Source organism: Azospirillaceae bacterium, from assembly GCA_028283825.1.
Lineage (GTDB): Bacteria > Pseudomonadota > Alphaproteobacteria > Azospirillales > Azospirillaceae > Nitrospirillum.
Genome location: JAPWJW010000003.1, coordinates 512,633 through 974,005, shown reverse-complemented (window position 1 = coordinate 974,005; position 461,373 = coordinate 512,633). Strand labels below are relative to the sequence as shown.

Sequence of the window (461,373 nt, the reverse complement as noted above, 5' to 3'; positions counted from 1 at the left end):
GCCGCTCCTACGACTACGCCTGCGCCTTGCGCGCCGTGACCTCGGTCGACGGCATGACGGCGGACTACTACCCCTTCGAACACGAGTTCCTGGGCCGCGTGGCCACCCGCATCATCAATGAGGTGCGCGGCATCAACCGCGTGACCTACGACATCACCAGCAAGCCGCCGGGGACCATTGAGTGGGAGTGAGGGGCGGCGATTTCCGCATGGAATATTTTGGGAACTAAAATACTGGCGGTGTGGAATTGCGGATGACCGCCGGTCAGGCGGTCTATCCCGACAGGACCGCAGCGGCAATACCGGGAAGATTGGTCGTATCGATCCATTGACTGGCATATGACTGGATCAGCAAGGGATCGGTCAGATAATCATCATACTTCCCTATCGACCGTGCCCCGCTGAACGCGGCGAGTTCCATCGCTACGGGGGCGGGGGCAGACGCTATTTCGCGTAATGCCGCGATGACGTTCCTGACTGACGCATCAGAAATTTCAATCGCGATGCCACGTGGATTGGCATCTAGGCCACGCTTGCGTAACGCCAAGGCCAGTGTTCCAAGCTGGAGCATTCCCACCCAAGGGAAGAGCCAAACCTCACCCTCTATCGCAATCACGCTTGAATGATCGAGCCCCAGCCGGGAAAAAGTGGCGCGGCCCTCGGCCAGTAACGTCTTGGCAGATGTATCGAGGAACGTTGGAACAGCGTCAGTGCGATAGATCTCCCGCATTTCTCGAACAATGGTGTCATGAAGGTCTCCGCCCCCACCGGCGAAGGCGGGCGGGCGGCCCGCAGCAGAAGGCAGCACTTCGATTAACTTCTCCTGCGCGACCACTGCCATTACACGCCACCGCCGACCGGAGAAAATGATCGTCATCCCTTCAGTTAGCGGGTTGATAACAGGAAGGGTCCCCAGCGTCGTGCCCGCATGCACTACCCTGTATTCCTCACTGCTTTTGAACACCGAGTAAAAATCATAATGATCGACCAGACGTTCTCCAACTTGACCCAGCAGCAACGTGCCGTCCGGTGATTGTTCGATCAGTGCCCTATCGGGTCTCCCCAGGGCCCGTAGCAGATCGGCATAAAGGGGCCCCGGCACGAGGCTGAAGGGGCCATTCTTACAGAGCGTTTCCCATGCGAAGCGGGCGTGTACGCCGCCCCGTTCGACAATAAGCGCCAAGGTCTGATGCACCAGCGTCGATAAGTCCACCACGCTTGGACGCGGTGGCTCAACCCATTGGTTCAGCAGCGCCTGTGCCATAGCGGTCGCTTGCACCAGGGCACAACGTAGGGCGTCCAGCGGTGCCGTCCGTGGCGATAATTCAGTTTCCGTTACATAAAGACGCACTATCGCGGGCTGGCCATCACGCCGCCCGGACCGTCCCATCCGCTGGCGCAGGCTGGCCACCGACCAGGGTGGACCGATCTGCGCGATACTCCCGACATCACCAATGTCGATGCCCAATTCCAAAGTGGAAGTGCAAATTGCTGTGGTGGGCAAAGGCCCCTCCCGCAATCGTTCCTCGACGAATTCCCGGTGCTGGCGCGATAGATTGGCATGATGTGGAAAAAACTCGTTGGGGACGCCCTCCTGTTCACATAAGGAACGGAGCAGGTCGGACAACTCCTCGACGTTGCTTCTGTTGCTGCCGAATATCAGATGGCGCCCCCCCCGAAGAACCCGAAACAGATGCGTGCCGATTTCCCGCAGTACGGCAGCATCAACGTCTTCGACCTCAGTTCCCCTGGGCGATACTTTGGGCTTCTCGCGTAGTTCATAACCCCGCAGTTGCAGGCGGAGCTCTTGCTCAGTTGATCGGTCCTCGACCAGGACAACGTTTTCGGTTTGGCCCGGGCGAAGAAACTCGGCAGCGAGTCTCAAGTCCCCCAGCGTCGCGGATAGACCGACCCGAGTGACACGCCGTTCCGCGACGATCTCAAGCCGATGCAAAAGCGACTGTAATTGCCGGCCGCGGGCCGTTCCGATGAAAGCGTGAAGTTCATCGATGACGACGGCGTCAAGCGCACCAAACAATCGGGCCATCTCCGGCCCGCGACGGATGAAGGTGGCTTCCAGGGATTCAGGGGTGATCAACAGGACACCCGCTGGCTGCTGCCGCGCTTTTGACTTTTGCGCGGCGGACACATCGCCATGCCATCGGAATACCGGTACTTGCAAAGCTTCGCACAAGGCATCCAGACGGCGGAATTGATCGTTGATGAGGGCTTTTAAAGGGCTGACATAGAGAATGCGAAAGCCTCCGGCCGGCTCATCCACGATACGTGACAGCAAGGGCAGAAAAGCGGCCTCCGTCTTGCCGCCCGCAGTCTGCGCTGCAATGATGACATCGCGCCCACCTTCAAGGACGGACGGGATGGCTGCTCGCTGCACCGGCCGCAAATCACCCCATCCTTGCCGCCAAACCCAATGCCGGATGCTTGGATGCAGCAGGGCAAAGGGATCAGAGTTTGAAGGAAGTGAGGTCATCGTCATCGCCGTCGGGAATGGTATCGGGCGGGGGGACATCGATTGCCGGCATTATTGTACCCAGCAAGGACTGCCACGGCGTTCCGGGGTTCTGTTCAAGGACGGAGAGCAGGCTCACGAATTCGGTCACGGTATTGCGTGGCGTCCGGAAATAGGCGTCCCCGATGCGCGAGGAACAATGGTTCATGAAAGCCGTGAGCGCTTCATCCGGCACGGCGTGCCGCGCCGGATCGCCCCCGGCGTGTACATGGCGCAAATTTCGCAGCAGAACGTAGAGATCTTCGGGCATCAGGTTCTGCAGGCGGATGACGGGGCCGCTCAGGTCGACCAGGCCATCCCGGACAAAGCGGTTTTCCGCCAAGCGAGACTGTAGGGCAGGGTAGCTGTAGAGGCCCCGCCGCGGGTCCATCAGAAACTCCGGGGTGCCGCCAAGCAGGAAACCGACATTCTCGGCCGAACCCTGAAGTACGTCGTTCAGAATGCGCAGAATCTGCTCATAGTTGGACGAACGAGCCTGGACGCTGGTTAGCTTGTAGAGATTGACCATCTCGTCCAAGACCACCAGCAGCCCGTCATACCCAGCGATGGTGACGAAACGGGCTAGCAGCTTCAGATAATCATAAAAGCTGGCGTCGTCGATGATGTCGCGCACGCCCAGGGCCTGCCGCGCCTCGGTGCGGGTTGAATACTCCGCCCGCAACCAGCAGAGCGCTGCGGCCTTGCCTGGTTCGTTGCCGTCTTCCGATGCGCGCCAGTAATGGGTCAGGACCGTGGTGAAATCGTAACCCGCCACTAAATCCTGCAAGGGGGCGAGACGTTCCTGCACAAGGTCCTCGACGCTATGGCCGCCGGCCTTGGCGTCCTTGTGGACATCACCAATAAAGCGCTCCACGACACTGGCGAGCGCGCCGCCTTCCGGCCGCGTCCGGGTGGCCATGTTGCGGAGAAGTTCGCTGTACAGGCTGCGTGCTTGGCCCCCACTCGCGTGCAGTCGGCGGTCGGGGGCGAGGTCGGCGTTGATCACGACCAGCTTCTTCTCCAGCGCGATCAGGCGGGCCAAGTTCAGGAAAAAGGTTTTGCCCGTGCCATACTCGCCAATAACGAAGCGGATGGCGGCACCGCCCTGGCCGATCCGTTCTACGTCTCGGACCATTTCCTCGACCTCGCGGGCTCGCCCAACTTGAATGTGTTGTAGTCCAAGCCGTGGAACCACGCCGGCGCGCAAGGCCTGAAGAATGAGATCCCGGTCCTTGGGTTTGATTCGGGTGGGTTCAGGCATTGAGGGCAGGCTCCAGTTCGGAATGAGGGGTAAACTGCAATAAGGTGCTGTTGACGATCAGCGGATCGCCGTCTTCCAGGATGGGTTCGTCGAATTGATCGAATGCCCATTCATTGATCGTTTCCAGAACGCCATCGGGCATCAGATCAAGCGACCGGGCCAAAGTCTCATAATCGGCGCGTGCCCATGTTTGGGACGCGAGCAACTCGATCAATAGCTCGCGATGCGGCGGAGCAAGGCCAACGAACAGGTCATCCCCTTCATCGGCCTTGTCGGTGACTTCAGCCTGTGACGGAACTTCAGGCACGGTCACTTCATCCGCAAAGATCGCTCCCAGTACATTCGATACCCTGGCGGTGTCGGCCTGGATTCTGCGGATCCGGTCGGGGTCCAATTGCACCACATCGGGGCGCCCCGTCGAAGCAGTACTTGCTGGGTAAGTCCTCGCGGAAGTTCCAAGCGCGTTCAGATGAGAGAACACCGCTTCCGGGTCCATCTCCAAGGCCTTGAACAGCTTTTGCAGGAGCTTGATTTCCCTTGGCTCGATGAGGCCGTCGGCCGATGCCACGGCGATGGCGAGTTGGCCGACGGCCTCCCGCTCCGGTGCCGACAACGTTTTGATGCGGCCCTTCAAGGATGTGAGCTCCGGCGGGCACGCAATAAGCCAGGACAGATGCGCGATAAGCCGCAGTTGTTCCGCGTCTGAAAGGTCCGGTGTGTCGCCAATATGGCTGGAGAGAAGCATGCGCTCCTCCTCCGCAACCGCACCATCGGCATGTGCTATCAGCACGGCCAATGTGAGACGCAGCAGCACTCCGCTGTACGCAGGCGATGGAGCGACAGGCGGTGTATCGCCAAGGCGAAAAAGAGCGACAGGTTCTTCCGTCCGCAGCGTGCGGCCGCCATAGTCGGGGTCGGGCTCCATACCGAATCCGAAGCTCTTCAAGGTGCTACTCAACACTTGCATGTCGCGCTTGGCGGGCTTCTCGATGGTGCTGCCGACAATGCGTTGAGTCAGCTCGTCTACCGGAACCACGACTGCCGATCCAACGACCGTGTGCTCCAGCCACGTGATTAAATCGCGGACGGCCGGGGGAGGCGCGTCACGTAAGTCCAGGGGCAGGAGGGCATATGCCTCCACGCCGTCACGCCGTTCCGGCGTCTTGCCCAGGAAGCGGCTGTAACTATCAAGATCAGTCATGCACGCTTCCGCGATGGGCCTGACCTTGGTGAGCGGTGCCGTTAACACTGACACGTCCGGCAGCACCAGCGGCTTATCATTTACCTGAACGGTGATCGTGACGCTGAACGTGCCACTGCACGCTCGATAAGATGGTTGAAGCATGCGTTTGGGCGGCTTCACCGTAAGGCCGTTGGGAAAACTTTGGGAAAACCGCTTCAGGAAAAGGATCTTGAAGGTATCCGCCGCCCGACTTGCCGGTGTCCTCCAAACCAACTCTGGATCACAGTGCAGCCAGGCCAGCATCCATTCACCTGAAAGCGGCTCTCCGGCCGCGACACGGCCGCCCAAGCCGACCTTCAGAGCGAGTGGCATTTCCCAGTTACGGTCCGTAAGCTCAGGTGGCGCATTCGTCTGACCTTGAAGAGTCAGGCGCGCGACACCCAGGAGTTCCGCTGCATACCGCGAGAATGAAGGGTTGTGGCCATAAATGCCGCGCAGTCTTTCAACTTCATTGATCAGGGCATGCGCGTCTTCTGTGCTGCCGTCCCCAATCAGCCTCCGCTCCAGGCCATAAAAGAAAAGAAAAACATAGCCAATATCGATATTCGGATCTCGGCGGCCCTCCGCCAGCCAGCGCAAATAAACGTATCGCTGACCAGGGTCGAGGCGTTCATAGGCGGGGAAATAGTTTGGCGACGCAGCCGATGTTGCCACGCGGACGGACCAATTCGGATTGATGAGGCAATTTTCAGTGCCATGTCCCCTTAAGCAGGGCAGTCGTGTACCGACATAGATCATGCCGTCCGACACGGTAATGCTTGCGACCGTTACAGCCTTGCCCGCTGGCACCCACCCCCCGTTTTTTTTAGTGGGAGCCTGCTCAATGATTGGTTCAGACTTGGCGGCGCCGCCCGCTATCCCGAGATTGCCCCAATCGATATCGCCATGCTGCTGATGGGTGGGGGATGCTGGCGATTGCGCCGACTTGACCTGCGCCTGCGAAGGTCGGCCAGCCAGAATTTCCGCCACCTTTCGGCGGTTGATTTCACCGGGGGAAAGTGGTGCTTCGGGCGGATCAGGCTCAGCTATGTCGGGATCAAGAGGTGTGGGGAGTGCCGGTAGAGGCGCCAAAGGAACGATAGGGTGCGGTACTTCCGTTGCTGGCGCGGAAGTAGGGGCGGATTGAAGCAAAGCTTTCCGTGCAAGGATTTCCGCCACCTTTCGGCGGTTGATCTCTCCAGGGGAAAGTGGGGGCTCGCACGAGTTGGACTCGCCGTCGCCGGTGTCAGGAAACGGCGAGCCTGCCAATAAAGGCTCTGTAGGGCTGCTGACCTGTGGCATCTCCGTTGGCTGCGCGGGGCCTTGGGAGGGATGAGGCGGCGCGCCAGCGCCAAAGTTGACCACCAAGTTCCGGCAATAAGCTTGGCTAGAGTAAGGTGATGGTGCGGACCGGTCATCCGCCTCCGATTCAGGACGTCCGGTACGGAGATAGGATGTCGCCAGTGGAGCTTGCTCTTGCAGTGCTTTTGGGATCGGAACAGCGGAGAGTGGAGAGGGTTTGGTACGATGCAACCACCAACCGACACCTCCAAGCACCAAGACAAAGCCACCCAATATGGCTATGGGCGTGGGCGCGGAGGTAGGCGGACCGGAAGCATTCACGGTGACGGGAGGTGGGGGCAATTGTGCCGTTCCAGCCTTGGCATCCTTGATGGGAGAAGTGGCGGGAGCCGCAAGCGATGTCTTCACTTCCTTGTGCTTGCGAGGTTCCGGTGGACGTGGCGGCTGCGGCGATTGTCCAACCAGGAGGCGGACGGTTTCAGCGTCCAACTCTCCTGTCATGGGGAGGTTGTGGGTTCCTTGGAACGCTTGGATTGCCGTATGTGTTCTGGCGCCGGCGTGACCGTCAACGGGTCCCGGATCATACCCTTGCTGAACGAGGGCCTGCTGAGCTTGGCGGACCATGGTCGGTGGCGCCGCACCGGCCTCGTTGTTCAGGCCAATCCCTGAAACTATGGCGATCATCGAAGCTAGAAGGACGCCATATCTCTGAATCAAAGGCAGCATTGCAAGCCCATCACGCACTGGGAATGGGTATGAATATAAACCGGGAGTTGCGATTTTGTGCAATGCTTGACAGCTGCTGCGTCGATATTTGAGCGAAAAATTCTAACGCCTATGCCGCCGGCAGTTGCTTACCGGTAGTAGAGGGCGCGTCTTTGTTGCAAATCTGGCCGCCATGCCCGCTATTTTGCCGGTGAAAGTATTGGTGGCGATGCCAATTCCCCGCTCTTCGAACGGCGCCCATGCGCTGTCAGGCTCACCTCGACCTTCGCGATTTTGTGGCCTTTAAATGCACCTGTACGGAACGCTCTGGCTACTCACACAGGGGGAGACACGCAAGACCAAGCGGCTGGTCACGTCCCACTGCGTGGTGTAGGAGCGCCTCCGCCGTGTCAGGCGTGGAGGCCGGCATAGCCGGCTGGAAGGCCTGACACGGCGGGCGGTCATCGCGGTTCTTCGGTAGAGTTTGGTCACCACAACACATCCCCAACCGAGGGTGACCACGATGACCGACCCGATGATGGCGCTGCGCGTGATGCTTGAAAAGGGCGCAGACGCCGATGTCCTGAGACAGATGATCGGCTTTGCCGCCGAGCGACTGATGGAACTGGAGGTTCAGGAGTTGACCGGTGCCGGCCACGGCGAACGGTCGGCCGACCGCCTGGTTCAGCGCAATGGCTACCGTGACCGCGATTGGCATACCCGCGCCGGCACGGTGGAACTGCACATCCCCAAGCTGCGCAAGGGCAGCTACTTCCCAGGCTTCCTGGAGCCCCGCCGCATGGCGGAGAAAGCGCTGACCGCCGTGATCCAGGAGGCCTACATCCAGGGCGTCTCCACCCGCGCGGTGGACGACCTGGTCCAGGCCATGGGCATGACCGGCATCTCCAAGAGCCAGGTCAGCCGGCTGTGCGAGGAGATCGACGGCCGGGTTAAGACCTTCCTGGAACGGCCGCTGGAAGGCGACTGGCCCTACCTGTGGATCGACGCCACCTATGTGAAGGTCCGCCAGAACGGCCGCATCGTCTCCGTGGCCGTCACCATCGCCGTGGCGGTCAATACCAACGGTCGGCGAGAGATCCTGGGCATGGACATCGGCACCTCGGAAGCCGAGACCTTCTGGGTAGAGTTCCTGCGCAAGCTCAAACGCCGCGGCCTGGGTGGCGTCAAGCTGGTCGTCTCCGATGCCCACGAGGGCATCAAGGCCGCTGTCGCCCGCGTATTCCGTGCCACCTGGCAGCGTTGCCGTGTCCACTTTATGCGCAACGCCTTGGCCCACGCCGGCAAGCAAGGCCGCCGTGTGGTGGCTGCCTTCATCGGCACCGCCTTTGCCCAGGATGACGCCACCGCCGCCCGGACCCAGTGGCGCCAGGTCGCCGATCAACTCCGACCCAAGGTCGGCAAGCTCGCCGCCCTGATGGACGAGGCCGAGGAGGACGTCCTGGCCTTCATGTCCTTCCCCGCCGCCCACAGGGCAAAGCTGCACAGCACCAACCCCATCGAACGCCTCAACGGCGAGATCAAGCGCCGTACCGAGGTCGTCGGTATCTTCCCGAACGAGGACGCCATCACCCGCCTGGTGGGTGCCGTCCTCATGGAGATCAACGATGAATGGGCAGTTCAGCGCGGTCGCTACATGACCCTGGAAACCATCGCCGCCGTCGGCGATGATCCAACCATCATGCTGCCCACTGTCGCCGCATGATCGTCCCGGCCAAACGCGCCGGAGACCAAAATGACCGGGCGCTTCTTACACCACGACCTGGGACACGATCGTGCGGCTCTTCACGGAGTTGGTATCCCACCGGTTCGCCACGTACGCGCCGCTACTCGCCGGGCTATCCCCATTGCACGACTGACGACCGTGGCGGGAACGGGCACTGGCTATTCGGACAACACCCGCCGCAGCGCCGCCATCGCCTCCACCGCTGTCACCATCGGGTCGCGGGCCTTGAGGTCATCGTTGAACACTTCCAGCCCGATGGGGCCGCCGTAGCCGATGTGCTTCAGCCGGTCGAGCAGGCCGCGCAGCGGGAAGCGGCCCCGGCCCGGCAGCAGGCGGTGGTGGCGGGCGGTCTCGATCAGGGTGTCGGGGCCGACCGCGTGATCCAGGTCTGACAGCTGCACCAGGTAAATGGCCCCCGCCGGGATGCCGTCCAGGTCATCGGCCGTGCGGCCGCGCACGAACATGTGGAAGGCGTCGACCACCAGGCCCAGGTTGGGTGCATCCACCCGCCGGACCACGTCCCAGGCGGCGGGCAGGGTGGGGTGAAGCGTGCTCCACGCCATGCCCTCATAGGCGATGCGCAGGCCACCCGCCGCGGCGGCCTGGGCCAGCCAGGCCATGTCCTCGATCACGCGGGCGCCGTCGCAGGCGGCGTCGGTGGACGCGGGCACCAGCAAGGTGGTGGCGCCGACGCGGGAGGCGGTGTCCAGCATCGCCAGGGCCTCCCGCCGCTTGGCCTCGCGCTTGGCCGCAGGCGCGCCGTCGAAATCCAGCAGCACCTGATAGTCCGTCAGGCCCAGCGTGCGGGTCGCCAGTTCGTCCTTCAACCCGTCCGGCGTGCCGCCGAACGCCTCCACATCCTGCCGCCACAGCTCCACCTGCGCGAAGCCGGCGGCGGATGCGGCGCGCAACTTGTCGGTGGTGGTGCCGCCCAGCAGGATGGTGTTGAGGAAAAGCGGGTTCATGGCGGCTGGCTCCTTCGGCGGGTGACGGAAGGGGCATGATCCACCCCCAGGAGACGATGGCGGGCTAAAATCGAGTTTAGAAAAAGGATGGAAGTGGACCTTGTGCCTCGGGCCACCCGGATCGATCCTGCGTTTTCCAAGCCGACACCGGCGGGGCGATCGACGGGGGCTTCCGGGATGCAGAAGCAGCTTGCCGCCTTCATTTGCCTGGTCCTTCTCTGCGGTTCCGCATCCGCGCTGGCGGACCCGTTCGATGCCGTGCGGGCCGCGATCCGCCGGGATCTGGCGACCGAACAGGAGGGGGGACAGCAGGTGCCCTCCATCACCGTCGCCGTCGCCAAGAACGGTAAGATCATCTGGGAAGAGGGGTTCGGCTGGGCGGATCGGGAGCGGCGGGTGGCCGCCACCCCGGACACGTCCTATTCGCTGGCCTCCATCAGCAAGACCATGACCGGCCTGGCGCTGATGACCCTGGTCAAGGCCGGCAAGATCGATCTGGACCGGCCTGTGAACGACTATCTGGGGTCGGCCAAGCTGACGGCGCGGGTGGGCGACGCGGCCGGCGCTACCGTCCGGCGGGTGGCCAACCATTCCTCCGGCCTGCCCGAATATTGTCAGTACTTCTATGAGAACGAGCCATGGACGCCGCCGGATCCGGACGAGACCATCCGCCGGTTCGGCGTGCTGATGTCGCCGCCGGGGGAGCGGTTCGAATATTCCAACCTGGGCTACGGGGCGCTCAGCACCGTCATCGCCCGCGCTGCCGGCCAAAGCTTCGCCGACTATTTGCGGCAGGCGGTGTTCCTGCCGCTGGGCATGACCCGCACCTCGGTGGGGGGCGAGCCGGCGCTGGCGCCCTATCAGGCGGTTCGTTACGGCATCGACGGCCTGCCGATCGCGCCCTATGAGACCAACCATGCCGGCGCCTCCGCCATCTATGCCAGCGCCCATGATCTGGCGCGGCTGGGCCTGTTCGTCCTGAAGACCCACCTGCCGGACCAGGCGGCCATCCTGTCCGACGCCGAGGTGGACGCCATGCTGCGCCCCACCATGCCCATGGGGCCGGGCAAGGGTTACGGCGTGGGGTGGGAGACCAGCACCCGCGACGGCGTCGCCGTCTATGCCCACACCGGCGGCATGCCCGGCGTGCAGACCGAGTTGAGGGTCGTCCCCTCCGAAAAGCTGGTGGTCGTCGTCCTGTGCAATGCCGAGGTCTGGGACCTGCCCGGCACCATCGCCGACCAGATCATGGCGACGCTGATCCCCCACTGGCAGGCGCCGCCGGATGAGGCCCCGCCGCCATCCGCACCGTTCGCGCCGGGGCCGGATCTGGTCGGCGTGTGGAAGGGCCGGGTGGCGACCTATGCCGGCGACCTGCCCATCACCCTGACCGTCTTCGCTGGCGGCGATGTCCACGCCAAGCTGGGCGACCAGCGGGAGGTTCTGGTCAACCACCCGCATGTGAGCAGGGACGGCTATCTGCGCGGCATCCTGTCGGCCAGCCTGGGGCTGGAGGATGGTGTGCGGCGACCCTACGTCGTCGGCCTGGATCTCAAGCTGCACGGTAATGGCCTCAGCGGTGAAATCCTGGCCCAGGCCGACGACCGTGGCGTCGCCCCGACGCACGGTCTGTACCCGGCGGCCCACGGCCATCCCCAGCCGACCGGCATCCAGACCGACGCCTTCAAGTTCGCCCAGTGGGCGGAACTGGTGAAGCAACCATGACGGGGCAGGTTCGATGCCCGGTCACGCGGGCGCCCGCATCCGCGCATAACGGGCGGGCGGCATGCCCGCGTGCCGGGCGAAGGCGACGCTGAAGGTGCTGGCGGAGCTGTAGCCGACGCGTTCGGCCACTTGTTCCACCGCCAGTTCGTGCCCGCGCAGCATGCGCCGGGCCAGGGCCATGCGCCAGGCCAGGACATATTCCATGGGGGCCAAGCCCACCGTCCGGCTGAACCGGGCGAAGAAGGCGGAGCGGGACAGGGCCGCCTCGGCCGCGAGTTCCGCCACCGTCCAGGAATGTTCGGGGCGGGCATGGAAGGCGCGCAGCGCGCCGGCCAGTCGTTCGTCGGCCAACCCCCACGCCAAGCCCGGCGCGGATGCCGTCTCGCTGCTGCACCGCAGCGCCTCGATCAGCAACACCTCCAGCAGCCGTTCAAGCACGAGTTCACGCGCGGGACGCCGCGCGCGCGTCTCATCGCCCACCAACTGCATCAGCGTGGCCAGCCGGGGCTCCCCCCGCGCCAGGACCACCTGCGGCAGCAGGGGAACCAGCAGTGCCGCGTCCGGTGAACCGAAGTTGCAGTGCCCGATCCGCATGCGCAGGTCCGCCGGTCCATCCACGCGCCCGACGCGGAAACAGCCCTCGGCGATCTCGACCGGCGTGGTGGTCACGCCCGCTGGTGGCGCCTCCACGCTTTCATTGACCAGGGCGCGCATGGCGGGAACCAGGACGAAATCACCACCCTGCAAGATCATGGGGGGCTGTCCGTCCACCGAAACGCGGCAGCATCCCTCCAGCACGGCGCAGTAGAAGGGCTCCCCCGTCGTGTCGCGCCGGATGCGCCATTGGCCGGCACACTCCACCAGCTTGGAAAAGCGGGCGGTCGGCTGGAGCAGGGTGACGACCTCGGCTAGGGGATCAACGGCCAGCGGTCCAAGGGCAAGCGGATCAGGGATCATTGCAGGACGATCTACAAAGAATTCGATACGCCCAACGATACAAAGTCCTGACCTTGCCGTCTATCTTCGGGGCGGTTCCAACGCTTTCGGAGTTGCGTCATGCCCACGATCCTCATCACCGGCTGTTCGTCCGGTTTCGGCCTGGAGACCGCGCGCCTGTTCCTCGACCGTGGCTGGGACGTGGTCGCCACCATGCGCGCGCCCCGTGCCGACCTGCTGCCCCCGTCCGACCGTCTGCGCATCGTGGCGCTGGACGTCACCGATCTCACCAGCATCGCCCGCGCCGTCGCCGAGGCCGGCCCGGTGGACGTCCTGGTCAACAACGCGGGCTTCGGCGCGCCGGTGCCGATTGAACTGACCGCGCCTGAGACGGCCCGCGCCCTGTTCGAAACCAACACGCTGGGCACGCTGGCGATGGTCCAGGCGGTGCTGCCGAATTTCCGGATGCGCCGGGCCGGCGTCATCATCAACGTCACCTCGACCGTCACGCTCAAGCCTCTGCCCTTGGTCGGCGTCTATCGGGCGTCCAAGGCGGCGGTGAACGCCTTCACCGAAAGCTTGGCGGTGGAGGTGGCGTCCTTCGGCGTGCGCGTCCACCTGGTCCTGCCGGGACGTTCGCCCGAAACCCGCTTTGGTGAGAACGCCCGTCCGCATCTGCGCGGCCTGGATGATCCCGACTACGCACCCATCATCCAGGGTTTCATGACAAGCGTACGCGACAGCGCGGGCCCGGTCACGCACGCGCCCGACGTGGCGGAAGCGATCTGGCGGGCCGCTACCGATCCGTCGGCACCCCTGCGCATTCCGGCTGGCGCCGACGCCGAGGCCTGGATGGCGGAAGCGGGCTGAGGGGGGCGGGCCGCTCAGAATAAGGCCAGGAATCGCGGGTCGTCCGCGCGACCCTCCTCGCGGGGGCGGTCGAGATCAAGGTTTGCCATAACCAGGGGAGAGCGTCGAAGGGCGGCGAGGATGCCGCCCTTTCTGGGCGGTTCCCCCTCAAGGTTCTGGCTGATGGCGGCCCGCAGGCGCGCTGCCTCCGGCCCGTCGTCGGCCAATCGGCGCGCCAGTGAGCGAATGAGCTCACGGTCGGTATGGCGCCCCAGCACCTCGAAACGTGACAGGCCGTGTTCACTCAAGCGCTTCCGACGGTTCTGGGGCGCGAGTTTTCGCTGATCGTCCATGACACCCTCCAGCTTATTCCGGGGAATACGGTTGGAGGGTGTCATGGTGATGTGGCTTCGTCACTCCGCCAATTCGCGCATCACCCGGATCAGGTCGGACTTGCCCTCGAAGCCGATGCCGGGCAGGTCCGGCATGATGATGTGGCCGTCTTCCACCTTCACGCCGTCGGGGAAGCCGCCGTAGGGCTGGAACAGGTCGGGGTAGCTCTCATTGCCGCCCAGGCCCAGGCCGGCCGCGATGTTCAGCGACATCTGGTGGCCGCCGTGGGGGATGCAGCGCGACGGCGACCAGCCGAACTGGTGCAACACGTCCAGGGTCCGCAAATATTCCACCAGGCCGTAGGACAGGGCGCAGTCGAACTGCAGCCAGTCGCGGTCGGGCCGCATGCCGCCATGGCGCAGCAGGTTGCGGGCATCCTGGTGGGAGAACAGGTTCTCACCCGTCGCCATGGGGCCGGGATAGAACTCCGACAGCGCCGCCTGCAGGGCGTAGTCCAGCGGGTCGCCCACCTCCTCGTACCAGAACAGCGGATAGTCGCGCAGCATCTTGGCGTAGGCGATGCCGGTCTCCAGGTCGAAGCGGCCGTTGGCGTCCACCGCCAGCCGCGCCTGGGACCCGATCTCGGTCAGCACCGCCTCGATGCGGCGGCGGTCCTCGTCGATGGGGGCGCCACCGATCTTCATCTTCACCACGTTGTAGCCGCGGTTGAGATATCCCCGCATCTCGGCGCGCAGCTGGGTGTCGTCCTTGCCCGGGTAATAATAGCCGCCGGCGGCGTAGACGAAGACGCGCGGGTTGGCGGCCAGGCCCTTCTGTTCGGCCAGCAGGCGGAACAGCGGCTTGCCGGCGATCTTGGCGGTGGCGTCCCAGATGGCCATGTCCAGGGTGCCGACGGCGACGGAGCGTTCGCCGTGGCCGCCCGGCTTCTCATTGGTCATCATGGCGGCCCACAGCTTGTGCGGGTCCAGATTGTCGCCGGCCTCGTTCAGGACGGTGTTGGGATCGGCCTCCAGCAAACGGTTGCGGAAGCGCTCGCGGATCAGGCCGCCCTGGCCGTAGCGGCCGTTGGAATTGAAGCCGTAGCCCACCACCCGCCGGCCGTCGCGCACCACGTCGGTGACCACCGCCACCAGGCTGGCCGTCATCTTGGAAAAGTCGATGTAGGCGTTGCGGATGGGCGAGGCGATGGGCTTGGTGACCTCGCAAACGTCGATGATGCGCATTTCAGAACTCTCCGGATAGGTCAGGACTTGACGGTGGGGGTGGTTCCGGCGGCCAGCGCCGGGGGTTTGTGGGCATGCGCGCCGCGCGCGGCGCTGGCCGTGATGGCGCGGCGATCACCGTAGGCCTCCGCCGCCTTGGTGGCGTCGAACGCGCCCTCCCATTTCGCGATGGCGATGGTGGCGACGGCGTTGCCGATCAGGTTGGTGACGGCCCGCGCCTCGTTCATGAAGCGATCGACGCCCAGCAGTAGGACCAGGCCCGCCACCGGCACGACGTGGATGCTGGACAGGGTGGCGGCCAGGGTGACGAAACCGGCGCCGGCCACGCCGGCCGACCCCTTGGACGACAGCAGCAGCACGGCCAGGATCATGACCTGGTGGCCCAGGGTCAGGGGCGTGTTGGTCGCCTGGGCCACGAAGATGGCGGCCATGGTCAGGTAGATGCAGGTGCCGTCGCTGTTGAAGGTGTAGCCGGTGGGCAGCACCAGCCCCACCACCGACTTCTCACAGCCCAGGCGCTCCAGCTTCACCATCATGCGCGGCATCACCGCCTCGGTGGAGCAGGTGCCGAAGGTGATCAGGATCTCATCCTTGAAATAACTCAGCACCTTCAGCAGCGGGAAACCCGCCCAGCGCGCCACCAGGCCCAATACGACGACGATGAACAGGATGGAGGTGAGGTAGACGCCCAGCATCAGTTGGGCCAGGGACCACAGGGTGCCCAGGCCGTACTTGCCGATGGTGAAGGCGACACCGGCGCCGGCACCCAGCGGGGCCAGGCGCATCACCATGGCGACGATGCGGAACAGGGCGTCCAGCAGGCTGTCGATGATGGCGACCAGCGGCCGTCCGCGCTCCCCCGCCTGCACCAGGGCCAGGCCCAGCAGCACCGACACCAGGATGATCTGCAGCATGGCGCCCTTGGCGAAGGCGTCGACGATGGTGTTGGGGATGATGTCCATCAGGAAGCCGACGATGCCCGGCTGGGCCTGGGCCGCCTTGGCATAGCCGGCCAGGGCGTCGGTGTTGACGGTGGTGGTGTCGATATTCATGCCCACGCCGGGGCGCAGCAGGTTGACCACCACCAGGCCGATCACCAGGGCCAGGGTCGACACCACCTCGAAATAGATCAGGGTGCGGGCGCCGATGCGCCCGCGACCTCCCGCAGATTGTCCATCTTGGCGACGCCGACGACGATGGTGCCGAAGATGATGGGCGCCAGCAGCATCTTGATCAGCTTGATGAAGCCATCCGCCAGCGGTTGCAGCGTGACGCCGACATCGGGCAGGAAGTAGCCGACAAGTCCGCCAAGCACCAGGCCGATGAATACTTGAATGTATAACTTGCTGAGCCATGTCTTCACGGCTGGTTTCCTCCGGTTATTTTTACCCGCGGGTGGGCGGGGCGGTCACCTCTTGGCACTGGGTGTTTTCCATAGGGCTTACGCCTGGACAGGACGGCCGGGCCAATGCCATGTTCGGTTCGCGTGATGCACGATCGGCATGGAACCCATGGAACTGGACTGGCTTAAGGATTTCCTGGCGCTTGCCGACTGCCGGAACTTCTCGCGCGCGGCGGATTTGCGGAACGTGACCCAGCCGGCGTTCAGCCGCCGCATCCGCGCGCTGGAGGATTGGGTGGGCGTGCCGCTGTTCGTGCGCGGTGCCCAGGGGGCGGGCCTGACCCCCGCCGGCGATCATTTCCGCCCGCTGGCCGTTGAGTTGATCCAGGGCCTGGACCGCGCCCGCCGCGACACCCGCGCGGTGGGGGAGGGGGACCGCGGCGCCCTGTCCATCGCCGCCACCCACGCCCTGTCCTTCACCTTCTTTCCCGGCTGGGTGCGGGGGCGCCTGCGGCTGGAAACGCTGGGCGCCCTCAACCTCGTTTCCGACAGCATGCAGGCGTGCGAGCAACTGATGCAGGCCGGCGCCGTGCATTTCCTGCTGAGCCATTTCCACCCCAAGGCGCCGCCGCGCCTGGATGCCGAGCGGTTTCCCAGCTTGGCCGTGGGCGATGACGTGCTGGTGCCCCTGTCCGCACCCGACGCGGAAGGCCGGCCGCGCTGGCCGGTCCCGGGCCGGGCGGACCGGCCGACACCCCGCCTGGCCTACAGCCCCGCCTCCGGCCTGGGGCGCATCGTCGCCTCCCACCCCGCCCTGGGGGCGGAGGGACTGTTCATGGCGGCGGGCTTCACCTCGCACTTGGCGGCCACGCTGATGACCATGGCGCGCGACGGCCACGGTGTCGCCTGGCTGCCCCGCACCCTGGCGGCGGAGGACCTGTCCGCCGGCCGGCTGGTGCGCGCGGCACCCGAGGCCTTCGACATCGCCATCGAGATCCGCCTGTTCCGCTCGCTGGACTGCCGCAACCGCGCGGCGGATGAATTGTGGGCGACGTTGGTTGGTGATACACAATTGACTGACTGATCACTCTCTTATAGCCTGCGGCCGAATGTTAGGGGAAAAGCATGGCCCGGCCCAAGAGTGACGACAGGCGTAGCGCCATCCTGGCGGCGGCGGTGCGTGTCATCGCGGCGCAAGGTCCCGGCGCCACCACGGCGCTGATCGCGAAGGAGGCCGGCGTCTCCAATGGTTCCCTCTTCACCTATTTCGAAACCAAGGCTGACCTGCTGAACCAGCTCTACCGCGAAGTGAAGGCGGAAATGGCGGCGGCCGCCCTGGATGGCCTGCCCGACGGGGACGACGTTCGCGCCCAGCTGTTCCACATGTGGTCGCACTGGCTGCGCTGGGCCGTGGCCAGCCCGGAGAAGCGCCGGGTGCTGGCCCATCTGGACGTGTCGGGTGAGATCACGCCGGACAGCCGCCAGGCCGGCCGGCAGATGATGGCCGGTATCGCCGCCGTGCTGGAACACAGCCGGGCGAACGGCCCGATGCGGGCGGTACCACTGGGCTTCATCGTCGCCCTGATGCAATCCATGGCCAACACCACCATGGACTTCATGATCCAGGAGCCGGCCAACGCCGACACCCACTGCGCAACCGCGTTCGACGCCATGTGGCGCATGGTCGGCTGATTTTTTTGACCAATAAATGACTGACTGGACAGACAATAATGGAGGTGCACGTGCCCAACGCCGTTTTGACTGAGGCTGGTGGAGAGAAAGCGTACATCGTCACCGGCCCGACCTCCGGCATCGGCCAGGCCACGGCGCTGGAACTGGCGCGGCACGGCACCATCGTCCTGGTGGGCCGCGATGCCGCCCGGCTGGATGGGGTGCGGGCGGCCATCACCCAACGGGGCGGCCGGGCGGTGGCGGTCCGCTGCGACCTGTCGGACATGGTCAGCGTGCGGCGCGCGGCGGCGGAGATCATCGCGCTGCGCTTGCCCATCACCGGCCTGGTCAACAACGCTGGCATCATGGAAATGCGGGCGCGCAAGAGCGCCCAGGGCTGGGACAATTCGTTCGCCACCAACCATCTGGGACCGTTCGCGCTGACCGAGGCGCTGCTGCCCCATCTGCCCGACGGGGCGACCGTCGTCTTCGTCGCCTCGGCGGCCGAGGATCCGGAGCGCGGGCCGGCCAAGGCCACCGGCCTGCGGGGTGGCCGCTATATCTCGGCGGCGGCCAGCGCGCGGGGCGAATGGGAACCGGGCGGGTCCACCGTGCCGGGCGGCGACGCCTACACCACCTCCAAGCAATGCGTCCTGGCGGCGGCGATGGAATTGGCGCGCGAGAACCCGCGCCTGTACGTCAACGCCATCGAGCCGGGTATCAACCCGGGTACGGGCCTGGCGCGGCAGGCCAACGTCGTTGTCCGTCTTTTGCTGAAGTACGTCGTGGCGCCCATCATGTCCCGCAACAAATACGGCAGCACGCCGGCGCGGGCGGCGCGTGTGATCACCAGGCTGATGCTGAACGACGCGTGCCGCACCGGCGTTTATTACGACCAGGGCGGCCATCCCATGCTGGCGTCGGAACGCGTGCGCGACACCGCGTTCACATCGCGCGTCGTCGCCGAGACGCGCGCCCTGCTGGCTACCGTTTCCGGCTGAGAGTTTATGGAAATCAAGGAGATATCGCCCATGGATACCCCAAGCGGAAACCGCCCGCTGGCGCTGGTCACCGGTGCGTCCTCCGGCATCGGCCGGGCCTACGCCCGGCGCTTGGGTGCCGGCGGCCATGACTTGATCGTCGTCGGCCGCCGGCGGGACAGGCTGGAGGCGCTGGTGGCGGAACTGCCGGACGTGGCGGTGCGGCCCCTGGTCGCCGACCTGGGCACCGACGCCGGCGTGGCGGCTGTGGCCGAGGTCTGCGCGGGCGAGGCGGTCACCCTGCTGGTCAACAACGCCGGCGTCGCCCACTACATGCCCTTCACCCAGCTGCCGGCTGCCAAGGCGGCGGAGCTGCTGCATGTGAAGGTGGTGGCGTCCACCCTGCTGGCCCACGCCGTGGCCCCCGGCATGGTGGCGCGGGGGGCAGGCGCCATCGTCAACGTGGCGGGCATGCTGGCCTTCGGTGCCGCCGCCCCCTTGGGCCGGGCGCCCGGCCGCGCCACCTACGTCGCCACCCTGGCGCACATCGTGGCATTGTCGCAGGCGTTGCATGAGGAACTGGCGCCCGCCGGCGTGCGGGTGCAGGTGCTGTGCCCCGGCATCGTGGCGACGGAGTTTCATACGCGCCAGGGCATGGACCTCAGCGCCCTGCTGCGCATGTCGGCGGAGGACGTGGTGACCGCCAGCCTGGCCGGCCTGACCCTGGGCGAGGTCGTCTGCGCCCCGGGGGTGGAACGCGCCGACCTGATCGACGCGGCCGTCCAAGCGAATCTGGCCGCCTTCGGGGCGCAGTCGCCGCAGTTGGCGGCGCGGTATGGCGGCGGGTGAGTCCGCTCGACCGGCGGCTGTCGGAATGACCGTTGTCCCGGGAAATCCGGGTGGGTCATTATGGCGGTTGCCGGTAATGAGGACGGGGGCGTCGTGAGGGATTTGGTGGTCGAGATGCGGTTCGGATCGCATCTTTTCGGGACGGCGACGCCGGCGTCCGACGTGGATTACAAGGCCGTCTACCTGCCCGAGGGCCGTGACATCCTGTTGAACCGGGCGCGTGACAGCATCGTGGAGTCGCCACCCAAGCAGGCGGGGGTGAAGAACAGCCCCGGCGACGTGGACCGGGAGATCTACAGCCTGCGCCGTTATTTCGACCTGCTGGCCGGTGGGCAGGTGGTGGCCTACGACATGCTATTCGCGCCGATGGCGGCAATGACCCGGCCGCCGGCGCCACTGTGGCTTGAGATCCAGGCGAACACCGACCGGCTGGTGTCACGCCGCGCCGACAACTTCCTGCGGTACTGCCGGCAGCAGGCCATCAAGTTCAGCCTGCGGGGGGAACGGGTCATCGCCGCCCGGGAGGGGCTTGCGGCACTGGAAGCCGCCGAGGCCTTCCACGGGCCGCAAGCCAAGCTGGCCGAGGCGGAGGCCGGGTTGACGGCGTACGTGGATGCGCATGGACCCGCCCTGTTCCTGGACCTGGCGTCGTCCCAGGGCGCGCCCTTGCGCCATCTGGAAATCTGCGGCCGGCGCATGCCCTTCTCCGGCACCATCAAGAACGCCCGGGAAATCGTGCAGCGGCTGGTGGCCGATTACGGCAGCCGGGCGCGGCAGGCGGCGGACAACGACGGCATTGATTGGAAGGGCATGTCGCATGCCGTGCGCATCGGGCGTGAGGCGCTGGAACTGTTCGGGACCGGCCGCATCAACTTTCCCCTGGCATGCGCGCCCGAACTGCTGGCGATCAAGCGGGGGCAGCGTCCTTATGAAGAGGTCGCCGACCTGATCGAGGCGCTGCTGGCCGAGGTGGAGGACGCGGCCGGCCGCTCCGCCTTGCCGGCGGAACCCGACCAGACCTACATCGACGACATCCTGGTTCGCGCCTACAAGGCCAAGGTGCTGGAGACGTGATGACCCATTTCACTGACCCCTTCATCGATCCCGCCATCCACACCCGCATCGAGGCCGAACTGGACGCCATTGAGCGTGAGCAGGGCGTGCGCATCGTGCTGGCCATCGAATCCGGCAGCCGGGCCTGGCGCTTCCCGTCGCGGGACAGCGACTATGATGTCCGTTTTCTCTACATGTGCCCCGTCCAGGGATACCTGACCGTCGGTTCGCCGCGCGACGTGATCGAGCGGCCGGTGGACGCCGTCTTCGACGTCAGCGGCTGGGACCTGCGCAAGGCCTTCCAACTGGGCCTGCGCGCCAACGCCGTGCTGGTGGAGTGGTTGACCTCCCCCGTCCGCTATCGCGAGGTGGGGCCCGCCGCCGGGCGCCTGCTGGACTTCATGCGTGCGCACGCCGACCTGACGGGCCTGGCCTATCACTATGACCGGCAGGCGCGGCGCATGTTTGACGAGGTGCTGGCGGCGGGGGCGCCCCGGCTGAAGGCCTATTGCTACGCCCTGCGCTCGGCCCTGGCCCTGCTGTGGCTGCGGCGCTTCCGCGCGCCACCACCCATGGACCTGCCGGCTTTGCTGGCGGGCCTGGACTTGCCGGCCGAAACGGTTGCGGTGATCGGCGACCTGGTGGCGCGCAAGCTGCCCTCGGTGGAGCGCGACACCGGCCCCCGGCTGCCGGTCCTGGACACGCTGGTCGGCGGCATCCTGGCCGAACCCGTCCAGTGGATGGGGCGGGACGAACCCCGGCACGAGGCGGCACGACAGGCCGATGCCCTGTTCGCCGACCTGGTGTTGAACGCCTATGGCCCCTGAACTTTCTACCAGATGCGTGTGCGCTGCTCCGGGGCCAGGTACATGGCGTCGCCCGGATTCACGTCGAACGCCCGGTAGAAGGCGTCCAGGTTCATCAGCGTGCCCTTGACCCGGAAGGGGGCGGGGGCGTGGGTGTCGGACAGCGCTTGGTTCACATCCTTGTCGGTCTTGATGGGTTCCGCCGCCCAGATGCGGGCGAAGGCCAGGAAGAAGCGCTGGTCGCCGGTCAGGCCGTCCAGCACCGGGGCCGGCCGGCCCTTCAGCGCCAGATGGTAGGCGTCATAGGCGATGGCCATGCCGGAGACGTCGGCGATGTTCTCCCCGATGCTGAGTTCGCCGTCCAGGGGATGGCCGGGGGCGGCCTCGTAGGCGCCGTACTGCGCGATCAGGCCTTGGGCGCGGCGTTCGAACTCCGCCCGGTCGGCCGGGGTCATCCATTCCACGCGTTTGCCGAAGCCGTCGTACTGGCTGCCGGCGCGGTCGAAGGCGTGGGTCAGCTCGTGGGCGATGAACCAGCCCAGGGCGCCGTAGTTCACCGCGTCGTCGGCGTCGGCCTGGAAGTTGGGCGGCTGCAGCAAGGCCGCCGGCAGGACCACCTGGTTGCGGCTGACGGAATAGGAACCGTTCACCGACTGCGGGGTCATGGTCCATTCCTCACGGTCCACCGGGCGGCCCAGCTTGTCGATGTCGCGGCGGAACGACAGGGCGCGGGCGCGCATCCAGTTGCCCACCGGGTCGGTGGGGCTGGTCACCAGGCCGGTATAGTCGCGGATGTGGTCGGGCGCGCCCAGGCGGATCACCAGATTGTCCAGCTTGGCCAGCGCGCCTTGCTTGCTGGCCGCGCTCATCCAGTCGGATGCCTGGATGCGGTGGCGGAAGGCGGCGACCACGGTATCCAGCACCACGCGGGCGCGCTTTTCCGCCGCGGGCGGGAAATAGCGCGCCACGTACAGTTGGCCCAGCGCGTCGCCCATGCTGTCTTCCAGGATGCCCATGGCGCGCAGCCAGCGCGGGCGGGCCGCCGTGGCGCCGCGCAGGGTGCGGGAGTAGAAACCCTCCGCCTCGTCGCGATAGGCCAGGGGCAGGAAGCGCGCCAGATGGTCCAGCAGGCGCAGGCGCAGATAGGCCCGCCAGACGGGCAGGGGCGTGTCGGCCAGCAGGCGGCCCACGGTGGCGAAATAGTCGGGCTGGCTGAGGTTGAAGCGGGTGGCGGTGGCGGGCAGGCCGGCCGCGTCGGCGTAGGCCGCGAGGTCCAGGCCCGGCGCCGCCGTCGCCAGTTCCGCGCGGGTCTGGCGGTGGGACGTGGCGCCCGGCACGCGCGTCGCCGTGTCCGTCCATTGCGCCGCCGCCAGCTTGACCTCCAGCGCCACCACGGCGGGGGCGAGGTCGTCCTGGCCGCCGGCCAGGGCCAGCATGCGCCCGACATGGCCCTGGTAGGCGTCGCGGATGCCGGCGAAGCGCGGCTCCTCCCCCACGTAATAGTCGCGGGACGGCAGGGCCAGGTCCGCCTGGACGACGTCGGCCAGATAGCGGGTGGGGTCCTGGTCGTCGGCATGGATCCAGATGCCCATGCCGATGTCCAGGCCCTGCGCTTCCAGCGTCGCCAGGGCGTGGACCACCCCGGCGGGGTCGTGGATGGCGTCGATCTCCGCCAGCCAGGGCGCCAGGGGCTTCAGGCCCGCCGCCTGGATGCCAGCCTCGTCCATGAAGGCGGTGTGGATGTCGGCCAGCTTGCGGTGGTTGGGATCGGCGTCGGGATGGGTCGCCAGGGCGGCCAGGTCGCGGTTCAGGGCCTCATAGATGCCCAGCTGCTGTTCGCGGCCGGCGTTCCAGCCGGGCATGTACGGGGGCGGTTGCAGGTGGGCGATCCAACCGCCGACGGCATACCGGTAGAAGTCGTCCTGGGGGCGGATGGCGGGGTCCATCACCGCCCGGTCGACGCCGGAAACGGGGTCCGCCGTGGCGATGGTCGCGCACAGCAGGACCGGCACCAAGGCCACCCAGAAACAACGCATCGGAAATCCCCGTAAATCCCCTTTTTATTCCCCGTAAATCATCGCGGCATCGCACGCAAGGCGGGATTGAAGTGGCCCCAGGCCCGGCACCCTGAAGTGGTCAGTCGCGCATCAGCCCCCGCAACGCCAGACGCATGAGGTCGCCCGCCGTCGGCCGGCCGGCGAAGGTCATGGCCGGGGCGTAGGCGATCTCATGCAGCAGGGCGCCCAGGGTCTCGGCGTCTGTTCCCAAGCCGGGGCCCAGGCCGGGCAGGCGGGCCAGCAGGCGGTCGCCCAACTGCCGCCAGTGGCCGCGCAGGATGTCCTTCTGCCGGTCCAGGGAGGCGGCACCGGCACCGGCCAGACGGGCGTGTTCCAGGATGGTCAGCGACCAGGTACCGCTGGCCGACATGGCGTCCGCCCAGGCCGCCAGCAGGTCGGCGATGGCGGCGGCGTCCTGTGCCCGGTCGATGGCGGCCAGCAGGGTGTCCAGGCTGCCCTGGCCCTGGGCCTCCAGCACCAGCAGGAAGATCGCCTCCTTGCTGTCGAAGTTGGAATAGACCGCCCCCTTGCTGTAGCCCGCCGCCTCGGCGATGCGGTCCACCGAGGTGGCGGCATAGCCATCGCGGCGGAACAGCTCCCGCGCTGCCGCCAGCAGGCGCTCACGCGTCTGCGCCTGGCTTTCCGTGCGTTTCAGCCGCGCCATGGTTTTCCCCGCATGCCCATCCCTTGAAAAACGAGATACTGATTAGTATCTGAGTTATCGACAGTATCCAAATGAGTTTGGAGTATGCCGTTTTGAAGCATGAGATCACCCGCATCCGCCATGATTTGCGCCAACGGCAATTGACCGTAACCGGGGTGGAGCACATCACGCCCGGCATGCTGCGCATCCGCCTGGCGGGCGCCGACCTGGCTGGCTTCACCAGCCTAGCGCCGGACGACCATGTGAAAATCCTCATCCCCGGTGCGGATGGCGGCCTGGAACGGCGCGACTACACCCCCCGCCAGTATGATGCGGCCAAGGGCGAACTGGCCATCGACTTCGCACTTCATGAGGCCGGCCCGGCGACCGCCTGGGCCCTGGGCGCCCGGCCGGGCGACGGGCTGACGGTCGCTGGCCCGCGCGGGTCGCAGGTGGTGCCGGCCGATTTCGACTGGTGGCTGCTCATCGGGGATGAGACGGCGCTGCCCGCCATCGGCCGCCGGGTGGAGGAACTGCCGGCTGGCGTGCCGGTCACCAGCCTGGTGGCGGTGGCGGACGCGGCCGAGGAACAGCGCTTCGCCACCCGTGCCGACCACCGCGCGCTATGGGTACACCGCCCCCTGGCCCGGGCCGACGATCCGGCCCCGCTGCTCTCGGCCCTGCAGGAACTGACCCTGCCGCCGGGCGAGGGTTTCGTCTGGATCGCGGCGGAGGCCGGTGTCGCCCGCGCCCTGCGCCGGCAGGTGGTGGAGGCCATGGGCCACCCGCCTGCCTGGCTGCGGGCCGCGGGATATTGGGTGCACGGCCGGGCCGATGCGCATGAGAAGTTCGAGAACTGAGGCGAATCCCCATGACTGAACCGTATTTCCAGGACCGGCCGGTCCTGACCCAGGCCGGCGCCCAGGCCCTGGCCGAGCAAGCCGTCCGCCTCGCGTGCGGCCGGGCGCTGGCCATCGTGGTGGCGGTGGTGGATCCGGCGGGCCAGTTGCTGGCCTTCACCCGCATGGACGGCGCGCCGCCGGTGGCGGTGGACGTCGCCATCGGCAAGGCACGCACGGCGGCCGCCATCGCGGCGCCCTCCGCCAAGTTCGAGGCCATGATCAACCAGGGCGCCACTGCCATGCTGTCGGTGCCGGGCCTGGTGCCGCTGCAGGGCGGCGTGCCCGTCTTCCACAACGGCCGCGTGGCCGGTGCCGTCGGCGTCAGCGGGGCCAGCGGCGTGGATGACGCCGCCCTGGCGCATGCCGCCGCCGACACCTTCCTGACCCTACACTCCGAGGAAAACTCCCATGTCGCTTGAAGGCAAGACCGTCCTCATCATCGGCGGCAGTTCCGGCATCGGCCATGCCGTGGCGGTGCAGGCGGCCGCGGCGGGTGCCGGCCTGCTGCTGGTCGGCCGTGATGCCGCCAAGCTGGAGGCCACCGCCAATGCCCTGCGCGCCGCCGACGCGGTGGTGCGCACGGCGGCGCTGGACGTCACCGATGGGGCGGCGCTGGACCGTTTCGCTACCGATCTGACCGGCGTGGATCATGCCGTTTCCATGGTGGGCGGCGCCATGGGCGGCGGCTTCCTGGCCAATGACGAACAGACGGTGCGCCAGGCGATCGAGGGCAAGTTCTTCGCGGCCCTGCGCATCGCCCGCGCCATCGCCCCCCGTCTGGCCGATGGCGGCAGCCTGACCGTCACCGCCGGTGCCGGCGGCCGGCCGCACAGCGCGTCGGGCGCCATCGTCGGCAACGCCGCCATCGGCATGCTGGTGCAGGGCCTGGCGGTGGAATTGGCGCCGCGCCTGCGGGTCAACGCGGTGGCGCCCACCTGGATGGATACGCCCCTGTGGCGCGATGTCCCGCGTGAGCAGGTGGAGCAGACCAAGGCGCATTTCAACGGCCTGATCCCCCTGGGCCGCACCGCCCGGGTGGAGGAGGTGGCGCAGGCCTACCTGTTCGCCATCAACAACAGCTTCCTCACCGGCCAGACCTTGGTGATTGATGGCGGTTTGGGACTGGTTTCCTGAACCTTTTCCCAACGGGATCGGCCCCTTCATGCGTGAAAAGGCCGCACGACGCGATCAACGGCCAAGCTGAGGGGAGCTTTGAGTCCATCCATGTCCTTATTCCAACTTAAGCGGGCCGCGCGGCGCTTGGCGGCCCTGACCGTTCTCGCCGTCCTGGCCGTAAGTGGCGCCGCCCATGCCCAAGGCGTGGCGGCGGCCCTGCCGGTGATCAAGCCGGTGGCCGGCTGCGACGCGCTGGTCGGTGCCGCCGGCCTGGACCAGGCGGCCGGCGCCCCGGTGACGGCCAAGGCGGCGGTGATCGACACGCCCAAGGGCCAGTTCTGCCAGGTGACCGGCACCATCGCCCCCGCCATCGGGTTCGAGGTCGACCTGCCGGTCGCCAAATGGACCCAGCGTTTCCTTCAGGCCGGTTGCGGCGGCCTGTGCGGCAGCATCAACGCCAGCATCGGCAACGCCGGCAAGTGTCTGCCGGCCACCGACGGCCAGTTCGTCGTGGCCGCCAGTGACCTGGGCCACCAGGGCCGCATGGGCAGCCCGGATGAGGGCGCCTTCGCCGCCGACCCGCAAAAGCGCATCGATTTCGCCTATCGCGCCAACCATTTGACGGCGCTGGTGGCCAAGGCCCTGGTGCGCGCCTTTTACGGCCAGCAGCCGCGTTATTCCTATTTCTCCGGCTGTTCCGACGGTGGGCGCGAGGCGCTGATGGAGGCGCAGCGCTATCCGGAGGACTTCGACGGCGTGTCGGCCGGCGCTCCGGCCATGCTGTTCCAGGTGCAGAATTCCTTCAATCACGCCTGGACGACCGCTGTGAACACCCGGCCCGACGGCAGCCGCATCCTGGCGGCCGACAAGCTGCCGGTGCTGCACGCTGCCGTCATCGACCATTGCGACATGCTGGACGGCAACAAGGACGGGCTGCTGAGCGACCCGCGCGCCTGTGTGGTCGATCCCGCCTGGGTGCTGTGCCCGCCGGGCGCCGCCGACACGAAGTCCTGCCTGACGGCGGAGGAATGGGCGGTGGCGGCCAAGCTGTACCAGGGCCCCACCGATGCCGCCGGCCATCACTTCATGCCGGGCGGCTGGCAGCCGGGGTCGGAGTTGCAGTGGGGCGGCGGGCCGGGCGGTGGTCCCGGTGGCGGCATGGTGAAATCCATGGCGCCGGTGGTGCTGGCCGATGCCACGGCGGCCGACGCCGATGCGGTACATTATCCTTTCACCACGGCGCAGTTCACGCGGGTCGCGGCGCTGCACGGCCTGAATGATGCCACCAGCACCGATCTGCGCGCCTTCGCCGGCCATGGCGGCAAATTGATTATGTGGCACGGCTGGTCCGACACCTCCATCGCGCCCATGATCTCCGTCGCCTATTACAAGGCGGTGCGCAAGGAGATGGGGGCGGATGCCGCCGACAGCTTCCTGCGCCTGTTCATGATCCCGGGCGTGGGCCATTGCGGCGGCGGTGACGGCTTCGGCCAGGTGGACACGCTGGATGCCCTGATGGCCTGGGTGGAGGGCGGTACCGCGCCGACCCAACTGGTGGCCGACCAGGTGCCGCAACGGCGCATGGGCCCGCCTGGCGGTCCCCAGGGCGGTCCCCAGGGTGGTCCGCAAGGTGGCCCGCCGAACGGTCCGGACGGTCGTGGTGGCGGCCCGATGGGCGGCCCGCCGCCCGGCATGGGTGGTCCGGGCGGTGCCAACGGTGCCGATGGGCGCAGCGGTCCTCCCCCCATGGGCGGTCCCGGCGGTCCGCGCCAGCCGGCGCCCTATGCCCGGGCGGACCAGACGGCGCTGGCCAGCCGGCCCATCTATCCCTTCCCGCAGATCGCCCGCTACAGCGGCAACGGCGACCCGGCCCAGGCCGGCAGCTATGCCCCCGGCGGCAGCGGGGTACGGGAGGTCGAAACCATCGACTGGTATGGCGCGGGCCTGATCGGCCCCGGCTTCCAGAAGGACTATCAGGTCCGGGACGGCCAGTTGTCGGTCACGTCACCCTGATGATGGACCCCGGGAGTGGTCACCGCCATTCCCGGGGATTTACTCCGCCGAGGCGATGACCGTTACCCGGTTGCGGCCGGATTGCTTGGCCATGTACAGGGCGGTGTCGGCTCGGGCGTACAGGCTTTCCAGATCCTCGCCGGGGTAAAGGTCGGCGACGCCTACGCTGGCGGTGACACGGATGATCTTGCCGTCCGTCTCCGCCTGGGCGTCGCCGATGGTCCCGCGCAGGCGTTCGGCCAGCAGCCGGGCGTCGGACGCCACCGTGTGCGGCATCAGCAGGGCGAACTCCTCACCACCGATGCGGCCCGCCAGGTCGGTGGTGCGGCCGTGGCCGCCGATGATGCGGCCCACCATGGCCAGCACGGCATCGCCGCCGGGATGGCCGCAAGTGTCGTTGATGGCCTTGAACTCATCCAGATCCAGGATGGCCAGGCTGAGCGGCAGGCCGTGGCGGTTGGACAGGGCCACCATCTCCCGCGCCCGTTCCATGAAATGCCGGCGGTTGGCACAATCGGTCAGCGTGTCGGTCATGGCCAGTTGCGCCAGCCGTTCGTTGGCGGCGCTGAGGTCGGCCGTCCGCTCATCGATCTGCTGTTCCAGCACCCGCTGGCGATGGCGCAGATAATTGGTGCGCCACCGCACCAGGCCCATCACCGCGGCGCCGGCGACGGCTGCGCCCAGCAACTTGAACCACAGTTCCTGGTACCAGGCCGGCAACACGCGGATGGGCAGGGCCAGTTGGCGTTCCGTCCACACGCCGTCACGGTTGCTGCCGCGCAGGCGCAGGGTGTAGTCGCCGGGCGGCAGGTTGGTGTAGACGGCCAGGCGGCGGTTCACGTCCGCCGTCACCCAATCATGATCATAGCCGTCCAGGCGATAGGCGTAGCGGTTGCGTTCGGGGGCGGTGTAGTCCAGGGCTGCGAATTCCACCGCCAGGCTGTCGGCGTCGGGCGTCACCGTGATCGGCGTTCCGCCGGCGCTGTTCGCCAGGCTGATGGGCCGCGACACGCCGCCCACCCGCAGGTCGGTCACCACGATGGGCGGGGTGAAACGCCAGGGCGGCAGGGTGCCGGGGTGGATGACCGTCAGGCCGCCCTTGGCGCCCAGCAGCACTTCGCCCGTGTTGGTGGTGGCGCCGGCGGCCACGAAATAGTCCACCAGGGCGCCGCCGTCGGCCCGGCGCACGGGGCGGATGGCCATGGTTTCCGGGTCGATCCGCGCCAAGCCATCGTCGGTTCCGGCCCAGATGATGCCGTCACCGTCCATCTGCAGGCTGTCGACGTTCAGGTGGGGCAGGCCGTCGGCCAGGCCCAGACGATGAAAGCGCCGGGGCAACGCCGCGGGCGTGGGATCGTCCAGCACCGCGATGCCGCCGCCGAAGGTGCTGACCCACAGCCGGCCCTGCCGGTCGAACAGCAGGCCGGTGACATAGCCAGCGGGCAGGGCGCCCGCATCCATGACATCGGCCGTGATGCGTTCCACGGCGCGGGTGGAAAGGTCGATGCGGTTCAGGCCGTTGCGGGTGCCCACCCACAGATCATGCCCGGCGCCACGCCGGATGACCTCGATGCCTGGGTCGGTCAGGGGCGGGGTGTCGGCGGGGCTGTAGACCAGCCGCGCCGTGCCGCCACCATCGGGGGCCAGTCCCCACAGGCCGTCCGTCTCACCGCCCATCCACAGCACGCCGGCATCATAGGCCAGGGCGGAGACGGGGGCCCGCGGGTCACGGCCGGGCGGGACCAGGCGCTTGACCGCCCGTCCCGCCGCGTCGGCGCGATAAAGGCCATGATGGGTCCCGATGTAGACGCCGCCGTCGCCATCCTGCGCCAGGCCGAACACCGGGGCGGGCGGCAGGGCCGTTTCCGGCCGGGCGGCATCCGGCCTGAGGGGCGCCACCCGGCCGGTGACGGGATCGATCAGGTCGGCGCCGCCATCGACATACCCCAGCCAGACCCGACCGCCGCCGGTGGGCAGGATGGACAGCGCGTCGGCCGCACTCAGTCCCTGGGCGCGGTCGGACGCGCCGTAGATGGTGGACACCAGGCCGGCATCACGGGGGTGATAGCCAAGCCCGCCCGTGCCGCCCACCCAGACCGAGCCGGCGGTGTCCAGCAGCAGGGCCCAGACATCGTTGTGCGCCAGGCTGTTGGGCAGGGTGCGGTCGTGGCGGATGGGGGTGACGCGGCCGGTGTCGGTGTCGACCGCCATGATGCCGCCGAAGCGCAGCGCCACCCAGATCTCGTGCGGCCCGACGGCACGGATGGCGCCCACCGTGCCGCTGGCCAGGGGCGTGTCGGCGCCGACCGGGCGCGGCGGGGCGTCGGGCCCGTCGATGACGAAAACGCCCTGTCCCCGGGTGCCGATCCAGATGCGGCCGTCGCCATCCTGGAACAGGGCGGAGACGCCGACGGACGGGCCGCCGACCGGAAAGGGGGTGAAGGTGGCGCGCTCATCGGCGGCACGGGCCAGTCCGGTGGTGGTGCCGGCCCAGAGGGTGCCGGCGCGGTCGTGCAGCAGGGCCAGGACGCGCCCATCGGGCAGGCCGTCATGCACCACCGACACCGCACCCGTCTGGATGTTCAGATGGCGCAGGCCGTCGTCCGTGCCGATCCACAGGCCGTCGTCGCCATCGTCGGCCAGGGCGGCGGTATGGGTCAGTCCCGTGGCGGGGCCCAGCGGCACGGACACGAACCGGTCCCGCGCCGCGTCGTAGCGGGCGAGGCCAGAGGCGGCGATCCACAGCCGGCCGGCGGGATCAATGTGCAGGGCCTGGACATAGTCGCTGGGCAGGCTGCCCGGAACGGCGGGATCGGCGGTGTAGCCGTGGAACCGGTAACCATCCCAGCGGGCAAGCCCACCCTGGGTGCCGATCCACAGGAAGCCGTCACGGTCCTGGGCCAGGGCGGTCGGGACCGGATGGGGCAGCCCCTGGTCGCGGCTGTAGTTCTGGAACACCGTTTCGGCCAGGCCGGCCCAACGGTCGCCGGCACCGCCGGTGGCCGCCTGCAAAGGCCAGGGCGCCAGGACGGCGCACGCCAGAAGCGCCCTTGCCAAACGACCCGTTCCGCATCCCCCCATTGAGACCAAGACCCATTGTTCCTGAACAGTTGTTCCGGGAACATAACAGGTATCGCGGGCGGCCACACATGCGCATCCTGTCGGGCTACCCCCCTGGATATGCCCTTGGAATGTCTGGGACCGCCCGCAACAATCGCGAAATCCGCTTACTCCACCGGGTCGCCGTTCTGCGGGCCGGGGTAGCGGGCCAGCCAATAGGCGTACTGGGTGGGCAGCAGTTTGGACGCCTTGCCGGCCTTCAGTTCACGCGCGGCGCGGAACGGATAGTGCGGGTCGGCCAGGTGGGCGCGGCCCGCCATCACCAGGTCCAGCTGCTGCAGGGCCACGGCGCGCTCGGCATCCGCCGGCACGTCCATGCCCCAGGCGGTGGAGACGGGGATGCCGGCCTCCTCCCGCACGCGGGCGGCGATGGGCGCCATGAAGGCGGGCGACCACGGCACCTGGGCGGTGATGGTGGAGAAACCCATGCTGACGCTCATCATGTCCAGCCCGCCGGCTCGCAGGGTGCGGGTCAGGGCGATGGCCTCGGCCAGCGTTTCCTCATCCCGGCCGTCGAACTCGATGACGCCGAAACGCGCGGTCAGGGGCAGGTGCTCCGGCCACACGGTGCGCACGGCGGCCAGGGTTTCCGCCAGGAAGCGGCCGCGACCCTCGGCATCGCCGCCATAGCGGTCGTCGCGGGTGTTGGCGTGGACGGAGAAGAAGCTCTGCGCCAGATAGCCGTGGGCGAAGTGCAGTTCCAGCCATTCGAAGCCGGCGTCGCGGGCGCGGCGGGCGGCCGACACGAAATCGGCTTGGACGCGGGCGATGTCGTCCAGGGTCATGGCCTTCGGCACCTTGGGCAGGCCGCCGCCAAAGGCGATGGCCGACGGTGAGATCGTGGGCCAGCCGCCGGGCGCGTCGTCGGCGATGTGGTCGTCGCCCTCCCAGGGGCGGTTGGCGCTGGCCTTGCGACCGGCGTGGCCGATCTGGATGCCCGGCACGGCGCCGGCCTTCTTGATGGCGGCGGTGATGCGCGCCATGCCTTCGGTTTGCTGGTCGTTCCACAGGCCGGTGCAGCCGGGGGTGATGCGCCCCTCGGGGGAGACGGCGGTGGCCTCCACGATCACCAGGCCGGCACCGCCGCGCGCCAGGCCGGCGTAATGGACCTCATGCCAGTCGTTGGTGACGCCGTCGACGGCGCTGTACTGGCACATGGGCGGCACGGCGATGCGGTTGCGCAGCGTGACACCCTTCAGGGTGTAGGGGGTGAACAGGGCGGACATGGTCGGTTGGTTCCTCAGTCGGGAAGGATGCGGGCCACGGGCTTGCCGGTGAAGGCGCGGTGACGCAACTCATCCAGCAGGCGGGGCAGTTCGTTGAAGGGGCGTTCCACCGTCGGCTCCGGCCGCAGGCGCCCCTCGGCGATGGCGGCCAGCAACTGCTCGCCCGCCAGGGTCAGATGGGCCCAGTCCTCGGCGTCGCCGTGGCGGTGCAGGGCGCCCAGCGCCACCTCATGCAGCGACAGGGCGCGGCCGAACGGCTCATTCGGCCAGTCCGGCACGCGGCCCTGGATGCACACCAAATGGCCGTTGGCCCGCAGCAGCGGCGCCAGCCGGCCGGCGAAGTCCGGACCCACGGTGTCGATCACGGCGGTGAACGGGCCGATGGCGTCCCCTTCGGCGGCCGACCAGGGCAGGGTGGTGGTGGCGCCGAAGTCGCGCAGCCGCTCCCAATGCCGGGGATCGCTGAGCGTGGTGACGGTCCAGCCGCGCTTCACCGCCTTCTGCACCAGATAGCCGCCGACCGCACCGCCGGCACCACTGACCAGCAACTGGGCGCCGAAGCGGATCGGCAATTTTTCCAGCGCCAGCCAGGCGGTCATGGCGGGGCAGGGGAAGGTGGCGGCCACGGTGAAGTCCAGGCCGGGCGGCACGCGCATCAGGACGCTGGCCCGGATGGGCGTGTATTCAGCGAAGCTGCCGTGGCTCCGCAGGTTCTGGTGATAGGCGACGCGTTGACCCAGGCGGGCGGTATCCACGCCGGCGCCCAGGGCGACCACCGTGCCGGCCCCGTCCACGCCCGGCACCTGGCCGGCCGTCAGCGGGATCAGGCTGCCGTCCAGGATCTTCCAGTCCACCGGGTTCAGGCCGACGACGTGGTTGCGCACCAGCACCTCGCCCGGGCCGGGCGTGGGCAGGGGCCGTTCCTCAAGCCTGAGGTCCAGCGGCTCCGCGCCGGACCGCCAGGCCCAGACCTTGTAGGTCTCGGGCAGGGTGTCAGGCATAGGCGCCCGCGGAATAGGTCAGCTCATAGCTGTGGCTGTAGATTTCCAGGATGTTGCCGAACGGGTCTTCCATGTAGACCATGCGGTAGGGCTTCTCGCCCGGAAAGTATTCGCGCACGGGCATGCGCTGCTTGCCGCCGGCGGCCACGATCTTGGCGGCCAGGCCCTCCACGTCCGGATCCTGGACGCAGAAGTGGAACACGCCGGTCTTCCAGTATTCGAAATTGTTTTCCGGCTTCACGGCGTTGCGGAACTCAAAAATCTCCACGCCCACGCGATCACCGGTGGACAGGTGGGCGATGCGGAACGACGTCCAGCCGGCACCAAACACGTCGGTGCACATCACGCCGATGGCGCTGTCATCCTCACTGATCGTGGTGGGCGGCATGATCAGGTACCAGCCCATCACCTCGGTATAGAACTTCACGGCCGCGTCCAGGTCGGTGACCGACAGGCCGATGTGGGAAAAGCTGCGGGGATAGGGCGCCATCAGGGACTCCAGACGATAAGGGGCGTCAATCTCAATGGCGAAGATAGGGGGGAGGTTCTATAAGAAGAAGTAGTGCTTCGTTATGGCATGGATAAAACTTTGTTATGTTGAACGCGCAATGGGCCATCACCTTCGCGGCCCTGGTGGATACCGGTGGTTTCACCCGGGCGGCCGACCGGCTGGGCCTGACCCAGGCGGCCGTCAGCCAGCACATCCGTCAGCTTGAGGACCGGTTGGGGGCGCTGATTGTTCGCCGGTCCCGCCGCATCGAACTGACCCCGGCGGGCACGGCCTTACTGGAATACTGTCGCGCCCTGGAACAGGCCGATTGCCAGCTGAAGGTGCGCCTGGCCGATGCCGACGCGGCGAGCGGTGAGGTCAGCCTGATCACCCCCGGCAGTGTCGGCCTGTCCCTCTACCCGGCGCTGCTGGACCTGCAACAGGCCAACCCCTGCCTGTCTTTCCGCCATCGTTTCGCCCCCGATCCGGATGTGCTGGCTGCCGTGCTGCATAATGATTTCCAGCTGGGGGTGATCTCCCAACGGCCCGACGACCCGCGCCTGTCGGTCAGCGCCTTCGCCGAGGAGCCCTTGGAACTGGTGGTGCCGGCGGGCGTGGAGGTGCGCGGCTGGGCCGACCTGGAACGACTGGGCTTCATCGACCATCCCGACGGCATGGCCATGGCCGCCCGCCTGCTGGGCCGGCATTTCCCGGGCAATCAGGGGGTGCGCGGGCTGCCTTGTCACGGCTTCACCAATCAGGTCGGCCTGATCCTGGAACCGGTGGCGCGGGGGCTGGGCTTCACCGTCATTCCCCGCTACGCCCGCCAGGCCTATGCCAACGCCGCCGCCATTCGCGTGGTCGATAGCGGGGTGCCGGTGGTGGACACGCTGTGGCTGATCCACCGGTCGGAATGGCCGCTGCCGGCCCGTGCCCAGCGGGTGGTCGCCCAACTGCGCGACCATGTGGCGGCGCACGGCATGACGCGGCGCTAAGGCCTTGTGTGGGCGATGTGAATTGCCCCATCGTGGCGGCACCAAAAAATAATGGGGGCTTCCTCGTGCGGCATCGCTATCTCGCGGCCTTGGCCGTCGTCCTGCTGTCCACCACGGCCATGGCCGCTTCGCCCGCAGCGCCGCCGCCGTCGTTCCAGGGGGCCACGGCGCTGGACGGCCTACTGCCGGTGCATGTCGACAAGGCCAAGGGCCAGATCTTCCTGACCCTGCCGGCGCCCGGTGCCGACGGGGTGATGGCGCGCTATCTCTACACCCCGGCGCTGCGCACCGGCTTGGGCTCCGCCCCCACCTTCCTGGACCGTGGCCGCATCGGCGAGACCCAGGTGCTGGCCTTCCGCCGCCTGGGCGCCAAGGTCGCCATCCAGTTCGAAAATCCGCGTTTCCATGCGCCCGAGGGCGGGGTCAATCCTGATTTCGCCACTTCGATCGTGTGGATGGGCGACGCCGTGCCCCTGACCGACGGGCGCGTGGCGGTGGATATCGCGAAGTTCCTGGCGGCGGACACGCTGGGCATCGCCAAGTCGCTGGGCCAGGAAAGCGACGCCATGGGCACCGGCGGCGGACAGCAGGGTGCCGGCAAGGGCTTCAAGCTGGACGCCGGCCTCAGCGCCGCCGACCCCGCCAGCCTGAAGCTGTTCCCCGACAATCTGGAGGTCGACGCCATCCAGACCTACACCTCCGATCATCCGGGGGCGGAGGTGGAGAACATCGCCCCCGACGCGCGGCAGGTCAGCTTCACCGTCCATCACAGCTTCATCCGCCTGCCGGCGCCGGGTTTCGTGCCGCGCGCCTTCGACCCGCGCATCGGCGGTTTCGCCACGCAATCGGTGGATTACAGCCGGCCGCTGGGCCAGGACGTGGTGCGCGACGTGGCCAACCGCTTCCGCCTGGAAAAGGTGGACCCCACGGCGGCGCGGTCGCGCATGAAGAAGCCCATCGTCTTCTACCTGGATCGCGCGGCACCCGACCCCATGCGCCAGGCCCTGCTGGACGGCATCAACTGGTGGGCCAAGGCGTTCGAGGCGGCGGGTTACATCGACGCCTTCCATGCCGAGTTGCTGCCCGAGGGCGCCGACCCCATGGATGTGCGCTACAACATCGTCAACTGGGTGGACCGCGCCACGCGCGGCTGGTCTTACGGGCAGGAGATCGTGGACCCGCGCACGGGTGAGATCGTGAAGGGCATGGTGGTTCTGGGCTCCGAACGGGTGCGGCAGGACATCCTGATCTTCCAGGGACTGGTGGGGGCGGACAAGGTGGGGACGGGCGGTCCCAACGACCCGGTGCGGGTGGCCTTGGCCCGCCTGCGCCAGCTGGGCGCGCATGAGGTGGGGCATTCCCTGGGCTTCGCGCACAATTTCGCCGCCAGCACGCAGAACCGCGCCTCCGTCATGGATTATCCCGCCCCGCGCATCGGGCTGGTGGACGGCCGTCCCGACCTGTCGGACGCCTATGGCACCGGCGTGGGGCGGTGGGACATGGCGACGGTGGACTGGCTGTACGGCCAGGACGACCAGGCGGAGGCCAAGGCCGCCGCCGTGGTGGCCGCCGGCCTGCGCTACGTCGAGGATGACAATGCCCGCCGGCCGGATACCGCCCAGCCCTGGGCCGGCCTGTGGGATGATGGCGCCGAGCCTGCCGCGGAACTGAACCGCCTGATGGGTGTGCGCCGCGCCGCAATCGACCAGTTCGGCCTGAAGGCCCTGGCGCCGGGGGAGGCGGTGGCCGAGTTGCGCCGGCGCTTCGTGCCCATCTGGTTGCTGCACCGCTATCAGGTGAACGCGGCGGCCAAGGCGGTGGGCGGGGTGGACTTCGCCTATGCCGTAGCCGGTGGCGGGAATGAGGGTTCGGCGCCCGTGCCCGCCGCGGCGCAGCGCGCGGCGTTGGCGGCCCTGCTGGGCACGCTGTCGGCCGACCAGTTGCGCTTGCCGGCCGGCCTGCTACCGCTGCTGTCCGCCGCCCGTAACGGCAGCGACAACCGCCAGTACGATATCGAACTGTTCGCCACCGCCGGCGGACCGGTGTTCGACCCGCTGGTGGCGGCGGACGTCGCGGCCAGCGTCACCCTGTCCACCCTGTTGGCGCCCACCCGCCTGGCCCGGCTGGAGGCACAGCACGCCGCCGATCCGCAGGCGCTGGGCGTGGCAGAGGTGCTGGACCGGCTGATGGCCGCCGTCCTGCCGGACAAGAGCGACGCCGTCAGCCGCCGCGTCGCCTATCGGACCCTCATCACCCTGGCCCAGGTGGCCCACCGCCCCGGCACCACGCCGGAGGTGGCGGCCTTGGCGGACCAGCGGGTGCACGAGGTGGCGGAGACGTTGGCCCACGCCCGGGGCGATGCCGAGGAACGCGCCTGGGGCGCCAGCCTGGCCCGGCAGTTGTCGGACCCGCAGCAACTGGACAAGCTGCTGGCCGACCGGCCGCGCACCGTCGAGGTGCCGCCGGGCGACCCCATCGGCGGCGGCAACTGGGCCGAGGGTGACTGGATGGATCTTCCTATCCAGTAAATCGCGTCCTGCGTGCGTTCGTGCTTTGGCCTCCCGCTGTCGTGATGTATACAACTATACATCGTTCCATGCGTGGCCCCGCCCGGCTCTTGGGTTGGCGCCGGGCCCGATGCGGGGGAGCCGATGCTGCGTCGAGTGTTGCTGCTGACGGTCGCGCTGGGCGCGATGCTTGCCGGTACGTCGTTGCCCGCCCGGGCCGCGGCGAATGAGGCGACCTTTCCCACCGCCGCCGCGGGCGTGCCCGGGCTGGTGCTGCGCAAGAACATCGACGACCTGACGCCGGACGAACTGCGCGCTTACGAGCACGCCATCCAGATCCTGAAGGATCGCAGCGGCTTCAGGCCGGATCAAAGCACGGTGGTGGCGCCCGGCGGCTTTCCGACCAATGACGAAGGTTATCTTTGGCAGGCCTGGATCCATAACTGCAACGTCATCAACCTCAACCCCACCCAACCCCAGGCGCACAATCTGCAGTGTGACAGCCTTTTCGGGGCGCCGGCGGCGGGGGAGATCACCCGCCATCCGGGCATGTGCGAGCATCACAAGGACATCTTCCTGCCCTGGCATCGGGCGGAGTTCTATTCGTATGAAAAGCTGATCCAGGGAACCGATCCGGACGGCACGGTGAAGGACAGCCGGGGGCAGGTGGGGCCCAGCACCCGCACCGTGGGCGTGCCTTATTGGAACTGGACGCGGGACCCGTCCGGCGTGCGTTATCCCAAGGCGTTCGAGAACAGGGATTCCCCGCTTTACGTGCCGCCGGCCGGCCGCGACCCGAAGAAACTGACGGCGGATGAGGCGAAGCTGTTCGAAAATGCCCGCAACCCGCTGCTGCTGGCGCGGGAGATGCTGTTCAACTGGCGCAGTTTCGGCGGGTCGCCGGCCACGGACCCCCGAAGCGCCGGCGGCACCTTCGAGCGCGGCCACCATGACACCATGCATGCGTATTATTTCAGCAACCTGTCCGCCCAGGAAGACGACACCTATATGCAGACGCCGTCCACGGCGGCGCTGGACCCCCTGTTCTTCTCTTTCCACGCCTATATCGACCTGCTGTACGAGAACTGGCTGTACATGCACGGCAGTTCCGGCGTGACCTCGCCCCGTCAATTCCTGCGCGGCGACCAGCCCAAGTCCGTGCCCCCCGCGCCGGGCGTCGTGCGGGGCACCGGTTTGCCCAGCATGGGCCGGGTGGAGAATTATTTCGACGTTCGCACCTTGGGCTACGCTTTCGAGGTCCAGCAGAAGGACCGCCTGCCCACCCGTGCCGACGTGCTGGCCCGCCTGCGGAACGCCGGCACCAATGATTTGGTGGCGTTCGGCGCCGGCAAACTCAGCCCTTACGCCTTGCTGGGCGGCCACGCGGGCCATGGGGAGGGCCAACCGGTCGCCGCCATGCTCAGCGTGCCGCTGACGGTGCCGCGCACGGTGGCCGGGGCGCAGGCGCTGACCGCCCGTTTCATCCGGCCCGACCAGGCCGCCGACGTGTCTTTCGGCATTGATCTCTACCTGCATCCGGCCGCCGCGCCCTTCAAGGACGAGGCGGAACAGCGTGACCGTTACATCGTCGACACCGGGGCCCACTGGGGCGCGGGGTCCGGCGGGCATGCCGGCCATGGCGGTGGCGGCGGATCGCTGACCGCCTTTTCCCTGGAAGAGGCGGTGGCCGACCTGATCCATACCGGCCATGCCGGGGAACGCTGGACGGTCACCGCCGTCATCTACAACCAGAAGCCCGACAAGGATTTCGGCCGCCTGGAAGTTTCTTCACGCTAACCGCCAAGAAGGGAGGGCCCCATGGCGATCCAGCGCCCGGTTTATTGGCCGACCGTGCAGGCCATCCTTGCCCGGAACCCGGCATGGGCCCAGGCAATGGCGAAGGTGCCGCTGTCGGATGACGAGGGCGTGGATACCTTGCGCCTTGGGGAGTATGCGTCGGTCAAGCGTTTCGGCAAGCTGGTCGCGGCCGCGCTTGATGGATGGCAGCGGACGCCGGACGGGAAGAACTGGCAGATGCAGCAGATCAGCGGGCAGGCGACCTTCATTCGCACGGCAGGGCATCCCATGCCGCCCAGCGCGCCGCTGCCCATAGTCGATGTCGATACCATCAAGGCCTGGGTGGCGGACGGCATGCTGGAAAGTCCACCCGTCACCGTTTGACCCCACCGCTTTCATCCGCACCCCACTTTCCCCGTGCCGCGGTCCCGTGGAACCGTTAGCTTCCTTTGCAAAATTGTTCCATGCGGAGGAAGCCATGCGTTTCTGGGGATGTGCTCTGGTGGCCGTCGCCGCCCTGGCCGCACCGGCGTTCGCGTCGGCACCACCCGATACCCGAACCATCCTGGGCACGGTGGGCAAGGTCGTCTCCCCCAACGGCATCGATGAGGCCAAGGTGGTGGAGATCGGTGGCATCCGGCAATGGATCACGGTGCGCGGCAAGGACAGGCGCAACCCCATCCTGCTGGTGCTGCACGGTGGCCCGGCCGCCCCGGAGCTGCCCACGCGTTACCTGTTCGAAGCGCCCTGGGCCGATTATTTCACCGTGGTGGAATGGGACCAGCGCGGTGCCGGCAAGACCTATCTGCTGAACGACCCGGCCAAAGTGGGGCCGACCCTGAGCGCCGACCGCATCGTCCAAGACGCGGAGGAACTGGTGGCCTATCTGCGCGCCACCTACGGCAAGCAGAAGGTGTTCGTCATCGGCCATTCCTGGGGCTCGCTGGTCGGCCTGAAGCTGGCCGCACGGCGGCCGGAATGGCTGTACGCCTATATCGGCGCCGGCCAGATCATCAACACGGTGGCAGCGGAGAAGGTCAATTACGCCTGGGCGCTGGCGGAGGCCCACCGCCGTGGCGACGCCCAGGCGATCACGGAGCTGGAGGGCATCGCCCCTTATCCGGAGAAGGACGGCGGCCTGCCGTTGGACAAGCTGGGGACGGAGCGCAAATGGTCGGTGAGGTTCGGTGGGTTGACCTATGGCCGCGACAATTACGCCTTCTGGGAAAACGCCGAGACCATCTCGCCTGACTATTCCGACGCCGACTTCAAGGCCATCGACCTGGGCAGCGCCTTTTCCCTGCCCAGGCTGCTGCCCGACATGGCGAAGGCCGATTTCACCGGCCTGACCCGGCTGGACTGTCCCCTGATCATCTTCGCCGGCCGGCATGACTACACCACGCCGTCGGAAATCGTGCAGGCCTGGTTCGGGAAACTGACGGCCCCATCCAAGCGGTTCGTCTGGTTCGAGAACTCCGCCCATATGATGTACGGCGAGGAACCGGGCCGGGTGCTGGTGCACCTGGTGCAGGATGCCCGGCCGCTGGCGGCGGCCGTGGGCGACGTGGCGCCGGAGGCGAACGGCCCATGACGGGCATTTCGCCGCCCGCGTCAGCAGGCAAGGGGCTCGTGTCCGGCGCTTCGGTCTCCTTGTAACAGGGTTCAGGCCTGGGCGGCGCGCCAGGTCTCATAGGTGACGGCGCCCAGGCGGGCCTGGCCGGCGGGGACCAGCGAGCCCTCGCGCAGGTGGGCGCCAAAATAGGGGGCGTCGGTATCGGCCACCACGGGCCGCGTGTCACCCAGCGTTGCCAGGTGGCGGGCCACCAGTTCGTTCAGGCGCTGCCGTTCCGGTCCCGCGACCGCCACCGTACCGTTGACGGGTTCGGCCAGCGCCGCCTCGGCCATGAAGGCGGCGACATCGTCGGACGCGATGGGCTGGACATAGGCGGTGGACAGATGGATGCCGTCGTCCTGGGCGGAGGATTGGGCGATGCCGCCCAGGAACTCGAAGAACTGGGTGCTGTGCACGATGGTGTAGGGAACGCCGCCGGCCTTGATCAGGGTTTCCTGCGCCAGCTTGCCCCGGAAATAGCCGCTGTCCTGCAAGCCCTCGGTCCCCACCACCGACAGGGCCACATGGTGGCGCACACCGGCCGCCTTCTCCGCCGCCGCCAGGTTGCTGCCCGACGCCTGGAAGAAGTCCAGCACCGCCTGGTCGGCGAAGCTGGGCGAATTGGCGAGGTCCACCACCACCTGCGCGCCCGCCAGCGCCTGGGCCAGGCCCTCACCGGTGATGGTGTTAACGCCGGTGTTGGGGGATGCCGCCACCACCTCGTGCCCGGCGGCGCGCAGGATTTTGACGGTCTTGGTGCCGATCAGGCCGGTGCCGCCGATGATCACGATCTTCATGTCTCGTCCCTCTGGCTGTCGCCGCGGTCGCGGCGCTTCGACCTCAAGACGAGATGGCGGTCCCCCCGTGTGACATGACGGATGCTTTTTTCTTCAGCCGGCGGCGTAGGCCACCGCGATGCGTGCCGCCAGGGCCGCGTTGTTCTTCACCAGCGCGATGTTGGCCGTCAGGCTGCGGCCGCCCGACAGCTCGTTGATGCGGGCCAGCAGGAAGGGCGTCAGGTCCTTGCGGCTGATGCCGCGCGCCTCAGCCTCCGCCACCGCGTCCTGGATGGTGCCGTCGATGAAGGCGGGGTCCAGGGCGTCGGCTTCCGGGATGGGGTTGGCGATCATGATGCCGGTGCCGCAGCCCAACGCCTGGTGCAGGCGCATGGCCTGGGCGATCTCATCCGCGCTGTCCAGGCGGTGGTCGGCCTTGTGGCCGCTGGAGCGGGTGAAGAAGGCGGGGAAGTCGTCGGCACCAAAGGCGATGACCGGCACCCGTTGGGTTTCCAGGAACTCCAGGGTCTTGGGGATGTCCAGGATGGACTTCACCCCGGCGCAGACCACGGTGGTGGGCGTGCGGCCCAGTTCCGTCAGGTCGGCGGAGATGTCGAACGTGGTCTCCGCCCCCCGGTGCACGCCCCCCACGCCGCCGGTGGCGAACAGGGGAATGCCGGCCAGGTCGGCGATGCGCATGGTGGCCGACACGGTGGTGCCGGCGGCGCCCCGGCGCACCATCACGGCCGCCAGGTCGCGGCTGGATGCTTTCACAACGCCCTTCGCCTCAGCCAGGGCCTGAAGGTCGGCCCGGTCCAGGCCCGCCCGCACTTCGCCGTCCATCAAGGCGATGGTGGCCGGCACCGCGCCGTTGGCCCGCACCACATCCTCCACCGCCAGCGCCGTCTCCAGGTTGGCGGGGAAGGGCATGCCGTGGGTGATGATGGTGGATTCCAGGGCCACCACCGGTCGGCCGGCGGCCAGGGCGTCGGCGATCTCAGGGCTGAGGCGGGGCTTAAGCGGGGACATGGGGCGCTTCCTTCAGGCGATGCAGGTTGGCGGCGATCAGGTCGGGTGACAGGCCGGGATGGACGCTGGCGCCGGTCTCGGTGGTCAGTGCGCCGACCAGCGTGCCGATGCGCGCGGCCGCGGTGATGCCGTCGCCGGCGGTCAGGCGGTGCAGCGTGCCGGCGATCATGGCGTCGCCGGCGCCGGTGGTGTCCACCGGCCGCACCACGACCGCCGGCAGATGCAGGGCGGTGTCCGCCGTCGCCACCGCGACACCCCGTGCACCCAGGGTGACGATGGCGCCGGCCGTCCCCCGGCCGCGCAGGGCCTGGGCCGCCGCCAGGGCGTCGTCGCCATCCCCGTCGCCGGGCGCGCGGCCCAGCAGGGCGTTGGCCTCATCCAGGTTCATGAACAGCAGGCTGATGCCGGTCAGGTCCGGCGGCAGGCGGGCCAGCTTGGGGATGGAGACGGCGTCGATGGCCAGGTTCAAACCCGTTGCGCGTGCCCGCTCCACCAGCAGCGCCAGCGTCGCGGCCGGCAGGTTGCAGTCGGCGAAGACCCACTGCGCGCCCGCCAGATGGGGCCAGGCGCGGTCCAGCAGGTCGGGCGTGAACAGGTCGAAGATGCGCATGTCGGCGGCGGCCAGGGCCAGGTCGCCATCCGGTCCCAGGATGGCCGCGTACTCCGCCGTCGGGGCCGACGTTGTCACCGCCACCTGGCTGACATCCACCCCGCGGCCGCGCAGTTGGGCCAGGATTTCGCGGCCGGCCTCATCCTCCCCCACGAGGGAGATGAAGGCGGTGGGCACGCCCAGCAGGGCCAGGTTCTCCGCCACGTTGCGCGCCACGCCGCCGGGGCTGCGCACGCCGTTGACAGGGTTGGAGGTGCCGGCCACCAGCGGGGCGGGGGCATGGTACTTGCGGTCCAGCACGGCGCCGCCCAGGCACACCACCCGTCCGGCCGCCGGCAGGATGTAGCCACGGCCCAGCAGGCGCCCCTTCTGCGTCAGGCTGGCGACGTGCGCCGCGATGGTGGAGCGGGCCAGCCCCAGGGCATCCGCCATTTCCTGCTGGCTGACGAAGGGGTTGGCCCGGATGGCGGCCAGCACCGCGCGTTCCTGATCGCCAAGGTTGGTCATGCGGGAGAATACCTGGAGAGAGGGTAATCCTCTCCAGGTATAGAACAAGCGTTGACGATATCAACACTTGTTCATGGAAAATCATCCCGGCTGCGGCGGTGTCTGGCTGACGGTCAGGCTGACCTCCGGCACCTCGGCCAGCGTCGGGGCCCGGGGCGGACCATTGCCCTGGGTGATCGCCAGGCGCAGGGTCAGGTGCTGCCCCTCCACGGCGTCGCCGGGCAGGGGCAGGGGATAGGTCCCGGCGTCCTGGCCCGCGCGGACGCCGAAGGGTGAAACGACACCCAATCGTCGCCCTGCGGGGGTGGAGACCTGGATCACCTGCCCGTGCTGGACGGGGCCCAGGCGGACCAGCAGCCATACCCGCTCCCCCGCCGTCGGCGGATGCGGCAGCGTCAGGGTGATTTCCCGCGCGCCGCCGCTTGCCGCGTTGTCCCGGCCCGTGTCGTCATCCGTCATCGGATCAGCCGCCGCCCCCTCCCGGATCAGGACCAGGCCGCACGCCAGTTGGGCGAGGGTGAGCAGGGTGAGGCAAACGGCGATCCGGCGCATGGGGTCACAGCGACTTGACGGTCAGGGCCTTGAGGGTGGGGACGGGGCCGGCCTTGCCGTGGGCCGGAACCAGCCGGATGTTCAGGTCGGCGTTGCCGGCCCCCAACTGGGTGAAGGCCTGTAGCGTCTTGGGCAGGGGCACGGTGAAGGTCATGTCCATGGCCATGCCCGGCATCGCCGGCCCGAAGAAGGCGATGATGCCGCCGTAATAAGGGCTGTCGGGTGCGGCCTCCGTCACGCCTGGCGGGGCGTTGACCAGCACGGTGAATTCCCGCCCGCCCTTGTCAGGCCGCGCCACGGTGATCTCCGCCACCAGGCGGGCCAGGGGGGCGGCCTGGTGGTTCTCCACCGCCGCGTGCGGCAGGGCCAGGGTGACGGCCTTGTTCTTCAGGCTACCCTTGAAGGTCCGAGGCACCGCGTTGGACGCCACCGCCGTGCCCGCTTTGATGTCCGAACCGAAGCCCGGCTCATAATCATAACCGAAGCGGTCGGTGCTGAGGTAATCGCCCGCCTTGCTACTGTCGCCGACGTAGTTGCCGCCGCCATCGACATAAAACAGGAAGGGCTGCTTCGACAGGGTGGCCAGAAGGTCCGCCGGGGGCAGGATGGGCAAGCCGGCGGCCTGCTGTTTGTTGGTCCACACATCCCACAGCCGATCCATGTTGGCGTGGTGCAGGAAGAAGATGGGGTCCACCGGCGACAGGAAGTTGGTCATGTTGCCATAGGGGCCGTTATCCCACGGGCCGACACCGCCGATGCAGTTGTGCACCAGATTGTGGGGGTAATGCTCCAGGATGGAGAATTTGGCCGGCGGCGAGTTGTGTGAGGTGGTCTTGGAACTGGTGAAGCTTTTGGTCACGTCCTCATTGTAGAAGTCGGTGACGGCCAGGCCGTCGCGGACCGTGTCCGGCGACACCGCCTTGGTCGTGTCGGCGTCCAGCTTGGGGTTGTCGCGCGACAGGTAACGGGCCCTGGCGGTGACGGCGAAGGCCTCGTCGCCCGCGACGCCGTTGCCGGTCACCATGTTCCAGAAATCCTGGAAGGTCTTGTTGCCGCGGGCGCGCTGTTGCGCCTGCTGCGCGGTCGACAGCGACGCCCAGTACTTTTCCATGGTCGGCTTGATGAAGCCGCTGAAGGCGTCGAACGTGCCGGTATAGGGCTCATACGCCTTGAAGGTCGGGTCCAGCACGCCGTCGAACATGCCGGCCGGAATCTGCGGCGACTGTGTCCAGTCCCAATAGGGCAGGGCGAAGGTGTCGTCCTTGCTCAGCGTGCGGATGGTCTGTTCGAAATAGCCCAGGTAGCCCCGGTGCCAGACGAAGAACCACCAGTTGCCGTGCGGGCAGTCCAGCAGGTGGATGAAGGCATTGCGGAACCAGTTCTGCGGGCTGTCCGCCGGCAGGTTCAGCATGGCCTCCACCCCCTTGGCGTAGCTGGCCAGCGCCTTCTGCCCCTCAGCGCTGGCGACGTTGTAGCGCCGATACTTGGCGGCGGCGCGCGCCGGCCGGAACGGCAGAGCCGACAGGCCGGCGGTGACGGCCGTGGAGGCCAGGAAGGCGCGACGGCTGAGGTGGAACGGAGTGCTGACACGCATGGCGGGTGCCCCTTGGAACGGATCTTCGGGGCGCACTATGGCGGCACTGAAATACAACCACAAGGATACTTAATGGATAATTCTCAAATATAATAGATTGTATACAGCATGTTAACCGCTTGAAGGATATCGGGTTTGCCCAGCCTGAATCGGGCGCCCCGGTAGTGGAACGATGGGGCGGCCGTGCGGCACAGTTGTCTGCGGATCGACCGGCGTCCCTATGCCTGAGCGTGCAGGCGGTGACGGCCATTGGCGGGCGCCTGGGCGGCGAGTCTTGAGGTTCCTGCGCATATTGTATCCAAGATGGACGGCCCGAAGGTTGCGGATTGGTGGTGGAAAAGGGCCAATTCAACCGGCGATGCCCGCCGAAGTGGCCCCAAGCGTCACAATCGCCGTCCCGGGCTTGCGGGGGCCTAAGGCGCCATGATCTAAAATGGGTCATCCAGGCACATTTTTAGATGCCGACCGACCAGGGGGACCTTTCCTAAATGCGCATCACCACCTTCGCCTCGTGCTTCGCGCTGCTGATGGCGCTGGGCTCACCCACCTTCGCGGCCGACCAGCCGGCCAAGCCGGACGCCAAGGCGGCGGCGCCGAAGGACGACAGCGACCTGGCCCCGTTCCCGGCGCCCAAGTCCGTGAAGCAGTCGGCCGTCATCGGCGGCAAGCACGTGGAATACACGGCCACCGTCGGCTCCCTGCCGGTGAAGGATGAGAAGGGCAAGACGATTGGCGAGGTGGTGTACACCGCCTACACCGTGGCCGGCCGCGACCCCGCCACCCGCCCTGTGACCTTCGCCTTCAACGGCGGCCCTGGCGCTTCGTCGGTCTACCTGAACCTGGGCGCCATCGGCCCGAAGCAGGTGGCGTTCGGCAAGGCCGGCGACAGCCCGTCCGACAGTGCCGTGCTGAAGGACAACCCCAACAGCTGGCTGGACTTCACCGACCTGGTGTTCATCGATCCCATCGGCACCGGCTTCAGCCGCACCCGGGTGGACGAGGAACAGACCAAGAAGGCGTTCTTCACCGCCGACACCGACATCCATTACCTCAGCCGCATCGTTTATGACTGGCTGCTGACCAACAACCGCCTGACCAGCAAGAAGTACCTGGTGGGCGAAAGCTATGGCGGCTACCGCCTGCCGCGCCTGGCCTACTACCTGCAAAGCCGCATCGGTGTCGGTGTCTCGGGCATGACCCTGGTGTCGCCCTACCTGGACCCGCCCGCCATCGGGGAAGAGGACGCGCTGTCCCCCCTGCCGTGGATGATCAACCTGACCGCCATGGCGGCCGGCAACTTCGAACGCCAGGGCAAACCCCTGAACGAGAGCACCATGGGTGCCGTCGAGAAGTACGACCGCACGGAATTCCTGCAGGACCTGCTGGCCGGCCCGCGCGACAAGGCCGCGGCCGACCGACTGTCGGCCAAGGTCGCAGACCTGACCGGCCTGGATCCCAAGCTGGTGCGCCGCATGAACGGCCGCGTGGATATCGAGACCTACCTGCGGGAAATCCACCGCGCCGACGGCAAGGTGGGCTCGGTCTATGACAGCAACGTCACCGCCTTCGACCCGTTCCCCGCCAGTGCGGAGGCGCGCTACAACGACCCGCTGCTGGACGGCCTGATCGCCCCCACCACCTCGGCCATGGCGGACTTCGTCACCAACCAGGTCGGCTGGAAGGTGGAGGCGCGCTACAACGCCCTGTCGTATGAGGTGAACGAGGCCTGGACGCGTGATCACAAGGACGCACCGGTCACCGACCTGCGCAAGGCCATCGCCAACGATCCCAAGATGGCGGTGACCATCGTCCACGGCTGGAACGACCTGTCCTGCCCGTACTTCGGCTCGCGCCTGCTGATCGACCAGATGCCGACCTACGGCGTGCCGGAACGGGTGAAGCTGCGCATGTACCCCGGCGGCCACATGTTCTACGCCCGCCCCGACAGCGGTGCCGCCTTCCGCAAGGACATCATGGCGATGTACGACGCCAAGTAATACGCGCCCGCCACGTGGGTTGTGATGGAAACCGGCCGGGGGCCTCTCCCGGCCGGTTTTCTTTTGAGCGCGCCCCATGCGTGCATTATCGCAGCCTTACGCCCGCCATAATCCGCCGGCCAATCTGTCGCATTCTTGTTCGATTGCAGGGGTGCCGGCATTGCGCGATGGGGCGCAGGCACCCTACATTCGTGCGACAATCCGGGGGGATGGGATGCGGGACAGGCTGGTGGGCTGGGGTTTCGGGCGCGCGGTTTGGGTTTTCGTCTCGCTGATCTTTTTCCTCGCTGTGCTGTTCTGGGCACGGTGCGGGGACGCCAACGCCCAGGCGCTGTCGGCGCCGGCGCGGGCCTATAGCCCGGAACTGGTGGCGCGCAACTACACCGGCCCCGGCGGCAACGGCCAGCCCACCCACGGCCTGACCATCGGCAAACTGGACATCACGGTCAAAATCGTCGGCGGGGTGGCGCACACCACGCTGCTGGCGATCTTCGCCAACCCAACCAACGTGGCGGTGGAGGGGGACTTCACCCTGGATCTGCCCGCCGGTGCTGCCGTCACCGGCTATGCCCTGGACGTGAACGGGGCCATGGCCGACGGGGTACTGGCGGCCAAGCGCGCCGCCACCCTGGCCTATCAGAAACAGGTGCGGCGCGGCGTCGATCCCGGCCTGGCGGAGGTGACGCACGACAACGCCTTCCGCACCCATGTCTTCCCCATCTTCCCCAACCGGGGGCGCACCATCCGGCTGGAATTCGCCAGCCCCATCGGCGATGGCCAGCCTTATGTCCTGCCCCTGGCGACCCTGGACCCGGTGACGAAGTTCAGCCTGCTGGTCATCGACACCGACGCGGCGGCCCAGCCGGCGCTGACCGGCCCGGACGGCACCGACCTGCGCTGGACCCCCGGCGCGCAGGGGCAGGAGGCGCGCCTCAATGCCGACAGCCTTATCCTGTCGGGCGCACTGACCATCGGTGCGGCCCCGGCGGCGGCCCCGGTGGTGCTGACCCGCCACAAGGGGGGCGACACCTTCTTTGAGATCAACGCCCGGGTGTCGCCGGCCGCGGCACCGGCCGCGAGTGTCGGCGGCCGTGTCCGGATCTATTGGGACCGGTCCTTGTCGCACAAGCGGGCGGATTTGGCGGCGGAGACGGATCTGCTGGCCCGCTACCTGGCGGCCACGGCGCCCCAGGCGGTGGATCTGGTGCTGTTCGCCGATACCGCACCCCGCGTCCTGACCTTTGATAAAGGCCCAGTGGCCGATGACGTGGTCGCGGCGGTGAAGGCCTTGGACTACGGCGGCGCCACCTCCCTGGCCGGGGTGTTGAAGGCGGCCCCGTCGCCCGCCGCCGCCTGCCTGTTCTTCGGTGACGGCACGGTGACCCTGGACGCCTATCAGTTGGAACGGGCGTCCTGCCCGCTGTTCACCCTGTCCAGCGGGGCGGAGGCCGACCACGGCTTCCTGACGGCGCTGGCGCACAAGTCGGGGGGTGAGCATCTGGACCTGAGGGCGCGGGGGGCGGACGCCGTGCTGGCCCGCCTGACCGCCACCGGCGTCCGCGCCATCGACCTGAAGGCGGCGGATGGAACGGCGCTGGACTTCACCCTCCTGCCGTCGGCGGCCGACCAGGTGCGCGTGATCGGCCGCGCGCCGCCGTCGCTGGGTACCGTGCGCCTGGCCCTGGCTGACGGGCGCGCCTTGAAATTCGACCTGGCCGACGCGGCCGTGGTGGCGGAGGACGCGCCTGGCGCCCTGTGGGCCGCCGACCGGCTGGCGGAGATGACGGCGACCGACCGGCCGGACCGCGACGCCGCCATCGGTTTCGCCAGGCGCTACAGCGTGGCTGCCGGCGGTGCCGTGTTCCTGGTGCTGGAACGCCTGCAGGACTATGTGGACGCCGGCATCACGCCGCCCGACAGCGCCGACAAGGTGATGCAGAACCAGTATGCCGCCTGGGTGGAGAACACGGCCCGGGCCAAGCGGCAGGCCCAGGACCAGCGCCTGGACATGGTCGTCCAGGAATGGCAGGAGGAAAAGGACTGGTGGGCCGGCAAGAAGCCGGAGCCGCGCAAGGTTTCGGCCGCAGCCCAGTCGGCGACTACCCAATCGGCTGCCGTTCCCCCACCACCGCCCATCGCGCCGACCACGCAGGCCCGGCCGCCCGTGGTGGCGCCACCGACGCAGGCACCTCGGCCAATTGCACCGCCACCGGCCCCCATCATGGCCGCGCCGCCCCCGCCACCGCCGATGCAGGCGGTGCAGCCGCCGCCCTTTATGCCGCAGGTGGAGGTGCAAATCGAAACGCCCCCACCGGCTTCCGGCGGGCCTCCCCCCGCTGGTCCTAGCCGGGTTGCCCACGCGCCGGTCGCCCCGATCGGTGGCAAAATGGACACCACCAGCTCAGTCACCGCCATCCAGGTGGAGGCGGAGCCGTGGAACCCCGACCGGCCCTACCTGCGGGAATTGAAGGCGCATCTGGGCGATGCCGAGGGCTTCCATGCCGCGCTGGACCAGCAGGCGGCGCGCTATGGCGCCCTGCCGGCCTTCTACCTGGATGTGGCGGAACTGCTGTTCCGTGACGGCCAGGCGGACGCCGCGGCGTCCATGGCGCTGAACGCCCTGGAACTGCCCACCACCGACACCGGCACGCTGATCATCGTGGCCGACGATCTGATGCGTTTCGGGCAGGAGACACGGGCCGTCTGGCTGTATGAGAAGGTGCTGTACCTGGATGACGACCGGCCGCAGCCGCGCCGCAGCCTGGCGCTGGCCCTGATCGAGCGGGCGGAACGGGCGGCCAAGCACGGCGGCCCGGTGGCGGCACAGCGCGCGGACTATGAACGCGCCCTGCGGCTGCTGAATGAGGTGGTCACCCGCACCTGGGCGCCGGCCTTCACCGGCATCGAACTGGTGGCCCTGATGGAGGCCAACCGCATCCTGCCCCGCCTGCAAAAGCTGGGTGCGCGCGACATCCCGCTGGACCCGCGCCTGTGGGCGCAGCTGGACGTGGACATGCGTGTCGTCCTGGAATGGAACGTGGACGCCACCGACATGGATCTGTGGGTGGATGAGCCCTCGGGCGAGCGTGCCATCTACAGCCACCCGCGCACCAGCATCGGCGGCCGGCTGTCGCACGACATGACCCAGGGTTATGGGCCGGAGGAATACCTGCTGCGCCGGGCGCCGTCGGGCGAATACACCATCCGCGCCAACATCTACGCCAGTGATCGCCTGAACCCCAACGGCCCCATCACCATCCGCGCCCACCTCTACCGCAATTATGAGCGCGGGTCGGAGGAGGGCCAGGTGTTCCAGGTGGAACTGAAACCGGGGGAGGATGGCGTGCGCGTGGTGGGGCGGGTTACGGTCAAGTAGCTAACGTTTGCCCCGCAGCAGCAGGCTGGCCCCGGCGCAGGCCAGCATGGCCAGGCCGGCGATCAGGAAGGCGTCGCTGTAGGACATCAGCAGCGCCTGGCGGTGCACGTCCTGGTCCAGCAGCGCCAGGGCCCGCTGACGCAGCGGCGCCGTGGCACTGCTGTAGAGGGCGGTCGCGCGATCCACCGGGTGCTGGGCCAGCAGGCGGACCAGATCGACCATGCGGTCGCGGGTGGCCAGGGCATAGGGGGTCACCGCTTCGCCGATATGGACGGCGTGCAGCTTTTCGCGGTCCACCACGAACTGGCCGGCGATGGCGATGCCGATGGCGCCGCCCACGTTGCGCACCATGGAAAACACGCCGGAGGCGGAGCCCATCTCCGCCTTTTCCAGGCCCTGCACCGCCATGACGCCCAGCGCCACCACGATCAGCGACTGGCCGATGCCGCGCACCACCAGCGACGGCACGATGACGTTGCGCGCGGCGTCGGCATCCAGGTGGATGTTCATCAGGCAGCCCGCCGCCATGATGACGAAACCCAGGGCGATGGCCAGGCGCACGCCGATGCGCCGCATCAGCGGCGGCGTGGCGAAGGACATGACCAGTTGCACCGCGCCATAGGGGATCATGGTCAGGCCGATCTGCCGGGCGTTATAGCCCTGGGCGTCGGCGAAATAATTGGGCACCAGGAAGACGACGCCGAACACGGCGGCGCCGAAGGTGAACTGCATCAGGCTGGCCAGCCCGAAATTATAGCGGCCCAGCAGGCGCAGGTTGATGAAGGGCTGTGTCCGCCCAAGCTCGATGATCACGAAGGCGGCCAGGCCGACGGCGGCGACGATGGCGGCCTCGACAATGAAGGCGGAGGAAAACCAGTCCTTGCGCCCACCTTCCTCCAGCAGGATTTGCAGGGCCGACAGGCCGACCGCCATGGCGATGATGCCACCCCAATCGCCGTTGCGCAGTTTTTCCAGCGCCACCGGCTGCGGCCGGATGGACCAGCCGATGGCAGCCAGCAGCAGCAGGCCGGGCGGGTATCTGCAGATAAAAGATCCAGCGCCAGGAATAGGCGTCGGTCAGCCAGCCGCCCAGCGAGGGCCCGGCCGCCTGGGCGACGTTGTTGGAAATGGCGAACAGGGCCATGCCCAGCGGGTGGCGGCTGGCTGGCAGCTCGGTCACGATCAGCTGGAAGGACAGCGGGATCAGCACGCCGCCGAACGCCCCTTGCAGGGTACGGGCCGCGATCATGGTGCCGATAGTGGGGGCCAGCGAACAGGCCATGGAAAACAGCACGAAGCCGCCGCAACCCACCATCAGCACCCGGCGCGCCGAGAAGACGCTGACCAGCCAGGCGGTCAGGGGAATGATGATGATTTCCGCCACCAGATAGGCGGTGGTGATCCACGACCCTTCCTCGAAACTGGCGCCCAGCGATCCGCGCACGTCGGGCAAGGAGGCGTTGGTGACGTGCACGTTCATGCCGGCCATGAAGCAGCCGACGGCCCCGCCGATCACCGCCACCCAGGCGCGGAGGGATACCGTCTCGTCCTGCGCGCTCATTGCACGGCCCCGGCGCCGGGCCGCGTGTCGATGCGGGTGACCACCGACAGGCCGGGGCGCAGGTCACCGGCGCGGGGCTGGCCCGGATCCACCCGGATGCGCACCGGCATGCGCTGCACGATCTTGGTGAAGTTGCCGGTGGCGTTGTCCGGCGGCAGCAACGCGAATTGCGCGCCCGACGCCGGGGCGAAACTGTCGACATGGCCGGTCAGCACCGCACCGCCGAAGGCGTCCACAATGATGGTCACGGGCTGGCCCGGCGCCACCTGGTCCAACTGGGTTTCCTTGTAGTTGGCGACGATGTAGGCGTCGGCCGGCACCAGGGCCATCAGGGGCGTGCCCACCTCCACCCCCTGGCCAGGGCGCAGGGTGCGCTGGCCCACCGTGCCGGCGGCGGGTGCGCGGATGATGGTGCGGTCCAGGTCGATGCGGGCCAGGTCGCGTTGCGCCTCGGCCTCCGCCAATTGGGCGTGAGCCTTTGCCAGCGTGGCTGTGGCCCGCTGGGTTTCGGAGTCCAGGACGGCCAGGCGATCCTTGGCCGCTTGCGCGGCGGCCCGTGCCGCGGCGACGGCCGCTTGGGCCCGACGGGCGTCGGCGTCGGCGGTTTCCAGCAATTGGGCGCTGGTGACCTGCTGTTGGGTCAACAGCTGCTGACGACGGTAGTCCAGACCGGCCCGATGGTCGTCGGCCTGACGGGCAGCCACTTCGGCGGTCGCGGCGGCGATCTGGCTGTGTTGCTGTTGCAGCTGTGCCGCCAGGCTGGCGATTGCCGCCTCATCCGCCGCGATGTCCGCTTGCGCCGCGGCCACCGTGCCGTCGGCCAGGGCCAGGTGGGCGCGATAGTCGCGATCCTCGATGCGGGCCAGCACGTCGCCGGCCGCGACCCGCTGGTTGTCGGCCACCGCGACCTCGGTCACCAGGCCGGCGACGCGCGGGCTGATGGCGATGACATCGGCGCGGACATAGGCGTCGTCGGTGGATTCCAGGAAGCGGCCGGTGGTCCACCAATAGGCGCCGGTGGTGGCCAGGGCGATGCCGGCCAATCCGCCGGCCCCGATGACCAGGGCCTTGCGGGACGGTGTGGGGGCCGCGATGGCGGGGTCTTGCGTGGTCATGACGGGGATACTCGCGTGTGGTCAGTGGCGGCGGGCGTGACGGCCGGCGCTTCCGCCCAGCCGCCGCCCAGGGCCTTGAACAGGGTGATTTCGGCGTCCGTCACGGCGGCGTCGGCCGTGGCCAGGTCGGTGTCGGCGGTGACGGCACCGCGTTCGGCGTCCAGCACCTCCAGCGCCGTGGCGGCACCCGACCGGCGGCCCAACCGGGCCAGGCGCAAGGCTTCATCGGCGTGCGCCGTCGCCTGGGCCAGCGCGGTGCGTCGGGCTTCCGCTGCCTCATAGAGGGCCAGGGCCTGCCGCACTTCCTTCAACGCGGTCAGGATGGCGGCGTCGAAACGCGCCAGGTCGCCGGCCTGGTGCGCCTGCGCCCCGGCGATGGCGGCCCGGGCGGCGCCGACGTTGGGGAAGCGCCAGGACAGCAGGGGGCCGACGCTCCACACCACGTTCTGCGATTGACTGAGGCCGTTGATGCCCGGGGCGGAGTCGGCGACGCCGGCGCCCAGGGTGACGCGGGGATACAGGTCGGCCATGGCCACCCCGATGCGCGCGGTGCTGGCGGCCAGGCGCCGTTCCGCCGCGCGCACGTCGGGGCGGCGGCGCAGCAGGCCGGTGACATCGCCCAGCGGCAGGGGACCGGCCAGCCGCGGCGGGGCTTCGCAGCGGGCGGCGGCGTCCGGCACGGCGTCCGGCGGTTGGCCGGTCAGCGCCGCCAGCTCATACAGCGCGTTGCGCCGGCCGGCCTCCAGCGGCGGCAGGGCCGCCCGTGCCTGGTCCAGCAGGGCCGCCGCCCGTGCCACGTCCAGCGGCGTGGCGGCCCCGGCGTCGCGCAGGCGCCAGCGCACATCCAACCCCTGGTCCAGCAGGGCCACCGACCGTCGGGCCATGGCCAGGCGGGCGGCATAGGCGCAGGCGTCGGCATAGGCGCGGGTGGTAGCGGCGGCCACCACCACGCGCAGGCCGTCCGCCACGGCTTGCGCGGCCGCCACATCCGCTGTTGCCGCCGCCACGCCCTGGCGCAGGCGGCCGACCAGGTCGACCTCCCACCCCAGTTGGAAACCCAGGTCGTAACGTGGACCGGTGCGCACCGGCGTTTGGGCCAGGGCGGCGGCCAACTGGTCGGTGGCGGTGCTGCCATAACCGGCGCCGGCGGTCAGGGCGGTTTGCGGTTGCCGCTCATCCTCACGGGCGCCCAACAGGGCCCGCGCCTCCAGCACCGCGGCAGCACCGGCGCGCAGATCGCGGTTGCGCTCCAGCGCCTGGGCGACCAACCCGTCCAGGGCCGGGTCGGCGTACAGGCGCCACCAGGCATCCGGCACCGGCGGGGTGGCGTCCGCGAGCGGGGCGTTGGGGATGTTGATCGTCGGTGGTGGCGGCTGGGCCGGGCCCAGTGTGCAGCCAGCCAGGGCCAGCGGGGCCAGCAGGCATGACAGGGGGAAGCGGGCAAGGGACATGAGGCGGGGCAACCGGTTGAAGGACGAACCAAGGGGCCCCATCCAGCCACAACGGCTCTTGTCTTTCTCTCGCGCATTGGACAACAATCATCGCGATATGGACAATATCCGCACCCATCACGATTGCCACGCGACGGTCCGGCCCATCGCCGCCCTGGCGTGGGACTATGCGCACGGCCAGGACATCCCGGCCCATGACCATGATCGCGCCCAACTGATCCATGCCCTGACCGGGGTGATGACGGTGGTCAGCGCCGGCGGCAGCTGGGTGGTGCCCACCGGCCGGGCGGTGTGGATGCCGGCGGGGGTGGAACATGAAATCCGCATCGCCGGGGCGGTCGCCATGCGCACCGTTTTCGTGCGGCCGGACGCGAGGGGTGGTCTGCCCGACGCCTGCGCCGTCATCGCCGTCAGCCCACTGTTGCGCGAGGCCATCATCGCCGCCACGGCCATCCCGCTGGATTACGACGCGGGCGGGCGCGACCAGCGGGTGATGGACCTGATCCTGGATGAACTGCTGGCCGCACCCCGCCTGGATCTGCACGTGCCGTTGCCGCGCGATCCGCGCCTGTTGCGCCTGTGCCAGCGCATGATCGCCGACCCGTCGGCGCCGGATACGCTGGAAGGCCTGGCGGTATCGGCGCACATGAGCGGCCGCACCCTGGCCCGCCTGTTCCAGCGAGAGGTCGGCATGGGTTTCGGCGACTGGCGCCGCCGCATGCGCCTGCTGCTCAGCCTGCCGCGCCTGGCGGCCGGCGCCAGCGTGCTGGAGGTGGCGCTGGAGCATGGCTACGACAGCCCCAGCGCCTTCACCGCCATGTTCCGCCGCACCCTGGGCCTGTCACCCACGGAATATTTGGGAGCGGCTAACGCCACACCCGCGGCATGAATTTCTCATGCCGCTAGGCTCCGACCGGCGCCTGAGGGACGCACAACAACCTCAAGGGATCAGGCGGTTCGCCCGCAGTTCCCGGAACAGGTCGAAAAAGGCCTCGTCCGTGGCCTGATAGGTGGTGAAGCCCAGGCGCCGGCTTTTGGACATGTCGGTCACCACCTCGATGGGACGGCCCAGGTCGGCGTCGGTGTGCCAGGGGCTGGCCAGGCGGCGCAGGTCGGGTTCCACCAGGCTGTGCTTGGCGGCGATGGCGGCCCAGGCCGCGTCGTCCCCGGCCATCTGTTGTTCCAGCGGCAGGATGCCGGTCGCGTCCGTGGCGGTGAACGGGGCGGCCTGCACCCCGAACCAGTCGGCGATGCGGCCCCACATCCATTTCCAGCGGAAGATGTCGCCGTTCACCACGTTGAACGCCTCATCGGCGGCGGCCGGCGTGGTGGCGGCCCACAGCAGGTGCCGGGCCAGCAGGCGCGCGTCCGTCATGTCGGTCAGGCCGTGCCATTGCGCAGGCGAACCGGGGAAGTGGAAGGGCCGGCCCGTCTCCCGGCACAGGGTGGCATAGGCCGCCAGCGTCGTGCCCATGTTCATGGCGTTGCCCACCGCCTGGCCGATGATGGTGTGGGGGCGGTGGACGCTCCAGCGGAAGCCGTCGCGGGCGGCGGTGGCGAACACCGCGTCCTCCTGCGCGTAATAGAAGTTATCGACGTCCAGCCGGCCCTGGTCTTCCCGGAACGGGGTTTGGGGCAGGCTGCCCTTGCCATAGGCTTCGAACGGCCCGAGATAGTGCTTCAGCCCGGTGACCAGGGCCACGTGGCGCAGCGTTGCAGCCGCGCGCACGGCATCCAGCACGTTGCGCACCATGGCGGCGTTGACGCGGATGTTCTCCGCCTCCGTCGCCTGGCGGCTCCAGGTCGTCAGGAAGATGTGGGTGGGGCGCACGTCGGCCAGGGCCAGGGCCACGGCGGCCGGGTCCTGAAGGTCGGCGGAGACGGGCGCCACGCCGGCCTGCGTTGTCGGTGTGCGCGACAGTCCCGCCACCCGCCATCCCTGTTCCACCAGCAGTGCGGCCGTCGCGCGGCCCACGATACCGGTGGCGCCCACCACCAAGGCTGTCTCGGTCATCACTCATTGCTCCTTGTTGATGGGGGGAGGCTAGAGGTAAGCAGGGCGTCGGGTCCAGACGGCACCAGTTTGGGACATAGGCACCAAAAGGTATCCAGCCAATGATCAGCGGCAGCCCGGATGACGACTGGCGGGAGGATTGCGCCCCCCGCCGCGTGCTTGAGATCTTCACCGCCAAGTGGACCAGCATGATCCTGCATGCGCTGCACGCCCTGCATGGTGGCCGCTGCCGTGCCGGCGTCCTGCACCGCAGCCTGCCCGGCATCTCCAAGAAGATGCTGACCCAGACCCTGCGGGAGATGGAGGAGAGCGGACTGGTGGAACGCCGCGTGCACGACACCCTGCCGCCCAGCGTGGATTACGGCCTGACGCCCCTGGGCCAGCGCTTCATCGAACCGGTCGAGATGCTGTACGACTGGGGGCGCCGCAACGCCGATGCCCTGGACGCGCTGAAGCCCCGCGTCACCTCGCGCCGGCGGTCGCCGCCGTCCGAGTGACCATCATAGCGTCCTTTGGAAAAAGGCCACGACAGCGGCGTTGAAGTCGCGGTGGAAGGCGGCGCGGTCGAAGCCGGGTTCGCTCTGGCAGAGGGCGGGGACCGCCTGTTCCAGGGTGGCGGAGCACGGGACCAGGAAGTCGAAATGGCGGGCATGGTCCACCACATGGCTTTCCGGCGGGGTGGGCAGGGCCAGGCGCACGGCCTCGGCATAATAGGGGTGGGGCAGGATCTCGTCATCCGCCGCCCGCCACAACTGTACCGGCGCGGTCACGTCCTTCAGTCCGCCGCCGGTGAAGGCGAAACCCAGGGCGGGGGCGGCCACGACCAGGGCGCGGATGCGCGGGTCGGGGGTGACGCGCGGCCGGCCCATGGGATGGCCGGACGACATGCCGGCCGGCGGGCGAGCGGCCATCAGCCGGCAATCGAAGAAATCCGGATGGGCGGCGCAATGGGGGCCGATCGCGGCCAGGTCCAATTGTCCGCCCGCCGCCGCCAGCACGGTGAACCCACCGGCGGAAAAACCGAAGGCGCCCACCCGATGGCCGTCCACGACATCCGCCCAGGTGGCGGTGATATGGCTGATCAGCAGGCGCAACTGTCGCGGCCGGTTGGGCAGGTCGGTGGCCCGGCTCTGGTCCTTCACATTGTCGCCGGTATGGGTCAGGGCCGCCACGACGAAACCGGCATCGGCCAGGGCCCAGGCGGTGTCGGCATGGCCGGTGGCGTTGCCGCCGTTGCCGTGGGACACGACCACCAAGGGCAGGCCGGTGCCGCGCACCGGCGCGTCGGGCGCCACCGTTTGTACCAGCGGGCCCACGGCGGTGGGCTGGGCCGGTGCGTCGGTGGGGTACCAGATGGCGACCTCCACCGGTGGGTTGCTGCCGTCCGGCATGGACAGCCAGCGGAAGCCCACGGCGGCCTGGGCCTGGACGGGCAACAGGGGGGCGGACAGGACAAGGCAGAACGATAGGGCCATGATCAGGCGGCGCATGGGGTTCACATCCATGATGGTGAAGGGCGATCCTGGCGTTATCGGCGGATTTCCCCAGGGAATCCGCCGCTCGTGCGCGAACGGGCGAACGGGTTCGCGGATGGGCGAGGGGGCAGTTGGCGACGTGGCCGTTCGCCGGTGGGCGGCCATCCGTGTTATGAAGGCACTCGTGACGGTGGCCCGAACGGGGCGGGGGCATGGACGGCGTCTGGCGGCAGGTTTTCGGGGACGGGCGGTCCTGGGTGCGGGCGTTCGCGCTGGCGAGCGTCGTGGGCGTGGCGCTGGGTCTGATCGGCCCGTTCGGCAGTTTCTATAACGACTCGCTGATCCTGCTGCTGGCCTATTGGGTGGCGGCGCAGTGGCTGGGAACGGCCATCCTGGGGGTTGTCCTGCGCCTGGCCTTCGTTAATGCCCGAGGCTGGGATTGGCGGAAAAGAATGGGCCTGGCGGCACTGGTCGCCGTCCTGGCCGCCCTTCCTTTGGCGATCGCCTGCCGCCTGTTGGCGTTGACCCTGTGGCCGGGGCCCATCGCCCGCATCGGCTGGCCGCTGTGGTATGGCCAGACGCTGCTGATGGCGCTGTGCAGCGCGTACGGCTATGGCGCGGTGGCCGGGCATTTGCGCCGGTCGCCGGCCGGCCAGGAAGGGTCGCCGGAATCGCAAACCGCCGGCACGCCTGCCTCCTCTTTCCTCGCCCGCCTGCCGGCGGCGCTGGGCCGCGATCTGCTGGCGCTCAGCATGGAGGATCACTACGTGCGCGCCCACACGCCGCTGGGCTCCGCCCTGGTGTTGATCCCCCTGCACCAGGCCGTCGCCGAACTGGACGATGTGCCGGGCATGAGGGTGCATCGCTCCTGGTGGGTGGCGCGGGCCGCCGTGGCGGGGCTGGTGCGCGACGGGCGGAACCTGCGCCTGCGCCTGGTCACGGGGCTGGAGGCGCCGGTGGCGCGCACCAGCGTGGCCGCCGTGCGGGCCGCGGGTTGGCTGGATGACCAACGGGCCGGCATCGCGAATGGGCGCCATGCCGAATGATGGCGGCGCGATGGGGAACGGTTGCCGCATAAGGGGCGCGACATCGTTTTTCCTGCATGGGACCCCGCGTGATGCCCCTTACCCCCGACCAGGTCGCCGACGGCCAGTTGCAGGCCTACAACGCCAAGGACATCGACACCTTCATGACCTATTGGGCAACCGATGCCCGCATCTACCAGCATCCCGACACGCTGCTGGCGTCGGGGGCGGCGGAGATCCGGGCGCGGCACGTGACGCGGTTCCAGGAGCCCAACCTGCACGGCCATCTGGTGCAGCGTCTCTGCGTGGGCAACACCGTGGTGGACCGCGAGGTGGTGACCCGCACCTTCCCGGAAGGTACCGGCACCCTGGACGTGCTGGCGATCTATGAGGTGACGGGCGAACGCATCACCCGCGCCTGGTTCGTCACCGGCGCCCCTGTACTGGACAAGCTTGACGATACACACGCTGGATAAGGGAAGCACCCCCGTGACCATCACGATTTACGGAATCAAGAATTGCGACACCATGCGCAAGGCCCGCGACTGGCTGGCCGCGCGCGGCGTCCCCCATGCGTTCCACGACTACAAGGCGGTGGGCATCGACCACGACCGGCTGGCGGCCTGGTGTGACGCGCTGGGTTGGGAGACGGTGCTGAACCGCGCCGGTACCACTTTCCGCGCCCTGCCGGAGGCGGAGCGGCAGGATCTGGACGTGCCCAGGGCGATCACCCTGATGCTGGCCCAGCCCTCCATGATCAAGCGCCCCATCCTCGATCTGGATGGCCAACTGATGGCCGGCTTCAAGCCGGAGCGCTATGAGGCCGCGTTCGCGGCGGCGGGGCTCTGAAGCCCACCTTCCCGAGTCTGCCTTGCCGGCGCGCGGCTGTTCCTAACGAAGAACAGTCGTGCGGGCACGCCTGGGGGCTCAGGTCGCCCTGACCCCCCAGGAATAGATGGAGCCGGAACGGGAACGGAAAAAGGAACAGGATGAGAACATTTGTTCTTGTAGTTCCCGGAACGTTCTGGCAACACTAAGCCCATGAACGGCTGGGCGGAACAGTCCCGATGCCGGAACAGGCAAGGTGGAGGGGTAAATGGCGTACATCGCGGTCGACCATCCGATGCGTGGGATCAGCTTTTCCCCGAAAACCAACCTGTTGCGCCGCCGTGCGCTGATCCAGGCCGGCGCCAATGGCGGCCGCCTGGTACGGGATTTCCTCGCGCTGGCCAGCCTGTTCGCCACGCTCTATGGCGCCGTCGTCATTCTGGGCGCCGCCATGGGGTCGTAGGACCCCGAAGCTTTAGCCTTTAAAAGAAAAGCCCCGTCGGATGCGCGATCCGGCGGGGCTTTTCTTTACCTGCCCATCCTGTCCCAGGAAGGCCGCCGCGGGTCAGCGGCGCTGGGCGCGGTGGTAGGGGATGGGGATGGGGCGGGCCGCGTTTTCTTCCTTGCGGCTGGCCGACATCTCGATCTCCATGCGGGCGATGACCTTGCGCAGTTCATGCAGCGCGTCGGTCAATCCCTGCATGCCGCCTTCCGGGTTGGCCTTCCAGGCGGCGTAGGCTTCGGCGCTGCGCTGGGCGGCCCCGGCCATCCGCTGGTCCGCCGGCTCCGTCGGCGTCTCGGCCGCTTCCAGGCGGGCCGGGTTGCGCTGCTGCTGGCGGTAGGGATATTCGGTGCCCACCGGCCGATCGCCGTACGGGCGATCCAGCATCTGCTCCATCGATTCCGTGGGCTGACCCAGGGATGGCTGACGGTCGCCGAAGGCGCGCTGGCCCTGGCTGACGGCCGGCGGCTGGCTGCGTTCCTGGGCGGCGTTGGCCACGGCGGCACCGGTCAGGGTGCGGCGCTCGCCCCGCGGACGGTCGCCGCCGAAGCGGTTGCCGTCGGCGGCGCGGCCTTCGCCCTGGCGCGGCTGCTCACCCTCGGGGCGCGGCTCCTGGGTGCGCTGTTCGCGCGGCTCACGACCTTCGGCAGAACGCGGCCCGCGTTCGGTGCGGGGGCCACGTTCGCCGGCGGCGCGCGGCGGCCGGCCGGCCGGGGGAGGGGCGACGGAAGGCTGCGGGGCCTCGACCGGAGCGGCGGCCACGGTGACCGCCGGCTGTTCCAGCGGCAGCGCGGGTGCCAGGGGGGCTTCAACCTTGGGGGCCCGCGGCGCCCTGGGCGCCGGCGCGGGGGGCGTGACGGCTTCGCCCGTGGCGGCGTCCGTCGGGGCCACGTCTACCACCGGTGCGGCCGCGACCGGTGTGGCTTCAGGCGGTGTGGCCGAAACGGGGGCGTCGGTACCTTCTGCCTCCGGGGCGCCGCTGGTCTCCGCCTTGCGGACGATGTAGGAAATGGCGCTGGGCGTGCAGTCGAACTCCCGCGCGATCGCCGACAGCGTGGCGCCGGCGCGATAGCGTTCCAGGATGGAGGGCCAGGCGGACTGGGGAATGCGGCCGCGCCGCTTCGGCGCGTCGCCGTCGACTTCCTTCTCGACGCCTTCCTGGATTTGAATATCGCTGGGCTGCCACAGGGGCTCTTGGGTCATGTCTGTCACACATCATTCAAAGGGCCGGCAGCCGAACGATGGGGGGCTGACCCGGCGGTCACGGACTGTATGCGGCGGGGGTGCCGGTCACGCGAGCCTGGGCTCGGCGGGCGGCATCCCCTGCTTGTCCCTTTAGCCGAGAGTCCGGCTTGTGGGGCGCGCACTTTAAAAAGCGATATTCAAAACCCTAAGTATTCGTGCATCTTTATAATTAAAAGACCATTGAATACACGCGCCGGCCGATGCGAGGGACCGCCTTTTGACGGCGGCGCGAGGTTTGTGAAAATCTGTCAGAACTTCATTGCCGACCCGCCGCCGGGCATGTCCGCCGAGGCTAGGCAATGACAATCAAGTCCTGACCTTTATTTAAAAGAAAATCCGGGGACTGCAAGCGCTGATTCCGGGGTGTGCGCTTTTTTTAAAATAAGCCTTCCCCGACTCGTGGCCTATGTCGGGATCATGACCATGCCCTGGGCGGAACGGCAGCGGCCGGCCTTCCATACGGTTTCCCCGGTTAAGTGTTTTTAAAATTGATGAAATGCCGCCGGCCGTAATCAATCACGACTCCGGCCACAGCCAGGCGGCCCCCCGTACGCCGCTGGAATCGCCGTGGCGGGCGGGGCGGATGGGCGTGTCCACGTCGGGTGAAAAACACCAGGCGGCCAGGCGGGCCGGCAGCGCGCCATACAAATGCGCCAGGTTGGACAGGCCCCCGCCCAGCACGATCACGTCCGGGTCCAGAAGGTTGACGACGCCGGCCAGGCCGCGGGCCAGCCGGTCCAGATGCCGCTCCAGGGCGGCGTGCGCGCCGGCATCGCCTGCCGCCGCCAGGGCCGCGACCTCCACCGCGGCCAGCCGGCGTCCGGTGGCGCGCGCATGGTCGTCGGCCAATCCGGGGCCCGACAGCCAGGTTTCCAGGCACCCGTGCCGCCCGCAATAGCAGGCGGGGCCTGGGCGCTCATCTTCAGCGCCCAGCATTTTGCCGGCCGGCTGGGGCCAGGGCAGGGGGCTGTGGCCCCATTCCCCGGCGGCGGCATGGCGGCCGGTGACGATGCGGCCGTCCACGACGATGCCGCCACCGCAACCGGTACCCAGGATGGCGGCGAACACGGTGCGGCAATCGGCGCCGGCGCCATCGGCCGCCTCCGACAGCGCCAGGCAGTTGGCATCGTTCTCAAGCCGCACGGGGCGACCGACGGCGGCGGCCAGGTCGCGGTCCAGCGGGCGGCCGATCAGCCAGGTGGAATTGGCGTTCTTAATCAGGCCGGTACGGGGCGACAGCACGCCGGGAATGCCCACGCCCACCGGGGCGGCCGATCCGGCGCCGATCCGCCCGTCCAGCCAGGCAACCAGGCTGGCAACGGCGGCCAGGGTTGCGCCATAATCGCCGCGTGGTGCCGGAACGCGCCGGCGCGCGATTTCCGCACCGTCGGCATCCAGCGCCAGGCCTTCGATTTTGGTGCCGCCCAGGTCGATGCCGATGCGGGCCATGGCCGTCTCCCCATCCGTTCATGTGCAAATCAGGGCGGCATAACGAAGGTCTGCCTCCAAAGAACCGCGTCAAGCGGACGCGAATGCCACCCGGACTCTTGCTCATGGTGGGCACGTGGGTCTAAAAGTACAAGATGTGGTGGATGCGGGGGCCTGATCGCGGGCGTTCCCCCAGGGTTTCGATCTCCCGGGGGATGTCTTCATGGGGATGTGCCGCGCCGCCGCCACGGACGCTTGCTTTTCACTGAAGATGGAATCCCGCGCCATGACGCGTGCCCGTTTGTTTGCTGCCCCGCTCCTGTCCCTCATGCTGGTCGGGCTCGCCGGTGGCCCGGCCTTCGCCGCCGATGCCTCGACGGCCAAGAAAAGCACCGCCACCAAGGCCGCCGCCACGCCCAAGAAGGCGAAGACGCCGGTCGCCAAGACCCCCAAGGATGAGGGGCCGTGCTACACGAAGTCCGAATTCGATGCCGAACAGGCCATCCGCTTCCACACCCGCCTGATGGTGATCGGCCTGACCTGCCAGCAGCTGGGCGGCAATTACGAAGGCCTGTACGTCCGCTACAAGAAGTTCACCCTGGCGCACAAGACGCAGATCATCGCCTGGGAAGATGAGCTGATCGCGCGCTATCGCCGCACGTCCAAGGCCAACCCCAACCGGGCGCTCGACACCCTGCGCACGCACCTGGCCAACGAGATGTCGCAGCACATCACGGCCGTTTCCACCGATGTGTTCTGCGCCGCCCATGCCGACAGCCTGGCTGCGGCCGAATTGATGAGCGACGCGGACGTGGTGAAGACCGTCACGAACGATGCCGTCATCCGGGTGTCGGAATTGCCGCGGTGTGACCTGCCGCGCCCCACCGTCACCGCGTCGACCGCCGCCGACCGCGTTACCGGCCTGACGCCGGCCGCCGCGTCGGCGCCGGTCGATGCCAAGGACGCGGGTGCCGCCAAGGGCGCGTCGCATTGATGATATGCGCGGCATGGGGCCGCGCGGATGAGGTGCTTGGCCGCCCCTGCCGCATCGGCTGGCATGGGCGGCCCCACGTATGAAGTGAGGCGGGTCACAGGGCCGTCCATTAAGAAGGCCTAAGGTCCTAAGGGGCGGGGCCCAGGCTCTGACAAAGGGATGGGTGGCTAAGTAACGCTAGTCCCATTTGCGTGCTAGCAATCGAAAAGCCTGGGGTTATTTAATCCGCCTACAAGAAAGCGCGCCCTTCGCGGGTTCGCGCTTCAATAAAGGAGACCGGGTTATGCCCAATAGAATAGGCCTTCGCGCGCCGCTGGATATTTTGGCGGGCTCCAGGCGTGGGGACGAGTCCTTTGGACTGGACGGTCCAGGCGGCGCGAGGCCGGTTCTCCCCGATCCCGCGGGATATGTGATCGAGGTCGATGACGAGGCCATCGGGCTGGTGACGGCGCATCCCCAGGGCATGGCTTTCCATGCCGTGCACCTGCGCGCCCAGGCCCTGGACGGACAAGTCTTCGCGGATGCCGCCGCCGCGCGCAACGCGGCGGAATCAGCTTTTTATGGTCGCGATTGACGCGGACCTAACTAAAGCCTTACCACTGGGAAATATGGAATAGGCAGGCTGGCCGTCGGCTACTTTCCAAATATGCCCCCAATCGGGGGTCTTGAAAAAATCCGTCAAAGTTTAACCTTAATTGACGGCCATCAACGTGACGTCCTGACGGACCGAACGGCGTAGCTCACAAGGCTGGGTTGCTCCCCGTTCGATGTTGAAGGATTGAATTAACTCAGCACGTTGTCTAACCCTGCCTTTAGGCGGGACAAGCAAAAGCGTCGTGTGACGGCGCGAAGGGTAGTCTTAATTCAACCGAGGGTTCCGTTGGGGAGACAAACCCCTCGGTCCGAAGGAGGAGAAGCGAAAAATGAAACTCCATCACTCTTTACTGTGCGCGGCTGCGGCCATCGCGCTCGGTACGCCGGCGGTTGCGCTGGCGCAGGCCACCGTTGACCAGGGTTACTACATCGGCGCCCAGGCTGGCGTTGATTGGGCTGACAAGACCGATCTGAAGAGCACGGCCGGCACCGACCATGCCTCGTTCCAGAGCTCGCCGACCGGCATCATCGATGGCGGCTACAAGTTCGGCAACGGCGTGCGCGTCGGCGTCGAAGTCGGCTACGGCGGCAGCACCGTCGGTGACATCACCGGCCCGGGTCCGGGCCGCGCTGGTGGTGCCGGTGAGGTGACGGCCTTCACGTTCATGGCCAACACCTACTACGACTTCAAGGTCGACGGCCCGCTGCGCCCGTACGTGGGCGTGGGCATCGGTTTCGGCCGCTACAAGTTCGATGGCGTGGGTGACCTGTACACCCCCGGCAACGTGGTTGAGACCTCCACGACCGCCTTCACCTACCAGGCTGAAGCCGGCGTGGCGTACGCCATGAGCCCGAACCTGGAATTCACGGTCGGCTACCGCTTCATGGGCACGCCGGAAACCACCTACGATCCGTCGGGTGCGCCCAGCTTCAAGGCCGCTTACCAGAGCCACTCGGTCCTGGTTGGCCTGCGCTACACCTTCGGTGCCGCGTCCGAGCCGCCGGCTCCCCCGGCCCCGCCGCCTCCGCCCCCGCCGCCGGTGGCCAAGCCCGTGCCCCCGCCCCCGCCGCCCCCGGCGCCGTCCATCTCCCGTAACTTCACGGTCTTCTTCGACTGGGATAAGACGGATCTGTCGGCTGATGCCCGCACCGTGCTGGACAACGCCGCCAAGGACGCTGCCACCGGCCACATCACCAAGATTCAGGTCACCGGCTATACCGACCGTTCCGGTACGGATGCCTACAACCTGAAGCTCTCCGTGCGCCGCGCCGAAGCGGTGAAGGCTTACCTGGCGTCCAAGGGCGTCGGCGCCTCCATCGCCACCGACGGCAAGGGCGAGACCGATCCGCTGGTCCCGACCGCGGACGGTGTGCGCGAGCCGTCGAACCGTCGCGCCGTCATCATTTTCCCCTGATCTGATCAGGGCGGGCGATGACCGGGCCACAAGCCAGGTCATCGTCTCCGGATGATGAAGGCGCCGGCCGGCATTCGTTAAGGGTGCCGGACGGCGACAGAAAGGAAGGGGTGCCGCCTAACCCGCGGCGCCCCTTTCTTTTTGCCTTGATCGGCGGGTACGCCCGCTGATCAAGGCGCATATGACAACGGCGGCTCCGGGTGACCGGGCCGCCGTTGTCATATTTCATTTTCAAATACGGTGGTGCTGAAAGGCTGCCCGAAATGGATCAGGTCAGCGGGCCGATGCCGCGCTGGATCGCCCAGACGGCCGCTTGGGTGCGGTTCTGCGCGCCGATTTTGCGCATCACGTTCTTGAAGTGCATCTTCACCGTGGACTCGGTGATTTCCAGCCGGCGGGCGATGGATTTATTGGACTGCCCCGCCAGCAGGCAACCTAGGATCTGAATTTCGCGCCGCGACAGGTCGGCGGTGGCGGCGACCAGGTCGGCAGGGGTGGGGCCTTGCGGTGCTTGCGCCTGTGCCACCAGGGTGGCGGCGCGGGGCGGGAAGACGGCGTCGCCGGCCAGGATCAGTTCCAGCGCGTCGCGCAGGGTGGCAACGCCGGAGGATTTGGACAGATGACCGTCCAGGCCGGCGAACAGACTGGCCTTCAGCACCGAATCACCGTTGTCGGAGGTCAGGACGGTGATGCGGGAATGGGGGGCGGCGGCGCGCAGGCGGCGCAACTCGCTGGCCACCCGGGGCGGATCGATGCCCCAGGGATCGACCATGATCAAATCAGGCGCTGGGCCGTCCCGCAGCACCTTCAGTGCTTCCTCAACGGTGGGTAGCGGGGGAAACAGCTGGAAGCTGTCCTCGCCGATCAATGTACCCAGCGCCGCTCCGAACAACTGATCCTGGTCGATCAGAAGAACGCTGCGGCTTGTCATTATCATTTTCCCCATCGTGATTGCGGTCTCCCCCTTTGGCGACCGTTTATAAAAAATTTTACTAACATTGTCCCGATACTCGAGAACACACCGTACTAACCTGTTAACGGCTTATTCGAGTCCGGGCCAGGTAATAGATCGCCAGTTCTATTGCGACAATCCTATGGGAAAGCGTCCAGGAACGCCATGTTTCTGTTGCGGCATATCTGAAAACGGGTCACAGTCTATCACATCGTGTGGTGGATCGTTTGTTCCGTCCCGGGAAATGACAGCTGCGGGTTAATCCCGCGGCGATGGGGTTCCCGGGAAAAAAGGTTAGGCGTGCCCCATTTTGGCCGTGTTCGGATGGTCACAATGGGGAACAAGTCGCTTAACAGCCAGGGCGGCGCATTCATCCATCAGGCTTAGGACGGGGCCAGCTGGCACCATCCATAGCTTGGCGATCACGGAAGGGGCCGCCGTCAGGGGGCCCGATGCCGGATGAAGGCGTTTTGGATGGCCTGGGCCGGAAGTGGCCGGACTCAAACGTGAGGTTCCAGATGATGAGCATGACCGCGCGTTTTCCCGGGACCGTCAGCAGTCTAGCCGAGGATGGTTTGGAAAACGGAAACGCCGGCGTGGGCGCCTCGCCCCGCCACCGCACATTTCTTGTCGTGGATGGCCAGGCGCTGGTGCGCCGTGGGGCCGCCCTGATGCTGACCTCCCAATTCCCGGGATCGTCGGCGCTTGAGGCCGGCACCGTGGAGGAGGCGTTGGTTCAGGCCATGTCCGCCCCCGGCATCGACCTTGTCATGCTGGACCTGGACAGCCTGTCCGGCAGCCGGGTCGAGGCGATCTCCCAACTGACGTCGGCGCTTGGCAATGTCCCCGTCGTGGTCGTTTCGGCCGTGCAGGAAGGGGACGAGGTCATCGCCTCTATCCGCGCCGGGGCTCGTGCCTACGTGCTGAAGACCGGCCCGACGGAGGTGCTGGAACGCACGCTGACCCTGATCCTGTCGGGTGAGAATTATGTGGCCATGCCGCGCCAGGCGCTGACCGCCGCCCTGGCGGGGGTGCGTGGCGCCTCGGGTCCCGCCATGGGCCAGGTGCCGGCCAATCGGGAGGCCGCGCTGGCGGACCGCCTGACGGAACGTCAGCAGGATATCTTCCGGCTGATCCTGGCCGGTTGCTCCAACAAGGAAATCGCGCGGGAACTGGGCGTGCTGGAAGGCACGGTAAAGGTTCACGTCCGGGCGGTGATGCAGAAGCTGGGCGCCAAGAACCGCACGCAGGTTGCGGTGGCCGCCGCCCGTAGCGGCTTTGGCAGCATGGCTTTCATGGGCACGCTTACCAATTGATCCATCGCCGCCGCGCCTTCGGTGCGCGGCAGGATGAATTCCGACGCAGGGGCCCCTTGGGGGCCCCTGCTGTCGTTTCGGGCGTCGGTGTTGCCTACCAAGAGGGCGTAAGGATTGCCCTCACGCCCTCTTGGGAAGTAGGACGCCCACGCCTGGCGCTAGTCGAACAAAGCGTCGATGTCGGCCTGGGAAATGGTCTGGCCGCCGTCCTTGACGGGGCCGTGCAGTTCCAGCCCTTCGTCACTCTTATGGATGGAGGGGGGCAGGGGCATGGTTTCGAACTCCTTGGAGTTCCACAGCCCCATCATCGCTTCCACCCGCTCTTCAATGAAGGCCAGTGCCTGGACCACCTTGGTGATTCGCTGGCCGGTGAGGTCCTGAAAGTTACAGGCCTCGAAGATACGCAGGGTGACTTCGTTCAGGTCCTTGAGGCGGGAGTTCTGATAGCCTTCCGGCAACTGGGCCCGGACCTCGTTGACGATGTCGTCAACTTCCTCGGCCGCCTGGATGATGCTGTTGGTGGCCACTTCGGTGGACGCGACCACGGCGCTCAGCTGCTGGCTGGCCTCCATGAACGTGTCGTCCTTGGCCAAGGGATGGCGCAGGGCCGCCATTTCCAGCTTGGTGGCCTTGATGCGGCCGGCGATGTCGGCGATCTCCACATGGATCGCCTCGATCTGGGTATGGTCGGTGCTGAGGAACCGGTCCAGCTTGCTGCCGAGATGCTGGATGGCCTCCATCACCTCGGACGTGTCCAGGCGGATCTCCTGGGCGGGTGTCAGCGGGGTCAGTGCTGCGGCCGTTGCCGTTGGTAGTGACAGCAATTCGACGACGCCGGGCCGATCCTGCGCCCGCCGATGCCGTTGAATCTCCGCCATGAAAGGCCGCTGACCGTCCTGCGCCATCCCTGGAACCCCTTAGCTCAACCGTCGCTTCGATGCACCGTCACGGCATCACCTACCCTAAAGTATATGTCTTTAGGGGGTAATTTCGCCGGCGACCCATTCAACATGGGCTATGCCTTGGGTGAAGCCAAGGCCCTGATGCAAGGCTAGCAGCATTTGTCTTAAGGATTGGTCAAGCTGCCAGGGCGGATTGACGATAATCATGCCCGAGCCGTTCAGACGGTCGACCCGGCCGTCATCGTTCCAGGTCAGTTCAGCGGCCAATATCTTGGGAATGCCGCTGTCTTCCAGCCGCTGGTGCAGGCGCCAGGCCACGGCGCGGTCCTTGACGGGGTACCACAGGGCGTAGATGCCGGTGGGCCAGCGGCCATGGGCCAGGGCCAGGCCGGCAACCAGGCGGTCGAAATCGTCCGGCGCCTCGAACGGCGGATCGATCAGCACCAGGCCGCGCTTTTCCTTAGGGGGCAGGTGGGCCTTCAGCGCCGTCCAGCCGTCCATGTGGTGCACCGCCACCTGGCCATCGCCGCGGAAGACACCCTTCAGGGTTTGCGCGTCTTCCGGGTGCAGTTCAGCCAGGATCAGGCGGTCGTTGGGGCGTAGGAAGGCACGGGCCAGGACGGGGGAACCGGGGTAGAGGCTGATGGGGGCCCCAGCGGCGTGCGGGTCCACGCCGGCGATGGTCCGCACCGCGGCAAGGTAGGGCGCCAGGGCATCGGCACCTTCGCCGGTCAAGGTTCCGGCCGCCGTGGCGCTCAGCAGTTGCTGGATGCCCAATGCGGCCTCGCCCGTACGGGTGGCGGCATCGCTGGTCAGGTCATAACGGCCGATGCCGGCGTGGGTGTCCAGCACGGCGAAGGGCGTCGGTTTGGCCGTCAACCGGGTCAGCAGCAGCGCCAGGATGGCGTGCTTCATGACATCGGCCGGGTTGCCGGCGTGGAAAGCGTGGCGGTAGTTCATGGGGGCGGAGCATGCCAGCAAAGGCATCAAACCGGCAACGCCGACACACCATCCGTCCCGCGCTAAAAAGGAAAGGCCGCCCCGACGGGACGGCCTTTCACGAAAGCGGTAACAGGAACCGAAGGGCTCAGCCCACCGGCGTGCCGGTGGTGGTGTCCTGCTCATAGACGCGGCGGGTGCGCGGGGTGACGGCCGTGGGCGCGTCGTCGCTGCAACCGCTGCCGTCGATCAGCGAGGCGTTGACCGAGTTCAGGCTGACCAGGTTGCTGCGCACCTTGCAGGCATAGGCGTGGGCCGTCTTGCCGGTGCCGCCGTTGTAGCGGGCGACGGCGGCCGCCCAGCTGCCGGCGGTGGCGCGCAGGCGGGCCAGCATGCGGGCCGCGTACTCAACATTTTCCTTAGGGTCGACGATCTTTTCCACCGGGCGGAACGCGGCCTTGTGGTCGGACAGCGACAGCTGCATGCAGCCGGCGGTCACGTCCTGGCGCAGATTGCCCTTGGGATCGCGCAGATACTTGGCGGCGGCGCTGGGCGTCGGGGCGAAGTGGACATTGCCCTTCACGTTGACGGCGTACGCCTCGGAAGAGATGGACTGGCCGCTTTCCACCAGCGCCACGGCCAGCAGCAGGCCGGACGGCACGCCGGCCTCTTTCTCCGCCTGAAGGATATGGTCGAGGCAGGCGGCGTGGGCAGGCGCCGCACCGGCAAGGCCGGCGGCAACCAGCAGGCCCGTGAACAGCGTCTTGATCGAGAAGGACTTGAAGGACCAGCCAGGGGCGGAGGCATTGACCGATTCGGATTCGGACTCCTTGCCTAGAAGGGCGTCGCTGTGGCGGCGCGCGATCTGCATAAGAGTCCTCCATCGTCGTCACTGGCATCGGCGACCCCGTGTCGCGATGTCCATCTGCCGTGTTGTGCGGGGTTCCCCATCGCACGTCCCCGCTCGCGGGCGGGGTATTCCGATCAGGCCACCGATACTTCAGTGCGGTGGCCGCTCCCTTACCAAATGGGTCAGTCTGTCGTCGCGGGACCAGCCGGAAGGCCTATATCCATGCAACGACCGCATAGCAATCGCAGACAAAACGCAGCGGGTCAACAAAAAATAAGGCCGGAGTGTGGCGGCGCTGCCACGCCACACCCTGTCAGGCAGGGGCACCATGCCCCATGCGGTCAGCGAATCCAAGGGCTTATGGTGCGGCATGATGCCCGGGCGTTAACCGAATCCGACGCTACGCCTAGTGCGTTCCCGCCGGTTGCCCCCCAGGAATGGACGGGCCATAACAGGGCGCACCGACCGCCCCCATGGAACTGAGTCCCAAGATGCCGTTTCCCGACCATGAGACCCTGATGGGGCAGGCCTATGACGCGCTGGGCGCGGGCGACGAGGCGGCGGCCGAGCGCGCGTTGTCCGCCGTCGTGGCCGGCTGGCCGGATGACGCGGAGTCGCGGGGTCAGTTGGGTGCCTTGCTGCGGCGCCAGGGCCGCGCGGCGGAGGCCACGCCCCACTTCGCGCAGGCGGCTCGGCTGGAGCCTGGCCGGGCGCTGTGGGTGGTGGAACAGGCCGCTTGCCTGGAAGAGGCCGGGCACGGCGATGCCGCCTGGGTGCTGGTGGCGGCGGCATTGGGGCAACGCGCCGACGACGCCGGGCTGCACCGCCTGGCCGCCCGCCTGCTGCTGGCGCGCGGCGATACTGAAAAGGCCCTGGCCCATGCCCGCGAGGCGCGCTTCCTGGCGCCGGGCGATCTGGAGGGCGCGGTGGCAGGTGGGCCAGGTGCTGGTGGATGCCGGCGATCCGCTGGGGGCCGCCGAGATGCTGGAGCCGCTGCTGGCCCACGCCCATCCGGCCGATCCGGCCTTGGCCCACGCCCTGGTGCTGCAGGGCCGGGCCTGGGCCGCGCTGGCGGAGGTGGAAAAGGCCGCCCGTTGCTGGCGCCAGGCGCTGGAGGTTGACCCAGAGGATGCCGGTGGCGCCGCCCGCCTGCTGGCCATGCTGGAGGCCGCACAGGCCGCCGGCGGGGCGGCGGACCTCACACCCACCTATGTGAAGGCGCTGTTCGACCGCTACGCCGACCGTTTCGACGCCGATCTGACGCGCAAGCTGCGCTACCAGGCGCCAGACCTGTTGCGGCAGGCGCTGGACGGGGTGCTGGGCGGGCGCACCGGCTTGGACATCCTGGATATCGGCTGCGGCACGGGCCTGGGCGGCGTGGTGGTGAAGCCGTTGGCGCGGCATCTGGCGGGTGTCGATCTGTCGCCCCGCATGGTGGAGCACGCCCGCGCCCGAGGGCTGTACGACCGGCTGTGGGACGCCGACCTGATGGGCGCGCTGGCCGAGGCCGACGCCGCCTGGGATCTGGTGCTGGCGGCCGACGTGCTGGTCTACCTGGGCGATTTGGCGCCGGTATTCCAGGCGGTGGCCCGGGCGTTGCGGCCCGGTGGCCGCTTTGCCGCCACGGTGGAGCGCTGGACGGGCGAGGGCGATCACATCCTGCGCGAAAGCCGCCGCTATGCCCATGCCCAGGCGCATGTCGAGGCGGCGGCGCGGGGGGCGGGCCTTGCCGTCGAGCATCTGGCCGGCGTGGCGCCCCGATGGGAAAAGGGCCGCCCGGTGGACGGCCTGCTGTTCATCCTGAAAAAGGACTGATGGGGGTCACATCAGCAGGGCCAGCAGCAGCGGTACCAGCAGGGCGGTGACCAGGCCGTTCAGCGCCATGGCGATGCCGGCGAAGCTGCCGGACAGGGGGCTCATGGTATAGGACATGGCGGTGCCCACGCCGTGCGCGGCCAGCCCCATGGACAGGCCCCGGGCCCGCTCGTCCCGGATTTTCAGCCAGCGCAGCAACAGCGGGCCGAAGATGGCGCCCACCATGCCCGTGACCATGACCATGGCGGCGGTCAGCGACGGGATGCCGCCGATACGTTCCGATATGCCCATGGCGATGGGGGTGGTGACCGACTTGGGCGCCAGCGACAGCACGGTCTGCCTGTCGGCGCCCAGCAACTCGGCGATGCCCACGGCCGACACCACGGCGGTGGCCGACCCCGCCAGCAGGGCGATGGTCAGCGGCAGGGCCCCCCGGCGCACGTCGGCGCGATGGCGCCACAGCGGCACGGCCAGGGCCACGGTGGCGGGGCCCAGCAGGAAATGGATGAACTGCGCGCCATTGAAATAGGTGGTGTAGGGCGTGTCCGTCGCCACCAGCAGGATGATGACGAACAGGGCCGCCAGCGCCACCGGGTTGGCGAAGGGGCTGCGGTTGGTGCGGTTGTAGATCTCCACGCCCACCAGATAGGCGATCAGCGTGGCGCCCAGCCACCACAACGGGCTGGCCGAGAGATAGACCCAGACTTCGTTCAGATGCCCGACGCCGCCCATCACAGCACGCCGCCAGCCGAGGGGCTGTCGGTGGCATCCGTATCGAACGGATCGGTGCCGGGCGCCTCATCGGGCGGCGGTACAGGCGTCCCCTGGGGCACCCGGCCACCGAAGCGGCGGTCGGCCCATACGAAGGCGCCCGCCGTCACCGCGATGGCCAGCAGCGAACTGCCGAGCAGCGACAGCACGATGGCCGGCCCCTGGGTCAGGAAGCGCTGGCCGTGCTGCACGATGCCCACGCCGGCCGGCACGAACAGCAGCGACAGGTTGCTGAGGATGCCGTCCGCGGTGCTGGACATCACCTTGCTGGGGCCCCCGCGCAGGGCGAAGACGCCCACCAGCAGCAACAGGCCCAGCACGGGCCCGGGGACGGGCAGGTGCAGGGCATGCACCAGTATTTCCCCGATCAATTGGCAAACCACCAGCGTGGCGAGGGCACCGACCATGGCAGACTCCGTCATGTGAGGCGGCTTCCGGAGGGAATCCCCGAAAGGCCTGACGCGGTGGGTTGGTGGATGTGGCTTATTGCCGGGCAGGCTGGCCCGAGAATGATGTTGCGGTCAACGGGTGTGGCGCGCGGGGGTGTCCTGTCGCGTCAGCATCCCCCCGGCCACATCGGTTTCTACCGGCCGGTGCCGTCGGTGTCTGCGGGCGTGTCGGTGAGGACCAGAGGCCGTGCGCCCTGGGCCAAGAGATCCAGCCCGGTGGCGCCCAATCGCGCCTCCAGCCATTGGCCGTCGGTGGTGAGACTGGGCAGGGGTCGGGTGCTTTCCCTGTCCTCGACCGCGCCCAGGCGCACGACCTTCACGCCGCTGTCCTGGCGAAAGTGCGCCAAGGCGTTGTCGAGTGCCGTCTCGAAGGCGGCGCCGGTGCCGGGACGCAGGCGGGCCAGGCGTCCGCGCCACCCGGTGGCGACGGGCACTGCCGGCGCCAGCACCAGCACGGCGCGGCAGCCGCGCAGCCGGTCCAGCCGTTCGGCCAGGCTGTCGGCGGTGGCGGCATGGTCCAGGGCCAGCAGGCCCAGTCGGTTCAAGGTCAGCCCCTGGACCAGGTCGTTGGGACGGCCCCAGGCGTTTTCCGCCGGCTCATCCGCGCCCAGGCCCATGGCCAACAGGCGATGCAGGGCGCGGCCGGGCCCGTTGTGGCCGGGGCCGTGGCCCGGGCCGCCCCAGGCCATCAGGTGGGGCACGCTGGCCATGAGGGCGCGCCGTTCCGCCAGGGCGCCACCGGTGGGGGCTCCGTCCGGCCCGACGCCGTGCGGCACCAGGCCGCTCAACGCCAGCATATGAAAAGGCTGTGCCCGGTGGCGTGATAGCAGGGCCGACCAGGGGGAGGGGCCGGGTGCCGCCCCGTCGCCGCCGGCATCCGCCAGCGCCACGCGGGGCGGCACCGCCAGGCCAGGCACGGCGAACGTCCACGGCGTGCCCAGGTCCAGGAAGCCATAGTCGGCCCGCCCATCCTGCGCGCCCCGGGGCACGGCGAAGTCATAACGCCAGGCGGTATTGCCCTGGGGCAGCAGGCCAAGCCAGCGCGGCGGCACCGGCAGGCCCACGCCGGCCACGGTCAGGTCCGGCGGCTCCTCCGCCGCCGATGCCGCATTCGGCGTGACGATGACGACGGTGACGCGCCAGCGGTCGCCCTGGGCGCCCCGGGCCAGCAGCAGGGGCCCCAGCGTCAGGATGGGTTGGGTGGGACGGCGGCGGCGTTTCATGGCGGCGGACCATGGACGAACGCCCCCGGTGGAGGCAAGACCCATGGCGGGCGCCTGTCACAAGAGGTACGCCGCCGGCTATTGCGCGCCCAGCCGATCCAGGATGCGCTGGTGCAGGGGGTGGCGCGCCAGCGCGTCGTCCAGGCGGTCCAGCGCCGCCGCCACGTCCAGGGCCTCCGCGTTCACCTCCAGTGCCGCCGCCTCGAACGCCCGCCACAGCGGTTTCAACTGGGCCACCAGCGCCTCGCCCGCCGGGGTCAGGGTCAGGCGCCGGCGCCGGGCATCCTCCGGATCGGCCTGGGTGACGGCCAGCCCCGCCTTTTCCAGCGATTGCCGCGTCTGGCTGACGGACACGTGGGTGATGCGCAGGCGGCTCGCCAATTCACCCACCGTCAGCGGGCCGTTCAGCGCCACCTGGTTCAGCACGCCGAACCAGCGCTGTTCGAAATTGATGCCCAATGAGGCGTAGACCCGGGTGGCGTCGCCGTCCATCGCCTCCGACAAACGTCGCAGGCGGGCGCCCAGGGCGGCCCCGCCCAGGCGGCGGGAGTAATCATCCCCCGCCTTGTCCGTCGATGTCTCATCCATGCTTCAGATCTCTTGACAGATATGTAGGTACCTACAGACTGTGGCGCGGCTGGGCACCGATGTCCAGCGAAGCGGTGGGGGAGGCGTGGGTATGGAAACGAATCTGACGCGGCGGCATGTGTTGGTGGGGGCCGGTGCCCTGGCCCTATCCCGGCCGGCGCGGGCCACGGCGGACCTGGACGGACGCATCCGGCGAATCTTCAGTGGTGCCGGCGTTCCCGGCGCGGCGGTAGGCTATGCCCGCGACGGCCGGGTGCTGCTCGCGCGCGGCTACGGCCATGCCGATCTGGCGCGCCGGACGGCGGTCACCCGCGACACGGTGTTCCCCATCGCCTCCATCACCAAGACGGTGACGGCGCTGGCCATCCTGCGCCTGGTGGAACAGGGGCGGTTCGGGCTGGACGATCCGGTGGGGCCCTTCCTGGATTTCCCGGTGGTCAATCCCCATCACCCGGACCTGCCCATCACCTTTCGCCAGCTTCTGACCCACAGCTCCAGCATTTCGGATGAGAAATATTACGCGGTGGATTTTCGCCACTGGGGTGGGGACACGCCGCTGGCTCTGCGCGACATGCTGGTGGGTTATCTGGTGCCGGGCGGCACCTATTATGATGCCGACACCTGTTATGCCGCCGGCGCGCCCGAGGCCGCCTGGGACTACTGCAACGTCGGTTTCGGCCTGCTGGGCTATCTGGCCGGCCGCATCGGCGGCATGGACGCGCGCATGGACATACGCCGGTTCCTGATGGCGCCATTGGGCATGGGGCACAGCTATTGGACCCTGGCGGAGGTGCCGGCGGCCTTGGCCGCCACGCCCTACGACATGGTTGATGGCCGGCCCCGGCGGGTGGCGACCATGGGCTTCCCCGACTGGGGGGCCGGCATGCTGCAATCCTCCGTCGCCGACTTCACCCGTTATGTCGGGGCCTGCGCCAATGCGGGGGAGGCGGGCGGCGTGCGCCTGCTGCAATCCTCCACCATGGCGGCCATGCTGGCGCGCCAGCCCGTGGCGGGCTTGCCCGGCTGGCTGACGGGCCAGGGGCTGGGCTGGATGATGGGGCCGCTGGACGGTGTCGACCGGTGGGAGCATTGGGGCGGGTCGGAAGGCATCTTCACCGTGGCCTATCTCGACCCGGAACGGCGCCAGGGTGTGACCATCCTGACCAACGCCACCGCCACCGACCCCATCAAGGCGGCGGTGAAGCAGGTGGCGGCCCTGCTGCTGCGTGAGGGGGTGCGATAATTAAGCGGCGCGAGGCCGGCCTCGCGCCGTCATAGGCCCCGACGGGGCCGCCGGAGCCTTTTGGGGAGCGCAGCGGACTGAAAGGCGAGGAAGCCCAAGCCAGCGGATGCTGGCGCCCGGCGATTGAGGGAGCGTCAGGAGTCCCCGTGCGCCGGACGCCACACAGCGTTGCGCGTCCGGGGCTTACGGGAACCTTGGCTTTTGCCGGCGTTGCCCGTATGGTCCGCCCCGCCTGAGTGGCCGAGGGGCCCCCTGGTGCATGTCGCTTTCCGTTCGCCGGTTCATCACGGTACGGGGCCTGCACCGCTTCCATAGCCCCGCTTCTTTCGGGGTTGTGTCTGCCGGAATGGTCCGGCTTTCCACACGTTCCGACCGTTGCGCCGCTCTTTCGTCGGCTGATGCCGCGCCGCCGTTCATTCGGCCGGCCGCGCGTTGGCTTGTTTGTTCGCGTGCCTTTCCCGGGCGGGAGGGGCGCGGCGCTGTTTTATTTCGTGAAGGAACGTTCCTTGGAACACCCCGTTTCCGTTGAGAATGAAGTGATCGATACCGTTGACGTGGCCCCGGTTGAGGGCGCCGCTGAGGCCACCGACGCCGTCAACAATGACGGCCGCACCACCTTCGCCGACCTCGGCCTGGCCTCCGCCCTGACCAAGGCGCTGGAAGAGATCGGCTACCAGTTCCCCACCCCCATCCAGGAGCGGGCCATCCCCGTCGCCCTGGAAGGCCGCGACCTGATCGCGTCCGCCAACACCGGCACCGGCAAGACCGCGGCCTTCGTGCTGCCGGCGCTGCACCGCATGGCCACCACTCCCCGTGCGCTGAGCGCCGAGGGCCTGCAGACCTTCGGTCCGCGCCTGCTGGTGCTGACCCCCACCCGTGAGCTGGCCACCCAGGTGATGGAGGCCGTCCGCGCCTATTCCAAGTACAGCCGCGTCCACACGCTGGCCATCCTGGGCGGCATGCCCTACCGCCAGCAGCTGGAGATGCTGCGCCGCCGGGTCGACCTGGTGGTCGCCACCCCCGGCCGTCTGATCGACCATCTGGAGCGTGGCCGCCTGGACCTGTCCGCGGTCGAGATGCTGGTGCTGGACGAGGCCGACCGCATGCTGGACATGGGCTTCCTGGAGCCTGTGGAGATGATCGCCAACGCCTGCCCCGCCGACCGCCAGACCCTGCTGTTCACCGCCACGGTGGACAAGGCCATGGTGCGCCTGGCCGGCAACCTGCTGAAGAACCCGGAGCGGGTTGACGTGGCCGGCGGCAGCGTCAACGTCAGCGCCATCGAGCAGCGCTTCCTGCGGGCCGACGGCCTGGAGCATAAGGAAAAGCTGCTGGCCCACCTGGTGGCCGATCCGGCCATGAACAAGGGCATCGTCTTCGCCGCCACCAAGCGCGACGCCGACCGCCTGGCCGAAAGCCTGTCGGAGGCCGGCTACGCCGCCGCCCCCCTGCACGGCGACATGCGCCAGCAGGAACGCAACCGCACGGTCCAGGCCCTGCGCAGCGGCCGCGTCCGCCTGCTGGTGGCGACCGACGTCGCCGCCCGCGGCATCGACGTGCCGGACGTGACCCACGTCATCAACTTCGACCTGCCGCGCCAGGCCGAGGACTATGTGCACCGCATCGGCCGCACCGGCCGCGCCGGCAACACCGGCAACGCCTACAGCCTGTACACCCGTCATGAATGGGGCCTGGTGCGCGGCATTGAGGGTTACACCCAGACCCGCGCCGTGGAACACGTGATCCCGGGCCTGGAGCCGCGTGAGATGCCCAAGCGTCCCGCCGGCGGCCCCGGTGGTGCGCCCGGCGGCCGTCCGCGCAAGTCCTTCGGCGGTCATCACAACAATGGTGGTGGCTTCAAGGGCGGCTTCAAGCAGGGCGGCTACGGCGCCGGCAAGCCGGAAGGTGGCTTCCGCAGCGAAGGCCCGCGTGGTGACGGCTTCCGCGCCGACGCCCCGCGTGGCGATCGTCCGGAAGGCGGCTTCAAGGGCGGCAAGTTCGGCGGCCCCCGTGCCGAGGGCCAGCATCGCGACGGTCCGGCCCGTGACGGCCAGGCCCGTCCGGCCCGCGCCCATGGCGGTGGCCAGGGCCACGGCAACGGCGGTGGTTACCATCCGCTGGACGGCGCCAAGCCGGCCCGCGAAGGTCACCGCGGCCAGAACAACGGCGGCGGCGGCCAGGGCGGCCCCCGTCCGGCCCGCGTGCAGAACGACGGTGGCGCCGGGGGCTTGCGCCGGCCGCGTTCTTCGGCCAATTAAGCATCCATCCTGAAAGCGGGGTCGCCCTCACCGGCGGCCCCGTTTCACGACGGCCTTTTCGTTTCAGAAGCACCAGGTTCCATGAGCGCGCTCCCCCAGGAAGTCCATAACCGCCGGACCTTCGCGATCATCGCGCACCCCGACGCCGGCAAGACCACGTTGACGGAAAAGCTGCTGCTGTTCGGCGGCGCCATCCAGATGGCGGGTGCGGTGAAGGCGCGCGGCGAACAGCGGCGTGCCCGGTCGGACTGGATGAAGGTGGAACGGGAACGCGGTATCTCCGTCACCGCGTCGGTGATGAACTTCGACTATGCCGACCGCACCTTCAACCTGGTGGACACGCCGGGCCACGAAGACTTCTCCGAAGACACCTACCGCACGCTGACGGCGGTCGACAGCGCGGTCATGGTCATCGACGCCGCCAAGGGCATCGAGGCGCAGACCCGCAAGCTGTTTGAGGTCTGCCGCCTGCGCAACGTGCCCATCATCACCTTCATCAACAAGATGGACCGTGAGGCCCGCGACCCCTTCGACCTGATGGACGAGGTGGAGCGCGACCTGCAGCTGGAGGTGACGCCCGGGTCCTGGCCCATCGGTTCCGGTTCCGATTTCCGCGGCTGCTACGACCTGATCCGCGACCGGCTGGTCCTGCTGGACCGCCGCCAGGGCGACGTCGCCAGCGAGGGCATCCAGTGCGACGGCCTGGACGATCCCAAGCTGGACGAACTGCTGCCCGCCGACCAGGTGGCCAAGCTGCGTGAGGACGTGGCGATGGTGCGGGAACTGTGCCCGCCCTTCGACCTGGAAACCTATCGCGAAGGCCACCAGACCCCGGTGTTCTTCGGCAGCGCCATCAATAACTTCGGCGTGCGCGAGCTGCTGCTGGGCCTGGCGGCCTATGCGCCGTCGCCCCGGCCGCAGCAGGCCGACGGCCGCGTGGTGCAGCCGGAGGAGCCCAAGGTCACGGGCTTCGTCTTCAAGGTCCAGGCCAACATGGACCCCAACCACCGCGACCGCATCGCCTTCTTCCGCCTGTGCTCCGGCCATTTCCGCCGGGGCGTGAAGCTGAAGCACATGCGTTCGGGCAAGCTGCTGGCGGTCAACAACGCCGTGCTGTTCCTGGCGCGTGACCGGGAACTGGCGGAGGACGCCTACCCCGGCGACATCATCGGCATTCCCAACCACGGCACGCTGCGCATCGGCGACACGCTGACCGAGGGGGAGGAGTTGCGCTACACCGGCGTGCCCAGCTTCGCGCCGGAACTGTTGCAGCGCGTGAAGCTGGACGACCCGATGAGGATGAAGCACCTGCGCAAGGCGCTGGAGCACTTCGCGGAAGAGGGCGCCAGCCAGGTGTTCAAGCCGCTGATCGGCGCCGACTGGGTGGTTGGCGTCGTGGGCCCGCTGCAGTTCGAAGTGCTGGCCGCGCGCATCGACGCCGAATACGACATCAAGGCCAAGTTCGAATCCTGCGGCTACGATTCGGCCCGCTGGATCGAATGCGACGACCCGGTGCGGCTGAAGTCCTTCCTGGACAGCAACCGTTCCAGCCTGGCGGAGGATCACGACGGTGCCCTGGTGTTCCTGGCGCGCAACGCCTGGCAGTTGAATCGCGCGCAGGAGGACTATCCCGAGATCCGCTTCCAGAAAACGCGGGAGCAGAACCGGGCGGTCACCACCTCCGCGCTGGGGTGATTCCGGCATGCCGCCCATTGGTAAATGGGTGCGAAGCCCTTACGTCATAAGGGCGAAATGGCGCATCGGCCGGATGGCGCGGTGACAGGGGCCGGTCGCGGGCGGTATCATCGCGGCCGGTACTTCTGATGGCCGGAACATCCGGTGAGGGGCGTTTAAGATGGCGGGTCATTCCCGTAAGCGGGATTTGCTGTCGCGGCGTGGTCTGGTCGGCGGGCTGGCTTTGGCCCCGTGGCTGACCGGGCTGTCCGGCGCGCTGCTGTCCGGGCGCGCGGGGGCGGTTGCCGCCCGTCCGGCGCCCGTCCGTCCCGGCCGCACCGTGGTGGTCATCGGCGCCGGCCTGGCCGGTTTGGCCGCCGCCGCCGCCCTGCGCCAGGCGGGGGCCGAGGTCACCGTGCTGGAGGCGCGCGCCCGTGTCGGCGGCCGTGCCTGGACGGAATCCCGCCCCTTCGGCTTTCCCTATGACATCGGCTGCGGCTCGCTGGAGGCGACGGCGGAGAACCCGTTGCGTCGCCTGCTGGATGAGCGGGGCATGGAGACGGTGCCCGACGATGGCGCCGACGACCTGCTGTATTTCGGCGACCAGGAGGTTGAGCCCGACACCGCGTCGGCATCGGCCGACGCCATCGACCGGCTGGAACGGGCGGTGAAGGACGCGGGCCGGGCGCAGGTTGACCGCTCCGCCGCCGAACTGGTGCCGGATCTGGGCGATCTGGGACAGTTGGCCGCCGCCCTGGTGGGGCCGCTGGACTTCGGCGTGGAACTGAAGGACCTGTCCAGCCTGGACGCCGCCCGCCGCCCGGATGCGGAGGCGGCGCTGTGGTTCCCGCGCGGCATCGGCACCGCCGTGGCCTCCCTGGCCAAGGAAATGGCGCGCGACGTCAAGATCACCCTGTCCAGCCCGGTCAGCCGGATCGACTGGTCGGGCACGGGGGTGCGTGTCACCACGTCCAAGGGCGTGGTCAGCGCCGATGCCGCCATCATCACCATCCCGGTGGCCGTGCTGGCCGCAGGCGGCGTGACCTTCGATCCGCCCCTGCCGGACACCGTGCGCTCGGCCTTCGGCGGCTTGACCACCGGCCTGGTCAACCGCATCGCCCTGGGCTTCAAGCCCGACAGCCTGGATTGCGATCCCTTCACCGCGCTGGACCAGGTACGGGCCGACGGCCGCGTGCTGGATCTGTGCCTGCGCCCCTTCGGCCGGGATCTGGCCATCGCCACCGTGGGCGGCGACCTGGCCCGCCAGCTGGCACAGGCCAAGGAACAGGATGCCGTGGCCCTGGTGCGCGACGCGGTGGCCGATGTCTTCGGCTCGCTCACCCGTCGCCAGGCCACCGCCTGGCACGTCAGCAATTGGGGCGCCGACCCCTATTCCCTGGGCTCGATGACCGCGGCCAAGCCGGGGCACGCTGAGGCACGGCGCGTCTTGTCCGAACCGGTCGGCGACCGGCTGTGCTTCGCGGGCGAGGCCTGCTCCCTCAACTGGCCGGGCTGGTTGCCCGGCGCTTATGAGACCGGCGTGGCCGCCGCCGCGCGGGTGCTGGCGCTGCCCTCATAGGCGGATCGTCACCGTTCCGAAACGATATTGGAAACGATGAAGGATAGGATGGACGCCTGCTGGCGCCCGCCGGTCGCCGATTTAGTTGAAAGGAAGGGTTAACGCCTTCATGATTATATAAGCCTGCCCAAAAATGGGCGGGACGGTGGGCCCTTCCTGGATCGGGTCCGTGGCAAGGGTTGCGGGGTAGCATGACGGCCATCGAAACGGATGGTGGTAGCGAGCAGGAACTGCCGCGAAAGAAGTTCAGCGGCAAAAAGATCGTCATGTTCGTGGTCGTGCCGCTGCTGCTTATCGCCCTGATCGCCGGTGGCCTGATCTTCAGCGGGCTGCTGGATGGCCTTCTGGGAAAGAAGAAGGCTGAAGAAGCGGTGGAAACGCCCGCTCCGGCGGAGGAGGCGTACGACCCCAAGGCGCCGCCGGTCTTCGCCTCCATCGGCGAACTGCTGATCAACCTGCAGACCAATGAACGCCGACCGGCTTTCCTGAAGCTGAAAATCCAGGTGGAACTGTACAAGGCCGAGGATACGCCCAAGTTCACGGCCGCGATGCCGCGTATCATCGACACCTTCCAGACCTATCTGCGCGAATTGCGTCTGGACGACCTGAAGGGGTCGGCCGGTATCTACCGCCTGCGCGAGGAATTGCTGCAGCGGGTCAATGCGGCCGCCGCCCCGGTGCGGGTGAGGGACGTGCTGTTTGAGGAAATTCTGGTACAATCACAGTAAGATGCCCCTGATCGTTAAGGGGGCCTGTTATCATTGGGGTGGGGTTAGGTGTCGTCACGGCGCTGGGGGACGGATCGGCAGGGGGCCGGGTCCGGCGGCGGCGGGACGACAGGGGTTGGCCTGGTAAGTGCATGATCCCGGCGTTGGCGTATCCTGCGCCCGGGGTGGCGAATTCCCGTCCCGCAACCATTCGCCGCACCGGGGGTTTTGGTTTTTCGCCCGTGTGCTGTCCCTGGATGTTCTGTCCCTGGATCCAGGGCCGTGATTTGAGGCTGGAGCGCTGATCGATGCCGGATCCGCAGGAGCTGAGTGAAGAGGAACGCATGGCCGCCGAATGGGCGGCCCTGGCGGATGAGGGCGCGGGCGATGGTGGCTTCGGCGACATGGGCGGCGGGGCGACCCGTGTCCTGAACCAGGATGAAATCGACAGCCTGCTGGGCTTCGACAAGGATGGCGCCGGCGACGGCGACAATTCCGGCATCATGGCGCTGGTCAACTCGGCGCTGGTCAACTACGAACGCCTGCCCATGCTGGAGGTGGTGTTCGACCGCCTTGTCCGCATGATGTCGACCTCCTTGCGCAACTTCACCTCCGACAACGTCGAGGTGAGCCTGGACCAGATTTCGTCCGTGCGTTTCGGCGACTACCTGAACTCCATCCCGCTGCCCGCCATGCTGGCCGTGTGCAAGGCGGAGGAATGGGACAATTACGGCCTGATGGTCATCGATTCGGCGCTGATCTATTCCATCGTGGACGTGCTGCTGGGCGGCCGGCGCGGTACGGCGGCCATGCGCATCGAGGGCCGGCCCTACACCACCATCGAGCGCAACCTGGTGGAGCGCATGGTGCACGTGGTGCTGTCCGACCTGTCGGCGGCGTTCGACCCGCTGTCGCCCGTGACCTTCCGTTTCGACCGGCTGGAAACCAATCCGCGGTTCGCCACCATCGCCCGCCAGGCCAACGCCGCCGTGCTGGTGAAGCTGCGCATCGACATGGAGGATCGCGGCGGCCGGCTGGAACTGCTGATCCCCTACGCCACCCTGGAGCCTGTGCGCGAACTGTTGCTGCAGATGTTCATGGGTGAGAAGTTCGGCCGCGACAGCATCTGGGAAACCCACTTGGCCAGTGAGCTGTGGATGACCGATGTGCACCTGTCGGCGGTGCTGGATGAGATCACGCTGTCGCTGTACGACGTGCTGAACTGGAAGGTGGGGTCGCGCGTGCTGCTGAACGTGGCGCCGGACGACACCATCGAGTTGCGGTGCGGCGACGTGCCCATGTTCCTGGGCCGCATGGGGCGCAAGGGCGGCAACATCGCCGTCCGCATCGACCGTGAGGCGCCCAAGCCGGAGAGCGCGCCGACATGAGCATGACCCTGCTACTCTCCCTGGGTTTGGATGTGGTGGTGGGCGGCCTGCTGGTCGCCACCATCGTCTACGCCCGGCGCCTGAACCGCCAGATCGCCCAGCTGCGCGACAGCCGGGGTGAGATGGAGGCCCTGGTGCGGGAATTCAGCGAGGCCACCGCCCAGGCGGACGCCGGCGTGAAGGGCATGCGCAAGGCCGCCGCCGAATCCGGCGAGGCGCTGCAATATCTGATCGGCCGCTCCGACAAGATGAAGGAAGAACTGGAACTGATCGTCCAGACGGCCGACGCGCTGGCGGGCCGGCTGGAGGCCGCCGCCGGCCAGGCGCGGGGTGCCGGGCGTGCGGATCAGGGCCGCTCGGATCAAGGGCGCGCTGAACCGCGCGAGTTGCCGCGGGCCGAGGCCCTGCGCGGGGCCGCGTCCCAGATGAACGGTCGTGCCGCCGTTTCCCAGGGCGTGCGGCCGGAACCCCGGTCCCTGCCGGCCCGGCTGGAGGCGGAGCAGGCGGCCGAACGGGCGCCCCGCGCGGCGCGGGCCGGGCAGGAGCGCCTGGAGTCCGATCGCATGAACGGGGATCGCGCGCCGGACCGGGCGCCGCGTCCCGACCGGAACCCCACCCGGCCGGCTGACGACCGCTTCGGCACCGAGTCCGGGCTGGATGAGCCCCGTGCCACCGCGCAGCCCATGGCGCCGCGCGCCGCGCCGGCCCGGTTGGCCACCAACGGCGAGGGGGCCGGCCAGCAGCCGGGGCCGCAACAGGGTGCGTCGCCATCGGGCCAGCAGGGTGGGCAGGCGATGCCGGAAGCGCGCTCGCGCGCCGAGCGTGAACTGCTGCAGGCTTTGGAGAACATGCGGCAATGACGGCCGATCCTCTGGTTCCCCGGCAAGGCAGGACCGCGCCGGCCGCCGCCCCGCAGGCGGCGCGGTCCCGGCCGGCTGGCGCCCGCGTGCCAAGTGCACAAGGTGTGGGCGCCAAGGCGGGCCGCGCCCCGGTGAAGGGAAAGGTGCCGTTTTGGCGCCGCCTGCGCGTGCGCCTGTTGCCCGCGACCATCTTCGCCGCCGTGCTGTTGCTGGGCGCCCGCGCCGGCGACGTGTGGTGGACGCTGACCGTGGGCGCCGCCCCGCCGGACGTGCCGGCGGCCAGGGCTCAAACCCCCGCGAATAACGCGCCCGCGGCGCCCGCGCCGGCAAAGCCGGCGGAGGGCAAGGCCCCGGCGGCGGACGCCAAGGCGCCGGAGGGCGGTAAGGCTGAAGGAGGCCAGGCAACGGGTGGCAAGCCCGAACCGTCGGGCAGCCCGACCGATGGGCAGAGCTTCACGCCCAAGGATGTGGAACTGCTGCAGCGCCTGGCCGAACGGCGCGAGGCGCTGGACGGACGTGAGCGCGACCTGGACCAGCGCGAGGCCATGCTGCAGGTGGCGACCCAGCGCCTGGACCAGAAGCTGGCGGAGATGCAGGCGCTGAAAAAGCAGCTGGACGGCCTGGTCAACCAGGTCAACGCCGATCAGGCGGCGCAGCTGGACAGCCTGGTCAAGATTTATGAGGCCATGAAGCCGGTCGATGCCGCCCGCATTTTCGAGGCCATGGACGACAAGGTGCTGCTGAACGTCATCAGCCGCATGAAGGAAGCCAAGACAGCGCCCGTGCTGGCCGCCATGACGCCCAAGCGGGCGGAGCAGGTGACCACCATGCTGGCCGAGCGCAAGCGTATCCCCACCGTGCCGCAATAGGGGCGTCCGTCGCCCCGTTCCACTGAACCCGCCTCCGGCCCCGGCCGGGCCTTATGAGACGAGACGAGAGCAGCCATGATCCGCCCCGCCGCCGACCCGATCCTGCAGGACCGGCTGGACGCCGCCCGCACCCAGGCCCGCCAGCCGCTGTCGCGGGAAGAGGTGGCCCAGATCGTGTCCACCGTCGTTGCCTCGATGGGCGGTGACGTCAACCAGCACGACATCAAGCTGTATGGCGAGCTGGAGGGGTTGGCCCGTTTCATCCATAACGCCAAGAAGGAAATCGCGGCGCTGCAGCCCAGCGACATCCACGCCGAACACATTCCGCGGGCGACGGATGAACTGGACGCCGTGGTGGGCGCCACCGAGGACGCGACCAACCGCATCATGGATGCCTGCGACCAGCTGATGGGCATGGCCGGTGACGTGACGCCCGAGGTTTCGTCCAAGATCATGGACATCACCACCGGCATCTATGAGGCCTGCAACTTCCAGGACATCACCGGCCAGCGCATCAGCAAGGTGGTGCGGGCCCTGAAGCACATCGAGGCGAAGGTGGAGGCCATGCTGGTCGCCTTCGGCGAGAATGTGCAGCGCCGTCATCCCGACGGTCCGCCTGCGGCCGACACCCAGGCCGGCGGCGCCAGCGACGACGATTTCCTGCTGCACGGTCCGCAGCTTCCCGGCCGCGCCATCGACCAGGATGAGATCGACCGCCTGCTCGCCAGCTTTGACTGACGCTGGCGGCCATGACGGCAGGGGCATCAAGGCCCGGGCCCTTGGGTAGGCTCGGTTTCGGGGGGGGCAGGATCGTCCAGGAAGAGGGCGGGGTCTTCGTCTTGTATCTGTCCGTGTTTTTCCTGCTGCTGGCCTTTTTTATCCTGCTTACCTCGCTGTCCACGTTCGAACATCGCAGGTTCGACGCCGTGATCCAGGGGGTCCAGGACGCCTTCGGCGTCACCGTGCTGCCGGGACCTGAGGCGCAGGCGGCATTGGCCCGGGCGGATGAACGGCTGGGCGCCGTCGGCAAGCGGCTGGTGGCCGTGATGCCGGACGTTGTCATCGACAAGGGCGGCAAGGGCGGCACCCTGGTCGCCACCATGCCGGCCGGCAGCCTGTTCGCCGTGACGCCGGGTGAGGGCGGAGCCACCGCCGTTTCCGTCCTGCCGGGGCGCGAGGGCGTATGGCACCAGATGGCCGAGGCCTTGAGCCCGGATGAGGAGTATGGGGTGGAGATCGGCCTGGAATTCCTGGTGGGCGACGGCGGCAAGGCCGGTGCGGACCTGCCGGTGCTGCAGGCCGGTGCCATGGCCCGTACCCTGGTTTCCGCCGGGGTGCCGGTGTCGGCCATGACCGTCGGGGTGGAAAGCGGCGGGGCCGACAAGGTGCGGTTCCTGTTCCGCGCCCGGGTGCGCGATACCCGGGCGCCGCCGGCCATCCCGGTGCGGCGTGCGGACGACGCCACGCTTCCCGCCAGTGGGGAGCCGCGGCCATGACTTCCGACCGTGATGCCGATTTCCTGCCGGCCCCGCTGCCCGGCTTCCTGCCGGCGCTGGCGCGGGTCTCCGCGCCGCCCAAGCGCATCTGGCTGATCTCCTTCACCGATTTCGTCTGCCTGATGCTGTCGTTCTTCGTCATGCTGTATGGGATGACCGAGCCGGACGTGCAGCGCGACCGGGTGTTGCAGGCCCTGTTCGGCGGCGCGCCCACCGAACAGCACGGCAACGGCAATCTGGACCGGGGCCGGGCCACCGACCTGGGATATCTGGGCCGCGTGCTGGAAACCCAGATGGGTACCGACCCGGCGCTGGCGGCCATCCGCGTCACGCGCGCCGGTGACCGGCTGATCGCCGCCCTGCCGGAGGAAATGCTGTTCGCCCCCGGTTCCACCACCCTGTCATCGGCGGGCTCCGCCGTGCTGTTCGCCCTGGGCGGCGTGGTCAGCAACGTCGCCAACGCGGTGGAGGTGGTGGGCCATACCGACCCCGCACTCATCGCCAATTCCACATATCCGTCCAATTGGGAACTGTCGCTGGCGCGCGGCCGCACCATCGCCCTGGCGCTGGCCCGCGCCGGTTATGCCGAGCCCATCACCGTGCGCGGCCAGGCCGACGATACCGGCCCCCAAGGCGCCATGCAGGCCGGTGACAAGGACGCGCGCCGCCGCGAACGCCGGGTGGACATCGTCGTCCGTGAGCATGCCGCCCGGGACGGAAAGGCCCAGCCATGACCGTCCGTCCGCGTTTTCCCTTCCTGCCCCATCTCGCCCTGGTGGCCGTCCTGGCCCTGGGGAGCCCTGGCGCCTTCGCCCAGGAAAAGCCCGCGACGCCGGCGGAACAACCGGCCGCCGCGCCTGAAAAGCCAGGCGCCGAGAAACCGACGACCGCGACACCGGCGGCTGACAAACCTGCGGCTGAGAAACCGGCTGCCGACAAGCCATCGGCGCCGGAAAAGGCGGCACCGGCCCTGCCCAACGTCACGGTGCGCGCCGGCACGCATCCTGGGCGCAGCCGCCTGGTGTTCGACTGGAACAGTCCGGTCAAGGCGACGCTGGAACGCGATGGCGACCGGCTGCTGATCCATTTCGACAAGCCGGCCAAGGCCGAACTGGGGGCGGCCCGCAAGGCCGATGTGCCCCGCGTTTCCAAGCTGGAGGAGGTGGCGGGCGGCCCCGGCCTGACCATCGCCATGACCCTGGCCCCCAACGCCACGGTGGAACAGTCGCGCTCGGGCGACAAGGTCGTCATCGATGTGGGTGATGGCAAGCCCGGCGCGCCGGCGGCCGCGACGCCGGAAAACAAGGGCGATGCCCCCAAGGCCGCGGCCGGCCAGCCGCCGGCGAAACCGGAGGCCGGAAAAGGGGATACGACGCCGGTCAAACCTGCCGAGGGCGGCAAGGCCCCCGCTGATAAGCCCACGCCGGATAAGACGGCTGGTGGCAAGCCCCCCGCGGGTAAACCGGAGGGCGCGGCCGCAACGGCTCCCGCGCCGGCGACCAGCGCCGGCCCGCCGTCGGTGACGGCGCCGGCCGCCGATCCGCGCGCCGCGAAGGAGGGGCCGCCCCTCTACCAGATGCCGCAGCAGGTCGCCGCCCGGGAGGCGGCGGCAAAGGAGGCCGCCGCCGCCAAGGAAGCCGCTGCGGCGAAGGCCGCCGCCGGAAAGGCGCCGGACGGCAAGGGCGGCGAAAGCCCTGCCCCGGCGCCCAAGGCCGCTGAAGCCAAGGCGCCCGAGGCCAAGGGGGCCGAAGGTAAGCTGGCGGAAGCCCCCCCCGAGGCCAAGCCCGCTGAAACCAAGCCCGTTGAGGGCAAGGCGGGCGGCAAGCCGGTTGAAATCAAGCCCCCCGAAACCAAACCGGCGGAAACCAAGACGGCCGACGCTGGCAAGCACGATGTGGCGCCGCCGCCGGCCGCCGCGCCCCGGCCCAATGTCACGACCGTGCCCGAAGGCGCGCCAACAGCCGCCCCCGCGGCAGCACCGGCCGATCCTGCGGCAGGCGATACGCCGGCCGCACCCGGCCCATCGCTGCTGTTCGACCCAGGCGGGCCGGCGGCGGTGGCGGTGTACGCACGTGCCGGCTGGCTGTACGTGCTGTTCGACCGGGCCGTACCGGCAACCACCGCGCCCACCTCGGGCGCGCAGCAGGCCTTCCTGGGCCAGGTGGAGCCGGTGACCTTCCCCAACGGCTCGGGCTACCGCCTGCCGGCGCCCACGGTGCTGGAGGCGCGGGTGGCCAGCGAGGGCACGGGCTATCGCATCACCTTCGATCATGTGCCGGCGCCACGTCCGCCGGCCGTGCCGGTGACCAGCGATCCCGACTTCGCATTGGGACCGCGCCTAGTGGTGAAGACGCCGACGCCGGTGAAGGTCTTCACCTTCACCGACCCGGTGGTGGGTGACACGCTCAAGGTCATTCCCATGAGCCCGGCGCCCCAGGGTACGCCGACGGCGATGGGTTATGCCGAGGCGCAGTTCCTGCCCACGGCACAGGGTGTCGTCATCCGCCCCATCGATGAGCGGCTGCTGGTCCAGCCGGCGAAGGAGGGGGCGGAACTGACGGTGCCCGGCGGCCTGCGCCTGTCGCCCGCCTCCGACATCGCGTCCGCCACGCCGCCCCCTCCGGTGGCGGAGCCCGACCGCTTCTTCGATTTCCAGCATTGGACCCAGGTGGCGCCCAAGGGGGCCACCAACGCCTTCATCCAGGGGCGCCAGCAGGTGATGAACGAGGTCGCGTCGGCGGCGCCGGACGACCGGCCCAAGCTACGCATGGATCTGGCGCGCTTCTATGCCGGCAACGGCTTTGGGCATGAGGCGCTGGGCCTGCTGGAAATGGCGCGCAAGGATCAGCCCGACCTGGAAAAGCGGGCCGAGTTCGCGGCCGTGCGCGGCACCGCCCGCATCCTGACCGGCGATGACAAGGACGGGCTGGACGATCTGTCCGCCCCGGCCTTGCAGAATGAGCCGGACGTGGCGCTGTGGCGCGCCTACGCCGCCCACAACACCGGCGACGACGACACCGCCAACAAGCTGTTTCAGAGCCGCAAGGACCTGCTGCGGACATATCCGGAGCCGTTCAACACCAAGTTCAACCTGGCGGCGGCCGAGGCGGCGCTGGCCAAGGGGGACGTGGAGACGGCCAATGGCCTGCTGGACCGCCTGACCAAGCGCGGCGCCCTGAAGGGGCCCGCCGAGACGGCCGTGCAGTTCATGCGGGGCGAGGCGGCGCGCCTGGCCGGGGAGCATGACAAGGCGATCGAGGCCTACCACCAGGCGACGGAGGGGACGGACCGCCTCTACCGCACCAAGGCGCGCATGGCCCTGGTGGATGAGGAACTGGCCGCCGGCAAGCTGACGCCCGCCAAGGCGGCGGAACAGATGGAAAAGATGCGTTTCGCCTGGACGGGCGACGATCTGGAACTGCACATCCTGCGGCACCTGGCCGACCTGCACGTCAAGGCGGAGGAATATCCCCAGGCCTTCGACACCATGAAGCGCGCGGTGACCCTGTTCCCCAACAGTCCCGAGGCGCCGCAGATCACCAAGCAGATGACCGACGTCTTCACCGGCCTGTTCGTGCACAACGGCGCCGACAAGATGTCGCCGCTGGAAGCCCTGTCCCTGTATGAGCAGTACAAGGAACTGACGCCCCCCGGTGCCGACGGCGACACCGTCATCCGCGTCCTGGCCGAGCGGCTGGTGGAGGTGGATCTGCTGGACCGGGCCGCCGAACTGCTGGACCGACAGGTGCAGTATCGCCTGCAAGGGGAACAGAAGGCCCAGGTCGGCACGCGCGAGGCCGCGATCCGCCTGCTGAACAACCAGCCGGACAAGGCGCTGACGGCGTTGGACCAGTCGGAGGTGCCGGGCATTCCCGACGCCATGGCGGCGGAACGGCGCCTGCTGCGCGCCCGCGCCCTGTCCCGCCAGGACAAGGGGCCGGAGGCGGTGGCCTTGCTGGCGGCCGATCACACGCGCCCGGCCAACCTGATGCGCATCGACATCGCCTGGCACGCCAAGCAGTGGCCCCTGGCGGCCCAGGCCCTGGCCGATGTCATCGGCCCGCCGCCCGCAGCCGGGCCCAATGGCGCGCCGGGCATCATCGACGCCAACACCTCGCGCCTGGTGGTGAACCGGGCCGTGGCCCTGTCGTTGGCCCAGGACATCACGGGTTTGCAGAAGCTGCGCGCCGATTTCGGTCCGGCCATGGATAAGGGGCCGGATGCCAACATGTTCCAGGTGATGACCCGCCCGACGGAGGCCAACGGCCTGCTGGACACCGCCACCATCCAGAACCAGGTCAAGGAAATCGACCTGTTCAAGGGCTTCCTGGACAGCTACCGCACCCGTCAGACCCAGGGCGCCACCGTGCCCGGCGAAGCCCCCGCCGCCGCTCCGGCCGGGGAAGGGGCGCCGACGGTGCCCGCTGCGCCGGGAGGGGCGGGCGCGCCCAGCGCCACGCCGGCGCCGGCCGGCGGCCAGCCAGCGGCTCAACCCGCCGCTTCACCGCCCGCGCCAGCTGGCGGGGCGGCGAAGCGTCCACGATAAGAAACGGGTTTACTGGCAGCTGACGCCGGTGGCCATGTGGCCATCGGGCGTTAGCGTCACCGTACAGCTGCCGATGGTGGTCGGCATTTTGGACGCGATCATGATGGCGGTCGCGTCATAGGCGCAGGCCATCCACAGGTTCTGGGTCTGCGCCGGGGTGAATTTCCAGGTCAGGGCGGCACGGGTCTGGCCGGCCGGGGGCAGGGGTGGTTGGCCGTTGGGCTCCCCATTCCAGAACAGGATGGCGACCAGCGGCAGGGGCATGGGGCTGCCATCCGGCGCCTTGGGCGGGTTGTCGTCCTGATAGGCCTTGAAGCCGGACGGCACGTCCTTGACCGTCTCGGTAACCGGCAGGGTCTTGGGGCACTGCGGTATCGGTTCGGCGGCGGCGCCGGCGGCGATGGCCAGGGTGGACAGAGCGAGCACGCTGCTGATCAGAGTCTTTTTCATCTTCCCTCACTCGGGGCTCGTGTGGTGGGGCGTCGGTGAAACGCCCGCAATGAACTTAGATCCCTGAAGCCTCCTGACGTACAGCGGCAAACTGCCTCGGGTGGGCGCCTTCCTACCCGAAACTCTTCACCAGGCTGCCGACGATCAGGTACCAGCCGTCCACCAGCACGAAGAAGATGATCTTGAACGGCAATGAGATCATGGCCGGGGGCAGCATCATCATGCCCATGGACTGCAGCACCGACGACACCACCATGTCGATGACCAGGAAGGGCACGAACACCAGGAAGCCGATCTCGAACGAGCGCTTGAGTTCCGAGATCATGAAGGCCGGGATGACCACCTGGATGGGCAGGGCCTGGGGTGTGGTCACCTTGTCGATCTTGGCGATATCGACGAACAGCTGAAGGTCGCGGTCGCGCGTGTGCTTCAGCATGAATTCCTGGAAGGGCACGACGGCCGCCTTCAGGCCCGTCAGTTCATCCACCTGCTCATCGATCATGGGCTTGATGCCGGCGTCGTAGGAGGCCTGGAAGGTCGGCGCCATGATGAAGAAGGTGAGGAACATCGCCAGGCTCAGCATCACCTGGTTGGGCGGCACCTGCTGCGTGCCCATGGCGGAGCGCAGGAAACCCAGCACGATGATGATGCGCACGAAGCAGGTCATCATCACCAGCAGGCTGGGCGCCACCGACAGCACCGTCATCAGCACCACCAGCTGGATGATGCGGTTGGTGGAACTGCCGCCTGAGGAGCCCAGATCCAGGTTCAGGCTTTGGGCATAGGCGCCCTGGGCCAACAGGCAGGCGGCCACCGTCAGCAGCACGGCCAGCAGCGGCGTGCCCCAGCGGAACAGGCGCGATTGCGGCCTGGGAACGGGGGCGGGAACGGGTGTCGTCATAACTCGGGTCCCCGGGCGGGTGCCGACGGGGCGGCGGCCTCGTTCAGGACGGTTTCGAAACTGGGCACTGGGGTGGCTGGCCGGTTCGGCCATATGGGACCTTCCAGGTGCAGGTCCTGGGTGCCGCCCAGCAAAAGCAAGTGCTCCGCCCCATCACGCCGGATCAGCACCAGGCGGCGGCGTGGGTCCAGCGCCATGGCCTCCACCACCCCCAGGCGGCGTTCCGAGCGGCCTTGCAGGCGCAGCAGCGCGCCACCCCCGAACCGGCGGACCAGCCAACCGGTGACCAGGATGAAGCCCAGCACCAGGGCCAGCATCAGCACGGCGTAGACGTAATAGGCAGCGGAATTCATGAGGGCGGTGTTTTTTCTTCCAGGGAAACCGGAACGGGCAGGGGGAAGGACTGACTGAAGGCGTCAGACGATATCCGGATCCTCGCCCCGGCGATAGGCCGCCGCCGCGCGGCCCACCGTGGACTTGGCCTGCGTCGTGTCGTTCGACCGTTTCACCACATTCTCCAGCCGCTCCAGCGCCGCCAGCACGTCTTCCAGTCGGGGCAAGAAGGCCCTTGCTTCCTGCGGTGGCAGTTGGACAACTGCATTGCATAATGCAGTAGCCTCATCTTCCAGGCCGGTGAATTCCACCGTGTCGCCGGCGGCCACCAGGTCGGCGGTCTGTCGCAGGATGGACAGCAGGCCGTCCAGGGCGCCGGACAGGGCTTCGGCTTCGGGGGAAAGGGGGGGCGTGCTCATCGTACGGGCGGGGTCCCAAAGGGCGTTGAACCGGGCGTCGGACCAGTCGCCGGACCGGTCGTCGAACCATAGGGGGCGGGGCCTTGCGGGGCCTGGCCCGGGGCGGTGCCGCTGCTCAGGCGGCCGTTGGCACGGTATACGTGGGCCAGGATTTCCGCCACCGCCGCCAGCGCCTCAATGGGGATTTCGCTGTCGATATCGATCACCGACAGGATTTCCGCCAGATCCGCATCCTGGCGCACCTTGACGCCGTTGGCGAAGGCCAGTTCCAGGATCTGTTCGGCCACAGCACCCTGGCCGGTGGCGACGATGCGGGGCAGGCCCGCCGCCACGTGCTGCAGGGCCACCGCCACCTGGCGCTTGGGCTGGTCGCTGTTATCGTCGGCGGGGGCCAAGGGCGGTTGCTTCCTTTGGGCTATGGCGGCCGGGCGCCCTTGGTTGAATGTCCGGCCACGGTGCCCATATGGGGTTTCAGATGGCTATGCATCGCAGGGGCCAGCGTATCGCCAACGCCCTGGTTGACGCAAATGGCGAGAAATCGACGCATGAAAAATGCATGGATCCGGTGCCGATTTGTCAGCCACTCCGCGGCATGATTCCCGGCGGGGCCCGGCGGCCAGGCAAAAAATGCTGGAATCCCATTCGGTTTAGAGCGATTCTCCGCCCCATGGCTTGCAGATTGCATAGACCATTGCGGAGACGGTACCTACCACCACGGATGCCTGGGCCTGTCCCTTCGGGGGCGACGACGCGGATTTTCCCGGTTTTCTTGGGCCCTAAGGGGTAAGGCAGAGCGCGATCATGGATCTGAACAACCTGGGCATATTCCGGTTGCTGTCGGACAAGATGGCTTGGGACAACCAGCGCCAGGAGGTGCTGGCCAAGAACGTCTCCAACTCCGACACGCCCAATTACCAGGCGCAGGATCTGGTGCCCTTCGACTTCAAGCATGAGATGCGGGAGATGGGGCATTTGGGCCTGGTGTCGACCGACCCCGCCCATCTGGCCGCCAGCACCACGGGCAAGGCCGGTTTCCGCGCGGACAAGGAACGTACGGCCTATGAGACCTCTCCCACCGGCAACGCGGTGGTGATTGAGGATCAGATGAACAAGATCGGCCAGAACTCCATCGACTTCCAGACGCTTACCAACCTGTACCGCAAGCAGATCGGCATGCTGAAGACGGCGTTGGGCAAGGGTAGCGGGACTTGATGGCTCCGCCCGGTTTGCCGGGCGGGTTTATGGTTAACGTCTTCTTGATGTTTGGCGTGGTATCAGGTGTCCCCAAGGTTGGGGCGCAGGTTTGAAAAGGACGGGTTCCCATGGATTTGATGAACGCCCTGTCGTTGTCCACCGCCGGCATGAAGGCGCAGGGCACCCGTCTGCGCGTCATCGCGGAGAACCTGGCCAACACCGACAGCACGGCCGCCAGCCCCGGCGACCTGCCGTACCGCCGCAAGGTGGTGCTGTTCGCCAACACCTTGGACAAGTCGCTGGGCATCGACACCGTCAACATCAAGAAGGTCGATGTCGACCGCGGTGATTTCCAGCGCAAGTTCGACCCCGGCCACCCCAGCGCCGACGCCGACGGCTACGTGCTGATGCCCAACGTCAACGGCCTGGTGGAATCGATGGACATGCGCGAGGCGCAGCGGTCCTACGAGGCTAACCTGGGCGTCATCGACGCCACCCGCACCATGCTGACCAAGACCATCGACCTGCTGCGCAACTGATCGCCAGCACCTAGGAGACACCCTCGAAGATGGCCATTCCCATTCCCAGCGCGGTCGCCGCCTACGCCAATGCCGCCCGCCAGGGCTCCGGCCCCGGCATGGCCGCGCCCACCAGCGGCCCCAGCTTCGGCGAACTGATGAAGCAGGCGACGGTGGACGCCATCGACACCATGCACCAGGGTGAGCGGATGACCGCCGCCGGCGTGATCGGCAAGGCGGACCTGACCGACGTGGTCAACGCCGTCAGCAACGCTGAAGTGACCTTGCAGGCCGTGACCGCCGTGCGCGACAAGGTCGTCTCCGCCTATCAGGAAATCATGCGCATGCCCATGTGAGGGCGGCGACATGAGGTATCACCTCATGTCGCTGTAGGCCCCGACTGGGGCCGCCGGACCTTTCCGGGGAACGAAGTGGACCGGAAAGGGAGGATGAGCCAAGCCAGCGGATGCTGGCGCCCGGCGTTTGAGGGCGTGTTAGGGGAAAACCCTGGTCGCAAGGGCGTTCGAAGGGCTAAGCTCGCCTCGCGAAGGGGGGCTTAGCCCTTTTGCTTTTCGGATGGCGCTATGAACGAACAGGAAGTCATCGAGATCGTGCGCCAGTCGCTGCTGACGGTCATCATCGTCAGCGGGCCCATCATGGCGGTGTCCATGGTGGTGGGCCTGACCATCTCGCTGTTCCAGGCGCTGACGCAGATCCAGGAACAGACCCTGACCTTCGTGCCCAAGATCATCGCCATGTTCGTGGCCCTGGTGTTCTTCGCCCCCTTCATGATGAGCCACATGATCAGCTTCACGGAAAGCGTCATGGACAAGATCGTGGGCGTCGGGTCGGGCGACGACTGATGCTGCAAACCATCCTGGTCGGGCAGTTCTACACCCACATGATGGTGTTCGTCCGGCTGGGGGCGGCTTTCCTGGTCATGCCCACGGTGGGCGAAACCTTCGTGTCCACGCGCATCCGCCTGCTGTTCGGCCTGATGGTCGCCATTGCGGCCATGCCGGCGGTGGCGGGCCTGCTGCCGCCGCCGCCGTCCCAGCCCGCCGACCTGGCCGTGCTGGTGATCGGGGAGGTGTTGATCGGCCTGTTCGTCGGCACCATTGCGCGCATGATGATGGCGGCGTTGGAAACGGCGGGCAGCATCATCGCCAACCAGGTGGGCCTCAGTTCCGCCCAGGCCTTCAACCCTGCCGCGTCGCAGCAGACGACGGTGGTGAACTCCGTCCTGGGCATCCTGGGCATCCTGCTGCTGTTCACCACCGACATGCACCACATGCTGATCCTGGCGGCGGTGCACAGCTACACCCTGTTCCCGCCGGGTGCCGCCCTGCCGCTGGGTGATTTCACCGAGCACATGACCCGGATATTCACCGAAAGTTTCACCATCGGGTTGCAGATGTCGGCGCCCTTCGTGGTGATTGGCCTGCTGTTCTTCCTGGGCATGGGGCTGGTGTCGCGGCTGGTGCCGCAGGTCCAGGTGTTCTTCCTGACCCAGCCGTTGCAGATCGGGCTGGGCCTGCTGCTGCTGGGCAGCAGCCTGTCGGGGCTGATGGTCTATTGGCTGAAATCCTTCCAGGGGCAGATGCTGCCCTTCCTGTCGTGACGCGGCGGCGGGAGGATTAGGGGTGGCTGAAGACCAGGATCCAGATTCCAAAACAGAAGACCCTACCGGAAAACGGCTGTCGGAAGCGCGCGACAAGGGCCAGGTGGCCAAGTCGCAGGAAATGCCGCACCTGTTCATGCTGGGGGCCGCCCTGGTGTTGGTGATGGGGGTGCTGCCCTGGTCCTTCCACCGCATCCAGGCGGTGCTGGAGCCTTTCGTGGAACGGCCGGAGACCATGCCGGTGGACCGCGCCGGCCTGGGCCACCTGCTGGTGGCCCTGCTGCTGGAGGTGGGGCTGTCCATGTCGGTGCCCCTGGTCATCCTGGTCATCGCCGCCTTCCTGGCATCCTTCCTTCAGGTCGGCTTCATCTTCAGCACGGAACGGCTGTTCAACTTCGACCTCAACCGCTTCAATCCAGTTGAGAATTTGTTGAACAAGTTCAAGGGCCGCAACCTGGTCGACTTTGCCAAGTCGCTGATGAAGCTGGCGGTGGTGTCGGTCATCGTGCTGCCGGCCCTGTTTCCGCTGGGCGGCGCGGTGGAGCATTTCATCGGCATGTCGCTGATGGGGCTGGTGGGCGAGACCAAGACCCAGGCGGCCGGCCTGATCTTCCGCGTCATGATCGCGCTGGGCCTGCTGGCCGGCGGCGACTGGTGGTACCAGCGCTGGAAGTTCAATCAAGACATGCGCATGACCAAGCAGGAAGTGAAGGACGAGCACAAGCAGTCCGAAGGCGACCCGCTGATCAAGGGCAAGATCCGCCAGTTGCGCATGCAGCGCGCCCGCAGCCGCATGATGGAGAACGTGCCCAAGGCCGACGTGGTGGTGACCAACCCCACCCACTACGCCATCGCGCTGAAATACGATCCCGCGTCCATGGGTGCGCCCATGGTGATCGCCAAGGGCGTCGATTTCATCGCGGCCCGCATCCGTGAAATGGCGGAGGAGCACGGCATTCCCCTGGTGCCCAACCCGCCGTTGGCCCGCGCCCTCTACGCCTCGGCCGAGGTGGACCAGGAGATCCCGGCGGAGCATTACAAGGCGGTGGCGCAGGTCATCTCTTATGTCTTCAAGTTGAAGAAGAAGACTTTCCCAAAACGCTGACGCCATTGTGGGTAAGCGCCGCCGCCGCCCGACGGTATACCGCGTCCGGCAGGCCCTGTTTTATTTCGCTCATCCCATCTCGTCCGCCGCCGTTCCCGCTGGTAGGATCAGCGCCTCCTGATTTCGAGGTGCCTGCCGGTGGCCGTTTCCCCCTTCCGCCTTCCGTCCGCCGTCGTTCCCACGCGCCCGCCGCCGGGCCCGGCGTGGGGTGGCCTGGCCGTGGTGGCGGTGGTGCCGCTGGCGCTGGCCGCCGTGTTCGGTGCCGCGGCCGTTGCCTGGTGGGGACGGCCGGACCAGACGCTGCACCTGGCGGCGGCCGGTGCCGCCGGCGCTTTGGCCCTGGTGGCGCTGCTGGGCTTTTCCTGGCACCGCCGCGCGGTGTGCGCCGCCGCCCATGCCACGCTGCTGCAATCCGTGATGGATGGCTTGCCCGAGGCCCTGGCCGTCGCCGGGCCCGAGGGCACGCTGCTGGCCGCCAACAGCGCCTTCATGGCGCTGTCCGCGACGACCACGGAGACGCGGGTCGCCGAAATCCTGGCCAGCCATTGCCGCGAGGGGGCGGACACCCTGCGCCTGCGCGACCTGGATGCCGCCGTGCGTCGAGGCGAGGGGGGCGAGGCCTTCGTCTTTTTCGTCGATGACACGCTGGGCACGGCCACCCGGGTTCCCGGCAGCGGACCAGGCCGTGCGGCGCCACGCCTGGTCTCGGCCCGGCCTATCGCAGGGGGCGAGGCGGGCGTCCTCGTGGAATGGCGGGTGCGCAGCGCCGCCGCGCCGGCGGCCGGCATCCATCCCTGGCGTGATTTATGGGATTTGGCGCCCCTGGGCGTGCTGCTGGTGGATGGCGCCGGTGCCCTGCTGCGCGTGAACCTGACCTTGGCCGACTGGCTGGGCCACACCCGCGAGATGCTGGAGGATGGCAGCCGCCATCTGCGCGACCTGATGGCGGCCCCGCCGCCCGGCGACCTATTCCCCGAGCGTCTGGCCGGCATGGCGGAGGTGGCGCTGGCCGCCGCCCGGGCGGCACCCTTGCGTGCCAGCGTGCTGCACGTGGCGCCGTCCTCCGGCGGCACGCTGCTGTTCCTGGGGGATCTCACGCGCGAGGCCGCGCGGGAGGAGGAGTTGCACCGGGTGGAGCAACGCTTCCAGCGCTTCTTCCAGTTCGCGCCCACCGGTTTCGCCTTCCTGGACGGGGAATTCCGCCTGGTGGAATGCAACCCCACCTTCCTGGCCATGGCGGGTGCCGGCATGGCCGACGTGCAGGGGCAGTCCATCGCCAGCCTGTTCCAGAAGGAACACCGCGCCAACCTGCTAGCCCGTTTGGGCGAGGTGCTGGATGGCCGCCCGCCCGTCGCCGGCACGCCGGTGGAGGCGCGGCTGGGGGGTGCCGCCGGCCCGGTGGTGCACGTCTATTCCCGCCGCTTCGATGGTGAGGGCGACGGGGATGAGCGCGGCCTGATCCTGCATCTGGTGGACATGACCACCCAGAAGAACCTGGAGGCGCAGTTCGTCCAGTCACAGAAGATGCAGGCCATCGGCCAGCTGGCCGGCGGCGTGGCCCACGACTTCAACAACCTGCTGACCGCCATGATCGGCTTCTGCGACCTGCTGCTGCTGCGGCACAAGCCGGGCGACCAGTCGTTCAGCGACATCATGCAGATCAAGCAGAACGCCAACCGCGCCGCCAACCTGGTGCGCCAGCTGCTGGCCTTCTCGCGCCAGCAGACCTTGCAGCCCCGGGTGCTCAGCATCACCGACGTGCTGGCGGAGCTGTCCAACCTGCTGCGCCGTCTGATCGGCGAGAATATCGAGCTGCGCATGCTGCACGGCCGCGATACCGGCCTGGTGCGGGTGGACCAGGGGCAGCTGGAACAGGTGATCATCAACCTGGCGGTCAACGCCCGCGATGCCATGCCCAAGGGCGGGCGCCTGACCATCATCACCGGCAACCTGCACACCACCGAACCCATCCGCCATGAGACGGAGGAGATGCCGCCCGGCGACTATGTGGTGGTGGAGGTGATCGACACCGGCATCGGCATCCCGCCGGAAAACCTGCAACGCATCTTCGAGCCGTTCTTCTCCACCAAGGAGGTGGGGTCCGGCACCGGCCTGGGCCTGTCCACCGTCTACGGCATCGTGCGCCAGACCGGCGGCTTCGTCTTCGTGGAAAGCCGCCCGGGGGAGGGGGCCAAGTTCTCCATCCACCTGCCGCGCCTGGATGAGGCGGCGCTGGCCCAGGCCGCCCCGGCGGAGGAATCCCGGGATCGCGCCCCGGCCGATCTGACCGGCATGGGTACCATCCTGCTGGTGGAGGATGAGGACGCCGTGCGTGTCTTCGGCGCCCGCGCCCTGCGCAACAAGGGCTATACCGTGCTGGAGGCGCGCAGCGGGGAAGAGGCGCTGGATCTGCTGCAGGGGGACCAGGGGGGCAGCGTGGACCTGATCGTCAGCGATGTGGTCATGCCCCAGATGGACGGCCCCACCATGATAGACCAGGTGCGCCGCTTCCGCCCCGACGTGAAGGTCGTCTTCATCTCCGGCTACGCCGAGGATCGCTTCCGCCACTCGCTCAAGGATGGCGCCGTGGTCGACTTCCTGCCCAAACCCTTCAGCCTGAAACAGCTGGCCGCCAAGGTGAAGGAAGTGATGGAGGGGGCGCCGCGCACGGGGGCGTGAGGCCGATCCAGGGATTTGGACTCGGGGCACATATTGGAGCGAAGCGACTAGGCCGCGACCGCGGCCGCCGCAGCATTTCGGGGAGCGTGAGCGGACTGAAATGCCAGGAAGCCAAGGGCCGGATGGCCCGCCCGGCGTTTGAGGGCACCATAACAAGAACAAAAAAGAACAAATCGCCAACAAATCTTCTTTTCAGACGAGAACAGACCATGTACGGTTTCCCCCATCACCGCCGTTGAACGCCCGTTGGCCGTATGCGACAAGAGGGGGACAGCAAGATGTCGGCACCACTTCGTCTGGTAGAAACACCCATGGATAAGCAAAAGGCCCTCGACGCCGCTCTCGGCCAGATCGAACGCGCGTTCGGCAAGGGTTCCATCATGAAGCTCGGCGCCAAGGAGGCGTCGATGGAAGTGGACGCCATTTCCACCGGTTCGCTGGGGCTGGATATCGCGCTGGGCATCGGCGGTTTGCCGCGCGGCCGTATCGTCGAAATCTACGGGCCGGAAAGCTCGGGCAAGACGACGCTGGCGCTGCACGCCATCGCCGAAGCCCAGAAGAGCGGCGGCACCTGCGCCTTCGTCGATGCCGAACACGCGCTGGACCCCTCCTACGCCCGCAAGCTGGGCGTGAACGTGGAAGAACTGCTGATCTCCCAGCCCGACGCCGGTGAACAGGCGCTGGAAATCACCGATACGCTGGTGCGCTCCGGCGCCATCGACGTGCTGGTGGTGGACTCGGTGGCGGCGCTTGGTGCCGCGCGCCGAGCTGGAAGGCGAGATGGGCGACAGCCACGTCGGCCTGCAGGCCCGCCTGATGAGCCAGGCGCTGCGCAAGCTGACCTCATCCATCTCCAAGTCGAACTGCCTGGTGATCTTCATCAACCAGATCCGCCTGAAGATCGGCGTGATGTTCGGCAACCCGGAAACCACCACCGGCGGCAACGCGCTGAAGTTCTACGCCTCCATCCGCCTGGACATCCGCCGCATCGGCGCGATCAAGGACCGCGACAACGTCGTCGGCAACCAGACCCGTGTGAAGGTGGTGAAGAACAAGCTGGCCCCGCCGTTCCGCGTGGTCGAGTTCGACATCATGTATGGCGAGGGTGTGTCCAAGGTGGGTGAGCTGATCGACCTGGGCATTCAGGCCGGCGTGGTGGAGAAGTCCGGCGCCTGGTTCTCCTACGACGGCCAGCGCGTCGGCCAGGGCCGCGAGAACGCCAAGCAGTTCCTGCGCACCAACGTGGCGGCATGGCCAAGGCCATCGAGGACAAGGTCCGCGCCAACGCCGGCCTGGTCGCCGGCGCCATGATGGTGGGCTCCCCTGAGGCTGAAGGCGACGCCGATAGCCCGGAGTGATGCTCCGGCATCCCAGGGCACGTGATTAAAAGGGAGAGGCGGGCCGGCGACGGTCCGCCTTTTCCATGTCCGCCACTTCCCGTCCCCGCTCTCATTCTTTAGGCGCGGGCCGGTCGGCGCCGGTCGATTTGCCCGGCCGCCGGGCCTATCTTCGGCTGAAAGCCCCCGATGGGGACAAGGTGGGGAGGATGGGATGCGTCTGACCGGGGCCTGGGGTGCCGTCCTGCTGACCGGCCTGGTGATGATGTCGCCGGTGTATGCCCGGACGGACGGCACGGTGGTTACCATCGCCGTCGCTGATTTCGATTTCATCGATTCCTCGGGCGAGGCGAAGGACCAGCAGGCCGCGCATGACGCCCGGCTGGCCGGCCTGAGCCAGGGTTTGCGCGCCGATTTGGGCGCGGCCGCGCGGTATCGGGTGGTGCCGCTGGCCTGCGCCTTGCCTGACTGCCGGGATGGCGACCCCGCGGCGTTGGCGGACGGCGCCCGTCGGGCCGGTGCCCGCCTGTTGTTGCTGGGGGCGGTCCATAAGACCAGCACATTGCTGCTCAGCACCAAGCTGCAACTGCTGGACCTCCAGGCCAACAAGCTGGTGTTTGATCGTTTCCTGTCCTTCCGGGGCGACAACGACGAGGCCTGGCGGCGCATGGAACACTTCATCGCCCGGGATTTGGCGCAGGCCGTGGACGATCTGCCGGCTGACGATAGGCGCCGCTGAACCTATGATGGGCGATGGGTTCGTCTGACGGGGGCGTCGCATGGACAGTTCCTTTCCCGGTGCCGTGCCTGAGATACCGGTGCGCGACCTTGCGGCGGCGGTGGCCTACTACCAGTCCCGCCTGGGCTTCACCCTGGACTGGGGCGGGGGGACAAGTGACGGCATCGCCGGGATTTCCAAGGGGGCGTGCCGCCTGTTCCTGACGGGTACAGGGTTCCGCGAGGCCGCCGGCAATCACGCGCCGGTGGTGGTGTGGCTGAACCTGGACAGCAGGGCGGCGGTGGACACGCTGCATCGGGTGTGGGACGCCGCCCAGGCCCGCATCGTCGATCCGCCGGCGGACAAGCCATGGAAGCTGCGCGAGTTCACGGCGGCCGACCCGGATGGCAATCTGCTGCGCGTCTTTTATGACTTCGGGAACGGTGGTGACGGGGATGCGCCTTAAGGCGGCGTCAACTGGCCCAGCATGGCGCGCACCACCAGGCGGTGGAAGGGCAGGATGGTGGCCAGGTAGGTCCGGCCCAGCAGGTTGTGGGTGCGCACCACCGTGGTGGTGCTGACTTGCCGGCCCTCAGGTGTGGTCGCCACGTCGATCACCGCGCGGAAATCCAGGTGCTTGTCCGGCATGCCCATGATCACGCGGTCGGCCGTGTGGCTGATGAGGGGGAAGATGCCGATCCGAACCTGGCCCTGGGTGCCGCCGGTTTCCGGTGCTTTCAGGCCGAAAGGCCGCACCAGGGTGTTGCGTAGTGCTGTCAGGCGCGCGACCCACGGCGGGGTGGTCGCCATCATGCGCCGGGCGGTGTCCAGCGCGTCCAGTTCCGCCACGGGCGAGGTTGCCGGCAAGGTCAGGCGGAAGGTGTCGGCGAACTGGGCGCCGGGCAGCAGGGCCCAGACATCCGCTGGTGGCGTGACTTCCTGGATGGTCATGATGGCCCTGGACTCCTGAAGACGGGGCGGAGTGTAGGGCGGATCGGGTAAGGCCGAAATCAACTTCGTACGCCCATGTCCGCGTCATGAACAGGCGACGGCGCCACGCCCCTCATCCGTCCGTTTAATTGCAAATTTGGTGGCATTCCCGTATCGTCCATCTGTTCGCATGAATGCGAACATCTCCACGCCCAAAAAGGGAACGGATGATGGTCACGACCACGGGTGCGTCCGCGTCAGGCTATGCCCAGGCCCAAAGCCTGGCCCAATACACGGTCGCGCAGACGGCCCTGTACAACCGCTCCGCCGGTTCTGCTCAAAGCAATTCCCAAACGGTCGCCCAGGCCATGGCCCAGAAGGTCGCCGACGCCCTGTCGTCCGGCGACACGGCCGGCGCCTTGGGTGCCTTCGTTGATGCCAAGACCTTGGCGAAGCTGACCAAGCTGCAGGATGACGCCACCAAGCTGGACAAGCAGATCAAGCAGAAGGCGGCCGACAACGACAAGAAGACCGCGCAGGACAAGGTGGACGATGCCAAGCGCCAGTTGAAGGTGCTGCGCATGCGCGCCCAGTTGGCCGCCGCCATGGGCGACAAGCAGGCCGCAGCCCGCATCGCGCGCGAGGCGGCGGACGTCGCCAAGTCCTTAGGCAGCGCCGCCCAGCAATACGCCGGCGCCGTCAAGGACGGCGCGGCCACGGGCGGCGGCACCGGCGATGCCGCCACCGCATTGTCCAGCGCCAGCAGCGATACCAACCAGATCCAGGCCACGGCCGCCGGCACGACGGCCGCCACCGATACCGCCACCCCCATGGCCAGCACCGATGTCGCCGTGCAAACGGGTGCCGCCGCCGACACTTCTACCGATACATCGCCCGCCGTCTCCACCGACCAACCCGGCATCATCAACGTCTCCGGCAACGGGGACGAGATGGCGGCCCGCAAGGAGCGGCTGGACTTCATGGGCGATGTTCGCGCCACCCTGGACCAGGTCCGCAGCGTCTATAACCAGGCCAAGGGCGTGCTGAACCGCAAGCGCAAGGCCGGGGATCCGCAGGACCCCGACCATACCGACGACGACTTGGCCACCGCCGACAAACAGGTGGACGCCGCCGACCGAGCCCTGGCCCAGGGTACCGACACCGCGTCCGTGCCCACGGCGCCCACCGTCATCGTCACGGGCAACAACACCCTGTTGGTGGTGTGACCGGCCCCGTTGCCGTCACGGGCGGTATCAAGTCAGCCTCCGGAAAATGAACGGAAAGCGGGCGTAGAGGTCGCCGCGCGAGGCCCATCCCATGGACAGCCCCCGCATCCACAGGCTACAAACCCTGTCCCGGGGTCCGCTGCCCCAAGGATAATCCTTCGTTTGCTTAAGGCTGTTGCCCGATGAAGACCGCCAACGACATCCGCTCCGCTTTCCTGGACTACTTCGTGAAGAATGGCCACACGGAGGTCGAGTCCAGCCCGCTGGTGCCGCGCAACGATCCGACGTTGATGTTCACCAACGCCGGCATGGTGCAGTTCAAGAACGTCTTCACCGGCAACGAGACCCGGCCCTATACGCGCGCGACCACCTCGCAGAAGTGCGTGCGCGCCGGCGGCAAGCATAACGACCTGGAGAACGTGGGCTACACCGCCCGGCACCACACCTTCTTCGAGATGCTGGGCAACTTCTCCTTCGGCGACTATTTCAAGGCCGATGCCATCGAGCTGGCCTGGAACCTGATCACCAAGACCTTCGACCTGCCGAAGGACAAGCTGCTGGTCACGGTCTACCACACCGATGATGAGGCCCACGGCCTGTGGAAGAAGGTGGCCGGCCTGTCGGACGACCGCATCATCCGCATCCCCACCGCCGACAATTTCTGGGCCATGGGCGACACCGGCCCCTGCGGCCCGTGCTCGGAGATTTTCTTCGACCATGGCGAGGGCATCCCCGGCGGCCCCCCCGGCAGCCCGGACCAGGACGGCGACCGCTTCATTGAGATCTGGAACCTGGTGTTCATGCAGTATGAGCAGGTGACGAAGGAGGAGCGGGTGGCCTTGCCCCGTCCGTCCATCGACACCGGCATGGGCCTGGAACGCCTGACCGCCGTGCTGCAGGGCGTGCACGACAACTACGACACCGACCTGATGAAGGCGCTGATCGTGGCGTCGGCCGATGCCACCCATTCCGATCCCAACGGCGCCCACGCCGTGTCGCACCGCGTGATCGCCGACCACCTGCGCGCCGCCTCTTTCCTGATCGCCGACGGCGTGCTGCCGGCGAACGAGGGGCGCGGCTATGTCCTGCGCCGCATCATGCGCCGCGCCATGCGCCATGCCCACATGATCGGCGCGCGCGATCCGGTGATGCACAAGCTGGTGCCCGCCCTGGTGCGCGAGATGGGCGGCCACTACACCGAGTTGCAGCGCGCCCAGGCCCTGATCACCGAGACCCTGCGGCTGGAGGAAACCCGGTTCAAGCAGACGCTGGATCGTGGTCTGAAGCTGCTGGACGAGGAAGAGACCAAGCTGGGCAGCGGCCAGCCCCTGCCGGGCGAGGTGGCGTTCAAGCTGTACGACACCTACGGCTTCCCGCTGGATCTGACGCAGGACGTGCTGCGCGGCCGCAACCGCGCGGTGGAGACGGAGGGCTTCAACGCCGCCATGGAACGCCAGCGGGCCGAGGCGCGCAAGGCCTGGGCCGGCAGCGGCGAGGCCGCGACCGAACGGGTGTGGTTCGAACTGAAGGACGAACTGGGCGCCACCGAGTTCCTGGGCTACGACACCGAAACCGCCGAGGGCAAGGTCACGGCTGTGCTGGACCGCCAGGGGAACAAGCTGGAGACGGCCACTGTTGGTCAGGACGTCATCGTCCTGGTGAACCAGACGCCGTTCTATGGCGAGTCCGGCGGCCAAGTGGGCGACAGCGGCGTCATCTTTGGTGCCGGCGGCATCGAGGTCGCGATCAGCGACACCCAGAAGAAGCTGGGCGCCGTCTTCGCCCATATCGGCACCGTCACCCATGGCGCCCTGGCGCCGGGGCAACTGGTGGAACTGCGCGTCAACGGTCGCCGTCGTGGCGACATCCGCGCCAACCACTCCGCCACCCATCTGCTGCACGAGGCCCTGCGCCAGCGCCTGGGCGACCATGTCGCGCAGAAGGGCTCGCTGGTCTCGGCGGAACGCCTGCGTTTCGACATCAGCCAGCCGACGCCGCTGACCGATGAGGACGTGCGCGTGGTCGAGGCCGCGGTCAACGCCCGCATCCTGGGCAACAGCGAGGTCGTCACCCGTTTGATGAGCCCGGCCGAGGCCATCGAGCAGGGCGCCATGGCGCTGTTCGGCGAAAAGTACGGCGAAGAGGTTCGCGTCGTCAGCATGGGCGGTGAGGCCGAGGGCGCCAACCGCCAGTACTCCGTGGAACTGTGCGGCGGCACCCATGTGCGCCGCACCGGCGACATCGGCCTGATCAAGGTCATCTCCGAAGGCGCCGTCTCCGCCGGTGTGCGCCGCATCGAGGCGCTGACCGGCCGGGGCGCGTTCGAATACCTGGAAGGGCAGGAGGGCCGCTTGCTGGCCGCCGCCGGTGCCCTGAAGGTTTCCGCCGCCGAGGTGCCGGCCCGCGTCGCCACCCTGGTGGAGGAACGCCGCCGGCTGGAAAAGGAAGTGGCCGACCTGAAGCGCCAGTTGGCGCTGGGCGGCGGCGGTGGTGCGGCCGCGACGTCGGAAAAGGTGATCAACGGCGTGAAGCTGTCGGCCCGCGTGCTGGATGGCATCGAGGCCAAGGACCTGAAGCCCCTGGCCGATGAGATCAAGGGCCAGATCGGCAGCGGCATCATCCTGCTGGTGGCCAAGGGCGAGGGCAAGGTGACCCTGGTTGCCGGTGTCACCGCCGACCTGACCGGCCGCTTCAACGCTGTGGACCTGGTGAAGGTCGCGGCGGCGGCCGTGGGCGGCAAGGGCGGCGGCGGCCGCCCCGACATGGCCCAGGCCGGCGGCAGCGAGCCCGACAAGGCCGATGCCGCCGTGGCCGCGGTCGAGGCGGCCATCGCCGGCTGATCGCTACTCCTCAAGCAGCGGCATGAGCCAGTCTCATGCCGCTGTAGGCCCCGACCGGGGCCGCCGGAACTTTTCGGGGAGCGTAGCGGACTGAAAAGTGAGGATAAGCCTAGGGCGCGGACGCGCCCGCCCGGCGTTTGAGGGGATGCAAAAATGCGCTTCAATGGGACGGAAAACTACGTTGCCACCGACGACCTGCGGGTCGCCGTCAACGCCGCCGTCACCCTGCAGCGTCCCCTGCTGGTGAAGGGGGAGCCCGGCACCGGCAAGACCGTGCTGGCGCAGGAGGTGGCGAACGCCCTGGGCCGGCCCTTGCTGCAATGGCATGTGAAGTCCACCACCAAGGCGCAGCAGGGCCTGTACGAGTATGACGCGGTCAGCCGCCTGCGCGACGGCCAGTTGGGCGACGGCCGCGTCAACGACATCGCCAACTACATCCGCAAGGGCAAGCTGTGGGAGGCGTTCGAGGCCGACCCCGCCCCGGTCCTGCTGATCGATGAGATCGACAAGGCGGATATCGAGTTCCCCAACGACCTGTTGCAGGAACTCGACCGCATGGAATTCTTCGTCTACGAGACGGGGCAGACCATCAAGGCGCGGCTGCGGCCGGTGGTCATCATCACGTCGAACAATGAAAAGGAACTGCCGGACGCTTTCCTGCGCCGCTGTTTCTTCCACTACATCCGTTTCCCGGATGCGGAGACCATGGGCCGCATCGTGGACGTGCATTTTCCCAAGCTGAAGCAGGACCTGCTGCGCGACGCGCTGACCCTGTTCTATGAGGTGCGCGAGGTGCCGGGCCTGAAGAAAAAGCCCTCCACCTCCGAACTGCTGGACTGGATCAAGCTGCTGATGATCGAAGACATCGATCCGGCGGTGCTGCGACAGCGTGATCCCAAGAAATCCATCCCGCCCTTGCACGGCGCCTTGCTGAAAAACGAACAAGACGTGCACCTGTTCGAACGCCTGGCCTTCCTGGCGCGGCGGGAACGGGAGTAGAAACCCGTCCATTGGACGTATTCACGTTTGCAGCCCTGCGCGCTTTTACGGCGTGCACGCCGCCCTGCCACAAAATCCGCAAGATCGCACCATAAGTCCGCCCCAATCCGGCCGGAAAACACCCAGACATTTTCTTTTCCTGGGCCTTTTCTAACGATGGGGGTCGTTATGGCTTGGTACGAAAGTCCGGCGCCGGGGCGGCTTGCCCCGGGCGTGCCGCCGCCGCGTTCGCCCATTCCGCGCGCCGTCTGGGGGGTGATGCTGATCGGTGGGGGCGTCGGTGCCGCTTGCGGCATGGCGCTCATGGCGGCGCGGGCATCGACCGTGCAGTCGGTGGAGATGACCTGCCCCTATGACGGCACGCCCTTCACCGCCACCTTGCAAGGCTCGGGCACGCAGTTCGGCAAGACGCTGGACTATCGCCCCTACGGCGCCATCATCGCCCCCTTGCCCCTGGCGGTCTGTCCCACTAACGGCTTCGTCTTCTATCGCCGCGATTTCAAGCCGGATGAACTGGAGCGGATGCGGCCCTTCGTGCTGTCCGACGCCTACCAGGCCTTGAAGGGGGAGACGCCGCATTACCGTGCCGCTTGGTTGAAGCAGCGCGCGGGCGAACCGGCCCTGTCCGTGACCTGGACCCTGCTGGAGGCGTCGTGGGAGGCGCCGGCGGGATCGGACCAATACCGCCGTTATGCGGGGGAGGTGCTGGCCCGGCTGCCGGCCGACATCGCGGCGCTGGTGGATGACAAGAAGGCACCCTTCCGCCTGCTGCAGGGGGAACTGCTGCGCCGCCTGGGTCGGTTCGATGAGGCCGGGGCGGTGTTCGCGGCGCTGAAGGCGGAGGGCGCCGCGCAGGGTAATGAGGTGCGCGTCGCGGATTTCCAGTTGGGGCTGGTGGCCCGCCGGGACGCCGGCAGCTATCGCATGATCGACGCCCTGGGCACGGATGCCCCGGGCACGCCCAAGCCTTGAGGCGGGGGAAATCCCCTCCGCCATCGCATACCTCACCAGCATCGGCGCGCGTTGATCAGCAAAAGGACAAAGCGGTCAGGGACTTAAGCTTGTGGCGTCAACCACGCGGCTGCGACCCTGTGTGGCGCGTCACGGTACCGCAGTGCAGCAAAGGCGGTTATATCAGGATGTGTCATCCGCTCCTGAAAGTCCCAGGCTATGATTCCCAGGGTGAAGTGGTTAATTTCTAGGGGTTTTTCGCTAACCTTGCTGCTGCTGGCCGGTGTCGTCCTGGCGCCCGGGCCGGCGCATGCCGGGGCCGGTCTGGCCTTGCAGATGGTCTGCGCCGACAGCGGCGTTGCTGCGGCTGCGAACATGAGCCTGATGCCGACCTTGTCCCATATGCTGGGGCTGCCCCCGGCGGGGGGCCGACCCGCACCACTGGCCAATTGCGTCGCCGAATATGACGCGGTGCGCCGGCAGGCGGGGGATCGCCTGGCCACCACCTGGACGCCGCTGACCTTCGATGGCGAGGATGACGACGGCCGCGACCTTGGCCTCTACACCCGCTATGCCGGGGTCCTGCTGGCGGGTGTGCCCGCCGCCATTGCCGACAGCGGGAATGAGGTGACGGCGGCTGTGGGCGCGCGTTTCGCCGCGTGGAAGCAGATTGCCGTGGACGGCTTATCCCGGCGCGTGGCCGCTTTCCGCGACGCATTCCAGGATCAGCCGGTGGCCAGCCTTGATCCGCTGGGCCTTATGCTGCACGCCGATGCGGGCGATCAAAGCCCCTGAGGTCGCGGATCGGCCTGGGAGGGGGACAACCGTTCCCGCAGCGACGCCGATATGGGGAAGCCCCATTCGGTGTAGAGGCCGGCGAAGGCGCGCAGCAAGGTCTCCAACGCCGGTGAGGTGTCGCCCATGCGGTGGCTGAGGATGATGGGCGAGGTCACGGGCTGCAAGGTCGGGCGGAAGACCACGTCGGGGTGGGCCAGCATGTGGGCCGAGGCCGGCACGATGCAGGCGCCTTCGCCGGCCGCTGCCATGATCAGGGCGGTGTGCAGTTCCCGCACCTCGATGGTCATCTCCAGCGTGATGCCCAGGTCGCTGAACAGCGACAGGATCGCGTCGGCATAGCTGGGCCGGGGCTCGCACGGGTAAAGGATCAGCGGCGTCGTGGCCAGTTCCGCCAGGTCCAGGGGGCCTTTGGCGGTGGTCAGCGGGCTGTTGGGCGCCAGGGCAACCAACAGCGCTTCCTCCCGCAACACCTGGCGGCGGATGGCGTCATCCTCCACCCGCACGCGGCCCAGGCCCACATCGATCCGCCCCTCCTTCAGGGCGGTCACCTGCTCATGGCTGGTCAGTTCCTGGAGGCTGAGATCGACATCCGGCGCCATGACCCGGAAACGCCGGATCAACTGGGGCAGGCGGGCGTGGAAGCCGGAGGGGATCAGCCCGACGACGAAGCGCGGGCGTTCATGCTGCACATAGCGGTGCATCACCGCCTGCATCTGGTTGTGCCGTTGCAGCACCTGCAAGGCCTGTTCATAGAACAGGCGCCCGGCCGGCGTCAGCACCAGGGGGCGGGCGTCGCGGTCGATCAGCCGGGTGCCGACCTCCTCCTCGATCTCCTGGATGCGGCGGCTCAGCGGCGGTTGCGCCATGTTCAGGCAGGCGGCGGCCCGCGTGAAGCTGCGTTCGCGCGCGACGGTCACGAAATAGCGTAGGCGTCGAAAGTCGATCATCGACCCTGACGGTATGGCGGGGATGGGTGCTTCGTCACCGGACAGCTGCGCGCGGCGGGCACGCGCGCCACGCAACCCATCCGGCCCTTGCGTCCATACCAGGATGGTATGGGCGAAGACCAACTTGATCTTTCCCAAGCGACACGGTGCGGACGCTTACTCGAGCCCGAGCATTTCCCCATCGGGTGAGAGGCCATGAGCGATACGGCAGAGAAAACCATGGAATATCTGATCGAAGACCGTCACCTGGAGGGTGTCTGCTTCAGCAATGGCTGGGTGTCGGCCGGCCACGCGGCTGCGGTGATCGAGCCGGCGACGGGGGCGACCTTGGGAAAGGTGGCGCTGGTCGATCCCGCCACCGTCCGCACGGCCGCGGCCGCCGCCCGCAGGGCGCAGAAGGGTTGGGTGGCCCTGAGCCCCGACGACCGCGCGGCCATTTTCCGCCGTGCCGCCACCCTGGCGGAGAGCCATGGTGAGGAGATCATCACCTGGCTGGTGCGGGAAAGCGGCTCCGCCCGGATGAAGGCGCAGTTTGAGCTGAAGGTCACCATCAAGGCGCTGCAGCTGGCCGCCGGCATGCCCTACCAGGCGCAGGGCCAGGTCCTGCCCAGCGTGCCCGGGCGCATCAGCCTGGCACGCCGCCGGCCGCTGGGTGTCGTCGGCGTCATCGCGCCCTTCAATTTCCCGCTCTACCTCGCCATGCGCGCCGTGGCGCCGGCGCTGGCGGTGGGCAACGCCGTGGTGCTGAAGCCCGACCCGCGCACCGCCATCTGCGCCGGCCATGTCATCGCCCGGCTGTTCGAACTGGCGGGCCTGCCCGAGGGTGTCCTGCACGTCATCGCCGGCGGCGGCGAGGCGGGGGAGGCCCTGTGCAGCGACCCCGACGTGGCGATGATCCAGTTCACCGGCTCCACCGGCGCCGGGCGCATCGTCGGCCAGACTGCCAGCCGCCACCTGAAGAAGGTGTCGCTGGAACTGGGTGGCAAGAATTCATTGATCGTGCTGGACGATGCCGACCTGGACCTGGCCGCCAGCAACGCCGCCTGGGGATGCTATCTGCACCAGGGGCAAATCTGCATGTCCACCGGCCGCGTCCTGGTGCATGAGGCCGTGGCGGAGGCGTTCATCGCCAAGCTGGCCGCCAAGGCGGCGGCCCTGCCGGTGGGCAATCCGACGCAGCCGGACAATTTCATCGGGCCGCTGATCAACCAGCGCCAGCTGGACCACGTGGCCAAGGTGGTGGACGACAGCGTGGCGGCGGGTGCGCGCCTGCGTACCGGCGGGCGCAGCAACGGGCTGTTCTACCTGCCGACCGTGCTGACCGACGTGAAGCCCGGCATGCCGGCGTTCGAGGAGGAAATCTTCGGACCCGTCGCCCTGGTGACGACCTTCACCACGGATGACGAGGCCGTGCGGCTGGCCAACCAGACCGACTATGGCCTGTCGGCGGCCATCATCTCGCGCGATGTCGGCCGGGCGATGGCGCTGGGTGACCAGTTGCACACCGGCCTGCTGCACATCAACGACCAGACGGTGAATGACGAGGTCGTCAACCCCTTCGGCGGCGTCGGCGCCTCGGGCAACGGGTCCGCCGTGGGCGGCCCGGCCAACTGGGAAGAGTTCACCGAGTGGCAGTGGGTGACCATCAAGGGAACCGCCCCCGCCTATCCCCTGTGAATAAACATAAAATAGTGAGGAAAACCCATGACCGTGCATGCCGAGCATAAACACGCCGCCCCCCGCCGGCCCATCACCGCCGCCGTGGTGCGCGGCAAGGGTGAGGCCTTCGTGGTAGAGCAGGCCACCATCGCCGAACCGGGGCCGCGTGAGGTCCTGGTCCGGGTGGTGGCGACGGGCGTCTGCCATACCGACATCATCATCCGTGACCAGTATTACCCGTCGCCCCTGCCGGCCGTGCTGGGCCACGAAGGGTCCGGCGTCGTGGAGGCGGTCGGGTCCGGGGTCACGGCGGTGGCGCCGGGCGACCATGTCGTCATGACCTTCATGTCCTGCGGCACCTGCCCGTCTTGTGAACAGGGGCATCCGGCCCACTGCGCCAATTTCTTCGCGCTGAATTTCGGGGGCGGGGCGGCGGATGGCGCCACCGCCACCTGCGATGCCCACGGCCACGCCCTGCACGACCATTTCTTCGGCCAATCGTCCTTCGGCAGCCTGGCCATCGCGCATGAGCGCAACGTGGTGAAGGTGCCCAAGGATGCGCCGCTGGAGCTGCTGGGCCCGCTGGGTTGCGGCATCCAGACGGGAGCCGGCGCCGTGCTGAACGCCCTGCGCGTGCGCGCCGGCGCCAGCTTCGCCGTTTTCGGTTCGGGTGCCGTCGGCCTCAGCGCGGTGATGGCGGCCCGTGTGGCCGGCGCCACCCGCATCATCGCCGTGGACGTGACGCCCAGCCGGCTGGAACTGGCGCGCGAGTTGGGCGCCACCCACACCATCAACAGCCGGGAGACCGACCCGGTGGCGGCGATCCGCGAGATCACCGGCGGCGGCGTGGACTATACGCTAGAGAGCAGCGGCCGGCCCGAGGTGCTGCGCCAGGCCATCGATGCGCTGGGCATCCTGGGTACCTGCGGTATCGTCGGCGCGCCCAAGCTGGGCACCGCCGCCACCTTCGACGTCAATGACGTCATGGTGCCGGGCAAGCGCATCATGGGCATCGTCGAGGGCGACGCTGTGCCCCAGATCTTCATCCCGCAACTGGTCGAGCTTCACCTCCAGGGCCGCTTCCCCTTCGACCGGCTGGTGAAGTTCTATCGCTTCGACCAGATCAACGAGGCCATCGAGGACAGCGAGAAGGGCCGGACGATCAAACCCATCCTGCGTCTGGACGCGCCGGAACGGGCGTGAGCGGCGGCGGGCGCGGAGGCTCGGGGCTTCCGCGCCCGCTCCAATGCCGCGATCACGGCGGCGATGTCATGGGGCGGGGGGCCATGAAGGCGCGTTCGGCCGCCGCCGCCCCTGGCCCTGCCGCGCGCCCTGGCGTAAGATCCGGTCCCATCGGCCGCCGTCTGCCATGGGCCCCATGTTCACGAATTTCTTCTTCGACCTGCGCGCCGCCCGCATTCCCGTCACGTTGCGGGAGTATCTGGCGCTGATGGAGGCCATGGCGGCCAACGTCGCGGGATACAGCGTGGACGACTTCTACCATCTGTCGCGCACCATCCTGGTGAAGGATGAACGCAATCTGGACCGCTTCGACGTCGTCTTCGGCCGCGTCTTCAAGGGGCTGGAGACCGGGGCGGGGGAGGGCGGCGAAGATGTCGCCGCGCGCGACCTGCCGGACGAATGGCTGCGCAAACTGGCCGAGCGCTACCTGACCGATGAGGAAAAGGCGCAGGTTCAGGCGCTGGGTGGCTGGGACAAGCTGATGGAGACGTTGGCCCAGCGCCTGGCCGAACAGCGGGGTCGGCATCAGGGTGGTTCCAAGTGGGTCGGCACCGCCGGCACCTCGCCCTTCGGCGCCTATGGCTACAACCCGGAGGGTGTGCGCATCGGGCAGGAGGGCAGCCGCCACCGCCGCGCCGTCAAGGTCTGGGATCGGCGGGAATTCCGCAACCTGGACGACACGGTGGAACTGGGCACCCGCAACATCAAGGTGGCGCTGCGCCGCCTGCGCAAGTTCGCCCGCACGGGCGCCGCCGACGTGCTGGATCTGCCCGACACCATCCGCGCCACGGCGGCCAACGCCGGCCACCTGGACCTGAAACTGCGGCCGGAGCGGCACAACGCCGTCAAGGTGCTGCTGTTCCTGGACGTGGGCGGGTCGATGGACGACCACATCCGCCTGTGCGAGGAACTGTTCTCCGCCGCCAAGGGCGAGTTCAAGCACCTGGAGTATTTTTACTTCCACAACTGTGTCTATGAGGGCGTGTGGAAGGATAACCGCCGTCGGCGTACCGAACAGATGTCGACCTATGAGGTGCTGCGCACATACCCGGCCGACTACAAGCTGGTGTTCGTCGGCGATGCCAGCATGAGCCCCTATGAGATCCTGCAGCCCGGTGGCGCCGTGGAGCACTGGAACCAGGAGGCGGGGCAGGTGTGGTTGCGACGCCTGCTGGACGTCTACCGCCGCGCCATCTGGCTGAACCCGGTGGTGGAGCAGTACTGGTCCTACACGACCAGCATCGACATGGTGCGCCGCCTGATGGACGGGCGCATGTATCCCCTTACCCTTCAAGGGCTTGAGGCCGGCATGCGCGAACTCAGCCACTGACGCCCGTCCTGTCCGCCGGGCGGTTGGGCAAGCCCTTCGCTCTTGCTTCTCCCAAGGGGCAGGGGCGCCCAAAGCACAGTTGCGAGGCTGTGGTTGGAGGCATAGTGTCCGCGCGGGCTTCAGGAACCTGACCCCCGGGAAATTTTTCCCAAACCGCGTCATGTCCCTCGATGGTTGGGGAAAGGCGCTAGTGCCTAAGGATGAAAGAGAAAATGAATTCTCCGACAAAGATCACGATCGCCCGTGGCGACGGCATCGGTCCTGAGATCATGGACGCCACGCTTGAGGTTCTGGCCGCCAGCGGCGCCAACCTCGAGTATGAGGAAATCCAGATCGGCGAGAGCGTCTATCGCCGTGGCATCATGAACGGCATGGAGCCTGGCGCCTGGGACAGCCTGCGCCGCACCAAGGTCTTCCTGAAGGCCCCCATCACCACCCCGCAAGGGGGAGGGTACAAGTCCCTGAACGTCACCATCCGTGGCGCGCTGGGCCTGTACGCCAACATCCGCCCCTGCGTCAGCTATTCCCCCTTCGTCGCCACCAAGCACCCGGCCATGGACGTGGTGATCGTGCGTGAGAACGAAGAAGACCTGTACGCCGGCATCGAATACCGCCAGACGCAGGAAGTGACCCAGGCGGTGAAGCTGATCTCCCGCCCCGGTTCGGAAAAGATCATCCGCTACGCCTTCGAATACGCGCGGGCCAACCATCGCCGCAAGGTGACGGCCTTCGTGAAGGACAACATCATGAAGATCTCCGATGGCCTGTTCCATCGGGTCTTCGACGAGATCGCCGCCGAGTACCCGGAGATCGAGGCGGAGAGCATGATCGTCGATATCGGTGCGGCCCGCCTGGCCGACACGCCGGAGCATTTCGACGTCATCGTCACGCTGAACCTGTACGGTGACATCATCTCCGACATCGCCGCCCAGATCACCGGGTCGGTCGGCCTGGCCGGCTCCTCCAACATCGGTGACCAGTGCGCCATGTTCGAGGCCATCCACGGCTCCGCCCCCACCATCGCCGGCAAGGGCATCGCCAACCCGTCGGGCCTGCTGCTGGCCAGCGTCATGATGCTGGTCCACATCGGCCAGTCGGAAGCGGCCGAGCGTATCCATAACGCCTGGCTGAAGATGATCGAGGACGGCATCCACACCGTCGACATCTTCAAGCGCGGCGTCAGCAATGCCCGCATCGGCACCCGCGACTTCGCCGGCAACCTGATCGACCGCCTGGGCGAGCGTCCGGCCACCCTGGTGCCCGCCAGCTATCCCGCCGGTGTGGCCAGCAGCTTCAGCGGCATCGCCCTGAAGGGCGCCCCGGTCCAGGCCAAGAAGCTGATCGGCGTTGACGTGTTCCTGGAGCGCAAGGGCGGTAACGGTGATGATATGGCGGCCCTGTTTCAGCCGCTGGTTCCGGAAGGCCTGAAGCTGGTCATGGTGTCCAACCGTGGCCAGAAGGTGTGGCCGGATGGCGCGCCGGAAACCTTCTGCACCGACCATTGGCGCTGCCGCGTCATCGGCGAGGGCGCTGATGAGGTCAAGCACGGCCAGGTGGCCGCACTGCTAGCCCGTGTCGCCAAGGAAGGGCTGGACTTCGTGCAGAGCTCCAACCTCTACACCTTCGACGGCGCCAACGGCTTCTCCGCCGCCGCCGGTCAGTAAGTGCTCGGGTGGGCATGGGGAATACCCATGCCCAGGCCGGCGACTGCCGGCCCCGGAGCGAGCACCGCAGGGCGGAGCGAGGAAGCCAAGGGCGCGGATGCGCCCGCCCGGCGCTTGAGGGGATGAACGGATATACCTTTAATGGGGTATGAACGTGGAAAAATGCCCCAGGGATGGTGTCATCCTTGGGGTGTATCCATTAAGGACAGGATCTGGCGCTTTCCATGGCTTGTTCGCCACGGTGGTTCCGGATTCTATGTCCGTGGTCAAAAAACGAGTCGAATCACCTGTTCAGGCTTTCGCAAGTTTGGTAGTCTCCGCCCATTCTCGATACCAAATCTTGTTGGTGGGAAAATCCCGGTATCGACTGCTTGAGCGGGGCGCTCGGCGGTGACTGCACACTGTTGCGCCCGCCGATCAATGGGGGCTGATGGAGCGAGGGCTTCTATGGAAGAAGAAAAAGCGTCGGTTAATTGGACGGACGAGCGTATTGAGCGCCTGCGCCAATTGTGGGGCCAGGGCATGAGCGCCAGTGAAATCGCCGATCTGCTGGGTAACGTCACCCGCAACGCGGTGATCGGCAAGGCGCACCGGCTGGGCCTGTCGGGCCGGCCGTCACCTATCAAGAAAAAGCCGACGCGGGGTGCCACCATCCTGTCGTTGAACGAGCGCATGTGCAAATGGCCGGTGGGCGATCCCAAGCACGCCGATTTCCATTTCTGCGGCTGCCCGTCGGTGCCCGGCATGCCCTATTGCCGGGAACACGCCCTGATGGCCTATCAGCCCGCCAAGAAGCGGGATGACGAGCGCAAGCTGGTCATGGCCTGAGGCGGTTTCCGCGCCTAGGTTCCTGTCTGCCAAGCCCCCGCCCTCACCGGCGGGGGTTTTGCTTTTGGGGCCACGCTGCGGACAGCCCGCGCATTGCCGATGGCGGTGGCCGCCACTTCGTCGATCCTCTTGGGAATACAACAACCAAGAGGGGACGGGCATGGTTTCGCGGTGGCCGGGAATGACGACATTGGCTGCGCTGGCGGGGATGTTCATCGCCGGGGCGGCGTTCGCCCAGTCGGCGAACCCAACGTTGGACGGGGATGAGACCCTGCGCGCGCGATACGCGTTACCCAACTCGCGCTTCATGGAGATCGACGGCACGCCCATCCACTATGTCGATGAGGGGCAGGGGCCGGCCATCCTGCTGGTCCACGGCTCATATTCCAGCCTGCGGCAGTGGAACGGCTGGGCGGCTGAACTGAAGAAGCGGTACCGCGTCATCCGGTTCGACATGGCGCCCGCCGGCCTGTCGGGCCCGTCGCCGGCCGGGGACTATGGCATCGAGGCCAACCTGCACATCATCGACGTGCTGACGCGGCGGCTGGGTATCGACCGTTTCATGGTGATCTCGACCTCCAGCGGCGCCGCCACGGGCATCGCCTATGCGGCCACGCGTCCGGACAAGGTGATCGCCCAGATCTTCGGGGATGCGGCGGTCGGCCCTTTGAAGATCGATCCGGCCAAGTTCCCGGCGGAACTGAAGGCGGCGGTGGCGGAGGACGCCACCCACAAGGGCGTTCACAAGCCGGAGTTCTGGCGCCAAATCCTACTCTACAACATTGATGACAAGGCGAAGGTCACGCCGGATCTGGTCCAGGAATGGACCGACCTGAACAATCGCGCGCTACGCATGCCCATCCAAGGGCCGCCCCCGTCGCTGGACCGGACGGTGCAGGATTTGACGTCCATCCGCATGCCGACCCTGATCCTGTGGGGTGCCGACGACCATGAGGTTGGGCTGGACCACGCGGACCGGGCGCTGGCGCTGATCCCCGGTTCGGATAAGCAGATGATTATTCTGCCGGGCTGCGGCCACATGATGCCGCCCGACTGCGGCGACGCGGCCCTGGCGCAGGCCATGCCCTTCATCGACCGCGTTCTGCAATCGGCCGTGCGCTGAACTTTCCCCAAAAGAAAACGCCGGGCGGTGACGTGCCGCCCGGCGTTCCTTTTCTGAACCGACGTGTAACCTTAGGCGGCGTAGCCCATGGCCGTGCGCAGGTTCTCGTCCAGCTTGGCCAGGAAGTCCTGGGTGGTCAGCCACTTCTGTTCGGGGCCGACCAGGACGGCCAGGTCCTTGGTCATGAAGCCGGCTTCCACCGTCTCCACGCACACCTTCTCCAGCGTCTTGGCGAAGTTGGTGACGTCCGGCGTGCCGTCGAACTGGCCGCGGTAGGACAGGCCCTGCGTCCACGCGAAGATGGAGGCGATGGGGTTGGTGGAGGTGGGGCGGCCCTTCTGGTGCTCACGGTAGTGACGGGTCACGGTGCCGTGGGCGGCCTCGGCCTCGACGGTCTTGCCATCGGGGGTCAGCAGGACGGAGGTCATCAGGCCCAGCGAGCCGAAGCCCTGGGCTACGGTGTCGGACTGCACGTCGCCGTCGTAGTTCTTGCAGGCCCAGACGAAGGCGCCGTCCCACTTCAGGGCGGAGGCAACCATGTCGTCGATCAGGCGGTGCTCATAGACGATGCCTTCGGCCTTGAAGCGCTCCGCGAACTCGGCGTCGAAGATCTCCTGGAACACGTCCTTGAAGCGGCCGTCATAGGCCTTGAGGATGGTGTTCTTGGTCGACAGGTACACCGGGTACTTGCGCTGCAGGCCGTAGTTGAAGCAGGCGCGGGCGAAGCCGGCGATCGACTCATCCAGGTTGTACATGCCCATGGCCACGCCGGCGTCCGGGAACTGGAACACGTCGTAGGTGATGGCTTCGCCGCCGCCGTCCGGCGTGAAGGTCATGGTCAGCTTGCCGGGGCCGGGCACCTTGAAATCGGTGGCGCGGTACTGGTCGCCGAAGGCGTGGCGGCCGATGACGATGGGCTTGGTCCAGCCCGGCACCAGGCGCGGCACGTTGGTGCAGATGATGGGCTCACGGAACACGGTGCCGCCGAGGATGTTGCGGATGGTGCCGTTGGGCGACTTCCACATCTTCTTCAGGCTGAACTCGGTGACGCGGGCCTCATCCGGGGTGATGGTCGCGCACTTGACGCCCACGCCGTACTTCTTGATGGCCTCGGCCGCGTCCACGGTCACCTGGTCGTTGGTGGCGTCGCGATGTTCGATGCCCAGATCGAAGTACTTCAGGTCGATGTCCAGGTAGGGCAGGATCAGCTTGTCTTTGATGAACTGCCAGATGATGCGCGTCATCTCATCGCCATCAAGCTCGACGACGGGATTGGCAACCTTGATCTTCTGCATTCTCAATGCCTTCTCGCGTATAGGTGATTTTTTATGACCAACCGGCGCCGTGATCCGTGCGCCACGATATGCCAAGGATGCCTCTGGGGAAAGAAAGCACCCTAATACCGGACGGCCGGTATAAGAGCCCATTCGGGCCCAGCGATCAAGCAAACGGGGCGGATGACCGCGGTGCGGTCGCCGCAAGGGTGCTACCCCGGGGCAGGCGTCTTGAAATGGCTTACAGGCGATCCACCGCCGGGACCTGCACCGAATCCGGTGCCTGGCGCAGGGCCGGCAGGATGGCGTCCACGCTGTCGACGAAGGTGAAATAGGTCTCGATCTCGCCCCGGCCGAAACCGGTGCCGCGGATGTGGGTCAGCAGGGCCCGCAGCGGGTCCCAGTAACCGTTGATGTTGGCGATGACCACCGGCTTGTCGTGCAGTTTCAGCTGGCGCCAGGTGATGATCTCGAACGCCTCGTCCAGGGTGCCCAGGCCGCCGGGCATGACGACGAAGGCGTCGGACCGATCCACCATCATGCGCTTGCGGGTGTGCATGCTGTCGACGATGTGCAGTTCGGTCAGGCCGCTGTGATCGACCTCCGTCGTCTGGATATGGCTGGGGATGATGCCCACCACCTCGCCGCCTGCCGCCAGGGTGGCGTCGGCGGTGATGCCCATCAGGCCGACGCGGCCGCCGCCGTAGACCAGTTGCAGCCCGGCCTCGCCGATGCGCGTGCCCAAATCGTGGGCGGCCTTCTTGTATGCCTCGGACACCTGGCCCGAAGACCCGCAATAGACGCAGACGCTACGCACCTTGGTCATTTCCTTTCATCCTCGCTGGTGCCGGCGAGGCCGGCAGCGACATATCGTCCCCAAACCGTTGGAACCCCAGGCTAACCCAAGCGTGCGGCGCCTGTGAACCGCTGGCGGGCTTGCCCGATGGGTGACGGCCCGTTACACCATCCTTTGATGGCGGACCGCAAGCCGCCATCGGCCTTAGGCCCTCCGTACCGCATCGGGGGTGCCGAAGGTTTGCATATACCAAGGACCCCGCAGACCGCCCAGGCGGTCCCAACCAGGGCTGGAGAAAACGATGCCGCGTGTTTCCCGAGACATTTCCGTGATCCGTTCCGCGTCCCGGGGCCGCAAGGCCCATATCGTCGCCGGCCTGGCCATGGCCGCCGCCCTGCTGGGCAGTGCCGTCGCCTCCGCCGCCCTGGATCCCGCCGAAATCGTCAAGGCCCGCCAGCAGGACATGAAGAAGCTGGGCGGCGGCATGAAGGTCTTCATGGGGTATGTGAAGGACGGCACCGGCACGCCGCAGGACGTGGCGTCCGCCGCCGCCGCCATGGCCGTCGTGGTCAAGGGCCTGCCCGACCAGTTCCCCGAGGGCACCGCCGTCGGCGTGGGCGAGAGCGAGGCCCTGCCGGCCATCTGGCAGGACAACGCCAAGTACCGCCAGGGTTTCACCGACCTGGCCCAGGCGCTGGACAAGCTGCAGGCCGCCGGCGCCGACAAGACCGCCATCGGCCAGGCCGTGCAGGCCGTGGGCGGCACCTGCAAGCAGTGCCACGAAACCTATCGCCAGAAGAAGTAAGCGGCGCATGGCGCCCCGGGAAATCGGCGCGGCTGGACAGGGCAGGATTCCCGTTTGGGACCTGCCCATCCGGCTGTTCCACTGGCTGCTGGTGGCCGACCTGGCCGGCCTGTGGTGGACCGCCACCCACGACAATCTGGAACTGCACTTCAAGCTGGGCTACTGCGCCCTGGGCCTGCTGCTGTTCCGGCTGATCTGGGGCTTCGTGGGCAGCACGCAGGCGCGTTTCTCCCAGTTCCTGAAGGGGCCGGGGGCCGTGCTGCGCCATGTCGGCCACATGGCCCGGCCGGGGCGCCTGCCGCTGGAGCGGGGGCACAACGCCCTGGGGGGCTGGGCGGTGGTGGCCCTGCTGCTGGTGCTGGCGGCCCAGGTGGGCACCGGCCTGTTCGCGGTGGACGAGGATGGGATCGAGGAGGGGCCGCTGGCCCACCGCGTCAGCGGTGCGGTGTCCAAGCTGGCGCGGCGCCTGCACCATCTGAATTTCAGCATCATCCAGATCGTGGTGCTGATCCACGTGGTGGCGGTGCTGTTCTACCTGGTGGTGAAGCGTGAGAACCTGATCCGTCCCATGGTGACGGGATGGAAGCGCTTGGCCCCGCATCACGGCACCCAAACCGGCCGGCACGGCTGGGTGCCGCTGTGGCGGGCGGGGGTGTTGGCCGTGATCACGGCGGGCCTGGTGGCCGGCTTTTTGGCCCTTGCCTGAAAAAGGATACAGGCTGGGGGGCGATCGGTGCTTGATCGGGCGCCGGGCCGCGGGCTATTCCCAATAGGCGCAATGCCAAAGACGATTCCTTGGGAAGGCTTTTTGGGGGGCGTTTGGAACCGGTGGCCGGGGGCAGGCCGCCGGGATAATCGCTAAAGGAACCGACTGTGACGCAGAACAAGGTCATTGCCGCCGTTGTCGGCGTGGGCGCCCTGGCGCTGCTGGTCTGGGGGTTGGCCCATATGCAGGCCACCCAGACGGCCGGCGGCGCCGCGCCCAAGCCGACCCCGGTGGCGGCCGAGGCGCCCACCGGCCCCAGCGCCGTTCCCACCTTTGACGTGGTCCGGGTCGGCCCTGACGGCACGGCGGTCATCGCCGGCCGCGCCATGCCGGGCGCCACGGTGACGGTCACGGACGGCAGCGCCGTGCTGGGCACGGTCACGGCCGACAAGCACGGCGAATGGGTGCTGACGCCCACCCAGGCGCTGGCCCCCGGTTCGCGCACCTTGTCGCTGACCATGAAGACCGCCGAGGGGACGGAGGTCGCGGCCGACGAGACCGTGACCCTGGTGGTGCCGGACGCCAAGCGCGACGTCGCCGGCCGCAAGCAGAACGAGACGGGCGGCGCCCTGGCCGTCGTGACCCCGCGCCAGGGCGGCAGCCGCGTGCTGCAGATGCCGGGCAAGGGCGACAAGTCGCTGACGGTCGCCATCGACACCATCGACTACAACCGCGCCGGCGCCGTCACCGTGGGCGGCGATGCCCAGCCCAAGGCCGAGGTGCAGCTGTATCTGGACAACACCCTGGTGGGCCGTGCCGCCGCCGATTTGGCCGGCCGCTGGTCCATCACCCCGGAACGCCTGCTGGACCCCGGCCGCTATACCCTGCGCGCCGACCAGGTGGGGCCGGACGGCAAGGTGATCGCCCGCGCCGAGGTGACGTTCGAACGCCAGCCCATCGCCGACAGCGACAGCCGCGCGGTGGTGGTGGTGCCGGGCAACAGCCTGTGGACCTTGGCCCGCCACCTCTATGGCGAAGGCATCCAGTACACCGCCATCTTCGAGGCCAACCAGGACCAGATCCGCGATGCCAACCTGATCTACCCGGGCCAGATCTTCATCCTGCCCACGTCCGGGCCGGGGGCGGGTGGACAGGCGGGCGGCCAGGGCGTTGGTGCGGCCGGCGGCGCCGGCGGGCATCACTGACCACTGCCTTGGGCGCGGATTGATTGCCCTTTTCAGGGGTTTTTTTGCAATTCCAGCGTCATTCCCGTCACCTGGGCCGACGCGGCATCGGCACGGGCCTGTCCGTTCGTCAGGGGAACCAGGATGACCGTCACCCGGGGCGGCGCCTTGGCCAGGCGGCGCAGGGTTTCGGCGCCGCGTTCCGCCAGGGCGGTGCGCAGGTTGATGACGAAGGATTGCGGCGGGGCCCCCGCCGGCGGGCTGCTGGGGAAGAAGGCGACGTTGCCCAGGTAACCCGGCGCCGTGTCCGGCGTGGCGGCGGTGGCGTCCGGCTGGTTCAGGAACAGGCGCAGGCCCAGGCCGATATCGGATGGGTTGCGGATGGCGCCGACCGTGATGCGCAGAAGCACGTCCGGCCCCGGCCGGGTCAGGACCTTCAGATCGCCCTTGGGCGTCCCCCCCTGCCAGGCCGGGCTGAAGGCCGTCGCCTGATTGACAGCCAGCGGGGCGGGCAGGGCGGGTGAGCCTGCTTCTGTCGCCATTGTGGTCCCCGCCCCCGACAAAGCCAGGAAGAGGCACGCCAAGCGTGCAAGCCATCTATTGCCCTCTCTTCTCCCGTCCATGGGGCGGCGCATCCCTCAATGGCCGTTCCCGGGGCATCCGACGGCGCCCCGGGAACGGCGTCACCTGCTTATATGGCGACGATCTTGGCCGATGCCACGGACACCTTGGAGGCAGCCTTGTCGTCGTTCAGGGCCACGGGCACCAGGGTGATGGCGTTCTCCCGCCCGTCCTTCAGGTTCAGCGCTTCCGCCTTTTCGGTCACGTCCAGCACGAAGGTGACGGTGTGCGGCCCGCCGTGGCCGGCATCGTGGGTGCCGAAGAAGGCGACGGAACCGACATACCCCTTGTCCTCCACCGGCGTTTCGGCGTTGGCGCCGGGCGTGTCGATGAACAGGCGCAGGCCGACGCTGGGGTCGGTCGGCGGCACGACCTTGTCCAGGATCACGTAGTAACGGGGGTTGGCGGATGAGGGGGGCGCGGCCGCCAGCAGGTTGGCTGTGGACGCGCGTTTGACCGGTGCCGTCTCGGGCTTGCCGATGGCGGCCGTGAAGGACGCGCTATCCGCCAGCACGGCGCCTTCCAAGGGGTTGCCGCCCGCCGGCACGGCGGCGGTGGGGCTGGCGGCCAAGGCGGCCACAGCCTCCGCCGCCAGGTTGGGCGTGCGGCCGTTGTCATAGACATAGCCCAGCGCCTCGGTCGACAGCTGGTTCTTCACCACCGGGCTGATGGGCGTGCCGTTGGGCAGGTAGAAGTTGCTGGGGAAGGTGAAGTCCCGCCAATAGGAATTGGTCTCGTCCGCCCGGCCCATGCTGCGCCAGACCGCCCACAGCCGGTCGACGTTGCAGTGGTGCAGCCAGAAGATGGGATCCAGCGGCGACATGTAGTTGCCCATGTTGCCGCCGATTGTGCCGTGCACGGTGTTGTGGGGTGTGCCTTCCAGCGCGCCCGTGCCGCCGCCCGCCCGCTGCCACTTGTTGTCCAGGCTGTTTTGGCCGCTGGGCATGTAGCTGCCGAACGCCTGGTAGTTGGTCTGGCTCAGCACCTGGCTGTTGATCACTGTAAGGCCGACGGCGCTGGCCGGCATGGGCGTGGTCGCGGTCACGCGCCGGGTGGTGTCGTTCAGCGCGCCGGTCCAGAACGGCGTCGGGATGGTGGGGCCGGTCGTCCAGTTCCAATAGGGCAGGGCGAAGTCCGCCTTCTGTGCCACGTCGCGGATGATGTTCTCGAACGCCGCCAGATAGGCGCGATGCCAGGGCAGGAAGTACCAGTTGCCGTGGGGGCAGTGGTTCTGGTGGATGCTGGCCTGGACCGTCCAGTTGCGCTTGTCGCTGGCCGGAATCTTGTTCTTCATCGCGTCGACGGCGGCGCGGTAGATGTCCAGATCCTTCTGGGCGGCGGAGTCCGTGACGTTGCGCCGGGTCACCGTCGCGGCGCGGGCCACGACGGGCAGACCATTGATGACGGCCACGCCCCCGATGGCGCTGGCGTACTGGATCAGTCGGCGGCGATTAATTTCTAGGTTCATTTCATCCCCCGGTTGTGGTTGGGGGCACTATGCGCCTTTGGTTGTGGAAACGCGCCTGGGCTTGTGAGCTACCACCGGAGGAGGTATCGCCCATCAATTCACAACTGAAAATGCTTCCGTCTTACAGATAGCTGCCGAAAACCCGCAAGTACGGGCGGGCTTCCTGGATGAACTGCACCGTCTCATACATCAGGTCGGTGATGGTGACGTGGCCCGGCACTTCCTGCTGGCCCAGCACCAGCACCTTCTGCTGTTCATCCACGATGAAGCGGGCGTAGCGCAGCCAGGCGGCGGAGCGCAGGATGGCCTGCAGCTTGGCGCGCTTCTCCGGCGCCTCGATGGTGTAGGGCAGGAAACCCACCTCGGCCCAGATCTGGAACAGGGTGGTGTCGTCCTGCGGCGTGATGGAGACGTGGAATTGCAGGCCGTCGAGGTAGAAGTGATGGCGGGACGGTGACCGGTCGCTATTGAGATGCACCGTGCCGTCGTCGCGGAACAGCAGGGCGTCCTTGCCCAGCGGCAGCCCGGATTGCGCGCTTTGCGCCAGACCGGCAAGGTTCTGGACGGTGACGATCGCCTGTTCCATGAAGCCCTCTTACCCCCACCCCGCAGTTCGGTGGAAAAACCGAACCGTTAACATGCTTACCCTCAGGCGCCGCCGGCCGTCCACCGCAATTCCAAGTTTGCGTTGCCGCAGCCTGCGGTGGGGAGCATATCGGTGGTTGCCTAACAAGGCGTAAGCGCCGTCGCGGCCCCGAAAAGGCGCGCTGGTGGAAGGGAGGGCGTCGTGGACCACGATGTCGAGGTGCTGGTGATCGGGGCCGGCCCCACCGGCTTGGCACTGGCGGCCATGTTGGGCCGCCTGGGCGTCCACGTGCGCATCGTGGACAAGGCGGATGGGCGGTCGACGAAGTCCAAGGCGCTGGGCGTGCACGCCGGCACGCTGGAAGCGCTTGGCGATGTCTTCGGGACCACCTTGCCCGGTCACATGCTGGCCCTGGGCCAGCCGGTCCGGCGGGCCTTCTTCCATCTGGGCGGCGGCCGGCCCCTGTCCCTGGACCTGACCGCCATTCCCAACCCCTACAGTTTCATCCTGATCCTGCCGCAGAGTGAAACGGAGCGCCTGCTGGAGGAAACGGCCGCCGCCGCCGGCGTGGGCGTGGAACGAAACGTTGAGGCGCTGGACCTGCAGCAGGACGAATCCGGCGTCCAGTGCCGTCTGCGCCACCCCGATGGCACGGTTGAGATGGTACGGGCGGCCTATGTGGTCGGCTGCGACGGTGCCCATAGCCTGGTTCGCCACCAGGTGGGGGCCGCCTTTGATGGCGGCGCCTATTCCGGCATCTTCCTGCTGGCCGACCTGACATTGGATTGGGACCTGGGCTTCGACGCCATGCATCTGTTCAGCACGGCGGCGGGGGCGATGGCCTTTTTCCCGCTGCCCGGCCAATCCGGGAAATGCCGCCTGGTTGTCATGCCCCGTGCGCCGACGGTCGATCCAGGGGCGGCCGATCCGGGGCCGGACATCGACCTGCCCGCCTTCACCGCCCTGGCGGAATCGGCGTCCGGCCGGCGCCTGGCGCTGCGCGACCCCGTCTGGCTGACGCGCTTCACCATCCACCATCGCATGGTCGGGGCATTGCGCCATGGCCGGGTGTTCCTGGCGGGTGATGCCGCCCACATTCACAGCCCGGCGGGCGGGCAGGGCATGAACACCGGCATCCAGGACGCCCTGAACCTGGCGGCCAGGCTGGTGGCCGTCCTGCGCCAGGGGCAGGACGCGTCGATTCTGGACAGGTACGGCCAGGACCGCCTGCCGGTGGCCCGGCGCGTACTGCGTGGCACCGATCTGATCTTCCGCGCCGCCCTGCTGTCGGGCGGATGGCGGGGCTGGCTGGTGCGCCATCTGATGCCCGCGATCGTCGCCGTTCCCTTCCTGCGACGGCGCGTGGCGCTGGCCCTGTCACAGGTGGATGTCGCCCGGGCCGAACGGCCGGTGCGGCTGGCGGCCCTGGCGTCGGCGGGGCAAACCGGGAAGGGGAGCGGCGCTTAGGTCATGCCCGCCGCGCGTGTCCGGCCGGCGCATGCCTTACACCCGTACGGGGGTCTTTGATCCGCCGGCCACCCGTGGGTATACAAGGGGGCCGCACACCTCCAGAACCAGGATGCCATTCCCGTGGTCAAGCGTGTCTATACCCGCAAGGAAGTCGCCGGCCTGCTCGAGGCGCTGGAACGCCAGGCCCGCGAATCCACCAGCCTCGCCAAGCAGGCGGAGGCGGCGGCGGCCCGGGACAGCTTCGAAGCGTACAACGCCTTCCGCAACAAGGTGGGGGAATTCCGCGCCCTGTGCATCCTGGTGGAGGGGCGCCTGCGCAGCCTGGAAACCGGCAGCGCGGATGAGGTGCGGGAACGCTACGCCCAATTGGACACGCTGATGCTGAGCCTGCTGGTGCGGGCCAGCATGCGTTTCTTCTTCGTGCTGTCGGCCAAGACCGTGCTGCCCCTGGGCGCCCGGGAAATCTTCGTCACCGAACTGCGCAGCCTGTATGACGCCAGCGAGAAGCTGCGCCAGCCGGAATACGCCAACCGCCTGAACGAATCGATCCGCACCGAGCTGGAAACCGCCGAGGCCATCCTGGAAGAGATCATCGACAAGGCGCCGTCGATGCTACAGTTTACTTGATGCGATGTCCCTCAGGCGCCGGGCGGGCGCATCCGCGCCCTGGGCTTGTCCTCGATTTCCAGTCCGCCTTCGGCTCCCCGGAAATCTCCGGCGGCTGCGGTCGCAGCCTAGCGGCATGAGTTAAGATCTCATGCTGCGGGCTTCGCGCCGTTCAGGTGTCATCCGGCACTTTTGAGGCCGGCGGGCACGCGCGCCACGTCGCGGTAGGCGTGCCAGCTGGCGTGGCCGATCAGGGGCAGCAGTGGCACCAGGCCCACGAACAGCGTCACCATACCCAGGACCACGGCGCCGCTGATCAATCCCGCCCACAGCAACATGGCGCGCGGGTTGGCGCGCACCGCCGTCACGCTGGTGGCGACGGCGGTGAAGACGCCGACATCGCGGTCCAGCAACAGCGGCAGGGTCAGGACCGACAGGGTGAAGGTCGTCAGCGCCAGCCCCGCCCCCAGCACCGTGCCCACCACCAGGAAGGGCAGGGCCTGCGGCGTCAGCAGTTCCGCCGCCAGCCCCTCCGGCCCGGCATGGGCGTCGCCCAGCAGCAGGGCGTACAGCAGGGTGGCCAGCCGCACCCAGAACAGGTGGATCAGCAGCAGCACGATGCCGAAGGTGGCGATGGAGGGCAGGTTGGACCGCCAGGCCAGCAGGCAGGCCCGCGCGTCCAGGGGCAGGCCGCGTTCGCGCCGGCGGCTGGCCTCGTAGAAACCCACCGATAGCAGCGGCGCCAGCAGCATGAAGCCGCCGGTCAGCGGCAGCAGCAGGGCCAGCCAGCCGTTGAGGAGGGCGATGGTGGTGGCGCCGAATCCGATGCCGGCCAGCACCAGTCCCTGGCCCAGGCTGAGGGGCCAGCATTCGGCCAGATCCTCGGCGCCCAGGCGCAGCCAATGCCAGGGCCTGTCCATCGCCACCCGCCGCACGGCGGGGGACGGGGTGGTGAAGACCGGGACCAACGGCCCGTCGTTGGATAGCGTCGTCGTCATGGCTTGCCGCCTTCCTCCCAGAAGTTGCGCACCACTGCCCAGGGAACCTGTCTTTCCGCGGCCCTTGTTGCGCCGGGCCGTCGCCGTTCCTTCGTCCACCCAACCATACGTTCGGTGGAAGGGTCATCCGCGTTGACGCAGGTCAATGCGCCTTGGCCATCCCCTCTCCACAGTGTGGACGCTAAGGAGCATCGGCTGTCTTCGTCCCTTCCGCAAAGGGAATTCGACCAACCGGTGCCCCGCCATCGTTGGTCTTGGGGCCATGGCCCGGTTCCGCCGGGCCGATGCACCCCGAGCACATTCTTCGGGGGGTGTCATGAGTGTTGCGGTTTCCGGGGGGGTGCCGATCTCGGCCGCCCACCCCGCCAGCCGGGAAGTCTATGTGGAGGATGTGGTTCGCGCCTTCACCATCGCGACCATGTTTTGGGGTATCGCCGCCTTTACCGTCGGTGTCCTGATCGCCTTCCAGTTGGCGTTTCCCGCGCTGAATTTCGGATTGGAATGGACCAGCTTCGGCCGGGTCCGGCCGCTGCACACGTCAGCGGCCATTTTCGCGTTCGGCGGCAATGCGCTGCTGGGCACCTCCTTCTTTGTGGTCCAGCGCACCTGCCGCGCGCCGCTGTTCGGCGGCGCCCTGCCGGCCTGGTTCGTGTTCTGGGGTTATCAGCTGTTCATCGTGCTGGCCGGCACCGGCTATCTGATGGGCATCACCCAGGGCAAGGAATATGCCGAGCCGGAATGGTACACCGACCTGTGGCTGACCATCATCTGGGTGGTCTATCTGGTGATCTTCGCCGGCACACTGTTCAAGCGGCGTGAGCCCCACATCTACGTGGCCAACTGGTTCTACCTAGCCTTCATCATCACCATCGCCATGCTGCACATCGTCAACAACCTGGCGATCCCTGTCAGCTTCACCGGCACGAAGAGCTACGGCGCCTTCTCCGGTGTGCAGGACGCGATGATCCAGTGGTGGTACGGCCACAACGCGGTGGGCTTCTTCCTGACCGCCGGCTTCCTGGGCATGATGTACTACTTCATCCCCAAGGCGGCGGAGCGGCCGGTCTATTCCTACCGCCTGTCCATCATCCACTTCTGGGCCCTGATCTTCCTGTACATCTGGGCCGGCCCCCATCACCTGCACTACACCGCGCTGCCGGATTGGACGCAGACCCTGGGCATGGTGTTCTCCATCATGCTGTGGATGCCCAGCTGGGGCGGCATGATCAACGGCATCATGACGCTGTCGGGCGCCTGGGACAAACTGCGCACCAACCCGTCGCTGCGCTTCACGGTCACGGCCGTCGCCTTCTACGGCATGAGCACGTTCGAAGGCCCCGTCATGTCGGTGAAGCCGGTGAACGCGCTCAGCCACTACACCGACTGGACCATCGGCCACGTGCACTCCGGTGCCCTGGGCTGGGTGGCCTTCGTCACCTTCGGCGCCATGTACTACCTGATCCCGGTGCTGTGGCGGCGTAAGGCGCTGTGGAGCCAGGCGCTGGTCGAATGGCACTTCTGGACCGCCACCCTGGGCATCGTCCTCTACATCACCTCGATGTGGGTGTCGGGCATCATGCAGGGCCTGATGTGGCGCGCCTACGACGACATGGGCTTCCTGCAGTACTCGTTCGTCGAGACCGTGGCCGCCATGCACCCCTACTACATCATCCGCGGCACGGGCGGCGTCCTGTTCCTGACCGGCGCCCTCATCATGGCCTTCAACATGATCCGCACCATCAGGAACGGCCAGCCGCTTGAAGCCGAACGGCCCGCCGGCCTGGTCGCGGCCGAGTGAGCGGAGGGACATCCAATGAAATTCTCTCACGCCATCATTGAAAAGAACGTCATCATCCTGGCGCTGCTGACCCTGATCACCGTGTCCATCGGTGGCCTGGTGCAGATCGTGCCCCTGTTCTCCATCGAAACCACCATCGAGCGGGTGGGCGGCGTGCGCCCCTACACGCCGCTGGAGCAGATGGGCCGCAACATCTACATCCGTGAAGGCTGCTACGTCTGCCACAGCCAGCAGATCCGCACCTTCCGCGATGAGGTGGAGCGGTACGGCCCCTACAGCCTGGCGGCCGAGAGCATGTACGACCATCCCTTCCAGTGGGGTTCCAAGCGTATCGGTCCGGATCTGGCCCGCGTCGGCGGCAAGTATTCCAACGACTGGCACGTCGCCCACCTGAAGGATCCGCGCGCCGTCGTGCCGGAATCCATCATGCCGACCTACGCGTTCCTGGCCAGCCGGCCGCTGGTGGTTCCCAACATCCAGGAACACCTGAAGACGCTGCGCCAGGTCGGGGTGCCCTATACCGACGACATGATCGCCAACGCCGAGGCCGACCTGAAGGCCCAGGCCAACCCGGACGCCGACACGACAGCCTTGCTGAAGCGGTATCCGAAGGCGGTGGTGGGCAAGTTCAACACCGAAAGCCCCGAGCTGACGGAGATGGACGCCCTGGTGGCCTACCTGCAGATGCTGGGAACGCTGGTCGATTTCAGCAAGCTGCAGCCCGAAGACCTGCGTCAGTGAGGTCGCCATGGAAGAGCTTCAATCCCTGATCTCTCAGGTATGGCTGGTTTGGTTCCTGGTCCTGTTCAGCGGAATCCTGGTCTGGGCCTATTGGCCCTCCCGCCGGGCCAGGCTGAACAACGACTGCGCCAAGATCCCCCTGCTGGACGACGCCGAGCCTCTGCCCCTCCGGGGGCGTGGCGCGGCCCAGATGAAACGCTGAGGTCACCCGCCCATGTCCACCCAAATTGAAAAGGACGCCCATACGGGCCGGGAAACCACCGGTCACGAATGGGACGGCATTAAGGAACTGAACACGCCGCTACCGAAATGGTGGCTGTACACCTTCTATGCCTGTATCGCCTTCGCCCTGGTCTACACCGTGTTTTTCCCGGCTTGGCCCGGCCTGCATTCCCATACCAAGGGAATCCTGGCCTGGACCCAGCGCGACACGGTGAAGACCGCCCTGGACGAGCGTCAGCAGAAACTGGCCCCCATCAAGGCCAAGCTGCTGGCGACCCCCATCGGCGACGTGGAGAAGGATCCGGAACTGCGCAGCTACGTGCAGGCGGCGGGGCACATCGCCTTCGCTGAGAACTGCGCGGCCTGCCACGGCGCCGGTGGCGCCGGCGGCAACAAGGGCTTCCCCATCCTGGCCGACGACGATTGGCTGTGGGGCGGCACGCCGGAGCAGATCCTGCAAACCGTCACCTACGGCGTGCGCAATTCCAACGAGAACTCCCGCGTTTCCGACATGCCGCGCTTCGGCGCCGACGGTCTGCTGACCCCGGCCCAGATCAACGACGTGGCGGAATTCGTGCTGAGCCTGTCCAACACCGGCACCGACAAGGACGCGGCCGGCCGGGGTGCGCAGATCTTCGCGGACAACTGCGCCGCCTGCCACGGTGAAAAGGGCGATGGCAACCAGGATGTGGGGGCACCCCGCCTGAACGACGCCATCTGGCTCTATGGCGGTGACAAGGCCACCGTGGTCCAGACCATCACCTACGCCCGGCGTGGCAGCATGCCGGCGTGGAGCGAGCGCCTGGACCCCGCCACGGTCAAGTTGCTGGCAGCCTACGTGCACGCCCTGGGTGGTGGTAAGTAGGTCCTTCCCCCTACATCCCATCGCCAACGGGCGGTTGCCTTCCCCGGTACCCCATGCCTCACCGGGGAAGGCGCCGATCCGCCCACAGGTTGCACGGAAGAACCCCCGCCGAGTCCCCACCCGGCGGGGGTTTTCTTTTGCCCGCGATCCGGGTTTTCAGGATTGGCAAGCGGTTGTTTGCGCCGCCGTGACCTGCTGTCGCGGGTCCGTGGGGGCATCCGTCAGTTGATCTAGCGCAAGGCGGCGAGGGGGGCGGCGGCCTAGTTTCCCTCATATCCGCGTAGGTGGCCCAACCATTAAGGCTGCCCCGCGTATCGTCGGAAATGGACACGACCCATGGACACGAAGTCAGAGGACAGCGAGACGTTGGCCCGTCCGCCTGCCGAGCCCGGAACCGAAGCGCGCAAGGCGCCGCTTCGCGAAGGGCGCCCCCGATCCACCAAGGTGGATCTGGAAAACGCCACGGGCGGCACCCTGTATGCCGAACACGTCAAGGTCTATCCCAAGGCCGTGTCGGGACCCTATCGCACGCTGAAATGGGCCGTCCTGGCGGTCTGCCTGGCCATTTACTACACCGTGCCCTGGCTGCGCTGGGACCGGGGGCCGGACGCCCCGCACCAGGCCATCCTGATCGACCTGCTGTCGCCGCGCGCCTATTTCTTCGGCATCGAGATCTGGCCGCAGGAGGTTTACTACATCACCGGCCTGCTGGTGCTGGCCGCCGTCGGCCTGTTCCTGGTGACGGCGCTGGCCGGCCGCGTCTGGTGTGGCTACGCCTGCCCGCAGACGGTGTGGACCGACCTGTTCATGGCGGTGGAACGCCTGGTCGAGGGGGATCGCGGCGCCCGCATCCGCCTGGACCGCCAGCCCTGGAGCCGGGAGAAGCTGCTGCGCAAGACGGCCAAGCACGCCGCCTGGCTGGCCATCGCGGTGGCCACGGGCGGTGCCTGGGTCCTGTACTTCGACGACGCGCCCACCGCCTTCCATGCCCTGGTGACGGGCCGGGCCTCGGTCGAGGAATATTTCTTCGTCGGCATGTTCACGGCCACCACCTACATCCTGGCCGGCTGGGCGCGGGAACAGGTCTGCACCTACATGTGCCCGTGGCCACGCATCCAGGCCAGCATGCTGGACGTGCATTCCCTGGTGGTGACGTACGAGGCCTACCGGGGTGAGCGGCGCGGCCCCCACAAGGCCGGCACCAGCTGGGAAGGGCGGGGCGACTGCATCGACTGCGGCCAGTGCATCGCCGTCTGCCCCACCGGCATCGACATCCGCGACGGCCAGCAGATGGAATGCATCGGCTGCGGCCTGTGCATCGACAGCTGCAACACCATCATGGAAAAGGTGGGCCGCCCGCCCAACCTGATCCGCTTCGACACCCTGGACAACCAGGAGGCCAAGGCCGCGGGCCGGCCCAGCCGCTATCGCCTGGTGCGGCCGCGGGTGATCATCTACGCCGCCGTGCTGGCCGTGGCCTCCGCCGTCATGCTGTTCGCCCTGGAAACGCGTTCCACCATGGGCATCAGCGTCCAGCGCGACCGGGCGCCCCTGTTCGTCACCCTGTCGGACGGTTCCTTGCGCAACGGCTACACCATCAAGGTGTCGAACAAGCAGCGCGGCGTGGCCCAGTACAGCCTGGCCGTGGTGGGCCAGCCCGGCGCCACCCTGTCGGTGCAGGATGTGGGCGATGCCCATGGCGCCGACGGCGTGGCCCTGCCGGTGCACGGCGACGCCCAGGCGACCTTCCGCGTCTTCGTGACCCTGCCGCGCCCGGCCCTGGTGCGCGACGGCGGCGCCCAGCCCAGCATCCCCCTGGTGTTCAGCCTGAAGGAGGAGGGGCCGGCCCAGCCCCACACCACCTTCTACGAAGGGGTCTTCATGGGCCCCGGCGCCAAGCCCTGATGATCCGATAGAGGAGAGACATCCATGACCGTCGTGGAACTGCCCAGCCGGGGCCAGCCCAAGCCCAAGCGTTCGCTGATCCCCTGGATCTTCGTAGGTTGCATGGGCGTGGTGATCGTGGTCAACGGCATCCTGATCTATGAGGCCGTGAACAGCTGGACCGGCCTGGCTACCGCCAAGCCCTATGAGCGCGGCATCGAATACAACAAGGTGCTGGAGGCCCAGGCCCAGCAGGACGCGCTGGGCTGGACCTTCGATGCCGATATCGAGCCGACGGCCGCCACCGCCGACGGCGGCGTACTGACCGTGCGGATTACCGACAAGGACGGCCAGCCGCTGGAGGGCATGAGCCTGGACGGCCGGCTGGTCCGCCCCATCGACATCCTGCCGGACGTGCCGCTGGCCTTTCAGGACCAGGGCGGTGGCCGTTACGTCGCCCCGGTGGCGCTGCCCAAGCACGGGCAGTGGGAATTGAAGATGAAGGCGGTCAAGGGAACCGATTGGTACCACCTGACCCGGCGCCTGTTCGTGAAATGACCCCTGCCTAGGTGTCCGCCATGCCCTTCGACTCGCTGCCCATGACCTGCCGCCACTGCGGCCAGCCCCTGATCGGGGCGGCGACGGAGGAGGGCGCCTTCTGCTGCCACGGCTGCGCCGGTGCCTATGCCCTGATCCACGATCTGGGGCTGGATGCCTATTACGACCGCCGCCCGGTGGAGGCCGCGGCCCCGCCGACGGCGGCCGGCCAGGCGGAGGAGGATGGGGCCGATCCGTTGCTGGGCCTGCCCGAGGCGGTGTCGCATGCGGCGGACGGCGATTGCGTGCTGCGCCTCAGCGTCGATGGGCTGACCTGCGGCGCCTGCGTCTGGCTGATCGAGGCGGCGCTGGCCAAGAACCATCCGGAGGTGCGCTCGGCCCGCGCCAACCTGACGGGGCGTAGCCTGACGCTGTGCTGGTCCGGCACGCCGGACCAGGCGGTGACCTACGCCCGCCTGGTGACGCACCTGGGTTACCGCGTCGCGGCCTACGGTGTCGCCGGCGGCAAGGATGCCGGTGCCCCCGACCCGGCGGCGGCGTTGGAGCGCGACCTGCTGCGCCGCCTGGCGCTGGCCGGGTTCGCCGCCGCCAACGTCATGCTGCTGTCGGTGTCGGTCTGGGCCGGGGCCGATGCCATGGGCGACGCCACCCGCACCCTGCTGCATTGGGTGTCGGCCCTGATCGCCCTGCCGACGGTGGCCATCGCCGGCCGGCCCTTCTTCCGTTCCGCCCTGACGGCCCTGCGCGCCGGGCGCACCAACATGGACGTGCCCATTTCCGTCGGCGTGCTGCTGGCCACGGGCATGAGCCTGGTGATGACCGCCACGCATGGCGAGCACGCCTATTTCGACAGCGCCGTCATGCTGCTGTTCTTCCTGCTGATCGGGCGTTACCTCGACAGCCGGGCACGGGGCCGGGCGCGGTCCGCCGCCGCCCATCTGCTGTCCCTGAACCAGGCGCCGGTGACGGTGCTGGGTGCCGACGGGCTGGCACAGGTGGTGACGCCGGCGCGGGTGCCGCTGGGCGCCACCGTGCTGGTGGCGGCGGGGGAGCGGGTCGGCGTCGACGGCGTGGTGGCCGACGGCATCTCCGACCTGGATGCCAGCCTGGTGACGGGCGAGACCATGCCCCTGGCCGTGGCGCCGGGCGCCCAGGTCTTCGCCGGCATGGTCAACCGCACCGCCCCCTTGCGCCTGCGCGCCACCGCCAGCGGCGAGGGCACCCTGCTGGCCGAGATGGTGCGGCTGCTGGAGGCGGCGGAGCAGGGGCGGGCACGCTACGTCCTGTTGGCCGACCGCATCGCCCGCGCCTACACCCCGGTGGTGCACGCCGCGGCGCTGACCACCTTCCTGGCCTGGGTCTTCTTGGGATCCATGGCCTGGTACCACGCGCTGCTGATCGCCGTGTCGGTGCTGATCATCACCTGTCCCTGCGCGTTGGCGCTGGCGGTGCCGGCGGTGCAGGTGGCGGCCAGCGGCCGTCTGATGCGCCAGGGCATTTTGCTGAAGTCCGCCACCGCGCTGGAACGGCTGGCACCGGTTGATACCGTGGTGTTCGACAAGACCGGGACGCTGACCCTGGGCCGGCCCGACCTGCTGGCCGATGCCGACCGCACGGCTGAGGAATTGGATCTGGCCGCCCGGCTGGCCCGTACCTCGCGCCATCCCCTGTCGCGGGCGCTGGCGCGCGCCGCCGGCCCCGGCCTGGTGGCCGACGGCGTGGTGGAGGTGCCGGGCGGCGGCCTGCAATGGATGGGGCCGCAGGGTTTCGTGCGCCTGGGCTCCCGCCAGTTCTGTGGCATCACCGAGGTTGAGGGTGGGCATATCGGGCCGGAGTTGTGGCTGACCCGGTGCGGCCGGGCGCCCCGCCGCTTCCGCTTCGCCGACCGGCCGCGTCGCGATGCCGCCCAGGTGGTGGCGACGCTGAAGGCCCGGGGCTATCGCGTCGAACTGCTGTCCGGTGACCGGGTGGCCACGGCGCAGGCGCTGGCGGCGGAGGTCGGCATCGACCGGGTGCGGGCGGAGGCCAAGCCGGCCGACAAGTGCGCCCACCTGGCGGACCTGCGGGCGCAGGGCCGGCGCGTGCTGATGGTCGGCGACGGCCTGAACGACGCTGCGGCGCTGGCCGCCGCCGATGTGTCCCTGAGCCCGTCGGGGGCCGTGGACGTGACGCAGACGGCGGCCGACGTGGTGTTCCAGGGGGACGGCCTGGCGCCGGTGCTGGAAACCCTGACCGTGGCGCGCCGCGCCCGGCGGCTGGTGCGCCAGAACCTGGGTTTCACCCTGCTTTACAATCTCTGCGCCGTGCCCATCGCCATGGCCGGTTTCGCCACCCCCCTGGTGGCGGCGGTTGCCATGTCCGGGTCGTCGCTGGTGGTCATGGCCAACGCCCTGCGACTTGCCAACAGACAAGCCAACCAACATCAGGAAGGCCCATCATGAACAGCCTGCTTTTCCTCATCCCGGCCGCCCTGTTCCTGGGCGGTCTCGGTCTCTGCGCCTTTCTCTGGGCGGTGCGCAACGGCCAGTTCGAGGACCTGGAAGGGTCCGCCAGCCGCATCCTGTACGACGACGACCAGCCGCTGCCCAAGCGGCCGTCCTGATTCTTCACCGTTTGATTTGATTGGAGCCTTGAACATGAAATCGTCCAATACCGTCCCGGCCATCCTGATCCATGGCTTCGGCATCATCGTCGCCGTGCTGGGCATTCTTTTCGCCGCCGGGTCCGACAATTTTGCGGGCTATGTCGACGGCCTGCTGTTCGTGGCCTTCGGCGTGCTGATCAACTTTTTCATCATCACCCGGACGGTCGGCGCCCATCGGGACGAACTGGCCGAGATCCCGTTGAAGTGAGGTCTGGTCTCCGGGGCGGCTGGATCCTATCCTCCGCCCCATGACCGACCTCATCCTGCCCGACGTTCTGGTCCCCGGCCTCGACCTGGTGTTCTGCGGCACGGCGCCCAGCAACGCGTCCATGCGGGCTAAGGCCTATTACGCCAAGCCCGGCAACGCCTTCTGGCCCAGCCTGCATGCCGCCGGCTTCACGCCGACGCGCATGGAGCCGGCGGCCTTCGCCGGCCTGCCGGCCTTGGGCCTGGGCCTAACCGACCTCAACAAGACGCAGTTCGGCAACGACGTCGACCTGGACCCCGCCGCCTACGACGTGGCGGGCCTGGTGGCGAAGATGCGGCGCTTCCGTCCCGGCGCCATCGCCTTCACCAGCAAGACGGCGGCGGCGGTGTTCCTGGCCGGCCACCATGCTCAGGTGGGCAACCCGCCCTATGGCCGCCACGCCCTGGACCTGGACGGCATCGCCCTGTTCGTCCTGCCATCGCCCTCGGGGCAGGCCCGGCGTTTCTTCACGCTGGAGCCGTGGCGTGAGGCGGCGGGATTCGTGTCGGAGAGGCGCCAGGGCGCCTGAAGAATTTTGCCCGGATGGGAACATCGGCCACCTTCTCGGAAGGGGGGTGCCGACCATTCGTATAGTCGCGCGCGAATGAATGTCCGTGGCCTTGGATTGATACTTTCCTTAGAATAGGTGGTTGCCTATCGCAGGGGGTGTCGAATGCTGAGGGGGTTTGTCGATCGCGTGAGCCGGTCACTGGTTTGCGGATGGGCAGCTGATACTGATAATCCGGATCAGGCGATTGAAGTTGTCATCAGGCTGAACGGATATGATCTTGGTGTGGTCCTTGCCAATCGTGAACGCGATGACTTGAGGGCAACAGGTGAATTTGGTGGCGGTCGCCATGGGTTCGTTTATCGCTTCGACTACCCGATTCCTTTGAACCTAATTGGGGAAATTACTGTAGAATTTCTAGAAGACCGGTCAATTCTACCACCCGGTCCCTCAAAAATTCTGGCTGTACCGGAAACAGAATCGCATTCAGGCGCCCAAGACGCGCGCCAGGGGCGCCCGAATTTATTGCTCATGACCACCATGGGCCGCTCGGGCGGCACCATGGTCATGGAAAAGATCGGAACAAACCCCGAAGTCATTTTGGCCGATGTCTATCCATATGAGACCAGGGTGCTGGCATATTACGCGGCGGCCTATCGCGCATTGATTTCACCAGCGGATCATTCCAACTCGATAAATCCCGATGATTTGATGAAATCAAATTTGCGACTGGGATTTAATCCATATTTTCATTCCGACCAAGAGTGGCGATACGATCAGCCGGAATTCATGTATGACTTCTTTGAAATAACGGCTGCACGCCATCTTGCTCAGTCATTTCGTGATTTGGTCTCTGAATATTATGAACGTCGCGCGACGCTTGTTGGTAAAAAACCCCGCTACTTTATTGAAAAATGCGGGGTTGATGATCCCGCGCGCCACATCGGCCGGGCTATTTTTCCTGATGCGAGGGAGCTGGTGTTGCTCCGCCACCCACGGGATGTGATCTGTTCCCAAATGGCCTTTTGGGGCAGCGACTTCCACGGTGCGCTGATGGGAATGGCCGTTGCCACGGAGGCCATGATGCTCATTAAACAATCTGGCCGGTCGGACACGTTCTTCGTAAGATATGAAGACATCATTGCGACACCGGATGTGTGTGCCAATGATGTCGCCCGCTTCTTGGGTGTGGGGACTCCGATCAATTTTGAATCAAGTGGCCGGGAAGGCATTCGCGCCGTGCATGCGACCACCAAGTCCGCGGCGGATTCGGTTTCTCGATGGAGGAAAGACTTGAATGCATTCCAAATATCAGAATGCAGGAGGGTGCTTGGGAAATATGAAGAATATTTTGGCTACGGCGACTGACGTTGCCGGGTTGATGGTTGAGACAAGCCGGTGACAAGCGGCGTCTCATTTTTCCGCGAGAGCATCATGAAAAACTTCCCGCCGCCGATGTCCTTGTTTGAAATGGATTCGGAGAGCATTCAGGTCGATGGCCAGATTAAAATTCTGGTCAGCCAACAAAGATTGCGAAACTTTGTTAGCATGCTTCTGGACTTCATCGACGTCGACGAGGCTTGGTATCTGGAACAATACCCAAATGTCAGGAGGAGCATACTATGCGGGGAGTATGCTTCCGCCCAGGAACATTATCGAGAAGTGGGGTATTTCTCGGGCCATCTGCCATTCGCGATCGCGGTGGATGATGAATGGTACAAGAACGAATATGGCGACATACGCAAGGTCGCGGAAGCGGGCAATCTGCCATCGCTGGAGCAGCATTTCGTAAAGTTCGGCTACAGTGAGGGGCGTTTCCCGAATGGTCGGATCGCGGCGAGGCTTTCGCAGTTACAGGCGACGCCTTCCGTGCCGACGGTGGGCAAGATCAACATCGCTTTGATCGGGCCGCAAACCGGGGAGTGACACGTCTTGCCCGGGCAGACTACGGGGAGGGGCGAAACACCTCCCGCTCTGCCCTGCTGTCATGATAGGGTCGCACTGTATCCCATGGTGGGGACTGGATAAATTCCGGACGGGTGCGGGCATGAGCAACCAGGACGACATCGATGCCATGTTCGGCGGCAGCGGCGGTTCCTCCGCGTCGTCTTCCACTGAACTGTCGGCCATCTACGACACGGCGGTCGAGGTGTCGGTGGTGCTGGGCACCTCCACCATCCGGGTGCGCGACCTGCTGAAGCTGGGCCGCGGCGCCATCGTGGAACTGGACCGCAAGATCGACGACCTGTCCGACATCATCGTTTCCGGCCGCACTGTCGGCCGGGGCGAGGTGACGATCGTCGAGGACAAGATCGCCGTCACCTTCCGTGAATTCACCCGCGCGAACAGTTAAGGCTGGGGATACGGGGCAGCGACCATGGCCGACAGCGGCGCCAGCGAGGTGACGACGGAGGGCTGGGCGCTCTGCCCGGTGCAGCCTGGCTTCGTCGCCCATATCGGCCCTTTCTGGGAAGGGCGGCCCGCCCGGGGCGGTGGGGATGGCGGCTGGGTCCGCGCCTTCGTCGCCGACGAACGGCACCTGGCGCCGGGCGGCCAAATCCACACCTCCGTGCTGTCGGCCTTCGCCGAATTCGTCTGCCTGAAGACCCTGGCGGATGAAGGCGTGCCCGACGGGGACGCCGCGTTGCTGGGCCTGACCCTCAATCACCTGGGCAGCGGCCCGCGCGGCACCCTGGTGCAGGGGGAGGCGCGGATGATCCGCCGCAACTGGTCGCAGCTGTGCACCGAGGTGCGCGTGCATGACGGCGACCGCACGCTGGCCACCGGCAGCGCCCTGTGGATTCTGGCCGGGGTTTGATTTTTGGATTCCCTAAGGCGAGGCCTATAGGGTAAGGGCGCCCTTGCGGGCAAAAAAACGCCGGCTGTCGAGCGACAGCCGGCGAAGATGAAGGGAGCCTCATAAGGAGGTTGAAGGCTTGAGAGTGTCAAATCCGTCACGGTCAAGCCCCTCTTATATAACTCCGACGCCGATTGATGAAAAGTTAAAAAACCGTGGCAAGCGTGTCACACTCCAAAAAACTGACCTCGTGGTTAACCCTAAGGTGTCAGTCGCCCCGCACTTCCTCCACCATTTCCTCCAAACGGGCGAAATCGCACACGAGGAGGGAGCTGTCCTGGCGGATGACCAGCTTGTCGCGTGACAGGTCGCCCAGGACGCGCGCCACCGTTTCGCGGGTGGTGCTGACCCGTGCCGCGATGTCGCTGTGGATGGGAATCGGCGAAATGGCGGCGGTGTTGTTGTCTTTCAGGTTGGGCTTGGCCAGGCGCAGCAGTTCGGCGTGCACCCGGTTGTTGGCGCCCAGCGTCGACAGATCCATGATCCGTCCGGTTGCGGAACGAACGATGCTGGCCAGGCGCGTCATAACGCCCCAGGCGATGTCGGGGTTCTGGGTCACCACCTGCTGGAACAGGCGCGGCGACATGAAGGCCACCATCACCTCGGTCAGGGCGACGATGCTGGCGGACCGCGCCTCGCCGTCGATGGCGGACAACTCCCCCAGGTAGCCGCCGGCCTCGACATCGTCGAAGGTGACCTCGCGGCCGGACAGGGAATAGTTCACCACCCGCACGCGGCCTTCGACGATGAAACAGACGTCGCGGCTGTCCGACGCGCGGTCGATCACCTGTTCCTGCGGGTGGAAGTGGCGCCAGCTGCACTGCTTGGCCAGATTGGCGCGCTGGTCCGCCGTCAGGGGGGCCAGCAGTTCTATGCTGTCGAGGGACGCGGCATCGATCACGGGGATACGCTCCGGATAAGGTCGGTGGGGGCACCTGACGTCGGCGGCCCGCCACCAAGGTCGTGTTGGGCGGGGCCGATTAACAGGGGGCCCCTTTTACACGGGTAGGCCGGACAATAACGGCCCGGACGCCCGCCGTAAACGGCGGCACCGCCATAGGTGGTGCGGTTCTTCACTGGACGGGACGTCAGGCCGTCCGCCGGCGCGGCGCCAGTGCGGCTTCCTCCACCCGGATGCGGTGGGCCAGCAGCAGGGCGTTGGCCAGCGAAAAGGCCAGGGCCAGCCGCCAGGCGCCGAAGGCCAGCGGCACGGCCGCGATCTCCGCCACCACGACGCAATAGTTGGGATGGCGCAGCAGGCGGAAGGGCCCGCCGTCGATCAGCGGCGCCCGGGGCAGGGTGATGATCCGGGTGGTCCAATAAGGCCCCAGCGTGCGGATCACCCAATAACGCGCCAGTTGCAGGGGGATCAGCAGTGCCGCCAGCGGCCAGACCACCGGCGCGTCGGCCGGGATGCCGAAGAACAGGGCGGCCAGCCAGGCGCTGTGCAGTAGGATGAACAGCGGGTAATGCGCGGCCCCCACCTCCTGCCCGCCCTGGGCCAGCAGGCGGGCCGTATTGCGGTTGGCCACCCGCAGTTCCGCCAGGCGCTGGATGGCCAGCAGGATCACCACGCCCTGCGGTGGTCCCATGGGGATGTTCAGGGTCATCGGGGGCCCTCCCTCAAAGCCGCATCAGGCCCAGGGCGGCCACGAAGCCGGGGCCCAGGGCGGACAGCATGTGTGGCCCCTTGGCGCCCCGCCGCAGCCGGCGTTCCAGCACGAACAGCACGGTGACGGCCGACATGTTGCCATGGTCGCGCAGCACGGTGCGGGCGTCATCCAGCCCGTCGGCGCAGGGGCTCAGCACCGCCGTCAGCGCGTCCAGCACCTTGGCGCCGCCGGGATGGCAGATGGTGCCGGCCAGATCGCGCAGGCCCAGGCCCTGGCGATCCAGGAACCCGCCCACCACCGCCGGCAGCGCGTCGCGCACCAGGGTGGGGATGCTCTGGGCGAAGATCACGCCCAGGCCGTCATCCTCTACCTGCCAGCCCATGATGCCCAGGCTGTCGGGCCAGCGATGCTCGGCCGATGCCAGGAAGGCCGGTCCTTCATCCCGGCCTGCCGGGTCGGCGCGCAGGACCAGGGCGGCGGCACCGTCGCCGAACAGGGCGGTCGCCACCACGTTGGCCTTGGACAGGTCGCCCGGGCGGAAGGTCAGGCCGCACAGCTCCACCACCAGCAGCAGGATGTTGGCCCCCGGCCGGGCGGTGGCCCAGGTCGCCGCCCGCGCCAGGCCCAGCACGCCGCCGGCGCAGCCCAGCCCGAACAGGGGCATGCGCTCCACATCCGGCCGCATGCCCAGGCGCTGCATCACCAGGGCGTCCAGGCTGGGGGTGGCGATGCCGGTGGAGGAGACGGCGACGATGGCGTCCACGTCGCCGGGCGCCAGGCCCGCGCGCTCCAGCGCTTGGGTCGCGGCGACGGCCAGCAAATCCACCGCGTGTTCCAGGTAAAGGGCGTTGCGCTCCGCCCAGCCATGGGGGCGCAGATACCAGTCCAGCGGCACGCAGGACGCGCGGCCCTCAATGCCGGCGTGGGTGAAGACCGGCGCCATGCGCTCAAAATCGCGCAGGCGGTGGGCGAAAATCTCACGGGCGCCGGCCAGCGCCTGTTCCTGTGTGAAACGATGGGGCGGCAGGGCGGTGGCGATGGACAGCAGGCGGGGTAGGGGCCCGGACGGCGGGGCGTAGGGATCGCGGGACATGGTCTTTATCCCTCCCTGGATAATCCCTGCCTTGAGTCTTGCCACCTTGGGCGCCCGGCCGCCGGCCGTCAACCAGACCTCAGTCTGGGGATCCGGCGGCAACGGGTCGCATCAGAGCACGGCCAGGACGGCGAGCAGCAGCACGGCGACCACGAAGGGCAGGCACGCCAGGGTGAAGCCCACCGGCCCGAATTTGCTGGGCCTTTCGACCGGGATGGTCTGGGCCCGCCGGGTGCCGAACGCGGCCAGCGCCGCGGCCCCGGCCAGAGTGCCGCCCAGGATGGTGCTGATCAATTCCGCGCGGTTGTGCGCCTGGCGCGGCGGCATCACCGCCACCACTGCGGGGATCGCGCCCAGCATGAAACCGATCATCGCGTATTTCAGGACCGTCAGGGCCCGCAAACTGACCTTCATGCCCATGGCTTGGGCTCCCGGCGTCGACGCTATTGCAACCGCAATGTGAGGTACGCCGCCGCCGTCATGCCGCAACTGTACGGACGGGATAGCCGCTGATCGTGCTGAACCGGATCAGGGCATTCGTGCCGTTTTCGCCTGAGGAAGCCATGCTCCAGGGTGGAGGTGACAATGGCCGACCCCGGAAAGCATAAATGCCAGGATGGGGAATCCGTAAATGGAAACTCCACCAATAATATCTATCATTATAAACTTAAGGATAGGAATTTACGTCGACCTCCTTAAATTAATATTTACGTGCCCTGGTGCTTTTTATTTCTGGTATTTGTGCCGAAAGCGGCAGTTCGTGATTCTATTCCAGAGTGGGGATGTGATGTTTGTTTTGCGTGGCGCGGTGAAGGAGCTGATGGAAAAGGTCGAATGGCTGGACATTCTGGCCAGCCATTCCGGTGTCGGGCTGTGGGATGCGGTCCTGTTCAACGGTGACGCCATGCACGCAAAGGCGCGTTGGACCTGGTCCCCGGAATTCCGTCGCCTGTGCGGTTTCTCCAGCGAGCGGGAATTTCCCAACGTCGTGCACTCCTGGTCGGACCGCCTGCATCCCGAGGACGCGGGGCCGACCTTTGACGCCTTCGCCGGCGCCTTGAAGACCGGATCCGGTTACGACGTCACCTATCGCCTCAAGGTCAAGGACGGCAGCTATCGCTGGTTTCGCGCCACCGGCGGCGTGATCCTTGACGAACGCGGTGTTCCCCGGCGCGCTTGCGGTTCCCTGGTTGATGTCCATGCCGTCAAGCAGGCGGAAGAGGACCGCCGGGCGGCGATGCAGGCCTTGGCCGCCAAGTTCGAGGCGTCGATCAGCGCCATCGTCACCAACGTCAGCGCCCAGGCGACAGACCTGCACGGCACGGCGCAGTCGATGGCCGGCACCGCCAGTGAAACCGCACGGCAGTCGGCCGTCGTGGCCACGGCGGCGGGAACGGCCACCAACAACGTCACCACCGTCGCCGCCGCGATCGAGGAACTGTCCGCATCGGTGCGGGAGATCGCCCAGCAGACCAATCAGGCTACCCAGATGATGGGGCAGGCCGTGGTGCGGGCCGACGGCGCCAATTCCCAGGTGCAGGGGCTGGCCACCACGGCCCAGAAGATCGGCGAGGTGGTGCAACTGATCAACGGCATCGCCAGCCAGACCAACCTGCTGGCGCTGAACGCCACCATCGAGGCGGCACGGGCGGGGGAGGCCGGCAAGGGCTTCGCCGTCGTGGCATCCGAGGTCAAGGCCCTGGCCAACCAGACGGCGGCCGCGACCGACGAAATCCAGGCCCAGGTCACCGCCATCCAGCAGGCCACCGGTGTTTCCGTCCGCGCCATCCAGGACATCACGGAAACCATCGCCACGATGAATGAGACGACGCAGTCCATCGCGGCCGCCGTCGGCGCCCAGGGGCAGGCCACCCGCGAAATCGCCGAAAACGTGGCGCAGGCGGCCGAGGGCACGGCGGAAGTGACGACCAACATCGCCGGCGTCAGCGACGCCGCCCGGCAGACCGGCGCCGCCGCCACCCGGGTGCTGGCTTCGGCCGGCGATCTCAGCCGCAGCGGCGACGCGCTGAAGGCCCAGGTGGACACCTTCCTGCAGGAGGTGCGGAACGCGTGAGGCGCAGGCCCCGGTAGTCGGTCCGGGTCAGCCTGAGCGCAGGGTCCGTACCGCCTCATCCCGCTGGAACAGGTACAGCAACACGCGCAGGGCCTGGCCGCGCGGGCTTTCCAGGTCGGGGTCGCGGGCCACCATCAGGCTGGCGTCGTCGCGGGCGGTCGCCAGCAGGTCGGCGTGCACGGTGATGTCGGCCATGCGGAATTCCGGCAGGCCGGACTGGCGCGTGCCCAGCACCTCGCCAGCCCCCCGCAGTTCCAGATCCTTCTCCGCGATCAGGAAGCCGTCCTCCGTCGCGGTCATCACGTCCAGGCGGGCGCGGGCGGTCTCACCCAAGGGGGCGGTGTACAGCAGCAGGCAGGCGGACGCGCGCTCGCCACGGCCCACCCGGCCGCGCAACTGGTGCAACTGCGCCAGGCCGAAGCGCTCGGCATGCTCCACCACCATGATGGTGGCCTCCGGCACGTTGACGCCCACCTCGATCACCGTGGTGGCGACCAGCACGGACAGCTCGCCGCTGGCGAACCGCGCCATGACCGCGTCCTTCTCCGTGCCCTTCATCTTGCCGTGCACCAGGCCGACGCGATCGCCCAGCCGTTCCATCAGGGTGGCATGGCGCAGGGTGGCGTTGGCCAGGTCCACGGTTTCGGATTCGTCCACCAGGGGACAGACCCAATAGACCCGCTGGCCGGTCTTGATGGCGGCGGCCACCCGCTCCACCACCTCCTCAATGCGGTCGGCCGGGGCGGCGCGGGTCACCACCGGCTTGCGCCCCGGCGGCTTTTCCATCAGGCGGCTGACGTCCATGTCGCCATAGGCGGTCAGCGTCAGGGTGCGGGGAATGGGGGTGGCGGTCATGACCAGGGTGTCCACCCCGCGCCCCTTGGCTGCCAGGGCCAGGCGCTGGTGCACGCCGAACTTGTGCTGTTCGTCGATGATGGCCAGCGCCAGATCGCGGAACGCCACGTCCTCCTGGAACAGGGCGTGGGTCCCGATCAGGATGTCGATCTCGCCCGACACCAGTCTGTCCAGCACCTGTTGGCGCGCCTTGCCCTTGTCACGGCCGGTCAGCAGGGCCAGGCGGATGCCGGCGGCGTCGGCCAGGTCGGCCAGGCTTTCGGCATGCTGGCGCGCCAGGATCTCGGTGGGCGCCATCAATGCCGCTTGCGCGCCGGCCTCCACCGCCGTCGCCATGGCCATCAGCGCCACGATGGTCTTGCCGCTGCCGACGTCGCCCTGCAGCAGGCGCAGCATGCGCTCGGCGGCACCCATGTCGGCGTCGATCTCGGCCAGGGCGCCCACCTGCGCGCCCGTCAGCTGATAGGGCAATGCCGCCTGGATGCGGGCACGCAGGCGGCCGTCGCCCACCGTGGCCCGGCCGGCCAGGTGGCGTTGATGCCAGCGCACCAGGGCCAGGGCCAGCTGGTTGGACAGCAGTTCGTCGTAAGCCAGGCGTTGGCGGATGGGCGACAGCGGGTTGACGTCGCCTTCGCTCTTGGGATCATGCGCCGCCGCCAGTGCCACCTTCCACGCCGGCCAGCCCTGGCGCTCCAGCCAGGCGGGGTCCTGCCATTCCTCCAGTTCCGGCGTGCGCTCCAGCGCCGCGGTGATGGCGGTGCGCAGCGGCTTGGGGTTCAGGCCGCCCGTCAAGGGGTAGACCGCCTCCACCTCCTGCGGCGGGGCGCCTTCCTCGACGGGGGCGAAATGGTCGGGGTGGGGCATCTGCAACAGGCCGTTGAAGCGTTCGACCTTGCCGCTGACCACCACCATGGTGCCCTGGGGCAGTTTCTTCTCCAGCCAGTCGCCTTTGATGTGGAAGAACACCAGTTCCATCTCGCCGGTATGGTCGGTGCAGCGCACGCGATAGGGGCGGTGGCGCTGCACCGGCGGCATGTGCCCGTCCACCCGCACCGTCAGGGTGACGATGCGGCCTTCCGGCGCCTCCGCAATGCTGGCGGCGTTGGCGCGGTCCAGCACGCCGGTGGGCAGGTGCCACAGGATATCCGCCACGTGCGGGCCGGTCAGCCGCTCCGCCAGCTTGCCGAGGCGGGGCCCCAGGCCCGGCAGGCTGGTGATGGGCGCGAACAGGGGATAAAGGACGGGCGGACGCAAGCGTGGGCTCCGGGACTGAAAACACTGACGCGTATGCCTATATCCTACCGGGCGTCTCTGTCGACCGCCTACCCTCGTGCCGGGGCGTGTTTACGATGTGTTCTGCATCATGTATCTTGGGCGTCACTGTAGGAGCCGCCATGACGAAGACATCGCTTGATATCCATCTGGGGCCAGACCTGAGCGATCAGGTGACTGCGATTGCAAAGGTGTTGGATCGCCCCGCGTCCTGGGTGGTCGATCAGGCGATCCGGGATTTCATCGCCGTGCAGGAAGGCCACCTGCGGGCCATCGAGGAAGGAATACGGGCCGCCGATGCGGGAAAGGTTGTTCCGCACGAGGATGTTGTGGCCTGGGTGAATTCCTGGGGGACGGATAACGAGTTGCCCATGCCTTCGGCTGACTGAGGCCATGCGCTTTATCTGGACGGAGCCTGCGGTGCGGGATTTGGTCAGCGCGCGCCGCCACATCGCGCTGGAAAATCCTGTGGCGGCGAATGCCCAAATTCAAATGGTCATGTTGGCCACCGCCCAATTGGTTCATTTCCCCCGGATGGGGCGGGAAGGGCGCTGGCCCGGCACGCGTGAACTGGTCGTCCAAAAGACGCCCTACATCGTCGCCTACCAGATCCAAGATGACACGATCTCGATTCTGCGCGTACTTCATGGCCGCCAGCTTTGGCCGGACCCGGTAACTGATTGAGGCTCGCCCCTGCCCCTTCAGGTTTTGTCCATGCTTAAATTATCAAGGTTCCTCGTCATGCCCACCGACGCCGCTATCAATGCTTCTCCCGAAGACGCCCTGGCCATTCGCCGCAAGCGCCTGATCTTCCGCAGTTGGCACCGCGGGATGAAGGAGATGGACTTGCTGATGGGCACGTTCGCGGAAAAGCATGTGCCGGGGTTCACGGTGGACCAGATGGACAAGTATGAGCATCTGCTGGACCTGAACGACCCAGACGTCTTCGATTGGCTGCTGGGCCGCACCCCGTTTCCCGATGACCTGGACGTGGACCTGATGGCCCTGCTGCAGGCCCACCGCGTCGCCTGATTTCGACTCCCACCATCCTGAGCCTGGTTCCCGTTCCCATGCCCGATACCGTGCTTCCCGCCGCCGTCCTTTCCGGTTTCGACCCGGACCAGCCCCGCCGCCTGGTGGTGTCGGGCGCGCCGGAGGGGCACGACGCCCGCGTCCTGGCCGATGTCGCGCGGCGGGCGGGGGCGGCGGGCCTGCTGCACGTGGCGCTGGACGACGCCCGCATGGCGCGGGTGCAGGAGGCCTTGGCCTTTTTCGCGCCGGACGTGACGGTGCTGCCCTTCCCGGCGTGGGACTGCCTGCCGTATGACCGGGTGTCGCCCAACGGCGATATCGTGGCCCAGCGCATCGAGGCCCTGACCACCCTGCTGGGCCCCAAGCCCAAGGGCCCGTTCATCGTCCTGACCACCCTGAACGCCGCCTTGCAGAAGGTGCCGCCCCGCCTGGCCTTCCGTAACGCCACCTTCACCGCCAAGGTGGGCGGGCGGGTGAACGTCGACACCTTGCAGCGCTTCCTGGCCAACAACGGCTATACCCGCGCCCAGACGGTGCGTGAGGCGGGCGAATACGCCGTGCGCGGCGGCATCATCGACCTGTTCCCGCCCGGCACGCCGGAACCGCTGCGCCTGGACCTGTTCGGCGATGAGCTTGAGGGCGTGCGCGCCTTCGACCCCATGACCCAGCTGACGACGGAAAAGCGGACCGGCATCGACCTGAAGCCGATGTCGGAGATTTTCCTGGACGATCCCTCCGTCCAGCGCTTCCGCACCGGTTATCGTGAGCTGTTCGGCGCCGTCACCGACAGCGACCCGCTGTATGAGGGCATCAGCGCCGGCCGCAAGATGCCGGGCATGGAACATTGGCTGCCCCTGTTCCATGCCGGCCTGGACACGCTGTTCGACTACGTCCCCGGCGCCGCCGTCAGCCTGGACCCGCAAGCCGAGGAGGCGCGCGATTCCCGCCTGACCCAGGTGGCGGACTTCTATGAGGCGCGCCGCACCTTCCAGGAGGTGGAGAAGAAGTCCGGCACGCCGGTCTACAAGCCCGTGCCCACGTCCACCCTGTTCCTGGACGGCGATGTCTGGGACCGGCAGTTGAGCTTCCGCGCCGTGGTCCAGCTGTCGGCCTTCGCGGCGGTGGAGGGCGGATCCAACCGGGACCTGGCGGACGCCGGCGGCCGGCGCGGCCATGATTTCGCCGAGGCGCGCGCCAACCCGGACGTCAACGTCTTCAACGCCCTGGCCCAGCATATCGACCAGTTGCGCGCCGATGGCCGCCGCGTGGTGGTGGCCGGCTACAGCCAGGGGGCCCGCGACCGCCTGGCCAAGATGCTGAAGGAACACGGCATCGACCCGGCGCCCACCGCCGACGCCTGGGCTGAGGTCCAGGGCCTGGCCGCGAAGGCCACGGCCGTGGTGGTGCTGGGCATCGACCATGGCTTCGCCACGCCCGACCTGGCCTTCATCACCGAACAGGACATCCTGGGCGACCGCCTGGCCCGTCCGGCGCAGAAGAAGCGCCGCGCCGCCAATTTCATCGCCGAGGCGGCTAGCCTGGCCACCGGCGACCTGGTGGTGCACGTCGACCACGGCATCGGCCGGTACGACGGGCTGGAGACGCTGACCGTCACCGGCGCCCCGCACGACTGCCTGCGCATCATCTATGACGGCGGCGACAAGCTGTACGTGCCGGTGGAGAACATCGAGGTCCTGTCCCGCTTCGGGTCGGAGGATTCCGGCGCGCAGTTGGACAAGCTGGGCGGCGTGGGCTGGCAATCGCGCAAGGCCCGCGTCAAGAAGCGCCTGAAGGACATGGCCGACGCGCTGTTGCGCATCGCCGCCGAGCGCGCGCTACGCAAGGCCCCGCCCATCGAGGTGCCGGACGGCGTCTATGACGAGTTCGCGGCCCGCTTCCCCTATGCGGAGACCGAGGACCAGTTGCGGGCCATCGAGGACGTGCTGGAGGATCTGAACTCCGGCCAGCCCATGGACCGCCTGGTCTGCGGCGACGTCGGGTTTGGGAAGACCGAGGTGGCCCTGCGTGCCGCCTTCGTCGCGGCGATGAGCGGCCTGCAGGTGGCGGTGGTGGTGCCCACCACCCTGCTGGCGCGCCAGCACAGCCGCACCTTTGAGAAGCGCTTCGCCGGCCTGCCCATCCGCATGGGCCAGCTGTCGCGCCTGGTGACCGCGAAAGAGGCCAACCTGACCAAGGCCGGCCTGGCCGACGGCACCATCGACATCGTTGTGGGTACGCATGCCCTGCTGGCGCAAAGCATCCAGTTCAGCCGCCTGGGCCTGGTCATCGTGGATGAGGAACAGCATTTCGGCGTGAAGCAGAAGGAACGGCTGAAGCAGCTGCGCACCGACGTGCACGTGCTGACCCTGACCGCCACGCCCATTCCCGCGCACCCTGCAACTGGCGCTCAGCGGCGTGCGTGAGCTGTCGCTGATCGCCACCCCGCCGGTGGACCGCCTGGCGGTGCGCACCTTCGTGCTGCCCTACGACCCGGTGGTGATCCGCGAGGCCATCCTGCGCGAACATTACCGGGGGGGGCAGAGCTTCTACGTCTGCCCGCGTATCGAGGATCTGCCCAAGTTGCAGGAGCGGCTGGCCGAACTGGTGCCGGAGGTGAAGATGATCACCGCCCACGGCCAGATGCCGGCCGCCCAGCTGGAAGAGGTGATGACCGCCTTCGATGAGGGCAAGTACGATCTGCTGCTGGCCACCAACATCATCGAAAGCGGCCTGGACATCCCCAGCGCCAACACCCTGATCGTCCACCGCGCCGACATGTTCGGCCTGGCGCAACTGTACCAGGTGCGCGGCCGCGTCGGCCGGTCCAAGGTGCGCGGCTACGCCTACCTGACCTATCAGCCCAAGACGGTGCTGTCGCAGACGGCGCAGCAGCGCCTGCACGTCATCGAGACGCTGGACAGCCTGGGGGCGGGCTTCCAGCTGGCCAGCCACGACATGGACATCCGGGGCGCCGGCAACCTGCTGGGTGAGGAGCAGTCCGGCCAGATCCGCGAGGTCGGCGTGGAACTCTACCAGCAGATGCTGGAGGAGGCGGTGAACGCCGCCCGGGGCGGGCTGTCGGAGGCGCAGGCGGCGGCGGAGCAATGGACGCCGCAGATCAACCTGGGCATGCCCGTGCTGATTCCCGAAAGCTACGTGGCGGACCTGGGCATCCGCCTGTCGCTGTACCGCCGCGTGGCCGACCTGGTGGATAGGGCGGAGATCGACGCCTTCGCCGCCGAGATGGTGGACCGCTTCGGCACCCTGCCGGAAGAGGTGGAGAACCTGCTGCGCCTGGTGGAGATCAAGCGTCTGTGCCGCGAGGCCGGGGTACAGAACCTGGACGCGGGCCCCAAGGGCGCCGTCATCGGTTTCCGCGACAATCTGTTCAAGAACCCGGCGGCCCTGGTGGGCTTCATCCAGGGCCAGGCCGGCACCGCCAAGATCAGGCCCGACCACAAGCTGGTGCTGCTGCGCCCTTGGGACAGTGCCGAGACCCGCATGGACGGCGTGCGCAAGCTGATGAGCGACCTTGCCCGCATGGCGGCCGGTGAGATCGTGAAGGCTGATCCGCCCCCGCCGCCACCTCCACCCCCGCCGCCCAAGACCCCGGGCAAACCCGTCTCCGCCTGGGGCCACAAGCCGCCGCTGCCGGCCAGCAAGCTGGGGCGCCCGGGCTTCTCCACGCCGCCACGCAGCCGGCGGTAGGGGGCTGCGCTTTTATTTGGCGAGGGCCGCGCGTAAGGTGTCGTCGTAGTGGCTCGTGAGATCGACATGCTGCGCTTTGAGCGCCGCATTCAGCGCGGGAGCGCCACCGAAAGCCGTGCGGTAGCGCCTCACGAGATCATCAATCAGATGGGGCGCCATGTCGGCCGGCAGGTCAGTGGGAGCTTGGAGTGTCTCGCGGGCCGGTCCGACCAAATCACACTTTTCGGGTGTTACGGCGATGATCGCGCCGATTGGGTTTGGCTTTGATCGGCCTGTCGCCTTTTCCACATAAAGGCCGCCAACAATTAGGTATTGGGTCCCCGCTTCATCCTGCTGACCATAAATCCACAGGCGGTTGTCCCATCTGTCGTTCGCCAGATTGGGGCATCGCGTCATCAACGACGTCGGCGCCTCATCAAATTTGACGTGGGCTGGATCATATTTAAGGCCAAAGACAGGATCGGTAAGGTGTGGAACTTCCTTGGCGAATGCGAGGAACGGCCCAAGAATGAGAAGGACGCTAAAGATTCCAGCGATAGATCGCATAACTAGGCTTCTCCAGGCGGTAAATGGGGCCTGGCCAAAAACCTTGGGGTTGGACGAAGTCGGAAACCCAATGAGTCCCATCATAACCCTCAATGTGTCCTGGTTTGCTGGTCGATGTTTGTTGAATGACCGCGATGTCGCCCAACATTGGCGTGTAGTTGTCATTTGAAATTATTGTAAACCCGAGACGAATTAGGGTTGGCCCCCAATCTTTTGCGTCGATGGGATGGCCGACAGGATTAAGCCCCGCTGCTTCAATGGCTTTACGAACATGCGTTGCGCACTTGCCCTCGCCATAGAGCCCGGTGGTGTGTTTGTTCAAATAATCGACGAACTTTTTCTTATCGAATTGTGGCAACGACGTTCTCCGTTAACAAATTAACGCGCGTCCTTCCGAAGGTTGTCGCCACTAAAATGAAGTGGCGACAGTCGGTGCCAATATATGCTGAAGGGATATCTCGATTCAGGGTGGTTTCTGCAAATCTTCGGGCTGCTGACGGGGGCCTGAAGATTCACTCCAGCGATCGTGCCAACCGGAACCCGCCGAACACCGAGCGGTCGCCGGTGTTCATCATCACCCGGCTGGCGGAGCGCATGCTGCCCGGGTGGGGGCTGGTGGAACCGCCGCGCGCCGCGTGCTGGTGGCAGTCGCCCCCCAGCCACGCGCTGCCGTCGGTGGGGGCGCCGTCGTAGGTGTCGTGCCAGCAATCCTGGGTCAGCTCATAGACATTGCCCAGCATGTCGTACAGGCCCCAGGGATTGGGCGGGAAGGCATCGACGGGGGAGGTCGTAAGATAACCGTCGTCGCAGGGCGCGCCGTACCATTTGGGCACGCGGTCCTTGAAGCGTTCCACCACCGTCTGGTCGCTGCCGTTGGCGTATTTGCACTGCAGTGCCACGTCGTCGCCCCAATAGCGCGAGGTGGTGGTGCCGGCGCGCGTGGCGTATTCCGTCTCCGCCTCCGTCGGCAGGCGATAGGTCAGGCCGGTCTGGGCGGAGTACCAGGTGATATAGGCTACGGCGTCGTCGTGGGAGACGCAGACCACCGGGTCCTTGTCCGTCTGCTTGAAGCCGGGGTCGCGCCAGTCGGCGGTGGCGCTGGGGCCGAACTTCACCGGATCGACGGCGAAGTTGTAGGCCCAGCACTTGCCGGCGACGGCGTAGCCGGTGGCATAGACGAACCGGGCGAAGTCGGCGCGCGTCACCAGATATTTGGCCAGCTTGAACGCCTTGACCGTCACCGCGTGCTGCGGCTTTTCGCGGGGCGCGAAATCATCGTCCAGCGGAATGCCCGTGTGCATGGTCTGGCTTTGCTCAAGGGTCGTTTCCGCGTCCGATGAGCCCATGATGAAACGCCCGGCCGGGATGGTCAGCATGTCGGGGGATTCCGGTGCGGCGTGGGCACCCGCCATGGCGGCCAGACCGGTGGCGAGAACCGCCAGGAGCGTGATGACGACCCGCATGAAAACCTCCCCCTTCGCGTCCGCGCCGCTGCGCGGACAGGGAGAGTTTCCAGGCGCCCCCCGGATCGGCACCCGTCAATCCGGGACGCTGTCCACCTGTTGGTGGCAGGGGGGGAGGCGGCGGCGTTTCCCCGTCTCAATCATTCATCGGAAAACATGAAATAAATTAATATGTTAGAATATCCGGGTGCAATTTTCGGTAGGCGCGGCACAATCAGCGCCATCTAAAGAAAAGGATGGGAGAACGCCGCCATGGCCACCGACAGCACGCACCCCGAAACCCTGGTCCTGCACGCCGGTTATCGCGCCGACCCCACCACCCACGCCGTGGCCGTGCCCATCTACCAGACCACCAGTTACCAGTTCGATGGGACGGAACATGCCGCCAACCTGTTCGCGCTGAAGGAACTGGGCAACATCTACACCCGCATCATGAACCCCACCACCGACGTGCTGGAACAGCGCCTGGCGGCGGTGGAGGGCGGGGTGGCGGCTTTGGCGGTGGCGTCGGGCCAGGCGGCCAGCACCTTTTCCATCCTGAACGTGGCGCAGGCGGGTGACAACTTCGTCACCTCCACCGACCTGTACGGCGGCACCTGGAACCTGTTCGCCAACACCTTCAAGCAGCTGGGCATCGAGGCCCGCTTCGTCGATCCGTCGGATCCGGAGAATTTCCGCCGTGCCACCGACGCCCGCACCCGCGCCTATTACGCCGAGACGCTGCCCAATCCCAAGCTGCGCGTCTTCCCCATCGCGGAGGTGGCGGCCATCGGGCGTGAACTGGGGGTGCCGTTGATCGTGGACAACACCGCCACCCCCATCCTGGCCCGGCCGCTGGATCTGGGTGCCGCCGTGGTCGTCTATTCCACCACCAAGTACATCGGCGGCCACGGCACCAGCATCGGTGGCGCCATCATCGACGGCGGCAATTTCGATTGGGAGGGGCATGCCGACCGCTTCCCCCTGCTGAACCAGCCGGACCCCAGCTATCACGGGGCGGTGTGGACGCAGGCGGTGAAGCCGCTGGGCCCCATCGCCTATATCCTGCGGGCCCGGGTCACCCTGCTGCGCGACATCGGCGCGCCGCTCAGCCCGTTCAACGCCTTCCAGATCATCCAGGGGCTGGAAACCCTGCCGCTGCGCATCCGGGAGCATAACCGCAACGCCGCCGCCGTGGCGGCCTACCTGGCGGAGCATCCCAAGGTGGCCACCGTCATCCACCCCTCGCGCCAGACCGGCGAATTGCGCCGCCGGGCCGACGCCGTGCTGAAGGGCGGTTACGGCGCCCTGGTGGGCTTTGAGCTGAAGGACGGGGCGGAGGCCGGCCGGCGTTTCATCGACGCGCTGAGGCTGTTCTACCACGTCGCCAACATCGGCGACGCGCGCAGCCTGGCCATCCACCCGGCCAGCACCACCCATTCCCAGCTGTCGGCGGAGGACCAGGCGGCCACCGGCGTCACGCCGGGTTATGTCCGCCTGTCCGTCGGCATCGAGCACATCGACGATATCCTGGCCGACCTGACCCAGGCGCTGGACCAGGCATAAGGGCTACACCACCAGCCGGCGGTAGAGGTGCCAGGTGCTGTGCCCCAGCACCGGCATCACCACGATCAGGCCGACGAAGGCGGGCAGGGTGCCCAGGAACAGGCTGCCTGCCACGATCAATCCCCACACCGCCATCGTCAAGGGGTTGGTCCTGACCGCGCGGATTGAGGTGGCGACGGCGGTGTGCAGCGGCACCTCGCGGTCCAGCAGCAGGGGGATGCTGATGGCGGCGATGGCCAGCACGACGGCGGCGAAACAGGCGCCGACGCCACAACCCACGGCCACCATCGTCCAGCCGGCGTGCGTGCCCACGATGTCGGCCGCGAATTGCGCCGGTGAGGCCGGCGGCTGCGGTCCCAGGGTGGCGTCGTAGATGGCCTGGGCCGCGTACAGCCAGGCGAAATAGATCACGGTCAGGATCAGGCCCAGCGTGGCGATGGCGGCCACGGCGGGGCTGCGCAGGGGGCCCAGGGCTTCCCGCCAGCTGGGCTGAACGCCGCATTCACGCTGGCGGCTCATCTCCAGCAGGCCGATGGCCGCGATGGGGCCCACCAGCACGAAACCCGATGCCAACGGGAACAGCAGCGGCAGCATGTTCAGGTTCACCGCCGCCCGTGCCAGCACGCAGCCCAGGACGGGATAGATGATGCACAGCGCGAAGACGTCGGTGCGGAAGGCGCCGAAGTCGCGGAAGCCGGCGGCGATGGCCTGGCCCAGATCAGCGACGCCGATGCGCCGCACCGGCGGCACCTCATGCGCCCGCATGTCCTCCATATGCCCGATGGCCCGGCCGACGGACGCCACGCCGGACGCGGCTTCCCCCAGGCGCGCCCATGTCCATTCCACGGGGTTGCGTATGGTCTCTTGTGTCATGACCCGTTCCTCCTGAACCGTTGCGGTCGCTTCAGGCAGGGGCCCAGAAATCACCGGGGCCCAAGGCGGGATGCCGCTGTTCTGCGCGTGGGTCCGGGCACCGACGATGCGCCGGCCCGCGCGGGGTTATTGGCGGGGAGTTTACGCCGATTGCGGGCGGATGTCGCGCCCAGCGCTCATCCCGATCACCGTAACGCCCCCAACACCCCCAGCAAAATCTCCTGCGAACGCTTCTGACCATAGCCGTGGCCATAGGCGCTGGAGGTGATGGCGACCACCATGTCGGCGGCGGGGATGAGGTAGATCTTGTTGCCGCCGTTGCCTGACGCGAAGTGCACGGGCAGGGTGGCGCCGCCGGGGATGGGCAGGGCCCGGGCGTACCACATGTACCCGTAGTGGTCGGCGTACGGGTCGGTGGCGCTGATGTCCACCAGGTCGGACAGGCTGGCCTCCACCCAGGGGGCGCTGACCAGCTGGCGGCCCCGGAACCGTCCCTCCGCCAGGACCAGTTGGCCGAGGACGGCGACGTCGCGGGCGGTCAGTTGCAGGTTGCCCTGGCCGGTGGCATGGCCGGGCGCCACGTGGCGCCAGGGATGGCGATGGATGCCCAAGGGGCCGAACAGCACGGCATCCGCGAACTGGTCCAGCGGCTGGCGGGTCGCACCCTCCACCACAGCACCCACCAGGAAGGCGTTGAGCGAGCAATAGAGGTAATGGTCGCCCGGCGGATGGGCTGGCGGCACGGCATAGGCGGCGGCGGTCCAGTCCGGCGCCTGGTCCAGCTTGTCCTCATTGCCGGGGGAGGTCGGGTCGTCGTCGTCCGCCGCCAGGCCGGATCGCATGGTCAGCAGGTCGCGGATGGTGATGGTGGCCTTGTCCGGCGGCAAGCCCGGCAGATAGCGGGCGATGGGATCGTCCACGCCGCCGACCAGATGCCGGTCGATGGCGATGCCCATCAGCAGGCTGGTGATGCTTTTGGTGGCGGAGCGGATGTCGTGCAGGCTGTCGGCATCGTCGCCGTTGAAATAGGCCTCCGCCACCCGCCGGCCATGCTGAAGGATGACGATGCCCTTCAGGTCCGGATGCGGATCGGCGCGCAGGCTTTCGAACAACGCCGCCAGTTTGGCCGGATCGGGCGCGTCGGCCGCGGCCCACGCTGGTGGGGCGGTAAGGCCGGCCAGCAGCAGCGCGCACGAGGCCAGGCGGGCCAGTTCCACCCCCCATCCGCGATGCCCCATGCCCAACGCGCGTGCCATTCGGCTCCCCCTTGATGACGCTCCCCGGCGCGTACGGTGGCGGGAATGGTAGCGGGCGGCAATGACCGCCCCGGCCACCGGACGTGGTGCCACTTCCGTTGAGGTGTTATCAGGGGATCAGAAACGGGGCAGGGGACGGCCATGACCGGCGGCGGAACGGGCAAGCATTTCTGGGTCGCGGCGCTGGCGGGATTGCTACTGTCTGCAACGCCGGCCCTCGCCGATCCCGCACTGGACGTCGTATTGGCCGGTGACCCGCCGTTTCGGGCGCAGTCTTTGCGCCTGGTGGACGTGCCGGCGCCGGCGGGGCCGGCGATCAGCCTGTTCAATGGCCATGACCTGTCGGACTGGGACGGCTGGCTGGGCTATCCCGATCCGGCGCGCACCTACCTGCCGGTTCCCGGCCAGGCACCGGTGGGGGCGGACAAGGATGCCCTGGCCCGCATCTTCAGCGTGGCCATGGCGGATGGCGAACCGGCCATCCATGTCGATGGCCGCGTCTGGGGCGGCATCGTCAATCGGGGCGACCACGGCAATTACCACCTGCGCCTGGAATACAAATGGGGCACGGCCCGCTACGCCCCACGCCAGGACCTGCCGCCCAACAACGGCCTGCTGTACCACAGCCATGGCGCGCCCGGTGGCGTCTACGGCACTTGGATGGCGTCGGTGGAGTTCGAGATCATGGGCGGGTCGGTCGGCATGGTCGTGCCGGTGGGGTCGGCTGTGACCGCCGTGACGGAAGTGGGGCGCGACCCCACGCTGATTGATCCGCAGCGCCGCTACATGCTAGGCGGCCGCCCGATCATCGTGCGCCCGCCGGCCTGGAACGTGGAGGCCGCCAGCGATGCGGAGAGGCCGGTGGGCGAATGGAACGTGCTGGACCTCTACGTCCTGGGCGACCGCGCCATCCATGCGGTGAACGGCGTGCCGGTGATGGTGTTGCACGACCTGCGGGCCTGGGTCGGTGATCGTTCCAGCAGTCCGCTGACCCACGGCCACATCCAGCTTCAGTCCGAAGGGGCGGAGACCTGGTTCCGCCACATCACCCTGGAGCCCATCACCAACCTGCCGCGGGTGGAGGTGTCGCCAGCACCTATTCCGCCAGGAAATCCAGCAGAAGGCGACTGACCTCGTCGGCCGCTTCCCGCGTGGGGAAGTGGCCGATGCCGGGCAGTACGTCGCGCCGATAGGGGCCGGTGAAATGGCGGTCCTTGCCCTCCGTGCTGGCGGGCAGGGTGCAGCGGTCGTCGCCACCCTGGATCATCAGGGTGGGCACGGACAGGGTCTTGGCGGCGCGTTGGCGTTTTTCCAGCTCGGCATAACGCGGGTCAGGCTCTGCCTCGTTCCAGCGCACCCGGTAGGAATGCAGGGTGATGGCGGGCCAGTCGGGATTCCCGAACGCCTCGGCCGTCTTGGCGAACTCGGCCTCATCGTACCAATCCTGCGGGCTCCAGGTGTCCCACTGGAAGCGGGCGAAGGCCTTGCCGTCACGACACACGGCCTCCGCACCCCGTTCCGTCGTCATGAACCATTGGTACCAGTAGCGCTGGGCCTGGCTGAGCGCGGGTGTGGGCAGGCTGCCCGGCTCCCACCCCACCGACAGGGCGGCGATGCGGCACAGGCGGTCCGGCGCCACGGCGGCCAGGAAATAGGCGATGCGCGCACCCCAGTCGTGGCCGATGACGGTGAAGCGCTGCCAGTCCAGCGCGTTGGCGAGATCCAGCGCATCCTGCGCCAGCGCCGCGATCTGGCCGGAGCGCGTGGTCTGGCTGGACAGGAAACGCGTGGATCCGAAGCCGCGCAGCCAGGGCGCCACCGTCCTGTACCCCGCGTCCCACAGCTTAGGCGCCACCCGGTCCCAGGTATGGGCATCGTCCGGCCAGCCGTGCAGCAGCATCACCGGCGGCCCGTCGGCAGGACCGCCCGAGAGATAGGCGATGTCCAGCAGCGGGGTGGAAAGGTGGGCGATTTCAGGCATGGCGCATACCGACGTTGTTGCGACCTATGGCACTAACCGCCGTTCCAACACCCCGGTTCCGGTGGTGGCGCGAAGTTCACCTCGCGCTGGCCACCACGCCCTCCGCCCCCGCCAGATCCAGCAGCGGCAGGAAGGCGCCCGGCTCCTGGGCGCCGGACAGGGAATAGACGCGGTTGAAGATGAAGCAGGGCACGGCCTGGATGCCCAGCTGGCGCATCGTGGCCAATGATTGGCGCAGCGCGTCGCGGTCGGCGTCGCTGGCCAGGAAACGGGCGGTGGCCTCCCGGTCCATGCCGGCGGCTTCCGCCAGGTCGGCCAGCACGTGGCGATCGCCGATGTCGCGGCCGTCGCGGAAGAAGGCCCGTTGCAGGGCGTCGGCCAGGGCGGGGGCCACGCCCTGGGCGTCGGCATGGCGCAGCAGGCGGTGGGCGTCCAGCGTGTTGGGGGTGCGGCCGATGCGGTCCAGGTTCAGGTCCAGCCCTTCCGCCGCCGCCGTCTGTTCCAGCAGGGCCGCCACCTGGCGCACACGCTCCACACTGCCGAACTTGGCCAGCAGGTCGATCATGCGGTCGGTGCCGCCCAGCGGCGTTTCGGGGTCCAACTGGAAGGGCAGCCAGCGCACCTCCGGCTGTATGGCCGGGCGCTGCGCCAGCGCGCGATCCAGCCGGCGCTTGCCGATGTAGCACCAGGGGCAGACGAAGTCGGCGACGATCTCAATCAACATGGGGCACACGCAACCAGGAAAGGGCGGCGTCGGGATGGCGCCGGACTATAAGGCGGGGTCGCGACCGGGGCGAGCCCCATCGTGGGCTTATGCACCTTGGCGGAGGTGCCGGGGCAGGGCACGGAAGTGTCCGGTCGTGCCCAGGGTTTCTTTTTCGTTCCCGTCCTCATGCCTCCTGCGCTAAACTTTCCGCCGTATCCGCCTCATATAGGCACGGTGTGGGCGCTGGTCGATGCGGCACCCCGCGGTGATTTTGGAATAGGCCGGCCGGAGGGAACCGTTCCATGAGCGAAACCTACGTCACCATGAAGATCCGCGAGGCGATGGCCCAGGCGCAGGGCCGCCGCGCGCAGGCGCAACGCATCCTGATGGCCTGGGCGCTGTCGGACGAACAGCTGATGATGGGCCTGTGCAAGCCCTACCTTAAGGGCATCACCGGTGCCGCCCTCGACCGCGCCACGCGCGGCCCGGGCACGCCGGCCCCGGCCATGGGTAGCGGGACCATGGGCACCGGCGCCACCGGGGCGGTGCGCCGCCCGCCGGCGCCCCAGCGCCTGACCCCGGCGCAGCTGGATGCCATCGTCGCCCGCATGGGCGGCACCCGCCAGGCCGACCAGCCGCCCATCCTGAACGGCGCCCCGCCGCCCAAGGCGGAGGGCACGGTGAAGCAGGCGGCCTCGGTCAAGGCGCTGGCCGCCGCCTTCCACCGCAAGAAGTTCTGAGGCGGGCGCGCCGCTGCATCCGCCCGGTCATTGGGTCGGCGATTCCTTGGTCAACTGGCCGGCCGCGATCTTCCAGTCGCCATCCTTGGCGGTGGCGACCAGGATCAACGCGCGCTGCAGGCCGGGCACTGGTTGACCATTCATCAGAAAATTCATGTGGAAGAAGATCGTGGCCACGTCCGGGCGCAGAAGATGCACCTCCGGTACGTCCTTCTTCGAGATCGTCGTCTTCATCGCCCACCCGCCGCCGGTATGGATCTTCGTGAATTCGGCGATGATGGCGTCGCGTCCCTCGGTCCGTTCCTCCGCAACCGGAACCCACACCGCGTCAACTGTGTAGAGTTTCTCGAAGGCCTGCGGGTCGTGCGTATTCCAGGCGGCGGTGAACTGGTCCGGCAGCGACTCCGGCGTGGCCGCTTGGGCCATGGTGATGGTCAGGGACAGCAGCAGTGCCAAGGGCAGTGATAGCCGCATGTCGGCCTCCGGTTGATTGCGGTCCAGCGGGATCGCAAATTATGGCGGTGGTGTTTTTTTTGCACAATCCACCAATAGTGGTCATGGGTGGGGTTCTTCCGGGTGTCCCGCTGGAACGCGAACCCTTTGGTTTGGGCCCGCTTCATGCTATCGCTGCCGACCCCTGATTTCGCTTTGCTGGCATAAGGCTTTTCGTTCCCATGAGCAGTGTCGCCGTCCGTTTCGCGCCCAGCCCCACCGGCCGCCTTCACATCGGCAACGCCCGCGCGGCGGTGATGAACTGGCTGTTCGCCCGCAAGATGGGCGGCAGCTTCATGCTGCGCATGGACGACACGGACAGGGAACGTTCCACCGCCGAATACGCGGCGGGCATCGAGGAAGATCTGGCCTGGCTGGGCCTGACCTGGGACCGTTTCGCCCGCCAGTCCGACCGGCTGGAGCGTTACACCCTGGCGGCGGAACGGCTGAAGGCCGAGGGGCGCCTCTACCCCTGTTATGAGACACCGGATGAACTGGGCTTGAAGCGCAAGGCCCAGCTGGCGCAGCACCGGCCGCCGCTGTACGACCGCGCCGCCTTGCGCCTGACCGATGCTGATCGTCAGCGGCTGGAGGCGGAGGGCCGCCGCCCCCATTGGCGCCTGAAGCTGGAACACACGCCCGTCGTCTGGGACGATCTGGTGCGCGGCACCCAGCGCTTCCAGGGCCAGGATTTGAGCGACCCGGTGCTGATCCGTGAGGATGGCCAGCCGCTCTACACCTTCGCCTCGGTGGTGGACGACATCGAACTGGGCATCACCCACGTCATCCGGGGTGAGGATCACGTGGCCAACACCGCCGTGCAAATCCAGCTTTACCAGGCGCTGGGCGGCCCGGTTCCCGGCTTCGGCCATTTCCCTCTGATCACCGACGCCGCCGGCGCCGGCCTATCTAAGCGGCTGGGCAGCCTGAGCCTGAAAAGCCTGCGTGAGGAAGCGGGGCTGGAGCCCCTGTCCATTGTCTCGCTGCTGGCCAAGATCGGCACGTCCGACGCCGTGGAGGCCAAGGGCACGCTGGATGAACTGGTGGCCGACTTCGACCTGGCCAAGGTGGGGCGCGGCACGCCCAAGTTCGATGTGGAGGAACTGCACCGCCTGAACGCGCAGATCCTGCACCACATGCCCTACGCCGCCGTGGCCGACCGCCTGGGCGCCCTGGGCATGGCGGGGGCGGATGAGGCCTTCTGGCTGGCCGTGCGCCCCAACATCGCCCACGTGGCGGAAGCCCGGGGCTGGTGGGACATCACCCACGCGCCGCTGGCGCCGGTGATCACCGATGCCGCCTTCCTGAAGGCCGCCGCCGGCCTGCTGCCCGCCGTCCCCTGGGGACCCGACACCTGGGGCCAGTGGGTGGACGCGGTCAAGGCCGCCACCGGCGCCAAGGGCAAGGCCCTGTTCATGCCGCTGCGCCTGGCGCTGACCGGGCTGGAACATGGACCCGAACTGAAAACCCTGTTACCGCTCATCGGCCGGGAACGGGCGTTGGCGCGGCTGTCGGGCGAGACCGCCTGATACCGCAATTCCTTTTTAATTCAGCTATCCAACTTCCAGGTTCATTCGCCATGGCGCTGCAGCTTTACAATACCCTGACCCGCGCGAAGGAAGTCTTCACGCCCGTCGACGCCAGCCATGTGCGCATCTATTGCTGCGGTCCCACCGTCTACAGCTATGCCCATATCGGCAACGGCCGCACCTTCACCGCCTTCGATTTGCTGGCGCGGGTGATGAAGCACCTGTACCCGAACGTCACCTACGTCCGGAACATCACCGACGTCGATGACAAGATCATGGACCGGGCCAAGGCCCAGGGCCTGACCATCGAGGAAGTGACGGTGCCGCCCACGGTGCAGTTCCACGCCGACATGGACGCCCTGAACCTGCTGCGCCCGGATGTGGAGCCGCGCGCCACCGATCATATCGGCGCCATGATCACGATGATCGAACGGCTGATCTCCTCCGGCCATGCCTATGCGGCGGAAGGCCACGTGCTGTTCAACGTGCCGTCCATGCCCGACTACGGTCGCCTGTCGCGCCGCAGCCAGGATGAGATGATCGCCGGCGCCCGCGTCGAGGTGGCGCCCTATAAGCAGAGTGCGGCCGACTTCGTCCTGTGGAAGCCCTCGGCCGACGACCAGCCGGGCTGGAACAGCCCCTGGGGTCGCGGCCGCCCCGGCTGGCATATCGAGTGCAGCGCCATGGCCGACGCCCATCTGGGCAAGGTCTTCGACGTGCATGGTGGCGGGCTGGACCTGATCTTCCCCCACCATGAGAACGAGATCGCGCAGAGCCGCTGCGCCCACGGCACGCAAGTCATGGCCAACTATTGGGTCCATGCCGGCTTCCTGACCCTGTCGGGCGACAAGATGTCCAAGTCGCTGGGCAACATCTTCACCGTCGCCGAACTGCTGGACGAGGTGCCGGGCGAGGCCCTGCGCCTGGCCCTGCTGCAGGCCCACTACCGCCAGCCGCTGGACTTCTCCAAGGATGGGCTGAAGCTGGCCAAGACGACGCTGGACCGCTGGTACGGCGTGCTGCGCGCGGCCGGCGATATAGGCGCGGGCGCGGTGCCGGCCGACGTTTTGGCGGCGCTGGAGGATGATCTGAACACGCCGCTGGCTTTCAGCCTGCTGCATGAACTGGCCAACCGCTTCCGCAAGGAAACCGATCCGGCCGCCCGCGCCGCCGTGGCGGCCGACCTCAAGGCCGCCGCCAACCTGATGGGCCTGCTGTCCCAGGATGCCGAGGCCTGGTTCCGCTGGACGCCCAAGGGGACCGATGGCCTGGATGAGGCGGCGATCGAGGCCGCCATCCAGGCGCGCAAGGATGCCCGCGCATCGCGGAACTTCGCGGAGGCCGACCGCATCCGCAAGGAGCTGCTGGACCAGGGCGTGGTGCTGGAGGATGGGGCGCAGGGCACCACCTGGAAGCGGGCGTAAGGCGAACCTGCCGCCGATTGCCGGTCAGCCCACCGGTGCGCTCACCCGTGCGGCCCACGCCTGGGCCTCTTCCATGCGGCCCAGGGTGCGCAGGCAGGTGGTGCCGGCGCGCAGGATGGCGGGCAGGCCCAGCGGGTCGCCTTGTTCCGCCGTTTCGGCGGCGTAGCGCAGCCAGTCCATGGCGGCGTCGGGATAACCCATCGTCGCCAGGATGCGGCCCATGGCGTGCAGGCCATGGCTCAGGCTTTCCAGGTTTACGCGGCCGGCGGCGTCGCCATCCTCCGCCGCCTTCACGGCGGCCTGGGCCCAATGCAGGGCATCCTCCGCCCGGCCCAGATCCATCAGGCAATCGCTGACGCGCAGCATGCTGCGGCTGACGTCGTCGTGACTGACGGGCATGTCGGGCGCACCCCGTTCCAGCGCCTGGACGGCACTGTGGAACCAGGGCAGCGCCTCGGTCACATGGCCCAGGCTGTGGAGGCAGTCGCCCACCAGGTGCAGGCCGGCGCCCAGGGCCGCGTGATCCACGCGACCTTGCACGTTGCCCAGTTCCGCGGCGGCCACCGCCTGCTGGAAACCGGTCAGCGCCTCTTCCCGCCGGTTCAGATGGACCAGGCAGGTACCAGCCTGGTTCAGGCTGCGGCCCACGCTGTCGTGATCCACGCGGCCCTGAGCGTCGCCTTGGCGCGCGCTTTCCGCCGCTTGGTGGAACCAGGCCAGCGCTTCCTCATGCCGGCCCAGCCGGGCCAGGCAGATGCCGGCCAGATGCTGGCAAGCCGCCAGATTGTCGCCATGGATGCGGCCTTGGGCGTCGCCCAGTTCCGCCGACGCCACGGCGCGCTGGAACCAGGCCAGCGCCTCATCCACCAGGCCAAGGTCCAGCAGGCAATAGCCCGCATCGTAGAGGATGCGGCCCAGCGCATCGGGGTTGGCGGCCGCTTTCCGCAAGGGCAGGCGGGCCTGGAACAGTTCCGCCGTGGCGGCGGCGTGCTGGAACAGGGCCAGGGCCTCATCCGTGCGCCCCTGGGCCACCAGGTCGCGGCCCTGGCGGTGCAGGTCATCAGGTTCGGGGAAAGGCAGGGGGGCAGGCACCGGCATGCGGATCGCTCCTGCAAGGTAAAGCCGGGGCCAGGGTGGGCGTCCCGGCGGGGCCTGTCAACCCGGGGGCGCCTTCTGGGCAGGCGCGCGCAACCGCTGATATGGAGGAAGGCATAAGCACGGCCGTATGCCTTTTGATGCCAAGCACTTACGGGAAAGAAAAGGGCCGACGGCATCGCTGCCGCCGGCCCCCTCGGGACACCTGCTTTCCCCCGAAAGGGCGTCGCCTTGATACGCGTTGCCTTTGATCGTGACCGATCAAGGCCCTTCAATCGCCGGGCACCGGCATCCGCCGGCTTAGCTTCCTCATTGCGCCCTGCGGTGCTCATTGCGGGGCCGGCGGTCGCCGGCCGCCAAGGGCACGAGCCAAAGTCTCGTGCCCTTGGCCTCACATCTTCCAGCTCAGCGTCACCGTGCCGTTGGTGCCGGCGCCGTAGTAGCTCTGCGACCAGTACAGGCTGGTGAAGTACTTCTCGTTGGTCAGGTTGTTCAGGTTGCCGGTGATCGACCAGTTATTGTCAAACTCGTAGCGCGCCATCAGGCCCAGCAGGGCGTAGGCACCCTGCACGGTGACGATCTCGTCACCCGTGGTGGTGCTGGTGACACCCTGGTCGTAATAGATGCGGCTCTGCCACGACAGGGTGGCGCCCAGCTTCAGCCGGTCGATGGGCTGGTAGTTGGCGGTCAGGCGCAGCGTCTGGCGTGGCACGTAGGTGCGGGCCGCACTGCCGTCGTCACCCTCGATCTTCATCAGGGTATAGCCGGCGGTGACCTGCACCTGCGGTAGGATCTGGCCGGAAACCTCCGCCTCGATGCCCTGCGAGGTGGCGTTGATGCCCTTGTAATAGTACTGGCCGGTGTCGGTGTTGAACCCGGCGCTTTCCGCGGTGTTGTTCTGGCGGGCCTGGAACAGCGCGAAGGACGCGTTCAGCTTGCCATTCATCCAGGCGCCCTTGGCGCCCACTTCGACGTTGTCGCCGTCGATGGGGGCCAGGATCTTGTTGTTGATGTCCAGCTGGGTCTGCGGATTGAAGATCTGGGCGTAGCTGGTGTAGGCAGAAATCTCCGGCGTGATTTCATAGACCAGGCCGGCATAGGGCAGGGCGCGGGTGATGTCGTAGCTGTTGGGCGTGTCGTAGCTGTCGCCCGACATCTTGGCGTGGGTGACGTTGGTGCCTACGATCAGCTTCAGCGGATCCAGCAGGCTGATGCGCGCCGCGACGTAGCCGGTTTCCCGCGTGTAGTAGAGGTGCGCCTCCTGGGTGTAGGCGTCGTAGGCCGGCTCGGGATAGCTGCCGTCGAAGGCGGAATAGCCGGGCAGTTCGGTGCCGATGCCCTCGCCATAATCGGAATGCTCAAAGCTGTTGCTGCGGCCCCAGTTGCCGCCGGCCACGATGTCGTGGGTGCGGCCGAAGGCCTCCACCGGGCCGGAGACATAGGCCTCGGCCGTCCACTGCCGGTCATGGTTGTGATAGGCCGAGGGGTAGGAATAGAGGCCGTCGCCGGTGGCCTTGTCGGGCGTGCCGTAGACGTAGAACAGGTCGCTGTTGCCCTCGGTCACGGCGTGCATGACGCTGGCCTTGGCGGTCCAGCCGCTGCCCAGGTCGTGGCGGATGTCGGCGAACATCTGCTGGGTCTGGATGTCCCAGCGGCTCCAGTCGGCCGAGGTGCTGGTGCTGCGGCTGTAGTTGGTGGGCGTGCCGTCGGTGTAGAACAGCGGCAGGGCGCCCCACAGGCCGCCGGTGGCCAGATCGTCCTGGAAGTGATAACCGACCGACACGGTGGTGCGGGGGTCCAGGTCGGCCTCCAGCACGCCGTAACCGACGCCGCGCTTGTCCTTGTAGCGGTCCAGCTGGTTGCCGGTGTCCTCATAGGCGCCGACCACGCGCATGCGCACGGTGCCCGAGGCGTTCAGGGGCGAGGACACGTCCACGTCGCCGCGCTTGTCGTCGTAGGAGCCGCCGGAGAACGAGGCCTCGGCCATCAGGGCGTCGGTTGGGCGCTTGCGCACGAAGTTCACGGTGGCCGACGGGTTGCCGGTGGACGACATCAGGCCATTGGCGCCGCGCAGCACCTCGATATGGTCGTATACGGAGGTGTCGATGTTGCCGTTCTGGATGCCATCGACGATGGGCAGGCCATAGCCGTCATACTGGAAGTTGGAGATGTCGAAACCGCGGGCGCTGTAATAGGTGCGGTTGGTTTCCACTTCCTGCACGTTGATGCCGGTGGTGTTGGCCAGGACCTGGTTGATGTCGCGCAGGTTGAAGTCGGTCATCTGGTCACGGGTGATGACGGTGATCGACTGCGGCGTGTCCTTCAGGTCCAGCGGCAGCTTGGTGGCCGACCGGCTGCTCTTCACGGTGTAGGAACCGGTGCCCTCGGTCGCCTCGTCCTTCTGGCCGGTGATGACCACCTCGGACTGGGACTGGTCCGTCGTGACGCTGTCGGCCGCCGTGCTGTCGGGCGCATCCGGGGCCGGGGCGGCCAGGGCAGCGAGGGGCGAGGTGGTGGCCATCAACATGAGGCACAGGGCGCGGAGCTTCAACGGTTCCTCCGGGAACAGGGTGGTCAAGACACAGGGTTGAGCGGCCCCGATCTATCCACCCTTTGCGGGAGTTGCAAGTCATTCTCGTTATCGAAAATAACGAAACAGTTATAATGTGTCTTTGGCGCAACATGCCCTGATGGGTTGGGGGCGACACCCCGCAGCCACGGCCGGTAGTGGGTGGCGATTAACGGCAAAGATGCAATGATTTCGTCGTCCGCACAGGCTTCGATGGTCGGGCGGGGGGCAACGGCGCCGCTGGCGGGGTGTAGCGGCACCGCCACACCCCGCGAGAGGCCGCGCTTCAGGGGCCTTGCCGCCGGTCTTACCAACCGGCCTGGTCGGCGTGATGTGGTCAGGCCAAGGCGGCATCGCCAACAACCAGAAGGGCTTGCGCGAACTGTATCGGGGCACCAAGGCTGTAACGCGCCGCTGACTATCCAGGGCGGCCCCCCGGCCTAGTGAACGTCCTGCCTGTGAAGCGGGTGGCGGCCGGCCTGCAATACCTGCCCTGGCAGGGGGCGGCGGTTCCCTGGTGACATCGTTCGCGAAGCACCTATGAGTTTTGCATTGTTATATTTTTGCTAATATATGGCTTCGCGGAAAGTCGTATGCAATCCTGTCGCATTGGCAATCGATAAGGTGGATTATGCGATTCAAATCTTTATTCCTGGCTTCTGCCCTTCTGTTCACCGGTGTTGCCGTGGCCAAAGCCGAAGAGCCGGTTGGTGCACGATATTTTACTCAAATAATGCCGGTAAACGGGAGTGCGACGGTTTTTACTGCCGCATCGAATGTGAACGGCGCCATCATTCGCACGACCGCGATATGGACTACCGCCAACGGATTGATTCATCTGGTGGCGAGCTATCCTGATGGAAGCCAGCGGATACTTTTCACCAACCTGGCGACGCCCGCCCAGAATAGTTCCGACAACCTGGGATTCAGCCTTCGTTTGCCGGCGGGGGTAGGGCTGTTGATCGTATCTTCCGGTGGTGCCAGCGGATATGGCGCTGGTGGTGCGGCGATCACTTACGACCTGCTGTAAGTTGATTATAGGGCTGCCCCATCAATGGCCGGTCAGGCGCCATTGATGGGGCAGTAATTTCCCTCACGCCACTGCGCGCACCGTGCCCAGGAAACGCTGCACCGCGCCGGTCAGCACGGTGGCGTTCTCCGCCAGCTTGCCGGATGTGCCCAGGATCTGGGTGGCGGCACTGCCGGTCGTGGCGGCGGCCGCACTCACCGCCGTGATGTTGCGGGACATGTCCTCGGTCCCAGTGGCGGCTTCGTTGATGCCGCGGGCGACTTCCGCCGTGGCGGCGGTCTGTTCCTCCACGGCGGAGGCGATGGCCATGGCGATATCGGCCATGCCGGTGATGGCGCCCTGCATGCCGCCGATGGCGCCGGCCGTGCGTTCGCTCAAGACCTGGATGCGCTGCATCTGGGCGGTGACATCCTCCGTCGCCTTGGCGGTTTGGGTGGCCAGGGCTTTGACCTCACTGGCCACGACGGCGAAGCCCTTGCCGGCCTCCCCGGCGCGGGCGGCCTCGATGGTGGCGTTCAGGGCCAGCAGATTGGTCTGCGCCGCGATGCCGGCGATCATCTCCACCACCGCGCTGATCTTGGCGGTGCTGTCCTGCAACTGGCCCACCACCTCGGCGGAGGTGGCGCAGTCGGTGATGGCGTTCTGTGCCTGGGTGCGGGACCGTTCGACCTGGCGGCCGATCTCCTGGACGGTCGCCGCCAGCTCTTCCGACGCGGTCGCCACCATCTGCACGTTGGCGGAGGTCTGCACGGCGGCCCCGGCGACGGAACTGGAGCGGTCACGGGTGATGCCCGCCGCCTCCGCCATGCTGTCCGCCGTGTCCTTCATCTCGCGCGCCGCCCCTGCCAGGGCGTCGATCAGGCCGGACACCTGGGCCTCGAAGGCGTCGGCGATGGCGTCCTGTGCCGCCTTGGCATCGCGGGCGGCCTGCGCGCGCAAGCTGGCCTGCTCCGTCTCCAGCCGCTTCACCGCCAGGGCGTTGTCGCGGAACACGGCTAGGGCGCGGCCCAGCACGCCGACCTCGTCCCGGCGATCGCTGTTTTGCAGGGCCACGGTCAAGTCGCCCTGGGCGAGACGGCCCAAGGCGCCGGTCATGTCGGTCAGGGGGCGGGCGACGGTACGGGCCATGGCCACGATGACGGCGATGCACAGGATCAGGCCGGCGCCCAACGCCGCCAGCACGGTGGTGCGGCCGGCGGCCTGGGTGGCCGCCGCATCCCGTGCCAATTCCTGGCCTCGACGGCCCTGCGCCTCCAACGTGTCGGTCAGGGGCGTTATGACGGCGCGGAAGGCCTCCTTCAAGGGGCCGGAGGCGAAGCCCTGCATGCCGGCATCGTCATGCGCGTCGATGAAGGCCACCAGCTTGGTCGTGGCGGCGGTGTAGTGCTGCCAGGCATCGGTGAAGGTGCGCAGACGGTTCGCCTCCGCCGTGCCGGGGGCGACCTCTCCTGCGTAGAGACGAACGGCCGCGTCCACCGCCGCCTTGGTCTTCGGCATGTCGGCCTTGGCGCCCTGCACGTCCCCGGAATCGTGCGCCACGGCGGCCAGGGCCAGGCGCAGGTCCAGACGGCGGTAGCGGTTCAGGCTTTCCATCAACTGGCCCAGATGCACCGACTTGGGCAGCGCGTCCCGGGCCAGCGTGTCCGTCGCTTGCCCCAGTGAGCCCAGGGACCATAAGGCGGCGCACCCTAGGGTGGCGATCAGCAGCAGAACCGCCAGGAAAGAGGCGAGGACCTTGCCGCGCAGCGAGAGGTTCAGCCAAAGGGTCATGGGTACCAAGCTCCTACAATGCGGCGGACGACGGACAAGGGCCAAGCCCGGGCTGCCCGGGTCGGCGCTCCGCAGTCCATTTAAATAAAATTTTATGCAAATATTTTGAGAAGCACTCAATAGTGAGCCGGCCGCTCAAAATACGTATCTACCTCCAAAGTAGATGTTTCGTATGTTGCGACGCAATATGGAAATGCATTCATTATGAAGTTTACTTGGTTAATGGTGCCGGCATGCTCGGGCTATCGGCGAAAACTGCCTATGATCGCCGCGCCATGTCTGATCCCTGCCGGTTTCCCGACGTTTCTTTGGCGCACGCACAAAAAAAGGCCGCCCCTGGTGCCAAGGGGCGGCCTCTGGCCAATGGGATGAACCCCGAAGGGGTCAGGCGGCGGCGCGCACCGTGCCCAGGAAACGCTGCACGGCACCGGTCAGGACGTTGGCGTTTTCGGCCAGCCTGCCCGACGTTCCCCGGATCTGGGTGGCCGCACTGCCGGTCGTGGCGGCGGCGGCACTGACCGCCGTGATGTTGCGGGTCATGTCCTCGGTACCGTTGGCGGCCTCGGTGATGCCGCGGGCCACTTCGCGGGTGGCGGCGTTCTGCTCCTCCACGGCGGATGCGATGGCCATGGCGATGTCGGCCATGTTGGTGATGGCGCGCTGCATGCCGGCGATGGCGCCCGCCGTCTGCTCCGTCAACGACTGGATGCGCACCACCTGGGCAGTCACATCCTCCGTCGCCTTGGCGGTCTGGGTGGCCAGGGCCTTGACCTCGGATGCCACGACGGCGAAGCCCTTGCCGGCCTCCCCCGCTCTAGCTGCCTCGATGGTGGCGTTCAGGGCCAGCAGGTTGGTCTGGGCGGCGATGCCGGCGATCATCTCCACCACGTCGCTGATCTTGTCGGTGCTTTCCTGCAGCTTGCCCACCACTTCGGTGGAGGCGGCGCAGTCGCTGATGGCGCCCTGCGCCTGCTCGCGGGAGCGTTCGACCTGGCGCGCGATCTCCTGCACCGTGGCCGCCAGTTCCTCCGACGCGGTCGCCACCATCTGCACGTTGGCGGAGGTCTGCACGGCCGCCCCGGCGACGGAGGTGGAGCGGTCGCGGGTGACGCCGGCGGCCTCGGCCATGGCGTCGGCCGTGTCCTTCATCTCCCGCGCGGCCCCCGCCAGGGCGTCGATCAGGCTGGCGACCTGGGCCTCGAAGGCGTCGGCCACGGCGGCCTGTGACGCCTTGCGCTCCTGCTCCGCCTGTTCGCGCATCGCCACCTGTTCCCGCTCCAGGCGTTTCACCGCCAGGGCGTTGTCGCGGAACACCGCCAGCGCCCGGCCCAGCAGGCCGACCTCGTCCCGGCGGTTGGTGGCGGCCAGGCTCACGTCCAGGTCGCCATGGGCCAGGCGCCCCAGCGCCCCCGCCATGTCGGTCAGCGGCCGGGCGACGGTACGGGCCATGGACACGATGACGGCCACGCACAGCAGCAGGCTGGCCCCCAGCACCACCAGCACGGCGGTGCGGGCTGCGGCTTGGGTGCTCGCGGCGGACGCCGCCAGTTCCTGACCGTGTGTGCCGTTCCATTCCAGGGTCTTGCCCAACGGCGTGATCACCCGCAAGAACGCGTCCTTCAACGGACCGGAGACGAAATCCTGGATGGCGCCACCGTTGCCGGCGTCCACCAGGACGGACAGTTGGGTGGTGGCCGGGATGTATTGCTGCCAGGCGTCGCTGAAGGCGGCCAGCAATTGCGCCTCCTCGGTGGCGGGGGCCACGGTGGCGCGGTATTGCGCAAGGATGGTGTCCACCTGCTGCCGGGTTTCGGCCAACTGCTTCTTGCTATCCGTGATGTCGTCCACGTCGTGGACGGCGCCGGCCAGGGCCATGCGCAGGTCGAGGCGACGGTAGCGGCTGAAGGTGTCGATCAATTCACCCAACATCACCGTCTTGGGCAGGGCTTGGTTGGCCAGGGTGCCGGTGGTCCGCCCCAATGAGTGTAAGGACCACAAGGCCGTGCCGCCCAGCGTGGCGATCAGCAGCAGGACGGCCAGGAAAGAGGTCAGCACCTTGCCGCGCAAGGTCAGGTTCAGCCAAAGGGTCATCGGGTGCTCCATAAGCGGTCGGCGCTGGTCGGGCCGCGGCGTGGAAATTGATCGGGGAGCCAATGGCGTCGGGCGCATCATTTGCTTCTGCCGCCAAATCAATAAAATTAAATGCGGGCGATCGATTTCGATGTTCATGTCAAGGACGGCGACGTCTGGTCTCGCTTCCGTATCGGAAGTATAGGAACGGAAAATATGGGGACAATGAAGGGGAGCGAATATTTTGAATGTGGGACCGGATTTTATGATTTGTTAAAATGACATTCACGGTGTCTTCGCCATGTCGGGTACTTTATCTGGCTAGTTTGAATAACCCAGGATGGGTAAGACTGTTTGAGGTACGTACTTTGCCCGGTGACGGCGCCGGCGGCGGCGGCGTCCTCCGGCAGGGCCGCCATGCCGCCGCCTATGGCTTGCCAGGGTTGCTTCGTTGCGTGTGATGGGCCATTGTCGCAACTCCGTTTCGTTATTTGGCCCGGTTATGACTGCTCGCACCCGCATCTATCTCTATGACACCACGCTGCGCGATGGCGCGCAGACCCAGGGCGTGGACTTCACGGCGTCCGACAAGGCCGCCATCGCGCGGGAGCTGGATGCGCTGGGCATTGATTATGTCGAGGGCGGCTGGCCGGGCGCCAACCCCACCGACGATGCCTTCTTCGCCGACCCGCCGGTGCTGAAGCGCGCCCGGCTGACGGCTTTCGGCATGACCCGCCGCCCAGGGCGCAGCGCCGGCAACGACCCGGGGCTGAACGCTCTGTTCAACGCCACCAATGGGATCGAAGGCGCCGGCGTCTGCCTGGTGGGCAAGACCTGGGACTTCCATGTCGACGTGGCGCTGAACATCCCGCGGGGCGAGAACCTGGATCTCATCCGCGACAGCGTGGCGGAAACCGCCAGCCGGGGTCGCGAGCCGCTGTTCGATGCGGAGCATTTCTTCGACGGTTACAAGGCCAACCCCGACTATGCGCTGGCCTGCGTGCGCGCGGCCTATGAGGGCGGGGCGCGCTGGATCGTGCTGTGCGACACCAACGGCGGCAGCCTGCCGCATGAGGTGGAGGCCATCGTGGCCGCCGTGGCGCAGGTGATCCCCGGCGACCGCCTGGGCATCCATTGCCATAACGATACCGAGAACGCGGTGGCCAACAGCCTGGCGGCGGTGCGCGCCGGCGCCCGCATGATCCAGGGCACGCTGAACGGGTTGGGGGAGCGGTGCGGCAACGCCAACCTCATCTCCCTCATCCCCACGCTGTCCCTCAAGATGGGCTACGACATCGGCGTGGATGAGGCGGGGTTGAGCCGCCTGGTCCATGTCAGCCGCCTGCTGGATGATCGGCTGAACCGCGCGCCCAACCGGCACGCGGCCTATGTCGGCGAAAGCGCCTTCGCGCACAAGGGGGGCCTGCACGTCTCCGCGGTGGAGAAGGACCCCACCAGTTATGAGCATGTGCGGCCGGAGCAGGTGGGCAACCGCCGGCGCGTGCTGGTGTCCGACCAGGCCGGCCGCGCCAACGTGCTGGCCCGCCTGCGCGAGGTGGGCATCGCGATCGAGCCCAACGACCCGCGTGTGGGCGCGCTGGTGGAAACGGTGAAGCGGCGGGAGTTCGAGGGCTACGCCTATGACGGGGCGGAAGCCAGCTTTGAACTGCTGGCCCGCCGTGAACTGGGCCAGCTGCCGGACTATTTCCGCCTGATCTCCTTCCGCGTGCTGGATGAGCGCCGCTGGAACCTGCGCGGTGAGCTGGTCACCCTGTCGGAGGCGACCGCCAAGCTGGAGGTGCCGGGCGTGGCCGACGCCCTGATGACGGTGGCGGAGGGCAATGGGCCGGTGAACGCGCTGGACACAGCGCTGCGCAAGGCCCTGCTGCCGGCCTACCCGCAACTGGACGGCATGCGGCTGGTCGACTACAAGGTCCGCATCCTGACCCCCCAGGACGGCACCAAGGCGGTGACCCGCGTCATGATCGAAACGCGGATGCCCGATGGCGCCCCTTGGGTTACCGTCGGGGTATCCGCCAACGTCATCGACGCGTCGTTCAACGCGCTGTTCGACAGCATCACCTATTGTCTCTACCGCGCCGGGGCCACCGTCCCCACCGCGTGAGGGGCCCAGTCAAGAGACCCGTTCGCCATGAGTGGAACCGACCGCCGCATGCTCGCCAAGTCCCAGGCCTCCCAGACGGAGGCGGAGGGCAGTGAAGGGACCGGCGGCGGCCCGGCCGTCATCCTGGTGGAACCCCAGCTGGGCGAAAACATCGGCACGGTGGCGCGCGCCATGCTGAACCACGGCCTGACCGACCTGCGCCTGGTGAACCCGCGCGACGGCTGGCCCAACGAGAAGGCGGTGTCGGCCTCGGCCGGTGCCACCCTGGTGCTGGACAAGGCCCGCGTCTATGAAAGCACCAAGGACGCCATCGCCGATTTGCAGAAGGTCTACGCCACCACGGCACGGCCCCGCTACATGGTCAAGACCGTGCTGACGGCGCGCGAGGCGGCGACGGAGATGCGGGCGCATGCCCAGGTGGGGCGTGAGGTCGGCATCCTGTTCGGGCCGGAACGCACCGGCCTGGTGAACGACGACATCGCGCTGGCCGACACCCTCATCACCATTCCCCTGAACCCGGGCTTCTCATCCCTCAACCTGGCGCAATGCGTGCTGCTGGTGGCGCACGAATGGTTCCAGGCGGAAGAGAAGGGGCCGGCGCGGCAGCTGTACACCGGCAACTCCCGCCCGGCGACCAAGGAGGAACTGGTCCATCTGTTTGAGCATCTGGAGGCGGAACTGAACGCCACCGGCTTCTACACCGTTGAGGAGAAACGCCCCAGCATGGTGCGCAACATCCGCAACCTGCTGCAACGCGCCCATATGACGGAACAGGAAGTGCGCACCTTCCACGGTGTCATCGCGGCGCTGACCGGCCGGCGCAAGGACGGCGGGCCGGTCAAGGGGCACTGACCCTACGCCACGACCGGCACGTGGAAATCGATCACCGCGCCGGGGCGGGTGGGCGCGAATTCGCTGTCGTAGAGTTCGAAATCCGGGCTGTCCGCCACGTCAAGGCCTGAGGCCGGGATCAGGTCGCCCCAGATCCGGGCCATGGCCGTCTTCACCTGGGGATGCAGCGCGCCGCCGTTCAGGGTGATGCGGAACACGGCATAGCGGGCGGCGGGGATGGCCAGCGCGGTGAAACCCGCCGGCGGGGCGATATCGGCCCGGACACGGACGCCGGCCATGTAGTCGAAGCTGCCCTCCGCCCGATCAGCACCCCACACCACGCCATAGGTGGCCCAGCTGGGTACCTGCCCAGCGAAGGGCAGGGCGCCGATCAGCGCCGACCACAGCTGGGGAATGTTGGCCTTGCTGGCCCCGTCGAAGCGGCGGCTGGGGCCAGCGACGGTGAAGGCCTCCAGTGCGACCAGGTCGGGCAGTTGGGCGACGCTGACCTCGACGGCATCGGGCATGCTCATGGGATATTGTCCTTCCAATGGGGTGACGGCGAAGCCCTTGCGGAAGCGGCCGGGCGCCACGCCGAAGACGCGTCCGAAGGCGCGGGTGAAAGCCTCTTGGGACTCAAAGCCGCAATCGAACGCCAGGTCGATCAGGCGTATGTCCGGATCGCGTGCCAGGCGCTGTGCCGCCCTGACCAACCGCCGGCCCCGCACGTGCGCCATGACGCTGCGCCCCAGGCGGGCCGTGAACAGGCGGGAAAAATGATAGGGCGACAGCGCCGCGCGGTCGGCGATGGCCTCCAGCGTCAATGGCTGGTCGAGGTTGTCCTCAATCCAGGCAAGCAGGTCGGCAAGGCGGTCGGTGCGGGGCGGTGGCTGGTTCATGCCGGCACTATGGCGGATGCCGGTGGCGCCGTCCTGACAGGTCTTGCTGTTGTTGAACCAGGCGATGCACCCTGTTCGTCCGCCGGTGGGGCGGGCCGGTCACGATGAACGGGGTGGGGATCATGCGGGCAAGTCTGGTGCTGCGGGCGGTCTTGGTGGCCGCCGGTTTGATGGGCGCACCCTTGGGTGTGGCGCAGGCGGCCGAGGCGGCGAAGCCCGCCGCCGTCCGGCCGGAAGGCGATCCGCAATCCATCGCGTTGTTCGGCGCCAACATCCGCTATTACGAGGCCGGACAGGGCCCGACCCTGGTGCTGGTCCATGGGCTGGGCAGCAGCGCCATGGGTGACTGGGGCCGGGTGGTGGGGGATCTCGCAAAGACCCATCACGTGCTGGCCATGGATCTGCTGGGCTTCGGCGCCTCGGACAAGCCGCAGATCGATTACGCCATTCAGACCTGGGTGGATTTCCTGGGCGAATTCCTGCGGCAGAAGGGCGTGAAGGGCGGCTTCACCCTGATGGGCGAATCCCTGGGCGGCTGGATTTCGGCGCAGTACGCCATCCAGGCGCTGGGCGGTGTCGCGGCCGACCCGGCGCTGGCCCTGCCCAAGCCGTCCAAGCTGGTGCTGTGCGACGCCGCCGGCCGGCACGAGACCATGGCCAAGGCCTTCGGGCCGAAGCCGGCGGGCCAGCCGCCGTCGGCCTCGCTGGCCGGGCAGAAGGCCCTGCTGGGTGCCATCTTCCATGACCCAAGCTGGAGCCAGGGGGCCGATGCCCTGAAGCGTGGCCTGGCGTGGAGCATCGCCAAGGGCGACGCCTGGACCATCCATTCCGTCTACGGCAACCCGGCGCTGCTGGATGAGGCGGTGGATGGCAAGCTTGGCGGCATCACCATTCCCACCCTGGTGGTGTGGGGGGCGGAGGACAAGCTGCTGCCCCCGGTCGATGGCCGCTTCTACGCCGACGGCATTCCCGGTGCGAAACTGGTCACCATCCCCGACAGCGGCCACGCCCCGATGATCGAGGCGCCCAAGGCCTTCCTGGCGGCGGTGGCGCCGTTCCTGTGATTTGACCGCAAGCTTTTCCGCTGTACCCTGGTGCCAACGAAACCGGGGGTTTAGGGGGAATGATGGCGGGCAGGCGTCTTTTGGCGGCGGTGTCGGCATTCGTATTGCTGGGAACCCAGGCCCAGGCGGCACCAACGCTGCTGGTCAACGCCCGTATCCATACCGAGGATCCGGACCATCCTGCTGCTACCGCCCTGGCCTGGGATGAGGCCGGCACCCTGCTGGCGGTGGGTGATACGGCCGACCTGGTGAAGCGTTATCCCGGTGCCGCGACGGTGGACGCCAAGGGCGCCCCGGTGGTGCCCGGCCTGATCGACGCGCATGGCCATGTGCAGGATGAGGGCGGGGCCTTGCTGACCGCCGATCTGTCCGGTGCCAATTCCAAGGCCGAAATCCTGAGGCGGCTGAAGGCCCAGGCGACCAAGGTCGCGCCGGGCGATTGGCTGGAGGGCTGGGGCTGGGACCAGAATCGTTGGCCGGACAAGTCCTTTCCCACGGCGGCCGACCTGGACGCCGCCTTTCCCGACCGGCCCCTGCGGCTGGATCGGGTGGATGGCCATGCCGTCTGGGTCAACAGCGCCGCCTTGCGCCTGATGGCGCAGCGGCCTGATGCCAAGGGCCTGGACGGCGACTGGCAGCCGGAAGGCGGGCGCATCGTGCGCGCCGGCGCCAAGGCGAGCGGCGTCTTCATCGACAACGCCATGGACCTGGTGAACGAGGCCATGCCCGCGCGCACCGACGTGCAGATCCGCCAGGACTACAAACTGGCCTTCGCCGAGATGGTGTCGCTGGGCCTTACCGGCGCGCATGAGCCCGGCATCAGCCTGCAGTCCTTCCGCGTGCTGCAGGATATGGCGGCCAAGGGGGAGGTGCCGGTGCGCCTCTACACCCTGGCCGATGGCGACCATGAGGCGCTGGACTGGTTGTGCGGTCTGGGTAACGGCGGCTACACCGATCCCACGGCCCGTGTGCGCATGCGTGGCGTGAAGCTGTACATCGATGGCGCCCTGGGCAGCAGGGGCGCGCGGCTGCTGCGGCCCTACAGCGATGACCCTGGCAACAGCGGCATCTACGTGACCGACCCCGCCGACTATGCCCGCATCGTGGCCAAGGCCAAGGGCTGCCACCTGCAGGTGGCGACGCATGCCATCGGCGACGCCGGCAACCGCACCGTGCTGGACACCTACGCCCAGGCGCTGGGCGCCGATGCCAAGGCCACCGACCACCGCTGGCGGGTGGAGCATGCCCAGATCGTGGCGCTGGAGGACATTCCCCGCTTCGGCCAGCTGGGCGTCATCGCCTCCATGCAGCCCACCCACGCCACCTCCGACATGCCGTGGGCGGAACGGCGGTTGGGCCATGACCGCCTGGCCGGCGCCTATGCCTGGCAGCGCTTCGTCCAATCGGGCGCGCGGCTGGCGCTGGGCTCCGACTTCCCGGTGGAGAAGGTCAATCCCTTCCTGGGTCTCTATGCCGCCGTCACCCGCCAGGATCTGAAGGGCCAGCCCCCTGGCGGCTGGCTGCCGGACCAACGGCTGACGCGGGAACAGGCGCTGGCCGGCTTCACCCGCGATGCCGCCTACGCCGGCTTCATGGAGGGGGAGGTGGGGATGCTGAAGCCCGGCCTGCATGCCGACTTCGTCATCCTCAGCGCCGATCCCCTGACGGTGGCATTCCGCCGGATCGCGGACATCAAGCCGCGCTCCACCTGGGTGGATGGCCGCAAGGTTTATGAGGCGGCGAAGTAGCGGAACAGGCTTGTGCCCCTGGCGTGCCATAACCGTCCTGATAGTATGGTTGCCATTCTGCAATCTTGCGTGATTGCGGGATGGGGAACCAGAGCCGGGGGGCGCGGATGAGGGGCACAACGATTGCTGTTCTGATGATGGGGGCGGTGCTGTCGACCGTGCAGGCCTGGGCGCAGGACCAGCCGGCACCGTCTGTGGTGCAGCCGGCGATACCGGTTGACGCGGGCGCGCCGCCCCCTTCCGGTGAGACGGCGTCAAAGGCGGTTGATCCGAAAAAGGCGGCCGAGGATGCGGAAGACCAGGCCATGGTCCGGACCATCGCCGAGGGGGTGCAGTTGATGCGCACCGGCCAGGTACGCCCGGCCATCGAAGACTTTGACAAGGTCATCGCCACTTACGATGCCCGTTACAAGGACAGTGCGGAGACGCTCTACTGTGCCGGCGACGGTATGGAGGCGATGGCATACATGCTCCTGGCCGCCGCCAGCAAACACTCGGCCCGGGCCCTGCCGCCCATGTGGGCGGCCGCCTACTTCTTCAGGGGATTCAGTTTGGTGGAACTGCGGGACCTTCCGGCCGCCCAGGCGGCGTTGGAACGTGCGCGCGATCTTTCACCGTACAACTCGCACTACCTGAATGAGTTGGGCAATCTCTACAAGACGCAAAAGAATTGGGCCCTGGCGCTGGAAACCTACCAGGCGGCCAAGGAACATGTGAACTTTCAGCGCCAGAACGCCACCAGGGAAGAGGCGGTCACCCAGCACGGCATCGCCTATATCTATTCCGAAACCGGCAAGCTGGACGATGCCGAGGCCATTTATAAGGCCTGCCTGGAAAAGAACCCCCAGGATGCCTACGCCCAGCACGAACTGGCATACGTCCAGCAGCAGAAGGCCAGACAACCCCATTTCCAGTGAAGGGGCGGCATGTGCAACCTTGCACTTTGGAGACGCATCGCGCTGGTCTTCTGTGTGGCCGCCCTTCCATGGACGGGTGCCGCCGCTGGCGCCACGATGGCAACGAATGATTTGCCTATGGCCGACCTCACACCCGACCTGGGCCTGCATCATTGGCTGATGGAAGGCTTGCTGGCGGTGCGGGCGGGGGATGCGCGCCGGGCGGTGGATGACCATTTCAGCAAGATCATCGTGATCTACGAAGGCCGCTACCGCGCCGTCCAGGGACGGTTTTACTGCGCCCGTACCGCGGAAGAGGCCACCCGCTACATGCAGCAGGCGTTGGCCCAGGGGCAGAAGGCCCGGGTGGTGGAGGCGGGGCTGTCCATGGCCTACTACCACAAGGGCCGGGAACTCCTGACCCTGGATGATGTCGCCGGCGCGGAAGCCAGTCTGGAACGGGCGCGCGTGCTGTCGCCGGCCAACGCCCCCATCCTTGTCGAGATGGGCGCCATCTATAAGGCGGAACACAAAATGCCCCAGGCGCTGGAGGCCTATCAGGCGGCCACCGCCGCGCTGGACCTGGCGCCCATGGAGGAGCGGGGCCGGGAAAGCCGCGACGCCTACGATGGGCTGGGTGGCCTTTACATGGCCATGGATCGGCTGGATGAGGCGGAGGCGGCCTATCGCCAGGCTCTGGCGGCCGTTCCCGACGATGAACTGGCCGCGATGGAATTAATCTACATCCAGCAACAACTGCGCACCCAACCCCAACCCCCGGTACGCTGAAAACACCGCACTTCACGCCGGCCAATAAGGTGATCAAGGATTCCTCGGGTTTTTCCAAGGCTTTCCCCTGCCACAGTGGGAAGAGCCCACCCCCCGAGGCTGGAGATCGCCCGTGAGCCAACCGTCCATTACGCCCGAGCCCAGCCTGACCCAGCTGTTCGCCGACCTGCATGCCCACCGGGTGGCGACCATGGATCCGGCGCAGTTGAAGGTGAACATCGACCAACGGCGCGAACTGGTGGAAACCGCCGACGTCGAGGCCTTCGTCAAGGTGGGGGACCGGCTGGACGGCGTGGTGCTGGCGGATGTGGAGGGCGCGCCGCTGGCGCTGGATGCGCTGCGCGCGCCGGGACCGGTGGTGCTGGTGTTTTTCCGTTTCGCCGGCTGTCCCGCCTGCAACATCGCGCTGCCGTATTATGAGCGGCACCTGTGGCCGGGCTTGAAGGCCCTGGGCGCGCAACTGGTGGCCGTCAGCCCGCAGGTGCCGGAGCGCCTGGTGGAGATCAAGCGGCGTCACGACCTGACATTCCTTGTCGCCAGTGACCGTGACAATGCGCTGGGCCGCCTGCTGGGCATCCTCTATACCGCCAACGCGGCCTCCCAGGCGTCGTTGACGGCCAAGGGCGTCTCGCTGGGCGACATCATCGGCACGGGCACCTGGGAATTGCCCATGCCGGCCGTGGTGGTGGTCGACCGGGACGGCGTGGTGCGATACGTCGATGTCAGCCCGGACTGGCTGGCGCGGACCGAACCCGGCCCGGTACTGGAAGCCGTGCGCGCCGTGGTCGGCCAATCGGCATCCCGCGCGGCGGAATAGGGGACAGGCTCCTGGGGCGGCAGTTCCTCCGCCGCATGGGCCGTCTGCGGCCGGCGCTGGCCGGGGGCGGCACTTTCCGTTGACTTCAGGGCCGTGCCGCTTATAGTGCCGGCCTTCACTTCCCGGGAAGGTGGGTCCGGGGGATCTCTCCCCTTAACCCCGTCCATGCGTTCCGATCGGCGGAGCGGCATGGAACTACCGGGACAATAAGCCGCGTCAGCGGTGTTTTGGAGCTTAGAGATGAGCAAGCGTTTAGAGTCCAAGTACAAGATTGACCGCCGCCTCGGCGTCAACCTGTGGGGCCGCGCCAAGAGCCCGGTCAACCGCCGCGAATACGGCCCCGGCCAGCACGGCCAGCGCCGCAAGAAGCCGTCGGACTTCGGTCTGCAGCTGATGGCCAAGCAGAAGCTGAAGGGCTACTACGCCAACATCGGCGAGCGTCAGTTCCGCCGCATCTACCAGGAAGCCGTCCGTCGCAAGGGCGACACCGGTGAGAACCTGGTGCAGCTGCTGGAGCGCCGCCTGGACGCGGTGGTGTACCGCATGAAGTTCGCGCCGACCCCGTTCGCCGCGCGCCAGATCATCAACCACGGCCACATCCTGGTGAACGGCAAGCGCCTGAACATCGCCTCTTACCGGGTGAAGGACGGCGACACCATCGAAGTGCGCCAGAAGGCCAAGCAGTTCGCCATCATCCTGGAGGCCTCCGCCTCGGGTGAGCGCGACATTCCGGAATACGTGCAGGTCGACACCGGCGCCCTGAAGGGCACCTTCGTCCGTGGCCCGGGCCTGGCCGATGTGCCGTACCCGGTCACCATGGAACCGAACCTGGTCGTCGAATACTACTCGCGTTAATCCAGGTCCGCGTTTCGGCTCCCCGGGCATCCGGGGGGCCGCTTTCAAGATCAGGCCGCATCCCTTGGGTGCGGCCTTTTCTTTTGCGCGCGCGGGGCGTGTGATTTGGCCGTGCCGGCCCATACAACATTAGGCGTACGTGAATATAACGAACAGTATAACAGTAACATGCATAACTGCAATGAACGTATTTAACATCCTGATTTCATTGATATTCCAATAAATTTTTTACGACTTTGGTAATGCTGGGAGGAACTGAAAGAAGCCAATTTTCTTCGTCCAGTGGAGATAGGGTTCTTCATCGCGGAACGTAATAGGAAGGTCACAAAACGTCCTGTGACTACAAGCCGCACAATCACCTGGATTGCTCCGGGCGTGGGGAGGTGCGGCCGTTCACTGTGATGGGGCAAACTCTTGTCGAACGCATATGCCAAGAATTGGGGGACGCAGTCCCAGGCCGCCGCCGTGGCGCCGGCCCGGGTACGTCAGGTCGCCAATCAGGGCGGAACGATCGAACGGCTGCGGCGCCGCTTTGCCGACCTGCCGGCGCCCGTGGTGGTCTACAACAAGTCGCACTCCGGCAGCCGCCTGCTGGCGCAGATGCTGGACGACCAGGGGATATTCATCGGCGGCAAGCTGAATGAGTCCAACGACGCCATGGCCATCCTGCCGCTGATCGAGCGGCTGGTGGAGGACTACTATCCGAACTATCAGGTGCTGTGGGACGAGGAATGGCCGGCCGATCTGGAGGCCCTGTTCGTCACCGCCATCATGGAGCACCTGACGGGCTATGACGGCCGCTCCCCCTGGGGCTGGAAGCTGTGCGAGAGCACCTACATCGTGCCCATCATCGCCGCCGTTTTCCCCAAGGCGCGTTTCGTCCACCTGCTGCGCGACGGCCTGGACGTGGCCTTCAGCGACCATGTGCCGCCGCAGACCAAGTTCTGGCGCAAGGTCTACTTCAACAATGCCGAGATCGAAGGCTGGCGCGGCCTGTCCATGACCAACCGCGCCTATGTTCGCCGGCCGCACATCTATAACGCCCTGCATTGGCTGAACAGCGTGGAGGTGGGGCGCAACTATGGCATCATGCTGCCCGGCCGGTACCTGGAGGTGCGGTATGAGGATCTGTGCCGGGACTTCATCCCCGTCTCCCGCCGCATCCTGGCCTTCCTGGAGCGTCCGGTGGATGAGGCGGCCCTGACGGAACGATCCAAGTCCGTGCGCCGCGGCGCCATCGGCAAGCATGTGCGCCACCGCCGCCAGCGACGCCAGGTGCTGCGCCTGATCGAACCCACGCTGCTGTCGCTGGGCTATCTGGAAGAGGCCACCCACCCGCCGGCGCTGTGGAGTGTCCGGGAGCGCTGGTACAGCGTCCTGCGCCAGGCTGGCAAGACGTGGTCCCGGGTGCGCGGCAGGGAATAAGGCCAGCGGTACGAGACCTTGGCTCGTGCCGCTGTAGGCCCCGACTGGGGCCGCCGGAAGTTTCCGGGGAACGCAGTGGACTGGAAACTGAGGAAGCCAAGCCAGCGGATGCTGGCGCCCGGCGATTGAGGGGGGCTTTGATCGGTCAAGATCAAAGGCCATTGCTATAACAGCATGGGGAAGGCGCTATCCCGCCTTTCCCAGCCGCCGCCGGTTGGCGCGCACCTTGCGGCGGTAATGGGCCAGCACCTTGGCGGTGGCCCCGTGGGCGTCCATACCCAGGTCCCCCGTCATGGCCCGCAGCTGCAGGTCCAGGCCGGCCGCGATCTTCTCCGTCACCATGCGTTGCGCCTCGGTCTGTGCCGCCGCACCGCCGGCCGCCAGCTTCCAGGTGCGTAGCGTGATGACCTGCATGGCCTCCACACCCAGCATCCAGCTATCGAAGCCGGTGCGCAGCCACGGGTTTCTCGACATGTCGCCTCCGAAGCGGGAAAGACCATCCGCTCAAGCGTGAGCGTGGACTTTTGTTCCATGGCGATTGCTGGAACAAAACCGGCGCTCCAACGTTTCCCTCGGTGTCAGGGCCAATGAAACAGGCCCTATCCCAAGAACTGAGGGGAGATCGTCGCGATGAGGTACGGAATTCTGTGGCTGCTGGGTGTTCCGCTTCCCGTTCTGATCATCATCTACCTGATGTTCCATTGAGGAAGCACGGCCCCTGGGGCCATTAAAAAGGGCCGCGCCCGGTTTCCCGGGGCGGCCCTTTTCACGTGAGTGCGCGGCGCTGTCGCTTAGGCGGCGGCCTGCGAGGCGACGCCCTTTTCGGCCAGCAGCTGCACCAGCTCGCCCGACTCATACATGTCGCGGACGATGTCGCAGCCACCGATGAATTCACCCTTCACGAACAACTGGGGAATGGTCGGCCAGTTGTTGAATTCCTTGACGCCCTGGCGCAGGGCCGGATCGACCAGGATGTCGATGCCCTTGAACTTCACGCCCAGGTGGCTCAACACCTGCACGACGGCGGCGGAGAAGCCGCACTGCGGGAACACGGGCGTGCCCTTCATATAGAGCACGACGTCGTTCTCGGTGATGTCGCGGCGGATGCGTTCTTCGACGGTCTTGTCCATGTACGATCGATCCTCTGGTGCCATCCCGCCGCTCAAGATAGCGGCGACCGGCGGTCAAACCTGAACCGGGCAGGGGCCCGGATAGCGCTGGCAACCATGTTACCGTTCCCGGTGAACAAGTTCATCCAGCAACCCACGTGCAATAAATGAGCGCGCGCGGGCCGTCTGTCCAGTGGGAACAACCGGTATACCGCTGCGCGATCTTCTCAGATCAGTCCTGCGTCGCCGCCGTGGTCAGGGCCAAGGCATGGAGTTCATTGCCCATTTTGCCACCCAGCGCCGCGTAGACCATCTGGTGCTGTGCCACCCGGCTCTTGCCCTTGAAGGCCGCCGCGGAGACATAGGCGGCGTAATGGTCGCCATCGCCCCGCAGGTCCTCGATGCGCACTTCGGCGCCCGGAATGCCCTCCCGGATCAAACGCTCGATCTCAGACGCGTCCATGGCCATGGGTTTGTTCCTTTCAGTGTTCCCTCAAGCACCGGGCGCCGGCATCCGCCGGCTTGGCTTGTCCTCGATTTCCAGTCCGCTGACGCTTCCCAGAAATCTCCGGCGCCTGCGGTCGCAGGCTACGACGGCATGAGGCTAGCTCATGCCGTCGATTGTTGCACGGATGTCAGGCGGTCAGGCGGCGTCGCCGGCCATGAAGCCGGGCAGCCAGCCTTCGTGGACCTTGCGCAGCTCCGCCAGGGGCAGGGCGCCGCCGGCCAGGCCTGTCAGGGCGTCGCCGCCCACGGTGCCCAGGTTGGTGACCGGCACGCCGGCGGCCTTGGCGGCTTCCGTCACCGCCGCCGCGTCGGCGACCGTGGTGGTGACCAGATAGCGGGCCTGGTCCTCACCGAACAGCAGGCCGGCATCGGCACCATCCAGGCCGATCAGGGCGACACCCTTCCGGCCGCGCAGGGCCATTTCCGCCAAGCCGACAGCCAGGCCGCCATCGGCCAGGTCATGGCAGGCGGTCAGGCGGCGCGCCTCGATCAGGCCGCGCACCAGGTCGCCGGTGCGGCGCTCAGCGGCCAAATCCACCGGCGGGGGTGTGCCTTCCTCGCGGCCGAACACCTCACGCAGGTACAGCGACTGGCCGACATGGCCGGCCGTGGCGCCGAACAGCAGGACGGTGTCGCCCTCGTTGCGGAAGCCGCTGCCGATGGCGAGCGTGCTGTCCTTCAGCAGGCCCACGCCACCGATGGCGGGGGTGGGCAGGATGCCTTCGCCGTTGGTCTCGTTGTACAGGCTGACGTTGCCCGACACGACGGGGAAGTCCAGGACGCGGCAGGCGTCGGCCATGCCTTCGATGCAGCCGGCGAACTGCCCCATGATCCGGGGCTTCTCCGGGTTGCCGAAGTTCATGTTGTCGGTGATGGCCAGCGGCAGGGCGCCGACGGTGATGATGTTGCGGTAGGCTTCCGCCACCGCCTGGGCACCGCCGCGCACCGGATCGGCGTAGCAATAGCGCGGGGTGCAGTCGGTGGTCATGGCCAGCGCCTTGGGCGTGCCGTGCACCCGCACCAATGCCGCGTCACCGCCCGGGCCGATGACGGTGTCGGCACCGACCTGGCTGTCGTACTGCTCCCAGATCCAGCGGCGCGAGGCCAGGTCCGGCGTGCCCATCAGGGCCAGCAGGGTGTCACGGGCCGACTGCTTCAGCGGCACGGACGCGGCCGCGATCTCGGCCTGGGCCGGGGTCGCTTCCGTCGGGCGGTGGTACAGCGGCGCCTTGTCGAACAGCGGCGCCAGTTCCAGGTCGCACCAGGTGTGGCCGTGCATACGGATGACCAGGCGGCCGTTGTCGGTCAGCGTGCCGATGACGGCGAAGTCCAGTTCCCACTTGTCGAAGATGCGCTTGGCCTCGTCCTCACGGCCGGGTTCCAGGATCATGAGCATGCGCTCCTGGCTTTCCGACAGCATGATCTCATACGGGGTCATGCCGGCTTCGCGCTGGGGCACCGCGTCCAGGTCCATGTCGATGCCCAGGCCGCCCTTGCCCGCCATCTCGACGGAGGAGGAGGTGAGGCCGGCGGCCCCCATGTCCTGGATGGCGACGATAGCGTCGGTCGCCATCAGTTCCAGGCAGGCTTCGATCAGCAGCTTTTCGGTGAAGGGGTCGCCCACCTGCACCGTCGGGCGCTTGGCCTCGCTGTCCTCGGTGAACTCGGCCGAGGACATGGTGGCGCCGTGGATGCCGTCGCGGCCGGTCTTGGAACCGACATAGACAACGGGCTTACCGACGCCGGCGGCCTTGGAATAGAAAATCTTGTCGGTCTGGGCCACGCCCACGGTCATGGCGTTGACCAGGCAGTTGCCGTTGTAGGCCTTGTGGAAATTGGTCTCGCCGCCCACGGTGGGCACGCCGACGCAATTGCCGTAGCCGCCGATGCCGGCCACCACGCCCGCCACCAGGTGGCGGGTCTTGGCATGCGAGGGCTCCCCGAAACGCAGGGCGTTCAGGTTGGCCACGGGGCGGGCGCCCATGGTGAAGACGTCGCGCAGGATGCCGCCCACACCGGTCGCCGCACCCTGGTAGGGCTCGATGAAGCTGGGGTGGTTGTGACTTTCCATCTTGAAGATGGCGGCCTGGCCGTCGCCGATGTCGATGACGCCGGCGTTCTCACCGGGGCCGCAGATGACCCAGGGCGCCGTCGTCGGCAGCTGCTTCAGCCACGCGCGGGAGGATTTGTAGGAGCAATGCTCCGACCACATCACGGAATAGATGCCCAGTTCCGTCAGGGTGGGCGCGCGGCCCACGCTTTCCAGCATGCTGGCGTATTCGTCGGGCTTCAGGCCATGCTCGGCCGCCAGCTGGGCGGTGACGACGGGTTCCTTGTCGGGGCTGTGGGTGGTCTTGCTCACGACAGGCTCTCCAGCAGGCTGGTAAACACGGCACGGCCATCGGTGTTGCCGTGCTGGGGATCGAAAGCGCGTTCCGGGTGGGGCATCATGCCCAGCACGGTGCGCGTCTCGTTGAAGATGCCGGCGATGTTGTTGGTGGCGCCGTTGGGGTTGCCGGCCGCATTCACCACGCCCTCGGCATCGGTGTAGCGGAAGGCCACGCGGCCATCGCCTTCCAGGCGCTTCAGCGTCTCATCATCCACGACGTAGTTGCCTTCGCCATGGCCGACCGGGATGCCGATGCGTTGGCCCTGGGTGTAGCCCTTGGTGAAGGGGCTGTCGGTGTTCTCCACCTTCAGGTCCACCGTCTTGCAGACGTACTTCAGCGACTGGTTGCGGATCAGCGCGCCGGGCAGCAGCCCCGCTTCGGTCAGGATCTGGAAGCCGTTGCAGACGCCGATGACCTTGACGCCCTTGGCCGCGCGCTCCTTCACCACCCGCATGATGGGCGAGTTGGCGGCCATGGCGCCGCAGCGCAGATAGTCGCCGTAGGAGAAGCCGCCGGGAACGGCGATGACATCGACCTCGGGCAGGTCGGTGTCACGGTGCCAGGCGAGCACGGTCTTGTGGCCGGAAACTTGTTCCAAAGCCACGGCGATGTCCCGTTCGCAATTGGAACCGGGAAAGACGATGACGGCGGACTTCATGGGGCCGCAAATCCAATCGTTGGAGGCCGGGGAAAGGCGAAGATGCGCGCCATTCAGGGCCGGCGGCGCACCCTCACCTTGCGTGCCGGAAGCTAGCCCCGGCGTTGCCCGAATGCAAGGTGCGGGGGGCGAAGGGCAACCCCGCGCGTATGTGGGGGCGAGCCAACCATGATGGAACAGGCGTCATGGGGTCACCGACACGGTCCGTCAAGGCCACCAAAGTCCAGGGTTGGCCTGCTGGCGACCGAATTGTTCCAGGTCAAGGCCGGGGGCCGGGGAAGGTTATTCCATTGGGGTTCCATCGGATTTTCGGCCCGCCCGCGATTTGCGCCGGCCGGCCCGCACCGTTCTAGGGAGCCCATGCCATGACCTATGCGACCACGAACCCCTATACCGGCGAAGTGCTGAAGACCTTCCCCGATGCCACCGACGCGGAAGTCGGCCACGCCATCGACAACGCCCACGCCGCGTTCCTGTCGTGGCGGGAGACGCCCTTCGCCGAACGGGCCCGCATCATGCAGAACGCGGCCGACATCCTGCGGAAGGAGGCCGAGCCCTACGCCCGACTGCTGACGCTGGAGATGGGCAAGCTGTTCACCGAGGCCAAGGCGGAGGTGGAGCTGTCCGCCGCCATCTTCGAATATTACGCCCGCAATGCCGAGACGCTGTTGGCGCCGGAGACGCTGCCGGTGGCCGATCCGGCGGAGGGTGAGGCCACGCTGGTGTGCGAGCCGCTGGGCGTGCTGCTGGCCATCGAGCCGTGGAACTTCCCCTATTACCAGATCGCCCGCATCATCGCGCCGCAGCTGTCGGCGGGGAACACCATGCTGCTGAAGCACGCCTCCAACGTGCCGCAGAGTGCGGCGGCGTTCGAGGTGCTGATGCGCCAGGCGGGCCTGCCGGAGGGGGCGTTCAAGAACCTGTACGCCACGCGCGGGCAGATCGAGACCATCCTGAACGACCCGCGCGTCCATGGTGTGGCGCTGACCGGGTCGGAAGGGGCGGGTGCCGTCATCGCGGCCCAGGCGGGCAAGGCGCTGAAGAAGTCCACCATGGAGCTGGGCGGTGCCGACGCCTTCGTGGTGCTGGCGGATGCCGATTTGGACAAGACCGCGAAGTGGGCGGTGTTCGGCCGGCATTGGAACGGCGGCCAGGTCTGTGTCTCATCCAAGCGCATGATCATCGTCGACGCGGTCTATGATCGCTTCCTGGACAAGTACACGACTGGCGTGGCCGGTCTGAAGGCGGGCGACCCCTTCAACGCCGAAACCACCCTGGCGCCGCTGTCGTCCCAATCCGCCGCCGACGAGGTCAAGGACAAGATCCGCCAGGCCGTCGCCCACGGCGCCACCGCCACTGAGGTGGGGCCGAAGGTTCCCAGCCAAGGCGCCTTCGTCCAGCCCACCATCCTGACCAACGTGGGCGAGGACAACCCCGCCCGCTATTGGGAGTTCTTCGGCCCCGTCTCCATGCTGTTCCGCGCCAAGGATGAGGACGACGCCGTTCGTATCGCCAACGACAGCCCCTATGGCCTGGGCGGGTCAGTGTTCACGTCCGATACGAAGCATGGCGCCGAGGTGGCCCGCAAGATCTCCACCGGCATGGTCTTCGTCAACCACCCGACCATGGTGAAGGCTGACCTGCCTTTCGGCGGCATCCGCCGGTCGGGCTACGGCCGCGAATTGCTGGGCCTGGGCATCAAGGAGTTCGTGAACCACAAGCTGATCGACGTCGTCGATATCGACGCGCCGTTCTGATGCTGGCGGCACGAGGCAGCGCCTCGTGCCGTAGGCCCTGACCGGGGCCGCCGGAGCATTCCGGGAAACGCAGTGGACTGGAATGCGAGGAAGCCCAAGCCAGCGGATGCTGGCGCCCGGCGCGTGAGGGGCCTTTCAGAGTCCCAGCACGCCCGGGTTCAGGGCGTGGACCGGATCCAGCATGGCCTTCAGCGCCTCCAACACGTCCAGGCTGGCGGCGTCGCGGGAGGCCAGATAGGGATAGGTGCGGCCGATCTGGAAATGGGCCAGGCCATTGCGCAGGAACAGGGCCAGCAGGCGTTCCCGCGCCTTTTCCAGGACGGCCGCCGCCGCCGGGTTCGGCGCGTGACGGGGCAGCTTGGCCAGGTGGGTGGGCTCCACCGTCGCTGCGTGCAGTTCCAGCAGCGCGTCCGGCCAGTAGAAGGTCGGCTCTATGATGATGGCGTTGGTGGACATGGTGGTAAACAGATAGGCGTGTTCGACGTCATGCCCGTCCAACTCCGCCCGCATGGCGTCCAGTTCCGCCTCCATGGCGGTGAAGATCTCATGCGCGCGCGACAGCGGGGCCAGGCAATGGATCGGCGCCCAGCGTTCCCCCTGGGGCCCAAGGATGGCGTTGAGGGCGCCGAACGGCTGGGCGCGCATCACCTTGGGGATGGTGTTCTCCACCTCCTGCCCCTGATTCTGGGTGGCGATGGCCCGCGCCGCCGCGATGTCCTCGGCCACACCCGCCGCTGAGCGCCCTTCGCAGACGATATGCAGGGCGTAGTCGTCCGCATCGATGAAGCCGCGGCCGGCCATGGCGACCTTCGCCGCTTCCTTCAAACCGCCCAGCAGGCTGGATTGCTTGCCGATCACGTTCTTCAGGGCGCCCAGGTCGGTCGCCAAGGAGGCCCGCTTCAGGCGGACGCGGGTCAGGCGCGGGTCGAAGCCGCAGATCTCGCACGCGATGCCGGCGCGGACCATGGCGGCCATGGCCGCGAACATGGCACCGTCGGTCTTGAAGGAGAACGAGGCGTAGGCCTCATGCCGGGGCAGGGGCATCAGGCGCAAGGTCACTTCGGCCTTGATGGCGAAGGCGCCGCAGTCGCCTGTGAATAGACCGGCCAGGTCGGGCCCGTAGAACCGGTAGAAGGGGCTGTCGCCGTCGCGGCCCCGTGCGCCGGTGCGCAGGATACGGCCGTCGGCCAGCACCAGGGTCAGCGCCACCATACTTTCGCCGCTGGTGCCGTAGTGTCCCGCGCCGAAGAAGGCGTTGCCCTGCGACAGCCCGCCGCCCACCGTGGACAGCAATCCCGACAGCGGCCCCCAATACGGCGTGCGCAGGCCCAGGGGGGCCAGCGCCTCATTCAGGGTTTTCCAGGTGCAGCCGGCCTGCACGGTCACGACCATGTCGTCGGGGCGTATGTCCAGTACGCGGTCCATGCGGCTTAAATCCAGCGTCACCGTCCGGTCCGAAGCCGGCAGATAGGCCTTGGTGTAACTCATGCCGCCGCCGCGCGGCGCGCACTGGTATCCCCGGGCGGTCGCGGCGCTTACCACGGCCGCCAGTTCGGCCGTATCGGCGGGGGCCACCACCAGGGCGGCGGTATGGGCGGCGCGGGCGTAAATATCCTGGGAATGAAGGATGCGGCTGGCGCTGTCCCCGCGCACGTGCGCCGTGCCGACGATGCCGGCCAGCAAGGATGCCAGTGCCGCCGTAGCCTCGGCATCGGTCATGGATTCAGCCGGATTGCTTGTCGTCATTTGCCCGCTCCCCGTGTTTTGGTCTTGTTCGAATCTTATTGATATAAAGATCGATCTATATATCATTTTACACAAGCGCCACGGGCATAATCAGGCGCGGACTATTTCATAAGTCGCAGGGACGGGATGATGGGGGACGAAGCCTTAATGGGGCGGCGGGACCGAAGACCGTATAGTGCCGCGTGTCCCGGCCGTGCAGGGACGCAACCTTGGCGCCTGTCCGCACAATGGTGCGGGGCCGGGCGTCGCTGGTGGCCGGGTCGCTTTTCCGTCTTGCGCGAACAATTGAAAAACAACGGCTCCCGCGTCGCCGGGCCGCCGACTCCGCCCCATTCAAGGGCCGGATGGGGAGAGCTGTGAACCAACCGAAACGGGAAGGGGACCTGGGGGATGACGGGCAATGCTGGAAAGGGTGAGTTCGCACGCGGGTGGGCTGTGCTGCTGGCGGCGACTTTGGGCACCATGTGCGGGGCGTCGCCGCTGCCTTACAACACCATCGGGTCGTTCCTGCAGCCATTGATGCAGGAATTCGGCTGGAACGCCGGGGCCGTGATGACGGCGATGATGTGTTACGGCCTGATGGGGTGCGTCTGCGCCCCCATCGTCGGCGCGCTGGCCGACCGGTTCGGCGCCCGCGTGGTGGGGCTGGCCTCGCTGGTGGGCTTCGGGGTGGCGTTCGCGGCGCTGGGGCTGGTCAATTCCTTGCCCATGTTCTACGCGGTTTATCTGCTGATCGGCGTCGTCGGCATCGGCTCCACCCCCGTCACCTGGTCGCGGGCCGTCAATCTTTGGTTCGTGCGCCGCCGGGGGCTGGCCCTGGGCATCATGCTGACCGGGACCGGGCTGGCCGCCTTCTTCCTGCCCGCCACCACCGTCTTCCTGATCCAGCATTGGGGCTGGCGCTGGGCCTATGCGGCACTGGCCCTGCTGCCCCTGGTGGTGGCGTTGCCGGTGGTCTGGGCCACCTTGCGGGAACCGACGGTGGCGGAAAGCCGGGCCGCGGACGCGGGCCATGTGCCCTTGCAGAAGACCGGCTATACCCTGGCCGCCGCCGTGCGCGAGCGGCACTTCTGGATCATGATGCTGGCCTTCCTGCTGGTGTCCATCGCCTATGGCGGTTTTCACACCAACCTGCAGAACATGGTCCGCCTGAAGGGATTGAGCCGGGAGATGGGCGCCCTGATCGCCGGCTGTGTCGGTCTCGCCATCATCGTCGGGCGCGTGGGTGCCGGCCTGCTGGTGGACCGGTTCTGGGCGCCGGCGGCGGCTTTCCCCCTGCTGGCCATGCCAGCCATCGGCTGCGCCATCTTCATCAGCGACACGCACTCCACCGGCATGATCGTGCTGGCGGCCGTGCTGCTGGGCGGGGCGGCCGGAGCGGAGGCGGACATGATCTCCTACCTCGCCGGTCGCTATTTCGGCATGGCCTATTACAGTCGCATCTACGGCATGCTGTACGCCGCTTTCGGCGGTGGGGCGGCGGTGTCGGCGCCCATCTACGGGTATGTCTATGCGACGACGGGCAGCTACACGCCCATCCTGACCGCCGCCGCCGTGATGTTCATCGGCGGGGCCGCCCTGCTGTTGCTGGTCGGGCGCTATCCCGCCAGCCTGCCGGTGGTGGAAACAGCCTAATGCCAAGGGCGCGAGGTGCTGCCTCGCGCCCTTGGGAGGCCGGTGACCGCCGGCCCCGCAGCGAGTACCGAAGGGCGCAGCGAGGAAGCCCAAGTCGGCGGATGCCGACGCCCGGCGATTGAGGGGGCATTTGAGCGTTTACGATCAAATGCCGCGCGTGTGATCCGACGCGGCCTCGCCGTTCAGGCGGGCCGCTTCCTCCTTCAGGATGTCGATCAGGTCGGCGGTCACGGCGGCCATGGTGGCGCGGCGGCGGCGTAGCGCCACCAGTGGCGTGGTCCAGCGTCCCTGCGCCAGGTCGCGGCCCATCAGGTCGGGTGTCGCGTCCACCAGCGACTGCGGCAGGATGGCCAGCATGTCGGTGCGGGCCAGCACCGACAGGGCGAAGGGGACGGAGATGGTGCTGATCTGCGGCTGAATGGGGGGCAGGCCGGCCTGGATGAAATGCTCATCCACCGGCGCGTTCAGGCCATCGGGCAGCCGGCCGAACATCCAGTCGGCGCCGGCCAGGCCGGCGATGCCGTGGGCGGCTTCCAGGATTGGATTGCCCCGGCGGCCCGCCACCACCCAGCGCTCCTTGCCCAGGGGGGTCACGATGATCTGGGGATCGACCTCCCCGGTGCCGGTGGTGACGGCCAGGTCCAACTCGCCCGACAGCAGCAGGCGCACGAAGTGGGGTTTGATCCCATCCTCGATATGCAGGCGCAGGCGGGGGAAGCGGCGTTGCAGGCGCACGACGGCGCTGCCGCCGATGCCGGCCGCGGCCACCGGGCTCATGCCCAGGGCGAACTGCGTGGCGCTGCGGCCCAGCGCCACGTCGACGTCGCGGCGGAAGTGCCCGACCTCCGCCAGCACGGCCTGGGCGTGGGTGCGCAGGGATTCCCCCATGCGGGTGGGATGGATGCCCTTGGGCGTGCGCTCCAGCAGCGTCACGCCCAATTCCTCCTCCAGCCGCGCCAGGCTTTTGGACAGGGCCTGCTGGCTCAGGCCCCGCTGGCGGGCGGCCAGGGTGAAGCTGCCGGTGTCGACCACCGCCAGGAAGTATTCCAGGTCACGCAGTTCCATGGATGCTCGTAGGTACGCCCGTGATGAAAGCTCATCCTTATATCAACGGCGCGCGGTTTTGCCTCGCGCCGTTGAAGGCCGGCGACGGCCGGCCCGGGCCGGTCAGGCCCGTGAGCCCAGCTGGCGGATGCCAGCGCCCGGCGCGTGAGGGCATACGAATGTTAAAACGGCTTCACCGTGCCCAGGAAGGCCATGGTGATGATGCCGGCCCAATAGAGGTAGGCCAGCTTGCGCGAGAAGGCCATGATGGCCGTCAGACGCTTCTCGATTTCCGCGTTGGGGCCGCCGGAAACCAGCTGACGGAAGGCCATGACCCAGTCGCGCATGACGAAACGCAGGATCAGGCCGATGACCAGCAGGCCGGAGAACAGCGTGACCTTGGCGGCATACCAATAGGCCGTCAGCGGGCCGCCGGTGACCAGGCTGTAGACGCCGGTGAAGAACAGCGCCGGGATGACGACGTAGCGGATGGCCTCGTCGATCTTGGTCAGGCGGATGCCGATGTCGGTGCCGCGCTTGAAGAAGGCGGACAGGGCCAGCGCCACCCAGAAGGCGACGAAGATCCACATGCCCACCAGCCACCAGCCGCCCAGCGGCTGGACGCCCAAATCATAGCCCATGTGCAGGCCCAGCGGCAGCACCAGGATGATGCCGGTGCGCGGGATGATGTCGATGCGATAGGCGGTTTCCATGTGCCGCCGCCGCTCATCCAGCGACAGCGCCGGATTGACGATGGGACGCGAGGCGTTGAACACGCCCCATTCGCCACCCAGCCAATAGGCCATGGCGATGATGTGCATCCACTTCAGGACCAGATGCTGGTCCAGATACATTCCCCAGACTTCCATGACGCCGAACCCCATCGGTCTTTATCGTTCAACCGGCGGGGCTTTGGTTCATGCGGACGCCCCACCTGCCGCCCGATAGTCAGGGGACGGGCAGGGGGCGTCCAATCGCGGTGGGGACAATCGCCACAAATGATGGTTGTGGGGTGCCAGCGGATGCCGGAGGGGCCTTGCCAGGCGGGTGACATGGATACACATTGCAAGGTCAGTATATCCAGGAGGGCGCCATGCAAGTTGCGAAGTGGGGTAATAGCCTGGCGGTTCGGCTGCCCGCGGCGGTGGTCGAGGCCCTGGAGTTGAAGGAGGGCGACGAGATCGAAATCCACGTCGCCGATGCCAGGGAATTCGCGGTGGCCCGCAAGTCTGGGCGGGATGAGTTGTTGAAACGCCTGCGCGCGTTCCGGGGACGGCTGCCGGCCGACTTCAAGTTCGATCGCGACGACGCCAATGCCCGGTAGCTTTTTCGACACCAACGTCCTGGTTTACGCCGCCTCCGCCGATGCGGCGAAGGCGGACCGGGCGGAGGAGGTCTTGGGCCAAGGCGGGGCGGTCAGCGTGCAGGTGCTGAACGAATTGGCCAACATCGCCCGCCGCAAGATGGGCCTGTCCTGGGCGGAAGTGAGGGGGCTGCTGGACACGGTGCGGGCCCTTGTCACCGTCCATCCCCTCACCGTCGATATTCACGACACGGGATTGGACTTGGCGGAACGGCATGGGCTGTCCCTCTATGACGCCATGATCGTTTCAGCGGCACTTCACGCTGGCTGCGATGTCCTCTGGTCGGAGGACATGCAGCATGGATTGGTGATCGCCGGCCAACTGCGCATCGTTAATCCATTCCGGGTTTGAGCGGGCCGATTTACGCCACGCTTTCCACCAGCGCCGCCTTGTCCAGGGTCAGTTCCACCGTCGCGGCCTTCAGCCCCTCTGCCTTGGCGGTGACACGCACCTTGCCGGCTTGGGGCCCCGCCTGGACGATGGCGCCACATAGGCCCTTGAAGGCTTTGCGATAGGTCGCGTGATCGGGCTCCAGGCTGGTGGGGTCGCCGTTGCCCACGCCCAGCAGTTGGGCGCCCCCCTCGATGGCGAAGGTCACCAGGTCGGCGGCCTCCGGCACCAGATTGCCCTTGGCGTCCACCACGCTGACCGTCAGTACCGCTACGTCGTCGCCGTCGGCGGCCAGTCGGGCGCGGTCGACCGTCAGGGTCAGGGCTTTGGCGGGACCGGCGGTTTCGCGGCGGTCGGTCAGGACGCGGCGGCCGTCCTTGTAGCCGTGGGCCTCGATGACGCCCGGCTGGTAGGGCACCTTCCATTCCAGGTGGCGGTTGCGGGTGACCGTCTGGCGCCCGGCGCTGTGGCCGTTCACGAACAGCTCCACCGCGTCCAGGTTGCTGTGGCACCACACCGCGATCTCCTGGCCTTCCCTGCCGGTCCAGGTCCAGTGTGGGAACAGGTGCAGGTGGGCCTCATTGGCGCGCCACCAGGACCGGTAGTAGTGGTAGTTGTCCTTCGGGAAACCGCACAGGTCCAGGATGCCGAAGTTGGACACGGTGTTGGGCCAGCCGATGAAGGGCGTCGGTTCCCCCCGGTAATCGAAGCCGGTCCAGACGAAGCCGCCGGCCAGGAAGGGGCGGCTGTCGTAGAAGGTCCACCACTGTTCCGCCGTGGCGGCCCACTTGGGGTATTCGGCGTCGTAGGCGGAGACGTAGCGCTTCTCATCGTCATGGGCGTAGACGCCGCGCGTGCACACCGTGCTGGCGGTTTCCGTGCCGATCATGGGCTGATTGGGGAAGCGCTGATGGAAGGCGTCGATCTCATCCATGTAGTAGTTGCAGCCCATGACGTCCAACACCGGGCTGGCGCCCTGGCCGAACTTGCCGTTGAACGCCTCCGTGATCGGCCGTGTGCCGTCCAGGCGGTGGACGGTGCGCTTCATGCTGGCGGCGATGCGCGCACCCTGTTCCGTGCCGCGGTGGATTTCCTCATTCCCGATGCTCCAGATGAAGACGGATGGGCGGTTGCGGTCGCGCCGGATCATGCGTTCCAGCTGGCTGATGCCTTCCGGGTTGCTGGACATCTGGCGGGTTTCCTCCATCACCAGCACGCCCAGCCGGTCGCAGGCGTCCAGCAAGGCGGGGGCGGGCGGGTGGTGGGTGGTGCGCCAGGCGTTGGCCCCCATCTCCTTCAGCCGTTCCACGCGATAGGCGTGCAGGCGGTCGGGCACGGCGAAGCCCACGCCGGCATGGTCCTGGTGGTTGCAGGTGCCCTTCACCTTTACCGGCCGGCCGTTCAGGAAGAAGCCCTGGTTCGGGTCGAAACGCAGGGTGCGGATGCCGAAGCTGGTGCGGTAGCGGTCCACCACCGCGCCGCCGACGCTGAGTTCCGTCACCAGGGTGTAGAGATTGGGTGTTTCCAGCGACCACAGGGCGGCGCTGGACAGGCTGGCGGTCTGTGTCACCGCCCCGGTTTCCCAATCGCCCAGGGCCAGGGGTGTCGTGTCCAGTTGCAGGACCGGCTTGCCGTCCGATCCCAGCACAGTGCTGCGCACCCGCACCTCCGCCGCCGGGCCTTCGTTGGCCAGTTCTGTGGTGATGGTAAGGTCGGCGCCGGTGCCCGTCACCGTGCTGCGCACCACCGTGCCCCATTGCGGCACGTGGGCCCCGGCGGTCTTCACCAGCCAGACATGGCGGTAGAGGCCGGCCCCCTCATACGACCAGGCCTCGCCCAGGGTGGCGTCCACGCGGATGACCAGGGTATTGGCCCCGCCGATGTTGGCGAAGTCGGTGATGTCGGCGCGGAAGGGGGCGTAGCCGCTTTCGTTGGTGGCGACGATGAAGCCGTTCAGCACCACCAGACAGTTGCGCGCGACACCGTCGAATTCCAGCGACAGGCGGCGGCCGGCATCGCTGGCGGGCAGGGTGAAGCTGCGCCGGTACCAGCCCACGCTGGTTTCCGGGAACTGCCGGCCCAAGGGCTTGAAGCCCTGGTAGGCCATGGCCTCCGCCGCCTCTTTCCCCGGCAGGCGGGCCTGGGTGAAGGGCAGGTCCACCGCCCAGTCGTGGGGCAGGGTGACGGTGGCCCAGTCCTTGTCGTCGAAGTCCGCCTTGGCCACCGGGGCGCTGAAGTCACCCGACTTGGCGTAGGTGCTGCGGTCGGCGCCGAAGCCGAAATCCTGGGCCGGATCGGCGGCGTGTCCCAGGTGAAAACGCCAGCCGCCGTCCATGCGCAACCGTTCGCGTGGGCCCAGCCCCTCGGGGACCGTGACCGGTGCCGTGCCGGAGATTGCGGGCGTCGGGGCGGGTGCGGCACCCGCGGGCTGGGCGCCCGGCAGAGACAGCGCCGCCGGGATGGTGGCGGCGGTGGCGAGCAGGCGGCGGCGGGTCAGGTCGGTCATGGCGGCTTCCACGGGCGCGGGCTGGACATTAAGAATATATAATATCCAATCCTGGGCGCGGCGAAACCCCGTTATGGGCAAGGCCTTAAAATGCCGGGGATTTCAGTGCGGGCCCTTTTCCCCCGGACGTAGCGTCAGCACCCGCACGCCCGTCGCCGTCACGGCCACGGTGTGTTCGAACTGTGCCGACAGCTTGCCGTCCACCGTCACCACCGACCAGCCGTCGTCCTTCGTCTCCACCTTGGCCGTGCCCTGGTTCAGCATGGGTTCGATGGTGAAGACCATGCCTTCCTTCAGGCGCAGGCCGGTGCGCGGCCGGCCGAAATGCAGCACCTGCGGATCCTCGTGCATCTCTTGCCCGATGCCGTGGCCGCAATACTCCCGCACGACGGAATAGCCGTTGCGCTTGGCGTGGCGTTCGATGGCATGGCCGATGTCGCCCAGATAGGCACCGGGACGCACCTGGCGGATGCCGTGCCACAGCGCCTCATACGTCGTCTGCACCAGGCGTTTGGCGGCGGGCGCCACCGCGCCGATCAGGTAGGTCTTGCTGGAATCGGCGATGTAGCCGTTCTTCTCCAGCGTGATGTCCAGGTTGACGATGTCGCCGGCGGCCAGGATGTCGTGGGCCGAGGGCACGCCGTGGCAGACGACCTGGTTGCGGGAACAGTTCAGGACGAAGCCGTAGCCGTACTGCCCTTTGCTGGCGGGGCGGGCCTTCAGGTCGTTGACGATGTAGTCCTCGACCCGGTCGTTGACCGCCAGGGTGCTCATGCCCTCCAGCGGCATTTGGTCCAGCATCTGGAAGACGTTGGCCAGCAGGCGCCCGGCCTCGCTCAGCTTCTCGATCTCGTCGGGACGCTTCACCATCACGGGGCCGCCGGTTCCGGTTCCCGCTTGCCGGGCTCCAGGTGGACGGATGCCATCTTCAGCTGGATGCGCAGGATGTCGTTCAGCGACAGGGTGGGGTTGGCCTCCGCCAGCATGCCGATCTTCATCCAGTATTCGGCCTGCGCGTTGATGGACCGGCACAGGACGGTGCTGGCCTTGCGCACCTCCTCATGCAAATCGTCGTCGATCTTCACGATGCCCATGGGGCGATCCTCAATATATGAAACGTATACGCTTCATATATTCACGGCACTGCCGCGTCAATGATCGCGGCGATTCCGGATAGGCCCAATTCGGGATACCGACTCATCTTGACCGGCCGGCCGACTCCGGATTAGAACATAACGAGAACATTTTATCCCCCTCGCGTGAGACCCAAGGCAGCATCCCATGCCCGCCGAACCCAGCCCCATTCCCGAAGAACCGATGGATCGACAGCGCCTGATGGCGATGCTGCGCGAACAGGTGCGCGCGGTGGAGGCGCCGGGGACGGGGCGGGGTGTGGTGCCTTTGGGCGTGCCGGCGGTGGATGCCCACCTGCCGGCGCCGCCGGGCGGGGCCCCCGGCCTGCCGCGTGCCGCCTTGCATGAGGTGGCGGCGGCGGGTGCATTGGATGCCGGTGCCGCCACCGCCTTCACCGCCCTGCTGGCCGCCCGTCTGGCCGAGCGGGTGCGCGGCCCCATCTTGTGGATGACGCGCGCCCCGGACCTCTACGCCCCTGGCCTGGATGCCCAGGGCGTGGGGCCGGGCCAGCTGGTGGTGGTGCACGCGGCCAACGAGGTCGATCTGCTGTGGGCGATGGAGGAGGCGCTGCGCTGTTCCCGCGTGGGCGCCGTGGTGGGGGAGGCTGGCGGCCTGGATCTGACGGCCAGCCGGCGCCTGCACCTGGCGGCGGAGGCCGGTGGCGTGCCGGGCTTGCTGCTGCGCCTGGGGCAGGCCAGGGGCGCCAAGGTTAAAGGGACGCAGGCCAGCGCCGCCGTCACCCGCTGGCGGGTGGCCACAACCCCCATCCAGGACGACGGTATGGCGGCCTCCGCCTTCACCGGCCCCGCCTGGCGGGTGGAACTGCTGCGCTGTCGCGGTGGCCGGCCGGGGGCCTGGACCCTGTATGAGCGCGAGGGCCTGCGGCTGGAGGCGGCGGGTGATGCCGTGGCGGGCACGCCGGAGGCGCCGCCGCCCAGTGCCGCTGTCCTGCCTTTCGCATCCCGGGCGGTGGGCTGACACCATGCGCCGCATCCTCTCCCTCTGGCTGCCCACCTTCGCCACCGACCGCGTGCGCCGGTGTCTGGTCCCGCCGCTGGCCGCCGACGCGCCGCTGCTGACCCGCATGTCGGACCGGGGGCGCCTGACCGTGGCGGCAGTGGACAAGGCCGCGCGGGCCCGGCGCCTGTCGCCGGGCATGGGTCTGGCCGACGCCCGTGCGCTGGAACCGGACGTGCGGGTGGTGGATGCCGATCCCGAGGGCGACGCCGCGGCGCTGGAACGCCTGGCCGACTGGGCCCGGCGCTACACGCCCTGGACGGCGGTGGACCCCAGCGATCCGCCCGGCCTGGGCGGTGGACCGGGCCTGTTGCTGGACATCACCGGCTGTTCCCACCTGTTGGGTGGGGAGCACCCATTGCTGCTGGACCTGGAGGGGCGGCTGGCGCGGGCGGGGTTCGCGGCGCGGGCCGCCATCGCTGACAGCATCGGCGCCGCCTGGGCGCTGGCCCGGTTCGGCGTCCTGCTGGTGGTGCCGCCGGGTGGTGCCGCGGAGGCCTTGGCCGACCTGCCCCTGCCGGCCCTGCGCCTGGACGGGGGGATGGTCGCCAGCCTGCGCCGGGTGGGGCTGCGCCGGGTGGGTGAACTGATGCGGCAGGGTACCGGCGCCAAAAGTCGTGCCGCCCTGGCCGTCCGCTATGGCGCCCAGGTCTCCCTGCGCCTGGACCAGGCTTTGGGTTGGGTGGAGGAGCCGCTGTCGCCCCGCCGGCCGCCGTCTCGCCATACCGCCCGCCTGACGACGGTCGATCCCATTTCCACGCCAGAGGGTTTGGCGCGGGCGGTGCGCCACCTGCTGGGCCAGGTGGCGGCCAGCCTGACGGCGGCGGGTGAGGGCGCGCGCTCGCTGGAGTTGGAGGCCTGGCGCATCGATGCCGGCCACGACGCCCCGCCGCAGGTGCTGTCGGTGGGCGCCAGCTGTCCCAACCGCGATCCCGCCCATCTGTGGCGCCTGCTGGAACCGCGCATGGACCAGTTGGAGCCGGGAATGGGCTTTGAGGTCATGGCGGTTTCCGTCACCCATGCCGCCCCCTTCGATGGTGTCCAGGCGACCTTGAGCGGCGACGGGCTGGCTGACCTGGCGGGACCGGTGAAGGCCGGCGATGAATCCGGGACCGGCAATCCCATCGTGGCTGACCCACCCATCGCGGAACTGGTGGATCGGCTGGGCGCCCGGCTGGGCCAGGGCCGTGTGCTGCGCCTGCTGCCCCGCCAAAGCTGGATTCCGGAACAGGCGGTGCGCGCGGTGCCGGCGGAGGTGCAGGACAATACTCCCCGTGTGGCCCCACCGCTGCCCGGTCCCGACTCCTGGCCGGCCGACCGGCCGCGCCCCATCCGCCTCCTGCCTCGGCCGGAGGCGGTGGAGGTGGTGGCCCCCATCCCCGACGACCCGCCCGTGCTGTTCCGCTGGCGCGACCAGACCTATCGCGTCGGCCGGGCGGAGGGGCCGGAGCGCCTGTTGCCGGAATGGTGGGAAGGGGGTGAGTTCCGGCCCAACCCCAATCCGGAGCCCCGCGATTATTACCGGGTGGAGGATGGTGAGGGCCGCCGCTTCTGGCTCTACCGCCTGGGTCTCTACCGCGCTGACGGCCCGCCGCCGCGCTGGTTCCTGCATGGTTTTTTTGGCTGACACCGCCGGAACACGAGAGCAATGCCGGAGCGTAGCGACAAGGCCCCGACCGGGGCCGCCGCAGTTTTCCGGGGAGCCGCAGGCGGACTGGAAAACGAGGATGCCCAAGGGCGCGGATGCGCCCGCCCGGCGTTTGAGGGCACGCGACCATGACTCAATACGCCGAGTTACAGACGGCCAGCAATTTCAGCTTCCTGCGCGGCGCCTCCAAGGCCAAGGACCTGGTGCTGGCGGCCAAGGCGCTGGGGCACCGCGCCATGGCGCTGACCGACCGCAACAGCCTGGCGGGGGTGGTGCAGGCGTATGCGGCGGCGCGCGACCAGGACTTTCGCCTGGTGGTGGGGGCGCGGTTGGATTTGACGGACGGGCCGTCGCTGCTGTGCTGGCCCACCGACCGCGCCGCCTATGGCCGCCTGTCCACCCTGCTGACGGTGGGCAAGCGCCGGGCGCCGAAGGGCGAATGCTTCCTGACGCGCGCGGATGTGGAGGCGCACGCGGCCGGCCAGATGATGGCGGTGGTGCCGCCCGACGCCCTGGATGCGGCCTTCACCGCTGATCTGATCGATTACCGCCGTCGTTTCGGGCGCACCCTCAGCCTGTGCCTGACCCACCGTTACCAGGGGGACGACGCCCGCCGGCTGGACCGGCTGGCGGCCCTGGCCGATGCCCACGGCCTGTCGCCCGTCGCCACCAACGACGTGCATTACCACCACCCCGGCCGCCGCGCCTTGCAGGACGTGATGACCTGCATCCGGGAGCATTGCACCATCCAGACGGCGGGTTGGCGCCTGGCCGCCAACGCGGAGCGTCATCTGAAAACGCCGGAGGAGATGGCGCGCCTGTTCCACCGTCATCCCCGCGCCCTGGCCCGCATCCGCGACATCGTGGAGACCTGCACCTTCTCCATCGCCGAACTGCGGGCCGACTACACCTATCCGGCGGAGGTCGGGCCGGGGGAGAACCCGCAAGGTCGTCTGGCCAAGCTGACGATGGAAGGGGCGGCGAAGCGTTACCCCGGGGGCGTGCCGGCCGACGTGCAGGCCCAGATCGACAAGGAATTGGCCCTGATCGGGGACCTGGGCTACGCCTCCTACTTCCTCACGGTCTATGAGATCGTTGCCTTCGCCCGCAGCCAGAACATTCTCTGCCAGGGCCGGGGGTCGGCCGCCAATTCCGCCGTCTGTTATTGCCTCTGGATCACCTCCATCGACCCGGTGAACACCGGCCTGCTGTTCGAACGCTTCATCTCCACCGCCCGTAATGAGCCGCCCGACATCGACGTGGATTTCGAGCATGAGCGGCGGGAGGAGGTGATCCAGCATATCTACGCGAAGTACGGCCGCGACCACGCCGCCATCGCCGCCACCGTCATCTGCTACCGCTCGCGCGGGGCGGTGCGTGATGTGGGCAAGGCCATGGGCCTCAGCCAGGACACGGTGGCGCGGCTGTCGGCCATGATCTCCGGCTGGGGTACGGGCACGCCGGAAGATGACCGGGTGCGGGAGGCGGGGATGGACCCCGCCGATCCCCTGATCCAGCAGACCCTGGCGCTGACGGGCGCCATCTCCGGCTTTCCCCGCCATCTGTCGCAGCATGTCGGCGGCTTCGTCATCACGCCCAAGCCGCTGGCCACCTTCTGCCCCGTCATGAACGCGGCGATGGAGAACCGCCAGAACATCGAATGGGACAAGGACGACCTTGACGAGGCCGGGTTGATGAAGGTCGATGTCCTGGGCCTGGGCATGCTCAGCTGCCTGCGCCGGGCGTTCGACCTGCTGCGGGCCCATTACGGCCTGGATTTGGACCTGGCGACCATCCCGCAGGGGGATGAGGCGACATACGACATGCTGTGCCGGGCTGACAGCCTGGGGGTGTTCCAGGTGGAAAGCAGGGCGCAGATGTCCATGCTGCCCCGCCTGCGGCCCCGCAAGTTCTATGACCTGGTGGTACAGGTGGCCATCGTTCGCCCCGGCCCCATCCAGGGCGGCATGGTCCACCCCTACCTGCGCCGGCGGCAGGGTCTGGAGCCGGTGGACTACCCGTCGCCAGCGTTGCGCAAGGTGCTGGAAAAGACCCTGGGCGTGCCCCTGTTCCAGGAACAGGCCATGCAGATCGCCATCGTCGGCGCCGGCTTTACCGGGGCGGAGGCCGACGGCCTACGCCGCGCCATGGCCAGCTTCCGCAAGCTGGGGGAGATCGACACCTTTCAACAGAAGTTCCACGCCGGCATGCTGAAGAACGGCTACACCGCCGAGTTCGCGGAGCGCTGCTTCAATCAGATCAAGGGCTTCTCGACCTATGGCTTCCCCGAAAGCCATGCCGCCAGCTTCGCCCTGCTGGTCTACGCCTCTGCCTGGCTCAAGTGCCATTACCCCGACGTGTTCGCGGCGGCACTGCTGAACAGCCTGCCCATGGGGTTCTACGCCCCGGCGCAGATCGTGCGCGACGCGCGTGAGCATGCCGTGATCGTGCGTCCGCCGGACGTGAACCATTCTGACTGGGACAGCCGGCTGGAACCGCCGGAACGGGGCGAGCGCTTTTTCGTCCTGCGCTTAGGCTTGCGCCTGGCCAAGGGCCTGAGCGAGGCGGCGGTGCGGCCCCTGCTGGACGCGCGGGAGGAGGATGGACCCTACGCCAGCCCGCATGAGTTATGGCGTCGCGCCCGGCTGGAGCCGCGTGTCCTGGAGGGGCTGGCGGAGGCCGACGCCTTCCAGTCCATGGGGCTGGACCGGCGCCAGGCGCTGTGGGCGGTCAGCGCCCTGCGCGACGCGCCACCGCCCCTGCTGGACCTGGCGGATGCGGAGTTGGAGGACGGGGCGGGCAACCCGTGGGCGGAGGATCCCTCCATCGCCACCCTGCCGGCCATGACCCTGGGCGAACATCTGGTGGAGGACTACACCCGCCTGTCGCTGTCCCTGAAACGCCACCCCATGAGCCTGGTGCGCGACGGCGTGCTGGCCCGCCTGGGGGCTGAGGACAAGTCGGCCCGCCGCTATCCGCTGAAGCGCATGGACACGCTGGAGGAGGTGGCGGACGGCACCCGCGTGGCCCTGGCCGGCCTGGTGCTGGTGCGCCAGCGGCCGGGCAGCAGCAAGGGCGTGATCTTCGTGACCCTGGAGGATGAGACCGGCATCGCCAACCTGGTGCTGATGCCCGACACCTTCGCCGCCTTTCGCCGCCACATCCTGGGCAGCCGCCTGCTGCTGTGCCTGGGAAAGGTTGAGAAGGTGGTGGCGGCCACCAAGGATGGCGGCCCCAACCCCACCCCCGTCATCCACATCCGCGCCGAACGCCTGATCGACTATTCCGACCTGTTGTCCCACCTGGACGAACCGATCGGCGATGCCATCCCCCGGCGGGCGGACAGCACCTTTCCGGATGGGCGGAATTTCAGGTGAGGGCGGCAGATGATATGGTGCGAGGATGCCGGGTATGGAGGAAGTGCGATGTCTTCAACACGCCGGGTCAGGCTGCATAGAAATGCCGATGGTCAGGTAGTCCATATCCCCTCTGAATTCGCCCTGCCCGGTGAAGATGCGGTCATGCGCAGAGACGGGAGCCGGCTGATTATTGAACCGCTTGGGCGCCGCCAGAATTCCCTGTCGGCGCTGCTCGCCGGTTGGGAATCTTTGAACGATGGGCTTCCCGCCATCCCGGATCCGCCACCGGACGCGGTGGATCTTTAAGGACTCTTCCTGAACGCCGCCGCGAACTCATCCGACGCCACCAGCGCCAATGCGCGCCGCAGTGCCGCGGACTCCTCCGCGCCGAACAGGGCGTCGAAGCGGCTTTGCGCGATGCGCCACAGGGCGGTCACCTCTTCCTGCTTGGCCTGGCCCTTGGGCGTCAGGCGGGCGCGCTTGGCGCGGCGGTCCTGGGGATCGGGGGCCAACTCGACATACCCGTCGCGGATCAGGGGCTTCAGCGTGTGGCCCAGCGCCGACAGGTCCATGACCACGGCGGACGCCATGTCCTGCAAGGTGGGGCCCTGGCCGTCGGGGCGGGTGGCCAGCAGGATGTGGGTCAGCAAGGCGTGCTGGGTGGGCAGCAGGCCGGCGGGGGCGGAGATGTCACCGTAAAGCTGGCCCAGCCTGCGGGCGGCGCGGCGCACCGCCGTGTTGGTGCAGTAATCCCAGCCGCGTAACGCCGCCTGATCCGGCGTGGCCGTGGCGCCGTCCTCGGAAATCGGGTGCGTGGGCTTGTTCATCTGCGGGTGATCCTCTCGGGCGCTGGGGAAAGCGGCCTCTTCTTCCATATGGCAGTTCGCATGCCGCCTGTCCCGGCGATCCCGCCGCCTCTGGGATGCGGCCGGCGCGGGCGTCGGCGGGAATGTCGCTGATTGACTATCATCATAATAGTGGCATATACCAGTAAATGCAAACGACGACACCGGCCTCAACGACATCGGCGCCCAACGCAACGCCTTCCGTGGCATCTTCGGCACCGAAATCCTGGGCCTGGCCTTTCGTTTCCGTCCTTTCCACTTCCCGCCATCAAGGAAGCGTTCCCATGAGCACGCAGTCCAAATCCACCAAAGGTACCGCCCTGGTCACCGGCGCCTCATCCGGCATCGGCGCCACCTATGCCGACCGGCTGGCCCATCGCGGCTACGACCTGATCCTGGTGGCCCGCAACCAGGGCCGGCTTGAGGAACTGGCCGCCCGCCTGCGGGCCGAGGCCGGCGTGGTGGTGGATGTCCTGCCCGCCGACCTGACGGTGAAGGCCGACGTGCTGAAGGTGGCGGATCGCCTGCACACCGACGCCGCCATCACCCTGTTCGTGAACAATGCCGGCCTGGGGCCACAGGATCCGTCGGTCGGCGCCGATGTCGATTATCTGGACACCATGGTGCAGGTGAACGTGACGGCGGCCAACCGCCTGGCCATCGCCGCCACCAACGCCTTCGCGGCCAAGGGGGCGGGCACCGTCGTCAACATCGCCTCGGTCGTGGCGCTGATCCCGGAGATGTTCTCCGCCACCTACGTTGCCACCAAGGCCTTCGTCCTGGCGCTGACCCAATCGCTGAACGCCGAGGCCGGCAAGCTGGGCGTGCGTTTCCAGGCGGTGTTGCCGGGCCTGACGCGGACCGAGATTTTCGAGCGCGTCGGCAAGTCCTTCGACGATCTGGACCAGAAAATGGTCATGGACGTGGGTGAGATGGTGGAGGCCGCATTGGCCGGCCTGGACCAGGGTGAACTGGTCACCATCCCCTCGCTGCCCGACCCGGCCGACTTCGATGCCGTGAACAAGGCCCGCTACGCCCTGGGGCCCAACCTGTCGCACAACCACGCCGCTGATCGCTACAAGGCGGCGTAAGCGCGAATCCAATACCCGCCCCGCTTGACTTCAAGGATTGCAGGTCAAGCGGGGCGGTCTTGATTAGGGTCGTTCAGTACTGAACCTGCAGGCGCGCGCCGTACATGCGGGGTGGGCGGATGCTGGCGGAGTTGTAGCCGTTGCCGAAGAACTGCGCCGGCTGATAGCCGCTTGTGACCACCGCCGCGTTTTCCACGTTGTTGACGTAGCCGGTGATGCTCCACCGCTCGCCACCCGGCGTGTAGGTCAGGCGCAGGTTGGTCATGTGATAACCACCCTGCATCTGCTGCGGATAGTAATCGTAGGCCGTGGCATAGGATGACGAGAAATAGACATCGCCGCCAGCCGTGACGACGGTGCCGTCATTGAAGCGGAAGTCGTGCTGGTAGCCGATGTTGGCCGACCAGCGCGGGGCGTACAGCGCCGGTTCCCCCGCGCAGCTGACGGCGAAGATCTTGGTGGCGCCGGCCGGCTTGGGCGTCACTTGGGACGAGACGTTGGTGTAGGGGCAGCCCACCGGCGGTGTTGTGCCCAGCGCGCTGTAATACTGGTAGTCGAAGTCGGTGTACTGCGTGAACAGGTACTGCGCCTTGGTGGTCAGCAGATCATCCGCCGTCACTTTCCAGCGGCCCTCCACCTCCACCCCGCGCATATAGGCGCGGCCGGCGTTCTCCGTGATGTACAGCGAGGTGTAGGGCGCCTGCGGGATGCCGGTCAGCGCCGGGCTGACGTGGGAGATCTGCTGGTCGCGGTATTCATAGTCGAACGCCTCGACGTTCAACTGCACCGCATCGTCGAACAGCCGGTTCTTGATGCCCACGGTGTAGGCGGTCAGGCGTTCGGGGTCGTAATAATCCTTGCGGCCGGGTGCGGTGGCGAAGAAGCCGCCCGCCTTGAAGCCGGTGGAAATGGTGGCGTACAGCAGGGAATGTTCCGCCAGATCGTAGTCGGCGCCCACCTTCCAGGTGGCGGCGTTCCAGTCGCGCCGGTCGACATCGTTCAACAAGGTGGGTTTGTTGGGCGAGAAGGTGATGGTGCCGATCTGGGCGTCCTGGCTTTTCTCCTCATGGACCAGGCGGCCGCCGGCTGTCAGGCGGAAATCGTTGGTGACGGCGTATGTGGCTTGGCCGAAGGCGGCGATGGCTTCATCCGTCAGGACGCCGTTGCCGACGCTTTCCGTGACCCAGTGATCGTAATCCTGCTGGGCCTTCACGTCCTCCGCGAAGTAATTGACGCCCACCAGCCAGGTCAGGTTACCGGGCTGGGACGTCAGGCGCGCCTCCACCGACTTCTGGCGGGACCGCGAGGTGACGCGGAAGGCGGACGGGACGTAGGCCAGGTAATCCTCATCCATGCCGCGGAAGGCCGGGATGATGGTCAGGGTGCCGAAGTCGAAATCCTTGGCGATGTCGGCCTTCAGGCCCCAGTTCTTGTCATCGATGAAACCGTTGTCCTTGGGCGCCTCAATCAATGGACTGAGGCGGGAGACGGCGGGCAAGGCGGCGTAGTAGGCGGCGATGGCCTTGGGATCGGACGGGCCGATCCACGGGTTGTCGCTGTCCACGAACGGGTATTGCACCTGGGCGTCGCCCTTGCCGCCCTTGTGGGCGTAATCGCCGCTGATGCGGATGCGCAAATCCTCCCGCGGTTCCAGCAGCACCTGGACGCGGCCGGCCTGGCTCTGGTCGTCGTCATAGCCGTCGGACAGGTAGCCCTTCTGATCCACCACCTGGGCCGCGACGCGCAGCGCCGCCTTGTCGGCCAGCGGCACGTTCAGGGCGCCGGCCGCCTTGCGCAGGTTGTAGTTGCCGATTTCCACCATGGCGTCGCCCGAGGTCTCACCCAACTTGGGCGTCTCCGGCAGGACGTTCAGCACGCCGGCGGCGGCGTTGCGGCCGTACATGGTGCCCTGCGGGCCCGGCAGCAGTTCGATGCGCTGCAGGTCATAGAAGAAACCGCTGGCGGCGGCGGGGCGGGAGACGTAGACGCCGTCCAGGTTGAAGGCCACCGCCTGCTCGACATAGGCGGTGGTGATGTAGCTGCCGATGCCGCGCACGTAGATCTGCGGCGTGCCGCCCACAGTCGGGGCCACCAGCAATGCCGGCATGGTGCGCGTCAGGTTGGCCAGGTTGTTGATGCCGCCGTCCTGCAGGGCGGTGCCGGTGGTGGCCAGCACGGGCAGGGGGGTGGCCTGGGCCAACTGGGCCCGCTGCTCCGCCGTCACCACGATTTCGTCCAACTGGCCGGCGTTGCTGTTTCCGGTTTGCCCTGAAACCGTGCCCGTGTCCCCAAGATCCGCGTCGCCGACCGCATGGGCATGGACGGGAATGGCCAGCATCAAGGCGACCGTGGCCGTTGCCGGCCCGAATAAACGACGCATCATTGTCCCCAACGCACGGCAACCGTTGGCCGGCCCACCCGGATGGGGAACCGGGACGCCGATTGGCCGGCGCCATTCATGCCTGTGCAGACGGCGTCAGAAAACATTAAAGGGAGCGGTTTAGGCAATAAAGGAATTGTTGGATTTTATCAGAATTTGTCATTGATGTTGCAAAAACATACCAGGATATGCAGGGCACTTCCCCGCTTTATGGTAAACAAGGGAAGTATTTTCACACTATAAAGCAAGATGTGCAGTTATTGCGGCGCCGGCCCGGTATACAGCGCGCGGGGGCGGATCAGGGTGCGGCCGGCGCGCTGTTCCATGCCATGGGCGATCCAGCCCAGTGATCGGCCCAGCGCGAACAGGCCGAAGGCCGTACCCACCGGCAGGTCCAGATGGCGGCGCAGGACCACCAATGCCATGTCGACGGTGGGGGCGCGGCCCACCAGATCTTCCGCCGCCCCTAGCATGGCAGCCCAGGCCGGACGGTGGGGCAGGATGCGGTCCAGCAGCAGCCGGGCGCGCACGTCGCCGTGGGGGTAAAGCGGGTGGCCGAAACCCACCACGTTGTCACCGCGGGCCAGGCGCTGGCGCAGCCGCTCCGCCGTGCCGTCGTCGGTGCCGATCTCATCCCACAGCGCCTCACCCCGGGCGGTGGTGCCGCCGTGGCGCCCGCCGGTCAGGGCCGCCAGGCCGCCGATGATGGCGGCACGCAGGCTGGCCCCGGTGGAGGCGACGCAGCGGGCTGTGAAGTTGGACGCGTTCAGTTCATGGTCGGCGCACAGCACCAGGGCCATGCGCACCAGGTCGGCCCCGTCGGTGTCCAGGTTCCAGGCCCGGGCGCACTGTTCGTGGATGGGGGCGTCATCGGGCGCCGTCCGTAGCAGGCAGGCGGTCAGTAGCCGCACCAGTGCCGCCGCCCCTTGCGCCAGACGCGCCGGGGACTGTTGCCAGGCAGCGGTGTCCGCATCCTCGCTGGCCGCCGCGAACAGGGGCAACAGCCGTTCCTCTGCCCGCCGCTCGCGATAGGCCGCCTGCAAGGCGGCGAACGCCGGGGCAAGGTCGGGGGACAGGACAGGGGCGGGGCCGCCGAAGGCCGTTTCCACCGGGCACTGCCACAGCAGGCCGGCCACATCCTCCACCGCTGCCGTGCGGGCCAGCGTGATGGCGTCCCGGCCGCGATAATACAGTCGGCCGCCGTCGATCAGGGTGATGGCCGATTCCATTACCGGCAGGCCCCAGTCCAGCGTGGCCTTGGCGATTTCCTTGGGCTTGCGGCCCCGCGTCCGCGTCTGGGCCAGACGGTCGATCTCCAGTTCCGGATAGCGGCTTTCGCGTCCGTCCGGCCCCGGCTGGGCATGCACCAGGCCCCGGCTGACATAGGCGTACAGCGTCTGGCGGGAGACGCCCAGCCGGGCGGCGGCCTCGGCGGCGGACAGGGTGCGGGGCATGGGGCGGGCTCGGGATCGTTATGTTGATTAATATAATCAAGATTGACGATTAAAGCCACGGGCGCAGTCTCATGACGTTCTGACCATTCAGGAAAGGGAACGTCCATGACCCAGGCGACGCGGTATCTCACAGCCATCTGGCAGGCCCTGGGTGGCGCGCCGGATGCGGTGGAACGGGTGGCGGTCACCGGTGCCGGCAGCCTGCCGTCGGTTTTCCCCGTCACCGACCTGGCGGCGGCTTCGGTGGCGGTGGCGGGGCTGGCGGCCAGCGACCTGATTGGCGGGCCGGCGGTGACGGTGGATCGCCGCCTGGCCTCCTTCTGGTTCGGCTTTTCGTTACGGCCCCAGGGCTGGAAACTGCCGCCGGCATGGGACGCGGTGGCGGGCGACTATCGTGCCGCCGACGGTTGGGTTCGCCTGCATACCAACGCGCCGCACCATCGCGCGGCGGCACTGTCGGTGCTGGGCACAGCGGCGGACCGCGCGGCCGTGGCCGACGCCGTGGCGTGCTGGCCGGCGGCGCGGCTGGAGGCGGCGGTGGTCGCGGCAGGCGGTTGTGCCGCGGAGATGCGCGGTCTGGAGGCCTGGGCCGACCACCCGCAGGGCCGGGCGGTGGCGTCGGCGCCGCTGCTGGAACTGGAGCCGGCGGTGGTTCCAGCCGACCGTCCCGCCTGGACGCCCGATCCGGCGCGCCCATTGGCCGGCTTGCGGGTGCTGGACCTGACGCGGGTGCTGGCGGGGCCGGTGGCCACGCGTTTCCTGGCGGGCCTGGGCGCCGACGTGTTACGCATCGATCCGCCGGACTGGAACGAGGATGCCGTGGTGCCGGACGTGACCCTGGGCAAGCGCTGCGCCCGCCTGGACCTGCACCGGCCCGACGATCTGGCCCTGCTTAAGGCGTTGCTAGCCCGGGCCGATGTGCTGGTGCATGGCTATCGCCCTGACGCGCTGACCCGCCTGGGCCTGGGGGCTGAGCAGAGGCGGGCCCTGAACCCGGGCTTGGTGGACATCTGCCTGGACGCCTATGGCTGGGGCGGCCCCTGGGCTGGACGGCGCGGGTTCGACAGCCTGGTGCAGATGAGTTCCGGCATCGCCGATGCCGGGATGCGCACCTTGGGCCGTGATGCGCCCACACCCCTGCCGGTGCAGGCACTGGACCATGCCACCGGCTATATCCTGGCGGCCATGGTCCTGCGCGGCCTGGCCCATCGTTCGCGGACCGGGCGGGGCATGACCGGCCGCACGTCGCTGGCCGCCACGGCAGGGCTGTTGGTGGGCTTGGCCGGGCCGGAGTTGGACACGGCACCGCTGGCCTCGGAAACCCCGGCCGATTTCTCGCCCGCTGTCGAGGTTACCGCCTGGGGGCCGGTCCGCCGTTTCCTGCCGCCGGTGTTGGTGGCGGGGGCGCCCCTGGCCTGGGATCGGCCGGCGGAACCGCTGGGCAGCAGCGTTCCCACCTGGGATTGACGCCCTAATTGGCGCGATAATATTGCAACTGCGAATTATTCCTATCTATAGTGCCGTTCGTGAATTCGGGGACGCCCGCTTCGGCGGGGTGTCGGCGTATGGGGTTGCGGATGGCGGGTGTTGTGGGGTTCGGGGTGGGCCTGGTCCTGACCGTGCTGGGCATAATCCAGTTGCGGCGGGTCTGGGCGTCGGCGGAAGCCAGCCGTTGGCGCACCTTGCCGGGATGGGGCCTGCTGCTGGCGGGTTTCGCCGGCTGGCTGGCGCTGGCCGATGCCGACAAGGCCATCGCCATCGGTATCCTGGCCTTCAGTGTGGTGGGCTTCGTCGTGGTCGCGGTCGGTATGGACCGTCGCCGCCGGCCGCACCGCGCGCCGAAGACGCCGCAAGCCGCCCCGTCGGCGCCGATCGGCCGGCGCTGGGTCACCACCTTGCGGGGTACCGCCCGCACCCTGCTGGCGGGGCCGTTGTCCGCCGCCATCGGCCTGGCGCTGGCCGCCCTGGTGGCGGTGCATGCCGGCGGGGTGGAGGCCAACCGGCTGGTCGCCGCCGGCTTCGTCGGCCCCATCGCCTGGGGGGCCGCCACCACCTGGGCGCTGGTCGATGGGCGTCTGGCCCGTGTGGGCCTGCTGTTGCCGCCGGTGGCCATCATCACCGTCGGCGCCGCCTGGCTGGGAAGGGTTTGAGACTATGTTGAAGCATTTCGCCGCCCGCGCCCTGGCCCGCCGCAAGAATCCCGACCCCACCGACATCAAGGGGAAGGGCAAGGCGGCCAAGGGCGGCTTCGTCCAATCCTCCCTGGCCGGCCATTCCGCGCTGGGGCTGGCCCTGGGCGCCCTGGTCTACATCGTCTGCTTCACCGGTACCCTGTCGGTCTTCGCCGAGGATCTCAGCCGCTGGGAATGGGCGGGCACGGCGGAGACGCCGGAACTGCCGGCCGCCGCCATCGACGCGGCGATGGCCACCGGGCTGGAGCGTGCGGTCGCCCAGGCGGGGGGCGTGGACAAGGTGATCGCCCTCTATGGCCAACTGCCCCGGCCCGACTGGCCGCACATGGCCGTGCATGCCTTCACCGCCGGTGGCGGCAGCGTCATGTGGCGCGCGGCCGCCGACGGCACCCTGTCGCCCACGCCGTCCGACAACTGGACCGACGTGATGGGCGAGGTGCACATGGAACTGAGCCTGCCCGGCCTGTGGGGGCCGCTGACGGTGGGCCTGGTGGGCATCGCCCTGCTGTCGCTGCTGTTTTCCGGCGTGCTCAGCCACCCGCGCATCTTCCGCGATGCCTTCGCCCTGCGCCTGACCGGCGCCCGCCGCCTGGGTCTGGCCGACCTGCACAACCGGCTCAGCGTCTGGGGCCTGCCCTTCCACCTGGGCATCACCATCACCGGCCTGATCTTCGCCTTGGCCGGCGTGATGCTGCTGACGGTGGCGCAGGTGGGCTTCAAGGGTGACACGACGCGCGCCGCCGCCCCCCTGTCAGGACCCGAGATCGCGGCCGATCCCACGCCGGCGCCCATGCCGTCCGTGGCCCTGCTGCAACAGCGGGTGGAAGAGGCCATGCCCGGCAGCCACCGCACCACCCGCTTCCTTTATATCGAGCGGCCGGGCACGGCCGGCCAGAGCGTGATGATGGACATGGGCCGCTATGACGGCTTGGCCCAGGGCGACCGTTATTACCTCAACGCCAAGGGCGACCTGGTGACGCCCTCCGGCTTCATCGGTGGCCCGGTGGGCAAGCGGGTCTACGCCGCCGCCCTGGCCCTGCACTGCGCCACCTTCGGTGGCCTGGCCGTGCGCCTGGTCTACGGCGTGCTAGGCCTGGCGCTCAGTGTCATTTGCGCCACCGGCTGTTCCATCTTCCTGGCCCGCCGGCGCGACCGGGGCCGCGCGTTGCCGCGTCTGGAAAAGGTGTGGGCCGGCGTGGCCTGGGGCGTGCCCTTGGCCATGGCCCTATCCGCCGCCACCACCCTGGTGCCGGGGCTGGCCAACGAGCACGCCTACGTCCGGGGTTTCTGGGCACCCACCCTGATCCTGCCCATCCTGTCGCTGGCGCTTGCCAGTGGGGAGCAGGCCTCACGCGTCCTGCGCCTGGCCCTGGGCCTCGTCCTGGTGATCCTGGCGGGGACGCACGCCGCCGGCCATGCGACCGGACAGTGGGGGGACGGGCCGTTGCCGGCCGCGGCCCTGGTGGTGGACGCCGTGCTGGCGGTCACCGGCCTGGCCTTGACCGTCACCACCGGCCTGCTGCGCCGGTCCCGCGCGCTGGCGGCGCAAGCCCACCCGGCGCCGTAACTCAAGCGCCGACCACCATGCCGCGCAGGATGGCCGCCACCTCCTCCGGAATGGGGGTGGGGCGGCGGGTCTCATTATCGACATAGACGTGGACGTAGTGGCCGGCCGCGGCCGGCGCGTCCTCGTCATTGCGGAACAGCGCCAGTTCATACCGCACGCTGCTGCGCCCCATATGCGCCACCCGCACGCCCACGGTGACGCGGTCGGGGAAGGTGATGGGCGCGAAATAGCGGCACTGCGTTTCCACCACCAGGCCGATGGCCGTGCCCTTGTCCGGTGCCAGCACACCCTTCTCGATCATGTGCTGGTTCACCGCCGTGTCGAAGTAGCTGTAGTAGACCACGTTGTTGACGTGGCCATAGGCGTCGTTGTCGGCCCAGCGGGTGGTGATGGGCTGGAAATGGCGATAATCGGCGCGGCTTTCCGGGGTGGTCGCTGTAGGGCTGCTCATGGGGTCGCTGCTTCCTTCGGGCAGGGATCAGGGCGCCTTCAAGGAAATACAGGCTGACGCAGTGGGGCCGCCATTGGTTTCGACGGTGCCATTCTCACGGCCCGACCCGCAGCCCGTTCAGCAGGATGTCCACCATCCGGATGGCGGAGCGTTTCCAGTCCGCCGCCGGGTTCAGCTTGGCCAGGCCGGCGATGGCGCGGACCAGGTCCAGCGGTTCGATGTCCAGGCGGATGGCACCGGTTTCGGCGGCCCGGCGGGCCAGGGTGCCGATGGCGTCGGTGATGCGGGCGGAGGAGGCGCTGTACAGTGCGTCCGTGCCGCCGATCAGGGCGTTCAGGGCGTCGGTCATGCCCTCCTTGGCCGCCAGGTACTCAATGAACAGCAGCAGCCAGGCGCGCAAGGCCTCCACCGGGGGCAAATCGGCGGCCAGCCGGGCGGCCGCCTCCACCAGCGCGTCGCTTTCCTGGCGGTAGACCGCCTCCACCAGCGCGTCGCGGGTGGGGAAGTGGCGGTAGAGGGTGCCAATGCCCACACCGGCGTCGCGCGCGATCTGCTCCAAACTGGCGGCCGTGCCCTTTTCAGCGAAGGCCTGCTTGGCAGCGGCGATCAGCAGCGACCGGTTGCGTTCGCCGTCGGCGCGGGGTTTGCGCGACGGGCCCTGTTCCGGTGAGTCCGGCATGCGATCCAAAACCCTCTTGATAAACGGAGGACTCCTCCGTATATAAAACGGAGCCACCCTCCGTCTAACATGGATGGGCCTGGCATGGAACTTTTCAATCGCACGGGACAGCGGTCCTGGCCGGCGTGGACGCGCGCCGGTCAGCGCCCCCGCTTTGCCCGGCACCCAAGGAGATGACAGATGAAAACCTGGCTGATCACCGGCATCAGCAGCGGCTTCGGTCGCGTGATGGCGGAAAAGCTGCTGGATGCGGGCGACCGCGTCGCCGGTACCGTGCGCAACCCGTCGGCGGTGGATGATCTGAGGGGCCAATACGGCGACCGGCTGTGGACGGCGGTGCTGGATGTCACCCACACCGACGCCATCCGGGGGGTGGTCGATGCCGCCTGGGCGGCTTTCGGCACCATCGACGTGGTGGTCAGCAACGCCGGCTACGGTCTGATGGGGGCCGCGGAGGAACTGACCGACGCGCAGGTGCGCCACCACATCGACACCAACCTGCTGGGGTCCATCCAGCTGGTGCGTGCCGCCCTGCCGCACCTGCGGGCGCAGGGCGGCGGCCGCATCCTGCAACTGTCCAGCCTGGGCGGGCAGGTGGCCTTCCCCGGCGGCTCCCTCTACCACGCCACCAAGTGGGGCATCGAAGGCTTCATCGAGGCGGTGGCGCAGGAGGTGGCGGTGTTCAACATCGGCTGCACCATCGTCGAGCCGGGTGGGGCCCGCACCGATTTCCGCGGTGCCGCGACTGTCGGTCCGATGAACCCGGCCTACGATTCCTCACCCTCACGGATGGTCAACCGCGTCCTGGACAACAAGGACTTCAAGTCGCCGGGCGATCCGGCCCGGATGGTCGACGCCATGATCGCCAGTGTGGCGCAGGAACCCGCCCCCCTGCGCCTGGCCCTGGGCGGCGACGCCTATGCCCTGATCACCAAGGCGCTCACCAATCGGCTGGCGGCGGTGGAGGCGCAGCGCGACCTGGCGCTCTCCACCGACTTCCCTGATGAAAGCGGGGCCAAGCGCTGGTACGAGCAGGCCTGACGCCTGATCCTTGTTTTAAGCCGCCGTCACCGTGCCGACCTGGGCCGCCTTGGCGCGTTCCTCGGCCACCAGGGGCTGCTTCCACAGCTTGCCAACGGCGGTCTTGGGCAGGGTGTCGCGGAACTCCACCGCCGTGGGCAGTTCATGGCGGCCCAGCTTGTCGACCAGGAAGGCGCGCAGTTCCTCCACCGTGAAGGGCTGCACGCCGGGCCTGAGCGTGATGAAGGCCTTGGCGCTTTCGCCCCGATAGCTGTCGGGCACGCCGATGACGATCACCTCCGCCACGGCGGGGTGTTCGTAGATCGCCTCCTCCACCACGCGGGGATAGACGTTGTAGCCGCCGCACAGGATCATGTCCTTGCGCCGGTCGACGATGAACATGAAGCCGTCCTCGTCCAGGTAACCGATGTCGCCGGTGCGGAACAGGCCGTCGATGAAGGCCTCGCGCGTTTCCTCCGGCTGCTTGTAATATCCCTGGGTGACGTTGCGGCCCTTGATGCAGATCTCCCCCTTCTCGCCCACGCCCAGCACCGCGTGCGGGTCGGTCAGGTCACGGATTTCGATGGTGATGCCGGGCATGGGCACGCCGGCCGACCCCACCTTGCGCCGGGTCGGCGGGGTGATGGTGCCGGCGGGTGACGTTTCGCTCATGCCCCAGCCTTCCAGCACCGTGCGGCCGGTGAGGGCGTCGAACTCATGCGCCAGTTCGATGGGCAGGGGTGCCCCGCCGCTGCCCACGAACTTGAGGCTGCTGAAGTCGATCTCCTTCACGCGGGGGGAGGAGACGATGGCCCGGTGCATGGTGGGCACGCCGGCGAACAGGGTGGGACGGTGGTCGCGGATGCTGTCCAGCACGGCGTCGGTGTCCCAGCGCGGGTGCAGGATCATGCAATAGCCATTGCGCACCGCCCGCACCATCAGCGTGTCCAGGGCGTAGATGTGGAACAGCGGCAGGACCACCAGCATGCGCTCCACGCCCGGCGTCAGGCCCATATAGTCGCTGAAGATGTCGTAGGCCGACGCCGAGGCGCTGAGGTTCTCATGGCTCAGCATGGCGGGCTTGGGCAGGCCGGTGGTGCCGCCGGAGAATTGCAGGCAGGCCAGATCGTCCAGCTTGGGCGCCGGCCAGCCGGCGGCGGGGGCCTCGGCCGGCGCCAGCAGGGCGGTGAAGGGCAGGGCGCCGTGGGGTAGCGCCTCGGCCGGCAAGCCCTGGCCGGCGAAGTCGTGTGGGCCGGCCACCAGCACGCGCACCTTGCCCGCAGCACCGGCCGGCAGCTTGTCGGCCAATCCGGCGAAGCTGATCACCAGGCCGACATCGGCCTTGGCCAGCTTGTGGGTCAGTTCCCGTTCCGCGTCCAGCGGGCTCAAGGGCACCACCACCCCGCCGGCGCGCAGGGTGGCATAGAAGGCCAGGACGAAATGCGGCGTGTTGGGCAGGTGCAGGCCCACATGCACGCCCGGCCCCACGCCCATCCGCGCCAGATTGGCGGCGGCGCGGTCCACCAGGGCGCCGAAGGTGGCGAAGTTGACCGTCTGGCCCAGGCAGATCAGGAAGGGGTTGGTGGGCCAGGTGGCGACCGCGTGCGCCAGATCCTCCACCAGCGTGGGCAGGGGCGGCAGGCTGTCCCAGCGGACGCCCGGCGGATAGGACTTTTCCCACAACATCGTCATGGCCTGGGTCTCCTCCCGATTATAAGCCCGCGCCTTCATGCCGAGGGCGGGTTTGCTGGAGGCCATGGTTTCACGGGCGCGGTGGTTTGCCAATAGCGGGCAGTGACGCGGGATTAAGGCTTTTTGATTTTCGGTGCCCGGCTTTCACATCGAACTTTAAGGCGGCGATGCCGTCTCTTGGCCCCTGTGCGGCGCCCCTTCGGGTGCGGCCCTTCAGAAGCCTGAGAGACGCCTTCCCATGTCCCATTCCATCCTATCCACCATTCCCCGCCGGGCTCGCCTGGCCACGGCCGGTGCCGCTTGCGCGCTGCTGCTGGGCGCCCACGCCGCCCGCGCCGACGACACGCCGGCCGGCATCACCGTCAGCGGCCTGGTGGAGGCCGGCATCACTGTCGCTGACCACGATGCCGCCCAGGGGCCCAACTACGGCCATCTGTTCACCGACCGCACCGACCAGCTGGTGCTGAACCAGGCGGTCGGCACCATCGCCAAGGACGCGGGCACCGGCGACGATTTCGGCTGGGGCTTCAAGCTTCAGGGCATGTATGGCACCGACGCGCGTTACACCCACTTTCTGGGCGAACTGGATCGCGACATCGGGGAGCGCACGCAGCTGGATATCGTGGAGGCCAACGTGGCCTTTCACGTTCCCCAGGTGGCGGGCGGCAGCCTGGATTTGAAGGTGGGGCAGTACGCTTCGCCCTTAGGTGCTGAGACCATCCTGGCGTCGTCAAACCTGCTTTACAGCCACAGCTACATCTTCAATTTCGGCCTGCCGTTCAAGCACACCGGCGCGCTGGCCACGCTGCACCTGTCCGGTGGCGTCGACCTGTACGGCGGCGTCGACAGCGGCGTGAACACCAGTTTGGGGCATGATGGCGACAACAACGACGCCTGGTCCGGCATCTTCGGTTTCGGCTACGCCACGCCGGACGGCGACGTCACCCTGGTGGCCCTGACCCATGTGGGGCCGGAGAATGCCAGCGCCAAGGCGCCGCTGGGCTTCACCAACGCCAACCATGAGGCGCGCTGGATCAACGACGCGGTGCTGACGGTCAAGGCCGGCGAGACCCTGACCCTGATCACCGAACTGAACTATGTCCGCGATGACCTGGTGAGGGCGGAGGCGATGGGTGCCGCCCAGTACGCCACCTGGAAGTTCGACGACAGCCTGTCGCTGACGGCCCGCGCGGAGGTGTTCCGCGACGTCGAGGGCTTCTACGTCGCCGCCTTCCAGGGCAACCAGGACTATGTGCTGGCGGAGGCGGGGGAGCCGACGCAGGTGCCGGTGTTGTCGGCGGGGCAGGGCGCCACCTACGGCGCGCTGACCGTGGGCCTGACGTGGAAGCCTGCGGCCAGCCTGGGCTGGGACCTGCCGGACGGTCTGGCGTTGCGCCCGGAGGTTCGTCTCGACCGCTCCCTGGGCGATGCCCGGCCGTTCGACGGCGGACGCAGCCAGACCACCTTCGGCCTGGACATGCTGATCCCGCTCGGCGGCTGAACGGCATTCTTCGAAACAACGATGGTGATGGTCCCATGAGGGCGCATCGATGGGGTTGGGCCGGCCTGGCGCTTGCCGCCGGGCTGGCCGCGGCGCCGGCTTTCGCTGGCGGTGACGGCGCGGTCCAGATGGGCCGCGCCAGCTGGTACGGCCGCGAACATGCCGGCCATCCCACCGCCAGTGGCGAGGCTTACGATCCCGAGGGCCTGACCGCCGCCCACCGCACCCTGCCGCTGGGCACGGTGATCGAGGTGGCGGCCCTCGGCCGGGTGGTGACGGTCCGCGTCAATGATCGCGGCCCCTTCGTCAAGGGCAGGGTGCTGGACCTGTCGGCCGCCGCGGCCCGCGTCCTGGGCCTGGACCGCAGCGGCACCGCCTTGGTCAGCATCCGCCCCACCGGCGCCGTCTGTCCCGCCAACCGTCCGTGCCCGCTGGAAGTTCAGGTGGCGGACGCTGCCACGCCTTGAGACCCTGCACCGGGACTTCTTGACCACGGACCAGACTGGGGCCGGCGGGGCGACCGCCGGCCCTTTCTTTATGTTACTGCCCGACGTCGATCTCATAGGCGTCGCCGGTCCAGACATAACGGGTGCTGCGGTTGCCGGCCTTCAGCGTCAGGTCGTGGAAACCCTTGGTCTTGCCCGGTTCCATCTCCACCTCGCCCTGGGGTGCCGCCTTGCCATCGAAGCCTTGATAGGCGACCGGCGCGTCGAACACCGGAACCAGGGTGTTGTCCGGCGTCGGGCGCAGCAAGTACAGCGTCTCCCCCGACAGGCGCGCGTTCACGCCGGCGTCAAACCCGGACTGGATGCGCAGGCCGAAGGCGGTCTCCCCGTCGCTGATGCGATAGGGGGCCAGATCCAGGGTGGCGCCGTCCAGATGGGCGCCCTGGTCGGTGACCAGGTCCAGGTCATCCAGCGTATCGCGGCTGATCAGCGTCAGTTGGCCGTCGATGGCCGAGAACACCGCCACCTCCACCTGGAAGTCCACGGTGCTGTCGGTCTCATCCCGTTCCGCCAGGGCTAGCAGGTAGAGGGTGGGACCTTTCGGCGGCTTCACGCCCTTTTGCCGGATGGGGACGGGCCGCAAGGGGCTGACGGCCGGCGCCCAGGCCTTGAAGGCCGGTGCGCCCACCAGCGCCATGTCCGGTTCCAGGCGCGCCGGATCGCCGGCCGGATCGAAATGGGGATGCAGCGCGCGGATGGCCCGGTTGGCCAGGTCCGACGCTTCCCTGGCGCGGGCGTGGGTCGCCGTCAGGCACACTGTGGCCGTGGCGAGTGTGGCCATCAGTAACAAGGGCGCCGTCGTCAGGGGCATTCGGCCTGGTTTCCTTTCAGGTTCCGACGCCATCATGGTGCGTCCTGATGGCGGCATTCAATCAATGCGGTTCCGTTCGGAGGTTTTAGGAGGGGCCGGCGCGTGGGCCCATTTTTCCCAGGCGCGTGCCTCCGCCTTCCGGCCCAGATGGCGCAGACTGAAAGCGCCGATCCTAAGGGCGACATTGATGTTTTCCTTGTATTCCTGGTCATCCAGGTCGCTGTGCTTCAATTCGGTGATGGCGCGCTGGAGGAAGGGCACGGCCCGCTCATGCCGTCCCAGGCTGGCGAGGCAGTCGCCGACGTGGAACAGGCTGTTGCAAAGGGTGTACTGGTCCGCCAGCCCGTTGCCGTCACCCTGCTCGGCCGCCTTGAGCGCGCGTTCGAACCAGGGCAATGCCTGCTCGTACAGTTCCTGGCGGTATAGGCAATGGCCGGCGTGCTCCAGGCTGCGGCCCAGACTTTCGTGGTCCACCAACCCCTGGGTATCGCCCCGCTCGCTCGCTTCGGCGGCGCGCTGGAACCAGGGGAATGCCTGTTCATATAGTTCCTGATTGTACAGGCAGCGGCCTGCCTGATGCAGGCTGCGGGCCAAACTTTCGTGATCCACCAGCCCTCGGGGATCGCCCCGCCCGCCGGCCTCGGCCGCGCGCTGGAACCAGGGCAAGGCTTCCCCATCCTTACCCAGGCGGGAAAGACAGTGGCCGGTCTCATGCAAGCTGCCGCCCAGGATTTCGTAATCCACCTCATCCAACTCTTCGCCGGCGTCGTCCGGCGTGATGGTGTCGACGGCGCGCCGAAGCCAGGGCAGGGCCTGGTCGTAGAGGTGCTGGCGCGAAAGGGCGCATCCCAGGTGATGCAGGCTGGCGCCCAGGCTGTGCCTGTTCACCCGGCCGTCAATGTCGCCTTGCTCCTTGGCGGCGACGGCACGCCGGAACCAGGGGATGGACTGCTCCACCAACCCCTGCCGGACGTGGCAGCAGCCCGCTTCATGCAAGCTGGCGCCCCGATACTGGTGGTCCACCCGCCCCTGTTCGTCGCCCTGTTCGGCATCCGTAACGGCGATCTGGAACCACGGGAGGGCGGCGGCGGATTGATCCAGGTCCAGCAGGGCGAGGCCGACCGTGTAGGCATCCGCCGGTTGCAGGACGCCGGCCGCTTTCCAATGCGCCGGATCGGCCGTGAACAGGGGCAGCGCTATGTCTCCCTCGCCCTCGGCCGCGCTGATGAAGCGGCGGTAGACGGCTTCCCGGATGGCCGTCGCTTTCGCCCCTAAGGGCGGCGGCGTCTCCAGCACCGCCGCGGCCACGTCCGGGGGAAGGCTCAGGTCATCCCGCCCCTCGATCAGCCGCTGTTCCCGGCATATGTCAAGGTGGCCATCAACCGTGGCCGCATTCCATCCCGCCGCTTCCCGCATCACGCTGTGCAGGGCGGATCGCGGCAGTCCCGGATGCTTGTGCAAGGCGGCCGCGTGCAGCAGCGCCTGGGTGTCCGGGGCCAGCCGCGCATAAACGGTTTTGAGGCTGTCGCTCATGGTTCCAGGCCGTGGGGGAAGAGGCGCCACCGGTCGCCAAAGCGTGAATTATGAATGCGGTAAGGGCCTCAATTGGAAGAGGACGGCCGTTCCTGTCAAGGACGGGACAAGCAATCTCCATTAAAATCCTTTTATTTCTCCGCCCCGGCTTTGCCATCGAATTTTGATGGCCATCGGCGGTTTCCTCAGCCTCGACCCATCCTGTCCGGAAGGCCCGTTTTCGAGGGCGCCTTCCGGGCTTCGTTCGTGAGGAATTCCGCATGCTCGACGTCATCATGCTTGCCCTGCTGGTGGGGCTTTTCGGCCTGGGCGTGGCCTACGCCTACGCCTGCGAAAGGCTGTGACCGCCATGTTCGACCTGATCCTGGGCGGAGCCGTCTCGATCGGCCTGACCCTCTACCTCGTCTACGTCCTGATCCGGCCCGAGCGCTTCTGAGCGCCGGCCTTCGTGTGTGCGGAGACCACTCTCGTGACCTTCAACGGTATCCTTCAGATCGTCCTGTTCGCGGCGATCATCCTGGTTCTGACGCGGCCGATGGGCGGCTTCATGACCCGTGTCTTCAATGGTGAGCATTCCGTCCTCGGCCGCTTCTTCCGCCCGCTGGAACGGGCGATCTACCGCTTGGCCGGCGTGGATGAGAAGGCGGAGCAGCACTGGCTGACCTACGCCATCGCCATGCTGCTGTTCAACCTGATGGGTGCCCTGGTGCTGTACGCGCTGATGCGCTTGCAGGCCCTGCTGCCCTTCAACCCCCAGGGCCAGGCGGCGGTGTCACCGGACCTGTCCTTCAACACGGCCATCAGCTTCGTCACTAACACCAACTGGCAGGCTTACGGCGGCGAGGGCACCATGGGCTATCTGGTGCAGATGGCCGGCCTGACGGTGCAGAACTTCATGTCGGCGGCCACCGGCATCGTGCTGGCCCTGGCGCTGGTGCGGGGCTTCAGCCGGCGCGGCGCGCGCACCATCGGCAACTTCTGGGTCGATCTGACCCGTGCCACCCTCTACATCCTGCTGCCGCTGTGTATCGTCATGACGCTGTTCTTCGTCTGGCAGGGCGTGCCGCAGAACCTGGCCGCCTATACCGAGGCGACGACGCTTGAGGGGGTGAAGCAAGTGATCGCGCAGGGGCCGGTGGCCTCGCAATTGGCGATCAAGATGCTGGGCACCAACGGCGGCGGCTTCTTCAACGCCAACTCCGCCCACCCGTTCGAGAACCCCAACGCCCTGGTCAACCTGGTGCAGATGCTGGCGATCTTCGTGATCGGCGCCGGCCTGACCAACGTTTTCGGCCGCATGGTCGGGAATGAGCGCCAGGGCTGGGCCATCCTGGCCGCCATGGGCGTGCTGTTCATCGCCGGTGTCGGCGTCTGTTATTGGGCGGAGGCCCAGGGCAACCCCCTGCTGGCGGGATTGCCGGTCGACCAGGCGGCCAGCGCCTTCAGCCCCGGCGGCAACATGGAAGGCAAGGAGGTGCGGTTCGGCATCGCCAACACCGCCCTGTTCGCCACCATCACCACCGACGCCTCCTGCGGTGCCGTCAACGGCATGCACGACAGCTTCACGCCCCTGGGCGGCCTGGTGCCCATGGTCAACATGCTGCTGGGCGAGGTCATCGTCGGCGGTGTCGGCGCCGGTCTCTACGGCATCCTGCTGATGGCTATCATCGCCATGTTCGTGGCCGGCCTGATGGTGGGCCGCACGCCCGAATACATCGGCAAGAAGCTTGAGGCGAAAGAGGTGAAGATGACCGTGCTGGCCGTTCTGGCCATGCCGCTGGTCATCCTGGTGTTCGGCGCCATCGCGTCGGCCATTCCCCTGGGCACCGCCGGCATCGCCAACAACGGGCCGCACGGCTTCTCGGAAATCTTCTACGCCTACAGCTCGGGTGCCGCGAACAACGGCAGCGCCTTCGGCGGGCTGTCCGCCAACACGCTTTGGTACAACACCACCCTGGGCGTGACGATGTTCATCGGCCGCTTCTTCATCATCATCCCGGCACTCGCCATCGCCGGCGCCCTGGCGGCGAAGAAGTCCGTGCCCGTGTCGGCCGGCACCTTCCCCACCACCGGCCTGCTGTTCGTCAGCCTGCTGGTCGGCGTGATCGTGATCGTGGGTGGCCTGACCTACTTCCCCGCCGTCTCGCTGGGCCCGGTGGTGGAGCACCTGCAGCTCACCGCCGGCACGACCTACTGAGCCGCTCCCCTTGTTTTGGCGTCATCCGTTCTTCGGAGATTATGAGATGTCATCCCCTTCCATGGTCCACCCCGCAGCGCCCCAGCCCGGTCCGGCGCCGGTGGAGACCACCCGCCGCATGGCGAAGTCCGCCCTGCTTGACCCCGCCATCCTGGGCCCGGCCGTCAAGGCCAGCTTTGTGAAGTTGAACCCCGCCACCCTGGTGCGGAACCCGGTCATGTTCCTGGTGGCGGCGGTGGCCCTGCTGACCACCGTCCTGCTGGCCCGCGACATGGTGTCGGGGGCGGCCGGCACCGGCTTTTCCTTCCAGATCGTGCTGTGGCTGTGGTTCACGGTGCTGTTCGCCAACTTCGCCGAGGCGGTGGCCGAGGGGCGGGGCAAGGCCCAGGCCGACAGCCTGCGCAAGACCCGCACCGAGACGGTGGCCAAGCGCCTGACCGGCCCACTGGCCACGAAAGGGGCCGCCATCCCGGCGGCGGCCTTTCAGAAAGTGGGGGCCGCCGACCTGAAGGTGGGCGACCATGTCGTGGTCGACGCCGGTGATATCATCCCCAGTGATGGCGAGGTGGTGGACGGCATCGCCACGGTGGACGAATCCGCCATCACCGGTGAATCCGCCCCGGTGATCCGCGAGAGCGGCGGCGACCGGTCGGCCGTCACCGGCGGTACCCGTGTGCTGTCCGACCGCATCGTGGTGCGCATCACGGCGGCCCAAGGCTCCACCTTCCTAGACCGCATGATCTCCCTGGTCGAGGGCGCGGAACGGCAGAAGACGCCGAACGAGATCGCGCTGAACCTGCTGCTGGTGGGGATGAGCCTGATCTTCATCCTGGCCGTCGTCTCCATCCCCGGCTTCGCGGCCTACGCCGGCGGCGGCGTGCCGGTGGTGGTGCTGGTGGCGCTGTTCGTCACCCTGATCCCCACCACCATCGGCGCGCTGTTGTCCGCCATCGGCATCGCCGGCATGGACCGCCTGGTGCGCTTCAACGTGCTGGCCATGTCCGGCCGCGCGGTGGAGGCGGCGGGCGACGTCGACACCCTGCTGCTGGACAAGACCGGCACCATCACCCTGGGCAACCGTCATGCCGCCGAGTTCATTCCCGTCTCGGGCGTGACCGACCGCGAACTGGCGGAGGCCGCCCAACTGTCGTCCTTGAGCGACGAGACGCCGGAGGGCCGGTCCATCGTCGTGCTGGCGAAGGAGAAGTACGGCCTGCGCGGCAAGGACATGGGCGCCTTGAACGCCCGCTTCGTCCCTTTCGCGGCGCAGACCCGCATGAGCGGTGTCGATTTGGACGGCGGCGTGCAGATCCGCAAGGGGGCGGTGGACGCCGTGCTGCGCCACGTGGCGGCCCTGCGCGGCAGCCAGCCGGTGCGCCATCCGGAACTGGAAGCGATCACGGAGCGCATCTCCAAGGCCGGCGGCACGCCGCTGGCGGTGGTGCGCAATGACCGGGTGTTGGGCGTCATCTACCTGAAGGACATCGTCAAGGGCGGCATCCGCGACCGCTTCGCCGAACTGCGCCGCATGGGCATCCGCACGGTGATGATCACCGGCGACAACCCGCTGACCGCCGCCGCCATCGCGGCCGAGGCCGGGGTGGACGACTTCCTGGCCCAGGCGACGCCGGAGGACAAGCTGGCCCTGATCCGCAAGGAACAGGCGGAGGGGCGGCTGGTCGCCATGTGCGGCGACGGTACCAACGATGCGCCAGCATTGGCCCAGGCCGACGTGGGCGTGGCCATGAACACCGGCACGCAGGCCGCGCGCGAGGCCGGCAACATGGTGGATCTGGACAGCGATCCCACCAAGCTGATCGAGATCGTGGGCATCGGCAAACAGTTGCTGATGACCCGCGGCGCGCTCACCACCTTTTCCATCGCCAACGACGTGGCCAAGTACTTCGCCATCATCCCGGCGATGTTCGCGGTGCTGTATCCCAGCCTGAACGCCCTGAACATCATGCACCTGGCCACACCGCAGTCCGCCATTCTGTCGGCCATCATCTTCAACGCCCTGGTCATCATCGCGCTGATCCCGCTGGCCCTGAAGGGCGTGCGGTACCGCGCCCTGCCGGCCGCCAGCCTGCTGTCGCGCAATATGCTGGTCTACGGCCTGGGCGGCATCGTCATCCCCTTCATCGCCATCAAGGTCATCGACATGGGCATCACCGCCATCGGTCTGGCCTGAGGAGCATCCTGAAATGTTGAAGCAATTCCGCCCGGCCATCACCCTGGCCCTGTTCTTCACCGTGCTGTGCGGCCTGGCCTACCCGCTGGGCATGACCGGCATCGCCGGCGTGCTGTTCCCCAGACAGGCGGCCGGCAGCCTGGTCACCACCACCGACGGCACGGTGGTGGGGTCCCGCCTGATCGGGCAGAACTTCACGTCGGAGAAGTACTTCTGGGGCCGCCCGTCGGCCACCACCGACGTGGACCCCAGCGACAGCACCAAGACCGTGGCCGCCCCCTACAACGCGTCCAACTCCATGGGTTCCAACCTGGGCCCCACCTCCAAGGCCCTGGTGGATCGCGTGACGGCGGACGTGGAGAAGTATGGCGCCACCAAGGATCACCCGGTGCCGGTGGATCTGGTGACCGCCTCGGGCAGCGGGCTGGACCCGGACATCAGTCCGGCCGCCGCCTATTACCAGGTGGCCCGCGTCGCCAAGGCGCGCGGCATGACGGAAGGTGCGGTGCGCGCCACGGTCGACGCCCAGGTCGAAGGCCGCTTGCTGGGCCTGATCGGCGAGCCGCACGTCAACGTCCTGGCGCTGAACCGCGCCCTGGATGCGGCGCATCGTTGAGTTAACTCTCTGTGCTGAAAGGCATTGGGCTCGCCGTTCCCGGGATGTTGGCGTTATTGTCGCCAACAGACCCGGACGGCGGCCCTTGCCGTTTCTGAAAGACCACCCTTGAGCAATCCTGACCACTCCAATCGCCCGTCGCCGGACGCCCTGTTGAGCCAGGCCATGCAGGAACGCCGGGGCAAGCTGCGCATCTATCTGGGGGCCGCCCCCGGCGTGGGCAAAACCTACCAGATGCTGGAAACCGCCCGGCAACTGAAGGCCGAAGGCGTGGACGTGGTGGTGGGTGTGGTGGAGACCCATGGCCGGCGGGAGACGGAGGCCATGCTGGCGGGGCTGGAGGTCGTGCCCCGCCGTGTCCTGGACTACAAGGGCCGCGCGCTGGAGGAGATGGACATCGACGCCCTGCTGCGCCGCCGTCCCCGCCTGGCTCTGGTGGATGAGTTGGCGCACACCAACGCCGCCGGCAGCCGCCACGCCAAGCGTTATTCCGATGTGGAGGAACTGCTGGCCGCCGGCATCGACGTGCTGACCACCCTGAACATCCAGCACGTGGAAAGCCTGAACGACGTGGTGGCGCAGATCACCCGCATCCGCGTGCGCGAGACGGTGCCCGACAGCGTGCTGGAAACCGCCGATGAGATCGAGGTGATCGACCTGCCGCCGCAGGACCTGATCAAGCGCCTGAACGAGGGCAAGGTCTATATCCGCGAACAGGCGCAGCGGGCGCTGAAGCACTATTTCTCCCCCGGCAACCTGACGGCGTTGCGCGAACTGGCGCTGCGCCGCACGGCCCAGCGGGTGGACGACCAGATGCTGTCCTACATGCAGCGCCACGCCATCCAGGGGCCTTGGGCCGCCGGCGACCGCGTGCTGGTCTGCGTGTCGGAGGACAGGAGTGCCGGCGGCCTGGTGCGCTACGCCAAGCGCCTGGCCGACCGGCTGAAGACCCGCTTCACCGCCCTGTACGTGGAAACCGCCCGCACCCAGCGCATGGGGGAGGCGGCGCGCGACCGCGTCGCCGACATCCTGCGCCTGGCGGAGCAGCTGGGCGGTGAGGCCATCACCGTGCCCGGCCGCACCATCGCCGCCGACGTGCTGGGCTACGCCCGCGCCAACAACTTCACCCATGTCATCATCGGCAAGTCGGAACGGTCGCGCTGGTTCGAGATCGTGCACGGCTCCGTCGTCCATGAACTGGTGCGCAAGGCCGGCACCATCTCCGTCCACGTCATCGCCGGCGATGCGGTGGAGGCGGAGGAGATACCACCCAAGACCATCCACACCAAGCCCGAGGCCGGCGGCCTGAACCTGCGCCCCTACGGCGTGGCGGTGGTGCTGGTGGCGCTGGCGACGGTGGCCAGCCGCCTGCTTGGCACCACCATGGACGTGCGCAACCTGTCGCTGGTCTACATCGCCGCCGTGCTGGCCAGCGCCATCCTGCACGGCTACGGCCCGTCCTTGCTGGCCTCGTTCCTCAGCGTCGCCGCCTACAACTTCTTTTTCCTGCCGCCGCTGTACACCTTCACCATTCGCGACCCGTCCAACGTGGTGGCGCTGGTGTTCTTCACCATCGTCGCCGTCTTCACCAGCCGCCTGACGGCGCGGGTGCGCGAACAGGCCACCATCGCCGCCAACCGCGCCCGCATCACCGCCCAGATGTTCTCCTTCGCGCGCAAGCTGGCCGGGATCGGGGAGATGGAGGATCTGCTGTGGGCCACCACCCACCAGGTGGCGCTGCTGCTGAAGGTGCGGGTCGTGCTGCTGATGCCCGACGACCACGCGGCGCTGGAGGTCAAGGCGGGCTATCCGCCGGAGGACCAGGTGGGGGAGATGGACTTGGCCGCCGCCCGCTGGGCCTATGACAACGCCAAGCCGGCGGGCAGGGGGGCGCCCACCCTGCCGGGGACCCAGCGCCTGTTCCTGCCGGTGCGCACCGAACGCGGCGTGGTGGCGGTGGTGGGGGTGGACACCGACGACCCCGGCCCCATCCTGACGCCGGACCAGCGCCGCCTGCTGGACGCCATCATGGACCAGGCCGCCGTGGCCATCGAGCGCGTGAAGCTGGTGCAGGACATCGACAAGGCCCGGCTGGAGGGGGAGACGGAGCGCCTGCGCTCCGCCATGCTGACCTCACTGTCCCATGATCTGCGCACGCCGTTGGCCGCCATCATCGGCACCGCCACCACCCTGAAGAACGAGGGGGCGGGGCTGGAGCCCGCCGTGCGCGCGCAGTTGACCACCGATCTGCTGACCGAATCCGAACGCATGGGCCGCTTCGTGCGCAACCTGCTGGACATGACGCGGCTGGAGGCCGGGCTGGACATCCGGCGTGAACCCACCGACCTGGTGGACGTGGTGCACACCGCGACGCAACGCGCGCGCCCCATCCTGGCCGGGCGGCCGCTGGATTTGGACCTGGCGCCGGACTTGCCGTTGGTGCGCACCGATTACCTGCTGCTGGAACAGGTGCTGTTCAACCTGTTGGACAACGCCGCCAAATATTCGGGTCCCGAGGGCCGCATTCAGGTGACGGCGGCGCGACGGCATAACCATGTCCTGATCCGGGTGGTGGACGAAGGCGTGGGCATTCCGCCCGACAGCCTGGAACGCATCTTCGACAAGTTCTACCGGGTGGAGGCGCGCGACCACCGCCAGGCCGGCACCGGCCTGGGCTTGGCCATCTGCCGGGGCTTCATGACGGCGCTGGGCGGCACCATCAAGGCGACCAACCGCACCGACCGGACGGGTGCGGTGTTCGAGCTGACCCTGCCCACCGATGACGCGCTCGACGCCTGGATGCTGGAGTAGAGAGAGTTATGAGCAAACCGCATCGCATCCTGGTGATCGAGGACGAGGTGGCGATCCGCCGCCTGCTGCGCGCCGTGCTGACTCCCCAGGGCTGGACGGTGGTGGAGGCCGCGACGGCGCAGGAGGGGCTGGTGCAGGCGCGCCTGCCCGGCGTCGACCTGGTGCTGCTGGATCTGGGCCTGCCCGATGGCGACGGCCTGGATCTGGTGGGCCGCCTGAAGGCGGAACGGCCCACGCCCGTCATCATCCTGTCCAGCCGCGACCAGGAGGATGACAAGGTGGCGGCCTTGGACCTGGGTGCGGACGATTATGTCACCAAGCCCTTCGGCACCGCCGAACTGATGGCCCGAATCCGGGCGGCCTTGCGCCACGCGGTGCAGCAGCAGGGCGGCCGGTCGGTGGTCAACGCCGGCGGGCTGGAGATCGACCTGGTCAATCGTCACGTGAGTCGGGGCGATGAAAAGTTGCATTTGTCGCCCACGGAATTCGATCTGCTGCGCTATCTGGCGGCGCATGCCGGCAAGATTCTGACCCATCGGCAAATCCTGAAGGAAGTCTGGGGGCCGGCCAAGGAAGACGAGGTGCAGTATTTGCGGGTCTACATCCGCATGCTGCGCCAGAAGATCGAAAGCGATCCCAACGCGCCGGGAATCATCCAGACGGAACCGGGCATCGGCTATCGCCTGGTGGTCAATGATGAATCCATCTGATTCCATGGGCTTTTCACGGAAACGATTCCGCGTGTGCGCCCATTCCCATGCTGCGGGTGCGTTATGCTGACGCAGATGGGGCTTTCCAAACGGCGCCGGATCGCTTATTTGACGGCGATCGGTCACCAGTATGGTTGTCTCCATGCACCGCTTCAGCGTTGCGACCGGGCCGGCTTTCACCGCCCCGCAGGTCGCTGACGTCATGGCCCAGATCACGTCCGAAGGCACGTCGGCCCCGATCTCCGCCCTGTCCCCGTCCGCTGTCGGTTTGGGCCTGGCACCCCTGACCAAGGACGGCGTCCTCAAGGAAGTCGCCCTGCGCATCGCGGCGACCGGCGCCCTGGATTTGGGCGCCGTGCTGGATGACCTGCGCGCCCGAGAGGCCCTGGGCTCCACCGGCGTTGGTGCCGGCATCGCCATTCCGCATGCGCGTTTCCACACCATCAGCCGGCCCATCGGCGCCTTCCTGCGTCTGGCCCGCCCGGTGGAGTTCGAGGCCATCGACGGCGCCCCGGTCGACCTGGTGTTCGGCCTGTTGACGCCCATGCATTGCGGCAACGCCCATTTGCAGGCGCTGGCCCGCATCAGCCGCGCGCTGCGCGACCCGGCCCTGGCGGCGACACTGCGTGCCGCCCCTGACGCCCTGACCCTGCACAGCCTGGTTGCCCCCATCCTGGACGACGGCACCGCCTGCTGATCCAGGCGGCATGGGCTCCCGGTGCCTGACGGCGTCTGTTTAGCTTCGCCCCATCGTGAACAGGGGCGTGAAGCAGCCCAGGATCAGGCGTTGGGCGTCGAACGGTGGCGTGCCGGCCGTATCCAGGATGCCGTCGGCGTGCATGCGGTTCTCAGCTTCATCCAGGCTGGCCTTGTCCGGCCAGATTTGCCAGCTGAAGACGATCTTCTCCCCCGGCTTGGCGGCGACGGCGCGACGGAAATCCGTTTGCTTGCCGTCGGGCACGAAGTCCTCCCATGCCTCCACGATTTCCAGGCAGCCGTATCGCTTGAAGATGGCGGCGCCGTTCTCGACCCATGACCGATAGGCCGCCATCTTGTCCTCGGGCACGGGAATGACCAGGCCGGCGATGTACATGGGCACGATCTCCTGAGGCAGCCGTGCAGGTGCGCACCCTGGCATTGTATAGCACAGGGTGCGCGCATCGTTTCTTAGGCTGAGAACGCGGCCTTCAGGAACGCGACGCCCCTGTCCACCGCCGCCTCGCCGGCCGGGTTGTCCTTCCGGTTCTTGAAGAACTGCATGAAGCCGTGGATCTGGCCAGGGTAGACGATGGCCTCGGCCGTCACGCCGGCACGTGCCAGGGCCTGGGCATAGGCCACGCTCTCATCGCGCAGGGGATCCACCTCTCCCGTCTGCACCAGGGCCGGCGGCAGGCTGGCGTGGCTGTCGGCCCACAGTGGCGCCACCAGGGGGCCGTAGGGATCGGTGCCTTCCGGAATGTAGGCGGCCATGAAGACGCCCTTCGCCGCCTTCGTCGGGAAATGGGTGTCGCCGTATTCGTCCCAGGACGGGGTGTCCATCTTGTTGCTGATGGTGGGGTACATCAGCCATTGGGCGACGATGGCGGGGCCGTGCCGGTCCCGGGCCAGCAGGGTGGTCGCCGCTGCCAGGGTGGCGCCGGCGCTGTCGCCGGCCAGCGCGATGCGGGCCGGGTCGCCGCCGATCTCGGGCGCATGGGCGGTCAGCCATTCCAGGGTGGCGTAGACGTCGTCCAGGCCGGCGGGGAAGGGGTGTTCCGGCGCCAGGCGGTAATCGACATACAGCACCAGCGCCTGGGCCTTGTTGGCGATGGCGCGAGCCAGCACCTCATGCGTTTCCAGGTCCCCGGCCGAGAAGCCGCCGCCGTGGATGAACAGGATTACCGGCAAGGGTGCGCCGGCCTCGGCCGTGGCGGGGACGTAGAGCACGGCCGGGATGGTACGGATGGGGCCATGCGCGGGAACGGCCAGGGTGCGCACCTCGGCCACCGGATCGGGCATGCCGGCGGACGGGATCATGGCGCGGTATTCCGCCCGCATGTGGGCGACGGCGGTGGCGATCTCTTGATTGGTCATTTGATCATCTCTGGTCTGGGCTGTTGATGCCCCGACTGTACGTCTGCCAACGAAATGTGATAAATCGTGGCAATGATCATTCATTAGAAATGAATTGGATGGAATGGATCGCCTGACCAGCATGCGCATCTTCGTCCAGGCGGTGGAGCTTGGGTCGTTTTCCGCGGCGGCGGACGCGCTCGGCCTGTCGTCGCAACTGGTGGGTAAGCATGTCCAGGCGCTGGAACAGCATCTGGGCGTGCGGCTGCTGAACCGCACCACCCGCCGCCAGGGCCTGACGGACATCGGCCGCATCTATCATGAACGCGCCAAGATCATCCTGGCGGAGGTGGAGGCGGCGGACAGCCTGGCGGCGGAAAGCCGTGCCGCGCCACGTGGCCGCCTGCGCGTCAACGCCCCGGTCAGTTTCGGCATCCACGCCCTGACCGCCCGGCTGCCGGATTATCTGCGGTCCTGTCCGGAGGTGTCGGTCGACCTGACGCTGGCCAACCGGCGGGTGGATCTGATCGACGAAGGGTACGACGTGGTCTTCCGCATCGGCGACTTGGCGGACAGCCGGCTGATGGCCCGGGCCCTGGCGCCCTATCGGCTGGTGCTGTGCGCCGCGCCATCGTACCTGGATGCTCATCCGCCCCTGATTCACCCCCTGGATTTGGCCCGACACGAATGCCTGCTGTTTCCCAACACGGCACTGCGGGCCAGTTGGCCGTTTGACGGGCCGGACGGCCGCGTGACCGTGCCCGTCACCGGCCGGCTGTGCATCGACAGTGGCGAGGCCTTGCAGGTGGCGGTGCTGGCCGGGCTGGGCGTGGGCTTGCAACCGGTTGAGGTGGCGCGGGCCGACCTGGCGGCTGGCCGATTGCGCGCCTTGCTGCCGGGCTATACGGTGCCCGGCCGGCCCATGCACATCCTCTACGCGCCCGACCGGCGCATGACGCCCAAGCTGCGCAGCTTCCTGGACTTCGCCGCGGCCGAATTCGGTTCGGACAGTGATTGGATGGATGGGTGATTGATCGGCATCAAAGACGCCCCTCTTGCTTAGGTTGATGATGGCGGCCATCCCAAACCGGAGGATGCCGCCATGACCGCGCCCGCCCCGAAAATCGAACCTTTCAATCCCGCCAATCCCACCGCCGTGCGCCAGATCATGACGCCCGGCGTCCTGACCGTGCATCCCGGCGACCGCCTGGTCGATGCCCTGCGCCTGATCGTGCGCAACCGCATCAGCGGCGTGCCCGTGGTGGAGGATGAGGCGGGCGGCCAGGTGGTCGTCGGCGTCCTGACCGAGGGCGACCTGTTGCGCCGGACCGAGACGGGGACGGAACGGCCGGTCGGCTGGTGGCGCCGCCTGTTCACCGCCCCCGGCGACCAGGCCGACCATTACAGCAAGGTCCATGGCCGCCGGGTGGACGAGGTGATGACCCGCGACGTCGTCACCGTGGACATCGACGACGATATCGCCACCGCAGTGGCCCTGATGGACCGCCATGTGGTGAAGCGCCTGCCTGTGCTGGCCCACGGCCGCCTGGCCGGCGTGATCAGCCGTGCCGACATCGTGCGTGCCCTGCTGCGGGCCCTGGATGGCGAGACGCAAACCCTGGACGACCCGCCCTTGCTGGACAGCGAGATTCGCTATCGCCTGCTGGCCGAACTGTCGGACAAGCGCTGGTGGGCGGACTCGCGGGTCGAGGTCGCGGTGAAGGACGGCGCCGTCACCCTGGCCGGCGTCGTCTACGACGCCCGCGTGGCCCAGGCCTTGCGCGTCGCCGCGGAGAACGCGCCGGGTGTGATCGCCGTACATGACGATCTTGTGGTGGCGGAGGGCGAGCCCGGCTGGGCCGGGGTGGGGGGCGCGTTCATTCCGTGAGGTGTGATGGTTTCGGTTGGGTGATGCCAGCGCCGTTCCTATAGTGCCCCGCCCAGGCATGGGCCTGGACATCGGCAGCAAGGTGGACTGGCATCATGTCACTGGAAAACAAGACGATCGTCCTGATCGGCGGCGGCTCCGGCATCGGTTTGGCGGTTGGCCGCAAGGCCGCTGCCGAGGGGGCGAAGGTGGTCATCGGTGGCCGTAACCCCGATCGCCTGGTCAAGGCGGTGGCCGAACTCGGGGGTGGCGCGCGGGCGTTCACCGTGGATACCGGCGACCGCGCCGCCATTGAGGATTTCTTCGGTCACGTCGGGGCACTGGATCATCTGTTCGTGTCGGCGGCGACCTACACCGTGGTGCCGGTCACCGACCCGGACGACGACGCGGCGGAAAGCCCCTTCCGGTCCAAGTTCTGGGGCCAGTATCGCGCCGTGCGTGCCGCCCTGCCACGGCTTTCGGCGGAGGGTTCCATCACCCTGATGGCCGGTGCCGCCGGTGCCCGCCCCCTGAAGGGTGGATCGGCTTACGCCGCCTGCAATGCCGCGATCGAGGGACTGGGCCGCGCGCTGGCCATCGAACTGGCCCCCATCCGCGTCAACACCGTCTCACCCGGCACCATCGACGGCCATCTGTGGGGCAGCCGCCCGGCGGAAGTGCGCGAGGCCGCCTTTGCCCAATACCGTGACCTGTCGCTGCTCAAGCGGCCAGGGACGGAGGATGAGGTGGCCGACACCGTGCTGTTCCTGATGAAAAACGGCTACACCACCGGTTCGATCCTGTACCCGGACGGTGGCTACGCCCTGCGTTGACCGGGCAGTTTGCGCAGGGGCCGCCCGGCAGGAAATGCCATCGCTGCCCTTCCTGCCGGGCGCCACCGGTGCCCAGCGCGCCTCATATCAAGGACTTGGGGGGCGGCCTAAAGGTTGCATGTTTGTCTCGCATCACCCACCCATAGAGTGAGGCGCGGGAACGATGGTCAGTTTTCCAGTAGTTGACCGGGGCATATCCGTTGGTATCGACCATCCTGCCACCGGCGATGACACCCCCATCCGGCAAGGGGCGTTGGCGCAGATATTCGATGTCAGTGACGCCGATAAGGACGGCGTTCTGAGTGCCGAGGAGGTGCGGGCCGCGGTCGCGTCTGGCCAAGGGGACAAGGCCGATGCCGATGCGCTGTACGGCAAGTTGAGCGCCGGTGGCACGGCGGCGGTGGACAAGCAGCGTTTCCTGTCCAGCTTTCCCAGCGGCGGTCTGAACGGCCCCACCCTCTACCTGCTGGCGCAGACGAAGGACATGACCGATCACGGCTATGTGGAAACCCGCCACTTGGTCTCCCTGGTCAATCCTGAGACGGGGGAGGTGGACGGCGGTGAGTATCCCCACATACCGCCGGAAAAGACCGATCCCGGCGGCCCCGTCGCGCGCGCCAGCCTGGATATGATGTATGGCGCGTTCGGCCAGATCGTGAACGATGCCGGCCGCGACATGCTGAAACAGATGCGCGATAATCAGGCCCTGGAGTCCTGAGTGCGATTGAATTGACGCGGAGGACGTATGATGAACTTCCGCCCCTTGCGCAGCGAAGCGGACTATGAAAAGGCGTTGGCCGATATCCGGCCTTTCTTTGACAATGAACCGGCGCCAGGAACGACGGTGGCCGGTGAATTTGATGCGCTTGCCTTGGCGCTCGTCGATTATGAGGCGAAACACTGGCCGATTGATTGAAAACAAAAGGGCCGCCCCGGTTGAGGCGGCCCTTCGTCATTCAGGCGTGAGGGATCCTTACGCCGCCAGCCCTTCGGCCTTGCGGGCGGCCTGCACCTTCGGCCGCGCGCCCACGCGGGCGAAGAAGGCGGACAGCTTGGGATAGGCCGTCAGGTCCACGCCCGAGGCGGCGTTCCAGCTCAGCACGACGTAGGCATAGGCGTCGGCCACGGTGAAGGTCTCACCCGTCAGGTAGGCGCGGCCGTCGGCCAGGGTGCTTTCCAGGTAGGTGTAGCGGCGCACCAGGTTGGCGCGCGCCACGTCCTTGTAGGCGTCCGGCGTGGCCGGGTTGAAGAAGGGGCTGAAGCCCTTGTGCAGTTCGGTGGCGACGAAATTCAGCCACTCCTGCACCTTGTAGCGGGCGGTGCCGCCGGTGGGCAGCAGGCCGCTGGCGGGCGCCTGGTCGGCCAGGTACTGCACGATCACCGCACCCTCGGTCAGCAGGGTACCGTCGTCCAGCGCCAGGGCGGGAACGGCGCCCTTGGGGTTGGCTTCCAGGAAGTTGGCGCCGCTCTCGGTCAGCTTGGTCTGGAGATTGACCGCCTCGATGGCGATGTCCAGGCCGGCCTCCAGCGCCACGATGTGCGGGGACAGGGAGCACGCGCCGGACTTGTAATACAGCTTCATGGTAGGAACCTTGCCCGTTCTTGGAATGTGGAAAACGCCTTCCTTCCTAAGGGGATGGCGCGCCCAAGCCAAGCGCCATGATGACGTCCGCCAGGGTGGTGTCGCCCCGCAGGCGCTGGTGCCCGCCCGTGAATGCGATCCAGCCCGCGTTGAAGCCGTCCAGCATACGCATGCGGGGGCCCGGGTTCGCCATGCCTTGGGCGTGGAACAAAGCCGCCCATGTGTCGCGCGGCACCGATTCCGCCCGCACCGGCCGGCCCAGGGCGCGGGCGAAGGCGGCGGCCAGGTCGGTGGGCGAAACGGGGGCAGGCCCCGCCAGTTCCACCACCCGCGTGCCGGTCCATTCCTGCCGCATCAGCCTTGCCGCCACGTGGCCAACGTCGCGGGCCGCCATCATGGGGATGGCCCGGTCCAGCGGTTGCAGGAAGCTGCGTAAGATCCCCTCATCCCGCGCGGCCGGCACGTCCCACAGGGCGTTGTCCATGAACCAGGCGGCGCGCAGGAAGGTGACGGGCAGGTCCAGCATCGCCAAGTGCTGTTCCAGCAGGGTGAGTTGGCTCAGCAGATTGTCCTCTGCGGCATCGGCGCCGATGGTGGACAGGCACACAACCTTGGCCGGCCGGGTGGCCGATAGGGCGGCGGCGATGGCCTCGATCATCCGCCGGGTGGCGGGATATCCCGGTTCCGGATCGAAATTGGGCGGCAGCAGGATGAAGACGGCCTCCGCATCGGTGAAGGCCCGGCCCAGCGCCCCGGCATCCTCCATCGCGGCCACGGCGACATCGTATCCCCTTGCCGCCCATGGCGCGCCCTTGGCGGCGTCGCGCACCACGGCGCGCACAGAGTGGCCGCTTGCCAGAAGGGCGTGGGCCAGCGCGTCCCCGACCTTGCCGGTGATGCCTGTGATGACATGCATGCTCTCTCTCCCATGATGGTGGTGGGGGAGTCGTATGCCGTCACCGGCATTGAGTCAGGCGCATGCTTGTCAATTATACTGTGATGTTCAGTCATGATGGGGATGAGGATGGGTTTCGACGCGCGCCTGCTGACCGGCATCGGCGTCATGGCCGCCGTGATCGAAGCCGGTAATTTCGCCCGGGCGGGGGAGGCCATGGGCCTGACGCCATCCGGCGTCAGCCGGGCGGTGGCGCGGCTGGAGGCCAGGGTGGGTGTGCGCCTGTTCGACCGTGGCCCCCGCGCCGTCACCCTGACGGAGGAGGGGCGGCGCTTTCATGACCAGGTGGCACCGTTGCTGGCCGGGCTGGAGGACGCGGCGGCCGATGCCGCCGGCGCCCAGTCGGTGGTGGCGGGGCGTCTGCGCGTCTCGGTCGATCCTTGGTTCGCCCGCATGGTGCTGGGCCCGCGCTTGCCGGACTTCATGGCGCGCTACCCGCGGGTGAGCGTGGATCTGGCGCTCAGCAACCACCGGGAGGAGATGATGGCCGGCGTGGATGTGGCCGTGCGCTTCGGTCCGCCGGAGGGCGCCTCCCTGATCGTGCGCAAGCTGCTGGAGACGCGGGTGCTGACCTGCGCTGCGCCCGCCTATCTGGAGCGGCGGGGCGTGCCCGCGACCCCGCAGGATCTGGTGGGACATGAGGGGCTGCAGTTCCGCAACCCGCTGACCGGCCGGCCCTTCGGGTGGGAATTCCACCGGGGCGGGGAAACGGTGACGGTGGCCGTCGCCGGCCGGCTGATGGTGGACGACCCGTCGGTGGCGGTGGCCGCCTGTGCTGCGGGGCAGGGACTGTTCCAAAGCCTGGAACTGGGGCTGGAACCCTGGCTGGCCTCGGGCGCCTTGGTCCAGGTCCTGCCCGATTGGGCGGAGGAGCGCTTTCCCCTCTACGCTTATCACCCCTCCCGCCATCTGCCGCCCGCCAAGGTACGGGCGTTCCTGGATTTTGTGCAGGAGGTGGCCATGGAGAGCGGGGAGGCGGCGGCGCGGAACCTATAGCCGCACCGCGAACTTGCAGTAGGGTCATGCATGACGGTCAGCCATGCCCGCGCGACACTTGTCACCGGTGTCCACTTGCCCAAATTTCGAACGGTAAGTAGCGATTTTCCCCACATCCCATTTGCCGGATGAAAGGCTCCGCGTCGGCAATGCTGGTCGCCCTCATCATATCCTGCGCCCTGTTCATGGAGAACCTGGACGCCACCGTCCTGGCCACGGCCCTGCCGGCCATGGGCGAGAGTTTCGGCGTCAGCCCCGTGCATCTCAGCCTGGCCATCACCGCCTATATCCTGAGCCTGGCGGTCTTCATCCCCATCAGCGGCTGGGTGGCCGACCGTTTCGGGTCCAGCCGCGTGTTCCGCGCGGCTATCGTGCTGTTCACCCTGGGCTCCATCTGCTGCGGGCTCAGCCAGTCGCTGCCGGAGCTGGCGCTGGCCCGGCTGGTGCAGGGCATCGGCGGCGCCATGATGGTGCCGGTGGGGCGGCTGGTGCTGCTGCGCACCGTGCCCAAGGACCAGTTGGTCCGCGCCATGAACTACCTGACGACGCCGGCCATGGTGGGGCCGCTGATCGGCCCGCCCATCGGCGGCCTGCTGACGACCTACCTGTCGTGGCGCTGGATTTTCTTCATCAACATCCCCATCGGCCTGCTGGGCCTGTACCTGTCGTGGCGCTACATCGCCGACCATCGGGAAGAGGGCGTGGCCAAGCTGGACGGCTGGGGTTTCGTCACCTCCGGTCTGGCGCTGGCGGCCCTGATGGCGGGGTTCGAATCCATTGGCCGCGATGGTGTGGACTGGCGCGTGGCGCCCGCTCTGCTGGCCGTCGGCGTCGCCATCGGCGTCGTGGCCGTGCGCCATTCGCAGCGCCACCCGCACCCGCTGATCGACCTGGGCCTGCTGAAGACCGACACCTTCCGCATCTCCGTCATGGGCGGTTCGCTGTTCCGCATCTGCATGGGGGCGGTGCCCTTCCTGCTGCCGCTGATGCTGCAGGTGGGGTTCGGCATGACGGCCTTCGTTTCCGGCCTGCTGACCTTCGCCACCGCCGCCGGCGCCCTGGTCATGAAGATGACCGCCGGCCCCATCCTGCGCCGCTACGGTTTCCGCCAGGCGCTGGTGGTCAACAGCGTGGTGTCCGGCCTGCTGACCGGCGTTATCGGCCTGATCCGGCCGGATACCCCCATCGCCATCGTGCTGGCGGTGCTGCTGGTCGGCGGCTTCCTGCGCTCCCTCCAGTTCACCGGCCTGAACACGCTGGCCTTCGCCGATGTGCCGGCCAATCGCATGAGCAGCGCCACCAGCCTGTCGTCCATGGTGCAGCAGGTGTCGCTGGGCATGGGCGTGGCCACCGGCGCCCTGGCGCTTCACACCTCGATGACCTGGCGAGGGGTGGAGCACCTGGCCCCGCAGGACTTCACCGTGGCCTTCCTGGTGATCATGGCCATCGGCCTGGCGTCGCTGCTGTTCTTCATCCGCCTGCGGGAGGATGCCGGCGCGGAGATGAGCGGCCATCATCCCCACCATATACGCCCGGCCACCGAGGCGGCGGCGGGGGACGATTGAACTACTTGGGTTTCAGGCTCCTCGTGCGCGTCTTATCTCTCGGATGGTCAGGCCGATTCCCAGAATCAAGTTAATGAGCCCCAAGGCCGCCATGAAGATAGCGCGGCTGACACCCGTTATATTGGGGGTGGTAAGCATGCTTGAAAAGAATTGTATGAAGGTGACTGGCCCCATGGCCAGTAGCGCAAGGGTAAAAGGGCCAAGCAAGAACAAGCCAAGCAGGATGCAGCCACCACCCATCCATTTCGCCGCTCGATTTTGAGCCGTCGCCATTTTCTTCACCCCCCGAACGCATGCTCCGGCAGGCCGGGCACATCGACGCGGAAGCTGAAGATGCCGCCGGACTGCGGGTGTTCGGCCAGTTCGGCCTCGTCCAGCTTCTGCCGGGCGGTGGTGACGTAGGCGGTCTTCAGGTCCGGGCCGCCGAAGGCGATCATGGTGCACAGGCGGGCGGGGATGGCGACCTCTTCCAGGATGTCGCCGGCCGGCGACAGGCGCACCACCCGGCCGCCGTCGTACAGCGCCGTCCAGTAGCAGCCCTCCGCATCCACCGAGGCGCCGTCCGGCCGGCCCAGGCCGTGGGGAAACTGGTGGAAGAGGCGCTGGTTGGCGATATGTCCCGACGCCAGGTCGAAATCATAAGCGTGGATGACGTGGTTGGGCGTGTCCGACAGGTACAGCGTGCGGTCGTCGGGGGAAAAGGCGATGCCGTTGCTGGTGAGGAAGCCGGTTGTCACCTCGGTCACCTGTCCATCGGTGCCCAGGCGATAGAGGGCGCCGTTCCGGTGCTGCTTGGTGCCGTCCAGGGTGCCGGACCAGAAACGGCCCAGGCGGTCGCAGCGGCCGTCGTTGAAGCGGTTGTCGGGCCGCGTCGCCTCCACCTGGACGCCGATGGGCGTGGGCTCGGCCGCGAAGTCGGACAGCAGGGCGAACCCATCCTTCATGCCCAGGGCGAAGCCATGGTCCCCATGGCGGGCCAGGCAGGCCGCCGGCTGATTGAAGCCGCGCGACGCATCATGGCCGGTGACGGGATCGAAGCGATGCAGCGTCTTGGCCGGAATGTCCACCCAGTACAGCACGCCCTCAGTCGCGTCCCACCGTGGGCATTCGCCCAATTGGGCCTGGGCATCCAGAACGCAACTGACCTGACGCATGACGCTGTTCCCCTTGTAAGCAATCCTGAAGTCGTGGCGGGCACCATATAAGGCCGCGCTGGGGGAAGCCAGGGGGTGTGGCCCCAGAGGGCGTGGCCAAGGGATGGACACTTTGCCCGGACCCGCCTTTCCGGACTCCCCGCCCGCCCGCAAAAGGATTAAGGGTAGGGGCCTTTCTCCTTCCGCCGTTCCTGTAGAGCCTGTGAGATGACTGTCACCCCTCCGCGTCGTGCCGCGCTGGCCTTCATTTTCGTGACCGCGCTGCTGGACGTGCTGGCGCTGGGCATCAGCATCCCGGTGATGCCGGACCTGCTGAAGGGCTTCCTGGACGGCGACAACGCGCGCGCCGCCCACATGGTGGGCCTGTTCAGCACCCTGTTCGCCGCCATGCAGTTCCTGTTCTCCCCCCTTATGGGCGCGCTATCGGACCGGTTCGGGCGGCGGCCGGTGCTGCTGCTGTCCTGCTTCGGCCTGGGCTTCGATTACCTGATGATGGGGGTGGCGCCCAGCCTGGGCTGGCTGGTGGTGGGGCGCATCGTGGCCGGCATCACGGCGGCCAGCTTCACCACCGCGTCGGCCTACATCGCCGACGTGACGCCGGCGGAAAAGCGGGCGGGCGCCTTCGGCATGCTGGGGGCCGCCTTCGGCCTGGGTTTCATAGTCGGGCCGGCGGTGGGTGGTTTGCTGGGCGGCATCAGCCCGCGCCTGCCGTTCTGGATCGCCGGGGCCTTGAGCCTGGCCAACGCCTGCTACGGTCTGTTCGTCCTGCCGGAATCGCTGCCGGTTGACCGGCGCGGCGTCTTCTCCTGGCGGCGGGCCAATCCCTTGGGCGCCCTGGCCGTGCTGCGCTCCGCCCCGGGCCTGCTGGGCCTGGGCGGCATCCTTTGGCTTTATTATCTGGCGCATGAGGCGCTGAACAACGCCTTCGTCATCTACGTCAACGACCGCTACGGCTGGGGGCCGGAAATGGTCGGCTGCACCCTGGCCGTGGTCGGCGTGTGCAGCACGGTGGTGCAGGGCGGCCTGGTGGGCCGCGTGGTCAAGCGCATCGGCGCCCGCCGCACTCTGTTGCTGGGCCTGGGCTTCGGCGCCCTGGGTTTCGCCGTCTTCGGTGGCGCCCCCACGGCGGCGGCTTTCTTCTGCGGCATCCCCCTGGTGGCGTTGTGGGGCATGGTGGGCCCGGCGGCACAGGGCATCATGTCGGCGCAGGTGTCGGCCAGCGAGCAAGGCCTGCTGCAAGGCACCCTGGTCAGTATTCGTGGCGTCACCGGCATGATCGGCCCGGTGCTGTTCACCAGCGTGCTGGCCGACAGCGTGGGGCCGCTGGCCATGCTGCCGTCCGGCTCGCCCTATATGCTGGCGGCCGTGCTGTTGGTCGCGGCCCTGGGCTTGGCCGCCTTCGTCACCCGCGCGAGGCCGGCAGTGGCGTGAAAAACTGTGCAGACCATCTACGGCGTCTGCACCAAAGATCCATCAAGTCATGGAATAAACCCTGGACATCTAAGGTACTGGCACTAAACACTCAACCGCCGGATGAAGCCGGCGGGGAGGGATAATGGGACAATTGCTGGACGATCTGGATTGGGTGGAAGAGAGCGACGGCTCGTGGGTCAGGCTGGACGGCATGATCGTGGCGCTTGCCCTCCCGAATGACCGTTTCCCCTGGGCCGTTCAGCGGCCCGACGGCACCTGGCTTTCGACATCGCCCGCGACCCGGGGGTGTGAGCCCAAGATCAGGCATTTCGCCAGCGCGGATGCCGCCATGACGGCGGCCGATAAGACGCGGTGAGCGTTGATGGAAGACGTCCCACGACCGAAGGCCCTTCAAATTCTCGCCGCCCGGCATGCGGATTCCCAAGCTGGGGCGAACACGGACGGCGAAGGGGACATTCCCATTTCGGAGGCGACGACGGGGCCGCTATCCGGCCGGGCCTTGGTGAATGCCCTTCAGGCCTTCCCCCATCCAGAGGTCGAACTGTCGGTGGAACGGTTCCGCATGCCGGTGCGCCGCGTCGCGTTTTGACGGACGATCCCCGCCTCGTTTCCCTTATATGACGCCAGCGATCCAGAATGGCATGGCACGTCTCGCCACAGGACTGTCCGCGGCGACTTGACGGCCGGTTCAATCCACCGATGGCAGCGAGTGTCAGCAGTGTCACGCGACCTGTCTGTCAGGGACGCGAACCCGCATTATTGTCTTGGATGAGTGTACTATCTATGCGTGTGTTTTTTGGAATTATTTCGTGATATAAAGCATTGCCACGGTGAACTGCTACTTTTGGTGGTTCCGAGGCGCTTGGGGAGGAAGGCAATGCCTGTATCTCATGACGCGGTGCCAGCCGCGCTAACCAGCACCTATTTGTCCGATGTCGTTGCCAGTCCGACAGCGATCGTTGGCAATTACCATGCGATCAAGGGTTCGGTCAGGCCGCCGGCGGACCACTCCCAAACTTATGTCGGCGTGTGGGCGGGACCCGCGGTCACTGGCACGTACATTGCTCGGGCCACAGCCTCTGACAACGCAGGGACGTTTGAGCTATTCGGCGATGGCGTGGACTTCACCAAGGGGCATTATACGGTTGCGTATTATGCCCAAGCCTATGAAGGGGCCAGTTTTTCGCTCGCTGCGACTGTGCAATTGTCGGATGGGCTGGTTATTCGGGCCCAGACGTCGCGATTGATCATCATCGCGGAATTCCAATCAGGAAATGATACGCACGTGACCGTGCATTACTCGACGCCAGAAAATAATGACCCCATCCGTAATGTCGACTGTGCTGTCATTTACCGGGGTACGCAGGTTCAGGTTCCTGGATCCGACTCTGTAGCTTACTGGCCCTTCTTCTCCGACGGCCCCAGTGCACCCAGCAGTGGGACATTTGACTTCCAGTTAAATGCCGCCATGGTGAAGGGGGAGCAGTACATCATCCAGTACAACATGACAAACCAGCCTACCGCCGTCAGCACCTACACCATCTTTACCTGGACCCTGTAAGGTCTCGGGGGCTTTATCCTATTTTAGGGGCCGGGCGCATTGCCCGGCCCCTATTCACCGGTTTACGGGGCGCTTATTCACCGGCCCCTGGTGCCGCCGTCTTGACGAAGCGGCGGACGTCCTCGGTCAGCTTATCCAGCGCCGAGCGGTTCAGGTACATCATGTGCCCGGCCTCGTAGTAATTGAAGCTCACGCGGTCGGTGGGCACGCCGTTGGCGTTCATGGCGTTCTCGTTGGAGAAGAAGGGCACGGACAGGTCGTACCAGCCGCCGGCCATGAACACCTTCATCTTGGGGTTCTCGCGCATGGCGTCGCCGTACCAGGGCGCCACGTTGGCGTAGCCGCCGCCTTCGTCGCCCCAGGTCTTCCAGTCCCAGTTCTTGGCGACGTCGCCGCTGGTTCGGTACTCCCGGTCCATCTTGATGTTCAGATCGTTCAGCAGATAGCTTTGCAGCGTGGTGGCGAAGGCGGCACCCACGCCATAGCTGGACGGGTCGTTCTCAATCTGGTCGCCCACCGAATCATAATCCTGGCCGGTGTAGCGGCCGTCGTAGATGCCCAGCACCTTCCCCTGGTCGCGCAGCAGTTCCTTGGCGTAGCGCACCTCGCGGATGCGCAGGTTGGTGTGGTCCAGGTAGGCGGGCGACAAGCCGGTGTAGCGCGCCAGCTTGTCGATCACGCCCTTGCGCTCCGCCGGGGTCATGCGGTTGCCCTTCAGCAGGGCCACCGGATATTCCTCCACCGCGAACTTGCGCACCTGGTTCATGAAGGCGTCGAACCCCATGGAGGTGTCGGCGATCTTCTTGTGGTACCAGGCGATGGCGGCATAGCTGGGCAGGAAGGCGGGGTAGGGGATGTCGTTGCCCCGGTTGAATTCGAACGCGCCATAGTCCACCGCGCCAGAAATGACGATCAGGCCGTTCAGGCCGACGGGCGCGCCATTGTCCAGCAACTCGGGCATCAGGGCGCCGATGCGCATGCCGCCGTAGCTTTCGCCGCCGACGAACAGGGGGCTGTTCCAGCGCTTGTGGTCGGTCAGCCAGCGGCGGATGAACTGGGCGATGGAATGGGCGTCCTGCTTGACGCCGTAATAATCCTTCTCATCCCCCTTGGGCATCAGGCGGCTGTAGCCGGTGCCGACGGGGTCGATGAACACCAGGTCGGCCACGTCCAGCAGGCTTTGCGGGTTGTCCTTCAGGGGATAGGGCGGGCTGCCGGCGCTGGTGCCGTCGCTGGGCACATCCACGCGCTTGGGCCCCCAGGCCCCCATGTGCAGCCATAGGCTGGCCGAACCGGGGCCGCCGTTGAACAGGAAGATCAGCGGGCGCTGGGTCGGGTCCTTCACGCCCTTCTTCACGTAAGCCGTGGAGAAGACGGTGGCCGCGTCCTCCTCCTTATCGTTCACCAGGTGGGTTTCGCCGGCCAGCACCTGGTAATCCACGCGCTTGCCGTTGAAGGTGCCGGTGCGGTCGACGGTGAAATGCTTGGGCGTCCAGTCGCGGTCGCCGCCGGCCTTGTCACCGCCCTTGTCATCGGGCTTGGCCTGGTCGACCGGCTTGTCGCCGGCGCTGGCCGGGCTGCTGGTGATGGCCATGTGCGTGGTCAGCAGGACCAGGGCCGTGCCGGCCAGCAGGGCCGCCAGCTTCCATCGTGGTGCGGGCATCAAGAAGGCTCCCCCAAATTCTCACCCGTTGCGTCTTCCGGCCGGCGCCACCCCCGCGGCGCCGGCCGGTTGGCGGCCAGTCTAGACGGTGGGAACGCCAAAAAGCGATGCCCCAAACAAGGGTGAACCAAAGCGGTCTGATGGATTGGGGTGGCAATGGCCCTCGCAAAAATGCGAGGGAAGACCACATTAGGGGGAGAACCCGGCACGCCGGGGTCTTTTGTTCGTGTTTTTCAGGGGAAGAAAAAGATGTTCGCTCGGTTTGGTACGCGTGCGGCCGCCGCCGTCATGGTGGTGGCCCTGGCCTTGGCGCCCCTGGCGGCCGATGCCCGCCCCGGCCGCAGTTCCAGTTCCGGCAGCCGGGGCAGCCGGACCTACACCACGCCGGCCACGCCGTCGGTGACCGGCCAGCCCATCCAGCGCAGCATCACGCCGCCGCCGGCCACCGCACCGGCGGCACCGGCCTACACCGCGCCACGCCCGACCTTCGGTCAGCCGGGGTTCGCGCAGCCGGGCTTCCAGCCCAGCTTTACCCAGCGCCACCCCTTCCTCAGCGGCATGATGGGCGGCTTCCTGGGCGCCAGCCTGTATAACTCGCTGTTCGGCCACCACGGCTATGGCATGGGCGGTGACTACGGCAGCGGTTCGGGCGGCGCGTTCGGCGGCCTGCTGCGCATCCTGATCATGCTGGGTATCGCCTACATGATCTGGCGCCTGGTGCGCATGGCCCTGGGTGGCCCGCGTCCGGCCATGCCGCAGGGCATGACCTATGAGATGTATCCGCCGCAGCAGGGCCTGAACGCCCCCTACGATGCCACGCCCTATGGCGGGGCCGTCCCGCCGCCCCCGCCGCCGGTGCCCGCCATCGGCGTGCAGATGGGGAGCCAGGACCTGAACGCGTTCGAGCAGATCCTGCAAGGCATCATGGATAGCTGGAGCCGGGGCGACCTGACGGCGCTGCGCCGCCACCTGACGCCGGAGATGCTGTCCTACTACGGCGAGGAAATGACGGAGAACCAGAGCCGCGGCATCCGCAACCTGGTGGCCGACGTCCAGCTGGTGAAGGGCGACGTGGTGGAAAGCTGGCACGAGGACGACCGCACCTATTGCACCGCCCTGCTGCGCTGGCGCGCCCGCGACTGGACGGTGGAGGAGAACAGCGGCCGTGTCGTCGGGGGTGACGAACACCGGCCGGAAGAGGTGCAGGAACTCTGGACCTTCGTGCGGGCGGATGGTGGCCGCTGGCTGCTGTCGGCCATCCAACAGGTTTGAGGACCAGCAGAAGATTTCAGGCCGGCCGTGGTGGACTGCGGCCGGCCTTCATAACTCAAAGTTCCGTCAGCGCCCGGAATATTTCGAGCCTGTCTTTATCGCTGAGACCGGATTCCAGATTGATGCGGACGGAGATGTCCGCCTCGCGGCCATAGCCTTCGTCGCCGTAGTCGATGAGGATGACGAAGGCCTTCGACCCCGATTTGATTGACAGCACGCCGGCGTGGTCGAAATCGAAGTCGAACAGCCAATTGATGTCGTCCAGGGAGTCCAGCCGGTAACAGCCGCTCTTGACCGACTCGTTCACGAACAGGAACCATCCCTGCCGGTTTTCGTCCTCAATTGTGCGCAGCAGGCGGCTGGTGCCGAGGCGGCCGATTTTCTCGAACGGCACCGTCCTCTTGATCTCGACGAATTTGGACAAATCTTGCCCACGGATGCGGACCATCGCGGTCTGCTCCGGGGACAGCAGGTGCGTCTGGTCGAAGGGATGTTTCAGGTATCCGCTGATGCGCTGCTGGTGATGGGTGGTCTTCATCGTCGGGCCATTCCGTACGGGGCATTCAAACATGAAGGGCGAAGGGACGGGGCACGCCCCGTCCCGCGGCAAACCGGCCCTACGCCGCCCGGTACTGGCTCAGCACCTCATCCACCGTGTTGGTGGTTTCCTCGCTCAGGCGGAACTGCACGCGGGTCTCGTCCCGTTCCACGCTGATGACGCGGCCCCGCAAGCGGCGGTTCTGCACCACCACCTCGACCTCGCGGCCGGCCTCGGCCACCGACGGCCCGTGCACGGCGCAACCGCCGTGGCCGATGTTGACCAACTGATGCCCCGTCTGCTCGCCGTCGTTCATGCCCATGACGTAGAGTCCCACGGGGCACAGCAGCTTGTGGCGTTCGAACTGCCGGCGGTCCTCGGCCGTCTGCATGGCGGCCAGGAAGTGCTCCACATCCGTGCGCAGGTGTTCCGACTGTTGCGACAGTTCCGCGGCGGCGGACAGCAACTGGGTCGATGCCACCTTGGTGAAGTCGGCGCTGTCACGCACCAACGCCAGGGAGGAGGTGACCTCCGACGTGCGCGCGGCGGCCTCGGCCACGTTGCGGCTGATCTCGCTGGTGGCGGCACTCTGCTCCGCCACGGCGGCGGCGATGGCGCCGGAGTTGCCATCGACCACGCTGATGGTGCTGCCGATGCGGCTGATGATCTCGATGGCGTTGTCGGCGGCGACCTTCACCCCGTTCACGCGGGCCTGGATATCCTCCGTCGCCTGCGCCGTCTGGTTGGCCAGGCCCTTCACCTCGGTCGCCACGACGGCGAAGCCCTTGCCGGCCTCGCCGGCGCGGGCCGCCTCAATGGTGGCGTTGAGCGCCAGCAGGTTGGTCTGCGCCGCGATGGTCTGGATGAAACGCACCACCTCGTTCACGCCGTCGGCCACGCTGGCTAGTTCATCCATCAGGCTGCGGGCCTTCTCCGCCTCCTCCACCGCGGTGCGGGTGGTGGCGGCGGTCTGTTCCGCCTGGGCGCCGATCTCATTGCTGCTGGCGACCAGCTGTTCGGTGGCGGCGGCCACCGTCTGGGTGTTGGTGGTGGCGCGGCCGGCGCTGTCGTCGGCGGCCTCCGTCCGGGCGGCGGTGTTGTCGGCGTGGCTGGCCAGCGAGGCGGCCGTGGCCTCCAGTTCCGTGGCGGCGGCGGCAACGCTGCGCAGTTCGGCGCTGACGGCGGTCTGGAAATCCTGGGTCAGGGTTTCCAGCGCCTGCTGGCGCCGCAGCCGGCGGTCCTGCTCCGCCGCCTGGTCCGTCTCCCGCCGGCGGCTGCGCGTGGCGTTGTCTTTGAAGATGGCCAACGCCCGGGCCATGGCGCCCACCTCGTCCGCACTGCCCAGGTGATGGATGGCGGTCTCCAACTGGCCATCCGCCAGGCGTTGCATGGCGTGGGTCAGGTCGCCCAAGGGGCGGATGACGAAGCGGCGGACCACGAAATAGACGGCGGTGCTGCCCAAGGCGAACAGCACCAGGGTGATCAGCAGCACGCGAATCTGCGTCACCCGGAACCCGTGGATGCGGGCGGCCAGCAGGCGGTCCAGTTCAGTGGAGGCCGTGGCATACAGGGCGTCCTGCGCCTTCAGGGTCGCTGCCACGTCGGCGTCAGCCACGCTGCCTTTGTCCGCGCCGGCGGTGACCGCCGCCGCCGTTTTCTGCACGGTGGCCACCGGTGTGGGCAACGTGGTCTTCAGGCTGCCGTCGGCATTGCCGCCGTAGGCCGACGTGGCGGAGGCATCAAGGCCGGCCAGCAGGGACTTGACCCCACCCAGGGCCACGTACAAATCCCCCTTGTTATCGCCGGCCGCGTGCGTGGCGGTACGCAGGCCCGTCACCTGGTCCTGCAGGTCGGGCAATTTCACCACCACGATGTCCATGACGTAGAAGCTGTCCAGATCCGGATCCAGGATCAGGTTGGACTTGTCGCCGATCTGCGCGATCAGGGCGCGCAATGCGGCGCGTGCCTCCGGCGCCGCGGCGCCACCGGGCTTGCCCAGTGCTGCCAGCAGGGCATCCACCTTGGGGGCGGTTTCCATGTCCCCGCCCCAGCTGTCCTGCAACTGGCGAATTGACGCCGTTGTCGCCGCCGCGTCCACGGCCGGGCCACCGGTTTCCGCCGCCGCCAGCTTCGCCTGCACCCCCTGCAGGCCACGCAGGTAGGCGTTGCCGGCCACTTCCTTGGCGGCGAAGTCGATGGATATCTGCTGCTGCGCGATCAGGGCGTACAGCACATACGCCACTGGAATCAGGAACAGCAGAACAGCCAGGCCAAGTTTGCGGGCGATGGTCAGCGTATGGAACATGGCGCTTCTCCCCCTGTGTGAGCGCTTCCCTGCGCGGGCGGTTGGGCGGGTTTCAGGTCATAGGTAGCGGCGCCTTGGTTTATGGTTGCTTAATTGTCGGCGGAAATTTCGACTTAAGGTGAAATTTCCGCGTTGTGTGATCAACCTGTTGATCCGCCATTGTCATCGGCCGATGCACAGCCTCCCGCCCAAGCCGGTTGCGTTTTGGTGCGATTCCGGCCATGAAAACCCTTCTCTCCATGATTGGAATTGATGGCGAAGACGATGGCTTATCGGATTGCAGGCGAGACGGGCGAATGGGAAGTGGTGATCGGGCTGGAGGTTCACGCCCAGGTCGTCTCAAACGCCAAGCTGTTCAGCGGGGCGGCGACCGCCTTCGGCGCCGCGCCCAACAGCCAAGTCAGCTTCGTTGACGCAGGGTTTCCCGGCATGCTGCCGGTGATCAACGAGGTCTGCGTGGAACAGGCGGTGCGCACCGGCCTGGGCCTGAAGGCGCAGATCAACCTGCGCTCGGTGTTCGACCGCAAGAACTACTTCTATGCCGATCTGCCCTCGGGCTATCAGATCAGCCAGTTCCTGCAGCCCATCGTCGGCTACGGCACCATCGTGCTGGACCTGGCGGATGGCGCCACCCGCGAGGTCGGCATCACCCGCCTGCATCTGGAAATGGATGCGGGCAAGAGCCTGCACGACCAGAACCCGACCAAGACCTACATCGACCTGAACCGGTCGGGCGTGGCCCTGATGGAAATCGTGTCGGAGCCCGACATGCGCACCCCGGAAGAGGCCGCGGCCTACCTGCGCAAGCTGCGCACCATCCTGCGCTATCTCGGCACCTGCGACGGCAACATGGAAGAAGGCTCCATGCGCTGCGACATCAACGTGTCGGTACGCAAGCCAGGCGACAAGTACGGCACCCGGACGGAGACGAAGAACGTCAACTCCATCCGCTATGTCCAGCAGGCCATCGAGTATGAGGCCCACCGCCAGGTGACCCTGATCGAGGATGGCGGCACCGTCGTTCAGGAAACCCGCCTGTGGGACCAGAACAAGGGCGAGACGCGGGCCATGCGCTCCAAGGAGGAGGCGCACGACTATCGCTACTTCCCCGATCCGGACCTGCTGCCGTTGGAACTGGACGCCGCCTGGGTCGAGGACATCAAGCGCACCCTGCCGGAACTGCCCGACGACAAGAAGGCCCGCTTCATGGCCGACTACAAGCTGCCGGTCTATGACGCCGGCGTGCTGGTGGCGGAACGCTCGCGCGCCGACTTCTATGAAGAGGTGGCCCGGGGCCGTGACCCCAAGCAGGCCGCCAACTTCGTCATCGGCGATCTGCTGGGTGCGCTGAACAAGACGGGGGCGGACATCGACAGTTCGCCTATCAGCGCCGCGGCGCTGGGCGGCCTGATCGACCTGATCGCCGACAACACCATCTCCGGCCGCATCGCCAAGGAGGTGTTCGCTGACATGCTGGAGACGGGCAAGCCCGCCGCCCAGATCGTGGAGGAGAAGGGCCTGCGCCAGGTGACGGACACGGGCGCCATCGACCAGGCGATTGCCGCGGTGATGGCGGCCAACGCCGACAAGGTGGCGGAGTTCCGCAGTGGCAAGGACAAGCTGTTCGGCTTCTTCGTCGGCCAGGTCATGAAGGCCACGCAGGGCAAGGCCAATCCTGCCCTGGTGAATGAGATCCTGACCGTCAAGCTGAAGGGCTGACGTGTTAGGAAACCTGCCGGACCTATTGGTTCGACAGGAAAAAACGACATCGCGCGGGGGCGTTTCCCCGGTGCGGCGACGGGAAGGGGGGCCAATCGGTCCCCCTTTTCATTTTCTCTCACCGTTATCGTTGACAAGCCCCCCGCCGCCCGAGTACATACGCGAACCGCCGACGACAGTCGGTGGACGGAGGGGTGGCCGAGTGGCTGAAGGCAACGGTTTGCTAAACCGTCGTACCGGGAAACTGGTACCGTGGGTTCGAATCCCATCCCCTCCGCCATTCAGCCAATCGCCACATGATCGCTGATCGCCGCGAAGGCACAGGAGCCTTAGGTCTCCTGCCCGTGGCGCACCCGGTTCCAATCGCCATTGACCGCCTCAATCCGCACCGGATGATGGGCTGCGACGCCGTTCGGCGCTCCCGGTGCCATGTCTAAAGCCGACGATCTGAATGGCAAATTCCGGGACCAGGACGCCGTCCTGATCGAAATTGGCGGCTGCTGCGCCTCTCCCGTCCTCCGGCACCGCCCAGAGCCGGCCTGACGGCAGGAGCGGCAGGAAGGCGTGCTAGCGTACCCCTTGTCGGTGCCCCATAATGGGCTGATTTTTTATTCGCTGCACTCATGGTCTGCGGTTGATTTTAAAATCCACATTCGGAGAATATCGCATGTTTGTCAGCGATATCGCGACACGTTGACGTGTTGTTCGGCGCGATCACGCCTGTTGACGGAGTGGCCTATGATACCAGCATCCACCTATCGTGCCCCGTCCGACCTGATTGTTAATGACCATATTCCCCGGCGCGCGATTGCGGTTGGAACATGTTTAATTAACCAGGGTGTATTGAGTGTTTTCCCAAAAGTTGATAACGGATGCGCCGTTGATCATGTTTTATTCAATAACGCGTCTGAACTTCCCGATAAGTTGCCGTCACCGATAGGTGAGTATGATTTGCAGATGGTGCAAATCCCTCTGTCTCTGATCATGCGACATGGCGAATTTGCCAAGATACCGTTCCATGATATCGAAGCACACCAAGCGGTGCTGGAAGAGGCAAAAAGCCGGCTCGCCATGTTTCTGCAGTTGTCCATGAAATATAATGAGCTTCATGGAATATATACTGTTGTTTGGAATTTTCAGAGGCCCCAACACAATTACAATGGAAGATTATTAAAAAAATACGATGTTAGAAATACGTCTTATGTCATCGATATTCTGAATAGAGAGCTCGAAAATCTTGTTTTTGGATATAAAAATGCAAACATATTTGATTTTGATGAGCTGACATCTACCCTTGGGAAGAGATATTTCCAAGACGATATTTTGTATGATCAGAACAATATGGGGGCCATCGGTAACGGTGATTATGAGTTTGATAAATCCAGGATCGTGACACCGACTTCAGTGGATGAATTATTTTCACCGCGATTGTTCGAGTTCTATGAGGCGGCGTGGAACGAAATCCTGGCGATGTATCGCTGCGCCCGATCCGCAGATGCCATCAAAATGGTCGTCTTCGACCTTGATGATACGCTGTGGCGGGGTGTGCTTGCCGAGCGCATGGATGATGTGGAAGCGCTGGAACGGGCCCCCGTGGGGTGGCCGAGGGGGGTGGCGGAAGCCGTTCATATACTGAAGAAGCGCGGCATCATCACCGCCATCGTCAGCAAGAACGACGAAGGCAACATACGTGCGCTCTGGCATCCCGTGTGGCGGGACCAGTTGAGCCTGGAGGACTTCCCCATCAGGTTCATCAACTGGAAGCCCAAGCCGGACAATATGGCCGACGTGCTTGCCGCCGCCAATCTGCTGCCCAGGAATGTCCTGTTCGTCGACGATAACCCTGTCGAGCGCGCGGCGATGAAAACCGCCTATCCTGATATCAGGTGCATCGGCGACGAACCCTACCTCACGCGCCGCATCCTCCTGTGCGCGGCGGAGACACAGGTTCCTTTCATCACCGATGAAAGCGCGCGCCGCTCTGATATGATGGCGGCGCAGGTGGAACGGGAAACGGCCCGCAAGGTGATGGATCGGGCTGATTTCATCGCGTCCCTCAAAGTCAAGGTCCGCCTGTCCCGCGTCGCGAATGTCGATGATCCCAAATATCCCCGGGTCTTCGAACTGATCAACAAGACGAACCAGTTCAACACGACCGGAAAACGATGGACGCCGCCTGAAATGGCGGATTTCCTGTCGTCTGGGGGCGCGCTCATTTGTTGGAGTGTCGTGGACAAGTTCACCGACTACGGCATCGTCGGCGCGGCGCTTTGTCGTGGACCAGTGATAGAGCAGATTGTCATGTCATGCCGCGTATTCGGCATCGATGTGGAAAAGATGTTCATGCCAACCCTCATGGATATGTGCGCTGCCGCGAAAACGTCCATGGTCGTCGGCCTGATTACCAAAACGGCAGCCAACGCGCCGTGCCAGAAAATCTTCGAATCCTTCGGATTTACGGAAGGTGAGCCCGGAATCTGGCGCCGCTACGCTCCCGGCTAGGCAGAATACCTCAGTTGCCAGGCGCCGACGGCCAACCCACGTTCATCACCGCGAAACCCGTTTTCGTCGCGGGCATTGTTCCCGGCCCCCCACTTCGCTTAAGGTCCCGGCGCCCGACGATCCTGTCCGGGCTTGCCATGCAGCGACGGCTGAGCGTCGCCCGGGCCGCCGGTGGTCCTGGGCGCCGACGGCTGTTGTGCCACGATTGGGGTTTTCGATGAACAGTTCTGCTGATGAAGAATTTGTCTATGACGAAGCCACCGGCGACTGGATCCCGGCCAGCCAGGCGGCCGCTGATGCCGCCGCCGCCGGCACGGTCGAGGTGCGCGATTCCGTGGGCAACCTGCTGGCCGACGGCGATAGCGTCACCTTGATCAAGGACCTGAAGGTCAAGGGGGCCGGCGGCCAGACGCTGAAGCGTGGCACGGTCATCAAGTCCATCCGCCTGACCGGCGACGCGCAGGAAATCGACTGCAAGCATGAGTCGATCAAGGGCCTGGTACTGCGGGCGGAGTTCGTGAAGAAGGGTTGATCTCAATCTCCGGCGGCGGCGGTCGCCGCCGCGCGTTGCAGTACCACATCATCCGGCGTCTCCACGATGGGAAAGGGGATGGCGATATCCGGCACGACGCCCCGGGCACGGGTGTCGCCGTTGGGGCGGATGATGTGCGCCTTGGGGAAACCGACCGTGATGCCGGTGACGGGCAGGGTGAACTGCTCCATGGCGCCATAGGCCGTGCCCATGTCGGCCGTGGGCTCGCCCAGGATCGTACCGAAGCCGTAATCCTGGATGGTTGCCGCCACTGCCACCGCGTTGGAATAGGTCTGGCGGTCGATCAAGGCGTAGACCTTGCCCGTGAAGCGTTCCGCCGTGTTTGGCTGGGTGTCGGGCAGGGTGAAGGCGACGACATTGCCCGGCGTCGCCGTGGCGTACAGGTCGGCGAAGCGCTGGGAAATGGCGCCTGCCGCCACGGTGTCCTGCGCGATCCGGTTCCGGTTGGCGGCCACGGCATCGGTGCTGACCCGCACCTGGAAGGATGAAAAGAACTGATAGGGCTTGGTCGCGAACCAGGACAACATGACGTTGCTGAACAGGCTGTCGCCGCCGGGATTGCCGCGGAGATCGATGATCAGCCGGGTGACGCCCTGGGCGTTGAAGGCCCGGAAGGCGCCATCGATGAAGGTGCGAAAGGCGGCCACGTCCCATTCGTCGGCGCCGGTCTGTGCCGCCTCGTTATAAAACGGGCCGGGCCGCAGATATCCCACGCCGTTGGCCAGCACACGCGCGTCGCGCAAGGGCTGTGCTGGATCCAGGGCCGGCGGTCGCGTCCTGTCGGCCGCGTCCATGTCCGTCTTGGTCCGCGCGGCCAGCGTGATGGTGTCTTCATGCCCGCCGGAACGGCCGATCCGGACGGTGAAGCCGGGGCGTTCGCCGGCCGCCACCCACAGATATGTCGGGAAATCGTATTCCAGGATGCTGTCGGCCAGCGCCGGGGTTTCCGCCGAGATGTGGCGGCGCAGGCGGTCCAGCCAGGTCGCGGCCGGCACGCCGTCGATGGTCAGGATCCGGTCCCCCGGTGCCAGGCGGTCCACGGTGCTGAGGTTGCGGGCGACGTAGACCTGCCCATCCACGATACGCACCGACAGGGGGAAGGCTTTGCCGCCCGCCTTGCGGTAGGCGGCCCAAGCGGCGTACACGCCCTCCACCCGCGTGTGGCCCTGGTGGGCGGCGGCGGCCAGCAGTTGCAGTCGTGTCTCCGCCTGCGGGCGCGTCAACGGCTGTGTGATGCCCGCTTCGATCTGTTGGTGCAGCCGGTCCATCCCGGCCTTGGGCGTGAAGGCGTACAGGTCGAAGGCATCCGCCTGCAGCCGCAAATACAGTTCATCAAGGTCGGCGCGAACCTGGGCGACGCTGTATGTCTTTTCCGGTCCCGGTGACATTTCCGCCGACGCCGGACTGCCGGCGAAGACCGCCGCCGCGACCGCCATCATCAGGATGCAGGCTCGTTTCATGGCTCTCCCCGTTCCTTGGCCGGCGGTCGGCGCTTGTGGCCTCGCCCGGCGCCCGATATTAGTTAGGTGCCTAAGCAAATAATACTTAGGTGCCTATGTATGTGCAAGGGGACGATCATCCATGATCACGGACCAAACACGCCGGCGTGGGCCCCTGGCCCTGGGGGGGCGGCTGCGGCGGCTGAGCGAACGCATCGATGAGGACGCGCGCCGTATCTACGGTGAGTTCGGGGTCGCGTTCGAACAGCGCTGGTGGGGGGTGATGGAGCAGTTGGTGGACCAAGGGCCATCCTCGGTCAGCGAACTGGCCCGGGCGCTGGGCATCAGCCAGCCGTCGGTCAGCCAGACGCGCCGGTCGATGGAGGCCGCGGGCCTGATCGAAGCGCGGGACGACCCCCGCGACGCGCGCAGCCGCCGCATCGACCTGTCACCGCAGGGGCGGGCGCTCTACGCCAGGCTGGAACCGGTGTGGGCCGCCATGGACCGCGTGGCCGTGGAACTGGATGCGGAGGCCGCCGACGTGATCACCACGCTGGACCGCCTGGATGCGGCCCTGGCCCGGTCCTCGCTGTATGAACGCGTGCGGCGGGCAATCGACGGGGCGGGGGAACCCACCGGCCCGGGCGATGGCACCGGTGGCTGACAATCGGCGGAAATCCGCGTTACATCCCATGAAGCAAAAAGGCGGGCCCCCGGCCGCCATGCCCATCAAATTGAGTATGTGACCATGACGCCGATCATCACCGCACCGGAAAATCCCACGCCCGAGGATCGCGAGGCGATCCTGGCGCCCTTGCGTGCCTACAACGACGCGCAGGCCGGCGCGTCCGGCTTTCGGGTGGTGGCGCTGCTGCTGAAGGATGAGGCCGGGGCGACGGTGGGTGGCTTGTGGGGAAAGATCAGCTATGACTGGCTGTTCGTGGAACTGCTGTCGGTGCCGGAGGCCCTGCGCGGCCATGATTTCGGCACGGCGCTGATGGCGGAGGCGGAACGTTTGGCGCGCGGCCACGGCTGCCTGGGCCTATGGCTGGATACCTTCGGCTTCCAGGCGCGCGGCTTTTACGAGAAGCTGGGCTTCAGCGTCTTCGGCACGCTGGAGGACCATCCGGCCGGCAATCGGCGTCATTTCCTGGCGAAGCGGTTCTGAACCTCCCCCACCCGGGCGCGCTTGATTGTGATCAAGAGGATGACACTAGGGTTCACGATTGAGTGCGGGCGCCCATGTGCCTGTAATCAAATGGAAAACCACCAACGGCCACTATAGGCCCAATATCGATTTGACGTGCCTCAATGTAGGTGCGGCCATTCCCCCGTTCTCCTGTTTACGGAACAGCCGATGTGCCGGGCGACAAGCCCGGCGCCAGACTTGAATTTCCGTGGCGAAAACGTGGGAGGGCGCAGGCCGTGAACAACAAACCCCATTCCTTGCACCACATCAATTTCCCGACGACCGATCCCGAACGGACGCGGGAATGGTACGGCAGGGTCTTCGGGATGAAGTGGGTGAACCCGCAGAGCGACACCAAGATCCTGCTGCTGACGCGGGGCAATTTCGACCTGCATTTCACCCCTTATCCCAAGGATGAGTTCCGCAAGATGAAGCCCCTGCACTTCGCCATCGAGGTGCAGGACTGGGACGGATTCCTGGACCATCTGAAGGAACTGAACATCCGCCATACCAAGCCGGTGTTCAGGCCGCAGAACGATTCCAAGTTCTGCTACATCCACGACCCCGACGGCAACATGGTGGAACTGACCTACCACGGCAAATTGCATGTGGAGACGTCGGTAGCGGTGGACTGAGGCCCCGGCCGGCGGCCGGCCGGCAAGACAGAACAAAAGACAGGGAAAACCATCATGGCGATTTCAAAACGTTTTCCGGCGGATCACCACGGTCCGCTGCTGCCCCCGCCTGGCCTGGCGCAAGCTTGGGCCACGAACCCGGGCGCCCAGTTGGCCGATCTGGCGGACGAGGCGGTGGTGGGCGTCCTCAAGCAACAGCGGGACAGCTGGATCAGCGTGGTGACGGACGGTGAACTGCGCCGCCGCCCCGGCACGGCGCCGGATGTCGTGGCTGAAGCGCGTTTCCTGACCGGCCATACCGACCTGGCGGCCAAGATCCGGGTGCCGCGTGAGGCGGGGCGGGGCGGCGAGCCCGGCGCCATTGTCGCCCCCGGCATACTGCCGGCCCTGCTGGACCTCAGTGTCCGCTACATCCAGCTGGACGGTGCCGCTTATGGCCCGCTGATCCACCAGGCGGGGCGGCAGGCGCTGCTGGCCCAAGGCGTGGACCCCGACCGTCGCCTGGAAGGGCTGCTGGATCGGGACCGCGCCGCCCTGCGCGGGGTGGAGGATGTCACCGGCGTCAAGGTTGCCGTCTGCCTTCATGACGTGGCGGACCTGACCGCCGCCCCCTTCCAGCAGGGGTTGGACTTCGTGGCGGCGGAGAAGGTGCTGCACGGCCTGGCCGCGGACCGTTTCCTGTTCGATTGCGGCCGTGACGCTGATGACGACTTCGCTTTCCTGGGCTTGGCGCCGGCGCATGTGGACCTGGTGCTGGGCCTGATCGACGGCCAGGCCACCCACTTGCCGGACCCGGATGAGTTGGTGGCCCGCATCGACGCGGCGGCGGCGGTGGTCGACACCGATCGCCTATCCCTCAGTCCACGCCACGGCCTCTACCCGGTCGCGGGCCAGGATCCGGCCGCCGGCTGGGCCCGGCAGAAGGCCGTGTTCGACCTGCTGCTCGACGGCGCCAGCCGGGCCTGGGGCATCGATTTCTGAAGGAGGGCGACCCTATGACCATCACACGTATCGAGACATTGGTCTTCGGCGTGGCGGATGTGGGCGCGTGCGCCCGTTTCCATGCCGATGCCGGGCTGGAGGTGGTGCAACAGGGCGATCGTGACGCCCTGTTGCGCACACCGGCGGGACAGACCCTGATCCTGCGCCCCATGGACGATCCGGCCCTGCCGCCGGCACTGGAGGCCGGGCCCACCTTGCGGGAACTGCGCTGGGGCGTGGACGGCCGGGCGGCGCTGGACCGCATTGCCGACGATCTGGCCCGCGACCGGCCGGTCAGCGTCGATGCTGACGGGGTGGTGCACAGCCGGGACGAGACGGGGCTGGGCATCGGCTTCGTCCTGTCCAATCCCGCCACCTTGCCGGAGCATCCGCCCCGAACATACAACACGGCGGACAGCGTGGCGCGCTGGAACGATCCGGTCATTCCCTACAAGCGGCCCCGGCCGCTGCGCATCGCCCACCTGGCCTACAACATTCCCAAGGAAGGGCATGATGCGGCGGTGGATTTCTACCTGAGCCGGCTGGGTTTCAAGGCGACGGATCGCATCCTGGACACCGGCACCTTCATGCAGTGCGCCGGGGATGTGGAACACCACAACTTCTTCCTGTGCCACCGGCCGGATGCGGCGGGCTTCAACCACTTCGCGTTGGACGTCCGCGACTTCGATGAACTGGTGGAGGCCGGCAACTATATGATTGAGCGGCGCTGGGACGAGTCCCGGGTGATGGGCCGGCACCTGCTTGGGTCCAACCTCTATCGCTTCTTCTTTTCCCCGGCCGGCGGGCGGCTGGAGTTCATCAACGACATGGACAAGCTGGACAAGGATTTCGAGACGCGGGTGTGGGAGAGGAACCCCGGCCACCATTTGTGGTCGCTGAAATCCTCAGGCCAACCGGCCGCCTGAGCGCAGGACGATTCCGCCAAAAGAAACGGTCGCGGGAAAAGCATTCCCGCGACCGTGGTCGTTCAAAGCCATTTCACCTCAGGGACGCGTGGGCGCGTCCTTGCCGCGGCGGCCGGGCTTGGTGGCCTTATACATGTCGGCCGGATCCCACACGGCGCCACGGCGGCGACGGGTGGGCTTGGCCTCGTCGCCATCGGCGTCCTCTTCGGAGGGAGCGGCGCCGGCATTGGCGGCCGGGCGGGCGGCAGCTTCGCCGCTGTCATCCTCATGCGCCACGGCGCGCAGCAGGCCGGCGACGCAGTCGGCGATGTCCGGCGGGGCGTTGCGCCAGGCGCGCAGCAGATCCAGGTCGCGACGTGACAGCAGGGGGGAGCCTTCATCCGGCATGCTGAAGGCGGTGGGGGCTGGGCGGTTGGCGCTGCCGGTTTCCACATCGTCGAAGAAGAAGGTCAGCGGCACGTCCAGGATTTCGGCCAAGCGGAACAGCTTGCCCACCGAGACGCGGTTGGAACCGCGTTCGTACTTCTGCACTTGCTGGAAGGTGATGCCCAAGGCGCGGGCAAGGTCAGACTGGCTCATCCCCAGAAGACCGCGCCGCAAACGAATGCGACTGGCGACGTGGTTCTCAATCTTGCCTTCGAGTTCGGCAACAACCGTATTCTTGGTCCTACGGGGCATGGGCACTACTCCAAGTCAACAACGCGCCATCTGGGTTTTCGGATGAAGCGATAACATTACCTACTGTGGTAGGAAGTCGGAATCGGGGCGAGAGTATGGACATGTCTGGGCGCTGACAACTGGCATTGCTTGCGGCCACTCGACCTGTGCGCATTGTGCGCGCCTTTAGAGCCGTTTAGCTGAGAGAGTACAATCGTATTCATCGTTCCGGTTCTTCCGGTGGCTCGGATACGCGCCCACGGCAGCGCGGCAGGTGGCTCATTTGTTGAAAAGTTGGAAATCCAACTAATGATCCCGGGCGACTCGCGTTGTCCCGTTCCGTCGCGACAGAGAGGCGACAAGGAAACGAGGGGCTTGGGCCAGGGTTAGGGCTGGTTCACCGGCACCATTCGAACGAGGGATGGCTCCAGCAGGTCTGGTGCCAGGGCCAACTGGTTCTTCAGCAGGTCCAGCAATTCATTAAGACTGTCGCGGGCATAGTCGTCGCGCTGGCGCGCCAACTCCGCCCGGGTCATCTGGATGAAGGCGTCGACCAGACGGTTGTGCACCGTCGCCGCGTTTTGCAGGGACGCGGGAAGCATTTGATGGGCGAGGGGGGCAAAGGCCATCACGAAGGCATTCCTACTTGGTGCTGTCTACAGGGGCAGGATATGTCTTCTGTCATTAATCTCAAGTTAACAGGCGCTACCCCGGTAGCTTACCTAACCTTTCGCGCAAATTGAGATCAATTTGCAACAATCGGCCCGACCAAGCCCTATCACCGCCGCACGCTTCCACGCGGCGGCTACACTTCATCTGTTTGTGCCAATTGAAACTTTCCCCGGCTGGACGACGGCCGGGTATTTAGAGCGGAACGCGATCAGGTGGAATCACCTGATCGCGTTCCGCTCTATCATGAACAGCTTATAGAGCAAGATGCGATCACGGATGATCGCATCTTGCTCTAACCGGCGGTGCCCCGCTTCAGGTCGGTGGTCATGGGCAGGGACTTGGCGCCTGTGCGGATGCGATAAACGTGCAGGTTTTCCAGCACCCGCTGCACATAGTTGCGCGTCTCGTAAATCGGGATGGTCTCCACCCAGTCCACCGGATCGACGGCGTCGATGCGGGGGTCGCCATAATCGCGCAGCCAGTTGGCCACCCGGCCGGGACCGGCGTTATAGGCGGCGATGGCCAGGATGTAGGATCCGCCGAACCGGTCCAGCAAGTCCTGCACATAGATGCTACCCAGGCGGATGTTGAAATCGGCGTCGTGGGTCAGCTTGGTGACGGCGTACTTCATGCCCTCACGCCGGGCCAGTTGCTGGGCGGTCGGCGGCATCAGCTGCATCAGGCCCAGGGCGCCGGCGCCACTGGCGGCATCGACCTTGAAGCTGCTTTCCTGGCGGATCAGGGCATGGATCAGCGCCGTCTCCGGCTGCGGCGGCATGCGGGTGGACAGGATGGGATAGCCCGCGTCGGCCAGCACGATGCCCTGGCTCAACGACTGGCGGCTGATGCCCACGCCCAGATCCCGGCGGTGCATTTCCAGCGCGGCCTTGGCCACCAGCACGAAGTCGTCCGGCGTCTTGGCGTCGGACGACAGCTTGCGCAGGAACAAATCTACGCGGTCGTCATCCTCGGTCAGCACCCGGTCCAGCAGGCGGGCGGCGCGCACCAATTCCTTTTTCTCGAACCGGCTGCGTTCCTCGGTCGAGGGCGTGGGGGCGATGGGGATGGCCTCCGCCTGGCCCAGCTTCTCCTGCGCCATCATGCCGTAGAAGGTGCTGCCATAGCGGGCGCCCAGCTCATACCATTGGCGCGCGCGTTCCGGATTGCCCAGCTTCTCGCAGGCGCGACCGGCCCAATAGGCGCCGCGCGACTGGCCCACCGGCGACGACACCCCCTCATACAGGCGGGTGAAATGGTCCAGCGCCTGGTCCGGCTTGTTCAGGAACTGCAGCGACAGCCAGCCGGCCATGAACTCCGCCTGGATGAAGCCCAGGCCGTCGGTCACGCCGTGGGCGGCCGCCAGGCGGTAGGCGCGCTGCATCTGGCCCTGATCCATCAGGCGCCGGGCCAGGATGTGACGCTCCGTCCACCACGCTTCCGGCCGACCCAGGTCCTTGGGCGGATTCTCCACGATCTCCAGGGCCGCGGCGTCCATGTTGTTGCGCCGGCGCCAGCGCAGCCGCTCATAGGTGATGCCGGGCTCGCTCATCAGGGGGGCGGGCACCTGTTGCAGCAGGCGCTCCACGCCCGGGTCCATGTCGGCCATGGCCAGGCGGGCCGCCGCCACGGCCTGGTGGCCGGGATCGACGATGGGCAGCATGCGCCGCGCCGCATCCTCGTCATTGTCCCACAGCAGGCGGTCCAGCCGGGCCCAATGGTCGGCCGGGCGCAGGAGGGCCACGTACTTGCTGCGGAAGTCCCGCTCATCCACCACGCCGAAGTTGCCCTTGATGTAGCGGTCGCGGATCAGGCCGATGGCCTTCTCGCTGTCGCCCAGGTTCAGCAACGAGTCGGCATAACGGTTGAAGCCGGCGGTGGTCAGCGGCGGATGCTTGTCGAACCAGTCGCGCGTCGGCGTGTCGCCGATGTTGGGCAGGCGGATTTCGGCGTTGCGGCGCAGGGCCGCCAGGCCGGGCCAATCCGGGTTCTGGTCGATGAAGGCGGCCAACTGGTCGAAGCTGGCGTCGGTGTCGCTGCGGCTGAGGTCCATCCAGGTCAGGACCTTGTCCGCCAGCGCATCGTGGCCGTGGTCGGCCAGGCGGTGGGCGTCGGCCCATTTGCCCTTGTCGGCGGCCTTGAAGGCGGCGCGGTACGTGGCGATGTCGCCGCTGGATTGGGCCAGCGCCACCGGGGCGGCGCACATCAGCGACAGCGGCAGCAGCAGGGTCGCGAGACCGTGTTTAAGTGATGCCCAGGGGGCCATTTCTCGTCGCTTGTCACCCTGGCGTCGTGCCGCTAAGGTTCGCGCCTTTCGGGTCGAATGCCCACGGAGATTGCAGCAATGACCACCCCCGTCCTCGCCGGTTCCCTCGTCGCCCTGATCACGCCGTTCACCGACGGCAAAGTGGACGAGCGCGCCTTTCAGGCCCTGGTGGACTGGCAGGTCAAAGAGGGCACGCACGGCCTGGTGCCCTGCGGCACCACCGGCGAGTCGCCCACCCTCAGCCATGAGGAGCACCGCCGCCTGGTCGAGCTGTGTGTCGAGGTGGCCGACAGCCGCGTCCCCGTGGTGGCCGGCACCGGCTCCAACTCCACGGCCGAGGCTATCAGCCTGACCAAGCATGCCAAGGCCGTCGGCGCCGACGCCGCCCTGGTGGTGACGCCCTACTACAACAAGCCGACGCAAGAAGGTCTCTACCAGCATTTCAAAGCCATCCATGATGCGGCCGACCTGCCCATCATCATCTATAACATTCCCGGCCGCAGCGTGATCGACATGTCGATCGCCACCATGGCCCGCCTTGCCGCGTTGCCTAACATCGTTGGGGTGAAGGACGCCACCGCCGATTTGGTGCGGCCGTTGCGCACACGGCTGGAGGTTGGGGCGGACTTCATCCAGTTGTCGGGTGAGGACGCCACCGCCACCGCCTTCCTGGCACAGGGTGGGGTGGGCTGCATCTCCGTCACCGCCAACGTGGCGCCCCGCCTGTGCGCGGAAATGCAGAACGCCTGGGTGCGCGGCGACATGGTGGAGATGGCCCGCATCCGCGACCTGCTGATGCCGCTGCACCATGCCATGTTCGTGGAGACCAGCCCGGCGCCGGTGAAGTACGCCGCCAGCCTGCTGGGCCTGTGCCGTCCGGAACTGCGCCTGCCCCTGGTGGAAACCACGCCGGCCACCCAGGTATTGGTCCGCGACGCCCTGGTCCATGCCGGACTGCTGGGCTAAAGGAACACTGATGGCACGCGCCGACGAACGTAAATACGCCGCCCAGAATCGGCGCGCCCGCTTCGACTTTTTCATCAACGAAACGATCGAGGCGGGCATCATGCTGACCGGCACGGAGGTGAAGGCCCTGCGCGCCGGTCGGGTCAGCATCGCCGAGTCCTATGCCGGTGAGCGGAATGGGGAGTTGTACCTGATCAACGCCCACTTCCCGGAATACCAGCAGGCCGGCCAGTTCTTCCAACATGAGCCCCGCCGCGCCCGCAAGCTGCTGGTCCGCCGGCGGGAGATGGACAAGCTGTTCGCCGCCATCCGCCGCGATGGCGTGACGCTGGTGCCGCTGTCGATCTATTTCAGCGACCGCGGCTACGCCAAGGTCGAGATCGGCGTCGCCAAGGGCAAGAAGAAGGGCGACAAGCGCGAGACGGAGAAGGAACGCGACTGGCAGCGCGACAAGGCGCGCCTGATGCGGGCGAAGGGGTAAGGCCGGGTATTGCCGGCAAGCGCGATATTGAAAAGGCCAAGGCCGGGGCAAGCGTCCCGGCCTTTCCTGTTCCTGACATCTTTCAGGCCCGGTCCGGCTACGGCTTGAGGATGGCCTTCATGAAATTACCGACCCCCATGAACACAAGTATGAGCGGGGGTACGAACACCAGGCAGGCGACGATATCCGACCTCGTATTCCCGAATAATAGAAAGCCTATTGTTTCAGCGACGAACGCCCCGCCCCAGCAGGCGAGCCCTTTGAGCACGAACCGCCATTTTATTCGGCTATCAAGGAACGGATAGGGATCCATATTTCCCGGATGACAGGTGTTTACGGGTGGTTACGCATCCACCGCCTCCCGCACCATGCGGAACACGTCCTCGAACATGGCGTCGGTCAGGCGGCCGGTGTTGGTGTTGTAACGGGAGCAGTGGTAGCTGTCGAACAAGGTCAGGCCGTCGTCCAGCGTGTGCCGGGCGGCGTGGCCGAAGGGGAAGGCCGCCTGGCGCAGGCCGAAGGTGCGGATGACGCTGGTGTGGGAGACGGAGCCCAGGGCGACGATGGCCTTCAGCTTGGGCATGGCCTCCAGCTCCGCCACCAGGAAGGGGCGGCAGGTGTGGGATTCCTCCGGCGTCGGCTTGTTTTCCGGCGGCACGCAGCGCACGGCGTTGGTGATGCGGGCGCCCACCAGGGTCAGGCCGTCGTCCGGCCGTTCCAGGTATTGGCCGGTGGCGAAGCCGAACTTCAGCAGGGTTGCGTATAAAAGGTCGCCGGCCCAATCGCCGGTGAAGGGCCGGCCGGTAAAGTTGGCGCCGCGCAGGCCGGGGGCCAAGCCCACCACCAGCAATTGCGCGTCCAGCCCACCAAAGGACGGCACCGGGCCGTTGAACTTGTCGGGAAAGGCCGCGCGATTGCGCAGGCGATAATCCACCAGCCGGGGACAAAGCGGACAATCATGCCCCGGCGGCGTCAGGGTCTGCATCATGGAAAGGGCGCCCGGTTACGTGTCGTGTGGGGCGCCGGATATCATTCCAGCGGCGTGGTGTCGAGATGCTGGGCGTGGTCCATCGCCGGGCGGGGCGCGTGGGCGCGGGCGATGTCGGGCGCCAGGTCCATCAGCTCAATGAAGTTGTCGGCCTGGCGGCGCAATTCATCAGCGATCATGGGCGGGGTGGAGCGCACGGTGCTGATCACCGAGACGCGCACGCCCTTGCGCTGTACCGCCTCGACCAGGCGGCGGAAGTCACCGTCGCCGGAGAACAGCATGATGTGGTCCAGGTGCTGCGCCATCTCCATGACATCGATGGCCAGTTCGATATCCATGTTGCCCTTGATCTTCCGGCGGCCGGACGCGTCGGTGTATTCCTTGGTCGGCTTGGTGACCATGGTATAGCCGTTATAGTCCAGCCAATCGACCAGTGGACGAATGGGGGAATACTCTTGATCCTCGACCAGCGCGGTGTAATAGAAAGCGCGGATGAGGCGGCCTTTCTTGCCGCAAAAACCAAGAAGCTTCTTGTAATCTATGTCGAAATTCAAGGCCCGAGCAGCGGCGAATAAATTTGCGCCATCAATGAAAAGGGCAAGTCTTTCCTCGGGATAATGCAGCATTTCTGTTTCCTTTAAAAAATATCTTAAACGCTACGCAGGGTAGCAAATTTCTTGACGCCATCGCCGTGATGGCATTGAGAGACACTTACATAGGGTGAATAGGTTAACGGGTTCAAGCAAGATATGGTCCGTATCACCGCCTTTAAAGTCAGTCCTGGCCTTTCGGGGGATGCGTTCTCATTTTCGGCAATTGTGTTTAGGCCGATCGGATGGATTTATCCTACCTCCTTGATGTCGCATGCCTGACTTCGAAGGGTGTGGAATAGCGACGTTGCACGGGTGTTGAGATGATTCTGGTCGGTGTCGGTTCAAATTTGTCGGTTCCCGGCATTGGCGGCCCGCGCGAGGTGGTGGAGGCGGCCGTGGCTGCGCTGGCCGGGGAGGGGGTGTCCGTGGCGGCGCTCTCCCCCTGGTATCGCAGCGCGCCGGTGCCCCTGTCGGACCAGCCCTGGTACGTGAACGGCGTGCTGAGCGTGGCGACGGACTTGGACCCGCCGGCCCTGCTGGCCCGCCTGCATGCCGTGGAGGAAGCGTTCGGGCGGGTGCGGCGGCAGGTGAACGAGGCCCGTGTCCTGGATCTGGATTTGGTGGCTTATGGCGGCTATGTGCGGGAAACCGCCCCGGTGCTGCCCCATCCGCGCATGCACCAGCGGGCTTTCGTCCTGTTGCCCCTTCGTGACCTGGTGCCGGGCTGGCGCCATCCCGTCTCGGGCCTGTCGGTGGATGCGCTTATCGCCGCCCTGCCGCCGGGCCAGATGACGGAAAGGATGTGAGGGGCGGGGCAATTATGCGGGCGTCGCGGCGTCGCCTTCCTTGCAACGGCGAAATCCGCCCCTTATAACTATGAGATGGTGTGCGACGCCTGCGCGGCGTTCGTTTCGTTTTTGGAGTGAGCAAGGTATGGCCCGCGTTACCGTTGAAGATTGCGTCCTGAAGGTTCCGAACCGCTTCGAGCTGGTCATGATGGCCGCCCAGCGCGCGCGGGACGTGGCGGCGGGTGCGCCGCTGTCGGTCGATCGCGACAACGACAAGAACCCGGTCGTTGCGTTGCGCGAGATCGCGGACGAGACGGTGGTGCTGGACAGCCTCAAGAACGCCCTGATCAAGGGCCACCAGCGCGTGCAGGAGCAGGACGAGCCCGAGGAAGAGATCATCGAGCTGATGGCCGGTGAGCAGGCCTGGGCCGTCCAGGGTGCGGCCGGTGGCGAGGATGACGATTTGGGCGCCGATGCCGAAGGCGATGCCGCCGAGGACGCGGTCGCGGGTGACGACCTCGGCGACGACGAGGGTCTCTGAGCCGGTGATGGGGCTGGACGTGTCTGAGCGCCAGGTCCCCATTGTTCTTTCCCAAGGCATGATGCTCTGTCGCGGCCGCATGGCCCGCGAGGCAGGTTCCCTATGATCCGCCAGTATGAGCTGGTTGAGCGGGTCCGGTCCTACGATCCCAACGCGGACGAGGACAAGCTCAACCGTGCCTACGTCTTCTCCATGAAGGCGCATGGGTCGCAGAAGCGCGCTTCCGGCGACCCCTACTTTTCCCACCCGCTGGAAGTGGCGGGGCTGCTAACCCAGCTGAAGCTGGACAGCGCCTCCATCGTCACCGCCCTGCTGCACGACACGGTCGAGGACACGCTGACCACCTTGGAAGAGGTGCAGCGCCTGTTCGGGCCGGAGATCGCGCGCCTGGTGGACGGCGTGACCAAGCTGTCGCGCATCGAACTGCAAAACCTGGAAAGCGACCAGTCCAAGCAGGCGGAGAATTTCCGCAAGCTGGTGCTGGCGATGTCGGAAGACATCCGCGTCCTGCTGGTGAAGCTGGCCGACCGCCTGCACAACATGCAGACGCTGCACTACCTGTCCAAGCCGGAGAAGCGCCGGCGCATCGCCCGCGAGACGCTGGAAATCTACGCGCCGCTGGCCGAGCGCATCGGCATCCAGCGCTGGAAGGACCAGCTTGAGGAACTGTCGTTCAAGGAACTGAACCCGGACGCCTACGACAGCATCACCAAGCGGTTGACGGACCTGGAGGAGCAGGGGGCCGGCCGCGTGGATCGCATCATCCACGAACTGGTGGATACCTTGCACGAGAACGGCCTGCCCAATGCCGCCGTGTCGGGCCGGCGCAAGGCGCCCTATTCCATCTGGCGCAAGATGCAGCGCAAGAACGTGACGTTCGAGCAGTTGTCCGACGTTATGGCCTTCCGCATCACGGTCGAGTCCATTGAGCAGTGCTACCAGGCGCTGGGCGTGATCCATGCGCGGTATCCGGTGGTGCCGGGCCGCTTCAAGGACTACGTCTCCACGCCCAAGCCCAACGGCTACCGCTCGCTGCACACCACGGTGATCGGGCCGGAGCGTCAGCGCATTGAGGTGCAGATCCGCACCGCCGAGATGCATGAGGTCTCCGAACTGGGCGTGGCCGCCCACTGGGCCTACAAGTCCGATGGCAGCCAGCCCAAGACCGAAGGCCGCCAATACCGCTGGCTGCGCGAACTGCTGGACATCCTGGAGCACGCGGTCCGGCCGGAAGAGTTCCTGGAGCACACCAAGCTGGAGCTGTTCCAGGACCAGGTGTTCTGCTTCACGCCCAAGGGCGACCTGATCGCCTTGCCGCGCGGCGCCACCCCCGTGGACTTTGCCTACGCCGTGCATAGCCAGATCGGCGACACCTGCGTCGGCGCCAAGATCAACGGCCGCATCCAGCCGCTGCGCAGCCAGTTGCAGAACGGCGACCAGGTGGAGGTCGTCACCAGCAAGGCGCAGACGCCATCGCCGGACTGGGAAAACTTCGTCGTCACCGGCAAGGCGCGGGCGCGCATCCGTCGCTATATCCGCACCCAGCAGCGTGCCCAGCATATCGAGCTGGGCCGGGCGATGATCCAGAAGATCTTCCGCCAGGAAGGGTACGACTATTCCGACAAGGCGCTGGACGGCGTCCTCAAGATCTTCCAGTTCCCGTCGGCCGATGACCTGATCGCCGCCATCGGCGCCGGCTTGGCCGGTGCCCGCGACGTGTTCAACGCCGTCTTCCCCGGCCACAAGGCGCAGCAGCAGATCACCCCCGACGAGAAGGTGGTGCAGCTGACGCGCGGCAAGGCGCGGCCGAAGGGCAAGGACAGCCCGCTGCCCATCAAGGGCCTGATCCCGGGCATGGCCGTGCACTACGCCCGCTGCTGTCACCCGCTGCCGGGCGACCGCATCGTCGGCATTGTCACCACCGGCAAGGGTGTGACCATCCACACCATCGACTGCGAGACGCTGGAAAGCTTCCACGACAGTCCGGAACGGTGGATCGACGTTTCCTGGGATAATGAGGCGGATGGCCAGGACGAGAAGGTGGGGCGCATCACCGTGGTGGTGGCGAACGAGCCGGGCAGCCTGGGCACCGTGTCCACGGTGATCGGCAAGAACGGCGGCAACATCACCAACCTGAAGATCACCCACCGCACCACCGACTTCTTCGAGATGCTGATCGATATCGACGTGCACGACGTGAAGCATCTGACCAATATTATCGCGGCCTTGCGGGCCACACCGGTGATTAATTCCGTCGATCGCGCCCGGGGGCGCTGAGACCATGACCGCGGGTTCTCATCGGGGGCCCGTCCGGGCTGACCATTTCGGTGAACCTGCCCAAAGGCGATACAGCGCTGGCGCGCCGCCGTGCCTAAGTCTAAAACAGTGCAAGATTGTTGGGGCGCTGACACCCAAGCCGGGGGCTGCTGGTTTATGTTTCGCCGTCGCGTAAAGAAGCCGTTCGCCCAGGTGGTCAAGGAACTGGTGCTGCCCAGGATGGGGTGGCGCCGTGTCGGCCGCTATTGGATGCACCGGGTCGGCCGGGTGCCCGGCACGCCCTACGGTATCTCCGCCGGGTTCGCCAGCGGCGTGTCCATGGCGATGACGCCCTTCATGGGCGTGCACTTCCCCCTGTCCATCGCCCTGGCCTGGATGCTGCGCGGATCCATTGCCGCGTCGCTGCTGGGTACGCTGTTCGGCAATCCGGTGACGTGGCCCTTCATCTGGCTGGCGACATACCGCCTGGGCTGTTTCGTGCTGCACATGCAGCCGGCGGGCCATGGGCCCATGGAGTTGTCCTGGCACATGCTGCGCCACAGCGCCTGGCAGGTGGTGGCGCCCATGACGGTGGGCGGTTTCCTCTCCGCCGGCTTGACCTGGCCGCTGGTTTTTCTGGTGCTGCGGCCGCTGATCGCGCGTTACAAGCATCACCGTATCGCCGTCAGTCACCAACATCCGATGCTGGGGCATGAGCCCAAGCCGGCTGGAGAATAAGATGACCGTCAGTCCGGTCCCGTTCGATGCCCGGTTGCGCCTGGGCGTCAACATTGATCACGTCGCCACCATCCGTAACGCCCGCGGCGGCGCCCACCCCGACGTGCTGCGCGCAGCCCACGTGGCCGCCGACGCCGGTGCCGACGGCATCACCGCCCACTTGCGTGAAGACCGCCGCCACATTCGCGACAGCGATATCGACCGCCTGATGTCGGAAATCTCCTTGCCGCTGAACCTGGAGATGGCGGCGACGGAAGAGATGCTGGCCATCGCCCTGCGCCATCGGCCGCACGCCGCCTGCCTGGTGCCGGAACGCCGCCAGGAACGCACGACCGAGGGCGGGTTGGACGTGGTCGGCGGTTATGATCATCTGGCGCCCATCGTTGGCCGGCTGAACGACGCCGGCATCCGCGTCTCCCTGTTCATCGCGCCGGACCTGGCGCAGTTGGACGCCGCCCGGCGCATCGGCGCGCCGGTGGTGGAACTGCACACCGGCCGCTACGCCGATGCCGAGAATGCGGTGGAGCTTGAGGTTGAACTGGGCCGTCTGGCCGATGCCGCCCGGCACGCCGGCGAGATCGGGCTGGAATGCCATGCCGGCCACGGCCTGCGTTTCGACAACGTGATCCCGGTTGCCGCTTTGCCCCAGGTGCGCGAACTGAACATCGGTCACTTCCTGGTGGGGGAGGCGGTGTTCGTGGGGCTGGAGGCCGCCATCCGCCAAATGCGGACGCTGATGGACCAGGCGCGCGCGGGATGATGACGCCCGGCGCCTTTCAACCCGGCAACGTCATCCTGGGCATCGGCAACGACCTGATCGACATCACCCGTATCGAAAAGACGCTGGCCCGTTTCGGCCAGCGCTTCATCGACCGGGTGTTCACCGACGTGGAACAGGCGAAGTCGGAGCGCCGCGCCAAGTCCAACGGCCGCGCCGCCAGCTATGCCAAGCGTTACGCCGCCAAGGAGGCCTGCTCCAAGGCCCTGGGCACCGGTTTTCGCGACGGCGTCTTCTGGCGCGACATGGGCGTGGTCAACTTGCCCAGCGGCCAACCGACATTATGTCTCACCGGTGGGGCGGCGGAGAGGTTGAAGGCCATGACGCCGCCGGGCATGGTGGCCCGTATCCATCTGACCTTGACGGATGAACCCCCCTTGGCGGAAGCCTTCGTCATCATCACGGCGGTGCCGGCCGATACGGTTCCACAGGACGGTATCGCTTGAAAATTCCGGTGGGGCCGCTAGATCGGTGCCACTTCCCTTTATGCGGCCCCACATACGGGCCGGTTTCACGAGGTTGTTTCGTCCCATGAGCCAGAATGATCGCGTCGGCCGCGCGGCCACCCAACCGCAGGCGGAAAGCTGGGCCGACGTGGTGCGGACGGTCATCTACGCCCTGATCATCGCGCTGGGTGTGCGCACGGTGGCGTTCGAGCCGTTCAACATCCCCTCGGGCTCCATGATCCCGACCCTGCTCATCGGCGACTATGTCTTCGTGTCGAAGTTCAGCTACGGCTACAGCCGTTTCTCGCTGCCGCTGAGCCTGCCGCTGTTCCATGGCCGTGTCTTTGGCAGCGTGCCGGAGCGGGGCGACGTGGTGGTCTTCCGCCTGCCGACCGACACCAGCCAGGATTACATCAAGCGCGTCATCGGCCTGCCCGGCGACCGCGTCCAGATGATCGACGGCATCCTGCACATCAATGGTGAGGCGGTGAAGCGCGAGCGCATCGAGGACTACAACATGGAGACGCCGTTCGGCCATCCCACCTCCGTGCCGCGCTACATCGAGACCCTGCCCAACGGCGTGCAGCACACCATCATCGAGATCATGGGCGACGACGGCGGGTTGGACAACACGCCGGTCTACACCGTGCCCGAGGGCCACATCTTCTGCATGGGCGACAACCGCGACAACAGCCAGGACAGCCGGGTGCTGAACGTCGTCGGCTATGTCCCGCTGGAGAACCTGGTGGGCAAGGCCCAGTTCAAGTTCTTCTCGCTGGAGGAGGGGGTGCACTTCTGGGAAATCTGGAAGTGGCCGACCGCCATCCGCTTCGGCGAGATCTTCAACAAGGCGCATTAAGGCCATGGGCACCTCCGCCCAACTGGATACCGGCGGTGAGGACATCGCCGTCCTGGCCCTGGCGCTGGGCCATACCTTCGCTGATGCCCGCTATCTGCTGGAGGCGGTGACCCATCCCAGCGTGGCCGGCATCGGCCGGGGCCCGCGCCCCGCCGGCGGCCATTATGAGCGGCTGGAGTTCCTGGGCGATCGGGTGCTGGGCCTGGTGATCGCCCAATGGCTGCTGGAGCGTTTCCCGGAGGAGAACGAAGGGGGCTTGGCCAAGCGCCACACGGCGCTGGTGCGCGCCGAGGCCCTGGCCGGTGTGGCAGAGACTTTGGAGTTGGGCCGCTATCTGCGCCTGGCGCCGGGTGAGGCGGATGCCGGCGGCCGTACCAAGCCCGCCCATCCTGGCGGATGCCTGCGAGGCGGTGATCGGCGCCCTGTACCTGGATGGCGGCCTGGACGTGGCCGCCGCCTTCATCCGCAGCCACTGGGCGGGGCGCATCGACGCCGCCGAACTGCCGCCGATCGAGCCCAAGACCGCCCTGCAGGAATGGGCGTTGGGCCGCGGCCTGCCGCTGCCGGTGTATGAGCAGGTGTCGCGCACCGGCTTGGACCATGAGCCGGTGTTCACCGTGCGCGTGGCGGTGCAGGGCAAGGGCAGCGAGATGGCCACCGGCGCCTCCAAGCGCGCGGCGGAAAAGGCCGCGGCAGCGCAACTGCTGCAGCGCCTGGATTAAAGCCACCGGTTGGCTGATTTTCGAAATTGTTTGGCATAGTTGGCCAATGACGCCAAGCCGTCCCATGCTTACCTAAGTCGGATGCCGGGGCCTATCCATTACCTGCCCGGCGTGGAACATCCACTTGGGGGAAGATGGAAATGGAAAGCCCGGATGCCTTGATTGGGGCTGGTGAGTTGGAACCGCAGCCCGGCCGGGTGGCGCAGACCCTGAGGCGCTGGTTGATGCGTACCGCCCGCGTCGCCGCGGTCGAGAGCTTGTCCCCGTACTTTCGCCGGGTTCGGCTGGAGGGTGAGGAACTGGTCGATGCCGCCTGGGAACAGGGGCAGAAGATCCAGGTGGCGATGGGGACGGGGCTCAGCGCCCGCACCTACACGCCGATTTCCTGGGACAACGACCGGGGCGCCACCGACCTGCTGATCTTCACGCACGGCGACGGCCCGGGCAGCCGCTGGGCCAGCCGCTTGCGCGCGGGTGCCGCCTGTCAATTCATGGGGCCGCGCCGGTCCCTGGATCTTGTCGGCTTCGGGACGCCGTTGACCCTGTTCGGGTTCGGAACACCGTTGACGTTGTTCGGGGACGAGACATCTTTCGCGCTCGCGGTGTCGCTACGCGCCACGCTGGGCGGCGGCCTCAACAGCGTCTTTGAGGTGTCGGACAAAGTCGAGGCCCAGTCCGTCCTGGATGCGGTGGGGCTGGGCGGTGCGGCGCTGGTCGAGCGCCGGCCGGACGATGGTCATCTTGAGGCCGCGACCGCCGCCCTGTGGCGCTTTGCCGATCATGGCGCGCGTTTTGTGCTGACCGGCAAGGCGCAATCGATCCAGCAGGCGAACCGGGCCCTGAGGGCGGGCGGCGTGGCGCCATCACGCATCAAGGCCAAGGCCTATTGGGCGCCGGGCAAGACCGGGCTGGACTGAAGGCAGATGAGCAGGGCGCCCATCCGTTCAGGCATGCCGGGTTCAGACACTGAACGTGAAGCCGTCTGTGCCGTTGCCAGTGATCTGGATGACGTTGCCCAGATTGGCGGCGCTGCCGCTGCCCACGATGCTGGGGGAGCCGATCCACCAATTGTTCACGCTGGAAAAATTGGTATCGAAATGCCCCTGCCCGAAATACAGCTCGCACAGGAACGACTGCCGGTTGTTCACCATGAACGAAACCATGTAGCCGAAACAGAAATTGAGCAAGGCCGGGAAATCCGGCGGCGGCGTGTCCCCGGAATGGATGTTGGTGAACATGTTGTTGGCGTTGCCGCCGGACATCCGGATGAAGTTTTGCGCCGACACGGCCGATCCCGTCCGGTCGCAATCCAACTCAAGCGTGATTTTGGGGGAAGCGCCAAGGAAGAAGGGTTCGGTTCCGGGACTGGAGCTGTCCCCAATAGAAACGGACCCGTCCAAATAGCTCACGCTATTAATTGCAACGCCAACGCCGGCCGTCAGAAGGCATTGATTGGCAACCATTTCTATCCCCTGCGGGCGCGTCAAGGATCCCATGGCGTTGCACCCCTTTTGAAACGTGCCGTTAACTCTATGGGCGAGGGCCATGTAATTTTCAATAAGTATTTTTGTGTTGCTGTGCGCATCATGTTCGCAGTTTAGCTAAAAATTGTTTTTATTGTTTCCTATGCTTTTGAACAGTGGTCATTCGGTTATTTATCAATCCCTTCGATAGTGAGAAGGCGGCGGGTCAAGGAAGCGGCTGTTAAACCGCCCGATTACCGTGCATCTTCGGTTGAATCCCCCTGATGCCGGAGCAGACGTGGTCCGCCGTTCCCCCGCACGCGTCCTTGCCGCTGTCTTCGCGACACTGATTTCCGTTGCTGCCGGGGCGCAAACGGCTCCGCATTCGATCACACCCCTGGATATCCGCATCCTGAGCCCGGCCGGCGTCGTACCCACCACCGATGGCGCGCATCTGGTGTTCGAGGCGGTCATCGGCAACTACGCGGCCCTGCCGATGACTTTGGCGACCGTGCACCTGGGCACGGCTTCGTCGCCGGATGCCTTCGGCCGCTTCGAGGGGGCGGCCCTGGATGGTTTGCTGCAGCGACCGGGCCGCGCTTCAGGCGATGGGGTGGCGGCCACCCTTCAGGGCAACAGTTTCGCTGTCGCGCTGTTCGACGTGCGCCTGGCCGACACCGCCGTTACGCCGCAGGCATTGGCGGGCTTGCGCCTGGGCGTGACCATCGCCCCGTTCAAGCCCGGCTTGCCCGACACCACGTTGAACACCGGTGTCGCCGTTCCGGTGAACACATGGGAGCCAACGGTACTGTCGGCCCCGTTGAGGGGCGGTGGTTGGGTGGCCTTCAACGCCCTGTCCAACACCTCCATCCACCGCACGACCTTGATGGTGGTGGACGGTCAGGTCCGCGTGCCGGAGCGTTATGCCATCGATTTCGTGCAACTGGATGGTCAGGGGCGGGAGTTCGCCGGTGAGCAGGGACGCAACGAATCCTGGCCGGGATATGGCCAGCCGGTGCTGGCGGTGGCGGACGGTGTGGTGACGGTGGTGCGTGATGGCCTGCCCGACAACGTTCCGGGGCAGCCGCCGGCGCAGAAGGCGACGTTGGACACCATCGCCGGCAACATGGTGATCCTGCGCGCAGGTGCGGTGTCGGTGATGTGCGCCCACCTGATCCCCGGCAGCCTGACGGTGCGGCCGGGGCAGGCGGTGCGAAAGGGCCAGGTGCTCGGCCGGCTGGGCAATTCCGGCCAGTCGGACGCGCCGCACCTGCACCTGCAAGTGACGGACCTGGACCATCCGGCGGCGGCGGATGGCCTGCCCTTCGTCTTCGATGCCTTCACCCTGGAAGGAACCGTGGCCGACACGGCGGCCATCGATGCCGGTGGCGCCTGGACCGCCGACGCGCCACCGCAGGCGCGCCGACATCAGTTGCCGCTGGAAAACGCCGTCTTGGGGTTCTGAGTTCCTAGCGGCCGATGGCCAGCGCGTCGAACGGCGTGGTCTGGTAGATGTCGTTGATCCAGTTGCCGAACAGCAGGTGCGCGTGGCTGCGCCACCGGTTCCCCGGGGTACGGGTGGGGTCACCGCCGGGGAAGTAGTTGGCGGGCAGTTGGGCGCCACCGTCGCGGCGATATTCGTCGCCCAGGGTGTTGGTGTCGTATTCCAGGTGGTTGAACATGTGCAGCGCGCGGTGGTCCGGGTCACCGACCAGGCAGACGCCGGTGTCGTCGCTGGCCGCCAGGATGCGCAAACCGCCGTCGGTGGGGATGTCCTCCCTTCGCATCTCCGTCCAGCGCGAGACGGGAACGTCGAAATCGTCGGAGAATCCACGCAGGTAGGGCGAGGCCGGGGCCAGGTTGCGGTGGGGGAAGACGCCGAAGGCCTTCTGATTCAGCGCATGTTTGGGCACGCCGTGGAAATGATGCAGGGCCGCCTGCGCCGCCCAACAGATGGTGAGGCAGCGGTGGACGTGGGTCTGCGTCCAGTCGAAGATGGTGCGCAGTTCCGGCCAATAGCGCACATCCTCGAACGGCAGCCGTTCGACCGGCGCGCCGGTGACGATGAAGCCGTCGAAACGCTGGGCGCTGACATCGCTCCAGGGACGGTAGAAGGCTTCCAGGTGATCGGCCGGGGTGTTGCGCGCCACGTGGTCGGTGATGCGCACCAGCGTCAGCTCGATCTGCAACGGGTTGGCACCCAGCAGGCGGGCCAGCTGCGTCTCCGTGCTGATCTTGTTGGGCATGAGGTTCAGCAGGCCGATGCGCAGCGGCCGGATGTCCTGACGCACCGCGTCGGTCTCGCGCATCACATCGACACCCTCCGCTTCCAGAATGCGGCGGGCGGGAAGGTCATCCGGAATGGTGATCGGCACTTCTACGTCGTTCCCTACACATGAGGGCGACGCTAGTGGCTTCGTCCGTTTTGTTGCCGGCGGGCCCCATCCCCCTCGCGGGGTGCCACCTTGCCCGGAGCGGCAGGTTGGCGTTGGGCGTCGCCCCAACTCTTGATGTGGGCGGGATACTAGCGATGGTCCCGCCGATGGGCAAGCGACGTTGGGGAGGCCCGCGCCGGACGCAGGCCTCCGCCATTTCCATTGGGGGTCAGTGCTTCTTGGCCACGGCATCGACCGGGTAGCCCTTGGGCAGGACGATGCCCTTGGTGGCCGCCGTCTCACGCAGGATCACCGGCTGGTCGGAGATGATGCCGTCCACGCCCATGTCGATCAGGCGGGCGATGTCCTCCGGCTTGTTCACCGTCCAGGGAATGACGGTCAGGCCCAGGCCGTGCGCCTCATCCACTAGCTTGGCGTCGACGTCGGTGTAAAGCGGCGACCAGATCTTGCCGCCGGCGGCCTTGATGGCCTGGGGCACGGTGCCGCCGTGGGTGGCGGGGTCGAAGCCGGCCGTCCAGGCGCTGGTGCCGGTCAGGCTGACCGACGGCTCGCGCGGGTCCTGCTCGGTGAGGTAGGAGGTGAGGATGGCCGGCGCCTTCTGCTGCACCACCTGCAGGGTGCGCCAGTCGAAGGACTGGATGATCACCCGGTCCTCGAACTTCTCGGCCTTCAGCACGGCCAGCACCTTGTCCACGAACACTTCCGGCGCCGGGCTGTCCTCGGGATGGTCGGGGGCGATCTTGGTCTCAATGTTCAGCTTTACGGTCTTGTTGCCGGACCGCTTCACCAGCTCGATCACCTCTTTCAAGGTGGGGATTTTGGTGCCGGGGATGGGGCGCTGGTCGGGGAAGTGGCTGCCGTAGGTGCTGCCGGGCCGCAATTGGCCCACGTCGTAGGTCTTGATCTGCGCCAGGGTCAGGTCGAAGAAGGCCGGGGTGGGGGCGGTGACGTAAGTTCCGTCCGGCCCCTTGGCCAGGTCCGGGTTAAGGTGCCGCTCATGCGAGATCACGACCTCACCGTCCTTGGTGATGTTCATGTCCAGTTCCAGCGTGGTCACGCCCAGCGACAGGGCGTGGGCGAAGGACTGCAGCGTGTTCTCCGGCCACAGCGCGCGGCCGCCGCGGTGCGCCTCGATATCCAGGTCGCGGGCGAGGCCGGTGGCCGGGGCCAGGGGAAGGGCCATCAGGGCGATGAGGGCGAGGCGATGCGGCAGGGACATTGAGGCGGGCTCCTGTTACTATTGACGCGGCCGAGGCCGATGGCGCGGAGCCTAGCCCTTCGGGTTGACCACCCCGTGTTAAATTTCCAAGGCGGTGTTGCACCGGTTCCCACTGTGCAATCCTTGGATGCCGGGCCGTCGCTGGTGTTGTCCGGCCGTCTGTGTCATGAACCCGCCCATGGTGCGGCGGGCAGGTGTCTTGGTGATGCCTGCCCGTCGTTTTTCAAGGATATGAGGGTAATGAGCGAAGTGGATCACGGCCAGGACGGCCTTCCCCCCGATGAGGACACGGTGGCCGGCGCCGCCCCCACCCATGAGGAAGAGGCGGGGGAGGAGGCGTTCGCCGACGCTGAAGACGATTTTGAGGACGGGGAAGACGACGGCGAAGAGGGGCCCGACCTGGCCCCCATGCGTTGCGGCTTCGTGGCATTGGTTGGCGCCCCCAATGCCGGCAAGTCCACGCTGCTGAACGCCGCGGTGGGCAGCAAGGTCTCCATCGTCAGCCCCAAGGTGCAGACCACCCGCTCACGCGTGCTGGGCATCGGCATGCATGACCGCGCCCAGATCCTGTTCGTGGACCTGCCCGGCATCTTCACGCCCAAGAAGCGGCTGGAGCGGGCCATGGTGGCCGCCGCCTGGAGCGGGGCGGAAGAGGCCGATTTGCTGGCGGTGCTGGTCGATGCCTCGCGTCGGGTGGATGACGACACCAACGGCATCGTGGAACGGCTGAAGCAGTCGAACCGCAAGGCCATCCTGATCCTGAACAAGATCGACCTGATCCCGTACGAGCGCCTGCTGGCCCTGGCCGCCAGCCTGAACGAGACGGGCGTGTTCACCGATATCTTCATGATCTCCGCCCTGACCGGCGACGGTCTGAAGGACTTGATGGACAGCCTGGCCGCCCGCCTGCCGGAAAGCCCCTGGCTGTACCCGGACGACCAGCTGTCGGACATGCCGATGCGCCTGCTGGCGGCCGAGATCACGCGCGAAAAGCTGTTCCTGCAACTGCACCAGGAACTGCCCTACGCCATCGCGGTCGAGACCGAGGCGTGGGAGGAGTTCGACGACGGTTCGGTGAAGATCAGCCAGCTGATCTACGTGCAGCGCCCCAACCAGAAGGCCATCGTCCTGGGCAAGGGCGGGGCCAAGATCAAGGCTGTCGGTGCCGCGGCCCGCACGGACCTGGAGGAAATCCTGGACCGCCGCGTGCACGTCATGCTGTTCGTGAAGGTGCGTGAGGACTGGGCTGAAAAGGCCGAGAACTACAGCCAGTGGGGCCTGGACTTCAACGCGTGACGCGCTGAGGCCGGTTCGGTTTGTGAAGAAGGGTGGGGTCCTGCGACCCCGCCCTTTTTCTTGGCCTCAAGCAAGCGCTTGACCCTCCCATGATGGAAGGGTCTATGGTTGCTGGACAGTGCCGTTCAGGAGACCGCCCATGTCCGAAGCCACCGCCCTTGCCCCCGCCACCACCGGCATCGACATTCCCGTCGGGGGCATGACCTGCGCCGGCTGCGTCCGGCGGGTGGAGAAGGTGATCGCCGCCGTGCCCGGCGTGGCGGCCGCCACGGTCAACCTGGCGACCGAGCGCGCGCATGTGGACCTGGCCGACCGGACGCAATTGCCCGCAGTGGTGGCGGCCATCACCAAGGCGGGGTATGAGCCCGGCACCCATGCGGTGGAATTGGCCGTGGCCGGCATGACCTGTGCGGCCTGCGTGGCGCGGGTGGAAAAGGTGTTGCGCCGCCAGCCGGGCGTGGTCGCGGCCAATGTCAACCTGGCGACGGAACGGGCGACCGTGTCGCTGGTGGATGGCAGCGACGCGGCCGCCGTGGCGGCCGCCGTGACAAGGGCCGGTTATGAGACGCGCCCCTTGAACCAGGAGGACGGCGCCGATCAGGCGGACCGGGAGCGTGAGGCCCGCGCCCAGGAAATCCGCGACCTGGCCCGGTCGGTGACCATCGCCGCCGTGGCGACGGCGCCCTTGTTCGGGGTGGAGATGGCGCGCCACTTCGTCCCCGGCGTCCATCATTGGCTGGCGGCCACCCTGGGCGAACAGCCCTGGCGCTGGGTCAGCCTGGTGTTGGCGGCCTTCGTGCTGTTCGTGCCCGGCCGGCGCTTCTTTGCCAAGGGTGTGCCCAACCTGGTGAACGGCACGCCCGACATGAATTCCCTGGTGGTGTTGGGCTCTGGCGCCGCCTTCCTTTATTCCGTCGTCGCGACCGTCCTGCCGGGCCTGCTGCCGGCCGGCACCGACAATGTCTATTTCGAGGCGGCGGCCGTCATCATCACCCTGATCCTGGTGGGGCGCCTGTTCGAGGCGCGGGCCAAGGGCCGCACCAGCGAGGCCATCCGCCGCCTGCTGACCCTGCAGGCCAAGACCGCGCGGGTGGAACGCGGTGGCCAGACGGTGGAACTGCCCATCGCCGAGGTGGTGGTGGGCGATGTCGTGCTGGTCCGCCCGGGCGAGCGGGTGCCGGTGGACGGCGCGGTGCTGGACGGCGCGTCCTTTGTGGATGAGAGCATGATCACCGGCGAACCGCTGCCGGTGGAGAAGGGGGCCGGTGCCGCTGTCGTCGGCGGCACGGTCAATGGCGCCGGTTCCTTCCGCTTCCGGGCGGAGAAGGTGGGGGCGGCCACCCTGCTGTCGCAGATCGTGCGCATGGTGGAAACTGCCCAGGGCGCCAAGCTGCCCATCCAGGCGGTGGTGGACCAGGTGACGGCCTGGTTCGTGCCGGCCGTCATCGCCGCCGCCTTGCTGACCTTCGCCGCCTGGTACTTCTTCGGCCCGGGGCTGGGCTATGCCGTGGTCAACGCCGTGGCCGTGCTGATCATCGCCTGTCCGTGCGCCATGGGCCTGGCCACGCCCACCTCCATCATGGTGGGCACCGGCAAGGCGGCGGAACTGGGCATCCTGTTCCGCCAGGGCGACGCGCTTCAGGGCCTGCGTGATGTGCGTGCCGTGGCCTTCGACAAGACCGGCACCCTGACCCTGGGCCGGCCGACGCTGACCGATTTTCATGCCGCCGACGGCTTTGACGAGGCGGAGGTGCTGGCCTTGGTCGCGGCGGTGGAGGTGCTGTCCGAACACCCCATCGCCCAGGCCATCGTGACCGGTGCCGGCGTTCGCAGCCTTACGGTCGCCGAGGTCGCGAACTTCGAAGCCGTGCCCGGCTTCGGCGCCCGGGGGCGGGTGCAGGACCGTAACGTCGCCGTGGGCGCCGACCGGTACATGACCCGCCTGGGCATCGGCGTGGCCCCCTTCGCCGAGGTCGCGGCCCGACTGGCCACGGAGGGCAAGAGCCCGCTCTACGCCGCCGTGGATGGCAAGCTGGCCGCCATCCTGGCGGTGGCCGATCCGGTGAAGCCGGATGCCGCCGCCGCCGTGGCGGCGTTGCGCGCTGCCGGCCTGGCGGTGGTGATGGTCACCGGCGACAATGCCCGCACCGCAAAGGCCGTCGCCAGCAGCCTGGGATCTGACCTGGAGGTGGTGGCCGAGGTGCTGCCGGAGGGCAAGGTCGCGGCGGTCAAGGCGCTTCAGGCGCGTCACGGCCGCGTGGCCTTCGTTGGTGACGGCGTGAACGACGCCCCCGCCCTGGCCACCGCCGATGTCGGCCTGGCCATGGGGGCCGGCACCGACATCGCCATCGAGGCCGCCGACGTGGTGCTGATGCGCGGTGACCTGATGGCCGTGCCCACGGCCCTGGCGCTCAGCCGGGCGGTGCTGGGCAACATCCGGCAGAACCTGGCCTGGGCCTTCGGTTACAACGTCGTGCTGATCCCCATGGCGGCCGGCCTGCTGTATCCCCTGTGGGGCCTGCTGCTGTCGCCCATGGTGGCGGCCGGCGCCATGGCGCTGTCCAGCGTCAGCGTCTTGACCAATGCCCTGCGCCTGCGCCGCTTCAAGCCCGCCGCCTGAGGAGTCACCTTATGAACATCGGCGAGGCGGCGAAGGCGTCGGGCGTCAGCATCAAGATGATCCGCTATTACGACCAGGTGGGTCTGGTGCGCCCCGCCGGCCGGTCGGAAGGCAATTATCGCGAATACGATGCCCGCGCGCTGAACGAGCTGCGTTTCATCAAGCGGTCGCGCGGCTTAGGCTTCAGCCTGGAGGAGATCGCCCAGCTGCTGTCCCTGTGGCGTGACCGCGACCGGCCCAGCCGCGAGGTCAAGGCCATCGCGCAGCGCCACTTGGACGATCTGGACGCCCGCATCCGCGAGATGCAGGCGGTGGCTGACACGTTGCGCCACCTGTCCCATTGTTGCGCTGGCGACGACCGGCCCGACTGCCCCATCCTGGCCGATCTCGGCGGTGAAGAATAATCCGCCGGGCGACGTGATCCGCCCGCTGCGGTTTCGCTTTTCAGCGCAGATTCGCGAAGATCGGGTTTTTGAGAAAATCCAAAGTAATATTGTTCTTATAGTTTCGTTATTTCATTTCAAACGCGTCGTGTGGGCTGGCCAGCGGCCGCGCCAAGGGCGATTTTCCTAGCCTGATATCTGTTATGCGCGGAAACTGTATTCATTATTTTTTATCATTCGATATGTATACCCCCATATCAAGATATCGCTATCGATCGACGGAACGCCCCACGGCTTGGGCGCTTTCGGCGTGATGATTTGGCGTTGTCCGCAATCAATGGATTGGTAGTGGCAGGGGTCCCAATCATGCAGCATTTCCGTTCCATCGCCGCCAGGTTGATCCTGGCCATCGCGCTGATCGCCGCCAGCACCTGTGCGGTGCTGGGCGTCATCGCCGTGATCAAGCAGAAGAATCTCACCGATATCGCGCTGCGTCGGGAAATGATGCTGCAGTATCAAAGCGTCATCGCGGTCTTCGAATATGAGGGCCGGGCCACCACCGCGGTGGCGGGCACGCTGGCCAACCTGCCGCCTGTCATCGACGCCACCGCCCGTGAGGATCGCGGCGCCCTGGCCGGTCTGCTGGGCAAGGCGGATGACGCCGCCAAGACCATGGGGCTGGCCACCTGGTCGCTGACCAAGGCGCCGGGCGTGACGGTCTACCGGGCGCACAAGCCGGACTCCTTCGGTGATGACGTCACCGCGCGCCGCCGCACGGTGGCCAAGCTCTACCGCGACCAGAAGCCCGTCACCGGGCTGGAGGTGGGACCGCAGGGCGATCTCGGCATCTATTCCGTCGTGCCCATGGTGAAGGACGGCAAGGTCTTCGCCGCCTTTGATGTGGCCGCCCCCCTGACGCCGCAGTTCGTGCAGCGCATCAAGGCCAGCTTCAACGTCGACATCGCCATCCACCGCGTCGCGGACGGCAAGGTGACCACCGTTGGCGCCACCTTCGACCAGAAGAGCCTGGCGACCCCGGAAGAGGTGGCGACCGCGTTCGCCGGCACGCCGGTGATGCGTCCCGCCACGTTGGGCAAGGAACCGGTTGAGATTTACCTGGGCCTGATCAAGGACTTCGCGGGGGAGCCCCTGGCCGTGGTCGAACTGATCAAGGACACCACCTCCTTCGCCAAGGTGGAGAGCAGCAGCCGCTGGTCGCTGATTGGGGCCGCCGTCGTCGTGCTGGTGGCCGCCATCGTCATCGCCCTGTTCGTGGGGCGCGGCCTGTCGCGGCCCATCATCCGCCTGCGCCAGGCGATGACCGAACTGTCGGCCGGCAACACCGCCACCGACATCCCCGGCGGCGAGCGTGGGGACGAGTTGGGCGAGATGGCAAAGGCCGTGTCCGTCTTCAAGGACAGCATGGTGGAGGCTGACCGCCTGCGCCGCCAGAACGAGGCGGACCGCGTGGCGGCGGAGGCGGAGCGCAAGCGCCTGATGTTGCAGATGGCCGACAATTTCGAGGCGGGGGTGCGCCAGGTGGTGCAGGCCGTGTCCGACGGCGCTCAGCAGATGACCCTGACCGCCCAGGCCATGACGTCCACCGCCGACCGGGCGCAGCACCAGTCGGCGTCCGTCGCCGCCTCGTCCGAGCAGACCTCTGCCAACGTGCAGACAGTGGCGACGGCGGCTGAGGAACTGTCCGCCTCCATCAGCGAGATCGGGCGCCAGACGGTGGAAACCAGCCGCGTCGCGTCCCAGGTGCAGGACGACAGCCAGCAAGCGGAAGCCATCATGCGTGGCCTGACCGACGCCGCCCAGCGTATCGGCGAAATCGTGCAACTGATCCAGGGCATCGCCAGCCAGACCAACCTGCTGGCGCTGAACGCCACCATCGAGGCGGCGCGCGCGGGTGAGGCCGGCAAGGGCTTCACCGTGGTGGCGTCCGAGGTCAAGGCCCTGGCCAATCAGACCGCCCAGGCGACGGAGGAAATCCAGTCGCAGGTCACCGGCATTCAGGAAGAGGCGCGCCGCGCCGCCACCAGCATCCGTGGCATCACCCAGCGCGTCGGCGACCTGGCTGGTGGTGCCACCGCCGTTTCCGCCGCGGTGGAGGAACAGGGTGCCGCCACGCAGGAAATCGCCCGCAACGTCAACCAGGCTGCCGCCGGTACGCAGGAAGTGTCGCAGACCATCGTCCTGGTTTCCCAGTCCGCTCGTGAGACGGGGGACGAGGCCAGCAAGGTGCTGTCCACCGCCCATGACCTGGTGCAACAAAGCAACCGCCTGCGGGAACAGACCGATCGCTTCATCGCGGAAATCCGCGCCGGCTGATCCGCCACCATTGCTTTCGCTCAAGTTTGAGACCGCCGCCGGCTATCCACGCCGGCGGCGGTTTCGTCTCGGCTCTATCCACTCGACAATTCGCATCCGTCGGCCAAACTGGGCGGATGGAAGCCCTGTTCCTCCTGTCCGGCGCCGTCCGCCGCCATGCGGAAGTCGAAGCCTGGTTCGCCCAGGATGACGGGCTGCGCCCTCTGGTCCGGCCTTGGTTCGAGGCCCTGCGGAACTGTGGCCCCGACGTACGAGACCTGCTGCACGACGGCCACCCCACCGCCTGCGTCGGCGATGCCGCCTTCGCCTACGTCAAGGCTTTCACAGCGCACGCGAACCTCGGTTTTTTCCACGGCGCCGACCTCGACGATCCCGCTGGCCTGCTGCTGGGCACCGGCAAGCGCATGCGTCACGTGAAGCTGGTGTGGGGCCAGCCACCGAATGTCGTGGCGCTCAATGGGCTTATCGCGGCGGCGTACGCGGATATCCGGCGGCGGCTGGATGGCGATGTTCGATAAAAGATTTAAGCCAAGATTTGACAAAGTTTGGCCATATCTTACCATCCAAACCAGGAAGAGCCCAGCAGCCGATGGGAGTGTTCTGGATGAGTACCTTAAACGTTTCGATGCCCGAAACCATGAGGGCCTATGTTGAGAAGCAAGCGGAGGAAGGCCAATACAGCGCCAGTGAATATATCCGCCACTTGATCAGGGAAGATCAAAAACGGCAGGCAGAACATGCCCGTAAGCTGTTGGGCGATTATCTCGCGCTCAGTGCGCAGCAACTGGATGAAGGCGATATTGCTGACGTGTCCGTCGAAAGCCTTCTAGCGGAGGGGCGCGCCCGGCGCCAAGCTCAGTCGTCTTAATGGCCAAGGCTTCATATATCCTTTCCCGCGAAGCGGGTTTGGATCTCGCCGAAATCGAAGATTATACCGCTTGTTGTTGGGGAAATGCCCAGGCGGAGGATTATCTTCGGGCGCTTTTCCTTGCTTTTGAACGCTTGGCGAAGAGTCCAGATTTGGGGCGCCGCCGCTCGGATATTCCTGGACCTTATCTTGTCTATGGCGTCGGCAGGCATTTGATTGTCTATCGATACCAAGAGCATGCTCATCGGTTGGAGATTCTCAATGTGCTGCATCCCGCCATGGATATCTCTGCACGGATGAAAAAGGCGTTGAGCCGTCACAAGCAGGGTCCGAAACAATGAAGGGGCATCATCTGTGATAGCCGGAGTCTGCCTCGTTTTTACTCCCGGCAAATCGGCAGCGGCCGGGGCGGGGGTAGGGGGTGGTCCCTCCGGTATTGGGTGATCGTCGGCTCAAGCATCTCCTTGGGCCAGAACCTGGGCGTGCCGACCTCGTTCAGGCATGACGCGTTCCAGTAGAAGCCGGTGCTTTCGGGCCGTTGGCCGGCCGCCAGCGCCTTGGCGACGGCGGTGATGTCCGCTGCTTCCGGATAGATGTACAGCGTCGTCGGGTCGGCCTTCACCATCACGGAAATCTGCGGCGCGTCGGCGGGCGACCAACTGGTGCAGCCGTTGCTGCGGCCGCCGCTGTAGTCCACCAGCGTGCCGAACGGCACGTAGCCGTCCGGGTTGGCGTATGCGCTGTGCGGATCCTTCTTGAGGCACAGGCCTTTCAAGGTGACGGCCGGGTGGCCACCGATGGCGCGGGGGCGGGCATTGGCGGTGTCGCCTTCGCCGTCGAACTGGATGAACGACCGGATCAGGGCCGCATCCTGGCCCCCTACCGCGCGGTAATACCCCTTGAAGGTCGTCTTCTCCTCCGCCGTCACATAGGCGCCGCCGGCCGTCAGTTCCGAATCCTGGGCGTTGCCGAAGTTCCGTGCGCACCGCCGGCTGTTGGAGAAATCCACCACCCCGGGAAGGTCGCGGCCGGCGCCATGACCGGCGGAAATGGCCTGGAAGGACTGGCTGGCCTCACAGATCACATAGAACCGGCGGCCCGGGCCATCGTCGTCCGACGTGTTGGGGCGGGTGGCGTCCATGGCGAAGTAGCAGGGGTTGCGGATCACGCCCTCGGCCAGCTTGCGCTCATGCAGCGCGCGGGCCCGCAGCAGCACGATTTCCGCGATCTGGCCGTCGCCATCGCCGATATGGGCGTTTAGCCAGGAAGGAAGGCTGGTGGATAGTGCGGCCGCGAATGCCGGTGGCGGGGCCCAGAGGGCGAGCATGCCAAGAAGGACGGATATCGAACGGACCAAGCCCCGCAATCCCTACCTCCGTCCCAGCGGTACCCGCATTCCCGACACCGCCGACAGTGCCTCGCGACGGCGGCGGTCGTCCATCAGTTCCTCCACCGCCTCCTTGGGCAGGGGTGGGGCGAAGTAATAACCCTGGCCGTAATGGCAGTGCAGGTTGCGCAGGAAGTCGGCCTCGGCCTGCTTCTCGATGCCCTCGGCGATGACCTCCAGGTCCAGGGCCTGGGCCAGCAGGGTGATGATGCGGGCGATGGCGCTGCGGCGGTCGCCCTCGCCGGTGGCCCGCACGAAGCTGCGGTCGATCTTCAGCGTGCCGATGGGATAGCGGTGCAGGTAACTCAGGGAGGAGAAACCGGTGCCGAAATCGTCCAGCGACAGGCGCACGTCCTGGTCCTTCAGCGCCTGCATGATGGCCAGGCAGTGGCCGGGATCATCCAGCAGCAGGCTTTCGGTGATCTCCAGCTTCAAGGTGCCGGGCGTGATGCGGTGGGTGGCCAGGGTGTGGGCCACAGCCTGCACCAGGTCATCCTCCATCAACTGCCGGCCGGAGACGTTGACGCTCATGAACAGGTCGGGGGAGAAGCGGCCCTGCCATTCCGCCAATTGCCGCGTCGCCTCCGTCAATGCCCAGCGGCCCATCTTCAGGATCAGGCCGGTTTCCTCAGCCAGGTGCACGAAGTCGCTGGGCGGGATCATGCCGCGGTCGGGATGGAACCAGCGCATCAGCGCCTCGAACCCCGCCACGGCGCCATCGCTGAGGCGCACGATGGGCTGGTAGAACAGGTGGAACTGCCGTGCCTCCAGCGCATGGCGCAGGTCGTTTTCCAGGCGCAGCCGGGCCAGGGCGTGTTCACGCAGCGCGTCGTCGAACATCTCCACCCGGTTGCGGCCGCCGCTCTTGGCCCGGTACATCGCCAGGCCCGCGTCGCGTACCATGTCACCGGCCGCACTGTAGCCGCTGCCCGACAGCACGATGCCGGCGGTCACCGTGACCACCATCTCCTGCCCGCTTTTCAGGGTCAGGGGCAGGGCCACGGCGGCGGCCAGGCGCTCGGCCACGTCCACCGCCGTCTTCATATCCGGCACGCCGTCCATCAGTATGCCGAATTCATCGGCGCCCAGGCGCGCCACCGTGTCGCCGTTCCGGCGGGCGCTGTCCAGCCGCTGGCCCACGGCGCACAACACCTCATCCCCCGCCAGCGGGCCCAGGGTGTCGTTGACCGTCTTGAAATGGTCGATGTCGAAGATCATCACCGCGAACTGCGCCTCATCCGGCCGGCGGCGACGGCCCAGCGTCTGGCCGATGCGGTCCAGCAGCAGCATGCGGTTGGGCAGGCGGGTCAGCCCGTCGTGGAAGGCATCGAACAGCAGTTGCTGTTCCGCCCGCTTGCGCGCCGTGATGTCGGACATGGATCCGGCCATGCGGACGGCCACGCCGTCGGCGTCCCGGATGGCGACGCCACGGATCAGCACCCATAGTTCCGCACCGCTGGAATGGCGGGCGCGGACCTCTTCCTCCAGATGGGTGCTGCCGCCGGCCAGGTGGGTTTCCACCGCCGCGCGCAGGCGGGGCCGGTCGTCGGCCTGGACCTGGGCGTACCAGTCCTCAATCGTCGCCACGCGCGGGGTGGCGACGCCGGCACGCGCATGCGCGTCCATGCCCAGGATGGCGGTGCCCCGGGAAGAGAGGTAGAGGCGGTCGGTCGCCACCTGCCAGTCCCACAGCCCGTCATTGGCGCCCTGCGCGGCCAGGGCGTAACGCTCCTCACTCAGGCGCAGCTGTTCTTCGGCATTCTTCCGGTCGGTGACGTCACGCTGGGACCCGACGATGCGGATGGGTTCACCCTCGTCGTCCAGCACGACGATGCCCCGGCACATCATCCACAGCACGTGGCCTTCGCGGTGGGTCATGCGGTATTCGATCTGGAAGGGCTTGCCGCCGGCGCTGGCCTGGGCGTCCAGGGTCGCCTGCAGCCAGATCAGGTCATCCGGATCCACCCGGTTCAGCCATTCCTCGGGACCGGTGCCGACCTCATCGTCGGCGAAGCCCAGCAGCGCCTTCCAGGACAGGGCGTAATAGACCCGGTCGGTGCGCAAATCCCAATCATACAGCCCCTCATTCGAGGCCGCGGCCGCCAGGGCGTACCGCTCCAGCGCCAGTCTTTCGGAATCGGGCAGCGAAACGCCGGGCCGATTGCTCATGGTGAGCGCAGCCCATCGGGCCGTACGCCGCGGGGCGGGGTGCGGCCGTCCTGTGCCGTCCTGTCTGGCATGCCATCCTCTTGAGGGTGGGGGCTGTGCACGGCGCCACTCGGTTCCCGTTGGGAAATTGGTGCGAGGGTGTTGTCAGGCGGTAAGCCTATACCAAAAATCGCGGGAGTGACACCGTTGGCCTGTCTTTGTACGCATCGCGCATGGATAGGATCCGGAATGGCGAATGCGTGGTCACGGGTTCGCATGGCGTGTCATTGCTTCTACGGTGCCTACGGACTCTGCTAGAAAGAAGCCATGGAATGGACCGACGACGGCATCGTGCTCTCGGCCCGCCCGTTCGGCGATACCGCCGCGCTGGTGGTGGTGTTGACCCGTGACCATGGCCGGCATGCCGGGGTGCTGCATGGCGGGCAGTCGTCGCGCCATCGCGGCATGCTGGAACCGGGTGCCCAGGTCAGCGCCCGCTGGCGCGCCCGCACCGCCGACCAGCTGGGGAACTGGACGCTGGAACCGGTGCGCAGCCCCGCCGGCCTTTACCTGGACGATCCCCTGCGCCTGGCGGCCATTATCGCCGTCACCGCCCTGATGGATGCCATGCTGGCGGAGCGGGAGGCGCACCCGGGCCTGTATGACGCCAGCATCGCCCTATTCTCGGCCCTAGAACTGGACATCTGGCCGGCCATCTATGTGCGGTGGGAGATGGGGTTGCTGGAGGAGGTGGGCTTCGGCCTGGACCTCAGCCGCTGCGCCTCCACCGGGCAGCCGGCGGGCAACGGCAACGACCACCTGGCCTATGTCAGCCCCCGCACCGGCCGGGCCGTGTCGCTGTCGGCGGGGGAACCGTTCCGCGACCGCCTGCTGCCCCTGCCGGGCTTCCTGATCGGCCTGGGCTTCAGCGGGGGTGGGGAGGAGGATGTGGCCGCCGGCCTGCGCCTGACCGGTTATTTCCTGGAACGCCATGTCTTCGCCCAGCGCCATGCCGAGGTGCCATCGGCGCGGGAGCGCCTGGTGGAGCGATACCTGCGGATCAACGGCCTGACGGCACCGGAATCGCTTGCGCCAGACGCCTAAATCTTTTCCCTCAAGCGGCGGGCGCCGCCGTCCGGCGGCTTGCCTCGTCCTCACTTTCCGGTCCACTGACGTTCCCCGGAAAGCTCCGGCGGCCGCAGTTGCGGCCTAAAGGCGAGCCCCAGACTGGGGGTCTGATGCTCGCCTCCGTCCTATGGCTGGGCGTACTGGCAATCGCCGCACCATATCTGGTAGTGTCCCCGCATCATGACCGATGCCGCCACCGAGATCCTCGATAAGCCCCTGGCCGATGCGCTGGGCGAGCGTTACCTGTCCTATGCCCTGTCGACCATCGTGTCGCGGTCGCTGCCTGATGTGCGCGACGGGCTGAAGCCGGTGCACCGCCGCCTGCTGTTCGCCATGAGCCAGCTGAAGCTGGAACCCACCACGCCGCCCAAGAAGTCAGCGCGCGTGGTCGGTGACGTGATCGGCAAGTTCCATCCCCATGGGTGACAGTTCGGTCTACGACGCGCTGGTGCGCCTGGCGCAGGAGTTTGCCGCGCGTTATCCCCTGGTCCAGGGCCAGGGCAATTTCGGCAACATCGACGGCGATAACGCCGCCGCCATGCGATACACCGAGGCCCGCCTGACGGAGGTGGCCAAGGCCCTGCTGGACGGCATCGACGAGGACGCGGTCGATCTGCGCGCCACCTACGACGGTGATGGCGAGGAACCGGTGGTGCTGCCGTCGGCCTTTCCCAACCTGCTGGCCAACGGGTCGGCCGGTATCGCCGTGGGCATGGCCACCAGCATCCCGCCGCACAACGCCGGCGAGATCTGCGACGCCCTCAGCCTGATCATCGACCGCGAACTGCTGGTGCCGGAGGATCGGCGCCGCCCGGTGACGGTGGATGAGCTGGTGACCCTGATGCCGGGGCCCGACTTCCCCACCGGCGGCGTGCTGGTGGAAAGCCGGGATGCCGTGCGGGAGGCCTATCGCACCGGCCGCGGCGGCTTCCGCCTGCGGGCCAAGTGGGAAACGGAGAAGCTGGCCCAGGGCACCTGGCAGATCGTCGTCACCCACATGCCCTATCAGGTGCAGAAGTCGCGCCTGGTGGAGAAGATCGCCGAACTGCTGGCGGAGCGTAAGCTGCCCCTGCTGGAAGACGTGCGCGACGAATCGGCGGAGGATGTGCGGCTGGTGCTGGTGCCCAAGAGCCGCAACGTCGATCCGGCGGTGCTGATGGAACAACTGTTCCGCAACACCGACCTGGAAGTGCGATTCCCCCTGAACATGAACGTGCTGGACGCCGACCAGGTGCCGCGCGTCATGACCCTGCATGAGGTGCTGCGGGCTTACCTGGACCATCGCAACGTCGTGCTGGTCCGCCGTTCCCGCCACCGCCTGGGCAAGATCGATCATAGGCTGGAGGTGCTGGGCGGCTACCTCATCGCCTACCTGAACCTGGATGAGGTCATCCGCATCATCCGCGAGGAGGATGAGCCCAAGGTTCAACTGATGAAGACCTTCGGCCTGACCGACGTGCAGGCCGAAGCCATCCTGAACATGCGCCTGCGCAGTTTGCGCAAGCTGGAAGAGATGGAAATCCGCAAGGAGCACGACGGCCTGTCGGCTGAGCGGACGGACCTGCTGTCCCTGTTGGATGACGAGGACAAACGCTGGTCGGCCATCGCCGCCGAAGTGGCGGCCACCAAGAAGAAGTTCGGCCAGGCGACCGAACTGGGCGCGCGGCGCACGTCCATCGGCGATACGCCCACCGACGTGGTGGTGCCGGTCGAGGCGATGATCGAGCGTGAGTCGGTCACCGTTTTCCTGTCGGAAAAGGGCTGGGTCCGCGCGGTGAAGGGCCATCTGCCGCCGGCCGAGACGGCGGAGGCCAAGTACAAGGAGGGCGACGGCGAACGGTTCGTCCTGCACGCCGAGACGACGGACAAGCTGCTGGTCTTCTCCAGCACCGGCAAGTTCCACACCATCGGCGTGGACCGCCTGCCGCGCGGTCGCGGCTTTGGCGAGCCCGTGCGCCTGATGGTGGATCTGGGCGATGCCGACATCGTCACCCTGATGCCCTATCGTCCGGGCAAACGCCTGATCGTGGCGTCCAGCGACGGCCGTGGTTTCCAGGTGGAGACGGACGAGGTGGTGGCCCAGACCCGGTCGGGCAAGCAGGTGCTGAACGTCGGCGACGGCACCACGGCGCTGGTCTGCATACCGGTGGAGGGCGACACCATCGCCGTCATCGGCAACAACCGTAAACTGCTGGTCTTCGCGCTGGAGGAATTGCCCGTCATGGTGCGCGGCAAGGGTGTGGCCCTGCAGAAGTACAAGGACGCCAGCCTGTCCGACATCTCCGTGTTCGAGGCCGCCAAGGGCCTGTCGTGGAAGATGGGCGGCAGTGGCGAGCGCACCCGGGTGGAAACCGACCTGTCGGGCTGGCGCGGCGCGCGCGGCTCCATCGGCAAGATCCCGCCCAACGGTTTCCCCAAGAACAACAAGTTCTGATCGAGAGACGCCGGCACCACCAAGGGCCGGCGTTTTTCTTATGCGCGACATTTGAACGTGACCGTTCAAATGTCCCCTCACGCGCCGGGCGCCAGCATCCGCTGGCTTGGCTGATCCTCGCTTTCCGGTCCGCTACGCTTCCCGGAAAGCTCCGGCGCCCGCAGTCGCGGGCTACAGCGGCACAAGTTAAATCTCGTGCCGCTGGTATATAGGTGTCAGCGCGCCCGGACGGTGATGGTGACGGTGTCGCTGTAGAAGCCGCCGGTGCCCACCACCCGTTGTCCCGGCATGCGCAGCAGGATGGAACTGATGCGCAGTTCCGTCTGCGGGTCCAGGCGGTTGATCACTTGCGGTTCGCTCAAAGGGCGGCCGTCCATCTGGTCATAGGAAATGGTGTAGGGGATCTTGTCGCCCTGACGGTCCATCAGGGCGCCGCCGTTGACGGACGACAGCACCACGGTGTAACCGGCAGCCGCGTTGCAGCGTTCCCCCAAATCACCCAGCAGGACGTCGCCGCCCTGGGTCGACAGGCTGGTCTCCTCGGTTGAGACCGAGACGAAGCAGTTGGTTTCCACCACCCCGCGCACGCCAATATCCAGCGCCGCCGCCGGGCGCAGGGCCGGCAGGGTCAGTAACAAGGCCAAAAGGGCAGGGCGGACGTAGCCGCTGGCCGCACGCATCGGACGGGGCGCACCTCAAGACACACCGGGACGGACGCCCACCCAGGGCGCCGATTGCCGGACTGTCACGGCAACGCAATATACATGCCGTGAATGGCCGGGGTTTTAGCGGTCGGGACTCGGCCGCGTCCTTGCAGAATGAAAGGGCGCCTTTGCTTTATGCAATGAATTTGGCAGATTTCAGGGCATAGGCCCCAGCGGGACCCAGCCGTCGCGGCCCAGCGCTTCCAGTGGCTGGAAGCGGCGCTTGTAGTCCATCTTGCGGCTGCCCTCGATCCAATAGCCCAGATAGACGTGGGGCAGGCCCTCGCGCCGGGCCTGTTCCACCAGTGACAGGATCAGGTAGGTGCCCAGGCTGCGCTCGGGCAGGTCGGGATTGTAGAAGCTGTAGACGGCGGAATAGCCGTCATCCAGCCGGTCGGTCAGGATGACGCCCGTCAGGGTACCGGCCGCATCGCGCAGGGTATAGAGGCGGGCATCGACCTGTCCCTCCTCGATCATGGCGGCATAGTCGGTCATGCCCATGCGGCTCATGTCGCTGTCGCTGTGGCGCGCGGCCTGATAGCTGGCGAACAGCTGGAACTGTTCCGCTGTGGCCGTGGCCGGCTGTACCTCCACCGACAGGTCGCTGTTGGCGCGCAGGATCCGGCGCATGGTCTTGTTGGGCGTGAACCCCGCCACCGGGATGCGCACCGGCACGCAAGCGGCGCAGCCGGAACAGACGGGGCGATAGACGATGTCATGGCTGCGGCGGAAGCCGGCGCGGGACAGGGCGGAATTGACCCCGGCCGCCTGCTGTCCCACCAGGCGGGTGAACAGCTTGCGCTCCATCCGTCCCGGCAGGTAGGGGCAGGGCATGGGGCCGGAGCGGTAGAACTGCTGCAACGGCCGGGAGTGGGGGGGGATGACGGACATCCGCGCCTTTCTGGGAAGGACCCGCGCCATGCAAGACTGGGCCACGGAAGACTGAACGGCCTGACGACAATACCTTGAACTCATACGCGGATAAACTTTACCGAGAGGTGTAGGCCCAAGCCAGCCGCATTCCCTTCGGAGGTAGTCACCCGGTCAGAAGCCTGTCCTCAATGCCCGTCCGGCTTGCTGCTGACCGAGGGCGGGGGCGGCGGGACGGGGGTGCCGCCGGGCGTCACCTTGGTGCCGGCGGGCGTGCTTGCCGGCTGCGCGCCGGTGCCATCCGTCAGCGGATGCTCGCGCAGCACGGTGATGCTGATGCGCCGGTTGCGCGGCGATTTTGGATCGTCGGGGAACAGCGGGTCGCGGTCCGACAGCCCGACGACGGAGGCGATGCGCCCCTCATCCACGCCGGCGGCGGCCAGGGCGCGGCGGGTGGCATTGGCGCGGTCGGACGACAGTTCCCAATTGCCGTAGTTGCCACCCGAGGGGAAGGGCGTGTTGTCGGTATGGCCGGTGATCGACACCTTGTTGGGGATCTTGGCCACGGCCTGGGCCACCAGTGACAGCAGTTGCGCCGTCTGCGCGTTCATCTTGGCGCTGCCCGACGGGAACATGGAATAGCCGTCCTGGTCCACCAGGTTCAGCCGTTCGCCCTCCGGCGTGCGCTGCATGATGACGTTCTGCTGCAGGTCCTTCAGTTCGGGGACCTGCTGGATGGCCTGCCTGACCTCCTTCTCGATCTCCTTGAACTGCTGTTCCTCATGCTGGGCCATCGCGGCCTTCAGTTCCTTTTCGTCGACCTTGCCGTCGCCGTTCTTGTCCATGTCCAGCCGGCCGCCGCCGGGCTGGCTGCCGTCGCTGCCCTTGCTGCCGGTCTCATCGCTGTCACCCGCACTCTTGTCGCCCTGGCCATCGGGTTTGCCGGGGGCCGCCTCTTCCGCGTCTTCCACCGACTCCATGGCGTTGGCGGCCTGGGGGCGGGAGGGCAGGGGCACGGCCATGGAGGTGGGGGAGCTGTTGTTCATGGCGGCACCGTTGACCGTGATGGTCTTGCCGCCCAGCACGCCGCCGGCACCGCTTTCCTGCTTGGACGGGGTCGCGGGGCTGAAATAGTCGGCCAGGCCCAGCTTCTGTTCCGCCGTGGTCACGCTCAGCAGCCACAGCAGCAGGAAGAAGGCCATCATGGCGGTGACGAAGTCGGCATAGGCCACCTTCCAGGCGCCGCCATGGTGCCCTTCGCCGCCCTTGTTCACCTTCTTGATGATGATGGGTGCCTTCTCGTCACCTGAGCTGGCCAAGCCGCTATCCCCTTAACCTTTAATCCTGAAGCGGACTGAGTGTAACCGCCCCGGGGGCCGGCGCGACAGATCCTAAATTGTCGCCGGTTTCGGCCGCCATATGGTCGCCCGGACGGTCGATGCCAAGGGGAGGGGTTTTTAGGCCGGCGCCGCCATGGTATCGGTGGAGACATGGCGACCATGACCGAACACACCCTTCGGGGGCTCTCCGCCCTGGGTTTCCACCGCGTGGCCTACACGCAGTGGCTTCCCGTCCACGTTCCCTTTTCCCGGACCATCGTCTGCTGCCACGGCCTGACGCGCAACGGCCGCGACTTCGACGTGCTGGCGGCCCACCTGGCCGACGCGCTGGGCGCACGCGTGGTCTGCCCCGATGTGGTGGGACGGGGGAAAAGCGGCCGGCTGGCCAACCCGGATCTCTATGGCTATCCCCAGTACCTGGCCGACATGGCGGCGCTGGTGGCTCGCCTGGACGTGGAAACGGTCGATTGGGTCGGCACCTCCATGGGCGGGCTGATCGGCATGATCATGGCCGCCCAGGCCGACACGCCCATCAGCCGCCTGGTGCTGAACGACGTGGGGCCCCTGGTGCCCAAGGCGGCGCTGGAACGCATCGCCACCTACGTCGGCAACAGCCCGGCCTTCCAGTCGGTGGAAGAGGTGAAGCGCTACCTCAGCCTGGTCCACGCCCCCTTCGGGCCGTTGAGCGACGCGCAGTGGCAGCACATGGCCGACCATGGCCACTGGACACAGCCGGACGGCACCCTGACCCTGGCCTATGACCCCGGCATCGCCCGCGCCTTCCAGACCCAGCCCCTGACGGATGTGGATCTGTGGCCGGTGTGGGACCTGATCCGCGTGCCGGCCCTGGTCATCCACGGCCTGCAGTCGGATTTGCTGACGGCGGAGATCGCGCAGGCCATGACGGAACGCGGGCCCAAGGCGCAGCTGTTCCAGGTGGCCGACGCCGGCCATGCCCCCGCCCTGATGGATACGGCGCAACTGGTCGCCGTGACCAAATTCCTGCGCTGACGTGACGCCGGCTTCCGGGTATCCGCCCTTCCGACCCCGCGCCCCGTGGTGGGGGGCGGATTTTGCAGACCCTGCGCAACACCCTGCGCCGCCCGCACCATCCGCTGCCGCCGGGCCAGGCGCTGGTCTTCCCCATGGACGACGGCACCGGCGACAGCCTGGCCGGCGCGCTGCACCGGCCGGCGGCGGCCGTGTCCGGCCGGCCCCTGCTGCTGCTGATCCACGGCCTGGCGGGTTCGGCGGACAGCCCCTATATCCGCTCCGCCACGGCTGCGGCGTTGGGCCGGGGCCATGCGGTGCTGCGCCTGAACCTGCGCGGGGCGGGCCCCTTCATCGGCCGCACGCGCCAGCGCTATCACGCCGGACGGACGCAGGATGCCCGGCGGGTCGTGGCCCGCCTTGCGGCCCATCATCCGGACACCGTGGCGGACGGTATCGTGGTCGCGGGCTATTCCCTGGCAGGCAACATGGTGCTGAAACTGATGGGGGAGGCGGACTTGCCCCCGATGGTGCGGGGGGCCATGGCGGTATCGGCTCCCATCGACCTGATGGCGACGTCCCATCGCTTCCTGAAACGGCGCAACCGGCCCTATCATCTGTGGCTGCTGCGCCAGATGAAGGCGGAGACGCTGGCGACGCCGGTGGCACCGGGCACGCCGGAGGCGACGTGGCACCAGGCGGTGCGGGATGCCCGCACCATCTACGATTTCGACGATGGTTATGTGGCGCCGTCCAACGGCTGGCGGGACGCGCCGGAATACTACCGCGTCAACAGCGCGCTGCCCTTTCTATCCCACATCCGCCAACCCACCCTGATCATCCATGCCCTGGACGATCCCTGGATCGCGCCCGAACCCTATCGCGCCTTTGATTGGGCGGCGCATCCGGTGCTGATTCCGCTGATCGTGCCTCGCGGCGGGCACGTGGGATTCCATGGCGTTCGTGACCAATCGGGGGCCGGCGATTCGGCGGACCTTAACGGCGCGTGGCAGGACCAATGCTTGATGCGTTTTCTACAAACGCTGGCATTATGAGTGGCCATAATAAACGTTAGGGAGGGTAACCCCGTGCTGGACCATATCGGCATTTCCGTCGCGGATTTCGCGGCGTCGACCGCCTTCTACGACCACGCGCTTGTCCCCTTGGGCGTCACCCGCCTGATGGATGTGACCGAGGAAATGACGGGTGCTGGCGCCCATGCCGGGTACGGCAGCGACGGCAAACCCTATTTCTGGATCGGTAGCGGCCGGCGCTTGCAGGGCGGCGCCCTGCACATCTGCTTCGCGGCGGAGAATCGCGCCGTCGTCGATGCCTTCCACAAGGCGGCCCTGGCCGCTGGCGGGCGAGACAACGGCGCCCCGGGCCTGCGCCCGCATTACCACCCCAACTACTACGGCGCCTTCATCCTGGACCCCGACGGCCACAACATCGAAGCCGTCTGCCACGCTCCGGAATAAGACTGGGAACGAGGGAGCGCGGACCGGGAACGCTGTCCCGGTCCGCGCCCTTCGGCGATCAATGGCCCGCGCGCAGCAGGCGGGCGGCGTCGATGGCGCCATAGGTCAGGATGGCGTCGGCGCCGGCGCGGCGGAAAGCCAGCAGGGTTTCCAGCAGCGACTTCTCATAATCCATCCACCCGTTCTGGGCAGCGGCCTTCATCATCGCGAACTCACCGCTGACCTGATAGGCGAAGGTGGGCACGCCGAATTCCGCCTTCACCCGGTGCACGATGTCGAGATAGGGCAGGCCGGGCTTCACCATCACCATGTCGGCACCTTCCTCCAGGTCCAGTTGCACCTCGCGCAGGGCCTCGTTGGTGTTGGCCGAATCCATCTGGTAGGTGCGCTTGTCGCCCTTCAGCAGGCCGCCGGTCTTCACCGCGTCGCGGAAGGGACCGTAGAAGGCGGAAGCGTACTTGGCGGCATAGGCGCAGATGCGGGTCAGCTCATGCCCGCTCTCGTCCAACGCGTCGCGGATGGCGCCAACGCGGCCGTCCATCATGTCGGAGGGGGCGATGATGTCGCAGCCGGCCGCCGCCTGCACCAGCGACTGCTGCACCAGCACGGCCACCGTCTCATCGTTCAGGATGCGGCCATCAGTGACGATGCCGTCATGGCCGTGGCTGGTGTAGGGGTCCAGCGCCACGTCACCCAGGGTGCCGATGTCCGGCACCTCACGCTTGATGGCGCGCAGCGCGCGGCACATCAGGTTGTCGGGGTTGGTGGCTTCGCTGCCCATTGGGTCCTTAAGCTCGGGTGCCACGCAGGGGAAGGGGGCGATGCAGGGAATGCCCAGGTCGCGCGCCTCCGCCACCGCCGGCACCAGCAGGTCGATGCTGAGCCGTTCCACCCCGGGCATGGAGGCCACGGGCTCGCGCACGTTCTCGCCATCCACCACGAACACCGGCCAGATCAGATCATCGACCGACAACCGGTTTTCCGCCACCAGGCGACGTGTCCAGGAATCGACGCGGTTGCGGCGCGGACGCTGGCGGGGATCGCCGCCGAAACGGCGGGGCAGGGTGGCATGATCGACCATGGGGTAGGCTCCAGTCCTGGAATGATTGAGCTGGGATTGACTGACCAGGGATGTTGATCCGGGGCGGATGCTACGCCCCGTCCCCCATGGCCTCAAGCCTACCGGACCGCCTGGGCCGCCCGTGTCGGGCAAGGCTGGCGTGCGCCCGGGTCGCCCCCTATGATCCACCGCAGAATAAGCCTGACTGGTGAAGGGACTGAGGAAATGAGCGAGATCGTGTTGGAAACGGCCCCGGTGATTTGCGGCCTGCGCGGTGGTATCGGCCATATCCTGCTGAACCGGCCCAAGGCGCTGAACGCCCTCAACCTGGACATGATCCGCATCCTGGACCCGCAGTTGGCCGCCTGGGCCCGTGACCCCGCCGTGAAGGCCGTGGTCATCCGGGGCGCCGGCGACCGGGCCTTTTGCGCCGGCGGCGACGTGCGCGCCGTGTGGGACAGCGGTAAGGCTTGGCAGGCGGGGGAGGGGGATGGTGCCGTCGCCCGCAATTTCTTCGCCGAGGAATACCGCCTCAACCGCCGCATCAAGCGTTTCCCCAAGCCCTACATCGCCCTGCTGGACGGCATCACCATGGGCGGCGGCGTCGGCCTGTCGGTGCACGGCAGCCACCGGGTGACGACGGAGAAGACCCTGCTGGCCATGCCGGAGACGGGCATCGGGCTGTTCCCCGACGTGGGCGGCGGTTATTTCCTGCCCCGCCTGGCGGGCGAACTCGGTACCTACCTGGCCCTGACCGGCGCCCGGCTGGGGGCGGCCGATGCCGCCTATACCGGCATCGGGACCCATCATGTGCCGTCGGACCGGCTGGACGCGCTGGTGGTGGAACTGGCGGATGCCGATTACGGCCGGGGCGCGGGCGCCACGGTGGACGCCATCCTGGCGCGACACGCCGCCTTCCCCGGTGAGGCGCCGCTGGCGACCCATCGCCCGTCCATCGACCGCAGCTTCGCCGCCGACACGGTGGAGGGGATCGTCGCCTGCCTGGGCGACGAGGGCATGGGCTTCGACGACGCCTGGGCGAAGGAGACGCTGGACACCCTGGCCCGCATGTCGCCCACCAGCCTGAAGGTCGCGTTAAGCCAACTGCGCCGGGGCGTGGCGATGGAGGTGGAGGACGTGCTGGCCATGGAATACCGCATGACCCAGGCGGTCCTGGCGGGCCACGATTTTTATGAAGGGATACGCGCCCAGTTGGTGGACAAGGACCGCCAACCCAAATGGCGGCCGGCCACCCTGGCCGACGTGTCCGAGTCTGAGGTGGAGCGGCACTTCCAGCCGGTGCCGACCGGTGATTTGACCTTCGCCGATTGACGTAGGCTCGGGGTGGTACGGTAGCGGATTCGGCGGAACAATCCCCTACGGAAGTGGTATGTCCGGTTAAGGATGCGACGACCTATCCGAAGGGGGTATGGTCGCCCCCTTGCGGGGGGTAGATTCTGATCACTTCTTACATTATCGGGATGATTACGGGGGGGCGATGCGTTAAAGTCTTGTGCGCGCAATGGAAACAGCGTGTCCTTGCGGGGATGGGTGGCTTTTTTTGCGCCGAACATTTGCGAACTTGGCGTTTCAGTATGGAGGAGAGGGCTTTGAAGCAACCTTACTACGACAGCATCCTGTTGATCGAAAGGCTGCATCGGCACTTTCTTGAAGTGCTGAAGGTGGAGTTGGACCGCCAGGGCGTGCAGGACATCAACAATGTCCAGAGTCTGATTCTATACAATATCGGCGAAGATGAACTGACGGTTGGTGAACTAACGGCCCGTGGTTATTACCTGGGCTCGAACGTTTCCTATAACGTCAAGAAGATGCATGAGAACGGTTACTTGGTTCAGGAACGTTCGCCGCATGACCGTCGGTCCGTGCGTGTGCGCCTTTCGGACAAGGGTGTCGCCCTGCGCGACAAGATCAACACCCTGTTCGAACGGCAGGTGGGCGCGCTGGGTGAGGCCGGGCTGTCGGCGGATGAGCTGAACAAGGCCAACGACCTGATGCGCAAGCTGGAACGGTTCTGGACCTCGGCCTTGGACTACACCAACTACCCCGCCAGCTCCGCGGCCTGATTCCGGCACGGCGAAGGCTTCGCAGTCATGGCCCAGGACGACGGCGTCTACCTTCAATTCCAGCGGGTCGGTCCGGTTGTGAAAGCGACGGCGATCGACCCGGTGACCGGGACCGAGGTGTCGGTGCAGGGACCGGCCAGCACGCCGCAAGCGGCCCTGGGCCGCCTTGCCGTGTCCAAGCTGAAATACGTCCTGTCCAAGAAAACCTGACGCCGCGCGGCCCGGACAACAAAAAACCGCCGATCCCATTGGGACGGCGGTTTTTTGTATCGGCCGGACCAGCGCTGGCCTGACGGTCAGGCTGGTCCGTGCGGCGATGGGATCAGGACGCGCGACGGCGCGGCTGATCCGACGGGGCCTTGCCCAGGCCGATCTTCTTGGCGAACTCCGAACGCTGGGCGGCGTAGTTCGGCGCGACCATGGGATAGTCCGGCGGCAGACCCCACTTGGCGCGGTATTCGTCCGGCGTCATGTTGTAGGTCGAGCGCAGGTGGCGCTTCAGCATCTTCAGCTTCTTGCCGTCTTCAAGGCAGACGATGTATTCGGGCGTCACCGACTTGCGGACCGGAACAGCAGGACGCTGCGGTTCGGCCTGAACCTCGACCTGAGGCGTATCCAGCCCGGACAGGGAATTGTAAACCGTGCTGATGATCTCGGGGATCTGCTGGGCCGGTAGTGCATTTTTGCCAACATAGGCAGAAACGATTTCCGACGTCATACGGAGAAGTTGAGACGTGCGCAGATCGCCGTCTTGCTGCTCAATCATTTCAACTGCCTTGAAACATTGGAACCAAGTGCGGTTACCCCTCGCACAGCCATATTGTCATGTCAATGTTAAATGCCGTCGGCGTATCGCTGAGGCGCTGGTCTTCGTAGCATTCCCCAAGTGTTTGTCGTGTTCTATCGACACAGAGATACTCCAAGCCGACACCTATAACTGGCGTGCCCTGCGAATCTAAAAAATTTTAGGCACTTTGCTCACTTAACGGTTGTGACGGTGTGCTGCAATGCTGCGCGCATTCAGACTGATACATGTCTGATCCGGCCTATCCTGCGCCTTTTTTTCAGCATTTCCGGTGCATTGGGGGCTTGGAGCCGAGGGGCCAGATCGGCGTGCCAGACATATCCTGGCTGCACGCGTTGCGGATCCCGGAACTGGTGCGGGCGGGGCGCATCTGCTAGTGTCCAAACAGCTTCAAGCCCCCAATTCTTGTGGCGTCACCCCTGTGTGACGGCGCGGGAGACGGGGTATTTTGGCGTCTTGGGGGCCGCTCGCGCTGGACCTTGAGGCGCCTGGAAAACTCAAGGGTGCCTGTGCCATGACCGCCAAGACTTTCGCCATCGCGTCCGACCATGCCGGCGTGGAGCTGAAGGCCGCGCTGAAGGCCGTGCTGGAAGAACAGGGCGTGGCCGTGCTGGATCTGGGCACGGATGGTTCCGCCAGCGTCGATTACCCCAACTTCGCCGACGCGGTCGCGGCAAGCCTGGCCGGCGGCCAGGCCGAGGCGGGTATCCTGATCTGCGGCACCGGCATCGGCATCAGCATCGCCGCCAATCGCCATCGCCATGTCCGCGCGGCGTTGTGCCACGACATCACCACCGCCCGCCTGTGCCGCCAGCACAACGACGCCAACGTGCTGGTGCTGGGCGCCCGTATCGTCGGCGCGGAAGTGGCGCGCGATTGCACCTTGGCTTTCCTGTCCACGCCCTATGAAGGGGGACGCCACGCCCGGCGCGTTGCCATGCTGGGCTAAAGGCACCCCGCGGATACGCGACCGGGGCCCTGGCTGCCCCGTCGCGGGCCGCCCGGGACGTGGATCCGTATCATAGAGGGTTGTCATTATGGCTTTTACTCAGACCGCCGGTTTCTTCAGCGACACGCTTGCGGCGGCCGATCCTGATCTCGCCCGCGTCCTGGCTGACGAACTGCACCGCCAGCAGGACCAGATCGAACTGATCGCATCGGAGAACATCGTTTCCCGCGCGGTGCTGGAGGCCCAGGGTTCGGTCCTGACCAACAAGTATGCCGAGGGTTATCCCTCCAAGCGCTACTACGGCGGTTGCGAGTATGTGGACGTGGCCGAGCAGTTGGCCATCGACCGCGCCAAGGAACTGTTCGGCTGCGCTTACGCCAACGTCCAGCCGCATTCCGGCGCCCAGGCCAACCAGGCCGTGTTCATGGCGCTGCTGAAGCCCGGCGACACCTTTATGGGCATGGACCTGACCCACGGCGGCCATCTGACCCACGGTTCCGCCGCCAACCAGTCCGGCAAGTGGTTCAACGTCGTCAGCTACGGCGTGCGCCCGGAAGACCACCGCATCGACTACGACGCGATGGAGGCCAAGGCCCGTGAGCACAAGCCCAAGCTGATCATCGCCGGCGCCTCCGCCTATCCGCGTGAGATCGACTTCGCCCGCTTCCGCCGCATCGCGGATGAGATCGGCGCCTACCTGATGGTGGACATGGCCCACTATGCGGGCCTGGTCGCCGCCGGCGTCTATCCCAGCCCCATCCCGCACGCCCACATCGTCACCACCACCACGCACAAGACGCTGCGCGGGCCCCGTGGCGGCATGATCCTGTCCAACGACCTGGATCTAGGCAAGAAGATCAATTCCGCCGTGTTCCCAGGATTGCAGGGCGGCCCGCTGATGCACGTCATCGCCGCCAAGGCCGTGGCCTTCGGCGAGGCGCTGAAGCCTGAGTTCAAGGATTACGCCCGGCAGGTGACGGCCAACGCCCAGGTGCTGGCCGACGTGCTGATCAAGGGCGGCCTGGACATCGTGTCCGGCGGCACCGACAGCCACATCGTGCTGGTCGATCTGCGGCCCAAGAAGCTGACCGGCCGTGATGCCGAGCTGAGCCTTGAGCACGCCGGCATGACCTGCAACAAGAACGGCGTCCCGTTCGATCCGGAAAAGCCGATGGTAACCTCGGGCGTCCGCCTGGGCACGCCGGCCGCCACCACGCGTGGCTTTGGCACCGAGGAATTCCGCCAGGTCGGCGAAATGATCATCGAGGTGCTGGACGCCCTGGCCAAGTCCAACGGCGACAACTCGGCCGCCGAGACGCGGGTGCGGGAAAAGGTTCAGGCGCTCTGCCGCCGTTTCCCGATCTACTAACAGAGGCCGAGGGAACGGCCGAACAGGAGGGGGAACTGGAGTAATGCGCTGCCCGTTTTGTGGTAACGACGACACCCAGGTGAAGGACTCGCGTCCCACCGAGGATAATTCCGCGATCCGCCGCCGTCGCTTCTGCCCCTCCTGCGGCGCGCGTTTCACGACGTTCGAGCGCGTGCAACTGCGCGAGCTGACCGTCGTGAAGGCGACCGGCCAGCGCGAACCCTTCGACCGCGAGAAGGTCTTGCGGTCGATGCGGGTGGCGCTGCGCAAGCGGCCGGTGGATGCCGACCGCATCGACCGGGTGGTGAACTCCATCGTCCGACAACTGGAATCCTCCGGCGAGACGGAAATCCCGTCGAAGCAGATCGGCAGCATGGTGATGGACACGCTGGCCCAGTTGGACCAGATCGCCTACATCCGCTATGCCTCGGTCTACAAGGACTTCCGCGAAGTGGCCGATTTCAATGAGTTCGTCGGTCATCTTAAGACGGACCCGGACGCCGAACAGGCCTGATCCCGGTCCGGGATTTGGGGAAACGCCGGGCGGGGCTTGAATTGCCCCCGCCCGGCGGCCCATCCTGCGCCCCGACCCCGTTCATGAGGGGGAGGAGGGCGCCCATGTCTGACACCATCCATACCCACGCCGCTTCGAACCCGGCCGACGACGTCGCGCACATGCGCGCCGCCTTGGCCCTGGCCGCGCGTGGCCTGGGCCGCTGCTGGCCCAACCCGGCGGTGGGCTGCGTGCTGGTGAAGGATGGCCATGTGGTGGGGCGGGGCTGGACCCAGCCCGGCGGCCGCCCGCATGCCGAGGTGGTGGCCCTGGCCCAGGCCGGAAACGCGGCGGAGGGGGCGACGGCTTATGTCACCCTGGAACCCTGCAGCCATTTCGGCAAGACGCCGCCCTGCGCCGATGCGCTGGTCGCCGCCGCCGTTGCCCGTGTGGTCGTGGCCATCGGCGACCCCGATCCCCGTGTCGCTGGCCGGGGGCTGGACCGCCTGCGCGCCGCCGGAATCGAGGTGTCGCTAGGCCTGCTGGAGGAAGAGGCCTACCTGGTGACGGAGGGTTTCCTGCGCCGCGTTACCGAGGGGCGGCCCCTGGTGACCTTGAAGCTGGCCACCACCCTGGATGGCCGCATCGCCACCCGCAGCGGCGAGAGCCAATGGATCACCGGGCCGATTGCCCGGTCCTGGGGCCATCGCCTGCGCGCCACCCATGACGCCATCATGGTGGGCATCGGCACGGCCCTGGCCGACGATCCGGAACTGACCTGCCGCCTGCCGGGGCTGGAGGATCGCTCGCCCGTGCGCATCGTGGTCGACACCCGCCTGCGCCTGCCCCTGACCAGCCGGCTGGTGCGCAGCGCCCGGCAGACGCCCGTGTGGGTCGCGACCTTGAGCGGGGGCGACGCCGCCCGCCGGCGCGCCTTCCAGGAATGCGGGGTGGAGGTGATCGACATTGATGCCGACGCGGACGGCCTGATGCCGCTGCCGGCCGTGCTGGCGGCCCTGGGCGCCCGTGGCCTGACGCGTGTGCTGGTGGAGGGCGGGGCGCAACTGGCGGCCTCCCTCTTCAAGGCGGACTTGGTGGATCGGCTGGAATGGTACCGGGCGGCCAAGGTCATCGGTGGCGACGGCACGGCGGCGGCGGTGGGCTTCGGCCTGGAACGGCTGGATGGCGCCCCGCGCTTCACCTGCGTGGACGTGCGTCCGGCGGGCGATGACAAGGCGGAAAGCTATCGCCGCACCGCCTGACCGGTCTGCGGCCGCGGTGTGGTTTCTGCCTATTTTCTACTCGCCAGCGGCGGCGACCGGGCCTAGTTTTACCGCCATGTTTACTGGAATCATCACGGATGTCGGGCAGGTCACCGCTGTGGAACGGCGTGGCGATACCCGATTCACCATCGCCACCAGATTCGACCTGGAGACGGTAGCCATCGGCGCGTCCATCGCCTGCAACGGCGTCTGCCTGACGGTGGTGGAGAAGGGGGCCGGCACGTTCACGGTCGACGTCTCCGCCGAAACCCATTCCAAGACGACCACCGGCACCTGGCAGGCCGGCACGCCGCTGAACCTGGAGCGTTCGTTGCGCCTGGGTGATGAGTTGGGCGGGCACTTGGTCTATGGCCATGTCGACGGCGTCATCCGCGTCGTCGATGTCCAGCCCGATGGCGACAGCCAGCGCTGGTGGTTCGAGGCGCCGGCCGACCTGGCCCGCTTCATAGCACCCAAGGGCTCGGTCGCACTGAACGGCGTGTCCCTGACCGTGAACGCGGTCGACGGGGTTCGGTTCGGTATCAACATCATCCCACACACCCAGGAAAAGACGACGTTTTCCCAGCTTGCCGCCGGCGGCGTCGTGAACCTGGAAGTGGACATGCTGGCGCGCTACGTCGCCCGTCTGGTGGAAACGAAATGAGTGTCGCGGGCCTGTCCACGCCGGAAGAGCTGATCGAAGAGGCCCGCGCCGGCCGCATGTTCATCCTGGTGGATGACGAGGATCGCGAGAACGAGGGCGACCTGGTCATCCCGGCGGAGTGCTGCGACGCGGCGGCCGTGAACTTCATGGCGACGCACGGGCGTGGCCTGATCTGCCTGTCGATGGACACGGACCAGATCGCGCGCCTGAACCTGCCCCTGATGTCGCGGGACAACGCGTCGCGCCACCAGACCGCCTTCACCGTGTCGATCGAGGCGCGGGAAGGGGTGACCACCGGCATCTCCGCACCCGACCGCGCCCGCACCATTGCCGTCGCCATCGATCCCGCCACCGGGCCACAGGACATCGCCAGTCCTGGCCACATCTTCCCGCTGGTGGCGCGTGACGGCGGCGTGCTGGTCCGCGCCGGCCATACCGAGGCCGCGGTGGACTTCGCCCGCCTGGCCGGCAAGCTGCCCGCCGGCGTGATCTGCGAGATCATGAAGGACGACGGCACCATGGCCCGCCTGCCGGACCTGCTGCCCTTTGCCGCCGCCCACGGCCTGAAGATCGGCACCATTGCCGACCTGATCGCCTATCGCCGCCGCACCGAAACGCTGGTGGAGCGCACCTACACCACCGCCATCGACAGCCTGCACGGCGGCCACTTCAAGGTGCACGTCTACAAGAACCGCATCACCGGTGCCGAGCATCTGGCCCTGGTCATGGGCGATGTGGACGACGGCCGCCCGGTGCTGGCCCGCATGCACGCGCTGGACGTGGTGCATGACCTGCTGGGCGACATGCGGCGCGAGGGGGCCGGCGATCTGGACCTGGCCATCGCGGCGGTGGCGCGCGAGGGGCGCGGCGTGATCGTCGTGCTGCGCGAGGCGCAGCCGTTTTCCTTGCTGGACCGCCTGCGGGCGCTGGATGGCGCCGGTGCGCCGGACGCCGCCCAACTGCGCGATTACGGCGTTGGGGCGCAAATCCTGCTGGACCTGGGCGTGCGGGAACTGGAACTGTTGACCAACACGCCCAAGACGCTGGTGGGGCTGGATGGCTACGGTCTGACCATCACCGGCCAACGCGCGATTCCGCCGCGCGGATCCCTCAGCTGAAGGAAACGGCCTTGGCCGAAGCCCCGCACATCATGATCGTCGAGGCCCGGTCCGATGAGGACATCGGCGAGGAACTGGTGCGGGGTGCTGCGGCGGAGATCACCAAGGCCGGCGCGACGTACGAGCATTTCCAGGTGCCCGGGGCGTTTGAGTTGCCGGCCGCCATCCAATATTCCGTGAAGTCCATGGACTTCTACTCCGGCCGCCGCCGCTTCGACGGCTATGTGGCCCTGGCGTGCGTCATCCGGGGGGAGACCACGCTTTACGACACCGTCTGCGCCGAAAGCGCCCGGGGCCTGAACGAGCTGGTGCTGCGCCACACCCTGGCGCTGGGCTATGGCGTGCTGATGGTGGAGAACCGGGAGCAGGCCTGGGTTCGCGCCTCGATCACCCAGAAGAACCGGGGTGGGGAGGCGGCACGCACCTGCCTGGAAATGATCGAACTGAAGCGGCAGTTTCGCCTCAACACGCGCTGACCCGAGTCCGTTCGCCGGCTGCTTCCCGGACAGGCCGGCTATGCCCGCCAATTTTTTGTTTGGTCGGCGGGCCCGCCTGCACCATCTTTGCCTACTTCTGAATTCTCCCTACTTCCTGGCGAAAAGCGTCCCTGAATCATGGCACCCCGTAAGAAGGTCACCACCCCCGCGCCGGAAGTCGAGCTTCCCAAGCCCAAGCGCGCCGGCTCCGCCAAGGCGCGGCGCAGCGCTGCGCGCTTGAACGCCGTCCAGGCCTTGTACCAGGTCGAACTGACGGACATCTCGGCCGAGGCGGTGATCACCGAATACGGCAAGTACCGGCTGGGACAGGAACTGGACGGTGACCGCTACGTCACCGCCGACGGCGATCTGTTCGCCGCCATCGTGCGCGGCGCCACCGCCCGCCAGCATGAGATCGACCCCGTGCTGGTGCAGGCGCTGGATCGCCAGCATCTGGACCGGCTGGAACTGCTGCTGCGCGCCATCCTGCGCGCCGGCGCCTGGGAGTTGCTGGCCGGTGGCGACACCGCCGCCCGCATCGTCATCAACGACTACATCGACGTCGCCCACGGCTTCTTCGCCGGCAAGGAACCCGGCATGATCAACGGCGTTCTGGACCGGGTGGCCCGCATCGTCCGCCCGGACGAGATGGCGGCGCGCGCGGCCGGCAAGGACTGAACAAGCAAGGAGCCTAGAGGCTGATGGCGGACACCGGTTCCGACTCTTGCGCGCCAGCGGCACTTGCTGCGGGCGCCCCCCAGCCCCTCGGTGAATTCGACCGCATCGCCCGTTATTTCCGCCCGTTGGCCCAGGGCTTTCCTGGCGCCTGCGGCCTGCGCGACGATGCGGCCTATGTCGGCGTGTCGCCCGGCCAGGAACTGGTGGTGACGACCGACGCCATGGTGGCCGGCGTCCATTTCTTCCCCGACGACGCGCCGGGCCTGGTGGCGGGCAAGCTGCTGCGCACCAACCTGTCCGACCTGGCGGCCAAGGGCGCCCGGCCCCTGGCCTACAGCCTGGTCACCAGTCTGCCCCGCACCCTGGATGAGGATTGGCTGGCCGGATTCGCCAGCGGCCTGGCCGCCGACCAGGCGGAATTCGGCATCCATCTGCTGGGGGGGGACAGCACCGTCACCGACGGCCCCATCACCCTGATGATCAGCGCCCTGGGCCTGATTGAGGCCGGCACCGCCATCCACCGCCAGGGGGCCGGGGCGGGCGATCTGGTGTTCGTCACCGGCACCATCGGCGATGCCGGTCTGGGGCTGGCCTTGGCGCGGCAGCGCAAGGGGCCTGTGCCGGAAGACGACCGACAGTTCCTGCTGGACCGCTTTTACCGCCCGCGCCCACGCCTGTCGGTGGGGGCGGTGCTGCGGGCGGGCGCCACCGCCTCGGCCGACGTGTCCGACGGCCTGCTGGCCGACCTGGGCCATATCGCGCGCGAAAGCGGCCTGACCGCGGTGGTGGAGGGCGCGCGCCTGCCCCTGTCGCCGCCGGCCCGCCGCATGATGGAGGCGCACGCCTGCACGCTGGTGGACCTGGCGACGGGGGGCGAGGATTACGAGGTGGTGTTCACCGTGCCGCCCGCGGCCCGCCCGGCCGTGCTGACCGCCGCCGCCAAGGCCAAGCTGTCCATCACGGAAATCGGCGTCATGCGGCCGCTGGCCTCGGGCGCCAGCCGGAGCGACGGCACGGGCCCTGCGCGCCTGGTGGATGCGCTGGGGCAGGACATTACCCCCCGCGCCGCCGGTTGGCAGCACTTCTGATCCTGCTATATCATTGAGCGCAGTCGGGTTTGTCTCCGGACGGCCACGCTTTGTTAACGCCTGCCGTCCCAGGATGGTCCGGTCCCCCTTCCTTTTGACGCGCTGGATTCCCGTTCCATGAAAAAGATTCTCCTGTTGATGGTGGCCCTGATCGCCCTTATCGGCGCCGGCGTGGGCGGCTACGTCTTCCTGGTGCACAAGGACGGCCAGCCCAAGAAGGAAGAGGAAGAAAAGAAGAAGCCGGCCGGCCCGCCGCAGTTCGTCGACATCGGTCCCTTCGTCCTGCCGGTCATGGGCGAAAAACAGATCGAGCAGAACCTGCTGCTGCAGGTGCAGATCCAGGTGGGCAGCGATGAAGCCAAGGAGACGGTGAAGGATCGGAAGTACCGCCTGCAGAACGCCTTTATCGAGGCGCTGTATGGCAAGCTGGGCCAGCAGCAGATCCGGAAAGGTGAGGTCATCGACGTGGTGCAGGTGCGCCGCTGGCTGGTGGAGGCCGCCAACAAGGTGATGGGCGAGGGCATCATCGACGACGTGCTGATCCAGGCCGTGAACCAGCATCCGGCCTATTGATGGAGATTCGTGCCTACCGCACCGGTGACGAGTCGGGCATCGCCGCCCTGATCCTGCCCATCCAGGGCCAGGAATTCGGCATCGCCATCACCTATGACGACCAGCCGGACCTGCGCGACATTCCCGGATTCTACCAGCGGGGCGCCGGCCAGTTCTGGGTGGCGGTCGACGGCGGCCGTATCGTCGGCACCATTTCCCTGAAGGACATCGGCGGCGGCGATGCCGCCCTGCGCAAGATGTTCGTAGCCGCCAGCCATCGTGGTGCGCCCCATCGGCTGGCTGGCCGCCTGCTTTCCGTGCTGTTGGACCATGCCCGTACCCAGGGCCTGGCACGCGTGTATTTGGGCACGACGGCCAAGTTTCTGGCGGCCCATCGCTTTTATGAAAAAAGCGGTTTTTCCTTGGTTACTCCGGAAGAGTTACCGCCAAGCTTTCCTCGGATGGCGGTGGATAGCCGTTTTTACTTTCTGGACCTTGGCGGCCCCTTGCCGCAGGTGATTGCTTAAGCCCTGTATCCATGTCACTTTTTCCACGCTGAGTCGCATGGCCGACCCCCACGTCTAGAATCGGGGCGGCGGCGGCCCTGGGAAACCAGTGTGGGAAAAGGAAACGCCATGACAGGAGTGCTTCCCTTTGTCTGGGGGTGCGGCGCCTTGGCCGTACTCTATGGTCTTTTCACCGCGAGGGCCGTTCTGGCCGCCAGCCCGGGCAACGCCCGGATGCTGGAGATCGCCGCCGCCATCCAGGTGGGGGCGGGCGCTTATCTCAACCGCCAATACCGCACCATCGCCGTGGTCGGCGTGGTCATCGCCATCCTGCTGTACGTCACCCTGAAATGGTATGTGGCCCTGGGCTTCGTCGTGGGCGCCGTGCTGTCGGGGGCGGCCGGTTATATCGGCATGAACGTGTCGGTCAGGGCCAACGTGCGCACGGCGGAGGCCTCCCGCCACGGCCTGGCGGCGGGCCTGTCCATCGCCTTCCGCTCCGGCGCCGTCACCGGCATGCTGGTGGCCGGTTTGGCCTTGCTGAGCGTTTCCGGGTACTACGGCCTGCTTTCCCAACTGGACATCACGGGGCGGCCGCTGGTCGACGCCCTGGTCGCCTTGGGATTCGGCGCGTCGCTCATCTCCATCTTCGCCCGCCTGGGCGGCGGCATCTTCACCAAGGGGGCGGATGTGGGCGCGGACCTGGTGGGCAAGGTCGAGGCCGGCATCCCCGAGGATGATCCCCGTAATCCCGCGGTCATCGCCGACAATGTGGGCGACAATGTCGGCGACTGCGCCGGCATGGCCGCCGACCTGTTCGAGACCTACGCCGTCACCACCGTGGCCACCATGGTGCTGGCGTCCATGTTCTTCGCCGGCACGGATTTGCTGGCACCGATGATGCTGTACCCGCTGGCCATCGGCGGGGTTTGCATCATCACCAGCATCATCGGCACCTACTTCGTGCGGCTGGGACCCAGCGGCAACATCATGGGCGCCCTGTACAAGGGTCTGATTGCCACTGGCGTGCTGTCGCTGATCGGCATCTGGGGCGTCACCTACTGGGTGCTGCCCGACCATCTGCAGACCGCCTTCACCGTCGGCGGCAAGGCCTTCACCGGCCAGACGCTGTATTGCTGCGCCGTTGTCGGCCTGATCGTCACGGCGCTGATCGTCTGGATCACGGAGTATTACACCGGCACCGGCTATCGCCCGGTGCGGTCGGTGGCGCAAAGCTCCACCACCGGGCACGGCACCAACGTCATCCAGGGGCTGGCGATTTCCATGGAATCGACCGCACTGCCGGCCCTGGTCATCTGTGCCGCCATCCTGGTGACCCATCTGATGGCGGGGCTCATGGGTATCGCCATCGCCGTCACTAGCATGCTGGCCCTGGCCGGCATGATCGTGGCCCTGGACGCTTACGGGCCCGTCACCGACAACGGCGGCGGCATCGCGGAGATGGCGGATCTGCCTCGCGACGTGCGGGTGACCACCGACGCGCTGGACGCCGTGGGCAACACCACCAAGGCGGTGACCAAGGGTTATGCCATCGGTTCCGCCGGCCTGGGCGCCCTGGTGCTGTTCGCCGCCTATAACGAGGATCTGCATTATTTCATGAGCGATCCAGACAAGTACCCGTACTTCGCCGATTTGGGCGGCAAGCTGGACTTCGGCCTGGACAATCCCTTCGTCGTCGTCGGCCTGATCCTGGGCGGGCTGCTGCCCTTCCTGTTCGGCGCCATGGGCATGACGGCGGTGGGCCGGGCGGCCGGATCGGTGGTGGAGGAGGTGCGGCGCCAGTTCCGTGAGAATCCGGGCATCATGGCCGGCACGTCCAAGCCCGACTATGGCCGGGCGGTGGATCTGCTGACCCGCGCCGCCATCAAGGAAATGGTGATCCCCTCGCTATTGCCCGTCCTGGCGCCGGTGGTGCTGTACTTCATCATCAACGCCATCGCCGGCAAGGGAGCGGCCTTCTCCGCCGTGGGCGCCATGCTGCTGGGTGTCATCGTCACCGGCCTGTTCGTCGCCATCTCCATGACCTCGGGCGGCGGCGCCTGGGACAACGCCAAGAAGTACATCGAGGAAGGCCACCATGGCGGCAAGGGATCGGACGCCCACAAGGCGGCGGTCACCGGCGACACGGTGGGCGACCCCTACAAGGACACGGCCGGTCCCGCCGTGAACCCGATGATCAAGATCACCAACATCGTGGCCTTGCTGCTGCTGGCCATGCTGGCGCACGCGTGATCTGAACGCGGCTCCTGGCGTCCCGACGCACTCGGCATCGGGACGCCGCTGGTCGGCGACTGCCGGCCCCGGAGTTTTCCGGGGAACGGCAGTGGACTGGAAAATGAGGAAAGCCAAAGCCGCGGATGCGGCTGCCGGCGCCTGAGGAAAGAGAAAAACAAAAGGCCCCGGGGGAAACCACCGGGGCCTTCGTCGAATATCCGTTTGGGCGGGGGCTCAGCTGCCGCCACCGCCACCGCCGCCTCCGCCACCCTTCTTCTTCTTGTCGTCCTTCTTCTTCTCGCGGTTCAGGTTGCCCATGAGCTGCTCGAGGAAGGTGACGTCATGGCCGGCGGTCGGGGTCTCCCGATCTTCGGGCGTGACGTCCTGCTGCTGGTCCAGGTCCAGGTCGCCGACGGTGCTGACCACGCCCTGGTCGTTGAAGCTGACCTGCAGCACGCGCTGCTGCACCGTCTGCGGATCGAAGAAGGCTTCGTTCTCCGTGATGCTGCCGATGTAGTACCAGATATTGGCGTCGACTGTGCCGGTGGAGCTGGGCGAACCCAGGGCCTTCTGCACGTCTTCCTTGGTGCTGGTGCCGGCGTGGATATCGGCCAGGCGCCGATCTTCCACCAGGTTGCCGCGGTTGTTGATCTGCGGCGTGCAGGCGCTCAGGCCCATCCCAACAAGACCAACCGCGAGGAGGCAGGCGGGCGACGGCAACTTAAGGGTCTTGTTCGGCATGGTCTAAGACGTTAATCCCAAGAACGTTGATCGCGGGTTGGCTTCGTTTCACGGTTCAGCGGTCCGGCACCCGTCGCGCTGGACCCAATAAACCGTAAAAGGCCGCCGTCCGGCCCGGGGTCATCAGGTTTTCCCATCCAGCGTGGCGTTCCTTGCCCCGCTTGACCGGTGGACAACCGCCCCCCATCTGGCCGGTGACAATCGCACCAGCCGTTCCGTCCTGTCAACGAAAGCCGGGTTCCCCAGCCGTGATCGCCTTGCTTCAGCGCCTGTTCCGCCGCCCCAGCCAGCAGGCGGCGGTGTTGCGCCTTTACGCCGGCATCGTCGACCAATCCCGCCAGCCCGCGTTCTACGCGGCGGCGGCGGGAGAGGGGCGCGGTGTTCCCGATACGGTCGAGGGCCGGTTCGAGGTGATCGCCCTGCACGCCTGGCTGGTCATGCGCCGGCTGGCGGGCGAAGGCCGGGCCCTGGCCGACCTCAACCAGGCCTTGTTCGATCACATGTTTACCGACCTGGATTTCAGCCTGCGCGAACTGGGCGCCAGCGAAATGGTCGTGGGCAAGAAGGTCAAGGATCTGGGCAAGCACTTCTACGGCCGGGCCGACGCCTACGAATCGGGCTTGAAGGCTGCTGCTGCCGGGGATGAGCAGGCGCTACGGGAGGCGTTGGACCGCAACCTCTTCGGCTCCACCCTGCCCGACGGGCCGGAAGTCACCGCGACGGCCGTTTATGTCCGTGCCGCCGCCATGCGCCTGGCGGCCCAGCCGCTGCCGTCCCTGCTGGCTGACGGGCCGTCCTTTCCCGTTTCGCCAAGCCTGTGACCCTTTTCATTCGTTTTTGAGTGTTGGAGTACGCGTCATGACCGACATGACCCCTGAATTTTCCCGTTCCGTCATCGCCGACAAGGTCTCATCCCGTGAAACCGTGGAGAAGATCACCGCCACCCCGGTGGAGCGCGCGGCGCTGGCCCGGCGCTTGGATTTGGTGTCGCTGGACAGCCTGACGGCCCTGGTGCGTCTGCGGCGTATCCGCGGCGGCCAGATGGTGCGCGTCACCGGCGAGTTGGACGCCCAGGTGGTGCAGAGCTGCGTGGTGACGCTGGAACCGATGGCGGCATCCGTGCGGGACACGTTCCAGGCCCTGTACGCGCCGGCCCACCTGGTGCCCAAGGATGAGGAAGAGCTGGAGAACCTGGGCCTGGATGATGAGGCCGACCCGCCCGAGCCCATCGAAAGCGGCCGCATCGACATCGGTGAATTGGTGACCCAGCACCTGTCCCTGGCGCTGGATCCCTATCCGCGCAAGGCCGACTCCGACCGCTTCATCCATGTGGAGGATTGGGACGGGGAAGGGGAGTTTCCCGACGCCCCCAATGAGCCGCCGCCGGACACGGCGGGCGGCGATGCCCCGGCGGATGCGCCGGAGTCGGATGATACCGTTGCTTCGAATCCCACCCTCTCCGCGCCCGAGGGCAAGCCGAATCCCTTCGCCGCCCTTGCGAAGCTGCGTCCCAAGACATAATTTGGTCTTTGGCGCTTGCCCTTGCGGGGGATTTCAAGTATTGAAGGCGCCCTGTTTGATCCGGTCCAGGATTGGGCCGGGTTCCTTGTCGTTTGGCCTCATATCGTTTTCCGCAAGCCGGTCCCCAAAAAATTGGGGGTGGGAAAAGGGAAGCGATTTGGATAAAGCATGGGGCCTGACGATGATTAGCAAGACGGCACGTGAGTGGTCGTCTTAATCGAGTAGAGAGTAGACGATCATGGCCGTTCCTAAGAAAAAGACCTCCAAGTCTCGCCGCGACATGCGCCGTTCGCACCACGCGATCTCCGCCGGTGCGCACCATGAGTGCGGCAACTGCGGCGAGCTGACCCGCCCGCATCACGTCTGTGGCTCCTGCGGCCACTACGACGGCCGCGAGGTCGTCGTCGATACCGCTGCTGCCGCCGCCTGATCCGGTTCGCCCGGTGCTTGAGGAGGTCGCTGTCCGGTGAGCACGCGCGTGCGAATCGCCCTGGATGCCATGGGCGGGGATCATGCCCCGGACATGGTGGTGGACGGCGCCGACATTGCGCGTGAACGCTGCCCCAATGTCGATTTCCTGTTTGTCGGTGACGAGCAGCGCATTCGTGCGCTTCTCGATACTCGGCCCGCACTGAAGGCGATTTCCCAGGTTCGTCATACAGCCGACGTTGTGGCCATGGACGCGAAGCCGTCCGTGGCCCTTCGTGCTGGGCGCGGTTCCAGCATGCGCCTGGCCATCGATGCCGTGGCGTCGGGGGAGGCGGCCAGCGTCGTCTCCGCCGGCAACACCGGCGCGCTGATGGCCATGGCCAAGTTCGTGCTGAAGACCCTGCCGGGCATCGACCGGCCGGCCATCGCATCCATGCTGCCCACCATGCGCGGCGATTGCGTGATGCTGGATCTGGGCGCCAACCTGGAATGCGACGCCGACAACCTGGTGCAGTTCGCCGTCCTGGGCACGGTCTTCGCCCAGACCGTTTTGGGCCTGCTGGAGCCCAGCATCGGCCTGCTGAACGTCGGTTCGGAAGAGCAGAAGGGCCATGAGGCCATCCGCGACGCCGCCGCCGCCCTGCGCGCCACCCCGTTGGCCCGCAACTTCCACGGATTCGTGGAAGGCACCGACATCGCCGCCGGCACCGTCGACGTGGTGGTGACGGACGGCTTCACCGGCAACATCGCCCTGAAGACCATCGAGGGCACTGGCAAGATGTTCGGCGAATATCTGCGCGGCACCTTCCAGTCGTCGCTGCTGGCCAAGCTGGGCTACCTGCTGGCCCGCGGCGCCCTTAACAAGCTGCGCCGGCGCACGGATCCGCGCCGCTACAACGGCGGCATGTTCCTGGGCCTGCAGGGCGTCTGCGTAAAAAGCCACGGCGGCACCGACGGCCTGGGCTTCGCCAACGCCATCTGCGTGGCCGTGGATCTGGTCCAGCACGGCTTCAACGAAAAAATCCGCAAGGAACTCGCCTTGCTGCAGGAAAGCCTGCAGGCGGCCGCACCCGTCCCGGGCACCGATCCCCAGGCCGTCGCCCAGTGACGGCACACCCTATGGCTGGTTGAACTATGGTTATGCGCTCCGTGATCGTGGGCTGCGGCTCTTACCTGCCGGCCCGCGTGGTGACGAACGACGACCTGGCCAAGATGGTCGATACTTCGGACGAGTGGATCACCCAACGCACCGGCATCCGCAGCCGCCACATCGCCGCAGAGGGGGAGAAGACCTCCGACCTGGCGCTGAAGGCGGCGCAGGCTGCCCTGGCCCATGGCGACGTTTCCGTGGATGAACTGGACCTGATCGTCCTGGCCACCGCCACCCCGGACCAGACCTTTCCCGCCACCGCCGCCAAGGTGCAGGCGGCATTGGGCATGACCCGCGGGGCCGCCTTCGATGTGCAGGCCGTCTGCTCCGGCTTCGTCTATGCCCTGGCCGTGGCCGACAATTTCATCAAGGCCGGCCAGGCGCGCACCGTGCTGGTCATCGGGGCGGAGACCTTCTCCCGCATCCTGGACTGGACCGACCGCGGCACCTGCGTGCTGTTCGGCGACGGCGCCGGCGCCGTCGTGCTGCGCGCCCAGGAAGGGCAGGGCGCCGCCGATGATCGCGGCATCCTGTCCACCCATCTCCATTCCGACGGCCGCCACCACGACCTGCTGTACGTCGACGGCGGCCCGTCCTCCACCCAGACCGTGGGCCATCTGCGCATGGCGGGGCAGGAGGTGTTCAAGCACGCCGTGGTCAACCTCGCCGAAGTGGTGGGGGAGGCGCTGGAGGCCAACGGCCTGGCGCCCAGCGACCTGGATTGGCTGGTACCCCACCAGGCCAACCGCCGCATCATCGAAAACACCGCACGCAAGCTGAAGATGGATACCTCGCAGGTGGTGCTGACCGTGGACCACCATGGCAACACCTCGGCCGCCTCCATCCCGCTGGCCTTGTGCGAGGCTGTGCACGACGGCCGTATCAAGCGGGGCGAACTGGTGTTGCTGGAGGCCATGGGCGGCGGCTTTACCTGGGGCGCGGCACTGGTCCGCTTCTAAAAAAGCACCTGTTCCAAGGACTGGACCGCCGATACGCGGATCTTTTTGCGGTGCACAATTCTTGGGTGCCCCGCAATACAGAAATTCCCCGGACGGACGGTCTAGCCTGAACTGGTAAATAATAGGCAAACCTTTGGAATTGACGGCTTTCCCGCCGGGCATTACCGTTCCGCCAGTTGGCAAGCGGCCACTGGTTTAAGGGAGGGCCACCCATGGGAGATCACACCGTCACGCGCGCTCAGTTGAGCGAGGCCGTCTATTCCGAAGTCGGGCTTTCGCGTAACGAATCCGCCGACCTGGTGGAAAGCGTGCTGGATGAGATCGCCTCCGCGTTGGGGCGTGGGGAGATGGTGAAGATCTCCTCTTTCGGCAGTTTCTCCGTCCGCTCCAAGGGGGAGCGTATCGGCCGCAACCCCAAGACGGGGGAAGAGGTGCCGATCCTGCCGCGCCGTGTCCTGGTGTTCCGCGCCAGCCACGTGCTCAAGAACCGCATCAACGAAGTCCTGACCGAAATCGACGGCCACTGAACCATGCCCGGCACGTCCGTTCCCCAGTCATTGGATATGCAGGAGCCTGACGGCACGCCGGAGGCATCGCCTTCGGATGACGCCGAAGGACTCGCTGCTGGGGAGGGCGATGCCGGGGATGTGGTGGCCGCGGGTGATGGTGGCGAGGCCGCCGCCACGGCGGATCGCGCGCGGCCCTCGGCCAAGTCGCCAACCGCCTTCCGCACCATCAGCGAGGTGTCGGCGGAATTGGACGTGCCACAGCACGTCCTGCGTTTCTGGGAAACCAAGTTCCCCACCATCCGCCCGCTGAAGCGGGGTGGCGGCCGCCGTTATTACCGCCCGGATGATGTGGAGCTTCTGCGCCGCATCCAGGTGCTGCTGTACAAGGAAGGTTACACCATCAAGGGGGTGCAGCGCCTGCTGCGCCCCGGTTCTGCCGGCCGCGCCGGAGCATCGTCCACCGACCATGCCCTCACCGACCACTCCGCAACAGCGGAGCCGGAGGCGGCGGAAGACAACTGGGTCGAGTCTGCGGCCCCCGCACCCGAACCGGCGCCCGTCCGCGGGGAAGAGAAGCGCCGGATCATCGGCCTGTTCGACCACGATCCCGAGGCCGATCCAGAATGGGCGCGGACACCACCGCCCGAGCCGGAGCCGTCCATGGCCCCGACCGCCGAAGCGGCCCCCCACCGCCGCGCGGACAGGGGCCTGTCCCCGTCCAAGCGGGAGGCGCTGGGCCAGGTGCTGGGCGACCTGGAAGAGATTCGCGACCTGCTGCGCCGGGTGCTTTGATCCGCTTGCCCTGAATAGCGTCGGGGGCCAAACCTTGCCAAGTCTCGGTGGTGCGATGCGTCCGCTGGCGTCATCGGCCCATTGCCAGTTTATAACGCTTCCACGGCACGGCGTCGTGTTGTGCGAGGATGACGCGGGCGATGTGTTCGTCGCCTGCCGATGACGATAAGGACGTGACCAGCGGAACCGTCCCTTTCGGCACGAAACCCACTTGTTCGCCGGTGGTGGCGATGACTGCATAGCTGCGGGCACCGTTGAAGGTGCCGGGCACGATCCTGACCCGGTCCCCTTCCAACAGCCGGATCGGCGCTTTTTGATAGCGTACGCCCGCCACGAAAAAGGACAGTGGAGGGCCCTGTTCGCCACTGCTGACAGATGTCGGTCGCGGCAGCAAAAGCATGGAACTGAGCGCGGTCAGCGCCGTTAGGACGGCGCGCCGACGAGGGTGGCGTTGGTCCGAAGCGTTCGGCGGGGAATGAGTATTAGAGCGCATGCCAGAGGCGTCCCCCTTCCTCATACTGGGCCCCGTGCATCCGTTCAATCAACCGCAGGGTCCCAGCGTCGTTTCCGGTTTTGATAGGCCTAGCGGCCCATGCCCTGATGACATCGGGCGCCGTTGTGGAACTGCTCAACGAATCCATGATGGTGGTGAGGCGGCCCCTGGCGGCGGTGGCTCCGTCATTTGCTTCCTCCGCCGGCGGAAAGTAGCGGCCTTTCACCGGGAACAGGTTCTTGCAGAGATGAAGTACCCAGATCAGGCGCCATGTATCGCCGTTGGCGGAATACGTTTCCAACAGGTTGGCGGCCAAGTTCAGGGCTTCAGGGCTTGCGAGAATCAGGTCGTCAAATTCCTCATCGGGCAGTTCATCCATGACGTTGCCCCGTTCCCTGACGTAATCCCCGTTGTTTCGCAGTCGGCGGATGGATGCGGTCAGCAGCCGCCCATAACCTTGGTGCAGCAGTTGATCCGGTCTTTCCAGGCACGCCATCACGAGCTTGAACAGGGCCTCGGCTTTTGTCGGGCTGGCTGGCTGGGCGTTATCGTCGCTGCCGCTGTTATAGTCGGCTGATTGCAGTGCCTGGGAGTATTGCTGGCTCGCCATCGCCTCCAGGAATTCCTCGTCGGTTCCCAACCGCAGTTTATCATCATTGATGGTGAAGCCCACTTTGCGTAATTCGGGTCTGAGCACGGCCAAAAGGCGGTCGAGGCGATCAGTCGAATCGGCGAAAATCTTGTAGTCGTCCGCGAACCGGATGAAATGGAAACCTTGGTCCCTGACGATGCCATCCACCCTGCTGAAATAGGCGTTTCCAAGAAAAAAGACGGAATCGTTGATAAAGGGCAGGCCCCGATTCTTGGAATAGGACCGCAGCGTATTGGAAATGATCGTCGCTGCCGGATGATTGTTCGCCTTTTCCTTAAGGAATCGTGAAAAGTCGTCTAGATCAATAGAGGCGTATGCGGAACGGATGTCCAGTTGGAGTATGCATTGCTTCTGCTGGCAGGTGGCCTCTATCTCCGCCTTGAATGATTTCCAGGCGTCGATCTGATCTTCTATGAAGGCCAGGCTGTTTGGCAGCTTGTTCAGGCGGCTGCTGAACGTGTTCTGGTCGATGCATCGCTGTTCGATGGTCGGGGCGATGGCGGCTACACAGGCATGCAGAACGATCTGGTCGTTGATGGTGGGCACTATCCAGATATTGCCGCCGCCCGTCCGCTTGGGGGCCGAAATCTCAAAAGCGGCATCGGGGGGGTGGCCGGCATGGTATCGGGTGAGCAGCGTCCGGATAACCTGTTCCCGGCCATTATAATCGATCATCAAGGGACTGACCCAGTCGGGTACCGCGTTGCTGTACGACACGTGGTCGATCACCTGTCTTATCGCCAGGGAGAGGGGGAAATCCGCAATGTCCAGAGCCATGTTTCACGTCCTGCGGCGCAGAATTTTTTCGGGATCAAGTCTGGAAAATTCTGGAAACAGCAAGGATAGCGTCCCTAGCCCGAGAAGTAGCGCGAGTGTTTTGAACCAACCTCCCTGGCCATCAGTCAGTTTCTCGAAAAGATCCATGAAGCTATATGCCGCTCCACAGAATATTACCGATAATAGGGATGTATTCTTCAGACTTAGTTGGAAGCGAAGGGTGCACATGAAAAGGCACGGGATGAGGAACGCCGCCAATAGGCGTAAGCTACGATGGTGAAGGGGGACGCCCGCTATTTCACTGGCGGAAGCGCTCTTCCATTTAGAGTTTATCGAAGTAACTAATTCTTCGATTTTAATTGAAGGCCATGATTTGTATATTGATATGTAAATATTATCGATATTATCTGGTGTTGTGATATTATTAAATAGAATCTCGAAATATCTATATGGTTTTGTATCATTTTTATTGTTGGCGTTCTTCCATTTCAAGGTTAGGCTGGGAACAATGACATTGGTGATGGAGTTCTCGTTGGCGATCAGAAATGCTTTCCTCAAGCCTGATGCCAGAGCTGTTTCCGTATCTGTCGCGGGCAGGGTGACAATGATGACTGAATCCAGGGGAAGTTGATGGCGTTGGCCGGCGGGGATGTGCACCGGAACGTGATAGGCCTGCCCAGGCGCTTCCCCATATAGATGTTCCAGCCGTTGAATAATGTTTACGCGGTCTCTTGGCGACACCGCATCCAGGCGGGCCAAGATTCCCCTGGCCAGCACCCCGGGCAAATAGGGGGACACGGGCTCATCCTCCGAGCTTTGCTGGAACACGGAGACAAGAAGGGCGTTCTTCCCGGCGCTACTGACATTCGCGAGAAAATCGGGGGCGGCCAGGTCGTCGACGGAAACAAGAAGGCGGTGGCCGCGGAAATTGCCCAGCGGCATTGGACCATGCCGCAGGACTTCCGTGATGTTCGCTTGCTCATTGTCGATATAGGTATCGATGAGGATGGGGGAAAAAACGAAGTCGGCGGCAAGAAAGGCCACGGGAAATAAGCAGGCCACAACAGGCCGCCAGCGCGCCAAACTTGGAAATACGAACCGCACCGAGCCGCTCCTCGGGATATTCTCGCCTATTATACATCCAAAAGATGAATATTCCATCATCTGTGATCATCTTCCGGTCGGATAGCCCTTGTTGCCCTTCCGCCAGGTTCATGGGGCCGCCTTGCCCCGCCGGCGCTGTCCGGCGCGTACCTTGGGCGGAAGGCCTGTTGCCCGCTGTGGATGATATTGGGGCGCCCCAAAGAGCCTTTTGGTGGAGGGCATGCATGCGCCGCGCTGCGAGCCATCGCGTTAGATGATTGATAAATAAAGATATTTAAAGAAAGGTCACTTTTTTTACGCCAAGCCCTCCATCAGCGTTGCATCCTATGAACCTCGTGGATATAGTCCGCGCCCGAACAGCAGCCCAGCGCTGCGGTTCATCGAGAGGTCGGAGCGTAGCGCAGCCTGGTAGCGCATCAGACTGGGGGTCTGAGGGTCGCAGGTTCGAATCCTGTCGCTCCGACCATTCTCTCGAACATGAAGACGGCGCCGCTCGCGTATCTGTGAGCAGGCGCCGTTTCCATTTCCGGCCCATGTTGGATAGCGGAACGATCAGCCCTTGGGTTTGCCGCCGCAGGCGAGGCGGCCGCTGTCGGTCAGGCGACAGACCAGCCAGTCCGGTTTCAACGGGTTGGCGAACCAGGGTTCCGCCCAGCCGGCCGCCAGACAGCTGCGCACCGTGGCGTCCCCCACCTTGCGCCCATCCGTTCCAAACAAGGGCAGCTTGCCACCCGCCTGGTCCAGGCCGCGCCGCAGCCAACGCCTTTGGGTGGAGGTCGGGACGAGGGGGGCAGGGCTCGCGGGTGGTGCACCGGCGGCCATGCCATCGGATGTGTCGTTGTGCGCCATACCGCTTCCCGCCGCTGGCAGCCTCCGCTTCTTGGCCCATTGCGCGATGGCGCCGGCCACGCCGACATTCTACGCTGTTCGGGCGGGCCGTCAGGCCCTTTCTGAATAAACGGTGAGGTGAGTTATGGCGGCGTTCCTGGTCTACATGACGGCCGCGTCGGCCGAGGAGGCGGAGACCATAGGCCGGACCTTGGTGGAGGAACGTCTGGCCGCCTGCGTCAACATCCTGGGCGCCACGCAGTCCATCTATCGCTGGAAGGATGGCGTGGAACAGGCGTCGGAGGTGGCCTTCCTGGCCAAGACCCGCGCCGACCGGTTCGAAGCCCTGACCGCCCGGGTCAAGGCCCTGCACAGCTATGACACGCCCTGCATCGTGGCGCTGCCGGTAGTGTCAGGCAACCCCAGTTTCCTGGAATGGATCGCCGCTTCCGCGGCCCCTTGAATGCCGGCCGCGCGGCCGATGTCAGTCGCGCGCCGGCAGGCCATCGGGGAACAGGCGGGGCAGGTCGATCTTTGGGCAGCGGTCCATAATCACCGTGGCGCCCAAAGCCCGCGCCTCAGCCGCCGATTCCTCATGGCTGACGCCCAGGGGCATCCAGATGTACGGGATGCCGCGTTCCGCCGCCTCCACCACGAAGGGACCGATGGCGGGGGCGGCGCGGAAGATCTCCACCATGTCCACGCCGGCGGGAAGGTCGGCCAGGCTGGCCACCACCGTCTCGCCCAGGATTTTTGTGCCGACGTGGGCCGGGTGCACGGGCACGATCCTGTAGCCGTAGGCCTGCATATAGGCCGGCACATAATGCGAGGGCTTGGACGGGTCGGGCGAGATGCCGACGATGGCCACGGTCTTGGTCCGCAGGAAGGCCTGGCGCAAGACGTCGTCGCTGTCCAAGGGGCTGTTGGTCATCGCTTCACTCCGTTGAGGGCACGGGGCAGGGCGCCTTTGGCGCCGGTGGGCCGAGGGGCGTATACCGGAACACTATAAATGGGAAACAGGGAGGAAAATTGAATGGCGGCGGATTTGGAAGAGGGCGCGGACGACCAACTGGCGGCGATGGGCAAGGCGCCGGTGTTCAGCCCCCAGGATTTCGACGCGCTGCTGAAACAGGGGCTGCCCCAGGCCCATCGCGCCGGCATCCGCACGCGGGAGATGGCTCACGGCAGCATCACCCTGACCATGCCGGTGTCGGATGACCTGCTGCGGCCTGGCGGCACGGTGTCCGGCCCCGCCATGTTCGCGTTGGCCGACGTGGCGCTTTACGGCGCGGTGCTGAGTGCTGCCGGCCACATCCTGCTGGCCGTCACCAGCAACATGAACATCACCTTCCTGCGCAAGCCGCCGCCCAAGCCCCTGGTGGCCCACGCCCGCATCATCCGCCTGGGCCGGCGCCTGGCCTATGGCGAGGTCACCATCCATTCCGAGGGGGAGGAGGACCCGGTGGCGCACGCGACGGGCACCTATGCGATTCCGCAAGGCTGAGGGCCCACCGGTGGGGACGGCGGCCCAAACCCATGGATTCATTGGGGAAACGAAACCGGGCGCCGGGCCGGTTCGCCAGAAACATCAATGAATTCAACGGCATTACCATTATGGTATTATGATACCTCTCTGGTAAGCATTTGATGGACAGCGTCTTTTTCCCGTTGACACCCAGCCATCCCCGACATAAAAACCGCCCACTTCGGTGCCGGTCCCAGGAGCGGTGCCCCTGGGGCCCATTTCTGGCCCGGACCTCATTTTGAGTGAGTGCGCGGATGAAAACCTTGTCTCTCAAGCCGTCTGAGATCGAGAAGAAGTGGCTTCTCATCGATGCCGACGGCCTCGTGTTGGGCCGTCTGGCCAGCATCATTTCCATGCGCCTGCGCGGCAAGCACAAGCCCACCTACACCCCCCACATGGATTGCGGTGACAACATCATCGTCATCAATGCGGAGAAGGTGAAGCTGACGGGCAACAAGCGCAGCGACGAAATCTTCTACTGGCACACCGGGTATGCTGGCGGCATCAAGCAGCGCAGCCTGGGCCAGATCCTCGACGGCAAGTACCCGGAGCGGGTCATCGAGAAGGCCGTGGAGCGTATGATCACCCGCGGTCCGCTGGGCCGTCGTCAGATGAGCAACCTGCGCGTCTACAAGGGTTCGACCCACCCCCACGAAGCTCAGAACCCCGAGGTGCTGGATGTCGGCGCCCTGAATCCGAAGAACAAGGGGGCCTAATCCATGGCACAGACCATCAACAGCCTGGCCGACCTGAAGCAGGGTGCCGCCGCCGTCGTCACGACCGAGGCCGCCGAGCCGGCCCAGCCGAAGATCGACGCCCAGGGCCGCGCCTACGCCACCGGCAAGCGCAAGAACGCGGTCGCCCGCGTCTGGATTAAGCCGGGCAGCGGCAAGGTCACGGTCAACGCCCGTGACATCGGTGTCTACTTCGCCCGTCCCGTGCTGCGCATGATGATCAACCAGCCGTTCCAGATCGTGGGCCGGGTGGAGCAGTACGACGTCGTCTGCACCGTTTCCGGTGGCGGCCTGTCCGGCCAGGCCGGCGCGCTGCGTCACGGCATCTCCAAGGCCCTGACCTACTTCGAGCCGAGCCTGCGCCCGTCGCTGAAGGTCGCCGGCCTGCTGACCCGCGATCCGCGCGTGGTCGAGCGTAAGAAGTACGGTAAGGCCAAGGCCCGTCGTAGCTTCCAGTTCTCCAAGCGCTGATCTTCAGCCGTTTGGCAAAGTCCGGAAAAGGCGTCTTCCTTCGGGAAGGCGCCTTTTCCTTTTTGGGTGATCGCATTTTTGTGCGAGAAAATCCGCCTATATAACCGATCAAAAAAAGCCACCAAGTGGACCTTGCGGCCGCCCGTGCCACGGGCGCACCGTTCCCCCTGCGGGGTAGGTCCCCTCATGCGACTGCCAGGACGTCAACGGATGCCTGATCACCAACCGGCCGGCCGGATCCGGCGTGCCTTCCGCTGGCGGCCCAGCGCCGGGACGCGGGCATGGACGCGCCGTCTGCTGATGCCATTGGCCGTGGTCGCGGCCCTGGCCTATGTGCTGGTCGATTTCTGCTTCCTGCCCCTGGTGCGGCCGTTGTCCACCCGTATGGGGCGGTGGTCGCCGTTCCAGGCGCTGGGGCGGCTGATCGATCGGCTGGGGCCGAAGACCACCCTGGTGCTGTTCCTGGTGCCGCTGCTGGTGCTGGAACCGGTGAAGCCGCTGGGCGCCTTCCTGATCGCCCAGGGCAAGACGCGGCTGGGCATCAGCCTGATCGTGGGCGCGGAGGTGCTGAAGCTGCTGACGGTGGAACGCCTGTTCCAGCGCAGCCGGCACAAGCTGCTGACCATCCGCTGGTTCGCGCGGCTGCACGGTTGGATCGTCGGCTGGCTGGACCGGTTGAAGGCCTTGCCGGCCTGGCGCCTGGTGGTAGGGATCGTGCGCGGCGTGCGGTCCATCGCGGCCCCCATCCTGGCGGCGGCCTGGCGCCGCGCCCTGAGGTCCCTGGCCCTGTGGCGGGAACGGCGGCGTTATCAGCGCCGGGAGGCCGAGTAGGGCTGGGGTCTTCTTGGAATGATTCGAAAACGGTGCGTATCCAAAAGGCCTAGGGCAAAGGGGCGACTGTAGGGCCAGTACACTACGGCATAAGGTTCGGCACCATCGGCGGCGGTCTCCGCCGGTAGAGATAGGGTTGGGGAATGACTGTCGATCAGATCAAGGGCGCGCCCCTCTTGCGTGCCGCCGCCGGCATGGTTGCGGCCCTGGGCACGGTGGCGGCCTTCGCCGCACTGCCGCCGGACCTGCTGGCCGCCCTGGCCGCGCTGTGCCGGATGGAAACGCTGGGTGCGGGTGACCTGGTGGTACGCCAGGGTGCCGCAATGACCGACCTGCATGTGCTGTTGTCCGGTACGGCTGTCCTGATGGCCGGCAATGCTGAAATCGCCCAGCGACACGGGCCGGAAGCGACCTTCCTGATGCCGGAGGCGCTGACCGGCGCCCCGGCCCCTGTCAGTGTGCGCGCGGTGGGGGAGGCGAAGGTCCTGGCCCTGCCGCTGTCGGCCCTGCGGTCGCGGCTGGGGGCCGGTGCTGAACTGGCCCTGGCCCTGCTGGCCGGGCAGGCGGCGCGGGAACGCCAGTTGACGGACACGGTGGTGCGGTTGCAGGCCCTGTCGCTGACCCCGCGCCTGGCGGCTTACCTGCTGGTGGAACATGCGGCGCGCAAGGCGGGCGGCCGGCTGGACCTGGACATGGGGCGGGCCGCCATCGACCTGGGCACGACCCCGGCGGATCTGGCCTGGTCGTTCGGCGACCTGAAGCGCCATGGCGTGACGCTGGAGGGCACGGTGGCGGTGCTGCGGGATTTTGATGCCCTGCGCGCGCTCGCCACGCCCGGCCCCGTCCGTCGCCAGCAGGCGGAGGAATGGCCCGTCCTGATGTGGGATGTGGACGAGGCGCCGGTCACCTGAACGCGCCGGCCACCCATCCAACCCCGTCATTCGACAAGCGGTGCCGGGGCCATTAGGATCGCCGGACATCCCTATCCCGGCTTTTCCATTCCCATGATTCCACCGTCCCCACCGCCACCGCCGTTCCAGGGCCCCACCGTGCAGGTGGCGCCAGGGATCCGGCTGGCTGAGTCGGAGTTGCAGGAAAACTTCCTGCGCGCCGGCGGTCCCGGCGGCCAGAACGTGAACAAGGTCGAGACGGCGGTGCAGTTGCGGTTCGACGCAGCGGCGTCGCCCAACCTGCCGCAATGGGTGAAGGATAAGCTGAAGACCCTGGCCGGCCGTCGCTGGACCGGTGCCGGCGTCATCGTCATCACCGCCCAAAGCCATCGCACGCAGGAGCGCAATCGCGAGGACGCGCGCGAGCGGCTGTTCGAACTGATTCGCGCCGCCACCGTGCGCCAGGCGGTGCGCCGGGCCACGCGCCCCACCTTGGGCTCGCAAAAACGGCGGCTGGAGGCCAAATCCACCCGCAGCACGGTCAAGCGCCTGCGCGGCAACGTCGATCCGGATTGATTTTAGGCCTATGACCTCCCCCGCTTCCCCCGACGTCATCGTCATCGGCGCCGGCGCCGCCGGCCTGTTCACCGCCATTGCCGCCGGCAAGCGCGGCCGCCGGGTGGTCGTGGTCGACCACGCGCCGACGGCCGGCGCCAAGATCCTGATCTCCGGCGGTGGGCGCTGCAACTTCACCAACGTGGATGCGCAGCCGTCGCGCTACCTCTCCAACAATCCGCACTTCAGCATCTCCGCATTGCGCCGGTATGGCCCGCGCGACTTCCTGGCCCTGGTGGAACGCCACGGCATCGCCTGGCACGAGAAGAAGCTGGGGCAGCTGTTCTGCGACAACTCCGCCCGCGATATCCTGGCGATGCTGTTGAACGAGGCGGCGGATTCGGGCGTGGAGCTGCGGCTGGACTGCGCCGTGCGTGGGGTGAGCGCCGCGGATGGCGGATTCGTCGTGGATACGGCGCGGGGCCAGATGACGGCGCCCCGGCTGGTAGTGGCCACCGGTGGCCTGTCCATCCCCAAGATGGGCGCCACCGATTTCGCCTATCGCCTGGCCCGCCAGTTCGGCCTGGCCATGGTGGCGCCCCGGCCCGGTCTGGTGCCCTTCACCTTCACGCCGCAGGATCTGGCACGGACGCAAGGGCTATCCGGCGTGGCGCTGGACGCGGTGGTGAGGGCGGGGAAAGCGGCCTTTCGTGAGGCGCTGCTGATCACCCATCGCGGCCTGTCCGGCCCGTCCATCCTGCAGGCGTCCAGCTATTGGCAACCCGGCCAGCCCATCACCGTGGACCTGACGCCGGACCTGGATCTGGCCGAGCACCTGAAGGCCGCCAAGCGCGCCCGTCCCAACGCCGAACTGAAGACCATCCTGGGCGACGTGCTGCCTCGCCGCTTCGCCGAGCGTTTATGTGGTGAGGGCGGGGCCGGGGAGGTGGAGAGCCGCCCCTTGCGCGACCTGTCGGACAAGGCCTTGGCGGCCGTGGCCGAGACGCTGCGCCGCTGGACCGTCACGCCCGCCGGCACCGAGGGCTACCGCACGGCGGAGGTGACGGTGGGCGGCATCGATACCGATGAGCTGTCGTCCAAGACGCTGGAGGCCAAGCGCGTGCCCGGCCTGCACTTCGTGGGCGAGGCGGTGGACGTCACCGGCTGGCTGGGGGGCTATAATTTCCAGTGGGCGTGGTCATCCGGCTGGGTGGCCGGCCAGGCCGTCTGACTCTTATACGCGCGGCATTTGAACGTGACCGTTCAAATGCCGCCCCTCAAGCGCCGGGCACGACCGTCCGGTCGCTTGGCTTCCTCAGTTTCCAGTCCACTACGTTCCCCGGAAACTTCCGGCGGACGCCGTCGCGTCCTACAGCGGCACGAGTCACTCGTGCCGCTGGTATCAGTCAGCGCCGACCTCGGCGCCGACTTCCAGCACTGGCGTTTCCAGCAGGGGCGCCGTCGTCCGCGCAGGCCGGCGGAACGGATAGGCCAACTGCCCCAGGAAGGTCGGCGGCACCTTGTCCGCCGTGCCGATGTTGACAGGCGGGCGCTGATTCGCCGGCAGGTAACGCGTGCGGAAGATCACATCCCACAGCAGCAGGTTCTCACCGTAGTTGGTGTTGCCCTCAACGGGATCGCGGCTGTGGTGCCAGCGGTGCAGGTCCGGCGTGTTGAACAGCCAGTTCAGGCCGCGGGAATCCATGTCCACGTTGCAGTGGGTCAGGAAGCCGATATAGGTGGTGATCGCCAGCACCCAGACGATGACCTCCTTGGGCGCGCCCAGCAGCGTGGCGATGACCAGGGGGAACAGCGCACTCAACAGGCTATCGACGAAATGGAAGCGGCCGGTGTTGACCACCCACAGGCGGGTGACGCTGTGATGGACGGCGTGAAAGCGCCACAGGTAGGGGATCTCGTGCCCCAGGCGATGGGCCCAATACAGGCCGAATTCGCCCACGATCAAACCAAGGACGACCTGCGCCGCCATGGGCCAATGGCCGGGCCAGATGCCGCTGGCGGCGGCAGGGGCCACCGCGTTGGCGCCCAGCATGGCGCCCATGGTCGCCAGCAACTGGCCGATGCCCTTGTTCAGGATGGTGTGGCTGATGTCCTGGCGCATCTGGCCATCGCTCTTGGCCCATTCGGCCTCATACGGCATCAGCCGTTCCAGCAGCAGCAGGGCGCCGGCCATGCCGAAGTAGGTGATGTTGTAGCCGAGGATGGGGTGTCCCAGCGAATCACCGTAGGCATAACCCGCGATGCACAGGGCCAGCAGGCCAGGCCACGCGGCAAAAGACATCAACCGGCGCATTCATCACCCATCGCAAGGCGCCCCGCACAGGGCAGGGCGCGTAACCGCAGCGGGACCTGGTGAAACCGGCCTCTGGCATGACCCAGAATGATGACCGATCCCCCATACGACCAGGGCCGCCCCGTATCCCCTTTTGCGCTTATCAAGGGGTGGGCGCAAGGGGCTGCATCACAGTAAAAACCGCTATTTTCCTGACGTTTCGGGCGCCAAATAGATCCAGGTCAACTCGTGCTTGTTGTGCGACAGGTGCAACAGGCGGGAACCCGGGATGGCGGCGAAAGCCTGCGCGCTGGCATGGTCGGTCTCGGCCTGGAATTTCAGCGTGCAGATGAAATTGCGGGCGTGGCCGCCGTCCTTCCACTGCCGCACCAGGCGCAGCAGACGCTCCGGATAGCAGATGACATCGCTGCACAGCCAGTCCACCGGCCCAACCTCGGCCGGGTCCAGGCCGAAGGCGCTTTCGCGCCGCACGGTGACGCCGGGCAGGGCGGCGATGCGCGGATCCAGCGGTGCCTTGTCCACCGCCGTCACCTTGGCCCCCAGTGATTGCAGCACCCAGGTCCAGCCGCCGGGGCAGGCGCCCAGGTCCAGGCAACGCTCACCCGCCGTGGGCATGCGGCCCGCCAGGGTCAACGCCTCCCACAGTTTCAGGTAGGCGCGGTTGGGCGGCGTCGCCTTGTCCTCCACGAACGCGACCTCGCCGTTGGCGAAGGCGCTGGTGCAGGTGGGTGATGCCAGGATGGTGTGTTCGTCCAGCAGGGTCCAGGCGCCCAGGGGGGCGATGGGCGCCGGTGCCGGGAACACCAGCGGCTTGGCCGAGACGTGGGGCAACTGGTCCTGGATCAGGCGGGCGCGGCGATGATGCCCATGGTCATAAAGCGCCCAGTTGCGCTGGATGGCGCGCAACGCGCGGGCGCCGCCCTTGATGGATTCGATGGGGATGCGCTGCGGGGCCGCCCAGGTGTTGATCGACCAGGCGGCGGCCTTTGGCGGCGCGTCGGTGATCACCAGGCGGCCGTGGACCACGGCCTGGGGATCGGCCAGTTCCTCCAGCAAGGGCTCGAGGAAGCCGTCGGCGGCCAGATAGGCGGCGCCAACGGGCTCAGCCGCGGCGTCGTCAAAAGACTGCGCCCCGGGAGCAAGGCTCACCGGGGCGTCGGTTCCATCCGGATGACCGGTCATGTCGGTACTTCTGGAAACGTTCAGGAAAGCTGGAACCAGGGTTTAGGGCAGGAGGTCGGCGGATGCAATGACGGCTTGGGTACGGTTGCGCACACCCAGCGAGCGCATGACGGCGGTCACGTGGATTTTCACGGTGCCTTCCGACAGGCCCAGCTCATAGGCGATCTGCTTGTTGGACTTACCCTCGCGCAGGCAGCGCAGCACGTCACGCTGACGCTGGGTTAGGGACGGCTGGTTGCCGCCGCCACCACCCGAGGAGGCACCGCCGCCGCTGGACGTTGCCGTACCCTCGCCATGGATGGCGGCGGGGGGGACGTAGATGCCGCCGGAGAACACCAGGTTCAGCGCGCTCAGCATGATCTTCACGCTGGACGATTTCGGGATGTAGCCCGAGGCGCCCGCGTCCAGGGCCGCCCGCACGTCGGACTGGCTTTCGGACGCCGAGACGATCACCACCGGGGTGCCCGCCTGGATCTCGCAAATTTCCTGGATGCCGGCGAAGCCGGGCCAATTGGGCATTTGCAGGTCCAGCAGGATGAGGTCGAATTCCTGCTCACCCTGGGCATATTCCATGGCCTCGGTGAAAGTGCCGGCCTCGGCGAAGGTGGCATCGGCGCTGAGTTGGGTCAGCAGCCGGCAGAGGCCTTCGCGAAACAGCAGGTGGTCGTCACCGATCAGGATGTTCATGTCCGACTCTCGTTCAGAGGAAGTAGGGGACCAATTGTGTCAGCGTACCCAAACGAATTTCACCCGCTCCAGCCGAAGGGCGCCTTGGGCGCCTATTGCCCGCCCCGCAGGGCAGAAACCGTGGCGGAAGGATGAACAGACCCTGGTCGGGAATATTGTAAGGCCAACTGCTGGCTTAACTACTACAAATTCCCCCGGGGCCTGTCACGTGGATTTGACTTGGCCCCGACAAATTAAGCAACGGATTTGGGCGGCATTGAGGCGAAAGTTATCGTTAGGACAGGCGTTTCATCCAACCAACGGGCGCCGCCCCCAACCATGGATATAGATACGGATATAGGCCACGATCCTCACGGGCGCCGTTTTTCTTGCCACGAAAGCGTCAGAAAGTCTCGTCAGCTTGGTTGCATGGCCTGACGCCGATATGGCAGGAAGGTTTGTAGCCCGGAACGTCTGTCAGAATCGGGACGTTCCCACATCCAATAAACCCCGGATACACCCGGGGCCTGAACTCCAGGGGTTGGTCATGGTCAAGCGCGTACGTAAGGCTGTTTTCCCGGTTGCCGGATTGGGCACGCGGTTCCTGCCCGCCACCAAGGCCATCCCAAAGGAAATGCTGCCCCTGAATGACAAGCCGCTGATCCAGCACGCGGTGGATGAGGCCAAGGCCGCCGGCATCGAGATGTTCTGTTTCGTCACCAGCCGGGGAAAGACCCCGCTGGAGGACCATTTTGACCTGAATTATGAGTTGAACCAAACCCTGAAGAATCGCGGGAAGATGGATGTCCTCAAGGTGGTGGAGGATATCCAGATCGACAGCGGCAAGATCGCCTATGTCCGGCAGTCCGAACCCCTGGGCCTGGGCCACGCCGTGTGGTGTGCCCGCGAATTCATCGGTGACGAGCCGTTCGCCATCCTGCTGCCGGACGAACAGGTGCTGGGCGACAAGCCCTGCCTGGCGCAGATGATGGATGCCTACAATCAGGTCGGCGGCAACCTGCTGTCGGTGTTTGAAGTGCCGCGTGAGCAGACCAACAAGTACGGCATCCTGGATATCGGCAGCGACGATGGCCGCCTGGCCGAGGTCAAGGGCCTGGTGGAAAAGCCCGACCCGGCCTCCGCCCCCTCCACCCTGTCCATCCAGGGCCGTTACATCCTGCAGCCGGAGATCTTCCAGCACCTGGAGCGGTTCGAGAAGGGCGCCGGCGGGGAGATCCAGCTGACCGACGCCATGGCCAAGCTGATCGGCAACCAGCCGTTCCACGGCTTCCGCTTTGAGGGGCAGCGTTTCGACTGCGGCGACAAGTTGGGCTTCGTGCTGGCCAACGTCGCCTACGCCCTGGCGCGCCCCGACATGGCCGACAAGGTCCGCGCCGCGTTGAAGGCGATGCTTTAAAAAGGTCACACACACCGTACGCGGTGTAGCCTTAAATAAAGGAAGGCGGGTCGGCGCGCCAATGCCGGCCCGCCTGCCATCCTGATGCCCCATGCCTGGACTCCGCACGGCCGGAGTTATACTAGGGGGCGGGAGATGGCTTGTCGTGACTATAGGGGATGGGTATGCGCATCGCGGTTATCGGAACGGGCTACGTCGGCTTGGTGTCGGGTGCCTGTTTTTCCGAATTCGGTGTGACCACGGTTTGTGTGGATAAGGACGCCGGTAAGATCGAGCGCCTGAATCGCGGCGAGATCCCCATTTTCGAGCCGGGCCTGGACGATCTGGTGGCCAAGAACGCCAAGGCCGGCCGCCTGTCCTTCACCACCGATCTCGCCTCGGCGGTGAAGGATGTGGACGCGGTCTTCATCGCCGTGGGCACGCCGTCGCGCCGGGGGGATGGCCACGCCGACCTGTCCTACGTCTATTCCGCGGTGGCCGAGGTGGCCCTGGCGCTGGATCCCAGCCGCTACACCGTCATCGTCACCAAGTCGACCGTGCCGGTGGGCACGGGGCGCGAGGTCGCGCGCATCGTCGGCGAAACCCGGCCCGGCTTGGACTTCGATGTCTGTTCCAACCCCGAATTCCTGCGCGAGGGTGCGGCCATCGGCGACTTCATGCGGCCCGACCGCGTGGTCATCGGCGCTGAATCGGATCGCGCGCGCGCGGTGATGAAGGCATTGTACCGGCCGCTGTACCTGATCGAGACGCCCATCGTCATGACCAGCCTGGAAACGTCCGAGCTGATCAAGTATGCCGCCAACACCTTCCTCGCCACCAAGATCACCTTTATCAACGAGGTGGCGGATCTGTGCGAGAAGGTCGGCGCCAATGTCCACGACGTGGCCAAGGGCATCGGCCTGGACGGCCGCATCGGCAAGAAGTTCCTGCACGCCGGCCCGGGCTACGGCGGTTCCTGCTTCCCCAAGGACACGCTTGCCCTGGTGCGCACCGCTGCCGACGCCGGTGCGCCGCTGCGGATCATAGAGACGGTGGTGGACGTCAACGACAAGCGCAAGAAGGCCATGGCCGCGCGCATCGTCGAGGCCGTCGGCGGCAGCGTGGACGGTAAGCGCATCGGCATCCTGGGCGTCACCTTCAAGCCCAACACCGACGACATGCGCGATGCGCCGTCATTGGACATCATCCCGGAATTGCAGCGCCTGGGCGCCATCGTCCAGGCCTACGATCCGGCCGGCATGCATGAGGCGGAACGCATGCTGCCGGGCGTGGCCTGGTGCGCCGACGCCTATGCCGCCATCCAGGGCGCCGATGTCCTGGCCATCCTGACGGAATGGAACGAGTTCCGCGCGCTGGATTTTGACCGGGTTCGCCGGTCCATGACGGCGCCGGTGCTGGTCGATCTTCGCAACATCTACAACCCCGACGACATGAACGCGGCGGGTTTCGTTTACCGGTCCATCGGCCGGCCCGACAACCGCGCGTCGCGTCAATAATCAGCAGCAAGGGAGCAGGTGCAGTCATGACCGCTATTCATCGGTTCCATCACACGGTGCTGCGCGAGTACGACATCCGCGGCGTCATCGGCAAGACCCTGGGCCCGGCGGATGCCAAGGCCATCGGCCAGGGCTTCGGCACCCAGGTGGTGCGCGCCGGCGGCACCCGCGTCGCCATCGGTTTCGATGGACGCCTGTCCTCGCCGGAACTGGAAGAGGCCTGCGTCGAAGGCCTGACCTCCACGGGCCTGGAAGTCATCCGCATCGGCCTGGGCCCCACGCCCATGCTGTACTTCACGGTGCGCCACCTGGAACTGGACGCCGGCGTGATGATCACCGGCTCGCACAACCCGCCGGACTACAACGGTTTCAAGATGATGCTGGGCAAGGGCCCGGTCTATGGCGAGCAGATCCAGGAGATCGGCCGCCTGGTCCACGGCGACGACCTGGAAAAGGGCACCGGCAGTTCACGCACGCTGGACGTGTCGGAGGACTACATCAATCGCCTGGCCGGCGATTATGACGGCACCAAGGACCTGACGATCGTCTGGGATGCCGGCAACGGCGCCACCGGCCACATCCTGCGCCGCCTGACCGACAAGCTGCCGGGCAAGCACATCCTGCTGTTCGAAGAGGTGGACGGCAACTTCCCCAACCACCATCCCGACCCGACCGTGCCGGAAAACCTGGTGGACCTGATCAAGGCCGTCCATGACGAGAAGGCCGACATCGGCATCGGCTTCGATGGCGATGGCGACCGCATCGGCGCGGTGGATGAGCATGGCGAGATCGTCTGGGGCGACCAGCTGCTGGCCATCTACGCCGCCGACGTGCTGAAGAGCCACCCGGGCGCCACCATCATCGCCGACGTCAAGTCCAGCCAGACGCTGTACGACGACATCGCCAAGAACGGCGGCAAGCCCCTGATGTGGAAGACCGGCCACAGCCTGCTGAAGGCCAAGATGGCCGAGACCGGCTCGCCCCTGGCCGGTGAGATGAGCGGCCACATCTTCTTCGCCGACAAGTACTACGGTTTCGACGACGCGCCTTATTGCGGTGTCCGTTTGGCCGGGCTGGTCAGCCGCAAGGGCAGCCTGTCACAGCTGAAGTCCGTGCTGCCGCCGGTCTTCAACACCCCGGAAATCCGTTTCCAGGTGGATGAGGAGCGCAAGTTCAAGGCGGTGGACGAGATCGTGGCCCGCGCCAAGGCCCTGGCCGGCGACGGCATCGAGGTCAACGACATCGACGGCGTGCGGGTGAAGACGGTCGACGGCTGGTGGCTGCTGCGCGCGTCCAACACCCAGGACGTGCTGGTGGCCCGCGCCGAGGCCTTCAGCGAGGCCGGCCTGGAACGCCTGAAGGGCAGCATCCGCGACCAGCTGAGCCAGAGCGGCATCGAGGCGCCCGAGGGCTTCTGAGCTTTATCGGATTGAAGAACCAAAAAGGCCGCGCCTTCGCAAGGGCGCGGCCTTTTTCTTAGGGTTTCCGGCGGATGACCCAGCCGCGCCGCACGCCCAGGTACCAGTAAAGGCCGCAGACCACGGCCATGGTGGCCACCACCGTCGCCACATCGCCAAGGCCCGCCGGCTTGCCCTCCGGCCCGCCGATACCCAGCAGGGACGGGAAGGGCGCGCCCAGCACACCCATGACATAGATGGCGGTCAGGTTCTGGCCGAAATGGATGCCGATGGCGGCCTCCAGCCGGCGGGCGCGCCAGGTTACGGCGGACAGCATCAGCGAGATGATGAAGTAAAGCGCCCGCTGGTCCCACACGCCGTTGTCCCAGGACTGGGTGTGCAGCGACGCGAACAGGACGCCCACCGGCAGGGCGGCGATCCAGGCGCGGCCGGTCCAGGCGTACAGCGCCTGGCTGAGATAGCCCCGGAACAGCGTCTCCTCCGCCGTGACCTGCAGCACCAGCATCCACACCGTGGCGGCGGCGAAGGCCAGGACCTGGGGCCAGGGCTGACCGCTCGTGTCCGAAGTCTCGCCCGTCCAGGCGTCGATCGCAGCACTGACGGCCACGGTCAGCAGCACCAGTCCGCCCCACAGCAGGGCGGATCGGGCGGCCAAGCCGAAGTCCAGCCCGTGCCCAGGGGTGATGACGCTGAACGGCCCCCGCCCATGCAGCCAGACCAGGGCCAGGGCCAGGGGTGGCAGGATGGAACCGGCGACGCTGCCCAGCAGGACCAGCAATTGGCCGACGACCGCCAGCGGCGGCCCGGCATGGGGCGTGGCGACGATCCAGCCCTTGCGCTGCATGCCATAAAGCACCAGGGCCGTCACCACGGTCCACAGCACCACCAGGACCATGCCGCCCAGGAAGGCCCACCACGGCTCCCGCCGTTGGCGGGCCAGCGCCAGCAGCGACGGCGGGGCGGCATCGGCCGATGCCGCCGAAAAGGGAGAGGTCACGGGCGCTGGTGTCAGCTGCTGCCGGGCGGCAGGGCGATGCAGTCCTGGCGCTGGCGGGTCAACTGCGCGCAGGCGGCGCGGGCGGTCTTCTCGCTCAGGCCCGCCAGGCGGGCGCGGAACAGGGTGCGCTTGGCGGTGGGGATTTCCTGCACATTGGGGACGGCGGCGTTCAGCAGGCCTTTGGTCTTCTGCGTCACGCGGGCGATGGCGGCCTGACCGGCGGCGCGGTCGTTGAAGGCGCCCACCTGGATGCTCCACCCGGCGGGGATGGTCTTGGCCTTGGGCAGGGCCATGCCTTCCGACGCCGCCTCGGCGGGGGCGGCCAGCAGGGTATGATCGGCGACGCTTTCCGCCGCCTTGCCCACCGCCTTGGCGGCCTTGCCGGCGGCGCTGGCCAGCCGGACGCCGGCGGGGCGGGGCGGCTTGGCCTCGTCTTCATCCTCATCGCCCTGCGACGCGGATTGGTCGTCATTCGCCGCGGCATCGGCCACCTGCACGGGGGCCGCGCGGCCGGCACGGCCCGGCGGCAGGATCGGCGCCTCGGCGGTGACGATGGCGCCCGGCTTGCTGGCAAAACCTTCGTCCAGAAGGTCGGCCATGCGGTTGTCGCGCCACACGGCGCTGCTGCCGCCCATCACCACGGCGACCAGGCGGCGGCCGTTCTGCACGGCGGACCCGACCAGATTGAAGCCCGAGGCGTTGATGAAGCCGGTCTTGATGCCATCCATGCCGGGATAACGCGACATCAGATGGTTGTGGTTGGCCATCGTGTCGCCGTTGTAGGTGAAGCTTTCCGTCTTGAAGTAGGCGTACTGCTTCTCATGGTTATGGATCAGCGCCTGGGCCAGGCGGGCCAGGTCGCGGGCGGTGGTGTGCTGCGCCAGGTTGGGCAGGCCCGACGCGTTGCGGAAGGTGGTGCGGCTCATGCCCAGCGCGTGGGCCTTGGCCGTCATCATCTGGGCGAAGCGGGGCTCGCTACCGCCTAAATTCTCAGCCACCACCACCGCCACGTCGTTGGCCGACTTGGTCACCAGCGCCAGGATCGCATCGCGCACGCGGATGGTGTCGCCCGCCTCCAGCCCCAGCTTGCTGGGGGCCTGCGCCTGGGCGTGGGCCGAAACCTTGAACGACTGGTCCAGCGTGACGCGGCCGGAATCCAGCGCGTCGAACAGCAGGTATAGCGTCATCATCTTGGTCAGCGACGCGGGATAGTTTTCCGTATCCGCGCCGGCGGAGTGCAGCACCTGCCCGGTCTCGGCATCCACCACGATCGCGGCGTACTTGGCGAAAGCGGTGACGGGCGTGAGGGCCCAGCAGGCCAGCAAGGCCAGGACGGCCCACCGTCCGCGCCGGGTGGTCTGGCGGGGACGCCCCCCCAAGTTCCAGGATTTCCAATGGGTCACGGTGAACTGCCCCTTCCGCCATGCCGCGTCGGTGTTGGCGACAAAAGTAAAGGCCTGAGGATTCGCTGTCCAGTATTGAAAATCTGGTTAAGGACAAAATATGCGCCGTGAGCCCGGGCGCCATGACTGGGGACAATACATGACGTGACGTCGGAGGCATTGTTGCGGTGCGGCGCGAAAGGGGTAAGCCTCTACCCGGAAGGTATATTGCAATGCAGCATAATCTTGTGATGCAGTGGATGCTGCGTAGACGTTTCGGCTTATTTTGCGGCATTTCGCCTCGTGCGGATGGCCATTGTGCCGATAAACTCGCCAAAATTTGATGTGGCAGAATTTTTGCGGCGCACAAAGCCGATTGACAACCTCGCTTTCAAGGTTCAATTAGTGGATCGTGCTGCAACGCAACATAGCGGCGCCCAATGTGGGCCGCTGGCGCTGTGGGCATCCGAGTCCCCGGCCGATGCCGGGTCGCCTTACCCGGGTACGGGCCGCATCGGGCGGCCGATGGATCATCTGAGATCATTGGAAGGAAGCTAAGTCATGACCACCGCGAATACTGTCACCACCACCGCATCCCGCGCCAAGAAGGTCGCCACCGACGCCGCCGTGGAAACGGGCGCCACTGTGAAGCAGGCAGCCGAAACCACCGCGCGTGCCACCCAGGACGCGGTCACCAAGAATTATGAGCAGGCCGTCGCCCTGACCAAGGAACAGGTCGAGAAGGCCAGCAAGAAGGCTTTCGAGGCGTATGAGGAACTGACCGCCTTCAACAAGGACACGGTCGACGCCTTCGTCCTGTCCTCCACCGTCCTGGCCAAGGGCCTGGAAAACCTGTCCAAGTCCTTCGTCGCCTACGCCCAGTCCTCGCTGGAAAGCAGCGTGTCGGCCACCAAGGCCCTGCTGGCGGTCAAGTCCCTGCGTGAGGCGGTGGACCAGCAATCCGAATTCGCCAAGGCCAGCTTTGACAGCCTGGTCAGCGAAGCGACCAAGACCTCCGAACTGTCGGTGAAGTTGGCGAATGAGGCGATCGAGCCCATCTCCGCCCGTGTCAACGCGGTGGTGACCAAGTTCGGCAAGCCGCGCCTGGCGGCCTGAGGCGTTCGGCTGATGCGGCGCCGGACGGGGACGCCCGTGCCGGCCGCTGTTTTGGCGCGATCACGCAGCGATGAGATGATAGGGTTCAAGAACCCGGCGGCCATCCCGGCCCGCCGGGTTCTTTGTTTCTGGTGCACCTTTTAGGTGTGGCTGCACACGTTTTCATGGTGCCGCTTCCGCGGAGAGGCGCCCCTGATCGGTGATTTGCGTGCGTCATTCGCACCGCAGGCATGAATAAGGTTACCAGGGGTCTTCCAACGGCGGCCCGCGATCTCATATTATTGCTGGGATGACCACCCCGAGAGACACGTACCTGGAAGGCCATGACCGAGTTTGATAGTCAAGGGAATGAGGGCGGAAACGGCGGGGACGGCACCACGACCGGCGTCGTGGTCAAGGCCAAGCCGAAGACCAAAAAGCCCTCCATGTACAAGGTCTTGATGCTGAATGACGACTACACCCCCATGGAGTTCGTCGTTCACATCCTGGAACGCTTCTTTTCCAAGAACAGGGAAGAAGCAACCCGGATCATGCTGCACGTTCATCGCCGGGGTGTCGGCGTGTGCGGCGTGTTCACCTACGAGGTGGCGGAGACGAAAGTAACCCAGGTGATGGATTTCGCGCGCCAGAACCAGCATCCCCTGCAATGCACCTTGGAGAAGGATTAGTAGGCATGCTCTCGCGTAATCTCGAGCAAACGCTGCACCGGGCCCTAGCTTATGCCAATGAGCGGCGGCACGAGTACGCGACCCTGGAACACCTGCTGCTGGCCCTCACCGAAGACCAGGATGCCCTGGCCGTTCTGCGCGCCTGCGGCGTGACGGTGGAAAAGCTGCGGGTCGAACTCGGCGAGTACCTGGACAATGAGCTGAGCAACCTCATCTCCAGCCGGTCCGAGGACGCCAAGCCCACCGCCGGATTCCAGCGCGTGCTGCAACGCGCCGCCATCCATGTCCAGAGTTCCGGACGGGAAGAGGTGACCGGCGCCAACGTGCTGGTGGCCCTGTTCTCCGAACGGGAAAGCCACGCCGTCTATTTCCTGCAGGAGCAGGAGATGACGCGGTTCGACGCCGTCAACTACATCTCCCACGGCATCGCCAAGTCCCCCGGCCGGTCCGAGACCAAGCGCGTCTCCGGCTCGGAGGAGGAGCCGCCGGCCGGCGAAAAGCCGCCCAAGAAGGGGACGGAGGCGCTGGAGGCCTACTGCGTCAACCTCAACAAGAAGGCGCTCAACGGCAAGATCGATCCCCTGATCGGCCGCGCGCAGGAAGTTGACCGCACCATCCAGATCCTGTGCCGCCGGTCCAAGAACAACCCGCTGTACGTGGGCGACCCCGGCGTGGGCAAGACCGCCATCGCGGAGGGTTTGGCCCGCCGCATCGTCCATGGCGAGGTGCCTGAGGTGTTGCAGAACGCCGTCATCTTCGCGCTGGACATGGGCGCGCTGCTGGCCGGCACCCGCTATCGCGGCGATTTCGAGGAGCGGCTGAAAAGCGTCCTGTCGGAACTGGAGGCGGTCGAAGGCTCCGTCCTGTTCATCGATGAAATCCACACGGTGATCGGCGCCGGCGCCACGTCGGGTGGTGCCATGGATGCCAGCAACCTGCTGAAGCCGGCCCTGGCCAGCGGCGCGCTGCGGTGCGTCGGGTCCACGACCTACAAGGAATACCGCAGCTATTTCGAGAAGGACCGCGCCCTGGTCCGCCGCTTCCAGAAGATCGACGTCAACGAGCCCTCGCTGGACGACGCGGTCAAGATCCTGGAAGGCATCAAGAGTTATTACGAGAAGCACCACAACGTCCGCTACACCCGCGAGGCCATCCGGTCAGCGGTGGAGCTGTCGGCCAAGTACATCGGCGACCGCAAGCTGCCGGACAAGGCCATCGACATCATCGACGAGGTGGGGGCGGCGCAGATGCTGCTGCCCGTGACCAAGCGCAAGAAGACCATCCAGGTGAAGGACGTGGAGGCGGTGGTCGCCAAGATCGCCCGCATCCCACCGAAGAGCGTCAGCCGCGACGACCGTGAGGTGCTGCTGAATCTGGAACGCGACCTGAAGACCATGGTGTTCGGCCAGGAAAAGGCCATCGACACCCTGGTCAGCGCCATCAAGCTGGCGCGCGCCGGCTTGCGCGATCCGGAAAAGCCCATCGGCAACTACCTGTTCTCCGGCCCGACCGGCGTGGGCAAGACCGAGGTGGCGCGACAGCTGTCGCGCACCCTGGGTATTGAGCTGACCCGCTTCGACATGTCGGAATACATGGAGCGGCACACGGTCAGCCGTCTGATCGGCGCCCCGCCGGGTTATGTCGGCTTCGACCAGGGCGGCCTGCTGACCGACGCCATCGACCAGCATCCGCATTGCGTGCTGCTGCTGGACGAGATCGAGAAGGCGCACCCGGATCTCTACAACATCCTGTTGCAGGTGATGGACCACGGCAAGCTGACCGACCACAACGGCAAGACGGTCGATTTCCGCAACGTCATCCTGATCATGACCACCAACGCCGGCGCGTCGGACCTGGCCAAGCCCGCCTTCGGTTTCGGCCGCGAGAAGCGGATGGGCGAGGATGAGGAGGCGATCAACCGCCTGTTCACGCCGGAATTCCGCAACCGTCTGGACGCCATCATCACCTTCGCCGGCCTGTCGCCGGAGATCATCGGGCGCGTGGTGGACAAGTTTGTCATGGAGCTGGAGGCGCAGCTGAGCGACCGCGGCGTCACCATCGAACTGACGGACGAGGCGCGCGAGTGGCTGGCGACCAAGGGCTACGACCCCCTGTACGGCGCCCGCCCGCTGGGGCGTACAATCCAGGAGTACATCAAGAAGCCGCTGGCCGAGGAATTGCTGTTCGGCAAGTTGGTCAAGGGCGGTGCCGTCCGCGTCTCCGTCAAGGACGACGCCCTGGTGTTCGACTACACTGCAGGATCCGGCACGTCGCGCCAGGCGGAAAAGCCGGAGGAGAAGGTGCCGGAACTGGTCAACTGAGACCGCCCGCATCTGACCGCCATGTAACTTGAATTGCGCGGGCCCCCAGGGCATTCCTGGGGGCCCGTCGCATTTTGGGCGACCGGAAAATCAACAGGGCGAGGGAAAGCAGGATGCGCTTGGTGGGAACGGGAAAGCCTTGGCTGCGCGCGGCCGTGTTCGCCCTGGCGCTGACGGGTGCCGCCGGAATGGCCAGGGCCGCTGACCTGGCGGCGCTGCACCCCAACACCACCATCCTCTTCCAGGGCGATTCCATCACCGACGGCGGCCGCCAGCCCGGCAACGACCTGAACCACACCATGGGCCAGGACTACGACTACATCATCGCGGCCACGGTGGGGGCGGAGTATCCGGAACGCAACCTGACCTTCGTGAACCGGGGGATCAGCGGCAATACCGTCTCCGACCTCGCCGCCCGCTGGCAGGCCGACACCCTGGATATCAAGCCCGACGTGCTGAGCATCCTGGTGGGCGTCAACGACACCTTCTTCGGCAAGGGCGAGACGCTGGAAACCTACGCCCAGGTCTATGAAAAGCTGATCAACGAGACCCAGACCAAGCTTCCGGGCGTGAAGATCGTCCTGGGCCAGCCCTTCCTGATGCCGGTGGCCAGCCACAAGGCCAGCTACGCCGCCGACCGCGCGCTAGTGAAACAGCGGCAGGACGTGGTAGCGGCCCTGGCGGCGAAATATCACCTGCCGCTGGTGAAATACCAGGACGCCTTCGACGCCGCGCTGGCCAAGGCGCCGGCGGAGCACTGGTCCTGGGATGGCGTCCACCCCACCTATGCCGGCCACGGCCTGATGGCGCGGGAATGGCGGCGCGCGGTGGACGCGGCTTGGCCGGAGTAAGCTCCAAGTCCGGCGAAAATCAGCTTAAGGCGACCAGCCGCCGGATCAACTGGTCCAGATCGTTCCATACCAGGGGCTTGGCGATATAGCCGGCGAACAGGCCCGTGGTCAGGTGGTCGATCACATCGGTTTCCGCCGTCATCAGCACCAGTGGAATGGCGCGCGAGCGGCCGGTGGGCACGGGGCGGCCGTGCAGGATGCGCGCCGCCTCCGCCCCGTCCATGCCGGGCATGTTGAGATCCAGCAGCACGATGTCGAACGGCGCCTCGGCGGTGTCATAGGTCGCCACGGCCTCCGCCCCGTCGGCGGCGCCGGTGGCCTCATAGCCCAGCCGGCGCAGAATGGCCAGGATCAGTTCCCGGTTCACCCGGTTGTCCTCGGCCACCAGGACACGGGGACCGGGCGGGGTCGCGGCGGGGTTGTCTTGCGGGGTCATTAATGGCTTCCGCCTTTTGCCGGCCGGCGGTGGGGGTGCGGGCGGGCGAACGTTGTTTTCTGGCGCCAACATAAGCGCGTCCGGCGCTGGAGCCCAGCCCCTTATCCCCCATCCTGTCTATGTCTATTGGATAATTTATCACTGATTCAGTGGCGTGGAGGCCCGTTTCCTATAAAATCCAAGATTGTTCGGGCCACCTGCCGTGGTGACTCCGGCGATTGCCGTTACCCTGGTGGTTCGCATTCATGCGGGTAGTGCTCCTGATCGTCGCCGTTTGTCTGGCGGCCCTGGGATGGCCGGGGCCCGGGCGGGCGGACGTGTCCCCGGCGGGTGCCACGCCGGCGCGCGTGGCGCCGTGGCGGGCCCTGGGGCAGACGGTCTTCGAACACATCGACCGCAGCCGGGGCTTGCCCAGCGACACCATCTTTTCCCTGGCACAGGACCGGCAGGGTTTCATCTGGATCGGAACGACCAATGGCCTGGCGCGGTTCGACGGCTATCGCATGCGGGTGTTCCAGCCCGATGCCGATGAGCCGGGCAGCCTGCCGGACGGCGTCATCCGCGCCCTGCATGTCGATGCCGCCGGCCGGCTGTGGGTGGGGACCCATGTCGGGGGCCTGGCGCTCTATGATCCGGTGACGGAACGTTTCACCACCGTGGCGCCGGGCCCGGCGGGTGTCAGCGCCGCCACCATCTACGACATTTCCGACGATGGCGGCGACGGCGTCTGGGTGGCGACCCGGGGCGGCCTGGACCACGTCGCCGGCGATGGCCGCGTGCTGGAACATGTGCGCCATGATGACAAGGGCGGTGCCGACGCCCTGCCACACAGCACCGTCTTCGCCGTGCACCTGGATGCCGGCGGCACGCTATGGGCCGGCACGGCCAAGGGCCTGGTGGTACGGCCGGCCGGCGCCACCACGTTCGCGCCACCTGTGATCCAGGACGCGGGGAACCCCGGCGCCGCCTTGCTGGCCGACAGTATCTGGCAGATCGAGGAGGGGGGCGACGGCCGCCTGTGGCTGGGCGGCGACCGCAGCGGCCTGGGCGTCTACGATCCCCGGGACCATAGCCTGCGCATCATCCAGCCGGAGACGGCCGGCGAACCGCCGCTGTCCGCCGTCACCATGCGGGGCGCGGTGGAGGTGCGGCCGGGCGTGCTGTGGGTGGCGACGCTGGGCAATGGCATCGCGGAAGTCGATGTGGCCCGCGGCCTTTACCGCACCATCCGGCATGAGGCCGACATTCCCGCCACCCTGGCCAACGACAGCCTGCGCGCCATCATCAAGGACCGCAGCGGCCTGATCTGGGTGGGGGGTGATTCCGGGCTGGATGTGCACAACCCCACCAACGCCGCGCTGATGACCCTGTTCACCGGCAATGGGCGACCGCCTTTGGGCGATCTGCCCACCATCAAGAGCCTGGCCGTGGCGCCGGACGGCACCTTGTGGCTGGGCGGCGACGGGGCCATCGTGCTGTTCGATCCGGGGACCCGGCATGCCCGCCGCCTGCTGGCTGGCGGCACCAACGCCGATCCGGCGCACAGCCTGCCGCAGTTGGACGTGCTGGCCCTGGCCCGGCAGGACGACCGGGACGGCGGTGCCGTCTGGGCCGGGACACCGCGTGGCCTCTACCGTATTCATACGGGCGGGACGGGAGGGGAGCAGGTGGTGCGTGAGACGCTGCCCACCGCCAACCCTTATCCCTACATCGCCCGTGTCGTCACGGCCGGCGGCGTCACCTGGGCCGGCACCTTCTCCGGCCTGGTACGGATCGATGGCGACGGCGCCAAGACACTGTACCGGCGCGATCCCGCCAATCCCGCCGGCCTGGCCGACGACCGCATCATCGCCCTGGCGGTGGACCATGGCGGTATCGTGTGGGCCGGAACGGAGCATGGGCTGAACCGGCTGGATCCGGCCACCGGTGCCGTGGAGCGCCTGGCACACGACAAGGACGACGCGGCCTCATTGCCCCATGACTACGTCAACAGCCTGGTGGAGGACGGCCACGGCCGGCTGTGGGTGGGCACGGCCCAGGGCGGCATCGGCATCCTGGAGGGCAGGGGAGCGGATGGGAAACCCCGCTTCCGCGTGTTGGATCGCCGCGACGGCCTGCCCAGCCTGCGCATCAACAACCTGACCTATGACGGCCACAACCATGTCTGGGCCACCACGGCCGACGAACTGGTGCGCATCGATACCGACACCCTGGCGGTGCGGGTGCTGGGCCCGGCGGAAAACGCCCTGATCCGCCGGTATTGGGAAAACGCCTCCGCCATGACGCCGGACGGCATGCTGCTGTTCGCGGGCGACGGCGGCATGACCGTGGTGTCACCCGACGATATCGCCGACTGGCGTTATGCCCCGCCCCTGGCCGTGACCGAAGTACGGGTGGATGGGCGCAGCATCCCGCCGGCGGCACTGCGATCCGCGCCGCTGGTGCTGAACCCGGGTGACAAGGGGTTCGAGGTCGAGGTGACGGCCCTGGACTTCTCCGCCCCCGACCGCAACCGCTACGCCGTCATGCTGGAGGGGTTCGACAGCGGCTGGATGGAAAAGGACGCGCCGCGCCGCCGCGCCGTCTACACCAACCTGGCGCCCGGCCATTACCGCCTGCTGGCGCGCGGCACCAACAAGGATGGGCTGTGGAACGCCGACGTGCTCAGCCTGCCGGTGACCGTGCTGCCGGCCTGGTACCAGACCTGGTGGTTCCACGTGCTGGCCACCGGCACGGTGGTGGGGGGCGTGGCCTTGGCCTTCTGGGGACGGCTGGCCTGGCACCGGCGGCGGCAGCGGGCGCTGGAGGAACTGGTGGATGCCCGCACGGCCGACCTGGCCGCGTCTGCCGCCACCTTGCGCCGGGTGGGCGACGCGGGCCGCGACCTGTCGGCCTCGCTGGAGCGGGAGGCCATCTGCCGGGCCCTGCATACCCACGTGGCGGAACTGATGCCGACCGCCGGCCTGCGCGTGGCGCTGTTCGATGCCCGCGAGGCGCAATTGACCGTCGTCTATCCCGGCGGGACGGAGCCCCCGAATGGGCCTGCGCTGCCGGCCGATGACCCGCTGTATCAGCGGGCGGTGGACGGGGCGTCAACCATTGTCGGGCCGGATGGCATCCTGCTGTTCGCGCCACTGCGGGCAGGGGCCCGCCGCGTGGGCGTGGTGGAGGTGAGGCTCAGCCGGCCGGATCCGGCCCTGCCCCGCCAGGTGGAGGCCCTGCGCTCCATGGCCGCCTTCGCCGCCGTGGCCATCACCAACGCCGCCGCCTTCCGCGACGTGGAACAGGCGCGCAATGAGGCGGCGCAGACCCTGGCCAACCTGGAAAACGCGCTTGCCCGCCTGGTGCAGCAGGAAAAACTGGCGTCGCTGGGCAACCTGGTGGCGGTGGTGGCGCATGAGATAAACACGCCGCTGGGCGTCGCCGTCACCCTGGCGTCGCAGCTTCAGGGTGAGGTGGAGGCGCTGGGCAGCGCCGTGGCGGAGCGTCGACTGCGGCGGGTCGATCTGGATGAGTTCCTGGACCAGGCCCAGGACGGCTGCGTCATCCTGAACCGCAATCTGCGCCGGGCCGCCGACCTGGTGCAGAGCTTCAAGCAATTGTCGGTGGATCAGGCCAGTGAGCGGGTGCGGGCCGTCGCCCTCACCGAATATCTGCGTGAGACGCTGTTGAGTCTGGACCCGCTGCTGAAGGGGCATGGCGTCGCCGTCACCGTCGATGGCCCTGCGGGCTTCACCATACCCACACGGCCCGGGCAGTTGGCCCAGGTGCTGACCAACCTGATCCAGAACGCCGTCGTCCATGCCTTCGACGACGTTGCCGAGCCTGAAATCCATATCGAGGTGGCACGCACCCCCGGTGGCCGGGCCAGCGTCACCGTGGCCGACAATGGCCGGGGAATGACCGCCGACCTGGCCGCGCAAGCGTTCGAGCCCTTCTTCACCACCAAGCAGGGGGAGGGTGGGTCGGGCCTGGGCCTGCACATCGTGCACAACCTGGTGACCGGACCCCTGCGGGGTGAGTTGAGCCTGGACAGCGTGCCCGGCGCCGGTACCCGCGTCCATATCGAGCTGGGCACCTTCCAGGCTGGTGAGGCGCCGGTGCTGGAACCCAGCGCCTGAGGCTTTGTCACCGCGACAACACCGGGATGGCGCGGCGGGGCCGGCCCGTGGCAGGGTGCGTCCCAAGGGGCTGACCGCCCAAGTGGTCGGCCGATGGGACCATGGGGCCGGAACGGTGGCGGGGGCCGCCCGGTACGACCTGATGATGGGAGATACGGGCGTGTTTTCGATTCAGAACAAGGGCTTGGCCGCCGCACTCGCCTTGGGCCTGCTGACGGCGCCGGCGATCGCGGCCGAGGGGCCCGCGGCCGTGCCGGATTCGGCGCTGGCCAGCGTCAAGGAATTGCAGAAGCGGGCCTTGGCCGGCAGCGGTGCCTATGAGGTGGTGGAATCGCTGACCACCCAGGTGGGGCCGCGCCTGCCCGGCACACCCAACGACGCGGCCGCCGTGGCCTGGGCGGTGAAGGCCATGAAGGATCTTGGCCTGCAGGACGTGCATGTCGAGGCCGTGCCCATGCCCGGCTGGCGCCGTGGCCTGGAGCGCGCCAGCATCGTGTCGCCCATGCCGCAGTCCATCGCCGTGGCGGCCTTGGGCAGCACGGTGGGCACGGGCCCCCAGGGCATTGAGGCCGAGGTGGTGGGTTTCCCCAGCCTGGCCGCCCTGAAGGCAGCATCGGACGGGTCGCTGGCCGGCAAGATCGCCTACATTGCCCTGCCCATGGCCCGTACCCAGGACGGCAGCGGTTATGGCGAGGCCGTGGCCATGCGCATCGGCGGCCCGTCGGTGGCGGCCAAGAAGGGTGCGGTCGCGTTGCTGATCCGGTCGGTCGGCACCGACGCCCACCGCGCGCCGCACACCGGCATGACGCGGTATGAGGATGGCGGGACCAAGATCCCGGCCGGCGCCATTTCCACCATCGATGCGGCGCAGCTGGACCGGCTGCTGTCGCAAGGCCCGGTGAAGATGAAGCTGGTGCTGGACGTGTCGCCGCTGGACCCCATCACCACCTACAACGTGGTGGGGGACCTGAAGGGCACGGTGAAGCCCGATGAGATCGTGACCATGGGCGCCCACCTGGATTCCTGGGATCTGGGCACCGGCGCCATCGACGACGGCGCCGGTGTCGCCATCGCGCTGGCCTCGGCCAAGCTGATCAAGGGCCTGCCGGAAAAGCCGCGCCGCACCCTGCGCGTCGTGCTGTTCGCGGCGGAGGAGGAGGGCACCTACGGTGCCATCGCCTACGGCAAGGCCCATGCGGGCGACGCCGCCCATTACGTCCTGGGCACGGAGGCCGATCTGGGCATCGGCCCGGTATGGGCGTTCAAGATGAAGTCCAACCCCAACGCCCAGGCCGCCATCACCACCATCGCCGGCGCGCTGAAGCCCCTGCGGGTGACCCTGGGCCGGGATGAGGAGGGGGAGACGTCGGACTACGGCCCCATGGCCGAGGCCGGCATGCCCATCGCCGAACTGTCCCTGGATGCCACCACCTACTTCGACTACCACCATACCGCCGAGGACACGCTGGACCGGGTGGACCGCCCGACCATCGACCAGTCCACGGCCGCCTATGCCAGCGTGCTATGGCTGGCCATGCAGTCCAACGGCACGTTCCGCGCACCGTAAGGGGGAAGCCCGGTGGCATGAGGCGATCCTCATGCCACCGTAGGCCCCGACCGGGGCCGCCGGAGATTTTTGGGGAGCCGCAGGCGGACTGAAAATCGAGGATAGGCCAGCCGCCGGATGGCGGCGCCCGCCGTTTGAGGGCGGTAATTAGATAATGCTGATGCGGTAGGCGCAGCGCCGCGCACCCAGGGGAATATGCTCCGTCCGCTCCACCGCCGCGCCCAGCACGGCCCGGAAGGTATCCAGTTCCGACCGGCAGAAGCCGACGCAGGCGGTGGCGGCGGCGCAGATGGGACAATGGTTTTCCACCAGGGTCCACGACCCGTCCGCCTCCTGCCAGCTGTCGGCCATATAGCCTTCGCTGGAGCGGATGGCGGTCAGCCGGGCGATGCGGGTGGCCAAGTCGGCGGCCCCGATCATTTCGGCGCGATAGCGCGCCAGGGTGCCCACCTCGCGCGCCGCGATCAGGGTATCGATCGCCCCGCTTCCCAACTGGTCCGCCAAGGTGGTCAAGAGGGAGGCGGTCAGCGCCGCATGGCCGTCCGGGAAACGCGCATGCCCGGATGGTGTCAGGTGCCACAGCTGACGGGGGCGTCCCCGGCCGGCGGCGGCCTCCACCACCGCTTCCACCACGCCATCCTCCGCCATGCGGGTCAGCTGCTGGCGCGCCGCCTCACCCGTGATGCCCAGGGCGACACCGATGGCGGCGGCCGTCTGGGGGCCGTCGGTCTTCAACAGCAGGAGCAGGCGGTTGGGGGATGGCTGGGGCACGGCTTATTTTTCCAAGTTCATGCTTGTTTTATAGCGACGGCCGCGTATTTTCCAAGATGAAACTTTGAAAAATAAATCGACGCCACCAGGATTTCGCCCATGACTGCCGCCGCGGATCGCCAGCCGCAAGCCGAACCGCCCACCGCTTCGGTGTATCAACTGTTCTCGCCGGCCCATTTGCCGGCGACCTTGATGCTGGGCGGCGGTGTCACCCTGTTCGCGATCGAGACCTACGTCACCGCCACCGTGGCGCCGTCCATCGTGCGCGACATCGGCGGCCTGCCGCTGTTCGCCTGGGTGACGACCCTGTACGTTGCTGCGGCCGTTTTGGGTTCCATCTTCGTCGCCATGCGGCCGCGCGTGTTCAGCCTGCGCGATGTCTATATCCTGGGCGCCCTGGTGTTCAGCGCCGGCAGCCTGGTGTGCGCCGTGGCGCCGGCCATGGCGGTGGTGCTGTTGGGGCGGGCCGTGCAGGGCCTGGGGGCGGGCATGTTGTCGGGCCTGGCTTACGCCTTCATCCGCCATGTCTATCCGGAACCGCTGTGGGGCCGCGCCTCCACCCTTTATGCCGCCATCTGGGGCGTGGCGACGGTGCTGGGCCCCACGGCGGGTGGGGTGTTTTCCAGCGGGGCGCAATGGCGCTACGCCTTCCTGGTGCTGTTGCCGCCAGCCCTGCTGATGGCGGCTTTTGCCCGCCGCCTGTTGCCGGCCGCCACCGACAGCCGCGCCGCCGGCCGGCCGCCGCTGCGCCAGATCGGCCTGCTGCTGTCCGCCGTGCTGCTGGTCAGCGCCGCCGGCACGGCGGAGCGGGATGGCCCCAAGCTCGCCTTGCTGGCAGCCTCCCTCCTGCTGTTCGGCGCCATGCTGGCGGTGGAACGGCGGGGCGGGAACCGGCTGTTGCCGCAGGGTGCCGTCATTTTGGGGCAACCCATCGCGCGGCTCTACCTCATCATGTTCGCCATCATCGTCACCATATCCAGCGACGTCTACGTCCCCTATTTCCTGCAGGCGCTGCATGGCGTGGCGCCGCTGATGTCGGGCTATCTGGTGGCGTTGGTCGCCCTGGGGTGGACGTTCGCCGCCTTCCTGGTCGGTCGCTTGACCGGTCGGCAGGCGGCCATGGCGATCACCGCCGGTTGCCTGCTGGAGGCGGCGGCCACGGCGGCGCTGGCGCCCCTGTTGGCGCGGAACGATCCGGCGGCGGATCTGACGGTGCTGGTGCCGGCGTCCATCGCCCTGCTGCTGATGGGGGCGGGCGTGGGCCTGGGGTGGGCGCACCTGGTGGCCGGTGTGCTGAAGCGCGCCGGCGGGGTGGAGCAGGACAAGGCCTCGGCCGCCATCGCCACGGTGCAGTCATTGGGCGGCGCCTTCGGCACGGCGATGGCCGGTGTCGTCGCCAACAGCGCAGGCCTGGTCACCCCCGGCGGCACCGTGGGCGACCTGTCGGCCGTGCACTGGCTGTACCTGGCCATGCCGGTGCCGGCGGCCTTGGCCTTCCTGGTGTCGCTGGCGCCCAACCGGGAGTGATCGGGCCGGCATCGGTCAAAAAGAAAACGGCGGCGAACCCCAACGATTCGCCGCCGTCCTCATTCAAGCGCTACCGATCCGGACGGGATCAGTCTTGGCCGCCCTCATCCGGGGGCGGGGGCATGTCGCCGTCATCGCCGTCCGGACCGGGACGGCCGGGGCCGCCGTGCATGCCCTGGTCACCGTGTTCGAAGTGCGCGCCCGGACCGCCGAAACGGCCACCGGGACCGCCATGCGGACCGAAGCCGTGGCCGCCGCCGAAGCCGCGGGCCAGCAGCGTGTCGGCCTTTTCCTTCTGGTCGGCCGAGAGGCTGGCGTACAGGGGGGCCAACACGGCCTTCAGGTCGCTGATGTGCTTGGCGTGTTCCGTCGCCATCTTCTCGGCACGGTCCAGGCGTTCGGTCAGCGACGGCGGAGCCGGGGGCGTGGGGGTCTGGCCGGCCTTGCGGGCGGCCTCGAACTGCTCACGCTTCGCCTTGTGTTCGGTCTCGAACTTCTCGGCCTTCTGCTTCATTTCTTCGGCATCGGCGCGGGCGACGGTCTCGAACTTCTTCCACTGGCCTTCCTGGGCGGCAGTGATTTTCAGTTCGGCCTTCAGGAAGGCCAGGCGACCATCGATATGTTCCCACGGGCCACCGTGGTGGTGTTCATGGCCGGCCGGCGGCGGACCTGAGCGAGCGCCGTCCTGGGCGAACGCGCCAGCCGCGATACCGACGGCAAAGACGCCAACCGCCAGGGTCGACAATAGTTGGGTACGGAAGCGGGACATGGATCTACAAGCCTCGTAAGGTTCGTCTTCGCCGTTCTAGAACCGGCTTGACTGATATACGTGCCAGCGCAGAAAAGCCGTCGCGCGTCGTTGATGAAACCTTAAGAGGAATGTCCGTAAGGTGAGTTCTGAGATACTGTGACCTGAACGGCCGCTTCACGGATGGTGCGGTGGCGGGCAAAGGGAAACAGCCGGAAATCGGTACAGTTTCCAAAAGGAAATGCGCCCAATGCAGGAATTGGACGAGGCCTTGTGGCAAGACGGTGACAAGGGTGGCAAGGCCTTCCGCCAGGATATTTTCCCGCCGTGGAAAATCCTGGTGGTTGATGATGATGCCGAGGTTCACGCCCTGACACGCATGGTGTTGGGACGCCTGCGTTTCCGTGATCGGGGCGTACAGATACTGTCCGCGCATTCGGCGGCCGAGGGTTTCCGCATCCTGGGTGAGGTGGCGGACATCGCCATCGTCCTGCTGGATGTCGTCATGGAAACGGATGATGCCGGCCTGGTCCTGGTCCGCCGCATCCGGCAGGAACTGGGCAATGAGGCGGTGCGCATCGTCCTGCGCACGGGCCAGCCCGGCATGGCGCCGGAGGAGCAGGTGATCGTCGATTATGATATCGACGATTATCGCCCCAAGGCGGACCTCAGCGCGGCCCGCCTGACCACCACCATCATCACCGCCCTGCGGTCCTATGGCTATATCGTGGCGCTGGACGAGAACCGGCGGGGGCTGGAGCGCATCATCGACAGCGCCGCCAGCCTGTTCCAGATCCGCTCCATGCGCGATTTCGCCAATGGTGTCCTGACCCAGGTCGGCAGCTTCCTCAGCTGTTCACCCCTGGGCGTATTGTGCGTCCATGCGCCGGAGGGCCAGCCGCCCCGCATCCTGGCGGCCAGCGGCGTCTATGCCTACCTGATGCAGGATCCCAAGGCCGAAATTCCCCACGTCGACCTGATCCAGCGCGCGCTGCTGAACCAGAAGTCGCTGTTCGCGGGCGACGCCAGCGTGCTGCACGTCGCCGGGCATGAGATGGGCCGCACCGTCGTGCTGATCCGGGCCCAGGATCCCCCTTCCGGCATGGACCAGCGCCTGCTGGAACTGTTCGCCACCAAGATCCCCGCCGGATTCGACAACGTCAATCTGCTGGAGGGGTTGGAGGGCGATGTCGCCCGCCGCACGCGGGACCTGAAGGCCACCAACGCCATGCTGACCGAAAAGCAGGAGCGGCTGGAGCGGCAGGCCCATGACCTCGCGGTGCTGGCGCGCGACCTGGACCGCGCCCGCGTCCAGGCCCAGGCGGCCAGCCAAAGCAAATCGGAATTCCTGGCCAATATGAGCCATGAGATCCGCACCCCCATGAACGGCGTCATGGGCATGGTGCAGTTGCTGCTGGACACGCCGATGACGGAGGAGCAGCGGGGCTTCACCCAGGCCATCCGCGAAAGTGCCGAGGCCCTGCTGGGTGTCATCGACGATATCCTGGACATCTCCAAGCTTGAGGCCGGCAAGGTCGAGCTGGATATCGTCGATTATTCCCTGGGCGGTTTGCTGGACGGCGTCGCCACCATCCTGGCGCCCCGCGCCCGGGAAAAGGGCCTGGGCTTCCGCACGGCACTGCACACCCCCGGCGAACAGGATGGCGACGAGCCCTCGGGGCCGGTGCTGGTGCGGGGCGATCCCACCCGCCTGCGCCAGATCCTGGTCAACCTGGTGGGCAACGCCATCAAGTTCACGACGGATGGTGAGGTGGCGATCGCGCTGACCCTGACACCGCGCGCCGCAGCCAAGCCCGGCCTGAACCTGCGGGGGGAGGTGACGGACACCGGCATCGGCATCAGCGGGGAACAGATGGCCCGGCTGTTCGAAAGCTTCAGCCAGGCCGACACCTCCATCACCCGGCGCTTCGGCGGCACGGGTCTGGGATTGGCGATCTGCCGCCAGCTGGTGGAACTGATGGGGGGCTCCATCGGGGTCAGCAGCGAACCGGGCAAGGGTAGCGCCTTCTGGTTCACCATTCCCCTGGAGGTGGCGGAGCAGCCCTTCGAAAGTGCCTTCGCTGCCCCCCTGCCTTCCGGCAAGCCGTCCCCCGCCGTCTGGGGGGGCAGCGGTGCGCCGCCCAATGCGACGCAAGGCCGCGGTGTGGGGCGTTGCGTCCTGCTGGTGGAGGACAACCCCGTGAACCAGGAAGTGGCCAGCCTGATGCTGGCCAAGGAAGGGTTCGAGGCGGTGCTGGTCCAGGACGGCGTGGATGCGCTGGAGGCGGTGCGCTGTCGCCGCTTCGACCTGGTGCTGATGGACATCCAGATGCCGCGCATGGACGGCATCGAGGCGACGCGGCGCATGCGCGCCATGGGCGCGCGCATGCCCATCATCGCCATCACGGCCAACGCCATGGCCGGCATGCGTGAGGAATATCTGGCGGCCGGCATGGACGACTATGTCGCCAAGCCCTTCGACCGGGGCCATTTCATCGGCAAGGTGGTGCAATGGGGCTGTGGCCCCATCGCGGAACCGGAGACGCCGGACGAGCCGGTGGCCGCCGTGCCGCCGTTGTTCGGCATCCTGGCGGAAGATCGCCTGGGTGAATTGGCCACCATGGCGGCGCGGGCCGATTTCGTGCGCATCGTTACCGGCTTCCTGACCCTGGGCAAGCAGCGGGTGGAGTCGTTGGCGCAGGCCGCCCGCGAGCGCGACCTCAAGGCCCTTCGCGCCGAGGCGCACGACCTGATGGCCACGGCGGGCACCTGCGGCCTGATTCGCCTTCAGGATCTGGCCATGGCCCTGCATGAGGCCTGTGTGGCCGCCGACCTGGATCGCGCCGTGGCGGTGGCCATGTCCGCCGTGGAATTCGGCCGCCAGGACTGGGAATTGCTGCGCGAACGTTTCCTGTCGGATGAGGAGGAGACACCGGCAGCGGAGCCCGGTGGCGATTCCGGTGCATAAGGAACCGGCTCAAAGCCTGAGCCAGTTATCCATCGCACAAAAATCATTCAAATAAAAACGGCCCCTCCAGCGATGGAGAGGCCGTTTTCTTGGTGCGCCCAGCATGGGCGCGTTCTTGAGGGTGGAAGTCCCTCCGTAAGCTGATCACGGTGAACGAAGCGAAACGCAACTGCGAGAGGGCGACTGATCGTGGGGAGGAAGCGTGGAGCGAAACCACGAGCCGATGAACAAGAACCGGATAGAAGGCGGTGCCGAGCAGGGCGAGCGGGCCATGAACCGCGAAGCTCTCGTGATCAAGGGTCGGCGCCGTAGATCCGGCGGTTGTGTGGTGAAGGAGCGCGCTCTTACCTGGGGAGATCCCGCCTTATGCCTGAAAGGGTGACGGTGTCGAGCCGGAGCGGGAAGTCAGCAGAGGTCATAGTAGGGGCCGGTTCAACTGGTGCCGAAGGACCGAACGAGGAGGAGTGTTGATCCACCGTGGCGATGCGGAAGGCAGAGCGTCAGATGTCCGCGCAAGCGGGGCGGTCGGGAGGGGGGCGAGGTGAAGCCTTGCCCGGGCCCGGCAGCGACGAAGCCTTGCGCCCGTGCCCGGAAATGGAAAACACGGGGTCAGGGCTGCTGCTGGCGGCCCTGACGCGAGAGAACCTGCAACGGGCTTGGCGACGGGTGCGGTCCAACAAGGGCGCGGCGGGGGTTGACGGTCTGGACATTGACCAGACGGCGGCCCATCTGCGCACGGTGTGGCCCGCGATCCGGAGCCAGGTGTTGTCGGGGACGTACCGGCCTTGGCCGGTACGACGGGTGGCGATCCCGAAGCCGGACGGTGGCGAGCGTGAACTCGGCATCCCGACGGTGACGGATCGCCTGATCCAGCAGGCGCTGCTGCAGGTGTTGCAGCCGCTCCTTGATCCGAGCTTCAGCGAGTACAGCTACGGCTTCCGTCCGGGGCGAGGGGCGCACGACGCGGTGCTGAAGGCACAGTCGTACGTCCAGTCGGGCCGGCGGGTTGTGGTTGACGTGGACCTGGAGAAGTTCTTCGACCGGGTGAACCACGACATCCTGATCGACCGTCTCTGGAAGCGCATTGGGGATGCCGGCATCGTCCGGCTGATCCGGTCGTACCTGGACAGCGGGATCATGGTGGGGGGCGTGGTCCAGGCACGGGAGAGGGGGACGCCGCAGGGCGGCCCGCTGTCGCCGCTGCTGGCCAACGTCTTGCTCGACGAGGTGGACCGGGAACTGGAGCGCCGGGGTCATCGCTTCGTGCGCTACGCTGACGATGCGAACGTTTACGTTCGCAGCCGGAAGGCGGGTGAACGGGTGATGGCGCTGTTGCGGCGGCTCTACGGCCGACTGCGTCTCTCGGTCAACGAGACCAAGAGCGCGGTGACCAGCGTGTTCGGCCGCAAGTTCCTGGGCTACGGCTTCTGGGTGGCGCCCGGTGGCGTCATCAAGCGGCGGGTTGCCGACAAGCCGCTGGCGACCTTCAAGCATCGCATCCGGCAGCTGACCCGCCGTTCCGGCGGGAACAGTGTGCAGGAGGTGGTGATGCGCCTGCGTTCCTATGTTCTGGGATGGAAGGCCTACTTCCGCCTGGCGCAGACACCCCGGGTCTGGAACGACCTGGACAAGTGGATGCGCCATCGGCTGCGGGCCATCCAGCTCAAGCATTGGAAACGGGGCACGACCATCTACAGGGAACTGAAAGCACTCGGGGCCAAACCCAAGGTGCTCCATCAGGTGGCGGCCAATAGCCGCCGCTGGTGGCGCAACAGCGGGATGGCCCTCAATGCCGTCCTCTCCCTGCAATGGGCGGACGCCCTGGGAATGCCCCGTCTCTCTTGACCTCAACTCCTCGAACCGCCCGGTGCGGACCCGCATGCCGGGTGGTGTGGGAGGGGAGCGGTCCTCAAGGATCGCCCCCTATCCCGATCCGGGATGCCTGTCTGGATTAGAAACGGACGCTCACTGGAACGTGGTGTCCAGCGCGCGCAGGGTCCACAGGGCCTGTTCACGCTCCTCCGGCTCGATCCGTTCCGCCCGGGCACCATCCAGGGTGACGCGGCGGGTGTTGCGCACGACCGAGGCCAGGTAGGCCGGGTGAGCACGGTAGACGAACAGGAAGGCCTCGACGGTGGCCACCAACTCGGCATCGCCCAGGGCGCGGGCCACTTCCTTTTCCACCGTCAGGCTCAGCGGCACGGGATCGGCCGGGAAAGCTTCGGGGAAACGGCGGCTCAGCTGCTGGTGCACCAGGGTCATGTCTTCCGGCAGGGTCAGCGGCGTGCCGGCGATGCGGGGCAGGGTGATGGCGGCGCCATCGAAATCATTCACGACCACGCGGGGCGGCCACAGGACGTGCGGCCGGTCGCTGGCGTCATCCTCGCGGCCGCGGCCACCGCCATGCGGGGGACGGGCAGGGCGGCCGCGGTCGCCACCATAGGGGCGGCTGTCGCGATTGTCCTGCGGCCGGCTCTCCAGCGCGCGGTAGTTGGGGCGGAAGTCGCTGTCGGGCCGATCATAATCATGATGGGCGGGGCGGTAGGGCGCCTCACCACGCGGCTGGCGGCGTTCACCGAAATCGGGCTCGCCCCCCTGCTGGCGTTCGCCGCCGCCGCGGTCGAAGCGACCGCCACCGTCCCGGCTGGCGCCGCCGCCATGTCCCCCGCTATCGCGGCTGCGGACGGGCGTGGGCGCACGGTCCACCACGACGACGCGCTTTGTTGCGTTGCGGTCACCCACATTGCCACGCTGCACGGCATCCAGAGTTAGTTTAGTTTCAAAGCCCAGCGGCTTTTTAAGAGATAAGGTTGTCATCGCATCCATCCCGGCTCAAGGCAACGATACCAGCTTTTTGCTGCGGTGCCGCAACCAGAAAGTCAGTTCCGAGCCCTCGTTTGATGCAGCCTTGATTTAACCAGCGTGCATGCCCCGGCCACATTCGTGCCAAGGCCCACCCGTTTTACGCCGGCCGGGCCTTTCGACCGTCGCGGCAAGAAATGGTTAATGAAATCGAAGGCGAAACGAGTAATGGTTCGGAAATGCAGTCCGGCGACCCCTGTTCGGTATCGTCGTTCCCCGTGTCATCACTATCCGCCCAAGCCGTTAAAGAAAGTTTTACAAGGCGCACGTGCAACGGCCAGTCAGGGCAGTCTTGCTGTTTTTACATCCCATGTCCGCCATTGGCACGTTGCGGTGCAAGCAATGGCCGTCACATGGTCCCCATCGGGCAGGCGGCCCTGTCGGGTCTGGGCAATAAAAAACCGGACGACGACAATTCCTGTCATCGTCCGGTGCTTTTAATCGATCCCGGGCGGGGATGGTTCCACCCGATACCGCAGCGCAAAACGGTTAGGCGCATCGGGGATGCCGCCGGGTGGCGGCGTATCCCTGCCGGCTTAGCCGTTATGGTCGGCCAGCGACTTGGCCAGCGCCATGATGCTGTCGCGGACGGAGCTTTCGGTGATGCGGGAATAGGCCCGCACCAGTTCCAGCGTTTCGCGCCGTTCACTGGGCGGACGGCCGCCTTCCACCGCCGCCTCGATGGCCGGGGCGGGGATCTGGCCCTGGGGGCCCAGGCCGTCGAAGAAGAAGCTGATGGGAACGTCCAGGACCTGGGCGATCTTGTGCAGCATGGAGGCGGAGATGCGGTTGGCCCCCCGCTCATACTTCTGCACCTGCTGGAAGGTCAGGCCGATGGCCTCGCCCAGCTTCTCCTGGCTCATGCCGATCAGGGTGCGGCGCAGGCGGACGCGGCCGCCGACGTAGCTGTCGACGCTGGTGCCCGACTCTTCCTCGGCCGCCAGCATGGTGCGCTTGCGGGTCTTGCCCCGGCCGGTGTTAGGCTTGTCGATCATGGTCATTCCCTAAAATCCTGTCGCGTGACGGGCAAGGCAGTCTCCCCGGCTCGCCCAGGGACTTGGCCTTATTGATGGCCGGCAGCACAGGACCCTTTTCAGGGTTCCCCGCCGCAGCCATCACGGCAGCCCGTTGCCCGGTCCGCCTTCGCTGTTGCCGCCGCTCGCCACCGGATGGTCATTCCAGGAATGTTCACCCAGGGATTACAGGCAATCACGCGTCCGCGCCGAAGCGTTTCATGCACTACATCGTAAACAAGTTTACATACCGTAAATAAGGGAATTCCCTCATCCCAGCTAGACTACAAGGTAGGGGATCTGGCGGAACATGACACCCCTGTCCTGCGGGGGTAGTTCTTTGTGCGCCGGCAGCGGGTTTTCCACAGACAGCACTTCTCAAAAGGCGCAAGCGTGGGCCACCGATACTCGAACTAAGGGTATATCGCATACAATGCCATTTGGCATGGGGCAGACGCACGACCGCCCGCCGGATGCGACTCGCACCCGGCGGGCGGCGCCTTCCCCCTTAGCCGGGCGTCAGGCGGCGACGATGGCGGACAGGAAATCGGCCACGGCGCGTTGCAGTTCCTGTGCCTGCACCGACAGGTCGCTGCTGGCGCTGAACACCTGGCTGGTGGCAACACCGGTGTCGTTGGCGGCGCGGGCGACAGTGCCGATGTCGCCACCCACCCGGGTGACGCCCTGGGCCGCGTCCGTCATGGTGACGGCGATGGCCTGGGTGGTGCGCGCCTGGTCATGGATGGTGCGCGAGATGGCGTCGTTCACCTGGTCGATGCGCTGGACCGCCGACACGATATGCCGGAAGGCGTCCACCGACTGGGCGATGGCCGCCTGCATGGCGCTGATTTCCAGCTGAATATCTTGTGTGGCCTGGGCGGTCTGTCCCGCCAGGCCCTTGACCTCGCTGGCCACCACGGCGAAGCCGCGGCCGGCATCGCCGGCACGCGCCGCCTCGATGGTGGCGTTCAGGGCCAGCAGGTTGGTCTGGCCGGCGATGGTCTGGATCAGGGCCACGACATCGGTGATGCGGCGCGAGGCCACGGTCAGCCGCTCGATCATCTCGCCCGTGCCCTTGGTGCTGTCGGCGGTGCGGCGGGCCAGGCTTGCGGCCTCCGCCACGCTTTGCAGCACGTCGGCGGTGGTGGCACGCAACTGGTCGGCGGCATCAACCGCACCTTGGATGGTGCCGTTGGCTGTCAGCGCCGCGTTCTCCGCCGCCGTGGCGGCGGTGGAGGCGCCGGCGGCGGTGCGGGTCACGGCGCGGGCCGTTTCCACCAGGCCGTGGGCGGCCTCGGTCACGGACCCCAGGATGCGGCCCGCCTTGGTCTCAAAGGTCTGGGCGGTTTCCTGGAAAGCGCGGCGGCGGGTCTCTTCCGACCGCACCCGTTCTTCATCACGCTCGCGGTTCAGGCGGGCCACGGCGCGGGCGTTGTCGCGGAAAACGGCCAGGCTTTCGACCATGCGGCCGATCTCATCCCGCCGCTCAGCCGGCAGCGTCACGTCCAGGTTGCCATTGGCAAGGTCGCGCGTGGCGCCGGCGACGGCCAGCAGGGGCGACAGCACGCCCCGCATCAGGAACAGCGCCGCCAGCACGCACAGCGCCAGCCCCAACGCCGTGCTGGCCAGGATGCCCCGGTTCAGGCCGTCGATGAAGCCCATGGCCTGGCTGTTGCTCTCGCGCACATGCGCCTGATCGGCCTTGGCCACCAGCTTCATGGCTTCGGCCAGACGGTCCAGATGGTCGTTCAGGCCATCCACCTGGGCCGACAGCTTCAGCAACTGGTCGGCCGGGGCGGCGGACTTGCCGGCCAAAGGCTTCAATTCCTTCGCCGTTTCCTGCAGGGCCTCGAACTGGGTCTTGGCCATCTGCACCTTGGTGGTGACGTCGCCCAAAGGGCTGTTCTCGACACCGCCGGCCCGGTCACGCGCCGCCACCCGCTGGACCTCGCTTAGGCCGGCGTTATAGGTGGTGGCGATGGCGCGCAGGGAGTTGTTCAGCTCCGCCGGCTCCGCCACCGACAGGGTGCCCATCAGCGTCTGGGTGGACAGCACCTGGACCTGCATGTTCTTCACGGTGGCAGCCAGGCCCAGATCGGCCATGGCGCCGTCCGTCTGGGCGGTCGTGTCCTCCAGGATGCTGCGCGACTGGCGGGCGATGCCGATGCCGATGGCGCTCTGCAGCAGGACGATCAGCAGCAGCGTGCCGCCCACCAGCAGGAACTTGGAGCGCAGGCGAGTCGGACGAGGCACCAGGCGGCCCAGAAGGGCGGCCACGCCCCCAAAGCGCGCCCTGATCGAAGGTGGTATCAGGCGGCCGGCAAAGTGGCCCACGGCGGACCGCGCTGCGGAAAGGCGGGCAGGCAAGGGGATACGGGGCATCGGCGGCCGTCCTGGCAGGGGGAAGTGCCACCCGGCGGGCACCGGGGCCACCTGAGCTTAAGGATAGGGGCGGCCCCGGATAATCACGAACGCGTTAAATTTGGATGTCGAGTTTGCGACAGGTCTCGAGGATTTTCGGAAAATGCAACTTATCCTAAGGGATACGTCTTAAGCGGCTTGCGTCTGGTTGGCCGGCTCCACAGCCTGGGGTAGCGGCCCAGGTGCCGAAACCCGTGGTGCGAAGGGCTTGAGGCCGAACCAGGGCCGCAGCACGTTGATACGCCGCACCACCTCATAGGTGGCGAAACAGCCGGCGAAGGTGCCCACCACCAGGATGGTGGCCTCCACCCCCAGGTCCAGGCCCAACTTCGCCAGATGATGGGCCATGACCACGGTCAGGGTCTGGTGCACCAGATAGAAGGGGAACACGGCCTGGACCAGATAGCGCAACAGGGCGCTGTCACGGTTCAGGTACTTGGCGCCGAAGCCCAGGGCAGCGGCGATGGCGCCCCATTGCTGGGTCGCATAGACCAGGCGCATGGCGGCGCGCAGGCCCAAGGGGGCGGTGGCCACCCCGTCGCGATAGACCCAGGTGAAGAGGGCGACGACAGCGTAGGCGGGAATGGCCATGGCCAGGGCGGGCCAACGGATGCGGATGAAACCGTCGCGCAGCGCCGCCGATTTGGCGATCGAGAAACCGAACAGGAAGGCGGTGAACGACAGGGCGTGGTTATACCAGTCGTGGATCAGCCAGTGGGTGAGGGCGAAGCGCAACTGCAGCAGGTCCAGCAGGAACAGGCCCGCCAAGGGCAGGACCAGCAGGCGCCAGCCGCCCAGCCATTCTTCAAGCTTGCCCCCCACCCGGCGCACGGCATCCCCCGCCACCGCCAGCAGGGCGGCCAAACCCAGGCTGTAGCAAAGCAGGTAGGTCACGAACCACATGTGATTATAGGTGGGCGTCGTCAGGCAGTCGTTGGCCCGGCACCAGTGACCGGTGCCGGTCAGATACTTCAGATAGAAGGCGGCGTAGTTCGGCTCATTGGTCGTGGCCTGTTCCAGCACCTGGTAATAGGTCTGCGGCGGCACAATCACCAGGATGGCGAAGACCAGCGGCGGCACCAGCCGCGCCAGGCGCGCCCGTGTAAGTTGGGTCACCGTCATCTTGTCGGCCATGAAGCGGGTGGCGGCACCCGACACCAGGAACAGCAGGGTCAGCCGCCACGGACTGGTCAGCATCAGGACCGGGCCCATCGCGTCCACCACGCGCGGGCTTTTCACGTGCCATTCCCAGGGCGCGTAGAACATGCCCACATGGAAAATGATCAAGGTGAAGAAGGCCAGGACACGGATCCAGTCCAGGTCCGGGCGGCGTTTCACGGGGGCCGTATCGGGGGTCGCGGCGGGCATCGGCCGCATGGGCGTAGTGGTATGTGTGGACGTCATTTCTTTCGGCCCCTGGTCGTAAGACGTGTGGCGGGCCCCTATGGGCTTCGCTTACGCTGACTTCGCCGGGGACAACCAGCCATTTTCCTGACGCGGGCGGCGGATTTTTCCGGCCATGCGGGGATGGACGGTGGCCCTTCAGGGGCGAATGGTTGGGAAAAAGGGACAAACGGTGGTCCAGGTTTCGGGCTTTTGGAATACGCCCAATATCAAGGCATGGGCATTGGTCTGGCTGGGCTTCGCCTTTCTGCCCACCACCATCAACGCCTTTTCCTTGCTGACCGAATACGACCGCACCAACCGCGCGATCGCGGCTTGGGAACCTTTCCTGTGGGAATATTCCAGCGGCATCGGCGTGCTGCTGGCGTTGCCCCTGGTGCGTTGGTCCGTGAACCACACGCCCAGCTGGTCACAGGCGCCCTTGCGCTTCGTGGCGCAATACGCGGCGACCGCCGTGGGGTTCTGCGTCCTGCACCTCACGGCCATGGTGACGTTGCGGCTGGTGGCCTACGCAGCCATAGGCCAGACCTATGCGCTGGACGCGCTGTGGGGGGATTTGCCGTCGGAAATCCGGCGCGATCTGTTGACCTACCTGCTGGTGATCCTGATCGTGGTGGGGGTGCGGCACCTGATCCGCCTGTCGCGGACCATCGCCCTGGTGGAGGCTGCCGGGACCGCGGCGACACCGGCGGAGACGCCCCGCATGGAGATCAAGGTAGGATCCCGCCGCCTGTTCCTGGCGCCGGCCGACATCCTGATGGTGCGGTCCGCCGGCAATTACATCGAGGTGGTGACCGGGGAATCCGTCCATCTGGTGCGGCGCACCTTGGCGGAATTCCAGACGGAGTTGCCGGGGGGCGACTTCGCGCGGGTCCATCGCTCCCACATCGTGAACCGCGCCGCCATCACGCGGGTCGATAGCCGGCCGTCCGGCGACATGGACATAACGCTGAGCAATGGAGCGGTGGTCGCCGCCAGCCGCCGATACAAATCAGAGTTATTCTAGAATAGATGTATGCCCAATCGATTATCTGCTGCGCAGGCGGCATCAGGGTGGGAAACCAAGGTATAGGTCTAAGGTCCGTTTGAAGTGCGATGCCACCTTGGTCCAGACTGCCATGGTCGAAGAGGGCATGCTTTTCTGTGAGAATTTGACACATTCCTTGAAAAGCCCTCGCGATGGGGCCTCAAAAACCCAGAAGAAGCCGGCCGCGCCGGCGTTAACCTTGTTTTGGAAGTTGGTTGGAGGCATTGCCGACCGATGGAAGCCTTGTCTTCGCCCGCCATGCTGGCCGCGATCATCGAATCCTCCAATGACGCGATCATCAGCAAGACGCTGGATGGTACCGTCACCAGTTGGAATCCCGCAGCCGAGCGCCTGTTCGGCTATACCGCGGCCGAGATGGTGGGCAGCAATATCGCCATCCTGGCCCCGGCCGGCCGCGAGGCCGAGATGCCGAGCCTACTGACACGCCTGAAACAGGGCGAGCGGATCAGCCATTTTGAGACGCTACGCCGGCACAAGGATGGCCATTCCGTCGAAATCTCGCTGACGGTGTCGCCCATCCATGATGCCGACGGCACCTTGATCGGCGCGTCCAAGATCGCCCGCGACATCACCCAGCGCCGCCGCGACGAACGCCAGATCTCCTTTCTGATGCAGGAGGTGGACCACCGCGCCAAGAACGCGCTGGCGGTGGTGCAATCCATCCTGCGCCTGACCCGGGCCGACACGGTGGAGGATTTCGTATCGCTGGTGGAGGGGCGCATCGCGGCACTGGCCGCCATCCACAGCCAGGTGGCCAGCCGGCATTGGATCGGCATCGACATGGACAGCCTGGCCCATATCAGCTTCACGCCCTTCGATCCCGGCGGCGGCCGCGTTTCCCACGGTGGGCCACAGACCATCCTGGGGCCCCAGGCGTCCCAGGCCGTGGGTTTGGCCCTCTATGAACTGGCCGGCAACGCCGCGCGCTTCGGCGCCCTCAACCATCCCGACGGCATGGTCGACCTGTCGTGGCGGGAGGAAGAGGACACGCTGGCCCTGACCTGGCATGAGCAGGGCCTGCGCGATGTGCGCCCGCCCACCCGCAAGGGTTTCGGCCTGACCGTCTGCCAGTTGCTGTTGGCCGGACAATTGGGCGGGCGCCTGACCTTTGACTGGCAGGATGGCGGCCTGGCGCTGGGCATCAATCTGCCGCGTGGCAACCTGACGCTCTGATACGCGCGGCATCACGCCGCTTGGGTTCGTATCTCCGCCAGGGCAGGCCGGGGGACGCGTCGCTTGAGCCCGAACCAAGGGCGCAGGATGTCGATACGCCGCACGATCTCATACGTCGCAAAACAGGCGGCGAAGGTCGCCGCCACCAGGATCGCGGCTTCCAGCACCTGGGGCAGGGCGGCCCTCGCCAGGTAGTGGGCAAGGATGACGATCACCGTCTGGTGCACCAGATAGAAGGGGAAGACCGCCGGCGTCAGATAACGCAGGGCGGCGTTTTCCCGCGTCAGGTGGCGGGCGCCGAAGCCCAGGATGGCGGTGATGGCGGCCCACTGGTCGGCGGCGTAGACGAAACGCATCGTCAGGTGCAGCGCCGTCGGCGGCACCGCGTCGTCGGCGCGGTAGACCCAGTTAAAGCCGATCACGCCGGCATAGGCCGCCACCGCGACCACCAATGCCACCCAACGCCCGGCAATGAACCGTTGCCGGAACACCGGGGAGCGGGCCATCAGGAACCCGAACAGGAAGGCGCTGAACGACAGGGCATGATTATACCAGTCGTTGACGGGCCAATGGGTGATGGGGAAGTGGGGCACCAGCCCGGCGCGGATCGCCCCCAGGAACAGGATGGGCAGGACCAGCAGGCGCCACCCGGCCAGCCCCCGCTCCAGTCCGCTTTCCAGCCGGCGCAGGACGGGCGCCGCAAAAGCCAGCAAGGCCACCAACACCAGGCTGTAGATCAACAGATAGAGCACGAACCACATATGGTTATAGGTGGGCGTCATCAGGCAATCATCGCCGCGACACCAATGGCCGGTGTGGGTCGCGTATTTCCACCAGAAGACGCCATAGGTTTGCGCCTGCTCCGGCACCTTCTCCACCACCTCCAGATAACTCTGCGGTGGCACGATCACGAACATGGCCAGCAGCAGGGGCGGCAGCAGCCGCGCCATCCGCGCCCGCGTCAGGCCGCCCACGCTCATCTTGTCGGCCATGAAGCGGGTGGCCGCCCCGGACACCAGGAACAGCAATGTCAGCCGCCAGGGGCTGGTCAGCATCATGAATGGTTCCAGCGCCTCCACCGGATGCGGGCTTTTCACATGGAAGTCCCAGGGCACGTAGAACATGCCGACGTGGTAGAGGATCAGCAGGAAGAAGGCGATGACGCGGATCCAGTCCAGGTCATACCGACGGCCATGATCTGAAACGCCCGCCGACACGTAGGCAGGGATAAGCGAAGGGGGGCTGGTTTCGGACCTGGCTTCCGACATGGGGGCGCCTCTCGTTGTGCCGTGACGTCGCAGGGGCTGGGCTCGCGCTGCGGATGACGGTACGCTGCCACCCGCGGATGGTACCGCCCACGGGCAAGCCACCGGCGGTGGCACAAAGGGCGCAAATGGGGATGAGTGGCGATGCCTGAGGCACCAGCGGTGGATAGCGCGGAACCAACGGTGACACCCATGGGCGGCTGGGCCCTGCCGTCAACGGCTACCTGGTGCCTGGTCTGGTGCGCGTTTTATTTGATCCCCAACACCATCAACGTCTTTTCCGTCCTGACGGAACATGAGCGCGGCCACCATCCCATCGCCGCCTGGGAACCGATGACCTGGGAGTATTCCAGTTCGCTGGGCAGCTTCGCGGCCCTGTCTTTCGTTTACCTGGCGGTCGGCCGCAGCCCCGGCTGGGGACGGGCCCCCTGGCGTACCCTGGCCATCCATGCGGCGGCGCTGGTGGGATACGGCGCCGTGCACATCAGTCTGATGATGGGCCTGCGCTTCGCTGTCTATGCCGCTGCCGGCCTGAGTTATCACATGGGCGATTGGCACCTGGAGGTGCCGTATGAATTCCGCAAGGACACCCTGAGCTTCATCCTGGCAACCACCATTCTGACCGGCGGCCGGCAGTTGGCGCGCCTGTCGCGGGTGGTCGCCCTGGTGGAGGCGCAACAGGCGGTGCCGGTCGCCGAGGCACCGGCCCCGGTCGCCATGCCGACCGCGGGCGACGAGCGCCTGGAGTTGAAGGTGGGATCCCGCCGCCTGTTCCTGGCACCGGAGGAGATCATCCAGGTCGCCGCCGCCGGCAAGTATGTGGAGGTGATGACCGCCAACGGAGTCCACCTGATCCGCCGGCCGCTGAAGGACGTGCACGCCGACCTGCCGCCCGGCCGTTTCGTGCGGGTCCACCGCTCACGCCTGGTCAACCGCGCCGCCATCCAGCGGGTGGACACGCGCCCGTCCGGCGACCTGGACATCACGCTCAGCACCGGCACCGTCGTGCCGGCCAGCCGCCGCTACAAGGCGGAACTGCTGGAAAAGGGGCTATAGGCCGCCCGCCGTCACTGCCCGGTGCGTATCAGGACCACGATGGCGTTGACGATGCCGGGGTTGATGGCCTGGCCGGAATCGACATAGCTGGCCAGGTTGGCGGCGCGGTCGTTGGCGGGGGTGGTCTTCAGCACATGGTTCATGCCGTCCAGCCGCACCAGCCGTACGCCCTGGCGGGCCTGGGACAGGCGCACGGCGTCCGCCATGTCCACCTGCAGGTCATTGGTGCCCTGGATCACCAGGGCCGGCTGGGTGGTCTGGGCCAATTCCGCCGCCGGGTCGTGGCGCAGTTCCGAAATCAGATAGGGCTGCAGGCTGGGCCGGAACAGGCTGCTCAATTCCTTGGGCACGTCGCCCACCGTCTGGCCCTTCTCCAACTGGGCCAGGGCGTTGAACGCCGCCTGCTGCACATCCAGCGGCAGGTCGGACTTGGGCAACTGCTGACGCAGCAGGTCGCCGAAAGGACGCCCGGGCGCAGCCAGCAGGATCAGGCCCGTCGCCGGCGCCTTCTGCGCCAGCAGGGTGGCGATCAGCCCGCCCTCATTATATCCCAGCAGATAGATGGGGCCGATGCCGGTCTGGGCGCGCAGCAGATCCAGCCAGCGGCCGGCGTCCTGGACGTAGGTGTCCAGGCTCAGATCCTCCTCCCGCGCCAGGGCGGCCTTGCTGGCGGCCATGCCGCGCTTGTCCACCCGCAGGCTGGCGATGCCCTTCAGCCCCAGGGACTGCGCCAGTTGCTTCAGGCTGTCGGTGCGCAGCGACGGCCCGTTGCCCTCGCGGTCGGTGGCGCCGGAGATGAACAGCACGGCGGGAACGCCCCCGTCCGACGGCGCCACCACGTCGGGCAGCAGCAGGGTGCCGCGCAGCCGACCGACGCCGCCGTCCAAGGTCACCGGCTGCTCCGCCGCCTGGGCGACATGTCCCGCCAGCACAAGTGCCGCCAGGGGCAGGACAGCGGCCAGGCGGGCCGCCCGGCGCAAAAGGCGCATGGTCATGAAAAACCGTTCCCCAAGATGCCCCAGGTCCAGAGGACAGGACCCGGTCAGGGCAGTTTACCTGGAAGCGGCGGCGTCACCAGCCCCAGGTAGAGGTCGCGCATGCGGCGTCCCACCTCAGCCTCGCCGAATTCCGGATCCACCACTGCCCGGCTGGCATGGCCCAGGCGGCGGCGCAGGGCGGTGTCGCCGGCCAGGCGGGCCAGCGCCTCGGCCAGGGAGGCCGGATCGCGGGGGCGGGCCAGCAGGGCGTTGCGCCCCTCCACCGCCACCTCACGGCTGCCGGGCACGTCGGTCGCCACGATGGGGCGGCCGCAAGCCGCCGCCTCCAGCAGGCTCTTGGGCACGCCTTCGCCGCCGCGCGACGCCAGCACGGCGATGTGGGCGCGGGCCCAGACGGTGCGCACGTCGCCGACGGCGCCCAGCCATTCGATGCCGGGCTCATCCGCCCAGGCGCGCAAGGTTTCCTCCGGCACGGCGGCGGGGCTGTCGCGATCGGGCGCGCCGGCCAGGATCAGGCGCAAATCCACGCCCCGCGTCCGCACCAGCCGCACCGCCGCCACCAGGTCCTCCACCCCCTTCAGCGTCAGCATGCGCGACACCTGGGCGCAGGTGACGGGGCCCAGCGCGTCGGCCAGCTCCTCATAATGCGCCAGATCCACGCCCGATCCGCGAATCAGGCGGGCGGCCGGGGGCTTGGGGGCGCCCGCCGCCAGCAGTGCCGCGTCGTCACTGTTCTGCACCACCAGCGCGTTCCCCCGCCGCCAGGCGGCGGCGTTCAGCGCCAGCCGCAGCAGCACACGACCCAGCCCGGCCTTGGTGCCGGTCCCGGACAGGCCCAGGCCCAGGCCCGCCAGGGTGGTGACCACCCGCGTGTCGCGCAGGCCCGCCAGCGCCAGGGCGAAACCGCCCAGCACCGCCGGCTTCAGCGCGATGTGGTGGATGATGGTCGGCCGTTCCCGCCGGTACAGCCGGGCCAGGCGCCGGATGTCGCCCAGAATGTGCCACGGGTTGAAGCTGCCCCGGCGCCAGGGCAGGGGGATGAGGCGGAAGCCCTCCGCCGCGATGGCCGGACCGTCCAGCACCACCCGGCAGGCCACCGCCACGTCGAAGCCGGCGTCGCGGGCGGCCCGCGCCGTGGGCAGCCGGTGAGATCGGAAGTACCAGTCTTCCGTGACGACGAACAGCAGCGTGGGGCGCGGGGCTTCAGGCATGGCGACCAAAATGCGAAAGTTCGCCATGGCGAACCCTATCGGAGGGAATCAGGTAATGGCAGGGAACGGCCCCCGACTTCCACCCGTTTTCACACCGCCTGTCGTATATGTCCTAAGGTGAGAGGGTCGCCATGAGGGGAAGCGGGGTGCCCGAGATGCAGCATCTGACCTTGTACCGGGATGAGCGCTATTACGCCTCGTTCCCCGCAGTGGCGACGCTGGCAGACGGGACGGTGGCCCTGTTGTTCCGCCGGGCGCGCGACCAGCGCTGGTTCGCCCGCGCCCTGGGGCTGGCCGACCAGTCCGGGTTGATGAGCGTGGACCATGTCGACAGCCGATCACAGCATGTGCTGCTGCAGCTGGACGGCCGCAGCCTGGCGCCGCTGGGCGAGACTGGAGATCCTGCCGCCGGATGGCGAGACGGCGGACCAGGATGCCAACCTGGCCCTGCTGCCCGATGGCCGCCTGCTGGTGACCGGCTTTTCCTGGTACCCGTTGGCGCCACGCCTGGCCGACGCCATTCGTGCGGCTGGCGGCCCGCTGGTCGGCACGGCGGAGGACAGCGGCCTGTTCCTGTTCTGGGGCGGCTATGCCCGCATCGGCGACGGGCAGGGGCGGAATTGGACACCCCACACCTTCCTGCCGCCGCTGCCGGGACAACCGGATCTGCTGGCCGGCGTGCGGCCCCATCATGGCGGGGCGATACGGGGGCGGCCGGCCCTGCTGCCCGGCGGCGGCATCCTGCAGGCCATCTACGCCGGCGGCGCCCACGGCCGGCGCGGTACCCATCTGTTCCACGCCGATCCCGATCCGTCAAATCCCGGCGGCTATGCCTGGCGCCCGCTGGGTCCCATCGCCCATGATGCCGCCGGCCAGGGCTGTCTGGTGGAACCGGCGCTGCTGCGCACCCCGGCCGGTCGCATCATCGCCTTCCACCGCACCGCCGGCATGGGCGACCAGCTGGCGCTCGCCGTATCGGATGACGAGGGCGCCAGCTGGTCGCCCTGGCGCCTGACCGCCGTGGTCGGCCATCCCTTCGATCCGCTGCCCCTGCCGGATGGGCGGGTGTTCCTGGTTTATGGCTATCGCCACGCCCCCTACGGCATCCGCGCCCGCATCTATCACCCGGACACCCAGCAGCCGGAGGATGGGGCAGAGATCATCCTGCGTGACGACGGCCCGGGACCGGATCTGGGATATCCCTGGGCGACGTTGCTGGCCGACGGGCGGGTGCTGGTGGTTTATTACATGGCGGGTGAAGACGGCATCCGGCGCATCGACGCCACCGTGCTGGAGCTTGCGCCTTAAGGTGATTTATCACCTTAAGCATCATCGATAACTTGCTGATTTATATAAATACACCACACTTAAGAAAGTGGATGAACATGACAGATCGTCCCCGTTTCCACCTGGCTTTCCCGGTCCATGACCTGGCCGCCGCCCGTTCCTTCTACGGCAATGTCATGGGCTGCGCGGAGGGGCGCAGTTCACCGGATTGGGTGGACTTTGACCTCTATGGCCATCAAATCGTTGCCCATTTGGTCGAGGGCGCGACCGGCCCGTCACGCGATCACAACCCGGTGGATGGGCATGACGTGCCGGTGCCGCACTTCGGCCTGATCCTGGCCTGGGACGATTGGACGGCCCTGGCGGACCGTCTGCGTGCCCATGACCAGACCTTCGTCATCGAACCCTATGTCCGCTTCAAGGGCCAGGTGGGGGAGCAGGGCACCATGTTCCTGTTCGACCCCAGCGGTAACGCCTTGGAATTCAAGGCCTTCCGTGACGAATCCCTGATCTTCGCCAAGTAGGCCGGGGCGGCGGGATGTAACGGCCCCGTTCCTCTGTTGCGGGCCCAGGGAAATTTGCTACCGCTTTGCAACCGAACGGTTTCTTCGGCTTGCCCACACCACCGCCGCATGATCCCCTCATGGTCATTAACCAAGATGGAGGCGGGGATGCGGTGGGGATTGGGTATCATGGGAACGGCGATGCTGGTGGCCGGCGTGGCGGCGGCATCGCCCCAGGAAACGCGCGCGGCGCTGGACCAGGCGCTGCCCGGCCTGCTGGTGGACGCCAAGGTGGCCAGCGTCTCGATCGCCGAGATCGAGGACGGCAAGGTGGTGCTGACCGCCGCCTATGGTGAACAGAGCCCCGGCGTGAAGGCCACGCCCACGACGCTCTATAACGTGGCCTCGCTGACCAAGCCCATCACGGCGGAGGTAGTGCTGCGGCTGGCGTCGCAGCACACGGTGTCACTGGACGCGCCCATGGCCGACTATTGGACCGATCCCGACATCGCCGGCGACGACCGCCGGCTGAAGCTGACGGCCCGCCTGGCGCTCAGCCACCAGACCGGTTTCCCCAACTGGCGCGGGCACGACAAGCCCCTGGCCTTCACCTTCACGCCCGGCACGGCCTACGGCTATTCGGGCGAGGGGTATGAATACGTCGCACGGTACGTGGAAAAGAAGACGGGCAAGGATTTCGAAGGCTTGGCACAGGCCGTGCTGTTCAAGCCGGCGGGCATGAACGACACCGCCAGCGGCCACCCGTCCTGGTTCGACGGCCGCATCGCCGTGCCGACCGACGCCCAGGGCCGGGCGATGGAGCCGTCCTTCACCGTGCATTACAACGCCGCCGACATGCTCTACACCACGGCCGGCGACTATGCCCGCTTCATGGCCAGCGCCATGAAGGACCAGGATCTGGCGGCAATGGTGGCACAGGATCGGCGCCGTATCCAGGTCAGCCTGATGGACGACATGTGCCAGGGGGCCAAGGCCGCCAGTTGCCCGCCCCGCGCCGGTTTCGGCCTGGGCTGGCAGGTGCTGGAGTTCCAGGGCGAAACCGTGATGATGCACACCGGCAAGGACGAAGGTGTCGCCACCTTCGCCTGGTACAGCCCCACCAGCCGGCGCGGTGCCGTCGTCCTGACCAACAGCGACAACGGTTTCAACATCGTCATCCCGGTGTTTGAGAAACTGAACGCCAGCCCTGCCTTCCTGGCCTTCCTGCGCGGCCAGGTGGGGGGCTGATCCGGGGCGAATGCCTAGACGGAAGAGTTCCCGGCCGGGATGGTGGTGCGGGCATACTCGGGCGCGGTCGGTGCCTTATGAGGGGGCGCCGGCCTGACCTGAGTATGTGGGAGGATTCTCATGTCATCCGACACCGCCCCCAATCCGCCGCCGCAGCAAGGCGTCATCCCCCATCTGGTGGTGAGCGACGCCAAGGCGGCGCTGGAATTCTATGTGCGGGCGCTGGGCGCCACGGAACTGGCGCGCCTGGTGGCGCCGGACGGCCAGCGCCTGCTGCATTCGGAAATCAGCATCAACGGCACCCGGCTGTTCGTGCGGGACGACTTCCCGGAATACCGGACGGCCGACATGCCCCTGAACGTGCCGCCGACAGAACTGGGCGGCACCACCGTGGCGTTGCATGTGGAGGTGCCGAACTGCGACGCCGCCATGGAGCGAGCGATCGCCGCCGGCGCCACCATCACCATGCCGGCCATGGATGCCTTCTGGGGCGCCCGTTATGGGCAGGTGGCCGATCCCTTCGGCCACCGCTGGAGTTTCGCCCATGCCCTGCCGGCGCCGGGCGAACCATGCCCGCCCGCGATGGATCTGCTGGAGAAAGAACACCTGCCGGAGAAAGAACAATGAGGGGCCCTGTTCCCGAATTCCGCCTGTCGCGCACCTTCCATGCCGGCATGGGCCTGCTGTGGCAGGCGTTCACGGAGCCGGAACGCCTGCGCCTGTGGTGGGGACCGAAGGGTTTCACCTGGGTATTGGGGGAAATGGACCTGCGGCCGGGCGGCACCTTCCTTTACGGCATGCAGCCGCCGGGCGGCCTGGGTGCGGCCTTCACAATGTGGGGAAAATGGACGTTCCGCGAGATCACGCCCCCCACCCGGAACGCGGCGGGCGAGGTCACCCCCGGCCATCTGGCCTTCCTGGCGTCCTTCACCGACGCCGGGGGCACGCCCATCCGCCATCCCATGAACCCCACCTGGCCGCTGGAGGTCCTGAGCACCGTCAGCCTGGTGAAGGAGGGGCCCGGCCGCACCCGCGTGGACAGCACCGGCGTGCCCTTTGAGGCGACGGTGGAGGAACAGGCGACCTTCGCCGCCGGGCTGGAAGGCATGCGCCTGGGCTTCAGCGGCACCTGGGACCAATTGGCCGACTACCTGACCCGGATACAGGGTCCGCCGGCCTGAGGCGGTAACGGCCGGGAACCACCGTCCACGGGCAGGGGTTGTTCAAAGGCCGGTCCCTCTTTCGGGGGACCGGCCTTTCATCTGGGCCTATTCCTGGCCCGCCATGTGCCGAACCGGAACGTCAGTTGAGGCGCTGCTTGGCCTCCGTCAAACCCAATCGGCCCAGCAAGGCCAGGATTTCGGCGGGCAGGGGCTCCGCCACAGCTTCGCAGTACATCTCCCGGATGTGCTGGTCGACCATGTCCTGTAGGGCGTCAGAGGGGGCGGCATAGGCCGCGCGCGCCGGATTGGTCGCCGCCATGATCGGGCCGGAGCCGTGATGGTATTGAAATTCAATGTTCTTTTGCCGCTTGATCATGACGTCCTTCCAAAAAAGCCGGGCCTAGGCCGTTCGCTCAATGACTAAAGCGGCGGCCGGTGGCTTTGTTCCGCGCCGGCAACGGGATAAGCGCCTTTTCACCTACGCCCACGCGGCATGGCAGCATCGCGATGGGCGTAGGGAACCGTCGGCGCCGGTACCACAGAATATCCCTTTTTCGCTGTTGAATAGACTAACCCCGCCCTCCATCCCGCGGTGCATGGATAATCGGATGGTCATAGGCCATCGGCCGAGTAGACCGATTAAATACAGCCTTAAACCTAGGGATTTTCCCGAATTGTGGAGGGACGCTGTAGACGGCGTTTGCTTATAGTGACGATAGAGAAAACACGAAATCGCGGCGATACAGTTCCAGGAAATGCTGTCAGGAACGCGTGATTATTCGTGAAGACGCTCACGAGCCCGCTTACGTAAGGGCCCACCGAAAAAAGGGGTGACCCCATGCAATCCGCTGAGACATCGCCCACCTTTCGCAACGAACTGATCAAGCTGATCCCGGCGATGCGCGCCTTCGCGCGGTCGTTGACCAACAACGCCGCCGACACGGATGATTTGGTGCAGGACGCCATCGTCCGCGCCTGGTCCCACAGCGCCCAGTTCACCCCCGGCACCAACCTGCGCGCCTGGCTCTTCACCATCCTGCGGAACCGCTATTACTCCATCGCCAAGCACCAGCAGCGCGAAGTGGCGGATCCCGATGGCGTGCATACCGCCCGCCTGACCATCAATCCGGAACAGGAATGGGGCATCGCCAGCCGCGAGTTGAAAGTGGCCTTGATGAAGCTGCCGGTGGAACAGCGCGAGGCGCTGGTCCTGGTGGGCGGCACCGGCGCCAGTTATGAGGAAGCGGCCGAGATTTGCGGCTGCGCGCTGGGCACAATCAAAAGCCGCGTGAACCGCGGCCGGGCCAAGCTGGCCGACCTGATGGGCCTGGACGGGCAGGGGCTCGGCATCGACACCACCGCCACGCTGGGGGCCGCCAGCGCCTGGGATCGTTCCCACACCACGGCCAGCAGCCACTGAACCGCAAGTCACGGTATCATTCAGGAATAAGGAATTAGGTGAAGTGCCTGAGAGGAAGCCTTGGTCGCGCGATGCCGCACAGTGGAGCCGGATGTCCGGGCAATGGCTGTCGGCGTCTGTCGGTACCACCCGTAAAGCTGATGGCTGGGCCGCTGAGTGCCGGAAAGCGGGGCCCGTGGCGGAGCAGCAAGCGCTTTCTTCAGCGCAGGCCCGGCAGGCCAAGGTTCACCGGACCCAGTCTCGTCGGACGGTGATGGCGGCGGATCATCAAGCCGGCGCACCCGCCTAACGCCAGGCGGTTACAAATCAACAGCGGCGAACTTCGGAGGAAACCATGCTCGGCACCATCCTGCTCGTCGTCTTGATTCTGCTGCTGCTGGGCGCCTTTCCCAGTTGGCCCCACAGCCGGGGATGGGGCTATGGCCCCAGCGGCCTGTTGAGCATTGTGCTCATCGTCGTTCTTGTCCTGGTGCTGACCGGTCGGGTCTGACGCACCACGACCAGACAACCAATTGAATCACAAGGGAGGTTCATCATGACTGTTCACGAGGCCATCCCAGACATCGACACGCTGCTCGGCGATGTATCGCGCTATTTCGAAACGCCCCACGACCTGGTGGTCTGCGACCAACTGAACCGGGCGGAAAAGGTCCTGCTGCTGCGCCATTGGGAGCATGACGTGCACCTGATGATGGTGGCGTCGGAAGAGAACATGACCACCGGCGAACCGCCCAAGACCGCGGAGCAGATGAGCGCCATCAAGGCCGCGTTGGCCGCCCTGGGCGACGGCACCGAAGAGGATGCCGGCAAGACCGCCAGCGCGGGCTGAAACCCGACATCGGCAAAAGGCATGGACGCCGTGGCTGCCCACGGCGTCCATGCGCACGGCGGGGAAGTCGCACTTGGTTTTTGAGTCCATCCGTCTACATAAGAAAAACCGATAAGGAAGATTATGGAAATAATACAGCAATCCACCGGGATCAGGCTTACGGAATTAGCGCCAATTTTCATCCATTTATTCGACACCATTGAGGCCCGGCCTGATCTTGGCCCCCGGGAAATGCGGTGATCGGCGCCGCGTTTGAACGAGGATTGTCGCCATGCTCAGCATCGTGCCCGTGTTTGGCGCAAGCGCTTCCGGCGTCAGTCGCCCAGTTTCCGGTGTCATCCAGCGTCGTGAGCGCATCGTGGCGCTGCTGCACGACACCTTGGCCTTGCTGGAACAGGACAGGCCGGCGGCAGCGGATTGCCTGCAACGGGCGGCGGAACTGCTGCGCGATAGCCTGAGCGATACGCCACCGGCCACCGGCGGCCTGGCGCCTTGGCAGGTGCGCCGCGTCCAGGCGCACATCGACCAGCATCTGGCGGAGGCCGTGCGCATCCGCGACGTGGCCGACTTGGCGCGTCTCAGCACCAGCTATTTCTCCCGCGCGTTCCGCATCACCTTCGGCATGCCGTTCACCCAATATGTCATCCACCAGCGGGTGGAGCGCGCCAAGCATCTGATGACCCGGACGCCGGAACCCCTGTCACACATCGCCCTGGCCTGCGGCCTGGCCGACCAGGCGCACCTGAGCCGCCTGTTCCGCCAGACCGTGGGCATGACGCCGGGCGCCTGGCGGCGGCACGCCCAAGACACGCCGCCAGGCACCTCCAAAGCGGTCAATCCGGCGGCGGTCACGGCATCGGACCAGGCGGCCTGATCTTTTTCCAACAGCACGCGGCCGGTGCTATAGAGGGGCCCGCCCGGACCATCGAGCCGGACAACACCCCTGATAAGGCCCGCTCCCATGGATCAGATCGAGCAACGGCTCATCGAACTGGAAACCCGCATCGCCCATCATGAGCGCATGGCGGAGGAATTGTCCCAGGTGGTGGCCGACCAGGGCCAGATGATCGACATGCTGACGGCCCGCCTGCGCCGGCTGCTGACCCGGCTGCAGGAGGCGGAGGCCGGCTGGCGCCCCTCCCCCCAGGATGAAAAGCCGCCGCCGCACTGGTGATCGGCCCCGCCAAACCGCGGTGACAGACCAGCGGAAAGGGGCGTTGATCAATGGGGTGAGCAAGCTTTTGCTGGATGGCAGGCCGTCCGCTGGTGTCGAGGTAGCGCACCGGCCCCGCGGCGCCATGACAGAGGGAGTTCCCAAGATGACCACCTGGCCCGATCGCCGTATCCTGGACCTGTTCGGAATCGAAACCCCCATCATCCAGGCGCCCATGGCGGGCGCCACCACCCCCGCCATGGTGACGGCTGTCAGCAACGCGGGCGGTCTCTGGGTTCCCTGCCCGGCGCGCAATACACGCTGGATGGCCTGCGCGCCGCGGTGGCGGAGGTAAAGGGCGCCACCGGTCGCCCCTTCAACATCAACTTCTTCTGCCACACCCCACCGGTGCCGGATCCGGCACGTGCCCTGGCCTGGCGTGCCCGCCTGGCGCCTTACTACGTGGAACTGGGCCTGGATCCGGAAGCCACGCCGCCGGCCGGGGGCCGCACGCCCTTCGACGCCGACTTCTGCGCCCTGGTGGAGGAGATCCGGCCGGCGGTGGTCAGTTTCCACTTCGGCCTGCCGGGCAAGCTGCTGCTGGAGCGGGTGAAGGCCGCCGGTGCCAAGGTCATCTCCTCCGCCACCACGGTGGCCGAGGCGCGCTGGCTGGAGCATCACGGCGTTGACGCCATCATCGCCATGGGGTTGGAGGCCGGCGGCCATCGCGGCAACTTCCTGTCCGATGACATGGCAACCCAAGTCGGCACCTTCGCCCTGGTGCCGCAGGTGGCTGACGCCGTGTCGGTGCCGGTGATCGCGGCCGGCGGCATCGCCGACGCGCGCGGCGTGGTGGCGGCCCTGGCCCTGGGCGCGTCGGCCGTGCAGATCGGCACCGCCTATCTGTTCAGCCCGGAGGCCAAGATCCCCGAAATCCACCGTCAGGCACTGGAAAGTGTGGCCGACGACGGCACAGCCCTGACCAACCTGTTCACCGGTCGGCCGGCCCGCGGCGTGGTGAACCGCCTGATGCGTGAGGTGGGGCCCCTGTCCTCCGCCCCGCCCGCCTTCCCCACCGCCGGCGGCGCGCTGATCCCCTTGCGCACCAAGGCGGAAGCGGCGGGGCATGGCGATTTCACCAACCAGTGGTCCGGCCAGGCCGCGCGGCTGGCCAAGGCCCTGCCCGCCGGCGAACTGACGCGGGTGCTGGCAGAGGAAGCCCTGGCCCGCCTCAGCGGCACTCGATGACGTGCGCCAGGTTCAGCTTGCAGGGGTGCAGCAAGCTGCCCAGGTAGCGCTGGTCCAGCGTGGTGCCGGTGTTCATCTCCGGCAGGCGCAGGAATTGATCCTCACGGCTGGCGGTGAAGTAGGTTTCCTGGTTGGCGAAGCGCCACTTCTCCGCCTCCTCCCGCAGGAACCGCTCCTGCTCCAAGGGATCGGGCATGGTGAAGGGCGGCGCCTCGACCGTGATTTCACCTTGAACGGCCCCTTGGGGCGCTGCGGGCGCAGCCCTGGGGCCGGCTTGGGATGAGGGTGGCGCCAAGGGCAGCAATGTCTGGGGGGCATCCTGGCTCAGGGCGGCGGAGGAAATGATGAAGGTCAGTAGGCCCACCGACACCATGCGGGTGCCCATCCCCATCGCCGCCATGGCACCCGCCCCCAGTCCATTCTGCCCTGCCATCAAGGTGTTACGCCCCGATCCGGCCGGCAAGAAAAAAGCGCGCCGGTAGGGGCCGGCGCGCTGGGAGAGTCGCAGCGAAGAGTGCGTGGCAGAGGATCAGAAAACCGGGACGCCGCCTCGAACCCACGTCCCGGCTATTTCGTCTGGGATCCGTACTTGCCGGATCAGTACTTGAAGGAAAAGCCGGCCTCGTAAATGCGGCCGGTGCAGTTGTAGTAGTTCAGGCGGTTGACGGTGCCGACATACTGGTCGTTGCACTCATTGGTCAGGTTGATGGCGTTGAAGCTGAAGCTCAGTTGCTCGTTCACCGCGTAGGACGAGGCAAAGTCCACGTTGATGGTGGAATTGGTGCCTTCGACGTCGTTGCCGTTGCGTCCGGGTACCTGGGTCAGGTAACCGCTGCGGTAGGCGGCGGAGATACGGGCGCTGAACGTCTTGTCATCGTAGTACAGCGTGCCGTTGTAGGCGTTCTTGGACAGGCCGACGAGGTCGGCGATCTGCGTCGCGGTGGAGGTGGCGGAGATCAGGTAGTTGATGCTGGATTCCACGTGGGTGTAGTTGGCCAGCAGGCCGAAGTTGGACCACCACCCGTCCAGGAAGTTGAAGGGCTGCTGATAGTTGACCTCCACACCCTTCAGGTCGCCGCCCTTGGTGTTGACCGGCGTGCTGAAGGTGAAGACCTCGCCACCCGTGAGCCCCGTGCCGTTCAGCAGGCTGAGCGGCAGGCCAGAGGTGTTGTAGACCTTGTTCTCGCTCAAGGTCTGCACGTAGCTGTTGATGTCCTTGTAGAACAGGCCGACGGAAATCAGCGACTGCGGCGCGAAGTAATACTCGAACGACAGGTCGGCGGTCTTGGCCTCGATCGGCTTCAGGTAGGGGTTGCCCGAGGTGACCGTGCGGTTGGTGCCGGCCACGTTGACGCTGCCGCCGGGGTTCAGCGAGGACAGGTCGTTGCGCACCATCACCTGGGCCAAGGCGGCACGGACCAGGAAGTCGCTGGTCACCTCACCCACCAGGTTCATGGACGGCAGGAACTTGTTGTAGTCGGTATTGACCGTCACCCAGGTGGGCGCGCTGCCCACCGCCTGGTAACCGGAGGAGGTCTGGTCGGTGGTGACGAACCGGCCGCCTAGGTTGCCGCGGATGGGCAGGCCCAGGCGGTCGGTGTGGAAGTCGGCCTGGACGTAATATCCCCAGTCCTTTTCTTCAACCGAATAGTTGCTGCCCAGCGAGCCGGTGCCGGACTCGCTGACCTTGAAGGTGCCGGTGTTGCTGTAGATGTTCAGCGCGCGGGCGAAGGCGTCGATATCGGCCACCGCCCAGGTCGCAGGCGTGCCGGCCGGGGCGAAACCCGCGACACCGCCGCCCTGGGTGATGAGGCTGGCCAGCGTGGTGCCGGCCGGCAACGTCGGCACGGCGATTTCCGAGGCGCGCGTCTTGTTCCAGGTGTTGAAGGTGAAATCCTTGAACTGGACGCCGGCCTTCACCGTCAGTTCGTTGGTGAGGTCGTATTCGAAGTTCAGGTCACCGTCGCCATAGCTGTTTTGGGTGCCGTTGGGCCGCAGGCGAATGTTGGACAGGCCGTTGATCAACTGCCAATTGGCGGGGTTGGTGACATCGAAGCCGTATTTCAGCACCGGCAGGCGGCTGTTGGCCAGGTAGCTGTAGGAATAGCCGTTGCTGTTCGGGTTATCGAGCGTGATGGTCGTCTGCACCGGGTTGCTGAAGGACGAGATGGAATAGCCGCCCATCGCGTTGACCCGGAAATCCTTGGAGAAGTTGTGCTTGATGGTCAGGGTTTCCTGGCCGAACACCGTGCTCAGCACGTCGTAGCGGGACTCCGACCGGATACCGACATTGTTGAAGGTGCCGGCCACCAGATTGCCGCTGGGGTCGATGGTGGCGGAGGTCACCTGGATCACCGGCTTGCCGGTGACGATGCTGCCCACCGTGGTGCGCGCCTGGCTGAAGCCGATGGCTTCCAGGTCGTTTTCCGTGCGGTTGCCCCACAGGTCGGAATACAGGCCGTCCAGGCTGATCAGCGTGTCCTCATCCGGCTTGTACTGGAAGGACGTCACCATGCCGGCGCGTTCCTGATTGTATTCATAGACGCTGTAGCGCGGGATGCGGGGCATGAAGACGTTGGATGCGTTCACGGCGGCCAACGAGGCGGGGGCCGTGACGCCGCCGTTATAAGTGGAGGTGGCGTTGGACGCGTTGGACGCCCAACGCGTGGTTTCCGAACTCAGCTGCAGGGTGTCGCGCTTGGAATAGGCGAAGGAGATCAGGGCGCCCAGCTTGCCGTCAGCGAAGGTGTCGCTCAGCAGGATGGCGCCGCGGGGCGTCGCCTTCTCATTCTGGTCGTTGTAGTCCACCTTGCCGTTGATGGCGAGCTTGAAGCCCCCGAAATCAAGGGGATGCGGGGTGCTGAGATCGACGCCGGCGCCCAGGGAGCCTTCCTCCTGGTCGGCCGAGGGGGTCTTCACCACGCTCAAATTACTGAACAGTTCCGACCCGAAGACGTTGAAGTCGAAGGCGCGGGAGCGGTTGTTGCCGCCCTGGGCGTCGGAACTGCCGGTGCTGGCCATGGCGTCCATGCCATTCACCCGCACGCGGGTGAAGTTGGGGCCCAGGCCGCGGACGGAGATCTGCCGGCCCTCGCCCGCGTCGCGGCTGATGGCGACGCCGGGGATGCGCTGGATGGATTCCGCCAGGTTGTTGTCGGGGAACTTGGCGATGTCTTCCGCCACGATGCTGTCGACCACGCCGGCGGCCTCACGCTTGTTCTGCAGCGCCAGATCCAGGCTGCGGCGGAAACCGGTCACGATGATCTCATCCAGCGAGTCAGCCCCGCCCGGCGCCACCGCCGTGGTTCCCGGCACAGGGGGCGGCACCGGTGCCGCCTGGTCGGCGGGCGGGTGCTGGCCGGCCTGGTCATCGGCACCCCACGCCGTCCCGCCGGCCATCCCCCCGGCGGCCAAGGCCACCATCAGCGCGATACGGCTTGCGGAAATGCGGATGCCAGAAATGTGGATGGACGACTTGCGGCACCGCGCCCGACTCACGGTCTTCAGCATTTGACGTATTCCTCCGTTCAACCTTGTTTTGTTTTGGCTTGTTGTTTTCTTTGGCCGTGCCGCGCTCAGGACCAATCCCGCTTGAACGGAGTGTTCCCAGAATAACCAAACGTTGTCGCCTGATTGATGCGCCGCCCGACCTTCCCTGTCGTGATCCCACTTTTGGGACCGGTGTCATTTTTAATCGCTGAAAAGACCAGCCCCCAGCCGGCCCACCTGGCCCGCGCGCCAAACGGTCAGCGTCGGCGCGCGGATTGAACAAGCGCCGGCATTGCGGCGCCGTCCGGAAATGTTGATGCGTGCTGATGCCTTAGGCGGACGGGGGGCAAACGCCTGGCGACGGCGCCCCTCATGCTCATGCGCGATACCATCCCGCAGCCTCCCATTTGTCAGCAGCTTATGGGCCCGCAGGCCAGCCGCCGTTTTTTCTAAAATGACACCGGTTACCGGTAGATGCAAGCACCAAGAGTTGTTTGCATCGCTGTTCCATCACGCTTTCGGAACCTGATCGCAAAAGTGCGGAACGTCAGGTGCCCTGCTGGGTGAAAGGCACGCGGGCGAACAGCTGCCGCTCAGCGCCGCGCGGATCCTGTTCCAACCGGCTTTCCTGATTGAAAACAAAGGTTTCGCGCCCCGGCAGGGTGTAGGGCGTCCAGTGCTGCGCCCCGGCGGCGTTGGGATCGCCGCCATGGGCGAAGGCGATGAAAGCGCTGCTCATCTGGTCCGCCATGCGTTGCGCTTCCATCGACGGACCGCACAGCGCCCCCGGCACGTGGACGTTGTCGAACACCAGGGGGATATCCAGCGTGTGCGGCGCCCCCCATTTGCCGCCGTCCTTGGGCGTGGCCCAGTTCAGCTGGTAGGCATAGGCGGGCGCCCCCTGGGCCGCGCGCAACTCCGCCTCCACCACCGCGGCCCGCCAGGACCGGCCGGCGGTGGTGGCGGAGAAGAAGACGTCGGCGGGCGTATACGCCGGGTACAGGCGGCGATATTCCGCCACCACCAGGTCGGGGCTGATATCGACCCGCATGTGGCGGGCCAGCAGGGCCGGCACCTGATCCCAGGTCAGGGTGAAGATGGCGGGGTCGCCGCCGCCGATCAGCAGCCGCGTCTCATCATGCGTGTTGCCGATGATCATGGGGATGGCGGCCGACTGGGCCGGGGCGTCGGGATAAAAGGGGTGACGCGACAGCACCTGGTCGTCCAGCACGGGGCCCCAGTACAGGCCGCCCATGGATTGGCCGGCCACGCCGTTGATGGGGTCGGCGGCCGACAGCGCCGCCACCAGCCGGTCCGCCGGCAAGGTCGCCAGTTCCCCCACCCGCTCCGGCGTCAGGCCCAAGGCGGCCAAAAAGGCCGTGGCGCGGGCGGTGGCGTTCAGCGGGCCGGAAGCGGTGACCTGCTGGCCGCTCATGGTGGCGGCGCGGTGGAACAGGCCTTGGGCCGCCGGTGTCGCCATCAGGGTGGCGATCTTGGCACCGCCGCCCGACTGGCCGAACAGCATGATTCGGGCCGGATCGCCGCCGAAATTTCCGATGTTGTCGCGCACCCATTGCAGGGCCAGCACCAGATCCAGGATGCCGACATTGCCCGATTGGGCATAGGCCGGCCCCGCCAGGCGCCCCAGATACAGGTGTCCGAAAGCGTTCAGGCGGTGGTTCAGGGTGACCACCACCACATCACCACGCCGGCACAGCCGCGTGCCGTCATACAGCGCATCGCTGCCCGAGCCATGGGAATAGGCGCCGCCATGGATATAGACCATCACTGGCCGTTGACCACCCGGCTTCGCTGCCGGCGTCCAGACGTTCAGGAACAGGCAGTCCTCCGCCATCGGCTCATCGAAATGGCTTTGCGGGCTGGCGGCGCCGTAAGCCACGGCGTCGCGCACCTCCGCCCACGGGGCTGGTGGCTGCGGCGGCTGGAAACGGCGCGGGCCGGTATCGGCGCCGTAGCGGATACCCTTGAACACATCGACGCCATCGATGCGCCGGCCGCGTATCCGGCCATGGCGGGTCTGCACCACCGGGGCGGTCGTCGCGGCCCCTGCCCGGCTCAATGGCGCCAGGGTGGCCGCGGTCCCAAGCCCCCAGCCCAGAACCTGGCGCCGGTCGGCCTCAAGCGATGACAAGCAAGCATGACTTTCCGTCGCACGGAACGGTCGCACCGGGTCCATGCCTCCCTCCCTATTCTTTATGGCCGGAGGCGTTTGGACTCCGGATGCTTATATGACACCGGTTTCCTTGAGCTTGTGAAGAGGGATTTTTAGGGTGCGGTGTCATCCACCCACAGGGCGGTCCAGGCCAGGGGCGCGTTCCAGTTGATGGTGACCTCGTTCATCGTATAGGCGCCGATGTCATCGACCCAGCACAGCTGCGGCGCACACTTGCCCTTCAGCGCCTTGGCGACAGTGTCGTCCATGGCGGAGGAGTTGGGGCCGCCCGACAACACGCCGGACGGTGGCGACGGATAGGCGGCGTTCAGTTGATGTGCCCAGAATCGGTGGTGCGGGTTGCGCATGGGCCGCACGCCGAAGCCGGTGACGAAGGACCGGTCCAGGGGATTGCGGCCCAGCACATAATCCAGGGCATCGACCACGCCGGTGCGATAGGCGGCCTTGGCCGTCAGGTCATAGGCGATGCCCAGCACCAGGGCCCGGTTCAGCAGCGCGCCGTTGGAACCCCAGGGATATGCGGCCGGCGCGTACGGCAGGCGGTAACCGCCCTTGCCCTCATCCGCCATGTAGGCATCGGCCATGGCGGTCAGCTGCCCACGCACGCGCGCCGCATCAGCCTGGTCCAGGCGGCCCGGCACCAGCGCCAACGTGACCGTACCGGCCGTCGCCACGCTTCCCCAGGTCAGGTCGCCGGTGGGGCGGGCGCCGATGAAGAAGGGCGAGGCGCGCAACGCCGCCAGGTAGGGCGCCTCCCCCGTCGTGGCGAACAGTTCGGCCGCGGCCCAGTAGAACTCATCCTCCACATGGGGGTCGCCGTAACCGCCGCTGCCGGCGAAGGACACCTGGGCGTAGACGTCAGGATGCCGCCGGGCGGCGTCATAGGCGCGCCGCGCCGCCGCCAGGCAGCGGCCGGCAAAGGCGGGGTCGATGTCTTTCCACACCCGCGCCGCCTGTGCCGCCACGGCGGCCAGGTTCAGGGTCGCGGCGGTGGTGGGATAATAGAGATAGCGCGGTACATGGTCATCCGCCGGCGCGGTCGGCAGGCCGGTCCAGTGCACATCGCCGATCTTCTGGTGGACCAGGCCACCGGCATCGATTTTGGTCAGCGCGTAATGACCGGCGGCGTCATGCTGGTCGCCCAGCGGCACGGATGCCGTCTTGCCTTCGGGCACCTGCATGGCCAGCAGGAACTCCAGTTCGAACCGCGCCTCATCCAGGATGTCGGGCACGCCATTGCCATGCTCCGGCACCGCCAGGGCACCGTCCGCCATGGCCGCCAGGGCATGGGCCCGGTGCAGCAGGCTGGCGCGCTCATAGGCGTTCACCAGGGTCCAGACGGAGATACCGCCGTTGACCACATACTTGCCCTGGTCGCCGGCGTCGTACCAGCCGCGGCTGACGTCCAGGGAGTAATCGCAGCCGGGCCAGACCTGGCCCTTGGGATCGGCCTGGTCAAAGCAGGTGGCCGTGTCCGGCTGGTGGCCCGCCGGGCGCGCCAGTTCCGGCCGCTCCACCAGCGCCGCCTCGATGGGGACGCCGCTACGTTGCTGGTAGAAGAAGGACAAGGCGGTGCGGGCCAGGCGGCCGTCCGGCTGAGCGATAAGAGCGAAGGGGCGACTGGATTGCCCGCCCACCGTCAGGCGGAAACCATCGCCCGCCTGGCGCACATCGGAAAAGTCGACCTGATGGACGTGCTGGCCGGAGGCCGTGTCGGCGCCGAACACCCGTGTCCGTCCCGCCGCCACCAAGCGCCCCTGGCTGTCCGTCAGTTTCCAGGCCAGCGGTGTCTCCGAGGGATCGGCCAGGATAGCCAGCTTCGGCCCCTGGCTTTCCAGGCCGGTCTGGTTGAGGGCGATGGCACTGGGCGCCCCCTCCTGCGCCAGGGCGGTGGTTGACAGCATCATCCCCAGAATCAGGCCCGACCGGGCCGCGAAGCGCTTCATCACAGGCACGTCCTCCTCACAGATTTATTGCCCCGAGTTAAAGGGCGGCGGGGCGCGGAAGGCAAGTGCGGGACGATGACAAGCATACCCGTCTTTTCCCTTGGCGGGCCGTATGGGTCGGTTCATGCTTGCCGGCCACAAGCAATAAGGCTGGGAGGAACCATTGTGCGCGCCCGCAACCACCTTTTTCATGACACCGGTTTCCAAGGGCGACTCGCCATCATCGGTGCCCTGGTCCTGATGCTGACCATGCCCGCGCGCGCGGCGGAACCACCACCACCCTTCCCCATCTGGCCGGCCGATGGCGTCGGCCCGGGCTCGGAAAAGCTGGCGATCAAGGAGGCGGTGGTGGAGCGCAGTGCCGATCCCGCCACCCTGAACGACCGCTACACCTTGGGCATCACCCGGCCGCACCTGGCGCTCTATCGTCCGGACCATCCCAACGGCACCGCCCTGCTGGTGATGCCCGGCGGCGGCTATCGCTGGGTGGTGGTGGACAAGGAAGGCGATGAGATCGGCCGGCGACTCAGCGCTGCCGGCATCACCGTCTTCGTCCTGACCTACCGTCTGCCGGGCGAAGGACATGACCATGCCGCCGACGTACCCTTGCAGGACGCGCAACGCGCCCTGCGGCTGATCCGCGCGCGGGCGGCGGAATGGGGCGTCGATCCCCGCCGCGTCGGCGCCATGGGGCTGTCGGCCGGTGGACACGTGGCGGCCAGCCTGGGCACGCGGTATAACGCGCCAGTCTATACGCCCCGCGATGCCGTGGACCAGCAGTCGGCCCGGCCCGATTTCCTGGCCCTGGTCTATCCGGTGGCCAGCATGGACCCGGCCATCGCGCACAAGGGCTCCCGCGCCCAATTGCTGGGCGAAAGCCCTACGCCGGCCCAGGACGCGGCCTATTCCACGGAACGCGCGGTGACGGCCCAGACGCCGCCCACCTTCCTGCTGCATGCCGATGACGACCCGTCGGTGCCGGTGGAGAACAGCCTGCGTTTTTATGCCGCCCTGCACGCCGCCAAGGTGCCGGCGGAAATGCACATCTTCCAGAGGGGCGGCCACGGTTTCGGCCTGCGCGGCGCCCAGGGACTGCCGGCGGCGGTATGGCCGGATCTTTACATCGCCTGGGTGCGTGGCCTAGGCATGATGCCGTGATGGCTGCGCCGCGGTGGAACGGCCGCATTTATGGTTACCGGTGTCAATTGGTGATTGATCCGGCCTGGGGCCGCTGGCAGGATGTGGGGATGAAGCCCGCGTCCAGACGGGCGCCCCGGGAGGATCCCGTGCCGACGTTTGAAGAACGCCGGACGCACGGGTGCAGCGACCAGGATTGGATGGACGAATATGGGTGGGCCTGTGATGCGTGGTCATGTCGTGGTGTTCGGGGAACTGCTCCTGCGCCTGACCGCCCCCGGTCATGAACTGCTGCTGCAAACGCCCGGATTGACCGCCCAGTTCGGCGGGGCGGAGGCCAATGTGGCCGTGGGCCTGGCGACCCAGGGCCACGACGTGCGGATGATCAGCACCCTGCCCGACAACGCCATCGGCCGCGCCTGCGCCGGCGAACTGCGCCGCCACAATGTCGGCACCGGCGGCATCCAGTTCACCGACGGCCGCATGGGCCTGTATTTCCTGGCGACCGGCGCCGTGACCCGCCCCTCGGAAATCATCTACGACCGTGCCCGCTCCGCCTTCGCGGAGGCCGATCCGGCCGCCTACGACTGGCAGTCCCTGCTGGCCGGTGCGGAGTGGCTGCACGTCTGCGGCATCACCCCGGCCGTCAGCCCGCAGGCCGAGACGGCGGCCCGGGCCGCCTTGCAGGCCGCCCGTTCCCTGGGCCTCAAGATTTCTTTCGACTGCAACTATCGGCAAAAGCTGTGGACGGCGCGCGGCGGCAACGCCCCCGCCATCCTGCGCGGCTTCATCGAACAGTGCGACCTGCTGTTCGCCAATGAGCGCGACGCGGCACTGCTGCTGGGCCTGGACACCGACAAGCTGGCGGAGGACGGGCGTTTCCCGGCGGCGGCCCAAGCGCTGTTCGATGCCAGCCCACGATTGCAGACCATCGCCACCACCGTGCGCACCCATCATGGTGTCGGGACCCAGGATATCTACGGCCTGGTGGCCACGCGCCACAGCCTGCACCAGAGCCGCACCCACAGCCTGGCCGGCATCGTCGACCGCATCGGCAGCGGCGACGCCTATGCCGCGGGACTGCTGCACGGCCTGATCCAGGGCTGGGATCCCGACCGGGCGCTGGCCTTCGCCGTGGCCGCCGCCGCCCTGAAGCACTCCATCCCCGGCGACGCCCTCACCCTGCCCGAAGCCGACATCCTGGCGGCCCAGGACGCGGAAGGCCTGGATGTCCGCCGCTGATCCTTCACAGGAGCCTGTCTCTGAATGAGCGCCTTGTTAGTCCGATGCCACCCTCGATCGCCTGCCGGACACCGTCGCCCGGCCCGCTTATGACCGGGCGGCGTGCGGCATCGGCATCGTGCATTTCGGCCCGGGCGCCTTCCACCGCGCCCACCAGGCGGTGTTCACCGACGACGCCCTGGCGCTGGCGGGCGGCGGCGACTGGGCCATCTGCGCCGTCTCGCTGAAAAGCCCGGGCGTGCGCGACGCCCTGGTGCCGCAGGATGGGCTCTACACCCTGGTCACCCTGGACCGGACCATCGGCCACCGGGTGATCGGCGCCATCCGGGAGGTGCTGTGCGCGCCGGAAGCGGGCGCGCAAGTCCTGGACCGCCTGGCCGCACCGGGCACACGCATCGTCACCATCACGGTGACGGAAAAGGGTTATTGCCTGACAGCGGCAGGCGGCCTGGATACGGCCCATCCCGACATCGTCCACGATCTGGCCCATCCGGACACACCGGTCAGCGTCATCGGCTATATCGTGGCCGGCCTGCGCCAGCGCCGCGCCGCTGGCTTGCCCCCTTACACCATCATCAGCTGCGACAACATGACGGAGAACGGCCGGCGCCTGCGGACCGCCACGGTGCAGTACGCCCAGGCGCTGGATGCGGACCTGGCGGCCTGGATCCGTGACCACGGTGCCTTCCCCAGCACCATGGTGGACAGCATCACCCCCGCCACCGACGACGCCTTGCGCCAACGGGTGCTGGATGCCACCGGCCTGGCCGACGCCTGGCCCATCCAGCGCGAGGCCTTCACCCAATGGGTGATCGAGGACAAGTTCTGTGATGGCCGCCCGGCCTGGGACCAGGCGGGCGTCATCCTGACGCATGACGTCGCCGCCTTCGGCTTGGCCAAGCTGCGCCTGCTGAACGGCCCGCACTCCGCCCTGGCCTATCTGGGCTCGCTGGCCGGGGTGGAGACGGTGGCCGATGCCATGGCGACCCCGGCGCTGGCGGGTTTCGTGGAACGGCTGATGCTGCGGGACGTGCTGCCCACGGTGACGCCGCCGGCAGGGTACGACCTGGCCCGTTACGCCGGCCAGATCCTGGAACGCTTCCGCAACCCCGCCATCCGCCACCTGCTGTCGCAGATCGCTTGGGACGGGTCGCAGAAGCTGCCCTACCGCCTGTTTGGCGTCATAGCCGACAGCCTGGCCGAGGGGCGCGACATCACGCGCCCCTGCCTGGTGGTGGCCGCCTGGATGCACTTCGTTCGCCACCGCGCCGCCGACGGCACCGGATTGACGGATCCGCTGGCGGCCCGGCTGCTGGACATCGGCGGCCTGGCGGATGGCGGCGCGCGCGACGTGGAGCGTTTCCTGGCGCTGGACGCCGTGTTCGCCGGTCCGCTGGGCCATGACGCACGGTTCCGCACCGCCCTGGCCGACGCCTACGCCCGCCTGGGCGATGGCAGTGCGGCCGCCGTCCTGGCGGCCCTGGCCAGCGCCTGAACATTCCAACCGCCTAAGCGCCCTTCTCGACCGAAAGTTTTGCGGAACCGACAAGTTGGCTTGTAAATGACACCGGTTTCCTTTAGACACGATGGACAAGAAATGACGAGATCCCAGGGAGGGTCCACCATGCTCTGGCGTGCCGTGCCTGCCGCTGCGGCAGCCATCGTTCCACTTTCGAAACTACAACCATGGCGCGATGTAAGCGCTGCGCACCGGGGCCGGGCATGACCGCCGCCTACGTGCCCGCCGCCGCCGCGGCCGCCTTCGTCGCCGCCCGCCAGACGGCCCACGCGCTGCCGGGATATCCCGGTCCGACGCCCATCGACCTGGCCCAGGGATATGCCGCCCAGGAACTGGCCATCGCCCTGTGGCCCGACCGCATCGCCGGCTGGAAAATCGGCCGCATCCCGCTGGATTGGGAGGAAACGCTGGGCGAACCGCGCCTGGCCGGCCCCATCTTCGCCCGCGCCGTGTGGCAGGCGCAGGGCGCCGCCGTCACCCCCTTCCCCGTCTTCCAGGGCGGCTTCGCCGCCATCGAGGCCGAATACGTCTTTCGCCTGGGCACCGACGCGCCGGCGGGCAAGACCACATGGACGGAAGCGGAGGCGGCGGAGCTGGTGGCCACCCTGCACATCGGGATCGAGCCGGCGGGCAGCCCGCTGGCCACCATCAACGATCTGGGCCCGCCCATCGTCGTGTCGGACTTCGGCAACAATGCCGGCCTGATCCTGGGGCCCGAGATCGCTGATTGGCGCGGTAGATCCTGGGACAGCATGCGCTGTGAGACGGTGATCGAGGGCAAGGTCGTGGGCCGGGGCGGTGCCGCCGCCATCCCCGGCGGCCCCTTGTCGGCCCTGCGTTTCCTGCTGACCCACCTGGCCGGACGCGGGCGGCCGTTGAAGGCCGGTGACCTGATTTCCACCGGCGCCACCACCGGCATCCACGATATCGTGGCCGGGCAGTCGGGCCATGTCGATTTCGGTCCCGATGGCATCCTGCATTGCCGGGCCGAACCGGCGGCAAGCGGACCACCCAAGGCGTAACGGCGCCGATGGGATAAAAAACAAACCGGGAGGAAATGGGATTGATCAAGCGCCGACAGTTGCTAGGGGGGCTGGGTGCTGCTTGTGCCGCCAGCTTGGTGACCGGACGGGTCGCCCGGGCCGGCGCACCGCCGCCCGGCACCTTCACCGCATCCGACGTGCATGTGGAAAACTATCCCACCGTCCAGGCCATCCGCTGGATCGGGGAACAGTTGGAGAAGGAGACCGGCGGCCGGCTGTCCATGCGGGTCTACCATTCCGGCCAGATCGGGCGGGAGAATGACACCATCGACCTGACGCGCTATGGCGCGCTGGACTTCACCCGCGTCAACTTCGCGGCCCTGACCAACATCTTCCCCGCCTCCGGCGTCCTGACCCTGCCCTATGTCTTCGACGACACCGCGCACATGCGCCGATCGCTGGACGGCACCGTGGGACGCGACCTGCTGGCACGCTTGAGCCAGCGCGGCCTGGTGGCGGCCTGTTTCTACGACAGCGGCGTGCGCTGCATCTATAACGGCCGCCGGCCGGTGCATGAGCCCGGCGATTTGCGTGGCATGAAGATCCGCGTGCCCCTGTCCGACATCTTCATGTCCATGGCCCAGGCCATGGGCGCCAATCCCACGCCCCTGTCCTATGGCGAGGTGTTCACAGCCCTGCAGACCCATCTGATTGATGGGGCGGAGAACAACTGGCCCAGCCTGGATTCCACCCGCCAGTTCGAGGTGGCGCATCACTGGGCGGAGACGGAACATTCCATGTCGCCGGAGATGCTGTTCATCTCCGACCGCAGCCTGCGGGCGCTGAAACCCGACGACCGCCACCTGGTGCTGGAATTGGCCACCCGGTCCGTCGCTGTCATGCGCGCCTTATGGGACAAGGACGAGGCCGACGCCAAGGCCCATTGCATCGCCAACGGCGTGCAGATCACCCAGGTGGACAAGGACGCTTTCCGCCAAGCGACTGAGCCGGTGCTGAAAACCTACCTGGCGAACGCCGACATCAATCAGTTCTATCGCCGCATCCGGCAGGAGGCTTGAGGCCCATGCACGCGTCCCACGCCCTGACGGCGCCCACCGGCCTGGTCGGCACCATCCTGACCAGCCTGTCCCACGCCGCCACCCTGCTGGCCGCCATCGGCATGATCGGGATGAGCCTGGCGGAAGGCTGGCAGGTCTTCGCCCGCTATGTGCTCAACGACAGTCCCGGCTGGACGGAGCCCCTGACCCTGCTGTTCATGTCGCTGACGGCCATGATGGGGGCCGCCGTGGCCGTGCGCCGGGAAATGCATTTCCGCTTCATCGCCCTGGCCCAGGTGGCGCCGCCGCGCGTGCAGGGCTGGCTGGCCGCCTTCGCCCGCCTGGTGGTGCTGGCCATCGGGGCGGCGCTGGCCATCTGGGGCTGGGACCTGATGGTGGACAACTGGTCCATCGCCATGCCGGGCACGGAATTGCCGGAGGGGCTGAACTATCTGCCCATGTCGCTGGGCGGCGCGTTGATCGCCCTGTTCGCCACCGAACGGCTGGTGGTGGCCCTGCCCGCCGCCGCCCACGCGGAGGATTGATCCCATGGACACCGCCATCCTGTTCGGCGTCTTCGCCCTGCTGCTGCTGCTGGGCGTGCCGGTGGGCTTCTCCCTCGCCGCGGCCGCCATCGCCGCCATCGCGTCCATGGGCCTGCCGCCCATGGTGCTGGTGCAGCAGATGACCTCGGGCATCAGTTCCACCGCCATGATCGCCATCCCCCTGTTCATCTTCGCCGGTGAACTGATGATGCGCGGCGGCATTTCCGAACGACTGATCGGCCTGGCCTCCGCCCTGGTGGGCCATCTGCGCGGGGGGCTGGGCCAGGTGAACGTGCTGGCGTCGGCCTTCTTCGGCGGGGTGTCGGGATCCGCCATCGCGGACGCATCGGCCATCGGCGGCACCATGATCCCGCAAATGGTGGCGCGCGGGTTCGACCGCGACTACGCCGTCAACGTCACCATCACCTCCGCCCTGGTGGCGCTGCTGGTGCCGCCCTCGCACAACATGATCCTCTATTCCGCGGCGGGCGGCGGCGGCATTTCCATCGCCGACCTGTTCGCCGCCGGCATCCTGCCCGCCGTGGTGATGGCGCTGGCCCTGATGGTCACCGCCTACCTCATCGCCCGCAAACGCGGCTACGCGGTGGAGCCCTTCCCCGGCTTCAGGACCGTGGGCCGGCGCCTGATCTCCGCCAGCCCCGGCCTGTTGCTGGTGGTGCTGGTGTTCGGCGGCGTGCGCGCCGGCATCTTCACGGCGGTGGAAAGCGCCTCCATCGCCGTGGTCTACGCCGTGTTCGTCACCGTCGCGGTCTATCGCCGCCTGACCTGGACGGACTTCAAAGAGGCATGCGCCGGCTCCGCCCACACCACCGGCATCATCCTGTTCATGATCGGTGCCGCCAGCGCCTTCGGCTGGCTGATGTCCTATCTTCAGGTGCCGGCGGCGGCGGTGGCGGCGCTGAAGGCCCTGGCCGACGACAAGGTCACCGTGCTGCTGATCATGAACGTGATCCTGCTGGCGCTCAGCACCTTCATGGACATGGGACCGAAGATCATCATCTGCACCCCCATCTTCCTGCCGGTGGCCAAGGCCTTCGGCATCGACCCGGTGCAGTTCGGCGTCATCATGATGCTGAACGGCGGCATCGGCCTGATCACGCCGCCCATCGGCTCCGTCCTGTTCGTGGGCAGCGCCATCGGCAAGGTCAGCGTGGGTCGGTTGATGCGCTCCATCTGGCCGTTTTACTTGGCGGCCGGCGTGGTGCTGATGCTCGTTTCATACATCCCTTTCCTGTCGCTTTGGCTGCCGCATGTTATGAAATAACCTTACTAACGTTATGAAATAACAGAACAAAACATCAAGCCTGCGACAAAAGGACATATTTGACTCAAGCATATGATTGGGCGCATACCGCCCGCCGTGATTGTTCACCTGCATCGTTTCCCTTCCGCAAAACCGTAACGGAACTTTGCGAAGAGAAAGATGTTAAGGAATTGATGCTGCGGCGGGCGGGTTGTTCTAATGAAAATGCTTCTCATCACGGCGTCTGTGCTGGCGCTGTTCTATCATGGCGCCCTGGCCGCCGACACCGACGCGACCCCGGCCGATGCCGAGCCGGAAACCTGGAGCCTGCACGGCCAGTTCACGCTGGTGGAGCAATACCATCCCAGCTTCACCTCCCCCTATCGCGGGACCAACAGCCTGGATCCGGGCGCGCGCGGCAATGAGACGACGGACGCCACCCTTTACGCCGGCGTGCGCCTGCTGCCGGGGCTGGAGTTCTATGCCAATCCGGAGATCGACCAGGGCTTCGGCCTCAGCAACACCCTGGGCGTGGCGGGCTTCCCCAGTGCGGAGGCCTACAAGGTCGGTGAGGCCGAACCCTATATCCGCCTGGACCGTGCCTTCTTCCGCCAGACCTTCAACCTGGGCGGCGAAACGCAGCCGCTGGAGGCCGGCGCCAACCAGTTGGGCGGCAGCCGCACGGCCGACAACATCGTGCTGACGGCCGGCAAGTTCTCCGTCACCGACATCTTCGACGCCAACACCTACGCCCATGATCCACGCAAGGATTTCCTGAACTGGACCGTGGTGGACAGCGGCGCCTTCGACTACGCCGCCGACGCCTGGGGCTACAGCTACGGGGCGGCGGCGGAATGGACGCAAAGCTGGTGGACCCTGCGCGCCGGCCTGTTCGACCTGTCGCGCGTGCCCAACAACAAGGCGCTGCAACGCGACTTCGGCCAGTACGAGGTGGTGGTGGAGGCGGAGGAGCGGCACCAGTGGGCGGGCCGCGACGGCAAGGTCAAACTGCTGGTGTTCCAGAACCACGCCAACATGGGCAGCTATGGCGACGCCGTGCGCCTGGCGTCCTTGACCGGCACCACGCCCGACACCGCCACCGTCCGCCGCTACACCACCCGTGCCGGCTTCGCCCTGAACGCCGAACAGCAGGTGGGCGATGACTGGGGCGTGTTCCTGCGCGCCAGCGCCAACGACGGCAGCAAGGAGGCGTACGAGTTCACCGACGTGAACAAGTCCCTCTCCGTGGGGGCTTCGCTCACCGGTGCCCGCTGGGGCCGCGACAAGGACACGGTGGGCCTGGCCGGCGTGGTCAACGCCCTGGACGCCGACGCCCGCGCCTATTTCGCCGCCGGCGGCCTGGGCATCCTGGTGGGCGACGGGCGCCTGAGCTACAGCACCGAACGCATCCTGGAAACCTACTACAGCGCCGCCTTGTGGACCGGGATCAACCTGACGGTGGATTACCAGCTGGTCGCCAACCCCGGCTACAACCGCGACCGGGGCCCCGCCAACGTGCTGGGCCTCCGGTTCCATGCGGAGATTTAGGGACGGATTCCACTTTCCGGCGACATGCTCCCGAAAACGGATACGGAAACGCATCCGGTTACCCTAATCTGCTGCATATCTCGGGCGGTGGGGGCGACATGTCGATCAAAGATTCGGGTGATCTTGACGCCATTGAGCGTCTGAAATTGTCCGATCAGGCGCAGGCCTTGGCCCAACGCCTGGATATGGAAGCCGCACGCCTCAAATGGGGAACGGACCTGGCGGGGCGAATTGCATCGACGATCAAAAGTGACGGGGCCATATCCGAACCAAAGGCCGAGGGATCGCCAAAACCACCGCCAGAGCAAACGATTCCAACCAGCAGCTCATTCGAAAACATGGTGGATGCCAGAAAATCACTGCAGGCGCATCGCGAGTTCCTGGACGATAAGATGAGACGGGAGTTGGGACAGGGGAAACCCGCCCCCAAAGATAAAATCGAATAACGACACCCAGCGCCGGACGCATCTTGCCCCTGCTCAGCCGGCTCCAGGCCGGAACGCCAAGTCCAACAGTTGTTCGCTGAGCTCCCATAGCCGGTCGGCCGCCGCCGGATCCACGGCATAGGGCAGCACGCCGCCCATGACGGCACCGGGGCGGCGGGTGGTGGGTGTGCCCAGGGCGGCCTCCTCCCCCGGTGCCAGCAGTCGGGCGATGTCGCAATTCTCGCAATAGACGCCGCCCCGCCCTTCCAGTTGCGGGCTGGTGGCGCACCACACCGTGGTGGCCGCCCCTTGGGCCACGGTCTTCAGGTTCCGCGCCGGGTCCAGAATGGGCTTGCCCTCAGCGTCCAGCACACCGAAGGCCCGCAATTCCTCCTGCGTCATGTAACGCTGCAGGTCAGTGCCCACGATGCTACCGGGATGGACCGAGAAGGCATGCACACCGTATGCGCCACCCCGCGCCTCCAGCCCCAAAGCGAACAGGACGTTAGCCGTCTTGGACTGACCATAGGCCTGCCAGCGGTCATACTCGCGACGCTCGAAATTGGGATCGTCGAACACCACAGGCGAAAAGCGATGGCCCAGCGAGGACAGGCTGACCACCCGGGCGCCGCCCGCCTGGCGTAGTGCCGGCCACAGCCGTGCCGTCAGTTGGAAGTGCCCCAGATGGTTGGTGGCGAACTGCGCCTCGAACCCACGCGCATCATGGGTCAGCGGACAGGCCATGATGCCGGCGTTGTTCACCAACAGATGCAGTGGCCGGCCGCTGCCGAGGAAGCCCGCCGCGAAGGCGTCGATGGACACGGGGTCGATCAGATCCATCACCGCGATCTCCGCCCCCGCCTGGCCGGCCAGCGCCGCCTGGGCCTTGGGCACATCGCGGGCGGGAACGATAACGGTGGCGCCGGCGGACCGCAGCGCGCGGGTGGTCTCCAGCCCGATGCCGGCATAGCCGCCGGTGACGATGGCCACCTTGCCCGTCAGGTCAATGCCCCGGATCACGTCCTGGGCGGTGGTGGCGGCGCTGAAGCCGGAAGGAATGGGCTGCTGCTGGACAGGCATGGGGCTTACCTTTGATAGCGGGTTGGAAGGCCCTAAAGGTAAGCATACGAATGCGAACGATGAATGCGTGAACGTTCATCATACTTGCGCCAACGTTCAGGACAGGAGGGCGGTGCGGTCGCACGCCCTCCCCGCCCTTCATGGTCAGGCGAGCCCCAGGCGCTTCAGGTCCTCCAGGCGCCATTCCTGGCCGCCCCGGTTCTTCACGGCCGGCAGCGCCTCGAACCGATCCCGCCACGCCTGCAGGTGCCCCTGATCCGCCGCGATGCCGATGCCCACCGGCGCGCCGAACAACAGGCCGGCGTACAGCGTGATGTCCGCCATGGAATGACGGTCGCCGGCCAGGAAGGGCCGATCCTTCAGCACGCCGTCGAAATAGGCCAGCCCGCGCAGGGCCCGGTCGCGGTTGCGCTGCCCCCACTCCGCCCGGCCGGCCCACTCAGGGCTCTTGAACGGCAGGTTCGCGGTGCCCAGACCGGGGGTAGCGTGGTGGAAGAAGATGCCGATGGGGTCCAGCACCTCCGCCTCCGCCCGGCGCTGCATCATGTGGATCAGCGCCTTTTCACGCGGCGTACGGCCGGTCAGGCGGGGATCGCCGTCCAGGTTGTCCAGATACTCGGTGATGGCGGTGCACTCCCCGATGTGGGTGCCGTCCTCCAGTTCCAGTACCGGGATGGTGCCGCCGGGGTTCATGGCCAGGAAAGCGTCGCTGCGGTGTTCAGCGGCGATGATGTCCACGCTTTCGAACGTCACGCTGTCTTCCAGGCCCTTCTCCGCCAGCACGATGCGGATGCGCGCCGGGTTGGGCAGGCCGGTGCGGTCGTAGATCTTCAACATGGGGGAACTCCGTGGTGGGAAGCCGGTTAACTATCTATCGATAGATAGTCTGTGGCCGCGTTTAAACCGCTTCCCTTGAGCACTGTCAATGCCTATCTATCGATAGGTATGAAATCACTTTCCATCAGGCCCACCGATGACCTCCCCCGACACCAAGCAGCAGATCCTGGACACCGCCCGCGCCATGGTGCAGGCCAGCGGCTATAATGCCTTGAGTTTCAGGGAGATCGGGAAGGCCATCGGCATCAAGAGCGCCAGCATCCACTACCATTTCCCCACCAAGGGGAACCTGGCGGCGGCATTGGCGCGGCGCTACACCGACGATGCGGCGGGGTATTTCGCGGAACTGCTGGCCTCGCCGCCTGATGCCGCCGCTTGGTCACGCGGCTACATCGCCGCCTTCCGCCAGGCGCTGATGGACGACAACCGCATGTGCCTCTACGGCGTCATGGCCGCCGAATACGGCGACCTGCCCCCCGAGGTGCGGGTGGAGGTTGATCGCTTCGCGGTGGTGAACGTGGAATGGCTGACCAAGCTGCTGGCCCTGCACCTGCCGAAGGCAGAAATCGATGCCTTGCGCGCCCAGGCCCAGGCGGTGTTCGCCGCCATCGAAGGCGCGCAACTGATGGCGCGCGGCAAGGGCGACGTCACGGTGTTCGACGCCACCATCGCGACATATCGGGCGCTGGGGATCATGCCGTAATGAAAGGCCTCAAGCGGCCGTCAACTCATCACCTTTTTGAGCGGGCCTATCCTTGCCCGCCTTTTGTAGAACATCCAGCATGTCTTCCCGCCGGGCATCGGTGGTCCGCATGCGGAAGAATTCCTCCGTCGCGGCTTGTGCGGCGACCCGCCCGGCCAACGCCGCAGTGATGTACTGATTCAGCGAGACGCCGGAGCGTTCAGCCTGCGCGGCGGCGGCGGCCTTCAGATCATCCGGTAAACGAAGGGACAAAGTTGTCATGGCTGAAGCCTCCGAAGCAATTTTCCCGGTGTGACCACCATCATGCCGAAGCGCTCCGCCGGCAGGAGATCCCTGACATTGTGCGTCACGATCGCGTTGGCGCCACCGTTCATGGCCGCCTCAAATACATGGTCATCATTTGGATCACGGGCAACGGGCCGCCAGGAGATGTCGATAACGACGGGACTACAGATCAATGCGAACGCCGCGAGGAAGCGACGAACGTCACCGTGATCAAGACCGGATCGTTGCAAGAAACGGGGTCTATTGAGAACGTCTTCATATTCCAGGAACAGCGCGGTTGAGGCCAGCGGCACCAACTCGCCATCATAAACCTTAAGCAATACCTGACGCGACGCGCCCACAGCGCTATCCAACCCGGCCACAAGAACCGATGTATCGAGCACCACTTTCATCGAAATATCGCACATTCATTGAGGGCGGCATCGTAAGGGGCTGTGGCCTCACGCGTCAACAAACGATACCGCTGGCGGTATCACCGCCCCAGCCATCCCCCATCCACCGCCAGCACCGTGCCGTGCACATAGTCGGCGGCGGCTGAGGCCAGGAAGACCGCGGCCCCGCCCAGATCCTGCGGCCGGCCCCAGCGGCCGGCGGGGATGCGGGCCAGGATGTCGCGGTTGCGGCCCTCGTCATTGCGCAGGGCTTCGGTGTTGTTGGTGGCGAAATAGCCGGGTGCGATGGCGTTGACGTTGATGCCCCTGGCCGCCCACTCGTTGGCCAGCAGCTTGGTCAAGCCGGCGATGCCGCTTTTGCTGGCGGTGTAGGACGCCACGCGGATGCCGCCCTGGAAGGACAGCATGGAGGCGATGTTGATGATCTTGCCGCCGCTTTCCTGTTCCACCATCCGCCGGGCCGCGGCCTGGGCCAGGAAGAAGGGCGTCTTCAGGTTGACGTTCATCACCAGGTCCCAGTCGGCCTCGCTGAATTCCAGCGCGTCGGCGCGGCGGATGGTGCCGGCGTTGTTGACCAGGATGTCCAGGCGGCCGAAGGCGGCCACGGTTTCATCCACCACATGCTGCACCGGGCCCAGGCTGTCGAGGTCGGCATGGACGAAGTGGAAGCGGGCGCCCGCTTCTTTCGCCGCCGCCTCCGTCTCCGTCGGCGCGCTGCGCCCCGCCGCCACGATGTCGGCGCCGGCCTGGGCCAGGGCCACGGCCAGTCCCTGCCCCAGGCCGGTGTTGGCGCCGGTGACCAGGGCCACCTTGCCCGTCAGGTCGAACGGGTTGCTCATGGGCGTTCCCCTCAGCGCAGCTGGCAGATGTCCAGGACCTTCATGTCGGTGTAGTCGAGGTTTTCCCCGCCCATGGCCCAGATGAAGGAATAGTTGGCGGTGCCGGATCCCATGTGGATGGACCAGGGTGGTGACACCACCGCCTCATCATTCGCCACCACGATGTGGCGGGCCAATTCAGGCTCGCCCATGAAGTGGAAGACGCGCTGGTCGTCCTTGATGTCGAAGTAGAAATAGACCTCGGACCGACGGTCGTGCAGGTGCGGCGGCATGGTGTTCCACACGCTGCCCGGCTTCAGCATCGTCAGGCCCAGCAGCAACTGCGCCGACTGGCAGATTTGCGGAATGATATACTGGTAGATGGTGCGCTCGTTACTGGTCTCCAGCGATCCGCGTTCCAGCGGCACCGCCTGGTCGATGGAGATTTTCACCGTCTTGAAGCGGGTGTGGGCCGGCGTGCTGGCCAGGTAGAACTTGGCCGGATTGGCGGCGTCGGCACTGGCGAACACCACCTTTTCCGTGCCCATGGGCACGTACAGGCCGTCGCGCGGCGCCAGGTCGTAGACCGTGCCGTCCACCGTCACCGTGCCGGCGCCGCCGACATTGACCACGCCCAGTTCGCGCCGCTCCAGAAAGGGTTTGCCGGCGGCGGACACCGGCTCCGTCTGGGCCGGCAGGTCCAGGGCGGCCGCCACCGGGGCGGCACCGCCGATGACGAAACGCTCATTGTGGGAATAGTTCAGGCTGACCTCACCGGCCGTGAACAGGCCGGTGATGAGGTAGCGGTCGCGCAGCTGCTGGTTGCGCGCGCCATCCATCATATCGGGATGGGTCGCCTGGTAGACCTTCTTGAACATGCGATTTCTCCCTGATTTTTCGTCTATTTTCGGAGGGTTTTTTCAGCGTTTCCCGATCACAATTTATAGGCCCGCTTGGGCAGCCGATAGGCTAGGTCCACCGCCACCTCGCGCGCGTCGTCCTCATCCAGGCGATGCTCCGCCACCAGGCGGGCGAGGAAGGCGCAGTCCACCCGTCGGGCCACGTCGTGGCGGGCGGGGATGGACAGGAAGGCGCGGGTGTCGTCGTTGAAGCCGACGGTGTTGTAGAACCCCGCGGTTTCCGTCGTCTGCTCCCGAAAGCGCATCATGCCTTCCGGGCTGTCGTGGAACCACCAGGCGGGGCCCAGCTTCAGCACCGGGTAATGGCCGGCCAGCGGCGCCAACTCACGAGCGTAGACCGTCTCATCCAGGGTGAACAGGATGATGGACAGGCGGGGGTCGTTGCCGTAGCGGTCCAGCAAGGGCTTCAACGCGTTGACATATTCGGTGCGCAGCGGAATGTCCGCCCCCTTGTCGCGGCCGTAACGCTCAAAGATCCGGCGGTTGTGGTTGCGGAAGGAGCCGGGGTGGATCTGCATGACCAGCCCGTCCTCCAGGCTCATGCCCGCCATCTCGGTCAGCATCTGGGCGCGGAACAGCTCGGCATCGGCGGCCGTGAAGGCGCCCTTGAGGATGCGGCTGAACAGGGCCTCGGCCTCCACCTTCGTCAGGTCGGCGGTGGCGGCGGTGACGTGGCCGTGATCGCTGCTGGTCGCCCCCACCGCCTTGAAATCGGCGCGGCGCTTCCGGTGCGCGGCCAGATAGCCGACCCAGCCATAGACATCCTCACCCGTGATGGCGCCGAACTGCTCCAGCGCTGAGCGGAAGTTCTCATGCTCCGGATCGATCACCGCGTCGGGGCGGTAGGCGGTGACCACCCGGCCCTTCCAGCCGCTGTCGCGGATGGCCTCATGGTGGGCCAGCGTGTCAACCGGACTTTCCGTGGTGGCGATGACCTCGATATTGAAGCGTTCGAACAGCGCGCGCGGCCGGAAGTCATCCGTCGCCAGCTTGGCGGTGATGGTGTCGAAGTAGAGATCGGCCGTCCCGGCATCCAGCGTCACGTCCAGGCCGAACAATTGGGTGAAGACGTGGTTCAGCCAGGTGGAAGACGGCGTGCCCCGGAACAGGTGGAAATTGCCGGCCAGCAGGCGCCAGGCCTCGCGCGGATCCACATCCGGCGCCGGTTGGCCCGCCGCCGGAATGCCCAAGGCCTCCAGCGTCACGCCCTGGCTGTAGAGCATGCGGTAGAGATAATGGTCGGGCTGCAGCAGCAACGCGGTGGCGTTGGGAAACGCCTCGTTGCCGGCGAACCACGACGGGTCGGTGTGGCCATGCGGGCTGATGATGGGCAGGCCCTTCACCTCGCCATACAGCCCGCGCGCGATGGCGCGCACGGCCGGGTCGGCGGGAAACAGGCGGTCGTCGTGCAGGGTCAGAGTCTTGGCCATCGGCCCTTCCTTGTCATCCGTCGGCCGGCCCCTTGCGGCCAGCCCCCTCCCGCCCCTTTGGTACTTGGTGATGGTAACCGGTGTCAATCTCGCTCTGAGATTTTTCCCCGCCGAAAAGTCCCGTCGAGAGATTCAGCCGCGCGGCGGGACGGAGGATTCGCGCACCACCATGCGGCTGACGACGCCGGTGGCGGTGTGGCCATCCTCCTCATCGCTGGAGATGCGGATGATCAGCTTTTCCGCCGCCAGCCGGCCCAGATCCTTGGCGGGCAGGCGCACGGTGGTCAGCGACGGCCACAGGCGGGTGGCGATGGGGCTGTCGTCGAAGCCCACGATGGTCAGGTCGCGGGGAATGCTGATGCCCAGGCGCTGGGCGGTCTTGTAGACGCCGGCCGCCATCTCGTCATTGCTGGCGAAGATGGCGGTGGGGCGCGGCTCCCGCGTCAGCAGGCGGGTGGCGCAGACTTCCCCGGATTCGAAGGTATAGGCGCCCTCCTCCACCATCTCGGGGCGCAGGGTGATGCCGTGCCGTGCCAGGGTGCCGACGAAGCTTTCCTGCCGTTCGTGGGCGGAGCGGTGGCGCATGGGGCCGGCGATGAAACCGATGTCGCGGTGGCCCAGGCCGGCCAGATGTTCCGCCACCTCCGCCGCCCCCTGGCGATCATTGTAGACCACCATGTTGGCGGCCTCATCCAGCGATACCGCCGACAGGCGGACATAGCGACAGCCCAGGTCCCGCAACACCGCCACCAGCGCCGGGTTCTCCGACGCCGGCGGCACGACGATGACGCCATCCAAATTCTGGCGCTGCACGAACTGCTTGGCATCATTCAGGAAATTGGGACTTTTCTGGTCGCAGGGATGGACCAGCAGCTCAAACCCCGCCAGGCGACAGGCGGCCAGCACGCCCTCCTGGATGTTCACGATGAACTGGGCGTTGGGGTTGTCATAGACCAGACCCAGCAGGAAGGAGCGCTGGAAGGCCAGGCCGCGCGCCTGCGGGCTGGGCACATAACCGATCTGGTCGATGATGGCGTTGATGGCGCTACGCGTCTCTTCATTCACGAAGGGCGACTGGTTGATGACGCGCGACACCGTCTTCTTCGACACGTGCGCCAGGCGCGCCACGTCGTTGATGGTGGGGGCGCGGTCCAACGTCCAGGTCACGGGCTCGGCCGACAAGGTCTCGATGGCGGCCGCGCGGCCCCGCCGGGGGCGCCCCTTGCGCTGGGTGTCCTGGGTCATGAATGCCTTCTTCGCGGTCTTCTTGGGGTTCCCTATTCCAAGCGATATCATTGCCGGACGCCGGGCGCCCCATCAAAAGAGATTTGCGGATGCCCTCGCGGGCGGCACCACCCACCCGAACAGCGCCGACGCCGATGCGCGCGTCCGAAGGCCATCATAATCCCGCGACGCAGAATACCGGGCCGCCCAACACAATAAGTGAAAAACAAAAACCTTTATCAATCGATGGGTTGTATCTTATTTTTCGACGCCCGTTCGGAAACATACAGTCATTAACCACATTTGGATGTGGATTTATATTTTTAATGATCCCACGATCACAGTTAATGATGGGGGAAAATTAATTACCGATTCGCTTCGACAAATTCAAATAACTTAACCTCGCGTTAAATGATCGATCCGATATTTCTTCTGTCGCCCGGATGCTGCCCATCCGATCCAGGGGGAGGCGACAATGCTGCCTGAAAGGGGGATTGGCGTTCCCTGCGCGGATATTCCTTGGAATTGCCCCCCACGGAACCCACGCCGGCGCCTGTCATTTTTCCGATCAAGCCACGCTGATTCACGAAGTCCCCCACTGCCGGTGCTACATCTGGAGGGTCCGGAATGCGTTTCCGCTCGATACAAACCAAAATCGTCCTCTTGTCCGCCCTGTGCGTCCTGGGTGCCACCGGCGCCCTGGTCGGCTACGGCATCGTTGCCGCCGGCAACACCAAGGACTATGTGGGCGATCAAGTGAGCGGCCTTTCCGACCGCAAGACCCAGGAGGCCTTGCAGACGCTGGCCTCCACCCAGGCCGGCGTCATCAAATCCACGCTCGACGGCGCCTTCGACAGCGCCCGCGACATGGCCCGGTCGTTCGAGGTGCTGGCCAACAACCAGGATAAGGGCGCGACGGCGCCGGCCCTGCGGCGCGCGCAGTTCACCGCCATCCTGCTGAACGTCCTCAAGGACAACCCGCGCTTCAACGGCACCTACAGCGCGTGGGAGCCCGACGCCCTGGACGGGCAGGACAGCGCCTTCCGGGACCGCCACGACGCGGGATCCGACGCCACCGGCCGCTTCCTGCCCTATTGGACGCGCGACGCGGCCGGCCACATCGCCATCCAGCCCCTGGTCGAATACGACAGCCACGCCCTGCACCCCAACGGTGTGATGAAGGGCGGCTGGTACATCGGCCCCCAGGGCGGTGGCGGCGAGAGCATCCTCGATCCCCTGCCCTACATCGTCCAGGGCAAGAGCGTGTACCTGGCCACCATGTCGGTGCCGATCACCATCGACGGCAAGTTCCGGGGGGTCGCCGGCGCCGACTTCGACCTGTCCTTCGTCCAGAAGCTGGCGGAACAGGTAAAGGCCAAGGTCTATGGCGGCAAGGCGTCGGTCACCATCATCAGCCACAAGGGGCTGATCGTCGCCTCCAGCGAACATCCCGACGCCATCGGCCAGTCCTATGAGAAATTCGACAAGAGCTGGCAGCAGGATCTGGCCCTGATCCAGGCCGGCCGCGAACAGGTCACGGCCGACGCCGGCACCGATTCCATCAAGGCGTTCGCGCCCATCGCCCTGGGCCGGACCAAAACCCCCTGGTCGGTGCTGATCGACGTGCCGCAGGCCGTCGCGATGGCCGAGGCCAAGGCCCTGGATGCAGCACTGGACAAGCGCGGCGGCCGTGACACCCTGCTGCAGATCGGCGTGGCCCTGGTCATCGCCGCAGGCGGTGTCGCCGCCATGTGGCTGGTCGGCCGGGGCATCGCCGGCCCCATCCGGGCCAGCGCGCGCTTCGCGGAGGATGTGGCGGCCGGCAAGGTCGACCACGCCCTGAAGGTCGACCAAGTGGACGAGACCGGCACCCTGGCGGCGGCGTTGAACAAGATGGCCGCCGACCTGAAACAGGCGGAGCAGGAACGCCTGAACCTGCAAAAGAAGGCCGAGGCCGAACGGCGGGCCACCCTGGCGCAGATCGCCGACGAACTGGAGGCCAACGTCCGTGCCGTGGTGGAAAGCCTGAGTGCCGCCGCCGGCCAGATGGGCAATGCCGCGAGCGGCATGACCGCGACCGCCGACCAGACCAGCACCCAGTCGATGGCGGTCGCCGCCGGATCGGAAGAGGCCAGCGCCAACGTCCAGACGGTGGCGGCGGCAACCGAGCAGCTGTCCGCCTCGATCCGCGAGATCGCGGTGCAGGTCACCAAATCGACCAGCATCGCCACCGACGCCGTGCGCACGGCCGATCAGGCCAACGCCCAGATCCTGGGCCTGACGGCGGCGGCCGAAAAGATCGGCGACGTGGTGGAACTGATCTCCTCCATCGCCGGGCAGACCAACATGCTGGCGCTCAACGCCACCATCGAGGCGGCGCGGGCCGGCGACGCCGGCAAGGGCTTCGCCGTGGTGGCCAGCGAGGTGAAGAACCTGGCGTCCCAGACGGCCAAGGCGACGGAAGAGATCGCCAGCCAGATCAACGGCATGCAGCGCGTGGCCCGGGAATCGGCGGCCAGCATCAAGGGCGTGGGCGAAGTCATCGGCCACATGCAGACGATCACCACGGGCATCGCCTCGGCGGTGGAGGAACAGAACGCCGCCACCGGTGAGATCGCCCGCAACGTCCAGCAGGCCGCCAGCGGCACGCAGAACGTGACCCGGAACATCCAGGGCGTCACCCAGGCCGCGTCCGAGACGCGCGAAACCGCGACGGAAGTCCTGGAGGTTTCCGGCACCATCAGCACGGAAACCAAGCGGCTGGGCAGTGCCGTGGACAGCTTCCTCGCCAAGGTCAGGACCGCCTGACCGGATGCGGCGCCGGTCACATCCGGCCGGCGCCGCCCCCTTCCATCCCCGCACAAGGTCATTCGGTCGCACCCCGCGATCCTCCCGGATTTGGCATCTTGCCTGAATAGGAAACCGGTGTCATTTATGGGCACCGACAGAACGGCCTGGCGTCAACGCACGTCGGGTCGGATCATCGCCATAACAAAATCCATGGGAGGATAACCTTGATCAGAAACATTCTGACCGCCGGCGCCATGACCGCGCTGATCGCGCTGGGCAGCGGCGGTGCCCTGGCGGCGGAGAAGACCGACGCCCTGGCCTTCCCCGGCGCCCAGGGCTGGGCGGCGCACACGCCCGGCGGGCGCGGCGGCAAGATCATCAAGGTCACCAACCTGAACGGCGACGGCCCCGGTTCCTTCCGCGAGGCCATTGAGACCAAGGGCCCGCGCATCATCGTGTTCGAGGTCGGCGGCGTCATCGACCTGGACCAGAAGACCGTCAAGCTGATGGAACCCTTCGTCACCATCGCCGGGCAGACCGCGCCCTCGCCCGGCATCACCCTGATCCGCGCCGGCATGGACATCGGCGCCCACGACGTGGTGATACAGCACCTCCGCATCCGGGTGGGCGATGCCGGCGCGCCCAAGAAAAGCGGCTGGGAGGAGGACGCGGTCAGCACCATCGGCGGCGCCTACAACGTCATCGTCGATCATTGCAGCCTGACCTGGGCCACGGACGAGAACCTGTCCGCCTCCGGCCCGCGCTTCGTCGGCAACACGCCGGAGGAATGGCGGGAGCACACCTCCCACCGCATCACCTATTCCAACAACATCATCGCCGAGGGCCTGGCCCGCGCCACCCATATGAAGATCGAGCATTCCAAGGGCTCGCTCATCCACGACAACATCACCGACATCCTGATCGTCGGCAACCTGTACGCCCACAATGTGGAGCGCAGCCCCCTGTTCAAGGGCGGCGTGCACGGCGTCATCGTCAACAACCTGATCTACGATCCCGGCCAGCGGGCGGTGCACTACAATTTGCAGGCCGAGGAATGGGGCGACCATCCCTATCAGGTCGGCCAGATGGCCGCCGTGGGCAACGTGCTGCGCGCCGGCCCGTCCACGCCGACGCCGCTGGCCTTCCTGGAGATCGGCGGCTATGGCGACCTGGAATATTACGGCCGGGACAACGTGGCCGTGGACCGGGCGGGTGAACCGCTACCCATGATGGGCCGCTACACCACCTCGGCCGCCAAGGTGATCGAGACGGAAAAGCCCCCGACCTGGCCGCAGGGACTGGAGCCCATCCCGTCGACGGAAGTACAGAAGCGGGTGCTGCACGATGCCGGCGCCCGCCCCTGGGACCGCGACTATGACGACACCCGCCTGCTGGCCGACGTGGCCGAGGGCCGGGGTGAGATCATCAACAGCCAGGACGACATCCACGGCTATCCGGTGGAGAAGCCCGCTGCCCGCCCCTTCAACCCGGCGGACTGGAACCTGGACGACATGACGCCGCGCACCGTCACCGCCCTGGACGCCAAGGCCAAGGCACGCGGTACCTGATCCCTACGGTAAGGAAAGTGCAGCGGCACGAGATTCCAACTCGTGCCGCTGTAGGACGCGACGGCGTCCGCCGGAAGTTTCCGGGGAACGCAGTGGACTGGAAACTGAGGAAGCCAAGCCGGCGGATGCCGGCGCCCGCCACTTGAGGGCACATTAAAAAAAAGGCGGCGCCCAATCGGACGCCGCCCTTCCTCATTCAGCGATTAAGCCTGGATCAGCGCTTGGGCTGTTCCGCCGGCTTGGCGTCGGCGGGCTTCGGCGCCTCGGCCGGGGTCGGCGGAGCACCCAGCGACTGCAACGCGGGGGCCAGGCCGCCCAACTGCACCGGCACGTCCATGGCGGTCTTGTCCGCCTTGGCGTAACGCACCATCAGCACCTTGCCGTTCAGGAACTGCTGCAGCACGTCCTTGTCCAGGTTGGCGGAGGCGACGCAGCCGCCGGCCTGGCACAGGGTCAGCGGCAGGGCGATGGGCTTGGCGCCATCCAGCGTCAGTTGCAGGCCCGGCTGCACCGGCGTCCCCAGCGGCACGGTCAGCACCAGCACCGGCTTGCCGTCGGCGGACATGTAGCCCAGTTGCACATGCAGGACCAGGACGTTGCCCGGGTTGGCGATGGCGAACTGTTCGACGTAGCAGACATCCTTGCCGGCGTGCGTCCTTGGCGCAGGCCTTGGCCCACGGCGGGCCCGACGGCTTGCCGGCATCAGCGGCGGCCGGCGCCGACGGCTTCAGGGCCGCCGCGTGCTGGCGCTGGTACAGCATGATGCCGCCCGCCACCAGGGCCGCCAGCAGCACCAGCAATCCAATAACGATCAACGGGGCGCGCGAGCTGCGGGTCGAGGTCGCGGGGTCTTCTTTATTGGTCATGATGAATACTTTATCAGTTTATGGCGCAGGGCACGGCCGCTCGGAAGACCCGGGACACCGCAAGGCCGGTAAAGGCGCGGGATTGTGGAAGACATTCCGCCCCCAGGTCAACCAATAGCTCCGCCCTTACACTGGCAGGGATGGCCCACCCGTCGCGGACCCAAATCATTTCCCACATTTCCCTAAAGCGTGCATCGCAAACACACAAGAAGGCCGTCAGAATTCGTCAGTATCAGGTGCCCGCCGCCGTCATCTTGAAGATGCCCTGGGCGTTGCCGCTGTCGAATCGCAGGTCCAGGCGCCGCCCGGCTTCCGTATCGATGGGATCGCGCGAGATGAACTCATAGAAGGAACCGGGCACGACACGCGTGACGAAACCACCATCGGCATCGCGGAAGGGGCGTTCCACCTGGGCGGCACGCACGGCGGTCTGCCGAACGGTGCCGTTGCTTGAGATCTCCACCTTGGGCTTCATGTCATAACCCCGGCCCTTCAGGTCCTCCGCCAGCGCCGCCACGTCCGGCACGCGGTCCGTGGCATGGTTGAAGCGGTTGCCCTCGGTGGCGATCCAGGCCAGTTCAGCCGACTCCGCCAGCAGCGCCTCATACTGCGCCACCGTCGGGACGGCGTGGTGGCGGTCGAACAAAGGCACCAGATCCGCCACCAGGGTGGTCGCCTGCCCCAGGGACAGGGTGCCGCCGCCGGCCAGCCAGTCCAGCAGGGCGGCCGCGGCCGGCGTCAACGGATCCGCCACCACCTGGAACACCGCCGCCGCCGTCCGCCGGACGGTGTCGGCGAAACGATCCAGGTGGATTTCGCTGACGAAGAACTGGGCGATGTCCTCGGGGTAGTCCCGGTGGGTGTAGGCGTAACCCGTCATGCGCAGGCGTTCCAGGGGATAGGTTCCACCGACATGATAGCCCAGCGGTTCCAGCACCCGGGCGAAGGCGGCCGCCCCCGCCGGCACGGGGCCCAGGCCGGCGGCCTGGACCGTGCGCAGGGCGCCGTGGTCGAAGACGATGCGCCCGCCCTGCTCCCGCACATAACGGGCACCCTCCGGCACCTCCGCCAGCAGATTGCGGAACAGCAGCAGATTGAGCCCCTGCGCCACGGCGGCGCGGGGAACCGCGTCACCGTGGTTGGCCAGGAAGTCGGGATGCAGGGCCAGCATTTCCATCAGCCGGCCGGCCTCGCCATCACCGATCAGGGCGGCGGCGATCTTCTGTACCGTGGGCGTCTTCATGGGGAAGCGGTCCTCAGCCGATGTCGAACTGCACACCCTGGGCAAGCGGCAGGGCACTGGAATAGTTGATGGTGTTGGTGGCGCGCCGCATATAGGCCTTCCAACTGTCGGACCCGGCCTCACGCCCGCCGCCCGTCTCCTTCTCGCCACCGAAGGCGCCGCCGATCTCGGCACCCGACGGGCCGAGGTTGACGTTGGCGATGCCGCAGTCGGAACCGGCCGGACCCATGAACGCCTCCGCCTCACGCAGATCGGTGGTGAAGATGCTGGACGCCAGCCCCTGGGGCACGCCGTTCTGCAGGGCGATGGCTTCTTCCAGCGTCTTGTAGCGCACGACGTAGAGGATGGGGGCGAAGGTCTCCTCCCGCATCGGCCCCGTCTGCGCCGGCAGCGTCACCAGGGCCGGACGCACATAGAAGGCGCCATCGCCGGCCACGTCCACCCGCTCGCCCCCGATCACCGTGCCGCCGGCGGCCTTCGCGGCTTCCAGCGCATGGACCATGGCCTGGTAGGAGGCCTGGTCGATCAGCGGCCCCACCAGGGTGCCCGCCTCACGTGGGTCGCCCACCTTGACGCTGCGGTAGGCGGCGGCCAGCCGGTCCAGCAGGCGGTCGGCCACGCTCTCATGCACGATCAGGCGGCGCAGGGTGGTGCAGCGCTGGCCGGCCGTGCCCATGGCGGCGAAGGCGATGCCGCGCACCGCCAGTTCCAGGTCGGCGGAGGGGGCGATGATGGCGGCGTTGTTGCCGCCCAGTTCCAGCACGGCGCGGGCGAAGCGCTGCGCCAGGCGGGGTGCCACGGCGCGGCCCATGCGGGTGGAGCCGGTGGCCGACACCAACGGCACCAGCGGATGGTCCACCAGCGCCTCGCCCACCCTACCGTCACCCTGGGCCAGGATGGACAGGCCATCGGGCGCCGACCCGAACTTGGCAACCGCGCGCTCAAACGCCGCCTGCACGGCGATGGCGGTCAGCGGCGTCTTTTCCGACGGCTTCCAGATGACGCTGTTGCCGCAGACCAGGGCCAGGGCCGCGTTCCACGACCACACGGCCACGGGGAAGTTGAAGGCACTGATCACACCGCAGACGCCCAGCGGATGCCAGGTTTCCATCAGGCGGTGGCCCGGCCGCTCCGTCGCGATGGTCAGGCCGTAGAGCTGGCGCGACAGGCCGACAGCGAAGTCGCAGATGTCGATCATCTCCTGCACTTCACCCAGGCCTTCCGAGACGATCTTGCCGGCCTCCAGGGTCACCAGCCGGCCCAGGTCGGCACGCACGGCGCGCAGTTCCTCACCCAGCAGGCGCACCAGTTCACCCCGGCGCGGTGCCGGCACGACCCGCCATTCCAAATGGGCGGCTTGGGCCTTGCGCACCAGCGTGTCCACGTCGGCGGCCGACACCGCCTTGACCCGGCCGGCTTCACGGCCATCGATCGGGCTGCGCGCCACGACATCGCCGCCAGCCAATACCGAGCGGTCAACGCCCAGGCGATCCAGGACGGACAGGATGTCGGTTGTGGTAGTCATAAGTCTTCCCTTGTTCCCTCAGGCGCCGGGCGGCCGCATCCGCGGCCTTGGCTTATCCTCGTTTTTCAGTCCGCTTCGCTCCCCGAAAAACTCCGGCGGACGCAGTCGCGTCCTAGGAACCTATAGGGAAGCGATCCACCACGACAGGTCAGGCGACGCGCGCCACCACATGGTCGACCGGGTTGGCTCCCAGATAAGCCCTGCCGAAGCGGTTCGCCAGGAATTCCTCCAGCGCGATGTCTTCCTGGCGGATGAAGCCCTGGGCCGGCAGGCGGCCGTCGGACAGCATGTCCAGCACGGCGCAGATGCCGGCGGCGGTGGTCGTCTGGATGGCGGTGCGCTGGCGCCCGTGGGCCAGGTCGCCGAATACCCGGCTGGAATAGCTTTCCTGGGTCAACTGGCCGTCCAGCAAACCGCTGACGGTGACGAAGATGACCACCACGTCCTGCAGGGTGGCGGGCAAGGCGCCCTCCAGGATGGTTTTGAACAGGTCGCGGCGATCGCGCAGCCGCAGATCGTTCAGCAAGGTTTTCATCAGGGCGCAGTGGCCGGGATAGCGGATGGTCTTGTAGTTCAGGGTGCGCACCTTGCCGGCCAGCACTTCGCCCAGGCTGCCCAGCCCGCCGGAGGTGTTGAACGCCTCATACGGCAGGCCGTCCAGCAGGAATTCCTCCCGCTCCTCCAGCGCCGGCACCTCGCGCAGCTTGCCTTCGACGATGGCCTCGCACGGCTCGCAATACTCGTTGATGACGCCGTCGGTGCTCCAGGTCAGGTTATAGCCCAGGGCGTTGCTGGCGTAGCGCGGCAGGGCGCCGACACGCAGGCGCACGGCGTCCAGGGTATCGAACTTCTTGGCCAGGCTGCCGGCGACGATGGAGATGAAGCCCGGCGCCAGGCCGCATTGCGGGATGAAGGCGTTGGGCGCATTGGCGGCCAGTTCCTTCACCCGGCGGGTGGTGGCCACGTCCTCCGTCAAATCCAGGTAATGGCAGCGCGCGGATGCTGCGGCCTCCGCCACCTTGATGGTCAGGTGATAGGGGGCGGCACTCAGCACCGCGTAGGCGCCGGTCAGCGCTTCCGTCAATGCGCCCACGTCGCTGATGTCAATCTCACGCCGCTCGATGGGCAGGCGTTTGGACACGGTGTCCAGCGCCTTGGCGGAACGGTCCAGCACCGTCACGTGGAAGTCGCCGCTGCCGGCCAGGTTTTCCGCGATGATGGCCCCGATCTTGCCGGCCCCGACGACGACGATGCGACGCATATGTGCTCTCCCGCTGAATGTCCCTGTTGCATCGACTGTCGGGCAAACCCTTGACGGAATGAACGGTCAATGCGACCAATCTGACGGAAATTGGTGGGCAGAATGAACAGTCAGACCGACACATTTCAAGCGGACGACCTGGACATCGCGTTGCTGCGCCAGTTGGAGGCCGACAGCCGCCTGCCCACCGTCACCCTGGCCAAGCGTCTGGGCGTCTCCCGCACCACGGTGCAGGCCCGCATCGAACGCCTGGTGTCACGCGGCGTCATCGCCGCCTTCACCATCCGCCTGGATGCCGATTACCTGGCCCGCCGCATCCAGGGCCATGTCGCCATCACCATCGCGCCGAAGGTGGCGCGCCAAGTGGAAACCAAGCTCAAGGGCATGCCCCAGGTGCGGCAGCTGTTCGCCGTCAGCGGCCCCTTCGATATGATCGCCGTCGTCTCCACCGAATCCATCGCCGAGATGAACACTGTGATCGACGACATCGGCGCCCTGGACGGGGTGGAAAGGACCAATTCCTCCATCATCCTGTCCCAGCGCCTATCCCGTTGAATGCCTATCCCGTTGGTTGGTTGCCGCGAAATCAACCATAGGGTTGTTTTTAGAATTGGTTTCAACATTCCTGCCTGTAGGTTTTACAGTGGGACAGAGGATCGGCGGATTGTTAGCGTCATCCCGTAATAAATGAACACTCGTCGGCGCGTACCGGTGCCGCAGCACCCGGTTTTCCCGGGCCGCACTGGAACGATTTGGGTTGGGGTTGGGGCGGTATGTATAAAAGCGGCGCGACGGATCCGGAAACGGCCCGTCTGGTTCCCCATCAACCGGGTGTCAATCGTGGGACGGCCGCCGCCACCGGCGGACTGACCGCCCTGTTCGGCCTGTGGGTCACTCTGGGCTGGGCCACCGGCACCGCTGCCCTTTACGCCCCCGTTCCCGGCCTGACGCCGATGAGCCCCACCACCGCCGCCTGCTTCGTGCTGGTGGGTGTGGCGCTGATGGTCCTGAGCCGCGCCGCCTGGACCCCCGGCGGCATGTGGCTGGTACGCGCGCTGGCCCTGCCGGTCGCGGCCGTGGGCGCCCTGAAGCTGGCGCAGGTGATCGGGCTGTCCCCCCTGCGCATCGACCAGTACTGGCTGATCGGCACGGTGCGCGCCGCCAACCTGCGCGCCAGCGTGGGCGTCGCCCCCAACACCGCCACCAACTTCCTGCTGCTGGGCCTGGGCCTGCTGGCCGCGACGCGGCCCACGACCAAACGCGTCCTGCTCTGCCAGATGGCTGCGGCCGTGAACCTGCTGCTGGGTCTGATGGCCCTCATGGGGTATGGCTACGGCACGCTGCTGCTATACCAGGTGGGCGCCACCTTCTTTCCCATGGCCCCGCATACCGCCGTCACCTTCATCATCGCGGCGTTTGGCCTGATGAGCCTGTTTCCCGACCGGGGGCCGCTGACCATCCTGACCAATGCCGGCCTGGGCGGCACCGCGGCCCGCCTGCTGCTGCCTGCCGTGGCGCTGGTGCCGGCCCTGCTGGGCCTGGTCTGCGTCTGGGCCCAGCGCTCCGGGCTGATCGACGCGCCCACCGGCCTGACCGTCTTCGCCACCCTGATCATCCTGGCGCTGGCCGCCATCGTCCTGGCCGCCGCCCACCGGCTGGGCCTGACCGCCGGGCGCTTGCGCCGCCTGGCCGAGGACCTGGCCGCCCAGAACAAGGAACTGACGGCGGCGCGTCAGGTGGCCGACGCCGCCAACCAGGCCAAGTCCGAATTCCTGGCCAACATGAGCCATGAGATCCGCACGCCCATGAGTGGTGTCATGGGCATGAACGCCCTGCTGCTGGACACCCCCCTGGACCAGACCCAGCGCCAGTATGCCGACTCCGTGCGGTATTCGGCCGAGGTGCTGCTGGGCGTGATCAACGACATCCTGGACATCTCAAAGCTGGAGGCGGGCCAGATGTCGGTGGAGGCCATCGACTTCGACCTGGAAGAGGTGGTGGAGGGCGTGATCGACCTGCTGGCGCCCCGCGCCGCGGAAAAGGGGCTGGAGATCGGCGCCGACCTGCCGGCCACCTTGCGCCGCCGCTTCAACGGCGACCCCACCCGCCTGCGCCAGGTGCTGGTGAATTTCGCCGGCAACGCCGTGAAGTTCACCGACCAGGGCACCGTGGGCATTGAGGTCCGAGCCATTCCCTTCGACGGGGACATGGTGCCCGTGGAAGGGGGCGTGCGTTTGCGGGTGGAGGTGGTGGACACCGGCATCGGCATCGCGCCCGAGATCCTGCCCCGCCTGTTCGAGAAGTTCAGCCAGGCCGATACCACCATCACCCGCCGCTTCGGCGGCAGCGGCCTGGGCCTGGCCATCTCCCGCGAATTGGTCGGCCTGATGGGCGGTGAATTCGGGGTGGACAGCACCCCCGGCCAGGGCAGCCGCTTCTGGTTCACCCTGCCCCTGCGGCCCGCCCGGACCAACGCCCCCGGCCGCGCCCAACTGCCGGAGAAGCTGCGCGCCGCCCATGTGCTGCTGGTGGACGACATCGCCATGAACCGCCGCATCCTGCGCGGACAGCTGGCCCACCTGGTCACCGACATCGATGAGGCGGAAAGCGGCCCGCAGGCGCTGGCCATGATCCAGACGGCGTTCGCGCAAGGCCGGCCCTTCGACCTGGCCATCCTGGACCAGATGATGCCGGACATGGCGGGCGATGAACTGGCGCGCCGCATCCGCGCCGGCGAGGCCTCGACCGACATCCGGCTGATCATGGCCTCCTCCATGGGGGTGCCGTATCCCCTGCCCCGCGCCCAGGCCGACGGCTTCGCCGCCGTGCTGACCAAGCCCATCCGCCGCCATGATCTGGAAAACGCGCTGACCCGCCTGTTCGGCACGCCGGTGCGGGAGGTGGTGGTCGACGGCGGCCGGCGCCCCCTGCCGGCCCCCGCCGCCGGAACGCCCGCCCGTCCCCTGCTGCTGGTGGAGGACAACATGATCAACCAGATGATCGCCCGCACCCTGCTGGAGGGGAACGGCTTCAAGGTCGACATCGCGGAGGACGGCCTGCAGGCGCTGGAGATGGCGGGCAAGGCCCTCTACAGCGCCATCCTGATGGACGTGCAGATGCCGCGCCTGGACGGGATCGAGGCCACCCGCCGCCTGCGCGCCGGCGGCGGCCCCAACGCCACCACGCCCGTGCTGGCCCTGACCGCCAACGCCATGCAGGGCGACCGGGAACGCTATCTGGCGGCCGGCATGACCGACTACCTATCCAAACCCTTCCAGATTGAGGAGATGCTGCGCGTCGTCGCCCTGTGGGCGCGACCGGTTGACATCGCTCAGGAATCATCGCCGGTTTCCCCGCCCCTGCCCGTGTAAACAGACGATCCGGCGGGTTCTTTGGCGCCCGCCGTTCGCGTTCACACGAGACAGGGTCCCGCCCGCCATGACCGCCGGCCAGCCGTTCTTCACCGTCCCCGTCGCCCGCCCGGGCGCCCCCTCGCAGCGTCGGCGCAGCCAGGCGCTGATCAGCCAGGCGCTGGCCTTCCAGGCGCGGGGCGACATGGGCCAGATGGAGATGCTGCTGCGCCAGGTGCTGGCCCTTGACCCGGCGGAGGCCGACGCCCTGCAGCTGCTGGGCCTGGCCGCCAAGGCGCGCGGCGACCTGACGGAGGCGGAGGCGCTGATGCGCCAGTCCCTGGCGGTGAACAACCGCCAGCCGCATGTGAACTTCAACCTGGGCAACCTGCTGAAGGACACTGGCCGCCCGGCCGACGCCCTGCCCTTTTATGAGCGGGCGGTGACGCAAAAGCCCGACTATGCCGAGGCGCACACCAACCGGGCCGAAGCCCTGGTGGCCCTGGCGGAGCGGGAGGAGACCAGGGAGGGCCGCACCCTGCGGCTGGAGGGCAGCCTGCCCCTGTTCCGCCGCGCCCTGCGCCTGAACCCGGACCATGTGCCGGCGCGCGTGGGCATGGCGGAGGCGCTGTCCATGCTGGGGCGGTTCGCCGAGGCGGAAACCCTGCTGCGCGACGGCCTGGCCCGGCGGCCGGGCGACGTCTTCCTGACCAACAATCTGGGCCTGATCCTGCGCCACCAACAGAAGTTCGAGGAGGCGGCCCCCCACCTGCGCGCCGCCGTCCGCAACGCACCCGACCGCTGGCAGACCTGGCTGAACCTGGGCAACACCCTGCTGGCGCTGGGTGAGATGGAGGAGGCCATCCACTGCCTGAAGCAGGTGGTGGTGCTGGATCCCGCCAACTTCTTCGCCCAGGACAACCTGAACAAGGCGCTGTGGGAGACGGGGCAGCACGAGCTGCTGATGAATTCCTACGAATGGGCCAAGCAGCGCCTGCCGGACGACCCCGACCTGCTGGAAATGACGGCGGAGGCCTACACCCTCTACAGCCGTTACGCGGAAGCCGAGGCCAACCTGGACGCCGCCGCCGCCCTGCGTCCCGACAGCCCCGCCCAGCCGCGCCTGCGCACCACCCTGCGCCTGCGCCAGAACCGGGCGGCGGAGGCGATGGAGATCGCCCGGGCCGGCCTGGCCGCGTCGCCCGGCGACACCCGCCTGCTGAGCCAGATGGCGGAAAGCGCGCTGCGCGCCGACCGGCCGGCCGACGCGCTGGCCGCCGCCCGCCGGCTGGGCGCCTTGCAGCCCGACAACCAGTTCGCCGTGGCCTATGAGGCGACGGCCCTGCGCCTGCTGGACGACCCGGCGGCCGGCTGGCTTTACGACTACGACACCTTCGTCCGCCAGGTCGACCTGGCGCCGCCGCGGGGCTACACCCGCCTGGACGCCTTCCATGCCGACCTGCTGGCGGCACTGGAGGCGCAGCACGTGGCCACGCACGAACCCATCGAGCAGACGCTGCGCCACGGCACCCAGACGCGGGAGAACCTGTTCACCCGGGTGGGCGCCGCCCCGGCCATCCAGGCCCTGCGCGACAGCATCATGGCGGCGGCCCGCGCCTATGTGGACGATTTGCCGGAGGATGACGGCCATCCCTACCTGCGCCGCCGGGGGCAGAAGCTGGAATGGTCCGGTTCCTGGTCGGCGCAGTTGCGCGACCAGGGCTATCACACCGACCACATCCACCCCGAAGGCTGGATCAGCGGCTGTTATTACGCGCGCCTGCCGGACGTGGTGGCGGATGCCGACTCCAAGCAGGGCTGGATCACTTTCGGCGCCGTCGCCATGGGCAGCGGCCCCACCCGCCCCTGGGAACGGGCGATTCAGCCCCGGCCGGGCCTGCTGGTGCTGTTCCCCAGCTATATGTGGCACGGCACCATTCCGTTCCACGGGCCCCAGCTGCGCACCACCGTGGCCTTCGACCTCGCCGGGCGGCCCTGAACGTCCGGTAAAGTGCCTAAATTTTGCGCTGCCCAAAAAACATGCTGCAACGCACTTTTACGCTTCCGCCCATTGATGCTACGGTGCCTGTGACAGGGCACCGGGGGCTATGGGTCGCCATCGCTTCCGCGAACAGGGGAAGTCATGAGCATCCACGTCGCCATCAATCACAAGACGATCTACCGCTATGACCGGCTGATCAACCTGGGGCCCCAGCTGGTGCGCCTGCGCCCCGCCCCGCACTGCCGGACACCCATCCTCTCCTACTCGCTCAAGGTCACGCCCAAGCAGCATTTCCTGAACTGGCAGCAGGATCCCCAGTCCAACTGGCTGGGCCGCCTGGTCTTCCCGGAAAAGACCGAGGAATTCGCGCTGGAGGTGGATTTGGTGGCCGACATGGCGGTCATCAACCCGTTCGACTTCTTCCTGGAACCGGCGGCGGAAAAGTTCCCCTTCACCTATGAGCCCTGGCTGGCCAAGGATCTGAAGCCCTTCCTGGAGGCCGACGCGCCGGGCCCCCTGGTGCGTGAGCTGCTGGCCGGCGTGGACCTGACGCCCACCGGCACCGTCGCCTTCCTGGCCGACCTGAACCTGAAGCTGCAGCAGCGCATCGGCTACGTCATCCGCCTGGAGCCGGGCGTGCAGACGCCGGAAGAGACGCTGGACCTGGGCAAGGGATCCTGTCGCGACACCGCCTGGCTGCTGGTGCAGGTGCTGCGCAACCTGGGCCTGGCCGCCCGCTTCGCCTCGGGCTACCTGGTGCAGCTGGTGGCCGACCAGAAGCCGCTGGAAGGCCCGGACGGCCCCACCGCCGACTTCACCGACCTGCATGCCTGGACGGAGGTGTACCTGCCCGGCGCCGGCTGGATCGGCCTGGACCCCACCTCCGGCCTGTTCGCCGGCGAAGGGCACATCCCGCTGGCCTGCACGCCCGATCCCTTCTCCGCCGCCCCGGTTTCCGGTGAGCTGGAGATGTGCGAGGTGACGTTCGAACACGCCATGTCGGTTACCCGCATCCGCGAACAGCCGCGCACCACCAAGCCCTACACCCCCGACCAATGGGCCGCCATCGACCGGCTGGGCCAACAGGTGGACCGGGAGATCGTGGCCGGCGATATCCGCCTGACCATGGGGGGCGAGCCCACTTTCATCTCCATCGACGATATGGAGGGGGCGGAATGGAACACGGAGGCACTTGGCCCCACCAAGCGCCTGCTGTCCGGCGACCTCATTCGCCGCCTGCAGGCGCGTTACGCCCAGGGTGGCCTGCTGCATTTCGGCCAGGGCAAGTGGTACCCCGGCGAAAGCCTGCCGCGCTGGGCCCTGCAGCTGTACTGGCGCCGCGACGGCGACGCGCTGTGGGCCCATCCCGAGTACCAGGCGGATGAGCGGCGCAACTACGGCCATGGCGTCGCCGAGTCCGAACGCTTCGTCCGCCGCCTGGCGGAGCGGCTGGGCATCGACCCCGACTACGCCCGCGGCGCGTTCGAGGACCCCTGGCACTACATCCGCAAGGAACGCGAACTGCCGGTGAACGTCGACCCCTTCGACGCCAAGCTGGAAAACGCGGAGGAACGGGCGCGCCTGGCCCAGGTGTTCGACACCGGTCTCGGCAACGCCATCGGTTACGCCCTGCCCCTCAACCGCCGGCATGAGGCGACCGGCCCCGTCTGGCTGTCCAGCGCCTGGCCCCTGCGCAGCGACAAGCTGCTGCTGGCGCCGGGCGACAGTTCCATCGGCTATCGCCTGCCCCTGGCCTCCCTGCCCTGGGTGGACAGCATCGACCGGGTATACAGCTACGAACAGGACCCGTTCGACAGTCGGCCGGAACTGCCGTCGCGCGCAGAACTTGAACGGCAGATGGTGCTGCACAAAGGGCAGACGGAACCGCTGACCCGCCAGCACGCCATGGCCGACGTACGCGACACCGGCGGGCGGGAAAAGTCCCTGGAGAAGGGCGCCAGCGCCTGGTGGGTGGTGCGTACGGCCCTGTGCGTACAGCCGCGCGACGGCCGCCTGTACGTCTTCATGCCGCCCACCAGCCATCTGGAGGACTGGATCGACCTGGTCACGCAGATCGAGGGCACCTGCGTGGATACCGACTTGGCCGTGGTGCTGGAAGGCTATCCGCCGCCCCGCGACCCACGCCTGAACAGCATGGCGGTGACGCCCGACCCCGGCGTCATCGAGGTGAACATCCACCCCTCGGCCAACTGGCAGGATCTGGTCTACAGCACCACCACCCTGTATGAGGACGCCCGCCAGACCCGGCTGGGCACGGAGAAATTCGCGCTGGATGGCCGCCATGTCGGCACCGGCGGCGGCAACCACGTGGTGGTGGGGGGACCCACCGCCGCCGACAGCCCCTTCCTGCGCCGCCCCGATCTGCTGCGCAGCCTGCTGAGCTATTTCCAGAACCACCCCAGCCTGTCCTACCTGTTCAGCACCATGTTCATCGGGCCGACCAGCCAGCACCCGAGGGTGGACGAGGCGCGGCACGAAAGCCTGTATGAGTTGGAGATCGCCTTCCGTGAACTGGACAGGGCCGGTCCCAACCCGCCGCCCTGGCTGGTGGACCGGGCCTTGCGCCATCTGCTGGTGGACGTGCAGGGCAACACCCACCGCTCCGAATTCTGCATCGACAAGCTGTACAGTCCCGACAGTTCCACCGGCCGGCTGGGCCTGCTGGAACTGCGCAGCTTCGAGATGCCGCCGCACGCGCAGATGAGCCTGGTGCAGCAACTGCTGCTGCGCACCCTGATCACCTGGTTCTGGCGGGAGCCCTACCGCGCCGGCCTGGTGCGCTGGGGCACCAAGCTGCACGACCGCTTCCTGCTGCCGCAGTTCGTGACCCAGGACATCCAGGACGTGGTGGCCGAGCTGCGCGAGGCCGGCTACGCCTTCGATGAGGCCTGGTTCGCTCCCCACTTGAACTTCCGTTTCCCCAAGATCGGCGGCGTCAACCACCGCAGCCTGACGCTGGAACTGCGCACGGCGCTGGAGCCCTGGAACGTGCTGGGGGAAGAGCCGGGCGGCGGCGGCACCGTCCGCTACGTGGACAGCAGCCTGGAACGCATCCAGGTGCGGGTGGTCGGCCTGGTGGGCGACCGCTACGCCGTCACCTGCAACGGCCGGCGCGTTCCCTTGCATCCCACCGGCACGGAAGGGGAGTTCGTGGCGGCGGTACGCTATCGCGCCTGGCAGCCGCCGGGATGCCTGCATCCGACTATCCCCGTGCATACGCCGCTGGTATTCGATATTTTGGATATTTGGACGGAACGGTCCGTGGGCGGCTGCACCTATCATGTGGCGCACCCCGGCGGGCGCAACTTCACGACTTTCCCGGTGAACGCCAATGAGGCGGAGGGGCGGCGCCTGGCGCGGTTCTTCCCCTTCGGGCACACGCCGGGGCCCATGACCATCCCGCCGGAGACGCGCAATCCGGACTATCCCATGACCCTGGATCTGAGACTTGGCTGACCCGGACATTGCTTGAACCCGCCCCCCACAAGCCGCCGGAACAGCCTTCGCTGTTCAGCGATGCCGGCGACCTCGGTTACGGTATCGGCCCCGTCTTTGATGAGATGGTGACCGGCACGGGGCAATTGCGTCCGCAATGGCAGCATTTCTTCGCCGCCCACGGCCCGTTTTCGCCCGACCAGATGGCGGCGCAGTGGGCGGCGGCGCGTCAGCGCCTGTTCCTGAACGGCGTCACCTTCAACTCCTACCGCGATCCGCAGGGGACGGAACGCCCCTGGCCGCTGGATCCGGTGCCGCTGCTGCTGTCGGCGACGGAGTGGCAGGCGCTGTCCGCCGGGCTGGTGCAGCGGGCACGGGTGGTGGAAAGGGCGCTGGACGACCTCTACGGTCCGCGCACCCTGCTGGCCGACGGCACGGTGCCGCCGGCCCTGGTCTATGCCGACCCCGGTTACCTGCGGCCCTGCCTGGGCCTGCCGGTGCCGGGCGGCCGCCGCCTGCTGCTGTTCGCGGCCGATCTGGTGCGCGATGGCGAGGGGCAATGGCGGGTCCTGACCTGCCGGACGGAGGCGCCGACCGGTGCCGGCTATGCCCTGGAAAACCGCGCGGTGATGAGCCAGACGCTGGCCGACCCGTTCCGCGCCTGCAACGTCGATCGCCTGACGCCCTTCTTTGAAACGCTGCGCGCCTCGCTGGCGCGGGCCGCCCCGCAATGTTCCGGCGTGGACGGCCATCCCCGCGCCGTGCTGCTGAGCCCCGGCCCCTATAACGAGGCGTATTTCGAGCACGCCTACCTTGCCCGCCATCTGCGCATGACCCTGGCGGAGGGCGCGGACATGGTGGTGCGCGACCAGGCCGTCTACCTGAAGACCCTGGCGGGACTGGAACGGGTGGACGTCATCCTGCACCGTGTGGACGACGCCTTCTGCGACCCCCTGGAACTCAGGGTGGACAGCGCGCTGGGCGTGCCTGGCCTGTTGCAGGCGGTGCGCGCCGGCACCGTCGCCGTGGTGAATGCCCTGGGCTCCGGCATGGCGGAAAGCATGGCGCTGCTGTCGCGCATGCCGGCGCTGTGCCGCCGCCTGCTGGGGGAGGAATTGCTGCTGCCCGACGTGCCCACCTACTGGGGCGGCGACGCGGCGCAACGGGAAACCCTGCTGGCCCACCTGGACCATCTGGTGGTGCGCCCCGCCTTTTCCAGCCTGCCCGGCGGCGTAGCCAACGGGCCCGACCTGGACGAGGAGGCGCGCGCGGCGCTGGCCGACCGCATCCGCGCCCGGCCACAGGACTGGGCCGGCCAGGCGCCCATCGCCCCCTCCACCACCCCCGTCTGGCGCGATGGCCGGGTGGAGGCGCGGCCGCTGGTGGTGCGCGCCTTCCTGTGCGCGGGTGAGGATGGCGGCTGGACCGTCATGCCCGGCGGCCTCGTGCGCATCAGCGCCGACGCGCGTCACGCCGCCATTTCCCTGCAACAGGGTGCCGGGTCCAAGGATCTGTGGATCGTGGGGACGGAACCCTTGAGCACCGTCCGCCGCCTGAACACCGCACCCGATGGCGCGCGCGAGCCCAGCCCCGTGCCCGGCAACCTGCCCAGCCGGGCCGCCGACTACCTGTTCTGGGTGGGGCGGTATGCGGAGCGCGCGGCGGCGTCCGTGCGCATGCTGCGCGCCGCCGCCCTGCGCCTGTCCGACGGCAACCGCCCGGCCGCGCGTGAGGAACTGGCCCCCCTGCTGCGCCTGATGGGCCGGGCGACCCTGATTCCCCAGGAAATCGCCCAGATGCCGACCTCCGACGCCCTGCGCGGCATGCGCCAGGCACTGGAAATCGCGGTGGATCCCGCCAACCCCGGCAGCCTGGTGGCGACCACCCAGCGTCTGCGCCGCGCCATGGGCAGCGTGCGCGACCGCCTGCCGTCCGACACCCGCCAAGTGCTGGGGCGGCTGGACACGCTGGCCACGGCGCTGCCCAAGGCTGATCGCGCCGCCCTGCCCCTGCTGCTGGATGAGTTCAGCCAGGTGCTGGCCGCCCAGACCGGCCTGGAACTGGACGGCATGCCGCGCGGTGCCGGCTGGCGCTTCCTGGTACTGGGCCGCCGGATGGAGCGCGCCATCGACGCGGTGGAACGCCTGCAAACCGGCGCCATCACGGCCGAGCGCGTGGGTGCGGCCACGCTGGAAGTGCTGCTGGAACTGGCGGAGGCTGGCCCCGCCTATCGCGAGCGTTTCCCCGTGGGCGTGCAGCGCGAACCGGCCCTCAGCCTGCTGTTGACGGATCTGGAGCATCCGCATTCGCTGCTGTTCCAGCTGGAAACCATCCGCCGGCAGGTCAGCCGCCTGCCCGCCCCGTCGCTGCCGCCCGGCCTGTCTGCGCTATCGGCCGGCGACAGCGACCCGCTGTCCCGCCTGTCCGACCTGGTGGGCCAGGCCCGCTATCGTGCGCACGATCCCGACCTGACGCAGGACATGGGCCGCCTGGGCGCCCTGCTGCACCAGTTGGGCTGGGCGCTGCCGGAAATGTCGAACCTTCTGTCGCAAGCCTATTTCAGCCATGTCCATGCCCGTGCCGCCTGATCCCCTGTTCCCCGAAACGGCGGAGGGGGACGCGGCGCCGGCGCATGTGCGCTATCGCTGCCGCCACATCACCCGCTACAGCTACACGGTGCCGGTCGCGGCCTCGCAACTGATCGCCCATCTGGGCCCGCGCCAGGATGCGCGGCAACGCGGCCGGGTGCTGGACATGACGGTGGAGCCGGCGCCCGCCGTGGCGGTGGACCGGCAGGATTGGCTGGGCAACGCCGTCACCTATGTGGCCATCGACACGCCGCACCTGGACCTGACGGTGTCGGTGGATTTGGACGTGGCCGTCCTGCCCCGGCCCACCCCCGACCTGGCGGCCAGCCCGGCGTGGGAAGATGTGGCCGCCCAGGCGCCCGCCCTCCTGGACGTGGCGGAGTTCCTGGAATCGTCCCCCCGCCTGCGCCTGCCCAGCCCGGACCTCGCGGCGTTCGCCGCCGACAGTTTCCCGCCCGGCCGGCCCGTGGGCTTGGGCGCCCACGACCTGATGAGCCGCATCCACGCCGACTTCACCTTCGACGCCGACGCCACCACCGTCAGCACCCCGGTGCTGGAGGTGCTGGACCTGAAACGCGGCGTCTGCCAGGACTTCGCCCACCTGATGATCGGCGCCTTGCGCGCCCTGGGCCTGCCGGCGCGCTACGTCAGCGGTTATCTGCGCACCCTGCCCCCGCCGGGCCAGCCGCGCCTGCAAGGGGCGGACGCCAGCCACGCCTGGGCACAGGTCTGGTGCGGGGCGGCGGCCGGCTGGGTCGACATGGACCCCACCAACGACACGCTGGCGGGCGTGAACCACATCACCCTGGCCTACGGCCGCGATTATAACGACGTCAGCCCCCTCAGCGGCGTCATCCTGGGCGGCGACGCCCACGCCCTGTACGTCAGCGTGGATGTGGAGGAACAGGGCGAAGAGGAACCGCCAGTGGCCGATAGCGGGCAGAGCCAATCGCAAAGCCAGTCACAAGAAATGGTCTAGCGCCAACACGGCACCGATAAGAAATCAAGCGGGAGGATCATCATGGCCACGGGCGAAACCAACCCCAAGGTCGATGCCTATCTGGACCAAGCCCGGAAATGGCGGGAGGAATTCCGCGCGCTACGGGCCATCGCGCTCGATTGCCCAATGACGGAAGGCTTCAAGTGGGGCAACCCCTGCTATACCGTCGACGATGCCAACGTCGTCCTCATCCACGGCTTCAAGGACTACTGCGCCCTGCTGTTCTTCAAGGGTGCGCTGATTCCGGATCCGGACGGCATTCTGGTCCGGCAGACGGAGAATGTGCAGGCGGCCCGCCAGATGCGCTTCACCAGCCTGGGCCAGATCACGGCCCTGGCGGACACCGTGAAGGCCTATATCCACCAGGCCATCGCGGTGGAACAGGCCGGTTTGGAAGTGGATTTCAAGAAAACCCGTGAGTTCGCGGTACCGGAGGAATTCCAGGCCCGGTTGGATGCGGATTCCGACCTCAAGGCCGCGTTCGAGGCGCTGACACCCGGGCGCCAGCGCGCCTATCTCCTGCATTTCGCGGCGGCCAAACAGTCGAAGACACGGGTTGCCCGCATCGAGAAACACCTGCCGCGCATCCTGGCGGGCAAGGGCCTGGATGACTGATCCACCCGCGCCGTCATATCGCCAAATCCGCAATGATATCTTTCAATCATTGCCATTTCGGAAAGACGGTCCTTGTCCGAAAGTCCTCCCACCAGCAACCCAGCACCGGGAGACGATGATGTCGGACAGAATTCACGAACTGCTGCGCCGCAACCTTCAGGAGGTTTTTGGCGAGGGCGACGCCGCCCGCCGCCGCGCGGCGATCAACGCGCTTTATACGGAAGACTGCGTCCTGTACGCCCCACCCGGCATCATCGTCGGCCGCGACGCGCTGGACAAGTTCGCCGGCGACCTGCGCGCCACGCACCCCCACTTCGCCTACACGCCCCATGGCGCGCCACAAGCCCTGCACAATGCCGGCCGCCTGGCCTGGGGGTCCGGACCGCGCGGCGAAAAGCCGGAGTATACCGGCCTGGACCTGATCATCGTGCGCGATGGCAAGATCGCCGCCCTGTACGTGTTCCTGGACCAGGAGGGTTCCTAGTCCGCCGCCACCATGCGGGCGCGCAGGTCGGCGTGGGTGAAGCGCAGGGCGTTCTCCGGCACTTCCGCCCAGGTGCCGATGAAATCACCCGTCATGTAATGGAACCCGGCGCCGTCGGCGTAGGAGGCCATCAGCGGTGTGTCCACGCCCTCCACCCCGGCGCGCAGGCGCAGCTTCACCGCGTCGTGGGCGAAGCGCGACAGGTCGGGGCCCCAGCGCTTGGGGCCGGCACCGGGGGGCAGCATCATGGTGGCGATATAGACGCCGGCCGCGGCCAGGACGGCCAGATCGCCGCCACTGTCCACCACGGCGATGACCACCCGGCTGAACTGCTTCAGGAAGGTCACGATCTCCGCCGCGCGGCCGGCCGGGATGCCATGCGGCAGCCCCACCACCTGAAAGGCCAGGAAGGCCACCAGTTCCTTCGGAATCGCCTGCAACGCCGCCAGATATTCGCGCCGGCGGGCATGGCCGGCCAGGGTCTCGAAATGCACCGGCACCGCCAGGAAACAGCGGAACTGATTGCGGTACAGTTCGGCATAAACCTCCATGGCCTGGCGCAGCACGTTCAGGTCCAGGCCCAGGATCTGCTGCACGTCGCTGGAATTGGCGACACAGTCATAGCCCCAGACCGGCAGGCGCCCCCGGCGCGGGCGCATGGCACGCGCCAGGTAGATGGACAGCACCTCTTTGCGCACGTCCCAGATGGGGCGGTAGACCACCTCCACCGGCGCCTCATGCTGGGCGAAATTGCCCCAGGGGTTGGCGTTCTCGGCATTCGCACCGACGGCGTCCTGCCCGCTGGCGCCGTGCGCGGCCAAGGCGGCGGCACTGGCCAGCATGTCGCGCAGGCTGGTGCTTTCGAACAGCACCTCACCGCCGATCTCCTGCACGGCGGACTGGACACGGACGGACGCCGTGTCGGCATCGCCCAGCAGCAGGCGCTGCAACTGTTCCACCAGCTTGGCGCAGATCAGCCCGGCCTCGGTCCGGCCCAACTGGGCGAAGACGACGATGTAGCCCTCCTCGCCATAACGGAACCAGGCGTCATTGGGGCTCAACATCTGCGGCAGCAGGCGCTCCGCCAGGGCGTGCACGCGCTCCGCCACCTTGGGCCAGCGGGCGCCCAGCCGGGTCTGAAGGCTTTCCAGGCCGACCATGTGCAGGCTGCCGGCGCACGCCTGGGCCTGGGCCTGGAAGATGGCGCGCAGCTTGGGTGCGGCCTGCGCGAACAGTTCGCCGGACCGCCCATCCCCGCAACCCATCTGATGACCCGACCCGTCCATCGACACAACCGATCCCCGCGTACCTGTCGGGACCAGGATGGGCCGCCGCCCCTTAACAAAGGTTTGAAGATGGCCGGGCCAACCTTCGGGATAGGGTCAGCCGCGGTAGGCCACCAGGATGGCCCCCACGGCGATGAAGGCCACGCCCAGCCAGTTGGGCAGGCTGAGGCGTTCCCCCAGGAACAGCACGCCGAACAGGGCCACCAGCACCACGCTCATCTTGTCGATGGGGGCCACCCGCGCCGCCTCCCCCATCTTCAGGGCGCGGAAATAGCACAGCCAGGATCCGCCGGTGGCCAGGCCCGACAGCACCAGGAACAGATAGCTGCGGCCCGAGACGCCGGCCGGCGACTGCCACTGCCCGGTGATGGGCAGCAAGGCCGCGATGGCCAGCAGGATGACGATGGTTCGCACCAGGGTGGCGAAGTCAGAATTCACCCCCGCCACCCCCACCTTGGCCAGGATGGCGGTCATGGCCGCGAACACGGCCGACAGCACGGCCCACATCTGCCAGGTCAGCACGGGGGTATTCATGAAAGCACCTTTCAAAGCCGTTTCCATCCTGCCATGACCTGTCAGGGCTAGCCGCTAAAGTTCACGTTAGCGGGCAATTGGAAAACGAAGGAAAAACAATGGCGCACGATCCCAAACACCTGGCATCCATCATGGCGGTCGCGACACCCGACCTGGAACTGGCGTTCAAGCCCATGTTCGGCGGCATCATGGCCTATGCGGGCGCCAAGCCCTTCGCCTCCTTGTCCGACGTGGGGCTGGCGCTGAAGCTGGCGGGGGCGGACCATGCGGCCCTGCTGGCCCTGCCCGGCGCCAAGGCCTTGCAATACGACCCCAGCCAGCCGGTCAGCAAGACCTACGTCGTGGTACCCGACGCCATGCTGGATGAGGCCCCGGCCTTGCGCGACTGGATCATCCGCGCCGCAGACGCCGTGACCAGGGCGGAGGCCAGGAAGGCGGCGAAGAAAATGGCATGACGGGTGCGCCATAATCCTCCGCAAAATCGGAAACACTTCCCGCATCTGCATGGTTGACGGGGGCGCGCCAGGGCTGTTAGTCCCAGCGCAACGCGACATGGCTGCCCGCGGCCGGCCTTGACCTAAAAAACAGTCCCTGGCCCGCGGCCCGGGGGCGGATGTAACGCGTCCGCAAACGGCACCCTTTCCCGCGATGGCGAGGGCGGCACCGGACGCCATCGGGGAAACACCCATGTTCGATATCGCCAGCGTTGATTACACCGAGTCCACGGCCCCGGCCGAATTCGTCCGGTCCATGCATGAGACCGGCTTCGCCGTGCTGCGCAACCACCCCATCGATCCGGCGCTGATCCAGCGCGTCTACGCCGAATGGGCCGCGTTCTTCGCGTCCGAGACCAAGATGGATCACCTGTTCTCGCCCGAGACGCAGGACGGCTATTTCCCCTTCCGCTCGGAAAACGCCAAGGGCAGCCCCCTCAAGGACCTGAAGGAGTTCTATCACGTCTATCCCAACCGGCCGCTGCCGGCGGGCGTGAAGGAGGCGACGGAGGCCATGTACGCGGCCCTGATCGCGCTGGGCGCCGACCTGCTCGGCTGGATCCAAACGCACAGCCCGACACCCGTGGCGACCCAATTCTCCGTGCCCCTGCCCGCCATGATGGACGGCAGCACGCAGAGCCTGTTCCGCGTGCTGCACTACCCGCCGCTGGCCGAGGGGTTCGAGCCCGGGGCCGTGCGCGCGGCGGCGCATGAGGACATCAACCTGATCACCCTGCTGGTGACGGGCAGCGAGCCCGGGCTGCAGGCCAAGGACACCGCCGGCAACTGGCACGCCGTGCCCTGTGACGCCGGCATGATCGCCGTCAACGGCGGCGACATGCTGAAGGAGGCGTCGGGCGGTTATTTCCCGGCGACCACCCACCGTGTCGTCAACCCGCCGCCGGAGCACAATGTCTCGCGCTATTCCATGCCCATGTTCCTGCACCCCCGGCCGGACGTGCGCCTTAGTGCCGCCTACACCGCCGGTGAGTACCTGGACCAGCGGCTGCGTGAGATCGGCCTGAAGAAGTAATTGGCCCGCCGAAGCGTCGGGGCGGGTGGCCCCGGCGTGCGGGTTCGGTATAAGGAAGGGGGGCCGCTTGGGGCCCCCCTTTCGCATTTCCGGGACAGCCTCATGACCGACCATTCCGCAGCCGCCCCCATTGAACGCCTGCTGGGCATCATGGCCCGCCTGCGCGACCCCAACGGCGGCTGCCCCTGGGATCTGGAGCAGGACTTCCCCACCATCGCCCCCCACACCATCGAGGAAGCGTACGAGGTGGCGGACGCCATCCAGCTGGGCGACATGGGCGCCCTGAAGGAGGAATTGGGCGACCTGCTGTTCCAGGTGGTGTTCTACGCCCAGATGGCCAGCGAGCGCGGCCTGTGGAACTTCGCCGACGTGGTCGGCACCCTGAACGACAAGATGGTGCGCCGCCATCCCCATGTGTTCGGGGAGCAGCCGGACGAGGTGGCCGACGCCGTGGACCAGGTGCAGCGCTGGGAGACCCAGAAGGCGGGCGAGCGCGCCGCCAAGGCCGCCGCCAGCGGCGCCAAGGCGTCGGCCCTGGAAGGCGTCATCACCGGCCTGCCCGCATTGACCCGCGCCGTGAAGCTGCAGAAGCGGGCCGCCCGCGTCGGCTTCGACTGGACCCAGGCCAAGGAGATCCTGGACAAGATCGAGGAGGAGATCGGCGAGTTGCGGGTGGAGATGGAGCACGCGGTGCCGGAACAGGCCCGCATGCAGGATGAGCTGGGCGACCTGACCTTCGCCCTGGCCAATCTGGCCCGCCATCTCGACATCGATCCCGAGACCGCGCTGCGCGGCACCAACGCCAAGTTCGAACGCCGCTTCCGCCAAATTGAAGCCTGGCTGGCCGAGGAAGGCCGCGGGCCGGCGGAAGCCACCCTGGACGAGATGGAGGCCCTTTGGCAGAAGGCCAAGGGGCTGGAGCGCACCGGCGGCTGACGGCCGCCACTTCATTCAAAACACGACCAAAACCAAGGAGGCAGTTGCCATGAGTTACGCCCCGCCCCATGTCCCCGCCATCGCCCTGATCTCCGGCGCCACCGGCGCCTTCGGCAGCGCCTTCGCCCGCCGTTTCGCGGCCTTGGGCACCCGCCTGGTGCTGGCCGGCCGCAACCCGGAAAAGCTGAAGGCCCTGGCCGACAGCCTGGACGTGCCCACCCATACCCTGTCGTTCGACGTGCGCGACCGCAAGGCGATGGAGGCGGCGGTGGCCAGCATCCCGGCCGACTTCGCCGACATCGACCTGCTGATCAACAACGCCGGCCTGGCCCTGGGCCAGGATCCCGCCCAGAAGTCCAACCTGGATGACTGGGAGATCATGGTCGACACCAACGACAAGGCGCTGGCCATCATGACCGGCCTGATCCTGCCGGGCATGGTGGAACGCGGCCGCGGCCACATCATCAACCTCAGTTCCACCGCCGGCAGCTACCCCTATCCCGGCGGCCACGTCTATTGCGCGTCCAAGGCCTTCGTCACCCAGTTCAGCCTCAGCATCCGCGCCGACCTACAAGGTACCGGCGTGCGCGTCACCTCGGTGGAACCGGGCATGGTGGAGACGGACTTCAGCCTGGTGCGCTTCAAGGGTGACGCCGAGAAGGCCCGCAAGGTCTACGCCGACACCACGCCCCTGACGGCGGAGGACGTGGCGGAATCGGTGTTCTGGTGCGCCACCCTGCCGCCGCACTTCAACGTCAACCGGGTGGAGATCATGCCCACCGTCCAGGCCCCGGCCGGCCTGGCCATCCATCGCTTTAAGAAGGACTGACGGGCGGTGTCGCGTTGGACAGGGCGTTCCAGTCCGGCGCGTTGGCCGCCGCCAGATGTTGCAGGAAAAAGCCGTACTGGCGGCGCAGCATGTAGCGGATGGGACCGGTGGAGCGGCCGACGGAATGGCCCTCCCCCGGTGCCACCACCAGGTCGAAGGTCTTGTCGGCCTTGATCAGGGCGTTGACCACCTGGGCGGTGGAGGCCGGGTCCACGTTCTCATCCTGCTCGCCCACCACCAGGGCCACCTGGCCCTTCAGGCGCCAGGCGTTATCGACGTTGGATGACCGGGCGTAGCTCTCATCCACTGGCCAGCCCATCCACTGTTCATTCCAGCTGATCTTGTCCATGCGGTTGTCATGGCAGCCGGCGTAGCAGAACGCCGCCTTGTAGAAATCCGGCTGGAACAGCAGCGCCGCCAGAGAGCTTTGACCGCCGGCCGACCCGCCATAGATGCCGACACGGCTGATGTCCAGCTGCGGGTACTGGGCGGATGCCGCCTGCCACCACTTGATGCGGTCGGGGAAGCCTGAGTCCTTCAGGTTCTTCCAGCAGACGTCGTGGAAGGCCTTGGACCGGTTCATGGTGCCCATGCCGTCGATCTGGGCGACGATGAAGCCCATCTCCGCCTGGGCCTGCATGCCGATGACCTTGTCGCCGCCGGAATGGTAGCCGAAGGGCCAGAAGGTCTTGGGCACGAAGCTGTCGTGCGGGCCGGCGTAGATGTTCTCGATCACCGGATAGCGGCGGCTGGGGTCGAAACCCAGGGGGCGGACGATGACGCCCCAGATATCCGCCTTGCCGTCGCGGCCCTTGGCCTTGAACACCTCCGGCGGGCGGAACCCGGCCGCCAGCAGGCGGGTGATGTCGCCCTGCTCCACCACCGCCACCAGCGACCGGTCGGCCACGCGGCGCAGTTCCATGACCGGCGCCTGGTCGGTTCGGGAATAGAGGTCGATGTAGAATTTCAGGTCCGGCGACAGCGCCACGTCATGATAGGCGTCGGCCGTGGTCAGCGGCACCAGGTTGCGGCCGTCGAAATCGACGCGGTAGTGGTGCAGCAGGTAGGGGTCCTCCCCCGGGCGCATGCCGCTGGCGGCGAAATAGATCTGGCGCTTGTCGTCATCCACCTTGGCGACGTGGCGCACCACCCACTCACCCTTGGTGATCTGGGTCTTCACCTTGCCCGTGCGGCCGTCGAACAGGTACAGGTGGCACCAGCCGTCGCGTTCCGACAGCCAGATGACCTCCGCCCCGCCGTCCTTCACATCGTGGCGGAAACGGCGTTCGTTGTTGACGAAGGTCTCGGCCGTCTCGGTGATGACGGCGCGCGCGGCGCCAGTGGCGGCGTCGATTTCGATCAGCCGCACCATCTGGTGGCCGCGCCGGGTGTACTCGAACGTCACCGTGGCGCTGTCGGCCCGCCACTGGAAATCCGACATCAGGTAGGTGTTGGGGAACAGGGCGTCGCCCACCACCATCTGCCGCGCGGGTGCGACGTGGAACAGCACCGGCTGTTCCAGATCAACGGCATCGCCCGGCTTGGGATACAGTTGCACCCGCATTTCCGGCTGGATCTGGTCCTTGGGCGAGGACAGCACCCGGTGCACCTCCCGCCGATAGCCGGGGCGCACGCGGTAGGCGATCAGCTTGGCCGAGTCCGGCGACCAGGCGATGGTCTCCGGATCATAGAAATCACCCTCGCTGCCGTCGGTGCTGAGGATGGTCAGCGCCGCTTCACTCACCCGGCGGGCCACGAGGTTGTAATTCTGGACGAAGGCCTCCCACTTGCCATCGGGGGACTTCTTCGGGCTGTTGTCGGCCGGGATGGCCAGGTCGCGCACGACGCCGAAGCCGCGCGGCTGGCGCCCATCATCGGACTTGTCCCGGGTGCAGCTGTAATCCGACAGGTGGCAGGTCCAGGACACCTCATCCCACTCGAACGCCAGGGTCTGGCCGTCGTCACTGAGGTGCACGCCGCTGAACGGCAGGTTCAGGCCGGTGTAGCTCTCCCCCGTCGCCTTGCTCAATTCGGCGGCCAGGCGCTCATGGTCGAAGGCCGGGCGCTTTTCCAGGGTGGCGGCGTCGGCCATGGTGAACTGGAAGCCGCCCGGCACCGTCTTGCGGTAGTGAAAGCGCCCCGCCCCGTCCCAACTGGCGGGCCAGGCCACATTCTCCGTCAGGCCGATCCAGCGCTCACGCAAGGACAGCGCGCGGTCGTAATCCGCCGCCGTCGGCTGGGGCCCCGCCGCCGGCATGGAACCGGGGCCAGCGCCGACGGGCAACGCCACGCCGCTCGCCTCAGCCACGCCGGCCCCCGCACCACTGGCGGCATGGGCCACCGCGGCGGCGGCAGGCAGGGCGGCAAGGAAGGAACGACGGCGCATAGGATGGCTCCCCAGATCAAGGCAGCCATCATTACGGATTTATACAATATACAATTCAAGTGGTTTCTTGAGCGGTGCGCCAATCCAGCGCGCGCACGAAGGCCGCCGGTTCATCCACATACAGCCCGACCATCGTCGTCCTCACCTCCGCCCGCAGGAAGCGCCGGCAGGTCAGTGGCCGCCGCAGGGTCAGCACCACATTGGGTGCCACCAGACGACTGAGGTTGGCGGGCGAACGCTTAGGCACCGCGTCAGCGGCCACGCGCACCGCCTGGATATCGGCATAAGGGATGGTCCGGTCGACCAGCAGGCCGAAACGCACGCGCACGGCACGCGGCCCCAGCAGCACCGGCCGCTGCCGTAGGCTTTTCATCAGGCCCAGGGTGTAGACCAGGGCCAGGTCACCCAGCACAAACAGCGCGGTGGCGGCCGTGCGGTGATGCAGCCCCACCACCACGTCGGTCACCGCCATCTCCATCACCTGCACGGCGATGAAGCCGCCCAGCAGGGGATAAAGCTCACGATGGCAGGTATGGGCCTGGTGCCCCGCCGGCACGTCGGGCGCCCCGCCCCAGCGGAACAGCGCCAGATGCAGCAGCGACACCTCCGCCACCACCAGGCGCGCCAAGGGTTGGGGAATGAGGCAGGACAGCGCCGCCGTAATGCGTGCCTTTCGGTCGCCCCCCGCCCCGGCCCAAGCCGCCCGCGCGCCCATCAGCCCCCAGGCGACATGGGCGCCGACCAGCAGGGCGAGCGCCGCCACGGCCCAGGGCATATCCACCAGGATGGTGCGCAACGGCGGCGTCATGCCGGCAACCGCCGCGACGGCGCCCAGCGCCATTCCCGCAAGCGCGGCACGGGCGGCAACCACCCGCCCCTGGCCCCGCATCGCCAAGACCTGCGCCGATGCCAGGCTGTCCATGGCGATCCAGAGGAACAGCGCCGCCGCCAGGCGCGGATGCTCGGCCATCCAGGGCGTGCGTACCGCCAGTCCCGCCAGGGCCATCAGGAAAAACGGCCCGAGGCGTAGGGCCAGATCAGGTGGGGACCGGGCGAAAGTCAGCGGCATGGTGATCGCTCCCGTTCAGGAATGGGCCCAGAGTATCAGTACCTGACGCCATCCAGATTGGAAGAAAGCACGGCGCTGCATTGGTTCGGAAACTTGTGGTAGCCTAAAAGACAGGAGGTGCCGCCATGGGCAAGCACGCATCAGTCAACCTCGACCAGTACTTTGCCAAGTTCGTCGAAGAGCAGATCAACGAAGGCCGCTACAAAGACGCTGATGACGTCGTTCGGGCTGGGCTGCGTCTGCTGGAAGAGCAGGAAACCAAGCTCGCCGCCCTTCGACAGGCCCTTGTCGAAGGTGAGGAAAGCGGCCCCGCGACGGACTTCGACTTCGATACTTTCATTGCCCGGAAACAAGCCGGCGCAGCCTCGGCACGATGACGGGCCGCTTTCGCCTCACCCCCCGGGCACAAATCGACTTGGACCGTATCTGGCAAGACACGGAAACCCGCTGGGGAACGGAACAAGCGTTACGATATGTTCGGCAAATCCAGCATCACGTGGAAGCGATTGCCGCGCACCCTCATCTTGGTCGCGCCTGTAATGATGTAAAGCCGGGCTACCATAAATTTGCATCCGGTTCGCACCTTCTATTCTATAGGCGAACCAAAGACGGAATCGATATCATCCGCAGCCGTCACGCATCGAACAGCGCGCTGTGCAGTTCCCGCCAGCTCACCGCGTCCGGCGCCATCATCAGGCCGCCATCGCGGTCGATGGGGCGATAGGGCGTGTCGTCCAGCTTGGCGGCATAGCCGCCGGCCTCGGTGAACAGGAACGATCCGGCGGCATGATCCCAGGGCTTGATCATCCGGTTCAGGCTGAAGTGCGACTGGGCGGTCAGCAGGTCCAGGTAATCGTGGGCGGAACAGCGCTGGGTGTAGGCCTCGGCCACTAGGGTGCGGCGCTGGGTCAGCTGGCGGCGCATGTCGCCATCGAAGAAGCGGATGTTGGCGATGCCGCGCATCTGGGCAACGGGCACCGGCGGCAGGGCGACGCAGCGTTCGCCCGCCGCCTCGACATCGGCCCCCACCAGCCAGGCGCCCTGCCCCTTCAGACCGCGCACCGTGCGGCCGCCCACGGCGTCGTGGATCCAGCCGCCCACTGTGTGCCCGCCCACCGACAGGGCGACGATGACGCCGAAGCGGGGATTGCCGGCCACGAAATTGGCGGTGCCGTCGATGGGATCGACGATCCAGACGGGCTGGTCACCAGCCAAGCGGTCCAGCACGCCGGCGTCGGCGGCGACCGCTTCCTCACCCACCACGGTGCTGCCGGGCAGCAGGGCGGTCAACTGGGCGGTCAGGGCACGTTCGGAGGCCTCATCCGCCACGGTCACCAGGTCGCCCGGCCCCTTTTCCCGGATGTCCCCGCTTTCCAGGTGGCGGAAACGGGGCAGGATCTCCACCCGCGCCACAGCACGGATGACGGCATCGACGGCGGCGGCATCGACAACGGGGGCAGCGGGCAGGCTCGCAAACGGGCTCATTGGGGGCACAGCTATGGTTGGCGGCGGCATTGGGCCCCCTAGGAATAGAATCCTTGGCGCCAACCATAAAGTGAATAATACCGGCGGCACGAGACAGTGGCTCGTGCCGCCGGAGGCCGGCGACGGCCGGCCCCGGAGCGAGTACCGAAGGGCGGAGCGAGGAAGCCCAAGCCAGCGGATGCTGGCGCCCGGCGCGTGAGGGGACCTTTGATCGCTTAAGATCAAAGGCCGCGCGTATGATCCACAAAGAAAAAAGGGACCGCCCTTTGGGGGCGATCCCTTCTTCCTCAAAGGCCAGGAAAGCTGGGCTGTCCTGGGGGCAAGGGCTTAGAAGCCCATACCACCCATGCCGCCCATGCCACCCATCCCGCCCATGCCGCCGCCTTCCGGCATGGCCGGCTTGGGCTCGGGCCGGTCGGCGACCATGGCTTCGGTGGTGATCAGCAGGCCGGAGACGGAGGCCGCATGCTGCAGGGCGGTGCGCACGACCTTGGTGGGGTCGATGACGCCGAACGCGAACATGTCGCCGAACTCACCGGTCTGGGCGTTGTAGCCGAAGCCGGCGTCGCCGTTGTCCAGCAACTTGCCGACGACGATGGAACCATCGACACCGGCGTTGAAGGCGATCTGACGCACCGGGGCCTGCAAGGCCTTGCGGACGATGTCGATGCCCACGCGCTGCTCGTCATTGACCGGCTTCAGGCCGGCCAGGACGCGGGTGGCACGCAGCAGGGCGGTGCCGCCGCCGGCGACCACGCCCTCTTCCACCGCGGCGCGGGTGGCGTGCATGGCGTCGTCAACGCGGTCCTTGCGTTCCTTCACCTCGACCTCGGTGGCACCACCGACGCGGATGACGGCAACGCCGCCCGCCAGCTTCGCCAGACGCTCCTGCAGCTTCTCACGGTCGTAGTCGGAGGAGGTCTCCTCGATCTGCGACTTGATCTGGCCGATGCGCGCCTCGATGTCGGCCTTGGCGCCGATACCGTCCACAATCGTGGTCGCGTCCTTCGTGATCACCACCTTCTTGGCGGTACCCAGCATGTCCAGCGACACGTTCTCAAGCTTGATGCCCAGGTCTTCAGAGATGACCTGGCCGCCCGTCAGGATGGCCATGTCTTCCAGCATCGCCTTGCGGCGGTCGCCGAAGCCCGGGGCCTTCACGGCGGCGATCTTCAGGCCGCCGCGCAGCTTGTTCACCACCAGCGTGGCCAGCGCCTCGCCTTCCACGTCTTCCGACACGATCAGCAGCGGACGGCTGGACTGCACCACGGCTTCCAGCACCGGCAGCAGGGCCTGCAGGCCCGACAGCTTCTTCTCGTGCAGCAGGATGTAGGGGCTGTCCAGCTCGACCGTCATCTTGTCGGCGTTGGTCACGAAGTACGGCGACAGGTAGCCGCGGTCGAACTGCATGCCCTCGACGACTTCCAGCTCGGTGTCGAAGCCCTTGGCCTCTTCAACCGTGATGACGCCTTCCTTGCCGACCTTGTCCATCGCCTTGGCGATCATCTCGCCAATCTCGGTCTCGCCGTTGGCGGAGATGGTGCCGACCTGGGCGATCTCACCGGTGGTGGAGACCTTGCGGGACTGGCCCTTCAGGTCTTCCACGATGGCGGTGACGGCGACGTCGATGCCGCGCTTCACGTCCATCGGGTTCATGCCGGCGGCCACGGCCTTCACGCCCTCGCGCACGATGGCCTGGGCCAGCACGGTGGCGGTGGTGGTGCCGTCACCGGCGACGTCGTTGGTCTTCGAGGCCACTTCGCGCACCATCTGGGCGCCCATGTTCTCGAACTTGTCGGCCAGCTCGATCTCCTTGGCGACGCTGACGCCGTCCTTGGTGATGCGCGGCGCGCCGTAGCTCTTGTCCAGGACCACGTTGCGGCCCTTGGGGCCCAGGGTCACCTTCACGGCGTCGGCCAGGATGTCCACGCCGCGCACCATGCGGTCGCGGGCATCCGTGTTGAACTTCACGTCCTTGGCAGCCATTTTCCTAATTCCTTTTTCGTATTCCCTCAGGCGCCGGGCGGGCCCATCCGGGCCCTGGGCTTATCCTCGATTTCCGGTCCGCTGACGCTTCCCAGAAACCTCCGGCGCCCGCAGTCGCGGGCTAGGGCATGAGGTTTTCCTCATGCCGCTACTATTCTTATTCGAGAATACCGAGCAGGTCGGACTCGCGCATGATCAGCACGTCCTTGCCGTCGATCTTGGCTTCCGTGCCGGACCACTTGCCGTACAGCACCTTGTCGCCGGCCTTGACGCTCAGGGCGACGATCTCGCCCTTCTCGTTGCGGGCGCCGCTGCCCACGGCCAGGACTTCACCCTGCTGGGGCTTTTCCTTGACGGTGTCGGGGATGAGGATGCCGCCGGGGGTCTTCTGATCCTGCTCGATGGGCCGGATCACCACACGGTCGTGCAGGGGCCTGAAACTCATTTGACGAACCTCCACAAATAGCGCCGGGCCCTTTATTCGGCGGACCCGGCGACGGGTGGGCCGCACCTTACTCCAGCGCCCCGATCCCCTGGAAGCACGGATACGGGCGCAGGCGGCATAGGCCATCCCCCATCCCGCCCCTACAAATCGGCGAAAGAGTTCCTAGCAAGCCCCCGACGCCATCATTCCGGAATCGGAATGATCATATCCGTCCCAAGAAAAACGGGGCCTGACCGTGTGCCGGCCAGGCCCCGCTTCCATAAATCAACCCGATCGGGATCAGGACGCGTGCTGCGCCGCCGCAACCGGACGTTCCGCCACCGATGGGGTTTCCACCAGCGGATAGTCCGGATAACGGTCGCGGAAGCGGGCCACGTCCGCCGGCTCCAGCGCCACCGTCAGGTGGGCATTGTCGTCGTCGTCATCCCGTTCCACCACCTCGCCCTTGGCGTGCAGCCAGGCGAGTGCTGCCCCATCGGCGAAGGGCACGCTGGCCCGCACGACATCGCGGCCCGCCACCATGCGGCGGTCCAGGATGTTGCACAGGCTTTCCAGCCCCTCGCCCGTCAGGGCCGACACGGCCACCAGGCCGTCCGGCCGGCGGGCCTGGCGCAGCAGGGTATCGCGGTCCAGCGGTGGCAACTTGTCGATCTTGTTCAAAACCTCCACCACGCGGGTGTCGGTCTCCGCCTCGATCCCCAATTCGCCCAGCACCGTTTCCACGTCCAGCTTCTGCGCTTCGCTGTCCGGATGGGCGGCATCGCGCACGTGCAGGATGATGTCGGCCGCCAGCACCTCTTCCAAGGTGGCGCGGAAGGCTTCCACCAGATGGTGGGGCAGGTCCGAGATGAAACCCACCGTGTCCGACAGGATGATCTTGCGTCCCGACGGCAGCACGATGGACCGCATGGTCGGATCCAGCGTGGCGAACAGCTGGTCCTTGGCGAACACGTCCGCCCGGGCCATGCGGTTGAACAGCGTGGACTTGCCGGCGTTGGTGTAGCCCACCAGCGCCACCACCGGGTAAGGCACGCGTTCGCGGGCCTTGCGGTGCAGGCCACGGGTGCGCCGCACCTCCTCCAGTTCCGCCTTCAGCTTGATGATCCGGTCGCCGATCAGGCGCCGATCCATTTCCAGCTGGCTTTCACCAGGGCCGCCCAGGAAGCCGAAGCCGCCGCGCTGGCGTTCCAAGTGGGTCCAGGACCTGACCAAGCGGGAGCGCTGATAGGTCAGCGCCGCCAGTTCCACCTGAAGCTGGCCTTCCCGGGTGCGCGCACGCGCCCCGAAAATCTCCAGGATCAGGCCGGTGCGGTCGATGACCTTGGTCTTGAGATCGCGTTCCAGGTTGCGCTGCTGGATGGGCGACAGGGCATGATCGACGACGACCAGGCCAATGCCCAGCTCATCGATCCGCTTGGCCGCCTCTTCCAGGAAACCGGCCCCCATCAGGGTCGCCGGCTTGGGCCGGGTGACGCGCACGCATTCGGCGGCCACCACCTCCAGCTCGATGGCGGCGGTCAAACCCACCGCCTCCTCCAACCGCGACTCCGGGCTGCGCCGGTCGTCGTGGTCCTCACGCAGGACAGGATGAACCACCAGGGCGCGGCGGGCGGATTTCTCCACCGGCGCCGCCCCGGCGTTCTCCGCATCGGAGAGGATATCGGGATGATCCGTCACAGGGTTCCCGCCCTCTCCGGCAACCGGCCGGTCCATGCCGGCCGACTGTTTACGAACATCAATCGTGGTCGCCTTCCTTGGCCGTCTCGAACAACTGGATGGGATGGGCCGGCATCACGGTCGAAATCGCATGCTTGTAAACCAGCTGCGAATGGGCATCGCGGCGCAGCAGCACCGAGAAATTGTCGAACCAGGTGATGATGCCTTGCAGCTTCACGCCGTTGACGAGGAAGACCGTAACCGGGGTCTTGTTCTTACGCACGTGGTTCAGAAACACGTCCTGAACGTTTTGCGATTTTTCGGACATTGCATGCCTCGCTTGATTATTGGGGCCCTCTAGGGAGCGCCCGGGATTGCCTTTTCGGCGGTTTATGGAACCGTGCGTATAAAGTGCCGGCGACCCCGGGAACATCCCCGGAGCGTCCGCCATCCTAGCACAGGAAATGATATGGGTTGCTAGAGCCCATCCACCAAGGTGCAAAGTTCGTCGCACCCGGTGAAGCGCCGGCGGGGCGGGAATGCGCTGAGCGCGCCCTCGCCATGGGGGGTGGCCCCCACCATCACCGGTACGCATCCCGTGCGGTGGGCGCACTCCATGTCGATGTCGGCATCGCCCACGAACCAGATGTCGGGCCCAGGCGCCAGGCCGGCCGGGGCCAGGGCCATCGTCACCGGCGCCGGATCGGGCTTGTCCGCCGCAGCGTCACCGGCCCCCACCAGGGCGCCGCACCAGCGGTCCCAGCCCAGCGCCTGGGCCTCCGCCCGCAGGAAACGGCCGGTCTTGTTGCTGACCACGCCGATATAGACGCCACGCGCGGCCAGGGCCTCCAGCAGCCGGGCGCCACCCGGCAGCGGGTCCAGGAAGTTCAGATGGTTCTGCTCGAAATGGGCATAGAAGATGTCGCGCGCCCGCTCCCACCCCGCGCCGAACAGCGCCGGGAAGGCGTCGCGCAGGCTCTGGCGCACGCGGGTATAGCTTTCCTCCAGCGTCCAGGTGGGCAGGTCGAAGGCCTCCAGCGCCGCGTTGGTGGCGGCATGGACGCAGCGCCAGTTGGTCACCAGCGTGTTGTCCCAGTCGAACAGCACCGCCTTGGGCAGGGTGAAGGCCGGCGCCTCCAGGGTATCGGTCACGGCCACGGTCACAGCTTTGTCACCGGGCCAAGGACGGGATCAGCCACGCCGACGTGGGCCAGGTAGGCCGCGCGGAGACGCTTGGCCAAAGCGCCCGGCACACCGTCACCCACCGGGCGGCCGTCGATGCGGGTCACCGGCACACAGAAGGTGCTGGCGCTGGACACGAAGGCCTCACGCGCCGTCAGGGCTTCCTCCACCGTGAAGCTACGTTCCTCGAAGGGAATGCCGGCGGCCTCGGCCTCAGCCAGCAACGACAGGCGGGTGATGCCGTTCAGGATGCGATGGCTGGCTGCCCGGGTGACCAGCACGCCGTCCTTGGTGACGATCCAGGCGTTGCTGGAGCAACCCTCCGTCACCGTGCCGTCGGGATCGACCTGCCAGGCCTCGAACGCGCCCGCCTCGGCCGCCTGCTGCTTGCCCAGCACCTGGGGCAGCAGGGCGACGGACTTGATATCGCGCCGGGCCCACCGGATGTCGGGGATGGTGATGACCGACACGCCCTTTTCCAGATGCTGCGGCGCGCTGAACTTGGTGGAGCGGCAGGTGACCACCAGGGTGGGGGCCGGGTCCGCCGGGAAGCGGAAATCGCGCGGCGCCTCACCCCGGGTGATCTGGATGTAGACCAGGCCGTTGCGCACGCGGTTGCGCCGCGCCACCTCGCGCAGGACGAAGCGCAGGCTCATGGGATGCATGGGCCAGGGCAGGTCCAGTTCGTTGAGGGAGCGGGACAGGCGGGCCAGATGCCCGTCCTCATCGGCGAAGACGCCGTTGACGATGGACACCACCTCATAGACGCCGTCGGCGAACTGGAACCCCCGGTCCTCGATATGAACCCGGGCCTGCCCATGCGGCAGGTAGCGACCGTTGACATAGGCTGTCCGCGGCATGGAAGAACCTCACCTAAAGTCTCAAGAATTGGCAGAAGACGTTTTTAAATCAGTCTATTGCCGATCATTCCTCAAGTTTTCCATCACCGCGCTCATTGCCATGCACGCCCAGCGACTTCAGCTTGCGGTGCAGGGCCGAGCGCTCCATGCCCACGAAGGACGCGGTGCGGGAAATGTTGCCGCCAAAACGGGTAACCTGGGCCAGCAGGTACTCACGCTCGAACACCTCGCGGGCGTCGCGCAGCGGCAGGGACATGATCTCCCCACCCTTTTCCCAGCGCAGCACCGTGGGCGTGATGGAGCCGATCTCCGGCGGCAGCATGTCGGCGCGGATAGGTTCATCTGGGTCGCCCGGCACCATGATCAGCAGCCAGTCCATGACGTTGCGCAGCTGGCGCACGTTGCCCGGCCATTCATAGGCCTGCAAGGCGGCCATCGCGTCCTCCCCCAGGATGCGCTGCGGCAGGCCCGACGCGGTGGCGGAGCGTTGCAGGAAATAACGCGCCAGCAGGGGTATATCCTCCCGCCGCTCCCGCAGGGCCGGCACCTTCAGCGGCACCACCGCCAGGCGGTAGTACAAATCCTGGCGGAACTGCCCGGCCTCGATCTCTGCGGCCAGGTCGCGGTTGGTGCTGGCGATGACGCGGACGTCCACCTCCACCCGCGTGCTGCCGCCCACGCGCTCGAACGTCTGTTCCTGCAACACGCGGACGATCTTGCCCTGGGTTTCCAGCGGCATGTCCGCCACCTCATCCAGGAACAGGGTGCCGCCGTGTGCCTGCTCGAAGGTGCCGACCTTGCGGCCGGCGCCATCGATGGGATGCTCCGTCCCGAACAGTTCCACCTCCAGCCGGTCGGGCCGCATGGTGGCGCAGTTCAGCGCCACGAAGGGGCCGTCGGCGCGGCGGGAATGTTCATGGATGATGCGGGCCACGATTTCCTTGCCGCTGCCCGGCGGGCCGCTGACCAGGACGCGGCTGCCGGTGGGCGACACCTTGTCCAGCGACTGGCGCAACTGGTTGACCAGCAGGGAGCGGCCGATCAGTTCCACCTCGCCGCCGGCGCGTAGGCGCAGTTCGCGATTCTCGCGGCGCAGGCGGGCCGCCTCGACGGCGCGCTCCACCAGCAGCAGCAGACGGTCGGACTTGAACGGCTTCTCGATGAAGTCGTAGGCGCCCTTCTTCAGGGCCGCCACGGCGGTCTCGATGGTGCCGTGGCCGCTGATCATGACGATGGGCACGTCCGGATGGTCGCGCTTCATCTCATCCAGGATCTGCAGGCCGTCAAGGCGGCTGCCCTGTAGCCAGATGTCCAGGATGATCAGGCTGGGCCGGCGGGCGGCGACGGCGGCCAGGGCCTGGTCGGCGTCCGCCGCCTCCCGGGTCTTCATGCCCTCGTCTTCCAGGATGCCGGCGATCAGCATCCGGATATCGGCCTCGTCATCGACGATCAGAATGTCATGCGCCATAGTCAAACGCCTTCAAGGTCAAAGCCTTCGGGGCAAAAGCCCCCTCAGTCGAACGCTCACGCGTTGTTGCCGGCCAGCAGCACCGGCGTGGTGGAACCCCCACCATCCCCCTCCTGCGGGGCCGGTGCCTGGACCAGCGGCAGGATCAGGGTGACCCGGGCACCGCCCCCGGGGTTGTCATCCAGCCCCAGGCTGCCGCCGTGGTCTTCCAGGATCTTCTTCACGATGGCCAAGCCCAGGCCCGTGCCCTTGGCCCGGGTGGTGACGTAGGGCTCGGTCAAGCGGTCCCGCCCTTCATGCGGCAGGCCCTTGCCGTTGTCGGCGATGGTCAGGACGACATGGTCCTCCACGCCTTCCAGCTTCAGGGTGATGTGGCCCGGCGCGGAATCACGGCCGTTGGCCGCATCTTCCTCCGTCCGGCCCTCGATCGCCTCCATCGCGTTCTTCAGCAGGTTGGTCAGCGCCTGGGAGATCTGGCGGCTGTCGCATTCCACCTCGATGCGATCAGGCGGCAACAGGCTTTCGAACTTGATGCCGGTCTGGGCCGTCGCTTGCAGGAACACGGCCTGGCGGCACAGTTCCTGGATGTTCTGCGGCTTCATCACCGGCGTCGGCATGCGGGCGAAGGCCGAAAACTCATCCACCATGCGGCCGATGTCATCGACATGGCGCACGATGGTGTCGGTCATGGCCTTGAAGGTTTCCGGATCGCTCTGGATTTCCTTCAGGTACTTGCGGCGCAGGCGTTCGGCCGATAGCTGGATGGGGGTCAGCGGGTTCTTGATCTCATGCGCGATGCGGCGGGCCACGTCGGCCCAGGCGGCCTTGCGCTGTGCCGACAGCAGTTCCGACACGTCGTCGAAGGTGATGACGAAACCGCGGATGCCGTTGCCCGACGTGTCGGCGGCCACGCGCACCAGCAGGGTGCGCTGGCTGTTGCCGCGCCGGATCTGCACCTGCGCCTCCACCAGGCGTGACGGCCGGCGGCGGATGGCGTTCATCAGCTCTTCCAGTTCCGGCACCACCGCCAGGATGTCCCGGCCGGTCATCCCGTGCAGGTCCGGAATGTCCAGCAGCAGGGCGGCTGACTGGTTGGGCAGGTTGATGAAGCCCTGTTCGTCCAGGCCGATGACGCCGGCGGACACGCCGGCCAGCACCGCCTCGGTGAAGCGGCGGCGCAAATCCAGCTGACGGTTGGCCTCCACCAGGTCGCTGCGCTGCGACGACAGCTGGCTGGTCATGCGGTTGAAGGCGCGGCTGAGGGAGGTCAGCTCATCCTCCGGCCCCGGCAGGACCTCCGGCACCCGAGCCGTCAGGTCGCCGGTGCGGATGCGTTCCGCCGCGTTGATCAGGGCGCTGATGGGCGTGATCAGAGAGTTGGCGAAGTTCAGGCCGGCCCAGATGGCCACCATCAGCAGCAGCAGCGACACGATGATGAAGATCAGCGTCATCTGGGTCTGCAACCCGAAACGCTGGCCCTCCAACTCGGTGTACTCATGCACGGCCGTCTGGGCGGAGGTCAGGTGTTCCATCACCTTGGCCTCCACCGGGCGGCCCAGCAGCAGGAAGATGTCGAAGTCGGGATCCAGGCGGATCAGCGCCGTGACGCGCTTGTCCTGCTCATTGAACTCGACGTCCACGTCGCCCTTGCGCGCGTTCTCCATCCGCTCCTTGGGGAAGGCGTCCAGTTGGAAGACGGAACCCAGGGTATAGCTGCCGTATTGCCGCCCCTGCCCGTCGAAGATCACCGCCTCGGTGAACGAGCGCTGGAACGACTCGTTGCGCAGGAAGGAATAGAGGTACAGCGGGTCCAGCGTGATCAGCGGCCCCAGGCGGAACAGGTCGTTGGCCACCCAGGAGGCGTCGTTGCGGATGGCGACCTTGTGCTCATCCAGATAGGCCCGGGCGACCACCAGGCTTTCATTGACCGCCGTGCGCACCCGGTCGCTGAACCAGGACTGGACACCCAGATAGAAGAAAAAGGCGGAGAACGTCGCCATGACGATGGCGGGCAGCACGGCCAGCAGGCTGAACACCGCCACCAGCCGCACATGCAGGCGGGATCCGGCCAGGCCGCGCCGCCGCTCGATCCACAGGCCGACGATGCGCCGGGCCATCAGGGCCAGCAGCATCAGCAGCAGGGCGCCGTCCAGGGTCAGCAACAGGCTGACCGTATTGGCATTGTTGCCGAAGGGGGGCTGCTGGGTCAGGGCGGCGTAGGTCGCGAAGCCCGACAGCACGGCGGCGATGGCCACGGCCACGGCCAGCTTGTTGCCCAGGCCATAACGCGACGCCCACACATAGAGGCGGCGCCACCAGCTGTCGCGCGGCGCCTGCGGGGGCAGCGGCGTCAACAGTGCCGGAGGGGCCGTCGTCATGACGCCGCTCCACCAGACACCACGCCGGGGGGCGCCGGATCGGTACGAAAATCGATGACCGCGAAGAAGGCGAAACGATGCACGGTTCCTGCCAGGCCGGTGGTTCGCGCGGCATTTCACCACCCCTTCCCAGGCCCCGCGAAGGAACCTGATCAGGGGCGATGCCGGGCAGACATCCCACCGAACGACGACGCCCCGCGAACGAGGCAAACGCCGCCCGGATAAGGGTCATGTGGCCCGGGCGCCCACCTCTGTTACCAGAATGCCACGTGGGATACCAGCCATCCATCCACCTGTCGGACGGCTAATTTCCGCCTGCTACTTAAGGCCGCGGACCACCTGGATATCCAGGTCCCTGATTTTCTTGCGCAGGGTGTTGCGGTTCAATCCCAGCATGTGCGCCGCCTTGATCTGGTTGCCGCGCGTGGCGATCAACGACAGCGACAGCAAGGGCCGCTCCACCTCGCGCAACACGCGGTCGTACAGGCCAGCGGCCGGCACGCCGTCCTTGTGGGCGGCGAAATAGTCCTTCAGGTGGCGTTCGACGGCGGCCCCCAGGCCTTCGTTCTGCGGTTCCTCCGCCGGGGCGGCGGCGGGCGCGAAATCGGCCAGTTCCTGCTCAATGACGTCAATGCCGATGACTTCCTGGGTGTACAGGGCGGCCAGGCGCCGCACCATGTTCTCCAGCTCACGCACGTTGCCGGGCCAGCGGTGGCGGCGCAGCCGTTCCAGCGCCGCGTTGTCCATGCTTTTCAGCGGCAGGCCCTGCTGGTGCACCAAGCCGAAGAAATGACGGGCCAGCGCCGGGATATCCTCCGTCCGCTCCCGCAGCGGCGGCAGGCGGATGGGCACCACGTTCAGGCGATAGAACAGATCCTCGCGGAACTGGCCCTGGCGGATCAGGGTGCGCAGGTCGCGGTGGGTGGCGGCGACGATGCGTACGTCCGTCTTGATGGGCGTACGGCCGCCGACGGTGGTGTACTCCCCCTCCTGCAGCACGCGCAGCAGACGGGTCTGGGCATCCAGCGGCATGTCGCCGATCTCATCCAGGAACAGGGTGCCGCCCTGCGCCTGCTCGAACCGGCCGGTGGAGCGCATGGTGGCACCGGTGAAGGCGCCCTTCTCATGGCCGAACAGCTCGGACTCGATCAGTTCGCGCGGGATGGCGGCCATGTTGACCGCCAGGAAGGGGCCGTTGCGCCGCTTGCCGTAATCGTGCAGGGCACGGGCCACCAGTTCCTTGCCGGTGCCCGACTCGCCGGTGATCATCACCGTCAGGTCCGTGCCCATCAGGCGGGCCAGCACCCGGTAGATTTCCTGCATGGCCGCCGACCGGCCGATGAGGGGCAACGCCTCCTCCTCCGCCTGCGGGGCGGTGGCAGCATTGGCCGGCGTGGGCTGGGGCGCGGACAGGGCGCGTTCCACCATGCCCATCAGATCCTTCAGGTCGAAGGGCTTGGGCAGATAGTCGAAGGCGCCGCGTTCCGCCGCCTTCACGGCCGTCAGCAGGGTGTTCTGCGCGCTCATGACGATGACGCGCAGCTCAGGCCGCAGCTTCTTGATGCGCGGCAGCAGGTCCAGGCCGTTCTCATCCGGCATCACCACGTCGGTGATGACCAGATCCCCCTCCCCATCCTGGACCCAGCGCCACAGGGTCGCGGCGTTGCCGGTCACCCGCACGTCATGCCCCAGGCGCAACAGGGCCTGGTTCAGGACGGTGCGGATGGCCCTGTCGTCGTCGGCGACAAGGATGGTGGATGGACCCATCGGTTAAACGCCCCCCTCTGATGCCGGGCGCCCGGGCGCCATCGGCAACGAAACCTTGAAGATCGTGCGCCGCGGCACGCTATCGAAATCGATGACCCCGCCATGGTCGCCGATAATCTTGGCCACCAAGGCCAGGCCCAGCCCCGTCCCGTTCATCTTCGTGGTGACGAAGGGATCGAACAGGTTGGCCCGCAGGTCTTCGGGAATGCCGTCACCATTGTCCTGCACGCTGATCAGCAGCGGCAGGTGCACCCGGCTGTCCGACCCCGGCACCGCCAGCCGCACCCCATGCTGATAGGCGGTGGACAGGATGATCTCCCCGCCTGTGTCGGGGCAGGCCTCGGCCGCGTTCTTCACCAGGTTCAGGAAAATCTGGATCAGCTGGTCGCGGTTGCCCAGCACCGGTGGCAGCGACGGGTCGTAGCGCTCGATGAAACGGATGGTGCGGCCGAAGCCGCTCTGCGCCACGCGGCGCACATGTTCCAGCACGCCGTGGATGTTCACGCCGCTCTTTTCCAGCGGCCGACCATCGGTGAAGACCTCCATGCGGTCCACCAGCGCCACGATGCGGTCGGCCTCGTCACAGATGAGGCGGGTCAGCATGCGGTCGCCTTCCGAGGCGTTCTCTTCCAGCAGCTGGGCCGCCCCCCGGATGCCGGACAGCGGGTTCTTCACCTCATGCGCCAGCATGGCGGCCATGGCCACCACCGAGCGGGCCGCCCCCCGGTGGGTCAGCTGGTTGTCGATCTTGCGGGCGATGGACCGTTCATGCAGCGACAGCACCACCAGATCCGGCGGGTCGGACAGCGGGGCGGCCTTGGCGGTCAGGAAATGCAGGCCGATGCGCGGCGTTTCCAGCGTGATGCTGTAGTCCGACACACTGCCGCCCGTCACCCGCGCCTGGTCGATCAGGGAGAACACCGGGCTGTCGCCGGGGATCAGCGTGTCCAGCAGGCTGCCGACCAGCAGGCTGGCGCTGGCGTCGAAGAATTCCTCCGCCTGCAGATTGGCGAAGTGGACGCGCCGCTGCCGGTCGATGACCAGGATCGGTTCCGGCAAGGCGGACAGGATGGTGGTGGGGTCGACCACACCGTCCGTCGAGGCCAGCAAGGCGGCGGTCCGCCCCATCAGGCCGCTTCCGCGTCGCAGCCGGCCTCGGCCATCAGGCCCCGGCCCGACAGGTCGCGGCCGACGATGCCGCGATCCAGCAGGTCCTGGTACCAGCCGCGCACGAAGTCCTTCACCACGTCCGACGTCTCGATGGTGTTCACCCGGGCGCGGTACTCGGCGGAACCCGGCAGGCCCTTGGAATACCAGGCGATGTGCTTGCGCCCGATCTTCAGTCCGGCCTCGGTGCCGTAATGCTCCAGGATGGCGTCGTAATGTTCCAGCACCAGGTCGCGCTGTTCCGTCAGGGTCGGTTCGGCCGGCGCGGTGCCGGTGCGCAGCATCTGGATGACCTGGTTCACGAACCAGGGCCGACCATAGGTGCCGCGCCCGATCATGATACCGTCGGCGCCGCTCTCTTCCAGGCAGCGGGTGACGTCGGGGAAATCGACGATGTCGCCGTTGGCGATGATGGGCAGGCTCACGGCGTCCTTCACCTGGCGGATGAAGGCCCAGTCGGCGGTGCCGTTGTACATCTGGTTACGGGTGCGGCCGTGCACGGTGATCATGCGGATGCCGCACTCCTCCGCGATCTTGGCCAGGCGCGGGGCGTTCAGGTTGCGCTCATCCCAGCCCTTGCGCATCTTCAGCGTCACCGGCACGGACACCGCCTTGACCACGGCCTCCAGAATACGACCGGCCAGCGGCTCATCCTTCATCAGGGCGGACCCGGCGTAGCCGTTCACCACCTTCTTCACCGGGCAGCCAAAGTTGATGTCGATGATGGCGGCGCCGCGATCGACGCACAGCTTCGCCGCCTCCGCCATCGCGTCGGGCTCACAACCGGCCAGTTGGACGGACAGGATGCCTTCGCGGGCGTCGGGGTCGATCTTCTTTTCGGATTCACGGGTGGCGCGGATCATCGCCTGGCTGGCGATCATCTCGGAAACGACCAAGCCGGCACCAGCGCGCTTCACCAGCCGCCGGAAGGGCGTGTCGGTCACGCCCGACATGGGCGCCAGGATCACCGGATCCTCGATGGTGACGGGACCGACCTGGATCGGCGCTAACTTACTGCCCATTTCCTAGGCGCTTTCCATGACTGCTACAAAATTAGGCGGTCAACCTACCATGCCCCCCCGGCGAAGGGAAGCGACGCCACCGAAGACGGCGGATGCGACCATGGTATGGCCGGGTGGCATAAAGGTGGGGCGCGCCCCAGCGCCGTCCGCAAGGGTGTACGGCCCACAAGCCGGTACCGTCGCGGGCGGGATCGGTGCTATCGCTATCGGAATTATAGCGTCCCTATCGTTGGTGAACCCTTAAAATGCCGTCCTGCCTTGCCCTGATCGTCGCCGCCGGCAGCGGCTCCCGCTACGGGGCCGATCTTCCCAAGCAGTACCTGACACTGGCCGGCCGCAGCGTGCTGGCCCGCACCGTCCAGGCCTTCCTGGATCATCCCGAGGTGACGGACGTGCGGGTGGTGATCAACCCCGCCCACCGCGACCTGTATGACGCGGCGGTGGCTGGGCTGGATCTGCCGCCCCCCGTGGCCGGCGGCGCCACCCGCCAGGACAGCGTGCGCAACGGGCTGGAGGCGGCGGCGGAAGCGAACGCCCCTGATCTGGTGCTGATCCACGATGCCGCCCGCCCGCTGGTGGACCGGGCGTCCATCACCGCCGTCATCGCGGCGTTGGCGGAGGTGCCGGCGGCCCTGGCCGCGGCCAGCGTGCCCGACACGCTGAAGCGCGCCGACGCCCAGGGGGCCGTGGCCGCCACGGTGGACCGCACCAACCTGTGGCGGGCGCTGACACCCCAGGGTTTCCGCTTCCCCGATATCCTGAAGGCCCACCGCGATTTGGCGGGACAGGAACTGACCGACGACGCCGCCGTGGCGGAGAAGGCCGGCCTGCCCGTGCGCCTGGTGGCCACCAACCCCGACAACCTGAAAGTGACCCACGCCGGTGACCTGGCGCGGGCGGAGAAGATCATCATGAACGACCTGGGCGACGTCCGCGTGGGCCATGGCTATGACGTGCACAAGTTCACGGAGGGCGACCACATCGTCCTCTGCGGCCTGAAGGTGCCGCACACCCACAAGCTGGAAGGCCATTCCGATGCCGACGTCGGCCTGCACGCCCTGACCGACGCCATCCTGGGCGCCATCGGCGCCGGCGACATCGGCAGCCATTTCCCGCCCACGGACGAACGCTGGCGCGGGGCCGACAGCGGCAAGTTCCTGCAGCACGCCGCCAGCCTGGTGACGGCCAAGGGCGGCGCCATCGCCCATTGCGACATCACCGTCATCTGTGAACGCCCCAAGGTGGGCCCGCACCGCGAGGCCATGGTGGCCCGCGTGGCCGAGTTGCTGAACATCGCGCCGGACCGCGTGTCGGTGAAGGCCACCACCACCGAGGGCCTGGGCTTCACCGGCCGGCGCGAGGGCATCGCCGCCATGGCGACCTGCACCGTGCGCCTGCCCTGGGCGTAACCCCCATGTTCCCGCCGGAGATCGTCCACGCCGCCGAACGCCTGCTGGCCGCCGCCCAAGCGCAGGGCCTGTGGCTGGCCACGGCCGAATCCTGCACCGGCGGCCTGATCGCCGGCTGCCTGACGGCCGTATCGGGATCGTCGTCCGTGGTGGACCGGGGGGTGGTGACCTACAGCAACCAGGCCAAGGTGGATCTGCTGGGCGTGCCCGACGGCCTGATCGCCCGGCACGGCGCCGTCAGCCGCGAGGTGGCGCACGCCATGGCGGAGGGGCTGCTGGCGCGATCACGCGCCGACATCGCCCTGTCGGTCACCGGCATCGCCGGTCCTGGCGGCGGCAGCCTGGAGAAGCCCGTGGGCCTGGTCTATCTCGGCTGCGCCCGCCGCGACCAGGCGGTGGTGGTGGAACGCCATGTCTTCCCCGGCGACCGCGAGGCCGTGCGCCTGGCCGCCGTGGCACGGTCCCTGGCGATGGGCCTGGCCGCCACGGCGCACGAGGAATAAGCGGGCCGCCCTGCCTACTGCTGCTTGTCCTGATAGACGTAACGCACTTCCACACCCGGCCCCGAGGTGACACCCGGGCCGGCATAGTGCCCATGGTAATTGGTCAGCACCACGATGAAGACCGCCATGGGTTGCTGCGTCGCCGGGTTCATGGCGATGAAGGGAAACATGCTGGAATCGATGCCCGGGCCGGCGGGCTGCTTGACCGCCCCGCTCTTGACCATTTGCGCGCCGTGCCCGTCCATCCAGTGGTTGACGTCGGCGATGTAGGGCTTCACGTCATCGATGCCGACATCGCTCATCCGCCGCACGGCGCAGGTGTGATAGGGCGGGCTTTCCACCGTGATGGTGTAGCGGGCGAAATCCGTCTGCTTGTACCAGCCGCGGCCCGGGTCATCCTTCAAAATGCCCTTCACTTCCGCTTCCGTCAGGGCGACCAGCCCATCCGCCACGGCCGCAGTGGACACGGCGGCGTCATCGGGAAAGCGCTTCAGGCAATAACTTTCGAAGAGGTCGGCCATTTCCTGGGCCGCCGCCCCGCTGACGGGCATGGCATGGACGAGCGGCGCGCCACCGCCGGGCGCCGCCGCCTGGGGCGGCGTATCGGTGGGTTGAGATGTCTGGGCCAACGCCGCGGAAGCGGCCACCAATGCCGCGCCCATCAGGACGCCCCCAATGATCGCACGGCGCACCGAACCACCCGACACAGACGGCATCCCCATCAAATCCCCCGTTTCTGGCTATTTTTACCCCGAAATGATCG

General features: G+C 67.1%; 416 protein-coding genes, 2 tRNA genes, 5 pseudogenes and 1 riboswitch (1 of these 424 running past the window's edge). Of the genes and pseudogenes, 257 read left to right on the top strand and 166 right to left on the bottom strand.

Features of this window, described 5'->3' with window-relative positions; all coding sequences use genetic code 11:
* Positions 1-191, top strand: the 3' end of a protein-coding gene (gene guaA, locus PW843_16455; GenBank protein ID MDE1148193.1) for a glutamine-hydrolyzing GMP synthase. The gene continues 1,372 nt to the left of window position 1, outside the view; only the last 191 of its 1,563 coding nucleotides appear in the window; its start codon lies off the left edge, out of view; it ends in the stop codon at positions 189-191.
* An 82-nt stretch (positions 192-273) separates the two neighbouring features.
* On the opposite strand, the gene PW843_16450 is transcribed toward guaA, so the two are convergent.
* Genes PW843_16450 through PW843_16440 form a run of 3 tightly spaced genes read right to left on the bottom strand, consistent with a single transcriptional unit; the run spans position 274 to position 7,019 of the window.
* Positions 274-2,490, bottom strand: a complete 2,217-nt coding sequence (locus PW843_16450; protein ID MDE1148192.1) for a DEAD/DEAH box helicase — start codon at positions 2,488-2,490, stop codon at positions 274-276.
* Positions 2,465-3,769, bottom strand: coding sequence for an ATP-binding protein (locus PW843_16445; protein MDE1148191.1), 1,305 nt, complete (start codon positions 3,767-3,769; stop codon positions 2,465-2,467). The genes PW843_16450 and PW843_16445 overlap by 26 nt, the downstream gene beginning before the upstream one ends.
* Entirely contained in the window at positions 3,762-7,019 is a 3,258-nt protein-coding gene (locus tag PW843_16440; protein ID MDE1148190.1) for a TerB N-terminal domain-containing protein, read from the bottom strand. The genes PW843_16445 and PW843_16440 overlap by 8 nt, the downstream gene beginning before the upstream one ends.
* Before the next feature lie 502 nt (positions 7,020-7,521).
* Here PW843_16440 and PW843_16435 point away from each other — a divergent pair.
* Entirely contained in the window at positions 7,522-8,721 is a 1,200-nt protein-coding gene (locus PW843_16435) for an IS256 family transposase (GenBank protein MDE1148189.1), read from the top strand.
* A 179-nt stretch (positions 8,722-8,900) separates the two neighbouring features.
* Here the strand turns inward: PW843_16435 and PW843_16430 are convergent, their stop codons facing one another.
* Complete coding sequence (locus tag PW843_16430; protein ID MDE1148188.1) at positions 8,901-9,707, bottom strand: sugar phosphate isomerase/epimerase; 807 nt, start codon at positions 9,705-9,707, stop codon at positions 8,901-8,903.
* 177 nt (positions 9,708-9,884) lie between these two features.
* On the opposite strand from PW843_16430, the gene PW843_16425 reads away from it, so the two are divergent.
* A complete protein-coding gene (locus PW843_16425; GenBank protein ID MDE1148187.1) occupies positions 9,885-11,432 on the top strand; it encodes a serine hydrolase in 1,548 nt (515 codons plus the stop codon).
* Between the two features lie 21 nt (positions 11,433-11,453).
* Here the strand turns inward: PW843_16425 and PW843_16420 are convergent, their stop codons facing one another.
* Positions 11,454-12,389, bottom strand: coding sequence for an AraC family transcriptional regulator (locus PW843_16420; GenBank protein MDE1148186.1), 936 nt, complete (start codon positions 12,387-12,389; stop codon positions 11,454-11,456).
* Positions 12,390-12,488: 99 nt separating this feature from the next.
* Here PW843_16420 and PW843_16415 point away from each other — a divergent pair, with 99 nt between their 5' ends.
* On the top strand, positions 12,489-13,238 hold the full coding sequence (locus tag PW843_16415; protein MDE1148185.1) for an SDR family oxidoreductase: 750 nt from the start codon (positions 12,489-12,491) through the stop codon (positions 13,236-13,238).
* Between the two features lie 14 nt (positions 13,239-13,252).
* Here the strand turns inward: PW843_16415 and PW843_16410 are convergent, their stop codons facing one another.
* Genes PW843_16410 through PW843_16395 form a run of 4 tightly spaced genes read right to left on the bottom strand, consistent with a single transcriptional unit; the run spans position 13,253 to position 16,157 of the window.
* Positions 13,253-13,570, bottom strand: coding sequence for a hypothetical protein (locus tag PW843_16410; GenBank protein MDE1148184.1), 318 nt, complete (start codon positions 13,568-13,570; stop codon positions 13,253-13,255).
* A gap of 60 nt (positions 13,571-13,630) precedes the next feature.
* Positions 13,631-14,794 (bottom strand): mandelate racemase/muconate lactonizing enzyme family protein, encoded by a 1,164-nt coding sequence (locus tag PW843_16405; protein MDE1148183.1) that lies wholly within the window; start codon positions 14,792-14,794, stop codon positions 13,631-13,633.
* Positions 14,795-14,814: 20 nt separating this feature from the next.
* Positions 14,815-15,912: a cation:dicarboxylase symporter family transporter gene (locus PW843_16400; GenBank protein MDE1148182.1), complete on the bottom strand. Its 1,098-nt coding sequence runs from the start codon at positions 15,910-15,912 to the stop codon at positions 14,815-14,817.
* An 11-nt stretch (positions 15,913-15,923) separates the two neighbouring features.
* On the bottom strand, positions 15,924-16,157 hold the full coding sequence (locus tag PW843_16395) for a cation:dicarboxylase symporter family transporter (protein MDE1148181.1): 234 nt from the start codon (positions 16,155-16,157) through the stop codon (positions 15,924-15,926).
* A gap of 139 nt (positions 16,158-16,296) precedes the next feature.
* Between PW843_16395 and PW843_16390 the strand changes: the two genes are divergently transcribed.
* The 6 genes from PW843_16390 to PW843_16365 all read left to right on the top strand — a co-directional run bounded on the left by PW843_16390 (position 16,297) and on the right by PW843_16365 (position 21,516).
* Positions 16,297-17,220 carry a LysR family transcriptional regulator gene (locus PW843_16390; GenBank protein MDE1148180.1) on the top strand — a complete coding sequence of 308 codons (924 nt, stop codon included), beginning with the start codon at positions 16,297-16,299 and terminating at the stop codon, positions 17,218-17,220.
* Positions 17,221-17,261: 41 nt separating this feature from the next.
* Complete coding sequence (locus PW843_16385; protein ID MDE1148179.1) at positions 17,262-17,828, top strand: TetR/AcrR family transcriptional regulator; 567 nt, start codon at positions 17,262-17,264, stop codon at positions 17,826-17,828.
* 50 nt (positions 17,829-17,878) lie between these two features.
* Complete coding sequence (locus PW843_16380; GenBank protein MDE1148178.1) at positions 17,879-18,808, top strand: SDR family NAD(P)-dependent oxidoreductase; 930 nt, start codon at positions 17,879-17,881, stop codon at positions 18,806-18,808.
* A 30-nt stretch (positions 18,809-18,838) separates the two neighbouring features.
* Complete coding sequence (locus PW843_16375) at positions 18,839-19,636, top strand: SDR family NAD(P)-dependent oxidoreductase (GenBank protein MDE1148177.1); 798 nt, start codon at positions 18,839-18,841, stop codon at positions 19,634-19,636.
* A gap of 93 nt (positions 19,637-19,729) precedes the next feature.
* The gene (locus PW843_16370; GenBank protein ID MDE1148176.1) at positions 19,730-20,710 is read left to right on the top strand and encodes a nucleotidyltransferase domain-containing protein; all 981 of its coding nucleotides are present in this window, start codon (positions 19,730-19,732) and stop codon (positions 20,708-20,710) included.
* Complete coding sequence (locus PW843_16365; protein ID MDE1148175.1) at positions 20,710-21,516, top strand: nucleotidyltransferase domain-containing protein; 807 nt, start codon at positions 20,710-20,712, stop codon at positions 21,514-21,516. The genes PW843_16370 and PW843_16365 overlap by 1 nt, the downstream gene beginning before the upstream one ends.
* Positions 21,517-21,521: 5 nt before the next feature.
* Here the strand turns inward: PW843_16365 and PW843_16360 are convergent, their stop codons facing one another.
* The gene (locus PW843_16360) at positions 21,522-23,531 is read right to left on the bottom strand and encodes a M13 family metallopeptidase (protein ID MDE1148174.1); all 2,010 of its coding nucleotides are present in this window, start codon (positions 23,529-23,531) and stop codon (positions 21,522-21,524) included.
* Positions 23,532-23,631: 100 nt separating this feature from the next.
* Complete coding sequence (locus tag PW843_16355) at positions 23,632-24,216, bottom strand: helix-turn-helix domain containing protein (protein MDE1148173.1); 585 nt, start codon at positions 24,214-24,216, stop codon at positions 23,632-23,634.
* Between the two features lie 92 nt (positions 24,217-24,308).
* Between PW843_16355 and PW843_16350 the strand changes: the two genes are divergently transcribed.
* The 4 genes from PW843_16350 to PW843_16335 all read left to right on the top strand — a co-directional run bounded on the left by PW843_16350 (position 24,309) and on the right by PW843_16335 (position 28,226).
* Positions 24,309-25,055 carry a siderophore-interacting protein gene (locus tag PW843_16350; GenBank protein ID MDE1148172.1) on the top strand — a complete coding sequence of 249 codons (747 nt, stop codon included), beginning with the start codon at positions 24,309-24,311 and terminating at the stop codon, positions 25,053-25,055.
* Positions 25,056-25,066: 11 nt separating this feature from the next.
* Complete coding sequence (locus PW843_16345) at positions 25,067-25,516, top strand: heme-binding protein (GenBank protein MDE1148171.1); 450 nt, start codon at positions 25,067-25,069, stop codon at positions 25,514-25,516.
* Positions 25,506-26,231 (top strand): SDR family oxidoreductase, encoded by a 726-nt coding sequence (locus tag PW843_16340; GenBank protein MDE1148170.1) that lies wholly within the window; start codon positions 25,506-25,508, stop codon positions 26,229-26,231. The genes PW843_16345 and PW843_16340 overlap by 11 nt, the downstream gene beginning before the upstream one ends.
* A 90-nt stretch (positions 26,232-26,321) precedes the next feature.
* Entirely contained in the window at positions 26,322-28,226 is a 1,905-nt protein-coding gene (locus PW843_16335) for a tannase/feruloyl esterase family alpha/beta hydrolase (protein MDE1148169.1), read from the top strand.
* Positions 28,227-28,265: 39 nt separating this feature from the next.
* Here PW843_16335 and PW843_16330 read toward each other — a convergent pair whose 3' ends face one another.
* The 4 genes from PW843_16330 to PW843_16315 all read right to left on the bottom strand — a co-directional run bounded on the left by PW843_16330 (position 28,266) and on the right by PW843_16315 (position 34,063).
* Complete coding sequence (locus PW843_16330) at positions 28,266-31,283, bottom strand: diguanylate cyclase (GenBank protein MDE1148168.1); 3,018 nt, start codon at positions 31,281-31,283, stop codon at positions 28,266-28,268.
* A gap of 170 nt (positions 31,284-31,453) precedes the next feature.
* On the bottom strand, positions 31,454-32,572 hold the full coding sequence (locus tag PW843_16325; protein MDE1148167.1) for an NADH:flavin oxidoreductase/NADH oxidase: 1,119 nt from the start codon (positions 32,570-32,572) through the stop codon (positions 31,454-31,456).
* A gap of 14 nt (positions 32,573-32,586) precedes the next feature.
* A complete protein-coding gene (locus tag PW843_16320; GenBank protein ID MDE1148166.1) occupies positions 32,587-33,573 on the bottom strand; it encodes a zinc-binding dehydrogenase in 987 nt (328 codons plus the stop codon).
* Complete coding sequence (locus tag PW843_16315; protein ID MDE1148165.1) at positions 33,566-34,063, bottom strand: lactoylglutathione lyase family protein; 498 nt, start codon at positions 34,061-34,063, stop codon at positions 33,566-33,568. The genes PW843_16320 and PW843_16315 overlap by 8 nt, the downstream gene beginning before the upstream one ends.
* 104 nt (positions 34,064-34,167) lie before the next feature.
* Between PW843_16315 and PW843_16310 the strand changes: the two genes are divergently transcribed.
* The 5 genes from PW843_16310 (at position 34,168) to PW843_16290 (ending at position 40,953) form a co-directional block, all read left to right on the top strand.
* On the top strand, positions 34,168-35,058 hold the full coding sequence (locus tag PW843_16310) for a LysR family transcriptional regulator (GenBank protein MDE1148164.1): 891 nt from the start codon (positions 34,168-34,170) through the stop codon (positions 35,056-35,058).
* Between the two features lie 65 nt (positions 35,059-35,123).
* Positions 35,124-37,586: a zinc-dependent metalloprotease gene (locus PW843_16305; protein ID MDE1148163.1), complete on the top strand. Its 2,463-nt coding sequence runs from the start codon at positions 35,124-35,126 to the stop codon at positions 37,584-37,586.
* 123 nt (positions 37,587-37,709) lie between these two features.
* Positions 37,710-39,362 (top strand): tyrosinase family protein, encoded by a 1,653-nt coding sequence (locus PW843_16300; GenBank protein MDE1148162.1) that lies wholly within the window; start codon positions 37,710-37,712, stop codon positions 39,360-39,362.
* Between the two features lie 21 nt (positions 39,363-39,383).
* Entirely contained in the window at positions 39,384-39,746 is a 363-nt protein-coding gene (locus PW843_16295) for a hypothetical protein (GenBank protein MDE1148161.1), read from the top strand.
* A 94-nt stretch (positions 39,747-39,840) separates the two neighbouring features.
* Entirely contained in the window at positions 39,841-40,953 is a 1,113-nt protein-coding gene (locus PW843_16290) for an alpha/beta hydrolase (GenBank protein ID MDE1148160.1), read from the top strand.
* Between the two features lie 71 nt (positions 40,954-41,024).
* Here the strand turns inward: PW843_16290 and PW843_16285 are convergent, their stop codons facing one another.
* From PW843_16285 to PW843_16265, 5 genes are all read right to left on the bottom strand, one after another.
* Positions 41,025-41,771 (bottom strand): SDR family oxidoreductase, encoded by a 747-nt coding sequence (locus PW843_16285; GenBank protein ID MDE1148159.1) that lies wholly within the window; start codon positions 41,769-41,771, stop codon positions 41,025-41,027.
* 93 nt (positions 41,772-41,864) lie between these two features.
* Entirely contained in the window at positions 41,865-42,779 is a 915-nt protein-coding gene (locus PW843_16280) for a pseudouridine-5'-phosphate glycosidase (protein MDE1148158.1), read from the bottom strand.
* Positions 42,766-43,896, bottom strand: a complete 1,131-nt coding sequence (locus tag PW843_16275; GenBank protein MDE1148157.1) for a winged helix-turn-helix transcriptional regulator — start codon at positions 43,894-43,896, stop codon at positions 42,766-42,768. Before PW843_16275 ends, PW843_16280 begins: the two co-directional genes overlap by 14 nt.
* 81 nt (positions 43,897-43,977) lie before the next feature.
* On the bottom strand, positions 43,978-44,448 hold the full coding sequence (locus PW843_16270; GenBank protein MDE1148156.1) for a hypothetical protein: 471 nt from the start codon (positions 44,446-44,448) through the stop codon (positions 43,978-43,980).
* Positions 44,449-44,452: 4 nt separating this feature from the next.
* On the bottom strand, positions 44,453-46,042 hold the full coding sequence (locus PW843_16265; GenBank protein ID MDE1148155.1) for a tyrosinase family protein: 1,590 nt from the start codon (positions 46,040-46,042) through the stop codon (positions 44,453-44,455).
* A 488-nt stretch (positions 46,043-46,530) separates the two neighbouring features.
* Here PW843_16265 and PW843_16260 point away from each other — a divergent pair, with 488 nt between their 5' ends.
* Both PW843_16260 and PW843_16255 read left to right on the top strand, forming a co-directional pair.
* Positions 46,531-48,039, top strand: a complete 1,509-nt coding sequence (locus tag PW843_16260) for a peptidase S10 (protein MDE1148154.1) — start codon at positions 46,531-46,533, stop codon at positions 48,037-48,039.
* 214 nt (positions 48,040-48,253) lie between these two features.
* Positions 48,254-51,415 carry a VIT domain-containing protein gene (locus PW843_16255; protein MDE1148153.1) on the top strand — a complete coding sequence of 1,054 codons (3,162 nt, stop codon included), beginning with the start codon at positions 48,254-48,256 and terminating at the stop codon, positions 51,413-51,415.
* Here PW843_16255 and PW843_16250 read toward each other — a convergent pair whose 3' ends face one another.
* The 4 genes and pseudogenes from PW843_16250 to PW843_16235 all read right to left on the bottom strand — a co-directional run bounded on the left by PW843_16250 (position 51,416) and on the right by PW843_16235 (position 55,542).
* Complete coding sequence (locus PW843_16250; GenBank protein MDE1148152.1) at positions 51,416-52,348, bottom strand: MFS transporter; 933 nt, start codon at positions 52,346-52,348, stop codon at positions 51,416-51,418.
* A gap of 115 nt (positions 52,349-52,463) precedes the next feature.
* A pseudogene (locus tag PW843_16245) lies at positions 52,464-52,904 on the bottom strand (MFS transporter).
* A 68-nt stretch (positions 52,905-52,972) separates the two neighbouring features.
* Positions 52,973-54,091, bottom strand: coding sequence for an HlyD family secretion protein (locus PW843_16240; GenBank protein ID MDE1148151.1), 1,119 nt, complete (start codon positions 54,089-54,091; stop codon positions 52,973-52,975).
* Positions 54,088-55,542, bottom strand: coding sequence for a TolC family protein (locus tag PW843_16235; protein MDE1148150.1), 1,455 nt, complete (start codon positions 55,540-55,542; stop codon positions 54,088-54,090). The genes PW843_16240 and PW843_16235 overlap by 4 nt, the downstream gene beginning before the upstream one ends.
* A 97-nt stretch (positions 55,543-55,639) precedes the next feature.
* Here PW843_16235 and PW843_16230 point away from each other — a divergent pair, with 97 nt between their 5' ends.
* Positions 55,640-56,431 carry a helix-turn-helix transcriptional regulator gene (locus PW843_16230; GenBank protein ID MDE1148149.1) on the top strand — a complete coding sequence of 264 codons (792 nt, stop codon included), beginning with the start codon at positions 55,640-55,642 and terminating at the stop codon, positions 56,429-56,431.
* Positions 56,432-56,482: 51 nt separating this feature from the next.
* Here the strand turns inward: PW843_16230 and PW843_16225 are convergent, their stop codons facing one another.
* Positions 56,483-57,556 carry an SDR family oxidoreductase gene (locus PW843_16225; GenBank protein MDE1148148.1) on the bottom strand — a complete coding sequence of 358 codons (1,074 nt, stop codon included), beginning with the start codon at positions 57,554-57,556 and terminating at the stop codon, positions 56,483-56,485.
* A gap of 101 nt (positions 57,557-57,657) precedes the next feature.
* Here PW843_16225 and PW843_16220 point away from each other — a divergent pair, with 101 nt between their 5' ends.
* The gene (locus tag PW843_16220) at positions 57,658-58,053 is read left to right on the top strand and encodes a helix-turn-helix domain-containing protein (protein ID MDE1148147.1); all 396 of its coding nucleotides are present in this window, start codon (positions 57,658-57,660) and stop codon (positions 58,051-58,053) included.
* A gap of 3 nt (positions 58,054-58,056) precedes the next feature.
* On the opposite strand, the gene PW843_16215 is transcribed toward PW843_16220, so the two are convergent.
* Positions 58,057-59,046 (bottom strand): hypothetical protein, encoded by a 990-nt coding sequence (locus PW843_16215; protein MDE1148146.1) that lies wholly within the window; start codon positions 59,044-59,046, stop codon positions 58,057-58,059.
* Between the two features lie 197 nt (positions 59,047-59,243).
* Here PW843_16215 and PW843_16210 point away from each other — a divergent pair, with 197 nt between their 5' ends.
* The 4 genes from PW843_16210 (at position 59,244) to PW843_16195 (ending at position 61,347) form a co-directional block, all read left to right on the top strand.
* Positions 59,244-60,077: a LytTR family DNA-binding domain-containing protein gene (locus PW843_16210; GenBank protein MDE1148145.1), complete on the top strand. Its 834-nt coding sequence runs from the start codon at positions 59,244-59,246 to the stop codon at positions 60,075-60,077.
* A gap of 71 nt (positions 60,078-60,148) precedes the next feature.
* On the top strand, positions 60,149-60,532 hold the full coding sequence (locus tag PW843_16205) for a nuclear transport factor 2 family protein (protein ID MDE1148144.1): 384 nt from the start codon (positions 60,149-60,151) through the stop codon (positions 60,530-60,532).
* Positions 60,533-60,545: 13 nt separating this feature from the next.
* On the top strand, positions 60,546-60,905 hold the full coding sequence (locus tag PW843_16200; GenBank protein ID MDE1148143.1) for an arsenate reductase: 360 nt from the start codon (positions 60,546-60,548) through the stop codon (positions 60,903-60,905).
* A 247-nt stretch (positions 60,906-61,152) separates the two neighbouring features.
* On the top strand, positions 61,153-61,347 hold the full coding sequence (locus PW843_16195) for a hypothetical protein (GenBank protein ID MDE1148142.1): 195 nt from the start codon (positions 61,153-61,155) through the stop codon (positions 61,345-61,347).
* Between the two features lie 102 nt (positions 61,348-61,449).
* Here PW843_16195 and PW843_16190 read toward each other — a convergent pair whose 3' ends face one another.
* Together PW843_16190 and PW843_16185 are read right to left on the bottom strand one after the other, a co-directional pair.
* Complete coding sequence (locus PW843_16190; GenBank protein MDE1148141.1) at positions 61,450-62,589, bottom strand: hypothetical protein; 1,140 nt, start codon at positions 62,587-62,589, stop codon at positions 61,450-61,452.
* Between the two features lie 558 nt (positions 62,590-63,147).
* A complete protein-coding gene (locus tag PW843_16185) occupies positions 63,148-64,080 on the bottom strand; it encodes an ROK family protein (GenBank protein MDE1148140.1) in 933 nt (310 codons plus the stop codon).
* 265 nt (positions 64,081-64,345) lie between these two features.
* Between PW843_16185 and PW843_16180 the strand changes: the two genes are divergently transcribed.
* From PW843_16180 to PW843_16170, 3 genes are all read left to right on the top strand, one after another.
* Positions 64,346-65,053, top strand: coding sequence for a hypothetical protein (locus PW843_16180; GenBank protein MDE1148139.1), 708 nt, complete (start codon positions 64,346-64,348; stop codon positions 65,051-65,053).
* A 283-nt stretch (positions 65,054-65,336) separates the two neighbouring features.
* Positions 65,337-65,627 carry a hypothetical protein gene (locus PW843_16175; GenBank protein ID MDE1148138.1) on the top strand — a complete coding sequence of 97 codons (291 nt, stop codon included), beginning with the start codon at positions 65,337-65,339 and terminating at the stop codon, positions 65,625-65,627.
* 349 nt (positions 65,628-65,976) lie between these two features.
* Positions 65,977-67,062, top strand: coding sequence for an outer membrane beta-barrel protein (locus tag PW843_16170; protein ID MDE1148137.1), 1,086 nt, complete (start codon positions 65,977-65,979; stop codon positions 67,060-67,062).
* A 268-nt stretch (positions 67,063-67,330) separates the two neighbouring features.
* Here PW843_16170 and PW843_16165 read toward each other — a convergent pair whose 3' ends face one another.
* Positions 67,331-67,993: a response regulator transcription factor gene (locus PW843_16165; GenBank protein ID MDE1148136.1), complete on the bottom strand. Its 663-nt coding sequence runs from the start codon at positions 67,991-67,993 to the stop codon at positions 67,331-67,333.
* A 596-nt stretch (positions 67,994-68,589) separates the two neighbouring features.
* On the opposite strand from PW843_16165, the gene PW843_16160 reads away from it, so the two are divergent.
* Entirely contained in the window at positions 68,590-69,330 is a 741-nt protein-coding gene (locus PW843_16160) for a response regulator transcription factor (GenBank protein MDE1148135.1), read from the top strand.
* 158 nt (positions 69,331-69,488) lie between these two features.
* Here PW843_16160 and PW843_16155 read toward each other — a convergent pair whose 3' ends face one another.
* From PW843_16155 to PW843_16145, 3 genes are all read right to left on the bottom strand, one after another.
* Positions 69,489-70,235, bottom strand: coding sequence for a protein phosphatase CheZ (locus PW843_16155; GenBank protein ID MDE1148134.1), 747 nt, complete (start codon positions 70,233-70,235; stop codon positions 69,489-69,491).
* A 72-nt stretch (positions 70,236-70,307) separates the two neighbouring features.
* On the bottom strand, positions 70,308-71,192 hold the full coding sequence (gene rlmJ / locus PW843_16150; protein ID MDE1148133.1) for a 23S rRNA (adenine(2030)-N(6))-methyltransferase RlmJ: 885 nt from the start codon (positions 71,190-71,192) through the stop codon (positions 70,308-70,310).
* Positions 71,193-71,319: 127 nt separating this feature from the next.
* Positions 71,320-72,042 carry a transglycosylase SLT domain-containing protein gene (locus tag PW843_16145; GenBank protein ID MDE1148132.1) on the bottom strand — a complete coding sequence of 241 codons (723 nt, stop codon included), beginning with the start codon at positions 72,040-72,042 and terminating at the stop codon, positions 71,320-71,322.
* Between the two features lie 452 nt (positions 72,043-72,494).
* Between PW843_16145 and PW843_16140 the strand changes: the two genes are divergently transcribed.
* Complete coding sequence (locus PW843_16140; protein MDE1148131.1) at positions 72,495-73,142, top strand: hypothetical protein; 648 nt, start codon at positions 72,495-72,497, stop codon at positions 73,140-73,142.
* Between the two features lie 37 nt (positions 73,143-73,179).
* Positions 73,180-73,836 (top strand): methyltransferase domain-containing protein, encoded by a 657-nt coding sequence (locus tag PW843_16135; protein MDE1148130.1) that lies wholly within the window; start codon positions 73,180-73,182, stop codon positions 73,834-73,836.
* A gap of 6 nt (positions 73,837-73,842) precedes the next feature.
* Here the strand turns inward: PW843_16135 and PW843_16130 are convergent, their stop codons facing one another.
* The 4 genes from PW843_16130 to PW843_16115 form a co-directional block, all read right to left on the bottom strand.
* Positions 73,843-74,568 carry an LrgB family protein gene (locus tag PW843_16130; GenBank protein MDE1148129.1) on the bottom strand — a complete coding sequence of 242 codons (726 nt, stop codon included), beginning with the start codon at positions 74,566-74,568 and terminating at the stop codon, positions 73,843-73,845.
* The gene (locus PW843_16125; GenBank protein ID MDE1148128.1) at positions 74,568-75,029 is read right to left on the bottom strand and encodes a CidA/LrgA family protein; all 462 of its coding nucleotides are present in this window, start codon (positions 75,027-75,029) and stop codon (positions 74,568-74,570) included. The genes PW843_16130 and PW843_16125 overlap by 1 nt, the downstream gene beginning before the upstream one ends.
* Before the next feature lie 161 nt (positions 75,030-75,190).
* On the bottom strand, positions 75,191-76,279 hold the full coding sequence (locus PW843_16120; GenBank protein ID MDE1148127.1) for a hypothetical protein: 1,089 nt from the start codon (positions 76,277-76,279) through the stop codon (positions 75,191-75,193).
* Between the two features lie 78 nt (positions 76,280-76,357).
* Complete coding sequence (locus tag PW843_16115; protein ID MDE1148126.1) at positions 76,358-76,867, bottom strand: MarR family transcriptional regulator; 510 nt, start codon at positions 76,865-76,867, stop codon at positions 76,358-76,360.
* Positions 76,868-76,958: 91 nt separating this feature from the next.
* Here PW843_16115 and PW843_16110 point away from each other — a divergent pair, with 91 nt between their 5' ends.
* The 12 genes from PW843_16110 to PW843_16055 all read left to right on the top strand — a co-directional run bounded on the left by PW843_16110 (position 76,959) and on the right by PW843_16055 (position 93,487).
* The gene (locus PW843_16110; GenBank protein ID MDE1148125.1) at positions 76,959-78,110 is read left to right on the top strand and encodes a serine hydrolase; all 1,152 of its coding nucleotides are present in this window, start codon (positions 76,959-76,961) and stop codon (positions 78,108-78,110) included.
* A gap of 536 nt (positions 78,111-78,646) precedes the next feature.
* A complete protein-coding gene (locus PW843_16105; protein MDE1148124.1) occupies positions 78,647-80,368 on the top strand; it encodes a DEAD/DEAH box helicase in 1,722 nt (573 codons plus the stop codon).
* A gap of 81 nt (positions 80,369-80,449) precedes the next feature.
* Positions 80,450-82,063 carry a peptide chain release factor 3 gene (locus PW843_16100; GenBank protein ID MDE1148123.1) on the top strand — a complete coding sequence of 538 codons (1,614 nt, stop codon included), beginning with the start codon at positions 80,450-80,452 and terminating at the stop codon, positions 82,061-82,063.
* Between the two features lie 160 nt (positions 82,064-82,223).
* Positions 82,224-83,621 (top strand): NAD(P)/FAD-dependent oxidoreductase, encoded by a 1,398-nt coding sequence (locus PW843_16095; GenBank protein ID MDE1148122.1) that lies wholly within the window; start codon positions 82,224-82,226, stop codon positions 83,619-83,621.
* Between the two features lie 191 nt (positions 83,622-83,812).
* Positions 83,813-84,349, top strand: coding sequence for a flagellar basal body-associated FliL family protein (locus PW843_16090; protein ID MDE1148121.1), 537 nt, complete (start codon positions 83,813-83,815; stop codon positions 84,347-84,349).
* 287 nt (positions 84,350-84,636) lie between these two features.
* Complete coding sequence (gene fliM, locus PW843_16085) at positions 84,637-85,716, top strand: flagellar motor switch protein FliM (protein ID MDE1148120.1); 1,080 nt, start codon at positions 84,637-84,639, stop codon at positions 85,714-85,716.
* On the top strand, positions 85,713-86,576 hold the full coding sequence (locus tag PW843_16080) for a DUF6468 domain-containing protein (protein ID MDE1148119.1): 864 nt from the start codon (positions 85,713-85,715) through the stop codon (positions 86,574-86,576). The genes fliM and PW843_16080 overlap by 4 nt, the downstream gene beginning before the upstream one ends.
* A gap of 143 nt (positions 86,577-86,719) precedes the next feature.
* Positions 86,720-87,445: a hypothetical protein gene (locus PW843_16075; GenBank protein MDE1148118.1), complete on the top strand. Its 726-nt coding sequence runs from the start codon at positions 86,720-86,722 to the stop codon at positions 87,443-87,445.
* A gap of 75 nt (positions 87,446-87,520) precedes the next feature.
* Positions 87,521-88,183: a protein phosphatase CheZ gene (locus PW843_16070; GenBank protein ID MDE1148117.1), complete on the top strand. Its 663-nt coding sequence runs from the start codon at positions 87,521-87,523 to the stop codon at positions 88,181-88,183.
* A 101-nt stretch (positions 88,184-88,284) separates the two neighbouring features.
* The gene (locus PW843_16065; GenBank protein ID MDE1148116.1) at positions 88,285-88,941 is read left to right on the top strand and encodes a hypothetical protein; all 657 of its coding nucleotides are present in this window, start codon (positions 88,285-88,287) and stop codon (positions 88,939-88,941) included.
* Positions 88,938-89,675: a flagellar motor protein MotB gene (locus PW843_16060; protein ID MDE1148115.1), complete on the top strand. Its 738-nt coding sequence runs from the start codon at positions 88,938-88,940 to the stop codon at positions 89,673-89,675. The genes PW843_16065 and PW843_16060 overlap by 4 nt, the downstream gene beginning before the upstream one ends.
* Positions 89,672-93,487 (top strand): hypothetical protein, encoded by a 3,816-nt coding sequence (locus PW843_16055; protein MDE1148114.1) that lies wholly within the window; start codon positions 89,672-89,674, stop codon positions 93,485-93,487. Before PW843_16060 ends, PW843_16055 begins: the two co-directional genes overlap by 4 nt.
* A 9-nt stretch (positions 93,488-93,496) precedes the next feature.
* On the opposite strand, the gene PW843_16050 is transcribed toward PW843_16055, so the two are convergent.
* The 5 genes from PW843_16050 to PW843_16030 form a co-directional block, all read right to left on the bottom strand.
* Positions 93,497-93,937: a hypothetical protein gene (locus PW843_16050; GenBank protein MDE1148113.1), complete on the bottom strand. Its 441-nt coding sequence runs from the start codon at positions 93,935-93,937 to the stop codon at positions 93,497-93,499.
* Positions 93,938-94,049: 112 nt separating this feature from the next.
* On the bottom strand, positions 94,050-94,838 hold the full coding sequence (gene fliP / locus PW843_16045; protein ID MDE1148112.1) for a flagellar type III secretion system pore protein FliP: 789 nt from the start codon (positions 94,836-94,838) through the stop codon (positions 94,050-94,052).
* Positions 94,835-95,191, bottom strand: coding sequence for a flagellar biosynthetic protein FliO (locus PW843_16040; protein MDE1148111.1), 357 nt, complete (start codon positions 95,189-95,191; stop codon positions 94,835-94,837). The genes fliP and PW843_16040 overlap by 4 nt, the downstream gene beginning before the upstream one ends.
* Positions 95,192-95,254: 63 nt before the next feature.
* Positions 95,255-95,590 (bottom strand): hypothetical protein, encoded by a 336-nt coding sequence (locus PW843_16035; GenBank protein MDE1148110.1) that lies wholly within the window; start codon positions 95,588-95,590, stop codon positions 95,255-95,257.
* Entirely contained in the window at positions 95,587-95,943 is a 357-nt protein-coding gene (locus PW843_16030; GenBank protein MDE1148109.1) for an EscU/YscU/HrcU family type III secretion system export apparatus switch protein, read from the bottom strand. Before PW843_16030 ends, PW843_16035 begins: the two co-directional genes overlap by 4 nt.
* Before the next feature lie 448 nt (positions 95,944-96,391).
* Here PW843_16030 and flgB point away from each other — a divergent pair, with 448 nt between their 5' ends.
* From flgB to PW843_15980, 10 genes and pseudogenes are all read left to right on the top strand, one after another.
* Positions 96,392-96,802 carry a flagellar basal body rod protein FlgB gene (flgB, locus tag PW843_16025; GenBank protein ID MDE1148108.1) on the top strand — a complete coding sequence of 137 codons (411 nt, stop codon included), beginning with the start codon at positions 96,392-96,394 and terminating at the stop codon, positions 96,800-96,802.
* Positions 96,803-96,912: 110 nt separating this feature from the next.
* Positions 96,913-97,323: a flagellar basal body rod protein FlgC gene (gene flgC, locus PW843_16020; GenBank protein MDE1148107.1), complete on the top strand. Its 411-nt coding sequence runs from the start codon at positions 96,913-96,915 to the stop codon at positions 97,321-97,323.
* A 29-nt stretch (positions 97,324-97,352) separates the two neighbouring features.
* Positions 97,353-97,658 carry a flagellar hook-basal body complex protein FliE gene (fliE, locus tag PW843_16015; protein MDE1148106.1) on the top strand — a complete coding sequence of 102 codons (306 nt, stop codon included), beginning with the start codon at positions 97,353-97,355 and terminating at the stop codon, positions 97,656-97,658.
* Between the two features lie 228 nt (positions 97,659-97,886).
* Positions 97,887-98,165, top strand: a complete 279-nt coding sequence (fliQ, locus tag PW843_16010; GenBank protein MDE1148105.1) for a flagellar biosynthesis protein FliQ — start codon at positions 97,887-97,889, stop codon at positions 98,163-98,165.
* Positions 98,165-98,923, top strand: a complete 759-nt coding sequence (gene fliR, locus PW843_16005; GenBank protein MDE1148104.1) for a flagellar biosynthetic protein FliR — start codon at positions 98,165-98,167, stop codon at positions 98,921-98,923. Before fliQ ends, fliR begins: the two co-directional genes overlap by 1 nt.
* A gap of 22 nt (positions 98,924-98,945) precedes the next feature.
* The gene (flhB, locus tag PW843_16000) at positions 98,946-100,028 is read left to right on the top strand and encodes a flagellar biosynthesis protein FlhB (GenBank protein MDE1148103.1); all 1,083 of its coding nucleotides are present in this window, start codon (positions 98,946-98,948) and stop codon (positions 100,026-100,028) included.
* Between the two features lie 138 nt (positions 100,029-100,166).
* Entirely contained in the window at positions 100,167-102,707 is a 2,541-nt protein-coding gene (locus tag PW843_15995) for an ATP-binding protein (GenBank protein ID MDE1148102.1), read from the top strand.
* 311 nt (positions 102,708-103,018) lie between these two features.
* Positions 103,019-104,065, top strand: a pseudogene (gene recA, locus PW843_15990) (recombinase RecA).
* Between the two features lie 193 nt (positions 104,066-104,258).
* Complete coding sequence (locus PW843_15985; protein MDE1148101.1) at positions 104,259-104,783, top strand: DUF2380 domain-containing protein; 525 nt, start codon at positions 104,259-104,261, stop codon at positions 104,781-104,783.
* Between the two features lie 40 nt (positions 104,784-104,823).
* A complete protein-coding gene (locus PW843_15980) occupies positions 104,824-105,228 on the top strand; it encodes a VOC family protein (protein ID MDE1148100.1) in 405 nt (134 codons plus the stop codon).
* Here the strand turns inward: PW843_15980 and PW843_15975 are convergent.
* A complete protein-coding gene (locus PW843_15975) occupies positions 105,225-105,713 on the bottom strand; it encodes a DUF2867 domain-containing protein (protein ID MDE1148099.1) in 489 nt (162 codons plus the stop codon). The genes PW843_15980 and PW843_15975 overlap by 4 nt on opposite strands.
* 206 nt (positions 105,714-105,919) lie before the next feature.
* Here PW843_15975 and PW843_15970 point away from each other — a divergent pair, with 206 nt between their 5' ends.
* From PW843_15970 to PW843_15950, 5 genes are all read left to right on the top strand, one after another.
* A complete protein-coding gene (locus tag PW843_15970) occupies positions 105,920-106,918 on the top strand; it encodes a hypothetical protein (protein ID MDE1148098.1) in 999 nt (332 codons plus the stop codon).
* A 182-nt stretch (positions 106,919-107,100) separates the two neighbouring features.
* Positions 107,101-109,758, top strand: a complete 2,658-nt coding sequence (alaS, locus tag PW843_15965) for an alanine--tRNA ligase (GenBank protein ID MDE1148097.1) — start codon at positions 107,101-107,103, stop codon at positions 109,756-109,758.
* A 153-nt stretch (positions 109,759-109,911) separates the two neighbouring features.
* Entirely contained in the window at positions 109,912-110,757 is an 846-nt protein-coding gene (locus PW843_15960; protein MDE1148096.1) for a MoxR family ATPase, read from the top strand.
* A 168-nt stretch (positions 110,758-110,925) separates the two neighbouring features.
* Entirely contained in the window at positions 110,926-111,729 is an 804-nt protein-coding gene (locus PW843_15955; GenBank protein ID MDE1148095.1) for a hypothetical protein, read from the top strand.
* 246 nt (positions 111,730-111,975) lie between these two features.
* Positions 111,976-112,503, top strand: coding sequence for a hypothetical protein (locus PW843_15950; GenBank protein MDE1148094.1), 528 nt, complete (start codon positions 111,976-111,978; stop codon positions 112,501-112,503).
* Here the strand turns inward: PW843_15950 and PW843_15945 are convergent.
* Entirely contained in the window at positions 112,491-113,576 is a 1,086-nt protein-coding gene (locus PW843_15945; GenBank protein ID MDE1148093.1) for a LysR family transcriptional regulator, read from the bottom strand. The genes PW843_15950 and PW843_15945 overlap by 13 nt on opposite strands.
* A 72-nt stretch (positions 113,577-113,648) precedes the next feature.
* Between PW843_15945 and PW843_15940 the strand changes: the two genes are divergently transcribed.
* The 6 genes from PW843_15940 to PW843_15915 all read left to right on the top strand — a co-directional run bounded on the left by PW843_15940 (position 113,649) and on the right by PW843_15915 (position 121,299).
* Positions 113,649-115,130 carry a benzaldehyde dehydrogenase gene (locus PW843_15940; GenBank protein ID MDE1148092.1) on the top strand — a complete coding sequence of 494 codons (1,482 nt, stop codon included), beginning with the start codon at positions 113,649-113,651 and terminating at the stop codon, positions 115,128-115,130.
* Between the two features lie 27 nt (positions 115,131-115,157).
* Positions 115,158-116,315: an NAD(P)-dependent alcohol dehydrogenase gene (locus tag PW843_15935; GenBank protein ID MDE1148091.1), complete on the top strand. Its 1,158-nt coding sequence runs from the start codon at positions 115,158-115,160 to the stop codon at positions 116,313-116,315.
* A 175-nt stretch (positions 116,316-116,490) separates the two neighbouring features.
* Positions 116,491-117,684, top strand: coding sequence for a VWA domain-containing protein (locus PW843_15930; protein ID MDE1148090.1), 1,194 nt, complete (start codon positions 116,491-116,493; stop codon positions 117,682-117,684).
* A 212-nt stretch (positions 117,685-117,896) separates the two neighbouring features.
* Positions 117,897-119,348, top strand: a complete 1,452-nt coding sequence (locus PW843_15925; protein MDE1148089.1) for an NADP-dependent isocitrate dehydrogenase — start codon at positions 117,897-117,899, stop codon at positions 119,346-119,348.
* A 522-nt stretch (positions 119,349-119,870) separates the two neighbouring features.
* Positions 119,871-120,176, top strand: a complete 306-nt coding sequence (locus PW843_15920) for a GcrA family cell cycle regulator (protein MDE1148088.1) — start codon at positions 119,871-119,873, stop codon at positions 120,174-120,176.
* Positions 120,177-120,357: 181 nt separating this feature from the next.
* Positions 120,358-121,299 (top strand): alpha/beta hydrolase, encoded by a 942-nt coding sequence (locus PW843_15915; protein ID MDE1148087.1) that lies wholly within the window; start codon positions 120,358-120,360, stop codon positions 121,297-121,299.
* A gap of 71 nt (positions 121,300-121,370) precedes the next feature.
* Here the strand turns inward: PW843_15915 and PW843_15910 are convergent, their stop codons facing one another.
* Positions 121,371-122,594 carry an NADP-dependent isocitrate dehydrogenase gene (locus tag PW843_15910; GenBank protein MDE1148086.1) on the bottom strand — a complete coding sequence of 408 codons (1,224 nt, stop codon included), beginning with the start codon at positions 122,592-122,594 and terminating at the stop codon, positions 121,371-121,373.
* A gap of 220 nt (positions 122,595-122,814) precedes the next feature.
* Positions 122,815-123,399, bottom strand: coding sequence for a TIGR00730 family Rossman fold protein (locus PW843_15905; protein MDE1148085.1), 585 nt, complete (start codon positions 123,397-123,399; stop codon positions 122,815-122,817).
* 271 nt (positions 123,400-123,670) lie between these two features.
* Here PW843_15905 and PW843_15900 point away from each other — a divergent pair, with 271 nt between their 5' ends.
* The 3 genes from PW843_15900 (at position 123,671) to PW843_15890 (ending at position 126,085) form a co-directional block, all read left to right on the top strand.
* Entirely contained in the window at positions 123,671-124,174 is a 504-nt protein-coding gene (locus PW843_15900) for a cytochrome c (protein MDE1148084.1), read from the top strand.
* A 7-nt stretch (positions 124,175-124,181) separates the two neighbouring features.
* A complete protein-coding gene (locus PW843_15895) occupies positions 124,182-124,880 on the top strand; it encodes a cytochrome b/b6 domain-containing protein (protein MDE1148083.1) in 699 nt (232 codons plus the stop codon).
* Positions 124,881-125,047: 167 nt separating this feature from the next.
* Positions 125,048-126,085, top strand: a complete 1,038-nt coding sequence (locus PW843_15890) for an Ig-like domain-containing protein (protein ID MDE1148082.1) — start codon at positions 125,048-125,050, stop codon at positions 126,083-126,085.
* A 32-nt stretch (positions 126,086-126,117) separates the two neighbouring features.
* Here PW843_15890 and PW843_15885 read toward each other — a convergent pair whose 3' ends face one another.
* From PW843_15885 to PW843_15875, 3 genes are all read right to left on the bottom strand, one after another.
* Positions 126,118-126,606: a hypothetical protein gene (locus tag PW843_15885; protein MDE1148081.1), complete on the bottom strand. Its 489-nt coding sequence runs from the start codon at positions 126,604-126,606 to the stop codon at positions 126,118-126,120.
* 149 nt (positions 126,607-126,755) lie between these two features.
* Positions 126,756-128,153, bottom strand: a complete 1,398-nt coding sequence (locus PW843_15880) for a tyrosinase family protein (protein MDE1148080.1) — start codon at positions 128,151-128,153, stop codon at positions 126,756-126,758.
* A 121-nt stretch (positions 128,154-128,274) separates the two neighbouring features.
* The gene (locus PW843_15875) at positions 128,275-128,739 is read right to left on the bottom strand and encodes a hypothetical protein (protein MDE1148079.1); all 465 of its coding nucleotides are present in this window, start codon (positions 128,737-128,739) and stop codon (positions 128,275-128,277) included.
* Positions 128,740-128,940: 201 nt separating this feature from the next.
* Here PW843_15875 and PW843_15870 point away from each other — a divergent pair, with 201 nt between their 5' ends.
* Positions 128,941-130,206: an FAD-dependent monooxygenase gene (locus PW843_15870; protein MDE1148078.1), complete on the top strand. Its 1,266-nt coding sequence runs from the start codon at positions 128,941-128,943 to the stop codon at positions 130,204-130,206.
* Between the two features lie 123 nt (positions 130,207-130,329).
* Positions 130,330-130,836 carry a hypothetical protein gene (locus PW843_15865; protein MDE1148077.1) on the top strand — a complete coding sequence of 169 codons (507 nt, stop codon included), beginning with the start codon at positions 130,330-130,332 and terminating at the stop codon, positions 130,834-130,836.
* 158 nt (positions 130,837-130,994) lie between these two features.
* On the opposite strand, the gene PW843_15860 is transcribed toward PW843_15865, so the two are convergent.
* Entirely contained in the window at positions 130,995-131,813 is an 819-nt protein-coding gene (locus PW843_15860; protein ID MDE1148076.1) for a DUF2189 domain-containing protein, read from the bottom strand.
* Positions 131,814-132,129: 316 nt separating this feature from the next.
* Between PW843_15860 and ccoN the strand changes: the two genes are divergently transcribed.
* The 14 genes from ccoN to PW843_15790 all read left to right on the top strand — a co-directional run bounded on the left by ccoN (position 132,130) and on the right by PW843_15790 (position 144,098).
* On the top strand, positions 132,130-133,611 hold the full coding sequence (ccoN, locus tag PW843_15855) for a cytochrome-c oxidase, cbb3-type subunit I (protein ID MDE1148075.1): 1,482 nt from the start codon (positions 132,130-132,132) through the stop codon (positions 133,609-133,611).
* 15 nt (positions 133,612-133,626) lie between these two features.
* On the top strand, positions 133,627-134,352 hold the full coding sequence (gene ccoO, locus PW843_15850) for a cytochrome-c oxidase, cbb3-type subunit II (protein ID MDE1148074.1): 726 nt from the start codon (positions 133,627-133,629) through the stop codon (positions 134,350-134,352).
* A gap of 7 nt (positions 134,353-134,359) precedes the next feature.
* A complete protein-coding gene (locus tag PW843_15845; GenBank protein ID MDE1148073.1) occupies positions 134,360-134,554 on the top strand; it encodes a cbb3-type cytochrome c oxidase subunit 3 in 195 nt (64 codons plus the stop codon).
* Between the two features lie 12 nt (positions 134,555-134,566).
* Positions 134,567-135,439 (top strand): cytochrome-c oxidase, cbb3-type subunit III, encoded by an 873-nt coding sequence (gene ccoP / locus PW843_15840; protein ID MDE1148072.1) that lies wholly within the window; start codon positions 134,567-134,569, stop codon positions 135,437-135,439.
* 336 nt (positions 135,440-135,775) lie between these two features.
* Entirely contained in the window at positions 135,776-137,344 is a 1,569-nt protein-coding gene (gene ccoG / locus PW843_15835; GenBank protein MDE1148071.1) for a cytochrome c oxidase accessory protein CcoG, read from the top strand.
* Positions 137,345-137,368: 24 nt separating this feature from the next.
* Positions 137,369-137,881: a FixH family protein gene (locus tag PW843_15830; GenBank protein MDE1148070.1), complete on the top strand. Its 513-nt coding sequence runs from the start codon at positions 137,369-137,371 to the stop codon at positions 137,879-137,881.
* A gap of 41 nt (positions 137,882-137,922) precedes the next feature.
* On the top strand, positions 137,923-140,322 hold the full coding sequence (locus tag PW843_15825; GenBank protein MDE1148069.1) for a heavy metal translocating P-type ATPase metal-binding domain-containing protein: 2,400 nt from the start codon (positions 137,923-137,925) through the stop codon (positions 140,320-140,322).
* Entirely contained in the window at positions 140,319-140,483 is a 165-nt protein-coding gene (ccoS, locus tag PW843_15820) for a cbb3-type cytochrome oxidase assembly protein CcoS (GenBank protein MDE1148068.1), read from the top strand. Before PW843_15825 ends, ccoS begins: the two co-directional genes overlap by 4 nt.
* 34 nt (positions 140,484-140,517) lie before the next feature.
* Positions 140,518-140,733, top strand: coding sequence for a hypothetical protein (locus PW843_15815; protein MDE1148067.1), 216 nt, complete (start codon positions 140,518-140,520; stop codon positions 140,731-140,733).
* A gap of 40 nt (positions 140,734-140,773) precedes the next feature.
* The gene (locus tag PW843_15810) at positions 140,774-141,301 is read left to right on the top strand and encodes a mismatch-specific DNA-glycosylase (protein ID MDE1148066.1); all 528 of its coding nucleotides are present in this window, start codon (positions 140,774-140,776) and stop codon (positions 141,299-141,301) included.
* Between the two features lie 144 nt (positions 141,302-141,445).
* Positions 141,446-142,648 carry a sulfotransferase gene (locus PW843_15805; GenBank protein ID MDE1148065.1) on the top strand — a complete coding sequence of 401 codons (1,203 nt, stop codon included), beginning with the start codon at positions 141,446-141,448 and terminating at the stop codon, positions 142,646-142,648.
* A 30-nt stretch (positions 142,649-142,678) separates the two neighbouring features.
* The gene (locus PW843_15800) at positions 142,679-143,206 is read left to right on the top strand and encodes a hypothetical protein (protein MDE1148064.1); all 528 of its coding nucleotides are present in this window, start codon (positions 142,679-142,681) and stop codon (positions 143,204-143,206) included.
* Positions 143,207-143,327: 121 nt separating this feature from the next.
* Positions 143,328-143,633 (top strand): flagellar motor switch protein FliN, encoded by a 306-nt coding sequence (gene fliN, locus PW843_15795; GenBank protein ID MDE1148063.1) that lies wholly within the window; start codon positions 143,328-143,330, stop codon positions 143,631-143,633.
* A gap of 24 nt (positions 143,634-143,657) precedes the next feature.
* Positions 143,658-144,098 carry a PaaI family thioesterase gene (locus tag PW843_15790; GenBank protein MDE1148062.1) on the top strand — a complete coding sequence of 147 codons (441 nt, stop codon included), beginning with the start codon at positions 143,658-143,660 and terminating at the stop codon, positions 144,096-144,098.
* A 247-nt stretch (positions 144,099-144,345) separates the two neighbouring features.
* On the opposite strand, the gene PW843_15785 is transcribed toward PW843_15790, so the two are convergent.
* The 4 genes from PW843_15785 to PW843_15770 form a co-directional block, all read right to left on the bottom strand.
* Complete coding sequence (locus tag PW843_15785; protein MDE1148061.1) at positions 144,346-145,044, bottom strand: Crp/Fnr family transcriptional regulator; 699 nt, start codon at positions 145,042-145,044, stop codon at positions 144,346-144,348.
* Positions 145,045-145,225: 181 nt separating this feature from the next.
* Positions 145,226-145,747, bottom strand: a complete 522-nt coding sequence (locus PW843_15780; GenBank protein MDE1148060.1) for an isoprenylcysteine carboxylmethyltransferase family protein — start codon at positions 145,745-145,747, stop codon at positions 145,226-145,228.
* A gap of 13 nt (positions 145,748-145,760) precedes the next feature.
* A complete protein-coding gene (locus tag PW843_15775; protein ID MDE1148059.1) occupies positions 145,761-146,843 on the bottom strand; it encodes a type III polyketide synthase in 1,083 nt (360 codons plus the stop codon).
* Positions 146,844-146,954: 111 nt separating this feature from the next.
* Entirely contained in the window at positions 146,955-147,263 is a 309-nt protein-coding gene (locus PW843_15770) for a hypothetical protein (protein MDE1148058.1), read from the bottom strand.
* A 367-nt stretch (positions 147,264-147,630) separates the two neighbouring features.
* Between PW843_15770 and PW843_15765 the strand changes: the two genes are divergently transcribed.
* Positions 147,631-148,917 (top strand): methyl-accepting chemotaxis protein, encoded by a 1,287-nt coding sequence (locus tag PW843_15765; protein MDE1148057.1) that lies wholly within the window; start codon positions 147,631-147,633, stop codon positions 148,915-148,917.
* Positions 148,918-148,944: 27 nt separating this feature from the next.
* Here the strand turns inward: PW843_15765 and recG are convergent, their stop codons facing one another.
* Positions 148,945-151,026 (bottom strand): ATP-dependent DNA helicase RecG, encoded by a 2,082-nt coding sequence (gene recG / locus PW843_15760; protein ID MDE1148056.1) that lies wholly within the window; start codon positions 151,024-151,026, stop codon positions 148,945-148,947.
* Between the two features lie 140 nt (positions 151,027-151,166).
* Here recG and PW843_15755 point away from each other — a divergent pair, with 140 nt between their 5' ends.
* The 4 genes and pseudogenes from PW843_15755 to mfd all read left to right on the top strand — a co-directional run bounded on the left by PW843_15755 (position 151,167) and on the right by mfd (position 155,784).
* Positions 151,167-151,433, top strand: coding sequence for a CopG family ribbon-helix-helix protein (locus PW843_15755; GenBank protein ID MDE1148055.1), 267 nt, complete (start codon positions 151,167-151,169; stop codon positions 151,431-151,433).
* A 4-nt stretch (positions 151,434-151,437) separates the two neighbouring features.
* Positions 151,438-151,728 (top strand): type II toxin-antitoxin system RelE/ParE family toxin, encoded by a 291-nt coding sequence (locus PW843_15750; GenBank protein ID MDE1148054.1) that lies wholly within the window; start codon positions 151,438-151,440, stop codon positions 151,726-151,728.
* A 57-nt stretch (positions 151,729-151,785) separates the two neighbouring features.
* Positions 151,786-152,076, top strand: a complete 291-nt coding sequence (locus PW843_15745) for a succinate dehydrogenase assembly factor 2 (GenBank protein MDE1148053.1) — start codon at positions 151,786-151,788, stop codon at positions 152,074-152,076.
* 38 nt (positions 152,077-152,114) lie between these two features.
* Positions 152,115-155,784, top strand: a pseudogene (mfd, locus tag PW843_15740) (transcription-repair coupling factor).
* A gap of 12 nt (positions 155,785-155,796) precedes the next feature.
* Here mfd and PW843_15735 read toward each other — a convergent pair.
* The 3 genes from PW843_15735 to PW843_15725 all read right to left on the bottom strand — a co-directional run bounded on the left by PW843_15735 (position 155,797) and on the right by PW843_15725 (position 157,793).
* Positions 155,797-156,330 carry a hypothetical protein gene (locus PW843_15735; protein ID MDE1148052.1) on the bottom strand — a complete coding sequence of 178 codons (534 nt, stop codon included), beginning with the start codon at positions 156,328-156,330 and terminating at the stop codon, positions 155,797-155,799.
* Positions 156,305-156,688 (bottom strand): hypothetical protein, encoded by a 384-nt coding sequence (locus tag PW843_15730; GenBank protein MDE1148051.1) that lies wholly within the window; start codon positions 156,686-156,688, stop codon positions 156,305-156,307. Before PW843_15730 ends, PW843_15735 begins: the two co-directional genes overlap by 26 nt.
* 154 nt (positions 156,689-156,842) lie before the next feature.
* Positions 156,843-157,793, bottom strand: a complete 951-nt coding sequence (locus PW843_15725) for a formylglycine-generating enzyme family protein (GenBank protein MDE1148050.1) — start codon at positions 157,791-157,793, stop codon at positions 156,843-156,845.
* A 252-nt stretch (positions 157,794-158,045) separates the two neighbouring features.
* Between PW843_15725 and PW843_15720 the strand changes: the two genes are divergently transcribed.
* The gene (locus tag PW843_15720; GenBank protein ID MDE1148049.1) at positions 158,046-159,338 is read left to right on the top strand and encodes a PLP-dependent transferase; all 1,293 of its coding nucleotides are present in this window, start codon (positions 158,046-158,048) and stop codon (positions 159,336-159,338) included.
* A gap of 3 nt (positions 159,339-159,341) precedes the next feature.
* On the opposite strand, the gene PW843_15715 is transcribed toward PW843_15720, so the two are convergent.
* Entirely contained in the window at positions 159,342-160,211 is an 870-nt protein-coding gene (locus tag PW843_15715; GenBank protein MDE1148048.1) for a DUF2189 domain-containing protein, read from the bottom strand.
* A gap of 185 nt (positions 160,212-160,396) precedes the next feature.
* Positions 160,397-161,467, bottom strand: coding sequence for a serine hydrolase (locus PW843_15710; protein ID MDE1148047.1), 1,071 nt, complete (start codon positions 161,465-161,467; stop codon positions 160,397-160,399).
* A gap of 141 nt (positions 161,468-161,608) precedes the next feature.
* Here PW843_15710 and PW843_15705 point away from each other — a divergent pair, with 141 nt between their 5' ends.
* A complete protein-coding gene (locus PW843_15705) occupies positions 161,609-162,598 on the top strand; it encodes a DUF1080 domain-containing protein (GenBank protein MDE1148046.1) in 990 nt (329 codons plus the stop codon).
* Here the strand turns inward: PW843_15705 and PW843_15700 are convergent.
* Together PW843_15700 and PW843_15695 are read right to left on the bottom strand one after the other, a co-directional pair.
* Complete coding sequence (locus tag PW843_15700; GenBank protein ID MDE1148045.1) at positions 162,564-163,448, bottom strand: alpha/beta hydrolase; 885 nt, start codon at positions 163,446-163,448, stop codon at positions 162,564-162,566. The two genes, PW843_15705 and PW843_15700, sit on opposite strands and share 35 nt — an antisense overlap.
* A gap of 76 nt (positions 163,449-163,524) precedes the next feature.
* Positions 163,525-164,172: a DsbA family oxidoreductase gene (locus PW843_15695; protein MDE1148044.1), complete on the bottom strand. Its 648-nt coding sequence runs from the start codon at positions 164,170-164,172 to the stop codon at positions 163,525-163,527.
* Positions 164,173-164,456: 284 nt separating this feature from the next.
* Between PW843_15695 and PW843_15690 the strand changes: the two genes are divergently transcribed.
* A complete protein-coding gene (locus PW843_15690) occupies positions 164,457-164,894 on the top strand; it encodes a hypothetical protein (protein MDE1148043.1) in 438 nt (145 codons plus the stop codon).
* Between the two features lie 27 nt (positions 164,895-164,921).
* Here the strand turns inward: PW843_15690 and PW843_15685 are convergent, their stop codons facing one another.
* Positions 164,922-165,368 carry an SgcJ/EcaC family oxidoreductase gene (locus PW843_15685; GenBank protein ID MDE1148042.1) on the bottom strand — a complete coding sequence of 149 codons (447 nt, stop codon included), beginning with the start codon at positions 165,366-165,368 and terminating at the stop codon, positions 164,922-164,924.
* Positions 165,369-165,568: 200 nt separating this feature from the next.
* Between PW843_15685 and gltX the strand changes: the two genes are divergently transcribed.
* Both gltX and cysS read left to right on the top strand, forming a co-directional pair.
* The gene (gltX, locus tag PW843_15680; GenBank protein ID MDE1148041.1) at positions 165,569-166,915 is read left to right on the top strand and encodes a glutamate--tRNA ligase; all 1,347 of its coding nucleotides are present in this window, start codon (positions 165,569-165,571) and stop codon (positions 166,913-166,915) included.
* A gap of 50 nt (positions 166,916-166,965) precedes the next feature.
* Positions 166,966-168,339 (top strand): cysteine--tRNA ligase, encoded by a 1,374-nt coding sequence (gene cysS, locus PW843_15675; GenBank protein MDE1148040.1) that lies wholly within the window; start codon positions 166,966-166,968, stop codon positions 168,337-168,339.
* 24 nt (positions 168,340-168,363) lie between these two features.
* Here the strand turns inward: cysS and PW843_15670 are convergent, their stop codons facing one another.
* Both PW843_15670 and PW843_15665 read right to left on the bottom strand, forming a co-directional pair.
* Positions 168,364-169,437, bottom strand: a complete 1,074-nt coding sequence (locus tag PW843_15670) for a tetratricopeptide repeat protein (protein ID MDE1148039.1) — start codon at positions 169,435-169,437, stop codon at positions 168,364-168,366.
* A 388-nt stretch (positions 169,438-169,825) separates the two neighbouring features.
* Positions 169,826-172,012 (bottom strand): TonB-dependent siderophore receptor, encoded by a 2,187-nt coding sequence (locus tag PW843_15665; protein MDE1148038.1) that lies wholly within the window; start codon positions 172,010-172,012, stop codon positions 169,826-169,828.
* A gap of 622 nt (positions 172,013-172,634) precedes the next feature.
* Between PW843_15665 and PW843_15660 the strand changes: the two genes are divergently transcribed.
* On the top strand, positions 172,635-173,033 hold the full coding sequence (locus PW843_15660) for a hypothetical protein (protein ID MDE1148037.1): 399 nt from the start codon (positions 172,635-172,637) through the stop codon (positions 173,031-173,033).
* 63 nt (positions 173,034-173,096) lie between these two features.
* On the opposite strand, the gene PW843_15655 is transcribed toward PW843_15660, so the two are convergent.
* On the bottom strand, positions 173,097-174,803 hold the full coding sequence (locus PW843_15655) for a methyl-accepting chemotaxis protein (GenBank protein ID MDE1148036.1): 1,707 nt from the start codon (positions 174,801-174,803) through the stop codon (positions 173,097-173,099).
* A 384-nt stretch (positions 174,804-175,187) separates the two neighbouring features.
* Positions 175,188-176,894 (bottom strand): methyl-accepting chemotaxis protein, encoded by a 1,707-nt coding sequence (locus PW843_15650; protein ID MDE1148035.1) that lies wholly within the window; start codon positions 176,892-176,894, stop codon positions 175,188-175,190.
* Between the two features lie 481 nt (positions 176,895-177,375).
* Here PW843_15650 and cimA point away from each other — a divergent pair, with 481 nt between their 5' ends.
* Together cimA and PW843_15640 are read left to right on the top strand one after the other, a co-directional pair.
* The gene (cimA, locus tag PW843_15645) at positions 177,376-178,998 is read left to right on the top strand and encodes a citramalate synthase (protein MDE1148034.1); all 1,623 of its coding nucleotides are present in this window, start codon (positions 177,376-177,378) and stop codon (positions 178,996-178,998) included.
* Positions 178,999-179,025: 27 nt separating this feature from the next.
* Positions 179,026-179,850 carry an RNA methyltransferase gene (locus tag PW843_15640; GenBank protein MDE1148033.1) on the top strand — a complete coding sequence of 275 codons (825 nt, stop codon included), beginning with the start codon at positions 179,026-179,028 and terminating at the stop codon, positions 179,848-179,850.
* Between the two features lie 2 nt (positions 179,851-179,852).
* Here PW843_15640 and PW843_15635 read toward each other — a convergent pair whose 3' ends face one another.
* Positions 179,853-180,728, bottom strand: coding sequence for an AraC family transcriptional regulator (locus PW843_15635; GenBank protein MDE1148032.1), 876 nt, complete (start codon positions 180,726-180,728; stop codon positions 179,853-179,855).
* A 122-nt stretch (positions 180,729-180,850) separates the two neighbouring features.
* Here PW843_15635 and PW843_15630 point away from each other — a divergent pair, with 122 nt between their 5' ends.
* The 7 genes from PW843_15630 to PW843_15600 all read left to right on the top strand — a co-directional run bounded on the left by PW843_15630 (position 180,851) and on the right by PW843_15600 (position 188,322).
* Entirely contained in the window at positions 180,851-181,792 is a 942-nt protein-coding gene (locus PW843_15630) for an alpha/beta hydrolase (protein MDE1148031.1), read from the top strand.
* Positions 181,793-181,881: 89 nt separating this feature from the next.
* Positions 181,882-183,540, top strand: coding sequence for an amidohydrolase (locus PW843_15625; GenBank protein MDE1148030.1), 1,659 nt, complete (start codon positions 181,882-181,884; stop codon positions 183,538-183,540).
* A 107-nt stretch (positions 183,541-183,647) separates the two neighbouring features.
* Entirely contained in the window at positions 183,648-184,457 is an 810-nt protein-coding gene (locus PW843_15620) for a tetratricopeptide repeat protein (protein ID MDE1148029.1), read from the top strand.
* 117 nt (positions 184,458-184,574) lie between these two features.
* Positions 184,575-185,225 (top strand): tetratricopeptide repeat protein, encoded by a 651-nt coding sequence (locus PW843_15615; protein MDE1148028.1) that lies wholly within the window; start codon positions 184,575-184,577, stop codon positions 185,223-185,225.
* A 112-nt stretch (positions 185,226-185,337) separates the two neighbouring features.
* Complete coding sequence (locus PW843_15610; protein MDE1148027.1) at positions 185,338-186,042, top strand: peroxiredoxin-like family protein; 705 nt, start codon at positions 185,338-185,340, stop codon at positions 186,040-186,042.
* Between the two features lie 240 nt (positions 186,043-186,282).
* Positions 186,283-186,897, top strand: coding sequence for a 30S ribosomal protein S4 (rpsD, locus tag PW843_15605; GenBank protein MDE1148026.1), 615 nt, complete (start codon positions 186,283-186,285; stop codon positions 186,895-186,897).
* Between the two features lie 414 nt (positions 186,898-187,311).
* The gene (locus PW843_15600) at positions 187,312-188,322 is read left to right on the top strand and encodes a sulfotransferase (GenBank protein ID MDE1148025.1); all 1,011 of its coding nucleotides are present in this window, start codon (positions 187,312-187,314) and stop codon (positions 188,320-188,322) included.
* 186 nt (positions 188,323-188,508) lie between these two features.
* Here the strand turns inward: PW843_15600 and PW843_15595 are convergent, their stop codons facing one another.
* The 5 genes from PW843_15595 to purQ all read right to left on the bottom strand — a co-directional run bounded on the left by PW843_15595 (position 188,509) and on the right by purQ (position 192,986).
* Positions 188,509-188,796: a hypothetical protein gene (locus tag PW843_15595; protein ID MDE1148024.1), complete on the bottom strand. Its 288-nt coding sequence runs from the start codon at positions 188,794-188,796 to the stop codon at positions 188,509-188,511.
* A gap of 317 nt (positions 188,797-189,113) precedes the next feature.
* Positions 189,114-189,452 (bottom strand): Grx4 family monothiol glutaredoxin, encoded by a 339-nt coding sequence (gene grxD / locus PW843_15590; protein MDE1148023.1) that lies wholly within the window; start codon positions 189,450-189,452, stop codon positions 189,114-189,116.
* A gap of 211 nt (positions 189,453-189,663) precedes the next feature.
* Positions 189,664-189,900, bottom strand: coding sequence for a BolA family transcriptional regulator (locus PW843_15585; GenBank protein MDE1148022.1), 237 nt, complete (start codon positions 189,898-189,900; stop codon positions 189,664-189,666).
* A 174-nt stretch (positions 189,901-190,074) separates the two neighbouring features.
* Positions 190,075-192,300 carry a phosphoribosylformylglycinamidine synthase subunit PurL gene (gene purL, locus PW843_15580; GenBank protein ID MDE1148021.1) on the bottom strand — a complete coding sequence of 742 codons (2,226 nt, stop codon included), beginning with the start codon at positions 192,298-192,300 and terminating at the stop codon, positions 190,075-190,077.
* Entirely contained in the window at positions 192,297-192,986 is a 690-nt protein-coding gene (gene purQ / locus PW843_15575) for a phosphoribosylformylglycinamidine synthase subunit PurQ (GenBank protein ID MDE1148020.1), read from the bottom strand. Before purQ ends, purL begins: the two co-directional genes overlap by 4 nt.
* Positions 192,987-193,351: 365 nt before the next feature.
* Here purQ and PW843_15570 point away from each other — a divergent pair, with 365 nt between their 5' ends.
* Positions 193,352-194,743, top strand: a complete 1,392-nt coding sequence (locus PW843_15570) for an NAD-dependent succinate-semialdehyde dehydrogenase (protein MDE1148019.1) — start codon at positions 193,352-193,354, stop codon at positions 194,741-194,743.
* 135 nt (positions 194,744-194,878) lie between these two features.
* Here PW843_15570 and PW843_15565 read toward each other — a convergent pair whose 3' ends face one another.
* On the bottom strand, positions 194,879-196,489 hold the full coding sequence (locus PW843_15565) for an FAD-binding oxidoreductase (protein ID MDE1148018.1): 1,611 nt from the start codon (positions 196,487-196,489) through the stop codon (positions 194,879-194,881).
* Positions 196,490-196,879: 390 nt separating this feature from the next.
* Here PW843_15565 and PW843_15560 point away from each other — a divergent pair, with 390 nt between their 5' ends.
* The gene (locus tag PW843_15560) at positions 196,880-198,124 is read left to right on the top strand and encodes an MFS transporter (GenBank protein MDE1148017.1); all 1,245 of its coding nucleotides are present in this window, start codon (positions 196,880-196,882) and stop codon (positions 198,122-198,124) included.
* A 144-nt stretch (positions 198,125-198,268) separates the two neighbouring features.
* Here PW843_15560 and PW843_15555 read toward each other — a convergent pair whose 3' ends face one another.
* Together PW843_15555 and PW843_15550 are read right to left on the bottom strand one after the other, a co-directional pair.
* Entirely contained in the window at positions 198,269-199,189 is a 921-nt protein-coding gene (locus PW843_15555) for a LysR family transcriptional regulator (GenBank protein MDE1148016.1), read from the bottom strand.
* Between the two features lie 161 nt (positions 199,190-199,350).
* Positions 199,351-200,037: a hypothetical protein gene (locus PW843_15550; GenBank protein ID MDE1148015.1), complete on the bottom strand. Its 687-nt coding sequence runs from the start codon at positions 200,035-200,037 to the stop codon at positions 199,351-199,353.
* A gap of 224 nt (positions 200,038-200,261) precedes the next feature.
* Between PW843_15550 and PW843_15545 the strand changes: the two genes are divergently transcribed.
* A complete protein-coding gene (locus tag PW843_15545) occupies positions 200,262-200,492 on the top strand; it encodes an AbrB/MazE/SpoVT family DNA-binding domain-containing protein (GenBank protein MDE1148014.1) in 231 nt (76 codons plus the stop codon).
* Positions 200,482-200,883 carry a PIN domain-containing protein gene (locus PW843_15540; GenBank protein MDE1148013.1) on the top strand — a complete coding sequence of 134 codons (402 nt, stop codon included), beginning with the start codon at positions 200,482-200,484 and terminating at the stop codon, positions 200,881-200,883. Before PW843_15545 ends, PW843_15540 begins: the two co-directional genes overlap by 11 nt.
* A gap of 10 nt (positions 200,884-200,893) precedes the next feature.
* Here the strand turns inward: PW843_15540 and galA are convergent, their stop codons facing one another.
* The 3 genes from galA to PW843_15525 all read right to left on the bottom strand — a co-directional run bounded on the left by galA (position 200,894) and on the right by PW843_15525 (position 204,522).
* A complete protein-coding gene (gene galA, locus PW843_15535) occupies positions 200,894-203,428 on the bottom strand; it encodes a beta-galactosidase GalA (protein MDE1148012.1) in 2,535 nt (844 codons plus the stop codon).
* 102 nt (positions 203,429-203,530) lie between these two features.
* Complete coding sequence (gene map / locus PW843_15530) at positions 203,531-204,298, bottom strand: type I methionyl aminopeptidase (GenBank protein ID MDE1148011.1); 768 nt, start codon at positions 204,296-204,298, stop codon at positions 203,531-203,533.
* Positions 204,298-204,522: a ParD-like family protein gene (locus PW843_15525; GenBank protein ID MDE1148010.1), complete on the bottom strand. Its 225-nt coding sequence runs from the start codon at positions 204,520-204,522 to the stop codon at positions 204,298-204,300. Before PW843_15525 ends, map begins: the two co-directional genes overlap by 1 nt.
* A gap of 187 nt (positions 204,523-204,709) precedes the next feature.
* Between PW843_15525 and PW843_15520 the strand changes: the two genes are divergently transcribed.
* The 4 genes from PW843_15520 (at position 204,710) to PW843_15505 (ending at position 210,892) form a co-directional block, all read left to right on the top strand.
* Positions 204,710-205,540 carry a hypothetical protein gene (locus PW843_15520; protein ID MDE1148009.1) on the top strand — a complete coding sequence of 277 codons (831 nt, stop codon included), beginning with the start codon at positions 204,710-204,712 and terminating at the stop codon, positions 205,538-205,540.
* Positions 205,541-205,544: 4 nt separating this feature from the next.
* Positions 205,545-207,206, top strand: a complete 1,662-nt coding sequence (locus PW843_15515) for a DNA polymerase Y family protein (GenBank protein MDE1148008.1) — start codon at positions 205,545-205,547, stop codon at positions 207,204-207,206.
* A 149-nt stretch (positions 207,207-207,355) separates the two neighbouring features.
* Positions 207,356-210,604: an error-prone DNA polymerase gene (locus PW843_15510; protein ID MDE1148007.1), complete on the top strand. Its 3,249-nt coding sequence runs from the start codon at positions 207,356-207,358 to the stop codon at positions 210,602-210,604.
* Positions 210,605-210,652: 48 nt separating this feature from the next.
* Complete coding sequence (locus PW843_15505) at positions 210,653-210,892, top strand: AbrB/MazE/SpoVT family DNA-binding domain-containing protein (GenBank protein MDE1148006.1); 240 nt, start codon at positions 210,653-210,655, stop codon at positions 210,890-210,892.
* Here the strand turns inward: PW843_15505 and PW843_15500 are convergent.
* Positions 210,889-211,413, bottom strand: coding sequence for a MarR family winged helix-turn-helix transcriptional regulator (locus tag PW843_15500; GenBank protein ID MDE1148005.1), 525 nt, complete (start codon positions 211,411-211,413; stop codon positions 210,889-210,891). The genes PW843_15505 and PW843_15500 overlap by 4 nt on opposite strands.
* A gap of 302 nt (positions 211,414-211,715) precedes the next feature.
* On the opposite strand from PW843_15500, the gene PW843_15495 reads away from it, so the two are divergent.
* On the top strand, positions 211,716-212,522 hold the full coding sequence (locus PW843_15495) for an SDR family oxidoreductase (protein MDE1148004.1): 807 nt from the start codon (positions 211,716-211,718) through the stop codon (positions 212,520-212,522).
* Positions 212,523-212,595: 73 nt separating this feature from the next.
* Here PW843_15495 and PW843_15490 read toward each other — a convergent pair whose 3' ends face one another.
* Complete coding sequence (locus PW843_15490; protein MDE1148003.1) at positions 212,596-214,905, bottom strand: TonB-dependent receptor; 2,310 nt, start codon at positions 214,903-214,905, stop codon at positions 212,596-212,598.
* Between the two features lie 254 nt (positions 214,906-215,159).
* Positions 215,160-216,356, bottom strand: coding sequence for a citrate synthase family protein (locus PW843_15485; protein ID MDE1148002.1), 1,197 nt, complete (start codon positions 216,354-216,356; stop codon positions 215,160-215,162).
* A gap of 105 nt (positions 216,357-216,461) precedes the next feature.
* Here PW843_15485 and PW843_15480 point away from each other — a divergent pair, with 105 nt between their 5' ends.
* The 3 genes from PW843_15480 (at position 216,462) to PW843_15470 (ending at position 220,115) form a co-directional block, all read left to right on the top strand.
* Positions 216,462-217,823, top strand: a complete 1,362-nt coding sequence (locus PW843_15480) for a CoA transferase (GenBank protein MDE1148001.1) — start codon at positions 216,462-216,464, stop codon at positions 217,821-217,823.
* Between the two features lie 110 nt (positions 217,824-217,933).
* Complete coding sequence (locus tag PW843_15475; protein ID MDE1148000.1) at positions 217,934-218,506, top strand: hypothetical protein; 573 nt, start codon at positions 217,934-217,936, stop codon at positions 218,504-218,506.
* A 4-nt stretch (positions 218,507-218,510) separates the two neighbouring features.
* Positions 218,511-220,115 (top strand): PepSY-associated TM helix domain-containing protein, encoded by a 1,605-nt coding sequence (locus PW843_15470; GenBank protein MDE1147999.1) that lies wholly within the window; start codon positions 218,511-218,513, stop codon positions 220,113-220,115.
* A 1-nt stretch (position 220,116) separates the two neighbouring features.
* Here the strand turns inward: PW843_15470 and PW843_15465 are convergent, their stop codons facing one another.
* Positions 220,117-220,566, bottom strand: a complete 450-nt coding sequence (locus PW843_15465) for a thioesterase family protein (GenBank protein MDE1147998.1) — start codon at positions 220,564-220,566, stop codon at positions 220,117-220,119.
* A 94-nt stretch (positions 220,567-220,660) separates the two neighbouring features.
* Positions 220,661-221,245 (bottom strand): helix-turn-helix domain containing protein, encoded by a 585-nt coding sequence (locus tag PW843_15460; protein MDE1147997.1) that lies wholly within the window; start codon positions 221,243-221,245, stop codon positions 220,661-220,663.
* A 180-nt stretch (positions 221,246-221,425) separates the two neighbouring features.
* On the opposite strand from PW843_15460, the gene PW843_15455 reads away from it, so the two are divergent.
* Complete coding sequence (locus tag PW843_15455) at positions 221,426-222,286, top strand: SDR family oxidoreductase (protein MDE1147996.1); 861 nt, start codon at positions 221,426-221,428, stop codon at positions 222,284-222,286.
* A gap of 15 nt (positions 222,287-222,301) precedes the next feature.
* Here the strand turns inward: PW843_15455 and PW843_15450 are convergent, their stop codons facing one another.
* Entirely contained in the window at positions 222,302-223,957 is a 1,656-nt protein-coding gene (locus tag PW843_15450; GenBank protein MDE1147995.1) for an AMP-binding protein, read from the bottom strand.
* A gap of 238 nt (positions 223,958-224,195) precedes the next feature.
* Between PW843_15450 and PW843_15445 the strand changes: the two genes are divergently transcribed.
* Positions 224,196-225,458, top strand: coding sequence for an outer membrane beta-barrel protein (locus PW843_15445; protein MDE1147994.1), 1,263 nt, complete (start codon positions 224,196-224,198; stop codon positions 225,456-225,458).
* A 35-nt stretch (positions 225,459-225,493) separates the two neighbouring features.
* Entirely contained in the window at positions 225,494-225,925 is a 432-nt protein-coding gene (locus tag PW843_15440; GenBank protein ID MDE1147993.1) for a septal ring lytic transglycosylase RlpA family protein, read from the top strand.
* Positions 225,926-225,998: 73 nt separating this feature from the next.
* Here the strand turns inward: PW843_15440 and PW843_15435 are convergent, their stop codons facing one another.
* Both PW843_15435 and PW843_15430 read right to left on the bottom strand, forming a co-directional pair.
* The gene (locus PW843_15435) at positions 225,999-226,775 is read right to left on the bottom strand and encodes a hypothetical protein (GenBank protein MDE1147992.1); all 777 of its coding nucleotides are present in this window, start codon (positions 226,773-226,775) and stop codon (positions 225,999-226,001) included.
* Between the two features lie 57 nt (positions 226,776-226,832).
* Positions 226,833-228,308 carry a tetratricopeptide repeat protein gene (locus tag PW843_15430; GenBank protein MDE1147991.1) on the bottom strand — a complete coding sequence of 492 codons (1,476 nt, stop codon included), beginning with the start codon at positions 228,306-228,308 and terminating at the stop codon, positions 226,833-226,835.
* 349 nt (positions 228,309-228,657) lie between these two features.
* On the opposite strand from PW843_15430, the gene kdpF reads away from it, so the two are divergent.
* The 7 genes from kdpF (at position 228,658) to PW843_15395 (ending at position 237,530) form a co-directional block, all read left to right on the top strand.
* Entirely contained in the window at positions 228,658-228,744 is an 87-nt protein-coding gene (gene kdpF, locus PW843_15425; GenBank protein ID MDE1147990.1) for a K(+)-transporting ATPase subunit F, read from the top strand.
* Between the two features lie 33 nt (positions 228,745-228,777).
* Complete coding sequence (gene kdpA, locus PW843_15420) at positions 228,778-230,505, top strand: potassium-transporting ATPase subunit KdpA (protein ID MDE1147989.1); 1,728 nt, start codon at positions 228,778-228,780, stop codon at positions 230,503-230,505.
* 118 nt (positions 230,506-230,623) lie between these two features.
* Entirely contained in the window at positions 230,624-232,696 is a 2,073-nt protein-coding gene (gene kdpB, locus PW843_15415) for a potassium-transporting ATPase subunit KdpB (protein MDE1147988.1), read from the top strand.
* 13 nt (positions 232,697-232,709) lie between these two features.
* Positions 232,710-233,312: a potassium-transporting ATPase subunit KdpC gene (gene kdpC / locus PW843_15410; protein ID MDE1147987.1), complete on the top strand. Its 603-nt coding sequence runs from the start codon at positions 232,710-232,712 to the stop codon at positions 233,310-233,312.
* A gap of 165 nt (positions 233,313-233,477) precedes the next feature.
* The gene (locus PW843_15405) at positions 233,478-236,123 is read left to right on the top strand and encodes a sensor histidine kinase KdpD (protein MDE1147986.1); all 2,646 of its coding nucleotides are present in this window, start codon (positions 233,478-233,480) and stop codon (positions 236,121-236,123) included.
* A gap of 8 nt (positions 236,124-236,131) precedes the next feature.
* Positions 236,132-236,833 (top strand): response regulator, encoded by a 702-nt coding sequence (locus tag PW843_15400; protein ID MDE1147985.1) that lies wholly within the window; start codon positions 236,132-236,134, stop codon positions 236,831-236,833.
* 142 nt (positions 236,834-236,975) lie between these two features.
* Positions 236,976-237,530, top strand: a complete 555-nt coding sequence (locus PW843_15395) for a PTS sugar transporter subunit IIA (GenBank protein ID MDE1147984.1) — start codon at positions 236,976-236,978, stop codon at positions 237,528-237,530.
* A 39-nt stretch (positions 237,531-237,569) separates the two neighbouring features.
* On the opposite strand, the gene PW843_15390 is transcribed toward PW843_15395, so the two are convergent.
* Positions 237,570-237,926, bottom strand: coding sequence for a DUF1428 domain-containing protein (locus tag PW843_15390; protein ID MDE1147983.1), 357 nt, complete (start codon positions 237,924-237,926; stop codon positions 237,570-237,572).
* Between the two features lie 74 nt (positions 237,927-238,000).
* The gene (locus PW843_15385) at positions 238,001-238,906 is read right to left on the bottom strand and encodes an alpha/beta hydrolase (protein MDE1147982.1); all 906 of its coding nucleotides are present in this window, start codon (positions 238,904-238,906) and stop codon (positions 238,001-238,003) included.
* A 103-nt stretch (positions 238,907-239,009) separates the two neighbouring features.
* Between PW843_15385 and PW843_15380 the strand changes: the two genes are divergently transcribed.
* The 5 genes from PW843_15380 (at position 239,010) to PW843_15360 (ending at position 242,501) form a co-directional block, all read left to right on the top strand.
* On the top strand, positions 239,010-239,915 hold the full coding sequence (locus tag PW843_15380) for a LysR family transcriptional regulator (protein ID MDE1147981.1): 906 nt from the start codon (positions 239,010-239,012) through the stop codon (positions 239,913-239,915).
* 72 nt (positions 239,916-239,987) lie between these two features.
* Entirely contained in the window at positions 239,988-240,773 is a 786-nt protein-coding gene (locus PW843_15375) for a CBS domain-containing protein (protein MDE1147980.1), read from the top strand.
* A 95-nt stretch (positions 240,774-240,868) separates the two neighbouring features.
* Positions 240,869-241,585, top strand: a complete 717-nt coding sequence (locus PW843_15370; protein MDE1147979.1) for an SDR family oxidoreductase — start codon at positions 240,869-240,871, stop codon at positions 241,583-241,585.
* Between the two features lie 253 nt (positions 241,586-241,838).
* A complete protein-coding gene (locus tag PW843_15365; protein ID MDE1147978.1) occupies positions 241,839-242,303 on the top strand; it encodes a hypothetical protein in 465 nt (154 codons plus the stop codon).
* A gap of 27 nt (positions 242,304-242,330) precedes the next feature.
* Positions 242,331-242,501 (top strand): hypothetical protein, encoded by a 171-nt coding sequence (locus PW843_15360; GenBank protein MDE1147977.1) that lies wholly within the window; start codon positions 242,331-242,333, stop codon positions 242,499-242,501.
* A 57-nt stretch (positions 242,502-242,558) separates the two neighbouring features.
* On the opposite strand, the gene gstA is transcribed toward PW843_15360, so the two are convergent.
* A complete protein-coding gene (gene gstA, locus PW843_15355) occupies positions 242,559-243,167 on the bottom strand; it encodes a glutathione transferase GstA (GenBank protein ID MDE1147976.1) in 609 nt (202 codons plus the stop codon).
* A 46-nt stretch (positions 243,168-243,213) separates the two neighbouring features.
* Positions 243,214-244,083, bottom strand: a complete 870-nt coding sequence (locus tag PW843_15350; protein MDE1147975.1) for an NAD(P)H-binding protein — start codon at positions 244,081-244,083, stop codon at positions 243,214-243,216.
* A 108-nt stretch (positions 244,084-244,191) separates the two neighbouring features.
* On the opposite strand from PW843_15350, the gene PW843_15345 reads away from it, so the two are divergent.
* Positions 244,192-245,118, top strand: a complete 927-nt coding sequence (locus PW843_15345; GenBank protein ID MDE1147974.1) for a LysR family transcriptional regulator — start codon at positions 244,192-244,194, stop codon at positions 245,116-245,118.
* 149 nt (positions 245,119-245,267) lie between these two features.
* Positions 245,268-246,683: an MDR family MFS transporter gene (locus PW843_15340; protein ID MDE1147973.1), complete on the top strand. Its 1,416-nt coding sequence runs from the start codon at positions 245,268-245,270 to the stop codon at positions 246,681-246,683.
* Between the two features lie 12 nt (positions 246,684-246,695).
* On the opposite strand, the gene PW843_15335 is transcribed toward PW843_15340, so the two are convergent.
* Together PW843_15335 and PW843_15330 are read right to left on the bottom strand one after the other, a co-directional pair.
* Positions 246,696-246,956, bottom strand: a complete 261-nt coding sequence (locus PW843_15335) for a hypothetical protein (protein ID MDE1147972.1) — start codon at positions 246,954-246,956, stop codon at positions 246,696-246,698.
* Between the two features lie 5 nt (positions 246,957-246,961).
* Positions 246,962-247,837: an SMP-30/gluconolactonase/LRE family protein gene (locus tag PW843_15330; GenBank protein ID MDE1147971.1), complete on the bottom strand. Its 876-nt coding sequence runs from the start codon at positions 247,835-247,837 to the stop codon at positions 246,962-246,964.
* Positions 247,838-248,044: 207 nt separating this feature from the next.
* Between PW843_15330 and PW843_15325 the strand changes: the two genes are divergently transcribed.
* The 4 genes from PW843_15325 (at position 248,045) to PW843_15310 (ending at position 250,832) form a co-directional block, all read left to right on the top strand.
* Positions 248,045-249,268: a TCR/Tet family MFS transporter gene (locus PW843_15325; GenBank protein MDE1147970.1), complete on the top strand. Its 1,224-nt coding sequence runs from the start codon at positions 248,045-248,047 to the stop codon at positions 249,266-249,268.
* 124 nt (positions 249,269-249,392) lie between these two features.
* On the top strand, positions 249,393-249,626 hold the full coding sequence (locus tag PW843_15320; GenBank protein ID MDE1147969.1) for a hypothetical protein: 234 nt from the start codon (positions 249,393-249,395) through the stop codon (positions 249,624-249,626).
* Between the two features lie 6 nt (positions 249,627-249,632).
* Positions 249,633-249,860, top strand: coding sequence for a hypothetical protein (locus PW843_15315; GenBank protein MDE1147968.1), 228 nt, complete (start codon positions 249,633-249,635; stop codon positions 249,858-249,860).
* Between the two features lie 288 nt (positions 249,861-250,148).
* On the top strand, positions 250,149-250,832 hold the full coding sequence (locus PW843_15310; protein MDE1147967.1) for a hypothetical protein: 684 nt from the start codon (positions 250,149-250,151) through the stop codon (positions 250,830-250,832).
* Between the two features lie 73 nt (positions 250,833-250,905).
* On the opposite strand, the gene PW843_15305 is transcribed toward PW843_15310, so the two are convergent.
* Positions 250,906-252,495 (bottom strand): peptidase S10, encoded by a 1,590-nt coding sequence (locus PW843_15305; GenBank protein MDE1147966.1) that lies wholly within the window; start codon positions 252,493-252,495, stop codon positions 250,906-250,908.
* Positions 252,496-252,744: 249 nt separating this feature from the next.
* On the opposite strand from PW843_15305, the gene PW843_15300 reads away from it, so the two are divergent.
* Positions 252,745-253,767, top strand: coding sequence for a TIM44-like domain-containing protein (locus PW843_15300; protein MDE1147965.1), 1,023 nt, complete (start codon positions 252,745-252,747; stop codon positions 253,765-253,767).
* A 55-nt stretch (positions 253,768-253,822) separates the two neighbouring features.
* Here PW843_15300 and PW843_15295 read toward each other — a convergent pair whose 3' ends face one another.
* Together PW843_15295 and PW843_15290 are read right to left on the bottom strand one after the other, a co-directional pair.
* Positions 253,823-254,305, bottom strand: coding sequence for a hypothetical protein (locus PW843_15295; protein MDE1147964.1), 483 nt, complete (start codon positions 254,303-254,305; stop codon positions 253,823-253,825).
* Positions 254,306-254,384: 79 nt separating this feature from the next.
* Entirely contained in the window at positions 254,385-256,610 is a 2,226-nt protein-coding gene (locus PW843_15290; protein ID MDE1147963.1) for a methyl-accepting chemotaxis protein, read from the bottom strand.
* A gap of 264 nt (positions 256,611-256,874) precedes the next feature.
* Between PW843_15290 and gatB the strand changes: the two genes are divergently transcribed.
* The 4 genes from gatB (at position 256,875) to PW843_15270 (ending at position 261,363) form a co-directional block, all read left to right on the top strand.
* On the top strand, positions 256,875-258,329 hold the full coding sequence (gatB, locus tag PW843_15285) for an Asp-tRNA(Asn)/Glu-tRNA(Gln) amidotransferase subunit GatB (GenBank protein MDE1147962.1): 1,455 nt from the start codon (positions 256,875-256,877) through the stop codon (positions 258,327-258,329).
* 188 nt (positions 258,330-258,517) lie between these two features.
* Positions 258,518-258,609, top strand: a tRNA-Ser gene (locus PW843_15280).
* 458 nt (positions 258,610-259,067) lie between these two features.
* Positions 259,068-260,831: an HAD-IIIC family phosphatase gene (locus PW843_15275; protein ID MDE1147961.1), complete on the top strand. Its 1,764-nt coding sequence runs from the start codon at positions 259,068-259,070 to the stop codon at positions 260,829-260,831.
* A 217-nt stretch (positions 260,832-261,048) separates the two neighbouring features.
* Positions 261,049-261,363 (top strand): alkylphosphonate utilization protein, encoded by a 315-nt coding sequence (locus tag PW843_15270; protein MDE1147960.1) that lies wholly within the window; start codon positions 261,049-261,051, stop codon positions 261,361-261,363.
* A 2-nt stretch (positions 261,364-261,365) separates the two neighbouring features.
* On the opposite strand, the gene PW843_15265 is transcribed toward PW843_15270, so the two are convergent.
* Positions 261,366-262,844 carry a S41 family peptidase gene (locus PW843_15265; GenBank protein ID MDE1147959.1) on the bottom strand — a complete coding sequence of 493 codons (1,479 nt, stop codon included), beginning with the start codon at positions 262,842-262,844 and terminating at the stop codon, positions 261,366-261,368.
* A gap of 121 nt (positions 262,845-262,965) precedes the next feature.
* Between PW843_15265 and PW843_15260 the strand changes: the two genes are divergently transcribed.
* The 5 genes from PW843_15260 (at position 262,966) to PW843_15240 (ending at position 266,554) form a co-directional block, all read left to right on the top strand.
* Positions 262,966-263,487 carry a MarR family transcriptional regulator gene (locus PW843_15260; GenBank protein MDE1147958.1) on the top strand — a complete coding sequence of 174 codons (522 nt, stop codon included), beginning with the start codon at positions 262,966-262,968 and terminating at the stop codon, positions 263,485-263,487.
* An 84-nt stretch (positions 263,488-263,571) separates the two neighbouring features.
* Positions 263,572-263,991, top strand: coding sequence for a GNAT family N-acetyltransferase (locus PW843_15255; GenBank protein MDE1147957.1), 420 nt, complete (start codon positions 263,572-263,574; stop codon positions 263,989-263,991).
* 257 nt (positions 263,992-264,248) lie between these two features.
* Positions 264,249-264,647 carry a VOC family protein gene (locus PW843_15250; GenBank protein MDE1147956.1) on the top strand — a complete coding sequence of 133 codons (399 nt, stop codon included), beginning with the start codon at positions 264,249-264,251 and terminating at the stop codon, positions 264,645-264,647.
* Between the two features lie 54 nt (positions 264,648-264,701).
* Positions 264,702-265,628, top strand: coding sequence for a hypothetical protein (locus tag PW843_15245; GenBank protein MDE1147955.1), 927 nt, complete (start codon positions 264,702-264,704; stop codon positions 265,626-265,628).
* Positions 265,629-265,642: 14 nt separating this feature from the next.
* Positions 265,643-266,554 (top strand): VOC family protein, encoded by a 912-nt coding sequence (locus PW843_15240; GenBank protein MDE1147954.1) that lies wholly within the window; start codon positions 265,643-265,645, stop codon positions 266,552-266,554.
* 78 nt (positions 266,555-266,632) lie between these two features.
* On the opposite strand, the gene PW843_15235 is transcribed toward PW843_15240, so the two are convergent.
* The 3 genes from PW843_15235 to PW843_15225 all read right to left on the bottom strand — a co-directional run bounded on the left by PW843_15235 (position 266,633) and on the right by PW843_15225 (position 270,146).
* Positions 266,633-267,232, bottom strand: a complete 600-nt coding sequence (locus PW843_15235; protein MDE1147953.1) for a helix-turn-helix transcriptional regulator — start codon at positions 267,230-267,232, stop codon at positions 266,633-266,635.
* 365 nt (positions 267,233-267,597) lie between these two features.
* Positions 267,598-267,840, bottom strand: a complete 243-nt coding sequence (locus PW843_15230; protein MDE1147952.1) for a hypothetical protein — start codon at positions 267,838-267,840, stop codon at positions 267,598-267,600.
* Between the two features lie 335 nt (positions 267,841-268,175).
* Positions 268,176-270,146 carry a lytic transglycosylase domain-containing protein gene (locus PW843_15225; GenBank protein ID MDE1147951.1) on the bottom strand — a complete coding sequence of 657 codons (1,971 nt, stop codon included), beginning with the start codon at positions 270,144-270,146 and terminating at the stop codon, positions 268,176-268,178.
* Between the two features lie 78 nt (positions 270,147-270,224).
* On the opposite strand from PW843_15225, the gene dapA reads away from it, so the two are divergent.
* Together dapA and smpB are read left to right on the top strand one after the other, a co-directional pair.
* Positions 270,225-271,112, top strand: coding sequence for a 4-hydroxy-tetrahydrodipicolinate synthase (gene dapA / locus PW843_15220; GenBank protein ID MDE1147950.1), 888 nt, complete (start codon positions 270,225-270,227; stop codon positions 271,110-271,112).
* Positions 271,113-271,122: 10 nt separating this feature from the next.
* The gene (gene smpB / locus PW843_15215) at positions 271,123-271,593 is read left to right on the top strand and encodes an SsrA-binding protein SmpB (GenBank protein MDE1147949.1); all 471 of its coding nucleotides are present in this window, start codon (positions 271,123-271,125) and stop codon (positions 271,591-271,593) included.
* A gap of 343 nt (positions 271,594-271,936) precedes the next feature.
* Here smpB and PW843_15210 read toward each other — a convergent pair whose 3' ends face one another.
* A complete protein-coding gene (locus PW843_15210) occupies positions 271,937-272,581 on the bottom strand; it encodes a uracil-DNA glycosylase (protein MDE1147948.1) in 645 nt (214 codons plus the stop codon).
* Between the two features lie 41 nt (positions 272,582-272,622).
* Positions 272,623-273,207 carry an NYN domain-containing protein gene (locus PW843_15205; protein MDE1147947.1) on the bottom strand — a complete coding sequence of 195 codons (585 nt, stop codon included), beginning with the start codon at positions 273,205-273,207 and terminating at the stop codon, positions 272,623-272,625.
* A gap of 287 nt (positions 273,208-273,494) precedes the next feature.
* Here PW843_15205 and folK point away from each other — a divergent pair, with 287 nt between their 5' ends.
* The 9 genes and pseudogenes from folK to PW843_15160 all read left to right on the top strand — a co-directional run bounded on the left by folK (position 273,495) and on the right by PW843_15160 (position 281,219).
* The gene (gene folK / locus PW843_15200; protein MDE1147946.1) at positions 273,495-273,980 is read left to right on the top strand and encodes a 2-amino-4-hydroxy-6-hydroxymethyldihydropteridine diphosphokinase; all 486 of its coding nucleotides are present in this window, start codon (positions 273,495-273,497) and stop codon (positions 273,978-273,980) included.
* Positions 273,981-274,107: 127 nt separating this feature from the next.
* Positions 274,108-274,503 (top strand): DNA-directed RNA polymerase subunit omega, encoded by a 396-nt coding sequence (gene rpoZ, locus PW843_15195; GenBank protein ID MDE1147945.1) that lies wholly within the window; start codon positions 274,108-274,110, stop codon positions 274,501-274,503.
* 102 nt (positions 274,504-274,605) lie between these two features.
* Positions 274,606-276,780 carry a bifunctional (p)ppGpp synthetase/guanosine-3',5'-bis(diphosphate) 3'-pyrophosphohydrolase gene (locus PW843_15190; protein ID MDE1147944.1) on the top strand — a complete coding sequence of 725 codons (2,175 nt, stop codon included), beginning with the start codon at positions 274,606-274,608 and terminating at the stop codon, positions 276,778-276,780.
* 156 nt (positions 276,781-276,936) lie between these two features.
* Entirely contained in the window at positions 276,937-277,497 is a 561-nt protein-coding gene (locus PW843_15185; protein ID MDE1147943.1) for a DUF2062 domain-containing protein, read from the top strand.
* Between the two features lies 1 nt (position 277,498).
* On the top strand, positions 277,499-278,257 hold the full coding sequence (locus PW843_15180; protein MDE1147942.1) for a pyridoxine 5'-phosphate synthase: 759 nt from the start codon (positions 277,499-277,501) through the stop codon (positions 278,255-278,257).
* Entirely contained in the window at positions 278,257-278,721 is a 465-nt protein-coding gene (gene acpS / locus PW843_15175) for a holo-ACP synthase (protein MDE1147941.1), read from the top strand. The genes PW843_15180 and acpS overlap by 1 nt, the downstream gene beginning before the upstream one ends.
* A gap of 85 nt (positions 278,722-278,806) precedes the next feature.
* Positions 278,807-279,580, top strand: coding sequence for a signal peptidase I (gene lepB / locus PW843_15170; protein ID MDE1147940.1), 774 nt, complete (start codon positions 278,807-278,809; stop codon positions 279,578-279,580).
* Between the two features lie 4 nt (positions 279,581-279,584).
* Positions 279,585-280,302, top strand: a pseudogene (gene rnc, locus PW843_15165) (ribonuclease III).
* Positions 280,303-280,442: 140 nt separating this feature from the next.
* Positions 280,443-281,219, top strand: a complete 777-nt coding sequence (locus PW843_15160) for a siderophore-interacting protein (protein ID MDE1147939.1) — start codon at positions 280,443-280,445, stop codon at positions 281,217-281,219.
* Between the two features lie 42 nt (positions 281,220-281,261).
* Here the strand turns inward: PW843_15160 and PW843_15155 are convergent, their stop codons facing one another.
* Positions 281,262-281,849, bottom strand: a complete 588-nt coding sequence (locus PW843_15155; GenBank protein ID MDE1147938.1) for a hypothetical protein — start codon at positions 281,847-281,849, stop codon at positions 281,262-281,264.
* 214 nt (positions 281,850-282,063) lie between these two features.
* Here PW843_15155 and PW843_15150 point away from each other — a divergent pair, with 214 nt between their 5' ends.
* A complete protein-coding gene (locus tag PW843_15150) occupies positions 282,064-283,230 on the top strand; it encodes a M23 family metallopeptidase (GenBank protein MDE1147937.1) in 1,167 nt (388 codons plus the stop codon).
* Positions 283,231-283,234: 4 nt separating this feature from the next.
* Here PW843_15150 and metA read toward each other — a convergent pair whose 3' ends face one another.
* The gene (gene metA / locus PW843_15145) at positions 283,235-284,140 is read right to left on the bottom strand and encodes a homoserine O-succinyltransferase (GenBank protein ID MDE1147936.1); all 906 of its coding nucleotides are present in this window, start codon (positions 284,138-284,140) and stop codon (positions 283,235-283,237) included.
* Between the two features lie 39 nt (positions 284,141-284,179).
* Positions 284,180-284,284: riboswitch (SAM-I-IV-variant riboswitch) on the bottom strand.
* 85 nt (positions 284,285-284,369) lie between these two features.
* Positions 284,370-285,380 carry a glycerophosphodiester phosphodiesterase gene (locus tag PW843_15140; protein MDE1147935.1) on the bottom strand — a complete coding sequence of 337 codons (1,011 nt, stop codon included), beginning with the start codon at positions 285,378-285,380 and terminating at the stop codon, positions 284,370-284,372.
* 408 nt (positions 285,381-285,788) lie between these two features.
* Here PW843_15140 and era point away from each other — a divergent pair, with 408 nt between their 5' ends.
* From era to PW843_15105, 7 genes are all read left to right on the top strand, one after another.
* Positions 285,789-286,676: a GTPase Era gene (gene era / locus PW843_15135; protein MDE1147934.1), complete on the top strand. Its 888-nt coding sequence runs from the start codon at positions 285,789-285,791 to the stop codon at positions 286,674-286,676.
* A 139-nt stretch (positions 286,677-286,815) separates the two neighbouring features.
* The gene (locus PW843_15130) at positions 286,816-289,296 is read left to right on the top strand and encodes a heavy metal translocating P-type ATPase (protein MDE1147933.1); all 2,481 of its coding nucleotides are present in this window, start codon (positions 286,816-286,818) and stop codon (positions 289,294-289,296) included.
* Positions 289,297-289,307: 11 nt separating this feature from the next.
* Positions 289,308-289,700, top strand: coding sequence for a Cu(I)-responsive transcriptional regulator (gene cueR / locus PW843_15125; protein ID MDE1147932.1), 393 nt, complete (start codon positions 289,308-289,310; stop codon positions 289,698-289,700).
* Positions 289,701-290,045: 345 nt separating this feature from the next.
* On the top strand, positions 290,046-292,013 hold the full coding sequence (locus tag PW843_15120; GenBank protein ID MDE1147931.1) for a methyl-accepting chemotaxis protein: 1,968 nt from the start codon (positions 290,046-290,048) through the stop codon (positions 292,011-292,013).
* A 116-nt stretch (positions 292,014-292,129) separates the two neighbouring features.
* Complete coding sequence (locus PW843_15115) at positions 292,130-292,531, top strand: DUF1801 domain-containing protein (GenBank protein ID MDE1147930.1); 402 nt, start codon at positions 292,130-292,132, stop codon at positions 292,529-292,531.
* Positions 292,532-292,617: 86 nt separating this feature from the next.
* Complete coding sequence (locus PW843_15110) at positions 292,618-292,881, top strand: type II toxin-antitoxin system ParD family antitoxin (GenBank protein MDE1147929.1); 264 nt, start codon at positions 292,618-292,620, stop codon at positions 292,879-292,881.
* Positions 292,881-293,222 (top strand): type II toxin-antitoxin system RelE/ParE family toxin, encoded by a 342-nt coding sequence (locus PW843_15105; protein MDE1147928.1) that lies wholly within the window; start codon positions 292,881-292,883, stop codon positions 293,220-293,222. The genes PW843_15110 and PW843_15105 overlap by 1 nt, the downstream gene beginning before the upstream one ends.
* Positions 293,223-293,260: 38 nt before the next feature.
* On the opposite strand, the gene PW843_15100 is transcribed toward PW843_15105, so the two are convergent.
* Positions 293,261-294,097, bottom strand: a complete 837-nt coding sequence (locus PW843_15100) for a hypothetical protein (GenBank protein ID MDE1147927.1) — start codon at positions 294,095-294,097, stop codon at positions 293,261-293,263.
* Between the two features lie 153 nt (positions 294,098-294,250).
* Entirely contained in the window at positions 294,251-296,437 is a 2,187-nt protein-coding gene (locus PW843_15095; GenBank protein MDE1147926.1) for an EAL domain-containing protein, read from the bottom strand.
* A gap of 306 nt (positions 296,438-296,743) precedes the next feature.
* On the opposite strand from PW843_15095, the gene recO reads away from it, so the two are divergent.
* On the top strand, positions 296,744-297,520 hold the full coding sequence (gene recO / locus PW843_15090; GenBank protein MDE1147925.1) for a DNA repair protein RecO: 777 nt from the start codon (positions 296,744-296,746) through the stop codon (positions 297,518-297,520).
* A gap of 204 nt (positions 297,521-297,724) precedes the next feature.
* Positions 297,725-299,978 (top strand): annotated as a pseudogene (gene parC, locus PW843_15085) (DNA topoisomerase IV subunit A).
* 215 nt (positions 299,979-300,193) lie between these two features.
* On the opposite strand, the gene PW843_15080 reads toward parC, so the two are convergent.
* From PW843_15080 to PW843_15070, 3 genes are all read right to left on the bottom strand, one after another.
* On the bottom strand, positions 300,194-300,658 hold the full coding sequence (locus PW843_15080; GenBank protein MDE1147924.1) for a hypothetical protein: 465 nt from the start codon (positions 300,656-300,658) through the stop codon (positions 300,194-300,196).
* Positions 300,659-300,838: 180 nt separating this feature from the next.
* Positions 300,839-301,573 (bottom strand): arginyltransferase, encoded by a 735-nt coding sequence (locus PW843_15075; protein ID MDE1147923.1) that lies wholly within the window; start codon positions 301,571-301,573, stop codon positions 300,839-300,841.
* Positions 301,574-301,740: 167 nt separating this feature from the next.
* Positions 301,741-302,871 carry a flagellar motor protein MotB gene (locus tag PW843_15070; protein ID MDE1147922.1) on the bottom strand — a complete coding sequence of 377 codons (1,131 nt, stop codon included), beginning with the start codon at positions 302,869-302,871 and terminating at the stop codon, positions 301,741-301,743.
* Positions 302,872-303,051: 180 nt separating this feature from the next.
* Here PW843_15070 and PW843_15065 point away from each other — a divergent pair, with 180 nt between their 5' ends.
* The 3 genes from PW843_15065 to PW843_15055 all read left to right on the top strand — a co-directional run bounded on the left by PW843_15065 (position 303,052) and on the right by PW843_15055 (position 305,360).
* A complete protein-coding gene (locus PW843_15065; protein MDE1147921.1) occupies positions 303,052-303,903 on the top strand; it encodes an alpha/beta hydrolase in 852 nt (283 codons plus the stop codon).
* Between the two features lie 62 nt (positions 303,904-303,965).
* Positions 303,966-304,937: an alpha/beta fold hydrolase gene (locus PW843_15060; protein MDE1147920.1), complete on the top strand. Its 972-nt coding sequence runs from the start codon at positions 303,966-303,968 to the stop codon at positions 304,935-304,937.
* Positions 304,938-304,970: 33 nt separating this feature from the next.
* Complete coding sequence (locus PW843_15055) at positions 304,971-305,360, top strand: VOC family protein (GenBank protein ID MDE1147919.1); 390 nt, start codon at positions 304,971-304,973, stop codon at positions 305,358-305,360.
* A 58-nt stretch (positions 305,361-305,418) separates the two neighbouring features.
* Here PW843_15055 and hemB read toward each other — a convergent pair whose 3' ends face one another.
* A complete protein-coding gene (hemB, locus tag PW843_15050; GenBank protein MDE1147918.1) occupies positions 305,419-306,441 on the bottom strand; it encodes a porphobilinogen synthase in 1,023 nt (340 codons plus the stop codon).
* A 204-nt stretch (positions 306,442-306,645) separates the two neighbouring features.
* On the opposite strand from hemB, the gene PW843_15045 reads away from it, so the two are divergent.
* From PW843_15045 to PW843_15035, 3 genes are all read left to right on the top strand, one after another.
* Entirely contained in the window at positions 306,646-307,752 is a 1,107-nt protein-coding gene (locus tag PW843_15045; GenBank protein ID MDE1147917.1) for an enoyl-CoA hydratase/isomerase family protein, read from the top strand.
* 278 nt (positions 307,753-308,030) lie between these two features.
* A complete protein-coding gene (locus tag PW843_15040; GenBank protein ID MDE1147916.1) occupies positions 308,031-308,504 on the top strand; it encodes a MarR family winged helix-turn-helix transcriptional regulator in 474 nt (157 codons plus the stop codon).
* A 27-nt stretch (positions 308,505-308,531) separates the two neighbouring features.
* Entirely contained in the window at positions 308,532-308,714 is a 183-nt protein-coding gene (locus PW843_15035; protein MDE1147915.1) for a hypothetical protein, read from the top strand.
* Positions 308,715-308,826: 112 nt separating this feature from the next.
* Here the strand turns inward: PW843_15035 and PW843_15030 are convergent, their stop codons facing one another.
* Positions 308,827-309,270, bottom strand: coding sequence for a MucR family transcriptional regulator (locus PW843_15030; protein MDE1147914.1), 444 nt, complete (start codon positions 309,268-309,270; stop codon positions 308,827-308,829).
* A gap of 553 nt (positions 309,271-309,823) precedes the next feature.
* Between PW843_15030 and rpiB the strand changes: the two genes are divergently transcribed.
* The 12 genes from rpiB (at position 309,824) to PW843_14970 (ending at position 320,717) form a co-directional block, all read left to right on the top strand.
* A complete protein-coding gene (gene rpiB / locus PW843_15025) occupies positions 309,824-310,258 on the top strand; it encodes a ribose 5-phosphate isomerase B (GenBank protein ID MDE1147913.1) in 435 nt (144 codons plus the stop codon).
* Between the two features lie 88 nt (positions 310,259-310,346).
* Positions 310,347-311,627 carry a serine hydroxymethyltransferase gene (locus PW843_15020; protein MDE1147912.1) on the top strand — a complete coding sequence of 427 codons (1,281 nt, stop codon included), beginning with the start codon at positions 310,347-310,349 and terminating at the stop codon, positions 311,625-311,627.
* 43 nt (positions 311,628-311,670) lie between these two features.
* Positions 311,671-312,141, top strand: a complete 471-nt coding sequence (nrdR, locus tag PW843_15015; protein MDE1147911.1) for a transcriptional regulator NrdR — start codon at positions 311,671-311,673, stop codon at positions 312,139-312,141.
* Between the two features lie 104 nt (positions 312,142-312,245).
* A complete protein-coding gene (gene ribD, locus PW843_15010) occupies positions 312,246-313,382 on the top strand; it encodes a bifunctional diaminohydroxyphosphoribosylaminopyrimidine deaminase/5-amino-6-(5-phosphoribosylamino)uracil reductase RibD (protein ID MDE1147910.1) in 1,137 nt (378 codons plus the stop codon).
* A 76-nt stretch (positions 313,383-313,458) separates the two neighbouring features.
* On the top strand, positions 313,459-314,046 hold the full coding sequence (locus tag PW843_15005) for a riboflavin synthase (GenBank protein MDE1147909.1): 588 nt from the start codon (positions 313,459-313,461) through the stop codon (positions 314,044-314,046).
* The gene (gene ribB, locus PW843_15000) at positions 314,043-315,164 is read left to right on the top strand and encodes a 3,4-dihydroxy-2-butanone-4-phosphate synthase (protein ID MDE1147908.1); all 1,122 of its coding nucleotides are present in this window, start codon (positions 314,043-314,045) and stop codon (positions 315,162-315,164) included. Before PW843_15005 ends, ribB begins: the two co-directional genes overlap by 4 nt.
* Before the next feature lie 11 nt (positions 315,165-315,175).
* On the top strand, positions 315,176-315,640 hold the full coding sequence (locus tag PW843_14995) for a 6,7-dimethyl-8-ribityllumazine synthase (protein MDE1147907.1): 465 nt from the start codon (positions 315,176-315,178) through the stop codon (positions 315,638-315,640).
* Between the two features lie 138 nt (positions 315,641-315,778).
* Entirely contained in the window at positions 315,779-316,318 is a 540-nt protein-coding gene (gene nusB / locus PW843_14990; protein MDE1147906.1) for a transcription antitermination factor NusB, read from the top strand.
* Between the two features lie 23 nt (positions 316,319-316,341).
* Positions 316,342-317,406 carry a thiamine-phosphate kinase gene (gene thiL, locus PW843_14985; protein MDE1147905.1) on the top strand — a complete coding sequence of 355 codons (1,065 nt, stop codon included), beginning with the start codon at positions 316,342-316,344 and terminating at the stop codon, positions 317,404-317,406.
* A 117-nt stretch (positions 317,407-317,523) separates the two neighbouring features.
* The gene (locus PW843_14980; protein MDE1147904.1) at positions 317,524-317,979 is read left to right on the top strand and encodes a hypothetical protein; all 456 of its coding nucleotides are present in this window, start codon (positions 317,524-317,526) and stop codon (positions 317,977-317,979) included.
* Positions 317,979-318,485 (top strand): GNAT family N-acetyltransferase, encoded by a 507-nt coding sequence (locus PW843_14975; protein MDE1147903.1) that lies wholly within the window; start codon positions 317,979-317,981, stop codon positions 318,483-318,485. Before PW843_14980 ends, PW843_14975 begins: the two co-directional genes overlap by 1 nt.
* Before the next feature lie 108 nt (positions 318,486-318,593).
* Entirely contained in the window at positions 318,594-320,717 is a 2,124-nt protein-coding gene (locus PW843_14970; protein ID MDE1147902.1) for a sodium-translocating pyrophosphatase, read from the top strand.
* Positions 320,718-320,933: 216 nt separating this feature from the next.
* Here PW843_14970 and bamE read toward each other — a convergent pair whose 3' ends face one another.
* Positions 320,934-321,377, bottom strand: coding sequence for an outer membrane protein assembly factor BamE (gene bamE / locus PW843_14965; GenBank protein MDE1147901.1), 444 nt, complete (start codon positions 321,375-321,377; stop codon positions 320,934-320,936).
* A 311-nt stretch (positions 321,378-321,688) separates the two neighbouring features.
* Here bamE and PW843_14960 point away from each other — a divergent pair, with 311 nt between their 5' ends.
* From PW843_14960 to PW843_14930, 7 genes are all read left to right on the top strand, one after another.
* Positions 321,689-322,261, top strand: a complete 573-nt coding sequence (locus PW843_14960) for a ubiquinol-cytochrome C chaperone family protein (protein ID MDE1147900.1) — start codon at positions 321,689-321,691, stop codon at positions 322,259-322,261.
* Between the two features lie 37 nt (positions 322,262-322,298).
* On the top strand, positions 322,299-322,961 hold the full coding sequence (locus PW843_14955) for a DUF177 domain-containing protein (protein MDE1147899.1): 663 nt from the start codon (positions 322,299-322,301) through the stop codon (positions 322,959-322,961).
* Positions 322,962-323,199: 238 nt separating this feature from the next.
* Complete coding sequence (gene rpmF / locus PW843_14950) at positions 323,200-323,391, top strand: 50S ribosomal protein L32 (GenBank protein ID MDE1147898.1); 192 nt, start codon at positions 323,200-323,202, stop codon at positions 323,389-323,391.
* Between the two features lie 36 nt (positions 323,392-323,427).
* Positions 323,428-324,498, top strand: coding sequence for a phosphate acyltransferase PlsX (gene plsX, locus PW843_14945; GenBank protein ID MDE1147897.1), 1,071 nt, complete (start codon positions 323,428-323,430; stop codon positions 324,496-324,498).
* Positions 324,499-324,524: 26 nt separating this feature from the next.
* Positions 324,525-325,499 carry a ketoacyl-ACP synthase III gene (locus tag PW843_14940; GenBank protein ID MDE1147896.1) on the top strand — a complete coding sequence of 325 codons (975 nt, stop codon included), beginning with the start codon at positions 324,525-324,527 and terminating at the stop codon, positions 325,497-325,499.
* A 212-nt stretch (positions 325,500-325,711) separates the two neighbouring features.
* Complete coding sequence (locus tag PW843_14935) at positions 325,712-326,026, top strand: integration host factor subunit alpha (protein ID MDE1147895.1); 315 nt, start codon at positions 325,712-325,714, stop codon at positions 326,024-326,026.
* 123 nt (positions 326,027-326,149) lie between these two features.
* Positions 326,150-326,800 carry a MerR family transcriptional regulator gene (locus tag PW843_14930; protein ID MDE1147894.1) on the top strand — a complete coding sequence of 217 codons (651 nt, stop codon included), beginning with the start codon at positions 326,150-326,152 and terminating at the stop codon, positions 326,798-326,800.
* A gap of 70 nt (positions 326,801-326,870) precedes the next feature.
* Here PW843_14930 and PW843_14925 read toward each other — a convergent pair whose 3' ends face one another.
* The 3 genes from PW843_14925 to PW843_14915 form a co-directional block, all read right to left on the bottom strand.
* Positions 326,871-327,200 carry a hypothetical protein gene (locus PW843_14925; GenBank protein ID MDE1147893.1) on the bottom strand — a complete coding sequence of 110 codons (330 nt, stop codon included), beginning with the start codon at positions 327,198-327,200 and terminating at the stop codon, positions 326,871-326,873.
* Between the two features lie 82 nt (positions 327,201-327,282).
* On the bottom strand, positions 327,283-328,722 hold the full coding sequence (locus PW843_14920) for an RNA-directed DNA polymerase (protein ID MDE1147892.1): 1,440 nt from the start codon (positions 328,720-328,722) through the stop codon (positions 327,283-327,285).
* Between the two features lie 3 nt (positions 328,723-328,725).
* Positions 328,726-329,826 carry a hypothetical protein gene (locus PW843_14915; GenBank protein MDE1147891.1) on the bottom strand — a complete coding sequence of 367 codons (1,101 nt, stop codon included), beginning with the start codon at positions 329,824-329,826 and terminating at the stop codon, positions 328,726-328,728.
* Between the two features lie 389 nt (positions 329,827-330,215).
* On the opposite strand from PW843_14915, the gene PW843_14910 reads away from it, so the two are divergent.
* A tRNA-Pro gene (locus PW843_14910) sits at positions 330,216-330,292 on the top strand.
* 86 nt (positions 330,293-330,378) lie between these two features.
* Here the strand turns inward: PW843_14910 and PW843_14905 are convergent.
* A complete protein-coding gene (locus PW843_14905) occupies positions 330,379-330,648 on the bottom strand; it encodes a hypothetical protein (GenBank protein MDE1147890.1) in 270 nt (89 codons plus the stop codon).
* Between the two features lie 151 nt (positions 330,649-330,799).
* On the opposite strand from PW843_14905, the gene PW843_14900 reads away from it, so the two are divergent.
* Positions 330,800-331,117 (top strand): divalent-cation tolerance protein CutA, encoded by a 318-nt coding sequence (locus PW843_14900; protein MDE1147889.1) that lies wholly within the window; start codon positions 330,800-330,802, stop codon positions 331,115-331,117.
* Positions 331,118-331,138: 21 nt separating this feature from the next.
* On the opposite strand, the gene PW843_14895 is transcribed toward PW843_14900, so the two are convergent.
* Complete coding sequence (locus tag PW843_14895; protein ID MDE1147888.1) at positions 331,139-331,585, bottom strand: CoA-binding protein; 447 nt, start codon at positions 331,583-331,585, stop codon at positions 331,139-331,141.
* Between the two features lie 102 nt (positions 331,586-331,687).
* Between PW843_14895 and PW843_14890 the strand changes: the two genes are divergently transcribed.
* The 7 genes from PW843_14890 to PW843_14860 all read left to right on the top strand — a co-directional run bounded on the left by PW843_14890 (position 331,688) and on the right by PW843_14860 (position 336,891).
* Positions 331,688-332,158 (top strand): PaaI family thioesterase, encoded by a 471-nt coding sequence (locus PW843_14890; protein MDE1147887.1) that lies wholly within the window; start codon positions 331,688-331,690, stop codon positions 332,156-332,158.
* 275 nt (positions 332,159-332,433) lie between these two features.
* A complete protein-coding gene (rplM, locus tag PW843_14885) occupies positions 332,434-332,895 on the top strand; it encodes a 50S ribosomal protein L13 (protein MDE1147886.1) in 462 nt (153 codons plus the stop codon).
* A 3-nt stretch (positions 332,896-332,898) separates the two neighbouring features.
* Positions 332,899-333,384, top strand: coding sequence for a 30S ribosomal protein S9 (rpsI, locus tag PW843_14880; protein MDE1147885.1), 486 nt, complete (start codon positions 332,899-332,901; stop codon positions 333,382-333,384).
* Positions 333,385-333,594: 210 nt separating this feature from the next.
* The gene (locus tag PW843_14875; GenBank protein ID MDE1147884.1) at positions 333,595-334,215 is read left to right on the top strand and encodes a hypothetical protein; all 621 of its coding nucleotides are present in this window, start codon (positions 333,595-333,597) and stop codon (positions 334,213-334,215) included.
* A 143-nt stretch (positions 334,216-334,358) separates the two neighbouring features.
* Positions 334,359-335,126, top strand: a complete 768-nt coding sequence (locus tag PW843_14870) for a cyclic nucleotide-binding domain-containing protein (protein ID MDE1147883.1) — start codon at positions 334,359-334,361, stop codon at positions 335,124-335,126.
* 93 nt (positions 335,127-335,219) lie between these two features.
* Positions 335,220-335,681, top strand: coding sequence for an alternative ribosome rescue aminoacyl-tRNA hydrolase ArfB (gene arfB / locus PW843_14865; GenBank protein MDE1147882.1), 462 nt, complete (start codon positions 335,220-335,222; stop codon positions 335,679-335,681).
* A 10-nt stretch (positions 335,682-335,691) separates the two neighbouring features.
* The gene (locus PW843_14860; GenBank protein MDE1147881.1) at positions 335,692-336,891 is read left to right on the top strand and encodes an NAD(P)/FAD-dependent oxidoreductase; all 1,200 of its coding nucleotides are present in this window, start codon (positions 335,692-335,694) and stop codon (positions 336,889-336,891) included.
* Positions 336,892-337,062: 171 nt separating this feature from the next.
* On the opposite strand, the gene PW843_14855 is transcribed toward PW843_14860, so the two are convergent.
* From PW843_14855 to PW843_14845, 3 genes are all read right to left on the bottom strand, one after another.
* Entirely contained in the window at positions 337,063-337,962 is a 900-nt protein-coding gene (locus tag PW843_14855; protein MDE1147880.1) for a sterol desaturase family protein, read from the bottom strand.
* Between the two features lie 195 nt (positions 337,963-338,157).
* Entirely contained in the window at positions 338,158-339,123 is a 966-nt protein-coding gene (locus tag PW843_14850) for an SAM-dependent methyltransferase (GenBank protein MDE1147879.1), read from the bottom strand.
* 75 nt (positions 339,124-339,198) lie between these two features.
* Positions 339,199-339,843: a response regulator transcription factor gene (locus PW843_14845; protein ID MDE1147878.1), complete on the bottom strand. Its 645-nt coding sequence runs from the start codon at positions 339,841-339,843 to the stop codon at positions 339,199-339,201.
* 526 nt (positions 339,844-340,369) lie between these two features.
* Between PW843_14845 and galU the strand changes: the two genes are divergently transcribed.
* From galU to PW843_14830, 3 genes are all read left to right on the top strand, one after another.
* Positions 340,370-341,239: a UTP--glucose-1-phosphate uridylyltransferase GalU gene (galU, locus tag PW843_14840; protein ID MDE1147877.1), complete on the top strand. Its 870-nt coding sequence runs from the start codon at positions 340,370-340,372 to the stop codon at positions 341,237-341,239.
* A gap of 164 nt (positions 341,240-341,403) precedes the next feature.
* Entirely contained in the window at positions 341,404-342,735 is a 1,332-nt protein-coding gene (locus PW843_14835; GenBank protein ID MDE1147876.1) for a UDP-glucose/GDP-mannose dehydrogenase family protein, read from the top strand.
* A 26-nt stretch (positions 342,736-342,761) separates the two neighbouring features.
* A complete protein-coding gene (locus tag PW843_14830) occupies positions 342,762-344,153 on the top strand; it encodes a phosphomannomutase/phosphoglucomutase (GenBank protein ID MDE1147875.1) in 1,392 nt (463 codons plus the stop codon).
* 58 nt (positions 344,154-344,211) lie between these two features.
* On the opposite strand, the gene PW843_14825 is transcribed toward PW843_14830, so the two are convergent.
* Positions 344,212-345,150 carry a CPBP family intramembrane metalloprotease gene (locus tag PW843_14825; protein MDE1147874.1) on the bottom strand — a complete coding sequence of 313 codons (939 nt, stop codon included), beginning with the start codon at positions 345,148-345,150 and terminating at the stop codon, positions 344,212-344,214.
* A gap of 11 nt (positions 345,151-345,161) precedes the next feature.
* A complete protein-coding gene (locus tag PW843_14820; protein ID MDE1147873.1) occupies positions 345,162-346,529 on the bottom strand; it encodes a D-alanyl-D-alanine carboxypeptidase in 1,368 nt (455 codons plus the stop codon).
* Between the two features lie 564 nt (positions 346,530-347,093).
* On the opposite strand from PW843_14820, the gene phaP reads away from it, so the two are divergent.
* The 4 genes from phaP to PW843_14800 all read left to right on the top strand — a co-directional run bounded on the left by phaP (position 347,094) and on the right by PW843_14800 (position 351,488).
* Positions 347,094-347,648, top strand: a complete 555-nt coding sequence (gene phaP, locus PW843_14815; protein MDE1147872.1) for a TIGR01841 family phasin — start codon at positions 347,094-347,096, stop codon at positions 347,646-347,648.
* 323 nt (positions 347,649-347,971) lie between these two features.
* Complete coding sequence (clpS, locus tag PW843_14810) at positions 347,972-348,316, top strand: ATP-dependent Clp protease adapter ClpS (GenBank protein MDE1147871.1); 345 nt, start codon at positions 347,972-347,974, stop codon at positions 348,314-348,316.
* Positions 348,317-348,321: 5 nt separating this feature from the next.
* Entirely contained in the window at positions 348,322-350,637 is a 2,316-nt protein-coding gene (clpA, locus tag PW843_14805; GenBank protein ID MDE1147870.1) for an ATP-dependent Clp protease ATP-binding subunit ClpA, read from the top strand.
* A gap of 113 nt (positions 350,638-350,750) precedes the next feature.
* Positions 350,751-351,488 carry an SGNH/GDSL hydrolase family protein gene (locus PW843_14800; protein MDE1147869.1) on the top strand — a complete coding sequence of 246 codons (738 nt, stop codon included), beginning with the start codon at positions 350,751-350,753 and terminating at the stop codon, positions 351,486-351,488.
* Positions 351,489-351,507: 19 nt separating this feature from the next.
* Here PW843_14800 and PW843_14795 read toward each other — a convergent pair whose 3' ends face one another.
* On the bottom strand, positions 351,508-351,924 hold the full coding sequence (locus tag PW843_14795; GenBank protein ID MDE1147868.1) for a response regulator: 417 nt from the start codon (positions 351,922-351,924) through the stop codon (positions 351,508-351,510).
* Between the two features lie 245 nt (positions 351,925-352,169).
* On the opposite strand from PW843_14795, the gene PW843_14790 reads away from it, so the two are divergent.
* Positions 352,170-356,045 (top strand): two-component regulator propeller domain-containing protein, encoded by a 3,876-nt coding sequence (locus PW843_14790; protein ID MDE1147867.1) that lies wholly within the window; start codon positions 352,170-352,172, stop codon positions 356,043-356,045.
* A gap of 160 nt (positions 356,046-356,205) precedes the next feature.
* A complete protein-coding gene (locus tag PW843_14785) occupies positions 356,206-357,612 on the top strand; it encodes a M20/M25/M40 family metallo-hydrolase (GenBank protein MDE1147866.1) in 1,407 nt (468 codons plus the stop codon).
* 147 nt (positions 357,613-357,759) lie between these two features.
* Here the strand turns inward: PW843_14785 and PW843_14780 are convergent, their stop codons facing one another.
* Positions 357,760-358,383: a MarR family transcriptional regulator gene (locus PW843_14780; GenBank protein MDE1147865.1), complete on the bottom strand. Its 624-nt coding sequence runs from the start codon at positions 358,381-358,383 to the stop codon at positions 357,760-357,762.
* Positions 358,384-358,482: 99 nt separating this feature from the next.
* Between PW843_14780 and PW843_14775 the strand changes: the two genes are divergently transcribed.
* Positions 358,483-359,910 (top strand): MFS transporter, encoded by a 1,428-nt coding sequence (locus tag PW843_14775; GenBank protein ID MDE1147864.1) that lies wholly within the window; start codon positions 358,483-358,485, stop codon positions 359,908-359,910.
* Positions 359,911-359,998: 88 nt separating this feature from the next.
* Here the strand turns inward: PW843_14775 and PW843_14770 are convergent, their stop codons facing one another.
* Positions 359,999-360,679, bottom strand: coding sequence for a Spy/CpxP family protein refolding chaperone (locus PW843_14770; GenBank protein MDE1147863.1), 681 nt, complete (start codon positions 360,677-360,679; stop codon positions 359,999-360,001).
* A gap of 229 nt (positions 360,680-360,908) precedes the next feature.
* On the opposite strand from PW843_14770, the gene PW843_14765 reads away from it, so the two are divergent.
* Positions 360,909-363,626: a DUF3369 domain-containing protein gene (locus tag PW843_14765; GenBank protein ID MDE1147862.1), complete on the top strand. Its 2,718-nt coding sequence runs from the start codon at positions 360,909-360,911 to the stop codon at positions 363,624-363,626.
* 594 nt (positions 363,627-364,220) lie between these two features.
* Positions 364,221-365,471, top strand: coding sequence for a group II intron reverse transcriptase/maturase (gene ltrA / locus PW843_14760; protein ID MDE1147861.1), 1,251 nt, complete (start codon positions 364,221-364,223; stop codon positions 365,469-365,471).
* Between the two features lie 120 nt (positions 365,472-365,591).
* On the opposite strand, the gene PW843_14755 is transcribed toward ltrA, so the two are convergent.
* The 4 genes from PW843_14755 to PW843_14740 form a co-directional block, all read right to left on the bottom strand.
* Complete coding sequence (locus PW843_14755) at positions 365,592-366,383, bottom strand: ProQ/FINO family protein (protein ID MDE1147860.1); 792 nt, start codon at positions 366,381-366,383, stop codon at positions 365,592-365,594.
* 641 nt (positions 366,384-367,024) lie between these two features.
* Positions 367,025-367,435, bottom strand: coding sequence for a helix-turn-helix transcriptional regulator (locus tag PW843_14750; protein ID MDE1147859.1), 411 nt, complete (start codon positions 367,433-367,435; stop codon positions 367,025-367,027).
* Between the two features lie 585 nt (positions 367,436-368,020).
* Positions 368,021-369,754: a methyl-accepting chemotaxis protein gene (locus tag PW843_14745; GenBank protein MDE1147858.1), complete on the bottom strand. Its 1,734-nt coding sequence runs from the start codon at positions 369,752-369,754 to the stop codon at positions 368,021-368,023.
* 297 nt (positions 369,755-370,051) lie between these two features.
* Complete coding sequence (locus tag PW843_14740) at positions 370,052-371,326, bottom strand: acyltransferase family protein (GenBank protein MDE1147857.1); 1,275 nt, start codon at positions 371,324-371,326, stop codon at positions 370,052-370,054.
* A gap of 172 nt (positions 371,327-371,498) precedes the next feature.
* Between PW843_14740 and PW843_14735 the strand changes: the two genes are divergently transcribed.
* Positions 371,499-372,332 carry a LytTR family DNA-binding domain-containing protein gene (locus tag PW843_14735; protein ID MDE1147856.1) on the top strand — a complete coding sequence of 278 codons (834 nt, stop codon included), beginning with the start codon at positions 371,499-371,501 and terminating at the stop codon, positions 372,330-372,332.
* Positions 372,333-372,587: 255 nt separating this feature from the next.
* Positions 372,588-373,547, top strand: a complete 960-nt coding sequence (locus tag PW843_14730) for a PAS domain S-box protein (GenBank protein ID MDE1147855.1) — start codon at positions 372,588-372,590, stop codon at positions 373,545-373,547.
* A gap of 11 nt (positions 373,548-373,558) precedes the next feature.
* Here the strand turns inward: PW843_14730 and PW843_14725 are convergent, their stop codons facing one another.
* Positions 373,559-374,815 carry an acyltransferase family protein gene (locus PW843_14725; protein MDE1147854.1) on the bottom strand — a complete coding sequence of 419 codons (1,257 nt, stop codon included), beginning with the start codon at positions 374,813-374,815 and terminating at the stop codon, positions 373,559-373,561.
* A 141-nt stretch (positions 374,816-374,956) separates the two neighbouring features.
* Here PW843_14725 and PW843_14720 point away from each other — a divergent pair, with 141 nt between their 5' ends.
* Positions 374,957-375,868 carry a LytTR family DNA-binding domain-containing protein gene (locus PW843_14720; GenBank protein ID MDE1147853.1) on the top strand — a complete coding sequence of 304 codons (912 nt, stop codon included), beginning with the start codon at positions 374,957-374,959 and terminating at the stop codon, positions 375,866-375,868.
* Between the two features lie 11 nt (positions 375,869-375,879).
* Here the strand turns inward: PW843_14720 and PW843_14715 are convergent, their stop codons facing one another.
* Together PW843_14715 and PW843_14710 are read right to left on the bottom strand one after the other, a co-directional pair.
* A complete protein-coding gene (locus tag PW843_14715) occupies positions 375,880-376,863 on the bottom strand; it encodes an alpha/beta fold hydrolase (protein ID MDE1147852.1) in 984 nt (327 codons plus the stop codon).
* Between the two features lie 47 nt (positions 376,864-376,910).
* Complete coding sequence (locus PW843_14710) at positions 376,911-378,077, bottom strand: glycosyltransferase family 4 protein (protein ID MDE1147851.1); 1,167 nt, start codon at positions 378,075-378,077, stop codon at positions 376,911-376,913.
* Positions 378,078-378,401: 324 nt separating this feature from the next.
* On the opposite strand from PW843_14710, the gene PW843_14705 reads away from it, so the two are divergent.
* From PW843_14705 to PW843_14685, 5 genes are all read left to right on the top strand, one after another.
* Positions 378,402-379,385 carry a sialidase family protein gene (locus tag PW843_14705; GenBank protein ID MDE1147850.1) on the top strand — a complete coding sequence of 328 codons (984 nt, stop codon included), beginning with the start codon at positions 378,402-378,404 and terminating at the stop codon, positions 379,383-379,385.
* Positions 379,386-379,456: 71 nt separating this feature from the next.
* Positions 379,457-379,888, top strand: coding sequence for a VOC family protein (locus tag PW843_14700; protein MDE1147849.1), 432 nt, complete (start codon positions 379,457-379,459; stop codon positions 379,886-379,888).
* Positions 379,889-380,056: 168 nt separating this feature from the next.
* Positions 380,057-381,115: a serine hydrolase gene (locus tag PW843_14695; GenBank protein ID MDE1147848.1), complete on the top strand. Its 1,059-nt coding sequence runs from the start codon at positions 380,057-380,059 to the stop codon at positions 381,113-381,115.
* 120 nt (positions 381,116-381,235) lie between these two features.
* Positions 381,236-381,742, top strand: a complete 507-nt coding sequence (locus PW843_14690) for a VOC family protein (protein ID MDE1147847.1) — start codon at positions 381,236-381,238, stop codon at positions 381,740-381,742.
* Positions 381,739-382,296, top strand: coding sequence for an SRPBCC domain-containing protein (locus tag PW843_14685; protein MDE1147846.1), 558 nt, complete (start codon positions 381,739-381,741; stop codon positions 382,294-382,296). The genes PW843_14690 and PW843_14685 overlap by 4 nt, the downstream gene beginning before the upstream one ends.
* A gap of 121 nt (positions 382,297-382,417) precedes the next feature.
* Here PW843_14685 and PW843_14680 read toward each other — a convergent pair whose 3' ends face one another.
* Positions 382,418-382,654 carry a hypothetical protein gene (locus PW843_14680; GenBank protein ID MDE1147845.1) on the bottom strand — a complete coding sequence of 79 codons (237 nt, stop codon included), beginning with the start codon at positions 382,652-382,654 and terminating at the stop codon, positions 382,418-382,420.
* A 462-nt stretch (positions 382,655-383,116) separates the two neighbouring features.
* Between PW843_14680 and PW843_14675 the strand changes: the two genes are divergently transcribed.
* From PW843_14675 to PW843_14645, 7 genes are all read left to right on the top strand, one after another.
* Complete coding sequence (locus tag PW843_14675) at positions 383,117-383,698, top strand: sigma-70 family RNA polymerase sigma factor (protein ID MDE1147844.1); 582 nt, start codon at positions 383,117-383,119, stop codon at positions 383,696-383,698.
* Positions 383,699-384,032: 334 nt separating this feature from the next.
* Complete coding sequence (locus tag PW843_14670; GenBank protein ID MDE1147843.1) at positions 384,033-384,188, top strand: DUF3309 family protein; 156 nt, start codon at positions 384,033-384,035, stop codon at positions 384,186-384,188.
* Between the two features lie 45 nt (positions 384,189-384,233).
* Positions 384,234-384,527, top strand: coding sequence for a hypothetical protein (locus PW843_14665; protein MDE1147842.1), 294 nt, complete (start codon positions 384,234-384,236; stop codon positions 384,525-384,527).
* 271 nt (positions 384,528-384,798) lie between these two features.
* Positions 384,799-385,401 carry an AraC family transcriptional regulator gene (locus PW843_14660; protein ID MDE1147841.1) on the top strand — a complete coding sequence of 201 codons (603 nt, stop codon included), beginning with the start codon at positions 384,799-384,801 and terminating at the stop codon, positions 385,399-385,401.
* 87 nt (positions 385,402-385,488) lie between these two features.
* Complete coding sequence (locus PW843_14655; protein ID MDE1147840.1) at positions 385,489-385,701, top strand: SlyX family protein; 213 nt, start codon at positions 385,489-385,491, stop codon at positions 385,699-385,701.
* A 145-nt stretch (positions 385,702-385,846) separates the two neighbouring features.
* Positions 385,847-386,035 carry a nitronate monooxygenase gene (locus PW843_14650; GenBank protein MDE1147839.1) on the top strand — a complete coding sequence of 63 codons (189 nt, stop codon included), beginning with the start codon at positions 385,847-385,849 and terminating at the stop codon, positions 386,033-386,035.
* The gene (locus PW843_14645) at positions 386,023-386,928 is read left to right on the top strand and encodes a nitronate monooxygenase family protein (GenBank protein MDE1147838.1); all 906 of its coding nucleotides are present in this window, start codon (positions 386,023-386,025) and stop codon (positions 386,926-386,928) included. Before PW843_14650 ends, PW843_14645 begins: the two co-directional genes overlap by 13 nt.
* On the opposite strand, the gene PW843_14640 is transcribed toward PW843_14645, so the two are convergent.
* The 4 genes from PW843_14640 to PW843_14625 form a co-directional block, all read right to left on the bottom strand.
* A complete protein-coding gene (locus PW843_14640) occupies positions 386,912-387,361 on the bottom strand; it encodes a hypothetical protein (protein ID MDE1147837.1) in 450 nt (149 codons plus the stop codon). The two genes, PW843_14645 and PW843_14640, sit on opposite strands and share 17 nt — an antisense overlap.
* 164 nt (positions 387,362-387,525) lie before the next feature.
* Positions 387,526-390,438, bottom strand: coding sequence for a TonB-dependent receptor (locus tag PW843_14635; GenBank protein MDE1147836.1), 2,913 nt, complete (start codon positions 390,436-390,438; stop codon positions 387,526-387,528).
* A 526-nt stretch (positions 390,439-390,964) separates the two neighbouring features.
* On the bottom strand, positions 390,965-392,569 hold the full coding sequence (locus tag PW843_14630) for a carboxylesterase/lipase family protein (GenBank protein ID MDE1147835.1): 1,605 nt from the start codon (positions 392,567-392,569) through the stop codon (positions 390,965-390,967).
* A 134-nt stretch (positions 392,570-392,703) separates the two neighbouring features.
* Entirely contained in the window at positions 392,704-394,557 is a 1,854-nt protein-coding gene (locus PW843_14625) for a glycoside hydrolase family 9 protein (protein ID MDE1147834.1), read from the bottom strand.
* 240 nt (positions 394,558-394,797) lie between these two features.
* On the opposite strand from PW843_14625, the gene PW843_14620 reads away from it, so the two are divergent.
* The 9 genes from PW843_14620 to PW843_14580 all read left to right on the top strand — a co-directional run bounded on the left by PW843_14620 (position 394,798) and on the right by PW843_14580 (position 404,299).
* Entirely contained in the window at positions 394,798-395,715 is a 918-nt protein-coding gene (locus PW843_14620; protein MDE1147833.1) for an alpha/beta hydrolase, read from the top strand.
* Between the two features lie 204 nt (positions 395,716-395,919).
* On the top strand, positions 395,920-396,936 hold the full coding sequence (locus tag PW843_14615; protein ID MDE1147832.1) for a sugar kinase: 1,017 nt from the start codon (positions 395,920-395,922) through the stop codon (positions 396,934-396,936).
* Positions 396,937-397,054: 118 nt separating this feature from the next.
* A complete protein-coding gene (locus PW843_14610) occupies positions 397,055-398,431 on the top strand; it encodes a mannitol dehydrogenase family protein (protein MDE1147831.1) in 1,377 nt (458 codons plus the stop codon).
* Positions 398,432-398,658: 227 nt separating this feature from the next.
* Positions 398,659-399,477 (top strand): 2-keto-4-pentenoate hydratase, encoded by an 819-nt coding sequence (locus PW843_14605; protein ID MDE1147830.1) that lies wholly within the window; start codon positions 398,659-398,661, stop codon positions 399,475-399,477.
* A gap of 41 nt (positions 399,478-399,518) precedes the next feature.
* Positions 399,519-400,517, top strand: a complete 999-nt coding sequence (locus PW843_14600) for a TRAP transporter substrate-binding protein (protein MDE1147829.1) — start codon at positions 399,519-399,521, stop codon at positions 400,515-400,517.
* A gap of 5 nt (positions 400,518-400,522) precedes the next feature.
* Positions 400,523-401,041 carry a TRAP transporter small permease gene (locus tag PW843_14595; GenBank protein MDE1147828.1) on the top strand — a complete coding sequence of 173 codons (519 nt, stop codon included), beginning with the start codon at positions 400,523-400,525 and terminating at the stop codon, positions 401,039-401,041.
* Positions 401,042-401,045: 4 nt separating this feature from the next.
* Positions 401,046-402,326, top strand: a complete 1,281-nt coding sequence (locus PW843_14590) for a TRAP transporter large permease (protein ID MDE1147827.1) — start codon at positions 401,046-401,048, stop codon at positions 402,324-402,326.
* Between the two features lie 198 nt (positions 402,327-402,524).
* Positions 402,525-403,853 (top strand): carbohydrate porin, encoded by a 1,329-nt coding sequence (locus PW843_14585; protein ID MDE1147826.1) that lies wholly within the window; start codon positions 402,525-402,527, stop codon positions 403,851-403,853.
* A gap of 98 nt (positions 403,854-403,951) precedes the next feature.
* Complete coding sequence (locus PW843_14580; GenBank protein MDE1147825.1) at positions 403,952-404,299, top strand: hypothetical protein; 348 nt, start codon at positions 403,952-403,954, stop codon at positions 404,297-404,299.
* Positions 404,300-404,332: 33 nt separating this feature from the next.
* Here PW843_14580 and PW843_14575 read toward each other — a convergent pair whose 3' ends face one another.
* Together PW843_14575 and PW843_14570 are read right to left on the bottom strand one after the other, a co-directional pair.
* Positions 404,333-405,358 carry an oxidoreductase gene (locus PW843_14575; GenBank protein ID MDE1147824.1) on the bottom strand — a complete coding sequence of 342 codons (1,026 nt, stop codon included), beginning with the start codon at positions 405,356-405,358 and terminating at the stop codon, positions 404,333-404,335.
* A 144-nt stretch (positions 405,359-405,502) separates the two neighbouring features.
* Positions 405,503-406,195 (bottom strand): glutathione S-transferase, encoded by a 693-nt coding sequence (locus tag PW843_14570; GenBank protein MDE1147823.1) that lies wholly within the window; start codon positions 406,193-406,195, stop codon positions 405,503-405,505.
* A 136-nt stretch (positions 406,196-406,331) separates the two neighbouring features.
* Here PW843_14570 and PW843_14565 point away from each other — a divergent pair, with 136 nt between their 5' ends.
* Positions 406,332-406,898, top strand: coding sequence for a TetR/AcrR family transcriptional regulator (locus PW843_14565; protein MDE1147822.1), 567 nt, complete (start codon positions 406,332-406,334; stop codon positions 406,896-406,898).
* A gap of 9 nt (positions 406,899-406,907) precedes the next feature.
* Here the strand turns inward: PW843_14565 and PW843_14560 are convergent, their stop codons facing one another.
* The 6 genes from PW843_14560 to PW843_14535 all read right to left on the bottom strand — a co-directional run bounded on the left by PW843_14560 (position 406,908) and on the right by PW843_14535 (position 411,988).
* Positions 406,908-407,159 (bottom strand): toxin-antitoxin system HicB family antitoxin, encoded by a 252-nt coding sequence (locus PW843_14560; protein MDE1147821.1) that lies wholly within the window; start codon positions 407,157-407,159, stop codon positions 406,908-406,910.
* Positions 407,156-407,575, bottom strand: a complete 420-nt coding sequence (locus PW843_14555) for a putative toxin-antitoxin system toxin component, PIN family (GenBank protein ID MDE1147820.1) — start codon at positions 407,573-407,575, stop codon at positions 407,156-407,158. The genes PW843_14560 and PW843_14555 overlap by 4 nt, the downstream gene beginning before the upstream one ends.
* Positions 407,576-407,655: 80 nt before the next feature.
* Positions 407,656-408,414 carry a 2-dehydro-3-deoxy-D-gluconate 5-dehydrogenase KduD gene (kduD, locus tag PW843_14550; protein ID MDE1147819.1) on the bottom strand — a complete coding sequence of 253 codons (759 nt, stop codon included), beginning with the start codon at positions 408,412-408,414 and terminating at the stop codon, positions 407,656-407,658.
* Between the two features lie 11 nt (positions 408,415-408,425).
* The gene (gene kduI, locus PW843_14545) at positions 408,426-409,271 is read right to left on the bottom strand and encodes a 5-dehydro-4-deoxy-D-glucuronate isomerase (protein MDE1147818.1); all 846 of its coding nucleotides are present in this window, start codon (positions 409,269-409,271) and stop codon (positions 408,426-408,428) included.
* Positions 409,272-409,327: 56 nt separating this feature from the next.
* Entirely contained in the window at positions 409,328-410,743 is a 1,416-nt protein-coding gene (gene uxaC, locus PW843_14540; GenBank protein ID MDE1147817.1) for a glucuronate isomerase, read from the bottom strand.
* A 132-nt stretch (positions 410,744-410,875) separates the two neighbouring features.
* Complete coding sequence (locus tag PW843_14535) at positions 410,876-411,988, bottom strand: LacI family DNA-binding transcriptional regulator (GenBank protein MDE1147816.1); 1,113 nt, start codon at positions 411,986-411,988, stop codon at positions 410,876-410,878.
* 606 nt (positions 411,989-412,594) lie between these two features.
* On the opposite strand from PW843_14535, the gene PW843_14530 reads away from it, so the two are divergent.
* Together PW843_14530 and PW843_14525 are read left to right on the top strand one after the other, a co-directional pair.
* Entirely contained in the window at positions 412,595-414,775 is a 2,181-nt protein-coding gene (locus PW843_14530) for a methyl-accepting chemotaxis protein (protein ID MDE1147815.1), read from the top strand.
* 206 nt (positions 414,776-414,981) lie between these two features.
* Positions 414,982-416,325, top strand: a complete 1,344-nt coding sequence (locus PW843_14525; protein MDE1147814.1) for a hypothetical protein — start codon at positions 414,982-414,984, stop codon at positions 416,323-416,325.
* A 214-nt stretch (positions 416,326-416,539) separates the two neighbouring features.
* Here the strand turns inward: PW843_14525 and PW843_14520 are convergent, their stop codons facing one another.
* The 4 genes from PW843_14520 to PW843_14505 all read right to left on the bottom strand — a co-directional run bounded on the left by PW843_14520 (position 416,540) and on the right by PW843_14505 (position 421,220).
* Positions 416,540-417,028: an invasion associated locus B family protein gene (locus PW843_14520; protein MDE1147813.1), complete on the bottom strand. Its 489-nt coding sequence runs from the start codon at positions 417,026-417,028 to the stop codon at positions 416,540-416,542.
* A 395-nt stretch (positions 417,029-417,423) separates the two neighbouring features.
* Positions 417,424-418,434, bottom strand: coding sequence for a DUF1338 family protein (locus PW843_14515; GenBank protein MDE1147812.1), 1,011 nt, complete (start codon positions 418,432-418,434; stop codon positions 417,424-417,426).
* A 13-nt stretch (positions 418,435-418,447) separates the two neighbouring features.
* Positions 418,448-419,959: an aldehyde dehydrogenase family protein gene (locus PW843_14510; protein MDE1147811.1), complete on the bottom strand. Its 1,512-nt coding sequence runs from the start codon at positions 419,957-419,959 to the stop codon at positions 418,448-418,450.
* A 148-nt stretch (positions 419,960-420,107) separates the two neighbouring features.
* Positions 420,108-421,220, bottom strand: a complete 1,113-nt coding sequence (locus tag PW843_14505; protein MDE1147810.1) for a saccharopine dehydrogenase C-terminal domain-containing protein — start codon at positions 421,218-421,220, stop codon at positions 420,108-420,110.
* 102 nt (positions 421,221-421,322) lie between these two features.
* On the opposite strand from PW843_14505, the gene PW843_14500 reads away from it, so the two are divergent.
* From PW843_14500 to PW843_14465, 8 genes are all read left to right on the top strand, one after another.
* The gene (locus PW843_14500) at positions 421,323-421,775 is read left to right on the top strand and encodes an Lrp/AsnC family transcriptional regulator (GenBank protein ID MDE1147809.1); all 453 of its coding nucleotides are present in this window, start codon (positions 421,323-421,325) and stop codon (positions 421,773-421,775) included.
* 218 nt (positions 421,776-421,993) lie between these two features.
* Positions 421,994-424,591, top strand: a complete 2,598-nt coding sequence (locus PW843_14495) for a response regulator (protein MDE1147808.1) — start codon at positions 421,994-421,996, stop codon at positions 424,589-424,591.
* A gap of 67 nt (positions 424,592-424,658) precedes the next feature.
* Positions 424,659-426,569 (top strand): tetratricopeptide repeat protein, encoded by a 1,911-nt coding sequence (locus PW843_14490; protein MDE1147807.1) that lies wholly within the window; start codon positions 424,659-424,661, stop codon positions 426,567-426,569.
* Between the two features lie 144 nt (positions 426,570-426,713).
* Complete coding sequence (locus PW843_14485) at positions 426,714-430,049, top strand: transglutaminase family protein (protein ID MDE1147806.1); 3,336 nt, start codon at positions 426,714-426,716, stop codon at positions 430,047-430,049.
* A gap of 8 nt (positions 430,050-430,057) precedes the next feature.
* Positions 430,058-432,616 carry a circularly permuted type 2 ATP-grasp protein gene (locus PW843_14480; protein ID MDE1147805.1) on the top strand — a complete coding sequence of 853 codons (2,559 nt, stop codon included), beginning with the start codon at positions 430,058-430,060 and terminating at the stop codon, positions 432,614-432,616.
* Positions 432,594-433,595, top strand: coding sequence for a transglutaminase family protein (locus PW843_14475; GenBank protein MDE1147804.1), 1,002 nt, complete (start codon positions 432,594-432,596; stop codon positions 433,593-433,595). The genes PW843_14480 and PW843_14475 overlap by 23 nt, the downstream gene beginning before the upstream one ends.
* A gap of 42 nt (positions 433,596-433,637) precedes the next feature.
* Positions 433,638-434,231 carry a YdeI family protein gene (locus PW843_14470; protein MDE1147803.1) on the top strand — a complete coding sequence of 198 codons (594 nt, stop codon included), beginning with the start codon at positions 433,638-433,640 and terminating at the stop codon, positions 434,229-434,231.
* A 115-nt stretch (positions 434,232-434,346) separates the two neighbouring features.
* Positions 434,347-434,715, top strand: coding sequence for a nuclear transport factor 2 family protein (locus PW843_14465; protein ID MDE1147802.1), 369 nt, complete (start codon positions 434,347-434,349; stop codon positions 434,713-434,715).
* Here PW843_14465 and PW843_14460 read toward each other — a convergent pair.
* Both PW843_14460 and PW843_14455 read right to left on the bottom strand, forming a co-directional pair.
* On the bottom strand, positions 434,712-435,980 hold the full coding sequence (locus PW843_14460) for a hypothetical protein (protein ID MDE1147801.1): 1,269 nt from the start codon (positions 435,978-435,980) through the stop codon (positions 434,712-434,714). The two genes, PW843_14465 and PW843_14460, sit on opposite strands and share 4 nt — an antisense overlap.
* A 117-nt stretch (positions 435,981-436,097) precedes the next feature.
* Positions 436,098-436,535 (bottom strand): EamA family transporter, encoded by a 438-nt coding sequence (locus tag PW843_14455; protein ID MDE1147800.1) that lies wholly within the window; start codon positions 436,533-436,535, stop codon positions 436,098-436,100.
* A gap of 98 nt (positions 436,536-436,633) precedes the next feature.
* Between PW843_14455 and PW843_14450 the strand changes: the two genes are divergently transcribed.
* The 4 genes from PW843_14450 (at position 436,634) to PW843_14435 (ending at position 439,827) form a co-directional block, all read left to right on the top strand.
* On the top strand, positions 436,634-436,990 hold the full coding sequence (locus tag PW843_14450; protein ID MDE1147799.1) for a TfoX/Sxy family protein: 357 nt from the start codon (positions 436,634-436,636) through the stop codon (positions 436,988-436,990).
* 232 nt (positions 436,991-437,222) lie between these two features.
* The gene (locus tag PW843_14445; protein MDE1147798.1) at positions 437,223-438,062 is read left to right on the top strand and encodes a 2-oxoglutarate and iron-dependent oxygenase domain-containing protein; all 840 of its coding nucleotides are present in this window, start codon (positions 437,223-437,225) and stop codon (positions 438,060-438,062) included.
* A 102-nt stretch (positions 438,063-438,164) separates the two neighbouring features.
* Complete coding sequence (gene mazG / locus PW843_14440) at positions 438,165-438,998, top strand: nucleoside triphosphate pyrophosphohydrolase (GenBank protein MDE1147797.1); 834 nt, start codon at positions 438,165-438,167, stop codon at positions 438,996-438,998.
* A 49-nt stretch (positions 438,999-439,047) separates the two neighbouring features.
* Complete coding sequence (locus PW843_14435) at positions 439,048-439,827, top strand: SDR family NAD(P)-dependent oxidoreductase (GenBank protein MDE1147796.1); 780 nt, start codon at positions 439,048-439,050, stop codon at positions 439,825-439,827.
* Here the strand turns inward: PW843_14435 and PW843_14430 are convergent.
* Positions 439,814-442,213 carry a DPP IV N-terminal domain-containing protein gene (locus PW843_14430; GenBank protein MDE1147795.1) on the bottom strand — a complete coding sequence of 800 codons (2,400 nt, stop codon included), beginning with the start codon at positions 442,211-442,213 and terminating at the stop codon, positions 439,814-439,816. The genes PW843_14435 and PW843_14430 overlap by 14 nt on opposite strands.
* Positions 442,214-442,268: 55 nt before the next feature.
* A complete protein-coding gene (locus PW843_14425; protein MDE1147794.1) occupies positions 442,269-443,282 on the bottom strand; it encodes a hypothetical protein in 1,014 nt (337 codons plus the stop codon).
* Between the two features lie 125 nt (positions 443,283-443,407).
* Between PW843_14425 and PW843_14420 the strand changes: the two genes are divergently transcribed.
* Complete coding sequence (locus PW843_14420; protein ID MDE1147793.1) at positions 443,408-443,659, top strand: type II toxin-antitoxin system ParD family antitoxin; 252 nt, start codon at positions 443,408-443,410, stop codon at positions 443,657-443,659.
* A gap of 256 nt (positions 443,660-443,915) precedes the next feature.
* Here PW843_14420 and PW843_14415 read toward each other — a convergent pair whose 3' ends face one another.
* From PW843_14415 to dusB, 12 genes are all read right to left on the bottom strand, one after another.
* Entirely contained in the window at positions 443,916-444,767 is an 852-nt protein-coding gene (locus PW843_14415) for an inositol monophosphatase (protein MDE1147792.1), read from the bottom strand.
* A gap of 327 nt (positions 444,768-445,094) precedes the next feature.
* Positions 445,095-446,753, bottom strand: coding sequence for a chaperonin GroEL (groL, locus tag PW843_14410; GenBank protein MDE1147791.1), 1,659 nt, complete (start codon positions 446,751-446,753; stop codon positions 445,095-445,097).
* Positions 446,754-446,910: 157 nt separating this feature from the next.
* Positions 446,911-447,198, bottom strand: a complete 288-nt coding sequence (locus PW843_14405; protein MDE1147790.1) for a co-chaperone GroES — start codon at positions 447,196-447,198, stop codon at positions 446,911-446,913.
* Positions 447,199-447,477: 279 nt separating this feature from the next.
* Positions 447,478-448,794: a GTPase HflX gene (hflX, locus tag PW843_14400; GenBank protein ID MDE1147789.1), complete on the bottom strand. Its 1,317-nt coding sequence runs from the start codon at positions 448,792-448,794 to the stop codon at positions 447,478-447,480.
* A 139-nt stretch (positions 448,795-448,933) separates the two neighbouring features.
* Positions 448,934-449,182 carry an RNA chaperone Hfq gene (gene hfq / locus PW843_14395; GenBank protein ID MDE1147788.1) on the bottom strand — a complete coding sequence of 83 codons (249 nt, stop codon included), beginning with the start codon at positions 449,180-449,182 and terminating at the stop codon, positions 448,934-448,936.
* 149 nt (positions 449,183-449,331) lie between these two features.
* Positions 449,332-450,006 carry an HAD family hydrolase gene (locus PW843_14390; GenBank protein ID MDE1147787.1) on the bottom strand — a complete coding sequence of 225 codons (675 nt, stop codon included), beginning with the start codon at positions 450,004-450,006 and terminating at the stop codon, positions 449,332-449,334.
* An 8-nt stretch (positions 450,007-450,014) separates the two neighbouring features.
* Positions 450,015-450,896: a D-amino-acid transaminase gene (locus tag PW843_14385; GenBank protein ID MDE1147786.1), complete on the bottom strand. Its 882-nt coding sequence runs from the start codon at positions 450,894-450,896 to the stop codon at positions 450,015-450,017.
* A 64-nt stretch (positions 450,897-450,960) separates the two neighbouring features.
* The gene (locus tag PW843_14380) at positions 450,961-452,364 is read right to left on the bottom strand and encodes a sigma-54 dependent transcriptional regulator (protein MDE1147785.1); all 1,404 of its coding nucleotides are present in this window, start codon (positions 452,362-452,364) and stop codon (positions 450,961-450,963) included.
* A gap of 56 nt (positions 452,365-452,420) precedes the next feature.
* Positions 452,421-454,742: a PAS domain-containing sensor histidine kinase gene (locus PW843_14375; GenBank protein MDE1147784.1), complete on the bottom strand. Its 2,322-nt coding sequence runs from the start codon at positions 454,740-454,742 to the stop codon at positions 452,421-452,423.
* Positions 454,743-455,060: 318 nt separating this feature from the next.
* Positions 455,061-456,509, bottom strand: coding sequence for a nitrogen regulation protein NR(I) (gene ntrC, locus PW843_14370; protein ID MDE1147783.1), 1,449 nt, complete (start codon positions 456,507-456,509; stop codon positions 455,061-455,063).
* A 3-nt stretch (positions 456,510-456,512) separates the two neighbouring features.
* Positions 456,513-457,637, bottom strand: a complete 1,125-nt coding sequence (locus PW843_14365; GenBank protein ID MDE1147782.1) for an ATP-binding protein — start codon at positions 457,635-457,637, stop codon at positions 456,513-456,515.
* On the bottom strand, positions 457,637-458,698 hold the full coding sequence (gene dusB / locus PW843_14360) for a tRNA dihydrouridine synthase DusB (protein MDE1147781.1): 1,062 nt from the start codon (positions 458,696-458,698) through the stop codon (positions 457,637-457,639). Before dusB ends, PW843_14365 begins: the two co-directional genes overlap by 1 nt.
* Positions 458,699-458,943: 245 nt before the next feature.
* Between dusB and PW843_14355 the strand changes: the two genes are divergently transcribed.
* Together PW843_14355 and PW843_14350 are read left to right on the top strand one after the other, a co-directional pair.
* A complete protein-coding gene (locus PW843_14355; protein MDE1147780.1) occupies positions 458,944-460,107 on the top strand; it encodes a bifunctional 2-C-methyl-D-erythritol 4-phosphate cytidylyltransferase/2-C-methyl-D-erythritol 2,4-cyclodiphosphate synthase in 1,164 nt (387 codons plus the stop codon).
* A gap of 5 nt (positions 460,108-460,112) precedes the next feature.
* On the top strand, positions 460,113-460,610 hold the full coding sequence (locus PW843_14350; protein ID MDE1147779.1) for a CinA family protein: 498 nt from the start codon (positions 460,113-460,115) through the stop codon (positions 460,608-460,610).
* 14 nt (positions 460,611-460,624) lie between these two features.
* Here PW843_14350 and PW843_14345 read toward each other — a convergent pair whose 3' ends face one another.
* Positions 460,625-461,332: a hypothetical protein gene (locus tag PW843_14345; GenBank protein MDE1147778.1), complete on the bottom strand. Its 708-nt coding sequence runs from the start codon at positions 461,330-461,332 to the stop codon at positions 460,625-460,627.
* Positions 461,333-461,373: the final 41 nt, after the last annotated feature.

Bases quoted from the DNA above. Each gene is read 5' to 3' on its own strand.
- PW843_16450 (MDE1148192.1), bottom strand. From the start codon at position 2,490: ATGACCTCACTTCCTTCAAACTCTGATCCCTTTGCCCTGCTGCATCCA.
- PW843_16445 (MDE1148191.1), bottom strand. From the start codon at position 3,769: ATGCCTGAACCCACCCGAATCAAACCCAAGGACCGGGATCTCATTCTT.
- PW843_16440 (MDE1148190.1), bottom strand. From the start codon at position 7,019: ATGCTGCCTTTGATTCAGAGATATGGCGTCCTTCTAGCTTCGATGATC.
- PW843_16435 (MDE1148189.1), top strand. From the start codon at position 7,522: ATGACCGACCCGATGATGGCGCTGCGCGTGATGCTTGAAAAGGGCGCA.
- PW843_16430 (MDE1148188.1), bottom strand. From the start codon at position 9,707: ATGAACCCGCTTTTCCTCAACACCATCCTGCTGGGCGGCACCACCACC.
- PW843_16425 (MDE1148187.1), top strand. From the start codon at position 9,885: ATGCAGAAGCAGCTTGCCGCCTTCATTTGCCTGGTCCTTCTCTGCGGT.
- PW843_16420 (MDE1148186.1), bottom strand. From the start codon at position 12,389: ATGATCCCTGATCCGCTTGCCCTTGGACCGCTGGCCGTTGATCCCCTA.
- PW843_16415 (MDE1148185.1), top strand. From the start codon at position 12,489: ATGCCCACGATCCTCATCACCGGCTGTTCGTCCGGTTTCGGCCTGGAG.
- PW843_16410 (MDE1148184.1), bottom strand. From the start codon at position 13,570: ATGGACGATCAGCGAAAACTCGCGCCCCAGAACCGTCGGAAGCGCTTG.
- PW843_16405 (MDE1148183.1), bottom strand. From the start codon at position 14,794: ATGCGCATCATCGACGTTTGCGAGGTCACCAAGCCCATCGCCTCGCCC.
- PW843_16390 (MDE1148180.1), top strand. From the start codon at position 16,297: ATGGAACCCATGGAACTGGACTGGCTTAAGGATTTCCTGGCGCTTGCC.
- PW843_16385 (MDE1148179.1), top strand. From the start codon at position 17,262: ATGGCCCGGCCCAAGAGTGACGACAGGCGTAGCGCCATCCTGGCGGCG.
- PW843_16375 (MDE1148177.1), top strand. From the start codon at position 18,839: ATGGATACCCCAAGCGGAAACCGCCCGCTGGCGCTGGTCACCGGTGCG.
- PW843_16365 (MDE1148175.1), top strand. From the start codon at position 20,710: ATGACCCATTTCACTGACCCCTTCATCGATCCCGCCATCCACACCCGC.
- PW843_16360 (MDE1148174.1), bottom strand. From the start codon at position 23,531: ATGCGTTGTTTCTGGGTGGCCTTGGTGCCGGTCCTGCTGTGCGCGACC.
- PW843_16355 (MDE1148173.1), bottom strand. From the start codon at position 24,216: ATGGCGCGGCTGAAACGCACGGAAAGCCAGGCGCAGACGCGTGAGCGC.
- PW843_16345 (MDE1148171.1), top strand. From the start codon at position 25,067: ATGACTGAACCGTATTTCCAGGACCGGCCGGTCCTGACCCAGGCCGGC.
- PW843_16340 (MDE1148170.1), top strand. From the start codon at position 25,506: ATGTCGCTTGAAGGCAAGACCGTCCTCATCATCGGCGGCAGTTCCGGC.
- PW843_16335 (MDE1148169.1), top strand. From the start codon at position 26,322: ATGTCCTTATTCCAACTTAAGCGGGCCGCGCGGCGCTTGGCGGCCCTG.
- PW843_16325 (MDE1148167.1), bottom strand. From the start codon at position 32,572: ATGTCCGCCCTGTTCACCCCCTACACCCTGAAGGGTGTCACGCTGCGC.
- PW843_16320 (MDE1148166.1), bottom strand. From the start codon at position 33,573: ATGCCTGACACCCTGCCCGAGACCTACAAGGTCTGGGCCTGGCGGTCC.
- PW843_16315 (MDE1148165.1), bottom strand. From the start codon at position 34,063: ATGGCGCCCTATCCCCGCAGCTTTTCCCACATCGGCCTGTCGGTCACC.
- PW843_16310 (MDE1148164.1), top strand. From the start codon at position 34,168: ATGTTGAACGCGCAATGGGCCATCACCTTCGCGGCCCTGGTGGATACC.
- PW843_16300 (MDE1148162.1), top strand. From the start codon at position 37,710: ATGCTGCGTCGAGTGTTGCTGCTGACGGTCGCGCTGGGCGCGATGCTT.
- PW843_16295 (MDE1148161.1), top strand. From the start codon at position 39,384: ATGGCGATCCAGCGCCCGGTTTATTGGCCGACCGTGCAGGCCATCCTT.
- PW843_16290 (MDE1148160.1), top strand. From the start codon at position 39,841: ATGCGTTTCTGGGGATGTGCTCTGGTGGCCGTCGCCGCCCTGGCCGCA.
- PW843_16285 (MDE1148159.1), bottom strand. From the start codon at position 41,771: ATGAAGATCGTGATCATCGGCGGCACCGGCCTGATCGGCACCAAGACC.
- PW843_16280 (MDE1148158.1), bottom strand. From the start codon at position 42,779: ATGTCCCCGCTTAAGCCCCGCCTCAGCCCTGAGATCGCCGACGCCCTG.
- PW843_16275 (MDE1148157.1), bottom strand. From the start codon at position 43,896: ATGACCAACCTTGGCGATCAGGAACGCGCGGTGCTGGCCGCCATCCGG.
- PW843_16270 (MDE1148156.1), bottom strand. From the start codon at position 44,448: ATGCGCCGGATCGCCGTTTGCCTCACCCTGCTCACCCTCGCCCAACTG.
- PW843_16265 (MDE1148155.1), bottom strand. From the start codon at position 46,042: ATGCGTGTCAGCACTCCGTTCCACCTCAGCCGTCGCGCCTTCCTGGCC.
- PW843_16260 (MDE1148154.1), top strand. From the start codon at position 46,531: ATGCGCATCACCACCTTCGCCTCGTGCTTCGCGCTGCTGATGGCGCTG.
- PW843_16255 (MDE1148153.1), top strand. From the start codon at position 48,254: ATGCGGGACAGGCTGGTGGGCTGGGGTTTCGGGCGCGCGGTTTGGGTT.
- PW843_16250 (MDE1148152.1), bottom strand. From the start codon at position 52,348: ATGGCGGTCGGCCTGTCGGCCCTGCAAATCCTGCTGGAGGAAGGTGGG.
- PW843_16240 (MDE1148151.1), bottom strand. From the start codon at position 54,091: ATGACCACGCAAGACCCCGCCATCGCGGCCCCCACACCGTCCCGCAAG.
- PW843_16235 (MDE1148150.1), bottom strand. From the start codon at position 55,542: ATGTCCCTTGCCCGCTTCCCCCTGTCATGCCTGCTGGCCCCGCTGGCC.
- PW843_16230 (MDE1148149.1), top strand. From the start codon at position 55,640: ATGGACAATATCCGCACCCATCACGATTGCCACGCGACGGTCCGGCCC.
- PW843_16225 (MDE1148148.1), bottom strand. From the start codon at position 57,556: ATGACCGAGACAGCCTTGGTGGTGGGCGCCACCGGTATCGTGGGCCGC.
- PW843_16220 (MDE1148147.1), top strand. From the start codon at position 57,658: ATGATCAGCGGCAGCCCGGATGACGACTGGCGGGAGGATTGCGCCCCC.
- PW843_16215 (MDE1148146.1), bottom strand. From the start codon at position 59,046: ATGCGCCGCCTGATCATGGCCCTATCGTTCTGCCTTGTCCTGTCCGCC.
- PW843_16210 (MDE1148145.1), top strand. From the start codon at position 59,244: ATGGACGGCGTCTGGCGGCAGGTTTTCGGGGACGGGCGGTCCTGGGTG.
- PW843_16205 (MDE1148144.1), top strand. From the start codon at position 60,149: ATGCCCCTTACCCCCGACCAGGTCGCCGACGGCCAGTTGCAGGCCTAC.
- PW843_16195 (MDE1148142.1), top strand. From the start codon at position 61,153: ATGGCGTACATCGCGGTCGACCATCCGATGCGTGGGATCAGCTTTTCC.
- PW843_16190 (MDE1148141.1), bottom strand. From the start codon at position 62,589: ATGACCCAAGAGCCCCTGTGGCAGCCCAGCGATATTCAAATCCAGGAA.
- PW843_16185 (MDE1148140.1), bottom strand. From the start codon at position 64,080: ATGGCCCGCATCGGCATCGACCTGGGCGGCACCAAAATCGAAGGCCTG.
- PW843_16180 (MDE1148139.1), top strand. From the start codon at position 64,346: ATGACGCGTGCCCGTTTGTTTGCTGCCCCGCTCCTGTCCCTCATGCTG.
- PW843_16175 (MDE1148138.1), top strand. From the start codon at position 65,337: ATGCCCAATAGAATAGGCCTTCGCGCGCCGCTGGATATTTTGGCGGGC.
- PW843_16170 (MDE1148137.1), top strand. From the start codon at position 65,977: ATGAAACTCCATCACTCTTTACTGTGCGCGGCTGCGGCCATCGCGCTC.
- PW843_16165 (MDE1148136.1), bottom strand. From the start codon at position 67,993: ATGACAAGCCGCAGCGTTCTTCTGATCGACCAGGATCAGTTGTTCGGA.
- PW843_16155 (MDE1148134.1), bottom strand. From the start codon at position 70,235: ATGGCGCAGGACGGTCAGCGGCCTTTCATGGCGGAGATTCAACGGCAT.
- rlmJ (MDE1148133.1), bottom strand. From the start codon at position 71,192: ATGAACTACCGCCACGCTTTCCACGCCGGCAACCCGGCCGATGTCATG.
- PW843_16145 (MDE1148132.1), bottom strand. From the start codon at position 72,042: ATGCAGATCGCGCGCCGCCACAGCGACGCCCTTCTAGGCAAGGAGTCC.
- PW843_16140 (MDE1148131.1), top strand. From the start codon at position 72,495: ATGGAACTGAGTCCCAAGATGCCGTTTCCCGACCATGAGACCCTGATG.
- PW843_16135 (MDE1148130.1), top strand. From the start codon at position 73,180: ATGCTGGAGGCCGCACAGGCCGCCGGCGGGGCGGCGGACCTCACACCC.
- PW843_16130 (MDE1148129.1), bottom strand. From the start codon at position 74,568: ATGGGCGGCGTCGGGCATCTGAACGAAGTCTGGGTCTATCTCTCGGCC.
- PW843_16125 (MDE1148128.1), bottom strand. From the start codon at position 75,029: ATGACGGAGTCTGCCATGGTCGGTGCCCTCGCCACGCTGGTGGTTTGC.
- PW843_16120 (MDE1148127.1), bottom strand. From the start codon at position 76,279: ATGAAACGCCGCCGCCGTCCCACCCAACCCATCCTGACGCTGGGGCCC.
- PW843_16115 (MDE1148126.1), bottom strand. From the start codon at position 76,867: ATGGATGAGACATCGACGGACAAGGCGGGGGATGATTACTCCCGCCGC.
- PW843_16110 (MDE1148125.1), top strand. From the start codon at position 76,959: ATGGAAACGAATCTGACGCGGCGGCATGTGTTGGTGGGGGCCGGTGCC.
- PW843_16100 (MDE1148123.1), top strand. From the start codon at position 80,450: ATGAGCGCGCTCCCCCAGGAAGTCCATAACCGCCGGACCTTCGCGATC.
- PW843_16095 (MDE1148122.1), top strand. From the start codon at position 82,224: ATGGCGGGTCATTCCCGTAAGCGGGATTTGCTGTCGCGGCGTGGTCTG.
- PW843_16090 (MDE1148121.1), top strand. From the start codon at position 83,813: ATGACGGCCATCGAAACGGATGGTGGTAGCGAGCAGGAACTGCCGCGA.
- fliM (MDE1148120.1), top strand. From the start codon at position 84,637: ATGCCGGATCCGCAGGAGCTGAGTGAAGAGGAACGCATGGCCGCCGAA.
- PW843_16080 (MDE1148119.1), top strand. From the start codon at position 85,713: ATGAGCATGACCCTGCTACTCTCCCTGGGTTTGGATGTGGTGGTGGGC.
- PW843_16070 (MDE1148117.1), top strand. From the start codon at position 87,521: ATGATCCGCCCCGCCGCCGACCCGATCCTGCAGGACCGGCTGGACGCC.
- PW843_16060 (MDE1148115.1), top strand. From the start codon at position 88,938: ATGACTTCCGACCGTGATGCCGATTTCCTGCCGGCCCCGCTGCCCGGC.
- PW843_16055 (MDE1148114.1), top strand. From the start codon at position 89,672: ATGACCGTCCGTCCGCGTTTTCCCTTCCTGCCCCATCTCGCCCTGGTG.
- PW843_16050 (MDE1148113.1), bottom strand. From the start codon at position 93,937: ATGAAAAAGACTCTGATCAGCAGCGTGCTCGCTCTGTCCACCCTGGCC.
- fliP (MDE1148112.1), bottom strand. From the start codon at position 94,838: ATGACGACACCCGTTCCCGCCCCCGTTCCCAGGCCGCAATCGCGCCTG.
- PW843_16040 (MDE1148111.1), bottom strand. From the start codon at position 95,191: ATGAATTCCGCTGCCTATTACGTCTACGCCGTGCTGATGCTGGCCCTG.
- PW843_16035 (MDE1148110.1), bottom strand. From the start codon at position 95,590: ATGAGCACGCCCCCCCTTTCCCCCGAAGCCGAAGCCCTGTCCGGCGCC.
- flgB (MDE1148108.1), top strand. From the start codon at position 96,392: ATGGATCTGAACAACCTGGGCATATTCCGGTTGCTGTCGGACAAGATG.
- flgC (MDE1148107.1), top strand. From the start codon at position 96,913: ATGGATTTGATGAACGCCCTGTCGTTGTCCACCGCCGGCATGAAGGCG.
- fliE (MDE1148106.1), top strand. From the start codon at position 97,353: ATGGCCATTCCCATTCCCAGCGCGGTCGCCGCCTACGCCAATGCCGCC.
- fliQ (MDE1148105.1), top strand. From the start codon at position 97,887: ATGAACGAACAGGAAGTCATCGAGATCGTGCGCCAGTCGCTGCTGACG.
- fliR (MDE1148104.1), top strand. From the start codon at position 98,165: ATGCTGCAAACCATCCTGGTCGGGCAGTTCTACACCCACATGATGGTG.
- PW843_15985 (MDE1148101.1), top strand. From the start codon at position 104,259: ATGCGTCTGACCGGGGCCTGGGGTGCCGTCCTGCTGACCGGCCTGGTG.
- PW843_15980 (MDE1148100.1), top strand. From the start codon at position 104,824: ATGGACAGTTCCTTTCCCGGTGCCGTGCCTGAGATACCGGTGCGCGAC.
- PW843_15975 (MDE1148099.1), bottom strand. From the start codon at position 105,713: ATGACCATCCAGGAAGTCACGCCACCAGCGGATGTCTGGGCCCTGCTG.
- PW843_15970 (MDE1148098.1), top strand. From the start codon at position 105,920: ATGATGGTCACGACCACGGGTGCGTCCGCGTCAGGCTATGCCCAGGCC.
- alaS (MDE1148097.1), top strand. From the start codon at position 107,101: ATGAAGACCGCCAACGACATCCGCTCCGCTTTCCTGGACTACTTCGTG.
- PW843_15960 (MDE1148096.1), top strand. From the start codon at position 109,912: ATGCGCTTCAATGGGACGGAAAACTACGTTGCCACCGACGACCTGCGG.
- PW843_15955 (MDE1148095.1), top strand. From the start codon at position 110,926: ATGGCTTGGTACGAAAGTCCGGCGCCGGGGCGGCTTGCCCCGGGCGTG.
- PW843_15940 (MDE1148092.1), top strand. From the start codon at position 113,649: ATGAGCGATACGGCAGAGAAAACCATGGAATATCTGATCGAAGACCGT.
- PW843_15935 (MDE1148091.1), top strand. From the start codon at position 115,158: ATGACCGTGCATGCCGAGCATAAACACGCCGCCCCCCGCCGGCCCATC.
- PW843_15930 (MDE1148090.1), top strand. From the start codon at position 116,491: ATGTTCACGAATTTCTTCTTCGACCTGCGCGCCGCCCGCATTCCCGTC.
- PW843_15925 (MDE1148089.1), top strand. From the start codon at position 117,897: ATGAATTCTCCGACAAAGATCACGATCGCCCGTGGCGACGGCATCGGT.
- PW843_15920 (MDE1148088.1), top strand. From the start codon at position 119,871: ATGAGCGCCAGTGAAATCGCCGATCTGCTGGGTAACGTCACCCGCAAC.
- PW843_15915 (MDE1148087.1), top strand. From the start codon at position 120,358: ATGACGACATTGGCTGCGCTGGCGGGGATGTTCATCGCCGGGGCGGCG.
- PW843_15910 (MDE1148086.1), bottom strand. From the start codon at position 122,594: ATGCAGAAGATCAAGGTTGCCAATCCCGTCGTCGAGCTTGATGGCGAT.
- PW843_15905 (MDE1148085.1), bottom strand. From the start codon at position 123,399: ATGACCAAGGTGCGTAGCGTCTGCGTCTATTGCGGGTCTTCGGGCCAG.
- PW843_15900 (MDE1148084.1), top strand. From the start codon at position 123,671: ATGCCGCGTGTTTCCCGAGACATTTCCGTGATCCGTTCCGCGTCCCGG.
- PW843_15895 (MDE1148083.1), top strand. From the start codon at position 124,182: ATGGCGCCCCGGGAAATCGGCGCGGCTGGACAGGGCAGGATTCCCGTT.
- PW843_15885 (MDE1148081.1), bottom strand. From the start codon at position 126,606: ATGGCGACAGAAGCAGGCTCACCCGCCCTGCCCGCCCCGCTGGCTGTC.
- PW843_15880 (MDE1148080.1), bottom strand. From the start codon at position 128,153: ATGAACCTAGAAATTAATCGCCGCCGACTGATCCAGTACGCCAGCGCC.
- PW843_15875 (MDE1148079.1), bottom strand. From the start codon at position 128,739: ATGGAACAGGCGATCGTCACCGTCCAGAACCTTGCCGGTCTGGCGCAA.
- PW843_15860 (MDE1148076.1), bottom strand. From the start codon at position 131,813: ATGACGACGACGCTATCCAACGACGGGCCGTTGGTCCCGGTCTTCACC.
- ccoN (MDE1148075.1), top strand. From the start codon at position 132,130: ATGAGTGTTGCGGTTTCCGGGGGGGTGCCGATCTCGGCCGCCCACCCC.
- ccoO (MDE1148074.1), top strand. From the start codon at position 133,627: ATGAAATTCTCTCACGCCATCATTGAAAAGAACGTCATCATCCTGGCG.
- PW843_15845 (MDE1148073.1), top strand. From the start codon at position 134,360: ATGGAAGAGCTTCAATCCCTGATCTCTCAGGTATGGCTGGTTTGGTTC.
- ccoP (MDE1148072.1), top strand. From the start codon at position 134,567: ATGTCCACCCAAATTGAAAAGGACGCCCATACGGGCCGGGAAACCACC.
- ccoG (MDE1148071.1), top strand. From the start codon at position 135,776: ATGGACACGAAGTCAGAGGACAGCGAGACGTTGGCCCGTCCGCCTGCC.
- PW843_15830 (MDE1148070.1), top strand. From the start codon at position 137,369: ATGACCGTCGTGGAACTGCCCAGCCGGGGCCAGCCCAAGCCCAAGCGT.
- PW843_15825 (MDE1148069.1), top strand. From the start codon at position 137,923: ATGACCTGCCGCCACTGCGGCCAGCCCCTGATCGGGGCGGCGACGGAG.
- ccoS (MDE1148068.1), top strand. From the start codon at position 140,319: ATGAACAGCCTGCTTTTCCTCATCCCGGCCGCCCTGTTCCTGGGCGGT.
- PW843_15815 (MDE1148067.1), top strand. From the start codon at position 140,518: ATGAAATCGTCCAATACCGTCCCGGCCATCCTGATCCATGGCTTCGGC.
- PW843_15810 (MDE1148066.1), top strand. From the start codon at position 140,774: ATGACCGACCTCATCCTGCCCGACGTTCTGGTCCCCGGCCTCGACCTG.
- PW843_15805 (MDE1148065.1), top strand. From the start codon at position 141,446: ATGCTGAGGGGGTTTGTCGATCGCGTGAGCCGGTCACTGGTTTGCGGA.
- fliN (MDE1148063.1), top strand. From the start codon at position 143,328: ATGAGCAACCAGGACGACATCGATGCCATGTTCGGCGGCAGCGGCGGT.
- PW843_15790 (MDE1148062.1), top strand. From the start codon at position 143,658: ATGGCCGACAGCGGCGCCAGCGAGGTGACGACGGAGGGCTGGGCGCTC.
- PW843_15780 (MDE1148060.1), bottom strand. From the start codon at position 145,747: ATGACCCTGAACATCCCCATGGGACCACCGCAGGGCGTGGTGATCCTG.
- PW843_15775 (MDE1148059.1), bottom strand. From the start codon at position 146,843: ATGTCCCGCGATCCCTACGCCCCGCCGTCCGGGCCCCTACCCCGCCTG.
- PW843_15770 (MDE1148058.1), bottom strand. From the start codon at position 147,263: ATGGGCATGAAGGTCAGTTTGCGGGCCCTGACGGTCCTGAAATACGCG.
- PW843_15765 (MDE1148057.1), top strand. From the start codon at position 147,631: ATGTTTGTTTTGCGTGGCGCGGTGAAGGAGCTGATGGAAAAGGTCGAA.
- PW843_15755 (MDE1148055.1), top strand. From the start codon at position 151,167: ATGACGAAGACATCGCTTGATATCCATCTGGGGCCAGACCTGAGCGAT.
- PW843_15750 (MDE1148054.1), top strand. From the start codon at position 151,438: ATGCGCTTTATCTGGACGGAGCCTGCGGTGCGGGATTTGGTCAGCGCG.
- PW843_15745 (MDE1148053.1), top strand. From the start codon at position 151,786: ATGCCCACCGACGCCGCTATCAATGCTTCTCCCGAAGACGCCCTGGCC.
- PW843_15735 (MDE1148052.1), bottom strand. From the start codon at position 156,330: ATGCGATCTATCGCTGGAATCTTTAGCGTCCTTCTCATTCTTGGGCCG.
- PW843_15725 (MDE1148050.1), bottom strand. From the start codon at position 157,793: ATGCGGGTCGTCATCACGCTCCTGGCGGTTCTCGCCACCGGTCTGGCC.
- PW843_15720 (MDE1148049.1), top strand. From the start codon at position 158,046: ATGGCCACCGACAGCACGCACCCCGAAACCCTGGTCCTGCACGCCGGT.
- PW843_15715 (MDE1148048.1), bottom strand. From the start codon at position 160,211: ATGACACAAGAGACCATACGCAACCCCGTGGAATGGACATGGGCGCGC.
- PW843_15710 (MDE1148047.1), bottom strand. From the start codon at position 161,467: ATGGCACGCGCGTTGGGCATGGGGCATCGCGGATGGGGGGTGGAACTG.
- PW843_15705 (MDE1148046.1), top strand. From the start codon at position 161,609: ATGACCGGCGGCGGAACGGGCAAGCATTTCTGGGTCGCGGCGCTGGCG.
- PW843_15700 (MDE1148045.1), bottom strand. From the start codon at position 163,448: ATGCCTGAAATCGCCCACCTTTCCACCCCGCTGCTGGACATCGCCTAT.
- PW843_15695 (MDE1148044.1), bottom strand. From the start codon at position 164,172: ATGTTGATTGAGATCGTCGCCGACTTCGTCTGCCCCTGGTGCTACATC.
- PW843_15690 (MDE1148043.1), top strand. From the start codon at position 164,457: ATGAGCGAAACCTACGTCACCATGAAGATCCGCGAGGCGATGGCCCAG.
- PW843_15685 (MDE1148042.1), bottom strand. From the start codon at position 165,368: ATGCGGCTATCACTGCCCTTGGCACTGCTGCTGTCCCTGACCATCACC.
- gltX (MDE1148041.1), top strand. From the start codon at position 165,569: ATGAGCAGTGTCGCCGTCCGTTTCGCGCCCAGCCCCACCGGCCGCCTT.
- cysS (MDE1148040.1), top strand. From the start codon at position 166,966: ATGGCGCTGCAGCTTTACAATACCCTGACCCGCGCGAAGGAAGTCTTC.
- PW843_15670 (MDE1148039.1), bottom strand. From the start codon at position 169,437: ATGCCGGTGCCTGCCCCCCTGCCTTTCCCCGAACCTGATGACCTGCAC.
- PW843_15660 (MDE1148037.1), top strand. From the start codon at position 172,635: ATGCGATTCAAATCTTTATTCCTGGCTTCTGCCCTTCTGTTCACCGGT.
- PW843_15655 (MDE1148036.1), bottom strand. From the start codon at position 174,803: ATGACCCTTTGGCTGAACCTCTCGCTGCGCGGCAAGGTCCTCGCCTCT.
- PW843_15650 (MDE1148035.1), bottom strand. From the start codon at position 176,894: ATGACCCTTTGGCTGAACCTGACCTTGCGCGGCAAGGTGCTGACCTCT.
- cimA (MDE1148034.1), top strand. From the start codon at position 177,376: ATGACTGCTCGCACCCGCATCTATCTCTATGACACCACGCTGCGCGAT.
- PW843_15640 (MDE1148033.1), top strand. From the start codon at position 179,026: ATGAGTGGAACCGACCGCCGCATGCTCGCCAAGTCCCAGGCCTCCCAG.
- PW843_15635 (MDE1148032.1), bottom strand. From the start codon at position 180,728: ATGAACCAGCCACCGCCCCGCACCGACCGCCTTGCCGACCTGCTTGCC.
- PW843_15630 (MDE1148031.1), top strand. From the start codon at position 180,851: ATGCGGGCAAGTCTGGTGCTGCGGGCGGTCTTGGTGGCCGCCGGTTTG.
- PW843_15620 (MDE1148029.1), top strand. From the start codon at position 183,648: ATGAGGGGCACAACGATTGCTGTTCTGATGATGGGGGCGGTGCTGTCG.
- PW843_15615 (MDE1148028.1), top strand. From the start codon at position 184,575: ATGGCCGACCTCACACCCGACCTGGGCCTGCATCATTGGCTGATGGAA.
- rpsD (MDE1148026.1), top strand. From the start codon at position 186,283: ATGAGCAAGCGTTTAGAGTCCAAGTACAAGATTGACCGCCGCCTCGGC.
- PW843_15595 (MDE1148024.1), bottom strand. From the start codon at position 188,796: ATGTCGAGAAACCCGTGGCTGCGCACCGGCTTCGATAGCTGGATGCTG.
- grxD (MDE1148023.1), bottom strand. From the start codon at position 189,452: ATGGACAAGACCGTCGAAGAACGCATCCGCCGCGACATCACCGAGAAC.
- PW843_15585 (MDE1148022.1), bottom strand. From the start codon at position 189,900: ATGGCCATGGACGCGTCTGAGATCGAGCGTTTGATCCGGGAGGGCATT.
- purQ (MDE1148020.1), bottom strand. From the start codon at position 192,986: ATGAAGTCCGCCGTCATCGTCTTTCCCGGTTCCAATTGCGAACGGGAC.
- PW843_15570 (MDE1148019.1), top strand. From the start codon at position 193,352: ATGACCTATGCGACCACGAACCCCTATACCGGCGAAGTGCTGAAGACC.
- PW843_15565 (MDE1148018.1), bottom strand. From the start codon at position 196,489: ATGACGACAAGCAATCCGGCTGAATCCATGACCGATGCCGAGGCTACG.
- PW843_15560 (MDE1148017.1), top strand. From the start codon at position 196,880: ATGACGGGCAATGCTGGAAAGGGTGAGTTCGCACGCGGGTGGGCTGTG.
- PW843_15555 (MDE1148016.1), bottom strand. From the start codon at position 199,189: ATGGAACTGCGTGACCTGGAATACTTCCTGGCGGTGGTCGACACCGGC.
- PW843_15550 (MDE1148015.1), bottom strand. From the start codon at position 200,037: ATGGAAGTCTGGGGAATGTATCTGGACCAGCATCTGGTCCTGAAGTGG.
- PW843_15545 (MDE1148014.1), top strand. From the start codon at position 200,262: ATGCAAGTTGCGAAGTGGGGTAATAGCCTGGCGGTTCGGCTGCCCGCG.
- PW843_15540 (MDE1148013.1), top strand. From the start codon at position 200,482: ATGCCCGGTAGCTTTTTCGACACCAACGTCCTGGTTTACGCCGCCTCC.
- galA (MDE1148012.1), bottom strand. From the start codon at position 203,428: ATGACCGACCTGACCCGCCGCCGCCTGCTCGCCACCGCCGCCACCATC.
- map (MDE1148011.1), bottom strand. From the start codon at position 204,298: ATGGTGAAGCGTCCCGACGAGATCGAGAAGCTGAGCGAGGCCGGGCGC.
- PW843_15525 (MDE1148010.1), bottom strand. From the start codon at position 204,522: ATGGGCATCGTGAAGATCGACGACGATTTGCATGAGGAGGTGCGCAAG.
- PW843_15520 (MDE1148009.1), top strand. From the start codon at position 204,710: ATGCCCGCCGAACCCAGCCCCATTCCCGAAGAACCGATGGATCGACAG.
- PW843_15515 (MDE1148008.1), top strand. From the start codon at position 205,545: ATGCGCCGCATCCTCTCCCTCTGGCTGCCCACCTTCGCCACCGACCGC.
- PW843_15510 (MDE1148007.1), top strand. From the start codon at position 207,356: ATGACTCAATACGCCGAGTTACAGACGGCCAGCAATTTCAGCTTCCTG.
- PW843_15505 (MDE1148006.1), top strand. From the start codon at position 210,653: ATGTCTTCAACACGCCGGGTCAGGCTGCATAGAAATGCCGATGGTCAG.
- PW843_15500 (MDE1148005.1), bottom strand. From the start codon at position 211,413: ATGAACAAGCCCACGCACCCGATTTCCGAGGACGGCGCCACGGCCACG.
- PW843_15495 (MDE1148004.1), top strand. From the start codon at position 211,716: ATGAGCACGCAGTCCAAATCCACCAAAGGTACCGCCCTGGTCACCGGC.
- PW843_15490 (MDE1148003.1), bottom strand. From the start codon at position 214,905: ATGATGCGTCGTTTATTCGGGCCGGCAACGGCCACGGTCGCCTTGATG.
- PW843_15485 (MDE1148002.1), bottom strand. From the start codon at position 216,356: ATGCCCCGCACCCTGTCCGCCGCCGAGGCCGCCGCCCGGCTGGGCGTC.
- PW843_15480 (MDE1148001.1), top strand. From the start codon at position 216,462: ATGACCCAGGCGACGCGGTATCTCACAGCCATCTGGCAGGCCCTGGGT.
- PW843_15475 (MDE1148000.1), top strand. From the start codon at position 217,934: ATGGCGGGTGTTGTGGGGTTCGGGGTGGGCCTGGTCCTGACCGTGCTG.
- PW843_15470 (MDE1147999.1), top strand. From the start codon at position 218,511: ATGTTGAAGCATTTCGCCGCCCGCGCCCTGGCCCGCCGCAAGAATCCC.
- PW843_15465 (MDE1147998.1), bottom strand. From the start codon at position 220,566: ATGAGCAGCCCTACAGCGACCACCCCGGAAAGCCGCGCCGATTATCGC.
- PW843_15460 (MDE1147997.1), bottom strand. From the start codon at position 221,245: ATGCCGGACTCACCGGAACAGGGCCCGTCGCGCAAACCCCGCGCCGAC.
- PW843_15455 (MDE1147996.1), top strand. From the start codon at position 221,426: ATGAAAACCTGGCTGATCACCGGCATCAGCAGCGGCTTCGGTCGCGTG.
- PW843_15450 (MDE1147995.1), bottom strand. From the start codon at position 223,957: ATGACGATGTTGTGGGAAAAGTCCTATCCGCCGGGCGTCCGCTGGGAC.
- PW843_15445 (MDE1147994.1), top strand. From the start codon at position 224,196: ATGTCCCATTCCATCCTATCCACCATTCCCCGCCGGGCTCGCCTGGCC.
- PW843_15440 (MDE1147993.1), top strand. From the start codon at position 225,494: ATGAGGGCGCATCGATGGGGTTGGGCCGGCCTGGCGCTTGCCGCCGGG.
- PW843_15435 (MDE1147992.1), bottom strand. From the start codon at position 226,775: ATGCCCCTGACGACGGCGCCCTTGTTACTGATGGCCACACTCGCCACG.
- PW843_15430 (MDE1147991.1), bottom strand. From the start codon at position 228,308: ATGAGCGACAGCCTCAAAACCGTTTATGCGCGGCTGGCCCCGGACACC.
- kdpF (MDE1147990.1), top strand. From the start codon at position 228,658: ATGTTCGACCTGATCCTGGGCGGAGCCGTCTCGATCGGCCTGACCCTC.
- kdpB (MDE1147988.1), top strand. From the start codon at position 230,624: ATGGCGAAGTCCGCCCTGCTTGACCCCGCCATCCTGGGCCCGGCCGTC.
- kdpC (MDE1147987.1), top strand. From the start codon at position 232,710: ATGTTGAAGCAATTCCGCCCGGCCATCACCCTGGCCCTGTTCTTCACC.
- PW843_15405 (MDE1147986.1), top strand. From the start codon at position 233,478: ATGCAGGAACGCCGGGGCAAGCTGCGCATCTATCTGGGGGCCGCCCCC.
- PW843_15400 (MDE1147985.1), top strand. From the start codon at position 236,132: ATGAGCAAACCGCATCGCATCCTGGTGATCGAGGACGAGGTGGCGATC.
- PW843_15395 (MDE1147984.1), top strand. From the start codon at position 236,976: ATGCACCGCTTCAGCGTTGCGACCGGGCCGGCTTTCACCGCCCCGCAG.
- PW843_15390 (MDE1147983.1), bottom strand. From the start codon at position 237,926: ATGTACATCGCCGGCCTGGTCATTCCCGTGCCCGAGGACAAGATGGCG.
- PW843_15385 (MDE1147982.1), bottom strand. From the start codon at position 238,906: ATGACCAATCAAGAGATCGCCACCGCCGTCGCCCACATGCGGGCGGAA.
- PW843_15380 (MDE1147981.1), top strand. From the start codon at position 239,010: ATGGATCGCCTGACCAGCATGCGCATCTTCGTCCAGGCGGTGGAGCTT.
- PW843_15375 (MDE1147980.1), top strand. From the start codon at position 239,988: ATGACCGCGCCCGCCCCGAAAATCGAACCTTTCAATCCCGCCAATCCC.
- PW843_15370 (MDE1147979.1), top strand. From the start codon at position 240,869: ATGTCACTGGAAAACAAGACGATCGTCCTGATCGGCGGCGGCTCCGGC.
- PW843_15360 (MDE1147977.1), top strand. From the start codon at position 242,331: ATGATGAACTTCCGCCCCTTGCGCAGCGAAGCGGACTATGAAAAGGCG.
- gstA (MDE1147976.1), bottom strand. From the start codon at position 243,167: ATGAAGCTGTATTACAAGTCCGGCGCGTGCTCCCTGTCCCCGCACATC.
- PW843_15350 (MDE1147975.1), bottom strand. From the start codon at position 244,083: ATGCATGTCATCACAGGCATCACCGGCAAGGTCGGGGACGCGCTGGCC.
- PW843_15345 (MDE1147974.1), top strand. From the start codon at position 244,192: ATGGGTTTCGACGCGCGCCTGCTGACCGGCATCGGCGTCATGGCCGCC.
- PW843_15340 (MDE1147973.1), top strand. From the start codon at position 245,268: ATGCTGGTCGCCCTCATCATATCCTGCGCCCTGTTCATGGAGAACCTG.
- PW843_15335 (MDE1147972.1), bottom strand. From the start codon at position 246,956: ATGGCGACGGCTCAAAATCGAGCGGCGAAATGGATGGGTGGTGGCTGC.
- PW843_15330 (MDE1147971.1), bottom strand. From the start codon at position 247,837: ATGCGTCAGGTCAGTTGCGTTCTGGATGCCCAGGCCCAATTGGGCGAA.
- PW843_15325 (MDE1147970.1), top strand. From the start codon at position 248,045: ATGACTGTCACCCCTCCGCGTCGTGCCGCGCTGGCCTTCATTTTCGTG.
- PW843_15320 (MDE1147969.1), top strand. From the start codon at position 249,393: ATGGGACAATTGCTGGACGATCTGGATTGGGTGGAAGAGAGCGACGGC.
- PW843_15315 (MDE1147968.1), top strand. From the start codon at position 249,633: ATGGAAGACGTCCCACGACCGAAGGCCCTTCAAATTCTCGCCGCCCGG.
- PW843_15310 (MDE1147967.1), top strand. From the start codon at position 250,149: ATGCCTGTATCTCATGACGCGGTGCCAGCCGCGCTAACCAGCACCTAT.
- PW843_15305 (MDE1147966.1), bottom strand. From the start codon at position 252,495: ATGCCCGCACCACGATGGAAGCTGGCGGCCCTGCTGGCCGGCACGGCC.
- PW843_15300 (MDE1147965.1), top strand. From the start codon at position 252,745: ATGTTCGCTCGGTTTGGTACGCGTGCGGCCGCCGCCGTCATGGTGGTG.
- PW843_15295 (MDE1147964.1), bottom strand. From the start codon at position 254,305: ATGAAGACCACCCATCACCAGCAGCGCATCAGCGGATACCTGAAACAT.
- PW843_15290 (MDE1147963.1), bottom strand. From the start codon at position 256,610: ATGTTCCATACGCTGACCATCGCCCGCAAACTTGGCCTGGCTGTTCTG.
- gatB (MDE1147962.1), top strand. From the start codon at position 256,875: ATGGCTTATCGGATTGCAGGCGAGACGGGCGAATGGGAAGTGGTGATC.
- PW843_15275 (MDE1147961.1), top strand. From the start codon at position 259,068: ATGATACCAGCATCCACCTATCGTGCCCCGTCCGACCTGATTGTTAAT.
- PW843_15270 (MDE1147960.1), top strand. From the start codon at position 261,049: ATGAACAGTTCTGCTGATGAAGAATTTGTCTATGACGAAGCCACCGGC.
- PW843_15265 (MDE1147959.1), bottom strand. From the start codon at position 262,844: ATGAAACGAGCCTGCATCCTGATGATGGCGGTCGCGGCGGCGGTCTTC.
- PW843_15260 (MDE1147958.1), top strand. From the start codon at position 262,966: ATGATCACGGACCAAACACGCCGGCGTGGGCCCCTGGCCCTGGGGGGG.
- PW843_15255 (MDE1147957.1), top strand. From the start codon at position 263,572: ATGACGCCGATCATCACCGCACCGGAAAATCCCACGCCCGAGGATCGC.
- PW843_15245 (MDE1147955.1), top strand. From the start codon at position 264,702: ATGGCGATTTCAAAACGTTTTCCGGCGGATCACCACGGTCCGCTGCTG.
- PW843_15240 (MDE1147954.1), top strand. From the start codon at position 265,643: ATGACCATCACACGTATCGAGACATTGGTCTTCGGCGTGGCGGATGTG.
- PW843_15235 (MDE1147953.1), bottom strand. From the start codon at position 267,232: ATGCCCCGTAGGACCAAGAATACGGTTGTTGCCGAACTCGAAGGCAAG.
- PW843_15230 (MDE1147952.1), bottom strand. From the start codon at position 267,840: ATGGCCTTTGCCCCCCTCGCCCATCAAATGCTTCCCGCGTCCCTGCAA.
- PW843_15225 (MDE1147951.1), bottom strand. From the start codon at position 270,146: ATGGCCCCCTGGGCATCACTTAAACACGGTCTCGCGACCCTGCTGCTG.
- dapA (MDE1147950.1), top strand. From the start codon at position 270,225: ATGACCACCCCCGTCCTCGCCGGTTCCCTCGTCGCCCTGATCACGCCG.
- smpB (MDE1147949.1), top strand. From the start codon at position 271,123: ATGGCACGCGCCGACGAACGTAAATACGCCGCCCAGAATCGGCGCGCC.
- PW843_15210 (MDE1147948.1), bottom strand. From the start codon at position 272,581: ATGATGCAGACCCTGACGCCGCCGGGGCATGATTGTCCGCTTTGTCCC.
- PW843_15205 (MDE1147947.1), bottom strand. From the start codon at position 273,207: ATGCTGCATTATCCCGAGGAAAGACTTGCCCTTTTCATTGATGGCGCA.
- folK (MDE1147946.1), top strand. From the start codon at position 273,495: ATGATTCTGGTCGGTGTCGGTTCAAATTTGTCGGTTCCCGGCATTGGC.
- rpoZ (MDE1147945.1), top strand. From the start codon at position 274,108: ATGGCCCGCGTTACCGTTGAAGATTGCGTCCTGAAGGTTCCGAACCGC.
- PW843_15190 (MDE1147944.1), top strand. From the start codon at position 274,606: ATGATCCGCCAGTATGAGCTGGTTGAGCGGGTCCGGTCCTACGATCCC.
- PW843_15185 (MDE1147943.1), top strand. From the start codon at position 276,937: ATGTTTCGCCGTCGCGTAAAGAAGCCGTTCGCCCAGGTGGTCAAGGAA.
- PW843_15180 (MDE1147942.1), top strand. From the start codon at position 277,499: ATGACCGTCAGTCCGGTCCCGTTCGATGCCCGGTTGCGCCTGGGCGTC.
- acpS (MDE1147941.1), top strand. From the start codon at position 278,257: ATGACGCCCGGCGCCTTTCAACCCGGCAACGTCATCCTGGGCATCGGC.
- lepB (MDE1147940.1), top strand. From the start codon at position 278,807: ATGAGCCAGAATGATCGCGTCGGCCGCGCGGCCACCCAACCGCAGGCG.
- PW843_15160 (MDE1147939.1), top strand. From the start codon at position 280,443: ATGGAAAGCCCGGATGCCTTGATTGGGGCTGGTGAGTTGGAACCGCAG.
- PW843_15155 (MDE1147938.1), bottom strand. From the start codon at position 281,849: ATGGCCCTCGCCCATAGAGTTAACGGCACGTTTCAAAAGGGGTGCAAC.
- PW843_15140 (MDE1147935.1), bottom strand. From the start codon at position 285,380: ATGTCCCTGCCGCATCGCCTCGCCCTCATCGCCCTGATGGCCCTTCCC.
- era (MDE1147934.1), top strand. From the start codon at position 285,789: ATGCGTTGCGGCTTCGTGGCATTGGTTGGCGCCCCCAATGCCGGCAAG.
- PW843_15130 (MDE1147933.1), top strand. From the start codon at position 286,816: ATGTCCGAAGCCACCGCCCTTGCCCCCGCCACCACCGGCATCGACATT.
- cueR (MDE1147932.1), top strand. From the start codon at position 289,308: ATGAACATCGGCGAGGCGGCGAAGGCGTCGGGCGTCAGCATCAAGATG.
- PW843_15120 (MDE1147931.1), top strand. From the start codon at position 290,046: ATGCAGCATTTCCGTTCCATCGCCGCCAGGTTGATCCTGGCCATCGCG.
- PW843_15115 (MDE1147930.1), top strand. From the start codon at position 292,130: ATGGAAGCCCTGTTCCTCCTGTCCGGCGCCGTCCGCCGCCATGCGGAA.
- PW843_15110 (MDE1147929.1), top strand. From the start codon at position 292,618: ATGAGTACCTTAAACGTTTCGATGCCCGAAACCATGAGGGCCTATGTT.
- PW843_15105 (MDE1147928.1), top strand. From the start codon at position 292,881: ATGGCCAAGGCTTCATATATCCTTTCCCGCGAAGCGGGTTTGGATCTC.
- PW843_15095 (MDE1147926.1), bottom strand. From the start codon at position 296,437: ATGAGCAATCGGCCCGGCGTTTCGCTGCCCGATTCCGAAAGACTGGCG.
- recO (MDE1147925.1), top strand. From the start codon at position 296,744: ATGGAATGGACCGACGACGGCATCGTGCTCTCGGCCCGCCCGTTCGGC.
- PW843_15080 (MDE1147924.1), bottom strand. From the start codon at position 300,658: ATGCGTGCGGCCAGCGGCTACGTCCGCCCTGCCCTTTTGGCCTTGTTA.
- PW843_15075 (MDE1147923.1), bottom strand. From the start codon at position 301,573: ATGTCCGTCATCCCCCCCCACTCCCGGCCGTTGCAGCAGTTCTACCGC.
- PW843_15065 (MDE1147921.1), top strand. From the start codon at position 303,052: ATGACCGAACACACCCTTCGGGGGCTCTCCGCCCTGGGTTTCCACCGC.
- hemB (MDE1147918.1), bottom strand. From the start codon at position 306,441: ATGGTCGATCATGCCACCCTGCCCCGCCGTTTCGGCGGCGATCCCCGC.
- PW843_15045 (MDE1147917.1), top strand. From the start codon at position 306,646: ATGAGCGAGATCGTGTTGGAAACGGCCCCGGTGATTTGCGGCCTGCGC.
- PW843_15035 (MDE1147915.1), top strand. From the start codon at position 308,532: ATGGCCCAGGACGACGGCGTCTACCTTCAATTCCAGCGGGTCGGTCCG.
- PW843_15030 (MDE1147914.1), bottom strand. From the start codon at position 309,270: ATGATTGAGCAGCAAGACGGCGATCTGCGCACGTCTCAACTTCTCCGT.
- rpiB (MDE1147913.1), top strand. From the start codon at position 309,824: ATGACCGCCAAGACTTTCGCCATCGCGTCCGACCATGCCGGCGTGGAG.
- PW843_15020 (MDE1147912.1), top strand. From the start codon at position 310,347: ATGGCTTTTACTCAGACCGCCGGTTTCTTCAGCGACACGCTTGCGGCG.
- nrdR (MDE1147911.1), top strand. From the start codon at position 311,671: ATGCGCTGCCCGTTTTGTGGTAACGACGACACCCAGGTGAAGGACTCG.
- ribD (MDE1147910.1), top strand. From the start codon at position 312,246: ATGTCTGACACCATCCATACCCACGCCGCTTCGAACCCGGCCGACGAC.
- PW843_15005 (MDE1147909.1), top strand. From the start codon at position 313,459: ATGTTTACTGGAATCATCACGGATGTCGGGCAGGTCACCGCTGTGGAA.
- ribB (MDE1147908.1), top strand. From the start codon at position 314,043: ATGAGTGTCGCGGGCCTGTCCACGCCGGAAGAGCTGATCGAAGAGGCC.
- nusB (MDE1147906.1), top strand. From the start codon at position 315,779: ATGGCACCCCGTAAGAAGGTCACCACCCCCGCGCCGGAAGTCGAGCTT.
- thiL (MDE1147905.1), top strand. From the start codon at position 316,342: ATGGCGGACACCGGTTCCGACTCTTGCGCGCCAGCGGCACTTGCTGCG.
- PW843_14980 (MDE1147904.1), top strand. From the start codon at position 317,524: ATGAAAAAGATTCTCCTGTTGATGGTGGCCCTGATCGCCCTTATCGGC.
- PW843_14975 (MDE1147903.1), top strand. From the start codon at position 317,979: ATGGAGATTCGTGCCTACCGCACCGGTGACGAGTCGGGCATCGCCGCC.
- PW843_14970 (MDE1147902.1), top strand. From the start codon at position 318,594: ATGACAGGAGTGCTTCCCTTTGTCTGGGGGTGCGGCGCCTTGGCCGTA.
- bamE (MDE1147901.1), bottom strand. From the start codon at position 321,377: ATGGGCCTGAGCGCCTGCACGCCGCAGATCAACAACCGCGGCAACCTG.
- PW843_14955 (MDE1147899.1), top strand. From the start codon at position 322,299: ATGACCGACATGACCCCTGAATTTTCCCGTTCCGTCATCGCCGACAAG.
- rpmF (MDE1147898.1), top strand. From the start codon at position 323,200: ATGGCCGTTCCTAAGAAAAAGACCTCCAAGTCTCGCCGCGACATGCGC.
- PW843_14940 (MDE1147896.1), top strand. From the start codon at position 324,525: ATGGTTATGCGCTCCGTGATCGTGGGCTGCGGCTCTTACCTGCCGGCC.
- PW843_14935 (MDE1147895.1), top strand. From the start codon at position 325,712: ATGGGAGATCACACCGTCACGCGCGCTCAGTTGAGCGAGGCCGTCTAT.
- PW843_14925 (MDE1147893.1), bottom strand. From the start codon at position 327,200: ATGCTTTTGCTGCCGCGACCGACATCTGTCAGCAGTGGCGAACAGGGC.
- PW843_14920 (MDE1147892.1), bottom strand. From the start codon at position 328,722: ATGGCTCTGGACATTGCGGATTTCCCCCTCTCCCTGGCGATAAGACAG.
- PW843_14905 (MDE1147890.1), bottom strand. From the start codon at position 330,648: ATGGCCGCCGGTGCACCACCCGCGAGCCCTGCCCCCCTCGTCCCGACC.
- PW843_14900 (MDE1147889.1), top strand. From the start codon at position 330,800: ATGGCGGCGTTCCTGGTCTACATGACGGCCGCGTCGGCCGAGGAGGCG.
- PW843_14895 (MDE1147888.1), bottom strand. From the start codon at position 331,585: ATGACCAACAGCCCCTTGGACAGCGACGACGTCTTGCGCCAGGCCTTC.
- PW843_14890 (MDE1147887.1), top strand. From the start codon at position 331,688: ATGGCGGCGGATTTGGAAGAGGGCGCGGACGACCAACTGGCGGCGATG.
- rplM (MDE1147886.1), top strand. From the start codon at position 332,434: ATGAAAACCTTGTCTCTCAAGCCGTCTGAGATCGAGAAGAAGTGGCTT.
- rpsI (MDE1147885.1), top strand. From the start codon at position 332,899: ATGGCACAGACCATCAACAGCCTGGCCGACCTGAAGCAGGGTGCCGCC.
- PW843_14875 (MDE1147884.1), top strand. From the start codon at position 333,595: ATGCCTGATCACCAACCGGCCGGCCGGATCCGGCGTGCCTTCCGCTGG.
- PW843_14870 (MDE1147883.1), top strand. From the start codon at position 334,359: ATGACTGTCGATCAGATCAAGGGCGCGCCCCTCTTGCGTGCCGCCGCC.
- arfB (MDE1147882.1), top strand. From the start codon at position 335,220: ATGATTCCACCGTCCCCACCGCCACCGCCGTTCCAGGGCCCCACCGTG.
- PW843_14860 (MDE1147881.1), top strand. From the start codon at position 335,692: ATGACCTCCCCCGCTTCCCCCGACGTCATCGTCATCGGCGCCGGCGCC.
- PW843_14855 (MDE1147880.1), bottom strand. From the start codon at position 337,962: ATGTCTTTTGCCGCGTGGCCTGGCCTGCTGGCCCTGTGCATCGCGGGT.
- PW843_14845 (MDE1147878.1), bottom strand. From the start codon at position 339,843: ATGAACATCCTGATCGGTGACGACCACCTGCTGTTTCGCGAAGGCCTC.
- galU (MDE1147877.1), top strand. From the start codon at position 340,370: ATGGTCAAGCGCGTACGTAAGGCTGTTTTCCCGGTTGCCGGATTGGGC.
- PW843_14835 (MDE1147876.1), top strand. From the start codon at position 341,404: ATGCGCATCGCGGTTATCGGAACGGGCTACGTCGGCTTGGTGTCGGGT.
- PW843_14830 (MDE1147875.1), top strand. From the start codon at position 342,762: ATGACCGCTATTCATCGGTTCCATCACACGGTGCTGCGCGAGTACGAC.
- phaP (MDE1147872.1), top strand. From the start codon at position 347,094: ATGACCACCGCGAATACTGTCACCACCACCGCATCCCGCGCCAAGAAG.
- clpS (MDE1147871.1), top strand. From the start codon at position 347,972: ATGACCGAGTTTGATAGTCAAGGGAATGAGGGCGGAAACGGCGGGGAC.
- clpA (MDE1147870.1), top strand. From the start codon at position 348,322: ATGCTCTCGCGTAATCTCGAGCAAACGCTGCACCGGGCCCTAGCTTAT.
- PW843_14800 (MDE1147869.1), top strand. From the start codon at position 350,751: ATGCGCTTGGTGGGAACGGGAAAGCCTTGGCTGCGCGCGGCCGTGTTC.
- PW843_14795 (MDE1147868.1), bottom strand. From the start codon at position 351,924: ATGACCCCGCAAGACAACCCCGCCGCGACCCCGCCCGGTCCCCGTGTC.
- PW843_14790 (MDE1147867.1), top strand. From the start codon at position 352,170: ATGCGGGTAGTGCTCCTGATCGTCGCCGTTTGTCTGGCGGCCCTGGGA.
- PW843_14775 (MDE1147864.1), top strand. From the start codon at position 358,483: ATGACTGCCGCCGCGGATCGCCAGCCGCAAGCCGAACCGCCCACCGCT.
- PW843_14770 (MDE1147863.1), bottom strand. From the start codon at position 360,679: ATGTCCCGCTTCCGTACCCAACTATTGTCGACCCTGGCGGTTGGCGTC.
- PW843_14765 (MDE1147862.1), top strand. From the start codon at position 360,909: ATGCAGGAATTGGACGAGGCCTTGTGGCAAGACGGTGACAAGGGTGGC.
- ltrA (MDE1147861.1), top strand. From the start codon at position 364,221: ATGGAAAACACGGGGTCAGGGCTGCTGCTGGCGGCCCTGACGCGAGAG.
- PW843_14750 (MDE1147859.1), bottom strand. From the start codon at position 367,435: ATGCTGGCGGCCGAGGAAGAGTCGGGCACCAGCGTCGACAGCTACGTC.
- PW843_14740 (MDE1147857.1), bottom strand. From the start codon at position 371,326: ATGACGTCCACACATACCACTACGCCCATGCGGCCGATGCCCGCCGCG.
- PW843_14730 (MDE1147855.1), top strand. From the start codon at position 372,588: ATGGAAGCCTTGTCTTCGCCCGCCATGCTGGCCGCGATCATCGAATCC.
- PW843_14725 (MDE1147854.1), bottom strand. From the start codon at position 374,815: ATGTCGGAAGCCAGGTCCGAAACCAGCCCCCCTTCGCTTATCCCTGCC.
- PW843_14720 (MDE1147853.1), top strand. From the start codon at position 374,957: ATGCCTGAGGCACCAGCGGTGGATAGCGCGGAACCAACGGTGACACCC.
- PW843_14715 (MDE1147852.1), bottom strand. From the start codon at position 376,863: ATGACCATGCGCCTTTTGCGCCGGGCGGCCCGCCTGGCCGCTGTCCTG.
- PW843_14710 (MDE1147851.1), bottom strand. From the start codon at position 378,077: ATGCCTGAAGCCCCGCGCCCCACGCTGCTGTTCGTCGTCACGGAAGAC.
- PW843_14705 (MDE1147850.1), top strand. From the start codon at position 378,402: ATGTCGACAGCCGATCACAGCATGTGCTGCTGCAGCTGGACGGCCGCA.
- PW843_14700 (MDE1147849.1), top strand. From the start codon at position 379,457: ATGAACATGACAGATCGTCCCCGTTTCCACCTGGCTTTCCCGGTCCAT.
- PW843_14695 (MDE1147848.1), top strand. From the start codon at position 380,057: ATGGGAACGGCGATGCTGGTGGCCGGCGTGGCGGCGGCATCGCCCCAG.
- PW843_14690 (MDE1147847.1), top strand. From the start codon at position 381,236: ATGTCATCCGACACCGCCCCCAATCCGCCGCCGCAGCAAGGCGTCATC.
- PW843_14685 (MDE1147846.1), top strand. From the start codon at position 381,739: ATGAGGGGCCCTGTTCCCGAATTCCGCCTGTCGCGCACCTTCCATGCC.
- PW843_14680 (MDE1147845.1), bottom strand. From the start codon at position 382,654: ATGATCAAGCGGCAAAAGAACATTGAATTTCAATACCATCACGGCTCC.
- PW843_14675 (MDE1147844.1), top strand. From the start codon at position 383,117: ATGCAATCCGCTGAGACATCGCCCACCTTTCGCAACGAACTGATCAAG.
- PW843_14670 (MDE1147843.1), top strand. From the start codon at position 384,033: ATGCTCGGCACCATCCTGCTCGTCGTCTTGATTCTGCTGCTGCTGGGC.
- PW843_14665 (MDE1147842.1), top strand. From the start codon at position 384,234: ATGACTGTTCACGAGGCCATCCCAGACATCGACACGCTGCTCGGCGAT.
- PW843_14660 (MDE1147841.1), top strand. From the start codon at position 384,799: ATGCTCAGCATCGTGCCCGTGTTTGGCGCAAGCGCTTCCGGCGTCAGT.
- PW843_14655 (MDE1147840.1), top strand. From the start codon at position 385,489: ATGGATCAGATCGAGCAACGGCTCATCGAACTGGAAACCCGCATCGCC.
- PW843_14650 (MDE1147839.1), top strand. From the start codon at position 385,847: ATGACCACCTGGCCCGATCGCCGTATCCTGGACCTGTTCGGAATCGAA.
- PW843_14640 (MDE1147837.1), bottom strand. From the start codon at position 387,361: ATGGCAGGGCAGAATGGACTGGGGGCGGGTGCCATGGCGGCGATGGGG.
- PW843_14635 (MDE1147836.1), bottom strand. From the start codon at position 390,438: ATGCTGAAGACCGTGAGTCGGGCGCGGTGCCGCAAGTCGTCCATCCAC.
- PW843_14625 (MDE1147834.1), bottom strand. From the start codon at position 394,557: ATGAAGCGCTTCGCGGCCCGGTCGGGCCTGATTCTGGGGATGATGCTG.
- PW843_14620 (MDE1147833.1), top strand. From the start codon at position 394,798: ATGCTGACCATGCCCGCGCGCGCGGCGGAACCACCACCACCCTTCCCC.
- PW843_14615 (MDE1147832.1), top strand. From the start codon at position 395,920: ATGCGTGGTCATGTCGTGGTGTTCGGGGAACTGCTCCTGCGCCTGACC.
- PW843_14605 (MDE1147830.1), top strand. From the start codon at position 398,659: ATGACCGCCGCCTACGTGCCCGCCGCCGCCGCGGCCGCCTTCGTCGCC.
- PW843_14595 (MDE1147828.1), top strand. From the start codon at position 400,523: ATGCACGCGTCCCACGCCCTGACGGCGCCCACCGGCCTGGTCGGCACC.
- PW843_14590 (MDE1147827.1), top strand. From the start codon at position 401,046: ATGGACACCGCCATCCTGTTCGGCGTCTTCGCCCTGCTGCTGCTGCTG.
- PW843_14585 (MDE1147826.1), top strand. From the start codon at position 402,525: ATGAAAATGCTTCTCATCACGGCGTCTGTGCTGGCGCTGTTCTATCAT.
- PW843_14580 (MDE1147825.1), top strand. From the start codon at position 403,952: ATGTCGATCAAAGATTCGGGTGATCTTGACGCCATTGAGCGTCTGAAA.
- PW843_14575 (MDE1147824.1), bottom strand. From the start codon at position 405,358: ATGCCTGTCCAGCAGCAGCCCATTCCTTCCGGCTTCAGCGCCGCCACC.
- PW843_14570 (MDE1147823.1), bottom strand. From the start codon at position 406,195: ATGTTGAAGATCTACGACCGCACCGGCCTGCCCAACCCGGCGCGCATC.
- PW843_14565 (MDE1147822.1), top strand. From the start codon at position 406,332: ATGACCTCCCCCGACACCAAGCAGCAGATCCTGGACACCGCCCGCGCC.
- PW843_14560 (MDE1147821.1), bottom strand. From the start codon at position 407,159: ATGACAACTTTGTCCCTTCGTTTACCGGATGATCTGAAGGCCGCCGCC.
- PW843_14555 (MDE1147820.1), bottom strand. From the start codon at position 407,575: ATGAAAGTGGTGCTCGATACATCGGTTCTTGTGGCCGGGTTGGATAGC.
- kduD (MDE1147819.1), bottom strand. From the start codon at position 408,414: ATGAGCAACCCGTTCGACCTGACGGGCAAGGTGGCCCTGGTCACCGGC.
- kduI (MDE1147818.1), bottom strand. From the start codon at position 409,271: ATGTTCAAGAAGGTCTACCAGGCGACCCATCCCGATATGATGGATGGC.
- uxaC (MDE1147817.1), bottom strand. From the start codon at position 410,743: ATGGCCAAGACTCTGACCCTGCACGACGACCGCCTGTTTCCCGCCGAC.
- PW843_14535 (MDE1147816.1), bottom strand. From the start codon at position 411,988: ATGACCCAGGACACCCAGCGCAAGGGGCGCCCCCGGCGGGGCCGCGCG.
- PW843_14530 (MDE1147815.1), top strand. From the start codon at position 412,595: ATGCGTTTCCGCTCGATACAAACCAAAATCGTCCTCTTGTCCGCCCTG.
- PW843_14520 (MDE1147813.1), bottom strand. From the start codon at position 417,028: ATGCCGGCAAGCCGTCGGGCCCGCCGTGGGCCAAGGCCTGCGCCAAGG.
- PW843_14515 (MDE1147812.1), bottom strand. From the start codon at position 418,434: ATGAAGACGCCCACGGTACAGAAGATCGCCGCCGCCCTGATCGGTGAT.
- PW843_14510 (MDE1147811.1), bottom strand. From the start codon at position 419,959: ATGACTACCACAACCGACATCCTGTCCGTCCTGGATCGCCTGGGCGTT.
- PW843_14505 (MDE1147810.1), bottom strand. From the start codon at position 421,220: ATGCGTCGCATCGTCGTCGTCGGGGCCGGCAAGATCGGGGCCATCATC.
- PW843_14500 (MDE1147809.1), top strand. From the start codon at position 421,323: ATGAACAGTCAGACCGACACATTTCAAGCGGACGACCTGGACATCGCG.
- PW843_14495 (MDE1147808.1), top strand. From the start codon at position 421,994: ATGTATAAAAGCGGCGCGACGGATCCGGAAACGGCCCGTCTGGTTCCC.
- PW843_14490 (MDE1147807.1), top strand. From the start codon at position 424,659: ATGACCGCCGGCCAGCCGTTCTTCACCGTCCCCGTCGCCCGCCCGGGC.
- PW843_14485 (MDE1147806.1), top strand. From the start codon at position 426,714: ATGAGCATCCACGTCGCCATCAATCACAAGACGATCTACCGCTATGAC.
- PW843_14475 (MDE1147804.1), top strand. From the start codon at position 432,594: ATGTCCATGCCCGTGCCGCCTGATCCCCTGTTCCCCGAAACGGCGGAG.
- PW843_14470 (MDE1147803.1), top strand. From the start codon at position 433,638: ATGGCCACGGGCGAAACCAACCCCAAGGTCGATGCCTATCTGGACCAA.
- PW843_14465 (MDE1147802.1), top strand. From the start codon at position 434,347: ATGATGTCGGACAGAATTCACGAACTGCTGCGCCGCAACCTTCAGGAG.
- PW843_14460 (MDE1147801.1), bottom strand. From the start codon at position 435,980: ATGGGTTGCGGGGATGGGCGGTCCGGCGAACTGTTCGCGCAGGCCGCA.
- PW843_14455 (MDE1147800.1), bottom strand. From the start codon at position 436,535: ATGAATACCCCCGTGCTGACCTGGCAGATGTGGGCCGTGCTGTCGGCC.
- PW843_14450 (MDE1147799.1), top strand. From the start codon at position 436,634: ATGGCGCACGATCCCAAACACCTGGCATCCATCATGGCGGTCGCGACA.
- PW843_14445 (MDE1147798.1), top strand. From the start codon at position 437,223: ATGTTCGATATCGCCAGCGTTGATTACACCGAGTCCACGGCCCCGGCC.
- mazG (MDE1147797.1), top strand. From the start codon at position 438,165: ATGACCGACCATTCCGCAGCCGCCCCCATTGAACGCCTGCTGGGCATC.
- PW843_14435 (MDE1147796.1), top strand. From the start codon at position 439,048: ATGAGTTACGCCCCGCCCCATGTCCCCGCCATCGCCCTGATCTCCGGC.
- PW843_14430 (MDE1147795.1), bottom strand. From the start codon at position 442,213: ATGCGCCGTCGTTCCTTCCTTGCCGCCCTGCCTGCCGCCGCCGCGGTG.
- PW843_14425 (MDE1147794.1), bottom strand. From the start codon at position 443,282: ATGCCGCTGACTTTCGCCCGGTCCCCACCTGATCTGGCCCTACGCCTC.
- PW843_14420 (MDE1147793.1), top strand. From the start codon at position 443,408: ATGGGCAAGCACGCATCAGTCAACCTCGACCAGTACTTTGCCAAGTTC.
- PW843_14415 (MDE1147792.1), bottom strand. From the start codon at position 444,767: ATGAGCCCGTTTGCGAGCCTGCCCGCTGCCCCCGTTGTCGATGCCGCC.
- groL (MDE1147791.1), bottom strand. From the start codon at position 446,753: ATGGCTGCCAAGGACGTGAAGTTCAACACGGATGCCCGCGACCGCATG.
- PW843_14405 (MDE1147790.1), bottom strand. From the start codon at position 447,198: ATGAGTTTCAGGCCCCTGCACGACCGTGTGGTGATCCGGCCCATCGAG.
- hfq (MDE1147788.1), bottom strand. From the start codon at position 449,182: ATGTCCGAAAAATCGCAAAACGTTCAGGACGTGTTTCTGAACCACGTG.
- PW843_14385 (MDE1147786.1), bottom strand. From the start codon at position 450,896: ATGCCGCGGACAGCCTATGTCAACGGTCGCTACCTGCCGCATGGGCAG.
- PW843_14380 (MDE1147785.1), bottom strand. From the start codon at position 452,364: ATGGCGCATGACATTCTGATCGTCGATGACGAGGCCGATATCCGGATG.
- PW843_14375 (MDE1147784.1), bottom strand. From the start codon at position 454,742: ATGACGACGGCCCCTCCGGCACTGTTGACGCCGCTGCCCCCGCAGGCG.
- ntrC (MDE1147783.1), bottom strand. From the start codon at position 456,509: ATGGGTCCATCCACCATCCTTGTCGCCGACGACGACAGGGCCATCCGC.
- PW843_14365 (MDE1147782.1), bottom strand. From the start codon at position 457,637: ATGGGGCGGACCGCCGCCTTGCTGGCCTCGACGGACGGTGTGGTCGAC.
- dusB (MDE1147781.1), bottom strand. From the start codon at position 458,698: ATGGGCAGTAAGTTAGCGCCGATCCAGGTCGGTCCCGTCACCATCGAG.
- PW843_14355 (MDE1147780.1), top strand. From the start codon at position 458,944: ATGCCGTCCTGCCTTGCCCTGATCGTCGCCGCCGGCAGCGGCTCCCGC.
- PW843_14350 (MDE1147779.1), top strand. From the start codon at position 460,113: ATGTTCCCGCCGGAGATCGTCCACGCCGCCGAACGCCTGCTGGCCGCC.
- PW843_14345 (MDE1147778.1), bottom strand. From the start codon at position 461,332: ATGGGGATGCCGTCTGTGTCGGGTGGTTCGGTGCGCCGTGCGATCATT.